Genomic DNA, 461373 nt, shown 5'->3' on the forward strand with positions numbered 1-461373 from the left:
GTGAAGACGCCATTATCATGGCTCTGCCGATTGGATAACGAAAATAAGGTTGTAACGATGAAATGGGACTGGATTTTCTTTGATGCCGACGAAACGCTGTTTACGTTTGACTCGTTCGGCGGCCTACAGCGGATGTTTCTCGACTATAGCGTGACGTTCACCGCGGAAGATTTTCAGGACTATCAGGCGGTGAACAAGCCGCTGTGGGTGGATTACCAGAACGGAGCCATCACCGCGTTACAGCTTCAGCATCAGCGTTTTGACGTCTGGGCTGAACGGTTAAACATCAGTCCTGGGGTGCTGAACGAGGCCTTCCTGAATGCGATGGCAGATATCTGCGCGCCGCTGCCCGGCGCCGTTTCTCTGCTGGATTCGCTGAAAGGGAAGGTGAAGCTTGGGATCATCACCAACGGCTTTACCGCGCTTCAGCAGATCCGCCTTGAACGCACTGGCTTGCGCGATCATTTCGACGCGCTGGTGATCTCCGAAGAGGTAGGCGTGCCGAAGCCGGATCCGCGTATTTTCGATTATGCGCTGGCGCAAGCGGGCAATCCTGACCGCGATCGCGTGCTGATGGTGGGGGATACGGCAGAATCTGATATTCTGGGAGGTATGAGATCGGGCCTGTCGACCGTCTGGCTGAATGCGCATGGCCGCACGCTGCCGGAAGGCATCGAGCCGACCTGGACCGTAACGTCATTGAACGAACTGGAGCAGCTCCTGTGTAAACAATGATTGCCTGCCCCCTGTTGATGGGTAAAATAGCCGCATTTTTCGTATTCCATGATGCGCGGCCTGCTGCCGCGCTTACCTAAGAAGAATTGATTATGACGTTGTCTCCTTATCTGCAAGAGGTGGCCAAACGCCGCACTTTTGCCATTATCTCGCACCCGGATGCCGGTAAAACGACCATCACCGAGAAGGTGTTGCTGTTCGGACAGGCGATCCAGACCGCGGGTACCGTTAAAGGCCGTGGCTCCAGCCAGCATGCTAAATCCGACTGGATGGAGATGGAAAAGCAGCGTGGTATTTCGATTACCACCTCCGTGATGCAGTTCCCGTATCATGACTGCCTGGTGAACCTGCTGGACACCCCGGGGCACGAAGACTTCTCCGAAGATACCTACCGTACCCTGACGGCCGTGGACTGCTGCCTGATGGTGATCGACGCCGCGAAAGGTGTTGAAGATCGTACCCGCAAGCTGATGGAAGTCACTCGTCTGCGCGATACGCCGATCCTTACCTTTATGAACAAACTCGACCGTGACATCCGTGATCCGATGGAGCTGATGGATGAAGTGGAAAACGAGCTGAAAATCGCCTGCGCGCCAATCACCTGGCCGATTGGCTGCGGCAAGCTGTTCAAAGGGGTTTACCACCTCTATAAAGACGAAACCTACCTGTATCAGACCGGTAAGGGCCACACTATTCAGGAAGTCCGTATCGTGAAAGGGCTGGACAACCCGGAGCTGGACGCCGCTGTCGGTGAAGAGCTGGCCGCGCAACTGCGCGATGAGCTTGAGCTGGTCAAAGGCGCCTCTCACGAGTTCGACAGAGAGCTGTTCCTGAGCGGTGACATTACCCCGGTCTTCTTCGGTACTGCACTCGGCAACTTCGGCGTTGACCATATGCTCGACGGTCTGGTTGAGTGGGCCCCGCAGCCGATGCCGCGTAAAACCGACACCCGCGAAGTAGAAGCGAAGGAAGAGAAGTTCTCCGGCTTCGTCTTTAAAATTCAGGCCAACATGGACCCGAAACACCGCGACCGCGTCGCCTTTATGCGCGTGGTTTCCGGTAAGTACGAAAAGGGCATGAAGCTGCGTCAGGTGCGTATTGGTAAAGACGTAGTGATTTCCGACGCGCTGACCTTCATGGCGGGCGACCGTTCGCACGTGGAAGAAGCCTATCCGGGTGACATCATTGGTTTACACAACCACGGTACCATTCAGATCGGCGATACCTTCACGCAGGGCGAAATGATGAAGTTCACCGGTATCCCGAACTTCGCGCCGGAACTGTTCCGCCGCATTCGCCTGCGCGATCCGCTTAAGCAGAAGCAGCTGCTGAAAGGCCTGGTCCAGCTTTCGGAAGAGGGGGCTGTACAGGTGTTCCGCCCTATCGCCAACAACGATCTGATCGTGGGCGCGGTGGGTGTGCTCCAGTTTGACGTGGTAGTTGCCCGTCTTAAGAGCGAGTACAACGTGGAAGCGATTTACGAATCGGTGAACGTGGCGACCGCGCGCTGGGTTGAATGTTCAGACGTGAAGAAATTCGAAGAGTTTAAGCGTAAGAACGAAGTTCAGCTGGCGCTGGACGGTGGCGATAATCTGACCTATATCGCCCCGACTATGGTTAACCTGAACCTGACGCAGGAACGTTATCCCGACGTTCAGTTCCGCAAAACGCGCGAGCATTAATTCCCTCACAGAGCACGGCAGCCGCCGTGCTCTTCTTTAATTCCAGTGTTATTAAACCCTTGCGGAATGTTCTTAATTCAACGTAATTTTTCGCTATTCGTTCGTTTTTTCCCCAATTCTGAATGCACCCCTCTGATTGTGATCTATATTTAACTCAGTGTTTAGCACCGGGCGTGGATGAATTAACTGTTCAATGCATGTCCACTGGTTCTCCATTTCGCCCGTGTGTTAATTCGCAATATATAAAACCAAGATTTAGGGAAGTATGTCGCCCAAATAACGGGCAAAACACAGGAATAAATCGATGAATATGACAAGACTGAAGATTTCTAAAACTCTGCTGGCCGTAACGTTGGGTAGTGTCCTGGTAAGCGGTTCTGCTCTGGCGGAATCCAGCACCATGGATAAAGCGCAAAATACCGCTAATACCGCAGGGGAAAAAATCGATAGCTCTATGAATAAAGTCGGTAATTTCATGGATGACAGCTCTATCACAGCAAAAGTGAAAGCCGCACTGGTGGATCATGAATCCATTAAGAGCACCGATATTTCTGTTAAAACCGACAACAAGGTTGTCACTCTGAGCGGTTTCGTTGAAAGCCAGACTCAGGCTGAAGAGGCCGTTAAAGTAGCGAAAGGCGTTGAGGGCGTAAGCTCTGTAAGCGACAAACTGCACGTACGTGACAGCAAAGAATCGTCGGTGAAGGGCTATGCCGGAGATGCAGCAACTACCAGCGAAATCAAAGCTAAACTGTTAGCTGACGACATCGTGCCATCCCGTATGGTGAAAGTTGAAACCACTGATGGTGTGGTCCAGCTGTCCGGTACGGTTGAGAACCAGGCACAAAGCGATCGTGCCGAGTCAATTGCGAAAGCTATTGATGGTGTGAAAAGCGTCAAAAACGATCTGAAAACGAAGTAAAGCAGTACCACTCGCCCGTCTGGCTGAAAACCGCGGGCGAAATAAAAACGACTCTGGAAAAGCCGGTGAGTGACCTGAGCGCTCACGTTTAGCGGCCGACATTAACTATGGTAAAGGAGAGGCTTATGTTTCGTTGGGGCATTATATTTCTGGTTATCGCGTTAATTGCCGCCGCATTGGGCTTTGGTGGACTGGCGGGTACCGCGGCATGGGCAGCGAAAATTGTTTTCGTCGTCGGTATTATTCTGTTCCTGGTCAGCCTGTTTACGGGTCGACGTCGCCCGTAGCAAACGCAATAGTTATTAAACAAACTCAAGCCAGTCCTCGTGACTGGCTTTTTCTCGTTTGAGAACCATCGGGAATGTGCGTTACTGTGTCTCATCAAAATAATGAAAACAGGAAGGCAGAGGTGGGGCAACGAATTCCCGTGACGCTCGGCAATATTGCGCCGCTGACGTTAAAACCGTTTCATGCAGGCCAGCTTGCGCTGGTCTGTGAAGGGGGTGGGCAGCGCGGTATTTTCACCGCCGGCGTACTCGACGAATTTATGCGCGCGCAATTCAACCCGTTCGATCTCTATTTCGGTACCTCTGCCGGGGCGCAGAACCTCTCCGCCTATGTCTGCAACCAGCCCGGCTATGCGCGCAAAGTGATTATGCGCTACACCACCTCCAAAGAATTCTTCAATCCGGTACGCTTCGTGCGCGGCGGGAACCTGATCGATCTCGACTGGTTACTGGATGCCACTTCCAGCCAGATGCCGCTGGCCATGGATACCGCGTCACGACTGTTCGATACCGGCAAAGCGTTCTGGATGTGCGCCAGCCGTGGCGATGACTATTCACCGGGTTACTTTTCGCCGCAGAAAGAGAACTGGCTGGATATCATTCGCGCTTCCAGCGCGATCCCGGGTTTCTACCGTACCGGCGCGCTGCTGGAGGGGATAAACTATCTCGACGGCGGTATCAGCGACGCGGTGCCGGTACAGGAGGCCGCACGGCGCGGGGCGAAAACCATTGTGGTGATCCGCACGGTGCCTTCTCAGATGTATTACACCCCACAGTGGTTTAAGCGGATGGAACGCTGGCTGGGCGACAGCAGCCTGCAACCGCTGGTGAATATCGCGAAGCAGCATGAAACCACCTACGGCGCGATGCAGCGTTTTATTGAAAAACCACCGGGCAAGCTGCGCATCTTTGAAATTTATCCGCCGAAGCCGCTGCTGAGCATGGCGCTGGGCAGTCGGCTGCCTGCGTTGCGTATGGATTACAAAACGGGGCGGCTATGCGGGCGTTACTTCCTGGCGACCGTCGGGAAAATGCTGGCCGAGCAACCGCCTCTTCATCGGCATAAAAGCATCATATTGCCACCCGCTAGTGTGGCCAATGACGCGGTGGCGATGCCGCTGGTGGACGCGCCGCAGGCCAACGACGGCATACTCGATAACGAGGACCTGGCGTGACGCACTCTTTTATCGATACCCATTGCCACTTTGATTTCCCGCCGTTTAGCGGGGAGGAAACATCAAGTATTGCGCGTGCGGCTGAGGCCGGTGTGAGAGCCATTATTGTGCCCGCTATTGAAGCGGCGAGATTCGAGAAAGTCCTGGCGCTTGCCCAGGGTCACGATGCGCTGTATGCCGCGCTGGGTCTGCATCCGATCGTGATTGAGCACCATCTTGATGACCATCTCGACAGGCTGGATGCCACGCTGCAAAACGCGGATACGAAGCTGGTTGCCATCGGTGAGATCGGCCTCGATCTCTATCGTGAAGATCCGCAGTTTGAACGCCAGCAGACGATCCTGGATGCGCAGCTCCGGCTGGCAAAGCGCCACGATCTGCCGGTGATCCTCCACTCCAGGCGCACCCATGACAAACTGGCGATGCACCTGAAGCGCATCGACGTGCCGCGCAGGGGTGTGGTCCATGGTTTCGCTGGAAGCCTTCAGCAGGCGCAGCGTTTTATCGAGCTGGGCTATAAAATTGGTGTCGGTGGCACTATCACCTATCCGCGTGCCAGCAAAACCCGGGATGTGATGGCGCAGCTCCCCCTGTCTTCGCTCCTGCTGGAAACGGATGCCCCTGACATGCCGCTGAATGGTTTTCAGGGCCAGCCCAACCGTCCGGAGCAGGCGGCGCGCGTTTTTGATGTGCTGTGCGAGCTGCGTCAGGAGCCTGAAGATGTGATTGCCAGCGCGCTGCTGGAAAATACCCGCGCGGTCTTCGGCATCACGCTATAGATAAAGGGCCGGGCGGATCACCGTGATCTGCTGCCTTTCCAGGGCCTGCGCCAGCGGCTCGATGTCCTCCGGCGCGGCGCTCCGCCATCGCGCCGCCTCCCCGTAAACCCCATGGGCATGAAACGCGTTGATCCGCACCGGAACGTTCCCCAACGCGTGGATAAAAGCGGTCAGCGATGACAGATGTTGCAGATAATCACACCGATCGGGGATCACCAGCAGGCGCAGCTCCGTCAGGCGATGACGATCGGCCAGCCAGCGGATGCTCTGCTTGATCAGCGTGTTTTCGCGCCCGGTCAGAAAACGGTGATGTTCATTGCCCCAGGCTTTCAGATCCACCATCGCGCCGTCAAACACCGGTAACAGCTTTTGCCAGCCGGTTTCGCTTAACAGGCCGTTGCTGTCCACCAGGCACGTCAGATGGCGCAGGGACGGATCGGCTTTGATCGCGGTGAACAGCGCAACCACAAACGGCAGCTGCGTGGTGGCCTCACCCCCGCTGACGGTCACGCCCTCAATAAACGGCGCGGACGTGCGGATCCGTGAGAGGATCTCCTCGACGCTGTATCGCTGCGCCATCGGCGTCGCCTGCTGCTGACACAGGTGCAGGCAGGTATCGCACTGCTGACAGTGACTCTCCTGCCACCAGACGCGCCCGGCCTGAATCGTCAGCGCATCATGAGGACAGTGGGGAACACAGTCGCCGCAGTCGTTGCAGCGCCCGATGGTCCACGGGTTGTGGCAGGTTTTGCAGCGCAGGTTACAGCCCTGGAGGAACAGCGCCAGGCGGCTGCCCGGCCCGTCCACGCAGGAGAAGGGAATAACCTGACTAACTAAAGCGCATCTGCTGTTCATGGCTTATCACGCGTGGCTGACGTTCCAGAATACGGGTATTGCGCGCGGCCTCCTCGCCGAGCCAGGTGGTGTTGGTGCGCGAGCCGGCCTCCCGATATTTCTCCAGGTCGGAGAGCCGCACCATATACCCGGTGACGCGCACCAGGTCGTTTCCGGCCACATTCGCGGTGAACTCACGCATACCGGCGTTGAACGCTCCCAGGCACAGCTGCACCACCGCCTGAGGATTGCGTTTAACCGTCTCATCCAGGGTGAGAATATCGCTGATCCCCGAATGATAGTGTTTATGATGCGGGGCTATGGCCAGCAGGTGGCTGATGGGATCTGGCTCGTCACCGTACGGCAGACGCGCCCCCGGCGTGGTGCCTGAATCAGAACTGATCCCTGACTGCGCGTGCAGCATCGCGCGGTGCTGCCAGCCGTGTTTCACCGGCGTGTTTTCAACGAACGCCGCCAGCTGTTCACTGATGCGGTAACCCAGCGCATTGGCCTGCTCGTTTTTACCGTACCGTCCCGTAATGCCTGCTTTCTCGCACAGCACGTTTACCGCTTCGGCCAGACCGTACATGCCAAACATCGGTACAAAACGATCGGCATCAATCAGCCCCTCTTTCACCAGGAAGCTATTCTCAAAGAAGCCGGATTGTTCATATAAAAAATCGCAGCGCGCATTGATGATCGCGATTTGTTGCTGGCAGTAGTGGGGAAGGGTACGGGTGAAAAAGTCTTCCGGTGAGCGGCTGTGCTCCGCAATCGCTTTCAGGTTAAGGCGCACCAGCGTGCTGCCGCCGCCCGCCAGCGGCAGGGAGTTGTAACAGCTCACCACGCCATAGCGACCTTTTGTGAAAATTTTATCATTTACCGGGCCATTGGAAATATGCGGCTTACTACACTCACAAATGTTTTTCGCCACGCTCAGCAGCAGATCGTCAGGGGTGACGTCCGGGTCGTAAATAAAGGTCAGGTTCGGCGCGACCTGCTTCAGCTCTGCGTCCGCTCGCAAAATGGCACGCGTGACGGGCGTATCCGCCGGGCCGATATTGGCATGCATAAAGGCATCGGGCAGGGTTCTGTCCAGGTAACGCCAGAAACGTTTTATTCGGCTATCGATTTCATCCTGTGTTAGAATTTTAACATATGGGTTGAGTATCTCATCGAGCTGACCCAGATAGACTGGCATCGATGTGACGGACGGAACATGGTGATAAAGGATAGTGAGCAGTGACAGGGCATCATCCAGATCTTTCGCCCCTTCCAGCTCCAGCCATTCTGAGCCGTTAGCCAGAAATTTAGCGTAGTCCGGCAGCACGTAGCGCGGTTTGTAAGGCGCATGACCTTCGAACATGTCGCAGATGTATCCCTCGTCCAGCGCGGCGCGGGCCGCCTCTGGCAGAGCGGGATAGAGCAGATTGTTCTCCGCTTCCAGCGCCAGAAAATGACGTTTTTGTTCCGGGGTTAACACCGGGCTGGTCACAATGTGCAGGCATCGTTGTTGCAGGGCGTCGGGCATGTTCAACTTCCTTGAGGGTTCTGCGGATGGTGAACGAATTGTAAGAAGCCAGCCTGCCGGGGCTTTTGATCCGACAGGGGGTATCGCTGTTTTTATCGGCGGTTGACGCATGAAAGTTTGAAGAAGATCTCATTACAGTAATGCAAATTTGCACACAGTTTTTATTAACTGTGATGAATGTCGAAGTGTGGATGCGGGTGAATGTTAGAATACTCACAGACCCGCAAGGTAAAATTTATACGGCACTGCCGTTGGAGAATGTTATGACCGATTTAACTGCAAGCAGCCTGCGCGCGTTGAAACTGATGGACCTGACCACCCTGAATGATGACGACACCAATGAAAAAGTCATCGCCCTGTGCCATCAGGCAAAAACGCCAGTGGGTAATACCGCCGCCGTCTGTATCTACCCGCGTTTTATCCCGATTGCCCGCAAAACGCTGAAAGAACAGGGCACGCCGGACGTGCGCATTGCGACCGTGACTAACTTCCCGCACGGTAATGACGACATCGAGATCGCGCTGGCGGAAACCCGCGCGGCGATTGCGTACGGCGCAGACGAAGTTGACGTGGTATTCCCGTACCGCGCGCTGATCGCCGGCAACGAGCAGGTCGGTTTTGACCTGGTGAAAGCCTGTAAAGACGCATGTGCGGCGGCAAACGTGCTGCTTAAAGTGATCATCGAAACCGGCGAGCTGAAAGAAGAGGCGCTGATTCGTAAAGCGTCTGAAATCGCTATCAAAGCGGGCGCGGATTTCATTAAAACCTCTACCGGTAAAGTGCCGGTCAACGCGACTCCGGAAAGCGCGCGCATCATGATGGAAGTTATCCGTGATATGGGCGTGTCCAAAACCGTTGGCTTCAAACCGGCAGGCGGCGTGCGTACCGCAGAAGACGCGCAGCAGTTTCTGGCGATTGCCGACGAGCTGTTCGGCGCCGACTGGGCGGACTCCCGCCACTACCGCTTCGGCGCGTCCAGCCTGCTGGCCAGCCTGCTGAAAGCGCTGGGTCACGGTGACGGTAAGAGCGCAAGCAGCTACTAAGTTTGAATTGCCGGGTGGCGCTACGCTAACCCGGCCTACAGGATCGTAGGGCGGGTCAACATACCCGCCGCCATTCACCCGATTCCGCATGGAGGTTACCGTGTTTCTCGCACAAGAAATTATTCGTAAAAAACGTGATGGTCATGCATTAAGCGACGAAGAGATCCGCTTCTTTATCAACGGCATTCGTGATAACACCATCTCTGAAGGGCAGATTGCGGCTCTGGCGATGACCATTTTCTTCCACGATATGTCGATGCCTGAGCGCGTGTCCCTGACCATGGCGATGCGAGATTCAGGAACCGTTCTGGACTGGAAAAGCCTTAACCTCAACGGCCCGATTGTGGACAAACACTCCACCGGCGGCGTGGGCGACGTGACCTCCCTGATGCTTGGCCCGATGGTGGCAGCCTGCGGCGGTTACATCCCGATGATTTCCGGGCGCGGCCTGGGTCATACCGGCGGTACGCTCGACAAACTGGAAGCCATTCCGGGCTTCGATATCTTCCCGGATGACAACCGCTTCCGCGACATTATTAAAGACGTTGGCGTGGCGATTATCGGCCAGACCAGCTCTCTTGCGCCAGCAGACAAGCGTTTCTACGCGACGCGTGACATTACCGCGACCGTAGACTCCATCCCGCTGATCACCGCCTCTATCCTCGCCAAAAAGCTGGCGGAAGGGCTGGACGCGCTGGTGATGGATGTGAAAGTGGGCAGCGGCGCGTTTATGCCGACCTATGAACTCTCTGAGGCGCTGGCTGAAGCGATCGTTGGCGTTTCCAACGGCGCGGGCGTGCGCACCACCGCACTGCTGACGGACATGAACCAGGTGCTGGCGTCCAGCGCCGGTAACGCCGTTGAAGTCCGCGAGGCCGTGCAGTTCCTCACAGGCGAATACCGTAACCCGCGCCTGTTCGATGTCACCATGGCGTTGTGCGTTGAGATGCTCATCTCCGGCAAGCTGGCCAAAGACGACGCTGACGCGCGCGCGAAGCTTCAGGCGGTGCTGGACAACGGCAAAGCGGCGGAGATCTTTGGTCGGATGGTGGCGGCGCAGAAAGGCCCGACCGACTTCGTGGAAAACTACGCGAAATACCTGCCCACCGCGATGCTCAGCAAAGCGGTCTATGCGGACAGTGAAGGCTTTGTCTCGGCTATGGATACCCGCGCGCTCGGCATGGCGGTCGTGTCTATGGGCGGCGGTCGTCGTCAGGCATCGGACACCATTGATTACAGCGTCGGCTTTACCGATATGGCCCGTCTGGGCGACAGCGTTGACGGCCAACGTCCGCTGGCGGTGATCCACGCGAAAGACGAAGCCAGCTGGCAGGACGCGGCGAAAGCGGTGAAGGCGGCAATAACTCTTGACGATAAAGCACCGGAAACCACACCGACGGTCTATCGTCGTATCACTGAATAGCGGTATACTGATCTGATCGCATTTTTATGAAGCACTAAGTACGGAGAACAATTATGAAACGTGCATTTATTATGGTGCTGGACTCATTCGGCATCGGCGCAACCGAAGATGCAGAACGTTTTGGTGACGTGGGTTCCGATACCCTGGGTCACATCGCGGAAGCCTGTGCAAAAGGCGAAGCGGACAACGGTCGTAAAGGCCCTCTGAACCTGCCAAACCTGACCCGCCTCGGGCTGGTAAAAGCGCATGAAGGTTCTACCGGTAAAATCGCAGCCGGTATGGACGGAAACGCGGAAGTGGTGGGCGCCTACGCGTGGGCGCACGAGCTCTCTTCCGGTAAAGATACGCCGTCCGGTCACTGGGAAATCGCTGGCGTGCCGGTGCTGTTTGACTGGGGTTACTTCTCCGATCACGAGAACAGCTTCCCGCAGGAGCTGCTCGATAAGCTGGTGAAGCGCGCCAACCTGCCGGGCTACCTCGGCAACTGCCACTCTTCCGGTACCGTGATTCTGGATCAGCTCGGCGAAGAGCACATGAAAACCGGCAAACCGATTTTCTATACCTCTGCTGACTCTGTGTTCCAGATCGCCTGCCACGAAGAGACGTTTGGCCTGGATAAACTGTACGAGCTGTGCGAGATCGCCCGTGAAGAGCTGACCGAAGGCGGCTACAACATTGGCCGTGTTATCGCGCGTCCGTTTATCGGCGACAAAGCGGGTAACTTCCAGCGTACCGGCAACCGTCACGATCTGGCCGTGGAGCCACCGGCGCCGACCGTGCTGCAAAAACTCGTCGACGAGAAAGACGGTCAGGTCGTTTCCGTAGGTAAAATCGCGGACATCTACGCTAATTGCGGCATCACCAAAAAGGTCAAAGCGACCGGTCTGGATGCGCTGTTCGACGCCACCATCAAAGAGATGAAAGAAGCGGGCGACAAGACCATTGTCTTCACCAACTTCGTGGACTTCGACTCCTCCTGGGGTCACCGTCGCGACGTCGCCGGGTATGCTGCGGGTCTGGAGCTGTTTGACCGCCGTCTGCCAGAGCTGATGGAGCTGGTGGGGGAAGATGACATTCTGATCCTGACCGCTGACCATGGCTGTGACCCGACCTGGACCGGTACCGACCACACCCGTGAGCACATTCCGGTGCTGGTGTACGGCCCGAAAGTCAAACCGGGCTCGCTGGGTCATCGTGAAACCTTCGCGGACATCGGCCAGACGATTGCGAAATACTTTGGTACGTCTGACATGGAATATGGCAAGGCTATGTTCTAAACGGATTGGGTGAGGTCTGATGCCCTCACCCCAACCCTCTCCCACAGGGAGAGGGAGAACAGAATGTAGGCCGGGTAAGGCGCAGCCGCCACCCGGCAAAAACAACAATGTAAAAGGAACTGAAGATGGCAACTCCTCACATTAATGCAGAAATGGGTGATTTCGCTGACGTCGTATTGATGCCGGGCGACCCGCTGCGCGCGAAACACATTGCAGAAACCTTCCTGGAAGACGTGCGTGAAGTGAACAACGTGCGTGGCATGCTGGGCTTCACCGGTACCTATAAAGGCCGCAAAATCTCCGTGATGGGTCACGGCATGGGTATCCCATCCTGCTCCATCTACACCAAAGAGCTGATCACCGATTTCGGTGTGAAGAAAATCATCCGTGTCGGCTCCTGCGGCGCGGTGCGCATGGACGTTAAGCTGCGTGACGTGGTGATCGGCATGGGCGCGTGCACCGACTCTAAAGTCAACCGCATTCGCTTTAAAGATCATGACTTTGCGGCCATCGCTGATTTTGACATGGTGCGTAACGCGGTTGACGCAGCAAAAGCGCTGGGCGTTGACGCGCGCGTGGGCAACCTGTTCTCTGCCGATCTGTTCTACTCGCCAGAAGGCGACATGTTCGACGTGATGGAAAAATACGGCATTCTGGGCGTGGAAATGGAAGCGGCCGGTATCTACGGCGTGGCGGCTGAATTCGGTGCGAAAGCGCTGACCATCTGCACCGTGTCTGACCATATCCGTACTCACGAGCAGACCACCGCTGCCGAGCGTCAGACCACCTTCAACGACATGATCAAAATCGCGCTGGAATCCGTTCTGCTGGGCGATAAAGAGTAAGAGCTGTTGTGCCGGGTGGCGGCCTCGCCTGACCCGGCCTACGGTTTTGTAGGCCCGCTAAGCGCAGCGCCAGCGGGCTTTTTTACTAGCGCACGGCCTGAGCAATCCACGCCGATACATCCCGCAGCTCTTTTTCCTGCTCCGGAAAATCCCCAATTAATGCATCACACTCCTGCTGCAGCATATCCGCCCGATACAGACAGCCCTGTAAACGTGCGGCCAGCGCCTCCAGCGGTGCAGGATTGAGACTATCCGTAAAGACCTGCGTGCGGGTAATATGGCCCTTCTCCACGTCAAAGTGCAGCTCAACGCCGCCCCAGGTAAACCGTTCGTCCAGCAGGTGTGAAAACGCCGGTGCCTGCCCGAAGTTCCACTCCCAGCTGCTCTGGCGCGCAAAGGTTTCCGCGAAGTTGGGCAGGTCCGGTGTTTTGTCAGGGGAGATCACTTCAGCTTCTACCCGCTCACCGTAATGTTCGAAGAAGGCTTCACGGATTGCATCGCAAATCTGCTCATGAGTAATCCCCGGCAGCAGATCCACCAGATTCGCCACGCGACCGCGCACGGAGGTAATGCCTTTCGCCTGGAGCTTTTTCTTGTCCGGGTTCAGATAGTTTGCCAGACGGCTCAGATCGGCATTCAGCAATAATGTGCCGTGGTGGAATCCGCGATCCATCGTTTCGCGGTAGGCTGAGCCTGACACTTTCCGGTCGCCTTCAGGTGTTTTCACTACCAGATCGTTACGACCCGAGGCTTCAGCCGTCACGCCGAGCGAATTGAGCGCGTTGAGCACAATGGAGGTCGAGATGGTTTTGTCGTATTCCGGCTTGCCCGCCATAAAGGTAAAGCAGGTGTTGCCGAGATCGTGGAACACCGCACCGCCGCCGCTGCTGCGGCGCGCCAGGCGGACGTTGTCCTCTTCCATACGGCGGGTGTTACACTCTTTCCACGGATTTTGCGCGCGGCCAATAACGACCGTATCAGCGTTGCGCCAGAGAAACAGGACGCGCTGGGTGGCGGGCATCTGGCGGAAGATGCACTCTTCCACCGCGAGATTAAACCAGGGATCGTAAGAGTCAGAGATAAGCAGGCGTAACGTCGACATGGCAGAGTTCCTTTTCCGAATCATCCGCCTACTTTATCACTATTCTTTCTTCTCGCTCTCTTCCTCTTCGGGAACTGACTTGCTGGCGGTTAACAGGAACGGCGACTGCTGCCAGCGGGTGCGCTTGCCTTGCAGCAGCGTGCGCGCCAGTACCACGCCAATCGCCAGCGAGAGCAGCAGCATCAGGCGCAAAATATTGGTGGTGTTATCCACCTGTTTGGCTTCGGTTGGCAGGGTGTGGGTGTCGAGTGTCAGACGTAAATAGCCGAGTGGGCCATTCTTGCCCTGAATGGGTTCAACGATTTGTTGATTGAAATAACCGCCAGCTTTTTTGCCGTCCAGCGCCAGCCTGTCGCGCACGTCGACATGCTCACCCGCGCGGGCAATCAGGTCGCCCTGTTCATCGTACACGCCCGCATCCAGAATGCGGCTGTTTTCCGTAAGCTGGCGCAATACCTGGGCTATTCGCTTGTCATCCGGCGTTTCGGTGCGCATAGACGGCGCAACGTTGAGCGTCACCTGGCGCGCCAGCGTACGGGCCAGTTCTTCAAACTGCGGGTTACGCTGTCGTTGGTGATTCTGGCTAAACCAGGATGCCCCCTGCATAAGCGCCACTAATAGTGCGAGACAGATCAGGACAATCACGGCGCGATGAAGCCGGAATTTCAGTTTTGCGCGAGCCATATTCCACCTGCTTAAAATTTACGGCTTAATGTTGCCAGAAGTGATGGTTACAGGGTAGCCTCATGCGTTATTTTCCCTCTGGAACCTTCCGGCGCGAACGAAATTACAGGAGCTTCAATGCCGAACATTACCTGGTGCGACCTGCCAACGGATGTCTCTTTATGGCCAGGATTGCCGCTCTCTTTAAGTGGCGATGAGGTGATGCCTCTCGATTACCACGCTGGCCGTAGCGGCTGGCTGCTGTACGGACGCGGCCTGGATAAGCAACGCCTCACCCAGTATCAAACTAAACTGGGCGCAGCGATGGTCATCGTTGCGGCCTGGTGCGTGGAAGATTATCAGGTTATTCGCCTGGCGGGTTCCCTGACGCAGCGCGCCACGCGTCTGGCGCACGACGCCGGGCTGGACGTTGCTCCGCTCGGCAAAATTCCACACCTGAAAACGCCAGGCCTGCTGGTGATGGACATGGATTCCACCGCCATTCAGATCGAGTGTATTGACGAGATTGCTAAACTGGCGGGCAGCGGCGAGCTGGTGGCGGAAGTCACCGAGCGCGCGATGCGCGGCGAGCTGGATTTCACCGCCAGCCTGAGACAGCGCGTGGCGACCCTGAAGGGGGCCGATGCTAACATTTTGCGTCAGGTGCGCGATGAACTGCCCCTGATGCCAGGGCTGACGCAGCTGGTGCTCAAGCTGGAGACGCTCGGCTGGAAAGTGGCGATTGCCTCCGGTGGGTTCACCTTCTTTGCCGATTACCTGCGTGACAAGCTGCGTCTGACCACCGTGGTGGCAAACGAGCTGGAGATCATGGACGGCAAACTCACCGGACAAGTGATTGGCGACATCGTGGATGCGCAGTACAAAGCCAATACGCTGACGCGTCTGGCGGAGAAATACGCCATTCCGGTCGAACAGACCGTCGCCATCGGCGATGGCGCGAACGATCTGCCGATGATCAAAGTTGCCGGACTGGGTATTGCCTACCACGCCAAGCCGAAAGTGAATGAAAAGACGGAAGTCACTATCCGTCATGCTGACCTGATGGGCGTGTTCTGCATTCTCTCCGGCAGCATTAATCAAAAATAGCGGCCTGCTTTTGTAGGCCGGGTAAGCGTCAGCGCTATCCGGCGCGCAGACCGCACAGAAATAACGAGGTAAACCGTGGCGAAAGCTCCAAAACGCGCATTTGTCTGTAATGAATGTGGTGCGGATTATCCGCGCTGGCAGGGGCAATGCAGCGCCTGTCATGCCTGGAACACCATCACCGAAGTGCGTGGTGTGGCGGCTTCGCCGAGCGTGGCCCGCAATGAACGCCTGAGCGGCTATGCGGGCAATGCAGGCGTGTCGAAGGTACAAAAACTTTCGGATATCAGCCTTGAGGCGCTGCCGCGCTTCTCAACCGGATTCAAAGAATTTGACCGCGTGCTCGGCGGTGGCGTAGTGCCGGGCAGCGCTATTCTCATCGGCGGTAACCCGGGCGCGGGTAAATCCACCCTGCTGCTGCAAACGCTCTGCAAGCTCGCCGAACAGATGAAAACCCTGTACGTCACGGGCGAAGAGTCACTCCAGCAGGTGGCGATGCGCGCGCACCGCCTCGGTCTGCCGACCGGCAATCTGAATATGCTCTCGGAAACCAGCATCGAGCAGATCTGCATGATCGCCGAAGAAGAGCAGCCGAAACTGATGGTGATCGACTCCATTCAGGTGATGCATATGGCGGACATTCAGTCGTCACCGGGGAGCGTGGCGCAGGTGCGTGAAACGGCTGCGTACTTAACGCGCTTTGCCAAAACGCGCGGCGTAGCGATAGTGATGGTGGGCCACGTCACCAAAGACGGCTCGCTGGCCGGCCCGAAAGTGCTTGAGCACTGTATCGACTGCTCGGTGATGCTCGACGGCGATGCGGATTCCCGTTTTCGTACCCTGCGCAGCCATAAAAACCGCTTCGGCGCGGTGAATGAACTGGGCGTGTTTGCCATGACCGAGCAGGGGCTGCGCGAAGTCAGCAACCCGTCGGCCATCTTCCTGAGCCGTGGCGACGAAATTACGTCCGGTAGTTCGGTGATGGTGCTGTGGGAGGGGACGCGTCCGCTGCTGGTTGAAATTCAGGCGCTGGTGGATCACTCGATGATGGGTAATCCGCGGCGCGTGGCGGTCGGTCTGGAACAGAACCGCCTGGCGATCCTGCTGGCGGTGTTGCACCGTCACGGCGGCCTGCAAATGGCGGATCAGGACGTGTTCGTCAACGTGGTTGGTGGGGTGAAGGTTACGGAAACCAGCGCGGATCTGGCGCTGTTGCTGGCGATGGTCTCCAGCCTGCGTGACAGACCGTTGCCGCAGGATCTGGTGGTATTTGGCGAAGTAGGGCTGGCGGGCGAAATTCGCCCGGTGCCGAGCGGTCAGGAGCGTATCTCCGAAGCGGCAAAACATGGCTTCCGCCGCGCAATTGTTCCGGCCGCCAACGTGCCGAAAAAAATCCCGGAAGGGATGCAGGTTTTTGGCGTTAAAAAACTCGCAGATGCGTTAAATGTCTTTGACGACTTATAATTACGTATTCGATTTTGCAGGAGGCACCGTAATTTATGTCATCATTTGACTACATCAAGACCGCTATCCGCCAGAAGGGTTGCACATTACAGCAGGTAGCGGACGCCAGCGGCATGACCAAGGGCTACCTGAGCCAACTGCTGAACGCCAAAATCAAAAGCCCCAGCGCGCAGAAGCTGGAAGCGCTGCACCGTTTTCTGGGGCTTGAATTTCCGCGGATGCAAAAGAACATTGGCGTGGTGTTCGGTAAGTTCTACCCGCTGCATACCGGCCACATCTATCTGATCCAGCGCGCCTGTAGCCAGGTCGACGAGCTGCATATCATCATGGGTTATGATGAAACCCGCGATCGCCAGCTGTTTGAAGACAGCGCCATGTCGCAGCAGCCCACCGTGCCGGACCGCCTGCGCTGGCTGCTTCAGACCTTTAAGTATCAGAAAAATATTCGTATTCATGCCTTTAACGAAGAGGGCATGGAGCCGTACCCGCACGGCTGGGACGTGTGGAGTAACGGCATCAAAGCGTTTATGGAAGAGAAGGGCATTGCGCCTAACTGGATCTACACCTCTGAAGAGTCCGACGCGCCGCAGTTCCGCGAGCATCTGGGCATCGAAACCGTGCTGATCGATCCTAAACGCACCTTTATGAACATCAGCGGGGCGCAGATCCGCGAGAACCCGTTCCGCTACTGGGACTACATTCCGACCGAGGTGAAGCCGTTCTTCGTGCGTACGGTGGCGATCCTCGGCGGCGAGTCGAGCGGGAAATCGACGCTGGTGAATAAGCTGGCGAATATCTTCAATACCACCAGTGCGTGGGAGTATGGCCGCGATTACGTCTTCTCACACCTCGGTGGTGACGAGATGGCATTACAGTATTCCGACTACGATAAAATCGCGCTTGGTCATGCCCAGTACATTGATTTCGCAGTGAAATACGCCAATAAAGTTGCCTTTATTGATACCGATTTCGTCACCACGCAGGCGTTCTGCAAAAAGTACGAGGGGCGCGAGCACCCGTTTGTGCAGGCGCTGATTGATGAATACCGCTTTGATCTGGTGATCCTGCTGGAAAACAACACCCCATGGGTTGCCGACGGCATGCGCAGCCTGGGCAGCTCGGTGGACAGGCGGGAGTTCCAGACCATGCTGGTGGAGATGCTTAACGAGAACAACGTTGAGTTTGTACATGTGGAAGAGTCGGATTACGACACCCGTTTCCTGCGCTGCGTCGAGCTGGTGAAAGAGATGATGGGTGAGCAGGGGTAAAAGATTTACCCCTCACCCTAACCCTCTCCCCAAAGGGGAGAGGGGATCGCACGGAGCTGTCTTTACCCTCTCCCCCGTGGGGAGAGGGCAGGGTGAGGGGGAACAAACCACTCAATACTCAACCACCACTTTCCCACGCATATGCCCCTCCAGCACCATGCGGTGCGCTTCGGTAATGCTTTCCACGCTCAGCCCGTGCAGCGTTTCGCTGAGCGAGCTTTCCACCACGCCGTTATTCACCAGCTTCGCCACCTCATTTAAAATCTCGCCCTGGCGCGCCATATCCGCGGTCTGGTACATGCTGCGGGTGTACATAAATTCCCAGTGCAGGGCGGCAGATTTGGACTTCAGCTTGTCCTGGTTTAGCGGATGCGCATTTTCAACGATGGAACAAATGTGTCCCTGAGGGGCAATCAGATCGCTGACCGCATCCCAGTGCCCGTCGGTGTCGTTGAGGATAAAAATGTAATCCACAAAGGTGAGCCCCTGTTTCGCCAGTTCACCCTTCAGGTCGCGGTAATCTACGACAACGTCAGCCCCGCGATCGCGACACCATCGGGCGGAATCTTCTCGTGAGGCGGTTGCGACGATCTTCACCTTGCTGTTGTGCTTCGCAAACGGGATCGCCAGCGATCCGACTCCACCCGCGCCGCCAATTATCAGCAGCGTTTTATCTGCGTCGGCATCCTGAATCTTCAGCCGTTCAAACAGGCCTTCCCACGCGGTGAGCGCCGTCAGCGGCAGTGCTGCCGCAGAGGCCCAGCCAAGGTTTGCAGGCTTGTGCCCGACAATGCGCGCATCGATAAGCTGGTGCGTGGTATTGCTGCCCGGTCGGGTGATATCCCCCGCGTACCATACTTCGTCACCCGGTTTGAATCCGGTGACGCCAGCCCCGACGGCTTTGACGATCCCGCTGGCATCCCACCCGAGAATGCGCGGCTCCTTCAGTCCGCTTTTGGCAATGCCTGCATGTACTTTGGTATCCACCGGGTTTACGGAGACGGCTTTCACCTCCACCAGCAGATCGTACTCGCCGGGCTGCGGCATCGGCGGGGTAATTTCAACGAAGGTGGAGGGATTTTCTGGGTTAACGGCAATGGCTTTAACAGACATGATGTTCTCCTCAATGAATGCGTTGTGTTGAGGCTAGTCTATTAAGTGGTCAGTTGCATGATAAGATGGACAATCAAGAACTCAGCGTTCGTACAGGGTGAACAATCATGTTTAAACAGCTACAAGATATGGCGCTGTTTGCGCTGGTGGCTGAGATGGGCAGCTTTACTGCGGCGGCGCAGAAGGCTGAACTGCCGAAATCCAGCGTCAGCCAGCGCATTAGCCAGCTGGAGCAGCAGGTGGGGATCCGCCTGCTTAACCGCACGACGCGCAGAATAAGCCTGACGTTTGCGGGCGAGCACTATCTGGTGCACTGCCGCGAGATGCTGGCGGCCAGCGAGCGCGCGGAGTATGCCATTCAGCGGCTGCGAGAAAACCCCAGCGGACGGCTGAGGATCACCTGTCCGGCAGGGATTGGCGCGACGCTGCTGGCGCATATGAATGCCGAGTTCCAGCTTCGCTACCCTGACGTGTCGCTGGATGTATCAATTTCAGACGATGTGGTAGATCTGGTCGAGTCGGGTTTTGACGTGGCGCTGCGCACCGGCAAACCGCAGGATTCTTCCCTGATTGGTCGCATGATTGGGCACTGTCCGCGCTACATGCTGGCCTCGCCTGACTATCTGGCACGTCGGGCGCCGTTAATCCATCCCCGACAGCTGGTGGATCACCGCTGCATTACGCACCGGGCATGGTCGGAGTGGCTTCTGCGAAGCGAGAGTGAGGATTACCGCTACCTGCCGGATAACGCCCACATGACGGATAACCTGGTGTACGCCCGAGAATGCGCCATTGCCGGGGCGGGGATCACGCTGTTACCCGCATTCCTGCTGGAAGATAAAATCGAAAAGGGCGCGCTGGTAAAGGTGCTACCGGAGTGGCGCGTTGAGGGGAACGATCTCTGGCTGGCCTATCCGAGCCGTAAGCTCAATTCGCCTGCGCTGATGAGCTATATCGACTTTGCGATGCAGTTTGATGAGGTGAAGCGGTATTACGTGGGCAAATAAAAAAGCCGGGTGGCGGCTTCGCCTTACCCGGCCTACACACTGTGCGGCCTGATGCCCTCACCCAGGCCCTCTCCCACGCGGAGAGGGAACAAACATAAAAAACGGCAACCGAAGTTGCCGTTTTGCTTTTATTTCGCAATACGCTTGTACTTAATACGCTTCGGCTCCAGCGCGTCTGCGCCCAGCGTGCGTTTCTTGTACTCTTCGTATTCGGTGAAGTTACCTTCGAAGAACTCCACTTTACCTTCGTCCTGGTAGTCCAGAATGTGGGTCGCGATACGGTCAAGGAACCAGCGGTCGTGCGAGATAACCATGGCGCAGCCCGGGAATTCCAGCAGGGCGTTTTCCAGCGCGCGCAGGGTTTCGATGTCCAGGTCGTTGGTAGGTTCGTCGAGCAGCAGAACGTTGCCGCCAACCTGAAGCAGCTTCGCCAGGTGCAGACGACCACGCTCACCGCCAGACAGCTCGCCCACGCGTTTGCCCTGGTCGGTGCCCTTGAAGTTAAAGCGGCCAACATAGGCGCGGCTTGGCATCTCGGTGTTGCCGATACGCATGATATCCAGACCGCCGGAGACTTCTTCCCACACGGTTTTGCTGTTGTCCATCGCGTCACGGAACTGGTCAACGGAGGCCAGCTTCACGGTCTCACCCAGGGTGATAGAGCCGCTGTCAGGCTGTTCCTGACCGGACATCATGCGGAACAGGGTGGATTTACCCGCGCCGTTCGGACCGATGATGCCGACGATAGCGCCTTTCGGTACGGAGAAGGTCAGATCGTCGATCAGCAGGCGGTCGCCGTATGACTTACGCAGGTTGGTCACTTCAACCACTTTATCCCCCAGACGTGCTCCAGGCGGGATAAACAGTTCGTTGGTTTCGTTACGCTTCTGGTATTCGGTGTTGTTCAGCTCTTCGAAGCGTGCCAGACGGGCTTTGCCCTTGGACTGACGGCCTTTCGCGCCCTGACGCACCCACTCCAGCTCTTTCTCAATAGATTTACGGCGCGCCGCTTCCTGAGACGCTTCCTGCGCCAGACGCTGATCTTTCTGTTCCAGCCAGGAGGAGTAGTTACCTTCCCACGGAATACCTTCGCCGCGGTCCAGCTCCAGGATCCAGCCCGCCACGTTGTCGAGGAAGTAGCGGTCGTGGGTAATTGCCACCACGGTGCCTTCGAAGTCGTGCAGGAAGCGTTCCAGCCACGCCACGGATTCCGCATCCAGGTGGTTGGTCGGTTCGTCGAGCAGCAGCATGTCTGGTTTTTCCAGCAGCAGGCGGCACAGCGCCACGCGGCGGCGTTCACCACCGGAGAGATTCGCGATTTTCGCATCCCAGTCCGGCAGACGCAGGGCATCTGCCGCGCGCTCCAGCTGCACGTTCAGGTTGTGACCGTCGTGCGCCTGGATAATCTCTTCAAATTTGCCTTGCTGAGCGGCCAGTTTGTCGAAGTCCGCATCCGGCTCGGCGTATTTGGCATACACTTCATCCAGACCTTTCAGGGCGTTAACCACTTCGGATACCGCTTCTTCAACGGATTCACGCACGGTGTGTTCCGGGTTCAGCTGAGGTTCCTGCGGCAGGTAGCCGATCTTGATGCCAGGCTGCGGACGGGCTTCACCTTCGATGTCTGTATCGATGCCGGCCATGATGCGCAGCAGGGTGGACTTACCGGCACCGTTGAGACCCAGAACACCGATTTTTGCGCCCGGGAAAAAGCTCAGCGAGATATTTTTAAGAATATGACGTTTCGGCGGGACAACTTTGCCGACACGATGCATGGTATAAACGAATTGAGCCACGTTGGACTTCGCCTCTTTTATCGTGATGAGAATGAATTTCAGCCTCGAAGTGTAGCCTTTTTCACGCCCTAATCCCAGCCAGGAACGTCGGGAGTGTTAAAACGCGCAAGAAAGGTAAAAAAGTGTCCATGACGTGGCGCGTTGTGGGATGCCTGGTTAGCATAAGTTGAGGTAACTTTCACGTGGCAAGACGCTGCAACTGACGAAAAACAATGAGGAAGAGCTTGTGGAAAAAGCCAAACGGGTGGTCTGGCGTCTGCTGGCTGCCAGCGTATGCGTAATGGCGGTAAGCCAGGCGGTGCATGCCGATTCACTGGATGAACAACGTAACCGCTATGCCCAGATTAAGCAGGCATGGGACAACAAGCAGATGGATACCGTGCAGGCGCTGATGCCGACGCTGAAGGATTATCCGCTGTATCCGTATCTGGAGTATCGTCAGATCACTGATGATCTCATGAATCAACCGACCGTCACCGTAAATAACTTCATTCAGGCGAACCCGACACTGCCGCCTGCGCGTACCCTGAAGTCCCGGTTTGTGAACGAGCTGGCCCGTCGCGAAGACTGGCGCGGCCTGCTGGCTTTCAGCCCGGATAAGCCGGGCGCGACGGAAGCGCAGTGTAATTACTATTATGCGAAATGGGCGACCGGTCAGCAGGAGGAAGCCTGGACCGGCGCGAAAGAGCTGTGGTTGACGGGCAAAAGCCAGCCAAACGCCTGTGACCCGCTGTTCAGCGCCTGGCGCGCCTCGGGCAAGCAGGATCCGCTCTCTTACCTGGAACGTATTCGCCTGGCGATGAAGGCCGGAAACACCCGGCTGGTTACCGTGCTGGCGGGCCAGATGCCCGCGGATTATCAGACCATTGCCTCTGCCGTTATCAGTCTGGCAAACGATCCCAATACCGTGCTGACGTTTGCGCGTACCACCGGCGCGACCGATTTTACCCGCCAGATGGCGGCGGTGGCCTTTGCCAGCGTGGCGCGTGAGGATGTGGAAAACGCCCGGCTGATGATCCCGCAGCTGGTGCAGGCCCAGCAGCTTAATGACGATCAAACCCAGGAACTGCGCGATATTGTGGCATGGCGACTGATGGGAACAGATGTCACCGACGAACAGGCGCGCTGGCGTGACGACGCGGTAATGCGTTCAAACTCTGTCTCGCTGGTGGAGCGTCGCGTGCGCATGGCGCTGGGAACGGGCGATCGTCGTGGCCTCAATACCTGGCTGGCGCGCCTGCCGATGGATGCTAAAGAGAAAGATGAATGGCGTTACTGGCAGGCGGACCTGTTGCTGGAGCGTGGTCGTGAAGACGAAGCCAAAGCGATCCTCCACTCCCTGATGCAGCAGCGCGGCTTCTACCCGATGGCGGCGGCGCAGCGTTTGGGCGAGGAGTACACCCTGAAGATCGACAAAGCGCCAGCCAACGCGAACCCGGCGCTGACGCAGGGTCCGGAAATGGCGCGCGTGCGCGAGCTGATGTACTGGAATCTGGATAATACCGCGCGCAGCGAATGGGCCAACCTGGTCACCAGCCGTACCACCGACGAGAAGGCGCAGCTCGCCCGCTATGCGTTTGATAATCGCTGGTGGGATCTGAGCGTGCAGGCGACGATCGCCGGCAAGCTGTGGGATCATCTCGAAGAGCGTTTCCCGCTGGCTTATAAGGATCTGTTCGATCGCTACACCAGCGGCAAAGATATTCCGCAAAGCTACGCGATGGCCATTGCCCGTCAGGAAAGCGCCTGGAACCCGAAAGTGCGTTCGCCGGTGGGGGCCAGCGGCCTGATGCAAATTATGCCGGGCACCGCGACGCACACGGTGAAGATGTTTAATATCCCAGGCTACAGCAGCCCGTCCCAGCTGCTGGATCCGGAGACCAACATCAACATCGGTACCAGCTACTTGCAGTACGTCTATCAGCAGTTCGGTAATAACCGCATCTTCGCGTCAGCCGCGTACAACGCCGGGCCAGGCCGCGTGCGGACATGGCTTGGCAACAGCGCAGGGCGACTCGACGCCGTGGCGTTCGTCGAGAGCATTCCGTTCTCGGAAACGCGCGGATATGTGAAGAACGTGCTGGCGTATGACGCCTACTATCGGCACTTCATGGGGGAGAAAGATGCCCTGATGAGCGATGCCGAGTGGCAGAGACGTTACTGATCGGCGCGGGTTGTGTTATGCTGTACTCGTTAATGAGTACAAGAGGCAGCATAACATGACCCAGCATTCCCCGTATTCCTCGGCCATGGCCGAACAGCGTCATCAGGAGTGGCTTCGTTTTGTGGAGTTGCTCCGCCAGTCTTACGACAAAGATCTGCATTTACCCTTGCTACAGCTGATGCTGACGCCAGACGAGCGTGAAGCGCTGGGTACACGGGTACGCATTATTGAGGAACTGCTGCGTGGCGAAATGAGCCAGCGTGAACTGAAAAACGAGCTGGGCGCGGGCATCGCGACGATTACCCGGGGTTCAAACAGCCTGAAGTCGGCGCCGGTTGAACTGCGTCAGTGGCTGGAAGCGGTATTGCTTAAAAACGCCGGATGACGGCTTCGCCTAATCCGGCCTACAAACTTAACGATAAATCGCGTTATGGAACGGACTTAACGCCAGAATAACGGCCTGGTGGTAAACGCTCGAACGGGTGAGCTTGCCCGCGGTAAAGACGCCAATCGCCCCCTCTTTACGACCAATCTCATCAATGCCGGTGTAGTGCGACATTACCGGCCCCAGCGCCTCACCCGCGCGGACTTTCTCCAGTATGACCTCCGGCAGCGGCAGCGTGGCTGAACGCGCTTCGCCGCGCTGCTCGCGGCTTTCGATGACAACCCAGCTGAAGGTCGCCCCTTCGTCGATACCTGCTTCAATCGCGACCCAGAAGTCAGCATCTGGTGCGGCGGCTTTTGCATTCGCCACGCGATTTCGTGCGCCAGCGCGTGTTTCCTCGCTGCCAAACGGCTGTTCCGGCACACCGCTCTCGACGCCGACGGCGTCAATATGGCAGGATCCTTCGCCGAAGATCTCTTCAAATGCCCTTAGAATTGCCTGAATTTTGGCAGGATTGGTGGTAGCAGAGACAACATGGTGCATAATTAAGCTCGATTTAAAAAATTCATCGCAGTATAACGGAAAAAAAGCATGTTACAGGTATACCTTGTTCGCCACGGTGAAACGCAGTGGAACGCCGAGCGACGTATTCAAGGCCAGTCAGACAGTCCTCTCACCGACAAAGGTGTGCAGCAAGCGTGGCAGGTGGCGGAGCGCGCCAGAACGCTGGGTATCACTCACGTCATCTCCAGTGATTTAGGCCGCACGCAGCAGACGGCACGCATCATCGCCGATGCCTGTGGCTGCGACGTGACCCTTGAACCGCGCCTGCGCGAGCTGGATATGGGCGTGCTGGAAAAACGCCCTATCGATACGCTGACGGAAACCGAAGAAGGCTGGCGTCGCACGCTGGTGAACGGCACTGAAGATGGTCGCATCCCTGAGGGGGAATCCATGCAGGAGCTGAGCGTGCGCATGCATGCCGCGCTGGCCGAGTGCCTGAAACTCCCGGCAGGTAGCCGACCGCTGCTGGTGAGCCACGGTATCGCGCTGGGTTGCCTGGTGAGTACCATTCTGGGGCTGCCAGCTTACGCCGAACGCCGTTTGCGTCTGCGCAACTGTTCCATTTCCCGTATCGACTATCAGGAAAGTGCCTGGCTGGCATCGGGGTGGGTGGTTGAGATGGCAGGGGACATTTCGCATCTTGATGCCCCTGCACTGGATGAGTTGCAGCGTTAACGACGTACCGGAATCAGGAATTCCATACGCAGATTGATAGGGCCTTCTTCCGGTTTTGCATCTTGCGCCGGATAGTAGCGCTCAATGTCCTGACCTTTACGGCGATTCAGATTCAGCATCGGCATGCAGGTCCCGTAAACGGTCAGGATGAACTCCTGAACGCCCGTTCCTAACCCTTCGTATGAGAACATCACATACTCGCCGCCTTCCAGCACGACAGGCTTCGAGCCATGAATGTAACCGTTCGCCATGTCAGGCGTCAGCGCCGTGGTATAGAACACCTCCTGCTCGTCGTCTTTTTCCTGGCTGGGATGCGTTTCGTTCAGGCCATACAGAATCGGCGGGATCGCCGGAGCATGGCTTAAAAATTCGCGCCAGAACTGAACGCGCATCTGATGGCGGAACTCGGAGATCTGCTCCAGGGAACAGGAGTAGCTCTGCGTGGTGCCGACCAGGTGCGTTTCCGGCAGGGTGATGATTTCATATTTTGGCATCGCAAACTCGCCCAGACGCAGCGGCGGACGCATACCAAAGGAGCTCCAGTCCGGCGAGCGGCGATAAAGCGCTGGCGTTAACGAGAACTGTTTTTTAAAGGCGCGAGTGAAGGTTTGCTGTGAATCGAAGCGATATTGCAGGGCAATATCCAGGATTGGTCGCGCGGTCAGGCGCAACGCGACAGCAGACTTTGATAAACGACGTGCGCGAATATAGGCACCGATAGCATGACCGGTGACATCCTTGAACATCCTTTGCAGATGCCACTTGGAATAGCCTGCTTTTGCCGCCACATTATCCAGTGACAAAGGCTGGTCGAGATGACCTTCCAGCCAGGTGAGCAGGTCGCGAATAATTCCAGCCTGATCCATATACTATCCTCATCCTTAAAACTGCCGCAGGTGCCTGTTTACAGGTTAGCGGATAATAGCATTTTTTGACGTTTTAGCATTCAGTGTTTTTTTTGCGCATAAATGCTTTTTGTGGTGATTTAAGTGCGGATATATTCTAATCCTGTGATCTTGCTACATTTTTATCTAACCTGTTGAATAATCGCTCAGCGTAATTTTTATGAATGGTAACAATATGAAATACAAGGTTTTAGTCTTTGCAGCACTGGCGCTGATGGCAGGGCGCGTGGCACAGGCGGAGCAAATTGGCTCCGTGGACACCGTGTTTAAAATGTTTGGGCCGGACCACAAAATTGTGGTGGAGGCCTTTGACGATCCGGACGTTAAAAACGTCACCTGCTATGTCAGCCGGGCGAAGACCGGCGGGATTAAAGGCGGCCTGGGGCTGGCTGAAGACACGTCTGACGCGGCCATCTCCTGCCAGCAGGTTGGTCCGGTGGAATTGAGTGACAAAATTAAAAACGGCAAAGCGCAGGGCGACGTTGTATTCCAGAAACGGACCTCGCTGGTGTTCAAAAAGCTACAGGTGGTCCGTTTTTATGACGCGAAGCGCAACACACTGGCTTATCTGGCTTATTCCGACAAAGTCGTGGAAGGCTCACCGAAAAACGCGATTAGCGCGGTGCCGATTATGCCGTGGCATTGATAAAAAAAACGGCGCAAAAGCGCCGTTTTTTACTGCGTGACGGGAGGATTACTCCTGGAGGTCACCGCAGAAACGATAGCCTTCACCATGGATCGTGGCGATGATTTCCGGCGTATCAGGCGTAGATTCGAAATGTTTACGAATACGACGGATGGTTACGTCAACGGTACGATCGTGTGGCTTCAACTCACGACCGGTCATTTTCTTCAGCAGTTCTGCACGGGACTGGATCTTGCCCGGGTTTTCGCAGAAGTGCAGCATCGCGCGGAATTCACTGCGCGGCAGTTTGTACTGCTCACCGTTCGGGCTAATCAGCGAACGGCTATTGATATCAAGTTCCCAGCCGTTGAATTTGTAGCTGTCGACGCTACGACGCTCTTCACTGACCGTACCCAGATTCATGGTGCGGGACAGCAGGTTGCGTGCACGAATGGTTAACTCGCGAGGGTTGAACGGCTTGGTGATGTAGTCATCCGCGCCGATTTCCAGACCAAGAATTTTATCAACCTCGTTGTCACGGCCTGTCAGGAACATCAACGCGACGTTCGCCTGTTCACGCAGTTCGCGCGCCAGAAGAAGCCCGTTTTTGCCCGGCAGATTGATATCCATAATCACCAGGTTGATATCATTTTCAGAAAGGATCTGATGCATCTCTGCGCCATCGGTCGCTTCAAAGACATCGTAGCCTTCTGCTTCGAAAATGCTCTTTAACGTGTTGCGTGTTACCAACTCGTCTTCAACGATAAGAATGTGCGGGGTCTGCATGTTTGCTACCTAAATTGCCAACTAAATCGAAACAGGAAGTACAAAAGTCCCTGACCTGCCTGATGCATGTCGCAAATTAACATGATCGGCTTAACGTGACTAAAGTACGTAATTGCGTTCTTGATGCACTTTCCATCAACGTCAACAACATCATTAGCTTGGTCGTGGGTACTTTCCCTTTGGACCCGACAGTGTCAAAAACGGCTGTCATCCTAACCATTTTAACAGCAACATAACAGGCTAAGTGACACCGGACACCCAATAAAACTACGCTTCGTTGACATATATCAAGTTCAATTGTAGCACGTTAACAGTTTGATGAAATCATCGTAGCTGAATGCTAGCCTTTGTCACAATTTTTCAATAAACCAACTAGTTGCGGACATTGATTGATAAACGGTACGAATCCAATCGGAAAAGAGTATTCATAAGGTCATTATCATTACAAAACATAAGGATAATGGACTTCTGTTAACATTCTAACTGATTGTTCAGCCACAAAATAGTTTAGCTTTTTTTAATTGTTATGAAACGCTATTTCGGTGATTTGTGTTGCAAAATTGTAAATTCGTGCTGCGTAATATGTTGAAGTGAATCACATTTTTACCTGCTAACTGATTAAAAAGAGAGCATAAATGCATCTGTCGATTGTGCTGGTGGCACCAGCAAGAGCTGAAAATATTGGCGCTGCGGCGCGTGCCATGAAGACCATGGGTTTTACCGATTTGCGTATCGTAGACAGCACGGCGCATCTGGAGCCTGCTGCGCGATGGGTGGCGCACGGTTCGGGTGATATTCTCGATAATATAACCACTTACGCTACGCTCGCTGAGGCGCTGCACGATATGTCGTTTACCGTCGCGACGACCGCGCGCAGCCGGGCGAAGTTTCATTATTACGCCACGCCTGCTGAACTGGTGCCAATGCTGGAAGAGAAAAGCCAGTGGCTGGAGAAAGCCGCGCTGGTGTTTGGGCGAGAAGATTCCGGGCTGACTAACGAAGAACTGGAACTGGCTGACGTGCTGACGGGCGCGCCGATGGTGGCGGATTATCCGTCACTCAATCTGGGGCAGGCGGTGATGGTGTACTGCTATCAATTAGCATCCTTAATACAAATTTCTCAGCCGCCAGCGTCAGTAACGGATGAAAACCAGCTGGCGGCGCTGCGTATTCGTGCAGATAAGCTTCTCGAGCAACTGGGCGTCGCTGACGATCAAAAAATGGTGGACTGGTTACAGCAGCGCCTGGGGCGTCTTGAACAGCGCGACACGGCAATGCTGCACCGATTGCTTCATGATATTGAAAAAAAATTAGCCGAGTAAAATAGTGTCATAGGTTTTTATTATGGCCGATCCTGCTGATGTCTGGGGTTGCATCTGGGGTATTCCGATGAAAATAAATCTGCACGCAGCGGGACGTGAGAATGTCCCGAATTGTGATCAAATTAAAAATTCATTGACTTAAGGTGTTCGATCCTTTAACCCTAAAAGAATAGAGCACAGACAGATAATAATGACAGAGTACACAACATCCATGAAACGCATCAGCATCACCACCATTACTACAACCATCATCATTACCACAGGTAACGATGCGGGCTGACGCGTACAGGAAAAACAGAAAAAAGCCCGCACCTGAATAGTGCGGGCTTTTTTTTCGGCTAAAGGAAATGAGGTAGAACCATGCGAGTGTTGAAGTTCGGCGGTACATCAGTGGCAAATGCAGAGCGTTTTCTGCGTGTTGCCGATATCCTGGAAAGTAACGCCAGGCAGGGGCAGGTTGCTACCGTGCTCTCTGCCCCGGCAAAAATCACGAACCACCTGGTGGCGATGATTGAAAAAACCATCGGTGGCCAGGATGCACTTCCGAACATCAGCGACGCCGAGCGTATCTTCGCTGAACTGCTTCAGGGGCTGGCAGACGCCCAGCCTGGCTTCCCGCTGGCGCAGCTGAAAACCACCGTTGAACTCGAATTTGCCCAGATTAAACACGTTCTTCACGGTATCAGCCTGCTGGGTCAATGTCCGGACAGCATCAACGCGGCGCTAATTTGCCGGGGTGAAAAACTCTCTATCGCCATCATGGCAGGCGTGCTGGAAGCGCGCGGTCATCACGTGACGGTCATCGATCCGGTTGAAAAACTGCTGGCTGTGGGACACTACCTTGAATCCACCGTCGACATTGCCGAGTCGACACGCCGCATTGCGGCGAGCAAAATCCCGTCTGACCACATGATCCTGATGGCAGGCTTCACCGCCGGTAACGAGAAGGGCGAACTGGTGGTGCTGGGGCGTAACGGCTCTGACTACTCCGCTGCCGTGCTGGCGGCCTGTTTACGTGCAGACTGTTGTGAGATCTGGACTGACGTTGATGGTGTATATACCTGTGACCCGCGCCAGGTGCCGGACGCCAGGCTGTTGAAGTCGATGTCGTACCAGGAAGCGATGGAGCTTTCCTACTTCGGCGCCAAAGTGCTTCACCCACGTACCATCTCCCCGATTGCCCAGTTCCAGATCCCTTGCCTGATTAAAAATACCGGTAATCCGCAGGCGCCGGGTACGCTGATTGGCGCCAGCGCTGATGAAGATGACCTGCCGGTAAAAGGCATTTCGAACCTTAATAACATGGCGATGTTCAGCGTCTCTGGCCCGGGTATGAAAGGTATGGTTGGCATGGCGGCACGCGTATTTGCGGCCATGTCCCGTAACGGGATCTCCGTGGTGCTGATCACGCAGTCTTCTTCCGAATACAGCATCAGCTTCTGCGTCCCGCAGGGCGATTGCCTGCGCGCCCGTCGCGCGCTGGAAGAAGAGTTCTACCTGGAGCTGAAAGAAGAGCTGCTGGAGCCGCTCTCTATTCAGGAGCGTCTGGCCGTGATCTCCGTGGTAGGCGACGGCATGCGCACCCTGCGCGGAATCTCCGCCAAATTCTTTGCCGCCCTGGCGCGGGCCAATATCAATATCGTGGCGATTGCCCAGGGCTCATCAGAGCGTTCAATTTCCGTTGTCGTGGATAACGATGACGCCACTACCGGCGTGCGCGTGGTGCATCAGATGCTGTTCAACACCGACCAGGTGATTGAGCTGTTCCTGGTGGGCGTCGGCGGCGTCGGCGGCGCGCTGCTGGAGCAGGTAAAGCGCCAGCAGGAGTGGCTTAAGAAGAAACATATCGATTTGCGCGTCTGCGGAATTGCGAACTCGAAAGCGTTGCTGACTAACGTCCACGGTCTGAACCTGGAAAACTGGCAGGCGGAACTGGAAGAGGCGAAAGAGCCGTTCAACCTGGGTCGTCTGATCCGTCTGGTGAAAGAGTATCACCTGCTTAACCCGGTGATCGTCGACTGTACCTCCAGCCAGGCTGTGGCCGATCAGTACGCGGATTTCCTGCGCGAAGGTTTCCATGTGGTGACGCCGAACAAAAAGGCCAACACCTCGTCGATGGATTACTATCACCAGCTGCGTCTGGCGGCGAGCAAGTCGCGCCGCAAGTTTCTGTATGACACCAACGTGGGCGCGGGCCTGCCGGTCATCGAGAACCTGCAAAACCTGCTGAACGCGGGCGACGAACTACAGCGTTTCTCCGGCATCCTCTCCGGCTCCCTGTCGTTTATCTTCGGCAAGCTGGACGAAGGGATGAGCCTGTCGGAAGCCACCCGCGCCGCGCGCGAGCTGGGCTACACCGAGCCGGATCCGCGCGACGACCTCTCCGGTATGGATGTGGCGCGTAAGCTGCTGATCCTGGTGCGCGAAACCGGCCGCGAGCTGGAGCTTTCGGATATCGTGATTGAGCCGGTGCTGCCAGCAGAATTTGATGACAGCGGCGACGTCAGCGCTTTTATGGCCAGGTTGCCGCAGCTTGACGACGCCTTTGCCGCCCGCGTTGCGAAAGCCCGTGATGAAGGTAAGGTATTGCGCTATGTTGGCAATATTGAAGAAGACGGCGTCTGCCGCGTGAAGATTGCCGAAGTGGATGGCAACGATCCGCTGTACAAGGTGAAAAACGGCGAGAACGCCCTGGCGTTCTACAGCCATTATTATCAGCCACTGCCGCTGGTACTTCGCGGCTATGGCGCAGGGAATGATGTGACGGCGGCGGGCGTGTTTGCCGATCTGCTGCGTACCCTGTCATGGAAGTTAGGAGTTTAAGATGGTTAAAGTATATGCCCCGGCTTCCAGCGCCAATATGAGCGTCGGATTTGACGTGCTGGGCGCGGCGGTCACGCCAGTGGATGGTTCGCTGCTGGGCGATACGGTAACGGTTGAGGCGGCAGAGCGCTTCAGCCTGAATAACGTCGGCCGTTTTGCCAGCAAGCTGCCGCCTGAACCGCGTGAGAATATCGTTTATCAGTGCTGGGAACGCTTCTGTCAGGAGATCGGTAAAAACGTGCCGGTCGCCATGACGCTGGAAAAGAGCATGCCGATTGGTTCGGGACTCGGCTCCAGCGCCTGCTCGGTGGTCGCCGCGCTGGTGGCGATGAATGAGCACTGCGGCAAGCCGCTGAACAACAGCCGCTTGCTGGCGCTGATGGGCGAGCTGGAAGGGCGCATCTCCGGCAGCATTCATTATGATAACGTGGCGCCGTGCTTCCTTGGCGGCATGCAGCTGATGATTGAAGAAAATGGCATCATCAGCCAGCAGGTGCCAGGGTTTGATGAGTGGCTGTGGGTGCTTGCCTATCCGGGCATTAAGGTTTCTACCGCCGAAGCGCGTGCGATCCTGCCGGCGCAGTATCGTCGTCAGGACTGTATCGCCCACGGGCGTCATCTGGCGGGCTTTATTCATGCCTGCTATACCCGACAGCCGCAGCTGGCGGCGAAACTGATGAAAGACGTTATTGCCGAGCCGTATCGCACGAAGCTGCTGCCGGGCTTTAACGAAGCGCGACAGGCATCCATGGATATCGGCGCACAGGCGTGCGGCATCTCCGGCTCCGGCCCAACGCTGTTCGCCTTATGCGACAAGCCAGACACCGCGCAGCGCGTGGCGGACTGGCTCTCTAAACACTACCTGCAAAATCAGGAAGGCTTTGTTCATATTTGCCGTCTGGACACGGCTGGCGCACGAGTACTGGGATAACGAATGAAACTCTACAACCTTAAAGATCATAACGAGCAGGTCAGCTTTGCGCAGGCGGTAACGCAGGGTTTGGGCAAAAATCAGGGGCTGTTCTTCCCCCACGACCTGCCGGAATTTCAACTGACTGAAATCGATGAACTGCTTAAGCAGGACTTTGTCACCCGCAGCACCAAAATTCTGTCTGCGTTTATTGGTGACGAAATCCCGCAGGAGCTGCTCGAAGAGCGCGTGCGCGCGGCGTTTGCTTTCCCGGCCCCGGTGAAGCAGGTGGAGCCTGACGTTGGCTGTCTGGAGCTGTTCCACGGCCCGACGCTGGCGTTCAAAGATTTCGGCGGTCGCTTCATGGCGCAGATGCTGACCCACATCAGCGGCGACAAACCGGTGACCATCCTGACCGCGACCTCAGGTGATACCGGTGCGGCGGTGGCTCATGCGTTCTACGGCCTGAAAAACGTCCGCGTGGTGATCCTCTATCCGAAAGGCAAAATCAGCCCGCTTCAGGAAAAACTGTTCTGCACTCTTGGGGGCAACATTGAAACCGTGGCGATCGACGGCGATTTCGATGCCTGCCAGGCGCTGGTGAAGCAGGCCTTTGATGACGAAGAGCTGAAGGCGGCGCTGGGGCTGAACTCTGCCAACTCCATCAACATCAGCCGTCTGCTGGCGCAGATCTGCTACTACTTCGAAGCGGTGGCCCAGCTGCCGCAGGACGCGCGCAATCAGCTGGTAGTTTCTGTGCCAAGCGGGAACTTCGGCGATCTGACGGCGGGCCTGCTGGCGAAATCACTCGGCCTGCCGGTGAAGCGCTTTATCGCCGCTACCAACGCCAACGACACCGTGCCGCGTTTCCTGAAGGACGGAAAATGGGCGCCGAACGCGACGCAGGCCACGCTCTCCAATGCGATGGATGTGTCACAGCCTAACAACTGGCCGCGTGTGGAAGAGCTGTTCCGCCGTAAGGTCTGGCGTCTGGGCGACCTGGGCTACGCAGCGGTGACGGACGAAACCACGAAAGCCACCATGCGCGAGCTGAAAGCGGTGGGCTATACCTCTGAGCCGCACGCGGCGATTGCCTATCGTGCCTTGCGCGATCAGCTTCAACCGGGTGAGTATGGCCTGTTCCTCGGTACCGCCCATCCGGCCAAGTTCAAAGAGAGCGTGGAAGCGATCCTGGGTGAAACGCTGCCGCTGCCAAAAGAGCTGGCCGAGCGCGCCGACCTGCCGTTGCTGTCCCATGAGCTGCCCGCAGACTTTGCCGCACTGCGTAAGCTGATGATGACCCGAGCGTGAGTTTATTGCCCGGTGGCGGCTACGCCTTACCGGGCCTGGAACATTTCAGAAAGTAGGCCGGGTAAGGCGAAGCCGCCACCCGGCTTTTTTATGGAGAAAATAAGGAGAAAAACAGCAGGAAAAAAGCAGAAATTCCCAATAAATGCGGTCACTTAGGGTTTAGGATTGCAGAGAATAACATCCACCGTTCCCATCACGTACTCTCCTTACATCGGCCCACGTTGGGCAAGAAGAATAAGGAGTCACCTATGTCTACACTGAAACCTGCACTTATCGCGCTTTCACTGATGCTGGTCGCTCCCATGGCGGTGCAGGCAGCTGAGATCACCCTCGTCCCTGCGGTAAAACTGCAAATTGGCGATCGGGATAATAACGGACACTACTGGGATGGCGGCCGCTGGCGCGACCATGACTGGTGGAAAGCGCACTATGACTGGCGCGATAACCACTGGCGTCCGCACGATGAACATCGCGATCGTCACGATCATCACCGTCATGACGATCATCGCCCGGGGCCGGACCGGAAGCACCATTAATACAAACCCCGCCAGCTGGCGGGGTTGTCTTTTATTGCTCGTGACGCTTAAACACCAGCTCGTTTTTTCCTGACGATGCCTCGTCGAAGAAATACCCTTCACTGTTAAAGCCAGTGAGCTGCTCTGGCTTCGTCAGGCGGTTTTGAATGATGAAGCGGCTCATCAGACCGCGCGCTTTTTTGGCGTAGAAGCTGATCACTTTAAATTTGCCGTTTTTCTCGTCGAGGAACACCGGCTTGATAATGTCCGCATCCAGCTTTTTCGGCTTCACCGATTTGAAGTACTCATCGGAGGCCAGGTTGATCACCACGTTGTCCCCCTGGGCTTGCAGCGCCGCGTTAAGCTTATTGGTAATGACATCGCCCCAGAACTGGTACAGATCTTTGCCTTTGGCATTTTCCAGGCGGATACCCATCTCCAGACGATATGGCTGCATCAGATCCAGCGGGCGCAGCACCCCGTACAGGCCGGATAACATGCGCAGATGCTGCTGGGCAAAATCGAAATCGGCTTCGCTAAACGTTTCTGCTTGCAGGCCAGTGTAGACGTCACCTTTGAAGGCCAACAGCGCCTGGCGGGCGTTAGCGGGCGTGAAGTCAGGCTGCCACTCGTGAAAACGGGTGGCGTTCAGGTCGGCGAGTTTATCACTGATGCTCATCAGCGAAGCGATTTGCGGAGCCGAAAGCTTACGCGCCTCGTGGATCAGCTGTTGCGAGTAGTCCAGCAATTCCGGCTGGGTATAACGCTCAGTGGCGAGCGGGCTCTGGTAGTCGAGCGTTTTGGCAGGTGAAATCAGAATCAGCATATCCAGTCCTTGCAGGAAATTTAGAGCGACTTTAACAAAAAATCGCCCTGAATTGATCGATAGCTGTTATTGCCGCGGCAAATCATCCCAGGTGCCAGGAGCAATTTGTGATTCGATTTCGGGATAGCGTGAGGCGTCAAAGACGGGCTGTACGCCGAGCTTGCGCTGACGCAGATAATCGCGCGCGATCAGCGCTACAACCGGTGAAAGAAGCAAAATTGCCGTCAAATTGGTGATGGCCATCAGCGCCATAATGACATCCGCCAGTTGCCAGATCATCGGCATGCTGAGCAGGCAACCGACAAATACCATGGCCAGCACACCCGCGCGAAGGATGTTGCGGGCCAGACGCGAGTCAACTTTCAGGAAAATAAGGTTGTTCTCGGCATAGATATAGTTCACCACAATAGAACTGAAGGCAAAAAGCCCCACGACAAGGGCGACAAGGCCTGCGCCCCAACCGCCGACGAGGGAGACCAGCGCCTGTTGTACCCAGTGAATGCCTGCTGTACTGCCGGATGGATGTTCAACGGCGCCGGACAGCAACATTATCATCGCACTGGCGGAGCAGATAACAATGGTGTCTGTGAAGACGCCAATCATCTGTACAATGCCCTGCGCGGCGGGATGCGGGGGCCAGGATGCGGCCGCTGCGGCGGCATTCGGCGTGGAGCCCATTCCCGCCTCGTTGGAGAACATGCCTCGCTGAAAACCCGCAGTGAGCGCCTGGCTAAGGGTGTAACCCAGCGCGCCGGAAGCCGCTTCGCGCCAGCCGAACGCGCTTTGGAAAATGGTGACGATGACGTTCGGCACTTCGTCGATATGTATCGCGCATACCAACAGGCTGGTTGACACCCACAGCAGCGCCATCAGCGGAACCAGCCACTGCATCAGGCGGGCTACCCCTCTCAGCCCGGTCACAATGGTCAGCAGGGTGAGAAGGGCAAGCGCGCTGCCCGTCAGCCACTCCGGACAATTGAAGGCAAAGCGCAGCGCGTGGGCGACGGAATTAGCCTGAACGGTATTGAAAATAAGACCATAGGCCATCAGTAAAAAGATTGAGAACAGGACGCCCATCCAGCGCATTCCCAGTCCGCGAGCCATATACCAGGCGGGGCCGCCGCGAAATTGACCGTTGCCGTCTTTTTCTTTGTAGAGCTGCGCAAGCGAGCATTCAGCAAAGGAGGTGGCCATACCGATAATCGCCGTCACCCACATCCAGAATACCGCGCCCGGACCGCCCGCGCCGATTGCCAGCGCGACACCGGCCAGGTTACCGCTGCCGACGCGCGCGGCCAGGCTGGTACAGAGCGCCTGAAATGAGGTCAGGCCGCCCGGCTGTGGTGTGACGCTGTTTTTCAGACTTCTGCCAAATTTGCGAATATAGCGAAACTGAATCAGTCCGCTGCGCCACGTAAACCAGATACCTGCTCCTGAAAGCAGGTATATCATGATTGAACCCCAGAGAACTTCGTTAATAAAGAAAAAGAAATCAGGCACTAACGTCCCTCTTGTTGATGCCAACGTGAATATGTAAGCGCTACCACTGATTGTGCATGCTGTTACTTAGCAGCCTGTTAATATTCTGAGTTTATCATACTCTGCCTAAGCGCACTGTCTGCGGTTGCGCTGCCTCTCACTCGTGTTATCATCAGGGCAGACCGGTTACATCCCCCTAACAAGTAAACCTGTCATTTTTCCGCTGCTGGCAGGCTGTCGGTAGTGTGAATTATCCAGGGAACGTTAAAAGAGAAACACTATCATGACGGATAAATTGACCTCCCTTCGTCAGTTCACCACTGTCGTCGCTGACACCGGAGATATTGCGGCAATGAAGCTGTACCAGCCGCAGGATGCTACAACCAACCCTTCTCTGATCCTTAACGCCGCGCAGATCCCTGAGTATCGCAAACTGATCGACGAGGCGGTGACCTGGGCAAAAGCACAGAGCAATGACCGCGCGCAGCAGGTTGTGGATGCGACTGACAAACTGGCAGTAAACATCGGTCTGGAAATCCTGAAGCTCGTTCCTGGCCGTATCTCTACTGAAGTTGATGCTCGCCTGTCCTACGACACCGAAGCGTCTATTGCCAAAGCAAAACGCCTGATCAAACTGTACAACGATGCGGGCATCAGCAACGACCGTATCCTGATCAAACTGGCCTCTACCTGGCAGGGCATTCGCGCCGCTGAACAGCTGGAAAAAGAAGGGATCAACTGTAACCTGACTCTGCTGTTCTCCTTCGCACAGGCGCGTGCATGTGCCGAAGCTGGCGTATACCTGATTTCTCCGTTTGTGGGCCGTATTCTGGACTGGTACAAAGCCAACACCGACAAGAAAGAGTATGCGGCGTCTGAAGATCCAGGCGTGATTTCCGTGACGGAAATCTACGAATACTACAAACAGCACGGCTATGAGACCGTTGTTATGGGCGCAAGCTTCCGTAACGTCGGTGAAATCATTGAGCTGGCTGGCTGTGACCGCCTGACCATCGCCCCTGCGCTGCTGAAAGAGCTGGCAGAAAGCGAAGGAGCTATCGAGCGTAAACTGTCCTACACCGGTGAAGTGAAAGCGCGCCCAGAGCGCATCACCGAGTCCGAGTTCCTGTGGCAGCACAACCAGGATCCAATGGCCGTAGATAAACTGGCGGACGGTATCCGTAAGTTTGCTATCGACCAGGAAAAACTGGAAAAAATGATCGGCGACCTGCTGTAATCATTCTGCGTGACCGGGTTCCCGGTCACGCCTCTTTCCCCCGCCTCTGTCTGATTTTTCTCTCTGCGTGTATCATTCCCTTTAATCAGTACTTTTTGAATGGAATGGATATGAATACCTTACGCATCGGCTTAGTGTCGATTTCTGACCGCGCCTCCAGCGGTGTTTATCAGGATAAAGGCATCCCTGCTCTGGAAGCGTGGCTGGGCAGCGCGCTCACTACCCCGTTTGAGATCCAGACTCGCCTGATCCCGGACGAGCAGCCGATCATCGAGCAGACCCTGTGTGAGCTGGTGGATGAGATGAGCTGCCACCTTGTGCTGACGACGGGCGGAACCGGCCCCGCGCGCCGCGATGTAACGCCGGACGCGACGCTGGCTATCGCCGATCGTGAAATGCCGGGCTTCGGTGAACAGATGCGCCAGATCAGTCTACACTTTGTCCCGACGGCCATTCTTTCCCGTCAGGTCGGGGTGATCCGCAAACAGGCGCTGATCCTGAACCTGCCGGGGCAGCCGAAGTCGATAAAAGAAACGCTGGAAGGAGTAAAAGCCGAAGACGGCAGCGTTATCGTCCACGGTATCTTTGCAAGTGTACCGTATTGTATACAACTGCTTGACGGTCCGTACGTGGAAACTGACGACAACGTGGTAGCAGCATTTCGCCCTAAAAGCGCTCGCCGCGAAACAATCTCCTGAAAATGCTTTAAATGTGACATTAGCGCCAGCCGCAGTAGCGTGTAAATGGATTTACGATATAGTAATTTTTTCTTTACGATTGCTGTAAAAAATAATCCACAACACATGCACAATGGTTCGCTATGTCACATAACACCCGACCTCTGAATCGACAGGACTACAAAACCCTCACGCTCGCTGCTCTGGGCGGCGCGCTGGAGTTTTACGACTTCATCATCTTTGTCTTCTTCGCCGCCGTCGTGGGGGCGCTGTTTTTCCCGGCGGATATTCCTGAATGGCTGCGTCAGGTGCAAACCTTCGGCATTTTCGCTGCCGGGTATCTGGCGCGTCCGCTGGGCGGCATTGTTATGGCGCACTTTGGCGATCTGGTTGGGCGCAAGAAGATGTTTACCCTCAGCATCCTGCTGATGGCCGTGCCGACGCTGGCGATTGGCCTTTTGCCTACCTATGAGTCGATGGGCATTATCGCCCCGTTATTGCTGCTGCTGATGCGTATTCTCCAGGGCGCGGCCATCGGCGGGGAAGTGCCGGGCGCGTGGGTGTTTGTCGCTGAGCACGTCCCGGTGCGCCGCATCGGCATTGCGTGCGGAACGCTGACCGCAGGACTGACGATTGGGATCCTGCTTGGCTCCGTGGTTGCAACCATCATCAATACCAGCATGACGCAACAGGCCGTTCACGACTGGGGCTGGCGTATCCCGTTCCTGCTGGGCGGGGCGTTTGGGCTGGTGGCAATGTACCTGCGACGTTGGTTGCAGGAGACGCCAGTATTTCTGGAAATGCAGCAGCGGAAGGCGCTGGCGCAAGAATTGCCGGTAAAAACCGTAGTAGTGCGGCATAAAAAAGCGGTAGTCGTGTCGATGCTTCTGACCTGGCTGCTGTCTGCGGGTATCGTGGTGGTCATTTTGATGTCGCCGGTCTGGCTGCAAAAACAGTACGGTTTTGCGCCTGCGGTGACTTTACAGGCGAACAGTATCGCGACAATTATGCTCTGCTTTGGCTGTCTGGCCGCGGGACTGGCGGCGGATCGTTTCGGTGCCAGCGTGACCTTTATTGTCGGCAGCCTGCTGCTGGCCGCGTCGAGCTGGGCATTCTACCATCTTGCGGGCAGCCATCCTGAACAGTTGTTCCTGCTGTACGGCATCGTCGGGCTGTGCGTGGGCGTCGTTGGCGCCGTACCGTACGTAATGGTCCGCGCCTTCCCGCCGGAGGTACGCTTCACCGGCATCTCTTTCTCTTATAACGTCTCGTATGCCATTTTCGGTGGGCTGACCCCGATTGTGGTCACGGTGTTGATGGGGCTGTCACCCCTTGCACCTGCATGGTACGTGCTGGCGTTATCGCTGATGGGGCTGGTATTGGGGATGTGGCTTCGCCAGTCAGAGGGATGTCGTGCCCGCGACGCGGGCACGACAGAGGGATCAGTGTTTTTCACCAATCGGTAATACGGTGCGGCCGAACTGCTCGTTCAGCACTTCACCCATTGCCAGGTAGATAGCGCTTGCGCCGCACACCAGACCGACCCAGCCGGCAACGTGAACGATGCCTTCGTTATCCGCCAGGTGACCCGCGGCAAGCAGAGCGAACAGCACGGTCAGGCTCAGGAAGACGAATTGCAGCGCGCGGTTCGCCTTCAGGGTGCCGAAGAACATGAACAGGGTGAACACGCCCCACAGTCCCAGGTACACGCCCAGGAAATGGGCGTTTGAAGCATCTGCCAGGCCCATTTTAGGCATCAGCAGAATGGCGACCAGCGTCAGCCAGAACGAACCGTAAGAGGTAAAGGCGGTTAAGCCGAAGGTATTGCCTTTCTTATATTCCAGCAGGCCCGCGAAAATTTGCGCGATACCGCCGTAAAAAATGCCCATCGCCAGGATTACGCCGTCCATCGGGAACATCCCGATGTTGTGCAGGTTCAGCAGAATGGTGGTCATGCCAAAACCCATCAGGCCCAGCGGAGCCGGATTAGCCAACTTAGTGTTGCCCATAAGTCCTCAAAAAAATCATCATTAATATGGTGAAATGGTTAAACCCGCGCCAGTTCTACCTGACGGGGCGCGGCATCATAATGGGCGGCATCGGCGCCGTCTATGATCTCATCGGGGTGAAATTAAAAAATTTTTTATCCTTCCCCCTTGATGGATGCCGTTGTGACCCCATCTTGTAAGCAACCGCAGTGTGTGGACCTGAAAAAAATCAAATCTGGGCAGTTGAAAAAGCACGTTCTGCCCTTATTACAGGTACACAACCACATGTTGACTGAATTTTTAGTGGAGACGTTTAGATGGGTAAAATTATTGGTATCGACCTGGGTACTACCAACTCTTGTGTAGCGATTATGGATGGCACTACTGCACGTGTGCTGGAGAACGCCGAGGGCGATCGCACCACGCCTTCTATCATTGCTTATACCCAGGATGGTGAAACTCTGGTTGGTCAGCCGGCTAAACGTCAGGCAGTGACAAACCCGCAAAACACCCTGTTTGCGATCAAACGCCTGATTGGCCGCCGCTTCCAGGACGAAGAAGTTCAGCGTGACGTTTCCATCATGCCTTACAAAATCATCGCAGCCGATAACGGCGATGCATGGCTTGATGTGAAAGGCACCAAAACTGCACCTCCGCAGATCTCTGCTGAAGTGCTGAAGAAAATGAAGAAAACCGCGGAAGATTACCTGGGTGAACCGGTAACTGAAGCTGTTATCACCGTACCTGCTTACTTCAACGATGCTCAGCGTCAGGCAACCAAAGATGCTGGCCGTATCGCAGGTCTGGAAGTAAAACGTATCATCAACGAACCAACCGCAGCAGCACTGGCTTACGGTCTGGATAAAGAAGTTGGTAACCGTACTATCGCGGTTTACGACCTGGGTGGTGGTACCTTCGATATCTCTATTATCGAAATCGACGACGTTGACGGCGAAAAAACCTTCGAAGTTCTGGCAACCAATGGTGATACCCACCTGGGTGGTGAAGACTTCGATACCCGTCTGATCAACTACCTCGTTGACGAGTTTAAGAAAGATCAGGGCATTGACCTGCGTAACGACCCGCTGGCCATGCAGCGCCTGAAAGAAGCGGCTGAGAAAGCGAAGATCGAACTGTCTTCCGCTCAGCAGACCGATGTGAACCTGCCGTACATCACCGCAGACGCGACCGGTCCAAAACACATGAACATCAAAGTGACCCGTGCGAAACTGGAAAGCCTGGTAGAAGACCTGGTGAACCGTTCTATCGAGCCACTGAAAGTTGCATTGCAGGACGCTGGCCTGTCCGTGTCTGATATTCAGGACGTTATCCTGGTAGGTGGTCAGACTCGTATGCCAATGGTTCAGAAGAAAGTTGCTGAATTCTTTGGTAAAGAGCCACGTAAAGACGTGAACCCGGACGAAGCGGTTGCTATCGGTGCTGCGGTTCAGGGTGGTGTTCTGACGGGTGAAGTGAAAGACGTACTGCTGCTGGATGTTACTCCGCTGTCACTGGGTATCGAAACCATGGGTGGCGTGATGACTCCGCTCATCAACAAAAACACTACTATCCCGACGAAACACAGCCAGGTGTTCTCTACCGCTGAAGACAACCAGTCTGCGGTAACCATCCATGTGATTCAGGGTGAGCGTAAGCGTGCGGCGGATAACAAATCTCTGGGTCAGTTCAACCTGGACGGTATTAACCCGGCACCACGCGGCATGCCACAGATCGAAGTCACCTTCGACATCGATGCTGACGGTATCCTGCACGTGTCTGCGAAAGACAAAAACAGCGGTAAAGAGCAGAAGATCACCATCAAGGCATCTTCTGGCCTGAACGAAGCGGAAATCGAAAAAATGGTTCGTGATGCCGAAGCTAACGCGGAATCCGACCGTAAGTTCGAAGAGCTGGTTCAGACCCGTAATCAGGGTGACCATCTGCTGCACAGCACCCGTAAGCAGGTTGAAGAAGCGGGCGATAAACTGCCAGCGGAAGACAAAACTGCGATCGAAACTGCACTGAGCGCGCTGGAAACGTCTCTGAAAGGCGAAGACAAAGCGGACATTGAAGCGAAGATGCAGGAGCTGGCACAGGTTTCTCAGAAGCTGATGGAAATCGCTCAGCAGCAGCACGCACAGCAGCAGGCGGGCGCTGATGCTTCCCAGAACAACGCGAAAGACGACGATGTTGTCGACGCTGAGTTCGAAGAAGTGAAAGATAAAAAATAATCGCCCTGATGCAGGGTAATTAATCGGCACGGGCGTAGGAGTATTCTCCACGCCCGTGCTCGCATGTTAAGGGGCTTAAAAAAACCAATGGCAAAGCAAGACTATTACGAGATTTTAGGCGTTCCGAAAACTGCGGAAGAGCGTGAAATCAAAAAGGCATATAAGCGCCTGGCCATGAAATTCCACCCTGACCGTAATCAGGGTGACAAAGAGGCTGAAGCCAAATTTAAAGAGATTAAAGAAGCCTACGAAGTCCTGACCGATGCACAAAAACGTGCGGCTTATGACCAGTATGGTCACGCGGCCTTTGAACAGGGCGGCATGGGCGGCGGTGGATTTGGTGGCGGCGGCTTCGGCGGCGGCGCTGATTTCAGCGACATCTTTGGCGATGTATTTGGCGATATCTTCGGCGGCGGTCGTGGTCGTCAGCGCGCGGCGCGCGGCGCAGATCTGCGCTATAACATGGACCTGACACTGGAAGAAGCGGTTCGTGGCGTAACCAAAGAGATCCGTATCCCGACGCTGGAAGAGTGTGACGTTTGCCACGGCAGCGGCGCGAAAGCGGGGACTCAGCCACAGACCTGTCCAACCTGTCACGGTTCCGGTCAGGTGCAGATGCGCCAGGGCTTCTTCGCGGTGCAGCAGGCCTGTCCGCATTGTCATGGTCGCGGTACGCTGATTAAAGATCCGTGCACCAAATGCCACGGTCACGGTCGCGTGGAGAAAACCAAAACGCTGTCCGTTAAGATCCCGGCAGGCGTAGATACGGGCGACCGCATCCGTCTGGCAGGTGAGGGGGAAGCTGGCGAGCACGGCGCACCGGCAGGGGATCTGTACGTTCAGGTTCAGGTTAAACAGCACGCCATCTTCGAGCGTGAAGGTAACAACCTGTATTGTGAAGTGCCGATCAACTTTGCGATGGCGGCGCTGGGCGGCGAAATCGAAGTGCCGACGCTGGACGGTCGCGTTAACCTGAAAATCCCTGGCGAAACCCAGACCGGGAAGCTGTTCCGCATGCGCGGCAAAGGCGTTAAATCCGTTCGCGGTGGCGCGCAGGGTGACCTGTTATGCCGCGTGGTCGTTGAAACGCCGGTCGGCCTGAACGACAAGCAGAAACAGCTGCTGAAAGAGCTTCAGGAAAGCTTTGGTGGCCCGACGGGTGAGAAAAACAGCCCGCGCTCCAAAAGCTTCTTCGATGGCGTCAAAAAATTCTTCGACGATTTAACCCGCTAACCTGCCAGCTGGTTACTATCCTTTAAAGCCCGGAAGCGATTCCGGGCTTTTTGCTTTACAGCGTTATTCCTCGGTTAAACTGAATCTATAACCAATATTAATCTGTTTTTACCGATCTGTTTGCGCTGATATTATGGTTTTACCGAGGTATTGTTGTAAAAGAGAGTTTAAACGTGAAATTACTACACCGTTTCTTTAGCAGTGAGGCATCCGGCGGCGTCATCCTGATTATTGCTGCTGCAGCCGCCATGCTGCTCGCCAATATGGGCATGACGCGCGATCTCTATCACGCATTTCTGGAAACCCCCGTCGAGCTGAAGGTCGGGGCGCTGGAAATTAACAAGAACATGCTGCTGTGGATCAACGATGCGCTGATGGCGGTGTTCTTCCTGCTGGTAGGCCTGGAGGTCAAACGTGAGCTGGTGATCGGTTCTCTTGCCAGCCGTCAGCGCGCGGCGTTTCCGGTGATCGCGGCGATTGGCGGGATGATCGTTCCCGCTTTGCTCTTTCTCGCGTTTGCGTGGCAGGATCCGGTTGCGCGTGACGGCTGGGCGATCCCGGCCGCAACGGATATCGCGTTTGCGCTCGGGGTCTTAGCCTTGCTCGGTAGCCGCGTCCCGGTAGCACTGAAAATTTTCCTGATGGCGCTGGCGATTATCGATGACCTGGGCGCTATCGTGATTATCGCGCTGTTCTACACCAGCGATCTGTCGGTTCTGTCGCTGAGCGTGGCGGCCGTGGCTATTGTGGTGCTGGCGTTGCTGAACGTCTTCAACGTCCGACGCACGGGTATTTATATTCTGGTGGGGATGGTGCTGTGGACGGCGGTGCTGAAGTCTGGCGTGCATGCCACGCTGGCGGGCGTCATCGTTGGCTTCTTTATTCCGCTGAAGGAGCAGGACGGCAAATCGCCTGCCAGACAGCTGGAGCATGTGCTTCATCCGTGGGTGGGCTTTATGATCCTGCCGCTGTTTGCATTTGCCAACGCGGGTGTTTCCCTGGCCGGTGTTACCCTGGACGGACTCACCTCTGTGCTGCCGCTGGGTATCATCGCTGGTTTGTTTATCGGTAAGCCGCTGGGTATCAGCCTGTTCTGCTGGCTGGCGCTGAAGCTGAAGCTGGCGTCATTGCCAAACGGAACCACCTTTAGTCAGATTATGGCCATCGGCGTGCTGTGCGGTATTGGATTCACCATGTCGATCTTTATCTCGACGCTGGCGTTTGGCACCAGCGCGCCTGAGCTTATCGTCTGGGCGAAACTCGGCATTCTTATCGGGTCGTTACTGGCCGCGGTTATTGGTTATACCTTGTTGAAGGTGAAGTTGTCCGGACAGGCTGTCCAGGCATAACAGGAAACCGGGAGAAGGGAAGCCTTCTCCCGATAAACTATCAGGGAGTGAAAACGTGATGTCTCATTTGAACTATAACCATCTCTATTACTTCTGGCATGTCTACAAGCAGGGCTCGGTCGTGGGAGCGGCAGAGGCGCTCTACCTGACACCACAAACTATTACCGGGCAAATCAAAGCCCTGGAAGAGCGCTTACAGGGCAAGCTTTTTAAGCGGAAAGGACGTGGCATTGAGCCGAGCGAGCTGGGCGAACTGGTGTTCCGCTATGCGGACAAGATGTTCACCCTGAGCCAGGAGATGCTGGATATCGTTAACTATCGCAAAGAGTCGAACCTGCTCTTTGACGTGGGCGTGGCGGATGCGTTGTCCAAACGGCTGGTAAGCGGTGTGCTGGATGCGGCGGTGGTGGAAGATGAACAGATTCATTTACGCTGCTTTGAGTCCACTCACGAGATGCTGCTGGAACAGCTGAGCCAGCATAAGCTGGATATGATTATCTCGGACTGCCCAATCGACTCCACGCAGCAGGAAGGCTTGTTCTCGGTGAAAATTGGCGAATGCGGCGTCAGTTTCTGGTGCATTAATCCGCCGCCGGAAAAACCGTTTCCTGCTTGCCTGGAAGAGCGCCGCCTGCTGGTGCCGGGTAGGCGGTCTATGCTCGGACGTAAGCTGCTGAACTGGTTTAACTCGCAGGGGCTGAACGTGGAGATCCTCGGTGAGTTCGACGATGCGGCTTTGATGAAGGCTTTTGGCGAGGCGCACAACGCTATCTTCGTTGCCCCGACGCTGTACGCGCACGATCTCTATTCAGACGACAAGATTACCGAGATTGGCAGGGTGGATAACGTGATGGAAGAGTATCACGCCATATTCGCCGAAAGGATGATTCAGCACCCGGCGGTGCAGCGAATCTGCAACCGCGACTACTCGGCGCTGTTTACGCCGCCGGCAATCTGAAGACATAAAAAAACCCGCGTTAAGCGGGTTCTTTCAAACAAGCAACAACAAGTAGCGATTAAGCCAGTTTGTTGATCTGCGCGGTCAGGTTTGCTTTATGACGCGCTGCTTTGTTTTTGTGGATCAGACCTTTAGCAGCCTGACGATCCACGATTGGTTGCATTTCGTTAAATGCGTTCTGCGCTGCAGCTTTGTCGCCTGCTTCGATTGCTGCGTATACTTTCTTGATGAAAGTACGCATCATAGAGCGACGGCTTGCGTTGTGCTTACGAGCCTTTTCAGACTGAACGGCACGTTTCTTAGCTGATTTGATATTAGCCAAGTCCAACTCCCAAATATGTTCTATGTGGACAATTCAAAGGCCGAGGAATATGCCCTCTTTGCCTTCTTTTGTCAATGGATTTGTGCAAATAAGCGCCGTTAATGAGCGACGCTACGTTACGTAGTGATGGCGCAGGATTCTACCAGCTTGTCTTTCGTGAATACAGCCTTTCGGCATAAAAATCGCAGTTCTCGGGCAGATTTTTTTGCTGTGAAAGGTCAGCCTGATGAAATCATACGGCTTTCTGTTTCGCGTGAACAATCGCCGGTTAACCTTAACCGCCGTACAAGGTATACTTTGGCGATTTTCACTGTTTTGAGCCAGTCATGAAGCTGATACGCGGCATACATAATCTCAGTCAAGCCCCGCACGGGTGCGTGCTGACCATTGGTAATTTTGACGGCGTGCATCGTGGGCATCAGGCGCTGTTGCAGGGATTGCGTAAAGAAGGGGAGGCGCGTGGCCTGCCCGTTGTGGTGATGATTTTCGAACCGCAGCCGCTGGAGCTGTTTGCCGGCGAGAAATCTCCCGCGCGGCTGACGCGTCTGCGTGAGAAGTTACGCTACCTGGCGGAGTCCGGCGTGGACTACGTCCTGTGCGTACGCTTCGACCGTCGGTTTGCCGCGCTGACCGCACAAAACTTTGTCAGCGATCTGTTGGTCAGGCAGCTTGGCGTGCAGTTTCTCGCCGTGGGCGATGATTTCCGCTTTGGTGCTGGTCGTCAGGGCGATTTCTTGTTATTACAGAAGGCTGGCCTGGAGTACGGGTTTGACGTCACCAGTACGATGACCTTCTGTGAGGGCGGGGTGCGCGTCAGCAGCACGGCGGTACGTCAGGCGCTGGCGAACGATGAACTGGACACGGCAGAAACGCTGCTGGGTCATCCGTTCACAATTTCAGGTCGTGTGGTCCATGGCGATGCGCTGGGCCGCACGATAGGTTTTCCGACGGCGAATATACCGCTGCGTCGTCAGGTCTCCCCGGTTAAAGGGGTCTATGCGGTGGAAGTGGCAGGACTGGGTGAGAAGCCTTTCTACGGTGTTGCCAACATTGGTACACGTCCAACGGTTTCCGGTGTGCGTCAACAGTTAGAAGTACACCTGCTGGACGTTGTAATGGACCTCTACGGTCGCCATATAGATGTGATACTGCGTAAAAAAATACGCAATGAACAGCGATTCGCTTCGCTGGATGAACTTAAGGCGCAAATCGCGCGAGATGAATTAACGGCCCGCGAGTTTTTTGGGCTTTAGAACCGGCTTAACTGCCTACGTGATAAATACGGAACCGAGAATCTGATGAGTGACTATAAATCAACCCTGAATTTGCCGGAAACAGGGTTCCCGATGCGCGGCGATCTCGCCAAGCGCGAACCGGGAATGCTGGCGCGTTGGACTGATGATGACCTGTACGGCATCATTCGTGCAGCCAAAAAAGGCAAAAAAACCTTCATTCTGCATGATGGCCCTCCCTATGCGAATGGCAGCATTCATATTGGTCACTCTGTAAACAAGATTCTGAAAGACATTATCGTGAAGTCCAAAGGACTCGCGGGATATGACTCGCCTTACGTTCCGGGCTGGGACTGCCATGGTCTGCCAATCGAGCTGAAAGTGGAGCAAGAGTACGGTAAGCCGGGTGAGAAGTTCACCGCCGCAGAGTTCCGCGCGAAATGCCGCGAATACGCTGCCACCCAGGTTGACGGTCAGCGCGCTGACTTCATCCGTCTGGGCGTGCTGGGCGACTGGTCGCACCCGTACCTGACCATGGACTTCAAAACCGAAGCCAACATTATCCGTGCGCTGGGTAAAATCATCGGCAACGGTCACCTGCATAAAGGCGCTAAGCCGGTGCACTGGTGCGTGGACTGCCGTTCTGCGCTGGCAGAAGCGGAAGTAGAGTATTACGACAAAACCTCGCCTTCTATCGACGTGGCGTTCGAAGCGGTCGATCAGGATGCGATCAAAGCTAAATTTGGCCTGCCAGGCGTAAGCGGTCCAGTCTCGCTGGTTATCTGGACCACCACCCCGTGGACGTTACCAGCCAACCGTGCCATTTCCCTGTCCGGTGAGTTTGAGTACGCGCTGGTACAAATTGATGGTCGCGCGGTTATCCTGGCAAAAGATCTGGTTGAAAGCGTGCTTAAACGCGCGAACATCACTGATTACAGCGTGCTGGGTACCGTAAAAGGCGACGCGCTGGAGCTGATGCGCTTCAAACACCCGTTCCTGGACTTCGACGTTCCGGCGATCCTGGGCGACCACGTCACGCTGGACGCCGGTACCGGTGCGGTGCATACCGCCGGCGGCCACGGTCCTGACGACTACAACATCAGCCTGAAATACGGTCTGGAAATCGCCAACCCGGTCGGTCCGGATGGCTCTTACCTGCCTGGCACCTACCCGGCGCTGGACGGTATCAACGTCTTTAAAGCCAACGACATCATCGTTGACATGCTTCGCACCAGCGGCGCGCTGCTGCACGTTGAGAAAATGCAGCACAGCTATCCGTGCTGCTGGCGCCATAAGACCCCGATTATCTTCCGTGCGACCCCGCAGTGGTTCGTCAGCATGGACCAGAAAGGCCTGCGCGAGCAGTCTCTGAAAGAGATCAAAGGCGTGCAGTGGATCCCGGACTGGGGCCAGGCGCGTATCGAATCCATGGTGGCTAACCGTCCTGACTGGTGTATCTCCCGTCAGCGCACATGGGGCGTGCCGATGTCGCTGTTCGTGCATAAAGAGACGCAGGAACTGCACCCGAACACCCTGGAACTGATGGAAGAGGTGGCGAAGCGCGTTGAAGTTGACGGCATTCAGGCGTGGTGGGATCTCGATTCCCGTGACATCCTGGGCGCTGACGCGGACAACTACGAGAAAGTGCCGGATACCCTGGACGTGTGGTTCGACTCCGGGTCTACCCACTCCTCCGTGGTTGACGTGCGCCCTGAGTTCGCCGGTCACGCTGCCGACATGTATCTGGAAGGCTCCGACCAACACCGCGGCTGGTTCATGTCATCCCTGATGATCTCCACCGCCATGAAGGGCAAAGCACCTTACCGCCAGGTACTGACCCACGGCTTCACCGTGGATGGTCAGGGCCGTAAGATGTCCAAATCCATCGGTAACACCGTTTCTCCGCAGGACGTGATGAACAAGCTGGGCGCGGATATTCTGCGTCTGTGGGTGGCATCCACCGACTACACGGGCGAAATGGCGGTGTCTGACGAGATCCTGAAACGTGCTGCTGACAGCTATCGTCGTATCCGTAACACCGCGCGCTTCCTGCTGGCGAACCTGAACGGGTTTGATCCGGTAAAAGACATGGTGAAGCCGGAAGAGATGGTGGTGCTCGATCGCTGGGCGGTAGGCTGCGCGAAAGCGGCACAGGAAGATATTCTGAAAGCCTATGAGTCTTACGACTTCCACGAAGTGGTGCAGCGCCTGATGCGCTTCTGCTCCATTGAGATGGGGTCGTTTTATCTCGACATCATCAAAGACCGCCAGTATACCGCGAAAGCGGACAGCGTGGCGCGTCGTAGCTGCCAGACCGCGCTGTTCCACATCGCAGAGGCGCTGGTACGCTGGATGGCGCCGATCATGTCCTTCACCGCAGATGAAATCTGGGGTTACCTGCCGGGCGACCGTGAGAAGTATGTCTTCACCGGCGAGTGGTACGAAGGTCTGTTCGACCTCTCCAGCACTGAAGCAATGAACGACGCCTACTGGGACGAGCTGCTGAAAGTGCGTGGCGAAGTGAACAAGGTAATCGAGCAGGCGCGCGCTGACAAGAAAGTCGGTGGCTCTCTGGAAGCGACGGTGACCCTGTACGCAGAGCCTGAGCTGGCCGCGAAGCTGACCGCGCTGGGCGATGAATTACGATTTGTCCTGTTGACCTCCGGTGCGAAAGTTGCGGATTATGCCGAGGCATCTGCTGATGCTCAGCAGAGCGAACTGCTCAAAGGACTGAAGGTCGCACTGAGCAAAGCCGATGGTGAAAAATGCCCGCGTTGCTGGCATTACACTACCGATGTCGGCCAGGTGGCGGAACACGCAGACATCTGCGGACGCTGTGTAAGCAACGTCGCCGGCGACGGCGAAAAACGTAAGTTTGCCTGATGAGTAAAACTCTCTGTTCAACAGGACTGCGCTGGCTGTGGCTGGTGGTAGTGGTGCTGATTATTGATTTGGGCAGCAAGTTCCTGATCCTCCAGAATTTCGCTCTGGGGGATACGGTCCCGCTGTTCCCGTCGCTTAACCTGCACTACGCCCGCAACTACGGCGCGGCGTTTAGTTTCCTTGCCGACAGCGGTGGCTGGCAGCGTTGGTTCTTCGCAGGTATCGCAATGGGTATCTGCGTCGTGCTCGCGGTGCTGATGTACCGCTCGAAGGCCACGCAAAAGCTGAATAACATCGCCTACGCGCTGATCATTGGTGGCGCACTGGGTAACCTGTTTGACCGCCTGTGGCACGGCTTTGTAGTCGATATGATCGACTTCTACGTCGGCGACTGGCACTTTGCGACCTTTAACCTCGCCGATAGCGCAATATGCGTTGGTGCAGCGTTAATCGTGCTGGAAGGCTTCTTGCCTAAACCGGCCGCGAAAGAGCAGGTGTAACAAAACCAGCCGGGTGACGCGTAGCGATCCCGGCCTACAGAATTTGTGGCCCCCGTAGGCCCGGTAAGCGTAGCGCCACCGGGCAACAGGTGACCCAAAACAAGCGAGCAATTTGCATGTCTAAATCCGTACAGAGCAACAGCGCGGTTCTCGTTCATTTCACGCTGAAGCTGGATGACGGCTCCACGGCCGAGTCCACCCGCAACAATGGCAAACCGGCGCTGTTTCGTCTGGGCGACACCTCCCTGTCTGAAGGCCTCGAACAACAGCTTCTCGGGCTGAAAGAGGGTGAGAAAAAAGCGTTCTCACTGGAGCCGGATGCGGCATTCGGTGTGCCAAGCCCGGATCTGATTCAGTACTTCTCGCGCCGTGAGTTTATGGATGCGGGTGAACCGGAGATCGGGGCGATTATGCTCTTTACCGCTATGGACGGCAGCGAAATGCCTGGCGTGATCCGCGAAATCAACGGGGATTCCATCACCGTTGACTTCAACCATCCGCTTGCCGGGCGTACCGTTCATTTTGATGTAGAAGTGCTGGAGATCGATCCGGCGCTGGAGGACTGAAATGCAGATCCTGTTGGCTAACCCGCGCGGTTTTTGCGCTGGTGTAGACCGCGCTATCAGCATTGTTGAAAATGCGCTGGAGATTTACGGCGCGCCGATTTACGTGCGTCACGAAGTGGTGCACAACCGCTACGTGGTCGACAGCCTGCGCGAGCGCGGTGCGATTTTTATCGAGCAGATCAGCGAAGTGCCGGACGGCGCAATCCTCATCTTCTCCGCGCACGGCGTATCTCAGGCCGTACGTAACGAAGCCAAAAGCCGCGATCTGACCGTATTCGATGCCACCTGTCCGTTAGTGACCAAGGTGCATATGGAAGTGGCGCGTGCAAGCCGTCGTGGTGAAGAGTCGATTCTGATTGGCCATGCCGGTCACCCGGAAGTTGAAGGCACCATGGGTCAGTACAGCAACCCGGAAGGGGGCATGTATCTGGTTGAGTCGCCGGAAGACGTTTTTACGCTGAATGTGAAAAACGAAGCGCGTCTGTCGTTTATGACCCAGACGACGCTTTCCGTGGACGACACCTCAGACGTGATTGACGCCCTGCGCCAGCGCTTCCCAAAAATCGTCGGGCCGCGCAAAGATGATATCTGCTACGCAACCACCAACCGTCAGGAAGCCGTGCGCGCGTTGGCTGAACAGGCGGACGTGGTGCTGGTGGTCGGTTCAAAAAACTCCTCTAACTCTAACCGTCTGGCCGAACTGGCGCAGCGTATGGGGAAAGCGGCGTTTCTGATCGACGACGCAACGGACATTCAGGAAGCGTGGGTGAAAAACGCGGCCTGCGTCGGTGTTACCGCAGGTGCTTCAGCGCCGGATATTCTGGTGCAAAACGTCATTGCCCGCCTGCAAGAGCTGGGTGGTGGCGAAGCGGTGCCGCTGGAAGGCCGTGAAGAGAACATTGTCTTTGAAGTGCCGAAAGAGCTGCGAATCGACGCCCGCGAAGTGGAATAATTTCTTTTCTGATGAAAGGCCAGCACCTTCTGTGCTGGCCTTTTTTTTGCTTCGTATCTTATCGTGACGACAAAATCATGTCTTTTACTGATATCTGAGTCGGTTTCACGTTAAATTCTAATTATTGGTGTTTTCAGTTGGCAGCCTTAGCGAAGGCTGGTTAATCTGAAAACGGTTTACATCATTTTAACGTAAGAGAATAACTATGCATGATGCACAGATCCGTGTCGCCATTGCGGGCGCGGGTGGACGTATGGGTCGCCAGCTGATTCAGGCGGCACTACAGATGGATGGCGTGGCACTTGGCGCGGCGCTGGAGCGTGAAGGTTCATCCCTGCTGGGCTCCGATGCGGGCGAGCTGGCAGGCGCGGGCAAGACAGGCGTTACCGTGCAGAGCAACCTGGAGGCGGTGAAAGAAGACTTTGACGTGTTCATCGACTTTACCCGTCCGGAAGGCACTTTGACTCACCTGGCGTTTTGCCGCCAGCACGGTAAAGGGATGGTGATTGGCACCACCGGTTTCGATGATGCCGGTAAACAGGCCATTCAGGAAGCAGCCGCCGACATTGCAATTGTCTTCGCCGCGAACTTTAGCGTAGGCGTTAACGTTATGCTGAAACTGCTGGAAAAGGCAGCGAAGGTGATGGGCGACTATACCGACATTGAGATTATTGAAGCGCACCACCGCCATAAAGTCGATGCCCCATCTGGCACGGCGCTGGCGATGGGCGAAGCGATTGCTTATGCAATGGATAAAGATTTGAAAGACATCGCGGTCTATTCTCGCGAAGGTCACACTGGCGAGCGCGTGCCTGGCACCATTGGTTTTGCCACCGTTCGCGCGGGTGATATCGTCGGCGAACATACCGCTATGTTCGCCGATATTGGTGAAAGGGTCGAAATCACACATAAAGCATCCAGCCGCATGACGTTTGCAAACGGGGCGGTACGCTCCGCACTGTGGCTAAAAGGTAAGCCAAATGGTCTTTTTGATATGCGAGATGTGCTCGAACTCAACAATTTGTAAGCGTTATTACCCATCGTGATGTGGTTATTGCAGTCGTAACTGTTTGATTGCATAGGGCAATATTTTATTGCCCTTTTATTTTGTCTATTTCAAAGGATTGTTGTATTTAACTCATTTAAAGTAAGTGTTTTCAAGCTATTTTATGTTGCTGCACTGTAAATTTTGACCATCTGGTCCACTTTTTATTCCCGCAAGACGATTGTTTCTTTTAAACTGCCTGCGCAAGCGGTTTCCACAGTGATTTAGTTGGTCTTTTTGCCGCTTAATTTGAAATCAAGCCATCAGGCCTGCAAAAGAATAAACAAAATCCCCGTTTTAAGTTGACTTTTACATGGCAAATCCCCAGAATGCCGCCGTTTGCCAAAAATCCGCTGGCAACACATTTGCATTGATCCATGACATGGTTATGAATTAATATGCAAATAAAGTGAGTGAATATTCTCTGGAGGGTGTTTTGATTAAGTCAGCGCTATTGGTTCTGGAAGACGGAACCCAGTTTATCGGTCGGGCCATAGGGGCAACGGGTTCGGCGGTTGGGGAAGTCGTTTTCAATACTTCAATGACCGGTTATCAAGAAATCCTCACTGATCCTTCCTATTCTCGCCAAATCGTTACTCTTACTTATCCTCATATCGGCAATGTCGGCACCAATGCGGCTGACGAAGAATCCTCTCAGGTACATGCACAAGGCCTGGTCATTCGCGACCTGCCGCTGATTGCCAGCAACTTCCGCAACACCGAAGACCTCTCTTCTTACCTGAAGCGCCATAACATTGTGGCGATTGCCGATATCGATACCCGTAAACTGACGCGTCTGCTGCGCGAGAAGGGTGCACAAAATGGCTGCATCATCGCAGGGGACAACCACGATGCGGCGCTGGCGCTGGAAAAAGCGAAAGCCTTCCCGGGCCTGAACGGGATGGACCTGGCGAAAGAAGTGACTACCACAGAAGCCTACAGCTGGACGCAGGGAAGCTGGACGCTGGAAGGCGACCTGCCGGAAGCGAAACCGGAAAGCGAGCTGCCGTTCCACGTGGTGGCCTACGATTTTGGTGCCAAGCGCAACATCCTGCGTATGCTGGTTGACCGTGGCTGCCGCCTGACGGTCGTCCCGGCACAAACGTCTGCGGAAGATGTTCTGAAGATGAACCCGGACGGCATCTTCCTCTCTAACGGTCCTGGCGACCCGGCGCCGTGTGACTACGCTATCGACGCCATTAAGTCCTTCCTTGAAACCGATATCCCGGTATTCGGCATCTGTCTCGGCCATCAGCTGCTGGCGCTGGCGAGCGGAGCGAACACCGTCAAGATGAAGTTCGGCCACCATGGTGGTAACCACCCGGTGAAAGATATCGACAACAACACGGTAATGATCACCGCGCAGAACCACGGCTTCGCTGTGGATGAAGCGACGATGCCAGCTAACCTGCGCGTGACGCATAAGTCACTGTTCGATGGTACCTTGCAGGGTATCCATCGCACCGATAAGCCTGCGTTCAGCTTCCAGGGCCACCCTGAAGCCAGCCCGGGCCCACACGATGCCGCGCCGCTGTTCGATCACTTCATCGAACTTATCGAGCAATACCGTAAGACTGCTAAATAATCAGGAGCTGAGAAGACCATGCCAAAACGTACAGACATAAAAAGCATCCTGATCCTTGGCGCTGGCCCGATCGTGATCGGCCAGGCCTGCGAATTTGACTACTCCGGCGCGCAGGCGTGTAAAGCCCTGCGCGAAGAGGGTTACCGCGTCATCCTGGTCAACTCTAACCCGGCCACCATCATGACCGACCCGGAAATGGCAGATGCGACCTACATCGAGCCAATTCACTGGGAAGTGGTACGCAAAATTATTGAGAAAGAGCGTCCGGACGCGGTGCTGCCGACCATGGGTGGCCAGACGGCGCTGAACTGCGCGCTGGAGCTGGAGCGTCAGGGTGTGCTGGAAGAGTTCGGCGTGACCATGATTGGTGCAACCGCCGACGCGATTGATAAAGCAGAAGACCGTCGTCGCTTCGACGTGGCAATGAAAAAAATTGGCCTCGACACCGCGCGTTCCGGTATCGCACACAACATGGAAGAAGCGCTGGCCGTCGCGGCTGACGTGGGCTATCCGTGCATCATCCGTCCTTCCTTCACCATGGGCGGCACCGGCGGCGGTATCGCCTACAACCGCGAAGAGTTCGAAGAGATTTGCGAACGCGGTCTGGATCTCTCCCCAACCAAAGAGCTGCTGATTGATGAATCGCTGATTGGCTGGAAAGAGTACGAGATGGAAGTGGTGCGTGATAAAAACGACAACTGCATCATCGTCTGCTCCATCGAAAACTTCGACGCGATGGGGATCCACACCGGCGACTCCATCACCGTTGCGCCAGCTCAGACGCTGACCGACAAAGAGTACCAAATCATGCGTAACGCCTCGATGGCGGTACTGCGTGAAATCGGCGTGGAAACCGGCGGCTCGAACGTGCAGTTCTCGGTGAACCCGAAAACCGGCCGTCTGATTGTTATCGAAATGAACCCGCGCGTGTCCCGTTCCTCCGCGCTGGCCTCCAAAGCCACCGGCTTCCCGATTGCGAAAGTGGCGGCGAAACTGGCGGTGGGTTACACCCTTGACGAGCTGATGAACGACATCACCGGTGGCCGCACGCCAGCGTCCTTCGAACCGTCCATCGACTACGTTGTGACCAAAATTCCTCGCTTTAACTTCGAGAAATTCGCCGGCGCGAACGACCGTCTGACTACCCAGATGAAATCCGTTGGTGAAGTCATGGCGATTGGCCGCACGCAGCAGGAATCCCTGCAAAAAGCGCTGCGTGGCCTGGAAGTGGGCGCGACCGGCTTTGACCCGAAAGTCAGCCTGGACGACCCGGAAGCACTGACCAAAATCCGCCGCGAGCTGAAAGACGCGGGCGCAGAGCGTATCTGGTACATCGCCGATGCCTTCCGTGCGGGCCTCTCCGTCGACGGCGTATTTAACCTGACTAACATCGACCGCTGGTTCCTGGTGCAGATTGAAGAGCTGGTGCGTCTGGAAGAGAAAGTGGCAGAGCTGGGCATCAACGGCCTTGACGCAGACTTCCTGCGCATGCTGAAGCGTAAAGGCTTCGCCGATGCGCGTCTGGCTAAACTGGCGGGCGTACGTGAAGCGGAGATCCGCAAGCTGCGCGACCAGTATGACCTGCACCCGGTTTACAAGCGCGTGGATACCTGTGCGGCAGAGTTCTCGACCGATACCGCGTACATGTACTCCACCTATGAAGATGAGTGCGAGGCGAACCCGTCCGTCGACCGCGACAAGATTATGGTGCTGGGCGGCGGTCCAAACCGTATCGGCCAGGGCATTGAGTTCGACTACTGCTGCGTGCATGCCTCGCTGGCGCTGCGCGAAGACGGTTACGAGACCATCATGGTCAACTGTAACCCGGAAACCGTCTCGACCGACTACGACACTTCCGACCGCCTCTACTTCGAGCCGGTTACGCTGGAAGACGTGCTTGAAATCGTGCGCATCGAGAAGCCGAAAGGCGTGATCGTGCAGTATGGCGGCCAGACTCCGCTGAAGCTGGCGCGTGCGCTGGAAGCAGCAGGTGTGCCGGTCATCGGCACCAGCCCGGACGCTATTGACCGTGCGGAAGACCGCGAGCGTTTCCAGCAGGCAGTTGATCGTCTCAAGCTGAAACAGCCGGCGAACGCCACCGTGACCGCGATTGAAATGGCCGTTGAGAAAGCGAAAGAGATTGGTTACCCGCTGGTGGTGCGTCCATCCTACGTACTGGGCGGCCGTGCGATGGAAATCGTCTATGACGAAGCCGACCTGCGTCGCTACTTCCAGACGGCGGTGAGCGTTTCCAACGATGCGCCAGTGCTGCTCGACCGCTTCCTCGACGACGCGGTTGAAGTCGACGTTGACGCTATCTGCGACGGCGAAATGGTGCTGATTGGCGGCATTATGGAGCACATCGAGCAGGCTGGTGTGCACTCCGGTGACTCCGCATGTTCTCTTCCTGCGTACACCCTGAGCCAGGAGATTCAGGATGTGATGCGTCAGCAGGTGCAGAAGCTGGCCTTCGAGCTACAGGTTCGCGGCCTGATGAACGTCCAGTTCGCAGTGAAAGACAACGAAGTTTATCTGATTGAAGTCAACCCGCGTGCGGCACGTACCGTACCGTTCGTCTCTAAAGCGACCGGTATTCCGCTGGCGAAAGTGGCGGCGCGCGTGATGGCTGGCCAGACGCTGGCTCAGCAGGGCGTCACGAAAGAAATCATCCCGCCGTACTACTCGGTGAAAGAGGTGGTGCTGCCGTTCAACAAATTCCCGGGCGTTGACCCACTGTTAGGGCCAGAGATGCGCTCTACCGGGGAAGTGATGGGCGTGGGCCGCACCTTCGCAGAAGCGTTTGCCAAGGCACAGCTGGGCAGCAGCTCCACCATGAGAAAATCGGGCCGTGCGCTGCTCTCCGTTCGCGAAGGCGATAAAGAGCGCGTGGTTGACCTGGCCGCCAAGCTGCTTAAACAGGGCTTCGAGCTGGATGCAACCCACGGCACGGCAATTGTGCTGGGTGAAGCTGGGATCAACCCGCGTCTGGTGAACAAGGTGCATGAAGGTCGTCCGCACATTCAGGACCGTATCAAGAATGGTGAGTACACCTACATCATCAACACCACCGCAGGTCGCCAGGCGATTGAAGACTCCAAGCTGATTCGCCGCAGCGCGCTCCAGTATAAAGTGCATTACGACACCACCCTGAACGGCGGTTTCGCGACGGCCATGGCGCTGAATGCGGATGCCACCGAGAAGGTGATTTCGGTGCAGGAAATGCACGCTCAGATTAGCAAGTAATCTGCGTAGGCCCGGCAAGCGTTAGCGCCGCCGGGCAAGTGGCGGGTGGCGCTTCGCTTACCCGCCCTACGGTTTTCTTTACCCATCTTAAGAACCTTCTGGTTTTTCATCCGCTTTCAGTCAGTTAGCCTAAAATGGTTAGGTCGATAACGAAAATTCAACTGAGAGCAGGGGAAAACACCATGCAAAATAAACTACTGATCGCTTCCGTTCTGGCTGCCACTGCAATGTTCACCGTGGCGGGCTGTTCGTCAAATCAGGCCGTAAAAACCACCGATGGTAAAACTATCGTTACTGACGGGAAACCGCAGGTGGATGACGATACCGGTCTGGTATCGTACAAAAACGCCGAAACCGGTCAAACTGAACAGATTAACCGTGACCAGGTTAAATCAATGGGTGAGCTGGATAACTAAAAAAAAAGCAGTGGCACATGCCACTGCTTTTTTTGCGTCAGAATGATCGATTACCAGCGATGGTTTAACAAAATATGACCGCCGTAAGCGGCATAGCTGTTTTCACCCCACTCACCGCTGGCACGCAGGGAGATCGTTGTGGTTTCGTTCAGGTTGCCGGTTACGCCCAGCTCTAACTGACCACGATCTTCTGGCGTATCGTTGCTGACGGTTTCGTCATTGAATGCCAGATCGTTTTGACCAGCACCTTTCAACCAGTTAACTGCGACGTATGGCTGCCAGGCCTTGACGTCCTTCTGCTGGAAGTAGCTTGCTTTAACGCCAAGACGACCAAAGACGCTGTCATTGTCCAGCGTGGTTACGCGTACGCCGTCGCGATCGGTGTGATTTTCCTGATCGAGATAGCTGTAGATCACCTGCGCCTGTGGCTCGATCTTCCATGTACGTTCATTTTCAGACTGGATAACCCACGCGTGGCCGACTTCAACAGACGCGGCGAAACCTTCGCTATCGTAATCTTCATCGTTACGATTGCTGGTGACTTTGTTGTTGTACCAGCTATAAGCGGCCCAGGTATCAACGTAGCTGCCCAGACGTAATTTCTGATCTTCCTGCCAGGTGGCGTACAGCCCAACATTAAAGCCATCAACCTTACCCTGTGCGTCACGCTCGTTGTGCTTCGCATCAGAGTGGGTCTTCGCCTGGCCTGCACCGAACATACCACCGGCACGCAGGATGCCGTTATCCATTGGCTTGCTCATGAAATCGCTGCCGACTTGCAGAACGGTGGTGGTGGTGTCGTAGCTGACTTTATCGCCACCCGCATCGTTCTCATGATAGCGACCCTTAACGTACATCCAGGTGTTCAGATCGTCTTCATTGCGGAAAGTGAGCTGGTCGCGATCGTCGCGCTTATGCAGGAACATGCTCTGCGCGGCAAGGTAGTTACCTAAGTAAGCACCCACTTCAGGTGCCATAACTTCCGGGGCACTGTTACCGCCGTTATCGGTGTTGCCGCCGTTATCGGTGTTGCCGCCGTTATCGGTGTTGCCGCCGTTGTCGGTGTTACCGCCGTTATCGGTGTTGCCGCCGTTATCGGTGTTGCCGCCGTTGTCAGTGTTGCCGCCGTTGTCGGTGTTACCACCATCATCGGCGTTACCACCGTCATCGGTGTTACCACCATTATCGGTGTTGCCACCGCCGTCGGTGTTACCGCCGTCATCATTATTGCCACCGTCATCGGTGTCGTCGGAAGGATCATCAGAAGGCGTCGCCTTTGATTCCAGATACCAGTTTCCGTCACTGTGCTGGTAGAGGTTATATTCCCAGGCGCCTGCGACGACCGGTTTTGCCAGCGTCAGCTGGGCTTCGGAACTGCCGCCAATGCTGACAATTTCCATACCGTTAATGGTTTGCGCGCCTGCGCCGCCAATGTTGGTAATGCTGACGCCGGACTGACCGAAGCTGCTGCCCGTAATGGTGAGGTGGTCAGTTGGTGAGTTATCTTCACCCAGAGTGCTGTTCATCACAATCTGGCTACCGTCAGAGCCGGTGTAGTCGCCATTAATCGTAAAATTATTGCCAACGCTATTATCAGCCGCACTCAGCAACAGCGTGCCGCCATTAGCCACGTTGCCGTTGATGGTATCAACACCGGAAGCGCTGAGCGTGGAGTTACCCTGGACTGCATTCCATGCCGCCAGCGTACCGCCGCTAAGAATCGCGATATTGTTGTTCACTTCGCCTGCGGTGGCAAAGGTCGCGCCGTTTTCAACGGTAACGGTGGCGTTACTGCCCTTGACGCCGAGCGTTGCTCCGGTGGAGACCAGCGTGGTGCCACCGTGCAGAACCGTATTCCCTGTATAGCTATTTTTGCCTGTCAGGGTCAGCGTGTTGGAATCAACTTTTTCGACGTTACCGCTACCGGTCATGTCGGTGGCGAAAGTGAAATCGCTACCCTGATTAAAAATGACGGTACCATTGTTGGTGAGCCCACCGCTGAGCGTCGCAGTTTTTTCGCCATCGCCCAGTTGCAGCGAGGCGTCTTTGGCCACCCGCGTATTACCGGTATTCGATACCGCACCCGACAGGGTTAACGCGCCAGTCTCTATCAGCAAGGAGTCGCCAGAGCCAATAATGTCGAGATCGCCCGACAGTGCCCAGCTTTCACCCTCCATTTTTACGCTGGCGAAACCGTCGCCTTCATTCAGACCCACGAAGTTACTGTCTTCCGTACCGGTGCCGATCAACGTCAGGGTATTTCCTCTGGAATTTGTGGATATTACGTCACCGATGAGGTTGGAGCCAGTGTCGAGCAGTAGCGTGTTATTTTTATCGCTGGCAAACATAATAGCGTTTGTTTCACCACTAATCGTTCCGCTATTTTTGATATCTAATTTTGCTGTATCTTTTACATTGATTCCGTACTGGGTTCCCTGCACAGTGGCACTGTTAAAAATCTTAGTGTTGCCATCATTTGCCGTAATAGCATCACCGTTTGTACCGATAATTTCGCCACTGTTATTAATGCCAATGCCAACCTGAGTACTAAGACCTGTTTTTCCTTTTATCGTTCCGGTGCTGGTATTGGTAATATTTAATGCGGAGGAGTTTTCACTGACAAAAATGCCATTTTCCGAGCCAGTAATGTTTCCACTGTTATTAAAATCACCGAGTAGTGACTGAATATTCACCGCATTCGCGGTGGTGGAGGAAATGGTTGCGCCGATGTCGTTATTAATTACAATGCGCTGTACACCAGTATTTATATTCAGGCCATTTCCCGTGCCAGAAATATTCCCTTCGTTAGTGACATTGGTGAGAGTAAACCCAGAGACCGATACCGCCGCTTCACTACCAGCGGAGGAGATCGTCACGTTTTTATTAATAATATATTCAGCATCGGCTGAGAAATCTTGAGGAACAGAAGTTGATTGGTCAATCGTTGCAGAAAATGCAACCGCAGGGGTGCATATCAACAAGGCAGGAAATATCTTTCCAAGAGTTTTGGTTGTATGATTTAATCTAAAGAAATTGTTGCTCATGTACACATCCATTTGAGTGAGAAGGAACATTAGATAACGTGCGTAAAACGTATTTAGTCCGTCTTAAAGCGTGAGCTTAAAACAAAAAAGCATAAAATTATTATTTTTTCAATAGGTTATGTACAGGTTGATTTATTAAATAATGACTTAAGTTTCGCTAAAAATATCTGTTGATAATATGAATGGCCATAACTATTTTGTAGGATGAATTTGTCTCGCGTATCGCTCTTCGTGTTTAGCGCCACTGTCGCTGGTAAGGTGGGATGGGTTGCCAATACTTGCGTTTTACTTTTAACCGTTAGATAGCCCCTTTAAGTCGGGGTGGTAACTGTCTACACTCAATGCTACAAGAAAAGTAAAAGACAGGCATATTCATGGTTTTGATAATTTATGCGCATCCCTATCCGCAACATTCGCATGCGAATAAACGGATGCTTGAGCAGGCAAGGACGCTCGAAAACGTTGAGATACGTTCCCTCTATCAACTCTATCCTGATTTCAGTATCGATGTCGCCGCCGAACAGGAGGCGCTCTCTCGTGCCGATCTGATCGTCTGGCAGCATCCGATGCAGTGGTACAGCACACCTCCGCTGCTGAAATTGTGGATCGACAAAGTCTTGTCGCACGGTTGGGCATACGGACATAACGGCAAAGCGCTTCAGGGAAAAAGCCTGATGTGGGCTGTAACCACCGGTGGGGGTGAAAGCCACTTTGAGATTGGCGCTTTCCCCGGATTTGACGTGCTGGCGCAGCCGCTCCAGGCTACCGCCCTTTACTGTGGCCTGAACTGGCTTCCGCCTTTTGCAATGCACTGTACCTTTGTCTGCGACGATGAAACCTTGCAGGCGCAGGCTCGTCACTACAAACAACGCTTACTCGAGTGGCAGGAGGGGCACAATGGATAGCCATACGATGATACAGGCGCTGATTTACCTCGGCGCGGCGGCATTAATTGTGCCCGTGGCGGTCCGTCTGGGGCTGGGCTCGGTGCTCGGCTATCTGATTGCCGGGTGTGTGATTGGCCCCTGGGGCTTTCGGCTGGTGACGGATGCCGAGTCAATCCTGCATTTTGCGGAAATCGGCGTGGTGCTGATGCTGTTTGTGATTGGCCTGGAATTGGATCCGCAGCGGCTGTGGAAACTGCGCGCCTCGGTGTTTGGCGGTGGCGCTTTGCAAATGCTGGCCTGCGGTCTGCTGTTGGGCGGGTTCTGCATTTTGCTGGGGATGGAGTGGAAAGTCGCAGAGCTGATCGGCATGACGCTGGCGCTCTCCTCGACGGCGATTGCCATGCAGGCAATGAACGAACGTAACCTGACGGTCTCGCAAATGGGGCGCAGCACCTTCTCCGTACTGCTGTTCCAGGATATTGCCGCCATCCCGCTGGTAGCGATGATCCCGCTGCTGGCAACCAGCGGCGCTTCAACGACGCTGGGGGCATTTGCCTTATCTGCGCTGAAGGTTGTCGGTGCGCTGGCGCTGGTAATTCTTCTGGGGCGCTACGTAACGCGTCCGTTGCTGCGCTTTGTGGCTCGCTCTGGCCTGCGCGAAGTATTCAGCGCCGTTGCGTTATTCCTGGTGTTTGGTTTTGGATTGCTGCTTGAAGAGGCTGGGCTGTCGATGGCAATGGGCGCTTTCCTCGCAGGGGTCTTACTGGCAAGCTCCGAATATCGTCACGCGCTGGAAAGCGATATCGAGCCGTTTAAAGGATTGCTGCTTGGGCTGTTTTTCATCGGCGTCGGGATGTCTATCGACTTCGGGACGCTGGTAACCCACCCGCTGCGCATCATCATTCTGCTGGTGGGTTTCCTGGTCATTAAAATGGCGATGCTGTGGCTGATTGCCCGACCGTTAAACGTGCCAAAACCGCAACGCCGCTGGTTTGCTGTGCTGCTGGGGCAGGGGAGTGAGTTTGCTTTCGTGGTCTTTGGCGCAGCGCAAATGGCAAATGTACTCGATCCGGAATGGGCAAAAGCGCTGACGCTGGCGGTCGCGCTGTCGATGGCCGCAACGCCAATTCTGCTGGTGCTGCTGACGCGTCTGGAAAAAACGGGAAGCGAACAGGAGCGAGAAGCCGATGAGATCGACGAGGAGCAGCCTCGCGTGATCATCGCCGGATTTGGCCGCTTCGGGCAGATCGCAGGCCGTTTACTGCTCTCCAGCGGTGTGAAAATGGTTATCCTCGATCACGATCCTGACCATGTTGATACGCTGCGTAAATTCGATATGAAAGTGTTTTACGGTGATGCGACCCGGGCGGACCTGCTGGAATCCGCCGGAGCGGCGAAAGCCGAGGTGCTGATTAACGCCATCGACGATCCTGAGACCAGCATGCAGATGGTTGAGCTGGTTAAAGAGCATTTTCCGCATCTGACCATTATCTCACGTGCGCGCGATGTGGATCACTACATCCAGCTGCGTCAGGCGGGGGTGGCAGCCCCTGAACGTGAAACCTTCGAAGGGGCGCTCAAATCTGGCCGCATGGCGCTGGAAAGTCTGGGGCTTGGTGCGTATGAAGCGCGTGAACGTGCCGATCTGTTCCGCCGCTTTAACCATGATATGGTGGAAGAGATGGTGGCGATGGCGAGCAGTACGGCAACCGAACGCGCAGCGGTGTTTAAACGCACCAGCACCATGCTGACGGAAATCATCAACGAGGATCGTAATCACCTGTCGCTGGTTCAGCGCCACGGCTGGCAAGGGACGGAAGAGGGCAAGCATACCGGTGATCCTGCGGATGAACCGGAGAGTAAACCCTCTGCGTGAAGTGGAGTTGCCAGCAATATTAAAAAATTTCTAATTCTTTACCCTGCCGCCAGTCGACGAAAGATTAAGCTTTCCGTATAGTGGCGGCAATTTTTTGCATCCGGGAAATTTTCAATGATCAGTCTGATTGCAGCGCTGGCGGTAGACCGCGTTATCGGCATGGAAAACGCCATGCCGTGGAACCTGCCTGCCGATCTCGCATGGTTTAAACGTACTACGTTAAACAAGCCGGTAGTGATGGGCCGCCTGACCTGGGAGTCGATTGGTCGTCCATTGCCGGGTCGTAAGAATATTGTGATCAGTAGCCAGCCGGGCACTGACGATCGCGTGCAGTGGGTGAAATCCGTTGATGAAGCGATTGCCGCCTGCGGCGATGCCGAAGAGATCATGGTGATCGGTGGTGGTCGCGTGTATGAGCAGTTCCTGCCAAAAGCGCAGAAACTGTATCTGACGCACATTGATGCGGAAGTGGAAGGGGATACCCATTTCCCGGATTACGATCCGGACGAGTGGGAGTCCGTATTCAGTGAGTTTCACGATGCGGATGCGCAGAACTCGCACAGCTACTGCTTCGAAATTCTGGAACGTCGTTAACGTTTTTATCCTCTCCCCAAAGGGAGAGGATAAACATCTTCAGGAGGCGACCGCCTCTCCCTCGCCTAAATCCAGCTGTCGGTTGGATGGCTGGACAAAGTAGGTTTTATCTTCCCAGCGTAAGCAGGTTAAATCCCCGCCCCAGCAGCATCCGGTATCCAGCGCATAGATATTTTCCGGGGTGCCTTTTCCTTCCAGTGATGCCCAGTGCCCAAATACCACGCTATATTCGTTTGTCACGGGGCCCGGAATCGCAAACCATGGCTTAAGCGGCGCAGGGGCATTTTCCGGCGTATCTTTGCAATACATATCCAGCTGCCCGTTCGGGAAGCAGTAGCGCATCCGCGTAAAGGCATTGGTGATAAAACGTAGCCGCGCCAGGCCGCTGAGGTCATCACTCCAGTTATTCGGCATGTCGCCGTACATCGCATCAAGGAAGAACGGGTAGGAGTCGCTCGCCAGCACCGCTTCGGCGTCGCGCGCACAGGTTTTTGCCGTCTCAAGATCCCATTGAGGCGTGATGCCGGCATGAGCCATCACCAGCTTTTTCTCTTCGTCAATCTGTAGCAGTGGCTGGCGACGCAGCCAGTTGAGCAACTCATCGGCATCCGGTGCTTCCAGCAGGGGGGTAATGCGATCTTTCGGCTTATTACGGCTGATCCCGGCGTATACGGCCAGCAGATGCAGATCGTGGTTGCCCAGTACCAGCCGCACGCTGTCGCCCAGAGATTTGACGTAACGCAGGACGTCAAGGGAGCCAGGGCCGCGCGCCACTAAATCGCCTGTAAGCCAGAGCGTGTCCTGCCCGGGAGTAAAATCGACCTGTTTTAATAATGCGATCAGTTCATCGTAGCAACCGTGAACGTCGCCAATCAGATATGTAGACATTAGATTAATGAATAAGTGTAGGTACGGCGAGACGGAACACAGGAATAGCAATGCGGAAAGCATTACCGTCGGCATCGACCATTTCGTAATGGCCTTGCATGGTACCCAGTGGCGTTTCAATGACCGCACCGCTGGTGTACTGATACTCTTCGCCAGGGGCGATATGGGGTTGTTCACCGACCACACCTTCACCCTGGACTTCAATTTCGCGGCCATTGCCGTTGGTGATAAGCCAGTAGCGCCCGAGCAGTTGCACAGGCATCCGCCCCAGATTGCGAATGGTTACGGTATAAGCAAAGACAAAACGTTCTTCATCCGGTGTGGATTGGGACTCAATGTAGACGCTTTGAACCTGAACACAGACGCGGGGCGAATCAATCATGGCTTAGCTCTCCTTCGGCGGCGCATTGTCGCTGATGTAATTAGCCAGCTTGCAGTACTGCTCTACGGAAATATTTTCCGCACGCATTGCCGGGTCGATGCCCAACTCAGCTAACACGTCAACGGTAAACAGATTGCCAAGGCTGTTACGAATCGTTTTACGGCGCTGGTTAAAGGCTTCAGTCGTGATACGGCTCAGCACGCGCAGGTCTTTGACCGGATACGGCATCGTTTTATGTGGCACCAGGCGCACAACCGCAGAATCCACTTTTGGTGGTGGCGTGAACGCGGAAGGCGGCACTTCTAATACCGGGATCACGTTGCAGTAATATTGCGCCATCACGCTTAAACGACCATACGCTTTACTGTTCGGCCCTGCAACCAGACGGTTAACGACCTCTTTTTGCAACATGAAGTGCATGTCGGCAATGGCATCAGTATAGCTAAACAGATGGAACATCAGCGGGGTGGAGATGTTGTACGGCAGGTTACCGAACACGCGCAGCGGCTGTCCCATTTTTTCAGACAGTTCGCCAAAGTTCATGGTCATCGCATCCTGCTGATAAATCGTCAGCTTCGGCCCGAGGAAAGGGTGCGTTTGCAGACGCGCGGCCAGATCGCGGTCGAGTTCGATAACGGTCAGTTCGTCAAGGCGTTCGCCTACCGGCTCGGTCAGCGCGGCAAGACCCGGGCCGATTTCGACCATGGCCTGGCCTTTCTGCGGATTAATGGCAGAAACGATACTGTCGATCACAAACTGATCGTTGAGGAAGTTTTGCCCGAAGCGTTTACGGGCTAAGTGGCCCTGATGGACTCGATTAGTCATTGAGTATTAACAATCATTTTGATGGCGAGATTAAGCGCCGTGATAAAACTGCCGACATCCGCTTTTCCCTGGCCTGCCAGATCCAGCGCAGTACCGTGGTCAACGGACGTTCGAATAAAGGGTAAGCCGAGGGTGATATTCACCCCGCGACCAAATCCCTGGTATTTTAGCACGGGCAGACCCTGATCGTGGTACATCGCGAGTACGGCATCGGCTTTATCCAGGTATTTGGGCTGGAAAAGGGTGTCGGCAGGCAGTGGCCCGCTGAGGTTCATCCCCTTCGCCCGCATCTCCTCAAGCACCGGAATGATGGTGTCGATCTCTTCAGTGCCCATATGTCCGCCCTCACCCGCGTGCGGATTCAGGCCGCAAACCAGCACATGCGGCTGCGGAATACCGAATTTGGTTTGCAGATCGTGATGCAAAATGCCAATGATCTCACGCAGGAGTTCAGGCGTAATGGCATCCGGAATGGCTTTGATCGGCAGGTGCGTTGTTACCAGCGCAACGCGCATTGCTTCGGTTGCCAGCATCATCACCACTTTCGGGCTGTGCGAACGCTCTTCGAAAAATTCGGTATGCCCGGTAAACGGAATGCCCGCGTCGTTGATTACGCCTTTATGCACCGGACCGGTGATCAGGGCGGCAAATTCGCCCTGAAGGCAACCGTCACAGGCGCGCGCCAGCGTCTCGACAACGTAGTGGCCGTTTTCGATGTGTAACTCACCGGGGACAACAGGTGCACGGAGCGGAACTGAAAGCAGGGTGAGAGTACCAGCCTGCTGCGGTGCGGGCTGTTGGCCTTCAACGTAAGGGAGGAGCGTTAAAGGCAGACCGAGCAAGGCTGCCCGGTCTTGTAACAGTGTTGCATCTGCGCAGACCACCAACTCTACCGGCCAGCTGCGCTGGGCGAGCTGAACCACAAGGTCAGGCCCAATCCCGGCGGGTTCGCCGGGAGTGATCACAACACGATGCGGTTTCATTAGTTGCTCAACACTTTCACGTAAGCGCTGGCGCGTTGTTCCTGCATCCAGGTTGCGGCTTCTTCAGAGAACTTACGGTTAAACAGCATGCGATACGCGCGGTCTTTCTGTGCCGCATCGGTTTTATCCACGTTGCGGGTGTCCATCAGCTGGATCAGATGCCAGCCGAAGGAGGAGTGCACTGGCGCGCTCATCTGACCCTTATTCAGCTTCATTAACGCATCGCGGAAAGCTGGATCGTAAATATCCGCTGCCGCCCAACCCAGGTCACCGCCCTGGTTTGCAGAGCCAGGATCCTGAGAGAACTCTTTTGCCGCTTTATCGAAGGTGGTTTTACCGCTCTTGATGTCTGCGGCGATCTGTTCCAGCTTCGCACGGGCCTGATCGTCAGTCATGATCGGAGACGGTTTGAGCAGGATATGGCGCGCATGCACTTCGGTAACCGAAATGTTCTGGCTCTGACCGCGCAGGTCGTTCACTTTCAGAATGTGGAAGCCCACACCGGAACGGATTGGACCGACGATGTCGCCTTTCTTCGCCGTGCTCAGCGCCTGGGCAAACAGGGATGGCAGCTCCTGAATACGGCCCCAGCCCATCTGGCCGCCTTTCAGCGCCTGCTGGTCAGCAGAGTAGGTGATCGCCAGTTTGCCGAAGTCATCGCCATTACGCGCCTGCTCAACGATAGCGCGCGCCTGACTTTCCGCCTCAGCCGCCTGATCGGAGGTTGGGTTTTCCGGCAGTGGGATCAGGATGTGGCTCAGGTTAAGTTCAGTGCTGGCATCATTCTGATTACCCACCTGTTTCGCCAGGGCATCCACTTCCTGAGGCAGGATGGTGACGCGGCGACGGACTTCATTGTTACGCACTTCTGAAATCAGCATCTCTTTACGGATCTGATTACGGTAGGTGGCATAGCTGATGCCGTCATAGGCCAGGCGGCTACGCATCTGGTCCGGGGTAATGTTGTTCTGCTTTGCAATGTTAGCGATCGCCTGATCGAGCTGCTCGTCAGAGATCTTCACACCCATTTTCTGGCCCATTTGCAGGACAATCTGATCCATGATCAGACGTTCCAGGATCTGGTGGCGCAGCGTAGCGTCATCCGGAAGTTGTTGACCTGCCTGGCCCGAGTTGAGCTTTACAGATTTCATCAAACCGTCAACGTCACTTTCAAGCACGACGCCGTTGTTAACCACAGCCGCGACTTTATCGACAACCTGTGGGGCCGCGAAGCTGGTATTCGCAACCATAGCGACACCGAGTAGCAGCGTTTTCCAGTTCTTCATACTTTTTCCATTTCAATTAACCGCAAAGCGGATTACGTTGTAAATCAAGCACATTACAATGAACTACGATACGGCAGAATGTTCGAGCGCAGCATCTGCTGCGTGCCCAGACCGTAGTTAGAGCTCAGGCCGCGCAACTCGATATTAAAGCCAATCACGTTATCGTATTTGCCCTGACTGTTTTGCGTATCCCAGCCGTTAAGTTTGCGTTCGTAACCGACACGTATTGCGTAACAGCAGGAGTTATATTGCAGACCCAGCATCTGGTCAGCAGGTTTTTGGGCATTCGTGTCATAGTAGTAGGCTCCGACGACTGACCAACGATCGGCGATCGGCCAGCTCGCGGCGGTACCCACCTGTGAAATACCGTCTTTGTATTGGTCTGTATTCGCATAGTTTGGCAGTGTCGCCTGGATATACTCCGGGCTGGCGTAACGGTACGTCAACTGCAACATGCGATCTTCATCACGACGATATTCGATGGCAGCGCTGCCCGTCGCGATATTGTCCAGTCGTGTATCGTACTGAACACCACCGCGCAGACCCCAACGATCCGTCATACGCCAGTAGGTGTCGCCCGCCCATACCAGTGAGCCCGTTTTGTTGTCTTTCTCCCAGTTAATGTCGTCATCACCGGTACGAGACTCGGTGAAATAGTAGATTTGACCAACAGAAACGTTAAAACGTTCAACGGCAGCATCATCATAAATGCGCGTTGTGACGCCGGTCGTTAACTGGTTAGCAGACGCAATACGGTCAAGGCCGCCGTAGGTACGATCGCGGAACAGGCCGCTGTAGTCTGATTGCAGGAAGGACGAGTCGTAGTTTTGAATTTTGCTCTGATCGCGATAAGGCACGTACAGATACTGCATACGTGGCTCAAGCGTCTGGGTGTATCCATCCGCGAGAAGAGCCATGTCACGTTCGAAAATCAGCTTCCCGTCCATTTTGAATTGCGGAAGCGTACGGTTTACCGACTCTTCAAGATCGGTGCCATAGCGTTTGTTATACCAGTCCAGATTTTTCTGCTGATAGTGGGTGGCCATCAGCTTGGCTTCGGTATTCAGGCTTGCCCAGTCGTTTGACCACGGCAGATTGATCGTCGGCTCGATATGCAGACGCGTTGATTCCGGCATATCCGAGTTGGTGTTGACGAAATGGACCGCCTGAGCGTAAACGTGCGTGTCGAAAGGACCCACATCGTTCTGGTACCAGTTCACGTCCAGCTGCGGCTCTGCACCATAGGTACTACGCGATTGCGTATCAAATACCTGGAACTGCTTGGTCGACACCGTCGCGTCAAAGTTCTCAATGGCGTAGCCCACGCTGAATTTCTGCGTGGCGTAACCGTCGGTACTGGACCCGTATTTAGAGTCGAAGTCGTTGAAGTAATACGGATCGCTGACTTTGGTGTAGTCGATGTTGAAGCGCCACACCTGATCCAATACCCCGGCGTGCTTCCAGTAGTACATCCAGCGGTGCTTATCACCTTCGCTCGGATGTTCGTCCTGGAACACCTTATCTGATGGCAGATAATCAAACTCCATCAGACCCGCGCCCGCTTTGGTCAGATAGCGGAATTCGTTCTCCCACATGATGTTACCGCGCTTATGGATGTAGTGCGGCGTGATCGTGGCGTCCATGTTGGGCGCAATGTTCCAGTAGTACGGCAGGTAGAACTCAAAGTAGTTCGACGTGCTGTACTTGGCGTTCGGGATCAGGAAGCCTGAACGACGTTTGTCACCCACAGGCAGTTGCAGGTAAGGACTATAGAAAATGGGCACCGGGCCGAGTTTAAAACGGGCGTTCCAGATCTCTGCAACCTGTTCTTCACGGTCGTGGATCACTTCGCTGCCCACAACGCTCCAGGTATTTGACCCTGGCAAACAGGACGTAAACGAGCCGTTTTCGAGAATGGTGTAGCGGTTCTCGCCGCGCTGCTTCATCAGGTCTGCGGTACCGCGCCCCTGACGACCGACCATCTGATAATCACCTTCCCAGACGTTGGTGTCTTTGGTATTCAGATTCGACCAGGCTTTCGGACCTTTCAGGATGACCTGATTGTCGTCATAGTGCACATTACCCAGCGCATCCACCGTACGGACAGGTGCCTGAGCACCTTCCGGCTGCTTCTGGTGCAATTGCACTTCGTCAGCCAGCAGACGGCTGTTTCCCTGGTTAATATCGACATTGCCCGTAAAGGTTGCATTGTCAGGATAATTACCTTTTGCGCTGTCGGCATTAATGGTGACGGGTAAGTCATTCGTATCGCCTTTCACCAGTGGGCGATTGTAACTTGGGACGCCAAGCATACACTGCGAGGCGAGATCGGCTGCGAGCCCCTGTTGGCTATACAGGGCGGTGCCAATCATTGTGGCCAGAAGGGTGGGGATACGTTTTTTCATACGTTGTATTTTATTGTTCCGTCATCAGTGGCTACGGCTTACAAACGCTCAGAGACTATCTTACTCATCAGCGCAGTACCAGCGTTAATCCTGCCCGTTTGCGCGCCAGAGTGTTAGGCTCGCTATCGAATGACGAGTATGATAATGCAAATTATAGGCGATGTCCCTCAATTGACCGTGGCGCGACCACTGTAATGATGGCGTTGCGTCGGCCAGGAACATGACCATTCGGGGAGTATATGCAGTATTGGGGTAAAATAATCGGCGTTGCGTTCGCAATTATTATGGGTGCCGGATTCTGGGGTGTTGTTCTTGGCCTCATTATCGGCCATATGTTTGATAAAGCACGCAGCCGCAAAATGGCCTGGTTTGCCAACCAGCGCGAGCGCCAGTCACTCTTTTTCTCCACCACCTTCGAGGTGATGGGGCACTTAACCAAATCAAAAGGGCGCGTAACGGAAGCCGATATTCAGGTTGCCAGCGTCTTTATGGATCGCATGAATCTGCACGGCGAATCCCGCGTCGCGGCGCAGAATGCATTCAGGATTGGTAAAGCGGATAACTACCCGCTGCGTGAAAAAATGCGGCAGTTCCGTAGCATCTGCTTCGGGCGCTTTGATTTAATTCGGATGTTTCTGGAAATTCAAATCCAGGCCGCCTTCGCGGATGGCTCTCTGCATCCGAATGAACGGGACGTCCTGTATGTGATTGCTGAAGAGCTGGGCATTTCCCGCATGCAGTTCGATCAGTTCCTGCGCATGATGCAGGGCGGCGCGCACTTTGGCGGCGGTTATCAACAGCAATCGTCCGGTGGCGGCTGGCAGCAGGCGCAGCGTGGTCCTACGCTTGAAGATGCCTGTAATGTCCTCGGCGTGAAGCCCTCTGACGATGTCACGACCATCAAACGCGCCTATCGTAAGCTGATGAGCGAGCACCATCCGGATAAGCTGGTGGCGAAAGGCCTGCCGCCTGAGATGATGGAGATGGCGAAACAGAAAGCGCAGGAAATCCAGAAAGCCTACGAGCTGATTAAAGAGCAGAAAGGTTTTAAATAAAAAAATGGCCCGACAGTGTCGGGCCATTTTTTCAGAAGTCCACCGGGGCTTTGAACGTCATGGCGTTGCAGAAAGCAGGGTGGGTGATGGTGAGCGTCTGCGCATGCAGTTGCAGGCGCGGCGCTAACGCCAGCGCTTCCGGCGGCGCATAGAATCTGTCACCCAGAATCGGGTGACCCATCGCAAGCATATGCACACGCAGCTGGTGGGAGCGCCCGGTAATCGGCTTCAGCAGGACGCGCGCGGTATTATCCGGCGCGTACTCCAGCACTTCATACTCGGTCTGCGCAGCCTTGCCGGTTTCATAACACACCTTCTGCTTTGGCCGGTTCGGCCAGTCGCAAATCAGCGGTAAATCCACCAGCCCTTCCGCCTGCGCCGGATGGCCCCACACGCGGGCGACATACTGCTTCTTCGGCTCGCGCTCGCGGAACTGACGCTTCAGCTCACGTTCTGCCGCCTTATTAAGAGCCACCACAATCACGCCGCTGGTCGCCATATCCAGACGATGGACAGACTCGGCATGGGGATAATCGCGCTGGATACGCGTCATCACGCTGTCTTTATGCTCTTCCAGACGCCCCGGCACGGACAACAGGCCGCTCGGCTTGTTAACCACCATAATGTGCTCGTCCTGATACAGAATGACCAGCCACGGATCCATCGGGGGATTGTAGGGCTCCATTACCATTTTGCGCTCCGCTTACTGATGCGTCACAACGATAAGACGCAGGGCGTCGAGACGCCATCCCGCCTGATTCAGGCTTTCCAGCACCTGCTGGCGGTTGCTCTCAATTGCGGCCAGCTCATCGTCACGAATGTTCGGGTTCACCGCTTTCAACGCTTCCAGACGCGACAGCTCGGCAGAAAGCTTCTCATCGGCTTCGCTGCGCGCCGCATCAATCAGCACTCTGGCCGCTTTTTCGGCCTGGGTTTCACCCAGTTGCAGAATGGCATGCACGTCCTGTTGCACCGCATTCACCAGCTTGCTGCCGGTATGGCGGTTCACCGCGCTCAACTGACGGTTGAAGCTTTCAAACTCCACCTGGCCGGCCAGATTCGTACCGTTTTTATCCAGCAGCAGACGCACCGGCGTTGGCGGGAGGAAGCGGTTAAGCTGAAGCTGTTTCGGCGCCTGCGCTTCCACAACGTAGATCAGCTCCACCAGCAGCGTGCCCACAGGCAAGGCTTTGTTCTTCAACAGGGAAATGGTGCTGCTGCCGGTATCGCCGGAGAGGATCAGATCCAGACCGTTGCGGATCAGCGGGTGCTCCCAGGTAATGAACTGTGCGTCTTCGCGGGACAGCGCCACATCACGCTCAAAGGTGATTGTGCAGCCGTCTTCCGGCAGGCCCGGGAAATCCGGCACCAGCATATGATCGGACGGGGTCAGCACGATCATGTTCTCGCCGCGATCGTCCTGGTTTATACCGACGATGTCGAACAGATTCATGGAGAAGCTGATCAGGCTGGTGTCGTCGTCCTGCTCTTCAATGCTTTCGGCCAGCTGCTGCGCTTTTTCACCGCCGTTGGAGTGGATCTCCAGCAGGCGATCGCGACCCTGCTCCAGCTGCGCTTTCAGTGCGTCGTGCTTCTCACGGCAGGATTTAATCAGCTCATCAAAGCCCTCGCTATTTTCAGGCGCGGCCAGGTAACCGATCAGATCGCCATGGACCTGATCGTAAATGGTGCGGCCGGTCGGGCAGGTGTGTTCAAACGCGTCCAGCCCTTCGTGGTACCAGCGCACCAGCACCGACTGGGCGGTTTTCTCCAGATACGGCACGTGGATCTGAATATCGTGCGCCTGCCCGATACGATCCAGACGGCCGATACGCTGCTCCAGCAGATCCGGGTTAAACGGCAGATCGAACATCACCAGATTGCTGGCGAACTGGAAGTTACGGCCTTCAGAACCGATTTCAGAGCACAGCAGAACCTGCGCGCCGCTGTCCTCTTCACCAAACCAGGCTGCTGCACGATCGCGCTCAACTATGGACATGCCTTCGTGGAACACGGCGGCGCGAATGCCTTCGCGCTCACGCAGAACCTGCTCCAGCTGCAATGCGGTAGCGGCTTTGGCGCAGATCACCAGCACTTTCTGGGAACGGTGAGCGGTGAGGTAGCCCATCAACCACTCCACGCGCGGATCGAAATTCCACCAGGTGCCGGTGTCGCCTTCGAATTCCTGATAAATCTGCTCCGGGTAGAGCATGTCGCGCGCGCGATCTTCCGCAGATTTACGGGTGCCCATAATGCCGGAGACTTTAATCGCCGTCTGGTACTGGGTCGGCAGCGGCAGTTTGATGGTGTGCAGCTCGCGTTTCGGGAAGCCTTTCACGCCGTTACGGGTGTTACGGAACAGCACGCGGCTGGTACCGTGGCGGTCCATCAGCATGTCGATCAGCTCTTTACGCGCGGATCCCGCATTATCGCTGTCGCTGTTCGCGGCCTGAAGCAGCGGCTCAATATCCTGCTCGCCAATCAGATCGCTGAGAGTGTTAAGCTCATCATTAGAGAGACGATTACCGGCCAGCAGCAGCGCGACGGCGTCCGCCACCGGGCGGTAGTTTTTCTGCTCTTCAACAAACTGCTCAAAATCGTGGAAACGGTTGGGATCGAGCAGACGCAGACGGGCGAAGTGGCTCTCAAGACCCAGCTGCTCCGGCGTGGCGGTCAGGAGCAGAACGCCCGGTACGCGCTCGGCAAGCTGCTCAATCGCCATGTATTCACGGCTTGGCGCGTCTTCGCTCCAGACGAGGTGGTGCGCTTCGTCGACGACCATCAGATCCCATTCAGCGTCGCACAGATGCTCCAGGCGCTGCTTGCTGCGGCGCACGAAGTCCAGGGAACAAATGACCAGCTGTTCGGTTTCAAACGGGTTGTCCGCGTCGTGCTGGGCTTCGGCATAGCGCTCATCGTCGAACAGGGAGAAGCGCAGGTTAAAGCGGCGCAGCATTTCAACCAGCCACTGATGTTGCAGCGTTTCTGGAACCACAATCAGCACGCGCTCGGCAGCGCCAGAGAGCAGCTGCTGGTGCAGGATCATGCCTGCTTCGATGGTTTTACCCAGGCCCACTTCGTCAGCCAGCAGCACGCGAGGCGCATGGCGACGGCCCACGTCATGGGCGATATTCAGCTGATGGGGAATAAGGCTGGTACGCTGACCGCGCAGGCCGCTCCACGGCATGCGGTACTGCTCACTCTGGAACTTACGCGCGCGGTAGCGCAGGGAGAAGCGATCCATTCGGTCGATTTGCCCGGCAAACAGACGGTCCTGCGGCTTGCTGAACACCAGTTTGCTGTCGAGCAGCACTTCACGCAGGATGACATTCGTCTCGTCGGTATCAAGACGCGTTCCGATGTAGGCGAGCAGTCCATTCTCTTCTTTTACGTCTTCAACCTTCAGTTGCCAGCCGTCATGGCTGGTCACGGTATCACCCGGATTGAACATTACGCGGGTAACAGGGGAGTCATTGCGAGCGTACAGGCGGTTTTCACCGGTAGCAGGGAAAAGGAGGGTAACCATGCGCGCATCGACGGCAACGACGGTTCCTAATCCAAGTTCGCTTTCTGTATCGCTGATCCAGCGTTGACCAAGTGTAAAAGGCATAGTTGTTCGGCTCTAATCTTTAATTGCAGGCAATAGTTCGACCCCGTCAAAAAAGACGGTCATCGAAAAATGGGTCCGGGAATGGAAAGGGCGCTATGGTACTGGATGGCAACGGTTTCGTCACGCGTCAAAATAGCCCAAGTTGTCCTGTCACTAGTGTAGCAAAGTCGTCGTTGATGAACGGTAAAATTCCCTCCGCAACAGGCTGAAGCTGGCGGGTCAGGTAGTGATCGTAATCGAGCGGAGACTGCTGGTAATCAACGGGTTCTGGTCCGTTCGTTGTCCAGACGTATTTGATCGTTCCCCGGTTCTGATACTGCGGCGCGCGGCCCCGGCGAACGTTCTCTTCATCCGCCAGTCGCGCCGCGCGGACGTGCGGAGGAACATTACGCTGGTACTCCGCCAGCGGGCGGCGCAGGCGCTTGCGATACACCAGCTGCGCGTCAAGTTCGCCTGCCATCAGGCTGGCTATCGTCTCGCGCACGTAGTCCTGATACGGCTCATTGCGGAACACCCGCAGATAAAGCGTTTGCTGAAACTGCTGTGCCAGCGGCGTCCAGTCGGTGCGCACTGTCTCCAGCCCTTTAAACACCATCCGCTGCTTGTCGCCTTCCTGAATCAGTCCGGCGTAGCGCTTCTTGCTGCCCTGGTCGGTCCCGCGAATGGTCGGCATTAAAAAGCGGGCAAAATGGGTTTCAAACTCCAGCTCTAACGCACTGGTTAACCGCTCTTTTTGCAAACTTTCGCGCCACCAGGCGTTCACGAAGGCGACCAGTTCTTTGCCGATTTGCGCGGCGTCGTCTTCTGAATGGGCCGATTTCAGCCAGACAAAGGTGGAATCGGTGTCGCCATAAATAACGTCATAACCCCGGGATTCAATCAACGCTTTGGTCTGGCGCATAATGTCGTGCCCGCGCATGGTGATGGACGACGCCAGACGCGGATCAAAGAAGCGGCAGGCGCTGGTGCCCAGCACCCCGTAAAAGGCATTCATAATGATTTTCAGCGCCTGTGAGAGCGGCTTGTTGCCGTGGCGTTTCGCCTCGTCGCGGCCGTGCCAGATGTTTCCCACAATTTCGGGCAGGCAGTGTTTTTCCCGCGAGAAGCGTGCTCCAAGAAAACCTTCGGTGCTGTGCGCATCGTCTGGCTGCGCCATCCCCTCCACCAGCCCCACCGGATCAATCAGAAACGTGCGGATAATGGACGGGTACAGGCTTTTATAATCCAGCACCAGCACCGAGTCATACAGCCCTGGCCGTGAATCCATCACGTAACCGCCGGGGCTGGCCTGCGGCGGCACGTCGCCGAGGTTAGGGGCGACATAACCCGCCCGGTGCATCCGCGGGAAATAGAGGTGGCTGAAGGCCGCTACCGAGCCGCCGTGCCTGTCGACCGCAAGGCCGTTCACCGTTGCGCGTTCCAGCAGGAAGGGCATGATCTCGGTTTTGTGGAAGATCTGCGTCACCAGCTCGCAATCTTTCAGGTTATAGGTGGCGAGCGCGGGTTTATCTTCATTAAAACGCCGGTCGATCTCGTCCATTCGGTCCCAGGGATTGTCGATGGATTTACCTTCGCCGAGCAGTTCCTGGGCGACCGCTTCCAGCGAGAAGGAAGAGAAGTTCCAGAAGGCGGATTTCAGCGCCTCGATACCGTCGATAATCAGGCGACCGTTAGCCTGCGCGAAGAAAATACCGTTCTTAAAGCCGTGCTCACGCCACTCCAGCTCGCTGTTGCCGCGCCCCAGAATCAGCGGGATGCGGTAACGCTCGGCATGTTTTTGCAGCACGCGCAGGTCAAACTGCACCACGTTCCAGCCGATCAGCACGTCCGGGTCGTGCTCGGCAAACCACTGGTTAAGCTTCTCCAGCAGCTGCGGGCGGCTGTTGACGTACTCCAGATGAAAATCCAGCGCGGACGCATTGCCGTTCGGCGGCCCGAGCATATAGACAACCCGCTGCCCGCAGCCTTCAAGACCGATGCAGTACAGTTCGCCGTGGCGGGTGGTTTCGATATCCAGCGACACCCACTTGAGCGGCGGGCGATAGTGCGGATTAGGCTTCAGGCGCGCGTTAACGATCCTGCCGTTTTGCGCGGCGCCATCTACCCAGACGGGCGCGGTGATAAACCGCTCCATCAGAAAGCGTTCAGGCGGGCGGATATCGGCCTCGTAAAGCGTCACGCCCGCTTCACGGAGCAGTTTTTCATAGCGCATTAACTGGCGATGGGCGCGGCAGTAGAGGCCGTAAACCGGCTGGCGGTGGAAATCTTTCAGCTGAAGCGGCGTAAGGCGCCAGTTGTTTTCGCCGCGCAGCAGTTGCTTCACTTTCTCGACGTGAGCTTCAGGAATAAAGGCCACGGACTCCTGCGGCGGGAGCGTAACGTTTAGCGGGCCGTTGTCCGTTGCCAGCCAGAATTCAACCTCAGTACCCTGAGGGGTATCCCGCCAGTGTCTGGTCAGTAAAAAGCCTTCTTGCGTCTGCGCCACGCCGTTATCCCATAAAACAAAACCAGGCCTGATTATAGCCTGGTTGAGGGGTGTTTGCTGGGGTTTTATACAGTGCCTGTTTAGCCGGATGGCGCTGCGCTTATCCGGCCTACAATCTATTGCCCGTAATACGCCTTTGCACCGTGCTTGCGCAGGTAATGCTTATCGAGCAGGGTTTGCTGCATATCCGGCAACTGCGGCGCCAGCTGGCGGCAGAAGATCCCCATGTAGGCGACTTCCTCCAGCACGATCGCGTTGTGCACCGCGTCCTCCGCGTTTTTACCCCAGGCAAACGGGCCGTGGGAGTGCACCAGCACGCCGGGCATTTGCGCCGCGTCGATACCCTGTTTTTCGAAGGTTTCGACGATCACGTTCCCGGTTTCCCATTCGTACTCACCGCCGATCTCCGTATCGGTCATCAGACGCGTGCAGGGAATGGTGCCGTAGAAGTAGTCCGCGTGGGTGGTGCCGGTGGCCGGAATAGGCTGGCCCGCCTGCGCCCAGATGGTCGCGTGACGCGAATGGGTATGCACAATCCCACCGATGGTCGGGAAGGCCTGATACAGCAGGCGGTGAGTGGGCGTATCGGAGGAGGGCTTTTTATCGCCTTCAACCACTTCACCCGTTTCGATGCTGACCACCACCATATCTTCCGCGGTCATCACCGTGTAATCCACGCCCGAAGGCTTGATCACGAACACGCCTTTTTCCCGGTCAACGGCGCTGACGTTGCCCCAAGTCAGGGTCACCAGGTTATGTTTTGGCAGCGCCAGGTTGGCTTCGAGTACCTGACGTTTGAGATCTTCTAACATTGTCGTCTCCTGCCGGATGGCGCTGCGCTTATCCGGCCTACAGAACCGTAGGCCCGGTAAACGAAGTGCCACCGGGCATTCAGGGCTTAGCGTTTTGAACCGTAATAGACTTCGTTCCAGCGCAGCGCGTCTTTAAAGGCTGGCAGACGGGTGTCGTTATCAATCACGGTCAGTTCGATGTCGTGCAGCTCGGCAAACTGACGCATATCGTTCAGGTCAAGCGCGTGGCTGAAGACGGTGTGGTGCGCGCCGCCGGCCAGGATCCAGGCTTCCGACGCGGTTGGCAGGTCAGGTTGCGCTTTCCACAGGGCATTGGCGACCGGCAGTTTCGGCAGAGAATGCGGAGTTTCCACAGCATCGACGCAGTTCACCAGCAGGCGGAAACGATCGCCGAGGTCGATCAGGCTGGCGTTAATGGCCGGGCCGGTACGGGTGTTGAAGATCAGACGGGCCGGATCCGCTTTGCCGCCAATGCCGAGGTACTGCACATCGAGGATCGGTTTCTCTTCGACGGCGATAGAGGGACACACTTCCAGCATGTGCGAGCCGAGCACCAGATCGTTGCCGTTCTCGAAGTGGTAGGTGTAGTCCTCCATAAAGGAGGTGCCGCCCTGCAGACCGGTCGACATCACCTTCATGATGCGAAGCAGAGCGGCAGTTTTCCAGTCGCCTTCGCCCGCAAAACCGTAGCCCTGCTGCATCAGACGTTGTACCGCCAGACCCGGGAGCTGTTTCAGGCCGTGGAGATCTTCAAAGGTGGTGGTGAAGGCATGGAAGCCGCCCTGTTCCAGGAAGCGCTTCATGCCCAGTTCAATGCGTGCGGCATCCAGCACGTTCTGGCGCTTGTCACCGTTGACCTGTGCCGCAGGCGTCAGGCGGTAGCTGCTTTCGTACTCGTCCACCAGCGCGTTCACGTCGCCATCGCTGATGTCATTCACCACCTGCACCAGGTCGCCCACCGCCCAGGTATTTACGGAGAAGCCGAACTTGATCTGCGCGGCCACTTTATCACCGTCGGTTACGGCAACTTCACGCATGTTGTCGCCGAAACGCACCACTTTAAGGTGACGGGTATCCTGCTTAGAGACCGCCTGACGCATCCAGGAGCCAATGCGTTTTTGTGCCTGGCCGTCCTGCCAGTGGCCGGTCACCACGGCATGTTGTTGACGCATACGTGCGCCGATGAAGCCGAACTCGCGACCGCCGTGCGCGGTCTGATTCAGGTTCATGAAGTCCATGTCGATGCTGTCCCACGGCAGGGAGGCGTTGAACTGAGTGTGGAATTGCAGCAGCGGTTTGTTGAGGATAGCCAGGCCGTTGATCCACATTTTGGCTGGCGAGAAGGTGTGCAGCCACACCACCAGGCCAGCGCATTTGTCATCGTAATTGGCATCGCGGCAGATGTTAGTGATTTCGTCCGGCGTAGTACCCAGCGGCTTCAGCACCAGTTTGCAAGGCAGTTTGGCTTCCGCGTTCAGCGCATTCACAACGTGCTCCGCGTGTTTCGTCACCTGCTGCAACGCTTCCGGTCCGTATAAATGCTGGCTGCCAATCACAAACCACACTTCATAATTATTAAAAATGGTCATTATCGTGTCCTTAATGTGTCAGGGTTGCCGTAGTGTCCGCGGTGCTTTTGGCCGGGGCGGCGACAGGGAGATAGTGAAGTTCGGCGCTTTTTGCCCATTGCTGGTAGCGCTGATAAAGCTGTTCAAAGCGTTGTGCCTGCTGAGCCTGCGGCTGGAGTGTACTTTCGACGGCGCTCGCCATATGCTGTTGCGCGGTCGGGATATCCGCATGGACGCCTGCGGCCACGGCAGCGAAAATCGCTGCGCCCAGCGCACAGCACTGATCGGAGGCCACAATTTGCAGCGGACGGTTGAGCACGTCGCAGCAGGCCTGCATGATCACCGGGTTTTTACGGGCGATACCGCCCAAAGCCATCACGTTGTTCACGTCAATGCCCTGCCCGGTGAAGCACTCCATAATGGCGCGCGCGCCGAACGCGGTGGCGGCGATCAGGCCGCCAAACAGCGCGGGCGCGTCGGTCGCCAGGTTGAGATCGGTAATCACCCCTTTCAGACGCTGGTTGGCAAACGGCGTACGACGGCCGTTGAACCAGTCCAGCACCACCGGCAGGTGATCGAGAGACGGATTTTTTGCCCAGGCTTCGGTGAGCTGCGGCAGGAGCTGTTTTTTGCTCGCGGTAATCTGGGTTTTCAGTTCAGGATGCGCGGCCGCCAGCTGATCCAGCGGCCAGCCGAGCACCCGGCCAAACCAGGCGTAGATATCGCCAAACGCGGACTGACCCGCTTCGAGGCCGATAAAATCGGGCACCACGCTGCCGTCAACCTGACCGCAGATACCCTTCACCGCGCGGTCGCCAACGGTCGTTTTATCCGCCGTCAGAATGTCGCAGGTGGAGGTGCCAATCACTTTCACCAGCGTGTTAGGCTGCGCACCCGCGCCCACGGCGCCCATATGGCAGTCGAACGCGCCGCCGGAAATGGTCACGTTTTGCGGCAGACCGAGGCGTTTCGCCCACTCTTCGCAGAGCATGCCGACCGGAATATCGGCGGTGAAGGTGTCGGTAAACAGCGGGTATGTCAGGTGTTTGTTGATGATCGGGTCGAGTTCATCGAAGAACGCTGCCGGAGGCAGACCCCCCCAGCTTTCATGCCACAGCGATTTATGCCCGGCGCTGCAACGGCCACGGCGGATATCCTGCGGGCGAGTGGTGCCGGAGAGCAGGGCGGGAACCCAGTCGCATAGCTCAATCCATGACGCCGCTGCCTGTGCGACCGACGCGTCCGCGCGGGTAACGTGCAGGATCTTGGCCCAGAACCACTCGCTGGAGTAAATCCCGCCGATGTAGCGGGAGTAGTCAGTTTTGCCCGGCTGATGGCATAAGCGGGTGATGGCTTCCGCCTCTTCCACGGCGGTATGGTCTTTCCACAGCACAAACATGGCGTTCGGGTTGTCGGCAAACTCCGGTCGCAGCGCCAGTACGCGGCCTTCTGCATCAACCGGGGCTGGCGTTGAACCGGTACTGTCGACGCCAATCCCCACGACGTCGGCCCGCTGGGCATCCGTCAGCTCCGCCAGCACGGTTTTGATCGCCGCTTCCATTGATTCAATGTAATCGCGCGGGTGGTGACGGAACTGGTTGTTCGGCGCATCGCAGTAGCGCCCCTCTTGCCAGCGCGGATACCACTCAACGCTGGTTGCTATTTCCTGGCCAGTCGTACAGTCCACTGCCAGCGCGCGAACTGAGTCGCTGCCAAAATCGAGGCCAATTGCAATTGCCATGGTGTTGCTCCATCCAAAACAGGTATGGAAGAACATTAGAGACTGGGGACAAAGATCGTCAGGCAGGATCCGCTAATCTTATGGACTAAATTGCTGTTACGATTGAAAGTGTGACGCCGTGCAAATATTCAATGTGGACATTTCTGCCGTACTTATAGACACTTTTGTTACTGCTTATCCGCCCGTGCTGGCGGAGAAATCAGGGGAAAAGGCTGAAACATGGCGGACGTAAAAGAGGCGTGATGCTTTTTGGATCTTTTCGCGGGCCATTTTTATACTGCTTTTATCGATATGGACAATTGGTTTCCTTCAGGACCCTTGGGAGAACTGAATCTATGGCCGAACCGCAAAACGATCCCCTGCTGCCGGGATACTCATTTAACGCCCATCTGGTGGCGGGGCTGACGCCCATTGAGGCCGAGGGGTATCTCGATTTCTACGTCGATCGACCGCTCGGAATGAAAGGGTATATTCTGAACCTGACCGTTCGCGGGGAAGGGGTGATTAAAAACGGCGATCGGCAGTTTATCTGCCGCCCTGGTGATATGCTGTTGTTCCCGCCGGGGGAGATCCACCACTACGGGCGCCACCCGGATGCCAAAGAGTGGTATCACCAGTGGGTCTATTTCCGTCCGCGCGCCTACTGGCAGGAGTGGCTCTCGTGGCCGGCCATTTTCGCGCAAACCGGTTTTTATCGCCCGGATGAGGCGCATCTGGCGCAGTTCCGTGAGCTGTTTGCACAGATTATTGAGGCAGGGCAGGCGGGAGGGCGCTACGCCGAACTGCTGGCCATCAACCTGCTTGAACAGGTGCTGCTGCGCCGCATGGAGGCCATCAACGAGTCGCTTAATCCGCCGCTGGACAACCGCGTCCGCGACGCCTGCCAGTACATCAGCGACCACCTTGCCGACAGCCAGTTTGATATTGCCAGCGTCGCCCAGCATGTGTGCCTGTCGCCGTCACGGCTGTCGCATCTGTTCCGCCAGCAGCTTGGCGTGAGCGTACTCAGCTGGCGCGAGGATCAGCGCATCAGCCAGGCGAAACTGCTGCTCAGCACCACCCGAATGCCTATCGCCACCGTCGGGCGTAACGTCGGCTTTGAAGATCAGCTCTATTTCTCTCGCGTGTTTAAGAAGTGCACCGGTGCCAGCCCGAGCGAATTCCGTGCGGGATGTGAATAATCGGTAAACATTCAGGTGAACTTCAGGCGCATCTTGTAAACTATTCAGACAATTGATGCCTTGACGCGGTGCAGGGCGCTAAGCAGAATCGCTGATTCGTTTTCTGACCGGAATAGTTATGCAGGCATTGCTGGAACATTTTATTACCCAGTCCGTTATGTATTCGCTCATCGCCGTGGCGCTGGTGGCGTTTCTGGAGTCGCTGGCGCTGGTCGGGCTGATCCTGCCCGGCACCGTGATGATGGCGGGGCTTGGGGCGCTTATCGGCAGCGGCGAGGTCAATTTCTGGCAGGCGTGGATGGCCGGTATTATCGGCTGTTTGCTGGGGGACTGGATCTCCTTCTGGCTGGGCTGGCGCTTTAAGAAGCCGCTACACCGCTGGTCGTTCATGAAAAAAAACAAAGCGCTGCTGGATAAAACCGAGCATGCGCTGCACCAGCACAGCATGTTCACCATCCTCGTGGGGCGCTTCGTTGGGCCAACGCGTCCACTGGTGCCGATGGTGGCCGGGATGCTGGATCTGCCCGTCGCGAAGTTTGTGGTGCCGAATATCATCGGCTGCGTCTTCTGGCCGCCGTTCTACTTTCTGCCGGGTATCCTGGCGGGCGCGGCGATTGATATTCCTGACGGTATGCAAAGCGGTGAGTTTAAATGGCTGCTGCTGGGTACGGCGGTGCTGCTGTGGCTGGCGGTTTGGCTCTGCTGGCGCCTGTGGCGCAGCGCGAAAGCGAGCGTCGATCGCCTGACCCGCTATCTCCCGCGCACGCGCCTGCTCTGGCTGGCCCCACTTACGCTCGGCGTGGCGGTGGTAGCGCTGGTGGCGCTAATCCGCCACCCGCTGATGCCGGTGTACGGCGAGATCCTGTTGAAGGTGGTGAGCCGTTAAGGTGTTTTCCCTCTCCCCGTGGGAGAGGGCCAGGGTGAGGGCATCAGACCGCACGAATGCCCAACAATGAAGATGCCCCTGCGTTACCACTCAGAAGTTCTTCTGTTTCTCCATCCCACAAAATACGTCCCTCTGCGATCACCACCGATCGCGGCGCGATGCGTGCGGCATCTTCAATGCTGTGCGAAACCATCAGCATCGTCAGTTGTTCGCGCTCGCACACCTCCTCAACCAGCGAGAGCATTTCCTGACGCAGGGCCGGGTCGAGCGCCGAAAAGGGTTCGTCGAGCAGCAGCAGCGGCTGCTCGCGCACCAGACAGCGTGCCAGCGCCACGCGCTGGCGCTGGCCGCCGGAAAGCTCCCCCGGAAGCCTGTTGATAAACGCAGACAGGCCCATTTGTTCGGCGATCGCCTCAAGCGTCTGACGCTGCGCAGCACTGAGCTTTAACCCCGGATCCATACCCAGCGCGATGTTCTGCCAGACCGTAAGATGATTGAACAGATTGTTTTCCTGAAACAGCATCGACACCGGGCGCTTAGCCGGCGGAGCGTAGGTAAACTCGCCGTTATCAATGACGATCGACCCGCTGGCAGGTTGCAGAAAACCGGCGATCAGATTGAGCAGGGTACTTTTTCCGGCCCCGCTGGGGCCAAGCACTGCGATTCGCTCTCCCTGACGAACGGAGAGGGTAAAACGCATTGGCAGGTGCTCATAAAGCCAGGTTACATCAGTCAGTTTTAACATCACGCCCCGGAAGTTTTTCGATAACGGTAAATAACGCAAAGCACAGCAGCAACAGGAGCAGCGCCGTGACGGCGCCGTCCTGGCTACGATAGGAGCCAATTTGCTGATAAAGCCAGAACGGCAGCGTGCGGAAATCCTCGTTGCCGAAGAGCGCCACTACGCCAAAATCGCCAATCGACAGCACGCAGGCAAACGCCAGCGCCTGGGCGAGCGGACGTTTCAGTGCGCGCAATTCTACCACCTTCAGACGCTGCCAGCCCTGCATGCCCAGCGACTGACACAGCAAGCTGTAGCGGCTGTTGACGTCGCGCATCGGGTTTTCCAGTACCTTGAGCGCGTAAGGGATGGCCATCAGTGCGTTGGTAAAAATGACGATGCCGTCGGCGCTTTCCGGCAGGCCGATGGTGCTGTTGAACAGTAAAAAGAATCCGGTCGCCAGCACAATGCCCGGCATCGCCAGGATCAGCATACCCGTCAGTTCCAGCGCGTGTCCGGCTTTACGGGCATGACGCGCGTACAGCTCGCGGCTGCTCCAGAGCAGCATCATGGTCAGGATCACGCACAGTAGCCCGGCTGCCAGCGCAATGCGCAACGAGGTCCACGTGGCCTGCCACAGGACCGGCTGTTGCAGTACCGACACCACATTCCTGTTGAGGCCATCGGCGATCACGGCCAGCAGCGGCGGCAGCAGAAGCAGGAGCGCCAGCGCGATCAGCATCACGTCCGAGATGCGGCTGTGCAGGCTGTCCTGCGGATCGCGCCAGCCGGTAATGTTATTGCTTCCTGCGGGGATCGCTTTGCTTAGCCGCTGGCTGAGTAACACCAGCACCAGGCAACACAGCATCTGCACGATCGCCAGCAGCGCGGCGCGTCCCGGATCGTAGTCGTAGCTTAACGCCTGATAGATCGCCAGCTCAATGGTGGTGGCCTGCGGCCCGCCGCCGAGAGAAAGTACGGTCGCGAAGCTGGCAAAGCAGAGCATAAAGATTAGCGCGGCAACCGGGGCAATCTGGCGTCGCAGCCACGGCCATTCGACAAAGCGGAAGAACGACCAGCCGCGCATGCCAAGCTGGGCGGCAATTTGGCGCTGCTCGCCGGGAATGTTCTCCAGCGCCTGTAAAAAGAGGCGCGTCGCCATCGGCATATTGAAAAAAATATGCGCCAGCAGAATGCCCTTCAGGCCGTAAGGGGAGAAGGACCATTCCAGACCAAGCAGGTTAAAGAGGGAGGCCAGCCAGCCCTGGCGACCGTATACGCTCAGAATCCCGAACACCGCCACCAGCACGGGTAGGATCAGCGTCATGGCACACAGGCGCAGCAGGGCCAGCCTGCCGGGAAAACGTCTGCGATAGAGGGCGCGGGCGAGGAAAATGGCCGGGATGACTGACAGCAGCGCGGAGAGAAACGCCTGCCAGAACGAGAAACGGATGACGTGCCAGAGATAGCTGTCGTGCCAGAGGGCAAGCAGATCGCTCTCTGGCGCGTTAAACCACAGCGCGAGAAACGCTCCCAGGCTGACGACCACCATCAGTATAGCGGCGAGCAGCCCGGGAACTAACCAGCCGGGGATCAGCGGCTGACGGCGCGTTGCCATTCACTTATCCATGCGGCGCGCTGGGTGGCAACCTGCTGCGGCGTAAATTCCAGGGAGGTTTGCGGTTTGTTCAGCTGCTCAAAACCTGCCGGCAGCGCAACATCAGTGACCGGGTACATCCAGTTTCCTGTCGGAATAGCATTCTGGAATGCCGGTGAAACCATAAACTTCAGGAATTTCTCGGCGAGCTCCGGCTGTTTGCTCGCGGCGGTGCGGGCGGCCACTTCCACCTGCAAATAATGTCCTTCAGCAAAGTTCGCGGCGGCGTAGTTGTCTTTCTTCTCGGCGATAATGTGGTAGGCCGGAGAAGTCGTGTAGCTCAGCACAAGGTCGCTTTCGCCTTTCAGGAACAGGCCGTAGGCTTCGCTCCAGCCTTTGGTGACGGTAACGGTTTTCGCAGCCAGTTTCTGCCACGCCTCAGGCGTTTTGTCGCCATAGACTTTCTGCATCCACAACAGCAGCCCCAGACCCGGCGTGCTGGTGCGCGGATCTTCATAAATCACGCGCCACTTCTGATCGCTTTCGACCAGCTCTTTCAGGCTTTTGGGCGGATTCTTCAGCTTGTTTTTATCGTAGACAAACGCAAAGTAACCGTAATCAAAGGGTACGAAGGTGTCGTTTTTCCAGCCGCCCGGCAAGTTGACGGCATCTGCCGCCACGCCGCTCTTGGCGAACAGTCTGGTTTGAGTGGCGGCTTGCAGCAGGTTGTTATCCAGCCCGAGCACCACGTCGGCTTTGCTGTTTTTGCCTTCCATACGCAGCCGGTTAAGCAGAGAGACACCATCTTCCAGCGCCACGAATTTCAGCTCGCAGTTGCAGTCGGCTTCAAAGGCTTTTTTCACCGCCGGGCCGGGGCCCCAGTCGGCGGAGAAGGAGTCGTAGGTGTAGACCGTCAGGACAGGCTTAGCAAAAACAGGCAGCGCAAACAGCGCCAGCAGAGGAAGAACGTTTTTTAACACTTTGCACCTCAGGGTTGAGTGGCAAAGGATTTTGAGAGACAGCCTCAAATCCCTTCGCCGGCGTTATCCGGATCAGGTTCGACGGGTATTATCTCAGCGCACATCAGTGATGCAGCACCCCGTTGAGAACGGCGCTATTGTAATGATTTGGTGAATATTACGAAAGCGTTATGGCTCCGGCGGCGCAAACCACGCGGATTTAAAATCAAACCAGCCCAGGGTATTCATTCGCAGGCCGCGCATGCTGCGCTGACCCTGGATCAGCAGCCAGTGGTGAATCAACGGTACGATCGTCTGCCCGGCCAGGAGCTCCTGACACCAGGCGGCCAGATCCATTTCTCCTGCCCGCCACCGTGCGGCGTCCCGCTGCCAGTCCCGATTGATACAGTGCTGAATCAGGGGCACTTCATACAGGTGAGAGAAGAGCGAAAAATCAAGCGGCAGCGTGAAGTTCGCACTGTTGAGCCAGATATCGCTGATAACATCTCCACGGTGCCATTCATCATAGTCCACTTCCTGTATCGCCAGCGTCACGCCCTCGGCTGCCAGCAGCTTACTCATGATCCTTGCGATAAACCGGTGCTCAATGTGATCGCGATAGTAGCTGAGGGTGATGGTCTCCAGTCCGGCAGGTTTTTCACTGCGTACTGGCTGCGCATGGTGCCAGCGCGGAAGCAGGCCATAGGCCGGGAACCACCAGGTCTGGTATTGCTCCTCTGCGTGATAAATCAGGTTAGCGGGCGCCAGAACATGGCTGATCCACCTGCGTACGTCGTGATTCGCCCCGCGATGGCTGCGGCTATCGAAGAGCAGGTAGTAGCAGCCCTCCTCCAGGCGGCTTTCGAACGCCTTTTCACCGGCTGTTGGCCCTTCCAGCGTCAGGCCTGCGCTCAGCTCTTCGTTGAGATCCGGCAGTACCCAGACGTTGACTTCGTCGATCAGCGCCCTATAGCCAAAGTAATCATCAAAGGCGCGGATCTTCAGCTGATTACTGTTGTTCCGTGAAACGGAGTAGGGGCCCGTACCAATCGGCTGGCTGGAAAAATTGTTCAGGGATCGCCACTCGGCAGGCAGGATCATCGAGGGCACGTAGCCCAGAAGCCACGGAAGCCATTTGTCCGGATGCGATAGCTCAATATCCAGGGTCCAGGCCGTGGGGGAGTGGATCCGCGCGATATGCGAATAGAGCGGCAGCGTGCGGGCGCGCTCTAAGGAATCGATAACGTCGCGCATCTCCAGCTCGCGTCCATGGTGGAAATGAATGCCGGGACGTAAAAAGAAGCGCCAGTGCAACGGAGACACCTGTTGCCAGTGATGGGCAATATCCGCTTCCAGTTCCCCGTTTTCCTCATTTATCCGCGTCAGACCGCTAAAAATCTGCCGGGCCATGTGGGTTTCAGAGCGACGTAACGCCGTACCGGGCAACAGATTTTTCATTGGGCGATAGTAAAGCACTCGCAGAATGTGGCGTCCCTGACGAAAGCTGCGTCCCAGATGCGAGACCAGCATCTGGCGCACGGCGGCTTTGTCGCCCACCAGCTGGACCAGCTGATCGATGCGGTCCTGCTCCAGCAGATCCTCCGCCCGCTGTTGCTGCAACGCCAGGCCGGTATAGAGGAAAGTCAGGCGCGAGCGCTTACCGCGTCCGGCTTCGGCATCCCAGTTTAGCCAGCCCTGCTGCTGCATGGTGTTAAGGAGGGTACGCATATGACGCCGGGAGCAGTTGAGGAGCTCAGCCAGCTCGTTCAGCGTGGTCTCCTGCGATTGCCCCTCGCAGCACTGCCAGAGGCGGATAAATTGTTGTTGCAGACGACCAGAAGGCATAAAAGAGGAACTCCTGACAAAAAATCAGCAATTTATTAATCCCTATATTAAGCCAATAATCCTTATCGATGAAGCGAGGAGGTAAATTATGAAGAGGTCTACCGCACGTCAGTTTTATCAGCACTATTTTTCAGCGACAAAGGGAGTGTCCTGGCTGGCCCGCCAGTGCGCAGAGCAGCGGCTGAGAATACTGGAAGATCTGATGCAGTGGGACGTTACGAAACCGACCTCTTCTCGCTAACTCGCCTCGATCATGTGTGACTGAGTATTGGTGCTAATCACCCGCCAGCAAAATGTTTTTGCTGGCTTTTTTCGTTTACTATTTCACCCAATTTCGATTCGCTTTCATAAGGACTTGCGCATGCTCTGGTTGATGACGATGGGGCGACGCCTGAACGGCGTGTACGCCGCTTTTATGCTGGTGGCCTTCATGATGGGCGTGGCCGGTGCGCTACAGGCGCCGACGCTGAGCCTGTTTCTCAGTCGTGAGGTTGGGGCGCAGCCATTTTGGGTAGGCCTGTTCTACACCGTCAACGCCATTGCCGGGATCCTCGTCAGCCTGTGGCTGGCGAAACGATCCGACAGCCAGGGCGATCGCCGCAAGCTGATCCTCTTTTGTTGCGCCATGGCCGTGGGCAACGCGTTGCTGTTTGCCTTTAATCGTCACTACCTGACGCTTATCACCTGTGGCGTGCTGTTGGCCTCTCTGGCGAACACCGCCATGCCGCAGCTCTTCGCCCTGGCCCGGGAGTACGCCGACAACTCGGCGCGGGAAGTGGTGATGTTCAGCTCGGTGATGCGTGCGCAGCTCTCTCTCGCATGGGTCATCGGCCCCCCGCTGGCGTTCATGCTGGCGCTGAACTACGGTTTCACCGTCATGTTCACCATCGCCGCGGGAATTTTTGCCATCAGCCTGGCGCTGATAGCCTTTGTGCTGCCATCGGTGGCGCGCGTAGAGCAGGTGACGGACAAGCCCATCACCCAGGTAAGCGGCTGGCAGGATAAAAACGTCCGCATGTTGTTTATCGCCTCCACGCTGATGTGGACCTGCAACACCATGTACATTATCGATATGCCGCTGTGGATCAGCAGCGATCTGGGACTGCCCGACAAGCTCGCGGGGATCCTGATGGGCACCGCTGCCGGGCTGGAGATCCCGGCGATGATTCTGGCGGGTTACTACGTAAAACGTTTCGGAAAGCGTCGGATGATGGTCGTCGCCGTGGCGGCTGGGGTGGTGTTCTACGCGGGGTTAATCCTTTTCCATTCGCGGGAAGCTTTGCTGGCGTTACAGCTATTTAACGCGGTATTTATCGGAATCGTTGCCGGGATCGGCATGCTCTGGTTCCAGGATTTAATGCCGGGGCGAGCAGGCTCCGCGACCACGCTGTTTACTAACAGTATCTCTACCGGCGTGATTCTGGCAGGGGTGATTCAGGGGGCGCTGTCGCAAAGCTATGGACATGCATCCGTGTACTGGGTGATCGCAGCGATTTCGGTCATCACGCTTGTGTTAACGTGCCGGGTTAAAGACGTTTGATTCTGGAAGGCGGCTTCACGAAATGAAACGATTTTCTGACAGGAGCAGAGAAGGCGCATAGGGTGCGTGACGGGTGCTTGAGGCTGTTTGCCTCAGGCTTTCGCAAGAGGCAAACAGTGGAGAGTCCCACATCAAAAAAATGATGGGGAGACCAACTTCACAACCAACATTGCGAGGTTAGTCTCTTCATTGCCGAAAAGCAATAAGGAGGCTGGAATGCCAAAACGTACTCTGCTGTTAGGTTTGTTTCTGATCTGTACGACGTTGTTGATCTTCACCTGGATGATGCGTGACTCGCTGTGTGAGCTGCACTTCAGACAGGAGAAAACAGAGCTGGCGGCAGTGTTGGCTTACGAAGCAAAACGTTAGCGGTATTGGCGGGGAAAGTTTCCCCGCCTCTCCAGAGTGGTTACGCCTCAACGCACCCTTATCAATGGCCCGCGCCCTGCGGGCCATTGCCTTTAGCCCATAAACGCAGGCTGTTTTTTCTCGTAGGCGGAGATAGCCTCTTCGTGCTGCAGCGTCAGGCCAATGCTATCCAGACCGTTCAGCATGCAGTGGCGACGGAACGCATCAATGCTAAAGCTGTAGGTCTTGTCACCGGCTTTCACCACTTCTGCTTCCAGATCCACTTCAAACGACATCCCCGGATTTGCCTGCACCAGCGCAAACAGTTCATCGACCTGTTCGTCACTCAGCGTCACCGGCAGCAGCTGGTTGTTGAAGCTGTTGCCGTAGAAGATATCCGCGAAGCTTGGGGCGATAACCACTTTAAAACCGTAGTCGGTCAATGCCCATGGCGCGTGTTCACGCGACGATCCGCAGCCAAAGTTTTCCCGCGCCAGCAGAATGGAGGCGCCTTTGTATTGCGGAAAGTTCAGGACGAATTCCGGGTTCGGCACTTCGCCTTTATCGTCGAGGAAGCGCCAGTCGTTGAACAGATGCGCCCCAAAACCCGTGCGCGTCACTTTCTGCAAAAACTGTTTAGGAATGATCGCGTCAGTATCGACGTTAGCGGCGTCCAGCGGGACAACACGGCCCGTATGTTGGGTAAATTTCTCTGCCATGATTGTCTCCTTATTTCAGGCTGCGAATATCGGCGAAATGACCGGTGACTGCCGCAGCGGCGGCCATTGCCGGGCTGACCAGGTGGGTGCGCCCACCGCGGCCCTGACGGCCTTCAAAGTTACGGTTGCTGGTGGAGGCACAGCGCTCGCCCGGATTCAGGCGGTCGTTGTTCATCGCCAGACACATGGAGCAGCCGGGCAGGCGCCACTCGAAGCCTGCTTCGATAAAGATCTTATCCAGACCTTCCGCTTCCGCCTGGGCTTTCACCGGACCGGAGCCCGGCACAACCAGCGCCTGCACGCCCGGTGCCACTTTGCGGCCTTTTGCAATTTCTGCCGCAGCGCGTAAATCTTCGATACGGGAGTTAGTGCAGGAGCCGATGAACACTTTATCAATGCTCACGTCGGTCAGCGGTACGCCGGGTTTCAGCCCCATATAGGCCAGCGCCTTTTCCGCACTCGCGCGCTCGACCGGATCGGCGAAGGAAGCCGGGTCAGGAATGCAGTCGTTGACGGAAATGACCTGGCCCGGGTTGGTGCCCCAGGTGACTTGCGGGGCGATCTCTTCCGCCTGCAACGTCACAACGGTATCAAAAATTGCCCCCTCGTCCGTTTTCAGGGTTTTCCAGTACGCAACCGCGTCGTCAAAATTCTGTCCTTTCGGCGCATGAAGACGCCCCTTCACATAGTTGAAGGTGGTGTCGTCTGGGGCCACCAGGCCTGCTTTGGCACCCATCTCAATGGCCATGTTGCACAGGGTCATACGACCTTCCATGCTCAGCGCCTGGATAGCGTCGCCGCAGAACTCAACGACGTGACCGGTACCGCCTGCACTGCCGGTTTTGCCGATAATCGCCAGCACGATATCTTTCGCGGTGATACCCGGCGCGGCTTTCCCCTTCACTTCAATCTTCATGGTTTTGGCGCGGCCCTGCTTCAGGGTCTGCGTCGCCAGAACGTGTTCCACTTCAGAGGTGCCAATCCCGAACGCCAGGGCGCCAAATGCGCCGTGCGTCGCGGTGTGGGAGTCGCCGCAGACAATGGTCATGCCCGGCAGAGTAATACCCTGTTCAGGCCCCATTACGTGGACGATGCCCTGATAGGGGTGGTTCAGATCGTACAGCTCCACGCCAAACTCGTTACAGTTCTTAATCAGCTCCTGCATCTGGATACGCGCCATCTCGCCAGATGCATTAATGTCTTTGGTCTGGGTGGAAACGTTGTGATCCATCGTGGCAAAGGTTTTACCCGGCTGACGCACCGGGCGCTTGTGCGCACGCAGGCCGTCAAATGCCTGAGGAGACGTCACTTCGTGTACCAGATGACGGTCGATGTACAACAGTGGGGTTTCGTCTGGCGTCTCGTAAACAACGTGCGCATCAAACAACTTCTCATATAACGTCTTAGCCATGATTACACCCCTTCAGCGACATAGCGGGCAATGATGTCGCCCATTTCATCGGTACTGACTGCCGCCGTGCCGCGTGCTAAATCACCGGTACGGACGCCTTCTTCTAACGCCCGGTTAATGGCGTTTTCAATTGCGGTTGCTGCATCGCCTGCATCCAGGCTGTAGCGCAGCAGCAGAGCCAGGGAGAGGATCTGCGCAATCGGGTTGGCGATGTTTTTGCCTGCGATATCCGGCGCGGAGCCCCCCGCCGGTTCGTACAGGCCAAAGCCTTCTTCGTTCAGGCTGGCCGAGGGCAGCATGCCCATGGAGCCAGTGATCATGGCGCATTCATCCGAGAGAATATCGCCGAACAGGTTGGAGCACAGCAACACGTCAAACTGAGACGGATCTTTGATCAGCTGCATCGTTGCGTTGTCGATATACATATGCGACAGCGCAACGTCCGGGTACTGCTTAGCGACTTCACTGACGATTTCGCGCCACAAAATGGAAGACTGGAGCACGTTCGCTTTATCAATAGAGGTCACTTTACGGCGGCGTTTGCGCGCTGACTCAAACGCGATATGGGCGATACGTTCAATTTCAAAACGGTGATAGACCTCGGTATCAAACGCTTTCTCATGCTGACCGCTGCCTTCGCGACCTTTTGGCTGACCGAAGTAGATGCCGCCGGTCAGCTCACGCACGCAGAGAATGTCGAAACCGTTGGCCGCGATATCCGCGCGCAGCGGGCAAAACTCTTCCAGCCCCGGGTACAGCTTCGCCGGACGCAGGTTGCTGAACAGTTTGAAATGTTTACGCAGCGGCAGCAGCGCACCGCGCTCCGGCTGCTCTGCTGGCGGCAAATGTTCCCACTTAGGGCCGCCCACGGAGCCAAACAGCACGGCATCGGCATTTTCACAGCCTTCCACAGTGGCTTTCGGCAATGGCGTACCGTGGTTATCAATCGCAATACCGCCCACATCGTAGTGGCTGGTGGTAATTTTCATCGCAAAACGCGAACGAACGGCTTCCAGTACTTTCAGCGCCTGTGCCATCACTTCCGGGCCAATACCGTCACCCGGCAACACAGCAATATGGTAATTCTTCGACATCACACGGTTTCCTTGTTGTTCTCTTTATTCTGAGCTTTGCGTTGCAACTCTTTTTCGACTTCGGCGGCGCGCCAGATGTTGTTCAGGACATGCACCATCGCTTTCGCGGAGGATTCGACGATATCTGTCGCCAGACCCACACCGTGGAAGCGGCGACCGTTATAATTGACGACGATATCCACCTGACCCAGGGCGTCTTTACCGTGCCCTTTAGCCGTCAGGTCGTATTTCACCAGCTCTACGTCGTACTCAGTGACGCGGTTAATCGCCTGGTAAATGGCATCCACAGGGCCGTTGCCGTTGGCGGCTTCCGCTTTAATTTCATCCCCGCAGGCCAGCTTCACGGAGGCGGTGGCGATGTCGCTTGAGCCGGACTGGACGTTGAAGTAGTCCAGACGGAAGTGCTCTGGCTCTTCCTGCTGTTTGTTGATGAATGCCAGCGCTTCCAGATCGTAATCGAACACCTGGCCCTTCTTGTCCGCCAGCTTCAGGAAGGCGTCGTACAGCTGATCCATGTTGTAATCGCTGTCCTTGTAGCCCATCTCTTCCATACGGTGCTTCACTGCCGCGCGACCAGAGCGTGAGGTCAGGTTCAACTGAACCTGGTTCAGACCGATGGATTCCGGAGTCATGATTTCGTAGTTTTCACGGTTCTTCAGCACCCCATCCTGGTGAATACCGGAAGAGTGAGCGAACGCGCCCGTACCGACAATCGCTTTGTTGGCCGGGATCGGCATGTTGCAAATCTGGCTGACGGTCTGGCTGGTGCGCCAGATTTCGTTGTGATTGATGCGTGTGTGCACGTCCATGATGTCTTTGCGCACTTTGATCGCCATGATCACTTCTTCCAGCGAACAGTTGCCTGCGCGTTCGCCGATGCCGTTCATCGCGCCTTCTACCTGACGCGCGCCGGCGTGCACCGCCGCGATAGCATTGCCAACGGCCAGACCCAGGTCATCGTGGGTGTGTACAGAGATAATGGCTTTATCAATATTTGGTACGCGGTCATACAGACCAGTAATGATGTTGGCAAACTCAAACGGCATGGTGTAGCCGACGGTATCCGGGATGTTGATGGTTCTGGCTCCGGCATTAATAGCGGCTTCCACTACACGGGCCAAATCGTCAATCGGCGTGCGGCCTGCATCTTCACAGGAAAATTCCACGTCGTCAGTGTAGTTACGCGCCCGTTTAACCATATACACCGCACGTTCGATCACTTCATCCAGCGTGCTGCGCAACTTGGTTGCAATGTGCATGGGGGAGGTGGCAATAAAAGTATGGATACGGAAAGCTTCTGCAACTTTCAGGGATTCCGCGGCCACATCGATATCTTTCTCAACGCAGCGAGCCAGAGCGCACACGCGGCTGTTTTTGATGGTGCGGGCGATAGTCTGCACTGACTCAAAATCACCCGGCGAGGAGACAGGAAAACCGACCTCCATTACGTCTACACCCATGCGTTCCAGGGCCAGCGCAATTTGCAGTTTTTCTTTAACACTCAGGCTCGCCTGTAATGCCTGTTCACCGTCACGTAAAGTAGTATCGAAAATAACGACTTGCTGGCTCATGGGTTAGGTCCTTGTCAGTCTTAGGGCGCCTTGCTACGAGCATAAAAAAACCCGCGCAGTGGCGCGGGTTTTTAGTTTTACTGAAGACGATTCAACGCTGAATTTCGCCCGCCAGTCTACCGCGCACAGTGGATGCGTTTAGTAGTAGTAGACCGGTGAAACGAAGGGTGCGAGTCATGAATCCTGCTCCAGGTGAATGCGATATGCTTTTAGTGGTACTGGATACGCCGACTCATGTCAACCCCTCCCCGACAAAACGGGGACCCAACGCAGGGAGAATACATTAGCTAATTGTGCTGGTTTTTGCGTGGCTAACCGATTTTATTGTCTATTATTGGACTGGGGATTCATCTCTGGAATAATTTGAATATAATTGGTAGCAATTGAACATACTATTTTCACCAACATGCTATGAAATGGAATGTGTTTCATATCATTGATTTATAGACTTCATGAATGATTTACGGGTAAGTAAGTTATCAAAGTTGATATCAATTTGTTAATGAATATGCGTTGTATACTATTAATAGTTTAATAACGCTTAAGTCATTATTAATGAGAGCGTTGATTGTGTATTTGTCTGGTTTATGGTTTCATGCTCACAATAAAGTTTGAGATATCTTTTGAACGATTTTTAACTCTTCATTTATGGGGTGCGTAAAGCCGCTCGGTGAATGGGGCTCTTTATATATTCCGAATTTTAAATAATTTCCTTTCGCTTGTTGTATATGCATGGTAAATCATATTTTTCGAAGTTATTACTGTACCTGGGCAAAGGGAATTTAGCGTGACGGTGGAGTCAGAAATGCCAGAAAATAATATTAACCAACCACAGACTTATGATGGGGTTAAGCCTCAGTTACGCACAGTGGATCTTAACTTGTTAACTGTATTCGATGCAGTGATGCAGGAGCAGAATATTACGCGAGCAGCGCAATCTCTGGGAATGTCTCAGCCTGCCGTGAGTAATGCCGTAGCCAGACTTAAGGTGATGTTTAACGACGAGTTATTCGTTCGTTATGGGAGGGGGATTCAGCCCACAGCGCGTGCATTCCAGCTATTCGGTTCGATTCGTCAGGCGCTACAGCTGGTACAAAATGAACTTCCCGGTTCGGGCTTTGAACCCTTAAGCAGTGAGCGGGTTTTCCATCTCTGTGTTTGCAGTCCGTTAGATAATTATTTGACGTCTGTTATATATAATAAAGTTGAACAGATCGCCCCAAATATTCATCTCGTTTTTAAATCATCATTAAATCAAAACACTGAACACCAGCTTCGTTATCAGGAAACAGAGTTTGTTCTGGGATACGAAGAGTTCCGCCGTCCAGAGTTTGCCTGTGTTCCGTTGTTCAAAGACGAAATGGTGTTAGTCGCCAGTAAAAAACATCCCCGTATGAATTCGCCGCTGCGTGAAAGCGATGTTTACAGTGAGCAACACGCCGTTGTTGCTCTTGACAGATATGCCTCATTCAGTCAGCCGTGGTATGACACCGCCGATAAACAAGCCAGCGTGGCTTATCAGGGAATGGCCATGGTCAGTGTATTAAATGTCGTTTCTCAGACGCAGTTAGTCGCTATTGCGCCGCGCTGGCTTGCTGAAGAGTTCTCCGATTCACTGAATCTGCAAATTTTACCTCTGCCGCTCAAGCTTAATAGCCGTACCTGTTATCTTTCCTGGCATGAGGCTGCGGGTCGGGATAAAGGGCATCAGTGGATGGAAGAGCTGCTGATCAATATTTGCCGTCGCTAGGTTCTGGTGAATAAACCGCATGGCGTCATGCGGTTTATTCTGCGGTTTTTAAAACTGGCGATATTATGTTCTGTGTTCATTTTTTCAGTTACTTATGCATGCTCAAAAATAGATGATTTCCTGATCCATCCTCTTTTTAAGAGATGAATTATTATTGTCTCCACTCATACCAGACGAATTCACCATATTCATGTCTGTCAGCTGTTTTTTCTGCTTTTATTGCTCATTCCCGCATCCCGTTTGCTAATTGCCTGCCTCATAACGAGCGGTTAAGGTATCCATCACTCTGCACATTATAAGATGGGTTTACCCTGTCAGAAGACGGCGCGGAAATGAATTCTGTAGACCGTCTATAACAAAAGCCTGGAGGCAAAGCATGGAGATGTTGTCTGGCGCGGAAATGGTCGTCCGATCGCTTATCGATCAGGGCGTGAAACAAGTGTTCGGCTATCCCGGAGGCGCGGTTCTCGATATTTATGACGCGCTGCACACGGTAGGCGGTATTGATCATGTTCTGGTTCGTCATGAACAGGCTGCTGTGCATATGGCTGACGGCCTGGCCCGCGCCACGGGCGAAGTGGGTGTTGTGCTGGTCACTTCCGGGCCGGGGGCGACCAATGCCATTACCGGCATAGCGACTGCGTATATGGACTCTATTCCACTGGTCATTCTTTCCGGACAGGTGGCGACGTCGCTGATTGGCTATGATGCGTTTCAGGAGTGCGACATGGTGGGGATCTCACGCCCCGTGGTGAAGCACAGCTTTCTGGTTAAACAAACTGAAGATATCCCGGGCGTACTGAAAAAAGCCTTCTGGCTGGCCGCCAGCGGTCGTCCTGGGCCAGTGGTTGTCGATCTGCCAAAAGATATTCTCAATCCGGGGAATAAACTGCCTTACCTTTGGCCTGAGTCGGTGAGCATGCGTTCGTATAATCCGACCACGCAAGGGCACAAAGGACAGATTAAACGTGCGCTGCAAACGCTGCTGGCTGCGAAAAAACCGGTGGTCTATGTGGGGGGAGGCGCCGTCAATGCAGCTTGCGAAACGCAACTACGCGAACTGATCGAGAAGCTCAATCTTCCTGTTGCGTCATCACTGATGGGGCTGGGGGCATTCCCTGCCACGCATCGGCAGGCGCTGGGCATGCTGGGTATGCACGGCACCTACGAAGCCAATATGACGATGCACAATTCTGACGTGATTTTTGCCGTCGGCGTGCGTTTTGACGATCGCACCACGAACAACCTGGCGAAATACTGCCCGAATGCGACGGTGCTGCACATTGATATCGATCCTACTTCTATCTCTAAAACGGTGCCGGCGGATGTGCCGATCGTGGGAGACGCACGACAGGTGCTGGATCAAATGTTGGATCTGCTGGCGCAGGAGACCGCCTCTCAACCGCTGGACGAGATCCGCGACTGGTGGCAACAAATCGAGCAATGGCGTGGCCGTCAGTGCCTTAAATACGACACGCAAAGTGAGAACATCAAACCGCAGGCGGTGATCGAGACGATCTGGCGTCTGACCAATGGCGATGCGTATGTCACTTCTGACGTGGGCCAGCATCAGATGTTTGCTGCGCTGTATTACCCGTTTGATAAACCGCGTCGCTGGATCAACTCAGGCGGGCTCGGCACGATGGGCTTTGGTTTGCCCGCCGCGCTGGGGGTAAAGCTGGCGTTGCCAAACGAAACGGTTATTTGCGTAACGGGTGACGGCAGTATACAGATGAATATTCAGGAACTTTCCACTGCGCTGCAATATGAACTGCCAGTGCTGGTGCTGAACCTGAATAACGGTTACCTCGGCATGGTAAAACAGTGGCAGGATATGATTTATTCGGGCCGTCACTCCCAATCCTATATGAAATCACTTCCGGACTTTGTCCGTCTGGCTGAAGCCTATGGTCATATTGGCATGCGGGTAACCGATCCGTCAGAGCTGGAAGCGAAGCTCGGCGAAGCGCTTGAGCACGTTAAAAACAATCGCCTCGTCTTCATGGACGTTATCGTCGATGGCACAGAGCACGTTTATCCGATGCATATTCGTGGCGGTGGTATGGATGAAATGTGGTTAAGCAAAACGGAGAGAACCTGATATGCGCCGGATATTATCTGTATTACTGGAAAATGAGTCGGGCGCACTGTCGCGGGTTATTGGGCTTTTTGCCCAGCGCGGCTATAACATTGAAAGCCTGACCGTGGCACCGACCGATGACCCTACGCTCTCGCGCATGACGATCCAGACTGTCGGCGATGCGAAAGTGCTTGAGCAGATCGAAAAGCAATTGCACAAGCTGGTGGACGTACTGCGCGTCAGCGAGCTGGGGCAGGGTGCTTACGTCGAACGTGAAGTGATGCTGGTGAAAATTCAGGCCAGCGGTTACGGCCGTGATGAGGTCAAGCGCAACACGGATATTTTCCGTGGGCAGATTATTGACGTCACGCCTTCTATATATACTGTCCAGCTTGCCGGAACGAGCGATAAGCTGGACGCTTTCCTGGCCTCTGTCAGGGATGTGGCAAAAATTGTTGAAGTTGCGCGCTCTGGCGTTGTTGGCCTCTCGCGCGGCGATAAAATCATGCGTGAGTAGCGCAATAGGTTCGCCTCTTTCAGCCCGGTAGCCAAAGCCGGGCTTTTTTTTGCGTAATCCGCCGACAACGCAGACAAAAGCGGTTGCCGTGAAGGCTATTCTGCGTTTAGATGTTAAAATATTTAACCATAACCTTGACAGGGCCATGGACTCTTTTCTTTTTTTGAGGGGCAATTGTGAAACTGGATGAAATCGCCCGGCTCGCCGGCGTGTCGAGAACCACGGCCAGCTATGTGATTAACGGTAAAGCAAAGCAGTATCGTGTCAGCGATAAGACCGTTGAGAAAGTGATGGCAGTCGTTCGTGAGCATAATTACCATCCGAATGCTGTCGCCGCAGGTTTACGTGCCGGGCGCACCCGCTCTATTGGCCTGGTGATCCCGGACCTGGAAAACACCAGCTATACCCGCATCGCCAACTATCTGGAACGTCAGGCTCGTCAGCGGGGCTATCAGCTGTTGATTGCCTGCTCCGAGGATCAGCCCGACAACGAGATGCGCTGCATTGAGCATCTGCTGCAACGTCAGGTTGATGCCATCATCGTGTCGACCTCTTTACCACCCGAGCATCCGTTCTATCAGCGCTGGGCGAACGATCCGTTCCCGATAGTGGCGCTGGATCGTGCGCTCGATCGTGAACATTTCACCAGCGTCGTGGGTGCCGATCAGGACGATGCAGAAATGCTGGCTGCCGAGCTGCGTACCTTCCCGGCTGAAACGGTGCTGTATCTTGGCGCTTTGCCTGAACTTTCGGTAAGCTTCCTGCGTGAACAAGGGTTCCGTACGGCATGGAAAGACGATCCGCGTGACGTTCATTATCTCTATGCCAACAGTTATGAGCGCGAAGCGGCTGCCCAGCTGTTCGAGAAATGGCTGGAAACGCACCCGATGCCGCAGGCGTTGTTTACCACCTCGTTTGCTCTGTTGCAGGGAGTGATGGACGTGACGTTACGTCGCGATGGCAAGCTGCCATCCGATCTGGCGATTGCTACCTTCGGTGATAACGAACTGCTCGACTTCCTGCAATGTCCAGTGCTGGCGGTGGCTCAGCGTCACCGCGACGTCGCCGAGCGCGTGCTGGAGATTGTTCTGGCAAGCCTGGATGAACCCCGCAAGCCTAAACCCGGACTTACGCGTATCAAACGTAATCTCTATCGGCGCGGAATTTTGAGCCGCCATTAATATTTCCACAGGGGCGGTATAACTGCCCCTTTTGCGGCGAATTTATTGCGATAAATAATTCCCGGATAAAAATTAGGATTTATCTCTAAGATTCATAGCCTGCTATTTTTCTGAATCCATTTTGGTGTTAAAAAGCACAATTATAAATTTTTGACTGACATTTCTTTGTATTGTTTTGTTACAAACAGGTGCCAGCCGATGAATATTCAGCCATTTTCCACTCTCCCTCCAGGCCTCAATGCACACGAACGAATCCATATTGCCTCGGGATTAAACTGGTGCTGTTATCCCCCGGCGATATGCCTTAAAATGCTGCCCGCGTCGCAAACTGACACTTTATATTTCCCTGCGATGATATTGAGTGAGTCTTAACGCTCGTGTGCATATTCGGTTTTTTTCTTACAAATATTCATAACGTTAATTTTGCCTCGCCAGTTGTTTAGTTATTAGCCAGGTCACTCTTGCTCTGTAAATAGGATGCTTTCGGGTCCGTACAGAGAGAGTCCTGGCTTGACAAGCTTTTCCCTCGCTCCGTAAACTCCTTCAGGTGGGAATTTGTGGGTTAAAGTGGTGAGGAGGGGTGAGGCTGGCATGTTCCGTGGAGCAACGTTAGTCAATCTCGACAGCAAAGGGCGTTTATCGGTACCAACCCGATACCGTGACCAGCTGATTGAGAACGCTTCGGGTCAACTGGTTTGCACCATTGACATCAACTCCCCCTGCCTGCTGCTTTATCCTTTGCCTGAATGGGAAATCATTGAGCAAAAGCTGTCGCGACTGTCGAGCATGAACCCGCAGGAACGCCGCGTACAGCGGTTGTTATTGGGACATGCCAGTGAATGTCAGATGGATAGCGCCGGGCGATTATTGATTGCGCCTGTGTTGCGGCAACATGCCGGTCTGACTAAAGAAGTGATGCTGGTCGGGCAGTTCAACAAGTTTGAACTGTGGGACGAAACGACCTGGTATCAACAGGTCAAGGAAGATATCGACGCTGAGCAGTCTGATTCCGCAACATTATCGGAACGGCTGCAGGACTTGTCTCTATAAATATGATGGAAAATTATAAACATACAACGGTGCTGCTGGATGAGGCCGTTAACGGCCTGAATATTCGTCCAGATGGCATCTATATTGATGGCACTTTTGGTCGCGGTGGCCACTCGCGTTTGATCCTCTCTCAGCTTGGAGCGGAAGGGCGCCTGCTGGCAATTGACCGCGATCCGCAGGCGATTGCCGTTGCGCAAACCATCGATGACCCTCGCTTTTCCATCGTGCATGGACCTTTCTCTGCGCTTGCGGATTATGTCGCCGAGCGCGGCCTGACCGGCAAAATCGACGGGATCCTCCTCGATCTTGGTGTCTCTTCACCACAGCTTGATGATGCAGAACGCGGCTTCTCTTTTATGCGCGACGGTCCGCTGGATATGCGTATGGACCCCACCCGCGGCCAGTCTGCCGCCGAGTGGTTACAAACTGCTGACGAAGCGGATATTGCCTGGGTGATCAAAACCTTCGGCGAAGAACGCTTTGGCAAACGTATTGCGCGCGCCATCGTGGAGCGCAACCGCGTTGAGCCAATGACCCGTACCAAAGAGCTGGCAGAAGTCATCGCGGCGGCAACGCCAGTGAAGGACAAGCACAAACATCCTGCGACCCGTACCTTCCAGGCGGTTCGTATCTGGGTAAACAGTGAACTGGAGGAAATAGAGCTGGCGCTAAAAAGCTCGCTCGACGTGCTGGCCCCGGGTGGGCGGTTATCCATCATCAGCTTCCATTCGCTGGAAGATCGCATCGTTAAGCGCTTTATGCGTGAACAGAGCCGCGGTCCGCAGGTTCCAGCTGGGCTGCCGATGACGGAAGAACAACTCAGAAAGCTGGGAGGCCGTCAGTTGCGAGCATTAGGCAAGTTGATGCCGGGCGAAGAAGAGGTGGCAGAGAATCCACGTGCCCGTAGTTCAGTGCTGCGTATTGCAGAGAGGACGAACGCATGATCAGCAGAGTGACAGAGACCCTAAGCAAAGTTAAGGGATCGTTAGGAAGCAACGAGCGCCATGCCTTGCCTGGCGTGATCGGCGACGATCTTTTGCGGTTTGGGAAGCTGCCACTCTGCTTGTTCATTTGCATCATTGTGACGGCAGTCATGGTGGTAACCACCGCTCACCATACCCGTTTGTTAACTGCGCAGCGCGAACAGATGGTACTGGAACGCGATGCGCTGGATATTGAATGGCGAAATCTGATCCTTGAAGAAAACGCGCTCGGCGATCACAGCCGGGTTGAACGGATCGCAACGGAAAAACTGCAATTACAGCATGTTGATCCTTCGCAGGAAAATATCGTAGTACAAAAATAAGGGAAAACGCGACGCATGAAAGCAGCGGCAAAAACGCTAAAACCAAAACGCCAGGAAGAACAGGCCAACTTTATCAGTTGGCGTTTTGCGTTGCTTTGCGGCTGCATTTTACTGGCGCTGGGTTTCCTGCTGGGACGCGTGGCGTGGCTACAAATCATCGCGCCTGACATGCTGGTACGTCAGGGTGATATGCGTTCTCTGCGCGTGCAGGAAGTTTCTACCTCTCGTGGGATGATCACCGACCGCTCCGGCCGCCCGCTGGCGGTGAGCGTACCGGTGAAGGCGATCTGGGCCGATCCTAAAGAGCTGCATGACGCAGGCGGGATCACCCTTGATAACCGCTGGAAGGCGCTCTCAGACGCGTTGAAAATGCCGCTGGATCAGCTGGCGTCACGCGTTAACGCCAACCCGAAAGGGCGCTTCATCTATCTTGCCCGTCAGGTGAACCCTGATATGGCTGACTACATTAAAAAACTCAAGCTGCCCGGCATTCATCTGCGGGAAGAATCCCGCCGTTATTATCCTTCCGGCGAAGTCACCGCGCACCTGATTGGCTTCACCAACGTGGATAGCCAGGGGATTGAAGGCGTTGAAAAAAGCTTCGACAAGTGGCTTACCGGCCAGCCTGGCGAGCGAATCGTGCGTAAAGACCGCTATGGTCGCGTCATTGAAGATATTTCCTCGACAGACAGCCAGGCCGCGCACAACCTGGCCCTGAGTATTGATGAGCGCTTGCAGGCGCTGGTCTATCGTGAGCTGAACAACGCCGTCGCGTTTAACAAGGCGGAATCGGGCAGTGCCGTGCTGGTGGATGTGGCGACAGGTGAAGTGCTGGCGATGGCCAGTAGTCCCTCATACAACCCGAATAATTTTGCCGGTACAGCAAAAGATGCGATGCGTAACCGCTCCATCACCGATGTGTTTGAACCCGGTTCAACCGTAAAACCTATGGTGGTGATGACGGCTCTACAGCGGGGCATCGTCAACGAAAATACCGTTCTGAATACGATCCCTTATCGAATTAACGGCCACGAAATAAAAGACGTGGCACGTTACAGCGAACTGACCCTGACCGGGGTCTTACAGAAGTCGAGTAACGTCGGTGTGTCAAAACTGGCGTTAGCGATGCCGTCCTCAGCGTTAGTAGATACTTACTCACGTTTTGGGCTGGGAAAGGCGACCAATTTGGGGTTGGTCGGAGAACGCAGTGGCTTATATCCTCAAAAACAACGGTGGTCTGACATAGAGAGGGCCACCTTCTCTTTCGGCTACGGGCTAATGGTAACTCCCTTACAGTTAGCGCGAGTCTACGCAACGATTGGCAGCTATGGCATTTATCGCCCGCTGTCGATCACCAAAGTTGATCCACCGGTACCGGGGGAACGTGTTTTCCCGGAATCTATCGTTCGTACCGTCGTACATATGATGGAAAGCGTCGCGCTGCCCGGTGGTGGTGGCGTGAAGGCCGCGATTAAGGGCTATCGTATCGCCATCAAAACCGGTACAGCGAAAAAAGTGGGGCCGGACGGCCGCTATATCAACAAATACATTGCCTATACCGCAGGCGTAGCGCCTGCAAGCAATCCGCGTTTTGCGCTGGTGGTCGTCATCAACGATCCGCAGGCGGGTAAATACTACGGCGGCGCCGTCTCCGCGCCTGTGTTCGGGGCTATTATGGGCGGCGTGTTGCGCACCATGAACATTGAACCGGATGCGCTGGCGACGGGCGAAAAAAGTGAATTTGTAATTAATCAAGGCGAGGGAACAGGTGGCAGATCGTAATTTGCGCGACCTTCTTGCTCCGTGGGTGCCTATGCTACCTGCGCGAGCACTGCGAGAGATGGTACTGGACAGCCGCGTAGCGGCTTCTGGCGATCTTTTTGTGGCAGTGGTAGGTCATCAGGCGGACGGGCGTCGTTATATCCCGCAGGCGATTGCGCAAGGTGTTGCTGCCATTATTGCTGAGGCCAAAGATGAGGCAACAGACGGTGAGATCCGTGAAATGCACGGCGTGCCGGTCATCTATCTCAGCCAGCTGAATGAGCGTCTCTCCGCGCTGGCAGGACGTTTTTACAACGAACCTTCCGACCAGTTAAAGCTTGTTGGCGTGACAGGAACCAACGGAAAAACCACCACCACTCAGTTGATGGCGCAGTGGGCTCAGCTGCTGGGTGAAACCGGTGCCGTCATGGGCACGGTGGGGAACGGTATTCTGGGCAAAGTAAGCCCGACGGAAAACACGACAGGCTCGGCGGTTGACGTGCAGCGTGTGCTGGCAGGCCTTGCAGAGCAGGGGGCGACCTTCGCGGCGATGGAGGTCTCCTCCCATGGTCTGGTACAACATCGCGTGGCGGCACTGAAATTTGCCGCCTCTGTCTTTACAAACCTGAGCCGCGATCACCTTGATTATCATGGTGATATGGAGCACTACGAAGCGGCGAAATGGCTGCTTTATTCCACTCACCACCACGGGCAGGCGATCATTAACGCCGACGACGAAGTCGGTCGCCGCTGGCTGGAAAAACTGCCAGATGCGGTGGCGGTGTCGATGGAAGATCGCATTAATCCGAACTGTCGTGGCCGCTGGCTGAAGGCAGTCGAAGTGAACTACCACGATAGCGGGGCGACGATCCGCTTTGCTTCCACCTGGGGCGAAGGTGAAATTGAAAGCCGCCTGATGGGGGCTTTCAACGTCAGTAACCTGCTGCTGGCGCTGGCGACGCTGCTGGCGCTGGGTTACCCGATGGTGGATCTGCTGAAAACGTCTGAGCGTTTGCAACCGGTCTGTGGCCGCATGGAAGTGTTCAGTGCGCCGGGCAAGCCGACGGTGGTCGTGGATTACGCCCACACGCCGGATGCGCTGGAAAAAGCGCTGGAAGCGGCGCGTCTGCACTGCGCAGGCAAGCTCTGGTGCGTGTTTGGCTGCGGTGGCGATCGCGACAAGGGCAAACGTCCGCTGATGGGCGCCATCGCTGAGCAGTTCGCGGATATTCCCGTGGTGACCGATGACAACCCGCGTACCGAAGAGCCGAGGGCCATTATCAACGACATTCTGGCGGGCATGCTGGATGCTGGGCGTGCGCGCGTGGTCGAAGGCCGTGCGGAGGCCGTGACTAACGCCATTATGCAGGCGCAGGAGAACGATGTGGTTCTGCTGGCCGGTAAAGGTCATGAAGATTATCAGATCGTCGGCAATCGTCGTCTGGATTACTCCGACCGCGTGACGGCAGCGCGTCTGCTGGGAGTGGTGGCATGATTAGCATTACGTTAAGCCAGGCCGCTGCGGTATTGCAGGGGATGCTGCATGGTCAGGATCTGACCATCGAGGCTGTGACCACCGACACCCGTAAGGTGACGGCGGGCTGCCTGTTTGTGGCGCTGAAGGGTGAACGTTTTGACGCCCACGATTTTGCGCAACAGGCTAAAGATAACGGCGCGGGTGCGCTGCTGGTCAACCGTAAGCTCGATATCGATTTGCCGCAGATTGTGGTGAAAGATACGCGCCTGGCGTTTGGTGAGCTGGCGGCATGGGTTCGCCAGCAGGTGCCAACACGCGTCGTGGCGCTGACGGGCTCGTCGGGCAAAACCTCCGTTAAAGAGATGACGGCGGCGATCCTTAGCCAGTGCGGAAACACGCTTTATACGGCGGGCAACCTTAATAATGACATCGGTGTACCGATGACGCTGCTGCGCCTGACCCACGAGCATGAATATGCGGTGATTGAGTTAGGGGCTAACCATCAGGGCGAAATCGCCTGGACCGTGAGCCTGACGCGTCCGGAAGCGGCGCTGGTGAATAACCTGGCGGCGGCACATCTTGAAGGTTTTGGTTCGCTGGCCGGTGTGGCGAAAGCGAAAGGTGAAATTTATACCGGCCTGCCGGATGACGGCATCGCCATTATGAATGCCGATAACAATGACTGGCTGAACTGGCAGAGCATCATTGGTTCACGCAAAACCTGGCGCTTCTCCCCGAATGCGGCAAACAGTGATTTTTCGGCGACCAACATTCATGTGACGTCACACGGCACCGAGTTCACCCTCATGACCCCAACGGGCGACATCGACGTGCTGCTGCCGTTGCCGGGTCGTCATAACATCGCCAATGCGCTTGCTGCGGCAGCGCTCTCAATGGCGGTAGGGGCCTCACACGCTGCGATAAAAACTGGTCTGGCGAATTTAAAAGCCGTGCCGGGGCGTCTGTTCCCAATCCAGCTGGCTGAAAACAAACTCCTGCTGGATGACTCCTACAACGCTAACGTCGGCTCCATGACGGCGGCCGTGCAGGTCTTGTCTGAGATGCCGGGCTATCGCGTGATGGTTGTTGGCGATATGGCCGAGCTGGGTGATGAAAGCGAAGCCTGCCACGTACAGGTTGGCGAAGCGGCGAAAGCTGCCGGGCTTGACCGCGTACTGAGCGCAGGCACGCTGAGCAAGGCCATTTCCGATGCCAGTGAAGTTGGCGAACATTTTGCCGATAAATCTGCACTGATCGAACGCCTGAAGGCATTGATTACAGAAAAACAGATTGTGACTGTTTTAGTTAAAGGTTCACGTAGTGCCGCCATGGAAGAGGTTGTGCACGCATTACAGGAGAACGGGACATGTTAGTTTGGCTGGCCGAACATTTGGTCAAATATTATTCAGGCTTTAACGTCTTTTCCTATCTGACGTTTCGCGCCATCGTCAGCCTGCTGACTGCGCTGTTCATCTCGTTGTGGATGGGCCCGCGCATGATTGCCCGTCTGCAAAAACTCTCTTTCGGCCAGGTCGTGCGTAACGACGGCCCGGAATCGCATTTCAGCAAGCGCGGTACGCCGACCATGGGCGGGATCATGATCCTGACCGCGATTGTGGTGTCCGTTCTGCTGTGGGCTTATCCGTCTAACCCCTACGTCTGGTGCGTGCTGACCGTTCTGGTTGGCTACGGGATCATCGGTTTTGTTGATGACTACCGCAAAGTCGTACGCAAAGACACCAAAGGTTTGATCGCCCGCTGGAAGTATTTCTGGATGTCGGTAATTGCGCTGGGTGTGGCCTTCGCGCTTTACCTGGCAGGAAAAGACACCCCGGCCACCGAGCTGGTGGTGCCGTTCTTCAAAGACGTGATGCCGCAGCTGGGGCTGTTCTACATTCTGCTGGCTTACTTTGTGATCGTCGGCACCGGCAACGCCGTCAACCTGACCGATGGTCTGGACGGCCTGGCCATCATGCCAACCGTGTTTGTCGCGGGCGGTTTCGCGCTGGTGGCGTGGGCGACCGGTAACATGAACTTTGCAAACTACCTGCACATCCCGTACCTGCGACACGCTGGTGAGCTGGTGATCGTCTGTACGGCGATTGTCGGCGCGGGGCTGGGCTTCCTGTGGTTCAACACCTATCCGGCGCAGGTCTTTATGGGCGACGTCGGTTCACTGGCACTGGGCGGCGCGCTGGGCATTATCGCCGTGCTGCTGCGTCAGGAGTTCCTGCTGGTGATTATGGGCGGTGTGTTTGTGGTTGAGACCCTGTCGGTGATTTTGCAGGTCGGTTCCTTCAAGCTGCGCGGCCAGCGCATCTTCCGTATGGCACCGATTCACCACCACTATGAACTGAAAGGCTGGCCGGAGCCGCGCGTCATTGTGCGTTTCTGGATTATTTCGCTGATGCTGGTGCTGATTGGCCTGGCAACGCTGAAGGTACGTTAATCATGGCAGATTACCAGGGCAAAAAAGTCGTTATCATCGGGTTGGGCCTTACCGGCCTCTCCTGCGTGGACTTTTTCCTTGCGCGTGGCGTGACGCCGCGCGTGATGGATACGCGCGTCTCTCCGCCGGGTCTGGACAAGCTGCCGGAGCAGGTTGAACGCCACCTGGGTGGTCTGAATGATGAGTGGCTGCTGGTCGCCGATCTGATTGTTGCCAGCCCGGGCATGGCGCTGGCGCATCCTTCGCTGAGTGCCGCGGCGGATGCAGGCGTTGAGATTGTTGGCGATATCGAACTGTTCTGCCGGGAGGCGCAGGCCCCGATCGTTGCCATTACCGGTTCAAACGGTAAAAGCACCGTCACCACCCTGGTGGGTGAGATGGCGAAAGCGGCGGGCAAAAATGTCGGCGTGGGCGGTAACATTGGTCTGCCCGCGTTGATGCTGCTCGATAAAGGGTGTGAGCTGTTTGTACTTGAGCTTTCCAGCTTCCAGCTGGAAACCACTTCAAGCCTGCATGCGGCGGCAGCGACGATCCTTAATGTCACCGAAGATCATATGGACAGATACCCGTTCGGCTTGCAGCAGTACCGCGCGGCCAAGCTGCGTGTCTATGAAAATGCCAAAGTCTGCGTGGTGAATGCCGATGATGCACTCACCATGCCGGTGCGTGGCGCAGACGATCGCTGCATTAGCTTCGGTATTAACATGGGTGACTATCACCTTAACCGCCAGCAGGGCGAAACCTGGCTGCGGGTGAAAGGTGAGAAGGTGCTGAACGTGAAAGAGATGATGCTCTCCGGCCAGCATAACTACACCAACGCCCTGGCGGCGCTAGCGCTGGCGGATGCCGTTGGTCTGCCGCGATCTTCAAGCCTGAAGGCGCTGACCACCTTTACCGGCCTGGCTCACCGTTTTCAGCTGGCGCTGGAGCACAACGGCGTACGCTGGATTAACGATTCCAAAGCGACCAATGTGGGTAGCACCGAGGCGGCATTGAACGGTCTGCACGTTGAAGGCACACTGCATCTGCTGCTGGGCGGCGACGGTAAATCAGCCGATTTCTCCTCGCTGAAGCAGTACCTCAACGGTGATAACGTGCGCCTTTATTGCTTTGGCCGCGATGGCAGCGAGCTTGCGGCGTTGCGTCCTGAGGTCGCCGAACAAACCGAGACCATGGAACAGGCGATGCGCCTTCTCGCCCCCCGCGTGAAGCCCGGCGATATGGTGCTGCTCTCGCCAGCCTGTGCCAGCCTCGATCAATTTAAGAATTTCGAACAGCGGGGCGATGTCTTTACCCGCCTGGCGAAGGAGTTAGGCTGATGCGTTTATCTCTCCCTCGCCTGAAAATGCCGCGTCTGCCAGGGTTTGGTATCCTGGTATGGCTGTTTACGGCGCTGAAAGGCTGGGTGATGGCTTCACGGGATAAAGATTCCGACAGCCTGATTATGTACGACCGCACGCTGTTCTGGCTCACGCTGGGGCTGGCAGCGACCGGCTTTATTATGGTCACCTCGGCGTCGATGCCTGTCGGACAGCGTCTGGCAAACGATCCGTTCCTGTTTGCCAAGCGTGACGGGCTGTACATCATTCTCGCGTTCTGCCTGGCGATGATCACCTTACGCCTGCCGATGTCGTTCTGGCAGCGGCACAGTACGGCCATGCTTATCGCCTCAATCATCATGCTGTTGATCGTTCTGGTCGTCGGGAGCTCCGTTAACGGGGCATCACGCTGGATCGCCTTTGGTCCGCTGCGTATTCAGCCTGCAGAGTTCACCAAGCTTTCGTTGTTCTGCTACCTGGCAAACTACCTGGTGCGTAAAGTCGACGAAGTTCGTAACAACCTGCGCGGCTTCTTAAAACCGATGGGCGTGATTCTGGTGCTTGCGATCCTGCTGCTGGCGCAGCCCGACCTCGGTACGGTAGTCGTACTGTTTGTCACTACGCTGGCGATGCTGTTCCTGGCGGGCGCAAAACTGTGGCAGTTCATTGCCATCATCGGGATGGGGATTTCGGCGGTGGTGCTGCTGATCCTCGCCGAACCATACCGTATCCGCCGTGTGACCTCGTTCTGGAACCCATGGGAAGATCCGTTCGGCAGCGGTTATCAGCTGACACAGTCGCTGATGGCGTTTGGCCGCGGCGAAGTCTGGGGCCAAGGCCTGGGCAACTCGGTGCAAAAACTGGAGTATTTACCGGAGGCGCATACCGACTTTATCTTCTCCATTATTGGGGAAGAACTGGGTTATATCGGTGTGGTATTGGCGCTATTAATGGTATTCTTCGTCGCTTTCCGCGCCATGTCGATTGGCCGTAAAGCGCTGGAGATCGATCACCGCTTCTCCGGTTTCCTGGCCTGCTCAATTGGTATCTGGTTTAGCTTCCAGGCACTGGTAAACGTTGGGGCCGCAGCGGGTATGCTGCCGACCAAAGGTCTGACGTTGCCGTTGATCAGTTATGGTGGTTCGAGTCTGTTGATCATGTCGACGGCCATCATGTTTTTGTTACGCATAGATTATGAAACGCGTCTGGAGAAAGCTCAGGCGTTTACACGAGGTTCACGATGAATCAACCGAAGCGGTTAATGGTGATGGCAGGCGGGACCGGCGGACACGTGTTCCCGGGACTGGCGGTTGCGCACCATTTAATGGAACAAGGCTGGCAGGTACGCTGGCTGGGAACCGCAGACCGCATGGAAGCCGACCTTGTACCTAAACACGGTATCGAGATCGACTTTATTCGTATTTCTGGCCTTCGTGGCAAAGGGAGCAAGGCGCTGCTGCTGGCGCCGGTGCGCATTTTCAATGCCTGGCGTCAGGCGCGCGACATTATGAAGCGCTTTAAGCCTGACGTCGTTCTGGGCATGGGCGGCTACGTTTCCGGTCCTGGCGGACTGGCGGCGTGGTCATTAGGGATCCCTGTTGTTCTGCATGAGCAGAACGGTATTGCCGGGTTGACCAACAAATGGCTGGCAAAAATCGCCACCAAAGTTATGCAGGCCTTCCCCGGGGCATTCCCGAAAGCGGATGTCGTAGGGAATCCGGTGCGTGTGGACGTGCTGGCGCTGCCGCTGCCAGATACGCGTCTGGCGGGTCGCGAAGGGCCGGTGCGCGTGCTGGTTGTCGGCGGTTCCCAGGGCGCACGTATTTTAAACCAGACGATGCCACAGGTTGCGGCAAAACTGGGTGATGCGGTGACAATCTGGCACCAGAGCGGGAAGGGCGCTCAGCAGAGCGTTGAGCAGGCTTACGCGCAGGAAGGTCAGCCGCAGCATAAAGTGACTGAATTTATTGATGATATGGCCGCAGCCTATGCCTGGGCCGATGTCGTGGTCTGTCGCTCGGGCGCGCTGACGGTGAGCGAAATCGCCGCCGCCGGTTTGCCAGCGCTTTTTGTGCCGTTCCAGCACAAAGACCGACAGCAGTACTGGAATGCGCTGCCGCTTGAGAAAGCGGGTGCCGCAAAAATTTTTGAGCAGCCACAATTTACCGCTGATGCGGTCGCCACTACCCTGGCGGGCTGGAACCGGGATGTATTACTGGAGATGGCGCAACGCGCACGCGCGACCGCTATCCCGGATGCAACGGAACGGGTGGCAAAAGAAGTGAGCCTGGCAGCCCAGGCATAATTCTCGCAGCGCGTGTTGCGCTGCACGATTTTTTTGAAGTAGTCGATGGCGTTTAGAGAATGAATACACAACAACTGGCAAAACTGCGTTCTATCGTGCCCGAGATGCGTCGCGTCCGGCACATTCACTTTGTCGGCATCGGTGGTGCTGGCATGGGCGGTATTGCCGAAGTGTTAGCTAACGAAGGCTATCAGATCAGCGGGTCTGACCTGGCGCCAAACCCTGTTACGCAGCAGCTGGCGTCGCTGGGGGCGACTATCTATTTCAATCATCGCCCGGAAAACGTGAGCGATGCGAGCGTGGTTGTAGTGTCCAGCGCGATCTCCGCGGATAACCCGGAAATCGTTGCGGCGCATGAGGCGCGCATTCCGGTGATCCGTCGCGCGGAAATGCTGGCTGAACTGATGCGTTTCCGTCACGGCATTGCGGTGGCCGGTACGCACGGTAAAACCACAACAACAGCGATGGTCTCCAGCATTTATGCGGAAGCGGGTCTCGACCCAACGTTCGTTAACGGTGGTCTGGTGAAAGCCGCTGGCGTGCATGCGCGTCTGGGCCACAGCCGTTATCTGATTGCGGAAGCGGATGAAAGCGACGCGTCGTTCCTGCATTTGCAGCCGATGGTGGCTATCGTCACCAATATCGAAGCTGACCATATGGATACCTACCAGGGCGACTTCGAGAACTTAAAGCAGACCTTTATTAACTTCCTGCACAACCTGCCGTTCTATGGCCGTGCGGTGATGTGCGTGGACGACCCGGTGATCCGCGAGCTGCTGCCGCGCGTCGGGCGTCAAATTACCACCTACGGCTTCAGCGAAGACGCTGATGTACGCGTGGAAGATTATAAGCAGATTGGTGCGCAGGGGCATTTCACCCTGGCACGCCAGGATAAAGAGCTCCTGCATGTCACCCTGAACGCGCCGGGACGTCACAATGCCCTGAATGCGGCGGCGGCGGTGGCTGTTGCAACGGAAGAAGGCATTGATGATGAGGCGATCCTGCGCGCGCTGGAAAGCTTCCAGGGAACGGGCCGTCGCTTCGACTTCCTGGGTGAGTTCCCACTGGAGCCAGTAAACGGTAAGCCAGGTTCTGCGATGCTGGTCGATGACTACGGTCACCATCCGACGGAGGTGGACGCAACCATCAAAGCGGCACGCGCGGGTTGGCCGGAAAAGAATCTGGTCATGATCTTCCAGCCGCACCGTTACACACGTACCCGCGATCTGTATGACGATTTTGCCAACGTCCTTTCGCAGGTCGATACCCTGCTGATGCTGGATGTTTATGCCGCGGGCGAAGCGCCGATTCCGGGCGCGGACAGTCGGTCTTTATGTCGTACCATCCGCGGACGCGGTAAAGTGGACCCTATCCTGGTCCCCGACCCGGTGCAGGTAGCTGAAATGCTTGCCCCGGTCCTGACGGGTAACGATCTGATCCTGATTCAGGGTGCGGGAAATATCGGCAAAATCGCCCGTACCTTAGCTGAAATCAAACTGAAGCCGCAAACTCAGGAGGACGAGCGTCATGGCTGATAAGATTGCTGTCCTGTTTGGCGGCACTTCCGCCGAACGCGAGGTTTCTCTGAATTCGGGCGCTGCCGTGCTGGCGGGCCTGCGTGAAGGTGGCGTGGACGCGCATCCGGTTGATCCGAAAGAGGTGGACGTTACGCAGCTGAAAGCGATGGGCTTCGATAAAGCCTTTATCGCGTTGCATGGCCGCGGCGGTGAAGACGGCACGTTGCAGGGGCTGCTGGAGCTGATCGGTATGCCGTACACCGGCAGTGGCGTGATGGCATCCGCTATCTCCATGGATAAACTGCGCAGCAAACTGCTGTGGCAGGGGGCGGGTCTGCCCGTTGCGCCATGGGTTGCACTGACGCGCCGTGAATTTGAATTGGGCTTGTCGGACAGCGTTAATACACGCATTGCGGCACTGGGCTTACCGGTTATTGTGAAGCCTAGCCGTGAAGGGTCGAGCGTGGGAATGTCCAAAGTTGATAAAGCTGTAGATTTGGCTGACGCTTTAGCTTTGGCATTTCAACATGATGAAGAAGTTCTGATTGAAAAATGGCTTAGCGGGCCGGAATTTACCGTCGCGATGCTTGGTGAAGAAATTTTACCGTCAATTCGCATCCAACCCGCCGGAGTCTTCTATGATTATGAGGCGAAGTATCTCTCTGATGAGACGCAATATTTCTGCCCAGCTGGTCTTGAAGCACAACGTGAAGCGGAATTACAGTCTCTGGTGCTTAAAGCCTGGAATGTTTTGGGATGCCGAGGCTGGGGACGAATTGATGTGATGCTTGACGGTGACGGGCAATTTTATCTGCTGGAAGCAAACACGTCTCCGGGTATGACCAGCCATAGCCTTGTGCCGATGGCGGCGCGTCAGGCGGGAATGAGCTTCTCGCAATTAGTCGTACGTATTCTGGACCAGGCGGGCTGATATGTCTCAGGCTGCGTTGAACACGCGCAACCGCGATGACGAAGAAGAATATTCTTCTTCGCGCCGGAGTAATGGAACGCGTCTTGCAGGGATTATCTTCCTGCTCGGGGTGCTGTGCACCGTGTTTATCAGCGGCTGGATGGTGCTGGGCTGGATGGAAGACGCACAGCGGTTGCCGCTGTCGAAGCTGGTAGTGACCGGAGAGCGTCACTACACGCGTAACGATGACATTCGCCAGTCAATTCTGGCGCTGGGGTCGCCTGGCACCTTTATGACGCAGGACGTCAACATTATCCAGAGCCAGATTGAACGTCTGCCGTGGATAAAACAGGCGAGTGTCAGAAAGCAATGGCCTGATGAATTGAAGATTCATCTGGTTGAATATGTGCCGATTGCGCGTTGGAATGATCAGCATATGGTTGACGTAGACGGAAATTCGTTCAGCGTCCCGAGCGATCGTGTCAACAAGCAGAATTTACCGATGTTGTATGGCCCGGAAGGCAGCGAAAACGAAGTATTGCAGGGTTTTCGTGAGATGGGGCAGGTGCTGGCTAAGGATCGCTTTACGTTAAAAGATGCTGCGATGACGGCGCGCCGTTCCTGGCAGCTGACCTTAACGAATGGCATTAAGCTCAATCTTGGCCGCGGCGACACAATGAAACGTCTGGCGCGTTTTGTAGAACTTTACCCGGTTTTACAGCAGCAGGCGCAGACGGATGGCAAACGGATAAGCTACGTTGATTTGCGCTATGACTCAGGCGCAGCAGTCGGTTGGGAGCCGGCTCCGGTCGAGGAACCTAATCAGCAACAAAATCAGGCACAGGTACAGGCAGAACAACAATGATCAAGTCGACGGACAGAAAATTGGTAGTAGGACTGGAGATTGGCACCGCGAAGGTTGCCGCTTTGGTAGGGGAAGTTCTGCCCGACGGTATGGTCAATATCATTGGCGTGGGCAGCTGCCCTTCCCGTGGTATGGATAAAGGTGGGGTAAACGACCTTGAGTCGGTGGTGAAATGCGTTCAGCGCGCCATCGACCAGGCTGAATTGATGGCAGATTGCCAGATTTCCTCTGTCTATCTGGCTCTTTCTGGTAAGCACATCAGTTGCCAGAATGAAATCGGTATGGTGCCGATTTCTGAAGAAGAAGTGACGCAGGAAGACGTTGAGAACGTTGTCCACACGGCGAAATCCGTGCGTGTTCGCGACGAGCACCGTGTGCTGCATGTGATCCCGCAAGAATACGCGATCGACTACCAGGAAGGTATCAAGAATCCGGTCGGTCTGTCGGGCGTACGTATGCAGGCAAAAGTGCACCTGATCACATGTCACAACGATATGGCGAAGAACATTGTAAAAGCCGTTGAACGTTGTGGCCTGAAAGTTGACCAACTAATTTTCGCCGGACTTGCCGCGAGCTATTCCGTGCTGACCGAAGACGAACGTGAACTGGGCGTCTGTGTGGTCGATATTGGTGGTGGTACAATGGACATGGCTGTCTATACCGGCGGTGCGTTGCGCCACACCAAAGTGATCCCGTACGCCGGGAATGTGGTGACCAGCGATATCGCTTACGCCTTTGGTACGCCACCGAGCGATGCAGAGGCAATTAAAGTGCGCCACGGTTGCGCGCTGGGCTCTATCGTCGGCAAAGACGAGAGCGTTGAAGTGCCGAGCGTAGGCGGTCGACCGCCGCGCAGCCTGCAACGCCAGACGCTGGCAGAGGTAATTGAGCCGCGTTATACCGAGCTGCTCAACCTGGTCAACGAAGAGATTTTGCAGTTACAGGAACAGCTTCGCCAGCAGGGTGTGAAACATCATCTCGCAGCGGGGATTGTATTAACCGGCGGGGCAGCGCAAATTGAAGGTCTTGCGGCCTGCGCTCAGCGCGTGTTCCATACGCAGGTGCGTATTGGTGCGCCGCTGAATATCACCGGTTTAACGGATTATGCTCAGGAGCCGTACTATTCAACGGCGGTGGGCCTGCTGCACTACGGGAAAGAATCCCATTTAAGTGGTGAGGCAGAGGTGGAAAAACGCGTCTCGGTGGGGTCGTGGGTCAAACGACTTAACACCTGGTTGCGAAAAGAATTTTAATTTTTTAAGAGACCGGAGAGAATTAGCGGTCTCGGGCGACAGGCACAACGGAGAGAGAGATTATGTTTGAACCTATGGAATTAACCAACGACGCGGTGATTAAAGTCATCGGCGTCGGTGGCGGCGGCGGTAACGCCGTAGAGCACATGGTGCGCGAGCGCATCGAAGGTGTTGAATTCTTCGCGGTGAACACCGATGCGCAGGCGCTGCGTAAAACGGCTGTTGGCCAGACGATTCAGATCGGTGGTGGCATCACCAAAGGTCTGGGAGCAGGGGCTAACCCGGAAGTGGGCCGCAACGCGGCTGAAGAAGATCGTGAAGCGCTGCGCGCTGCACTGGACGGTGCAGACATGGTCTTCATCGCAGCGGGTATGGGCGGCGGTACAGGTACCGGTGCAGCACCCGTTGTGGCGGAAGTCGCTAAAGATTTAGGTATTCTGACCGTTGCTGTCGTGACCAAGCCTTTCAACTTTGAAGGTAAGAAGCGTATGGCTTTCGCGGAGCAGGGTATCACCGAGCTGTCCAAGCACGTGGACTCTCTGATTACCATCCCGAACGACAAGCTGCTGAAAGTGCTGGGTCGCGGTATCTCTCTGCTGGACGCCTTTGGCGCGGCAAACGACGTGCTGAAAGGCGCGGTTCAGGGTATTGCTGAACTGATTACCCGTCCTGGCCTGATGAACGTTGACTTTGCAGACGTTCGCACCGTGATGTCCGAGATGGGTTATGCGATGATGGGCTCTGGCGTGGCGAGCGGTGAAGACCGTGCGGAAGAAGCCGCTGAAATGGCGATCTCTTCTCCACTGCTGGAAGATATCGATCTGTCTGGCGCGCGCGGCGTGCTGGTCAACATTACCGCTGGCTTTGACCTGCGTCTGGATGAGTTCGAAACCGTGGGTAACACCATCCGTGCATTCGCCTCTGACAACGCGACCGTTGTTATCGGTACGTCCCTTGACCCGGAAATGAACGACGAACTGCGTGTGACTGTTGTGGCCACCGGTATCGGTATGGACAAGCGTCCTGAGATCACCCTCGTGACCAACAAACAGACTCAGCAGCCGGTGATGGATCGTTACCAGCAGCACGGTATGTCGCCTCTGACTCAGGAGCAAAAACCGGCTGCGAAAGTGGTGAACGACCCGACTCCACAAACGGCAAAAGAGCCAGATTATCTGGATATCCCGGCGTTCCTGCGTAAGCAAGCTGACTAAGAATTGGCTGGAATTTGGGGATTTGCGCTCTTTGTGCTAAACTGGCCCACCGTTAGTGATATACACTCTCGGTTGGATAGTTAATTTGGCGAGATTATACGATGATCAAACAAAGGACACTTAAACGTATCGTTCAGGCGACGGGTGTCGGTTTACATACCGGCAAGAAAGTCACACTGACGTTACGCCCTGCGCCGGCCAATACCGGGGTCATCTATCGTCGCACCGACTTGAATCCACCGGTAGATTTTCCGGCCGATGCCAAATCTGTGCGTGATACTATGCTCTGTACTTGTCTGGTGAACGAGCATGACGTGCGGATTTCTACCGTAGAGCACCTGAACGCCGCCCTGGCGGGTCTGGGTATCGACAACATTATGGTTGAAGTCGATGCGCCAGAAATCCCGATCATGGACGGGAGTGCTGCTCCGTTCGTTTATTTGTTGCTGGATGCCGGCATCGAAGAACTGAACTGCGCGAAGAAATTTGTTCGCATTAAAGAGACCGTTCGCGTCGAAGATGGCGACAAATGGGCTGAATTCAAACCGTACAATGGTTTCTCGTTGGACTTCACCATCGATTTTAACCATCCGGCGATTGACTCCAGCACCCAGCGCTATGCGATGAACTTCTCTGCGGATGCGTTCATGCGTCAGATCAGCCGAGCACGTACCTTCGGCTTTATGCGTGATATCGAATATCTGCAATCCCGCGGCCTGTGCCTGGGCGGCAGCTTCGATTGTGCCATCGTTGTTGACGATTATCGCGTACTGAACGAAGACGGTCTGCGTTTTGAAGATGAATTTGTTCGTCACAAAATGCTGGACGCGATCGGCGACCTCTTCATGTGTGGTCACAACATCATTGGTGCCTTTACCGCGTTTAAATCCGGTCATGCACTGAACAACAAACTGTTGCAGGCCGTCCTGGCAAAACAGGAAGCCTGGGAATATGTGACCTTCGAAGACGAAGCTGAACTGCCGCTGGCGTTCAAAGCCCCGACTATGGTCCTGGCGTAACGGTTAAAGCCGTTTCGTAAGAAAAGCGACTGGTTCACCTGGTACTCTCTCCGACCAGGGAAGCCAGTCGTTTTTATTTCTGCCCTTTCTGGATTTGTCTCTCTCACCCTTGGCCTATGTTGGGTGCCAAATAACGGTGTGTTCGCTGCATTAATGACCGTTTTTACCTGCTGCAAGGTGTCATTCCTGCTGTCGTGTATTGGCTTTAGTGGTAATATCTGGGCGCTAAAAAAGAATAACTGAACTCAGCCTGCACTGGCGGGCGAACGTGGTGGAGCAAGTGAGCGGAATACTGACGCGCTGGCGACAATTTGGCAGACGTTACTTCTGGCCGCATCTCTTATTGGGGATGGTCGCGGCGAGTCTCGGCTTGCCTGTGCTCAGCAACAGCGCAGACGCGGCAACGCCAGCACGTTCCACGACGACCAAACACGATCTCACCACGCGGGTTAACTTCACTAATCTCGCATGGCTTGAAGCCAGCCGTCGTCCCAATTTCTCCGTTGATTACTGGCAGCAACACGCGATTCGCACGGTTATTCGCCATCTGTCGTTCGCGATGGCGCCGCAGACGATGCCTGTTGCTGAAGAAACGCTGCCGGTCCAGGCTCAGCACCTTGCTCTGCTCGATACGCTCAATGCGCTTCTGACGCAGGACAACCAGCCGCCTGTGACCGTGTGTCAGACGGCGCAAACTGCTTTTGTTTCCCCCGCATCCTTCTCTGTTTCGACCTGGATTAGCCAGGTTCACGGCATCCGTGCCGGGCCTCAACGCCTCAGCTAAATTAACCCTTTTTCAATACCTTAATTTATCTGCCCGACTGGGGCGTTTGAGAATTTATTATGCTAATCAAATTGTTAACCAAAGTTTTTGGTAGTCGTAACGATCGTACCCTGCGCCGCATGCGCAAAGCTGTGAACGTCATCAACGGTATGGAACCGGCGATGGAGAAGCTCTCTGATGATGAACTGAAAGCAAAAACCGCGGAGTTCCGTGCGCGTCTGGAGAAAGGCGAAACCTTAGAAAGCCTGATCCCGGAAGCCTTTGCCGTAGTACGTGAGGCCAGTAAACGCGTGTTCGGCATGCGTCACTTCGACGTGCAGCTGCTGGGCGGGATGGTGCTCAACGAGCGCTGCATCGCGGAAATGCGTACCGGTGAAGGTAAAACCCTGACTGCAACGCTGCCGGCTTACCTGAATGCGCTGACGGGTAAGGGCGTTCACGTTGTTACCGTCAACGACTATCTGGCGCAACGCGACGCCGAAAATAACCGTCCACTGTTCGAATTCCTCGGCATGACCGTGGGCATTAACATGTCCGGCCTGCCGGCACCTGCGAAGCGTGAAGCCTACAACGCGGACATCACCTACGGCACCAACAACGAATACGGCTTCGACTACCTGCGTGACAACATGGCGTTCAGCCCTGAAGAGCGCGTCCAGCGTAAACTGCACTATGCGCTGGTGGATGAGGTTGACTCCATTCTGATCGATGAAGCGCGTACCCCGCTGATCATCTCCGGCCCGGCCGAAGACAGCTCCGAGATGTACCGCAAAGTCGACAAAATCATTCCTCACCTGCTGCGTCAGGAGAAAGAAGACTCCGATACTTTCCAGGGTGAAGGTCACTTCTCCGTGGATGAAAAAGCGCGTCAGGTCAACCTGACCGAACGCGGCCTGGTGAAAATCGAAGAGCTGCTGGTGGCTGAAGGCATTATGGAAGAGGGCGAGTCTCTGTACTCCCCGAGCAACATCATGCTGATGCACCACGTAACGGCTGCACTGCGCGCGCACGCCCTGTTCACCCGCGACGTTGACTACATCGTTAAAGACGGTGAAGTCATCATCGTCGATGAACACACCGGTCGTACCATGCAGGGACGTCGCTGGTCCGATGGTCTGCACCAGGCCGTGGAAGCGAAAGAAGGCGTGGATATTCAGAACGAAAACCAGACGCTGGCCTCCATCACCTTCCAGAACTACTTCCGTCTGTACGAGAAGCTGGCGGGGATGACCGGTACCGCAGATACCGAAGCGTTTGAGTTTAGCTCCATCTATAAGCTGGATACCGTGGTAGTACCAACCAACCGTCCAATGATCCGTAAGGATATGCCGGACCTGGTATACATGACCGAAGCGGAAAAAATCCAGGCGATCATCGAAGATATTCGCGATCGTACCGCGAAGGGCCAGCCGGTTCTGGTGGGGACCATCTCCATCGAGAAATCTGAAGTGGTGTCTAACGAGCTGACCAAGGCGGGCATCAAGCACAACGTGCTGAACGCCAAGTTCCACGCTAAAGAAGCAGATATCGTTGCGCAGGCGGGTTACCCGGCTGCCGTAACCATCGCTACCAACATGGCGGGTCGTGGTACCGATATTATGCTCGGCGGTAGCTGGCAGGCCGAAGTGGCCGAGCTGGAAAACCCAACCCCGGAGCAAATCGCGCAGATCAAAGCCGACTGGCAGGTGCGTCACGACGCGGTGCTGGCATCCGGTGGTCTGCACATCATTGGTACCGAGCGTCATGAATCTCGTCGTATCGATAACCAGCTGCGCGGTCGTGCGGGCCGTCAGGGTGATGCCGGTTCTTCCCGCTTCTATCTGTCCATGGAAGATGCGCTGATGCGTATTTTTGCCTCTGACCGTGTGTCCGGCATGATGCGTAAACTGGGCATGAAACCTGGCGAAGCGATCGAGCACCCGTGGGTTACCAAAGCGATTGCCAACGCCCAGCGTAAAGTAGAAAGCCGCAACTTCGATATTCGTAAGCAACTGCTGGAATATGATGACGTTGCCAACGACCAGCGTCGTGCAATCTATACCCAGCGTAACGAACTGCTGGACGTGTCCGACGTGAGCGAAACCATCAACAGCATTCGCGAAGATGTGTTCAAAGCCACTATCGACGCGCACATTCCACCGCAGTCTCTGGAAGAGATGTGGGATATCGAAGGCCTGCAGGAACGTCTGAAAAACGACTTCGACCTCGAACTGCCAATCAAAGAGTGGCTGGACAAAGAGCCTGAGCTGCACGAAGAGACCCTGCGCGAGCGTATCTACGAAACCGCGCTGGACGTCTATAAGCGTAAGGAAGAAGTGGTTGGCGCTGAGATGATGCGTCACTTCGAGAAAGGCGTAATGTTGCAGACCCTGGACTCCCTGTGGAAAGAGCACCTGGCGGCAATGGACTACCTGCGTCAGGGTATCCACCTGCGTGGTTATGCGCAGAAAGATCCGAAGCAGGAGTACAAGCGTGAATCCTTCTCCATGTTTGCTGCCATGCTGGAGTCGCTGAAGTATGAAGTCATCAGCACTCTGAGCAAAGTTCAGGTGCGTATGCCGGAAGAAGTGGAAGCGATGGAGCAGCAGCGTCGTGAAGAAGCTGAGCGTCTGGCACAGATGCAGCAGCTGAGCCATCAGACCGATGAGAGCGAAGCCGCAGCGGCAATCGCAGCGCAGACGGGCGATCGTAAAGTCGGTCGTAACGATCCGTGCCCATGTGGTTCCGGCAAAAAATACAAGGCGTGCCATGGCCGTCTGAGCTAAGAACATAACAAACCGAAAAGGCGCAGATATCTGCGCCTTTTTTATGGACGTGACATGATGAAAACACTGCAAATTGCTGTCGGGATCATTCGCAACCCGCAAAACCAGATCTTCATTACCCAACGTGCCGCCGATGCGCATATGGCCAACAAATGGGAATTCCCCGGCGGGAAAATCGAATCAGGTGAAACGCCGGAGCAGGCGCTGGTGCGTGAGCTTCAGGAAGAGGTGGGGATCACCCCGCTTGGCGCAACGCTGTTCGATAAGCTGGAGTACCAGTTTCCGGACAGGCACATCACGCTGTGGTTCTGGCTGGTGGAAAACTGGGAAGGTGAGCCATGGGGAAAAGAGGGGCAACCGGGTAACTGGATTGAGCTTCAGGCCAGCGATGCGGAAAAATTCCCGCCTGCCAATGAGCCTGTGATCCTCCGGCTGGTCGCACAACCGTAGGCCTGCTAAGCGAAGCGCCAGCAGGCTTTAAATGTTACTGCTGGTTTTCGCTCCAGTCATCGCTATCCGAGAGATCGCCTTCGCTCGGAATGCGTTTCTCTTCCGCCGCCCATTCGCCCAGGTCAATAAGTTGACAGCGTTTGCAGCAGAATGGGCGAAATGGACTCACTTCTCCCCAGACGACAGTTTTCCCACAGGTTGGGCAGTTTACGGTGGTTACGTCAGACATCGGCACTCCTTAACAACAGGCCAGTTCAAAATCGAGGCGTTCCGGCACGGTGCCATGCTCACTGTCCAGCGGCATAAAGCGGATCGCGAAACGGCTTTTATGTCCGGAAATTTGCGGGTAAAGCTGCTCGCCAAGAGAGAGATTCAAACGCAGAAGATCGGCGTCGTCGCCGTTATCCTGATAAAAACCGTTGAGACTGGTCTGCTTGCGGAACGGGGCAGAGTTACGCACAAGATCGAGGATCAGGGATAACGTTTGATTCATCGGCTCCAGACTGCCCATCCAGCTGTTTACCTGGCGATCGCGCTGTTCCTGCGGCATGTGCAGCCACATATGCAGCGTTGGAAGGTCAAAGCTACAGCAACCGCCCGGTATGCTCAGACGCTGACGCACCAGCGCAATCAGACGGTCCTCGCGTAAAAATTGTCCAACGCGCGGCGCGGCCATCAGCGTCGCGCTGCTGTTTTTTAGCTGCTGGCGTAAAGCGTCAATTCGACTTTTATCTACGCCCGGTACTTCGGCCCAGGCCTGTAATTTACGCTGCTGGCGCTCCAGCTCTTTCAACAGCTCAGTGCGGACATCGCCGCGTTCAATCACATCCAGCAGATCGCCCACGTTGCGGAAAAAATGCAGCGCGGTGGCATGATCGTTGACGGGCAGATGTTGTGAAAGTTGTTGAATAAGAAATTCTATGCGTAGCCAGGTACGCATTTTTTCGTTAAGCGGATGCTCAAAAAGGATATGAGTCGACATTATGGTTTTTCCTGTGCAACGGCCTGCGCGGCGAAGGTCAGATACTGCGCGTGCAGACGAGCAACATCCGATGCAATGGCATCTGGTGCGCCGTTATTATCAATAACATCATCCGCAATGGCGAGGCGCGCTTCGCGCGTGGCCTGTGCGGCAAGAATTTGTTCAGCATGCTCGCGTGAAACATGGTCACGCGCCATGGTTCTCTGGATTTGCGTTTCGCGGGAAACGTCAATCACCAGCGTTCTGTCTGCTTTATTTTGAAGCTGATTTTCCACCAGTAACGGGATCACCCACAACACATAGGGCGAACTGGCTGCGGCAATCTGACGCTGAGTTTCATGGTGGATAATGGGGTGGAGCAGGGCATTAAGCCAGGCTTTTTCCGCCGGATCGGAAAATATGCACTCACGCAGCTGCCGACGATTCAGGGTGCCGTCAGCCTGTATCACACGGCGACCAAAATGCGCTTCGATGGCGTTTAAGGCGGGTGTATTGGGTTCTACCACCTGACGGGCAATGATATCGGCGTCGATAATCGTGATGCCGAGACGAGCAAACGCGTGCGCAACGGTGCTTTTACCACTACCGATGCCGCCGGTTAATGCGACGATATACCCCATTAAATCAGATCCTGGGAATTATTCAGTTTTAAAATCAGTTGCTTAAAATTCAAACTTACAACAGCCAATGTTTAGCTCTCTTTACCCGCTTTTTACCAGGTAAATTTATAGGATTGTAGCGTAAAAAAAGAGAATTTCGCAGTCTTGCGGAGCAGGTATTAGTGCGTATGATAGCGTCACTGGAGTTGTGCTTTTAATATATTTGCCTCTAACCCCAGGAATCCGCACATGCGTATCGAAGAAGATCTGAAGTTAGGTTTCAAAGACGTTCTTATCCGCCCTAAACGCTCTACACTGAAAAGTCGCTCAGACGTTGAACTCGAACGTCAATTCACCTTTAAGCATTCCGGTCAGACGTGGTCTGGCGTGCCGATTATCGCGGCCAACATGGACACCGTCGGGACCTTCGAGATGGCGACCGCGCTGGCGCAATTCGACATCCTTACTGCGGTACATAAACACTACAGCCCTGAGGAGTGGAATGCGTTTGTCGCCTCCGCCTCGGCTGACGTGGTGAAGCATGTGATGGTCTCGACCGGTACGTCTGATGCAGATTTCGAGAAAACCAAACAGATCCTGAACGCCAATCCGGCGCTGAATTTTGTCTGCATTGACGTGGCAAATGGTTATTCCGAGCATTTCGTCCAGTTCGTCAGCAAGGCGCGTGAAGCCTGGCCAACCAAAACCATCATCGCGGGCAACGTGGTGACCGGTGAAATGTGTGAAGAGCTGATCCTCTCCGGGGCCGACATTGTGAAAGTGGGCATTGGCCCGGGCTCCGTTTGCACCACGCGCGTGAAAACCGGTGTGGGTTATCCGCAGCTGTCTGCGGTAATTGAATGCGCTGACGCCGCGCACGGTCTGGGCGGCCAGATCATCAGCGACGGTGGCTGCACCATGCCAGGCGATGTGGCGAAAGCCTTCGGCGGCGGCGCGGACTTCGTGATGCTCGGTGGCATGCTGGCCGGCCACGAAGAGAGCGGTGGTACCGTGGTGGAAGAGAACGGTGAGAAATTCATGCTGTTCTACGGAATGAGCTCTGAATCTGCGATGACCCGTCACGTGGGTGGTGTCGCGAAATACCGTGCGGCGGAAGGCAAAACCGTTAAGCTGCCACTGCGTGGCCCGGTCGAAAACACGGCGCGCGATATCCTCGGCGGTCTGCGTTCTGCCTGCACCTACGTTGGGGCTTCCCGCCTGAAAGAGCTGACGAAACGCACGACGTTTATCCGCGTTCAGGAGCAGGAAAACCGCGTATTTAATAGCCTCTGACGGCTACGGCTGGCGCGCGTCCGTGCGCCAGCATTACCCCGCGCTCATTGCATCCCCCAGATGGAAAATTGGCAGATACATCGCCACCACCAGCGTGCCAATAAACAGACCTGTCACGACCAGTAGCAAAGGCTCAAGAAGCGCCGCCAGATTGTCTGCCTGCTGGAATGTCTGTTCCGTATGATGGCGGGCCAGATTCATCAGCATCACATCCAGTGAACCCGACACTTCTCCGGTGCGAATGAGCTGAATACACAGTGGTGTAAAAACAGAGGCCTTCTGGAAGGAGGACCACACGGGCATCCCCTGTTCGATATCGCTGCGTATCTCACGGAGTTTCTCCTGCCAATAGCCACTCTCAACGGTCTCCTCCACACTCTCCACTCCTTGTAAAAAAGCAATTCCAGCCTGCTGGGTTAATGACAGCACGGTAAAAATTTGCCCCAGTTTTTGCCCACGCATCAGCGTGCCCATCACCGGTACATGTAACAGGACGTACTGCCAGCGCGGATGCCGCCGCAGCTTACAGGCGATGACAACCATTGCCACGATCAGGGCCAAAAGGGTGAGCATATGCGCCTGAACCAGGGCCGCCAGCCCCATGACTGCCTGCGTGAGCAAAGGGAGCGGGGTGTTGAACGTTTTGTAGATTGCAGCAAACTCAGGCAACACCAGCGTGACCATCGCCAGCACCACGAAAACGGCCAGCGTCAGGATGATCAGCGGATAGCGCAGCGCTTTCTTCACCTTTGCACTGAGCTGCTGCTGGGATTTTTGCTGCAGCGCAAGCTGACGGCAGCAGGCTTCGAGCTTACCCGTCAGCTCACCCGTCTTCACCATCGAGACATAAAGGGGGCTAAACACCTCTGGCCATTTCTTCATGGCCTCTGACAGGGCGCAACCTTCGCTCAGGTCATCAGCAAGACTGTGCAGCAGCGCCTGCCAGTGCTTCAAAGGATGCTGTTCCGCCAGCATGTGCAGGCTTTGGGACAGCGTGAGTCCGGCCTGTAGCAGCGTGGCGAGCTGGCGAAAAATATCGTAGCAGTGTTGCACCTGCCATCGGTGTCGCTGCTGGCAGCGTTTTAGCGCCAGCGGGTGCAGCTGTTTAAGCACCAGAGCCGTGTAAGCTGCGTTACGGTCGATGGCCCAGAGGGTGCCGGTTTGCACCTCCCCCTCGGTGGTCAGGGCACGCCAGCGCCAGAGCGAATTAGCAGCCATCGGGCATTCCCAGGACGCGCAACAGCTCTTCGAGCGTGGTCAGCCCTTGCTCCACGGCCATGCAGCCATGCTCAAACAAAGATGTCATTCCCGCCTGACGTGCGCTGGACCCAATCACCTCCGTGCTTGCTCCGCTGGCGATGGCCTGCCGCAGCGTGTCGTCGATGACGAGCACTTCAAAAATGGCTACGCGACCATAAAAACCGTGGTAGCAGCGCTCGCAACCGGTGGGTTGCCAGCGAGGAAGCGGCCGGGGCCACAGCGTGCGAGGTAATTCGGTGTGGCGGCTGGCTTCCTGTCGGCAGTACGGGCATAAACGACGCACCAGCCGCTGGGCAATCACCATCGAGAGCGCCGAAGAGATCATCCAGCGCGCGACGCCCATCTGTTGCAGCCGTACCAGTGTTTCAGTCGTCGAATTAGTATGGAGGGTGGACAGCACCAGATGCCCGGTTTGCGCCGCCTTAATGGCAATTTCTGCCGTTTCGCCGTCACGAATTTCACCCACCATAATGATGTCAGGATCCTGCCTGAGCAGGGCACGCAGCACGCTCTGGAAGGTCAGCCCCGCGCGCGGATTAATCTGCGTCTGGTTTAAGCCTGCAAGCGGGATTTCAACGGGATCTTCCACGCTGCAAATATTAACGTCAGGGGTATTTCGCGCCTGTAACGCGCTGTACAGCGTCACCGTTTTCCCGCTACCGGTCGGGCCGGTGACCAGAATCAACCCCTGAGGGCTGTTAAGCGCCCCGGCAAAACGGGCCTGCTGGTCTGCACTCATCCCCAGCAGTTCAAGCTCCAGTGCCTGCTGCACCTGGTGAAGCAGACGAAGCACGATTTTTTCTCCACCGCTACAGGGAAGGGTTGCGATACGAAAAGAGACGGGGACGCTTGCCAGCTCCACTGTAAACTGACCGTCCTGCGGCAGGCGGCGCTCCGCAATATCCAGTTGGCCCAGCACCTTCAGGCGTGCGGCAAGCGTCGTACCGAGGGCGGCGGAAACCGGCGGTTGCGGGTAGAGCACACCGTCGATTCGCAAACGGATCTGGTAGCCGTGCTCCGTCGGTTCAATATGGATGTCAGAAGCCCGCTGGTTCACTGCCTGCTGCAACGTTGTACTGAGCACGTCAGCGGCTGAGTTTGGCACTATTCCCGGCAGGTGTGATGATGAGAGGGACTGAAGCCGTTTTTCCATCCGTTCGGCCGTCCAGCACTCAATATCAATACGTTTCTGTGTGGCGAAGCGTAACGCTTCCATCAGCTCAGAGGCAGGATTACCCACCACCGCAATGCTGATCATCTCGGTGTCGCTTGCGAGTAGCAGTGCGTGATGGCGCTGACAGAGCGTCATAAGCTGTTCGGTATTCATTGTCGACTCCTGTCAGTTGTTGTCGAAGCGGAAAACATCTTCACAGGCTTGTCTGAGCGCCGTGTCGGACGCAATGTTGCAGGCACGCGTCCAGCCCGTCATACCGTTACCGTCGCTCCAGATCGGTGTCATGAGTACTTCAAGTCCGTTAAGACTCTCCTGTCCTGTTAACGATACGACCCCCTTCGCCACGCTCATCGCTGAAACGTAACGCGTGGTTGTCGGGGAGGGGATGCCATTGGTTCCTGCGTCGCAGCGATCCACACCACCACGATCCAGGGCGCAAAGCTCAATAGCGGTGCGGTAGGGGATGAACGTTTGCAGCATATCGGTGAGCGCTGCTTTTCGCAGGTAGTTCTGATAGGCCGGGATGCCAATCGCGCTCAGGATGGCAATAATGCCAATGACCACCATTAGCTCAATCAGGGTAAATCCTTGTTGTCTGTTCATATCTGCTCCTTACGTTAAGTGGCGCTACTGTGGCAGTGTCGGCGCGCAGAAACGAGGGGCAAAAGCGCGAACGTGAAAGGGCTTTCAGGGAAATGATTCAGTGTTGCAGAGAAGGACAGCGTAATTGCGAGCGGTTTCGTATTTCCCCTCTCCGGGCGGAGAGGGGAAGATCAGTTATTTGAAGCGCATCGAGAGGTCCAGGGCACGTACGTGCTTGGTCAGGGCGCCAACGGAGATATAATCGACGCCGGTTTCAGCAAATTCGCGGAGGGTGTCGAACGTCACGTTGCCGGACACCTCAAGCTGCGCCTGGCCGTTTGTGCGTTTGACCGCTTCACGCATCTGCTCCGTGTCGAAGTTATCGAGCATGATGATGTCAGCCCCCGCTTTAATGGCCTCGTCCAGCTCATCCAGCGTTTCCACTTCCACTTCGACCGGCACATCCGGATGCAGCCAGAAGGCTTTTTCCACGGCCTGACGTACCGAGCCAGAGGCAATAATGTGGTTCTCTTTGATCAGGAAGGCATCGGATAGCCCCAGACGATGGTTGGCGCCACCGCCGCAGAGCACGGCGTATTTCAGCGCGGTGCGCAGGCCCGGCAGGGTTTTACGGGTATCCAGCAGCTGCGTGCGGGTGCCTGCCAGCAGGTCAACGTAGCGGCGTACTTCACTGGCAACGCCAGAGAGCGTTTGCACAAAATTGAGCGCGGTGCGTTCACCGGTCAGCAAGACGCGGGACGGGCCGTCCAGCTCGAACAGTGGCTGATTTGCCGTGACCGCATCACCGTCCTCAACGTGCCATGTTACCTGCACCTCGTCGCCCGCCAGCTGGGTAAAGACCTCCTCAACCCAGCGTTTGCCGCAGAAAACCCCCGCTTCGCGGGTGATGACTACCGCGTGCGACCGTGTCTCTTTTGACAACAATTGGGCGGTAATATCGTTATCGGCGCTGACGTCACCGCCGAGGTCTTCTCTCAGGGCATGGGCAACGCTTGCCGGGATATCACTATTAATACGTTCCAGAAGCGCGTCACGTCGGTGGTCGGGGTTATAGCGGCGAGGCGGCATGATAAAACTCCAAATTGGTAACGAATCATAATATTGAAACATGCTACTCTGAACCGAGTAACAGCACCATAGATAAGGAGTTCCAGCATGTTGTTAGAAAACGGATGGCTGGTGGACGCGCGACATGTACCGTCGCCGCACCACGATTGCCGCCCGGAGGATGAAAAGCCCACACTGCTGGTGGTTCACAACATAAGTCTCCCGCCAGGTGAGTTTGGCGGTCCGTGGATCGACGCGTTATTCACAGGAACGATAGATCCCGATGCTCATCCTTACTTTGCTGAGATTGCGCATTTGCGCGTATCGGCGCACTGCCTGATCCGCCGTGATGGCGAAGTGGTTCAGTATGTTCCTTTTGATAAGCGAGCCTGGCATGCCGGCGTGTCGATGTATCAGGGGCGCGAGCGGTGCAATGATTTCTCCATTGGAATTGAACTGGAAGGAACGGACACCACGCCTTACACCGATGCGCAATATCAGAAACTGGTTGCTGTGACGCAAACTTTAGTGGGGCTTTATCCCGCCATTGCAGACAATATTACGGGGCACAGCGACATCGCCCCCGAAAGAAAAACCGACCCCGGCCCGGCGTTTGACTGGTCCCGGTTTCACGCCATGCTTACCACGTCGTCAGATAAGGAGATAACATGACGTTGTTTACCATGCTGCTGGTTATGATCGCCGAACGCCTGTTTAAGCTCGGCGAGCACTGGCATCTGGATCATCGGCTGGAAGTGTTATTCCGCCGGATCAGGCATTTTTCCATGCTACGCACGCTGCTTATGACGGCAGGTGTGATGGTGATTACGTTCCTGTTGCTACGCTCACTTTACGGCCTCTTTTTCAACGTGCCGCTGCTGGTGGTATGGATACTGCTGGGCGTGTTGTGTATTGGCGCGGGCAAGGTGCGTTTGCACTATCACGCGTATCTGAAAGCTGCTTCCCGGGATGATGTCCACGCGCGCGGCGCGATGGCGAGCGAGCTGACGATGATCCACGGCGTACCGCCGGACTGCGATGAACGCGAATTTCTGCGCGAGCTACAAAACGCGCTGCTGTGGATTAACTTCCGTTACTACCTGGCGCCGCTGTTCTGGTTTGTGGTGGGCGGTCCATGGGGACCGGTACTGCTGATGGGCTATGCTTTTCTGCGCGCCTGGCAGACCTGGCTTGCCCGCTACCTTACGCCGCATGAACGTCTCCAGTCCGGCATTGATGCCATTCTGCACGTGCTCGACTGGCTTCCGGTGCGACTGGTCGGCGTGGTCTATGCCCTCATCGGTCACGGTGAAAAGGCGTTGCCAGCGTGGTTTGCCTCCCTTGCAGACCGCCATACCGCGCAGTATCAGGTCTTAACCCGACTGGCTCAATTCTCGCTGGCTCGCGAGCCGCACACGAACAAAGTCGAAACGCCTAAAGCTGCCGTCTCGATGGCGAAAAAAACGTCGTTTGTGGTGGTGGTGATTGTGGCGTTGCTGACGATTTACGGCACGCTGGTCTGACCCAGCGCGCCGAAGCCGTTACAGCGTATCCGCAGGCGGGATGCCGAAATCAGGCATCCCGTTGTCGTCCCAGCGGACGAGCTTCAGGCGAGTGTGGCGATTCGGATCGTAAAGCGGATCGCCTTCAATTTCAGTGTAGTTTCGCGCGTGGTAGACCAGCACATCGTCGCCTTCCGGCGTCTGCGTAAAGCTGTTATGGCCTGGTCCATACTGACGGTTTTCGTAGCTGGTGACGAACACCGGGCGCGGGGATTTATGCCAGTTAGCCGGGTTTTGCGGATCGGCATCTACGTCTATCCACAGTAATCCCATGCAGTAATTCTCGTCGGTGGCGCTGGCGGAATAGCTGATAAATAGCTTATCGCCATGGAACAGCACCGCCGGGCCTTCGTTGACCCAGAATCCGCGGCACTCCCAGTCATATTCCGGTTTACTGAGCATCACCGGCTCGCCTTTCAGCGTCCACGGATTTTCCATTTCACACAGGTAAAGATTGGAGTTACCGGAAATGTCCGGGGCTTTTTGCGCCCACAGATACCAGCGTTTGCCCTGATGCACAAAGGTAGTGGCATCCAGCGCGAAGGTGTCAAACGGGGTTTTGATTTGCCCTTTTTCCACCCATGTACCGGTGAGCGGATCGCGATCTGCGCATTCAATGGCGAACATGCGATGCTGGAACATCCCGAGTTCGTCGAGCGCCTGGGTATGTGTGGCGGCAAAGTAGATGTACCACTTGCCGTCGATATGATGCAGTTCCGGTGCCCAGATCAGCTGGCTCATCGGGCCGGTGTCGGGCTTGCGCCAGACAACCACCTCTTCGGCATTGCCTAAATCTTCCAGCGAGTCCGCGCGGCGGATCGCCAGCCGGTCATACTCCGGCACGGAGGCGATAAAGTAATATTGCCCATCGTGACGCAGGATATACGGGTCGGCGCGTTGTTCAATAAACGGGTTTGGCCAGGTTTGCATTCGGCTTTCCTTATTTAGTCTCAGCGGCTTTAAATTCCTGATAGTCGCTCAGTTCACGATAGTTGGTGCGACGCTTCTCCAGATCGGACTGGATTTGCTTCATGGTCTCACGGTCCACTTTCAGCAGACGTACAACGCCCGCGGTAATTAAATATCCAATGCCAGGGATGACGGTAAAGAGCAGCACAATGCCGTTGATGGCATCCGCGCTCTGCGCTTTTGCGCCCGCGTCATAACCGTACCAGGAGAGCAGGAAGCCAACCATCGCCCCGGCAATCGCCAGACCCAGCTTCAGGAAGAAGATGTTGCCGGAGAAGCTGATCCCGGTGATACGTTTCCCGGTTTTCCATTCACCGTAGTCGTCCACGTCGGCCATCAGTGACCAGTGCAGAGGGGATGGGATCTGGTGCAGGATATTCAGCAGGACGTAAAGCACAACAATGGTTGTCGTCGCTTTCGGGTCGAAGAAGTAGAAGGCGCAGGAGAAAATCGCCAGCGCGATGTTGGTCCAGAAGAAGACCTTCAGCTTGCACCAGCGGTCGGTCAGCACTTTCGCCAGCATACTACCGAACATCATGCCGACAACGCCCAGGCTGATAAACAGCGTGGCGAAATGGGTGCTTTGCCCCATTACCCAGGTGACGTAATACATGGTGGCCGCCATGCGGATAAAGCCCGGGCAGACGTTGCAGAGCGTCAGAAGCAGAATGCGCACCCACTGGTCATTCTTCCACACATCCTTCAGGTCGTTTTTCAGTTCGTCATGGGTTTGTACCGCCGGGCGAACGCGCTCGCGCACCGTGGCGAAGCAGAACAGGAACATGCAGGTACCAATCAGCGCCAGCACGGTCATCGCCATCTGGTAGCCTTTGGCTTTGTTATCCCCACCGAACCAGTCGGCCATTGGCAGGAGCGTAAGCGACAGCAGCAGCGTGGCGATACCGACCATAACAAAACGATAGGACTGGCAGGCAACGCGCTCTTTCGGGTCGTTGGTGATCACGCCACCGAGCGAGCAGTACGGAATGTTGATGGCGGTATAGGTCAGCGACAGCAGGAAGTAGGTGACAAATGCATAGATAACTTTGCTGTTATAGCTCCACTCTGGGGTGGTGAACATCAGGATGCTGAACAGCGCATAGGGGAAGGCAATCCACAGTAGCCATGGACGAAATCGGCCATATTTGCTGCGGGTACGGTCGGCAATCGCGCCCATGATTGGGTCCGTTACGGCGTCAATCACGCGAACGGACAGCAGCAGTACCCCAACCAGCGCAGGCGCCAGACCAAAAATATCCGTATAAAAATAGTTAACAAATAACATGATGGCGCCAAAGATAATGTTGCATCCGGCGTCACCCATGCCATAGCCGATCTTTTCTTTTACTGACAGTTTGTTGTTATCCATCGACAGATCTCCGGGTTTCGGTATGGAGAGAATTATTCGCTGGCAAACGGATATATGCGTTGCAATATAAGGGCGGTGATATGGAGGATTTTGCTGTTGGCGTGAATTTGTGAGGAAGGTAACAAGACGCTGTACCCGCAACCGCGGGTACAGCGAGAAAACACTTAGTGCGCTTTCACCGTTTTGGCGTTTTTCTGTTTCACCATATAGCCCACGCCGAGGATCGCAATCCACACCGGGATGAGGTAGACGGAAATCGCCATGCCTGGCGTGATGAGCATGATGACCAGCACGGCCGCCATGAACAGCAGGCAAACCCAGTTCCCCAGCGGATAGAGCAGGGCAGGGAAGCGCGTGGTTACGCCCTGCTGCTGCTTGGCGCGGCGGAACTTGATGTGCGCGAGGCTAATCATCGCCCAGTTGATCACCAGCGCGGAAACCACCAACGCCATCAGCAGGCCGAAGGCCGATTCCGGTGCCAGGTAGTTAATCAGAACGCAAAGCGCCGTCACGACCGCCGACACGATAATGGTGTTAACCGGTACGCCACGTTTATCAACGGTAAGCAGCGCTTTCGGTGCGTTGCCCTGTTGCGCCAGGCCGAACAGCATACGGCTGTTGCAGTAAACGCAGCTGTTATAAACAGAGAGCGCGGCGGTCAGCACTACGACGTTAAGCGCGTTCGCCACGAAGGTGTCGCCCAGCTCGTGGAAGATCAGCACAAACGGGCTGGTATCCGCCGTGACGCGTGTCCATGGCAGCAGGGAGAGCAGGACCGCCAGGGAGCCCACGTAGAAGATCAGAATACGGTAGATAACCTGATTTGTGGCTTTCGGGATGCTCTGCTCCGGGTTGTCGGCTTCCGCGGCGGTGATGCCCACCAGCTCCAGACCGCCGAAGGAGAACATAATGATCGCCATCATCATTACCAGGCCGGTCATGCCGTGCGGCAGGAACCCGCCCTGTTCCCAGAGGTTGCGTACGGTTGCCTGCGGGCCACCGTTGCCGCTGAAGAGCAACCAGCCGCCAAAAATGATCATCGCTACAACGGCAATTACTTTGATAATGGCGAACCAGAACTCCATTTCCCCAAACACTTTCACGTTGGTCAGGTTAATGGCGTTGATCAGCACGAAGAAGACTGCCGCAGACGCCCAGGTGGGGATCTCCGGGTACCAGAATTGAATGTATTTACCGACGGCGGTGAGTTCCGCCATAGCAACCAGCACGTAAAGAACCCAGTAGTTCCATCCGGAGGCGAAGCCCGCAAAGCTGCCCCAGTATTTGTAGGCAAAGTGGCTAAAAGAGCCTGCAACCGGCTCCTCAACGACCATTTCCCCTAACTGGCGCATAATCAAAAACGCAATGAAACCTGCAATCGCGTAACCCAGAATGATGCCCGGACCGGCCGACTGGATAACGGACGCACTGCCCAGAAACAGGCCAGTACCAATAGCACCGCCCAGGGCGATGAGCTGAATATGGCGGTTTTTAAGGCCGCGCTTTAGCTGATCGCCATGCTGTTGAGCTTCCATTTGAAACCTCGTGTGTGGTTGTTATGTTCACGCTGTGCGTGTGTAATTATGAAAGTCCATATTCTGTATTTATTTCTTTACGGTTAATGATACCGAAAAAAGCGGAGATGGCTTCCGTTAGCGCCAGAATAGTGGTAAGTGCCAGCGAATGCACCTGCTTTATGAAGGGATGATGACGACTTGAATAAAAAGAAACCAATTGTAAATCGGTACGTTAACCCCTCATACCCCAACCTATAGAATAGAAATGCGTCATAAGTGGACGAATTTTCATATTTTGCCTTGTTGAATCGCTTCAGATTGCAAAAGCCCTCGTTTAAATATGGTTAAAACTGCCCCTTTGGGAGTAACCATTTCATTTGTGCAAAGTTACATTCCTGAAACGTTAGTTCTGTAAGGTTGTTAAAATGTGCCGGGTTTCCTGATTTCAATCAAAACCAATATGGACAGAAGGTGAATACTTTGTTACTTTAGCGATACGAACATGAAATTGGTAAGACCAATTGACTCCGGGCAAAAAGGCGTAAGACAGGGAATATGGCCTACAGCAAAATTCGCCAACCAAAACTTTCCGATGTGATTGAGCAGCAGCTGGAGTTTTTGATTCTCGAAGGGACACTGCGCCCGGGCGAGAAACTCCCGCCAGAACGCGAGCTGGCAAAACAGTTCGACGTTTCACGCCCCTCTCTGCGTGAGGCGATTCAACGTCTCGAAGCAAAGGGCCTGTTGCTCCGTCGTCAGGGTGGCGGAACCTTTGTGCAAAACAGCCTGTGGCAGAGCTTCAGCGACCCGCTGGTAGAACTTCTCTCTGACCACCCAGAATCCCAGTTTGATCTGCTTGAGACCCGTCACGCGCTGGAAGGTATCGCGGCCTATTACGCCGCCCTTCGCAGCACTGATGAAGACCGCGTACGTATTCGCGAGCTGCATCAGGCCATTGAACGGGCACAGCAGTCCGGCGACTTAGACGCCGAATCCAGCGCCGTTGTCCAGTATCAAATTGCCGTCACCGAAGCAGCGCACAACGTGGTGCTCCTCCATCTGCTACGCTGCATGGAGCCCATGCTGGCCCAGAACGTTCGTCAGAATTTTGAATTGTTGTATGCCCGTCGGGAGATGCTCCCGCTGGTAAGCAACCATCGCACCCGAGTATTCGAGGCGATAATGGCCGGGGAACCGGAGCAGGCGCGTGAAGCGTCGCACCGCCATCTGGCTTTCATTGAGGAAATCTTGCTGGACCGCAGCCGTGAACAATCGCGTCGCGAGCGTTCATTGCGCCGCATACAGCAACGAAAGGATTAAGCGCCAGGTACTTTTAGAGCGCGGCAACTAAACGCAGAACCTGTCTTATTGTGTTCTTAACCGAGAGCACAATGGGACAGGTTCCAGACAAATCAACGTATTAGATAGATAAGGAATACCCCCATGTCAGAACGTCTCCAAAATGACGTGGATCCGATCGAAACTCGCGACTGGCTACAGGCGATCGAATCGGTCATCCGTGAAGAAGGTGTTGAGCGTGCTCAGTATCTGATTGATCAGCTGCTTTCAGAAGCGCGCAAAGGCGGCGTGAAAGTGGCTTCAGGTGCAGGGGCTAGCAACTACGTAAACACGATTGCCGTCGAAGACGAACCGGAATACCCGGGCAATCTGGATCTGGAACGCCGTATCCGTTCTGCTATCCGCTGGAACGCTATCATGACCGTTCTGCGCGCATCCAAGAAAGATCTGGAACTGGGTGGCCACATGGCGTCCTTCCAGTCCTCTGCGACCGTTTACGAAGTGTGCTTCAACCACTTCTTCCGTGCAGCCAACGAGAAAGACGGCGGCGATCTGGTGTACTTCCAGGGCCACATCTCTCCGGGCATCTATGCACGTGCCTTCCTGGAAGGTCGTCTGACTGAAGAGCAGATGAACAACTTCCGTCAGGAAGTTCACGGTAAGGGTCTGTCTTCTTATCCGCACCCTAAACTGATGCCTGAGTTCTGGCAGTTCCCGACCGTATCTATGGGTCTGGGTCCAATTGGTGCAATCTATCAGGCTAAATTCCTGAAGTACCTGGAACACCGTGGTCTGAAAGACACCTCTGAGCAGACCGTTTACGCCTTCCTGGGCGACGGTGAAATGGATGAGCCAGAATCTAAAGGCGCGATCACCATCGCGACCCGTGAGAAGCTGGACAACCTGTGCTTCATCATCAACTGTAACCTGCAACGTCTGGATGGTCCGGTAACCGGTAACGGCAAGATCATTAACGAACTGGAAGGCATCTTCGCGGGTGCAGGCTGGAACGTGATCAAAGTCATGTGGGGCGGTCGTTGGGATGAGCTGCTGCGTAAAGACACCAGCGGTAAACTGATCCAGCTGATGAACGAAACCGTTGACGGCGACTACCAGACCTTCAAATCCAAAGACGGTGCCTACGTTCGTGAGCACTTCTTCGGCAAATATCCTGAAACCGCAGCCCTGGTTGCAGACTGGACTGACGAGCAGATCTGGGCGCTGAACCGCGGTGGTCACGATCCGAAGAAAGTTTACGCTGCACTGAAAAAAGCGCAGGAAACCAAAGGTAAAGCGACTGTGATCCTGGCCCACACCATCAAAGGTTACGGCATGGGTGATACCGCAGAAGGTAAAAACATCGCTCACCAGGTTAAGAAAATGAACATGGACGGCGTGCGTTATATCCGCGACCGTTTCAACGTTCCAGTGACCGATGAGCAGGTAGAAAACCTGTCTTACATCACCTTCCCGGAAGGGTCTGAAGAGCATAAATACCTGCACGAACGTCGTCAGGCACTGAAAGGCTACCTGCCTGCTCGTCAGCCTAACTTCACCGAGAAGCTGGAACTGCCAGCCCTGGAAGACTTCTCTCAGCTGCTGGAAGAGCAGAACAAAGAGATCTCTACCACTATCGCTTTCGTTCGTGCCCTGAACGTGATGCTGAAGAACAAGTCAATCAAAGATCGTCTGGTTCCAATCATCGCCGACGAAGCGCGTACTTTCGGTATGGAAGGTCTGTTCCGTCAGATCGGTATCTACAGCCCGAACGGCCAGCAGTACACCCCGCAGGACCGTGAGCAGGTTGCATACTACAAAGAAGACGAGAAAGGTCAGATCCTGCAGGAAGGTATCAACGAGCTGGGCGCAGGCGCATCCTGGCTGGCTGCTGCGACCTCTTACAGCACCAACAACCTGCCGATGATCCCGTTCTACATCTACTACTCCATGTTCGGGTTCCAGCGTATCGGTGATCTGTGCTGGCAGGCAGGCGACCAGCAGGCTCGCGGCTTCCTGATCGGTGGTACTTCTGGTCGTACGACCCTGAACGGTGAAGGTCTACAGCACGAAGATGGTCACAGCCACATTCAGTCTTTGACTATCCCTAACTGTATCTCTTACGACCCGTCTTACGCGTACGAAGTGGCAGTCATCATGCATGACGGTCTGCAGCGCATGTACGGTGAAGCGCAAGAGAACGTTTACTACTACATCACCACCCTGAACGAAAACTACCACATGCCGGCAATGCCAGCAGGTGCCGAGGAAGGTATCCGTAAAGGTATCTACAAACTCGAAACCATCGAAGGTAGCAAAGGTAAAGTTCAGCTGCTGGGCTCCGGTTCTATCCTGCGTCACGTTCGTGAAGCAGCGCAGATCCTGGCGAAAGACTACGGTGTGGGTTCCGATGTGTACTCTGTGACCTCCTTCACTGAACTGGCGCGTGATGGCCAGGATTGTGAGCGCTGGAACATGCTGCACCCAATGGAAACCCCACGCGTTCCGTACATCGCTCAGGTGATGAACGACGCGCCAGCGGTGGCGTCTACTGACTATATGAAACTGTTCGCTGAGCAGGTTCGTACTTACGTTCCAGCTGATGATTATCGCGTACTGGGTACTGACGGCTTCGGTCGTTCTGACAGCCGCGAAAACCTGCGTCACCACTTCGAAGTTGATGCTTCCTACGTGGTTGTAGCAGCACTGGGCGAACTGGCTAAACGTGGCGAAATCGATAAGAAAGTGGTTGCGGACGCAATCACCAAATTCAACATCGATGCAGATAAAGTTAACCCGCGTCTGGCGTAAGAGGTAAAAGAATAATGGCTATCGAAATCAATGTACCGGACATCGGGGCTGATGAAGTTGAAATCACCGAGATCCTGGTCAAAGTAGGCGACAAAGTTGAAGCTGAACAGTCGCTGATCACCGTAGAAGGCGACAAAGCCTCTATGGAAGTCCCGTCTCCTCAGGCTGGCATCGTTAAAGAGATCAAAGTCTCTGTTGGCGATAAAACCGAGACTGGCAAACTGATCATGATTTTCGATTCCGCCGACGGTGCAGCAGCTGCTGCACCTGCGCAGGAAGAGAAGAAAGAAGCCGCTCCTGCTGCTGCTCCAGCAGCGGCCGCGGCAGCGAAAGAAGTAAATGTGCCTGACATCGGCGGTGACGAAGTTGAAGTTACCGAAATCCTGGTGAAAGTGGGCGACACCGTTGCGGCTGAGCAGTCACTGATCACCGTAGAAGGCGACAAAGCCTCTATGGAAGTGCCAGCACCGTTCGCCGGTACCGTTAAAGAGATCAAGATCAACACCGGCGACAAAGTGTCTACCGGCTCGCTGATCATGGTCTTCGAAGTGGCGGGTGCAGCACCTGCCGCTGCGCCTGCTCAGGCTGCTGCTCCGGCTCCGGCCGCTGCACCAGCGGCTGCTGGCGGCGCGAAAGACGTTAACGTACCGGATATCGGCGGTGACGAAGTTGAAGTGACCGAAGTGATGGTGAAAGTGGGCGACAAAGTTGCCGCTGAACAGTCACTGATCACCGTTGAAGGCGACAAAGCTTCTATGGAAGTGCCTGCGCCGTTCGCCGGTACCGTTAAAGAGATCAAAATCAGCACCGGCGACAAAGTGTCTACCGGCTCTCTGATCATGGTCTTCGAAGTGGAAGGCGCAGCGCCTGCCGCCGCTCCGGCTGCCGCGGCTGCTCCGGCACCTGCTGCTGCACCGGCTCAGGCTGCTAAACCTGCTGCTGCCCCTGCTGCTAAAGCAGAAAAATCTGAGTTTGCTGAAAACGACGCTTACGTCCACGCGACTCCGCTGATTCGTCGCCTGGCGCGCGAATTCGGTGTGAACCTGGCGAAAGTGAAGGGCACCGGCCGTAAAGGTCGTATCCTGCGCGAAGACGTTCAGGCTTACGTGAAAGACGCGGTGAAACGCGCCGAAGCTGCACCTGCGGCAGCCGCTGGCGGCGGTATCCCGGGCATGCTGCCATGGCCGAAAGTGGACTTCAGCAAGTTCGGTGAAATCGAAGAAGTGGAGCTGGGCCGTATCCAGAAAATCTCTGGTGCTAACCTGAGCCGTAACTGGGTGATGATCCCGCACGTTACGCACTTCGATAAGACCGATATCACCGATCTGGAAGCGTTCCGTAAACAGCAGAACGCCGAAGCTGAGAAGCGTAAGCTGGACGTGAAGTTCACCCCAGTGGTCTTTATCATGAAGGCCGTTGCCGCTGCCCTTGAGCAGATGCCACGCTTCAACAGCTCCCTGTCCGAAGACGGCCAGAAGCTGACGCTGAAGAAATACATCAACATCGGTGTTGCGGTTGATACGCCAAATGGTCTGGTGGTTCCGGTCTTCAAAGACGTGAACAAGAAGAGCATTACCGAGCTGTCCCGTGAACTGACCACCATCTCCAAAAAAGCGCGTGATGGTAAGCTGACTGCCGGCGAAATGCAGGGCGGCTGCTTCACTATCTCCAGCATCGGCGGCCTGGGTACCACCCACTTCGCGCCGATTGTAAACGCGCCGGAAGTGGCTATCCTCGGTGTGTCCAAGTCCGCGATGGAGCCGGTGTGGAATGGCAAAGAGTTCGTGCCGCGTCTGATGATGCCAATCTCTCTGTCCTTCGACCACCGCGTAATCGACGGGGCTGATGGTGCGCGTTTCATCACCATCATCAACAACACCCTGAGCGACATTCGCCGCCTGGTGATGTAATCGAAAAGCCGGCCAGTCGGCCGGCTTTTTTCTGATAATCTCATGGGGTTTTTGAGGTTATTGGTGAAAGCGATAATTCGTGAGCCGTTTGTTGTTTCAAAATTGTTAACAATTTTGTAAAATACGGGCGGATAGAACGACCCGGTGGACGACGGGTATACATTAAGAGGTCATGATGAGCACAGAAATCAAAACTCAGGTCGTAGTACTTGGGGCAGGCCCGGCAGGTTACTCCGCAGCATTTCGCGCCGCGGATTTAGGTCTGGAAACCGTCATCGTAGAACGTTACAGCACCCTCGGCGGTGTTTGTCTGAACGTCGGCTGTATCCCTTCTAAAGCGCTGCTGCACGTAGCGAAAGTTATCGAAGAAGCCAAAGCGCTGGCTGAACACGGTATCGTCTTCGGCGAGCCGAAAACCGATATCGACAAAATTCGTACCTGGAAAGAGAAAGTTATCACTCAGCTGACCGGCGGTCTGGCGGGTATGGCCAAAGGCCGTAAAGTGAAAGTGGTAAACGGTCTGGGTAAATTCACCGGTGCGAACACCCTGGAAGTGGAAGGCGAAAACGGCAAAACCGTGATCAACTTCGACAACGCGATCATCGCGGCAGGCTCTCGCCCAATCGAACTGCCATTCATTCCACATGAAGATCCACGCGTGTGGGATTCCACCGATGCGCTGGAGCTGAAAACCGTTCCTAAGCGTCTGCTGGTTATGGGCGGCGGTATCATCGGTCTGGAAATGGGTACTGTGTACCATGCGCTGGGTTCAGAGATCGACGTGGTTGAAATGTTCGACCAGGTTATCCCGGCAGCCGACAAAGATATCGTTAAAGTCTTCACCAAACGCATCAGCAAGAAATTCAACCTGATGCTGGAAACCAAAGTGACTGCCGTTGAAGCGAAAGAAGACGGTATTTACGTTTCCATGGAAGGCAAAAAAGCCCCATCCGAACCACAGCGTTACGACGCCGTGCTGGTGGCTATCGGCCGTGTGCCGAACGGTAAAAATCTCGACGCGGGCAAAGCTGGCGTGGAAGTGGACGACCGTGGCTTCATCCGCGTTGACAAACAGCTGCGTACCAACGTGCCGCACATCTTTGCTATCGGCGATATCGTCGGTCAGCCAATGCTGGCGCACAAAGGTGTTCACGAAGGTCATGTTGCCGCTGAAGTTATCGCCGGCATGAAGCATTACTTCGATCCGAAAGTGATCCCATCTATCGCGTATACCGAGCCAGAAGTTGCATGGGTTGGTCTGACTGAGAAAGAAGCGAAAGAGAAAGGCATCAGCTACGAAACTGCCACCTTCCCGTGGGCTGCTTCTGGCCGTGCTATCGCGTCCGACTGCGCAGACGGTATGACCAAACTGATCTTCGACAAAGAGACTCACCGCGTCATCGGTGGTGCGATTGTCGGTACCAACGGCGGCGAGCTGCTGGGTGAAATCGGTCTGGCTATCGAAATGGGCTGCGACGCAGAAGACATCGCGCTGACCATCCACGCACACCCAACTCTGCATGAGTCCGTGGGCCTGGCGGCAGAAGTGTTTGAAGGTAGCATTACCGACCTGCCAAACGCGAAAGCGAAGAAGAAATAAGTTTCTTCTTGATTGCGAAACGCCTCCGAAGGAGGCGTTTTTTTTGGCAGTAATTCCAAATTGCTAACTATTAATGTTAATAAGACAATCAATCAATTATTTATATGCCATTCAGCAAGTGTATTTATAGTTTAAATTATTCCAATTCTTTTTTAAAAGCGATTATATATTTCCAGTATTTTTATTTTTTTCTGATGGTGGTTTAGTTAATTTGACTTAAATTATAAAGAGTGTATTACTGTTCGGGTAAATACTTTACTCCAGAAAGGGTATTATTATGAATAGTAATGAATTAACATCTGATATTCGTGATTTAAAAGTAATGGGGGCCAGAACGCAATCAGGAAGTAGCTGGGCAAGTGCGACGCATAAACTCGTTGCCCTGGATAAAGAAACGCTGCAACCGGTGAGCGTTGACTGGTGGTATGAAGATGAGACCTCATCTCGCTTTACCGGCCCCGTTTTTACTGACACTCGTCCGGATATACGCTTGCTGGCAAATTCCGATGTTTATCGACTGGGGGACGTCATTAATATCAGTAATTTTGGTGGTTCTGGGTCCGCATTAGCGGCCATTAAAAATGACGGTACTGTTGAAGCGTGGGGAATGCCCAAAAATGGTGGTACATCACCAACAAGCGATCGAAATCATAACGTCAGAGCCGTTTTCGGTGGCTGGGATACGTCTGCAGCGGTTAATGCCAATGGTCAGGTATTTACCTGGTCCGTCGATGATGATAACCCTTTACCGGGAAACGTGGCGGCGTTGAATGATATTGTAGATATTAAAGTGGCCCAATATTTTACCGATCAGGGTAATTATACCTATCTGGCATTGCGGGCTAATAACCAAGTGGTGCAGTGGGCAGATGGTACTTCACATAATGATTTTCCAGCAGACATTGCCGAGCGTAAAGACTTCATTGCCATCCAGACTACAGAATATGCCTTTGCGGGAATTACCCAAAATGGCCATGTTATTACTTGGGGGGATGCAGCCTATGGTGGTGAGCTGCCGGTTCATCTGAAAGAAGTGAATGATGTGATCACCCTTTATAGCAACTTTGGTGCATTTGTCGCACTCAGAGCTTCAGGCAGTATTTTTTCATGGGGAAGTACCCAGTATGGTGCTGTCATTCCGGATAACATCGCCAGTCTGACGGATATTGTTTCCGTACATTGTACCAGTTCGACTTTTATTGCCTTGAGACAGAACGGCAGCGTCGTGTTTTGGGGACAGGATTATTCTCTGGTCGAGCTTCCGGAGGAGATTGCCAGTCTGACGAATATTATAGATGCCCAGGGGGCAGCTAATGGCAGTTATGCTTTTTTAACTTCTGAAGGCAAAGTGTACTGCTGGGGATCTGCTGCAGATTTTGCAAAAAAGATGCCTGAGGATTTGTCCGATGTGGTTTCTCTGTCCGCTGGGTGGGGGGCTTTTGCCGCGCTTCGCCGTGATGGTTCCGTAGTGGCTTGGGGACATCCTGGGGAGGGTGGTGACACCACGCCCGTTGCAAACGAGCTTTATGATATTCGTGCTATCTATGCCTGCGGCTATCGTTTTTGCGCCCTGCGCAACGATGATCGTCTCTTTGAATGGGGCGAAGAGGCCAGAACAGATATCACAAAGATGCCAGCAGATTTGCAGGGGAATGTTACCTATAGCTTTGTTAAATAATTCACCTGCACTTGCCTGAAAGCATAGACGAAATAAGCCTCTTCAGCTCTGTAAACGCCTCTTTGGAGGTGTTTTCCTCACTTTTTCGCCACTGCAGGCGAAGTGCAATCATGCTATCAAGGCGCAACGGGTTGCCAGGATATATCGGGTCTGTACATGGTCAATGCCTGGGCTTTCCTGGCTGACTCACCGCCGAGATTGCTCTGGTACACCTTGTCATCCTGATTGATCATAAAACTCATCACTCCTGACTGGCCGTAACTGACCGGCCAGGCGATCATTGCAAATCCTTTCTCATCCGGCAGGACGCGGAATCGGTAACCATGGTAACCCGCCCCCGACTGTGGAGGACTGAACGCCGGACCCAGTGGGCTGGGCGTTTCACCGGGAGCGACGGGCCAGTACAGTCCATCCTTTTTACCTTCAGAACTGACTATCTTCTGCGCGTACTTTTGGTTCATCGCAAAATAGCTCTGCTGGGCATCAACATAGGCGTGAAGCGCTTCGATGGCTGCGAGTTCGTTGCGCCCGATTTCGCGGGTCAGGATCTCTTCTGCGGCTTCCTGCATATCAAACTGCCAGCCAGATGCCGTTTTGACCACCGGGATCGGTAGCTGCCAGCCGTTATCGCCCACCACCAGGTGCGCCACGTTGCCACTGATGACGGTTTTATGATGAACGTTCCAGTCGCGCAGGAAGCGATCGACCGCATCAGGATCAACGCCTTCGGGCGGCAGGAAATCGCGCCAGTTTTCACCGAGCAAATTGTTCATCGCACTTTCGTTTTGCTCACTGATGGCGCTTGCCAGCGCACTGGTCGCCTGTTCTGGCGAACTGAACGATTGCTGTGCCATGACGGCCGCCGAGACCATGAACAACACCATTCCACTGAGTAATTGACGTTTCATGTCGGCTCCCTTAACGATGACGGAATTCATGGCGTTCAGCGCGTTCACCAGTGAGCTGGCGCGGCTGATGTTGACGAGTAGCGAGCTGCCGGCTTTGCGCCCCGCGCTGCTGCTGGGCTTGCCAGTTCGCGGAGCGGCTGTCGTTGCCGCTCAGGGCATTGGCCCGATGCAGCCTGGCTGGCTGCAGTACCGTCTGTGAAACCCGCTTCTCCTGTCTGTGCATGTCAGTCTGATGATGTACACGCTGCGGCGTGCTCGTCCGTTTTACGGCCTGCGGCCTGGTGTCATATCCACGATAGTTATTTCGCTGCGAGATCTGCTTCAACTGTTGCGTTGAGGCCAGACGTTGAGCATCCCGCGTGGCTGTATGTACTGAGTGTGGGAGGGTTTTACCCGTTGATTTTTCCATCTGGCTGAGAGCGGCCTGGCGCTGGCTGTCGCGATTGACTGGTTTTTGCTGCGTCGCGCTTAGCCCGGTGGCTGTCTGTGTAGAGTGGAAGCGGTTAGCCAGCTGGTTATTCGGGTAAGGCACGCCTTCACGATAGGCAGGATTGTGCTGCCAGGTGTGGTTATTACCGTTCAGGTGCTGCCCGCTGATTCTGTTGAAATTATCCACGTTGATATTGATGTTGTTATCACCGTTGCGGTTATAACCGCCGTGATTGTCCCAGTCATCATCGTGATGATGGTGATCCCAGTCGTCGTCATCCCAGTCAATATTGCTGAAAATGGCGTAGGTTGTAGCGACCCCGAGGCTAAAACCTAATCCTTTAACCAGACTGTCAGTGAATTGCTCGCCGGGTGAGGGCGGAAGATAGACCGGCGGGTAAGCGGTGTTAGGCCAGCTACCATAAACCGTATTCGGGTTATACGTGGGAGCATACACCACCTGCGGATCGGCGGATTCAATCTTGATCACCGTTGGGCTGGTAGGCGTTGCGGTTGTCGTGGTTTTTGTCGATGCAGGTTTCGTGACGGTGGTGACCGTCTGCTGCGGTGTGGATTGCAGCGCACCCGTTTGTTGGGCCAGCAGGCGCAGCCGCTGTACGGAATCCATCACATCTTTCGGCTGTGCAAGGAAAGCGTCTCCCAGATTTTGTACCCATGGCGGATTTTCGCCCATCAACGACATCAGCTGAGGAAACGCAACCAGGGATTTTACGCTGGGATCCCACGGCTGGGTGGCTACCGCCTGAAGGGCGGCATCACCCTGCATTTTAGGATTGTCTTTCGACCACTGCGCGGCCTGAATAACATTTGACGGGTAAGTCGACGCCATCAAGATTTGCGACAGCAGGGCATCCGGGTAAAGCGCGACAGGGGCAACCCATTGGTCGATTTGCGCCGCAGTGTAGACCGGGGCAGCGACGGGCGCAGGCTGGGCTACCGGTGCGCCAGGTTGTTGTGTAACCGGAGCAGGCGTAGCAGGCTCCGTTGCACGGCTTTTAACGTACATGACACCCGAGGCGGCAAACAACCCCGCACTGCAAAGCAGAACAAGAAGATGTGGCTTAAAAGGCAACTTCATAGATTGACTCCAACGAGACGAGTGCAGTGCCGTGAGGCGTTGCTGTTGCCGCGAGTATCATTCACTCGTGTTTTACAGTTTTGACTATTGTTGGGAAACCAACCTGAGCGTCCGGATAAAGAGTGTGAGTATTTATTACACAATTATATCGGATAGCTGAAAAGGCGACGGGAAAGAGGACAAGATTCGCCTCGTCTCCCCGCTACACCATGCTTAACGATTCAGCAAATAATTTAATGTTGCTTTTTTGTAAACAGATTAACACTGTGCAGAAATCCTGCTATGCTGCCCGACGCGGTATCGGGCATTTACCCTACAAACTGCTGTCTCACAGGAGCGTGAAGAGAACGCCCGCCGCATATGACAATGAGAGCGAGGAGAACCGTCGTGCTAGAAGAATACCGTAAGCACGTAGCAGAACGTGCCGCCGAGGGAATTGTACCCAAACCTTTAGATGCAACCCAAATGGCCGCGCTCGTCGAGCTGCTGAAGAACCCGCCTGAGGGCGAAGAAGAATTCCTGTTAGATCTGCTGATCAACCGCGTACCGCCTGGCGTAGATGAAGCTGCCTACGTAAAAGCCGGATTCCTTGCTGCTATCGCCAAAGGCGAAGCCACCTCCCCACTGGTTACTCCTGAAAAAGCCATTGAACTGCTCGGCACCATGCAGGGCGGCTATAACATTCATCCGCTGATTGACGCGCTGGACAACGAAAAGCTGGCACCGATTGCTGCCAAAGCGCTCTCTTCAACGCTGCTGATGTTCGATAACTTCTACGATGTAGAAGAAAAAGCCAAAGCAGGCAACGTTTACGCGAAGCAGGTGATGCAGTCCTGGGCCGATGCCGAATGGTTCCTGAACCGTCCTGCGCTTGCTGAAAAAATTACCGTGACCGTCTTTAAGGTTACCGGTGAAACCAACACCGATGACCTCTCTCCGGCTCCGGACGCGTGGTCTCGTCCTGATATTCCCCTGCACGCTCTGGCGATGCTGAAAAACGCCCGTGAAGGCATCGAGCCGGATCAGCCGGGCGTAGTGGGCCCGATCAAACAGATCGAAGCGCTGCAACAAAAAGGTTTCCCGCTGGCCTACGTCGGTGACGTTGTGGGTACCGGTTCTTCCCGTAAATCTGCGACCAACTCCGTGCTGTGGTTCATGGGCGACGATATTCCGCACGTGCCGAACAAGCGCGGCGGCGGCCTGTGCCTCGGCGGCAAAATTGCACCGATCTTCTTCAACACCATGGAAGATGCGGGCGCTCTGCCAATTGAAGTGGACGTGAGCAACCTGAACATGGGCGACGTGATTGACGTTTACCCGTATAAAGGCGAAGTGCGCAACCACGAAACCAACGAACTGTTGGCAAGCTTCGAGCTGAAAACCGACGTGCTGATCGACGAAGTGCGTGCCGGTGGCCGTATTCCGCTGATCATTGGCCGTGGCCTGACCACCAAAGCGCGTGAAGCGCTGGGTCTGCCGCACAGTGACGTGTTCCGTCAGGCGAAAGACGTGGCGGAAAGCAATCGCGGCTTCTCACTGGCACAGAAAATGGTCGGTCGCGCCTGCGGCGTCGCTGGTATCCGTCCTGGCGCGTACTGCGAGCCAAAAATGACCTCCGTGGGCTCTCAGGACACCACCGGTCCAATGACCCGTGATGAACTGAAAGACCTGGCGTGCCTGGGCTTCTCTTCCGATCTGGTGATGCAGTCCTTCTGCCACACTGCGGCATATCCGAAGCCGGTTGACGTCACTACGCACCACACGCTGCCTGACTTCATTATGAACCGTGGCGGTGTCTCCCTGCGTCCGGGCGACGGCGTTATCCACTCCTGGCTGAACCGCATGCTGCTGCCGGATACCGTGGGTACCGGCGGTGACTCCCATACCCGTTTCCCGATTGGTATCTCCTTCCCTGCGGGCTCCGGTCTGGTGGCGTTTGCCGCAGCGACCGGCGTGATGCCTCTCGACATGCCTGAATCCGTGCTGGTGCGCTTCAAAGGCAAAATGCAGCCGGGCATCACTCTGCGCGATCTGGTGCACGCAATCCCGCTGTATGCCATCAAACAGGGTCTGCTGACCGTTGAGAAGAAGGGCAAGAAAAACATCTTCTCTGGCCGCATTCTGGAAATTGAAGGTCTGCCGGATCTGAAAGTTGAGCAGGCGTTCGAGCTGACCGATGCCTCTGCCGAGCGTTCTGCGGCGGGCTGTACCATCAAGCTGAACAAAGAGCCGATTATTGAGTATCTGACCTCCAACATCGTGCTGCTGAAGTGGATGATTGCGGAAGGCTACGGCGACCGCCGTACGCTGGAGCGTCGTATTCAGGGCATGGAAAAATGGCTGGCGGATCCGCAGCTGCTGGAAGCTGACGCTGACGCAGAGTACGCGGCGGTGATCGACATCGATCTGGCGGATATCAAAGAGCCAATCCTGTGTGCGCCAAACGATCCGGACGATGCGCGTCTGCTCTCTGACGTACAGGGCGATAAGATCGACGAAGTGTTCATCGGCTCTTGTATGACCAACATCGGCCACTTCCGTGCTGCCGGTAAGCTGCTGGATACTCACAAAGGCCAGCTGCCGACCCGTCTGTGGGTGGCGCCGCCAACCCGTATGGATGCGGCGCAGCTGACCGAAGAGGGCTACTACAGCGTGTTCGGTAAGAGCGGGGCGCGTATTGAAATTCCGGGCTGCTCCCTGTGCATGGGCAACCAGGCGCGCGTGGCCGACGGTGCGACGGTGGTCTCCACCTCCACCCGTAACTTCCCGAACCGTTTGGGTACCGGGGCGAACGTTTACCTGGCTTCTGCGGAGCTGGCAGCGGTTGCGGCGCTGATTGGCAAACTGCCAACGCCGGAAGAGTACCAGACCTTTGTGGCTCAGGTAGATAAGACGGCGGTGGACACCTATCGCTATCTGAACTTCGACCAGCTCTCTCAGTATACCGAGAAGGCTGACGGGGTGATCTTCCAGACGGCAGTATAAAAACCAACCCCTCACCCCTCACCCCAAAGGGGCGAGGGGGATTTTATTCCCTCTCCCTTTGGGAGAGGGCCAGGGTGAGGGGTATTTTTTTTTATTTTCATTCCTCCCACCTCTCCCGCTTTTTTTCTTCCTCTCTGCTGCGATAATTACCCTAATGGCTTTGCAGAGGAAAACGCTATGGATTACGAATTTTTGCGCGACATCACCGGCGTGGTGAAAGTGCGAATGTCGATGGGGCACGAAGCCGTTGGACACTGGTTTAACGAAGAGGTGAAAGAGAACCTCGCGCTGCTGGATGAAGTCGAACAGGCAGCGGAAACGGTGAAAGGCAGTGAACGCTCCTGGCAACGCGCCGGGCACGAATACACCCTGTGGATGGATGGCGAAGAGGTGATGGTGCGTGCCAACCAGCTTGAGTTCTCGGGTGATGAGATGGAAGAGGGGATGAGCTACTACGACGAAGAGAGCCTGTCGCTGTGCGGTGTGGAAGATTTCCTGAAAGTGGTGAACGCCTACCGCGACTTTATGAAACAGAAGTAACTCCCCGAAGCGTCCCTGCTTCGGGCCACGATTACACGGTCGGAATGTTACGGCCGTAGTAAATTTCGCGCATCTCTTTCCAGAGCAGGTCGGTAATGACCTTACGCTCTTCTTCGCTTAAATCTTCCGGCTTCGTGTGGAACATGTAGTGCTTAAGGTCGAATTCCTTAAGTAACATTTTGGTGTGGAAGATATTTTCCTGATAGACGTTCACATCCATCATGTCGTATAACGACTTCATGTCGTCGGACATGAAGTTCTGAATGGAGTTGATCTCATGATCGATGAAGTGCTTCATGCCGTTGATATCACGGGTAAAACCGCGTACGCGATAATCAATAGTGACGATATCGGATTCCAGCTGGTGGATTAAATAATTCAACGCATTCAGCGGTGAAATCACGCCGCAGGTCGACACCTCGATATCCGCGCGGAAGGTACACAGTCCGCCTTCCGGGTGGCTTTCCGGGTAGGTGTGCACGCAGATATGGCTTTTATCCAGGTGGGCGACAACCACTTCTGGCAGTGGGCCGGGGTGCTCGGTTTTGTCGATAAGCTGCGGGTCAACCGGCTCTTCACTGACCAGAATGGTGACGCTTGCTCCCTGCGGCTCGTAATCCTGGCGCGCGATATTCAGGATGTTGGCGCCGATAATCGAGCAGGTCTCTGTCAGGATCTCGGTCAGACGGTTGGCGTTGTAGAGTTCATCGATATAGGCGATATAACCATCGCGCTCTTCTGCTGTTTTGGCGTAGCAGATATCGTAAATACAAAAACTCAGGCTTTTGGTCAGATTGTTAAAGCCATGCAGTTTAAGCTTTTTCAATTAGTTCACCTCCTTTGAGGACAGCGCGTCTTGCAGATATTGAGGCAACGCAAAGGCTGCGGTGTGGATCGCCGGGTTGTAGTATCGGCATTTGAGTCCGGCCTGGTGGAAGCGGGCCTGGATAATTTCGGTGGAGAGATGGCGCAGGACGTCGTTATCCGTCGCCCAGGCAAAGGTCATGATCCCGCCGTAGTAAGTGGGGATCGCCGCCTGGTAGAAGCTGACGTCAGCAAAATAGGTGCTCAGCTTACGGTGGCTATCAAGCGCTTCATCCTGTTGCAGGAAGCAAACGCCGTTTTGCGCCACAAAAATCCCGCCAGGCTTCAGGCAGCGCTTGCAGCCTTCGTAAAACGACGAGGTAAACAGCGACGCGCCGGGGCCGATAGGGTCGGTACAGTCAGAGATAATGACATCAAACGTTTGCGTGGTCTGGTTAACAAAATTGACGCCATCGTCGATAACCAGATTAAACCGCGGATCGTCATAGCTGCCAGCATTATGGTTGGGCAGATACTGGCGGCAGAACGACACCACACCGGCGTCGATTTCCACCATGGTGATGGTTTCGACATTCTGATGGCGAGAGACTTCACGCAGCATCGCGCCGTCGCCGCCGCCGATAATCAGCACGTCCTTCGCGTGGCCGTGGGCCAGCAGCGGGACGTGGGTCATCATTTCGTGATAGATAAACTCGTCGCGCTCGGTGGTTTGCACCACGCCGTCCAGCGCCATCACGCGGCCAAAGGCGGCGTTTTCGAAGATTATCAGATCCTGATGATCGGTTTTCTCATGATAGAGCACGTTATCCACGGCAAAATACTGACCAAACTGGTCATGCAGCGTTTCTTGCCATACCGTTTTTTCGGTCATGGGGAGCACCTCCTTCGTTAACATCCATTACATCCGGCAGATGGGCGCAACACAACACCGCCGTGAAGCGGTTAGCGGGTCAACAAGGGGCGTCGGGAAGGTTACTTCACGTAGGCGAGCAGGCTGAGTGAATCGCGAGCCAGCGCTTTGCATTTTTTAGCAGTGGGAATGCCAATACCGCTTAAATCACGGTAGCTGTCTTCACCGAGCGCCTTCATGTCGAAGCTGTCGTAGTTGCTGAGGTCCCATTGGTTCTGCTGGGCAAAAAAGACCAGTGCGCGACGAATTTGCCCATTGGGTAAATTCTGGTAACCACAATCGTTTTTCAGAAAAACAAAAACTGCCGTCAGATCGGCCATATCTTCCGCTTCGTTTTCACTTAGCGCGTAACTGTTCGCACACATCGCCATCAGGCTGGCGAACAAAATTGTTCTGAAAAACGTCTTCATTGCCTTTACCACTGCATCACGGAAAATTAACGTTAGCATACTTGATGCCAGGCCGACGATCTTTATTATTGCCGCCGTGCTTGACCTTCCGGTAAGGGGAGGGTTTATGCTCAAAAGATCGCCTGCTGGAAATAAGGAAATGCACATGCAACGTCGTGATTTTTTAAAATTTTCTGCCGCGCTGGGGGTTGCCAGCGCGTTACCGCTCTGGAGCCGCGCCGTTTTTGCCGCCGACAGACCTGCTTTACCCATACCTGAATTACTCGCCGCAGATGCCCGCAGCCGCATTCAGCTTGTGGTGCAGGCCGGTAAAACCACGTTCGGTCAGCACGCCGCCACGACGTGGGGTTATAACGGCAATTTGCTCGGCCCTGCGTTGCAGTTACGCAAAGGGAAGGCGGTGACGGTAGACATTCATAACACACTAGCGCAAGAGACCACGCTGCACTGGCATGGGCTGGAAGTCCCGGGCGAAGTGGATGGGGGGCCTCAGGGCGTCATCAGGCCTGGTGGTAAACGCAGCGTCACCTTTACTCCTGACCAGCGTGCGGCGACCTGCTGGTTCCACCCGCATCAGCATGGCAAAACGGGCCATCAGGTGGCGATGGGGCTGGCCGGTCTGGTGCTGATTGAAGACGATGAAAGCCGCCTGCTGCGCCTGCCAAAACAGTGGGGTATCGACGATGTCCCGGTGATTGTGCAGGACAAAAAATTCAGCGCTGACGGGCAAATTGACTATCAGCTGGACGTAATGAGCGCGGCGGTAGGCTGGTTTGGCGATACGCTGCTGACCAACGGCGCAATCTACCCGCAGCATGCCGCGCCAAAAGGCTGGCTGCGTTTACGCCTGCTAAATGGCTGTAACGCCCGCTCGCTGAACTTCGCCACCAGCGATAAACGCCCGCTGTATGTGGTGGCAAGCGAAGGCGGCCTGCTGCCGGAACCGGTGAAGGTGAGCGAGCTGCCGATGCTGATGGGCGAGCGCTTCGAGGTGCTGGTGGATATCAGCGATGGCAAAGCGTTTGACCTGGTGACCCTGCCGGTCAGCCAGATGGGGATGGCCGTTGCGCCGTTTGATAAACCCCATCCGGTCCTGCGCATTCAGCCGCTACAGATCGCCGCTTCCGGTACGCTGCCGGACGCCCTCACCACGCTACCCGCACTCCCGTCGCTGGACGGGCTTACGCAGCGTAAACTTCAGCTCTCCATGGACCCGATGCTCGACATGATGGGCATGCAGGCGCTGATGAAGAAGTACGGCAATCAGGCCATGGCGGGAATGCACCACGGCCAGATGATGGGCCATATGAATATGGACCACGGTAAAATTGGCGGCATGGGTCACGGCGGCCATGGTTTCGATTTCCACAACGCCAACCGCATCAACGGCAAAGCGTTCGATATGAACACGCCCATGTTCGCCGCCACGAAAGGGCAGTTTGAACGCTGGGTAATTTCAGGCGAAGGCGACATGATGCTGCACCCGTTCCATATCCACGGCACGCAGTTCCGTATTCTCTCTGAGAACGGTAAAGCGCCGGACGCGCATCGCCGGGGCTGGAAAGATACGGTGAGGGTGGAAGGCGGTGTCAGCGAGGTGCTGGTGAAGTTCGACCACGAAGCGCCGAAAGAGTTTGCCTATATGGCCCACTGCCATCTGCTGGAGCATGAAGATACGGGGATGATGCTGGGCTTTACCGTATAAAAAAAGCCGGGTGGCGGCTTCGCCTTACCCGGCCTACATAGGACACCCGAAAGCCCGGTATGCGTTAGCGCCACCGGGCTTTTTCATTACTTAGCGTCGTCAGGCAGTGCATACGCGACAATATAGTCGCCCATCTTCGTGCCAAACGAACCGTGACCACCTGCGGAGATGACAACGTACTGTTTGCCATTCACTTCATAGGTCATCGGCGTTGCCTGTCCACCGGCTGGCAGACGGCCTTGCCACAGTTTTTCACCGTTGGTCATGTTGTAGGCGCGCAGGTAGTTATCTGCGGTTGCCGCGATGAACAGCACGTTACCGGCGGTGGAGATTGGGCCACCCAGCATTGGCATACCCATATTGAACGGCACTGGAACAGGCATCGGGAACGGCATGCTGTCCTGTGGCGTACCAATACGTTTCTTCCAGACGATCTTGTTGGTCTTCAGATCCAGACCGGAGATGTAACCCCAGGCAGGCTGTTTACACGGCAGACCGAACGGAGAAAGGAACGGATTCAGGGTCACACCATAAGGAACGCCATACTGCGGCTGGATACCGGCTTCGGTACCGCTGCCTTTCGCATCTGTCGGCTGCTCCATTGGGTTACCCGGACCACGAGGGATCAGACGGGAAACGAACGGCAGCGCCATTGGGTTAGCGATGGCGACCTGACGGTTAGGGTCAACGGAGATCCCACCCCACTCGAACATTCCCAGGTTACCCGGGAAGACCAGCGTGCCCTGCTCTGACGGCGGCGTGAAGATGCCTTCATAGCGCAGCTGGTGGAACATCACGCGGCATACCAGCTGGTCAAACATCGTGGCACCCCACATGTCTGCACCGCTGAGGTCTTTCTCCGGACGGAAACTCAGATCAGAGAACGGCTGCGTTTTGGTGACGTAGTCGCCTTTGGCCGCACCCTGCGGAACCGGTTTTTCCGGCGCAGGAACAACCAGCTTACCGTTGCTGCGATCCAGCACGAAGATGTTGCCGGTTTTGGCCGGGGCGTAAATCACCGGAACGGTTTTACCGTTAACGGTAATGTCCGCCAGCGTCGGCTGGGACGGCATATCCATATCCCACAGATCGTGGTGAACGGTCTGGTAGCTCCATGCCAGTTTACCGGTCGTTGCGTTCAGCGCCACGATGGAGCTGGCGTAACGTTCCTGCTCCGGCGTACGGTTACCACCCCAGATATCCGGCGTGGTCACGCCCATCGGCAGGTAAACCAGGTCCAGCTTCGCGTCATACGCTGCCGGTGCCCAGGAGTTCGGTGAGTTAAAGGTAAAGGTGTGTTCATCCGATGGGATCGCGTTGGGATCTTTCGCGCCCGGGTCGAAGGCCCACAGCAGTTTACCGGTGTTTACGTCGAAACCACGGATAACGCCGGAGGTTTCGCGGGTAGAGAAGTTATCCGTTACCGAACCGGCAATCACGATGGTTTTATCGGTAATGATTGGCGGGGAGGTCGGCTCATACAGACCCGGCGTAGTGTCCGGCATGTTGGTCTGAAGATTCAGAATGCCTTTGTTAGCGAAGGTTTCGCACAGCTTACCGGTCTCAGCGTTGATGGCAAACAGGCGGCCATCGTTCACCGGCAGCATAATGCGGCGAGGACAGTCGGCAATGACTTCCGGGCTGGCATTATCAGCGCGCGCTTCGTGGTAAGAGACGCCGCGGCAGGTGATGTGCTGGAACGACGGGTTGGAGTTCAGCTGTGGATCAAAGTGCCATTTCTCTTTACCGGTGGCCGCGTCGAGCGCGAACAGACGCTGGTGCGCCGTACACAGGTAGAGCATGTTGCCCACTTTAATCGGGGTCACTTCGTTGGTCAGCTCACCCGGATCGTTTGGCATTTTCAGGTCGCCGGTACGGAATACCCAGGCTTCCTTCAGGTTTTTCACGTTGTCCGCGTTGATCTGCTTCAGCGGGGAGTAACGTTGACCTTCCTGATTACGACCATAGGCTGGCCAGTCGCCGTCAGCCACCTGCGAGATAGCCGCAGCCGGCGTGGATTCAGTGTTCAGCGTACCGTGGATCTCCTGCGGGTCGTTGAATCCGGCCCAGGTCAGGATGCCGCCACTAATCAGCAGGGCAACGATCAGACCGGCTACAGCACCACTGGAAGGGACGATCAGACGACGCCAGACAAACGGCAGGATCAGCCAGATACCGAAGAAGACCAGAATGTCGCTGCGCGGCGTCAACGCCCAGAAGTCGAACCCGACCTCCCAGACGCCCCAGATCATGGTTGCGAGCAGTAACGCTGCGTACAGCCACAGAGCAGATTGTTTTCTGCGTAAAAGCAGGACGGTTACGCCAACCATAACCAGACCCGCAATCGGGTAGTACCAGGAGCCGCCAATCGCGACCAGCCATACGCCACCGATTAACAAATACAGCGCGCAGAATGCGGCAAACGCGGCTGTTAATGTCACCAGTAGACGCGGCTGTTTAGTTTTTGTTTCAGCCATAGAAAAGTACTCGTCAGTTTTGTTAATTATTTGCTAGCAATTAATTATAGGTATTAACAACTGTGATCGGAATCACAAATATTGCTTTTTATAACTCATACGCCAGGGCAATCCATTTACTGGTATAATGGCTGGCTTGCGTATCGATGCCGGAGCGAGAGTCATCCGCATTGAGAGATTTTCACTAAAATCATTTGGTTAGTAATATGAAACATACTGTTGAAGTGATGATCCCGGAAGCCGAGATCAAAGCGCGTATCGCCGAACTGGGTCGTCAAATCACCGAACATTACAAGGACAGCGGCAGCGAAATGGTGCTGGTCGGTCTGTTGCGTGGTTCTTTCATGTTCATGGCAGACCTGTGCCGTGAAGTGCAGGTGCCGCACGAGGTCGATTTTATGACCGCCTCCAGTTACGGCAGCGGCATGTCCACAACCCGTGATGTGAAAATCCTGAAAGATCTGGATGAAGATATTCGTGGCAAAGATGTGTTGATTGTTGAGGACATCATCGACTCCGGCAACACGCTCTCTAAAGTGCGTGAGATCCTGAGCCTGCGTGAACCAAAATCACTGGCGATTTGTACCCTGCTGGATAAGCCTGAGCGCCGTGAAGTGCAGGTGCCGGTGGAGTTCGTTGGTTTCTCCATCCCGGACGAATTCGTGGTGGGTTACGGCATTGATTACGCGCAGCGTTATCGCCATCTGCCGTATGTTGGGAAAGTAGTGATTCTGGACGAATAATTGCGGGCTGATGCCCTCACCCCAGCCCTCTCCCACAGGGAGAGGGTGAAAACCCCCGGCTTTGTTATTTATGGTTCACATGCTTAAGCTTGAGGTTGGCAATTCCCGAGCGGTAACGCTGTTCCAGCGTTTCGCGGTTGGTGGCGGTCACTTCCAGATTGCGCAGCAGACCGTCGTGAATACCGTACGCCCAGCCGTGGATGGAGACCTTCTGCCCGCGTTTCCAGGCAGACTGCATAATCGTCGAGTGGCCCAGGTTATAGACCTGCTCCATTACGTTCAGCTCACACAGGGTGTCGAGACGGCGCTCCTGCGGCATTTCGCCCAGCAGTGAGCTATGTTTGAACCAGATATCACGAATGTGCAGCAGCCAGTTATCGATTAACCCCAGCTCTGTGTTTTCGACCGCCGCCTGCACGCCGCCGCAGCCGTAGTGGCCACAAATAATGATGTGCTCAACCTCAAGAACGTCAACGGCGTACTGCACAACCGAAAGGCAGTTGAGATCGGTATGAATAACCAGGTTAGCCACATTGCGGTGAACAAACAGTTCGCCAGGTTCAAGACCCGTCAGACGTTCGGCGGGGACACGGCTGTCAGAACATCCAATCCAGAGAAAGCGCGGGTTCTGCGCTTGCGCGAGTTTTCCAAAAAATCCGGGGTCTTCCTCCACCAGCATTTTTGACCATAGTGCATTGTTGCTGATGAGTGTATCTATGTCGTTCATGGAGGTTAGCGACCTGTAACCAAGTGATTGCGTTGCGCTACTATAGGGTAACCCGACTTTTAATGAAACCACACAACGTGTGTCAGAACTTAAGGTAAGTTGAATTCATGGCGATTGCACTGGAGCTTGAACAGCTCAAAAAAACCTACCCGGGGGGCGTTCAGGCGCTGCGCGGGATAGATCTTAAAGTCGAAGCGGGAGATTTCTACGCGCTTCTGGGGCCGAACGGGGCGGGGAAATCCACCACCATCGGGATCATCAGCTCGCTGGTCAACAAAACCTCCGGCCGCGTCAGCGTGTTTGGCTACGATCTGCAAAAAGATGTGGTCAACGCCAAGCGTCAGCTGGGGCTGGTGCCGCAGGAGTTCAACTTCAACCCGTTTGAGACGGTACAGCAGATTGTTGTTAACCAGGCGGGTTACTATGGCGTTGAGCGCAAAGAGGCGCTTGAGCGCAGCGAAAAGTATCTGAAACAGCTCGACCTGTGGGAGAAGCGTAACGAACGCGCGCGGATGTTGTCCGGGGGGATGAAGCGCCGCCTGATGATTGCCCGCGCGCTGATGCACGAGCCAAAGCTGCTTATCCTTGATGAGCCGACTGCTGGCGTGGATATTGAACTGCGTCGTTCCATGTGGGGCTTCCTGAAAGATCTGAACGATAAAGGCACCACCATCATTCTGACCACGCACTATCTGGAAGAGGCGGAAATGCTGTGCCGCAATATCGGCATCATTCAGCACGGTGAGCTGGTGGAAAACACCTCGATGAAGAATCTGCTCTCCAAGCTCAAATCAGAGACCTTTATCCTCGATCTGGCGGCGAAAAGCGCGCTGCCGAAACTGGAGGGCTACAACTATCGCCTGGTTGATACCTCGACGCTGGAGGTAGAAGTGCTGCGCGAGCAGGGTATCAACAGCGTGTTCTCACAGTTGAGTGCGCAGGGCATTCAGGTATTAAGCATGCGTAACAAAGCAAACCGACTGGAAGAGCTGTTTGTCTCTCTGGTGCACGACAAACAAGGAGACAAGGCATGACGCATCTTTACTGGGTCGCGCTGAAAAGCATCTGGGCAAAAGAGATTAACCGCTTTATGCGTATCTGGGTGCAAACCCTGGTGCCGCCGGTGATCACCATGACGCTCTACTTCATCATTTTCGGTAACCTGATTGGCTCCCGCATTGGTGAGATGCACGGTTTTACCTATATGCAGTTTATCGTGCCGGGCCTGATCATGATGGCGGTGATCACCAACGCTTACGCGAACGTAGCGTCGTCGTTCTTTAGCGCCAAGTTCCAGCGCAACATTGAAGAGCTGCTGGTGGCCCCGGTGCCAACGCATGTGATCATCGCCGGTTACGTGGGCGGCGGCGTAGCGCGCGGGCTGTGCGTGGGGATTCTGGTGACGGCGATTTCGTTGTTCTTCGTCCCGTTCCAGGTGCATTCGTGGCTGTTCGTGGCGCTCACATTATTGCTGACGGCGATCCTGTTCTCCCTCGCCGGGCTGCTGAACGCGGTGTTTGCTAAAACGTTTGATGACATCAGCCTGATCCCGACCTTCGTGCTGACGCCGCTGACCTATCTGGGCGGGGTGTTTTACTCCCTGACGCTGCTGCCGCCGTTCTGGCAGGCGCTGTCGCACCTGAACCCGATTGTCTACATGATCAGCGGCTTCCGCTTTGGCTTCCTCGGCATTGCCGATGTCCCGCTGTTCACCACCGTTGTGGTGCTGGTGGTGTTTATCGTGGCATTCTATCTGCTGTGCTGGTATCTGATCCAGCGCGGACGCGGGCTGCGTAGCTAACCTTCTGCCCGGCGACGTTCTGTTTGCCGGGCACTTTCTTTGACAGTTATCACCGTAAACTAACCTTCACCTGGATAAACTACTCGCCTGCTAAGGAGAGACGTTATGCTGGGATGGGTGATCACCTGCCACGATGAAGAGGCACAGGAAATGCTGCTTAAGCTGGAGGCCCGATTTGGCCCCCTGGCGCAATGTCGTGCGGTAAATTACTGGCGAGGGCTGAGCACCAATATGCTCAGCCGGATGATGTGTGACGCGCTGCATGAAACCGACACCGGCGATGGCGTGATTTTTCTCACTGACAGATCCGGCGCGGCGCCATACCGTGCGGCTGCCCTAATGAGCCATAAGCACGATAACTGTGAAGTAATCTCCGGTATCAGCCTGCCTTTACTCGAAGCGATGTATCCGCTGCGCGCAACGTTGAGCAGCGCTGAGTTTCGTCACGCCATTGTGGCGCAGGGCTCGCCGGGCGTGAGCAGCTTGTGGCACCAGCAGCAGAAGAACCCGCCTTTTGTTCTGCTTCACGATCTGTATAAGCATTAAACATTGGTATTGATGCCGCTTTTGTTACAATGGCGGCTGATTTTCTGTGTCGATTTATATTCCATGCTCAAGCGCGTTATCTTTATCCTTCTGCTCGTGGTTTCCGGTGGTGCGTCTGCCAGCCTGACCAGCCAGCAAGGCCTTCCTGCTCAGTATATGCAAACCACCGAAGATGCGGCCATCTGGGCGCAGGTGGGAAATGCCGTTGTGAATGTGGGGAATGTCCGCGCCGGGCAGATCCTCGCTGTCTTTCCGGCCGCGGCGGATTACTATGAATTTCGTTTCGGATTCGGTACGGGGTTTATTGATAAAGACCACCTTGAAAAAGTTCAGGGCAAACAACGCGTTGAGGATAGCCTGGGTGACTTGAACAAGCCGCTCAGTAATCAAAACCTCATTACCTGGAAAGACACGCCGGTGTATAACGCCCCCAGCAGCGGAAGCGCGCCCTTTGGCACCTTAAGCGCTAATCTTCGCTATCCGATTCTGAATAAGCTGAAAGACCGCCTGAACCAGACCTGGTTCCAGATCCGTATCGGTAATCGTCTGGCATGGGTAAGCAGCCTGGATGCGCAGGAAGATAACGGGCTACCGGTTCTGACCTACCATCATATTTTGCGTGATGAAGAGAACACCCGTTTTCGACATACCTCCACGACGACCAGCGTACGTGCGTTTAATAATCAGATGGCCTGGTTACGCGATCAGGGCTATACCACGCTGACGATGTACCAGCTTGAAGGGTACGTACGTAACAAGATGAACCTGCCCGCGAAAGCGGTGGTGATCACTTTTGATGATGGCCTTAAATCGGTGAGCCGCTATGCGTATCCGGTGCTAAAAGAGTATGGCTTCAACGCGACGGCGTTTATTATTTCATCCCGAATCAAAGGCCATCCGCAGAAGTGGGATCCAAAATCGCTGCAGTTTATGAGCGTTCAGGAAATTAAGGGCATCCAGGATGTGTTCGACATTCAGTCTCACACTCATTTCCTGCATCGCGTGGATGGCTATAAACACCCCATCCTGTTGAGCCGTAGCTATCACGTGATCCTGTTTGATTTTGAACGCTCACGTCGTGCACTGGCGCAGTTCAACCCGCGCGTGTTGTATGTGTCTTATCCGTTTGGCGGCTATGACAATAAAGCGATAAAGGCAGCGAATGACGCTGGTTTTCATCTGGCAGTGACGACGATGAAAGGGAAGGTGAAGCCGGGGGATAATCCGTTCCTGTTGAAGCGTTTGTATATCTTAAGAACGGATTCACTGGAGACGATGTCGCGGCTGATCAGTAATCAGCCGCAGGGATAGCGGTTAGTCGTATGAAAGGGTGAATACGCCGGTGGCTTTAAACGACCCCGGTTTCACTGTGTTTCCGTTTGCTACCAGTTGAGCAACATAATTAATTTGCTTGGATTCAGGGGTTTGGTAATCCGTTATGACATAGGATGAGTCAGGATTATTCGGCAGAAGTTGAGAGGTTCCGTTATACATGATTTTCACGCCTGCGCCCTCAGCTCCGGACGAAAGCGTATTACCAAGAAGATCATTATTTTTTCCGGTTAGCTTTGAGGTGGTGAGTTTGGTTGTGATATTTGCCACACCGGTACAATTGCTTAAGCTAATGGAAAAAGGGATATCCTTAACCCGATTGTTTTTAATGTCTGAAACATAATATTCTCCCAGGTTAACATTATTAGTACCATCCGATAGCATGGCCATGTCGCAGGTTGGAAGAACGATCGGGATCTGGAATGAGTCCTCGTTGACCACAAATGTCCATGGTCGGTTGTTAGTATCATCTGGATTACCAATAGCCATTTTACCCAGAGTGCCGGGTTTGGGTCTGATTGCGGTTTCTTTGTTCGGGTTGCCTCTGTAACCTTCATCAATATAAATTTGAACTGAGGTGTTTATCCATTTTCTATCCCAGGGGTCAGACTTACCTGAGGATGCAACGGTAGTCCAGCCAGTAGTATTCATAGCGAAGTAACCACCCATGCCTCCATCGCTTTCTGCGGTGTGCACCCTTACGGAATAATAAATCCCCGGAATATTTGTTTCAAACATAGCCCTGCCATAACTGCTCCCCATCAGCAAGGTCGGGTTTGTTTGTGACACGAGGTTAAAACCATCGTCCCCCATACCACATTCGGCCTGAATGCCTGGTGTCAGGTTAACGTTAAAAAGAGTACTGGCATAATTACCCGGAGGGGGAAGACGTACGGTGCCACCTGAGTAGTCAGAATTGATCAGCGTGGTTGTGCCGCCTTTTCCATTATTCATGCGGCACTCATCTGCCCAGCAGGAGTGGCTGAGGGTTAATAACGCGCTCGCCATGGCAAACGCCATTGTGCCTTTCACGTTGAAACCCTGTCTTATAAAGTTGAACATTCTCATCCTTTTTCCTGTTCTGATTATTATTCGTAAGTGACGTCAACCAATACTTTACTGGTAACGACACCACCAGCCACTACGCCAATATTTTGATATCGGGCATAGAACTGATAATCCGTTAAAAATGCAGTATCCTGACCGCTTACGTCAAAAGTGATTTTTGACGTGCCGTCGTTGTTTAAAACATTCTTTTTATATTTTTCTGAGAAAACGACGACGCCGACATTTTTTGCCGCGCCTGCGGCGGTATCATCACTTTTGAAAACCTGATTTTGTCCTGGCCAGAAACCCGACTGCGGCGAAAAGCTAAAACTCAGCTTTTTAGCCGTACCGCTGTCTCCATAGCAATCATCTACATGGATCTTAAAAGGCGTACCGCCTGCATCATCGGTTGCAGTAAAACGATCGCTACCATCCGGGTTATAAAACCAACTGCGCATCGCATTGGGGAGATAAATTTCGCCGTCATTTTCCACGGTCATCTTACAGGTGCTATTAACAATGTTAGCGGTAATATTTACGTCTAATCCTGAGCTTGCCTGGCTTACGCCAGGCAAGATGCCACCAGCCAAGCCCATAAGCAACACAAGACCGGGCTGGTATAAAGTGAACGGTGATTGTTGCATACTGGTTCCTGGTCTTATGGATAAGCGATAGTAAACGTGACTGGCGCAGTAACCGCCCCCGCGCCAACATCAGCAATGGTTTGGCCTTGCCCGATAACGATACGGGAATTCATCGGGAATTCACCGGTACCATCAGTAATGGTGACATCCTTAGCAGCCGGAGGCGTGTTACAGCTCATAAGCTCGCCAGTATCGACAACACCCGACCAGATCTCAAAGCCCGTTGCTAAGCCGCCAGAGTAAGAATCACCCGTCTTGTTGACGCCACTGCATTCACCACCAGCGCCTTTCGCAGCGGACACCGTTGCCTTGGTTACTCCAGAACAGTTGGTGAAACTAATCTTGAGCGGCTCGACTCGGGTTTTGTTCACCAGATCGGATTTGTATACGTCGCCGAACGCAATTTCAGTGGAGGCTGTGCCTGCATCGTTAAGTACTTTTGCGGTACATGTGCCTGATACAATTTTTGATTTAATCGTTAATTCGACACTAGGGGTGCCTGTAATAGCTGCGCTTGCCATTCCCGAGAACAGAAGAGCAGAAACGGACAGGGCGATAAAAGTAGAATTGAATTTCATAATGTTGCTCCGTTTTCCTGCACTAATCACTCGTAGATAAATTCAAAGGTCGCCACGGCCTGAAAATCACCTATGGTCATCCTGTTTTCCTGTGTTTCACGTAAGGTGGCCACCAGAGCAACTTCCTTATTCTGGATTTCTGTTGGACTCCAGACCAGGCGCTCGTTATCGTCCTCAGAGTTAATGATAAACGGGGCATCCGGTGCGCTGGCTCTGGCAATCTCAACAGCAGAGAAGTCTGCACCTCCGTCGATTTTTTGTATTTGGTTAACAAGGCCTGAGTATAAATATCCAGATCTTGTTCCCGATACTTTGGTTTTCAATGAGGTCAGTGATGCCGGGCATTCAACGAGCACGATTTTGAAATTGGCATTTGCCGTTCCGGCTTTGACATCATCTAAACGTACCTGACCGTTATTACCGATAGTCAGCGTTTGCTGCGTATCTGAACCCGTACCGCCGACCAGTTTCATATCGCAGGTGGTTTCGCGGATATTGGCAGTGAAGTTAACATTGAGATCGGCTGCCGCAGCAGAACCTGACATCGCTAACATTGCTAATGCGATTAATGAATAACCGCAATGATTTTTCTTCATATTATTTCCCATGGGTGTGATTCCCTGTTTTAATATCATTACATTTGGCACTGTTGATTACTCAGAATCGTGGTTAAGCCTGCTTTCTTCGCATTTTCAGGAATCTGATAATGCACCGTGCAAGAGCTGGATCCATCGCTTCCCCATACCACCCGGAGAGCGCCTTTGTCTTCCACACCGCGTACATAAGCTTGTCCTGCCTGGCCTACCGTTCCGATAGATTCGTTTTTCTCATTCAGAACGTCTGCACCTAGCGGAATAAAGCCGTTATCAGATCGTTGTAATTCCAGAACAAGCGAACGACCTTCATCCGTTTCAAAATTCACTAATACAACGGAGCCATTGCGAGGTACGGCAACTGCGCTGGTATTTTTGATTTCAACGTCTGCTTCGAGAGTGCTGATATCGAGCGATACTCGGTTTTCTCTGTAGGCTGACATATACGGCATAATCCCGTACCCGGAACTGTTAATGCGGCTTTGGCCGTAACCCAGCCGAGCACCCGTTGCGCCACTTGCTTTTACCAGTGCAAGTGAATCCGTTTCGCCGATACTGCCGGATGTAAATACAACGCCACCCGAGTGGACAACCATTCCGCCGTTATAACTCGCGGAATACTGTTTACTATTGTCATCGCCAAAGGACGCTGAGACACCGAGCGGCCCGTAAGGACTGTTCCATGAGCTATAGCCACTGACCTGGTTCAGGTTGCCGTAGTTGCCCCCGCTTGATGAGGCGCTTACGGAATAGCTCACTTCACTGTTTTTGGAGTTGCCGCTTGCCGTAGAGTTAAAACTGGTACCGCCTTTTAAATCAGTGCGCAGGCTCATGTTGACGTTATTAAATCCGCCTGACTGCGCGCTATCTTTATTGAATATGCTGAATGGAATACTGACGTTTAAATAAACGCTGTCATCCTTTTCCCCTGTTTCGTTGTACGTGCGTTGCACAGAAACGCTATAGCTACCGTAAGCAAAACTATTGTTGTAACCCACGCTGTAGTCGGAAGTGGAGCTAGAGTCATTCCAGTAATCCTGCCAGGTGCCGCTAATATAGAGTGAGCCGTATTCATCACCGTTAACATTCAATGGCTGATTCAGGCTGACCTGTATCTGGTTTTTGGTACGCTGATAATCAGCATAAAGCTCGGCATTGCTGTCATAAGATCGATTGCCATATTCCTCGTGATGAATACTGTCCTGCAATGAGGCGGCATCGTTAAGGCTGAGATAATCTTCTGTAGAGAAGCGATAAGCTGCCACGTTAAGAGATGTGTTAGTAGCTTCAAGCATTTTGCTGTAGGTCAGCCGATAACTTTGCCCTTTAAGCGTGTCCAGCCCGTCGATATCGGCATAGGACCCGGTAACATCTAATGCGAATGCACCAATACGGGTATTCATAGCCAGACCAAGCAGGCCGGCGTAGAAATCCATATCCGTATATTGCGCACCCACGTAACCGGTAAAGGTATTATTCAGACCATACGCGTAAGTTGCGTAGCCAACGTTTGGCTTATCGTGCAATGAATCATCATTCAGCTCACCTAAACCCACATCCCAGCGGCTGGAGCCTGGGCGGAGCATTTGTGTAACTGAGGAGAACGGAATGGTAAACGTCCGTTTACTTCCATCGGCTTCCTCTACAGTGACAATCAAATCATTGCCATAGCCTGTTGTACTGAGGTCATTGATCTCGAAAGCACCGGGTGGAACGGTGGTTTCATAAATTTTATTGCCGCTTTGCGTTACGCTAACCTTGGCGTTACTGTTTGCCACACCACGAATTACTGGCGCGTAGCCAGAGGTGCCTTCCGGGAGCATGCGGTCATCGTTATACATACGCGCACCACGCAGGCTCACCGAGTCAAAGACATCACCGCGTGTGTAGGAATCACCCATTACCATCTGTGCGTTAAGTGGTGTGATGTCTCGCTGGAGGTAGATATCCTGGCTGGAATAATGTGTGCCATTATCGCTGTCCCAGTTCAGACTGCCGCGAGAACGTAAACGCCACGGCCCCACGTTCAGGCCATAATGCAAGCCCGCATAAGCGGTATCTGAATTGGTGCCGTTTGACTCGCTGTGCCAGGTATTAAGATCGTATGAGAGTAATCCGGCCGGAACACCATTATCCCATAATGAAGGATCGACATACCCTGCTGGAAGCTTAAGCACGTAGATTTGCGGGAAATTAAGATCCATTTCCTGCTTGCTACTATCAAAATTTTCAGAAGCACCGGGATAATATTTTTTGATATCTACGCAAGACGTTTCGTCGTTTTTGACATCATCGCCTAATATGCTGGTATCAACGCCTGCCTGTGTCAGCGTGAGTTTAGTCAGACATGCTGAGGCACGTGGCGTTTTGTTATCAATGAATGTCATCTCGACCGTGGATTTTGAATTGCCATTCAAATTCACTTTTACACGGTAAGTACCTGGCAGAACTGGGTTGCCATAAGCATAACGATCGACATTGATACCTCCACCATTATCGATAAGGAACTGGTCATTAAATTCAATGGCCGATTCTGTTTCGGATGAGGTGTCTACAGCTTTTTTTTCAGTCTCGCTGGCATGCAGAGGAAATGCTGCACAGATTGCGAGACATAAAATTGATCGTTGAAATAGCATGCTTCATCCAGACAAGTCGTCGTATGAATGCTATGAATCATTCATACGTGTTATATTTATAATGTGGCGGTGGTGCGGTTATTAATTTACTTTGGTTTCAAAAGTATCAGAGCCGCCATTGTCATTAATGGTTTCGTAAGCAACAGTGCCGGTGGCAGTACTACCTAAACCTTTTACCTGCATAATTTGAGTACTAAACGGTAAAATAGATTTATGCTCAACCTGGTACTCTTTATTTGCTGATTTCAGCTTTACATTTGAAATAGAAACGTTGTAAGGGGAATCATTGTGTGCGATCAGGTTTAGCGTATTACCTTGTTTTTGTTGTGACCACGTTACTTTGGCTGCTGCATCTCCTGGCGTACCTTTCAGGCCGTCAGGTCGGAAAAAGAGTTTAATACGTGTGCGGAATGCCAGCTGGAGCTGGTTAGGATTTTCACCGTCTTTCACTTTTGACTTCGGTGGAATCTCGAGCACATTGAACCAGAATAGGGATTCGCGATCTTGCGGCAATGAACCACCCAGGTACGAGATCCGAACGGATTGACCTTTTTGCGGATCAATTCGGGATACTGGTGGAGTAATAATAAACGGTAGTTTTAATTCCTGTGGATTGGTGTCATCGCGACCGTCATCGAGCCATGATTGAACTAATAGTGGCTTTTTGCCACGGTTGTCTAAAGAAACGATGACATCTTTTTGCGACTGCTGATAAACAATACGTGTTCCCGAAATAACGATATCTGCGCTTGCCTGGAATGACGCGACAGCAGCAGCTGTAAAGCAGGCAGCTTTAAATCCTTTATAAAATGATGTGCTTAACATTTTTCCACTTCCTGTTGGAATGATATCAATAGTCCCCTGACGTACGTCAGGGGAAAATATGAGCATTTTATTTATGCGCTTAAAATTACTCGTAGATCATGGTGAATGCAGCTTGTGCCTGAACCACACCAGCTGACACTGGGTTGTTGGCCGCATCCCAGTTCTGACCCTGGGTATACGCTACACGGTAGTAAAGTGCGCCTGCGCCTGTGGTATCAATCGTTGCTTTCTGGGTATTGTTGGTCTGATCCAGTTTGATCTGATCGGTAGCGGAGTTGCCATCGTTTGACAGTACCAGATTGACGTTTTTAGCGGCGCCTTGAGTATTTGATGGTGGAACCAGCAGACCGCCGGAAGTTGAAGAAGAACCCGCCCAGGAATCAAACTGAGCAGATGCCTGGTTGACGGTAGCAGAATCACAACCTGTCAGGGTGAGGGAGAATTTCTTTTCTCCCAGGGTGCTGGTGGTACCCAGCGCATTAGCGAAGTCTTTTACAAACACGGTATCCAGGTTAACGTCAAAATCATTACCATCCTGGTCAATCTTCTGATCCAGGGATACTTTACAGGTGTTATTAGAAACCATACCGTGGAAAGTAATAGTGCCTGTATCTGAAGGAATATCAGCTGCCATTGCAGAACCCGCACTCAGAACCATTGCTACTACAGTTGCCAGACCTAATTTATTAAAAGACATTTTTTATATCCATATTTAAATGCTAGAAAAGTGAACATAAGCAAGGCTTATGTTCGTTCCGAACAGATGCTTCGGGAAAAGGATTCTAAGTGATGAGTAATGGTTGTGAGAAGCCGTTAGGCGTTAGAAATACTTAAACGATCTTTAAGTCAATATGATTATTTAATAGTGAATGATAATAATTGTTCATCATTTTGATGAGCAGGTGTTCGGCAGGGTGACTTGAATATATTAATAAAAATATATAAAAAGAACGCTATTCATTTTAATTATGTATAAATTACCCAACCTATTTGTCGGGTAATTTATAACAGTACTATTGGCTTAGGCAACCTGAACCGGAATTGCCTTCGCAATACGTTTCATTTCATTATCGCCTTCAAAGTATGCCACTTTTGGCTGCCAGCGACGTGCCTCTTCGTCAGACATCATCACAAAGCTGGCAATAATGACGATATCACCCACGTCCGCGCAGTGCGCCGCTGCCCCATTAACGGAGATGATTTTAGACCCGCGTTCAGCGGCAATCGCGTACGTTGAAAAGCGTTTGCCGTTATTAACGTTCCAGATATCAATAGCTTCGTTTTCGAGAATACCCGCCGCGTCGAGAAAATCCTGGTCGATCGCGCAGGAGCCTTCATAGTGCAGGTCGGCCTGGGTGACTTTCACACGGTGAAGCTTACCTTGTAGCATTTTGCGAATCATTACGTTTACCTTTCACTTCCGGGTAGTAAAACTACGCCAGTTCAATCACTTTGTTGTCGATAAGGCGGGCCTGGCCGAGCCAAGCCGCCACCAGAATTACCGCACGTTTGCTGGTATTTGAGAGTTCCAGAAGCGTATCGGCATCCCGAATTTGAACGTCGTCAGCACGAAGACCTTTCTCGTTCAGCGCCTGTTCAGCCAGAGCGATGATTTCTTCTGCGGTTAATTCTTTTGCCAGCAGTTGCTCTGCCATGGTATTCATGACTTTGCTTAAGCCTGGCGCAATTTTACGCTGTTCCGCAGTCAGATAGCCGTTACGGGAGCTAAGCGCCAGGCCATCTTTCGCACGTACAATCGGCACGCCGACAATCTCTATGTCGTAGCCCATATCGGCAACCATTTTGCGGATCAGCGCCAGCTGCTGGAAATCTTTCTCGCCAAAGCAGGCGATGTCCGGCTGCACCAGGTTAAACAGCTTGCTGACGATGGTGGAAACGCCGCGGAAATGGCCCGGACGGCTGGCACCCTCCAGCATGGTCGAAATACCCGGTACGTCGACGTAGGTCGCTTCAGTGGTACCCTGAGGATAAACATCTGCGGGGGCCGGTGCGAAGACGATATCCGCATGACGTTTTTTGAGCTTCTCGCAATCTTCCTGCAAGGTACGTGGATAGCGCGCCAGGTCGTCTTCGCGATCGAACTGCATCGGGTTAACGAAGATACTGACTACCACGATATCTGCACGGGCTCTCGCTTCATCGACCAGCTTCATATGGCCGTCGTGCAGATTGCCCATGGTCGGGACGAGGGCGATACGTTTACCTTCCTGACGTGCACGGCGGATATGCTGGCGCAGCAGCGGCAGAGTTTCTATGATTAGCACACCTGGACTCCTTAATGGAAACTGTGTTCTTCGCCCGGATACACGCCGGACTCAACCTCGGCAATATACTGCCGCACAGCAGCACGCATGTCGCCTGCTTCTGTCAGGAAATTTTTAGCAAATTTTGGAATGTGACCGCCGGTGATCCCGAAGGCGTCGTGCATGACCAGAATCTGGCCATCGGTGACGTTGCCCGCGCCGATGCCGATCACCGGAATCGACAGCGCCTCAGTGATACGCTTAGCCAGCTCAACCGGCACACACTCCAGCACCAGCAGCTGTGCACCAGCGGCTTCCAGCGCCAGGGCATCATCAAACAGCGTCTGCGCCGCATCGCCACGCCCCTGAACTTTATAACCGCCAAAGATATTCACGGATTGCGGCGTCAGCCCTAAGTGCCCGCAAACTGGCACGGCCCGTTCGGTGAGCATTTTCACCGTATCGACCAGCCAGTCGCCGCCTTCGATTTTGACCATATTGGCGCCGGCGCGCATCACAGTTGCCGCATTTTCAAAGGCCTGTTCCGGGGTGGCATACGCCATAAACGGCAGATCGGAAAGTAGCAGGCAGGCGGGCGCACCCCGGCGCACGGCGCGGGTATGGTAAGCAATATCCTCGACCGTGACCGGCAGAGTGGAATCATGTCCTTGTACCGTCATCCCTAACGAGTCTCCGACCAGCATGACGTTGATCCCTTCTTCGGCAAACAGTTTTGCGAAGCTGTAGTCATACGCGGTGATAGTGGCGAAGCGTTTCTTTTCCTGTTTGCATTTCTGCAATAAGGAGATGGTAGTTGGTTTCATACTGTTTCCTGATGGCCCAAAAGCGGATCTTTGCGCATTCTAACAGTAACATTCGAGGGAACAATGATTTTAGGCAATCGATTAACCATATTTAACACATGGCTAATCGGGGGTGACACGGGATTACCAGCGGACCGGTTTTTCCGCGTTGAGACTTTGCAGAACGGCGTTCAGCGAGGTGCCGTCAGGGAAGGTGAGATCGGGGGCGACTTCAAACAGCGGCCAGAGCATAAACGCACGGTTTTTCATGTCATAGTGCGGAACGGTGAGGCGCTCGGTGTTAATCACCTTGTGGCCGAAAAGCATAATATCGAGGTCGAGCGTGCGCGGTCCCCAGCGTTCGGCTTTACGTACGCGACCCTGCTGTAGCTCAATACGCTGGGTATTATCCAGCAGTGTTTCTGCGTCAAGGGCTGTTTCCAGCACCACGGCGGCGTTCAGATAATCAGGCTGATCCTGCGGGCCGAGCGGGGGCGTACGGTAAAAGGAGGAGACCGCCACGATATGGCTTTGCGGGATCTCCCCCAGCGCCTGAACGGCAGCGTTAACCTGCTCAAGCGGAGAGGCCAGATTGCTGCCGATGGCAATATACGCAAGGGTCATGCTGTGCCTTCACGACGCGGCGCGCGCTTGCGCGGGCGACGGTGACGACGGCGCGGTGCCGGCTCGTCATCGAGATCCGTGAGCATATCTTTTTGCTCCGGTGGTGCAGAGACCTGAAATTCTCCCCACCACTGCGCCAGACGCTGTAGCTCCTGGTTTCTTTCGACTTCAGCACGCAGAGAGAGCAAATCGAACGCGGCGCGGAACTTAGGATGCTCCATCAATTTCCAGGCACGTTTACCCTGACGGCGGGACATACGCAGCTGAAGCTGCCAGATATCACGCACCAGCGTGGTAATACGTTTAGGGATCGCCAGCGTGCGACAGCCTTCGTCCAGCACGTCGTTTGCCGCCAGCGCGAACGCATCATAATAGGCGAGGCCGCTCTCCTGGGTAATGCGCTGCGCCGTTTCCAGCAGCGGATACCAGAACATGGCCGCGAACAGGAACGCCGGATTCACGCGCATATCGTTATGAATACGGGTATCCGTGTTCTTCAGCACCTGTGCAATCATCCGCTCCATTGCGCTGTCACCGTTTTCGGTGAAGTAGCGGGTAATGGTCGGGAACAGCGGCTGGAACAGGTTGTATTCACGCAGCAAATTGTAGGTTTCAAACCCGTAGCCTGCCTGGAGCAGCTTTAACGACTCCTCAAACAGACGGGCAGGGGGGACGTCGTTAATCAGCGTCGCCAGGCGCGGGATCGGCTCTGCGGTTTCCGGGCTGATACGCATGTTTAGCTTGGCGGCAAAACGCACGGCGCGCAGCATCCGGACCGGATCTTCGCGATAGCGCGTTTCCGGCGTGCCGATCAGGCGAATCAGGCCGTCTTTCAGATCCTGCATACCGCCGACGTAATCGCGTACGGTAAAATCCGCCACGCTGTAGTAAAGGCTGTTGATGGTGAAATCGCGACGCTGAGCATCTTCTTCAATAGAGCCAAAGATGTTGTCGCGCAGCAGCATGCCGTTTTGGCCGCGCTGGGAAGTTGTGCGATCGTTGATGCCCGCTTCGTGGTGACCGCGGAAGGTCGCCACTTCAATAATTTCCGGCCCAAACATCACGTGCGCCAGACGGAAACGGCGGCCAACCAGACGGCAGTTGCGGAATAATTTACGCACCTGTTCAGGCGTGGCGCTGGTCGTCACGTCGAAATCTTTTGGTTTTTTGCCCAGCAGTAAATCGCGCACCCCGCCGCCGACGAGATAGGCCTCGTAGCCTGCTTTATTCAGACGATAGAGCACCTTGAGGGCATTTTCACTGATATCTTTGCGGGAAATATTGTGCTGCTCACGCGGAATGACCGACATGTGTGGCTGTGCAATAGCATCATTCGCCATGCTCTCTTCGCGGCTCAGCACTTTACGGCAAAAATTAGCGACTCGGGTAAAAATAGTACACCTCGTAGTGTGTTTTGTTATCAAAAAAGCGGCTAATCATAGCTCAGCGCAACGCATTTGAGAATGCTGGATTTTTGGCACGGCCATAAGCGTCCAGTCAGCAATGGCCGTTTTCAACAATTCATCCAGACTCAGATCCTGCCATTCCTGCGTTACATTCTGGTTGAGAAATCGCAGCGCGTCGATCAATACCGGGCGCGGATCGCCGTCAGGCAGCGCCGGGGCATGATTCTGTTTTGACAGCTTACTCCCCTGTTCATTGACCGCCAGCGGCAGATGGATGTAATCCGGCACCGTCCAGCCAAACTGCTGGTAAAGCGATATTTGCCGCACGGTAGGCTCAACCAAATCCGCCCCACGCACGATTTCCGTGACGCCCTGGAAATGGTCATCGACAACCACCGCCAGGTTATAGGCAAACAAGCCATCGCGACGGTGAATAATAAAATCTTCACGCGCCAGACGATCATCCGCCTGAATGGTTCCTGAGAGGACATCGGTAAACTGCGTCACCGGAGCGCGCTGTATCAGCCGTACGGCGGCATTCTCAGGGCCGTTGTGCCGCGTACGGCAGTGGCCGTCGTAAACGCCACCCACGCTCTGAATTCGCGCACGCGTGCAGGTGCAGTTATAGGAAAGGCCCTGTTCAGCAAGCCACGCCAGACGTTCACGGTAGGCATCATGGCGTTGAGACTGCCAGAGTACGTCGCCGTCCCAGTGAAGACCGTAATGTTCCAGCTGACGCAGAATAGTTTCTGCCGCACCGGGAACTTCACGCGGAGGATCGATATCTTCAATGCGAACCAGCCATTTACCCTGACGGGCGCGAGCCTGTAGGTAGCTGCCGAGCGCGGCAATTAATGAGCCGAAGTGTAATTCACCGGAGGGAGATGGCGCAAAGCGCCCGATATAGTGAGATTCAGACATATCAACGGTAACAAGGCGGGAGAAACTCCCGCCTTAGCAGAGTAGTGAGAGGGAAGGCGTTAGCCAGCCATCTGTTTTTCGCGGATTTCTGCCAGCGTTTTACAGTCGATGCACAGATCGGCTGTTGGACGCGCTTCCAGACGACGAATACCGATTTCAACACCGCAGGATTCGCAGTAGCCAAAATCTTCGTCCTCGACCTTTTTCAGCGTTTTCTCGATCTTTTTGATCAGTTTGCGCTCGCGGTCACGGTTACGCAGTTCGAGGCTGAACTCTTCTTCCTGAGCGGCACGGTCGACCGGATCCGGGAAGTTAGCAGCTTCATCCTGCATATGTGTAACGGTGCGATCGACTTCATCCCTGAGTTGATTACGCCATGCTTCAAGAATACGCTTGAAGTGCGACAGCTGGGCTTCGTTCATATACTCTTCGCCCGGCTTCTCTTGATACGGCTCCACCCCAGCGATGGCGAGAATACTCAGGGACGATGTTTTACGGTTTTGCCCTTCTTGCATGTTGCTTCTCCTTAACACGCACTATCGATCCCCGTGTTGGGGGAAAAATCAGGTCGCTATAAATAGCAGATGCTTTTCCGTATGGCAATTATCTAAACGTAACACTTGACAACCCTGTGAGGAAAAGCGTATTTGCGCACGCGGCCAGAACACTTATTAGTCAATCGTCTAATCCCTTATAGGACAATGGGAAGAGAGGATCTCAGAGTCATATTATCGGCAGAAAGTTCCGCTTTATAAGCGAAAATCTCTACCCCCTGCTTTTGTGCCTCATTCAACAATTGCGCGTATTTAGGATCAATATGACGGGCCGGGGAAAACCGTTCAATGGCTGAATGCAGAACCGCAAACAGCAACACGGCGCGCTTGCCCGCCGCCGCTACACTCATTAGCTCCCGCAGATGCTTCTGGCCACGTAGCGTTACCGCATCCGGAAAGAAGCCGTTTTCCTCTTCCGCTAACGTCACTGATTTCACTTCAATATAGCACTCAGGGCGGTCTTCCGCCTGTAACATAAAATCAATTCTGCTGCTTTCATCGCCATATTTCACTTCGCTTTTTTGCGTGCCGTAACCCACCAGTTCAGGAAGGATTCCATTTGTCAGGGCTTCCTTAACCAGCTGATTTGCGCGCAGGGTATTAACGCAAATAAATGCCCCGCTTTGCGTCTCGGTCATTTCCCAGGTATGAGGATATTTGCGTTTAGTATTTTCTGATGTGGAATACCAGACCGTGTCACCCGGCGTGGCGCAACCGGTCATGGCGCCGGTGTTAGGACAATGCAGCGTGAGCGTTTCGCCCTCAGGCGTGATCACGTCAGCGAGAAAGCGTTTGTAACGCTGGATCAGCGTGGCGGGCTGGAGTGCAGGGCTAAACTTCATCAGGATTCCTTAACGTGTCGCCCAGCGTCCAGCGCTGGAGCGGAGTGTAGCGGGTGCGTCCTTGTACAAAGGCAGATTCGTACAGCGCAAATTCATTCACCTGAAAGGACCAGTGAAAGCCCGGTGGCGGGATGGCAACAGCCTGACCCGCATCGCGCAGCAGGGTAATGTGGGGATGAAACGGCTGCGGGCTCTGATAACAGCCGCTGCGCGCGGCCTGTGCCCGCAGCATATTTGCGAGCTGGAGCAGTCCGCGAGGGGGCTGCCGCGTCCCCAGCCAGACCACCCGAGAGCGCAGCCATTGCCCGGCATCGTCAAGATGCAGCGTAAAACCCGGCTGAGAAATGCGTCCGGCCATTGCGCTTAACGCGCGCTGCTTTTCTGCGCTCACCTCGCCAAGAAAAGCTAACGTCAGGTGCATATTGGCGGCGACGACAGGGCGGCCCGCTTCCGCGGGGAAGTGGCTGGCGCGCCAGCGAACAATTTGCCGTTGAAGCGTGGTGGGTAATTCAATGGCGAAGAATAGCCGTTTTGACTCAGACATGCGCAAGACTCGGTAATGATATGCGCCGATGCTACAATGTACGCCGATTAATGTTAACCCTCTGGAGCCGTAAGTGTCCTCTTTGCCCGTCGCCGTCGTCCTTCCTGAGCTTCTCGCAGCCTTAGAACATGCGCCACAGGTTTTGCTCAGCGCGCCTACCGGAGCGGGTAAATCCACGTGGCTGCCCCTGCAAATTCTGCGCGAGGGGAGCATCAGCGGGAAAATTATCCTGCTGGAACCGCGCAGGCTGGCGGCGCGCAATGTGGCGCAGCGCCTGGCGGAACTGCTGAATGAAAAACCGGGCGAGACGGTAGGGTACCGGATGCGCGCCGAAACCTGCATTGGCCCGTCTACGCGGCTGGAGGTGGTCACTGAAGGCATTCTTACCCGTATGCTGCAAAACGATCCGGAGCTGAGCGGCGTCGGGCTGGTGATCCTTGATGAATTTCACGAGCGCAGCCTCCAGGCCGATCTGGCCCTTGCGCTGCTGCTCGACGTTCAGCAGGGGCTGCGCGACGACCTTCGGCTGCTGATTATGTCGGCGACGCTGGATAACGAGCGGCTCCGGCAGACGCTCCCTGACGCGCCGATGATCTCCTCTGAAGGGCGTGCGTTCCCGGTCGAGCGCCGCTTTCAGCCGCTGCCTGCCCATCAGCGTTTTGACGAAGCCGTTGCCATCGCCACCGCCGAATTGCTCCGTCAGGAACCCGGCTCGCTGCTGCTGTTTTTACCCGGCGTAGGCGAAATCCAGCGCGTACAGGAGCAGCTGGCATCCCGGGTGAGCAGTGACGTTATGCTGTGCCCGCTCTACGGCGCGCTGCATTTGGCTGACCAGCGCAAGGCGATCCTTCCCGCACCGGCGGGGCAGCGCAAAGTGGTACTGGCGACCAATATCGCCGAAACCAGTTTGACCATCGAAGGCATTCGCCTGGTGGTGGACAGTACGCAGGAGAGGGTGGCCAGTTTTGATCCGCGTACCGGGCTGACCAGGCTACTGACGCAGCGCATCAGCCAGGCCTCAATGGTGCAGCGCGCAGGCCGAGCAGGGCGTCTTGAGCCGGGTATTTGCCTGCATTTAACCAGCGCCGAGCAGGCGGAGCGTGCGGCATTGCAGAGTACGCCTGAGATTTTACAAAGCGATCTCTCCGGGCTGGTAATGGATCTGATGCAGTGGGGCTGCCCGGACCCTGACCAGCTCACCTGGCTTAATCCTCCGCCTGTTGTGAACCTTTCCGCCGCGCGCAGCCTGCTGACCCAGCTTGGCGCGCTGGAAGGCGAGCGACTGACGGCGCGCGGCCAGAAAATGGCGGCGCTGGGCAACGATCCGCGTCTGGCAGCGATGCTGGTGGCAGCACAAGGCGACGATGAAATTGCCACGGCGGCAAAACTGGCGGCTATTCTTGAGGAGCCGCCGCGCGGTGGCAGCAGCGATCTGGGACAGGCCTTTTCACGCCAGCAGGGAAACTGGCAACAGCGCGCGCAGCAGTTGTGTCACCGCCTGAAGAGCCGGGGAGGATCGCCCGACAGCGATAAAGTTATCCCTCTTCTGGCCCAGGCCTTCCCGGACAGGATCGCGCGCCGTCGCGGGCTGGATGGTCGTTATCAACTGGCAAATGGGATGGGCGCGATGCTGGACAGCGATGATGCTCTGACGCGTCATGAATGGCTGATCGCGCCGCTCTTACTCCAGGGTAGTCACTCCCCGGATGCGCGCATCTTGCAGGCGGTTGCCGTAGATATTGACGCCCTGACGCGTACCTGCCCGCAGCTGCTTCAGCAATCTGACATTGTCGAATGGGATGATGCCCAGGGCACGCTGAAGGCGTTCCGTCGTAGCCAGATTGGCAAACTGACGCTCGGGACAAAACCGCTGGCGAAGCCGTCGGAGGAAGAGTTACACCAGGCGATGCTGAACGGCATTCGGGAAAAAGGGCTGAGCGTATTGAACTGGACGCCTGAGGCTGAACAATATCGTATACGTCTGCACTGCGCCGCGAAGTGGCTGCCGGAACAGGGGTGGCCAGCGGTGGATGATGAGACGCTGCTCGCGACGCTTGAACAGTGGTTGTTGCCGCAGATGAGCGGCGTACACTCCCTGCGCGCCCTTAAGGCGCTTGATGTTAAGGCAGCGTTACAGAATTTACTGGACTGGTCGTTACGTCAACGTCTGGATAGTGAACTGCCTGGGCATTACACTGTGCCAACCGGGAGTCGGATTGCCATTCGTTATCATGAGGATAATCCGCCAGCGCTGGCGGTTCGGATGCAGGAGATGTTTGGTGAGGCCACCACGCCGTCCATCGCTGAAGGGCGCGTGCCGTTAGTGCTTGAGCTGCTTTCGCCTGCGCATCGTCCCTTGCAGATCACCCGCGATCTGGGTGCGTTCTGGGCGGGGAGCTATCGTGAAGTGCAGAAAGAGATGAAGGGGCGATATCCCAAACACGTCTGGCCGGACGATCCGGCGAATACCGCGCCGACACGGCGCACGAAGAAATATTCGTAATGGGGGAGTGCGGCCTGAAAGGTAAAGTGCGGCCTGATGCCCTCACCCCGGCCCTCTCCCACAGGGAGAGGGAGAAAACACTAAAGACTTTCCTGTCAGGAAAGTCTTGCTGTTTATTTTGAGAGATTTCTTCTTTCACTGACCTGTGCAAGATAAGAAAATCTGGCCTTTGCGCCTGAATGTTGCGGAGAAAAAGCATGGCGGGGAATGACCGCGAGCCAATAGGACGTAAGGGAAAGCCGACGCGTCCGGCGAAAGAAAAGGTAAGCCGTCGTCGCCTCAGAGATGAGGAGTATGACGATGACTATGAAGACGATTATGAGGATGAAGAACCGATGCCGCGTAAAGGGAAAGGCAAAGGGCGTAAGCCTCGTGGTAAGCGCGGCTGGTTCTGGCTGCTGCTGAAGCTGTTTATTGTTTTTGTTGTCCTGATCGCGATTTACGGCGTTTATCTGGATCAGAAGATCCGCAGCCGTATCGACGGGAAAGTCTGGCAATTGCCTGCGGCAGTGTACGGCCGCATGGTGAACCTTGAGCCGGACATGTCCATCAGCAAGAATGAGATGGTGAAGCTGCTGCAAGCCACGCAGTATCGTCAGGTCACGAAAATGACCCGTCCGGGTGAATTTACCGTCCAGGCGAAAAGCATTGAGATGATCCGCCGTCCGTTCGACTTCCCGGACAGTAAAGAGGGGCAGGTGCGCGCGCGTCTGACCTTTGACGGCGATCGCCTGGAAACCATTGAGAACATGGATAACGATCGCCAGTTCGGTTTCTTCCGTCTCGATCCGCGTCTCATCACCATGCTGTCGTCCGCAAACGGCGAACAGCGCCTGTTCGTGGCGCGTAACGGCTTCCCGGATCTGCTGGTGGATACCCTGCTGGCAACCGAAGACCGCCACTTCTACGAGCACGACGGGATTAGCCTCTACTCCATTGGTCGTGCGGTACTGGCGAACCTGACCGCGGGGCGTACGGTGCAGGGGGCGAGTACCCTGACCCAGCAGTTGGTGAAAAACCTGTTCCTCTCCAGCGAGCGCTCTTACTGGCGTAAAGCCAACGAAGCGTACATGGCCGTGCTGATGGATGCGCGCTACAGCAAGGATCGTATTCTTGAGCTGTACATGAACGAGGTGTACCTCGGTCAGAGCGGCGATAACGAGATCCGCGGCTTCCCGCTGGCGAGCCTGTACTACTTTGGCCGTCCGGTAGAAGAGCTGAGCCTTGATCAGCAGGCGCTGCTGGTGGGCATGGTAAAAGGCGCGTCGATCTACAACCCGTGGCGTAACCCAAAACTGGCGCTGGAGCGTCGTAACCTGGTGCTGCGTCTGCTGCAACAACAGCAGGTGATTGACCAGGAGCTGTACGACATGCTGAGCGCGCGTCCGCTGGGCGTTCAGCCGCGCGGTGGGGTGATCTCTCCGCAGCCTGCCTTTATGCAGATGGTACGTCAGGAGTTGCAGTCTAAGCTCGGAGATAAAGTGAAAGATCTCTCCGGGGTGAAGATCTTCACCACCTTTGACTCCGTGGCGCAGGATGCGGCAGAAAAAGCGGCGGTTGAAGGTATTCCGGTTCTGAAGAAGCAGCGTAAGCTGAGCGATCTGGAAACCGCGATGGTGGTAGTTGATCGCAACACCGGCGAAGTTCGCGCCATGGTGGGCGGCGCCGAGCCGCAGTATGCGGGCTATAACCGCGCGATGCAGGCGCGTCGTTCGATTGGTTCTCTGGCAAAACCGGCAACCTACCTGACCGCGCTGAGCCAGCCGAATCTCTATCGACTGAACACCTGGATTGCCGATGCGCCAATCTCCCTGCGCCAGCCTAACGGCCAGGTGTGGTCTCCGCAGAACGATGATAAGCAGTTCAGCGGTCAGGTGATGCTGGTGGATGCGTTAACCCGTTCCATGAACGTGCCAACGGTTAACCTCGGCATGGCGCTGGGCCTCCCCGCCATCACCGACACCTGGCAGAAGCTGGGCGTACCGAAAGATCAGCTGCACCCTGTGCCAGCGATGATCCTGGGGGCGCTTAACCTGACGCCAATCGAAGTGGCCCAGGCGTTCCAGACCATCGCCAGCGGCGGTAACCGTGCTCCGCTCTCCGCCCTGCGTTCGGTGATTGCCGAAGATGGCTCCGTGCTGTATCAGAGCTTCCCGCAGGCTGAGCGCGCTGTTCCGGCGCAGGCGGCCTATATGACGCTGTGGACCATGCAGCAGGTGGTCCAGCGCGGTACCGGGCGTCAGCTGGGGGCGAAGTATCCTGGTCTGCATCTGGCAGGTAAAACCGGGACTACCAACAACAACGTCGATACCTGGTTCGCCGGTATTGATGGCCGTGAAGTAGTGATCACCTGGGTGGGCCGCGATAACAACCAGCCGACCAAACTGTATGGTGCGAGCGGCGCGATGTCGATTTACCAGCGTTATCTGGCAAATCAGTCTCCGGTGCCGCTGAACCTCGTTGCCCCGGAAGATATCGTCGATATGGGCGTGGACAGCTCGGGTAACTTCATCTGTGGCGGCGGCGTGCGTTCGCTGCCGGTCTGGACGACCAACCCGGATGCGCTGTGCCAGCAAAGCCAGCCAGAAGAACCGACAGGTAACCCGTTCGATCAGTCTTCTCAGCCTCAGCAGCCGCAGCAGCAGCCGCAGCAGCAGAACGAGAAGAAAGACAGCGACGGCGTCGCCGGCTGGATCAAGGATATGTTCGGCGGCAACTAGCCTTTATGACACCCCCTTCCCTGGAAGGGGGTATTTTCACCTCAGCAACTCATTTCCTTAACCCTGTTTTCAATCCTTATTAACGACCCGTTTTCCGTTGATTATTTCTTAAACCCTCAATTCTTGTAGGGCCGCATATCGCTTGCTATGCCGTCAGCGTTTCGCATATTATTCTGCGGTCATAATAATAATTCTCGTTTACGTTATCATTCACCTTTTTCATCAGAGATCCATCATGGCGCTTTCCAATACTGCTCAGCCAATTAACACGTCGCTGCGTAAAATCGCAGCCGTCGTAGCCACAGCGGTTGCCGGCATGTCTGCTTATGCACAGGCCGCTGAAACCCCCAAGAAAGAAGAAACCATCACCGTGACTGCCGCACCGGCTGCACAGGAAAGTGCCTGGGGTCCTGCACCGACGATTGCGGCAAAACGCACTGCAACGGCGACGAAAACCGATACACCCATTGAGAAAACCCCGCAGTCTATTTCTGTTGTGACTCGTGAAGAGATGGACATGAAACAGCCGGGGACGGTTAAACAGGCCCTGGCCTACACCCCAAGCGTTTTCGCAACGCGCGGCGCCTCAACAACTTACGATGTGGTTTCGATTCGTGGTTTCACGACCTCCAGCACCGTGAATACCAACCAGTATCTGGATGGTATGAAGTTGCAGGGAGACAACTACTCTGAAGCGTCCATGGACCCGTACTTCCTTGAGCGCGTAGAGCTGCTGCGTGGCCCGACGTCTGTACTGTATGGCAAAAGCCATCCGGGCGGCGTAGTGAGTATGGTCAGTAAGCGTCCAACCACGGAACCGTTGAAAGAAATTCAGTTCAAAATGGGGACGGATAACCTCTGGCAGACGGGGTTTGATTTCAGCGACGCGATTGACGATGACGGCGTGTGGTCCTACCGTCTGACCGGTCTGGGACGTAGTGAGAACGCGCAGCAGGAAATGGTGAAGTCTACTCGTTACGCGATTGTGCCGTCTTTCAGCTGGCGTCCTGATGATAAAACCGATTTCACCTTCCTGAGCAACTTCCAGAGCGATCCGGATGCGGGTTACTACGGCTGGCTGCCACGTGAAGGTACCGTTGTGCCTTACTATGATGCTAACGGAAAAGCGCACAAACTGCCGACCGACTTCAACGAAGGTGATGAAGACAATAAGATCTCCCGTCGTCAGAAAATGGTGGGTTACAGCTTCGCGCATGAATTCAACGACACCTTCACCGTGCGTCAGAACCTGCGTTATACCAAAATCAACACGCTGTACCGTTCAGTTTACGGTAACGGCTATATCGCCCCGGCCCAGATCAGCCGTGCCTACGTGCGTTCAGATGAAGACCTCAACTCGTTCACGGTTGATACACAGCTCCAGTCGAAATTCGCGACCGGCGCCGTTGACCATACCCTGCTGACGGGTGTGGATTATCTTCGTATGCGAAATGACATTGATGCTGACTACGGCACCGCCGATCCGATCAGCATGAACAATCCTCAGCACGGCAATGCGAACGTCAATGTGAACTTCCCGTATGCCATGCTCAATCGTCAGGAGCAGACCGGGCTCTATGCGCAGGATCAGGCTGAATGGGATAAGTGGGTACTCACCTTGGGTGGCCGCTATGACTTTGCGAAAACGTCTGCCTTTAACCGTAATAACGGAACCACCGCGGAAATTAACGATCAGGCATTTACCTGGCGCGGGGGGATTAACTACCTGTTCGACAACGGGATTACACCATACTTCAGCTACAGTGAATCCTTTGAACCGCTCTCTGGCACCACCCAGGGCGGCAAACCGTTCGATCCGGCGCGCGGCAAGCAGTATGAAGCGGGCGTGAAGTATGTTCCAAAAGATCTGCCTGTTGTGGTGACGGCAGCGGTATACCAACTGACCAAGAACAATAACCTGACCGCCGATCCGGCGAACCCGACCAGCGGCTTTAGCGTGCAGGGCGGTGAAATTCGCTCCCGAGGCTTTGAGCTGGAAGCGAAAGCGGCGGTGTCGGCTAACGTGAACGTGACGGCGGCCTACAGCTACACTGATGCACAATACACCCACGACACCTGGTATGAAGGTCGTCGTCCGGCAGAAGTACCGCGCAACATGGCATCACTGTGGGCGGATTACACCTTCCACGAGACGGCGCTAAGTGGCCTGACCGTTGGTGCGGGTGCTCGCTACATCGGTAACACGGTGACGTACTACTCCTCAGCGTCGCCTAAAGCCTATGAGTCCTTTAACGTCGCGGGTTATGCCCTGGCGGATGCGACCGTGAAATACGATCTGGCGCGCTTCGGTCTGCCGGGCTCTTCCGTCGGCGTCAACGTGAACAACATCTTTGATCGTGAATACGTCTCCAGCTGCTACAGCGAGTATGCATGCTACTGGGGAGCAGGACGCCAGGTTGTTGCCACGGCGACCTTCCGCTTCTAACCTCTTTATGGGCACGGTTCGCCGTGCCCTTTTTATTTAAGTTGGCTGACATGCAGGATACTAAAACGCAATCCGACTCCACCTTCACGCTCAACAATCTCTCCTTTCGCGTACCCGGGCGCACCTTGCTGCATCCGCTCTCTTTGACGTTTCCCGCAGGTAAAGTGACCGGTTTAATCGGGCACAATGGTTCCGGTAAATCGACGCTGCTGAAGATGCTGGGCCGTCATCAGCCGCCGTCCGAGGGCGACATTCTGCTGGATGACCAGCCGCTGGCGAGCTGGAGCAGTAAGGCCTTTGCCCGCAAGGTGGCCTATCTGCCGCAGCAGTTGCCGCAGGCGGAGGGGATGACGGTGCGCGAGCTGGTGGCGATTGGACGTTATCCGTGGCACGGTGCGCTCGGGCGTTTTGGCGTTGCTGACAGAGAGAAAGTGGAAGAGGCGATCGCGCTGGTTGGGTTAAAACCGCTGGCGCACCGTCTGGTGGATAGCCTGTCCGGTGGCGAGCGTCAGCGCGCATGGATCGCAATGCTGGTGGCGCAGGACAGCCGCTGCCTGCTGCTCGACGAACCCACTTCAGCGCTGGATATTGCTCATCAGGTTGACGTCCTGGCGCTGGTGCATCGCTTAAGCCAGCAGCGCGGCCTGACGGTGATTGCCGTTCTGCATGATATCAACATGGCGGCACGCTACTGCGACTATCTGGTAGCGCTGCGCGGCGGTGAAATGATCGCTCAGGGTACGCCTGCCGAACTGATGCGCAGCGAAACGCTGGAACATATCTACGGTATTCCTATGGGCATTCTGCCTCACCCGGCCGGGGCTGCACCCGTGAGCTTTGTCTACTGATGCTGGATCCAACATTAATTAGCCGCCGTCGCCTGCTAACGGCCATAGCGCTCTCACCGCTGCTGTTAAAGATGGGCCCGGCCCGCGCTGCCGCAGTCGATCCGCACCGCATCGTGGCGCTGGAGTGGTTGCCCGTCGAACTGATGATGGCGCTGGGCGTGACGCCTTACGGCGTGGCCGATATTCCTAACTACACCCTGTGGGTGAATGAGCCAAAACTGCCGGACTCCGTCATCGACATCGGTCTGCGTACGGAGCCGAACCTCGAGCTTCTCACCCAGATGAAACCGTCTTATTTATTCTGGTCTGCGGGGTATGGCCCGTCGGAAGAGACCATGGCGAAGATTGCGCCCGGACGGGGCTTTTCCTTTAGCGACGGTAAAAAGCCGCTGACCATGGCAAAAAATTCCATCCACGAGATGGCGCAGTTCCTCAACCGTGAGGCTGAGGCGAAAAAGCATCTCAATGAATTTGATGCGCTGATTGATTCCCTTAAGCCGCGCTTTGCCCACCGTGGCGATCGGCCTTTGCTGATGGTGACCCTGCTGGATGCCCGCCATATGCTGGTCTTTGGAAATAACTGTCTGTTCCAGGAAGTACTCGACAGCTTTGGCATTCGCAATGCCTGGGAAGGCGAGATGACGTTCTGGGGCAGTACCGCAGTGGGTATTGACCGTCTGGCGGTGTTTCGTGATGTGGACGTGCTGTGCTTTGACCACGGCAATGAGCGCGAAATGCAAACCCTGATGGCGACTCCGCTCTGGCAGGCAATGCCGTTCGTCCGCGAGCAGCGCTTCCTGCGCGCGCCAGCGGTATGGTTCTACGGCGCGACGCTGTCGGCCATGCATTTTGCCCGCGTGCTGGACAATGCACTGGGAGGCAAGGCATGAGCACGCGTATGGCCCGTTTCCCGATGTTACTGTTAGCGCTCATTTTTCTGGCTGCCCTGGCATTAACCGGCTTTAACCTGACCACGGCGTTACCGCGCGATCAGTGGGCAGCCGCGTTTGCCGCACCGGATATCGACAATATTCAGCAAATGCTGTTCCACTACAGCCTGCTGCCGCGTCTGGCTATCTCCCTGCTGGTCGGGGCGGGACTGGGACTGGTGGGCGTACTGTTTCAGCAGGTGCTACGTAACCCGCTGGCGGAGCCAACCACGCTGGGCGTGGCGACGGGGGCTCAGCTGGGGATCACCATCACCACGCTCTGGACCCTGCCGGGAGCGTTAACCTCGCAGTTTGCCGCGCTGGCAGGCGCATGCGTGGTCGGTGCGCTGGTCTTTGGCGTAGCCTGGGGAAAACGTCTCTCACCGGTCACGCTGATCCTCGCGGGGCTGGTCGTCAGCCTCTACTGTGGGGCGATCAACCAGCTGCTGGTGCTGTTTCACCACGATCAGCTGCAAAGCATGTTTATGTGGAGTACCGGCACGCTCACCCAGACCGACTGGAGTATCGTCCAGCGCCTGTGGCCGCAGCTGTTTGGCGGCGTGGTGCTGACGCTGCTGCTGCTGCGTCCGCTCACGCTGATGGGCCTCGATGACGGCGTGGCGCGCAATCTCGGGCTGGCGCTGTCGCTGGCCCGTCTGGCGGCCCTGACCCTGGCGATTGTGCTGAGCGCGTTACTGGTTAACGCCGTCGGCATCATCGGTTTTATCGGCCTGTTTGCGCCATTGCTGGCAAAAATGCTCGGCGCGCGCCGTCTGCTGGCGCGTCTGATGCTGGCGCCGCTGATTGGTGCGCTGATCCTCTGGCTTTCCGATCAGCTCATTCTCTGGCTGGCGCGCGTCTGGATGGAAGTTTCCACGGGCTCGGTGACGGCCCTGATCGGCGCGCCGCTGCTGCTGTGGCTGCTGCCGCGCCTGCGCAGCATTAGCGCTCCGGCGATGGATGCCGGCGATAAAGTGCATGCCGAGCGTCAGTCGGTGGTGTGGTTCAGCCTTGCCGGGCTGGCAGTGCTGGTTATCGCCTCGTTTGCCGCACTCTCGCTGGGACGCGACGCCACGGGCTGGCACTGGGCAACGGGGGATTTGCTGCATGAACTCATGCAGTGGCGCTGGCCGCGGATTTTCTCCGCGCTGATTGCGGGCGTCATGCTGGCGGTGGCGGGCTGTATTATCCAGCGTCTCACCGGCAACCCGATGGCAAGCCCGGAAGTATTAGGGATCAGCTCCGGGGCCGCGTTTGGCGTAGTGTTGATGTTGTTCCTCGTACCGGGAAATGCGTTCGGCTGGCTGATGCCTGCCGGGAGTATCGGTGCGGCAGTCACGCTGATGATTATCCTGATCGCCTCCGGGCGAGGTGGTTTCTCACCTCACCGCATGCTGCTGGCCGGGATGGCGCTCAGCACCGCGTTTACTATGCTGCTGATGATGTTGCAGGCGAGCGGCGATCCGCGCATGGCGCAGATCCTGACATGGATTTCCGGTTCAACATACAACGCCACCGGCAGTCAGGTGGTGCATACCGGGATTGTGATGATCGTGCTGCTGGCGATTGTGCCGCTGTGCCGCCGCTGGATGACCATTCTGCCGCTGGGTGGGGATACCGCCCGCGCGGTCGGGGTGGCGCTGACGCCAACGCGCATTGCGCTGTTGCTGCTGGCCGCGTGCCTGACGGCGACGGCCACCATGACTATCGGCCCGCTCAGTTTTGTCGGATTAATGGCGCCGCATATCGCCCGTATGATGGGTTTCCGCAGGACTTTGCCGCATATCGTGATCTCTGCGCTGACGGGCGGGGCGATCCTGGTCTTTGCTGACTGGTGCGGAAGGATGGTGCTGTTCCCGTATCAGATCCCGGCGGGCCTCCTGTCGACCTTTATCGGCGCGCCTTACTTTATTTATCTGTTGAGAAAGCAGAGTCGGTAATAAAAGTAAACGGCAATCCTTAGATTGCCGTTTTAGTGTTTGCTCCCTCTCCCTGTGGGAGAGGGTTGGGGTGAGGGCATCAAGCCGCACATTTTACAGCTTCGCAAATACCTTACGCGCTGCGTCGATGGTGTTATTGATATCTTCTTCGCTGTGCGCCACGGACATAAAGCCCGCTTCAAACGCTGACGGGGCAAGATACACGCCTTCTTCCAGCATCAGGTGGAAGAAGCGTTTGAAGCGTTCCACGTCGCATTTCACCACGTCCTGATAGCAGGTCACGGTTTTCGCATCGGTGAAGAAAATCCCGAACATCCCGCCCACGTGGTTCACCACCAGTGGAATACCCGCATCTTCTGCGGCTTCCAGCAAACCGTTTGCCAGTTGCGTCGTCCGGTCCGTCAAGGTTTCGTGGATACCCGGCTGCGCCACTTCGGTCAGACAGGCAAAGCCCGCCGCCATCGCAATCGGGTTACCGGAGAGCGTACCCGCCTGGTAAACCGGACCGGTTGGCGCCAGCGCGTCCATGACGTCCTTACGTCCACCGAACGCGCCGACAGGCATGCCGCCGCCAATGATTTTGCCGAGGCAGGTCAGATCCGGCTCCACGCCGTAGTATGACTGCGCCCCCGCCAGCGCGACGCGGAAGCCGGTCATCACTTCGTCGATGATCAGCAGCGCGCCGAACTCATCGCACAGGGCGCGCAGGCCCGGTAGGAAGTCAGGCTGCGGTGGGATACAGTTCATGTTGCCCGCAACTGGCTCAACGATGATGCAGGCGATCTCCTGCGGATACTGCTCGAACGCGGCGCGAACGGTGTTCAGATCGTTATAGGTGCAGGTCAACGTGTGTTTCGCGAAATCAGCCGGCACCCCCGGGGAGTTCGGCTGGCCGAGGGTCAGCGCGCCGGAACCAGCTTTCACCAGCAGACAGTCGGCATGGCCGTGATAACAACCTTCGAACTTGATGATCTTGTCACGGCCGGTAAAACCACGCGCCAGACGGATAGCGCTCATGGTCGCTTCGGTACCGGAGTTCACCATACGCACCATGTCCATCGTTGGCACCAGTTCGGTGACCAGCTCCGCCATTTTGACTTCCATCTCGGTTGGCGCACCGAAGCTCAGGCCGCGCTGAGCGGCTTCAATCACCGCGTTGCGGATCGCCGGGTGGTTATGCCCCAGTACCATCGGGCCCCAGGAGCCGACGTAATCGACATAGGCTTTACCATCCACATCATACAGATATGCACCATCCGCACGTTCGATAAACAGCGGGGTGCCACCCACGCCGGTAAAGGCGCGCACGGGTGAGTTCACGCCGCCTGGGATTAGCTCGCGGGCTGCGCTGTAGAGGTTTTCAGACTTGCTCATGGCGTCGTTCCTGGTTCGTAGAAATGAGTTAAGGCAACTATTCTAAGTGATTCGGAAGAGGTTATAAAATTTTTGCCCCATAGAAGGCTTAACAATTGTTAAGTATTTTTCAGGGGACGAGGGGATTGTCTCTGGTAGAATCCCTGCGGCCTTTTGTATGACGAAACAGAACAGGTAATGAACGAGAACACGCCTTCTTTTGAACAACAACAGTTTACGCGCGCGAAGCACCGGGTCAGTATCCGGCGGCTGCTCAACCGTGACAAAACCCCGTTAGCCATTCTGGTGGCAGCCGCCGTTGTGGGCACGCTGGCCGGGCTGGTAGGCGTCGCGTTTGAGAAAGCCGTCAATGCGGTGCTCAACTGGCGCATAGGCACCGTCGCCAGCTTCGCGGATCGTGAATGGCTGGTCTGGGTGTGGGCCTTTGGCCTTTCGGCCCTGTTTGCCATGGTGGGCTATTTTCTGGTGCGTAAATTCGCACCTGAAGCAGGTGGCTCGGGGATCCCTGAAATTGAGGGGGCGCTGGAAGAGCTACGCCCGGTTCGCTGGTGGCGCGTGCTTCCTGTGAAATTTATCGGCGGGATGGGAACGCTCGGAGCGGGCATGGTGCTCGGTCGGGAAGGACCAACGGTACAGCTGGGCGGTAACGTCGGGCGCATGGTCGGCGATCTGTTCCGTATGCGCAGCGCCGAAGCGCGCCATACGCTGCTGGCAACGGGGGCGGCGGCCGGGCTGTCTGCCGCGTTTAACGCGCCGCTGGCGGGTATCCTGTTTATCATTGAAGAGATGCGCGCCCAGTTCCGCTACAACCTGATCTCCATTAAAGCGGTGTTTACCGGCGTGATTATGTCGAGCATTGTCTTTCGCGTCTTTAACGGCGAAGGGGCGGTGATTGAAGTTGGCAAGCTAACTAATGCGCCGGTCAATACTTTGTGGCTGTATCTGATTCTTGGGATGATTTTTGGCGTCGTTGGCCCGCTTTTTAACACCCTGATTTTACGGGCGCAGGATATGTTTCAGCGCATCCATGGCGGAAATACCACGAAATGGGTGCTGGTGGGGGGCCTGCTTGGTGGCGTGTGCGGGATCCTCGGTTTTATCGAACCGAATGCGGCGGGCGGCGGTTTCGGTCTGATTCCCATTGCCGCGGCGGGGAATTTCAGCGTAGGCCTGCTGCTGTTTATGTTTATTTCACGCGTCATCACCACGGTATTGTGCTTCTCCTCTGGTGCCCCGGGCGGCATTTTCGCCCCGATGCTGGCGCTGGGGACGCTGCTGGGTACGGCGTTCGGGATGGCGGCGGCGGCAGGCCTCCCGGCCTACCATCTGGATGCGGGGACGTTTGCGGTTGCGGGAATGGGGGCGCTGCTGGCGGCCTCCCTGCGTGCGCCGCTGACCGGGATCGTGCTGGTGCTGGAAATGACCGACAATTACCAGCTCATTTTGCCAATGATCATTACCTGCCTCGGCGCGACACTATTAGCCCAATTCCTGGGTGGAAAACCGCTATACTCCACCATTCTTGCCCGTACCCTGGCGAAACAGGAAGCTGAACAGGCCCTGAAGCAGAATACTTGAATGAATTACCAGGGTATTAGATAATGACAAAAAGAATTGGGTGATTTTTACCCAATAGCAGTCGCAGTATTCATGGGAGCATAAGATGAGTGATGACGTAGCGTTGCCGCTGGAATTTACCGAAGCAGCAGCGAAAAAAGTGAAAACCCTGATTGCCGACGAGGACAATCCGGATCTGAAACTGCGTGTTTATATTACCGGCGGCGGCTGTAGTGGCTTCCAGTATGGTTTTACCTTTGACGACCAGGTTAACGATGGTGATATGACTATCGAGAAACAGGGCGTCGCGCTGGTGGTTGATCCGATGAGCCTGCAATATCTGGTGGGCGGTTCAGTGGACTACACTGAAGGTCTGGAAGGTTCGCGCTTTGTGGTGACTAACCCGAATGCGACCAGCACCTGCGGGTGTGGTTCTTCATTCAGTATTTAACCTGAATGCAAATTGTAGGCCCGGTAAGCGAAGCGCCACCGGGCTTATAAACGATACCTATCTTGAATTTTCATCCAGTGCAAACGTCGGCAGCTTCAGGTGCCAGCGTATCGCCGCTAAACGGATCACCAGCGTTACCACCATCCCCAGCATCGCCGCGTTTTCCAGCGGGACAGCAAAGGTGTAATACGCCGTGGCGTGAACAATCCCCCCGATGATACAGGCCGTCGCGTAGATTTCCGTTCGCAGGATCATCGGGACTTCTCGCGCCAGAATGTCGCGAATAATCCCTCCGCCCACGCCGGTCAACACGCCCATACAGATCGCCACCAGCGGGCCAGTCCCGGCAATAAAGGCTTTATTCACGCCTATTCCCACAAAGACCGCCAGACCGACGGCATCCAGCACTGGCAATATCCATTTTGGTAGTCTGCGAGGCTGACGAACCAGCACGATGGTTAACAGGCAGGTGACCATCGCCACCACCAGATCCGTTGGATCTTTTACCCAGAATACCGGGCCGTTTGCCAGCGCCATATCGCGAATCGTTCCGCCGCCTACCGCCGTAACGACGCCGAGCACCAGTACGCCAAAAGGATCCATGCGTAGTTTTCCGGCAAGCAAAACGCCGGAGATAGCAAAAACGGCTGTGCCAAGAATATCCAGCCAATACACGAGCATCGTTAAATCCTCGAATAGGGTATTTATCTGTTTGAGTGACTCTCTGCCAGTTCGGCGCAGAGTTGTTTTGCGGCGAGGATAATACGCGGGCTGGCGCGTTCAAACCAGTCGCTGTTGAGTGCGATGACCGGAATTTTAAGCTGCCGATGCCAGAATTGTTCTATTTTAGGAATCTGGCTCGCATTTCCGACCACCACAATGGCCTGCGGTTGTCGCGCCAGAACCTGCTCACGACTGACCTGCGGCCAGGGGACCCGGCTTTCGGCAAAGATATTTTCACCTCCACAGATCTCAAGCACCTGGTTCTGGATCGAACCTTTCCCGGTAGTGAACAGCGGCTGGCTGCCAAATTGCAGAAAAACGCGTTGTTTCGGTTGCGTGCCGTATCGGGTTTTTAGCGCAGCATAGTCGTTGAGCATCTGCTGTGCAGCGTGCTCGGCGCGTTGGGGGGTAGGGCTGAAGGGCGCGAGGTCACGGAGGGTTTGCGCCACCTGTTCGATGCTCACCGCATCTACCCATTTTACCGTTATTCCCAGCGAAGAGAGCTGGTTCACCTGTCGTTCGGCATTACCACCGCGCCAGGCAAGAACCAGATCGGGCTTCAGCGCCACGATGCGTTCCAGGTTCATTCCCTGCCAGGTGGCAACCTGTTCGATTTGGGCGGCCTGCGGTGGATAATCGGAAAAGCTGCTCACCGCAACGGGCGTAATCCCGGCGGCAAACGCCAGTTCCGTATTGGCAGGGGAGAGTGTGATCACCCGCGGCGCGGCGATGAGCCAGGCCGGGGCGAGCAGAAGCAGGGCGACCAGCGCCCTGAATGACACCTTACCCACGCGCCAGTTTCTGCACCAGGGTTTCCACCATCACGGTGGACTGTTTGGCCGCAACGGCCAGGAACTCGTCGAAGCTGATGTGGGACTGCTGGTCCGCCACGTCAGAGATCGCGCGAACGACCACGAACGGCACGCTGAAGTTATGGCACACGTGCGCAATGGCCGTGGCTTCCATCTCAACGGCCACAGCCTGCGGGAAGTTATGACGGATTTTCGCCAGACCAACAGAGCCGTTGATAAAGGCATCGCCGCTGACGATCAGGCCACGCATCGCATTGAGGTTCAGCTCGTTAATGCAGCTTTCAGCGGCGGCAATCAGCTTATCATCCGCTTTAAACCCGGCCGGGCAGCCCGGAAGCTGACCATATTCGTAGCCGAATGCGGTGACATCTGCATCGTGGTAACGCGCTTCGTCGGAAACCACGATATCGCCCACTTTCAGCGTCGGCGCCAGACCGCCCGCCGAACCTGTATTAATGATAACGTCAGGCTTGCAGCGCTCAAGCAGCAGGGTCGCGCCCAGTGCCGCTGCAACTTTACCGATGCCTGATTTCAGCAGAGCCACGTCAACGCCGTTCAGCTGGCCGGTGTAGATCTCACAGCCACCAAGGGAGAGGGTCTGACGGTTCTCAATTTTGTCACGCAGCAGCGTAACTTCTTCTTCCATTGCACCAATAATGCCGATTTTCATAGATTTACTCGCGATGTGCCTTGTTAAGATGCATAGTCTATCATGCGGTTAAGGGGAAACGCATTCTCACGCGGGGGGAGCACATGGCACCAATCGATTTTCGCACCAAAATTAACTGGCACCGACGTTTCCGTTCGCCACAGGGCGATAAGAGCGAACATGAGATCCTGCGCATTTTTGAAAGCGATCGCGGACGCATCATCAATTCGCCCGCCATCCGCCGGTTACAGCAAAAAACCCAGGTGTTCCCGCTGGAGCGTAACGCCGCGGTGCGTACGCGGTTAACGCACTCCATGGAAGTGCAGCAGGTGGGGCGCTACATTGCAAAAGAGATCCTCAGCCGTCTTAAAGAGCAACGTCTGCTGGAAACCTACGGGCTGGATGAACTGACCGGGCCGTTCGAAAGCATCGTTGAGATGGCCTGCCTGATGCACGATATCGGCAATCCTCCCTTTGGTCATTTCGGCGAGGCCGCCATCAATGACTGGTTTAAACAGCGGCTTTTTCCCTCTGACGCCATAAGCCAGCCGCTCAGCGATGACCGCTGTGTGGTACGCGATTTACGCCTGCGTGAGGGCGAAGATAGCCTGAACGATCTGCGCCGCAAGGTGCGTCAGGATCTGTGTCATTTCGAAGGTAACGCGCAGGGGATCCGTCTGGTGCACTCCCTGATGCGCATGAATCTGACCTGGGCGCAGGTGGGCTGTATTCTCAAATACACGCGTCCCGCGTGGTGGATGGGGGAAACGCCTGCCACCCATAGCTACCTGATGAAAAAACCGGGCTATTACCTGTCGGAAGAAGCGTACATTGAACGGTTGCGTAAAGAACTTTCGCTAACGCCGAATGGCCGTTTTCCATTGACGTGGATTATGGAAGCGGCTGATGACATTTCTTATTGCGTGGCCGATCTGGAAGACGCAGTGGAAAAAAGAATATTCAGCGTCGAGGAGCTGTATCAGCATCTTCACGATGCCTGGGGAGAGCATGAAAAAGGTTCTCTGTTTGCACAGGTCGTCGAGAATGCCTGGGATAAATCGCGTTCAAATTCGCTGAGCCGCAGTACCGAAGATCAGTTCTTTATGTATTTGCGGGTCAATACGCTGAATAAACTGGTGCCGTATGCGGCCGCCCGTTTCATTGATAATTTGCCGATGATATTTAGCGGGGAATTTAATCACGCCCTGCTGGAAGATGAGAGCAGTTTTAGTCAGCTGCTTGAATTATATAAAAACGTGGCTGTTCGCCATGTTTTCAGCCACCCGGATGTCGAACAACTGGAGCTGCAAGGATACCGGGTTATCAGCGGTTTGCTGGAAATTTATGGCCCGCTGCTCCAGCTGACGGTCGATGAGTTTTGCGAGCTGGTCGAAAATGAACGTGTTCGCCGCCTGCCGATTGAATCTCGTCTCTATCAGAAGCTTTCAACCCGTCACCGGCTGGCATACATTGAGGCCGTCAGTAAAATAGATCGTCATTCTTCCCAATGGCCAGTCATGGAATATTATTATCGCTGTCGTCTTATCCAGGACTATATCAGCGGGATGACAGATTTGTATGCCTGGGATGAATACCGCAAGCTTATGGCCGTTGAATAAGCCATGAGTTTTGTAAAGACGACCAATAAATTTTTACTTTTTCCATAAACTTAATCCCGGAACTAAGCGGTATAAAACGAATCTGAGTTACACAGCAATTTTGCGTTATCTGGTAAATCGAGATTGAGAAACATGAAAAAAACCACATTAGCAATGAGTGCACTGGCTCTGAGTTTAGGTTTAGCGTTGTCCCCTCTGGCGACGGCGGCCGAGACAGCTTCCTCGGCAGCGACTGCACAGCAGATGCCAAGCCTGGCCCCGATGCTCGAAAAAGTGATGCCATCGGTGGTGAGTATTAACGTTGAGGGCAGCACAACCGTCAATACGCCGCGTATGCCGCGTAATTTCCAGCAGTTCTTCGGTGACAATTCGCCATTCTGCCAGGACGGTTCGCCATTCCAGAGCTCCCCGTTCTGTCAGGGCGGCGCAGGGGATGACGGTCAGGGCGGTGGCCAGCAGCAGAAATTCATGGCACTCGGCTCGGGCGTTATTATTGATGCAGCGAAAGGCTACGTGGTGACCAATAACCACGTGGTAGATAATGCTAACACCATTAAGGTTCAGATGAGCGATGGCCGTAAATTCGATGCCAAAGTGGTCGGTAAAGACCCGCGCTCCGATATCGCACTGATTCAAATTCAGGATCCGAAGAACCTGACGGCGATTAAGCTTGCCGACTCTGACGCGCTGCGCGTGGGTGACTACACTGTCGCCATCGGTAACCCGTTTGGTCTGGGCGAAACCGTGACCTCGGGTATCGTCTCCGCGCTGGGACGTAGCGGCCTGAATGCGGAAAACTATGAAAACTTCATCCAGACGGATGCGGCCATTAACCGCGGTAACTCCGGCGGTGCGCTGGTTAACCTGAACGGTGAACTGATCGGTATCAACACCGCTATCCTGGCACCGGACGGTGGCAACATCGGTATCGGCTTTGCTATCCCGAGCAACATGGTGAAAAACCTGACTGCGCAGATGGTGCAATATGGACAGGTGAAACGCGGTGAGCTGGGTATCATGGGGACCGAGCTGAACTCCGAGCTGGCGAAAGCGATGAAAGTGGACGCTCAGCGCGGCGCATTCGTGAGCCAGGTCATGCCGAACTCTTCAGCGGCGAAAGCCGGCATTAAAGCGGGTGACGTGATCACCTCTCTGAACGGTAAACCGATCAGCAGCTTTGCCGCCCTGCGTGCGGAAGTGGGTTCTATGCCAATCGGCAGTAAAGTGACCCTCGGCCTGCTGCGTGAAGGTAAGCCAGTTAACGTGAGCCTGGAACTGCAACAGAGCAGTCAGAATCAGGTGGATTCCAGCACCATCTTCAGCGGTATTGAAGGTGCTGAGATGAGCAACAAAGGGGCAGATAAAGGCGTGGTGGTGAACAACGTGAAAGCGAACTCACCTGCTGCCCGTATCGGCCTGAAAAAAGGTGATGTGATCATGGGCGCTAACCAGCAGCCGGTGAAAAACATCGCTGAACTGCGCAAAATTCTCGACAGCAAGCCGTCCGTGCTGGCACTGAATATTCAGCGTGGTGATACCTCTATTTATCTCCTGATGCAGTAATCTTCTTAAGCCCCTGTTCGCAGGGGCTTTCTCTTTTCTGTGACCTTTCCCACAACTCCATACATCTCTCTCTGTCTTTGGGCATCTGCACAATGCAGCCTTAGCTGAACTTCCCTATGCTTGAGCTCTGCTCACGGGAGGGTTATATGGCTGGCTGGCATCTTGATACCAAAATGGCGCAGGATATCGTGGCGCGCACCATGCGAATCATCGATACCAATATCAACGTAATGGACGCCCGAGGGCGCATTATCGGCAGCGGCGATCGTGAGCGTATTGGTGAATTGCACGAAGGGGCGTTGCTGGTGCTCTCTCAGGGGCGCGTGGTCGACATTGATGACGCCGTGGCGAAACATCTGCACGGGGTCCGTCAGGGGATCAACCTGCCGCTGCGTCTGGAAGGAGAGATTGTTGGCGTTATCGGTCTGACCGGCGATCCTGAATCGCTGCGTAAATACGGCGAGCTGGTCTGCATGACGGCGGAGATGATGCTGGAGCAGTCGCGTCTGATGCACCTGCTCGCCCAGGACAGCCGCCTGCGTGAAGAGCTGGTGATGAATTTGATCCAGGCGGAGGAGCACACGCCTGCCCTGAGCGAGTGGGCGCAGCGTCTGGGTATCGACCTGAATCAGCCGCGCGTGGTCGCCGTTATTGAGGTGGATAGCGGCCAGCTTGGCGTGGACAGCGCCATGGTGGAGCTACAGCAGCTGCAAAATATGCTGGCGACGCCGGAGCGTAACAACCTGGTGGCAATCGTCTCTTTGACGGAAATGGTGGTGCTCAAGCCTGCGCTTAATCAGTTTGGCCGCTGGGACGCGGAAGATCATCGTCGCCGCGTTGAGCTGCTCATCGAGCGCATGAAGGAGAACGGACAGCTCCGTTTTCGCGTCGCGCTGGGAAATTACTTTACCGGGCCGGGAAGTATCGCCCGTTCATGGCGAACGGCGCGCACCACCATGATGGTGGGTAAACAGCGCATGCCGGAGAGCCGCAGTTATTTCTATCAGGATCTGATGCTGCCGGTCCTGCTCGACAGTTTGCGCGGTGGCTGGCAGGCCAACGAGCTGGCGCGCCCGCTTGTGCGTCTGAAAGCGATGGACAACAACGGGCTGCTGCGCCGCACGTTGCAGGCGTGGTTCCGGCATAACGTGCAGCCGCTGGCAACGTCAAAAGCGCTGTTTATTCACCGTAATACGCTGGAGTATAGGTTAAACCGGATCTCGGAACTGACGGGGCTGGATTTAGGGAATTTTGACGACCGGCTACTGCTGTATGTGGCGTTGCAGCTGGATGAACAAAGATGATGCTGTTTGCCGGGTGGCGGCTTCGCCTTACCCGGCCTACATGCGTTCGTAGGCCCGGTAAGCGAAGCGCCACCGGGCAATAAAACGGCTCATTTGTTACGCGTCAATTTCTCAAGATCAGCTTCAATTTCGCTGATCTTATGGGTAACAACACTTTCCAGGTGACGCAGGTCGTCAAGGATCTTACGTTTCAGATCGACTTCGCTGCGATCGCGCTGGCAGATTTGATCGAGTTCGTCGATAACGTAGCGCAGGTTAGGGCTGATTTCCTGTACTTCTTTATATCCCTGACCGATACCGTCAGCGACAACGGTCTTACGCTGGCGTGGGTATTTAAATTTCACGCTTTTGGCGAAGAACTCTCCTTTGTCCTTGTGAAAATAGATTTTCAAAATATCGTTATTGGCTTCCTGGCGGAGACTATAACGATCAATTTCATCAGGATTGGTAATGCCCAGACTTTTCAGATTATCGTACATAGCGGTACCCTTGATCTCAACATAACCTATGAATAATTAACGAAAAAATCTATTTTCGCCACCTTCGGATATAAAAAAAGCGGGGTTGCCCCCGCTTTTTGTTATACCCGATTAATCGATGGTGCGCAGCAGTTCATTGATGCCCACTTTACCGCGCGTTTTCGCATCCACTTTTTTCACGATGACCGCGCAGTACAGGCTGTATTTGCCATCTTTAGACGGCAGGTTGCCGGAAACCACAACGGAACCGGCTGGAACGCGGCCGTAGTGAATTTCACCGGTTTCGCGATCGTAAATACGGGTGCTCTGGCCAATGTACACGCCCATGGAGATCACAGAACCTTCTTCGACGATCACGCCTTCAACCACTTCGGAACGTGCGCCGATGAAGCAGTTGTCTTCGATGATGGTTGGGTTAGCCTGAAGTGGCTCCAGAACGCCACCAATGCCGACGCCGCCGGACAGGTGAACATTTTTACCGATCTGCGCGCAGGAGCCGACGGTAGCCCAGGTGTCCACCATGGTGCCTTCGTCAACGTAGGCGCCGATGTTCACGTAGGATGGCATCAGCACGGTGTTGCGTGCGATGAATGCCCCCTGACGAACGGCTGCCGGTGGTACTACGCGGAAGCCCTCTTTCTGGAAGCGCGCTTCGTCGTAATCCGCAAATTTCATTGGCACTTTATCGAAGTAGCGGCTTTCTGCTCCGTCGATAACCTGGTTATCGTTGATACGGAAAGAGAGCAGCACAGCTTTCTTCAGCCATTGATGAGTAACCCACTGACCGTCGATTTTTTCTGCCACGCGCAGCGCGCCGGAATCCAGCAGGGAAATAACCTGGTTTACCGCTTCACGGGTCACGGTATCCACATTTGCCGGAGTGATGTCGGCGCGACGCTCAAAAGCGGACTCAATAACGTTCTGTAACTGCTGCATTGTTTACTCTTTCCATTTCACTAAAAAACACGTCACCCTTTATCGTTTGGATTGAGGGCTGCTGTCAACCGTTGTTGCACTTCAAGTTGCAGGTCATTATTAAGGGCACGCCGGTCGGCCGTCGCGATTATAAATAAATCTTCTACTCGTTCGCCAATGGTTGTAATTCGGGCGCCGTGAAGCGAAATTCCCAGATCGGCAAAAACCTGGCCGACGCGGGCGAGCAGCCCTGGCTGGTCGAGCGCAATCAGCTCAAGGAACGATTTACGGTCGGTATGGGTCGGCAGGAAATTGACCTCGGTATCGACGGTAAAGTGGCGCAGTTTTGCTGGCTGACGTCGCGGCTGCGGAGGTTGCCAGCTGCGCTGCGTAATCGCCTGCTCGAGGCCAAAGCGTATCCCCTCATGCCTGTCCGACGACAGCGGGCTGCCATCCGGCTCCAGTACAATAAAGGTGTCCATCGCCATGCCGTCGCGGGTGGTAAAAATCTGCGCGTCGTGAACGCTCAGGTTACGCCTGTCCAGTTCGGCGCAGACCGCCGCAAACAAATAAGGCCGGTCCGGGCTCCAGATAAAGATCTCCGTTCCGCCACGCGTGGCCTGCGGGCTGAGCAGAATCATTGGTTTCGTCAGGTCGTGCTTCAGCAGATGCCGGGCGTGCCAGGCAAGCTGGTTTGGGCTGTGGCGCACAAAGTAGTTGGCGCGACAGCGCGCCCAAATCTGATGTAGTGCCTCTTCGTTAATGTTATCCATGCGCAACAGGGCAAGCGCCTGCAACTGGTGGTGGCGCACGCGCTCGCGCATATCCGGGGTGTTCTGCATCCCGCGACGCAGCTGTTTTTCGGTGGCGAAGTACAGTTCGCGCAGCAGGCTCTGCTTCCAGCTGTTCCACAGGGTTTCGTTGGTAGCGCAGATATCGGCTACCGTCAGGCAGACCAGGTAGCGCAGGCGGTTCTCCGTTTGCACTTCCTCGGCGAACTGCTTGATCACTTCCGGATCCTGAATATCACGACGCTGAGCGGTAACCGACATCAGCAGATGATGGCGAACCAGCCAGGCAATAAGCTGCGTCTCACGTGAGTTCAGGCCGTGCAGCTCGGCAAATTTCAGCACGTCCTGGGCACCGAGTACGGAGTGGTCGCCGCCGCGCCCTTTGGCGATATCATGGAACAGGGCGGCGATCAGGATCAGTTCGGGGTGAGAGAGGCGCGGCCACAAATCAACGCACAGCGGATGGCGGGATCGCGTCTCTTCTCTGGCAAAACTTTCCAGCTTCAGCATGACGCGGATCGTGTGCTCATCCACCGTATAGGCGTGAAACAGGTCGAACTGCATCTGCCCGACAATATGCGACCACTGTGGCATATAGGCCCACAATACGCTGTGTCGGTGCATCGGCAGCAGACCGCGGCTGACGGCGCCCGGATGACGAAGCATGCTCAGGAATAGCGAGCGCGCCTCCGGGATGTAACACAGCGGCTGCTTCAGATGACGCCGCGCATGGCGTAAATGGCGAAGGGTAGTGGAGTAGATCCCGGTGATCGTGCTGTTGCGCACCATGGTATAGAACATTCGCAGGATCGCTTCCGGTTCGCGGATGAACAGCGTTTCGTCGCGAAGATCGATCAGCGTGCCGCGCAGCTGAAATTCGTCATCAATCGGACGCGGTTTTTCGTCTGCCGTCAGCGCGAGGATCGCCTCATCGAACAGCTGTAACAGCATCTGGTTCAGCTCAGAGACGCGGCGAGTGACGCGGAAGAAATCCTTCATCATTTGCTCGACCGGCTCGTTGCCCTCGCCCTGGTAATTCAGGCGCTGCGCCACGCTAAGCTGCCGGTCAAACAGCAGGCGGTTATCGTAGCGGTTGACCTCCAGGTGCAGCGCAAAACGGATGCGCCAGAGCAGATGCAGGCACTCGTTGAGTTCGTTACGTTCGGCTTCGGTCAGAAAACCAAAACCGACCATTTCGTCCAGCGAGGTGGCCCCAAAATGGCGACGGGCGACCCATTGCAGCGTGTGGATATCGCGCAGGCCACCGGGGCTGCTTTTAATATCCGGTTCGAGATTATAGCTGGTGCCGTGATAGCGCTGGTGGCGCTGGTTTTGTTCTTCGACTTTCGCGGCGAAGAATTTTTCTGAAGGCCAGAAGCCGTCGCTAAAGATGTGCTTTTGCAGTTCGAGGAACAGCGCCACGTCGCCAATCAGCAGGCGGGTTTCAATTAAATTGGTGGCGACGGTCAGGTCAGATAACCCTTCCAGCAGACACTCTTCCAGCGTGCGCACGCTGTGACCCACTTCCAGCTTCACGTCCCAGAGCAGGGTCAACAGCTCACCGATTTTCTGCGCCCGATCGTCCGGCAGTTTTTTACGGCTTAAGATTAGCAGGTCGATATCAGAGAGCGGATGCAGTTCACCCCGGCCATATCCGCCGACAGCAACCAGCGCGACGTCGCTCACCTGCCCGAAACCGTAGTCGATCCACAGACGTTGCAGGAGCTGGTCGATAAATTCGGTGCGCGCTTCAATGAGCTGTTCGGCTGAGACGCCTGCATCAAATGCGCTACCCAGCCAGCGATGGAAAACCGCCATATGGGATTTGATATGCGCGCAGGTCAGCTCATGCGGTGGCCAGACGCCCGGGTTGTCAGGCTGGTCGGGGAGGGTGGGAAGTGCTGTGTTAGCATACTGTTCGGGTAAGAGATTACTCATCGTGCGCCACCCATAAGAAAAAGCTATCGCCATTAAAAAAGCCGGCATTCGCCGGCTTCTTATCACTCAATGTTCGTCAGTATCGCCGGGATGGTGTCATCCTTGCGCAACGTCATAATTTCGCAGCCGTTGTCTGTAACCACAATAGTATGCTCGTACTGGGCAGACAAGCTTCTGTCTTTGGTTTTTACCGTCCAGCCATCTTTCATGGTACGGATGCGGTAATCGCCCGCGTTGACCATTGGCTCAATAGTGAAGGTCATGCCCTTTTGCAGCACTACGCCACCGTCGTCTGCATCATAGTGCAGAACTTGCGGTTCTTCATGGAACACACGACCAATACCGTGACCGCAATATTCACGCACCACGGAGAAACCTTCCGCTTCCACAAACTTCTGGATTGCGGCGCCGATGGTGCGCAGGCGGATGCCTGGCTTCACCATTTTCAGCGCCAGGTAGAGGCTGTCCTGGGTGACTTTACACAGGCGCTCGCCCAGAATCGTTGGCTTGCCAACGATGAACATCTTAGAGGTGTCACCGTGGTAGTCGTCTTTAATGACGGTCACGTCGATGTTGACGATATCGCCATCTTTCAGCAGCTTCTCGTCATCCGGAATGCCGTGGCAAACCACTTCATTAATAGAGATGCAGACGGATTTTGGAAAACCGTGATAGCCAAGGCAGGCGGAGACCGCGTGCTGCTCGTTGACGATATAGTCGTTACAGATGCGATCCAGTTCGCCAGTGCTGACGCCCGGTTTCACAAACGGTTCGATCATTTCCAGCACGTCAGCGGCCAGACGACCGGCGACGCGCATCTTTTCAATTTCTTCAGGTGTCTTAATAGAGATAGCCATGTAATCTGTCCATCGGTGTCGATTTTTTCGACAATACTAGTGTAAGTGTTGTCAATGGTATCAGTCAGGCGCACCCCGTGCCAAATTGAGAATCATTAACAGCACACTCCGCCAACAATTATTGGTTTCTGGCCGTGTTTTGTGATATAAAGCGCGCCGGACTTCCGATCCATCTCAGATACACAGGCTGGACGGGAGCGACAAATCTCACTTTGTGTAACAACACACACGTATCGGCACATATTCCGGGGTGCCCTTCGGGGTCGGTAATATGGGATACGTGGAGGCATAACCCCAACTTTCAATATAGAGGTTTTAAACATGGCAACTGTTTCCATGCGCGACATGCTCAAGGCTGGTGTTCACTTCGGTCACCAGACCCGTTACTGGAACCCGAAAATGAAGCCTTTCATCTTCGGCGCACGTAACAAAGTTCACATCATCAACCTTGAGAAGACTGTACCAATGTTCAACGAAGCCCTGGCTGAGCTGAGCAAGATCTCTTCCCGTAAAGGTAAGATTCTGTTCGTTGGTACTAAGCGCGCTGCAAGCGAAGCTGTGAAAGATGCTGCTAACAGCTGCGACCAGTTCTTCGTGAACCATCGCTGGTTGGGCGGCATGCTGACCAACTGGAAAACTGTTCGTCAGTCCATCAAGCGCCTGAAAGATCTGGAAACCCAGTCTCAGGACGGTACTTTCGATAAGCTGACTAAGAAAGAAGCGCTGATGCGCACTCGTGAACTGGACAAGCTGGAAAACAGCCTGGGCGGTATCAAAGATATGGGCGGCCTGCCAGACGCGCTGTTCGTAATCGATGCAGACCACGAGCACATCGCAATCAAAGAAGCTAACAACCTGGGTATCCCGGTATTCGCTATCGTTGATACCAACTCCGATCCGGACGGTGTTGACTTCGTTATCCCGGGTAACGACGACGCAATCCGTGCTGTTAGCCTGTACCTGAGCGCTGTAGCTGCTACCGTTCGTGAAGGCCGTTCCCAGGATCTGGCTTCTCAGGCGGAAGAAAGCTTCGTAGAAGCTGAATAATAAGGTTTTACCCCTTATTAGTACCGTGTATGAATAGGGGCCCATTATCGGCCCCTTTTTTCAATTTATACTGTTTGGCTCCCGGCCGGGCAGTTCACATCTCCCGAGGATTTAAGAATGGCTGAAATTACCGCATCCCTGGTAAAAGAGCTGCGTGAGCGTACTGGCGCAGGCATGATGGATTGCAAAAAAGCGCTGACCGAAGCGAACGGCGACATCGAGCTGGCAATCGAAAACATGCGTAAATCCGGTGCGATCAAAGCAGCTAAGAAAGCAGGCAACGTTGCTGCTGACGGCGTGATCATCACCAAAATCGACGGCAACTACGGCATCATTCTGGAAGTTAACTGCCAGACTGACTTCGTTGCTAAAGATGCTGGTTTCCAGGCATTTGCTAACAAAGTTCTGGACGCAGCGGTTGCAGGCAAAATCACTGACGTTGAAGTGCTGAAAGCACAGTTCGAAGAAGAGCGTGTTGCGCTGGTTGCTAAAATCGGTGAGAACATCAACATCCGTCGCGTATCTTCCCTGGAAGGCGATGTTCTGGGCTCTTACCAGCACGGCGCGCGTATCGGTGTTCTGGTTGCGGCTAAAGGCGCTGACGAAGAGCTGGTTAAACAGCTGGCAATGCACATCGCTGCAAGCAAACCAGAATTCGTTAAGCCAGAAGACGTGTCTGCTGAAGTGGTAGAGAAAGAGTACCAGGTTCAGCTGGACATCGCGATGCAGTCTGGTAAGCCAAAAGAAATCGCAGAGAAAATGGTTGAAGGCCGCATGAAGAAATTCACCGGCGAAGTTTCTCTGACTGGCCAGCCTTTCGTAATGGATCCAAGCAAGTCTGTTGCTCAGCTGCTGAAAGAGCACAACGCTGACGTGACTGGCTTCATCCGCTTCGAAGTGGGCGAAGGCATCGAGAAAGTTGAGACTGACTTCGCAGCAGAAGTTGCTGCCATGTCCAAGCAGTCTTAATGATTGAAAAGGAGCCGCCTGAGAGCGGCTTCTTTTTGTCACCCGTCTCACGAAATCAGACAGGCTCCAGTATCGCTGTGCTGATTTGCGACATATCATGTCGCCAGAATTAACCCCATCTTAATCGTTGACAGTCTCAGGAAAGAAACATGGCTACCAATGCAAAACCCGTGTACAAACGCATTCTGCTTAAGCTGAGTGGCGAAGCGCTGCAAGGATCGGAAGGCTTCGGTATTGACGCAAGCATCCTTGATCGCATGGCACAGGAAATCAAAGAACTGGTCGAACTGGGTATTCAGGTTGGCGTGGTCATTGGCGGTGGCAACCTTTTCCGTGGTGCTGGTCTGGCGAAAGCGGGGATGAACCGCGTAGTGGGCGACCACATGGGGATGCTGGCAACCGTGATGAATGGCCTGGCGATGCGTGATGCGCTTCATCGCGCCTATGTGAACGCTCGCCTGATGTCCGCTATTCCTTTGAATGGCGTATGCGATAACTACAGCTGGGCAGAGGCTATCAGCCTGCTGCGCAACAACCGCGTGGTGATTCTCTCCGCCGGTACGGGTAACCCGTTCTTTACCACCGATTCCGCAGCCTGCCTGCGCGGTATCGAAATCGAAGCCGATGTGGTGCTGAAAGCGACCAAAGTAGATGGCGTGTTTACTGCCGACCCGGCAAAAGATCCTTCCGCGACCATGTACGATCAGCTGAGCTACAGCGAAGTGCTGGATAAAGAGCTGAAAGTGATGGATCTTGCCGCCTTCACGCTGGCTCGCGACCATAAACTGCCGATCCGTGTTTTCAACATGAACAAGCCTGGCGCGCTGCGTCGCGTCGTGATGGGCGAAAAAGAAGGCACTTTGATCACGGAATAATTTCCGTCGGCGATAAATACAGGTAAGATTCCGCTTTACTTTGTAGTGGTATCTTACCTGGACGCGCCTTTGGCGCTGTCATGAATTAAACGCGACTATACTTAGCACACCTGTAGCGCTGTGCTGGCGGATAGTCTGCCTGAGACAAGTTTTCAAGGATTCGTATCGTGATTAACGACATCAGAAAAGATGCTGAAGTACGCATGGACAAATGCGTAGAAGCGTTCAAAAACCAAATCAGCAAAATCCGTACTGGCCGTGCTTCCCCAAGCCTGCTGGATGGCATCATCGTAGAATACTACGGTACGCCTACGCCACTGCGTCAACTGGCGAGCGTGACGGTAGAAGATACCCGTACCCTGAAAATCAACGTGTTCGATCGCTCAATGAGCCCGGCCGTTGAAAAAGCGATCATGGCATCTGACCTGGGCCTGAACCCAAGCTCAGCGGGCGCGGATATTCGCGTTCCACTGCCTCCGCTGACGGAAGAGCGTCGTAAAGATCTGATCAAAGTCGTACGTGGTGAAGCAGAGCAGGGTCGCGTTTCCGTGCGTAACGTGCGTCGCGATGCGAACGATAAAGTGAAAGCCCTGCTGAAAGAAAAAGAGATCAGCGAAGATGACGATCGTCGTTCTCAGGACGACATTCAGAAAATGACCGACGCGGCGATCAAGAAAATTGATGCGGCGCTGGCAGAAAAAGAAGCGGAACTGATGCAGTTCTGATTTTCGCTATACACTGATAAACGCCGTTCAGAAGGACATTGAGTCTTGCTGGCGGCGTTTTGCTTTTATCTGGTCTAACTTTTGGGCATCTCATGAAGCATCTCACTCTCCTCGGCTCGACCGGCTCTATCGGTTGCAGCACTCTCGACGTCGTACGTCATAATCCCGACAGCTACACCGTGACCGCACTTGTGGCCGGAAAAAACGTGCAGCGAATGGTCGAACAGTGCATGGAGTTTACCCCTCGTTTTGCGGTGATGGATGATGAAGAGAGCGCCCGCCAGGTGAAAGCGCTGTTGCAGGAGAAGGGCTGTCGTACCGAAGTGCTCAGCGGGCAACAGGCGGCTTGCGATATGGCCTCGCTTGATGAAGTTGATCAGGTAATGGCGGCAATCGTCGGGGCGGCGGGTCTTCTGCCGACGCTTGCCGCTATTGATGCGGGAAAAGATGTTCTGCTTGCAAATAAAGAGTCGCTGGTCACCTGCGGACGCCTTTTTATGGAGGCGGTAAAACAGCGTGGGGCGCGTCTTTTGCCGGTCGATAGTGAGCACAACGCGATTTTTCAGAGTTTACCCCAACCTTTTCAACAAAACCTGGGGTACGCTGACCTGGAGCAGAATGGCGTTGTGTCGATTCTGCTTACCGGGTCTGGTGGCCCGTTCCGTGAAACGCCACTGTCTGAATTGAGCGCAATGACGCCGGATCAGGCGTGTCGTCATCCGAATTGGTCAATGGGGCGTAAGATCTCCGTCGATTCGGCCACCATGATGAATAAAGGTCTGGAATACATTGAAGCTCGCTGGCTGTTCAATGCGTCGGCGAAACAGATGGAAGTGCTGATCCACCCGCAGTCGGTGATTCACTCTATGGTGCGCTATCAGGACGGCAGCGTGCTGGCCCAGTTGGGCGAGCCGGATATGCGTACGCCTATTGCTCATACGATGGCGTGGCCAAACCGCGTAAAATCGGGCGTTAAGCCTCTCGATTTTTGCAAGCTGAGTTCACTGACGTTTAGCGAGCCTGATTACGACCGTTATCCCTGCCTGAAACTGGCGATGACGGCCTTCGATCAGGGGCAGGCGGCGACAACGGCGCTTAATGCAGCCAATGAAGTGACCGTTGAAGCATTCCTGAATCAGCAGATCCGCTTTACTGATATCGCCGCGTTGAATTTATCCGTGCTGGAGATGATGGATTTGCGTGAGCCGCAGAGTGTGGAAGAGGTGCTGGCCGTGGATGAACAGGCACGTATTGTTGCGCGTAAACAGGTGACACGTCTCGCAAGCTGGTGATAAAGCAAGCACTAGTCGTCGTGCTATTTGTTAGCGTTGGGCTTCAGTGATATAGTCTGCGCCACCTGATCGCAGGTATTTGGTTTTAAGTGGTCAGGTAAGCCGTGGTATGACACGGCTTTTTTATGTATAGGCTTCAGTATTCCTGTGTACCGTTAAATCCTTTCAGGGACTAAAAACGCGTTATGTTGTCTGCGAATCAACCAATAAGCGAAAACTTGCCAGCACATGGCTGTCGCCATGTTGCAATCATCATGGATGGCAATGGCCGCTGGGCGAAAAGACAAGGGAAGATACGAGCCTTTGGGCATAAAGCCGGGGCGAAATCTGTTCGCCGCGCCGTTTCTTTTGCCGCCAATAACGGCATTGATGCGTTAACGCTCTATGCTTTTAGCAGTGAAAACTGGAATCGACCTGCGCAAGAAGTGACTGCGTTGATGGAACTGTTCGTGTGGGCGCTCGATAGTGAAGTAAAAAGCCTGCACCGCCACAACGTCCGCTTGCGTATTATTGGCGAAACCAGTCGTTTTAACTCACGTTTGCAGGAACGGATTCGCAAAGCTGAAGCGCTGACGGAAAATAATACCGGCCTGACGCTCAATATCGCGGCGAATTACGGCGGACGCTGGGATATTATCCAGGGGGTTCGGCATTTGGCTGAGCAGGTTCAGGAAGGGCTGTTAAGACCCGACCAGATTGATGAAGAGGCGCTGAGTCAGCAAATCTGCATGAATGAACTGGCTCCCGTGGATTTGGTTATAAGGACAGGGGGGGAGCATCGCATAAGTAACTTTTTGCTGTGGCAAATTGCCTACGCTGAACTTTACTTTACGGATGTTCTTTGGCCAGATTTTGATGAACAAGACTTTGAAGGTGCGCTGCATGCCTTTGCCAATCGAGAGCGTCGTTTCGGCGGCACCGAGCCTGGTGGCGATAACGCCTGATGGGGGTAGCTTTTGCTGAAGTATCGCCTGATTTCCGCTTTTGTATTAATACCCGTCGTTATCGCAGCGCTGTTTTTACTGCCTCCGGTGGGATTCGCTATTGTTACGTTGGTGGTGTGTATGCTCGCCGCGTGGGAATGGGGGCAGCTTAGCGGCTTTACCTCGCGCACTCAGCGGGTATGGCTGGCGGTACTCTGTGGTTTTTTACTGGCCCTGATGCTGTATACCTTGCCTGAATATCATCACGATGTTCACCAGCCGCTGGTTGCCGGATCCTTATGGATATCGCTGGCCTGGTGGATTGCTGCGCTTGTTTTAGTGCTTTTCTACCCGGGCTCTGCGGCGATCTGGCGTAACTCTAAAGTGTTGCGCCTTATTTTTGGTCTGCTCACGATTGTTCCGTTCTTCTGGGGTATGGTTGCGCTGCGCGCCTGGCACTATGACGAAAACCACTACAGCGGCGCAATATGGCTGCTTTATGTGATGATTCTCGTCTGGGGGGCTGACTCCGGAGCCTATATGTTTGGTAAACTGTTTGGCAAACATAAACTGGCGCCAAAGGTTTCTCCGGGCAAAACCTGGCAAGGCTTCATCGGCGGCCTGTTTACGGCAGCGATTATCTCCTGGGGCTATGGCGTCTGGGCGAATCTTGAGGTTGCCCCCTCCACGCTGCTGGTATGTTCGATTTTCGCGGCGCTGGCATCGGTACTGGGTGATTTAACCGAGAGCATGTTTAAGCGTGAAGCAGGGATTAAGGACAGTGGTCACCTGATTCCAGGACATGGCGGAATACTGGATCGCATTGACAGCCTTACCGCGGCTGTTCCCGTATTTGCTTGCCTGCTTTTACTGGTGTTTGGGACGATATAACGGAAGGTTTTATGCTGAGCATTCTCTGGAATCTGGCGGCGTTCATTGTTGCATTGGGTGTACTGATTACCGTGCATGAATTTGGCCATTTCTGGGTTGCCCGGCGCTGTGGTGTGCGGGTAGAGCGATTCTCGATTGGCTTTGGCAAATCGCTCTGGAAGCGCACCGATAAGCATGGCACCGAGTTTGTCATTGCTCTGATCCCCCTGGGCGGCTATGTCAAAATGCTCGACGAACGCGTTGAGCCTGTCGCCCCGGAACTTCGACATAGCGCGTTCAACAATAAAACTGTTGGCCAACGTGCTGCCATCATCGCTGCCGGACCGGTAGCCAATTTCATCTTCGCTATCTTCGCCTACTGGCTGGTGTTTATTATCGGCGTGCCTGGCGTACGCCCGGTTGTGGGTGAAATCACCACGGGTTCCATTGCGGCAACGGCGCAAATTACACCGGGAATGGAACTTAAAGCGATTGATGGTATCGAAACCCCTGATTGGGATGCCGTGAGGTTACAACTGGTTGCGAAAATCGGTGATGAGCAGACAACCGTCAGCGTATCGCCTTTCGGTTCCGACCAGCGGCAGGAAAAAGTGCTGGATTTACGCCACTGGCGCTTTGAGCCAGACAAAGAGGATCCAGTCGCTACATTGGGGATTCGCCCGCGCAGCGCGCAGATCGAGCCGGTGTTAGCCGAAGTACAGTCTAATTCGGCAGCGAGTAAAGCAGGTTTACAAGCGGGTGACAGGATCGTTAAAGTCGATGGTCAGCCATTAACACAATGGATGACCTTTGTTACTCTGGTGCGCGATAATCCAGGCAAGCCGCTCGCGCTGGAAGTGGAAAGGCAGGGGAGTTCGCTCTCACTGACCCTCACCCCGGATACTAAATCGGGCGGCGGTAAGGCGGAAGGGTTTGCCGGCGTTGTGCCGAAAGTGATCCCACTGCCAGATGAGTACAAGACAATACGCCAGTATGGGCCGTTTAGCGCCATCGTTGAGGCCACGGATAAAACATGGCAGCTGATGAAGCTTACGGTCAACATGTTGGGGAAATTGATAACCGGTGATGTGAAACTGAACAACCTCAGTGGGCCAATTTCGATTGCTCAGGGGGCTGGGATGTCAGCGGAGTTCGGGGTGATTTACTATCTCATGTTCCTTGCGCTGATTAGCGTGAACCTGGGGATAATCAACCTGTTCCCGCTTCCCGTATTAGATGGGGGCCATCTGCTGTTTTTAGCGATTGAAAAGCTAAAAGGCGGACCGGTATCCGAGCGAGTTCAAGACTTTAGTTATCGCATTGGCTCGATTTTGCTGGTGCTGTTAATGGGGCTTGCACTTTTCAATGATTTCTCTCGGTTGTAAGAGAGTTAGTTAGGAAGAACGCATAATAACGATGGCGATGAAAAAGTTGCTCATAGCGTCGCTGCTGTTTAGCAGCGCGACCGTATACGGTGCTGACGGGTTCGTAGTGAAAGATATTCATTTCGAAGGCCTTCAGCGTGTCGCCGTTGGTGCGGCCCTCCTCAGTATGCCTGTGCGCCCCGGCGATACGGTTAATGATGAAGATATCAGTAACACCATCCGTGCTCTGTTTGCCACTGGCAACTTTGAGGACGTCCGCGTCCTGCGCGATGGTGATACGCTGGTGGTTCAGGTAAAAGAACGTCCAACGATTGCCAGCATCACTTTCTCCGGCAACAAGTCGGTGAAAGATGACATGCTCAAGCAGAACCTTGAGGCATCGGGTGTTCGTGTGGGGGAATCTCTGGACCGCACAACCCTTGCAGACATTGAAAAAGGTCTGGAAGATTTCTATTACAGCGTCGGTAAATACAGCGCGAGCGTTAAAGCGGTTGTTACACCGCTGCCACGTAACCGTGTTGACCTGAAACTGGTCTTCCAGGAAGGTGTTTCTGCGAAGATCCAGCAGATCAACATCGTGGGTAACCACGCGTTCAGCACCGACGAATTGATCTCCAACTTCCAGCTGCGTGACGAAGTGCCGTGGTGGAACGTGGTAGGCGATCGTAAATACCAGAAACAGAAACTGGCGGGTGACCTTGAAACCCTGCGCAGCTACTATCTGGATCGCGGTTACGCCCGTTTCAACATCGATTCAACTCAGGTGAGTCTGACTCCGGACAAGAAAGGTATCTACATTACCGTTAACATCACAGAAGGCGATAAATACACGCTTTCAGGTGTTGAAGTCAGCGGCAACCTGGCAGGACATTCTGCTGAAATTGAATCTCTGACCAAAATCCAGCCGGGCGATCTGTATAGCGGATCTAAAGTCACCAAAATGGAAGACAGCATTAAGAAGCTGCTCGGCCGCTATGGTTATGCGTATCCGCGTGTGCAAACGCAGCCGGAAATTAACGACGCGGATAAGACTGTTAAGCTTCACGTTAACGTTGATGCGGGCAACCGTTTCTACGTGCGTAAAATCCGCTTCGAAGGTAACGATACCTCTAAAGACTCCGTTCTGCGCCGTGAAATGCGCCAGATGGAAGGGGCATGGCTGGGAAGCGATCTGGTCGACCAGGGTAAAGAGCGTCTGAACCGTCTGGGCTACTTCGAAACGGTCGATACCGATACTCAGCGTGTACCAGGTCGTCCGGATCAGGTGGATGTTGTTTATAAAGTTAAAGAACGTAATACCGGTAGTTTCAACTTCGGTATTGGTTACGGTACTGAAAGTGGCGTGAGCTTCCAGGTCGGCGTTCAGCAGGATAACTGGCTGGGTACGGGTTACTCTGTCGGTATCAACGGGACGAAAAACGACTACCAGACCTACTCTGAGTTCTCCGTTACCAACCCATACTTCACCGTGGACGGTGTAAGCCTGGGTGGTCGTATCTTCTATAACGACTTTAAAGCGGACGACGCGGACCTCTCCTCGTATACCAACAAGAGTTACGGTCTGGATGGTACGCTCGGCTTCCCGGTTAACGAATACAACACCCTGCGTGCAGGTTTAGGGTACGTGCATAACGACCTGTCTAACATGCAACCGCAGGTGGCGATGTGGCGTTACCTGGACTCCATCGGTCAGTCTGCAAGTACGTCCAGCGATGACAACGGTTTCGCCGCGGATGACTTCACCTTCAACTACGGTTGGACCTACAACCGTCTTGACCGTGGCTACTTCCCGACGGAAGGTTCACGCGTTAACCTGAACGGTAAGGTGACGATCCCTGGCTCGGATAACGAGTTCTACAAGGTCACGCTGGATACGGCGTCCTACTTCCCAATTGATGACGACCACAAGTGGGTCGTACTGGGTCGTACCCGCTGGGGCTATGGTGACGGTATCGGAAGCAAAGAGCTGCCGTTCTATGAGAACTTCTACGCCGGTGGTTCAAGCACCGTTCGTGGCTTCCAGTCCAATAACATTGGTCCGAAAGCGGTTTACTACGGCGGTAATGACGAAGATAACTGCGCAAGCCGCGATTCAAAACAAGTCTGTAGCTCTGATGATGCGGTAGGCGGTAACGCCATGGCCGTGGCGAGCCTCGAGTTCATCACGCCGACGCCGTTTATCAGTGATAAGTACGCGAACTCTGTCCGTACCTCCTTCTTTATGGATGCAGGTACGGTGTGGGATACCAACTGGGAGAATACCGCCCAGATGCGTGCAGCGGGCGTTCCGGACTACAGCGATCCGGGCAACATTCGCATGTCCGCAGGTATCGCATTACAATGGATGTCACCGCTGGGGCCGTTGGTCTTCTCCTACGCCCAGCCGTTCAAGAAATACGATGGAGACAAAGCGGAGCAGTTCCAGTTTAACATTGGTAAAACCTGGTAATAATCCGCTGCAATGGAATGCGTTGGCAGTGTAGCGCTGACAACCGGCGATCGGTAAAACGGTCGCCTTGCCACGCAAAGAACGGCACCCCTCGGGTGCCAATGGGATGGTAAGGAGTTAATTGTGAAAAAGTGGTTATTAGCTGCAGGTCTCGGTTTAGCGATGGCAACTTCTGCTCAGGCAGCGGACAAAATTGCAATCGTCAACATGGGTAATTTGTTCCAGCAGGTTGCACAGAAAACGGGCGTTTCTGCAACGCTGGAAAACGAATTCAAAGGCCGTGCGAGCGAACTGCAACGTATGGAAGGTGATCTTCAGTCCAAGATGCAGCGTTTACAGCGTGATGGTTCTACCATGAAAGCGAGCGAGCGCAGCAAACTGGAAAAAGACGTCATGTCTCAGCGCCAGACCTTCTCTCAGAAAGCGCAGGCTTTCGAGCAGGATCGTCAGCGTCGTTCTAACGAAGAGCGTGGCAAGCTGGTGACGCGTATTCAGTCTGCCGTTAAAGCAGTAGCAGCCGATCAGAGCATCGATCTGGTTGTTGATGCGAACGCCGTTGCATTCAACAGCAGCGATGTTAAAGACATCACCGCTGATGTTCTGAAACAGGTTAAATAAGTAATGCCTTCAATTCGACTGGCTGATTTAGCTCAGCAGTTGGATGCAGAATTACACGGTGATGGCGATATCGTCATCACCGCTGTTGCGTCCATGCAATCTGCTAAAGCAGGCACTATTACCTTCATGGTAAGCCCTAAGTACCGTGAACACCTGGCTCAGTGCCAGGCGTCTGCCGTTGTTCTGACGCAGGACGATCTTCCGTTTGCCACTAACGCTGCACTGGTAGTGAAAAATCCCTACCTGACCTATGCACGTATGGCCCAAATTCTTGATACCACGCCGCAGCCGGCGCAGAACATTGCAGCCAGCGCTGCGATTGATCCAACGGCTCAGCTGGGTAACAACGTGGCAGTCGGCGCAAACGCCGTTATCGAATCCGGCGTTGTGCTGGGTGATAACGTGGTGATTGGGCCAGGCTGCTTTGTTGGAAAAAATACGAAAATTGGCGCAGGGACTCGTCTTTGGGCCAATGTTTCTGTCTACCATGAGGTTGAGATTGGCGAGAATTGCCTCGTACAGTCCAGCACGGTGATTGGTTCTGACGGATTCGGTTACGCCAACGATCGGGGTAACTGGGTTAAGATCCCGCAGCTGGGTCGCGTGATTATCGGCGATCGCGTTGAGATCGGCGCTTGCACAACCATTGACCGTGGTGCACTTGACGACACCATTATTGGTAACGGTGTTATCATAGACAACCAGTGCCAGATTGCACATAACGTTGTGATTGGCGACAATACCGCAGTTGCGGGTGGTGTTATCATGGCAGGCAGCCTGAAAATAGGCCGTTACTGCATGATAGGCGGTGCCAGCGTGATCAATGGCCATATGGAAATATGCGACAAAGTCACGGTGACGGGGATGGGTATGGTGATGCGTCCCATCACTGAGCCCGGCGTTTATTCCTCCGGTATCCCGCTGCAACCGAACAAGGTATGGCGTAAAACAGCTGCACTGGTGATGAATATTGATGATATGAGCAAGCGACTCAAAGCGATTGAGCGCAAAATCGATCAACAAGACTAAGCGTTCATCCGTTTAACGCTAAATTTCCCGGCCTGTCGGCTTTGTTTATAAACCGGCAGGCCGTGTTATTATTGCTACTTAGTACATTTGACAGGAAGAGTATTTTGACTACTGACACTCATACTCTGCATATTGAAGAGATTTTAGAACTTCTGCCGCACCGCTACCCGTTTTTACTGGTAGACCGTGTGCTGGATTTTGAAGAAGGTCGTTTTCTGCGCGCAGTGAAAAATGTCTCCGTTAACGAGCCATTCTTCCAGGGGCACTTCCCTGGTAAACCTATCTTCCCGGGTGTGTTGATCCTGGAAGCGATGGCACAGGCTACCGGTATTCTGGCGTTTAAAAGCGTAGGTAAACTGGAGCCGGGTGAACTCTATTACTTCGCGGGTATCGATGAGGCGCGCTTCAAGCGTCCGGTCGTGCCTGGTGATCAAATGATCATGGAAGTCACTTTTGAAAAAACGCGTCGCGGCCTGACTCGCTTCAAAGGCGTAGCTATGGTTGACGGCAAAGTTGTTTGCGAAGCGACAATGATGTGTGCGCGTAGCCGGGAGGCCTGATACGTGATTGATAAATCCGCCTTTATTCATCCTACCGCCATTGTGGAAACGGGTGCCATCATTGGCGCAAACGTCCACATTGGCCCGTTTTGTATTGTTGGACCCCATGTCGAAATTGGTGAGGGTACAGTACTGAAATCTCACGTTGTCGTGAATGGTCATACCACCATTGGCTGCAACAATGAGATCTATCAGTTCGCCTCCATCGGCGAAGTTAACCAGGATCTTAAGTATGCTGGCGAACCGACCCGCGTGGAAATCGGCGATCGTAACCGCATTCGCGAAAGCGTCACCATTCATCGTGGTACAACGCAAGGCGGTGGATTGACGAAGGTGGGCAGCGACAACCTGTTTATGGTTAATGCGCATATTGCGCACGACTGTACCGTGGGTAGCCGCTGTATTCTCGCCAACAACGCAACGCTGGCGGGGCACGTATCGGTCGATGATTTCGCAATTATTGGCGGCATGACCGCAGTCCATCAGTTCTGCATCATCGGTGCACACGTGATGGTCGGCGGGTGCTCCGGTGTGGCGCAGGACGTCCCACCGTTTGTGATTGCGCAGGGCAACCATGCCACGCCGTTTGGCGTGAACATTGAAGGCCTTAAGCGTCGTGGCTTTAGCCGCGAAGCGATTACCGCGATCCGCAACGCGTACAAATTGCTGTACCGTAGCGGTAAAACGCTGGAAGAGGCGAAGCCGGAAATTGCCGAGCTGGCGAATAAGCACCCTGAAGTGAAAACGTTCATGGAATTCTTTGAACGTTCAACCCGTGGTCTGATTCGTTAATGGTCGACAGTCGTCCGCTTACTATCGCCCTGGTCGCCGGAGAAACCTCCGGCGATATTCTAGGTGCAGGTCTTATCCGCGCGCTTAAAGCCCGTGTACCCAATGCCCGCTTTGTGGGCGTGGCTGGGCCGCTGATGCAGGCCGAAGGCTGTGAAGCCTGGTATGAAATGGAAGAGCTGGCTGTGATGGGCATCGTCGAGGTGCTGGGCCGCCTGCGTCGCCTGCTGCATATTCGCGCCGATCTTACCCGCCGCTTTACCGACCTCAAGCCCGATGTCTTTGTCGGCATTGATGCACCTGATTTCAATATTACCCTTGAAGGGAACCTGAAAAAGCAGGGGATCAAAACTATCCATTACGTCAGCCCGTCCGTGTGGGCGTGGCGACAGAAACGCGTTTTCAAAATCGGACGGTCCACCAATCTGGTGCTGGCTTTTCTGCCTTTCGAAAAAGCGTTTTACGACAGGTTTAATGTCCCGTGCCGTTTTATCGGTCATACCATGGCGGATGCCATGCCGCTGGACCCTGATAAAAATGCGGCGCGTGACGAACTGGGCATCCCGCATGATGTGCACTGTCTGGCGCTGCTGCCAGGGAGCCGGGGTGCGGAAGTTGAAATGCTAAGTGCCGATTTCCTGAAAACGGCGCAAATTCTCCGCAAGACGTACCCAGACCTTGAAGTGGTCGTGCCGCTGGTGAATGCCAAACGCCGCGAGCAGTTTGAGCGTATCAAAGCCGAGGTTGCCCCGGATCTTCACGTCCGCCTGCTGGACGGGAAAGGACGGCAAGCCATGTTTGCGAGCGATGCCGCACTGCTGGCTTCCGGCACGGCTGCGCTGGAGTGTATGCTGGCAAAATGCCCAATGGTGGTCGGTTATCGCATGAAACCGTTTACCTTCTGGCTGGCAAAACGTCTGGTAAAAACAGACTACGTATCCCTGCCAAACCTGCTTGCAGGTCGCGAGCTGGTGAAAGAACTCTTGCAGGATGAATGCCAGCCGCAGGCACTGGCTGATGCATTACTGCCGCTGCTGGCCAACGGTAAAACCAGCCACCAGATGCATGATACTTTCCGTGAACTGCATCAACTGATCCGCTGTAATGCTGATGAGCAGGCGGCCGATGCGGTGCTGGAGTTAGCACGATGATGGAATTTATTTATCCCCATACCCACCTCGTTGCCGGTGTGGATGAAGTCGGTCGTGGTCCGTTAGTGGGTGCCGTTGTGACCGCGGCGGTGATCCTCGATCCAGCCCGCCCGATCCCTGGCCTGAACGACTCGAAAAAACTGAGCGAAAAGCGCCGCCTGGCGCTGTTCGATGAAATTAAAGAGAAGGCGCTGGCCTGGAGTCTCGGGCGCGCAGAGCCGGATGAGATCGACGATCTGAACATTCTGCACGCCACCATGCTGGCGATGCAGCGTGCCGTTGCTGGCCTGAAGATTGTGCCTGAGTATGTGCTGATCGACGGTAACCGTTGCCCGACGCTGCCGATGCCTTCAATGGCTGTTGTTAAAGGCGATAGCCGCGTCGCAGAAATCAGTGCGGCGTCAATCATTGCCAAAGTGACGCGCGATGCCGAAATGGCCGCGCTGGACCTCACTTATCCCGCGTATGGTTTCGCCCAGCACAAGGGATATCCAACGGCTTTCCATCTGGAAAAGCTGGCTGAACATGGCGCAACTGAACATCATCGGCGCAGCTTTGGCCCGGTGAAACGCGCGCTGGGACTGGTGTCCTGAATCAAGACGCAAGCAATTAAGTAACGCGGGATCTGAAGATGGCTGAACCACGTTTCGTACACCTGCGGGTGCATAGCGACTACTCCATGATCGATGGGCTGGCAAAGACCGGGCCGCTGGTAAAGAAGGCGGCCTCGCTTGGCATGCCTGCGCTGGCGATCACCGATTTTACCAACCTGTGTGGCCTGGTGAAGTTCTACGGAACGGCGCATGGCGCAGGATTAAAGCCCATCGTCGGCGCGGATTTCCACGTGCAGAGCGACCTGCTCGGCGATGAGATGACGCAAATTTCCGTGTTAGCCATGAATAACACGGGCTATCAGAACCTCACTCTGCTGATCTCAAAAGCCTACCAGCGCGGCTACGGCGCGCTGGGTCCATGGATTGACCGCGACTGGCTGGCGGAGCTGAACGAAGGTCTGCTGCTGACCTCCGGTGGCCGTATGGGTGATGTCGGCAAATGTCTGCTGCGCGGGAACAACGCGCTGGTGGATCAGTGCGTCTCGTTCTACGAAGAGCATTTCCCGGATCGCTATTACCTGGAGCTAATCCGTACCGGGCGTGCGGATGAAGAGAGCTATCTGCATGCGGCCGTCGCCCTGGCGGAAGCGCGTGGCCTGCCTGTAGTGGCCACCAACGATGTGCGCTTTCTTGAGCCGGGCGATTTTGACGCGCATGAAATTCGCGTCGCTATCCACGACGGCTTCACCCTCGACGATCCGAAACGTCCTCGCAACTACTCATCGCAGCAGTACATGCGCAGCGAAGAGGAAATGTGTGAGCTCTTCTCCGACATCCCGGAAGCGCTGGAAAACAGCGTAGAGATTGCCAAGCGCTGCAACGTCACCGTGCGTCTCGGCGAATATTTCCTGCCGCAGTTCCCGACGGGCGACATGACCACGGAAGATTTCCTGGTCATGAAATCGAAAGAGGGCCTTGAAGAGCGTCTGGAATTCCTCTTCCCGGATGAAGCGGTCCGTAAAGAGAAGCGTCCTGAATATGACGAGCGTCTGGATATTGAACTCCAGGTGATCAACCAGATGGGGTTCCCTGGCTACTTCCTGATCGTAATGGAGTTCATCCAGTGGTCGAAGGATAACGGCGTACCGGTTGGCCCGGGCCGTGGTTCAGGTGCCGGCTCGCTGGTGGCGTATGCGCTGAAAATCACCGACCTCGATCCGCTGGAATTCGACCTGCTGTTCGAACGTTTCCTTAACCCGGAACGTGTCTCCATGCCCGACTTCGACGTCGACTTCTGCATGGAAAAACGCGACCAGGTGATTGAGCACGTGGCCGATATGTACGGTCGTGATGCGGTTTCACAGATCATTACCTTCGGTACGATGGCGGCGAAAGCGGTTATCCGCGACGTGGGCCGCGTTCTGGGCCACCCCTACGGTTTTGTCGATCGAATCTCTAAGCTGGTGCCGCCCGATCCGGGCATGACCCTGGCGAAAGCCTTTGAAGCTGAACCTCAGCTGCCGGAAATCTACGAAGCCGACGAAGAGGTGAAAGCGCTGATCGACATGGCGCGCAAGCTGGAGGGCGTCACGCGTAACGCCGGTAAGCATGCGGGGGGCGTGGTTATCGCCCCGACCAAAATCACCGACTTCGCGCCGCTGTACTGCGATGAAGCGGGCCAGCATCCGGTCACCCAGTTCGACAAGAACGACGTTGAATACGCCGGGCTGGTGAAGTTCGACTTCCTTGGTTTGCGTACGCTGACCATCATCAACTGGGCGCTGGAGATGATCAACGCCCGCCGTGAGAAGAACGGCGAGCCGCCGCTGGATATCGCGGCTATCCCGCTTGATGACAAGAAAAGTTTCGACATGCTGCAACGCTCCGAGACGACAGCCGTCTTCCAGCTTGAATCCCGCGGCATGAAAGATTTGATTAAGCGTCTGCAACCAGACTGCTTCGAAGATATGATCGCGCTGGTGGCCCTGTTCCGTCCGGGCCCGTTGCAGTCGGGGATGGTAGATAACTTTATCGACCGTAAGCACGGGCGCGAAGAGATTTCCTATCCGGATGTGCAGTGGCAGCATGAAAGCCTGAAACCGGTACTGGAGCCAACCTACGGCATCATCCTGTATCAGGAACAGGTCATGCAGATCGCCCAGGTGCTTTCTGGTTACACCCTTGGCGGCGCAGATATGTTGCGTCGTGCGATGGGTAAGAAAAAGCCGGAAGAGATGGCCAAGCAGCGTTCTATCTTTGAAGATGGGGCGAAGAAAAACGGCGTCGATGGCGAACTGGCGATGAAAATCTTCGACCTGGTGGAGAAATTCGCCGGGTACGGATTTAACAAATCCCACTCCGCCGCCTATGCTTTGGTGTCGTATCAAACGCTGTGGCTCAAGGCCCACTATCCCGCTGAGTTTATGGCGGCGGTAATGACCGCCGATATGGACAACACCGAAAAGGTGGTTGGCCTGGTGGACGAGTGCTGGCGCATGGGGCTGAAGATCCTGCCGCCGGATATTAACTCTGGCCTGTACCATTTCCACGTCAACGATGACGGGGAAATCGTCTATGGGATCGGCGCGATCAAGGGCGTGGGTGAGGGGCCGATCGAGGCGATCATCGAAGCGCGTAACAACGGCGGCTATTTCCGCGAGCTGTTCGACCTGTGCGCCCGCACCGATACCAAAAAACTGAACCGCCGCGTGCTGGAAAAACTGATCATGTCCGGTGCGTTTGACCGGCTGGGGCCACACCGCGCCGCGCTGATGAACTCGCTCGGCGATGCGCTGAAAGCGGCCGATCAGCATGCTAAAGCGGAAGCCATTGGCCAGGCGGATATGTTCGGCGTGCTGGCGGAAGAGCCAGAGCAGATCGAGCAGTCCTATTCCAACTGCCAGCCCTGGCCAGAACAGGTGGTGCTGGATGGGGAGCGTGAGACGTTAGGCCTGTACCTGACGGGACACCCGATCAACCAGTATCTGAAAGAAATTGAGCGCTATGTCGGCGGCCACAGGCTTAAAGACATGCATCCGACAGAACGTGGTAAAATCACCACGGCTGCGGGGCTCGTGATTGCTGCAAGGGTAATGGTCACCAAGCGCGGCAATCGTATCGGCATCTGTACCCTGGATGACCGTTCCGGGCGTCTGGAGGTGATGTTGTTCACCGACGCGCTGGATAAATACCAGCAATTGCTGGAAAAAGACCGCATACTTATCGTCAGCGGACAGGTCAGCTTTGATGACTTCAGCGGGGGGCTTAAAATGACCGCCCGCGAAGTGATGGACATTGACGAAGCCCGGGAAAAATATGCTCGCGGGCTTGCTATCTCGCTGACGGACAGGCAAATTGATGACCAGCTTTTAAACCGACTCCGTCAGTCTCTGGAACCCCACCGCTCGGGGACCATTCCAGTACATCTCTACTATCAGAGGGCGGATGCACGTGCGCGGTTGCGCTTTGGTGCAACGTGGCGTGTCTCTCCGAGCGATCGTTTACTGAACGATCTCCGTGGCCTCATTGGTTCGGAGCAGGTGGAACTGGAGTTTGACTAATACAGGAATACTATGAGTCTGAATTTCCTTGATTTCGAACAGCCGATTGCAGAGCTGGAAGCGAAAATCGATTCTCTGACAGCCGTAAGCCGTCAGGATGAAAAACTGGATATTAACATCGACGAAGAAGTGCATCGTCTGCGTGAAAAAAGCGTAGAACTGACGCGCAAAATCTTTGCCGATCTCGGCGCATGGCAGATCGCCCAGCTGGCGCGTCATCCACAGCGTCCGTACACCCTGGATTATGTCCGCCTGGCGTTTGACGAATTTGACGAACTGGCAGGCGACCGCGCATACGCTGACGATAAAGCTATCGTCGGCGGTATCGCGCGTCTTGATGGACGTCCGGTGATGATCATTGGTCACCAGAAAGGCCGTGAAACCAAAGAGAAGATCCGTCGTAACTTCGGTATGCCAGCACCAGAAGGCTACCGTAAGGCCCTGCGTCTGATGGAGATGGCTGAGCGTTTCAATATGCCAATCATCACCTTCATCGACACACCGGGTGCTTACCCGGGTGTTGGCGCAGAAGAGCGCGGTCAGTCTGAAGCCATCGCACGCAACCTGCGTGAGATGTCTCGCCTGAAAGTGCCGGTCATCTGTACCGTTATCGGTGAAGGTGGTTCCGGCGGTGCGCTGGCAATTGGCGTGGGCGATAAAGTGAATATGCTGCAGTACAGCACCTATTCCGTTATCTCTCCGGAAGGCTGTGCCTCCATTCTGTGGAAAAGTGCCGATAAAGCGCCGCTGGCTGCGGAAGCGATGGGCATCATTGCCCCACGTCTGAAAGAGCTGAAGCTGATCGACACCGTTATCCCTGAACCGCTGGGTGGCGCGCACCGTAAGCCGGAAGTGATGGCTGCTTCCCTGAAAGCGCAGCTGCTGGCAGACCTGGCGGATCTGGACGTGCTGAGCACAGAAGATCTGCTCAACCGTCGTTATCAGCGTCTGATGACCTACGGTTACGCGTAAGCCTCACAATTATCCTAAAAGCCGCACATTGTTGCGGCTTTTTTTATACCTGCCGTTTACCTTAACTATGCTTATCTGATGTTTTTCAAGGAGGTAAACCATGAACATCATTGCCATCATGGGGCCACACGGCGTCTTTTATAAAGACGAACCCATCAAGGAGCTTGAGCAGGCCCTTAAAGCACGCGGATATCAGCTAATCTGGCCGCAAAACAGCGCCGACCTGCTGAAATTCATCGAACACAATCCGCGCATCTGTGGCGTGATATTCGACTGGGACGAATACGACATGGAGTTGTGCAGCGAGATCAATAAGCTCAACGAATATCTTCCGCTGTACGCCTTTATCAACACTCACTCGACCATGGACGTCAGCGCCCACGATATGCGTATGGCGCTGTGGTTCTTCGAATACTCACTCGGCGTTGCCGAGGACATTGCGACCCGCATTCAGCAGTACACCGGTGAATACCTTGATAACATCACCCCGCCGTTTACGCGTGCGCTGTTCACCTATGTGAATGAAGGGAAGTACACCTTCTGTACGCCAGGCCACATGGCGGGAACGGCCTATCAAAAAAGCCCGGTGGGATGCCTGTTCTATGATTTCTTTGGCGGTAACACGCTGAAGGCGGACGTGTCGATTTCAGTGACCGAGCTGGGCTCTCTGCTGGATCATACCGGCCCGCATCTGGAAGCCGAAGAGTACATCGCCCGGACCTTTGGTGCCGAGCAGAGCTACATGGTGACCAACGGAACCTCGACATCGAACAAGATCGTCGGCATGTACGCCGCGCCTGCCGGTAGCACGTTGCTGATTGACCGAAACTGCCATAAATCACTGGCGCATTTGCTGATGATGAGTGACGTCGTGCCGCTCTGGCTGTCTCCCACGCGTAATGCGCTGGGGATCCTCGGCGGCATTCCTCGCCGTGAGTTCGCGCATGAAGCCATTGAAAATAAGATCGCGGCGATCCCCGAGGCAAGCTGGCCTGTGCATGCGGTGATCACCAACTCCACCTATGACGGGCTGCTTTACAACACGAACTGGATCAAGCAGACGCTGGACGTGCCGTCGATTCACTTTGACTCCGCGTGGGTGCCTTACACCAATTTCCACCCGATTTACTCGGGTAAAAGTGGGATGAGCGGCGAGCGGGTGCCGGGCAAGGTGTTCTTCGAGACGCAGTCGACGCACAAAATGCTGGCCGCGTTTTCCCAGGCGTCTCTCATTCACATCAAGGGTGAGTACGACGAGGACACCTTCAACGAAGCCTTCATGATGCACACGACCACGTCGCCCAGCTACCCGCTTGTGGCGTCCATCGAAACGGCGGCGGCGATGCTGCGCGGTAATCCCGGGAAACGCCTTATTAATCGTTCGGTGGAGCGGGCGCTGCATTTCCGAAAAGAGGTTCAGCGACTTAAAGATGAAGCGGACGGCTGGTTCTTTGATATCTGGCAGCCGGAAGAGATTGATGAAGCAGAATGCTGGCCCGTCGCGCCGGGGGAGAGCTGGCACGGTTTTCGGGATGCTGATGCAGACCACATGTTCCTCGATCCGGTTAAGGTGACGATCCTGACGCCGGGTATGGATGAGCAGGGTGTGATGGGTGAGGAAGGGATCCCGGCTGCGCTGGTGGCGAAGTTCCTTGATGAACGCGGCGTGGTGGTGGAGAAAACCGGCCCCTATAATTTGCTGTTCCTGTTCAGTATCGGGATCGATAAAACCCGCGCGATGGGGCTGCTGCGCGGACTGATGGAGTTTAAGCGCGCATACGATCTTAACCTGCGGGTGAAGAATATGCTGCCGGATCTCTACGCGGAAGATCCTGACTTCTACCGCAATATGCGTATTCAGGATCTGGCCCAGGGGATCCACAGGCTGATCCGCCAGCACGATCTGCCGCGCCTGATGCTGCAGGCATTTGATGTTCTGCCTGAAATGAAGCTGACGCCGCACAGGGCGTGGCAGCGCCAGGTGAAAGGGGAGGTTGAAACCATTGAGCTGGAGAACCTGGTCGGGCGGGTATCAGCCAACATGATCCTGCCTTATCCGCCGGGCGTACCGCTGCTGATGCCGGGCGAGATGATCACCGAGGAGAGCCGGGCGGTGCTCGATTTCCTGCTGATGCTCTGTTCGATAGGGCGCCACTATCCGGGCTTTGAGACGGATATTCACGGTGCGAAACGCGATGATAACGGCGTGTACTGGGTGAGAGTCCTAAAATAAAAGGGGCCGCTTGCCAGGGGCGGGTTGTCGGTTGTAACGTTCAGGGCACCATAAAAAGGAGAAACTATGCTGGGTTTAAAAGCTGTTCATCATATTGCGATCATTGCCACCGATTACGCGAAAAGTAAGGCCTTTTACTGCGACATTCTCGGCTTTACGCTGTTGAGCGAGGCCTACCGCGAGGAGCGCGATTCCTGGAAAGGCGATCTGGCGTTAAACGGACAATATGTGATTGAACTGTTCTCTTTTCCTTTCCCGCCAGCGCGTCCTTCGCGCCCGGAAGCCTGCGGCCTGCGCCACCTGGCCTTCAGCGTCGATAACCTGGACAGCGCGGTAAAGCATCTGGAAGCCCACGGCGTGGCCTGTGAAGCAATTCGCATCGATCCCTTCACCGATAAACGTTTCACTTTTTTCAACGATCCGGACGGGCTGCCGCTGGAGCTTTATCAGCAGTAATCGCCGTCATGTGTGATAATGCCCGTTCAGTTCGGGCATTTTTTATGTGTAATTTCCTATGACCTTACCCGCTATCGCGCACGCCGTTTCACCCTACCGCCAGCTGCTGGTGGGGTTCAGCGGTGGCCTGGATTCCACCGTTTTGCTGCACCGTCTTAAGCTCTGGCGCGACCGTGAGCCTGACGTCCAGCTGCGGGCGATGCATATCCATCACGGCTTAAGCCCCCATGCCGACGACTGGGTGGCGCACTGCGAAGCGGTGTGCTCAGGGTGGGGGATCCCGCTGATCGTTGAACGCGTCACGCTTGAGGATGAAGGGCTGGGTATTGAGGCGCAGGCGCGCAAAGCCCGCTACGCCGCGTTTTCCGGCGCGTTACAGCCTGGAGAAGCGTTGGTCACCGCGCAGCATCTGGACGACCAGTGCGAGACGTTTTTACTGGCGCTCAAGCGGGGCAGCGGGCCTGCGGGTTTATCCGCCATGCCTGAGCGTGCTGGTTTTGCTGAAACAGAGCTCATCCGCCCGCTACTGGGTGAGACGCGCGCATCAATGGAAGCCTGGGCGCAGCAACATCATCTGCGCTGGATTGAAGACGAAAGCAATCAGGACGACAGTTACGACCGTAACTTCCTGCGCCTGCGCGTCTTACCGCTGCTGAGTGAGCGCTGGGCCCATTTTTCCGAAGCGGTGGCCAGAAGTGCCATGCTTTGTGCTGAACAGGAAAGCTTGCTGGATGAGTTGCTGAGCGGGGAGCTGAATACGCTGACTACCGCTGACGGTGCCCTTAACATTGCGCCGTTGAAAGTGATGAGCCCCGTGCGTCGGGCTGCTCTGATTCGTCGCTGGCTGGCTTCCCACCGTGCGGTTATGCCGTCCCGGGCGATGCTCAACCGTATCTGGGAAGAAGTTGCACAGGCGCGGGAAGATGCCGCACCGTGTATACACCTGAATGGTTATGACGTCAGGCGCTATAAAGAGCAACTCTGGTGGGTGAAATCTGTGCCGTCGCTGGCTGACGTTGTGCTTGACTGGCCGTCGCCGGAAAAAGCATTAACGCTACCGTTGAATGCCGGTGTCGTTGCGTTAAGCCATTCGGGCAATGTGCGTCTACCTGAGCCGGACGAGAACGTCACCATACGCTTCAGGGCCAGCGGCATGCTGCATATCGTTGGGCGTAACGGCGGGCGTAAACTGAAGAAAATCTGGCAGGAACAGAACGTTCCGCCCTGGCGACGTGATACCACGCCGCTTCTGTTTTACGGCGACACGCTCATCGCGGCGGCAGGTGTGTTTATTACCCAGGAAGGGTGGGCTGAAGCGGGTGTCAATTTTGAATGGAAAGCGTAACGGGCAGCCTTGCTGCCCGTTGGTTATCAGGATTCGCTCACCACGACGGTGCCGATTTCCGGATGGCTGAAACTGGCAATTTTGTCGAGGCGTAACTCACGCGTTGCACCTGCATCTTCCACAACCAGGTATTCCACATTTTTACGGGAAACCAGATCGCTGGCCTTTGCCTTTAGCACTTCGCCATCTTTTAGCTCCAGCGTCAGTATTAAATGATGCTGGCAGGCGAGTTCGAGGTTGTCATAGTCATCACAATTGATGGGTTGATAGGTATCATTCATCGACATAATCGCTCACCAGTAAATTCGCCGCAGCATACGCTGCTTTTTCCCTGACCGATTCAGAAAGGCTCTCATCAGAGGCCACTTCATTCAGCACGTTCAATACACAGCCCAACGCATCCGGGATGTACCCCAGATCTCCGCTGGCAATTTCCGCATACCGTCTGCGAATCAACTCACAATAATTATTCACATCACCTCCTGCCAGCGTACTGACTTACTGTGAGATATCATTAAGCCTACGAAGTTAAACTCGGTTTAGCAAGGTGACTATACCATACTCATTTAAGCAATATCAGCGCCTTGATAACGGGGTGCCACCACCTCGTAACAGCCTTTTGCTGCGGTTTTCGCTACAATGTACGCCTGATTCGAAAGGAGTTCTCTCATGGCGCTGAAAGCGACAATTTATAAAGCTGTGGTCAATGTGGCGGATCTTGACCGTAACCAGTTTCTGGATGCGTCATTGACCCTGGCGCGTCACCCTTCTGAAACCCAGGAGCGCATGATGCTGCGCCTGCTGGCGTGGATTAAGTATGCCGACGAGCGTCTGCAATTTACCCGTGGTTTAAGCGCGGAAGATGAACCGGAAGCCTGGCTGCGCAACGATCATCTGGGTATCGATTTATGGATTGAGCTTGGCCTGCCGGATGAACGCCGGATCAAAAAGGCGTGCACCCAGTCAGCTGAAGTGGCGTTGTTTGCCTATAACCAGCGCGCGGCGGAGATCTGGTGGCAGCAAAACAAAAATAAATGTGCGCAGTTCAAAAATCTTACCGTCTGGTATCTGGATGATGAACAACTGGCACAGCTGAGCGCATTCGCCAGCCGGACAATGGCGCTTCAGGCAACGATTCAGGACGGCGCCATCTGGCTTTCCGATTCTCAGAATAATCTGGAAATTTATCTCACGGCCTGGCAGCCCGTATCATGATTGAGTTGTCCCGAAACGTCAGCATCCCTGATCACGAGCTGGAGATCACCGCCATCCGTGCTCAGGGCGCAGGGGGGCAGCACGTTAACAAGGCCTCAACGGCTATCCATTTGCGCTTTGACATCCGGGCCTCCAGCCTGCCAGAGTATTATAAAGAAAGCCTGCTCGCCGCCAGCCATCATCTGATCACCAGTGAAGGTGTGATTGTGATTAAAGCGCAGGAATATCGCAGCCAGGAAATGAACCGGGAAGCGGCACTTTCCAGACTGGCGGCGGTCATAAAAGAGCTGACGGCTGTACAAAAAAGTCGCCGGGCAACACGTCCAACGCGGGCATCGAAAGAACGTCGGTTGTCATCGAAGGCGCAGAAATCCACCGTAAAGTCACTGCGTGGCAAAGTCCGTCATCCGTAATGTGACGAAAGGGACACACTTTTTCATAAGGAATGTATTGTGAAAAAAGCATTATTATCAGCGCTGGCCGTGACAAGCCTGTTCGCGCTTTTTGGCTGTAACAACCGTTCAGAAACACAGGTACTACAGCCAACGCAAAACGAAGAATTGAAGCCGATGCAGCAGAGCTGGCGCGGCGTATTGCCATGTGCAGATTGTGAAGGCATCGAAACCTCTCTGTTCCTGCAAAAAGATGGCACCTGGGTGATGAACCAGCGCTATCAGGGGGCGAAAGAGCCGTCTTCTTTTGCAACATACGGAACATGGGCGCGTACGGCTGAAAAGCTGGTATTGACTGATACCACGGGCGATAAAACGTATTTCCGCGCCAAAGGCGAGGGGATGGAGATGCTCGATCGCGAAGGCAATCCGATTGAATCTCAGTTCAACTACACGCTGGCCCCGGTAAAAGCGACCCTGCCTGCAACCCCAATGGCGATGCGAGGGATGTATTTCTACATGGCGGATGCGGCAATCTTCACTGACTGTGCAACCGGGAAGAAAGTCAGCGTGGCGAACAATGCCCAGCTGGAGCGTGACTATGCCGTCGCGCGCGGTAACGACAGCAAACCAGTGTTGCTGACGGTTGAAGGGCATTTTACGCTGGAGCCAAACCCCGATAGCGGTGAGCTGGTGAAAATGCTGGTGGCAGATAAAGACGCGAAGTTTGCTGCGGGTAAAGACTGCGAAAGCAAATAAGTTATAGCCATTAAAAAACCCCGCACTGGCGGGGTTTTTTTGTTTCTTAGCCTTTGATGGCTTTCACCAGGTAATCAAGAATGTCGCCCGTCTTGATCATCTGTTTTTCGCCGTTGCGACGGTACTTGTATTCAATCTCATCGCTGTCGAGGTTACGGTCGCCGATGACGATGGTGTGTGGAATACCGATCAGTTCCATATCAGCAAACATCACGCCAGGACGCTCTTTACGGTCATCCATCAGCACGTCGATACCTTTCGCGCTCAGCTCAGCGTAGAGTTTCTCTGCCAGCTCCTGCACGCGGTAAGACTTGTGCATGTTCATTGGCAGGATCGCCACCTGGAACGGCGCGATGTTATCCGGCCAGACGATTCCGCGTTCGTCATAGTTCTGCTCGATAGCGGCCGCAACAACGCGCGTTACCCCAATGCCGTAGCAGCCCATGGTCAGAACCTGGTTACGACCATCTTCGCCCTGAACGGCAGCGTTCATTGCGCGCGAGTACTTATCGCCCAGCTGGAAGATGTGGCCTACTTCGATACCGCGTTTGATCATCAGGGTACCCTTGCCGTCCGGGCTTGGATCGCCTGCGACCACGTTACGGATGTCAGCCACTTCCGGCGTCGCCACGTCACGATCCCAGTTGATGCCGAAGTAGTGTTTACCGTCGATGTTTGCGCCCGCAGCGAAGTCGCTCATCGCCGCAACGGTGCGGTCAATCACTACAGGAACAGGCATGTTCACCGGACCCAGAGAACCAGGACCTGCATTCACCACGGCGCGGATTTCGGCTTCCGTCGCGAAGGTCAGCGGGCTGGCAACCTGCGGCAGCTTCTCGGCTTTCACTTCGTTCAGCTCGTGATCGCCACGGACCAGCAGGGCTACCAGCGGGTAAGCGCTGCCTTCAGCCGATTTCACCAGCAGGGTTTTCACGGTTTTTTCGATCGGCAGATTAAACTGTTCAACCAGCTCGGCGATGGTTTTCGCGTTTGGCGTATCAACCAGCGTCATCTCTTGCGTTGCCGCGCCGCGTGGTTCTTTTGGTGCCAGCGCTTCTGCGAACTCAATGTTGGCGGCGTAATCAGAGGAGTCAGAGAAAATTACATCGTCTTCGCCGCTCTGCGCCAGAACCTGGAATTCATGAGAGGCGCTACCGCCGATTGAACCGGTATCAGCCTGTACAGCACGGAAATCCAGCCCCATGCGGGAGAAGATTTTGCTGTAGGCCACGTACATTTTGTCGTAGGTCTCTTGCAGTGATTCCTGAGAAGTATGGAAAGAGTAGGCATCTTTCATCAGGAATTCGCGAGAGCGCATAACGCCAAAGCGTGGGCGCACTTCGTCACGGAACTTGGTTTGGATCTGGAAGAAGTTCAGCGGCAGCTGTTTGTAAGAGCTCAGCTCGTTACGGATCAGATCGGTGATCACTTCTTCATGCGTTGGGCCGAGGACGAATGGACGATCGCCACGATCGGCAATACGCAGCAGTTCAGGACCGTACTGCTCCCAGCGACCGCTCTCCTGCCACAGTTCAGAAGGCTGAACGACCGGCATTAACACCTCGATAGCACCGGCGTTGTTCATCTCTTCACGCACGATGTTTTCGACTTTTTTCAGGACGCGCACGCCGGTCGGCAGCCAGGTGTATAACCCGGAGGCCAGCTTGCGGATCATCCCGGCGCGCAGCATCAGCTGGTGGCTGATCACCTCGGCGTCGGCAGGTGTCTCCTTCAGAGTGGAGAGCAGATATTGGCTAGTACGCATGTTGTTACGGTTCCATTTCGACGATTGGAACAGGCTGAAACACCAGCCTGACACAAAAAAAGTGGTTTAGTTTACCAGTGTGGCAAAGATGCCAAAAGAGAGGAGAACAAAATTACCTGGGTTCCAGGGCAAACACTTCAAAACCTGCATCAGTTACGCGCCAGCGCACGTTAAAGTTCAGCAGCCAGACGGCGTACGTTTTTCCTGCGTCTTCCTCTTTGCGGTAGGCGGGACGAGGGTCCTGCGCCAGGACTTCGACGATAAAGTCACGCAGACGAGGATAGCGCTTTTCCAGCTGGCTGATTTGCGTCGTTATTTCAGATGTGAAGTAAACCGGCATCTCTGCCTGTGGGGCGTCCTGAGCATAGCTTGCACGGGCATCCGGCAGCGCTTCGGCGAAGGGCAGGTAAGGTTTAATATCGATGACCGGCGTACCATCAACCAGGTCAAGGCTACCTAACTCCAGGATCACCCGATCTTTCTGACAGCGTATCCCTTTCAGTTCGACCAGCGACATCCCGACTGGATTCGGTCGGAACGTTGAGCGGGTGGCAAAAACTCCCATTCTGGCATTTCCGCCCAGACGAGGAGGACGCACGGTAGGACGCCAGCCGCCTTCCATGGTCTGGTGAAACACAAACACCACCCATAAATGGCTGAATGCCTCAAGCCCGCGCACTGCATCGGCCTGATTATACGGCGCGACAAGATGCAGCTCGCCGCCGCCGTTAAGGACCAGTCCCGGCTGACGCGGCACGGCGAACTTTTCTTTATAAGGGGAGCGGATAACGCCTATCGGCTCGAACTGAAATGAACTCATTTCGCCGTGATGTTAAGCGCAGAACCGATACATACCGCCTGACGGTAGCAGCCCGGCGTACCACTGGTGACCTCGCAACTGTGCAGCAGCACCGCGTTGGCTTTCATTTTCGACGCGTTGATTTGCATACGCTTGCGGGCTGTTGGGATATTTGGAGGGGAGTCCTGATTCGTTGCCTGGCAGGATTCGCCGCTCACTTCGCCCAGTTCACGGAATGGCTTACCGACCAGCTCGTCGGCTTTAGTAATAATACGTACCGGCGCAGCGCGAGGCGCTTTCGGTTTTGCTGGCTCCGCTTTTGGCGGGGTTGCAGTGCTTTGAACGGGTTCAACAGGAGATCTGCTTAGCATAGAACAGCCGCTCAGCATCAGTGCTAAAAGACAGATCGGTAAAGCACGCATAATAGTTCCTCAGTGGATAATCAAAACGTCAGATATTGAAGCAGTTGACCGCACAAATGACAAGACGGGCAAATGCCCGTCTTGATGATATTACACTGAGGTGAGATTACCAGCCTTTAACCGCGCCGCCGTTAAACACCTTATTGGCTTCCTGGTAAACTTCTTCAGACTGATATGCCTGCAGGAATTTCTTCACGTTTTCCGCGTCCTTGTTGTCTTCGCGAGTCACGATCAGGTTGACGTACGGGGAATCTTTGTCTTCAACAAAGATGCCATCTTTCGCAGGGGTCAAACCGATCTGGCTGGCATAAGTGGTGTTGATAACGGCCAGCGCGATCTGTGCATCGTCCAGAGAACGTGGCAGCTGAGGGGCTTCCAGCTCAACAATTTTCAGATTTTTCGGGTTTTCGGTCACGTCCAGAACGGTCGGCAACAGGCCAACACCTTCTTTCAGTTTAATCAGGCCCACTTTCTGGAGCAGAAGCAGCGAACGGCCAAGGTTGGTTGGGTCGTTAGGGACGGCAACCTGTGAACCCGGCTGGAGTTCATCCAGAGATTTAATTTTCTTGGAATAACCGGCAATCGGGTAAACGAAGGTGTTACCGACAGCAACCAGCTTGTAGCCGCGATCTTTGATCTGTTGATCCAGGTACGGTTTATGCTGGAAGGCGTTAGCGTCAATGTCGCCTTTGCTCAGCGCTTCGTTCGGCAGAACGTAATCGTTGAAGGTCACCAGCTCAACGTCCAGGCCATATTTTTCTTTCGCGATTTTCTGCGCGGCCTCAGCAACCTGCTGCTCTGCACCGACGATAACGCCTACTTTGATGTGGTTCGGATCTTTTTCGTCCTGACCGCAACCCACCAGTGCCAGCGAACCAATCAGTGCGCCTACTGCTGCAAAGGTCTTAAATTTAAACGCCATGTTATATCCTTAACTCGTCGAGTTTGTGTTGTTTGTAACGTTATTTATGCGTAACAGCCCGGACGATACGATCGCCAGAGAATTGGATTAAGTAAACCAGCACAACCAGCAATACCAGAACGGTATTCATTACGGTAGCGTTATAGCCAATATAGCCGTACTGATATCCAATCTGTCCTAAACCGCCAGCACCCACGGCGCCGCCCATCGCGGAATAACCGACCAGGGTGATAAGCGTGATGGTTGCTGCATTCACCAGCCCAGGCAGCGCCTCAGGCAGCAGAACTTTGCGAACGATCTGCATTGGCGTCGCACCCATAGCGCGGGAAGCTTCAATCAGGCCTGTTGGGATTTCCAGCAGGGCGTTTTCCACCATACGGGCGATAAACGGCGCGGCGCCTACGGTTAGCGGGACAATTGCCGCCTGCAAACCAATCGACGTCCCGACAATAACGCGTGTAAACGGAATCATCCACACCAGCAGGATAATAAACGGTATAGAACGGAAAATGTTCACCAGCGCAGAGAGCGTGCGATACAGCTTCGCGTTTTCAATAATTTGACCCGGGCGCGTGACGTACAGCAGTACGCCGACCGGCAGCCCAATCACAAAACCAAAAAAGCCCGATACGAAGGTCATTGCCAGCGTTTCCCAAACGCCGCGAACCAGTAGCCACATCATCGGCTCAGACATAACCCAGCACCTCTACTTTTACGTGATGTTCTTGCAGCCAGGCAATTGCCGCCTGGGTTTCTTCCTGTGTGCCGTGCATTTCCGTCAGCATAATGCCGAACTTCACGCCACCGGCGTAGTCCATCTGCGCGCTAATAATGTTGTTATTCACGTTAAAGCGACGCGCGGTTTCGGACAGCAGCGGTGCGTCAACGGACTGGCCCGTGAACTCCATGCGCAGCATCGGGACGCTGTCAGGCGTTGCGTCTGTTTTTAAACGTTCCAGATAATCTTCCGGAATATCCAGATGCAGTGTGGACTGAATGAACTGCTGAGCCAGAGGCGTTTTCGGGTGCGAGAAGACTTCGCTGACCGTGTCCTGCTCAATCAGCTCACCGTTGCTGATGACGGCGACGCAGTCACAGATACGCTTCACCACGTCCATTTCGTGCGTAATAAGGAGGATAGTCAGGCCCAGACGACGGTTAATGTCTTTCAGCAGTTCCAGGATAGAACGCGTGGTGGCCGGATCTAACGCGCTGGTGGCTTCATCACACAGCAGCACTTTTGGGTTGCTTGCCAGCGCGCGAGCGATTGCTACACGCTGCTTTTGCCCGCCTGAGAGGTTGGCCGGGTAGCTGTCATGCTTATCACCCAGCCCAACCAGATCCAGCAGTTCGGTGACGCGTCGGGTAACCTCTTCTTTTGGTGTGTTATCCAGCTCCAGCGGCAACGCCACGTTTCCAAAAACCGTGCGTGAGGCCAGCAGGTTAAAGTGCTGGAAAATCATGCCAATCTGGCGACGCGCTTTGGTGAGTTCTTTTTCTGAGAGAGCGGTAAGCTCCTGGCCGCCAACTTCTACGCTGCCCTGGGTCGGGCGCTCAAGCAGGTTAACACACCGGATCAGCGTACTTTTACCCGCACCCGATGCGCCAATGACGCCATAAATCTGACCAGCAGGCACATGCAGGCTGACGTTGTTCAGCGCCTGAATGGTTCGGTTCCCCTGCTGGAACACTTTGGTGATATTGGAAAGTTTAATCATTAGATTATTTTTATCGTATGTAAGTTAGCCGTGGCATTTTCTTCTGCCAGATACGGGGAATGACCGTAAACAAAATGGATGTTAAGGCATCCAGACGTCTAAATCAATCCACCTCTGTGCGATGAGCACTTTATTGCGCTGCGATTCATGAGATACTAGCTGAACAAGCCTTTTTCAGGAGCAAACCGGTGGCAAAATCTGTACCCGCAATTTTTCTCGATCGTGACGGCACAATTAATGTGGATCACGGTTACGTCCATGAGATTGATGAGTTCGAATTTATCGAGGGCGTAATAGATGCCATGCGCCAGCTGAAAGAGATGGGCTATGCGCTGGTGGTGGTAACTAATCAGTCCGGTATCGCCCGGGGTAAATTCTCCGAAGCGCAGTTCGAGACGCTGACGGAATGGATGGACTGGTCTCTGGCCGATCGTGGCGTCGATCTTGATGGCATCTATTATTGTCCGCATCATCCACAGGGAACAGTTGAAGCGTATCGTCAGACATGTGATTGCCGTAAGCCACACCCGGGCATGTTTATCTCTGCACAGGAATTCCTGCACATTGATATGGCCGCGTCTTTTATGGTGGGCGATAAACTGGAGGATATGCAGGCAGCGGCGGCGGCAGGTGTGGGAACCAAAGTATTAGTGCGGACCGGTAAACCAGTCACCCCAGAAGCAGAAAATGCAGCTGACTGGGTGATAACTAGTCTGGCAGATCTGCCAAAAGAGATTAAAAAGCACCAAAAATAGACGTTTTGGTGAAAAGGTGAGCGGTTGAAATAAAAATGCATTTTTCCGCTTGTCATTCCTCGGCGGCTCCCTATAATGCGCCTCCATCGACACGGCGGATGTGAATCACTTCACAGACTACCCGGTCGGTTGAAGAGAAAAAATCCTGAAATAACGGGTTGACTCTGAAAGAGGAAAGCGTAATATACGCCACCTCGCGACAGAGCGCTGAAGCGCGTCGCAACTGCTCTTTAACAATTTATCAGACAATCTGTGTGGGCACTCAAAGTGACATGGATTCTTAATGTCCTCGGACACTAAATGAATACCAAGTCTCAACGAGTGAACACGTAATTCATTACGAAGTTTAATTCATTGAGCATCAAACTTTTAAATTGAAGAGTTTGATCATGGCTCAGATTGAACGCTGGCGGCAGGCCTAACACATGCAAGTCGAACGGTAACAGGAAGCAGCTTGCTGCTTTGCTGACGAGTGGCGGACGGGTGAGTAATGTCTGGGAAACTGCCTGATGGAGGGGGATAACTACTGGAAACGGTAGCTAATACCGCATAACGTCGCAAGACCAAAGAGGGGGACCTTCGGGCCTCTTGCCATCGGATGTGCCCAGATGGGATTAGCTAGTAGGTGGGGTAACGGCTCACCTAGGCGACGATCCCTAGCTGGTCTGAGAGGATGACCAGCCACACTGGAACTGAGACACGGTCCAGACTCCTACGGGAGGCAGCAGTGGGGAATATTGCACAATGGGCGCAAGCCTGATGCAGCCATGCCGCGTGTATGAAGAAGGCCTTCGGGTTGTAAAGTACTTTCAGCGGGGAGGAAGGCGACAGGGTTAATAACCCTGTCGATTGACGTTACCCGCAGAAGAAGCACCGGCTAACTCCGTGCCAGCAGCCGCGGTAATACGGAGGGTGCAAGCGTTAATCGGAATTACTGGGCGTAAAGCGCACGCAGGCGGTCTGTCAAGTCGGATGTGAAATCCCCGGGCTCAACCTGGGAACTGCATTCGAAACTGGCAGGCTAGAGTCTTGTAGAGGGGGGTAGAATTCCAGGTGTAGCGGTGAAATGCGTAGAGATCTGGAGGAATACCGGTGGCGAAGGCGGCCCCCTGGACAAAGACTGACGCTCAGGTGCGAAAGCGTGGGGAGCAAACAGGATTAGATACCCTGGTAGTCCACGCCGTAAACGATGTCGACTTGGAGGTTGTGCCCTTGAGGCGTGGCTTCCGGAGCTAACGCGTTAAGTCGACCGCCTGGGGAGTACGGCCGCAAGGTTAAAACTCAAATGAATTGACGGGGGCCCGCACAAGCGGTGGAGCATGTGGTTTAATTCGATGCAACGCGAAGAACCTTACCTACTCTTGACATCCAGAGAACTTTCCAGAGATGGATTGGTGCCTTCGGGAACTCTGAGACAGGTGCTGCATGGCTGTCGTCAGCTCGTGTTGTGAAATGTTGGGTTAAGTCCCGCAACGAGCGCAACCCTTATCCTTTGTTGCCAGCGGTCCGGCCGGGAACTCAAAGGAGACTGCCAGTGATAAACTGGAGGAAGGTGGGGATGACGTCAAGTCATCATGGCCCTTACGAGTAGGGCTACACACGTGCTACAATGGCGCATACAAAGAGAAGCGACCTCGCGAGAGCAAGCGGACCTCATAAAGTGCGTCGTAGTCCGGATTGGAGTCTGCAACTCGACTCCATGAAGTCGGAATCGCTAGTAATCGTGGATCAGAATGCCACGGTGAATACGTTCCCGGGCCTTGTACACACCGCCCGTCACACCATGGGAGTGGGTTGCAAAAGAAGTAGGTAGCTTAACCTTCGGGAGGGCGCTTACCACTTTGTGATTCATGACTGGGGTGAAGTCGTAACAAGGTAACCGTAGGGGAACCTGCGGTTGGATCACCTCCTTACCTTAAAGAACCTGCCTTTGCAGTGCTCACACAGATTGTCTGATGAAAAACAGCAGTAAAAAATCTCTGCAGGCTTGTAGCTCAGGTGGTTAGAGCGCACCCCTGATAAGGGTGAGGTCGGTGGTTCAAGTCCACTCAGGCCTACCAAACTCCTTTTAAAGGATGAGCGGTACAGAGATTACAAACGATGGGGCTATAGCTCAGCTGGGAGAGCGCCTGCCTTGCACGCAGGAGGTCTGCGGTTCGATCCCGCATAGCTCCACCATCCTTTACTGCGAACACAAGAAAACTTCAGAGTGAACCTGAAAAGGTGCACTGCGAAGTTTTGCTCTTTAAAAATCTGGATCAAGCTGAAAATTGAAACGACACACAGCTCATGTGTGTTCGAGTCTCTCAAATTTTCGCAATCAGAAGTGAAACATCTTCGGGTTGTGAGGTTAAGCGACTAAGCGTACACGGTGGATGCCCTGGCAGTCAGAGGCGATGAAGGACGTGCTAATCTGCGAAAAGCGCCGGCGAGGTGATATGAACCTTTGACCCGGCGATGTCCGAATGGGGAAACCCAGTGCAATCCGTTGCACTATCGTTAACTGAATACATAGGTTAACGAGGCGAACCGGGGGAACTGAAACATCTAAGTACCCCGAGGAAAAGAAATCAACCGAGATTCCCCCAGTAGCGGCGAGCGAACGGGGAGCAGCCCGGAGTCTGAATCAGCTTGTGTGTTAGTGGAACGGTCTGGAAAGTCCGACGGTACAGGGTGATAGTCCCGTACACGAAAGCACACTTGCTGTGAACTCGAAGAGTAGGGCGGGACACGTGGTATCCTGTCTGAATATGGGGGGACCATCCTCCAAGGCTAAATACTCCTGACTGACCGATAGTGAACCAGTACCGTGAGGGAAAGGCGAAAAGAACCCCGGCGAGGGGAGTGAAAAAGAACCTGAAACCGTGTACGTACAAGCAGTGGGAGCCTCTTTATGGGGTGACTGCGTACCTTTTGTATAATGGGTCAGCGACTTATATTCTGTAGCAAGGTTAACCGTATAGGGGAGCCGAAGGGAAACCGAGTCTTAACTGGGCGTTAAGTTGCAGGGTATAGACCCGAAACCCGGTGATCTAGCCATGGGCAGGTTGAAGGTTGGGTAACACTAACTGGAGGACCGAACCGACTAATGTTGAAAAATTAGCGGATGACCTGTGGCTGGGGGTGAAAGGCCAATCAAACCGGGAGATAGCTGGTTCTCCCCGAAAGCTATTTAGGTAGCGCCTCGTGAACTCATCTTCGGGGGTAGAGCACTGTTTCGGCTAGGGGGCCATCCCGGCTTACCAACCCGATGCAAACTACGAATACCGAAGAATGTTATCACGGGAGACACACGGCGGGTGCTAACGTCCGTCGTGAAGAGGGAAACAACCCAGACCGCCAGCTAAGGTCCCAAAGTCATGGTTAAGTGGGAAACGATGTGGGAAGGCACAGACAGCCAGGATGTTGGCTTAGAAGCAGCCATCATTTAAAGAAAGCGTAATAGCTCACTGGTCGAGTCGGCCTGCGCGGAAGATGTAACGGGGCTAAACCATGCACCGAAGCTGCGGCAGCGACGCTTAGGCGTTGTTGGGTAGGGGAGCGTTCTGTAAGCCGTTGAAGGTGTCCTGTGAGGGGTGCTGGAGGTATCAGAAGTGCGAATGCTGACATAAGTAACGATAAAGCGGGTGAAAAGCCCGCTCGCCGGAAGACCAAGGGTTCCTGTCCAACGTTAATCGGGGCAGGGTGAGTCGACCCCTAAGGCGAGGCCGAAAGGCGTAGTCGATGGGAAACAGGTTAATATTCCTGTACTTGGTGTTACTGCGAAGGGGGGACGGAGAAGGCTATGTCAGCCGGGCGACGGTTGTCCCGGTTTAAGCATGTAGGCGGAGGTTCCAGGTAAATCCGGTACCTTATTAACGCTGAGGTGTGATGACGAGGCACTACGGTGCTGAAGTGATAAATGCCCTGCTTCCAGGAAAAGCCTCTAAGCATCAGGTAACACGAAATCGTACCCCAAACCGACACAGGTGGTCAGGTAGAGAATACCAAGGCGCTTGAGAGAACTCGGGTGAAGGAACTAGGCAAAATGGTGCCGTAACTTCGGGAGAAGGCACGCTGATATGTAGGTGAAGCCCCTGCGGGCGGAGCTGAAATCAGTCGAAGATACCAGCTGGCTGCAACTGTTTATTAAAAACACAGCACTGTGCAAACACGAAAGTGGACGTATACGGTGTGACGCCTGCCCGGTGCCGGAAGGTTAATTGATGGGGTTAGCGGCAACGCGAAGCTCTTGATCGAAGCCCCGGTAAACGGCGGCCGTAACTATAACGGTCCTAAGGTAGCGAAATTCCTTGTCGGGTAAGTTCCGACCTGCACGAATGGCGTAATGATGGCCAGGCTGTCTCCACCCGAGACTCAGTGAAATTGAACTCGCTGTGAAGATGCAGTGTACCCGCGGCAAGACGGAAAGACCCCGTGAACCTTTACTATAGCTTGACACTGAACACTGGTCCTTGATGTGTAGGATAGGTGGGAGGCTTTGAAGCGTGGACGCCAGTCTGCGTGGAGCCAACCTTGAAATACCACCCTTTAATGGCTGGTGTTCTAACGTAGACCCGTAATCCGGGTTGCGGACAGTGTCTGGTGGGTAGTTTGACTGGGGCGGTCTCCTCCCAAAGAGTAACGGAGGAGCACGAAGGTTGGCTAATCCTGGTCGGACATCAGGAGGTTAGTGCAATGGCATAAGCCAGCTTGACTGCGAGCGTGACGGCGCGAGCAGGTGCGAAAGCAGGTCATAGTGATCCGGTGGTTCTGAATGGAAGGGCCATCGCTCAACGGATAAAAGGTACTCCGGGGATAACAGGCTGATACCGCCCAAGAGTTCATATCGACGGCGGTGTTTGGCACCTCGATGTCGGCTCATCACATCCTGGGGCTGAAGTAGGTCCCAAGGGTATGGCTGTTCGCCATTTAAAGTGGTACGCGAGCTGGGTTTAGAACGTCGTGAGACAGTTCGGTCCCTATCTGCCGTGGGCGCTGGAGAATTGAGGGGGGCTGCTCCTAGTACGAGAGGACCGGAGTGGACGCATCACTGGTGTTCGGGTTGTCATGCCAATGGCACTGCCCGGTAGCTAAATGCGGAAGAGATAAGTGCTGAAAGCATCTAAGCACGAAACTTGCCCCGAGATGAGTTCTCCCTGAGACCTTGAGTCTCCTGAAGGAACGTTGAAGACTACGACGTTGATAGGTCGGGTGTGTAAGCGCAGCGATGCGTTGAGCTAACCGATACTAATGAACCGTGAGGCTTAACCTTACAACGCCGAAGATGTTTTGGCGAAGAGAGACAGACACGATTTTCAGCCTGATACAGATTAACAGAATTTGCCTGGCGGCTTTAGCGCGGTGGTCCCACCTGACCCCATGCCGAACTCAGAAGTGAAACGCCGTAGCGCCGATGGTAGTGTGGGGTCTCCCCATGTGAGAGTAGGGAACTGCCAGGCATCAAATTAAGTAGTAAGCCGGTGCATTAATCCGGTGGTTACAGAAGTATTCGGTGGAGCGGTAGTTCAGTCGGTTAGAATACCTGCCTGTCACGCAGGGGGTCGCGGGTTCGAGTCCCGTCCGTTCCGCCACTTATTAAAAGCCCTGAGCTAACGCTCAGGGCTTTTTTCTTTTCTGTCGTTTAACTATTGCGAAATTAGCAAAAATCCTCTGCGTTTTACGATCTTTTTCGACATAACAACCACAGCGATAATCCTCCTCAGTTTACGAACATAACGATTGAGGAATGATATGACTATCCCTGCACAGGGTCTGGGCACTTTTCGCCTGAAGGACGACGTTGTTATCGCATCTGTTAAAACCGCACTCGAGTTGGGCTATCGCGCTATTGATACGGCGCAGATTTATGACAACGAAGCTGCCGTAGGTCAGGCTATCGAGGAGAGCGGCGTACCGCGCCATGAGCTTTTCATCACCACCAAAATCTGGATTGAGAACCTCAGCAAAGACAAGCTGATCCTAAGCCTGAAGGAAAGTCTGAAAAAGCTGCGTACTGATTATGTTGATCTGACGCTGATCCACTGGCCATCACCTGGCGATGCCGTCTCCGTAGAAGAGTTCATGCAGGCGCTGCTGGAAGCAAAAGAGCAGGGCTTGACGCGTGAAATTGGTATCTCGAATTTCACTATCCCATTGATGGAAAAAGCCATTGCCGCAGTGGGTAAAGAGAATATTGCTACTAACCAGATTGAACTCTCTCCTTACCTGCAAAACCGCAAAGTTGTGGACTGGGCGAAACAGCATGGCATTCACATCACCTCGTACATGACGCTGGCATATGGTAAGGCCCTGAAAGATGAAGTGATTGCACGCATCGCTGAAAAACACAATGCAACAGCTGCACAGGTGATCCTGGCATGGGCGATAGGTGAAGGATATGCCGTGATCCCGTCTTCAACCAAACGTGAAAACCTGGCAAGTAACCTGTTAGCGTGGGATCTTCAGCTCGATGATGAAGACAAAAAAGCGATCGCTGCACTGGAATGCAACGATCGTCTGGTCAGCCCCGAAGGGTTAGCACCTAACTGGGATTAATAACAACCCTCCCTCTGTGCCTTTAAACCCTCATACAGCTCCTCCGGGAGCTGTTTTTATATGCTCACTAAGGAAGTCGATAAATGCGCGTATGCGCGTACTTACCGCTCTGTCACTGTAATACACCGCGCTAAAAGGCATCTCTACAGGTAAGCGTTTGTCAGCCATTAGCTCAACTAGCTGGCCCGCGGCTATTTCCTTATCAATCATATAGTCTGATAAACAGGCGATCCCGTTTCCTTCAAGACATAGCTGTTTCAGCGTTTCCCCGCTATTAGACGAAAGTCCGCAGGTGATCTCATGAAGTTGTCCGTCATGACAGGCCACGGGCCAGGTGTTCAGCGAGACAGGTTCCGTAAAGCCCAGGCACAGGTGCTGCTTCAGCTCCTCAACGGTCTCAGGTTTGCCATGCTCTGCAATATATTGCGGCGACGCGATAATTTTGCGGTAGCTGGTGAACAGAGGGCGAGCGCGTAAACTTGAATCCGTCAGGGTTCCCGCGCGGATCGCCACGTCAACTTTACGCTCAATCAGGTTAATGAACGTCTCAGAGGAGACCAGAGACAAGGTCATCTCCGGGTAGCGTTCGCGGAAGGGTTTAATCAACGGCATCAGGAAATGCAGCACGACCGGCGTCGCCGCATCTATGCGCAGCAGCCCACGCGGCGTGCTGCGTGATTCCATGATTTCCGTTTCTGCTGCCGCCATCTCCTGCAAAACGGACTGCACGCGTCGAAAATAACGTTCACCTTCTTCCGTCAGGCTGAGCTGCCGCGTTGTTCTGTTGAGCAGACTCACCCCGAGCTTCATCTCCAGCTTTTTCACCGAGCGGCTGATGGCGGAGTTCGCCTGTCCGAGCTGTTCGGCAGCACGGCTGAAGCTGCCGCTTTCAACAACGGCAACGAAGACAGTCAGTTCTTCCGATGTGGCTTTCATTATTGCATCACCTGCAAAATTTTATTGAGATTCTAACCATTTTTGTTATTTAAACACTGGCGCATACTGCCTGTCATCTTAATCCTGAAGAGACGGAGTATTTATGCCACTGGCGCTTCTTGCCCTGACGATCAGTGCCTTCGCAATTGGCACGACCGAATTTGTTATTGTAGGACTTGTTCCTACCATTGCTGAACAACTAGCTATCTCGCTGCCTTCTGCCGGGCTGCTGGTATCTATTTACGCGTTAGGCGTCGCTGTTGGGGCGCCTGTGCTGACCGCACTGACTGGACGCTTTCCACGTAAACAACTGTTAGTTGCCCTGATGGTGCTCTTCACCGCCGGCAATATTCTGGCGTGGCAGTCACCGGATTACTCCACGCTGGTCATTGCCCGCCTGCTGACAGGCCTCGCGCACGGTGTCTTCTTCTCCATCGGTTCCACGATTGCAACCAGCCTGGTGCCAAAAGAGAAAGCGGCGTCAGCCATTGCGATTATGTTTGGTGGCTTAACCGTCGCGCTGGTCACCGGCGTGCCGTTAGGAACGTTTATCGGACAACATTTTGGCTGGCGTGAAACCTTCCTCGCGGTATCGCTGTTGGGCGTGATTGCTCTGGTAGCCAGCCTGCTGCTGGTGCCCTCCAGTATTCCAGGGCGCGCGAGCGCCAGCCTGAGCGATCAGGTTAAAGTTCTGACACACCCGCGCCTGCTGCTGATCTATGCCGTTACGGCCCTGGGTTATGGAGGTGTGTTCACTGCGTTCACCTTCCTTGCACCGATGATGCAGGAACTGGCTGGTTTTTCTCCGGGCGCGGTGAGCTGGATTTTACTGGGCTACGGTATCTCCGTCGCAATCGGCAATATCTGGGGCGGCAAGCTTGCGGATAAGCATGGTGCGGTACCGGCGCTGAAATTCATCTTCGCCGCCCTGGTTGCCCTGCTGATGATTTTCCAGTTCACCGCATCGATGCAATACGCCGCGCTGGTAACGGTGTTGGTTATGGGGATATTCGCTTTTGGTAACGTGCCGGGATTGCAGGTATATGTTGTGCAGAAAGCCGAACGTTATACGCCTAATGCGGTGGATGTCGCATCTGGGCTGAATATCGCCGCATTTAATATCGGTATCGCACTCGGTTCGGTTATCGGTGGGCAGGTGGTTGAACATGTTGGATTAACCCAAACGCCATGGATTGGTGCGGTAATTGTGCTTATCGCTTTCCTCCTTATTGGTCTCAGTGGACGGCTTGATAAACCCGCTCGCGTTGCACTTGGATAAGTATCAGTAAGTGCTTGCTTACAAAACTGGAAAGCGGTTTCTCAGTAATTGCGTTGAAAGTGTGACCTAAAATCCCTATAACATTAGAACCAGTCCGTTTTCCGGGCTGGTTCATGTTACAGAGGCCGTTTCCAAAAGTGCGAAAAAATACCTATGCCATGCGTTATGTTGCCGGAATGCCTGCGGAGAGGATCTTGCCTCCGGGGTCGTTTGCGAGCCTTAGCCAGGCATTACCAGCGGGCACTCCATTAAGCAGTGACGAAAAAATTCGCGTACTGGTGTGGAACATCTTTAAGCAACAGCGTGCGGAGTGGTTATCCGTACTTCAAAATTTTGGTAAAGATGCGCATCTGGTTCTGTTACAGGAGGCGCAAACCACGCCTGAACTGGTCAGGTTTGCAACGACGAACTATCTTGCAGCCGATCAGGTGCCTGCCTTTGTTCTGCCACAGCATCCTTCCGGGGTGATGACCCTTTCAGCCGCACATCCGGTCTATTGCTGCCCGCTGCGTGAACGTGAGCCGATCCTGCGTCTGGCAAAATCAGCGCTGGTCACGGTCTATCCGTTGCCCGACACCCGCCTGCTGATGGTGGTAAACATTCATGCGGTGAACTTCAGCCTGGGTGTTGATGTGTACAGTAAGCAGTTACTTCCCATCGGCGATCAGATTGCTCATCACAGTGGGCCGATCATTATGGCCGGGGACTTCAATGCCTGGAGCCGTCCGCGTATGAACGCGTTGTACCGCTTCGCGCGTGAAATGTCGCTGCGTGAAGTTCGTTTTAACGATGACCAGCGCAAGAAAGCGTTTGGTCGTCCTCTCGATTTTGTCTTCTATCGGGGTTTAAGCGTGCACGACGCCTCCGTTCTGGTGACGCGCGCCTCCGATCATAATCCTCTACTAGTTGAATTCAGTCCCGGCAAACCTGATAAATAATGGTGCGTCAGGTCTGCCGTGGGGCAGGCCTGTGCGGGTGCTGCCCTTTATTTTTTAACCCATAAAAGGACAGCAACATGACAACAACACACTCCCATCATGACAACGTCGAAAAACAGTTTGGTTCTCAGGCAAGTGCCTACCTGAGCAGTGCCGTACATGCCTCTGGCCGCGATCTGGTACGTCTCGGCGAACGGCTCGCCGCGTTTCCTGACGCGCACGTGCTGGACTTAGGCTGTGGGGCGGGGCACGCCAGTTTTACCGCCGCACAGCAGGTTACTCAGGTGACGGCGTATGACTTATCGAGCCAGATGCTGGATGTGGTTGCTGAAGCGGCGAAAGCGAAAGGGCTGAATAACGTCACGACGCGCCAGGGCTACGCTGAATCTTTACCCTTTGAGGATGCATCCTTTGAGGCTGTGATTAGCCGTTACTCTGCACACCACTGGCATGATGTGGGGCAGGCATTACGGGAAGTGAAACGCGTGCTCAAACCGGGCGGAATATTCATCATCATGGACGTGATGTCTCCCGGGCATCCGGTACGGAATATCTGGCTCCAGACGGTTGAAGCGCTGCGTGATACCTCGCACGTGCAAAACTACTCCAGTGGAGAGTGGCTTACGTTTATCACCGAAGCTGGCTTGATTTCACGCTCATTGATAACCGACCGTTTGCCGCTGGAGTTCACGTCATGGATTGCACGGATGCGCACACCGGAGGCATTAACTCAGGCGATCCGATTGTATCAGGAGAGTGCCTCTGCTGATGTCAAGGCGTACTTTGAATTGCATGACGATGGTTCGTTTACCAGCGACACCATTATGGCTGAAGCGCAAAAAGCGGGATAAACAAAAAAGGCACCGAGGGGAATCGGTGCCTTTTTAATAAGCGATCGTACTATCAGGAATCTGGCGTAGCGCTGTTTTTCACAAACAACGTCAGCTGGTCGCCAGGTTGCAGGTTGTCAGTATCGTTGTTCCAGCGCATCACATCTTTGATGTTTACGCCGTGACGCTTAGCAATACTGGACAGCGAGTCGCCTTTACGTACGCGATAGGTAATGCTATCGCTGTTTTTAGCGAGACGCTGTGCGCTGCTACCTGCACCTACGGTCAGCGTTTGACCCACTTTAAGACCGGATCCGCGCAGATTATTCCACTGCTGGAGATCTTTCGTATTCACGCCAAGACGTGATGCAATACCTGAAAGCGTATCACCTGAACGCACCTTATAGCTGCGGCTGCTTACAGGCGACGTATCAGCAATCAGCGTAGACTGAACGGCTGCAATTTCACCCGAAGCTAAAGACTCACGTAACTGCTCCGCGTGTTTCTGCGGAACCATCACATAGCGCGGGCCGCTTGCACCCAGCGTGGAGCCTTTAACACCTGCATTAAAGGTTTTAAGCTTACTTACCGACATACCCGTCATATCAGCAACCTGTTGAATATCAACAGGGCTGCTGAGGCGGACACGCGCCAGTGCACGACTTTCGTCTGGTGTTGGCAGTTGTACACCGTAACGTTTGCTGTTCTTGAGAATGTCACTCAGTGCCAGCATTTTCGGTACGTAAATCTTTGTTTCCTGTGGCAGTGAGAGCGACCAGAAGTCTGTGGATTTTCCACGCGCTTTATTCGCTTTCATTGCCTTCAGTACACGACCTTCACCACTGTTATACGCCGCGACAGTCAATAACCAGTCGCCGTCAAACATCTTGTTCAGACGTTGCATCATGTCGAGAGCGGCTGTCGTTGAAGCGACAACATCACGACGCGCATCGTAGTTGCGGGTCTGCTTTAAACCATAATTTCGCCCTGTGCTCGGAATGATCTGCCAGATGCCTGCTGCATTGGCGCCAGACGTCGCGTGCGGGTCAAAAGCGCTCTCCACTATGGGTAGTAGTACCAGTTCCATAGGCATGTTACGTTTCTTAACTTGCCCTGCTATCCAGTACATATACGGCTCTGCCCGTAATGTTACATCGTGGAGATAGCTCTTATTTCTCAAATACTTCTGTTTCTGTTCGCGAATCCGGCTGTTTTCCGGAATTCCCATCTTTAGCTCGTCGCCAATAGAGGCCCACAAGTCTTGTTCCTGCGCGAAGGATGTCCCATCGTCCAACCATCGCGCCTGACTCGTAAACTTCCCTGCTTCCCCTTGACCAGCCGCAGAAAGGCTCTGTGCGTGCTGTTGTACGTTGCTGCCGTTTTGTGACTGGCAACCTACAAGCAGGACAGAGGCGAGTAATATCGCTTTTGCCTTCATGTGTGTGTCAATAGTTGCTTAAAAGACGAGCGATGATAACGGCGAAATTTTGAAAAGGCAACCCGCAATTATCTGAAGTTATCTTTCTTTGACCTTAACCATGCAAATCGCGCTTCAGGTTGTAACAAATTTGTTTCTTGATTAATTTTATTAATTAAATCAACGTCATTCGTTCTTAAAAATAAATTTATTTGTCGCTCATTTTTCAGAATTACGGGGAGTGTTTTTTGGTTTTTTGCACGTAACTCCTTCACTTTCTGGTAATAATCCTGAATCGCCCGATCCTCTGGTAGTACGCTTGCAGCAAACTTCATATTCCCTAATGTATACTCATGTGCGCAACAAATTACGGTGTCGGCTGGCAGCGCATTAATTTTTTGTAAAGATTGATACATCTGTTCTGGCGTGCCTTCAAACAGCCTTCCACAGCCGCCGGAAAACAGCGTGTCGCCACAAAAAAGATAAGGTTTGCTGTAGAAACAGAGATGACCGGAAGTGTGACCTGGCGTAGCAAATACGGAAAACTCGCACCCGAGGATGAGGATACTTTCGCCTTCTTCGACAACTTGCGTCGTACCCTTATCCTGTGTCTCTGCTGGTCCGTAGACGGGAATATGGGGATAGCGCGCAAGGAGATCGGGAACACCACCGACATGATCGTGATGGTGATGGGTAAGGAGGATCGCTTCAGGCTGCCAGTCGTTTTCTTCTATCGCGTGCAGGATCGGTACGGATTCGCCGGGATCAACAATGATGCATCTGCGATCGTCATCGACTAAAACCCAGATGTAATTGTCCTGAAAGGCGGAAATACTGATAAGATTCATGCATTACCTCTTATAGCGTGGCGGGTGTTTTGATGAAACCGGCAAGGATACCTCAGACTGTCGCACCACCGGAACGTTGGGCAGAGTTGCCCTGGGGTGAATATTATCGCGAGGCCTTAGAACTTCAGCTTAAACCCTGGCTCGCGAAAATGTATGGTTTTCACCTGCTTAAGATTGGCAATCTGAGCGCAGAAATCAATACCGAAAGCTGCGCTATCTCGCATCAGGTTAGCGTATCGCTTAATGGCTCCCCGGTTCAGGTGAAGGCTGATCCGCTGCATTTGCCGTTTGCGGAAAAATCCATTGATGCCTGTCTGCTCGCCCATACGCTGCCCTGGTGCAGCGATCCCCATCGTCTGCTGCGGGAAGCCGACCGCGTTTTGATTGATGACGGCTGGCTGATCCTGAGCGGTTTTAATCCGCTGAGTCTGATCGGGCTACGTAAACTGACGCCCGTTCTGCGCCGCACGGCGCCATATAACAGCCGGATGTTTACCATGATGCGCCAGCTGGACTGGCTTTCATTGTTAAATTTCGAAGTGCTGAGCTACGGGGGGTTTCAGGTCATCCCCTGGACGCGTAAAGGCGGGGTCTTATTAAGCACCCATTTACCCGCGCTGGGCTGCATGCAATTTATTGTCGCGCGTAAGAGGACGATCCCCCTTACGCTCAACCCAATGAAGCAAAGCAAATCAAAAACGCGGATCCGCCAGACCGTGGGTGCCACGCGGCAGTACAAAAAACCGTGATCAGGATTCAGGTTGATAACCTGCATCCTCATGGGTTGGGTTTGATGCCGCCGCGCGAGCCAGCTCGTCACAGCGTTCGTTTTCAGGGTGACCGGCGTGCCCCTTTACCCACTCCCATTTGATTTCGTGCTGACCGAGGGCGGCATCAAGACGCTTCCAGAGATCGACATTCTTGACGGGTTTTTTCTCTGCCGTTTTCCAGCCGCGCTTTTTCCAGTTGTGGATCCATTGGGTAATGCCCTGGCGAACATACTGGCTGTCGGTACTCAGCACCACGTCACAATGTTCTTTTAAGGCTTCCAGCGCCACGATGGCCGCCATCAACTCCATGCGGTTGTTGGTGGTCAGGAAATAGCCTTCACTAAATGTTTTTTCATGCTGGCGATAACGCATAATGGCGCCATAGCCGCCGGGCCCTGGGTTACCGAGACAAGATCCATCGGTGAAAATTTCTACCTGTTTACGCATCTCTGGTAGACTTCCTGTATTTGAAACGTTCAGTAAAACGATAAGTCTGACATAAATGACCGCTATGAGCACTGCAATTACTCGCCAGATTGTTCTTGATACCGAAACCACCGGTATGAACCAGATTGGCGCCCACTACGAAGGGCACAAAATCATTGAGATTGGTGCCGTTGAAGTGGTGAACCGCCGTCTTACGGGCAACAACTTCCACGTTTACCTCAAACCCGATCGGCTGGTGGATCCGGAAGCGTTCGGCGTTCACGGGATTGCCGATGAGTTTTTGCTGGATAAGCCCACCTTCGCCGATGTCGCGGATGAATTTCTCGACTACATCAGAGGTGCGGAACTTGTCATTCATAACGCGTCGTTCGATATCGGCTTTATGGACTATGAGTTCAGCAAGCTCAACCGCGATATTCCAAAGACCAATACGTTCTGTAAAGTCACGGATAGCCTGGCGCTGGCAAGGAAGATGTTCCCCGGCAAGCGTAACAGCCTTGATGCCCTGTGCTCTCGCTATGAGATAGACAACACCAAGCGTACCCTGCACGGCGCATTGCTCGATGCCCAGATCCTGGCCGATGTATACCTGACCATGACCGGCGGGCAAACGTCGATAAAATTCAGTATGGAAAATGAATCCCAGCAGACGCGGGATGAAGGCGGCATTCAGCGTGTCGTGCGCCAGGCTAATCGCCTGCGGGTTGTTTTAGCCAGTGATGAAGAGCTGATGAACCACGAATCTCGCCTCGATTTAGTCCAGAAGAAGGGCGGAAGCTGTCTGTGGCGTGGATGAAAAAAGGCGGAAACGTTTGTTAAATCGCCGTTTGGGTGATTTTTGCAGCAAACGATTCAAAACCTGAGAAAAAGCGTTGACGAGTTCAGAGGCAAACCGTAATATTCGCCTCGTTCCCCAAACGGGAACAGTGGAGCGGTAGTTCAGTCGGTTAGAATACCTGCCTGTCACGCAGGGGGTCGCGGGTTCGAGTCCCGTCCGTTCCGCCACTATTCAGAAAGCCTGAATCAGAAATGATTCAGGCTTTCGTCGTTTTATACCCCCTAAAAACTCACCTATTCTCATTCTATTTTCATTAACAAAAATTTAATAAACAAAGTGCAATTTATTAACAAATGCACATTATTGGTGCGTAATTTGCACTGTTATTGTGCATTATGTCTCCATCTCACCTTCTGCCCTCATGTTGATATGTAATAATTATGTAAAAATAATTCATAAGAAATCATTCAGTTACCTGTCATTCTTCAGAAAACTCATGAACCAATACATTATTGGTTCGCTTATTGCTTAATCATTAGCACGATAAGTAGTCCGTCATATCAATAACTTATCGTTAATAAAAATAAAGTCATGATGAAAGCGAGCGAACCAATATGGAAAAACCTTCACGGGTTTTAGCAAATTCCAGCACCGCGCTTGACCAGTTGCGCGGGCTTATCAACCAGCACGAGTCAACACCAGGCACTCCGCTGCCCACTGAACGTGAGCTATCGGAAACACTCGGCGTAGGACGACGCGAAGTGCGTCGCGCGCTGGACGTGCTGGAAGAAGAAGGGCGGATCTGGCGCAAGCAGGGCAAAGGTACCTTCATTGGTCCGGCTGCCCCTGTTGAGCCGTTGGCGCTTCAGGGATTGGTTCAGCAAACCAACCTGCTGGAAGTCATGGAAGCTCGACTACAGCTCGAACCCGGCTTAGCCCGACTTGCGGCACTGCGTGCCACCAGGGAAAACCTCGCGCTCATGCAGCGCATGCTGGAACGCATTGACAAGGTCAGCCCGGATGACCGCGATCTTAACGAACTGTGGGATAGCGCCTTTCACCGCGCCATTGCGGAAGCAGCCGGCAACCGCCTGATGCTAGGGCTTTTCGATGCGATAGATGCCGTCCGCCGGGAGCCCGGCTGGCAGTATTTACGCGAGCTTGCCCGCACCCCCGAACGTGTCGACAACTACAACGACCACCATCACAAAATCATGTCAGCGATTATTCATCGCCAGCCTAATGAAGCTGCGGCCGCCATGCGCGAACACCTGCTCAGCCTGCAAACCGCCTTGATTCAGGCCATCCACCTTGAGGACGATTCCACGCTATGACGACGATACCCTTTAAGGATTCCACTCCCGTACTGCGGCTGCAAAACCTCAACGTTAAATTCGCGGGCTCGCCGGTGAGTGTGCTCGAAGATATCTCGCTGGCGGTAAGGGCGGGCGAAACGCTGGCGCTGGTGGGCGAGTCCGGCTGCGGTAAAAGCATCACTTCCCTGGCGCTGATGGGGTTATTGCCTGCCAGCGCCAGGATCGTCAGTGGGGAGATGCACTTCCGCCGCCACGATCTGCGCAAGCTCTCGCCGCGCGAGTATGCCAATCTGCGCGGCAGCGAGCTGGCGATGATATTCCAGGAGCCCATGACCTCGCTCAACCCGGCCTTCACGCTTGGCGATCAGCTCAGTGAAGCGGTGATGCGCCATCAAACGCTCTCCCGGGCTGAGGCGATGACGGTTGCGCTACAGATCCTGGAGAAGGTGCAGATCCCGGCCGCAGAGATGCGCCTCAAGGCTTACCCGCATCAGCTTTCCGGCGGTATGCGCCAGCGCGTGATGATTGCGATGGCCCTGATAAACCATCCCAAATTACTGATCGCTGACGAACCCACTACCGCTCTGGACGTGACCATTCAGGCGCAAATTCTCGCTCTGCTCAATACCTTAAAAGAAGAAACGGGCACGGCGGTGCTGATGATCACCCACGATTTAGGCGTGGTGGCCGAAGTGGCACAGCAGGTGGCGGTGATGTATGCCGGCCAGGTAGTAGAGCAGGGAAGCGTCGAGGCGATATTTGCCGACCCGCAGCACCCGTACACAATTGGCCTGATGGGCTCGATCCCCTCCCTTGGCGTACGCAAGGGCCAGCTTTCCACCATTCCCGGATCGGTCCCGCTGCCGGAATCTATGCCTCAGGGCTGCCGCTTCGCCACCCGGTGTCCCTTCGCGCAGACGCGCTGTCATGCTGAAAAACCACCGCTCACTATGCTCGGCACGGGTCATCAGGTTGCCTGCTTCCGCGTGCCGCTGGAACAACACATTGCCCTGGGAGAAATTGCATGACCACGCCCATTCTTGAAGCCCGGGATCTGAGCAAGCTTTTCCCCGGCCCGAAAAAACTGTTTACGCCGGCCCGCTTTGTCACGGCTGTTGACCGCGTTTCGCTGTCGGTGATGCCAGGCGAAACGCTGGCTATTGTCGGCGAATCAGGTTCCGGGAAATCCACCCTCGGCCGTCTGCTGCTGCGCCTGCTGGGCGCCAGCGAAGGGCGCGTATTTTATCAGGGTGAGGAGATCACCCACGCCTCAGGCGCACGTCTGAACCAGCTCCGGCGTGAGCTACAGATCATCTTTCAGGATCCCTTCGCCTCGCTGAACCCGCGCATGACGGTAGAACAGATTGTCGGTGAGCCGCTGTGGCTGCACCAGAACATGAAAAAAGCGGATCGCCAGTACCACGTCGCCGAGCTGCTCAGGACGGTCGGCTTGCCCGCGGCCTGGGCCGGACGTTATCCGCACGAATTTTCCGGCGGGCAGCGTCAGCGTATCGGCATTGCGCGCTCGCTGGCGTCAGGCCCAAAGCTGCTGCTGGGCGATGAACCGGTTTCCGCACTGGATGTTTCCGTCCAGGCACAGGTGGTCAATTTACTGGAAAGCCTGAAGCACCAGTTGGGGCTAACGATGGTGATCGTCGCCCACGGTCTGGCGGTTATCCGTCATATGAGCGACCGCGTGGCGGTGATGTATCTTGGGCAAATCGTCGAGCTGGCCACCGTCGACGATATCTTCGACGCGCCGCTGCATCCTTATACCCAGGCATTAATTGCCTCTGCGCCGCAAATGCAGCCAGGCGTAGCGCGGGATGCGCCGCTGTTGCAGGGTGATTTACCGAACCCGGCTAATCCGCCCTCCGGCTGCCGTTTCCACACCCGTTGCCCCTATGTTAGCGATGAATGTCGTCAGGTTGAGCCGATTCATCAGGTAATCGACGGCGGACGTCAGGTCGCCTGCCACCGCTGGCAGGAGATTAATCGCGATCGCAGCGTTATACAGATCGCACCGCCATCCGCCGCATTTTTGCGCCGCCGCGTGCTGTTTGAACACGCGGCTACTCACTCCTCCCTTCCTTCAAGGAACTCATGATAATGACAATGCGTAATTCTCTTTTGACCGTACTGGGAAGTGTTATGTTGCTTGGTGCGGCGCTGCCCGCCCATTCTGAAAGCGTGCTGCGAATCGGCCTGGGTGCAGATCCGGACATGCTGGACCCGCATCTGGCGCGTACCTATTATGGCCGCTTCGTCTTTGCCTCCCTGTGTGACCGGCTGGTGGACGTGGACGAGCACCTCAAGGTGGTGCCGGGACTGGCGAAATCCTGGGCGTGGAGCGATGACGGCAAAACGCTGACCCTGGATCTCCGTGAAGGCGTGGCCTTCCACGACGGTGAAAAATTTGATGCCGCCGCCGCGAAATACAACCTCGACCGGGCCCTGACGCTAAAAGGCTCTCTGCGTAAAAGTGAACTCTCTTCTGTTGAGTCGGTGGAGGTCACCGGCCCGATGCAGATAGCCCTGCACCTGAAAACGCCGGATGCCGCACTTCTGATGCAGCTCACCGATCGCGCAGGCGCAATGATGGCGCCGGAAGCCGCGAAAAAAGCCGATTTTGCCGCCCATCCGGTCTGTTCCGGCCCCTATAAATTCGACAGCCGCGTGTCGCAGGACCGCATTGTGCTGACCCGCTTCGACAACTACTGGAACAAAGACGCCTACCACTTTGACAAAATTATCTATCTGCCGATCCCGGATGCCTCCGTGCGCCTGGCGAACCTGCGCGCGGGCGATCTCGACCTGACCGAAGGCATTGCCGCCAGCGACGTCAAAACCGTCGAAGCCGACAGCAAGCTGGCGCTGGCGAAGGTGACGGGCCTCGGATACCAGGGCATCACCTTCAATATTAACAATGGCAAAGTCCCGGCGAACGATCCCTTCAAAGATGCCCGCGTGCGTGAAGCATTTTCCCAGGCCATCGATCGCGATGCTTTAAACCAGGTAGTGTTCGAAGGGCTTTACACTCCGGCAAACCAGGCGTTTTCGCCGGTAAGCCCGTATCACGTCAATTTCCCGGTTCCCCCGCGTGACGTCGACAAAGCCAAAGCGCTGCTGAAAGCCGCAGGCGTTACCGCGCCGCTGACCGTTAATCTGCTGGTGCCGAACAACCCAACCTCGCAGCAGGTGGGCCAGGTATTGCAGGCGATGGTGGCAGAGGCGGGCTTTAACCTGAACCTGCAAATGACCGAGTTCGCCACGCTGCTGGATCGCCAGCAGAGCGGTGACTACCAGTTGAGCTTCTCCGGCTGGTCGGGTCGCCCGGATCCAGATGGCAGCATCTACGGCTTTATCAACAGCAAAGGCACCCTCAACGACGGCCGCTACAGCAATGCTCAGGTGGATGAATGGCTAACGCAGGCGCGTCAGAGCACCGATCAGGCCGCCCGCCAGCCGCTGTATGACAAGGTTGTGAAGCAGCTTCAGACCGATATGCCGATTGCATACCTTTACTTCGAACCGCGCATTTTTGGCCTGAACAAGCGCGTGCAGGGCTTTAAAGCGTACCCGGACGGCATTGTGCGTCTGGCTGGCTTAACGCTGGCGAAATAAACCTCCTGAGGAGAACCCATGCTGGAACTGATTTGCAAACGTCTGCTGCTGGCTATACCCACTCTGCTGCTGGTGAGCATGATGGTGTTCGGCCTGCAAAAGCTGCTGCCTGGCGATCCGCTGATTGCCATGGCCGGGGAGGAGCGCGATCCGGCGGTGATCGCCCAGCTGCGTGCTGAGCTGAATCTGGACGCGCCGATCCCCGTGCAGTATTTCAACTGGCTGACGCGCGCGCTGCAAGGCGATCTGGGTGTCTCCTTACGCACTCATGAGCCGGTCACGCAACTGATTGCCAGCAAGCTGCCGGTCACGCTGGAACTGTCGCTGCTGGCGATGATTATCGCGCTGGTGTTTGGTATCAGCATGGGGATCCTCGCGGCGGTGAACAAAAACAGCTGGGTCGATCACGGGGCGAACTTTGTGGCGATCTCGGGGATCTCAATACCGCACTTCTGGCTGGGGATCCTGCTGATTCTGGTCTTTTCAGTAAACCTGCAATGGTTGCCTGCGTCCGGTTATGTGCCGTTCAGTGAAGATCCGATCCAGAACCTGCGGACATTGCTGCTGCCCGCGTCCGTGCTCGGAACCGGCCTGGCGGCGACGCTGATGCGCCATACCCGCGCGTCGATGATTGCGGTGCTGAAAGCGGATTACATCCGCACCGCGCGCGCTAAGGGGCTGCTGCCGAAAGCGGTGATCCTGAAGCACGCCTTTCGCAATGCGCTGGTGCCGGTGATCACCCTCACCACGTTGCTGTTCGGCGAGCTGCTGGGCGGGGCGGTGCTGACCGAGCAGGTGTTCACCATTCCGGGCTTCGGCAAAATGATCGTCGACTCGGTGTTCAACCGCGACTACGCGGTGGTGCAGGGCGTAGTGCTGATCGTGGCGATCGGTTTCCTGATGCTCAACCTGCTGGCTGACGTGCTCTACGTCCTTATCAACCCGAAAATGCGAGGTTAATCATGGCGGAACTGACGACGCAAACCGTGGCGCCCGCGCTGCCGCGCGCGCAAAACCGGGTGCTGAAAAAATTCCTCGCCAATAAAAGTGCGGTGATTGGCGCGCTTGTAGTGGGCTTTTTTGTGCTGGTGGCGCTGCTGGCGCCGTGGATCGCGCCATTTGACCCGGTCAAAGCTAACTTCCTCGCGGTGCGCAAAGCGCCATCGGCGATGTACTGGTTCGGCACCGACGAGCTGGGGCGCGATATCTTGTCCCGCATTATCTGGGGGGCGAGAACCTCGCTGATGGCGGGCTGTATGTCGGTGGCGATCGCGGTTGTCATCGGCGTGCCGCTGGGGCTGGTGGCGGGTTATTTCCAGAAGATGTGGGACGGGGTGATCTCCCGCTTTATTGAGGCACTGCTGGCCTGTCCATTCCTGATCATGGCGATCGCGCTGGGGGCATTCTTAGGCCCAAGCCTGACGAATGCCATGATCGCTATTGGACTCTCGGCAATGCCGATCTTCGCCCGCCTGACGCGCGGCCAGGTGATCGCCATTCGCAACGAAGAGTACATCGACGGCGCGCGGGCGATTGGCCTGCCGGACCGCTGGATCATCATTAAATACGTTCTGCCCAACGTGATGTCACCTATCCTGGTGCAGGCCACGCTGGCCATTGCCTCGGCGATTATCGCCGAAGCCAGCCTTTCGTTTTTAGGGTTAGGCCAACAGCCGCCGAACCCATCCTGGGGCTCAATGCTCAACACCGCAAAAGGGTTTCTCGAACAGGCGCCGTGGATGTCGGTTTTCCCCGGCGTGGCGATTTTCCTTGCCGTTCAGGGCTTTAATTTACTCGGCGACGGGCTGCGCGATGCGCTCGATCCGCGCCACGACTAAGGAGTCATGATGACCAAAGCGCTCGATTTTACAACCGGTTACGATTCACGACGCCCGCCGATGATGGGCCATAACGCCGTTGCCACCTCGCAGCCGCTGGCGGCACAGGCGGGAATGAAGATGCTACAGCTGGGCGGAAATGCCGTTGATGCGGCGATTGCGACCGCCATGGCGCTGACCGTTGTCGAGCCGACCGGCAACGGCATCGGCAGCGATGCTTTTGCCATTGTCTGGGACGGTGAAAAACTTCACGGTCTGAATGCGTCAGGTCGTTCGCCAGCCAGCTGGCATGCGGATCTGTTTGCCGGAAAAACCGCCGTACCGGAAATCGGCTGGGACGCGGTGACCGTGCCGGGTGCGGTGTCGGGCTGGGTGGCGCTGGCTGAACGTTTTGGCACGCTGCCGCTGACCACGCTCGCGCAGCCAGCCATTGATTACGCGCGTAACGGTTTCCCGGTCTCGCCGCTGATCGGCCATCTCTGGCAGCGCGGCTACAACAAGCTGAAAGATCAGCCCGGGTTTAGTGCCTGCTTTGCGCCGGAAGGCCGCGCGCCGCGCGTGGGGGAGATCTTCCGTAACCCGGCGCAGGCGAACTCACTGGAGCTGATCGCCAAAACCAACGGCGACGCGTTTTACCGGGGCGAACTGGCGCAGAAAATTGCCGCCTTCGCCAAAGCACATGGTGCACACCTGACCGAAGCAGACCTGGCGAATCACCGTGTGGACTGGGTGGAACTGCTATCGCGCGACTTCGCGGGCGGTTCGGTGCAGGAATTGCCACCAAACGGTCAGGGGATCGCCACCCTGATTGCGCTCGGCATTCTGGAGCAGTGCGGCATCGAGAAACATCACCCGGATTCCGTGCAGGGGCTGCACCTCTCTATAGAGGCAATGAAGCTGGCGCTGGCGGATCTCGATCGCTACGTTGCGGATGAAGAGCATATGGAGTTTGCCGCCAAAGCGCTGCTGAGCGACCATTATCTGAAGTCGCGCGCCGCGCTTATCAACCACGATAAAGCCTCTGATTTTGTGTACGGATCGCCGACGCAAAGTGGGACCGTTTACCTCAGCGCAGCGGATTCCAGCGGGATGATGATCTCCTTTATTCAGTCCAATTTTATGGGCTTCGGTTCAGGGATCGTGGTGCCGGATACGGGGATCAGCCTGCAAAACCGCGGCTGCGGCTTTGTGCTCGATCCCAAACACCCGAACGCGCTGGCAGGCAGCAAGCGTCCTTTCCACACCATCATTCCGGGCTTTGCGATGGACGGTAACGGCAAACCGCTGATGTCCTTCGGCGTGATGGGCGGCCCGATGCAGGCGCAGGGGCACATGCAGATGGCGCTTCGCATTATGCTGCACGGGCAAAACCCGCAAGCGGCGATTGACGCCCCGCGCTGGCGCGTGGTGCAGGGCAGGGAAGTGGTTGTTGAATCGACCTTCGATCGCAATACCATCGCGGCGCTGCGCGAGCGCGGACACCAGATAGTGGTGGAAGATCCGCTCCAGGATTACAATTTTGGCGGCGCGCAGGTGATTTACCGTATGCCGGAAGGGCACTACGTGGCTGCGACGGAGAGCCGCAAAGACGGGCAGGCGTTGGTGAGCTGATTTATAGGCCGGGTAAGGCGCAGCCGCCACCCGGCTTTTTCTTATCCAATGCTAAATGGATCTGCATCCAGCCAGGCCGGAAACTTCTCCCGATACTCCTTTAACGCCGTTAACGAGATCTCAGCGTCAATTCGTGTCGCCTGATGCGGCTCGGCGGTGGCAATAATCTCACCCTGCGGACTGATCACCCGGCTGTCACCGCGATAGTGATGCCCGTTACCGTCCGTTCCTACACGGTTACAGCCAACGACATAAGCCTGATTTTCAATCGCGCGCGCGGTCAGTAAAGCCTGCCAGTGCAGGGAGCGTGGGGCGGGCCAGTTGGCGACGTACAACGCCAGGTCATAATCGTTGCGGTTGCGCGACCACACCGGGAAGCGCAGGTCATAGCAGACCAGCGGCAGAATACGCCAGCCGCGCCATTCAAATACCACGCGTTCGTTTCCGGCTTCATAATGTTGATGTTCATCCGCCATGCGGAACAGGTGGCGCTTATCGTAGAAATGGACGTTTCCTTCCGGCTCGACCAGCAGGAAGCGATTGACCGGTCCGCGCCCGGTCTGGAGCGCGACGCTGCCGGCAATCAGCGCGTTTGTTTCCTGCGCCCTGGCGTGCATCCAGGCCACCACCTCGTCCTGCGGCATGGACTGTTTTGCTGCCTCCATCGCGAAACCTGTGGTGAACATCTCCGGCAGGACAATCACATCGCGTCCGGTAATCTCTTCCAGCTGGCGATCAAAATGGCGAAGGTTGGCGGGGCCGTCCATCCACACTAAAGGTTGCTGCAAAACAGAAATCTTTAAACCAGGCACGATACAGGCTCCTTAATAAACACTTTTTGACACTGTAGCACGTCATTACCAGAAAATGTGGCAATAAAAAACCCCGCGCGGGGCGGGGTTTGTGAGAGCAAAATACCTTATGCCGCTTCAGGTTTGCGGAGCTTCTCTGGCAGCTTTACCGGCTGAGTCGCCAGCTCTTCTGGTTCGAAATCATCCACGTTAATACTGCGCAGACGGCTCTCTTCGGCTTTCACCAGAATCGCAGCTTCGCTGTTGTCGATGATGCCACCCGCCAGCGCCTGTTTTGCCAGCTCATCCAGTCGTGTAAACGGCAGGTTTTTGCCCAGCTGTTTGCAGATCTTCTGGTGAATCGGGTCGGCGGCCATCACGTCAAGCAGCGCTTCTTCCAGCAAACCTACCGGGTTATGCGGGGTAGGTTCCAGGTATTGACCACGGCCAATACGGGAACGGGTTGCGCTTGGTACCTGGAGGATCTTCGCCACTTTATGATCCAGCTTGTCAGACGGTGCCAGATGGTGACGACCGGTCGGGAAGATCACCGCGCGCAGGGCGCCCGCCACGAAGCGGTTCGGGAAGTTTGCCAGCAGGTCGTCAATCGCCTGTTCCGCCTGATACATCGCATCCTGCACGCCCCAGTGCACCAGCGGCAGATCCGCTTCCTGACGGCCTTCATCGTCGTAGCGTTTCAGCACCGCAGAGGCCAGGAAGATCTGGCTCAGCACATCACCCAGACGGGCGGAGATGCGTTCGCGACGCTTCAGGCTTCCGCCCAGAACGGCCATGGAGACGTCAGACAGCAGCGCCAGGTTAGCGCTCAGACGGTTCAGGTGTTGGTAGTAACGTTTGGTTGCATCGCGGGTCGGCGTCGCGCTGGTCAGCCCCCGCGTCAGGCCGAGCCAGAAGCTGCGAACTTCATTGCTGCCAACGTGACCGATATGTTTGAACAGCAGCTTGTCGAAGGCATCCACGTCGTTATTCTGCGCGGCAGCCATCTCTTCCAGCACGTACGGATGGCAGCGAATCGCCCCCTGGCCGAAGATCATCATGCTACGGGTCAGGATGTTTGCCCCTTCCACGGTGATGGCAATCGGTGCGCCCTGATAGCCGCGCGCCAGGAAGTTGCCTTCGCCAAGCATAATGCCTTTACCGCCTGCGATATCCATTGCATCAATAATTGACTGCTGTGCGCGGTGGGTACAGTGGTACTTCACAATCGCCGACAGCACGGCAGGTTTTTCGCCCAGCATAATACCGTAGGTAATCAGCGAGGCTGCGGCGTCCATCACGTAGGCATTGCCCGCAATACGCGCCAGCGGCTCTTCGATACCTTCCATCTTGCCGATGGAAATTTTGAACTGACGGCGGATATGCGCGTAAGCCCCAATCCCCATCGCCACCGATTTCAGACCGCCGGTAGAGTTCGACGGCAGGGTAATGCCGCGGCCCACCGACAGACATTCCACCAGCATACGCCAGCCCTGACCGGCCATTTTCGGTCCACCGATGATGTAGTCAATCGGCACAAAGATATCCTGACCGCGAGTCGGGCCGTTCTGGAACGGTACGTTCAGCGGGAAATGACGACGACCAATTTCAACCCCCGGGGTCGAGGTTGGGATCAGCGCACAGGTAATGCCCAGATCTTCATCACCGCCCAGCAGTTTTTCCGGGTCAGAAAGTTTGAACGCCAGACCGAGTACGGTGGCGATAGGCGCCAGGGTGATATAACGTTTGTTCCAGGTCAGGCGCATGCCCAGCACCTGTTCGCCCTGCCATTCGCCCATGCAGACCACGCCAGTATCCGGGATCGCACCGGCATCAGAACCGGCTTCCGGGCTGGTCAGCGCGAAGCACGGAATTTCCTGACCACGCGCCAGACGCGGCAGATAGTGATCTTTCTGCTCTTCCGTACCGTAATGCTGTAACAGCTCGCCCGGGCCTAAGGAGTTTGGCACGCCAACGGTGATCGCCAGGATCCCGGAAACACCCGCCAGTTTTTGCAGGACGCGAGCCTGAGCGTAAGCGGAGAATTCCAGACCGCCGTACTCTTTCTTAATGATCATCGCGAAGAAGCGATGCTCTTTCAGATATGCCCACAGCTCAGGCGGCAGGTCGGCCATTTCGTGAGTGATGGCAAAATCGTTCGCCATGCGGCAGGCTTCTTCCACCGGGCCGTCAATAAAGGCTTGTTCTTCGGCGGTCAGACGCGGCTGCGGGTAGTTGTGCAGCTTTTTCCAGTCCGGGTTGCCCTGGAACAGATCGCCTTCCCACCAGGTCGTGCCCGCATCAATCGCCTCTTTCTCCGTGCGCGACATCGGCGGCATCACTTTACGGAATCCCTTGAACACCGGCGCGGAGATCATCGACTTACGCATCGGCGTCAGGTTAAACGGCAGCAAAATGATTGCCAGGGGAACAAGTACCCAGATATTCCACAGGCCAGCGACGCCAAGTGCAGCCGTCCAGGCCAGAAGAATCAGGCTACTCAGGAATAAACTGACACGGTGATAGAACAACACCCCGAGCAGCACAACGGTTGCGAAAATGCTCAAAATCATCATAAAGAAAAGCTCCCTTGCTTGTAGGAGGTCTGACCACTTGTGATGATATGGTTGTAGTTGATGTCATTTCCTTTAGCAATGTGTTTACAAAATAATTACAACCTGGTTCACATTGTTCGCGTTTTAGCCGGCACAAAAAATCAAAACGCCGGACGATTCGCATGGCTTTAGCTTCTCGCTTTTACTGCTATCCGGTACACTCCACTGTGTTATTTCATCAATACTGAAGGATTATCCTCATGTACCAGGATCTTATTCGTAACGAACTGAACGAAGCGGCGGAAACGCTGGCGAATTTTCTGAAAGATGATGCCAATATTCACGCTATTCAGCGCGCGGCGGTCCTGCTTGCCGACAGTTTCAAAGCCGGCGGTAAAGTGCTTTCCTGCGGTAACGGCGGTTCCCACTGTGACGCCATGCACTTCGCCGAAGAGCTGACCGGACGCTATCGCGAAAACCGTCCGGGCTACCCGGCGATTGCGATTTCCGACGTGAGCCACATCTCCTGTGTAGGCAACGACTTCGGTTACGACCATATCTTTTCCCGCTACGTTGAAGCCGTAGGCCGTGAAGGCGACGTGCTGCTGGGGATCTCCACGTCCGGTAACTCCGCTAACGTGATCAAAGCGATCGCCGCCGCGCGTGAGAAGGGCATGAAAGTGATCACCCTGACCGGGAAAGATGGCGGTAAGATGGACGGTACAGCGGACATTGAAATCCGTGTACCACACTTCGGTTATGCGGATCGCGTTCAGGAAATTCACATCAAAGTGATCCACATCCTGATCCAACTGATCGAAAAAGAGATGGTTAAGTAAGACTTCGCTGGGGGGCGCCGGTGCCCCCCGCTGTTGTGGAGGTGTTCTATGTGCGAACTGCTCGGGATGAGCGCCAATGTGCCAACCGATATCTGCTTTAGTTTCACCGGGCTGGTTCAGCGCGGTGGAGGAACCGGGCCGCATAAAGACGGCTGGGGCATTACCTTCTACGAAGGCAAAGGATGTCGCACGTTTAAAGATCCACAGCCCAGCTTTAACTCACCCATTGCCAGACTGGTGCAGGACTATCCTATTAAATCCTGTTCGGTGATCGCCCATATCCGCCAGGCCAATCGTGGCGAAGTGGCGCTGGAAAATACCCATCCGTTTACCCGTGAACTGTGGGGACGTAACTGGACCTATGCGCACAACGGGCAGCTCTCGGGCTATAAATCACTGGAAACCGGCAATTTTCGTCCTGTCGGTGAAACGGACAGCGAAAAAGCATTTTGCTGGCTGCTGCACAAGCTGACCGAGCGCTACCCCCGTACGCCCGGCAACATGACCGCAGTATTTAAGTACATAGCGTCACTGGCGTCTGAGTTACGCGAGAAGGGCGTGTTTAATATGCTGCTGTCTGACGGACGCTACGTGATGGCATTCTGCTCGACGAATCTGTTCTGGATCACCCGACGTGCGCCGTTTGGCGTCGCCACGCTGCTCGATCAGGATGTGGAAATTGATTTTCAGAAGGAGACCACACCGAACGATGTGGTCACTGTCATTGCAACGCAGCCGCTGACGGGCAACGAAACCTGGCAAAAGATCATGCCAGGCGAGTGGGCGCTATTTTGTCTCGGGGACCGCGTAATTTGACGCCAGCTGAGGCTGAACCACTTCATGGCTGAGCGGTTTACTCACCACGTAACGGCCATTGACGATGGACACCACCGGCGGCTTATGGGTCTGCTCGAAGTAGTCATAACCCGGTTTTAGCTGTTTCCAGAAATCTGTGTAAACAGAGTACTTATGGCGCGCCATGTTGGCATCCGTCATACGGAACGGATAGATGCTGACCTGAACATTCGGCTGGCCGAAGACCAGTGCGCCCGTGACAAACTGGAAGATTTCATCAATGCCGGAATCCGTCATCGCATAACAGCCGACAGACACGCAGGCGCCGTGGATCATCAGGTATTTCCCTTCGTAACCGTGCGCACGGTCGAAGGCATTGGGGAAACCGATGTTAATCGCTTTATAGAAGCGGCTGTCCGGTTTTAGCTGGTTACGCTGAACGTTGTAAAACCCTTCCGGACTTTTGAAGTCACCCTGGCGCTGTTTCGGCCCCAGTCCGCCAGAATAGTTACAGATTTTGTAGCTATCGAGCAGTTGATACGTCTCGCCCATTTTGACAAACAGATCGAGTGTGCGCTCTTCCTTGAAGATTTGAATATAAACCGGGGATCCCATCAACTGCTGTTTATACTCTTTGCTGACCGGCGTCGTTGAACTATTACTGCCAAGCAGCCCGGCAAACGACATGCACGGTATCAGAAGCATCGCAATGAACAATGCGATTTTACGCATACTACTGGTTCCTTGATAAAACAATGACCAACTTGCCAGAACGGCAAAAGACACCCGAAATCAGACTAATCTGGACAGGAGCGCTCACATTAGCACCGATGGAGATTTTCGCAAGAGCCAACCTTTGCGTTTACAAATTAGTTTTACTTTATAACCCATTCATATCGTCCTGACTCCAGGAACTTTGCGCAATAGCTCGCATTTCGGCGCGCCAGACGGCGGATTTACTGCCCTTGGCAGGGCCGAAAATGGTACACTCCGGCCTCTCTGGATTGTTGTTCATGGATACCTGCTAACCACATGTTTAGAATCAGAAAAGGACTCGATCTGCCAATCTCCGGCGTGCCTGAACAGCACGTAACGACCGGCGCCAGTATTCATCATGTCGCTATTGTGGGTGATGATTACGTGGGCATGCGCCCCGCGATGCTGGTACAGGAAGGCGATCGTGTAATAAAAGGCCAGGCACTCTTCGAGGATAAAAAAAATCCTGGCGTTATGTTTACAGCCCCTGCCAGCGGTACCGTCGTCGCCATCCATCGTGGTGAGCGTCGCGTTCTGCAATCGGTAGTTATTCAAATTGAAGGCGATGAGAAACGCGAGTTTACGCGTTTTGACGCCGCCGATCTCGCTAGCCTCAGCCACGACGCGGTGCAGACGCAACTGCTGGAATCAGGACTGTGGACGGCGCTTCGCACGCGTCCCTATAGCAAAACGCCCGTACCTGGCACGATGCCAGCCGCTATCTTCGTTACGGCCATCGACACTAACCCGCTCAGCGCGGATCCGCAGCCTCTTATCCTGGCGGAACGCAAAGCTTTCGATGCCGGCCTCACCGTGTTAACGCGCCTGACGCCGGGAAAAGTGCATGTCTGCCAGGCCAGCGGCGGTAAGCTGGGCGGGCATCCGCAAGGGCAGGTCGCCTTTAATGAATTTGCCGGCCCGCATCCGGCCGGGCTGGTGGGAACGCATATTCATTTCCTGGAGCCGGTAAGCCTGACGAAACAGGTCTGGCATCTTAATTATCAGGACGTGATCGCTATCGGTAAGCTCTTCACCAGGGGTGAGCTGTGCGCAGAACGCATTATTGCCATCGGCGGCCCTCAGGCAACCCAACCGCGTCTGGTTCGCACGCTGCTTGGGGCAGACCTGACGGCGCTGTTGGCTGGCGAAACGAAAGAGGGTGAGAACCGCATTATTTCCGGCTCGGTGCTGAGCGGCAGACACGCGACAGGCCCGATGGCCTGGCTGGGTCGTTTCCATCTTCAGGTGAGCGTGGTGCTTGAAGGGCGCGAGAAAGAGCTGTTCGGCTGGGTGCTGCCTGGCGCAGAAAAATACTCGGTAACCCGTACCACGCTCGGCCACTTTTTGCGTCGTAAGCTGTTTAACTTCTCCACCAGCACCAACGGCGGTGAGCGCGCCATGGTCCCGATTGGCAACTACGAACGCGTGATGCCGCTGGATATTCTGCCCACTGTGCTGCTGCGCGATCTGCTGGCCGGCGATACCGACGGTGCCCAGGCGCTGGGCTGTCTGGAGCTGGACGAGGAAGATCTGGCGCTGTGTACCTATGTGTGTCCAGGTAAATACGAATATGGACCCGTATTGCGCGAGGTGTTAACCCGCATTGAGCAGGAAGGATAACCATGGGCTTAAAACACCTCTTTGAAAAAATTGAGCCGCACTTTACCGAAGGGAAGCTCAAAAAGTACTACCCGCTGTATGAAGCGACAACGACCATTTTCTACACGCCGGGTCTGGTGACGAAAGGCGCGGCGCACGTTCGCGACGCCATCGACCTCAAGCGAATGATGATTCTGGTCTGGTTTGCGGTCTTCCCGGCCATGTTCTGGGGGATGTATAACGTTGGGTTGCAGACTATTCCGGCGCTGCACCATATGTACGATGCAGAGCAGCTGGCGCAGGTGATTCAGTCTGACTGGCACTATCGTCTGGCGCAGTCGCTGGGGGTGAGCTTTGCGGCAGATGCAGGCTGGATCAGCATGATGACGCTGGGCGCTGTCTTCTTCCTCCCCATCTATATGACTGTCTTTATTGTGGGCGGTTTCTGGGAGGTTCTGTTCGCTATTATTCGCAAACATGAGATAAACGAAGGCTTCTTTGTTACCTCTATTCTGTTTGCGCTGATTGTTCCGCCAACGCTGCCGCTCTGGCAGGCGGCGATGGGGATCAGCTTTGGCGTGGTGATTGCCAAGGAGATCTTCGGCGGGACCGGACGCAACTTCCTCAACCCGGCACTGGCAGGGCGCGCGTTCCTGTTCTTTGCTTATCCGGCGCAAATCTCGGGCGACCTGGTGTGGACGGCAGCAGACGGATTCTCCGGCGCGACGCCACTTTCACAGTGGGCGGCTGGCGGCGGCGAAACGCTGGTTAACAATGCAACCGGACAGCCTGTCACCTGGTTTGATGCGTTTATTGGCAATATTCCAGGCTCCATCGGTGAAGTGTCTACCCTGATGATTTTGATCGGCGGAGCCATCATCCTCTTTGGCCGCGTGGCGTCCTGGCGCATTGTCGCTGGCGTCATGCTTGGAATGGTCCTCACCGCCACGCTTTTCAATTTCATTGGTTCAGACACTAACCCGATGTTCTCCATGCCGTGGTACTGGCACCTCGTGCTGGGAGGCTTTGCGTTTGGCATGATGTTCATGGCCACCGATCCGGTCTCGGCTTCGTTTACCGACAGAGGAAAATGGTGCTACGGCGCGCTCATTGGGGTGATGTGTGTACTGATTCGCGTGGTCAACCCGGCCTATCCGGAAGGGATGATGTTGGCCATTCTGTTTGCCAATCTGTTTGCGCCGCTGTTCGACTACCTGGTCGTGCGCGCCAACATTAAGCGGAGGAAGGCGCGTGGCTGAGATCAAAAATAACGACAGTATCAGCAAAACGCTGCTGGTGGTGCTGGTACTGTGTCTGGTCTGTTCCATTGTCGTGGCCGGTTCTGCCGTTGGGTTGAAACCGCTACAGCAGGAGCAACGTGCGCTGGATAAACAGCGTAACATCCTTGCCGTTGCCGGGCTGATGCAGGAAGGCATGACGAAGGATGACATCGCAGCGGTGTTTGCCGAACGCATTACCGCACGGCTGGTGGATTTAAAAACCGGGGAGTTAATGGATAAAGACCCGGCGAAATATAACCAGGCGCTGGCGCTAAAAGATCCGCAGATGAGCACCATGCTTGACGCCTCGCAGGATCCGGCAGGCATTAAGCGCCGCAGCAATGTCGCGGAGATTTACCTCGTCCGCGACGAGCAAAAGCGCATCCAGGAAATCGTGTTGCCCATCTATGGCAACGGTTTATGGTCAATGATGTACGCCTTTGTGGCGCTGGATACCGATGGCCGTACGGTCAAAGGCATTACATATTACGATCAGGGCGAAACACCAGGGCTGGGGGGCGAAGTTGAGAACCCTAACTGGCGGGCACAGTTTGTCGGTAAAAAAGTGCTCGATGACAACGGCCAGCCTGCGCTGAAGGTGGTGAAAGGAGGAGCGCGTCCCGGTGATGAATTTGCCGTTGATGGCCTTTCCGGCGCCACGCTCACCTCTAATGGGGTGCAGCACAGCTTTGATTTCTGGATGGGTGAACTGGGCTTTGGTCCCTTCCTGAAGAATGTACGTGAAGGAGCGCTGAACAATGGCTGATACGGGTGAACTGAAAGAAGTTAAAAAGGTGCTGATTGGCCCACTTTTAGCCAATAACCCGATAACGCTTCAGGTGCTGGGTGTATGCTCGGCTCTGGCGGTAACCACCAAGCTGGAAACGGCGGTGGTCATGACGCTGGCGGTAACGCTGGTGACAGCGTTTTCCAGCATGTTTATCTCAATGATCCGCCACCACATACCCAACAGCGTGAGGATCATTGTCCAGATGGCGATCATCGCCTCGCTGGTGATCGTGGTTGATCAGCTTCTGCGCGCCTTCGCTTATGAAACCTCGAAGCAGCTTTCGGTGTTTGTCGGCCTGATTATCACCAACTGTATCGTGATGGGGCGCGCTGAAGCCTATGCGATGAAAATGCCGCCACTGGCGAGCTTTATGGACGGTATCGGCAACGGGCTGGGTTATGGCGTGATCCTGTTGACGGTTGGTTTCCTGCGCGAACTTATTGGCAGCGGCAAACTGTTTGGCATTCCGGTGCTGGATACGGTACAGAACGGCGGCTGGTATCTGCCGAACGGCCTGTTCCTGCTGGCACCAAGCGCATTTTTCATTATCGGTTTGCTGATCTGGCTGATTCGTACGCTGAAGCCTGAACAGCAGGAAAAGGAGTAACCGACGATGGCTCATTACCTGAGTTTATTTGTGCGCGCGGTGTTTGTTGAAAACATGGCGCTCGCTTTCTTCCTGGGCATGTGTACGTTCCTTGCTGTTTCTAAGAAGGTATCGACGGCATTCGGTCTGGGTGTGGCGGTCACTGTTGTGCTGGGGCTTTCCGTTCCGATTAACAACCTGGTGTTCAACTTCGTGCTTCGCGATGGCGCGCTGGTGGAGGGCGTTGATCTTAGCTTCCTGAACTTCATCACCTTTATCGGGGTGATTGCGGCGCTTGTTCAGATCCTGGAGATGATCCTCGATAAATACTTCCCGTCGCTGTACAACGCACTGGGGATCTTCCTGCCGCTAATCGCGGTGAACTGCGCCATTTTCGGCGGCGTCTCATTTATGGTTCAGCGCGATTACAACTTCAGTGAATCGGTTGTGTATGGTTTCGGTTCCGGTATCGGCTGGATGCTGGCGATTGTCACCATGGCGGGGATCCGTGAAAAAATGAAATATGCCAACGTACCTGCGGGGCTTCGTGGCTTAGGGATCACCTTTATCACCACCGGCCTGATGGCGTTGGGCTTTATGTCCTTCTCCGGTGTGCAGCTATAAGGGCTAAAAGATGGAAATTATTCTTGGCGTGGTGATGTTCACGCTGATAGTACTGGTGCTGTCAGGGCTGATCCTGGCAGCGCGTGCGAAGCTGGTGAATTCCGGGGATGTGATCATTGATATCAATGACGATCCGCAGAATCAGATCCGTACCCCGGCAGGGGATAAGCTGCTTAACACGCTCTCCGGCAACGGGATTTTTGTCTCGTCTGCCTGTGGCGGCGGTGGCTCCTGTGGACAGTGCCGTGTGACGGTGAAAGAGGGAGGCGGTGATATTCTGCCAACAGAACTGTCGCATATCACGAAGCGTGAAGCGAAAGAGGGCTGCCGTCTGGCGTGTCAGGTCGCTGTGCGCCAGAACATGAAGATTGAGCTGCCGGAGGAGATCTTCGGCGTGAAAAAATGGGAGTGCGAAGTTATCTCTAACGATAACAAAGCCACGTTCATTAAAGAGCTCAAGCTGCGCGTTCCTGAAGGGGAGAGCGTCCCGTTCCGTGCGGGTGGGTATATTCAGATTGATTGTCCGGCACACACCGTGGCGTATGCTGACTTCGACGTGCCCGAGGAGTACCGGGCCGACTGGGATAAATTTAACCTCTTCCGCTTTGTTTCCGAAGTAAAAGAGCCCGCGCTTCGCGCTTATTCCATGGCTAACTACCCGGAAGAGAAGGGCATTATTATGCTCAACGTGCGAATCGCCACGCCGCCGCCGAATGTGCCTGATGCACCCCCTGGCGTCATGTCGTCATATATCTGGTCCCTCAAGCCTGGCGACAAAGTGACGATTTCCGGCCCGTTCGGCGAATTCTTTGCCAAAGACACTGATGCGGAAATGGTCTTTATCGGCGGCGGTGCGGGTATGGCGCCGATGCGTTCGCATATCTTTGACCAGCTCAAACGACTTGGCAGCAAGCGCAAGATCAGCTTCTGGTACGGGGCGCGTTCACTGCGCGAAATGTTCTATGACGATGAGTTTGAACAACTGGCACGTGATAACCCTAACTTTACCTTCCATGTGGCGTTATCCGATCCGCAGCCGGAAGATAACTGGACAGGTTATACGGGCTTCATCCACAACGTGCTGTATGAAAATTACCTCAAACAGCACCCGGCACCGGAAGATTGCGAGTTTTATATGTGTGGCCCGCCAATGATGAACGCTGCCGTGATTAAGATGCTAAAAGATCTTGGCGTGGAAGATGAGAACATCATGCTCGATGATTTCGGAGGCTGATTATGCTGACCTTTCTGGCGACCTTTGCGGTGTTTGTACTGGTGATATTCGGGATGTCCTTAGGCTGGATCATCAAGCGTAAAAGCATTCAGGGCAGCTGTGGAGGTATATCTTCCATCGGAATGGAAAAAGTGTGCGATTGTCCGGAACCGTGCGATGCGCGAAAAAAACGGATGGCTCGCGAGCAGCAACGCATTATTTAGTCTTGTATGTCGGGTAAGGCAACGCCGCCACCCGACAATTCCCACGCACACTTCTCAACCCTCATTTGTTTACTGTATACTTATCCAGTAATGAGTGAGGGCTTACTATGCGCAAAATAATCCATGTCGATATGGACTGCTTTTTTGCCGCAGTGGAGATGCGTGACAACCCGGCGCTGCGGGATATTCCCATCGCCATTGGCGGCAGCCGGGTTCAGCGCGGTGTCATCAGCACCGCCAACTATCCTGCTCGCAAATACGGTGTGCGCAGCGCCATGCCGACAGCGATGGCGCTAAAACTGTGCCCGCATCTCACTCTTTTGCCCGGACGTTTTGATGCCTATAAAGAAGCATCGAACCACATTCGGGAGATCTTCTCCCGCTACACCTCTCTGATTGAACCGTTATCGCTGGATGAAGCCTATCTGGATGTCACCCACAGCGTGCACTGCCACGGCTCCGCCACCCTGATGGCGCAGGAGATCCGCCAGACTATTTTTAACGAGCTGAACCTGACGGCATCGGCAGGCGTCGCGCCGATAAAATTTCTCGCCAAAATCGCCTCCGATTTAAATAAGCCCAACGGCCAGTACGTCATCACCCCGGAAGAGGTTCCGGCGTTTTTAAAGACGCTGCCGCTCAGCAAAATCCCCGGTGTGGGTAAAGTCTCCGCCGCGAAGCTGGAAAATATGGGGCTACGCACCTGTGAAGACGTTCAGCGCAGCGATCTGGCGCTGCTGCTTAAGCGTTTTGGTAAGTTTGGCCGCGTACTGTGGGAACGCAGTCAGGGCATTGATGACCGGGATGTGAACAACGAACGGCTGCGTAAATCGGTCGGCGTTGAACGCACGCTGAGCGAAGATATCCATGACTGGGCAGAGTGTGAAACCATTATTACGGAACAACTCTATCCTGAGCTTGAACGACGCTTACTGAAGGTCAAACCAGATCTGCTTATTGCCCGGCAGGGCATCAAACTGAAATTTAACGATTTTCAACAGACGACGCAGGAGCACGTCTGGCCACGCCTCAACAAAGAGGATCTTATTGCGACGGCAAAAAAGGCATGGGAAGAGCGGCGGGGCGGACGAGGGGTAAGGCTGGTGGGGCTGCACGTCACATTGCTGGATCCGCAGCTGGAGCGTCAGCTGGTGCTGGGACTGTAGATTAGGCTAATCTTATGCCCGGTAAGCGAAGCGCCACCGGGCATCAAACGGCTTATTACTTAACAGGGATTGCTTTCAGCAGCTCAGTCAGCAGCGTCCAGTAGTGACCGACGCTTTCAATGTGAACCTGCTCATCCGGGGAGTGTGGACCCGTGATGGTCGGCCCGATGGAGACCATGTCCATATCCGGATACGGTTTCTTGAACAGACCACATTCCAGACCCGCGTGAATAACCTGAATGTTCGGGGTGCTGTTGAACAGTCTCTGATAAGTTTCACGCACCAGTGCCATGACCGGAGAACTTGCATCCGGCTGCCAGCCAGGGTAGCTGCCTTTTGCAGACGTTTTCGCGCCCGCCAGGGTACCCAGAGATTCCAGCATGCTCACAACGTACTCTTTACCGCTGTCGATCAGGGAACGGATCAGGCAAATGATCTCTGCGCTGTCGTCGCCCATGGTCACTACGCCCACGTTCAGGGAGGTTTCAACCACGCCTTTTGCGACGTCAGAATTGCGGATCACGCCGTTTGGCGTTGCGTTCAGCAACTGGACGAACGTGTCACGAGACTGTGCGGTCAGCGCGGCTTTATCCGTTGTAACGGACTCCAGTACCACCGTCAGGTTTTTCTCTTTCTCAGACAGCTCGTTTTTCAGGATATCCAGATACAGGCTGGAGAGGTTTTTCAGTTCTTCCGCTTTCGCCGCAGGCACCGCCACGGTCGCAAAGGCTTCACGAGGGATCGCGTTACGCAGAGTGCCACCGTTGAAGTCCACCAGACGCAGATCCAGTTCAGCGGCATGGCCCGCCAGGAAACGCGCCAGCAGTTTGTTGGCGTTGCCCAGGCCCAGGTGAATATCACCGCCGGAGTGACCGCCTTTCAGCCCTTTCAGCGTCAGCTTAAAGGTCTCGAAACCGGCAGGAATCGCTTCGCGGGACAGCGGCAGGGTAGAGATGAAATCGATCCCGCCCGCGCAGCCCATGTAGATCTCACCTTCTTCTTCGGAATCGGTGTTGATCAGAATGTCCGCTTGCAGCCAGTTTGCCTGGAGACCGAACGCGCCATCCATGCCCGCTTCTTCAGTCATGGTCAGCAGCACTTCCAGCGGACCGTGTTCAACGCTGTCGTCAGCCAGCACGGCCAGCGCGGAAGCCATACCAATACCGTTATCTGCGCCCAGGGTCGTGCCGCGCGCCTTCACCCACTCACCGTCGATGTACGGCTGAATCGGGTCTTTTGTGAAGTCGTGAACGGTGTCGTTGTTTTTCTGCGGAACCATGTCCAGGTGCGCCTGCAATACCACTGGCTTACGGTTTTCCATACCTGCGGTGGCAGGTTTGCGGATGAGAATATTGCCAACCTGGTCACGCTCAGCGTGCAGACCTTTTTCCTTTGCCCAGCCCATAATATGTTCGGCAAGCTGTTCTTCATGATAGGAAGGGTGCGGAATGGAGCAGATTTTGGCAAAAATATCCCACAGCGGCTGTGGAGATAATTGAGACAGTTCAGACACGATAGGTCTCCTTGTCGTTGCGCTGCAAAACAATGTTGCAGGTCACTGGGTTAGCAGGTTAATCGTTACCACAAGACGGGCTTGCGAGATGCATCTGAGAATACCACTTTCTCCCGTGGCTGGTAGCATTAAGCATGTAAAAACTCAGGCTCATGGCGCGTAACACTGGTTTTTAGTGCGTCAGATCTCTATAATCTCGCGCAACCTGGTTCACCCTCATTTTTTTAAGCCGTATATAAACAGGCTGGGACACTTCACATGAGCGAAAAATACGTCGTCACCTGGGACATGTTGCAGATTCACGCACGCAAACTGGCTGCGCGTCTGATGCCTTCCGAACAGTGGAAAGGCATTATTGCCGTCAGCCGTGGCGGTCTGGTACCGGGGGCGCTGCTGGCACGTGAGCTGGGTATTCGTCATGTCGATACCGTATGTATCTCCAGCTATGACCACGATAACCAGCGTGAGCTGAAAGTGCTGAAGCGCGCGGAAGGCGACGGTGAAGGCTTTATCGTTATCGACGATCTGGTGGACACCGGCGGTACCGCTGTGGCTATCCGCGAAATGTATCCAAAAGCGCACTTCGTCACTATCTTCGCGAAACCAGCGGGTCGTCCCCTGGTTGATGATTACGTCATTGATATCCCGCAGGATACCTGGATTGAACAGCCATGGGATATGGGCGTGGTCTTCGTACCGCCTATCTCTGGCCGTTAATTTCAGTACGTAACTTTACACGCCCGGTTATGCCGGGCGTTGTTCTTTTTGGCCTGCCACGCGTTACAATGGTCTCCAAGTGATGTATCCATGGAGGCAACGCAATGGCGCAGGCGAATCTCACCGAAACTCTTTTCAAACCCCGTTTCAAGCACCCTGAAACCTCGACGCTGGTGCGTCGGTTTAATCCGGGGACCATGCCTGCTGTACAGTCAGCGTTAGATGGTAAAAACGTGCCCCACTGGTACCGCATGATTAATCGCCTGATGTGGATCTGGCGTGGTATCGACCCGCGCGAAATCCTCGACGTGCAGGCGCGTATCGTGATGAGCGAGTCTGAGCGCACCGACAGCGATCTCTACGACACGGTGGTGGGCTACCGTGGCGGGAACTGGATCTACGAATGGTCAAAGCAGGCCATGCTCTGGCAGCAAAAAGCGAGCCAGGAAGAAGATGCCACTCTCAGCGGCAAACACTGGCTGCATGCGGCAAACCTTTACAGCATCGCTGCATACCCGCATCTGAAAGGAGACGAACTGGCGGAGCAGGCCCAGGCGCTGGCAAACCGGGCTTATGAAGAGGCCGCCCAGCGGCTGCCTGGCCGGATGCGTGAAATTGAGTTCGCCATTCCCGGCGGTAGCCCGGTGACTGGATTCCTGCATATGCCGGAGGGGGAAGGCCCGTTCCCGACGGTTCTGATGTGCGGCGGCCTGGATTCGTTACAAATTGATTATTACAGCCTGTATGAGCGCTACTTTGCCCCAAACGGGATCGCCATGCTGACGCTCGATATGCCATCAATTGGTTTTTCATCCAAATGGAAACTTACGCAAGATTCCAGCCTGCTGCACCAGCATGCATTAAAAGCGCTGGAGAATATCCCCTGGGTTGACCATACCCGGGTAGGTGCGTTTGGCTTCCGCTTTGGCGCTAACGTCGCGGTACGGCTGGCCTACCTTGAATCTTCCCGCCTGAAGGCCGTCGCCTGTCTTGGTCCGGTAGTGCATGCACTGCTAAGCGAGCCTGCGCGTCAGGGTAGCGTTCCTGAAATGTATCTGGACGTGCTGGCGAGCCGACTTGGCATGCATGATGCTTCAGATGAAGCGTTGCGCATTGAACTTAATCGGTATTCATTAAAAACGCAGGGCTTGCTGGGCCGCCGTTGCCCAACCCCGATGATGTCCGGTTTCTGGAAGAACGATCCATTTAGCCCGGAAGAGGAGTCACGCTTAATCACCTCGTCATCTTCGGATGGCAAATTGCTGGAGGTACCCTTCAGCCCGGTGTACCAGAATTTTGACAAAGCGCTTAAAGAGATCACACGCTGGATCACGCAGAGATTGTGTTAATAGTTTGCTAAATTTCGTTGGTTTGGTAAAACAGTGCTTCACAAAAGGAGATCGCAATGACGTTACCGAGTGGACACCCGAAAAGTAGACTGATTAAGAAGTTCATGGCTCTTGGCCCGTATATTCGAGAAGAGCAGTGTGAAGAGAATCGCTTTTTTTTCGACTGCCTGGCTGTTTGCGTCAACGTGAAGCCTGCACCCGAAAAACGTGAGTTCTGGGGCTGGTGGATGGAAATGGAAGCACAGGAAAACCGTTTTACCTATAGCTATCAGTTTGGCCTGTTTAATAAAGACGGGCACTGGCAGGCGACGAGCATCAAAGATCAGGAAGTGATCGATCGCCTGGAGCATACGCTAAAAGAATTTCACGGCAGAGCTCGCGACCTGCTGGCAACGCTGGATCTGAAGCTGGAGCCTGCGGACGATTTTTCCAGCGAAGCGGTGAAACTGAGAGCCTGATGATGTCACAGCGCCGGGTGGCGGCTACGCCTTACCCGGCCTAAAAACGTATTACTCCCCAGGTCCGGTAAGCACAGCGTCACCGGGCACAAAAAAACCGGCTCAGCGCCGGTTTTTTTATTACCACAACATCAGAACTGGTAGGTCATGCCCAGCGCAACGATATCATCGCTGCTTACGCCCAGTTTATTATCGTCATCGATCTGGTTGATTTTATAATCAACAAACGCAGACATGTTTTTGTTGAAATAATAGGTCGCACCTACATCGATGTATTTCACGATATCTTCATCGCCGATGCCTTCGATATCTTTGCCTTTAGACTGCACGTAACCCAGAGATGGGCGCAGACCAAAGTCAAACTGATATTGCGCAACCACTTCGAAGTTTTGCGCTTTATTTGCAAAGCCACCGGAAATAGGGGCCATATTGCGGGTTTCAGAATAGAGAGTGGCCAGATATATATCGTTGGCATCATATTTCAGACCGGTCGCCCAGCCTTCTGCTTTTTTACCTTCGCCGCGTGCCTGAAGGTTTTGCTCATTGGTGCGATCGGAGCTGGCATACGCACCAATCACAGAGAAATCGCTGCCGCCGAAGTCATAGCTCAGGGAGGTACCGAAGCCGTCACCGTTTTGCTTCTTCACGTCGCGGTTTTCATTTTTACCCTGATATTGCAGGGTCATATTAAGACCGTCAACCATGCCAAAGAAATCGGTATTACGGTATGTGGCCAGACCGGAAGCGCGTTTCGTCATGAAGTTATCGGTCTGCGCCAGGCCGTCACCGCCGAACTCCGGGAACATATCGGTGTATGCGGCGACGTCATACAGCGCACCCAGGTTACGACCGTAATCAAAAGAACCAAAATCTTTCAGTTTAATACCCGCAAATGCCAGGCGCGTTTTTTGAGAAGAGTCGCTTTCTGCTTTGTTACCCGCGAACTCTGCTTCCCAACGTCCGTAGCCCGTCAGCTGATCGTTAATCTGCGTTTCACCCTTAAAGCCAAAACGAACGTAAGTCTGGTCACCATCCTTCGCGTCATCATCACTGAGGTAGTGCATTGCTTTTACTTTGCCGTACACGTCCAGTTTATTACCGTTTTTATTATAAACTTCTGCTGCGTGAACAGATGTGGATGCAACTACGCCCATTACCACTAATGCCAGAGTGCTCTTTTTCATTTTCAATCCTGATTTTATAAAAACGCGCTAATATTCGCTGAGCAATAAGATTCAACTTATTACCCCGTGAAAAACAGGAAGGGTTTTATCGTTAGTGGGTGAACGTTTTATGACAAAGTAAGAATATGTCTAAAAAAGTATGTTTTAATTTTTCGGTAATAAAATTGTCAAAATCTGCCGCTACGCTTCCTGATCCCGCGCAACAAAGTGACGGGTGATGTGCTAAGGCAGTTGGCAACGGGGCTGACACCTGTTAAAACGTCTGACTGACATCATTTTCCCTTATTGTTGAACGGCAGAGAATCATGAGTGACAGCCAGACGCTGGTGGTAAAACTCGGTACCAGTGTGTTAACAGGCGGATCGCGCCGCCTTAATCGTGCCCATATCGTTGAGCTTGTACGTCAGTGCGCTCAGTTGCATGCCGCAGGGCATCGTATTGTGATTGTGACCTCCGGGGCGATTGCCGCCGGGCGTGAACACCTGGGCTACCCCGAACTCCCCGCGACGATCGCCTCCAAACAGCTGCTGGCCGCCGTAGGACAAAGCCGACTCATACAGCTCTGGGAACAACTGTTCTCCATTTATGGCATTCACGTCGGGCAGATGCTGCTGACGCGTGCGGATATGGAAGACAGAGAACGTTTCCTGAACGCCCGCGATACGCTGCGCGCGCTGCTGGATAACCATATCGTTCCGGTCATCAACGAAAACGACGCTGTTGCCACCGCTGAAATCAAAGTAGGCGACAACGATAACCTCTCTGCGCTGGCGGCGATCCTGGCAGGGGCCGATAAGCTGCTGCTTCTGACCGATCAGCAGGGGCTGTTTACCGCTGACCCGCGTTCCAATCCACAGGCAGAACTGATCAAAGACGTTCACGGCATTGACGATGCGCTGCGTGCCATTGCGGGAGACAGCGTTTCTGGTCTTGGGACAGGCGGTATGGGCACCAAGCTCCAGGCTGCGGACGTGGCGTGCCGGGCCGGTATCGACACCATCATTGCCGCGGGCAGCCGTCCGGGCGTGATAGGTGATGTGATGGAAGGCATCTCTGTGGGCACACGCTTCCACGCCCAGGCGTCCCCGCTGGAAAACCGCAAACGCTGGATCTTTGGCGCGCCCCCGGCTGGTGAATTGACCGTGGATGAAGGCGCGACCGCCGCTATTCTGGAAAGAGGAAGCTCGTTGCTTCCAAAAGGAATTAAAAGCGTGACAGGCAACTTCTCGCGTGGTGAAGTGATCCGAATCCGTAACCTTGAAGGTCGCGACATCGCTCATGGCGTAAGCCGTTATAACAGCGACGCGCTGCGTCGGATTGCTGGCCACCATTCCCAGCAGATCGACGCCATCCTGGGCTATGAATATGGCCCGGTTGCCGTGCATCGCGACGACATGATTATTCGTTAAGGAGCCAGAACATGCTGGAACAAATGGGCGCAGCCGCGAAAGCCGCCTCGTATAAACTGGCGCTCCTTTCCAGCCGCGAGAAAAACCGCGTGCTGGAAAAAATCGCTGATTATCTGGAATCCCAGTCGCAGGAAATTTTGCTCGCCAACGAGCAGGATCTGCTGGAAGCGCGTCGCAACGGCTTGAGCGAAGCGATGCTCGACCGTCTGGCATTGACCCCGGCGCGTCTGAAAGGTATCGCCGATGACGTCCGTCAGGTGTGCAACCTCGCCGACCCGGTAGGGCAGGTGATTGACGGTGGGGTGCTCGACAGCGGGTTACGCCTTGAGCGTCGTCGTGTGCCACTCGGCGTCATCGGTGTGATTTACGAAGCGCGTCCAAACGTGACGGTGGATGTCGCCTCCCTGTGCCTGAAAACCGGTAACGCCGCTATCCTGCGTGGCGGGAAAGAGACCTGGCGCACCAACGCCGCCACGGTGAACGTCATTCAGCAGGCGCTGGAAGAGTGCGGCTTACCGGCGGCTGCCGTGCAGGCGATTGAAAGCCCCGACCGCGCGCTGGTCAACGAGATGCTGCGCATGGACAAACACATCGACATGCTCATCCCACGCGGCGGCGCGGGCCTGCACAAGCTGTGCCGTGAGCATTCCACCATTCCGGTCATTACCGGCGGTATCGGCGTATGCCATATCGTGGTGGATGACACCGCGGAGATCGAACCTGCACTGAAGATTATCGTCAACGCTAAAACTCAGCGTCCAAGCACCTGTAATACGGTCGAAACGCTGCTGGTGCATCAGGGCATCGCCAGTACCTTCCTGCCAGCGCTGAGCAAGCAGATGGCGGAAAGTGGCGTTACGCTGCATGCGGAGGAGAAGGCTCTCGCCCTGCTGAAAGACGGTCCGGCGAAGGTCGTTCCGGTTAACGCGGAGCAGTACGACGATGAGTATTTGTCGCTGGATCTGAACGTGAAGGTAGTTGCGGATCTCGATGACGCTATTGCGCACATTCGTGAACACGGAACCCAGCATTCTGATGCGATCCTGACGCGCACCCTGCGCAATGCCGATCGTTTTGTGAATGAAGTGGATTCGTCTGCGGTTTACGTGAATGCCTCGACGCGCTTCACCGATGGCGGCCAGTTTGGTCTGGGTGCAGAGGTGGCTGTGAGCACTCAGAAGCTGCATGCCCGCGGTCCGATGGGGCTGGAAGCACTGACCACCTACAAGTGGATCGGCTTCGGTGATGATACCATTCGTGCGTAAATAATCGCGGGTGATGCAAAAATAGCCGTTTGATTCAAAAGGGCATTGACGCATCACCCGGTTAGATCTACTCTTTTGCCCCGTGGTTACGCTCGTAACCGGTCTCTCAGGGCCGATATAGCTCAGTTGGTAGAGCAGCGCATTCGTAATGCGAAGGTCGTAGGTTCGACTCCTATTATCGGCACCATTTCAAACTCTTCCCAAGTTTATCGAAATCAACTCAAAGCCCGTATACTGCGGTTTTCTGGCCCGTATCTTATCTCCTGTTATCAACTGGACTCAACCGGAATCAAGTTACAGTTGGGGGCATAAGTGGGGGCATTCTGTGTTCGGTCCAGGGAGATGCCCCCAATGAAGCTAAATGCACGACAGGTAGACGCTGCGAAACCCAGAGAGAAAGCCTATAAGCTTGCAGATGGTGCTGGTTTGTATCTTGAGGTTGTTCCTTCTGGTTCTCGATACTGGCGGATGAAATATCGCTTCAATGGAAAAGAGAAGCGTATGGCTTTTGGGGTCTATCCGACAGTGTTCCTTGCACAAGCGAGGGCACTGCGTGATGAAGCCAAGAAAAAGCTGGCTGAGGGTATCGATCCATCATTTGCCAAGAAAGAAGAAAAGCTGGTTCGGGATGTGCAGCTCAACAACACGTTTCAGTCTGTGGCGCTTGAATGGCACGGAACTAAGGTAAGCCGATGGTCAGAAGGTTATGCCTCTGACATTATCGAAGCTTTCAATAAAGATATTTTCCCCTATATCGGCCAGCAGCCAGTGAATGAAATCAAACCGCTGGTTCTGCTTAATGTGCTGCGTCGAATGGAAAGCCGTGGCGCGACAGAGAAGGCCAAGAAGGTTCGCCAGCGTTGCAGTGAAGTCTTTCGTTACGCCATCGTGGCTGGTCGTGCGGAATATAACCCTGCAGCGGATCTTACCAGCGCGATGTCAGGGCATGAATCGAAGCATTATCCCTTCCTTACCGTTGAGGAGTTACCTGATTTCTTTAAAGCTCTCTCTGGTTATACAGGCAGCCCGCTGGTTGTACTTGCCGCACGTTTGCTGATCCTTACGGGAGTTCGCACCGGCGAGCTTCGAGGTGCTTTCTGGAGTGAGTTTGACCTTGAGAAAGCGTTGTGGGAAATTCCTGCCGACCGAATGAAGATGAAACGGCCTCACCTTGTCCCCCTCTCTACCCAAGCACTAGAGATCGTACAGCAGCTCAAAGTGATGTCTGGGCAATATCCTCTGGTGTTTCCTGGGAGGAATGATCCCCGCAAAACAATGAGCGAAGCGAGTATTAATCAGGTGTTTAAGCGGATTGGATACACGGGGAAGGTAACGGGGCATGGTTTCCGTCACACGATGAGTACGATTTTGCATGAAGAAGGGTTCAATACGGCGTGGATTGAAACCCAGCTTGCGCATGTCGATAAGGACGCGATTCGTGGAACGTATAACCATGCGTTGTATCTGGATGGGCGGAGGGAGATGATGCAATGGTATGGAGGGTTTATTGAAAATTCTAGTTACTAAGTAAGGCATGATTATTACTTTTATGGGGAATCAACTTTGTTTAATTTATAATAAATGAAATCATTTCGTTGTTCATTAGAAGCTACCACCGTGAATTTTACGTTTGTTAGTCTTATTTTTTTGATTAAATTGGTTTTATCATACAGGTGTTTTACTTTATTTTCGCACAATAAGAGGGGAATCGATCTTTAAAATTATTAGCGCAGAATAAATATCTTTATTTTTATATAAATTCAAACGATTGAGCTGAAAAGTGTTATTGAGAAAGATTAAAAAACCATAATGATATGATGGGTTTTCCTCGACTTTCCAAGAGATTCATTAAGCGTTATTATTAGCCTAATTAAGCATTATTTTGTCTCATTAGTTTTCTTATTTTTTTTCAATTTAATAAAGAAATAATTACATGACAATGAAGCTTGCTCCTCAATTGAAAAATACGCACGTTATAAAGGATATGCTAAAAAAAGTTAATGTTTCTATTTTTCTTTCAGATGGAAGACGCGTTGAAACATTGTTAGTTTACCTGCCTTCAATCAATGGAGTAATAAACCATACAGCATTTTTCGACTTGATAGCAAATGAGTTGCTCCATCACTTTGCTCTCACTTGTCAAGATATTGAGAAAAAACTTAAGCGAAATGGTGCTCAAGCTGCGGACATTCTTTTCAAAAAAGCGTTAAGTAAACTAAGTCAACAAACGGCACATGGTGAACTTGGTGAATTAATCCTATTTACTTTAGTTGATGTTTACCTAGAAGCTCCTAAGTTACTTAGCAAAATCTCCCTAAAAACCAGTCCGCAAATGCCAGTCTTTGGCGCTGATGGCGTACATATCCAGTACGTCAATAATAAAATACGTGTATATTTAGGTGAGTCAAAGCTTTATACGACCTTTAGTAATGCTGCAACCAAAGCTGCAAGTTCAATAGAAAAAGCCAAAAGTAGATATCTTGATGAGTTCAATTTAATCGATAGTTACATAGACCTCCCTCAATTAGATGAAGATGCAGAAGAAGAACTTCTTGGAATACTAAATCCATTTGAGAATAAAAATATTGATGATCATATTCATTCGCCTTGTTTTATTGGTTTTGCAGATAAAAATTTAATTGAGAGCTGTCTCAAAGGTGAAGATTTTCTTCAATGTTATATAAATATGGCATTCAATCATATTGACGATTATTATAAAAAGCTCGAGAAAAGAAGTGTGAATATTGAATCGTCAACATTAATGATTCTGCCTTTTACGGATACTGAGGCTTTAGTCAAGGATTTTATAACCCATCTTGGGATACAAAAATGAGCGAATTCTACACCAAATTGTCTAATCGGATAATAAATAATGAAAAATTCAAAATTGGTACATCAGAGTTGTTTTCAGGCTATATTAAGATGCTTATTGGTGAAAAAGAAACCATTTGTAAGGAACTCGCAAAAAATATAACTACAGCCTCTCAGATTTTTTATAAATCTGAAGATGAAAAATATTTGAAAGAAGGTGCTAACCTTCTATCAATGTTAATCGATTCTTGTGGGACAGATTATCCTGAAATAATTCCTATTGCTGCACATGTTTTTACCAGCACCGGAGACTTTCCAAATATAGAATTACTTGAAAAACGCTTTCCGGAAATACATTTCAAACATAATTTCCTCTCAGAAGCTACATTTAATTTTCGTCGTTCATTAAATAATGTAGAGACTCTAAATATTATATTGACTGATTTTCAAAAAAGGCTTTGGGATGATCTACAGAGAGGTGATGATGTTATTACCGTTGCACCGACCTCTGCGGGGAAAACACATATTATACTAAATTATTTAGTTGATAGTGTACTCGATAGCCTTGATGGCGCATTTGCTGTAATTGTGGTTCCTACCCGAGCATTAATTACAGAAGTATCATCTAAAATTTATAATCTTGCTAAGGAAAGGGAAAGAGAAAAGGAAATTGAAATTTGTACTATACCAAGAGATGGTAATTTTTCAGACAAAACATTCTTTGTTATGACGCAAGAACGGTTACATGAGGTTCTGCTAAGAGGCGATATCAGCTTTAACTATCTTTTTATAGACGAAGCTCATAATATTTCTGATGAAAGTAGAGGGGTTCTACTTCATCTAACACTTGAAAAAGTCTTGGATAATGGTACTCCTCAGATCATTATTGGAATGCCATCACCACAATATCAGAATAGTTTCACAAGTGTATTTAATGATATTGCCTTTAAAAAGGAGATAACCAGCCATTCTCCGGTTTCAAAATTAATAATGAATGTGAGGCCGAAAGGAAGAAATCTTGAAATTGATAGATTGTATTCCGCAGACAAGGTGGTAATCCCTAAAAACTTTAAAGAAAAAAAACTTGCTGATATAGTTTATAGATTAGGGAAAAATCATAGCAATATTATTTATAGAAACCAAACTAACTATTGTGAATCAATAGCTCAAGATATTTCAAACAGAATAGAGGCTGTTGATGATAACGAAGCACTGATCGAAGCTTCTGAATATATTAAACACTTTATTCATGAAGAGTTTACTTTGGCTTCTAATCTTCTGAAAGGTGTTGCATTTCATTACAGCCCATTGCCGACATCAGTTAGAATTATGGTTGAAAATTTAGCTAAAGAAGGGCATGTAAAATATATATGCTGCACTAGTACTTTAGCAGAAGGAGTAAACCTTCCTGCAAAAAATTTATTTATTCAAAATCCATTCTTTAAACAGAAATTCCAAAGCCCAGAAAGACTTGAGGATGTAAAAATAAATAACATCACTGGAAGGGCAGGTCGAATGCTTCAGCATTTTTCTGGTAATGTTTTCCTTATTGAGCAGGATAAATGGGCCTTTGATGATTATTTTACTGAAAGTGATGAACTCAAAGAAGAAAAAATACCAACCTATTTTAAATTAATCAATGATAAAACTGATGATGTGATAATGGCTCTATCAGGTCAGTATCCTAGGGAGGATGAGCAATATAAATTTTACTCAGTAGCTAATAAGTTAATTAAAGCTTTTGATAATGGTAGCCTTGATAATACACTTTCTGCTCCAGAGGTAAAACTTGATAGCCATATGATTCGCAGATTGAAGAATGATGTTGAGCAGGCATTTTTAAATTTGAAAGTATCATCCCTGATTTTAGAGTCTAACCCTACGATAGGATATATTCAGCAGAATAAAGTCTATGAGTTTCTAATGAGCGAGCTTGATTTACATGAATGGTCATTACCACACCCTAAATCGGAAGATTTGTATGAGAGATTATTAAAAATTTCAAGTAAGCTTATTGAGTATGGCGTATTTATCCCATCTGGAAACTATACAGCTAAATATATCTGTCTTATATCTAAAAAATGGATTCAAGGAAATAGCTTAAAAGAAATGATATCGGAACAGATTTATTGGGATAATGCTTCTCCTTCGCAAGACGCCAGTGATGAAGATGAAGGTATAAATGAGGTTAAAGTTAATAAGTCAGTTCGTAATGTTATAAATGTAATTAATAGCGATGTTAGATTTAGGCTATCAAATGCAATAAAATGTTATTATACACTTTTTGTATTGGCAGCCAGAATGAAAAGAAGTAATGTTCAAAGTGTAAAATTACATTACTTTTTGGAAATTGGTGCTAGTGACGAGAGGATGATGGATTTATTAAACCTTGGATTGTCACGAGAAGCATCTAAAGAAATTGATGAGAAAGTGCCTTCTGTAGTGCCAATTAAAAATCTTGCTGATTTAATTAGATTATTAGACTCAGAAAGCATTTCTCGAATACACGTTGTTATAAAAAAAGAAATGGAACATTTAGTTAATCGTTCTTGAATTTTAACAACTCCTGAAGAGCTGATCTCAATACACCAAACGATACGTCTTTATCAATAAATTTGTTGCGTGTATTGATTTCAGTTTTAAAGGTGAGAAACGAATTAGAAAAATCCATATTAATTGAGTTTCCTTGATTATCTTTACCCTTAACTTTCAAACCTGAACAACCATCGTGATCGGATAAGAAGTTAACTATTTCAACAACATGTTCTTTTGTAAGTTGATTATAATTATCATTATTGAATGCCAAATCAAATGATAATTGCATTCCAGGCCCAATAAGTGGTGTAGAAGCCAGTTCTTTGAAAAATGTTGGTGCATCATCAGCTAAATCAACTAGATAAGAAGAATTCATTTTAAAATGAAGACTGTCAAATTCAGGAATGTTATTTAGTGTTGTAAACTCTTTTCTCCTAGGAATAAGATCAAGTTTTATCTTATTCCTGCGATCGGTGTTAAATTGCTCCAATATAAATCGGCAGATACTTTTTATAGTCCCACTGGGCCCAGAGGTAAAACCAAAGACGATCTTCATTGAGGGTATTACAGTAATAAAGTAGGGGTCGCCTATGATACCTTGGTTCAGGCTAATTCCACTTATTACACCATCTCTAGTTGCTTTGATTTGCCATGTATTGCGCTCTTTAACGATAGTGGTATTAAAAGTTTTTAACCCATTATGAAGACAATAATGATCAACTTTAATTAAATGTTTTCTGTCCCGATGAGAAATTACTCTAACGTTCTCATCTAATTCCGATACTGTAGCATAGTTAAGAGCAAAATCATCAAAATACTCATCTTTAGTATCTATTTTAAAAAAAATGACCGTGACATTTTTTTTTATTTTATTTGCACTCATTTTTAAATCCTCACAACACATCGGCAGATACATGTATAAATAACCAGTATCTTATCATGAAACATTATATCTTGTCTAATGATAAATAATATGTTTTCAATGGGAAATACTTAAATTAGCAATGGAATAATTTAATGGTGAGTGTTTTTAAAGTTTTTAATTTATATTAAGATGAGTGGTCTTTTTTATAAAAAAATTTATTTAGTTAGAACAGCTTGCATAAAATTAGTGTTTTTTTTTCAAGGTGAGTGTGGTAATTATTTTTTATTAGGCTGAATTTTATTATGGAATGTAATCTTTCAACTGTGTTTTTATTTCTTTAATTTGAAAGAATTCCGTAAGGGTTATATTTAGATTAATAGATGTGTTAGTAGGAGTGCTTTTAAAGTATGTTAAAAAGAACTAATTCCAGTGATATCGAGAGTTCATTTCTTGAAACTACAATACATTTATGTTGATGATTCATGCTGTCTAAATACGGATCAAAATTAAAGGGAGTTGTAATAACTAACATTAACTCCTTTTTTCTATACAAAGCTTCGCTGAAGATGCCACCTCGAGTATCCTGCCCGCGCAGCAACATCCTCTATCTTCAGCGGTTTATGTAAGTTTGAATCAATCCATTAAGTTATCTCATCGATGATGTCTTCTGTTCTGAACATAGAACGACGCTCACTATAAGAGGGCTGCGACACATCCTGTCGGGATGCTAATGATTTACTTATATATTTCAGCAACCCCGTGCAGTCGATTATTCCCCGTGGTTGACAGAATTTTGAACGACGTTGCCCCTTGCTCATCAGCCTTACGAGAAAGCGTATTCGATAACTCATCAAGCGTATAGGCATTGCTGGCTGAGACTACACCGATATTTTCTTTCCCATCTGCATGGTTAATTTCCTGAGCGGCAGATGCGGCATTCACTGAAATAAATCCCATGACCAATGTAGCAATAAGTAGTGCTTTCATATCTAATACCTCTTTAAACTCTATGTTTGAAACTGAACTCGTATCAGGGGGGAACGCCCACTGTCTATATATTCAAATATACAGACCTAAGCTTTCATGAGACTGACCGCTATATGACAAAATTGTCAGGGTTGTAGATTAGTTAAATTTTGAATACAAATTCAGCTCGTTAACAATGCACTCCGGTTCTTCCCTGAGAGGCATATTGTCTATGTCTAAAACCCCATCATTTTTTTGTGGATCATCAGCCTGCAGGTCTGCAAACAGTGGGTTAAGATCCTGCTGTGCTTCACCTCGTTCAGCCACCAGCTCGAACGTTTTATTTTTTGCCTCGTCGTGGGTCAGGGCACTGACCAGAACCTGGGCGATTTGCTCCCGGGATATCACACCATCTTCCGGTGTTCCCGTATGGCGACGATCCCCCTGAAGCATAACGATTCGGTGTTCATCATCATTGTTGTAATCAAACCAGCCGGGCCTGACGATGGTATAGGGGTGACCGCTTGCCCTGACCAGACGCTCGGCACGTCTTTTCCAGTCATGAACCTCAGTGCGTTGATTCCAGGTGCTGAGTCGTTCAGTCACGCCAATTGTGGTCATCAGGCCGATACGAACAGGTGTATCCCTGAGTATTCGTAAAATATTACGCACCCCGCCGTAATCGATCGCTCTGGCACCAATACGACCCTGACCATCGGAACCGAGAGTGAAGATGATGGCATCAATATTTTTCGGCAATGCGGTGAGTGTTTCCGGCATTGAAACATCGCCGTAAAAAACATCTGTTCCCCGAGGAAGCGATTTCACTTTGCGCTTATTTCGGATCAGCGCTACAGGCTGATGGCCCATTTTGATAGCGGTATTGACGACATGAAGGCCAATACTTCCTGTCGCCCCTGCAACGAGTATTCTCATGATAAACCTACTGATAATTCAGACTTATTTTCGATACGGTCAGAATATCAATTATCATTAATGTCAGTAATGGGGCTAAAATGATTGTGTCTATGAACACCCTTCATGAGTGTGCGATGAAGGGAATGCCTCCATAAGGAAATCGCCGATGCTCAAAGAAAATTTCAACGAACTGCAAATCTTTCTTGTGGTGGCAAGGGAGCGAAGTTTTACCAAAGCAGCGGGCAAACTGGGCGTTTCTCAATCTGCACTCAGCCACGCGATGAAGGCCCTGGAGGAAAGGCTGAATATCCGCCTTCTGACCCGCACGACCCGAAGCGTTGCCCCTACAGAGGCCGGTGAGAGAATTATTGCCTGCCTTGAACCGCGTATTGCCGATCTTGAACAGGAACTGGAATCGCTGGTTCAGCTGAACGGCACTGCCTCCGGCAATATCCGTTTATCTGCCGGGGAGCATGCCGCGCGAAGTCTGGTATGGCCGAAGCTAAAACCCTTCCTCAGGGAATACCCGGAAATTAGTCTCGAACTGGTGGTTGATAACGGCTTTGTCGATATTGTTGAGGGGCGTTTTGATGCCGGGATCCGCCTGGGCGAAAGCGTGGATAAGGACATGATTGCGGTAAGAATTGGGCCGGACATGAGAATGGCTGTGGTAGGAGCGCCATCTTATTTCGCTGCAAATCCTGCACCTGAAACGCCGCACGAGCTACAAAATCATCGGTGTATCAATATGCGCCTGCCGACAGCCGGTGGACTTTACCACTGGGAGTTTGAGAAGGAAGGGAAACCGTTACGGGTCAGAGTGGAAGGGCAGCTAACGTTTAATCTGCAGGCGGAAAGGATTGATGCGGCGTTATCCGGTTTTGGCATCGCCTGTATACCTGAAGACAGGGTGCAGGACTATATAAAGTCAGGAGAGCTTATTCAGATTCTGCAGGAGTGGTGCCCATCTTTTCCCGGATATTACCTCTACTACCCGAGCCGCAAGCAGCATCCGCCCGCATTTGCGCTGATGATCGATGCGCTTCGCTACCAGGAATAAAGGGTCCGCCAATCTCAGCGGACCCGCCCGGGTATTAACGGCCTACGCGGGCCTGGTGCTCAGGAGAGTAACGTTCGCCGACGATTTTAATCGTCTCAAGCGCCTGGGTTATCTTCCGCGAGTCATCCTGAGAAAGGATGATGTCGGCGGCCCCCAGGTTTTCTTCCAGCCGGTGCAGTTTCGTAGTTCCAGGGATAGGCACAATCCACGGCTTTTGTGCCAGCAGCCACGCCAGCGCGATTTGTGCAGACGTCACACCTTTCTCTGCCGCCAGTTCACCCAGCAATGAGACCAGCTTTTCATTGGCTTCAATCGCCTGCCCGGCGAAACGCGGCACGGTGCTGCGGTAATCATCCTTGCCAAAAGTGGTTCCTGGCTTAATCGATCCCGTCAGGAATCCTTTGCCTAATGGGCTGAAGGGCACAAAACCAATACCCAGTTCCTCCAGTAACGGCAGGATCTCCTGCTCAGGCTCGCGCCACCACATTGAGTATTCGCTTTGTAGGGCCGTGACAGGTTGTACGGCATGCGCACGACGAATGGTTTGCGCACCCGCTTCGGACAGACCGAAATGTTTAACTTTGCCTTCAGCTATCAGGTCTTTTACCGTACCCGCAACATCTTCAATCGGGACATCCGGATCGACACGGTGTTGATACAGCAGGTCAATGACATCAGTCTTAAGACGGCGTAATGATCCTTCCACAGCTTCACGGATATGCTCCGGACGGCTGTTTAAAATCTGCTGCTTGTTGTCGTCGCCAAAAGTAAAACCAAACTTAGTGGCAATGACCACACGGTCACGAAACGGTTTTAAGGCTTCGCCGACAACTTCTTCATTGAGGAAGGGGCCATACACTTCAGCGGTATCGAAGAAGGTGACGCCACGTTCAACCGCTGCGCGAATGAGCTCGATAGCCTGACGAGTATCGGTCGCCGGACCATAGCCGTGGCTTAAGCCCATGCAACCGAGCCCAAGCGCGGAGACTTCGAGTCGGGATTTACCCAGATAACGTTTTAGCATTGAATGAATACCTCTTTTATCGCGACTTAAACATCAAGTTTGCGGCCAGTCAGCCATTCCACCATCGCCGGATCGCGGTGAGAGAAGAAGGCGCTGGTTGCGGTGTCGAGGGCGGCAATTTGCAGCATATCCTCAGCGCTGAGTTCAAAATCGAGAATGTTGATGTTCTCAGCCATGCGTTCTTTGCGCACCGATTTCGCCAGTGAAACGATGCCTCGCTGGAAGATCCAACGCAGCACAATCTGACCCACGCTTTTGCCGTACTTCTGGCCAATCGCCGTTAACACGGGATGCTGGAACAGGCCATTTTTACCCTCAGCAAACGGTGCCCAGGCTTCCGGCTGAATGCCATGGCTTTGATTCCATGGAACGGCGTGCAACTGCTGGTTGAAGGGGTTAACTTCAATCTGGTTCACCGCAGGGGCAACCTTGTTGAAGGCGATAAGGTCGGCCAGTCGGTCAGGATGGAAATTGCTGACACCAATGGCGCGAATTTTTCCTGCCTCATGCAATTCTTCCATGGCACGCCATGCCCCATGGACATCACCGTAAGGCTGGTGAATCAGATACAGGTCGACGTAATCAAGTTGCAGCCGATTCAGGGAGCGTTCGAACTGGGCTTTAGCGCCTTCGTAATTGGTATCCTGCAGCCAAAGTTTGGTCGTCACAAAAAGTTCGTTGCGGGCGATACCGGTTTGTTTCAGAGCGTTCCCTACCTGGGTTTCATTCTGGTAAGACGCTGCGGTATCGATCAGGCGGTATCCCGTATCGATCGCATCAATAACGGCTCTTTCGCATTCAGCAGCATCCGTCATCTGGAAGACACCAAAGCCCAGCAGGGGCATTTCAATACCGTTGTTCAGTTTTACAGTTTGCATGACGTTATCCTTCAGCTGTTGTGTTGGAAAAGCATAACGCAAACCGATTTATTCGATTAGATGGGGTAATTAGCTAGGGTTTATTAATTTTGCTCATTAATTGCGTCATTATCTTGCCACCAAAAAGTATGCACAGTTGTTAGAACAAAGTTAGCATGCCCTATAGTTTATTAAGCTTTTAGCTGATGTTATAAGTAGATCTCAAAAGATGATCAGCAACATCATGTTGCGTTAGTAAGTAGAGCTAAGTATTTGTAGCTTGTTGTTTGAATGAGGAAAAAGACATAACATGTAATCCAGAGAATTGCACAATTGCATGGCCACCCCTTGGTGGAAAACCTGAAATGACACCAATTCAAGTAAGGAGAGTTAATTGAAGTCAATACTTAACTGGGTTATGAAAAATGGTTGGAATATATTTAGCTTTATTGGGGTGATAGGGACATTCTATTTTTCGCTTATATATGTTCCCGGTTATGTAAAAGATATAACTGCAGCAAAGGTGAATATCACTCATGAAAGCTTAGTGGATGATGTTCAAGAGTTATTATTTTATAATAAAAAACTAACAATTGATGATATCAATTCATTCATTAAGGCCAAAGAGTTAGAGCAAGGAACTCCTTACCCATACTCGGCTGATGAACTTTTATTACAAATACAAGATCGCTTTATGGGAAACAAATTTATTCCATTAGAGAAAAGGGAGTCACTAATGGATACAGTAAAATCTATTCGCTCCACATATTCAAAGCCAAAAGTTGCTGAGAAGAAAAGTTTAAATGAAGATTTTCTAGTATCAATGTTTGTTTCCGCTATAGGAGCACTCATTGCAGCTATAGGTACATATAGTATTTTCAGGAAAATAAAAATTGATAAAGAAATTGAGGCTGATATTACTTCGGGTGATGTAATTAATAACTTGGTCTATCCAAATTTAACTCCAGGCTCGAAGGAGTTTGAAAGTATGGTTGGTGAAGTACTTAATGAACTTGGAGTGCTTTCAGAAAGAGTTGAAGCAGGAAAAGATGATGGTTATGACTTTGAGATTAAAACCCAAGAACAGAATTATATTGTTGAGGTGAAAAGGTATTCAAAACTACTCGGTTTGGCTACAGCTCGTGAATTTATATATAAAGTGAATCAATCAGGTAAGGGTGGTATTTTAATTGTTAGCTCTGGCTTTACCGAAAGAACAAAACAACTTATAAATGAACATAATGCTTTATCTGAAAACCAAAAAGTATATCTTGTAGTGGCTAAGGCAAAGACTGAGCTTAAGGATATATTGGCCAAAATTTTACGGCTATAGTGTTGAAATTACCCGATTTGAGGAGCAGTAATTTTTTAGAGTTCTGATGTGGCTTGTTGAATAGGTTTGTTGGCTCATGTGTCATGTGCTTTATCATTAAGATAGCTATGGTTAAAAACTAATATGACTCTACCGAGTCCTCAGACACGCGGACTCGGTAGATTGGTCTGATGGGTCTATTCCACTACTGCAGATCTTTTTCCTTCAAAAATTGACTCACCAAATCAGCAATTTGCACATTATTTAAATCAGAGAACGGGAAGTGGGTATTCCCTTTGATTCCCACTTCAGGCAGATGAGTCACCGTCACATCACCGCCATGCTTGTTCACCACGTCGCGCCACTCCCGAGCCATTGCAAGGCGTACGCGCCAGCTGTCCTGCGCGGGCATGGCGACAGGTTTATCCGGTATGTTATCGCCGTAAATAATCAGAATCGGGATTTTGGTCAGAGCCATAAACTGCTCCATCGGAACAGGCTCACCCTTCAGCGTGTCGAACGCGCTTGGCATAGGGGCAGGGAGTTCTTTTTCCGGGAAGACAAAGCTGCTGCCTGGCTCGAAGGCGACAATGGCTTTGACCTTGTCGTTTTTCATCGCCGTGTACCAGCCTGGTCCGCCACCCTGAGAGTGGGTGAAGAGGATAGCGGGGCCGGATTTATCCACGACGGCGGACATCGCATCAGAGATAACATTGATATCAAACGGCCCGGTATTCGGGGTCATCTGACGGAAATACTGATTCAGTGCTTCTTTGTCGTGAGAAAACTGAACGCCCTTAAAATACTCTGGCCACACGCCAACGCGGAACTGGTTGAACCACATCTGTTCATCCGGTTTAGGCGTAACAGTACCTTCTACAGTCGTGCGCCCAGCGCTGCCCCGACGCGGCTGATCGACAAGATAGGTTGAGAACCCGCGACGCAGGAAGATGTTCTGGAACCCTTCGCGACCATCTGGAGTACTTTCCCAGGTACGGGAGAACTGACCTGCACCGTGCAGCATGACGATAGGGTATTTATGCGGATTTTCCGGAATTTGGTAGAACACTGAGGCATGATCGCCATGATAAGTTTGGCCAGCAGAATCCAGCGGCTTCTTCGCGTCAAACTTACCCGGGGCAGTGGTGATAGTTCCGCCAGCAGAAAAGCTTCCCTGTTCCTGAATGACCAGCGGCGCTGCGTATACCGACTGAGCCACCAGGCCACTCGCTATCATGCAGACGGACAGTGTTTTTAAAAGTGTCTTCAAGGGTATCTCCTCATATCAATGAATCAGCTGCGTATTGTCTCTAACCAACTTGTTACCGTTTCAGTGGTTCTTCGCTCCTGATCACATTCAATGACCAGCGGTTTTTCCCGACGCGCAGTTGGGGCGAGACTGGCAAGGATGTCGTCGCTGTCTCCTTTACCGTAGCCACCGTGAGTAATAAAGGGGATGAGTAATTTGCCCGCAAGGTTGTGGCTGCTGAGAAATGCTTGCACTACAGGCGGCACGCTGGTCCCCCAGATCGGAAAGCCTAAATACACGGTCTCGTAGCGTGAGGTATCTGCAACGCTATTTTTTAATGCCGGTTTTACGCCTCGCTCACGCTCTTTTTTCGCCTGTTCAACGGTCTGAAAATAGTCTTCCGGATAAGGCGTAGCCGGTTCGATTTCAAACAGATCGGTATTCAGGTTGCGGTGAATGACGCCCGCAATCACCCGTGTATTTCCGCTGCGGGAAAAGTACGCCACCAGAACACGGCTTTTACCCTGCTCGTTTGCGGTTCCGGTCGCAGCTGAGGCAAAAGAAACGTTCGCCAGCGTCAGCCCGGCAAGTGCGGTGATTAACATTCTGCGGTTGGGATCATGCTCCATAATCCACTCCTAATTGTTTGCGAGCGCCTGCTGCAGCGCCTTTTCAGCTCGCGTTGCTGCATCACTTTCGCCATGTTCACGCAGAACCTGTGCCAGCTGGCGCAGCTGCGACGCCGTCAGGCCGACCCGCATGCTTGCTCGCGTATGCGACAGCAGTTGTGATTCGACGCCCGGCGTGGCCGCTAATGCGCCAACCGTTGCCAGCTCGCGGCTTTGCCAGTCGAGGTTATCACGGGCGAAAATGTCGCCGAAAAGGTGCGTTTGCAGGAACTGGTTAATCACCGGGGCAAAATCAAACAGTGGGCCCTGGACGGGAGCGCCTGAGATTTTTGTCTGGTTTGCGGTACCGACACGGCGAAGCTCATCCCCGACAGGGATCGGGGCAATCGGTTCTTTACCCTCAACGTCTTTGATACCACGTTGTTTACGTGCTTCGACGACCTTCATCAGTTCACTAAGCGCATTCAGGCTACGGGGGAAGCCCGTATAGGCATAAAGCTGGACGAGAATCTCTTTGGTTTCGTTTATCGTGAGCCCTGCGTCAAGACCCTGATTCAGGGCTGCATTCAGCTTATCCATCTGGCTGCTGGCCATCGATGCCGCAATCAACGGGATGGCCTGTTGGCGGGCTGACAGCGTATCTGAAACCTTTTGTTCGTGGTTCATTTCTGAGGCTCCTTTATTGACGGGCGCAGCATGTGCCGCGAGACCAAAACCAAAGGTCAGCAGTACCGTTGCCGCTAATGCCTTAATGGGCGTGGTATTGTTCATCTGTCACTTTCTCCATCCAGTTAACGCTTTTGCCATCCACAATCCCGGTTATCGCCAGATGCGTCATCGCGCTGCCGGGTGCCGCCCCGTGCCAGTGTTTGACGCCCGCCGGGCAAGAGACAACGTCACCGGCGCGGATAACCTGCACCGGCAGGCCTTCTTGTTGGGTGAGCCCAACACCCGAGGTCACAATCAGCCGCTGACCTGCCGGATGCGTATGCCAGGCGGAACGAGCGCCGGGTTCAAACGTGACATAAGCCCCGGAAACAGGGATGTCGTTATCCGGTTTGAAGAGAGGATCAACCCTGACACGACCGGTAAAGTTCTCGGCTGGCCCGAACACCGCGTTCTGACTTCCTGCTGGGGCGATATGGACAGCGGGATTTTGTTCCGCTGCCCAGGATGAAAATGTGAAGAAGGGCAGTAACAGCCCGAGGTAACGTAAATGTCCGATCATGCAAAGCGTCCTTATCAATGAAGAGGGGATTGCCTGCGATGATTTTATCGGGAGGGTAATGACGTCAGGCTGACGCCCCCCTGACAATCCTGTCAGCTAACCCGGGTCCCGGCTCAGCGCCGGATTGAGCATTATCTGCCGCTTTATCCGCTTGTAGCGCAAAGGTGAGGCCAAAAGTATTGATGCCTCCTTCACTACGGGCAAAGACATCTCCCCGGTGCATAATGGCGACGGCACGTACGATCGACAGGCCCAGTCCATGATGGGTATCACTCCTGGCCCGGGAGGTGTCAACGCGATAGAACCGCTCGAAAAGCCGGTGTAAGTGCTCTGGTGCTATTGGATCGCCCGGGTTTGACACTTCAACACAGGCTTGATGACCGGTTTCGCTTAACCGCACCGTAACCGTACTGTTGGAGGGGGAGTGTCTTGCGCTGTTTTCCAGTAAATTGGCCAGTGAACGGTGGAACAGTCGTCGGTCGATGTCCGCGGTGACGTCGCCCTGAACATCGAGAGAGAGCTGTTTTTCAGCAAAAGAGGGTTCCACATACTCCGCTGTTTTTAGGGTTTCTTCGCGCAGGGAGACTTGGGTAAGCTGGGATGCATGTTCACCCGCATGGGCATGGGAAAGGAACAGCATGTCGTTAACAATAGACGTCATGCGTTCAAGTTCTTCCAGATTGGAACCCAGTAACTCTTCCAGTTCATCATGTGAACGGCGGCGCGAAAGCCCCAGCTGCGTCTGGCCGATCAGGTTAGTCAGCGGAGTCCGGAGTTCATGCGCAACATCGGCATTAAAGCTTTCGAGCTGCCGCCAGGCGACCTCCTGCCGTTCCAGCACGCCATTAAAAGATGATGCTAACTGCTGTAATTCGTCAGGTAATGCTTCGGTATTCAGGCGCTGACCATGGTCCCCGGGAGCGAGTTGCCGAGCCTGTTTACTGAGCGCCCCAACGGGACGAAGACCGATCCTTGACACGACGTATCCCAGTAAGGCGACAATCACGACGCCCAGTGCGGTAATGATCAGCAATGTCCGCGTGAACGCATCGAGTGTGCCCATATACGGCGTGGAGTCGATGGCAACCACATAGCGCAGCTCAGGCCTTTCACCGTTGGCGGGGATCGTTTTCACTAACAGAAACAGCGAGCATGCACCTTCTGATGCACCTGGTACTTTATTAAAGCCTTCCTGTAAAGAAGACCACTGAACACCCACCGGTGGTGTTCCCCCCATGCTAAAGCGTGGGTTATCGCTTACTATCCAGTAGCGAACGCGCTCACCTTCAGAATTGGTTAATACGGTAAATTTATTGGCAAGCAGTGACCAGCCGTCAGCCGAGGTTCGTGCGGTGATCCACGGACTCATTAATGATTCCCGGAACAGCAGCTCGTTGTGCATCTGCTTTTGCAAAGAGTCATGCAAGGAGCTTCTGAGCAGGATGCCGATAACGGAAACAATCAGTAGCGCGGATAAGGCAAACATCAGCGCCAGGTGAACGGAGATGGAACGCTTAAGCATGTTTATCCCCTTCATTTATTCGGACCGGACTTCGAGGACATACCCCATGCCACGAACGGTATGTAACAGCTTGATATCGAACGGCGCATCCACTTTGGCCCGAAGTCGTTTAATGGCCACTTCAACCACGTTGGCATCGCTGTCGAAATTCATGTCCCATATCTGCTCAGCTATCATCATTTTTGAAAGAATCTCTCCCTGATGCCGGGCCAGAAGGCTCAACAGGGAAAACTCTTTCGCGGTCAGCTCCAGCCGTGTTCCGGCACGAAATACGCGGCGAGCCAGCAGGTCGAGATGCAGATCGTGAATTTGCAGTTGGGTGATGTCCGCACCATCCGTAGAACGACGACGTACCAGTGCCTGTATACGCGCCACCAGCTCAATCAGCGAGAAGGGCTTGGGCAGATAATCATCCGCGCCAAGACGAAGCCCTTTAACGCGCTCGTCGACCGAGCCGCGAGCCGAAAGCATCAGCACAGGCGTCTGTTTTGCTGCTCGCACCCCCTCGAGTACCCGGTAGCCGTCCATCCCCGGTAGCATCACATCCAGTATTATCGCGTCCTAGTCGAACTCCAGCGCGTAATGAAGACCTTCAGCGCCATCTGCAGAGACATCAACCGTAAACCCGGACTCACCCAGCGCACGGGAGAGATAGGTTGACGTTTTTTCTTCATCTTCGACTAACAACAGGCGCATAACGGGACTTCCTCTTAACTTTTCATCGGTGCTTCAACATCGGAATAAACCTGCACGGCATCCGGCAGACGTTGACCCTGGATAGTGAAGGCGTCCAGTGAGCGGGTGAGCTCGGTCATCTCAGCGGAAGTCAGCGATACGCCGGTAGCCGCTGTGTTTTGCAGCATATGGTCTTTATTGGTGGTGCCAGGAATGGGAACAATCCAGGGTTTACGGGCCAGGAGCCATGCCAGTGCAATCTGCCCCGGCGCGGCATTTTTTCTTATTGCCCAGGATTTCAGTAGTTCAACCAGCTGTAAGTTGTGTGGCAGGTTGTCAGGCGAGAAGCGTGTTTCTGTCGCGCGGAAATCACCGGTAGCGAACCGGGTATTCTCATCAATCCAGCCCGTTAAAAATTGCACGCCGAGTGGGCTCCATGGCACGAACCCAATGCCCAGTTCTTCACACACCGGAAATACCTGCTTTTCAGGGCCACGCCAGAGCATGGAGTATTCACTTTGTACAGCTGTAACGGGTAATGCTGCATGAGCGCGTCTCAACGTGTTGATGCCCATTTCAGACAGACCCCAGTGCAGGACTTTTCCTTGATCCATTAAATCTTTCACCACACCGGCGACATCTTCGATCGGGATCTGTGGATCAACCCGGTGTTGGTACAGTAAATCGATACGATCGGTACGCAGGCGTTTGAGCATGTTTTCGACGACCTGCCTGATATGCTCCGGCCTGCTGTTAAGGCCCGGCAGACGCTTTCCCGTCTGTTGGTCAATGTTCCAGCCAAACTTGGTGGCGATAACGATTTTGTCCCTGAACGGGGCGACGCCTTCCCCGAGAATTTTTTCGACTTCAAACGGGCCGTAGGCTTCAGCTGCGTCGAAGAACGTTACCCCTTCATCAAATGCCCGACGGATAACATTGATCATCTCAGGACGCCAGGGAACGGAGGTGTCGTATTTGCGACTCATGTTCTGCGCGCCCAGACCGACGGCAGAAACTTCCAGCTTCCCGAGTTTACGCTTGCCCGGAGCAGCATTGCGTTGGCTGGGTTGTCTGGATGAATCGACCTGAGAGGATTGGCTCGCCGCCGATACGTGGGGAATCAGCGAGGCGGCGGCAATACCGGCCCCGGCGACTAATAGCTTGCGCCGCTCTGGCATTGTTGGGGCATTCTGGCTTTTCATTGATCGCTCCGTTTCTCAGAAAATTGAACATGAATCTCATTTAAGCGAGACCATTCTGCGTTGTGATTGCCAACATAAAGCTGACGGCTACCTGACAGCGCTGTCAGAAATGCTTTCCCATCCCAGCCTGTTTCCTGACAAAAATGTTATTTCCCTGTCACGATGCTGACAGCCCTCTCCGCCTACTCTGAGCCTGCAAATTTGATTCCGCGAGCCTGTATAACCAGGCCAATACTCATCGGGAGAGATCATGAAATTCACGCTTATCAGTGCAATGCTACTCACGGCAATGGCCGGAGTGACCTCAGCCAATGCGGCTGATTACAAAAAAAATCCATTCACACTCGTCTATGACGGTGGCATAACTGAGAACGTCAAAGGCAAGGTCAACATTCATCCGGTGAAATACGATCTGCATGGCATTCAGATTGCTGCGAATGTCTATACCCCTGCTAACTACGATCCCGCCAAAAAATACCCTGCGGTGGTGGTTGCACATCCTAATGGTGGCGTAAAAGAGCAGGTCGCCGGGTTGTATGCCCAGCGTCTCGCCGAGCAGGGCTACATCACCATTACCGCCGACGCGGCTTATCAGGGTGCCAGCGGTGGGATGCCTCGCAGCGTGGATAAACCCGCTAATCGCATTGAGGATATCCACGGCATGGCTGACTACATAAGCCAGTATCCTGGTGTAGATACCGCCCGCCTTGGTCTGCTGGGTATTTGCGGTGGCGGCGGTTATTCACTTGTTGCGGCTGAAACTGACAAGCGGTTTAAATCAATAGCAACCATCAGCATGTTTAATTCAGGCCTTGTGCGCCGCAACGGCATGCAGGATTCACAGCTGGATACTATCCAGCAGCGTCTTCAGCAGGCTTCTGACGCACGTGCTCAGGAAGCCGCCGGAGGAGAAGTGCTTTACTCCGGCGATGCCAACCTGACTGATGAACAGATTGCTAAATTACCCTTTGCCTTGTATCGCCAGGGCTACGAGTATTACTGGAAAACCCACGCGCATCCGAACTCCACGTTTAAATACACCACCAGCAGTCTTCTGGATTTGATGAGCTTTGACGTAACGGACCATATCAATCTCATCAATAAACCGCTGCTGATGATTGCCGGTACAAAAGCGGATACGCTCTATATGACTGAAGACGCGTTCGCGAAAGCCACAGGTACGAAGGACAAAGAACTCTTCCTGATCGATGGCGCTACTCATATCGAGACGTATTGGGTGCCTGAATACGTTGATAAGGCTTTGCAAAAGTTAGACGTCTTCTTCGATAAGAATATTTAGTTAGCCTCCGATGACGCCCCAGCCGCGCAGGCTGGGGTGTGTCCATCAGCTGTAGCCACTTCCCGCTTGCGTATTCACGCGATAGACCCAGATTAACGAAGTTGCGGTTAAAGATAATTACGCTGCTTAAATAGGCGCTATGAATGGAATTCATAGACCTAATCTGGAGCAGGGAATGAAAAGGATGAGCCTGATGTGACAGGATGGCTCGGGAGAGAGTGAATCATTCACTTCAAATTACTTTCAGGCGGAGAAGCAAATGAGTACGCAAGAGCCAACATTTAGTGAGGTAGTAAAAAATAGATACTCGGCCAGAGCCTTTCTTCCATCTCCCATCCCCAGCGATATCCTCAAAGACATTTTGCTCGAAGCGCAATGCGCACCATCCAACTGCAATACTCAACCCTGGTCCCTGCATATCGTTGCAGGAGATAAACTTCGTGAATTAAGCCATGCACTGACGGAAGCTCTAAGAGCTGGGAACTACAGCCTTGATTTTACCTTTGATAAAGAAGTTTATCCCGAGCCATTCAGGCAACGGGCTTCGGAGCAGGGGCGCTCGTACTATCAGGCACTGGGCGTTGCGCGGGGGGATAACTTAAGTCGCTCAGAAGTGGTCGAGCGTAATGTGAGATTTTTCGGCGCGCCTCATGTTGCCCTGCTGTTCATTCCTGCTGTAGGGGACAACGTTCGCGTAGCCTCTGACGCCGGTATGTATGCCCAGACATTCCTGCTTTCCCTGGCAGCTCGCGGTTACGCAGGCGTTCCACAGGCAGTGCTGAGTTATTTTGCCCAAACGGTGCGTCGAATATTAAATGTTCCTGAGGGCTTCAGGCTGCTTTACGGTATTTCGTTTGGGATCCCAGATAAAACGCATCCCTCCCTGAGCTACAGGGAAGGGCGGGTATCTCTGGACGAAAGTGTCGTCTGGCATCAATAACGACGTTTTATTTTTTTATCTGAACGGTCAGTGCCATCAGGGCGCTGGCTGCTGTAAACAACGCAATTATCCAGCCCATCGTCCATGGTGTGCCGTCACTGAACAGGGCAAGAAGAAGTGAAGAGATGATGCCGCTGCCGTATTGTAACGCACCCATTAGCGCCGATGCGGAGCCAGCCACATTAGGCACTGCGTCCAGAGCGCAAGCCGTGGATGTCGCCGCGATGATGCCATTCATAGAGAAGAACACGAACACAGCGCCGACAATCACGGTGATTCCACCCACACCCAGGCCGGTGGTGACTGCCAGCACTATTGCCGCAATAGCGGCGATGAATACGGCATTCCTGAGCAACGCTTCCAGTGGATAGCGGTGAACCAGACGTCTGTTGACCATGCTCACCGCCATCAGTCCAACAATGTTTACTGCAAACAGCCAACCGTAATGCTGCGGGTCAACGCCGAAGTACGTGATGTACACAAACGGGGAACCGGTGATAAAGGCGTAGGCAGCAACGTAGTAGAACGTCAGGCACAGAGTAAACCGCATGTATCTGGCGTTGGTGAGCAAGGCATAGTAGTTGTGAAAAGCTCTGGTTACGGAGGCTTGCGAGCGTTTTTCAGCAGGTAATGTTTCGGGTAACCAGAATAAAGACATCAGCATTAATGTTCCGATAATCGCCAGCAGCCAGAAAATGGCATGCCACGAGGTGACTTTAATCATCTGCCCCCCTATCAGGGGCCCGGCAATCGGCGCGATGGCCATAATGATCATCAGAGTCGAAAGCATTTGTGCTGCACGAGTACGGCTAAACAAGTCACGGATCATTGCTCGTGCCAGCATCGGCCCGGTACAGGCACCTAACGCCTGAAAAACACGCCAGAAGACAATTTGCACGATATCCGTTGATAACGCGCACCCCACCGAGCCGACGATGAATAGACCTAACCCGATAAACAGAGGCAGTCGACGCCCATAACGATCGCTAATCGGTCCCCATATCAGTTGTGCGATGCAAAAGCCGATAAGGAAACCTGTGATTGTCAGCTCTGCATCACCCTGCAAATCTTTGGCCATCACGGGCATGGCGGGCAGATAGATATCGGTTGATAAAGAGGTTACAGCCATCAGGGCGCTGAGAATGAGTAGAAACGAGAGACCTGTTTTGTTAGCTATAGCCGACTGTGTACGCGCCTGTTGATTAAGCATGGGGATCCGTTGGACATGAAGAGATAGGGGTATGTTAACGGGTTTGTGCTCGCTGATAATCACAGGGGGAGGATAGGGACTATGAGTGACATTCATTAATCGAAAAGATTATTGCAGGTTTTTTGGGGCCAGCGATAAGCAGTATTCTTATAGTGTTACCTCTTCCTGCATGTTGCTAAAATCACCAGTACAACATGTCAGGCAATTGCGTTCAGATGACCGCTACCGTCGAAAGCAATACTGACAGAACTGCTAATGTTGTGACATATGATGATCCTTATGGTGATGTCCTGATTAATAAACATACGGAATATGTATGGTGTAGGTGATGCTTCAGATTAAAATAAAGGCTAAGCCCCGTATCTCCAGTCAGAAATACCGGGCTTGTTGTTACCTGGCAATTAGCGCGAACACGCCCCAGCCAAAGTATTCCCGGGCGTACGTTACGTGGCGTTTCGGCGCGATGTTTAGCTCGGCCCTGACTTCGGCGGCGAAGTCGTCGTCAGGATTAGCCTCCAGCCAGCGGCGCATGGTCAGCCATTTCGCGGCTTCATACCGGTCCCAGCCTTCCTGGTCTGCCAGTACCATTTCCACCACGTCGTAGCCGAGTCCATCGAACGCGTTGACAAGCCCTGGCAGCGTCAGGAAATCGGTCGTCGAGCTGACGCCGCAGGCCTGGGCAATCTCTTCCGTCGCAGGTAGCTGACGCCAGTAGGGTTCGCCGATAAGCATGATCCCGCCCGGTTTCAGGCTTTGTGCCAGCAGCTCGACGGTCCCGGCAAACCCACCGGCTATCCATGTCGCACCGACACAGGCTGCCACATCGCATTTCTCTTCTGTAACGTATCCGGCGGCGTCGTTATGTATGAACTGAACCCGGTTGCTGACGCCGAGCTCTTCGGCGCGGCGTCTGGCCTGCTCGCTGAACAACTGGCTCAAATCGATACCGACACCGGTAATGGCGTGATCCCTGGCCCAGGTGCAGAGCATCTCGCCCGAGCCACTGCCGAGGTCAAGAATGCGGGTCTCCGGCTTCATGCTCAGCACGCGGCCAAGCGTGGCGTACTTTTCTTCGGTGAACGGGTTGTGGATGCGGTGCTCGCTTTCACTGATGGTAAAAATACGTGGGATATCCAATGTGGAATTCCTTTTATTGCGTTGAGTATTAAGAGGGCGTTTCTCTGAGGTATTTGCTTTTTCAGCCAGCAGAGCAAACAGCTTTCCTTCAAATGTCTCGCTGACTGGCCAGTCGTGGCTTTCAGGAGGAGGAAGCAGGGCAAACCCGGCATTACCGAGCAGGCTGACGTACTCGTCATCGCGCCAGGCCGTCATCTGGCTGCCGAAACGGGTGGTTTGGCCGTTTACCTCTATGGCCCAGAACTGCGTTGAGCTGGTCTGTGCTTCTTCATCCCAGCCATGTTCCGTCAGCAGCAGGTGAGGGACGCCCAGAAACAGCCCGTCGGGACAGCGTTGCCAGCTCGGTTCAGCCATTCCCTGACGCTTAACTTCGTCGAAAGTATGTACTTCAGTGAGCAGCCTGCCACCCGGCTCCAGCCACAGCGCGCAGCGGCTGACGAGTGAGCGCGCATCCGCCGTGCTAAACACATTCAGTTCCCCGAATGTCATCATGATGAAATTGAACGATTTATCCGGCCAGTATGCGCGGACATCCTGCTGAACATAATCGATATTCAATCCGGTGTTCTGCGCCTGCTGACGGGCCCAGCTCACGGATGCCGGTGAGAAATCCACGCCGGTGCAGTGAAATCCACGTTCCGCTAAGCGGTGGGTATAAAAGCCGGGGCCGCAGCCGAGATCGAGGATATGTGCGCCAGGTGGTAACTGGCTGGCGATCCATTCGACCTGCTGCTCAATAACCTCCTGCCTGCGGCTGGCCCAGTCGTGCTCCTGCGACAAATGGTTCGCCAGCATGCGCTGGCTGAAGGCCGGTTCGTCCCAGGGAATTTTACTTTCCTCCGCTGACAGCTGGATGTGCCGGGACGCGGAAATAAGGGTGCTGATATCCATCATCCTCTCCTTAACGGTTATCAAGCTGCGCGCGAACGTTGTTCAGCCCGGTAGTGTTAATGCGGTAGGGCTGACCGTTAACGGATTTGATCAGCTTTTTGGTTTTGAGCTTTTTGAAAACGGCGAGCGTGCAGTCAGCCAGCAGTAGCCCTTCGCGGCTATAGCATTCAACGGCGGTGACGCGGCCAGACGCATCGCGGACGTGCACAATACGGCCACCTTTGGCGAGAACGTGTAAGGTACGTTGTTCCTGACGGGATAAATTCATACTGGAAAACCTGTTTAATCATCATGTGCAAAACGTGCAAACACACAGCGGTGTCCGCATTCGATTTCGGCGCATTGATAATCAGTCCGGCCTGGAAAGGTCGGTAAGCTGATTATCGGATGATTACATTCTCCAGCATCAAAGCCTCGGGTTGAGTTGAAAGGTATTTACGGGGTGAATGATAACACCTGATTTTTATAAGTGAATACCCAGGGGTGAAAAACGTGATCACGGTTGGCATCGGGCTGAGGAGAGGGATTCATTCCTGGCCGCTCTTAATTTTGCTGTCGACCTGAGGCTGTGGTTTGCTGAAAAGATATCCCTGCACAAGCTCGCAACCCAGAGCCTGAAGCCGCTCAAGCTGCTCTTCGGTCTCAACGCCCTCGGCTATAACGCCCATATTAAGGCTCTTAGCCATACCGGTAATAAGCTTCACAATATTAAGCGCATCTTCTTGTGTAGATATCGGATTGACAAAAGATTTATCGATCTTGATTTTATCAAAATTCAGTTCGCTGAGTCTGGAGAGCGACGAATAACCCGTGCCAAAATCATCAATGGAAATTCTTACGCCCAGTGCGCGGAGTTTTTTCAGAATCGCAATGGGGTTATTTCTGTCACTAAAGAGGGATGACTCCGTGACCTCTAACTCAAGACGGTTAGCCGGGAGCCCGGTCTCAGCCAGAACGGTCTGCACCGTATTAATAAATGATTTGCTGCCCAATTGAACAGGCGAGACGTTTACGGAGATCCTGGCCGGAACAGCCCAGGAGACCGCTTCCCTACAGGCCAGTTTAAGTACGGTTTTACCTATCTCGTTGATCATGCCTGTTTTTTCAGCGGCGAAAATAAAGCTATCCGGGGAAAGCATTCCCTTTACAGGATGCATCCAGCGAATAAGCGCTTCATAGCCGTAAATTTCCTTGCTGACGGAATTCACAATAGGCTGGTAATAAACAATAAATTCATTGTTTTCAATCGCCCTTGCCATATCATTTTCAAGCGTTCTGCTCTCCTGTAACTTCTGAAGCATTCGCTGACGGAAAACTTTAATCTGCTGTGAGCCTGCCTTTTTGGCTTCATAGAGCGCCAGATCGGCGAACTTATAAAGATAATCAGCACGTCGTTCATTATCTGATAAAACAATACCCACGCAGGTGGCAATTTTTATGAGCTGGTTATTAATCGTATAGGGTTTACTGATATTCTCGCTGATCTCTCTAGCGCGCAAAACGGCTTCGCTTTCGTTTAACCCACTGGCTAAAAAAGCAAACTCGTCTCCGCCTAAACGGTAAAATCTGTCTGAAATATTGCTCATCGCGGTCAATCGCCTGGATACCTGACGTAACAGTAAATCGCCAGCATCATGACCATAGGTATCGTTGACCTCTTTGAATCGGTCTAAATCAAATAACATTACCGTAACGGGAACATGATTTTCTTCGGCCTCAAGATTGAGTTTGCTGAGCTCATCCCAGAAGTACAGACGGTTTTTCATGCCAGTGAGGGAATCATGGTAAACGTCATACTCTAGTTTTGAATTCTGAATCTGTAGGGTCTCCTTGGATAACTGGAGTTCTTCTGCAAGACTTTCAACCTGCCTGTGCGCTTTAAGGATGTTTTTATTTTGATAGATCGTTAAAAAACCCAGGATAATACTCAGAATGATCAGCAGTAAAGAGAGGGCTGAGTAAATATAATACAGGATCTGTATTTTATGGTTGCTACTGTTAATCGTGCTAATGTCTTTCGTTAACGCGCTTGATGAAAGCTGACTGAGTGGAGCATCCAGCAAATGCATGGTATGAAGGTATGTTTTTACATCCGAATGGCTCATTTTTTCGAGGTTAGCATCCAGATACGTAAGGATTTTATCAAGGCTTAACGCGAGGTCATGATGTGCCTGAACGTTTTTAATGTAATGTCCTAAATCCCCCTCCTTAAACAGATCATTCTGGCTTAGCATAATTTCCAGCCGCATCCGGACCTGGTCTATCGTAACGTCATCGGAATCGGTTGCGTACAGACCAAGCCATGATTCAAAGCGGTAATATTCGGATACCAGTTGGGCGACAGACCATGACTCCGTGTAATGAGTCAGTTTTTGGAGCTCCTGCTGTCGATCGTAAACAAGAAAAGCAATATATCCAGTCGTGATAAAAAGAGAAAAAATGATACCAACCAGTATCCTGTTCATTATGTTCTCCTGAACTGCTATTCAATCTTCATTTTGCTGACCTGCCATGCCGATCGCGAATAATATATCTGATTATTTAATTCAGGAAGACTGTCGTAGGGATATACAATGAATGCCGGACCTTTATCTCGGATGCGCATATATTCACCATTAACCTTCAAAGCGAGTATGGCATTATATTTTTTAAAGTCGCTGAGCGGGATGGCTGTCGCGTAATCATTAAGCGCTATAACATTGACCACGTTACCCTTTGCGCCAATATAATCCATGAGTTTGCTCATTGGAACACCCTCAAACTTTGTGCGGCCATTATACCAGGGGGATGATGTCTGGAAGCTCACCATACCGAGTTTTTCAAGGCTGGCGATATCAAACACGGCTTTTCCACTTTCATTCGTGTTCTCGATATTACCGTAAATCGTTAAAATGGGTTTACCAGCAGGTTTTGGCAACTCACCAGCCAGGGTGACGCTTTGCACTAAAAAGCAGCACAGCATTAGGATTAATCGCATTTCAGCCTCCACGTTTTAACATAAGTATAAGAATTATAATTTAGTTATCCTACTAGTTTATATATTTTATCTCTCCCCACGTTTATCCATCATAATCAGGATGTAAAAACGCCGTCAGTCGGCAGCCACCCGAGCGATGCTTAACCTTCTTACCGCAGACGCATGACAAGGAACCGTCCATCATGAAAAAAGATAGCTATGCCTTTTTAATTCCACTCATCGTTGGCGGGTTAGCGTTGATATTTGGCTTTGTTGTCTGGTCAATCGAGATTTATCGCGTGACATTTCTTACGGCCCTGGGGGAACAGTATCTTGCGGCTGTCACATTGCTGCTGCCGCTGGTGGCGATAGTGATGTTCGCCGCGAAGAGGGCGTTTAAAGACAAAACCCTTGTTGACGTTGTCAAACTTTACCTCGGCCTCATCATCTTCAGCCTGCCGGTTGCCATTTTCGTCATCTTTACCGCGGCCTGGCTACTGAACGGAGAATACTCTGCCTGGAGCCAACCTTACCGGTATGAATCCGGCAGCAGAAATAGCTGTTCGGGGGCGGAAGTCTATGAGCCGGAACTCAAGAGAGAGATCCGCATCTGTTATCCTCAGGGATATTATTTAATCGATGGCACCCTGTACGTGGAAAAGCGGAGTAATTCGCTGGGTATGGTGGTGCTTTGGGCGATCGCGCGATCCTGAACCTCAGGCTCGAATAACCCCTTTAGCCCGCCTCCAGCATCCCAAAGCTGACAATCCGCGAGCGGCCCAGCTCTTTCGCCCGGTACAACGCGACGTCCGCCGCGCGCAGCAGATTATCGCTCTGGGCGTGCTGCGGATAGCTGGCGATCCCGATCGACACATCCACCGGGCCAATCTCCGAAAGCCCGTAGCGCAGCGAAAGCGCATGCACGCCGTTGTAGATCTCCGTTGCAGCGGCGTGCGCTGCTTCCTCATCTGCATCGGTAAGAAGCACCAAAAACTCTTCACCCCCATAGCGGAAGGCCAGCCCGCTATCATGTACCGCCCGTTGAATAATGGCTGCCACGCTTTTGATCACCAGATCGCCGGCCTCATGACCAAAGCGGTCATTAATGCTCTTGAAGTGATCGATATCGATCATCAGGCAGCTTACCGGCTCCTCGTTACGCACGGCCTGCTTCATTTGAGTACGTAACGTATCTTCCAGATGGTGGCGGTTACGCAGCCCCGTCAAGGGATCGAACAGGGCTTTTTCCAGCAGCGCATCGCGCAGCCGCTGGTTGGCCAGCGCCAGTCCCAGCGCCTCGGCCATCAGTTCCAGATAGGCGCGGGACGGCGCGGTTTCAGGAGTGATGTTCTGGAATGAGAGCAATCCAATCGCCTCGCCCTGAGCAATCAGGGGAACGCACAGCGATTGCTGCGCCTGTGATTCGGGCAGATGATAACAGCCGATATCCGGCTCGCCGTTCACTGGCGGATGGCTTTGACCACGCCGGACGGCCCAGCATTCGTCAGGATGGAACGGCTTTTTATCCCCTTCTGGCGATAGCCATTCGGCCGTACAGCGCATCTGCCACGGCTCGCGTTCCAGAATATACAGACGCCCTGAAACCCCCGGCGCAATATTGGGTGCAAACAGCTCCGCCACATTCATCACGTCGGCAAAGTTTTCACAGCCCTGCAACCGCTGGGTCATTCGCGCCAGCAGTTCGCGGATGGCCCAGTCAGCATCGCGCTCTTTTTCCAGCCGCTGCCTTGCCAGCCCGTTCTCACGGAAGATGCGGATGGCCTGCGCCATATCACCGATTTCATCAACCTGGGTAAAGTTCGGCGTTTCGACGGCGTAATCCTGCGATGCAAGACGATGAACTACGTCACTCAGACGCACCACCGGACGGAGTACGCGGCGCTTGAGGATGAAAACCATCACAAACAGGAAGAGCAGGGCGGTCAGGCCGACCATCACCTCAGAGGCCGTTCGAAGCGTTTTGGACGTTTTGGTTGCGGCCTGCACGTCGGCAATAATGCGCTTGTCCAGCAGCATGCGAAAGCGTTCGATAGTGTTGTGTGCCCGTTCGAGTTCCAGCTCATAGCTCTTACCAAACAGCAGCGAAACGGCCTGCTGTTCCTCGCCACGGGCGATGCCGTCAATGGCTGCCTGCTGTTCATCCTGGAGATCGTCTACAATTTTCAGTCCGTCGTACAGCAGCGCCAGCTCTTCGCCCGATGCCCCCGTATTTTTGAGCTGTCGCAGCGTGTGTTCGATATTCTTCAGCTCGGCTTCTTTCGCCTGATATTTCTCAAGCACCTCGGGCTCTTTTTGGATGACGTAAAGCCGCGCCAGATCGGAGAGCATCCAGGTGTCTGTCTCGATCTCCTCCGTCAGCTGATCGAAGACCTGGCGTTGTTTAACGGCTTCACGTTCGATGTTATCGGCGTGGGAAGCCATCAGCATGACGATGCCGGAGGCAATGGTCAGGCACACCGTGACACCATAAGCCCAGTTCGTGATCGTGGCGATTCGCACCTGTTGGATCCTTCTACGACAAATGTGGAAGAGCGTTCATTTCAGATTATAGAAAACCTCTGATTTATCGCGAAAAAAAAGGCGGCACAGGGCCGCCTCACAGAACGCGTTTCTTTATAGATCCGGAGAATTTCTCCCCTCTTCGATAAAGTCTGCGTCCAGCTCCTCGGCGTTGCCTGCGTGGTCGCGGCCGGAGAAGAGGTTCCAGCAGGCGATAAACAGAGCGGCAATCAGCGGCCCAATCACAAAGCCGTTAATGCCATACAGCTCCATACCGCCGAGCGTGGTGATCAGTATCAGGTAGTCCGGCATTTTGGTGTCTTTGCCCACCAGCAGCGGACGCAACAGGTTGTCCACCAGCCCGACGATAATGACGAAGAAGCCCACAATGAACAGACCCTGCCACAGCTGGTGAGTGGCAAACAGGAAGATGGCGGCGGGAACCCAGACGATGGCCGACCCAACGGCAGGCACCAGGGAGAGAAATGCCATCAGTGCGCCCCACAATACGCTGCCGTCAATACCGACAATAGCAAAGGCGATACCACCGAGCGTGCCCTGAACCACCGCCACGACCGCCGTGCCTTTTACCGTGGCGCGCGACACGCCGACAAACTTAGCGAACAGGTGCTGTTTGACGAAGTCAGACAGCGGCAGCGAGTCGAGGATCTGGCGCACCAGATACGGCCCGTCTTTCAGCAAGAAAAACAGCAGATACAGCATAATGCCAAAGCTGATGGCAAAGCCGAACGTCCCTTTCCCAATCAGGAACGCGCTGCCCGCCAGATACTGCCCGCCCTGTAACGCGACATCGGAGAGTTTTTTCTGGATCTGCGCGGCGTTGGTCAGGTTGTGATCCGCCAGGAAGCCGCTGGCCCAGTCCGGCAGGCGGTTGAAGATACCGGCGATCACTTCCGGGAACTGCGTGTTGTTCTGTTGCAGCCTGGTGTAGACCATGTTCAGTTCCACCGCGAGCGAGGAAAGGATCACCATCAACGGAATAAACACGATCAGGCAGATAATGCCGAGTGTGAGGAGTGAAGCCAGCCCGTTGCGATCGCCCAGCGCGGTACGCAGTTTGTTTTTCACCGGGTTGAAAATGATGGTCAGGATCGCGGCCCACAGAATCGCCGAGAAATAGGGAGACAGCACGTCAAAGAAGGCCCAGGTTACAAGGGCCAGGATGAGAATAAAGAAACCTTTGGTCAGTCCGTTAAATCGCATAGTGAGTCCTGGTGAAGAAGAAACTGTGTCGACTATAGAACTGATTTAAGGATTTACCAATAATTGCGCTGAAGTCGCGCCGGGTGGCTTTTTGTTAACAATCGCGGTATAACACTCCTACTTTGGATGTTTAGATGTCCATACGTTTAGAAGGTAACATGCAAACACAACAAGAAAACGGGCAACTTAAGCGCACCATGAAAACCCGCCACCTGATTATGCTCTCGCTGGGTGGCGTTATCGGCACAGGGTTATTCTTCAATACCGGATACATCATCTCGACAACCGGCGCGGCGGGCACGCTGCTGGCATATCTTATCGGTGCGCTGGTGGTCTGGCTGGTCATGCAATGTCTGGGCGAACTTTCCGTGGCGATGCCGGAAACCGGCGCGTTTCACGTCTATGCCGCCCGCTATCTCGGCCCGGCGACGGGGTATACCGTGGCGTGGCTCTACTGGCTTACGTGGACAGTGGCGCTGGGATCGAGCTTTACCGCGGCCGGGTTCTGCATGCAGTACTGGTTCCCACAGGTTCCCGTCTGGACGTGGTGCGTTGTCTTTTGCGCTGTGATTTTTGGTCTTAACGTGATTTCCACGCGCTTTTTCGCGGAAGGGGAATTCTGGTTCTCGCTGGTCAAGGTTATCACCATCGTCGCCTTTATTATTCTCGGCGGCGCGGCCATCTTTGGCTTTATCCCGATGGCGGACGGCTCTGCCGCGCCGGGACTAAGCAACATTACCGCCGAAGGCTGGTTCCCGCACGGTGGCCTGCCGATCCTGATGACCATGGTGGCGGTCAACTTTGCCTTCTCAGGAACGGAGCTTATCGGCATCGCGGCAGGGGAAACGGAAAACCCACACAAGGTTATTCCGGTTGCTATTCGCACCACCATCGCCCGGCTCATCATCTTCTTTATTGGCACCGTGTTTGTGCTGGCGGCGTTGATCCCGATGCAGCAGGCTGGCGTGGAGAAAAGTCCGTTCGTGCTGGTGTTTGAAAAGGTCGGCATTCCGTATGCGGCGGATATCTTTAACTTCGTGATCCTGACGGCGATCCTCTCGGCGGCGAACTCGGGTCTGTACGCCTCTGGCCGTATGCTTTGGTCTCTGTCTAACGAGAAAACGCTGCCGCGCTGCTTTGCCCGCGTCAACAAAAACGGCGTGCCGCTGACGGCGCTTTCTGTTTCCATGCTGGGCGGCGTGCTGGCGTTGTTCTCCAGCGTGGTCGCGCCGGATACGGTGTTTGTGGCCCTGTCAGCCATTTCCGGTTTTGCGGTGGTGGCGGTGTGGATTAGCATTTGCGCGTCGCACTTCGTGTTTCGTCGCCGTCACGTGCAGTCCGGCCAGCCGCTATCCGCGTTGCAGTATCGCGCGCCATGGTATCCGCTGGTGCCCGTGCTTGGCTTTATCCTCTGTCTGGTGGCCTGCGTCGGCCTGTGGTTTGACCCCAGCCAGCGTATTGCCCTTTATTGCGGGCTTCCGTTTGTCGCCCTGTGTTATGGTGCGTACTACCTGACCCGAAATCTGACCACGCAGGAGCCTGAACATGTCGCAGAATAATCCGCTTACCGCCCTCCTTGAAAAACAGCCGTTTGTCGTGCTGGATGGGGCGATGGCAACGGAGCTGGAAGCGCGCGGTTGTAACCTTGCCGACAGTCTCTGGTCGGCCAAAGTGCTGATGGAAAATCCGGAGCTGATCCGCGACGTACACCTCGACTACTACCGCGCGGGGGCACAGGTGGCGATCACCGCCAGCTATCAGGCGACACCCGCAGGCTTTGCCGCTCGCGGGCTGGACGAGTCGCAATCCCGGACGCTGATCGGCAAAAGCGTAGAGCTGGCACGCAAAGCGCGCGAAGCGTACCTGGCTGAGAACTCAAATGCAGGCACTTTGCTGGTGGCGGGATCTGTGGGCCCTTACGGCGCGTATCTGGCCGATGGTTCCGAGTATCGCGGCGATTATGTGCGTAGCGCTGAAGAATTTACCGCCTTCCACCGCCCGCGTGTAGAGGCGCTGTTGGATGCGGGCGCGGACCTCCTGGCCTGTGAAACGCTGCCTTCGTTCACTGAGATTAAGGCGCTGGCGGCGTTTCTGACGGCGTATCCGCGCGCCCGGGCATGGTTCTCATTTACCCTGCGTGACAGTGAGCACCTGAGCGACGGAACGCCGCTGCGGGATGTTGTTTCTGCGCTGGAAAGCTACCCGCAGGTTGTCGCGCTGGGGATTAACTGTATCGCGCTGGAAAACACCACGGCGGCGCTGACGCATCTGCACAGCCTGACGTCGCTGCCCCTGGTGGTCTATCCGAACTCCGGCGAGCATTACGATGCGGTGAGCAAAACCTGGCATCACCACGGTGAAACGTGCGAGACGCTGGCGGGGTATTTACCGCAGTGGCTGGAAGCAGGCGCGAAGCTGATTGGCGGCTGCTGTCGGACCACTCCGCAGGATATTGCTGCGCTGACGGTTCAGCGCTGAGGCCTTTGCCGGGCGGCGGCTGCGCCTTACCCGGCCTACAAATTGCACGAACCGTAGGCCGGGTAAGCGTAGCGCCACCCGGCGAAACAATCGCACAAAATTCACTATCCTTTCCCGCTTTTTTTCTAAAAACGAATCGTCATTAGCGATTCTTTTTTATTCCTTTATCAAAAATCCCACGCCGGAAATACTGCCCTTATAACAACAAGGGGAGCAGACGGTATGGCAATTTCATCGCGAATCACGTTACTTGGTGCACTGGCGCTGTGGGTATTTCAGGCGCAGGCGGTGGACCTCACCGTGGCGTATCAGACTTCCGCGGAACCGGCGAAAGTCGCGCAGGCGGATAACACCTTCGCTAAAGCGAGCGGGGCGAACGTCGACTGGCGCAAGTTCGACAGCGGCGCGGCAATTGTGCGGGCGTTAGCCTCGGGCGACGTGCAGATTGGCAACCTGGGTTCCAGCCCGCTGGCGGTGGCCGCCAGCCAGCAGGTGCCGATTGAAGTCTTCCTGCTGGCGTCGCAGCTCGGAAATTCCGAAGCGCTGGTGGTGAAGAAAAGCATCACGAAACCCGAAGATTTGATTGGCAAACGCATCGCGGTGCCGTTTATCTCCACCACGCATTACAGCCTGCTGGCAGCGCTGAAACACTGGGGCATTAAGCCGGGCCAGGTGCAAATCATCAACCTGCAACCTCCAGCGATTATTGCCGCCTGGCAGCGTGGCGACATTGACGGAGCATACGTCTGGGCGCCCGCCGTCAACGAGCTGGAAAAAGACGGCACCGTGCTGACCGACTCCGAAAAAGTGGGGCAATGGGGGGCGCCAACACTTGATGTCTGGGTCGTTCGTAAGGACTTTGCCGAAAAACACCCTGAAGTGGTGAAAGCCTTCGCCAAAAGCGCCATCGACGCCCAGCAGCCTTACATCAGCAACCCGGATGAATGGCTGAAACAGCCCGCCAACCTGGAGAAACTCTCACGTCTGAGCGGCGTGCCGGAAGCTGACGTGCCGGGGCTGGTGAAAGGCAACACCTATCTGACACCTGCGCAGCAGGTCCAGCAGCTGAACGGGCCGGTGAGCAAAGCGATTGTCGACACTGCGACGTTCCTGAAAGAGCAGGGCAAAGTGCCTGCGGTAGCAGCGGATTACAGCCGGTTCGTGACCGACCGCTTTGTGAAATAAGGGGGCTGCGATGCTGAACATTACAAACCTGTCTGCCGATTACGGCGGCAAACCCGCCCTGAAAGAGATCAACCTGACGCTGGACAGCGGTGAACTGCTGGTCGTACTGGGGCCGTCCGGCTGCGGGAAAACGACGCTGCTGAACCTGATCGCCGGGTTTGTACCGTATCAGCACGGCACGATCCAACTCGAAGGAAAACGGGTAACGGGGCCGGGCGCAGAGCGCGGCGTGGTCTTCCAGAACGAAGGGCTACTTCCGTGGCGAAACGTGCAGGAAAACGTTGCGTTTGGTCTGCAACTGGCCGGCGTAGCGCGTGAATAGCGTCTGAATACGGCGCGCGACATGTTGAAAAAGGTCGGGCTGGAGGGGGCTGAAAAACGCTTTATCTGGCAGCTTTCAGGCGGGCAGCGTCAGCGCGTCGGGATTGCCCGTGCGCTGGCGGCTAACCCTCAGCTGCTGTTGCTGGACGAACCTTTCGGGGCGCTGGATGCCTTTACCCGTGAGCAGATGCAAACCCTGTTGCTGCGCCTGTGGCACGAAACCGGCAAGCAGGTGCTGTTAATCACCCACGATATCGAAGAGGCCGTGTTTATGGCGACGGAGCTGGTGCTGCTCTCACCGGGACCGGGACGCGTGCTGGAGCGTCTGCCGCTTGAGTTTGCCCGGCGCTATGTGGCGGGAGAGCCAGTACGCAGCATCAAATCAGACCCGCTATTTATCGAAAAACGGGAATACATTCTGAGCCGTGTGTTTGAACAGCGGGAGGCGTTCTCATGAGCATTGTCTTCAGTGAAAAAACGCGGCGGACGCGCCGTGCCTTACGCTGGCCGTTCTCTCGCCAGCTCACCTTAAGCGTCAGCACGCTGGTGGTGTTGCTGGCGGTATGGTGGGCGGTTGCCGCGCAGCAGTGGATCAGCCCGCTGTTTCTGCCCCCGCCAGGCCAGGTTCTGGAAAAACTGATTGCCATCGCCGGACCGCAGGGCTTTATGGATGCCACCCTCTGGCAGCATCTAGGCGCCAGTCTGACGCGTATTCTGGTGGCGCTGCTGGCGGCGGTCATTATTGGCGTTCCGGTGGGGATTGCGATGGGACTGAGCCCGACGGTGCGCGGCATTCTCGACCCGCTGATAGAGCTTTACCGTCCCGTACCGCCGCTGGCTTATCTGCCCCTGATGGTGATCTGGTTTGGCATCGGCGAGACGTCAAAGATCTTACTGATATATCTGGCTATTTTTGCGCCGGTAGCAATGTCGGCTCTGGCTGGCGTAAAGAGTGCGCAGCAGGTACGCATACGTGCGGCGCAGTCGCTCGGCGCCAGCCGCGCGCAGGTACTGCTGTTCGTCATTTTACCAGGTGCGCTGCCGGAGATATTGACCGGGTTGCGCATCGGCCTTGGGGTGGGCTGGTCAACGCTGGTGGCGGCAGAGCTGATTGCCGCCACGCGCGGCCTTGGGTTTATGGTGCAGTCGGCGGGAGAGTTCCTGGCGACTGACGTGGTACTGGCAGGGATCGCGGTCATCGCCGCGATCGCCTTTGGATTAGAACTGGGACTGCGCACGCTACAGCGTCGCCTGACGCCCTGGCATGGAGAAATACAATGAGTGAACGTCTGACGATTATCCCGCTGGGGCCGTACATTGGCGCGCAGGTGTCGGGCCTGGACGTAACCCGTCCGCTGAGCGATAACCAGTTTGAGCAGCTGTACCACGCGGTGCTGCGCCATCAGGTGGTGTTCCTGCGCGATCAGGCCATCACCCCGCAACAGCAGCGCGCGCTGGCCCTGCGTTTTGGCGACCTGCATATCCACCCGGTCTACCCGCATGCGGAAGGGGTGGAGGAAATTATCGTGCTGGACACTCATAACGATAACCCGCCCGATAATGACAACTGGCATACGGATGTTACCTTTATCGACACACCGCCAGCCGGGGCGATTCTGGCAGCAAAACTACTGCCAGAGACCGGCGGCGATACGCTGTGGGCGAGCGGCATTGCGGCGTTTGAGGCGCTCTCCGCGCCGTTCCAGACCTTGCTAAGTGGCCTGCGGGCGGAGCATGATTTTAAAAAATCGTTCCAGGAGTATAAGTACCGTAAAACGGAAGAGGAGCACCAGCGCTGGCTGGATGCGGTTGCAAAGCATCCGCCGCTGTTGCACCCGGTGGTGCGTACCCATCCGGTGACCGGCAAGCAGGCGCTGTTTGTGAACGAAGGGTTTACCTCGCGCATTGTGGACGTAACGGAAAAAGAGAGCGAGGCGCTGCTCAGTTTCCTGTTTGCGCATATCACGAAGCCGGAGTTTCAGGTGCGCTGGCGCTGGCAGGAGAACGATCTGGCGATCTGGGATAACCGCGTCACGCAGCATTACGCCAATGCGGATTACCTGCCGCAGCGAAGGATTATGCAGCGGGCGACGATTTTGGGGGATAAGCCGTTCTACCGTGCGGTTTGAGCCCCTCACCCTAACCCTCTCCCCAAAGGGGCGAGGGGGCTGACCGGTGCGGTTTTCACCCTCTCCCTTTTAGGGAGAGGGCAGGGGTGAGGGTATTAAGTGCGCCTCTATATACCGCTGATAGCGGTTCGCCTTCAGATAACACAGATCCACCAGCACCAGCCCGTCGATACAGTTATTGAACGCCGGATCGCTGCCGAAATCGATAAACTGCACGCCGCCTGGCTCGCATAGCTCGGAATATTGTTTATAAAGCGGCGGAATACCGCAGCCCAGATTGCCGAGCAGGGATTTGAGCTTTGTCAGGTCATCCACGTAATCCACCCCGCTAAATTGCGCCAGCACGTCCGGGAGTGACGCCGGGTAGGGTTGACGCGAGGCGGCTAACGGGTGGCTGGCCGGAAACCAGAGACGATAAAACGCGACCAGCAGATCCCGGGCGGCAGGCGGTAAGCCGCCGGAGATGGACACCGGACCAAACAGGTAACGGTAATGTGGATAGCGCGCCAGATAGGCGCCAATGCCTGACCACAGGTAGTCCAGACCGCGACGTCCCCAGTAGCGCGGCTGTATAAAGCTGCGCCCCAGCTCAATGCCGTGCTCCAGTATGTCCTGCATTTTTTCGTCGTAGTGGAACAGGCTGTAACTGTACAATCCCTCGACGCCGCACTTTTCCACCTGCATGGCCGTTGGCATAAAGCGGTACGCGCCGACAATCTCGAGGTCATCATCATCCCACAGAATAAGGTGCAGATAGTCATCATCGTAGCTGTCGGTATCCCGGCGCTTTCCGCTGCCTTCCTCCACGGCGCGAAAGGCAATCTCGCGCAGTCGCCCCAGCTCGCGCAGCAGAGGCGCCTCTTCCTGCCCGTTGCGCTGCCACAAATAGATGGTTTTACCATCGCTGGTTTTGCCCAGACATTCGGCCTGCGCCAGCTCCCGCTTCAGCGTGGCCCTGTCTTCCGGGCGGGCAATGGCGCACTGGGTTTTAAAGACGCCAGGCAATCCCTTGCCAAGTCGTATCACGTGCTGACGGCACTGCTCGGCCATCTCACGCGATGAAAGGGTAGAGCTAAACCGATCATTCCAGGCAATCTGCTGGCCAATTTTGATCGGCAGCTGGCTGTGGCGGCGGCGAAACATCTGTTGCATCAGCAGCAGCAGGGATACCGTCGGCGATACCAGGGTGCTGGCATAAAACAGCAGGCTGTTGTGGGCCTGAATATGTACCGGTAGCAGCGGTACCCGTAGTTTGCTGGCCAGCTTGATAAAGCCCGGATGCCACTTTTTATCGCGGATGCCTTTACGCGTTGGGCGGGAGACTTCGCCCGCCGGGAAGAAGATCAGCACGCCGGCGTTTTGCAGGTGCTGCTCCATCTGCACCAGAGATGCTTTTGCGGTTCTGCCGCCCATATTGTCCACGGGGATAAACAACGAGCTGAGGGGCTCAAGGTGAGACAGCATCCGGTTGGTGACAACCTTGACGTCCCGGCGCACGCGCGAAACGGCATACAGTAGCGCCAGCCCATCCAGGGTGCCCGTCGGGTGGTTCGCTATCACAATGAGTGGGCCGTGTTCGGGGATTTGTTCGAGGTCTCGGGCGGAAATGGTGCAGAGAATATCAAGGTGTTCCAGAACCTGCTCTACCATATCCAGCCCTTTCAGGTGACGGTGGCTGGCGGCAAACTGCTGAAATTCGTCTTCGTGGAGCAGTCTTTTTAACAGACTTTTTTGCCAGGGTGCGGGCCTCGCCTGAGGCCAAAGGTCATCAAGAACGCTGTCGAGACTAAACATTGATCACTCCTCCTGCCGTCTTGCCCAGACAGTAGAAGGAGGAGATGTCGGTTGTATTGCAGTTTAGTGAAGATTCGCGCAGAGAGTAGGCCGGGTATGGCGAAGCCACCCGGCGCTAAAGCGGATTAACGCAGAATTTTCTTCTCAGCCAGATCCAGCGCGAAGTAGCTGAAGATCAGATCCGCGCCCGCGCGTTTGATCGCCCCCAGGCTTTCGAGGATCACTTTCTCTTCGTCGATGGCACCCGCCTGCGCGGCGAATTTGATCATCGCGTACTCGCCGCTCACCTGGTATGCGCCCAGCGGCAGTTCGGTGCGTTCGCGAATGTCGCGCAGGATATCCAGATACGCGCCGGCCGGTTTCACCATCAGACAGTCTGCGCCCTGTGCTTCATCGAGCAGAGATTCACGAATCGCTTCGCGGCGGTTCAGCGGGTTCATCTGATAGGTTTTACGATCGCCCTTCAGCGCCGTGCCCGCCGCTTCACGGAACGGGCCGTAGAAGGAGGAGGCGAATTTGGTGGAGTAGGACATGATGGCGGTGTCGGTAAAGCCTGCCGCATCCAGCGCATGACGAATAGCCTGAACCTGACCATCCATTGCCGCAGAAGGTGCAATGAAATCCGCACCTGCGGCGGCGGCAACCACCGCCTGCTTGCCCAGATTCAGCAGGGTCGCATCGTTGTCCACGCCGTGATCGCACAGCACACCGCAGTGGCCATGAGAGGTGTATTCGCAGAAGCAGGTATCGGACATGACGATCATCTCCGGCACACTCTCTTTGCAGATGCGCGACATGCGTGCCACGAGGCCGTCTTCTTTCCATGCATCACTGCCGGTTGCGTCAGTGTGGTGGGAGATACCGAACGTCATCACCGAGCGGATGCCCGCATTCGCAATGCGTTCGATCTCGCGGGCCAGATGCTTTTCAGGAATGCGCATCACTCCCGGCATCGCGTCGATGGCTTTGTAGTCATCGATCTCTTCTTCAACAAAAATCGGCAACACCAGATCGTTTAAGGTCAGTGTTGTCTCTTCAAACATGGCGCGCAGTGCGGGTGACTTGCGCAGGCGACGGGGACGAGCAATTAAATCGGTCATGGTATGCCTGATGTTTGTGGAACAAAGAGGCTTAGTGTACCTGAAAGCGGAGAGTGGTGTTTTACTAAAGTTGTCTTTTAGATTTTCGAAATCGATTAATATACGCTACATGTATTTTGTATATATTATAAATCTTATTATGGTGTCCAGGGTGGTATGTGATATTGGTGAGGCTTCTATATTGGTTTGGGATTATAAATATAAATGATTTATTGCTTTTCATTATATGTGTCGAAGCAACTAAAGTAGTTTGCAATCAGTTGAATTTATAATATTTATTCATAATGATTGATATTGCCCTGGGTTTATAAGCTTATTTGTCTGAATACGGACTTAATGGAATCATTCATTGAACCTTTTCGAAGTGAAACTGCATAATTCCTTCCGCAATTAAACGTTGCCAAATGATTTGATGGACAAACTTGCTTACGTCCCTGAGGAGGGATGACCCAATGCAAACATGGAAAAAGAAACTGGTTGTATCACAACTTGCATTAGCCTGCACACTGGCTATCGCTTCTCAGGCCAATGCGAAAGATATATCCGGCACGACATATAATACTTTTGGATATGACAATACTGCGTCCACGCCCTGGTATTATGGTTATGCTGACTGGGATTATTCAGATGCCACACATGATGGTGACATTTATCCAGTCATCAATAAATCAACCGTAAACGGAGTTATTTCGACATACTATCTGGATGATGGTGTCAATGGCCGTGCGAACGCGTTGAGTATTTCTAACAGCACCATTAACGGCATGATCACGTCAGAGTGTATGACCACGACGTGTGCAGAAGGCGTGGATACTGACGGCACTACGCATACCCAGTACGATCGTTTTAGCCTGACTGTTGATAACTCCACCATCAACGATACCTACGAGCATTATGCGTATGATGTCGTTAATGGCGATACCACTGAAACGCATTATCTGGACACCTATGGTCTGGGTAACGCCATCACCCTGGATGTTGAGTCTGATATCGTTATTCAGAACAATTCCCACATCGCGGGCATCACGCTGACGCAGGGTTATCAGGAGCTTGATAACACGCCATACGACGGTGTTGAAGGCGTTGCTAACAGCAGCAATATCTTTACCGATACGCTGGTGGTGAAAGACTCTGTGCTGACCTCTGGCGCATACAGCGATCTGGGCACCAGCGGCTTCTACGGTCAAACGGCGAAGCCAAGCGACTACGGTGAAACCAACGCCACGGCTGCGGATGATGCGGCGCTGATCGTTGCTGCCAGTGCGTCTGATAACGCCATGCAGACCACCGCTACCTTCGATCACTCTACCGTTACGGGTGACATTCTTTTCTCCAGCACCTTTGATAACAACTTCTACGAGAATGGCGATCCGGCAACGGATACCACAGAAGATGGCGTCTATAACCCAACCACCAACGGCTGGGATGGTACCGATAAACTGGATGTCACGCTGACCAACGGCAGTAAGTGGGTGGGTGCAGCGCAGTCCAGCGTTGAAGCTATCGGCACTGCGCAGATGTATGGCCAGGGCTACAGCAACGTAGACTGGCACGCATTGTCCCCGAATAGCATCTGGCCTGATTCTACCTTTGACAGCAACGGTCACGTTGCCGGTGAAGAGGTGTATCAGAGCGGCCTGTTCAACGTGGCGCTGGATAACGGTTCCGAGTGGGATACCCGCAAGATCTCCAACATCGATGCACTGACGGTGAACAACCAGTCTCAGGTCAATGTTGAAAACTCCGGCCTGCTGGCAGATTCCATCACCCTGACCAATGCTTCAACCTTGAATATTGGCGACAGCGGTGCCGTGGCAACCGACAGTCTGTATCTGGATAGCTACAGCCGTGCGGCACTGACTGAAGAGACGGCAGAACTGTATGCCAACACCATTACTGTAGACAACGGTGCAGAGCTGGCGCTGGGTCTGGGTCAGGTTGATACGCACAATATGGTGCTGACTGATGGCGGTGTGCTCAACGTTGCCAGCCGCGATTATGTGCTGAACAGCGACCTGAACAACGCACGCTATATCACCAACGATAGCCATAAAGCGGACTACGACTATGGTGTTGTCGCGCTGAACTCTGACGGCCATCTGGCGGTGAACGGTGACGTTGCCGGTAACTATAAAGTGCGCATCGACGATGCGACCGGTGCAGGCTCCGTAGCTGACTACAAAAACAAAGAGATCATTCGCGTCTATGACAATAACGCGGATACCGCTGCCAGCTTTACTGAGGCAAACAAAGCTGATTTAGGTGCATACACCTATCAGGCGCAGCAGAAGGGTGACACCGTTGTTCTCCAGCAGGAAGAGCTGACTGACTACGCCAACATGGCGCTGAGCATTCCTTCTGCCAATACCAACATCTGGAATCTGCAACAGGATACCGTGGGTACCCGTCTGACCAACAGCCGTCATGGCCTGGCAGATAACGGCGGCGCATGGGTGAGCTATTTTGGCGGCAACTTTGACGCGGATAATGGCACCGTTAGCTACGATCAGGACGTAAGCGGCATTATGGTGGGTCTGGATACTCAGATCGACGGTAATAACGCGAAGTGGATTGTCGGTGGTGCGGCTGGTTTCGCGAAGGGTGATATCAGCGATCGTACTGGTCAGGTCGATCAGGACAGCCAGACTGCGATGATCTACGCGTCGGCGAAGTTCATGAACGACATCTTCCTCGACAGCTCCATGAGCTACACCCGCTTCAACAACGACCTCTCTGCTACCATGAGCAACGGTCAGTATGTTGACGGTAATACCACGACTGACGCCGTTGGTTTCGGGATGAAACTGGGCTATGACTGGAAACCAAACCTGTCTGGCTACGTCACGCCTTACGCGGCGATCTCTGGCCTGTTCCAGTCCGGTGATGACTATCAGTTAAGCAACGACATGCGTATCGATGGCCAGTCTTACGACAGTATGCGTTATGAGCTCGGCGTGGATGCAGGTTATACCTTCAACTACGGTGGCGAGCAGGCATTAACCCCTTACTTCAAGCTGGCTTACGTGTATGACGATGCCGACAACAATGCTGATATCAACAATGACAGCATTGACAACGGCGTGGAAGGCTCTGCGGTTCGCGTGGGACTGGGTACTCAGTTCAGCTTCACGAAAAACTTCAGTGCTTACACTGATGCGACTTATCTGGGCGGCGGCGACGTTGACCAGAACTGGGGAGCAAACCTGGGTGTGAAATATACCTGGTAAGAAAAAAACGCGGGGGATTTTGCCCCCGCTTTTTTATGTGCTTTAAAAATAATAAAGAACCGACATATACAGATGACTTGAGGTATGCATGAACGTTAATGCGAAACCACTTTCTGAATTAAGCCGGCTCATAAAGTGTCTGGAAGTCGCCGGTACCCCATTTAAAACGGAACCACAACAATTTATAACTACCGGCAATAATGATGATGAACCATTGACATTTGTAATACAATCCGGCCTGACAGTCGTTCACCGTAAATCAGATGAATTACTCGTGGGTATTGCACGGGCACCCTATATTCATGGATTAAGTGCATGGATTAATGACAGCTATCTTGAATATTCTCTGATGGCACAAACACCTTGTACCGGATTTTATTTGCCAGCCTCTACTGCATGCGAAATTATTCAAGAAGCGCAACTCTGGCAAGAAGCATTCTGCTGGCTTTCATGGCTAAATCATTTACTGGGAAAACGTGATATCCAGCTGGTCGGAAATAATTCGTATAGCCAAATTCGGGCGATGCTAATCAATATGGCCGAGTGGGATGACACGCTACGCTCAAAAATTGGTGTGATGAATCATATTCAGCGTAGCACGCGTATATCACGTTCGGTGGTTGCGGAGGTTCTGGCGGCGCTGCGTCAGGGGAACTACATCAATATGAGCCGGGGCAAACTGATCAGTATCAACCGTTTGCCCACGGACTATTAAGCTCAGTTAGCGGCCGTAAGTACCTGCGCTTTATTGGCGCTCAGCTCGGCTACAAGGTTATTTACGCCATCACTCATATTCACGAAGCGGGTGTTCGGTGACCGGGTGACCACCACAAAAGCGCCCACGTTTGATTGCGGAATCATCGCCATGTAGGTGATGAATCCGCCACCCCCACCGGTTTTTTGAATAATACCCGGGCGACCATCTTTTGGCGCCATATATACCCAGCCCATGCCGAGGGCATCGGCTTTACCGGGAACATCCATACCGATGACGCGACGTAACTGAGCACGCTGGTAGATGAGCGTCTGCATTCGGTCGGCCTGATTACTGCGCGCGTAAAAATCCGATGAGAGGAACTGTTGCATCCAGCGCATCATGTCGCCAGGCGTAGAGTAAACCCCACCGCTGCCAATGGCTGCCAGCGTGTTATTACACGGGCTGGCCCCTTTTTCCGCCACCATCAGACGCTTGCACTGGTCCGGGGAGGGGGTGTAAGTAGTATCTTTCATCCCGAGCGGACGCGTGATTTGCTCTTCAAAAAGTTGAGGGTAAGGCTTACCTGATGCCGTTGCTAACGCGTCGGCCAGCAGATCAAACGCCAGGTTAGAATAGCCAGCCTGAGAACCCGGGGCCGATTTCAGCGTTGCGGTGCTCAGGTAGTTCCAGCGTTGTTCGCGAGTTGGCCAGACAAAGACAGGGCGATGCGCAGCGCCACCGGGCTGTTCTCGCGGCAGGGCGCTGGTATGGGTCGCCAGGTTCACCAGCCTGATCGGCGTTCCCTGATATGTCGGAACGCGAGCGCCGGGTGGCGCATATTTGCTGAGCGGATCGTCGAGTTTTACCACGCCCTGATCGAGCAATTTCACCAGCATTTCGCTGGTCATCAGCTTGGTTATCGACGCGACACGGATAACGGAATCCAGCTGCGGGCGAACGTTATTTCCCGGTCGTGTTTCACCGAAGCTGCGAAACACCCGCTGGTTACCGTCGATCACGACCAGCGCCATTCCCGTCGCACCACTGCCGTAATAAATAAGGTTCGCATAGCGATCGGCAATGTCAGAGGCCAGAACCGGTGCCGTCAGAGGCTGTGCTGCCTGGGCGGTGGACAGGCTCACCGCACACAGCGCGGCGAAAGAGAGCAGACAACGTTTCAACGAAAAGCATCCATCCAGTGAATAAGGAGAGTTACGGGTAGTTATACTACTAATCGGCGTCGGGCAATCGTCCGATTTGCATAACGATAGCGAGAAAAACGTAACCGTGGGTAAATTTGCACAATTTACTTACGGCCAGACTCCCATTTTGTGACATCGGGCTTATGATAGTCACCAGTTACATTCATTATTGCGGAGAACGGTATGTCTGAAAAGCGTGTGGTTTTGGTGGTTGATATGCAGAATGGGGTGTTTAAGACGCCGCGCCATCAGAGTGAGAAATGTGTCTCACTGATCAATCAGCTTACCCAGGCTGCTGAGGCCGTTATTTTCATACAGCATACTGAAGCTGGCGGGCTAGAGGAGGGGAGCGAAGGGTTTGCATTGCTGCCCGATCTCAACCAGCCGGCAGGGGCGTTTTACGTCACGAAGACCGCTTGCGATGCCTTCTATAACACTTCGCTCGAGGCACTGTTGCGCGAACAGGAGATCGATGAATTTATTATCTGCGGCTGCGCGACGGATTATTGTGTCGATGCCACCTTTAAAAACGGTGTCAGCCGGGGCTACCACATCACGGTTGCGGAGGATGCCCACACCACGGCCAATCGTCCAGCGGCCGATGCCCAGGTTCTGATCGCGCACTATAACGATGTCTGGCGTAACTTCATCGCCCCTGCCAACCCGCCTTCGGTGAAACGCACCGAAACAATTCTTGAAAACTGGAAAGCGAACTAATAATTCACCCGCAGGTCTGACTTTTTTGCCTGAGCCGGGAGGCTGGCCCAGGCAAGGTTTCGTGTGGCGATATGTTAAACACAGCAACAGCCATAACAACAAGAAGGAAGCACAATGTTTAAGTCTTTTTTCCCAAAGCCGGGGCCCTTTTTCCTGTCGGCATTTATTTGGGCACTGCTGGCTGTCATTTTCTGGCAGGCCGGTGGCGGCGCGTGGCTGACCCGTCTTACGGGGGCAACGGGCGACATTCCCATTAGCGCTGCGCGCTTCTGGTCCATGAGCTATCTGCTTTTCTACGCCTATTACATGCTCTGCGTGGGGCTTTTTGCCATGTTCTGGTTTATCTATTCGCCTCACCGCTGGCAATACTGGTCGATTCTCGGCACGTCGTTAATCATCTTTGTCACCTGGTTCCTGGTGGAAGTGGGCGTGGCAGTCAACGCCTGGTATGCGCCGTTTTACGATCTGATCCAGACGGCGCTGAGTTCGCCGCATAAAGTGACCATTAACCAGTTCTACCATGAGGTGGGGATCTTCCTCGGCATCGCCCTCATCGCCGTGGTGATCGGCGTGATGAATAACTTTTTCGTCAGTCACTATGTGTTCCGCTGGCGTACCGCGATGAACGAACACTATATGGCGCACTGGCAGCACCTGCGTCATATCGAAGGTGCCGCACAGCGTGTGCAGGAAGACACCATGCGTTTTGCCTCTACACTGGAAGATATGGGCGTGAGCTTTATTAATGCCATCATGACGCTGATCGCCTTCCTGCCGGTGCTGGTGACACTCTCATCCCACGTTCCGGAACTGCCGATTGTCGGCCATCTGCCGTACGGCCTGGTCATTGCCGCGATTGTCTGGTCGCTGATGGGAACGGGACTGCTGGCAGTGGTGGGGATCAAGCTGCCGGGGCTGGAATTTAAAAACCAGCGCGTGGAAGCGGCCTACCGTAAAGAGCTGGTGTATGGTGAAGACGATCCCAACCGTGCGTCACCGCCTACCGTGCGTGAGCTGTTTGGCGCCGTACGTCGTAATTACTTCCGCCTCTATTTCCATTACATGTATTTCAATATCGCGCGCATCCTTTATCTTCAGGTTGATAACGTTTTCGGGTTGTTCCTGCTGTTCCCGTCCATCGTTGCGGGTACGATTACACTCGGTCTGATGACCCAGATCACCAACGTTTTTGGTCAGGTTCGCGGTTCGTTCCAGTACCTGATTAGCTCCTGGACTACGCTGGTGGAGCTGATGTCCATCTACAAACGTTTACGCAGTTTCGAGCGTGAGCTGGACGATAAGGATTTGCAGGAAGTCACCCATACATTAGGTTAAAAAGGAATTGCTATGCCATTTGCCGTACCACGTGCATTACCGCTGACGTTACTCGCCGCCGTCGTGCTGGCGGGCTGTGCCGAGAAAGGGGCCGCCCCGCTCAAAGAAGGGGAGAAGCCCGTTGATGTGGCGAGCGTGGTGCGGCAAAAAATGCCCGCCAGCGTGAAGGATCGCAGTGAGTGGGCTGATGCGCTGGCAACGACCTTCAAAAGTCAGAAGATCGCGCCTACCGAGGAGAACATCTGCTCTGTACTGGCGGTGGCGCAGCAGGAATCGATGTATCAGTCAGATCCTGTTGTGCCTGGCCTGAACAAAATCGCCTGGAAGGAGATCGACCGCCGGGCCGAATCGATGCATATCCCGGTTTTCCTGGTACATACCGCCCTTAAAATCACCTCGCCAAACGGGAAAAGCTACAGCGAACGGCTGGATACGGTGAAAACCGAGAGGCAGCTCAGCGCCATTTTCGATGATTTCATCAATATGGTGCCGATGGGGCAGAAGCTGTTTGGCTCGCTGAATCCGGTACATACCGGCGGTCCGATGCAGGTAAGCATCGCATTTGCGGAAAAGCATACCGACGGCTATCCGTGGGATATCGACGGTACGGTGCGTCAGGAAGTCTTCTCCCTGCGCGGTGGGCTGTGGTTTGGGACGTATCACCTGCTGAATTATCCGGCCAGCTACGATAAACCGCTGTATCGTTTTGCCGACTTTAACGCGGGCTGGTATGCCAGCCGAAATGCAGCCTTCCAGAATGCGGTAAGCCGTGCCAGCGGTGTGAAGCTCGCTTTGGATGGCGATCTCATTGCTTACGGCAGCAGCGAGGCAGGGTCCACCGAACGGGCAGTGCGAAAACTTTCGACGAAGCTGGAGATGAGCAACAGTGACATTCGCCGACAGCTGGAGAAGGGTGACAGCCTGGCGTTTGAGAAAACGGATCTGTATAAGCAGGTTTTCGCGCTTGCAGAGAAGAAAAGTGGAAAGGCACTACCCAGAGCCATTCTGCCAGGCATTCAGCTTGAAAGCCCGAAGATCACGCGTAACCTGACGACCGCATGGTTCGCAAAACGCGTGGACGATCGTCGGGCTCGCTGTATGGGACTGTAATCAGTGGCGGTTGCGCCAGCGCAGCACGAGCGCAATCACGCCCAGAACCATGCTGCCCGCGAGGAAGGGAATGAGCCCGAATACGGTGCTCACGCCTAAACCGATTTCAACGCGCGGGCGGCCGGTATCCTGCACCTGCATCAGATGCTCATACACGCCAGGGGCATGCACCAGCATGTTCAGCAGTTGGGTTCCTGCCCAGAAACAAAACAGAACAAACAGGGCATAGGCAATATTCCCCGCCGTGGAGGTTTTTGGTTGTTTTCCGCCAAAAATCGGTTTCGACAATGTAAAGTCTGCCATAAGACCTCCCGAAAATATCACTCTGTTTTAATACGCGTCGTACAGGGTGAGTGTGACAGGTCATAGCATTTGTCAATATCAGAATCGTGGGAAATTCGGCTCAGGATTTCTCCTGGATTGTCGATTTCTGCATCACGTCACAAATTGATAACATAAGTGAAACTGCGCTGCTTTTCAGAATTTACGTATCCGCCACAGACGGCTTTATCAAACTGTGAGAGGATAGTTTTTTTTTCTGCCGGAGTTGTCATGAAGCTCACTTCCAAACTACGCCGTGACTGGCATTACTACGCCTTTGCGATCGGGCTGATCTTTATACTCAACGGTGTTGTCGGGCTGCTGGGATTTGAAGCGAAGGGCTGGCAAACCTATGCGGTTGGGCTGGTGACCTGGGTAATCAGTTTCTGGCTGGCGGGATTCATTATCCGCCGTCGTCCCGATGAGACGACGGCAGAGAAAGCCGACTAACCGTCAGTTAACAGAGCTTTTCAGGGCGCTGTCAGCGGCGTGACGCTCCAGCGCCAGTTCAATCAGGCGGGTGATCAGTTCCGGATAGCTTATTCCGCTGGCCTGCCACAATTTCGGGTACATGCTGATATTGGTAAAGCCCGGCAGGGTGTTGATTTCGTTAATCACCACCTCGTTATCCGCCGTCAGAAACACATCGACGCGCGCCATCCCACTGCATCCCAGCGCCTGATAGGCTTCAACGGCGATCGCCCGGATCTTGTCGTTAACGTCAGGATCGAGCGCGGCGGGAACCACAACCTGGGCACCTTTGTCGTCAATATATTTGGTGTCGTAGGAGTAGAAGCCGCTATTCAGCACCACTTCACCACAGGTACTCGCCTGCGGGAAGTCGTTACCCAGTACGGCGCACTCAATTTCGCGCCCGTTAATTCCCTGCTCAACCACCACCTTGTGGTCAAACTCAAAGGCCAGACGAACGGCATCGTTAAACTGTGCTTCGCTGGTGACTTTGCTGACGCCGACGGACGAGCCCTGATTCGCCGGTTTCACGAACAGCGGCAGGCCGAGTTGCGCCTGGATCTGCGCGAAGCTGTGTTTATCGCGGTTGGCGCGAGTGAGCGTGACGAACGGTGCAATATTCAGACCGGCGTCGCGCAGCAGACGTTTAGTGACGTCTTTATCCATGCAGGCGGCAGAACCCAGCACATCGGAGCCGACAAACGGCAGGTTCGCCATCCGCAACATGCCTTGCAGGGAGCCGTCTTCGCCCAGCGTGCCGTGAACGATAGGGAACACCACGTCAATCTGTGCCAGCACCTGCGCGTTCCCGGCATCGATAAGCTGTCCCTGTGCCACGCCTGGAACCGTTGCGACGCTGATATCAGAAGGATTAAGGGCGATGCGCGCCGGATCATCAGCGTTTAACAGATACTGGCTGGCATCGTTAACATGCCATTGGCCCTGTTTATCAATGCCCAGCAGCAGCACGTCAAAACGGCTTTTATCAATCGCATCAACGATATTTTTAGCCGATTGCAATGACACCTCGTGCTCTGATGATTTTCCCCCAAAGACAATACCTACGCGCTGCTTTGCCATCTCACTCTCTTCCAGTCTGACGAAAAGCCAATAACATACCACGATGCCCGGCGGGTTTCGCGGCCTTCTGCCATAATGTTTTGAGGGATGTTGAAGGGGGGCGCGTGAAAGGAAAAGGTCTGCTTATTCTTATTGTTATTGCCGGGATCGCCACGGTGGGCTACCGCTGGTTGCCGCCGCATTACAACCCTTTCGTGCCGCTTACGCTTGACGATCCGCCTGGAAAAATAACCCAGTTTAAACTCCGGCGCTTAACGCCGCAGGCGTGCGAAAACCTGTTAGCGCAGGCGAATCAACGCCAGCTTATCCGTACCCAGGCGGTCGCTGACAGCGCCGGTGAGTGTCCGCTGAGTAACGTGGTGCGCGTGCGCGATTTTGGCCCGGTCAGCCTGAACGGCAGCTTTATTGCCAGTTGCCCGCTGGCGTTAAGCTCGGCGCTGTTTGTCAGCCAGCAGGCCCGGCCGCTCACCAAAACCTGGACCGGCAGCGAGCTTACGCGTATTGAACATCTGGGCAGCTTCGCCTGCCGCAATATCTACAGCCGCCCGGATGCGCGGCGCAGCGAACATGCCACGGCGGATGCGCTGGATATCAGCGCTTTCAGGCTGGCAAACGGACAGCGTGTTACCGTCCTCAACGGCTGGAAAGCGGAAAAGACGCAGCCCTGGCTACAGGCGCTGCTGTCGGCAAGCTGCGGCTATTACGGTAACGGTCTGGGGCCGGACTACAATGCCGCCCATGCCAACCATTTCCATCTGGGAATGCGCGGCTATGGCTTATGTCGATGAAGCATAATCTTCCGCCGAAAATTGGATAGATTGTGACTTATCTCACAAATATGATGACTGGGAAGATAAAACACCAAAGTCTGCAAGGCCGCATCTCTGGCGCTATGTCATTGCGCGTAACTTGCTAATCTGTCGGCGAATTCGCCTAAAAATGAAGACTATTTCTGTTATGGAATCCTGGAAAGTTAACCTCATTTCAGTCTGGTTCGGCTGCTTCTTCACCGGACTGGCTATCAGCCAGATATTGCCCTTCCTGCCGCTTTACGTGTCGCAGCTGGGGGTCACTTCCCATGAAGCGCTCTCTATGTGGTCCGGCCTGACGTTCAGCGTGACGTTTCTGGTGTCCGCCATTGTGTCACCGATGTGGGGCAGCCTTGCGGATCGCAAGGGGCGCAAGTTGATGCTGCTCCGCGCCTCGCTGGGGATGGCGATAGCCATTTTGCTCCAGGCCTTCGCCACCAACGTCTGGCAGCTGTTTATTCTGCGGGCGATAATGGGGCTGACCTCCGGGTACATTCCGAATGCCATGGCGCTGGTGGCCTCACAGGTACCGCGCGAGCGGAGCGGCTGGGCACTCAGCACGCTTTCCACGGCCCAGATTAGCGGTGTAATTGGCGGCCCCCTGCTCGGCGGCTTCCTGGCTGACCATGTTGGGCTGCGCGCGGTCTTTATCATTACCGCCATCCTGCTAACGGTCAGCTTTCTGGTCACCCTTTTTCTGATTAAAGAGGGCGGTCGGCCTGTCGTCAGCAAATCAGAACGCCTGAGCGGAAAGGCGGTTTTCGCCTCGCTACCTTATCCTGGCCTGATGATTAGCCTTTTTGTGACAACGATGGTGATCCAGCTCTGTAACGGCTCGGTGGGACCGATTCTGGCGCTGTTTATCAAGTCGATGGCACCGGACAGCAGCAACATTGCTTTTCTGAGCGGGATGATTGCCGCCGTGCCGGGCGTGTCGGCGCTGATGTCCGCTCCGCGTCTGGGGAAACTGGGCGACAGGATCGGTACGGCACGCATTCTGATGGCAACGCTCATCATTGCGGTGATCCTTTTCTTTGCCATGTCGTTCGTCACGACACCGCTTCAGCTCGGGGTGTTGCGCTTCCTGCTTGGCTTCGCGGATGGTGCTATGCTGCCCGCTGTACAGACGCTGCTGGTGAAATATTCCAGTGACCAGGTAACCGGCCGCATTTTTGGCTACAACCAGTCGTTCATGTATTTAGGCAACGTAGCGGGCCCGCTTCTTGGCGCCTCGGTCTCGGCGATGGCGGGTTTCCGCTGGGTATTTGCCGCGACGGCGGTGGTGGTGCTTCTTAATATTATTCAACTGGCCTTTGCCTTGCGCCGTCGCCGGCGAATCGCTGAGGCAAAGTCAGGCCGACAAACACGATAATATATTATTAATTCTTATGATGGCCGCATTTTTATATAACGAAATGCGGCTTCTGTCTTTTAGAAAAACGTTTCGCTTGCGCTCCGAAATATCTTTTTTGGCAGCAATGTCACTTTTGCATAAGATAAAACCAATCCATGCTTTTCATTATTCAGTGAGGGTGTTAATTTCAGGGGAAATCACATAAGGACATAGCACCATGAAAAATCTCATTGCTGAGTTGTTGGTTAAGCTTGCCCAAAAGGAAGAAGAGTCGAAAGAGCTGGTTGCCCAGGTCGAGGCGCTGGAGATCGTTGTGACGGCGCTGCTGCGACAGATGGCAAAACCAGAGCAGGAGGCGTTGATCGACAACGTTGAAGGCGCGCTGGAAAAAGCTCGCCCTGATTCACAGGTGCCCGCAGAGGACGCGGAGCTGCTTCAGCAATACGTAAAGAAGCTTTTAAGGCATCCTCGCAGTTAACCGGCCAGAGGTGAAATGACGTGTCACAGAATTGTCATGCAGGATGCCTGGCGTCGCTCTGTTTTTATTTTTACCCCGTTACCATGGGGAAATTAAAATGAAGCAGAGCACACTTTTCACCGCATTAAACTCGCTCGTAATTACCTCCTCCGTTCCTGCGAAACCGGTTAATAATAATCGCGCTGCGACGGGACTGAAATAACCCTGAATCACGGTGAAAATCATGGCCGCAGGGTGGTTTTTTTCCCGTAACGAACCAGACTTAACGTGGAACTTCACATAAAGGATGGTGCAATGAAAACAACAATACTGGTTACCCTGCTCTCTGGCCTGTGTCTGATCGCCTCAGCACATGCGGAAGAGAAAACGTTAACGCCCCAGCAGCAGCGCATGACGACCTGTAACCAACAGGCGACCTCGCAAAGTCTGAAAGGGGATGCCCGTAAAACGTATATGAGCGACTGCCTTAAAAATGGTACGACCAAACCGGGTGAAAAAAGCCTGACCCCGCAGCAGCAAAAAATGCGCGAGTGCAATGCCCAGGCGACACAGCAGATGCTGAAAGGCGACGATCGCAGCAAGTTTATGAGCGCGTGCCTGAAAAAACAGGCGTAGTGCTAACGGGTGAGTCACGGCTGTGGCTCACCCAAAATTTCATACTTTCCCCGCTATCCCCCTCTCTATAATTTGGGAAAATGTTTCAGAATATTCCCAAAAATGATGAATGATGAGTTTTATGACAATCACGAGAACATTCGGGAAGCGTGGTATCAGCAGCTTTCTCAGGATGACTCATACCGTTCCGGTCTGCGATTTGCCCGGCGAATACGGCTGGCACGCATCGTTGGTCTGGCGGCGCTGTTTGTTCCGCTTGCCAGCGTTCTGGTGAGTCAGCTTCTTTCTGGCGTCTGGTGGTTGCTATTGGTGGGCTGGGTCTTTGTCTGGCCCCATCTGGCCTGGCAGCTGGCTTTTCGTTCGACCTGCCCCCACAGTGGTGAAATCGTTAATCTGAAAATCGATGCCATCATTGCTGGCGTCTGGATGGGCTTAATAGGGTTCAATGCGTTGCCAACGGCGGCGCTGATCGTGATGATCGGCATGAACATGATGGGATCGGGGGGATGCCGCTTATTTCTGACAGGACTTGCGCTGCTTGCTCTGTCTGCCCTGCTCACCGTGCAATCCACGGGTACTCCTGTGCTATTGACCTCTGAACCGCTGGCGTTGTGGCTGACGCTCCCCGTGCTGGTGGTCTACCCCATGCTGTTTGCCTGGCTCAGTCACCGCACGGCGATCCGGCTGGCAGAGCATAAGCGTCGGCTTGAGCTGATGAGTACCCGCGACGGAATGACCGGCGTGTTCAATCGCCGTCACTGGGAAACGTTGCTGCGTAACGAATTTGAGGCCTGCCGTCGCAGCCATCGACAGGCGACGATACTGCTCATCGATATCGATCACTTCAAGACGATCAACGACACCTGGGGGCATGACGTGGGGGATGAAGCGATTGTCGCCATCACGCGCCAGCTTCAGCTGACCCTGCGCGCAGGCGATTATATTGGCCGCTTCGGGGGAGATGAGTTCGCGGTGATCATGTCAGGCACGCCTGCCGACAACGCGATTGCGGCGATGGCGCGCGTCCATGAAAGGCTGGTCAACATGCCGCTACACGGAGCACCTATGGCGAGGTTGTGTATCAGCGTTGGGGTTGCCCCCTGGGGGGCGCAGTTCACGCACTATAGTGAATGGCTAAAGGCCGCGGACGTGGCCCTCTATAAAGCCAAAAATGCCGGACGGGGTCGCACCGAAGTGGCCGCCTGACGCCCGGCGTAACGCATCAGGACTTACTCAGCTTCTCTGATTTTTCCATGCATTTTTCCATCGCCTCGATCACGGCGGAGCGGAACCCGCGCTCTTCCAGCACGCGCACGGCTTCAATGGTTGTGCCACCCGGCGAGCACACCATATCTTTCAGTTCGCCCGGATGTTTACCCGTTTCCAGCACCATTTTGGCCGAGCCCATCACCGCCTGCGCCGCAAATTTGTAGGCCTGCGCGCGCGGCATACCGCCAAGTACGGCGGCATCGGCCATGGCTTCGATAAACATAAAGACATACGCTGGGGCAGAACCGCTCACGCCGACAACCGGGTGGATCATCGGTTCGGCAATCACTTCCGCTTCGCCGAAGCAGCGGAAAATGTTCAATACATCCGCCACCTCTTCAGAAGTAACCAGCGCGTTCGGGGTAACGGAGGTCATACCGGCATTCACCAGCGACGGGGTGTTTGGCATGGCGCGAACAATCTTACGGTCGTGCCCCAGCGCGCGGGCGAGCTGATCGAGGGTCACGCCTGCGGCAATCGACACCACCAGGCTCTCTTTGTTCAGGCTGGAGGTGATCTCGCTCAGGACTTTAATCATGATATTCGGCTTAACGGCGCCAAAGACAATGTCCGCCACCTGAGCCACTTCCTGCGCGCTTTCGGCGGCGTTGATACCATACTCATCACGCAGCGCCGCGACTTTATCGGGGGATGGGGTATAGACCCAAATCTGCCCCGGCAGCACCTGGCCGCTGGCTATCAGTCCACCAAGGATAGCTTTACCCATGTTTCCGCAGCCGATAAACCCGATTTTCTTATCCATCACGTCTCTCCGTTATTATGCGTTGTTATCTCTCATTGATAGCTTAACAACGAAATGCAGGCGACAATAGTCGCCAGAATCATAATGGGGAGACACTATGGCGATTTGGGTTGATGCGGACGCGTGTCCGAATGTGATTAAAGAGATTTTATTCCGCGCCGCCGAGCGGGTGCAGATGCCGATGACGCTGGTGGCGAACCAGAATATCCGCGTGCCGCCCTCCAGGTTCATTCGTTCTCTGCGCGTGCCGGCCGGGTTCGACGTGGCAGATAACGAGATAGTACGCCTGTGTGACGCAGGAGATCTGGTGATCACGGCGGATATCCCGCTGGCTGCCGACGTGCTGGCGAAGGGGGCCGCGGCGCTTAACCCGCGCGGCGAGCGCTACTCTCCGGCAACGATCCGGGAGAAGCTCACCATGCGTGATTTTATGGATACCCTGCGTTCCAGCGGCGTGCAAACCGGTGGGCCGGACAGCCTGTCGCAGCGCGATCGCCAGCAGTTTGCCGCCGAGCTGGATAAATGGCTGCTGGAAGTGAAGCGCCGCCCGGCGTAGCCCACCTCCGGGCTGTTTTGTGGTACAGTGTGGCTTCCACAGGCTTGTCATTCCGTACCGCTTTGCAGTAAAGTTAGCGCAACATCTTCTGCAATCATTTCTTTACAGCCTTCAGTTATCCGGCAGCAAGGGGAACACCTGGTTATGAACCCACCCATCTTTTTAGTTGGCCCTCGCGGCTGTGGGAAAACCACCGTTGGTCTGGAGCTGGCGCGTCTGTGCCAGAGTCAGTTTATCGATACTGACCACTGGCTCCAGGAGAATGCCGGTAAGACCATCGCCGATATCGTGGAGAATGAGGGGTGGGAGAGCTTTCGTGCGCGCGAAACGGCCACGCTGGAAGCGGTGACCGCGCCGTCAACCGTGATTGCGACCGGTGGAGGCATTATTCTGGCGCCGTATAACCGCCAGTTTATGCGCGAAAAGGGTGTCGTAATCTACCTCTGTGCCCCGGTTTCTACGCTGGTGGGGCGGCTGGAGGCGTTTCCGGAAGAAGGGCAGCGCCCGGCGCTGACCGCGAAACCGCTGAGTGAAGAGGTCAGCGAGGTCCTCGCCGAACGCGATGCACTGTACCGCGAGGCGGCACACCACGTTGTGGATGCGTCAGCGTCACCCGAGAAAGTTGCGATTCAGATTATTACCGCCCTGCGTTTGGCTTGCGCCAGCTGACAGCCGTCTATACTCATAGCTCAGACATAAAAAAAGGATGAGCTATGCCAACCAGACCTCCCTATCCACGTGAAGCCCGCATCGTTACCGTTGAAAAAGGTAATAGCGATCGGACCGTAACCTGGTACCAGCTGCGTGCCGATCACCCTAAACCTGATTCGCTGATCAGCGAACATGAAACCGAACAGGAAGCGCTGGATGCGAAACGGCGCTATGAGGATCCCGAGAAGTCCTGACAATAATCCGAATTCGTTACAACCGTGCCTGAATCACACTTTTAACTTATCGCTGATGTTAAGCAGCAGTTAATATTTAGTTATTACAGGTAGATTTGGAAAGGCCAGTCGATCTTTACATTACGGTGTAGAGATCCCCTGCTACGCTTGGTGCTGTTTTGTTGAATAAATGAACAGTGCAGCGTAGTGAGCCTGTACCTGTGTGGCAGTAGTGGTAGTAACGGAAGGCGATCAAAATGAAGGCGACGTTGGCGATCCTCACGATTGGTGTGGTCCCTGTAAGCGAAGTATTACCGCTCTTAACCGAGCATGTCTCTGAACAACAAATTACGCATCTCAGTCTGTTAGGGAAGCTGAGTCGGGAAGAGGTCATGGAAGACTACGCAGTCGGGGAGGGGGAAGATCCCCTGGCAACGTTACTCAGTGACGGTAAACTGGCGCACGTGTCACGCCAGAAAATTGAGCGCGCGCTACAGGGTGTGATCGAAGTGCTCGACAATCAGGACTATGACGTCATTTTGCTGATGAGCACAGCACCCGTTAAAGGACTCAGCGCGCGTAATGCCATTCTGCTCGAACCGATGCGGATTATCCCCCCGCTGGTGGCGTCAATTGTTGATGGTCATCAGGTGGGCGTTATCGTTCCCGTAGAAGAACTGCTGGATAACCAGACGGTGAAGTGGGCCGCGCTGGAGCACACCCCGTTGTACGCGCTGGCAAACCCGTTCTGGGACAGCGAAGCGAAGCTGATTGCGGCCGGGCAGGAGTTGATCGACAGAGGGGCGGATGTCCTGATGCTGGATTGCCTGGGCTTCCATCAACGGCATCGTGATTTACTGCAAAAGGCGCTGGATGTTCCGGTGCTGCTCTCTAACGTCCTGATGGCGCGTCTGGCGTCAGAATTGCTGGTGTAATGATTTTGCGTGACAGGTCATGAGCATGGCCCCTATAGTGGATTTTTCTCTATAAATATAAGGGCCAGTTCATGCTTCAAAGTAACGAATACTTTTCCGGTAAAGTGAAATCCATTGGTTTTACCAGCAGCAGCACTGGCCGCGCCAGTGTCGGCGTCATGGCGGAAGGGGAATACACCTTTGGCACCGCAGAAGCGGAAGAGATGACGGTGGTCAGTGGTGCGCTGAACGTCCTGCTGCCGGGTGAAACGGAGTGGAAAGTCTATAGTGCCGGGCAGGTGTTCAACGTGCCGGGCCACAGCGAGTTCCATTTGCAGGTTGCAGAGCCAACCTCTTATCTGTGCCGCTATCTGAAATAAAAGCATGCCGGGTGGCGCATTCGCTTACCCGGCCTACGTTTTGCCTGTCAACGCTGCGCTTCGCCGCCGAGACCTTCCACCAGGTTCTGGATCAGCGCCGCCAGCTCGCCGGTCATCAGGATAAAGTCTGCGTCAAAGCGCTGAGCATAATCTTCGCGGTCGATATCTTCGTTCTGATCGCGCAGTTCATCGCAGAATTTAAGGCGCTTCACGGAGCCGTCATCACACATCACAAACTGAATGCGCTGCTGCCAGTCGAGTGCCAGTTTGGTCACCACTTTGCCCGCTTCAATGTGCACGGCGATTTCGTCGCTCACCAGATCCTGTTTCTTCGCGCGGATCACGCCGCCATCTTCCAGCAGCGCTTTCAGCTCTGCTTCATCAAGGATCTGGAAGCCCTGCGCGGCAGTCCCGCTGCGCACCCACTCAGTCAGGGTCAGCTCAATCGGCGTCTCCAGTGCCAGCGGTACCACCGGTAATGAGCCAAGGCTCTTACGCAGCAGCGCCAGCGTATCTTCCGCTTTTTTGGCGCTGGCGCAGTCGACCATGATCAGCCCGTTCACGGTGTCGATCCACATCATGGTCTGGCTAAAGCGGCTAAAGGCGCGCGGCAGCAGCGAGTGCAGCACTTCATCCTTCAGTGAATCTTTTTCGGTTTTTTTAAGCTTACGGCCCTGTTCAGCTTCCAGCTTGAAGATCTTCGCTTCGAGCGCCTGCTTCACCACAGGCGTCGGCAGGATCTTCTCTTCTTTGCGGGCGCAAACGATGATTTGCCCCGTGCTGCTGGCGTGGGTCAGCGCATCGCTTTGAGAACCCATTGGCGGAACCCAGCCGGTTTTTGCCATATCCTGGCTACCGCAAGGGGTAAAGGAGTAAGCGGCTAACTGTTTTTCCATCTCTTCTGCACGCAGCGAAACGTCGCGGCTGAGACGGTAAACCATCAAATTTTTGAACCACAGCATGATAATTTCCACGGCCTTGTCGTTAAATCAGCGGGCATGATAACGAATTGTCGCATCGCTTGCATTGCTAATCGGGAAGTGGGCTTCTACTCTGTTGATAATCAAAATAATGAGGAGTGTCTTGTGCGTATTGGGATTGATTTGGGCGGCACCAAAACAGAAGTTATTGCGTTGAGCGAGCAGGGGGAGCAACTGTTTCGCCACCGTCTGCCTACGCCGCGCGATGATTATCACCAGACCATAGAGACGATTGCCCGCCTGGTCGATATGGCAGAGCAGGCAACGGGCGAGACGGGCACGGTCGGGATGGGGATCCCCGGCTCCATTTCGCCGTATACCGGCGTGGTGAAAAACGCCAACTCCACCTGGCTCAACGGTCAGCCGTTTGATAAAGACTTAAGCGAACGCCTGAACCGGGAGGTGCGTCTGGCGAATGACGCTAACTGCCTTGCGGTGTCTGAGGCCGTGGATGGTGCAGCGGCTGGCGCGCAGACCGTATTTGCGGTCATTATCGGCACCGGCTGCGGGGCGGGCGTGGCGTTCGGTGGGCGCTCGCATATTGGCGGCAACGGCACCGCGGGCGAGTGGGGGCACAATCCGTTGCCGTGGATGGATGAAGATGAACTCAAATACCGCGCCGAAGTACCGTGCTACTGTGGCAAGCAGGGCTGTATTGAGACCTTTATTTCCGGCACGGGGTTTGCCACCGATTATCATCGTCTGAGCGGTCAGCCGCTGAAAGGTAACGAGATTATGCGTCTGGTTGAGGAGCAGGATCCGGTGGCTGAACTGGCGCTCAGCCGCTACGAAATGCGGTTGGCTAAATCACTGGCGCATGTGATCAATATCCTCGATCCGGACGTGATTGTGCTGGGCGGCGGCATGAGCAACGTTGACCGGCTGTACGCGACGGTGCCAACGCTGGTGAAACAGTGGGTATTTGGGGGCGAATGCGAAACGCCGATCCGCAAAGCCGTCCATGGAGATTCCAGCGGTGTGCGCGGCGCGGCGTGGCTCTGGCCGGAATAAACGCAAAACGGCAACTTGCGTTGCCGTTTTTGATGTTTGTACCCTCTCCCACAGAGAGAGGGCCAGGGTGAGGGCAACATCCCCCATTTACTGCACCGCAAACTCCCTGTCCAGCCTGCTATACCCTAGCCCGTTTATCTTCTTCACCTTGATCTGCACCGGAATACGTTCTTTCATTGCCTCTACGTGGCTGATCACGCCGATGGTTTTCCCGGTGGCGTTCAGCGCGTCGAGCGCATCCAGCGCGGTGTCCAGCGTTTCGCTGTCGAGCGTGCCGAACCCTTCATCCAGGAAAAGCGAGTCAATGCGCGTTTTGTGACTGACCAGATCGGAAAGCGCTAAAGCCAGCGCCAGACTGACGAGGAAACTTTCCCCGCCGGACAGGGTACGGGTATCGCGTACCGCATCGGCCTGCCAGGTATCAACCACCTCTAGCTCCAGCGCGTCGCTGGCTTTACGCTGAAGCAGATAGCGGCCATGCAGACGGTTGAGCTGCTGGTTGGCAAGCCACACCAGATTATCCAGCGTCAGCCCTTGGGCGAATTTACGGAATTTATCGCCGGTGCTGGAGCCTATCAGCGCATTGAGATAGCCCCAGTCGTCAGCCTGACGCGCCGCCTCCTCAATCTGCTGCATAAGCGCCTGCTGGTGCAGACGGTTATCACCGTCCTGCTTGAGCTGCTGGCGGATCTCCCCCTGATGCGTGGTGTTTTCACGAAGCAGTTGCGCCAGCTGGTGTAACTGCGCCTGAAGGGTTGCGGCGTCGGTTTCCAGCCCCTCGGGGCGCTGCGCCAGATGCGCCTGAAGCTGCTGGCTTGCCTGTACGGAGAGCGCCGTGGCCTGCTGGAGCTGGTTCTCCAGCGTCTGCTTTTGTTGTTCAAGCTGGCGGATCGACGCTTCATCCAGCAGGGCGGAGAGAAATGCCTCCTGACTGGCAAAGCAGCTCGCGGTCAGCGCGGCGCTGAACTGAGCCTGCGACTGCTGAAGCCGTTCACGCTCAAGCGTCTCCTGCTGCTGTAGGGTGGCGAGCTGGCTTTGTAGCGACACGCATTCGTCATGGATGCCGCGCCAGTTCTCAGGGATAACCGCGTCGGCTTCTGCGTCATCAGAATCCGGCAGCGTCTCCAGGATGGGCATCAGGACGTTAATACGTTCCTGAATCGTACCGTGCTGGGCCTGTTTTTCCTGCCAGCGGGTATATTCAGCTTCGCGTGCGCTCAGCCAGGCGCTTTCGGCCCCTTCATCGGGCACGCTAAGCGACAGCGACTCTAGCGAGGCTGCCAGCGCCTGACGCGTCGCCGTCAGCTGCTGCTGGTACTGGCGCGCCTGATCTTCCTGTTCATTGAGCTGGTTTTGCAGCGTCAGACGCTGGCTAAGCTGATACAGATGGCGTTCATACTGCTCCTGTTCGCTCATCCAGGGGGCAATATCATCCTGAATATTCAGCGCTATGTTCAGGGAGGCGCAGACCTCCAGCCACTCTTTAGTGAGTGCTTGCTCTTCCTGAGAGAGGGCCTGTACTTCCTCTGTCTCGCGCTGGATCTGTTGGGTGAGCGCATTCACCTGCCCGAGCACCAGCAATCCTTCCTCTTTTAGCGCGGCAACCTCTTTCTCCAGCGCGTCGCGGCGGCGCTGATTGTCGGTCAGTTCAAGCGCCTGATACTGCACAACTGCCGGATGTTCGCTTGAACCGCAGAGCGGGCAAGGTTTACCCGCTTCGAGCTGTGCACGATAGTTCTCAAGATCCTTGATTGTCGCCTCACGCTCACAGAGCGCTTTCAGGTCGGCATAGTGCTGATTTTTCTCTTTGAACTGCTGACGCCGCAGGATCAGCGTTTCATTGAGCTTACCCTGCTCAGCCTGCGCTTTCTGCACGCTTTCCGCATTATGGCGCAGCCGTTTTTGCAGCGGCTGATAGCGAGCGTGAAGCGCAGTCAGACGCTGGCGGAGCGCCCGTGATTGTGCCTGTTGCTCCATTGCCGTCGCGAGATCCTCAGCCGTCAGCGTCAGCGTACTCTCCGGCATCTCAGCCAGTTTCTGACGAAGCTCAGCCATACGCGCTGACTGGGCCACACGCTGATTTTTATCGCGACTCAGTTGCGTAAAATGCGCCCGCCAGCCGGCAATTTCCTGCCCCCACTGACGGAAACGATCGTGTTCGGTTAGCCACTGCGTCAGTACCGTGTGTTCTGTCTGCAACTGTTCACGGTTGCGCAGCGCACCGTTGCGAATACGCGAGCGCTGCGCCGCTCTGTCGAGTAAGCGAGTATTTACTTCAACAATTCGCGCTGTTGTCTGCGCCAGGCGGGTGGTCTGCTCCTGCTGATACTCCCACAGAGGACGTAGCTGGGCGGCGGGCTGTGCCAGCTGGAGCTTCGCCAGTTGCGGCGCGGCGTCCGTCAGAGCCTGTTGCGCCTGCTGCTGCGAAGCGGCTGCGCGTTGCTGCTCACGTATCAGCTCGTCGTTACGCGTAAGCCACTGAAAATCTTTCTGTTGGCTCTGCTGCTGTGCCAGCAGGATTTTTTCTTCGTCAGTAAGTGCCTGCAAACTTTGCTTCAAGTGCTGCTGCTGTTCCTCGCTTAGCAGCACAACGCCTGCGGCCTGCGCTTCGCACATCTCCAGCGCGTTGCGTGCCGCTTTGTGTTTTTCAAAAACCATGGCGGAAATGTGGCCGTAAATTTCCGTGCCGGTCAGTTCTTCCAGCAGCTCTGCGCGATCGCTCGGTTTAGCGTTCAGGAAGGCGGCAAACTGCCCCTGTGAGAGCAACATCGAGCGGGTAAAGCGACCATAGTCCAGCCCGGTGAGTGCGGCGGTTTGTTCCAGCTTATCCGTGACTTTATCGGCCAGAATTTTGCCGTCTTCGCAGCGGGCCAGCTCAACGCGCGGTGCCTGTAAGTTCCCGTCTGGCTGGTTGCGGGCGCGGTTCTGGCTCCAGAAAGCGCGATAAGCAACGCCTTTGACCTCAAATTCCACTTCAGCCAGGCATTCGGCGGTATCGCGCGTCATCAGGTCGTTTTGTGCCTGAGAGACCTTATTAAGACGCGGTGTTTCGTGGTAAAGCGCCAGGCAGATGGCATCCAGCAGCGTGGTTTTACCCGCGCCGGTTGCGCCGGTGATGGCAAACAGCCCATTGCTGGCGAAAGGCTCCGCGGTGAAATCGATTTTCCACTCACCCTTTAGCGAATTCAGATTTTTCAGACGCAGGCTCAGAATTTTCATGCGTTTTCGTCCTCGTCATTGAGGGAATGCAAGGTATGGGCAAACAGCTCGTTAAGCCTGGTGCGCCTGGCCTCGTCCACTTCTTCATGCGCAAGCCGCCGCGCGAACACCTCTTCAACCCGAAGTTCGCTAAGCGTTTCACGCTGGGCGTTCAGCAGAATTTTCTCGCGCTGCTCGCGGCTGCGACGTACCAGCAGCACCTCCACGGGAAGGTCTTCCGTCAGCGTCTGAATTTTACGCTGCATATCGTACAGGTAGTCATCGGTGGTGATTTCGATATCGAGCCAGACGGGGGGATTAAGCGCTGCGCCGCGCCACTGCTCAAGCTGAGCGGTAATGGCGGCCAGATCGCCTTTCAGCACCGCCAGCGGCTGGGTGACCGGCACCTCAAGCGTCTCAACGGCGCTAAGTTTGCCTTCGGTGAAGCTCACCAGATGCACGGATTTGGCTTTGCCCGTTTCGTCAAAACTGAGGGAAATGGGCGAGCCGCAATAGCGAATATGCTCGCATCCCCCGACGATCTGGGCCCGGTGAATATGCCCGAGGGCAATGTAGTCGGCGGGGGGAAAGTTTTGCGCTGGAAACGCGTCCAGCGTACCGATATAAATCTCGCGCACCGCGTCACTCTTACTGGCCCCGACGGTGGTGAGGTGCCCGGTGGCAACGATAGGAATGGCCTGTTCGCCGCGCAGGGCGCAGGCTTCCGTATGCTGCTGGTGATAATAGCGGGTGATGGCCTGCAACAGATGCTGCTGTTTTTCGCTCCCGGACAGGCCTGCCTGGCTTTGCACGATATCGCGCGGGCGTAAAAACGGAATTGGGCATAGCACCGCGCCCGGCGTGCCATCACGTTTTTTCAGGATCTGCGGCGCGTGTCCGGCGCTGGCCACCACGGTGGTATTGAGGAACGCCAGAATATCGCGGGATTCATTCAGCGTCGCCACCGAGTCATGGTTTCCGGCGACAATCACCAGGTGACAACCGGTTTGCTGGAGGTTGACCACAAAACGGTTGTACAGCTCACGCGCATAGCTCGGCGGCGATCCGGTATCAAAAATGTCGCCCGCCACAATAATTGCGTCCACCTCGTGAGCCTGAGCCGTCTCCAGCAGCCAGTTCAGGAACGCTTCATGTTCCGCGGCGCGGCTTTTGCTGTAAAAATTTTGACCCAGGTGCCAGTCTGAGGTGTGAAGTATGCGCATAAGAGATCCGTGGCAATAATAAGAAAGCAGGATTATAAACGTTCGGGGAACGGAAAATAACCGCTGTAATAAAACAACAGTTTGCTATTTATCGTGGTAATGTTTTTCATAAATCTGTCATAAATCTGACGCATAATGACGCCGCATTACAGACTTGTAACTTAAATACGATAAGACAGGGCAAAGTATGGCGAGACGTATTCTGGTCGTAGAAGATGAAGCTCCGATCCGTGAAATGGTGTGCTTCGTGCTTGAACAAAATGGCTTCCAGCCGGTTGAAGCGGAAGATTATGACAGCGCGGTGAACCAGCTGAATGAACCCTGGCCCGATCTGATCCTGCTGGACTGGATGCTGCCTGGCGGTTCCGGATTGCAGTTTATCAAGCATATCAAACGCGAGGCTATGACCCGCGATATCCCGGTGGTGATGCTGACGGCGCGCGGTGAGGAAGAGGATCGCGTGCGCGGTCTGGAAACCGGCGCGGACGATTACATCACCAAGCCATTCTCTCCAAAAGAGCTGGTGGCGCGTATCAAAGCCGTGATGCGCCGTATTTCACCGATGGCGGTGGAAGAGGTGATTGAGATGCAGGGCCTGAGCCTGGATCCTACCTCACACCGGGTCATGACCGGTGAAAATCCCCTCGATATGGGCCCCACCGAATTTAAACTCCTGCACTTCTTTATGACCCACCCGGAGCGCGTTTACAGCCGCGAACAGTTGCTGAATAACGTCTGGGGAACTAACGTCTATGTCGAAGACCGAACGGTTGACGTCCATATTCGCCGCCTGCGTAAAGCACTGGAACTGAGCGGCCACGATCGCATGGTACAGACGGTCCGCGGCACGGGTTATCGCTTCTCGACCCGTTTCTGAACAATGACAGGAGTGTGACGCGTGCTGGAACGTCTGTCATGGAAAAGGCTCGTCTTTGAACTGATCTTATGCTGTATTCCGGCCCTCATTCTGGGGGCTATTTTTGGCTATCTGCCGTGGTTTTTACTGGTGGCCGTGACGGGGTTGCTCGTCTGGCATTTCTGGAATTTACTGCGTCTTTCCTGGTGGCTGTGGGTCGACAGAAGTATGACACCCCCGCCGGGAAGCGGGAGCTGGGAACCGCTACTCTACGGCCTGCACCAGATGCAGATGCGTAATAAAAAGCGCCGTCGTGAGCTGGGAAGCCTGATAAAACGCTTTCGCAGCGGCGCGGAGTCGCTGCCGGACGCAGTGATCCTGACGACGGAAGAAGGGACCATCTTCTGGTGCAATGGCCTCGCACAGCAGCTGTTGGGCCTGCGCTGGCCGGATGATAACGGTCAGAACATCCTCAACCTTCTGCGCTATCCCGAGTTCACGCTGTATCTGAAAACGCGTGATTTTAGTCGTCCGCACAATCTGAAGCTCAATAACGGTCGCCATCTTGAAATTCGCGTGATGCCCTACAGCGATCGGCAGTGGCTGATGGTGGCGCGGGATGTCACCCAGATGCATCAGCTTGAGGGCGCAAGACGTAACTTCTTTGCCAACGTCAGCCACGAGCTGCGTACGCCGTTGACGGTGCTTCAGGGCTATTTGGAGATGATGCAGGAGCAAACGCTTGAGGGGGCGCCGCGTGAGAAAGCGCTGCATACCATGCGGGAACAGACGTTCCGCATGGAAGGGCTGGTCAAACAGCTACTAACGCTTTCAAAAATTGAGGCTGCCCCGTCGCTGGCGCTAAACGACATCATTGATGTGCCGATGATGCTGCGAGTGGTGGAGCGCGAAGCCCAAACGCTGAGCCATAATCAACACACCCTGAGTTTTGATGTTGATAACACGCTGAAAGTGCTCGGCAGTGAAGATGAGCTGCGAAGCGCTATCTCAAACCTGGTCTATAACGCCGTGAATCATACCCCGACAGGGACGCATATCGCGGTGCGGTGGCAGCATACTCCGGCAGGGGCTGAGTTTAGCGTCGAGGACAACGGGCCGGGGATTGGGCCTGAACACCTCCCGCGTCTCACCGAACGGTTCTACCGGGTGGATAAGGCGCGCTCGCGGCAGACCGGCGGGAGCGGACTGGGGCTGGCAATTGTGAAGCATGCCGTCAGCCACCACGAAAGCCGGCTCAATATCGAAAGCACCCTGGGTAAGGGCACGCGCTTTAGCTTCGTGATCCCGGAACGATTAATTGCCAAAAAAAGTGCCTGACAGCGTGTGTGTCAGGCTACCTTTCCACGGGCCAGCGATTGCTGGCCCGTTTGCTTTGCAGTCAAGCGAAACGCGAGTGAATATTATACGGCTGGTGCTTTTTTGTTCGCATGATTAGCCATGAGTTTTTCTTATACATGGCATATTATTTTGGTCTGAATTTTCATGCTGGCATATTGTTCTGGTTTTACGATCCCTTCTTGCCTTTAAACGTTATAAGCGTTTAAATTGCCCCCCATATACTGTCAGACCGACTGTATTTGCGTGGTAAATCGAAAAACTATTCTTCGCCACGCCTGGACGGGAGCATATCCCGCTGAAATTGAGCAAATTTTCCGCTGTATCGTCCCGTCAGGGATGGCGAAAATCTCAACGTATTCAACACCACATCCACAGGCAGTAAGGTTTTATGACCCATCACTTGAAATCGCGTGACATTATCGCGCTGGGCTTTATGACATTTGCGCTGTTCGTTGGCGCAGGTAACATCATTTTTCCTCCAATGGTTGGCTTACAGGCGGGTGAACACGTCTGGACGGCTGCGTTTGGCTTCCTGCTTACTGCCGTGGGCCTGCCGGTACTGACCGTTATCGCGCTGGCGAAAGTCGGTGGCGGTGTGGACAGCCTCAGCACCCCGATTGGCAAAGTGGCTGGCGTTCTGCTGGCAACCGTCTGCTATCTGGCTGTTGGCCCGCTGTTCGCAACCCCGCGTACGGCGACCGTCTCCTTTGAAGTGGGTATTGCCCCGCTGACCGGTGACGGCGCGATGCCGCTGTTTATTTACAGCCTCATTTACTTCGCCATCGTTATTCTGGTTTCTCTCTATCCCGGCAAACTGCTGGATACTGTGGGTAACTTCCTGGCACCGCTGAAAATTGTGGCGCTGATTGTGCTGGCGGTTGCAGCCATCGTCTGGCCTGCGGGGCCCATCAGCTCCGCGATGGACGCCTACCAGAACGCGGCGTTCTCAAACGGTTTCGTGAACGGCTATCTGACGATGGATACGCTTGGCGCGATGGTGTTTGGTATCGTTATCGTTAACGCCGCGCGTTCCCGCGGGGTGACCGAAGCGCGTCTGCTGACTCGCTACACCATCTGGGCTGGCCTGATGGCCGGTGTCGGCCTGACGCTGCTGTATCTGGCGCTATTCCGTCTGGGTTCAGATAGCGCAACGCTGGTCGATCAGAGCGCAAACGGCGCGGCGATCCTGCATGCTTACGTGCAGCACACCTTTGGTGGTGCAGGCAGCATGCTGCTGGCGGCGCTGATTTTCCTGGCCTGTCTGGTGACGGCGGTGGGTCTGACCTGCGCCTGCGCGGAGTTCTTCGCTCAGTATCTGCCGCTTTCTTACCGCACGCTGGTGTTTATCCTCGGCATCTTCTCCATGGCGGTGTCAAACCTCGGTCTGAGCCACCTGATTCAGGTCTCAATTCCGGTGCTGACGGCGATCTATCCGCCATGTATCGTGCTGGTAGTGCTGAGCTTCACCCGTCCGTGGTGGCATAACTCCACGCGAATTATTGCGCCAGCCATGTTTATCAGCCTGATTTTTGGTATCCTTGACGGGATCAAAGCATCAGCATTTGCAGAAATCCTGCCAGCCTGGACACAGCGTCTGCCGCTGTCCGAGCAGGGCCTGGCCTGGCTGATGCCTTCCGTTGTAGCGCTGGTTCTGGCGATTATCTGGGACCGTGCGGCAGGGCGTCAGGTGACATCCAACGCCCATTAATCAACGGCAACAAATTGTTTAACCACGGGGCTTAAGGCCCCGTGGTTTTTTGTTTTTTTCGTGTTGAATGGCAAGATTTTAATGGAAAGCACTAACAAACTTAAACGTGGATTGAGCACCCGCCACATCCGCTTTATGGCGCTGGGCTCGGCTATCGGTACCGGTCTTTTTTATGGCTCGGCAGATGCCATCAAAATGGCCGGTCCAAGCGTTCTGCTGGCCTACATCATCGGCGGCGTGGCGGCGTATATCATCATGCGCGCCCTTGGCGAAATGTCGGTTCACAACCCCTCTGCCAGTTCCTTCTCCCGCTACGCGCAGGAAAATTTAGGCCCGCTGGCCGGGTTTATCACCGGCTGGACCTACTGCTTCGAAATCCTGATTGTTGCCATTGCCGATGTGACGGCGTTTGGTATCTATATGGGGGTCTGGTTCCCCGCCGTGCCGCACTGGATCTGGGTGCTGAGCGTGGTGCTGATTATCTGCGCCGTTAACCTGATGAGCGTGAAGGTGTTTGGCGAGCTGGAGTTCTGGTTCTCCTTCTTCAAGGTCGCGACCATTATCATCATGATCCTCGCCGGTTTCGGCATTATCATCTGGGGTATCGGCAACGGTGGACAGCCAACCGGCATTCACAACCTGTGGAGCAACGGCGGCTTCTTTAGCAACGGCTGGCTCGGGATGGTCATGTCGCTGCAGATGGTCATGTTCGCCTATGGCGGAATCGAGATTATCGGCATCACCGCCGGGGAAGCGAAAGATCCGGAGAAGTCTATTCCGCGCGCCATCAACTCGGTGCCGATGCGCATCCTGGTGTTCTACGTGGGCACGCTGTTTGTGATTATGTCCATCTACCCGTGGAACCAGGTGGGCACCAACGGCAGCCCGTTTGTCCTGACTTTCCAGCATATGGGCATTGCGTTTGCCGCCAGCATTCTCAACTTTGTGGTGCTGACCGCCTCGCTGTCGGCCATCAACAGTGACGTGTTCGGCGTGGGCCGTATGCTGCACGGCATGGCGGAGCAGGGCAGTGCGCCGAAGGTGTTTGCCAAAACGTCGCGTCGCGGTACCCCGTGGGTAACGGTGCTGGTCATGACCGTGGCGCTGCTGTTCTCGGTCTACCTGAACTATATTATGCCGGAGAACGTCTTCCTGGTGATTGCGTCGCTGGCGACCTTTGCGACGGTGTGGGTGTGGATCATGATCCTGCTGTCGCAGATTGCGTTCCGTCGCCGCCTGTCGCCAGAAGAGGCCAAAGCGCTGAAGTTTAAAGTGCCGGGCGGCGTGCCAACGACCATTGTCGGTCTCATCTTCCTGGTCTTCATCATTGGCCTGATTGGTTATCACCCGGATACCCGTATTTCCCTGTACGTGGGCTTCGCGTGGATCGTCCTGCTGCTGGTGGGCTGGATGTTTAAATGTCGCCGCGATCGTCAGCTGGCGGAAGCACAGTAACATTCTTTTCCCCTCTCCCCGTGGGAGAGGGTTCCCCACAAATTAATGCGAGCACTGAGCAATCCCCTCGCCCCTCCGGGGAGAGGGTTAGGGTGAGGGGAACATACGGCGGTGGTGGTCATTCCGTTCACTTTATGTTCCTTGCTACTCTGTAACGACATGACCGGTGAACGTGCCAGGGTGGCTCAGTCGCCACCACCCTGGCGACCCGTGCTCCCGGCGGTAAATCGCCGCTTCGCGGTGCCCTCGGCTTATTCCTTCCGGCTTATCGGGTACGGGCGGAGGCAACGTCCCTGTAAAGCCGCCCTCTCGGCGCATCCCTGCGCCTCGCCCCGGCCGGAAGGCAAACGCCTCAGCGATTTACAGCCGGACCAGGGCATCGCTGACAGCCCTCAGTCATTTAGAAAGCAACTTTATTGCTTCTGCATAAAAAAATTACTGGGGATCCCTCAGCCCCGTGGGAGAGGGTTAGGGTGAGGACATCAGGCCGCACTGATGCCTCCTCCCCCGTCCTCCTCCCCCAATAAATCCCATCATGGTGAGCTATCCTTAACAACCCTGTGGCAAGGTGACGTCAATTTCATCAAAGGGGATTCGTGATGTTAAACGCCTGGCACCTTCCGGTTGCCCCATTTGTTAAGCAAAACAAAGACAACCTTGTGATTACGCTCTGGCTGGCAGGGGAAAATCAGCCTGAACGTGTGACCCTGCGCGCCGAAGTGGATAACGAAGAGACATCGCTGAAAATGCACAAGGTGCGCAGCCAGCCTCAGCCGGGTATTACGGCGTGGCGGGCGAATATCGATTTGCGCAGCGGACAGCCGCGTCGCCGCTACGGCTTCAAGCTGCTGTGGAACAACCGCCAGCTGTGGTTTACCCCGCAGGGCTTCAGCCGTTTCCCTCCGGCCAGGCTGGAGCAGTTTGCCGTGGATCACCCGGATAACGGCCCGCAGTGGGTTAACGATCAGGTCTTTTACCAGATTTTCCCGGACCGCTTTGCGCGCAGTGAAAAGCGCACCGCCGATCAGGACAAGGTTTATTACCATCATGCGGTCGGTCACGACATCATTCTGAAAAAATGGGACGAGCCGCTGACCGCCCAGGCGGGGGGATCGACCTTTTACGGCGGCGATCTCGACGGTATCAGCGAAAAACTGCCATACCTGAAAAAGCTCGGCGTGACGGCGCTGTACCTGAACCCGGTGTTTAAAGCGCCAAGCGTTCACAAATACGATACGCAGGACTACCGCCACGTTGACGAGCAGTTTGGCGGTGACGAGGCGCTGCTGCGGCTGCGCCACAACACGCAAAAAGAGGGTATGCGCCTGATCCTTGATGGCGTGTTCAATCACAGCGGTGATTCTCATGCGTGGTTCGACCGTCACAATCAGTCGATGGGCGGCGCATGCCATAATCCGGACTCCCCCCAGCGTGACTGGTACAGTTTTGACGAGAATGGCCGCGCCCTGGACTGGCTGGGCTACCCGAGTCTGCCGAAGCTCGATTTCCAGTCGTCAACGCTTGTGAATGAAATCTACGGCGGCGAAGACAGCATCGTGCGCCACTGGCTGAAAGCGCCGTGGAATATGGACGGCTGGCGGCTGGACGTGGTGCATATGCTGGGTGAAGCAGGCGGGGCGCGGAATAACCTTCAGCATGTCGCCGCCATTACCCGGTCGGCAAAAGCGGCCCGGTCGGAAGCATTCGTCTTCGGGGAGCACTTTGGCGACGCGCGTCAGTGGTTGCAGGCAGATGCAGAAGACGCGTCGATGAATTATCGCGGCTTCACCTTCCCGCTGTGGGGCTTCCTCGCTAACACCGATATCTCTTACGATCCGCAGAATATTGACGCTGAAACCTGCATGGCGTGGATGGAGAACTATCGCGCTGGCCTGTCTCATCAGCAGCAGCTTCGGATGTTTAACCAGCTCGACAGCCACGATACCGCGCGCTTTAAATCGCTGCTGGGTAAAGATGTGGCGCGTCTGCCGCTGGCGGTGACCTGGCTTTTCACCTGGCCGGGCGTGCCGTGCATCTATTACGGAGATGAAGTGGGGCTGGACGGTAACAACGATCCGTTCTGCCGCAAAACCTTCCCATGGGAGCCTGAAAAGCAGGATCAGGATCTGTTCAGCCTGTACCAGCGTATGGCGACACTACGCAAGCAGAGCCAGGCCCTGCGCTACGGGGGCTGTCAGGTGATGTACGCCCAAGATAATGTGGTGGTGTTTGTCCGCGTCTACAACCAGCAGCGCGTGCTGGTGGCGATCAACCGGGGTGAGGCGTGTGAAGTGGTGCTGGAAGATTCACCGCTGCTGGCCGGTAAAACGTGGAAGAGCAAAGAGGGGAAAGCGACGTTACAGGAGAACGTGCTCACGCTGCCGGCGATCTCCGCTACGCTCTGGTTCGGCAGCTAAGCGCAGGCAGCATGGTTTTCACCTTTTAGATGGCGCAAATGCAACTATTTGTGTCAATCTTAACGGATCTTTTACGGTGAAGGTGGAAACATGGACGAGCTTTACATCCTTGGCTGTTTGTTCCTGGTTTTTGCGCTGGTCGTGGCCCCCGTGCTTGCGGTGATAGGCTTTAATCGAAGCACGGCGGCGCGGCAGGAGATCGCCCGGCTTCGCCAGCGCATTGAGGCGCTTGAGCAGCATGGTGTAGCTGAGAAAGCGCCGGAGCCGGTGCAGACCGCCGCGCCAGTGGAGACACCAGCGCCGGTGCCAGAGGCCGTTAACGCACCTGTCGATCCCTGGCGTCCCGAACCGCCCGTCACTGAAGCAGAACCTGCGCCTGTCCCGGCGGCAAAACGGCCTTCCGCCTTTGGCGGCATCCTGTCCTCGCTGACGCGCTGGTTTATGCAGGGCAATCCGCTGGCAAAACTGGGGATTGTACTGCTCTTCCTCGGCCTCTCTTTCCTGCTGCGCTATACCGTTGAACATTCACTGTTTCCGCTTGAGCTGCGTCTTGCCGCCACGGCGCTGTTTGCCATGGTTCTGCTGGCCGTTGGATGGCGGCTGCGGCACAGGCAGCGGATCTACGCGCTGATCCTCCAGGGCGGGGCGACCGGCGTGCTTTACCTGACCGTCTTTGGCGCATTCCGGCTGTGGCAGATGCTGCCGATGACGCTGGCGTTTGCGCTGCTGGTGGTGATTTGCGCGGCGAGCGTCGGGCTGGCCGTGCTGCAAAAGGCGCTGAGCCTTGCCATGCTGGCGAGCCTGGGCGGATATCTTGCGCCGCTGCTCCTGTCTACCGGGGGCGGTAGCTTTGTGGCGCTGTTCTCCTTCTATCTTCTGCTGTCCATCGGCATTCTCGTCATTAGCATCTGGCAGCACTGGCGCGAGCTCAACCTGCTCGGGCTGTTCTTCACGTTTGGCGTTGGCGGAGTGTGGGGGCTGAGCGACTACCAGCCTGAAAACTATGTTATCTGTCAGCTGTTCCTGATTGCCAATACGCTTATTTTTGGCGTGTTTAGCGTAGCGCTGTCGCTGCGGGCGCAGGAAAAAGGCAAACAGATTATTGACGGCGTACTGCTGTTTGCCCCGCCGCTGATTGGTTTTGGGATGCAGTACGGCATGACGTCTCACTGGACGTACGGCCCGGCGCTCAGCGCGCTGGGTTATGGTGCGTTTTATCTCTCACTGGCGTTCCTCGCGCTGCGACGTTACCCCTCCATTGGGCGACCACTGATTATGGCGGCGCTGGCGATTGGCGGCGGGTTTGCCACGCTTGCCATTCCGCTGGCGCTTTCGGCGCGCTGGACGGCGATGGCCTGGGCGCTGGAGGGGCTGGGTATCCTCTGGCTGGGCGTGCAACAGCAGCAGCGGCGTATGAGCTATAGCGGGACGGCGCTGCTGGTGCTGGCGCTCGGCAGCGCGATATGGGCGCAGATGGACGGCGTCACCTCCCTGAGCCTGCTGCTTATTTTCGCAGTGCTCAGTCTTTGCTGGCTGGCTGCGGCCTGGCTGTGGCAGAAAATCGTGCTGTCGGGCAGTTGGGCGCTGCTGGTCGGTGGGCTGCTGTTCTGGTTAGTGGCGCAACTGGGTGCGTCGCAACTGATCCTCAAGACAGAATTATCGGTTCTTGCGGGCGTGCTGGCGCTGACGGCGGTGTCGGCCTGGGGATGGCGGCAGGCTGCCGCTCGTCTGGCATGGCGGGAGCTGGATGCCAGCAAATGGCTGCTGTGGCCGGTGATGCTGCTGATGGTGCTTTATCAGGTCTGGCAACAGCAGATCCTGGCAGCCGGCTGGGCAAATCTGGTCTGGGCTATTGCGCTGCCTGCCGCCCTGATGATGCTGCGGCGCGACGAAGATAAACTTCTTCCGCGCATCGCAATGGGGCTGCATCTGTCGCTGTTGTGGATGATTTTACTCGCCATGGCCGCCGAGCTTTACTGGTTTGCCCGCTCCCTGCCATGGGGCATGGCGGCCTGGGGAAGCGGCATTGCGATGGCTGTCGGCGGTGGGGTGATTATGGCGCTCTCCGCGGCCGTACGGCGTCGCGGGTGGCCGTTCCGGGTATGGCCTGCGCTCTACGCCTGCCTTGCCGTGATCCCTGTGGTTGTGGCGCTGGTGGTATTGCTGGTCGTGACTAATTTCCAGGACGGGGTAGTCTATCGACAGACCTGGCTGCCGCTGGTGAACCCACTTGAGGAAGGGGCGGCGTTCGCGCTGCTGGGGCTGGTGGTGTTTTATCGGGCAGTGGATCGCCACTATCCGGCATCGCTTGCGCAGTCCCGACCGTGGCCCGCCGTTGTGCTGATGGCGCTTGGCTTCTGGTGGCTAAACGGCGCGCTGCTGCGCGCGCTGGCGTGGTACGGCGAGGTGGCCTGGAATATGGAGTCGCTGTGGCATTCGCGGCTTATCCAGACCACCTTTGCCCTGTTCTGGATGTTCTGCGCGCTGGTGGTCATGATCCGCGCCACCCGTCAGGCCTCCCGTCAGCAGTGGCTTGCCGGTGCGGTGCTGCTGGGGGTGGTCATGCTCAAACTGATGCTGGTGGACAGCGCGGGCGGTGGCGGCCTGGCGCGTGCTGTCGCGTTTATTGGCGTGGCGATCCTGGTCCTGATTGTGGGCTATTTCTCGCCGCTACCGCCTAAAGCAGGAGAAGAAAAATGAAATGGATGAATGCGGTTGTTTGTGCGGCACTGCTGGCCGTGGCCGGTCCGGCATTCAGCGAGGGCGCGCCGGTGGAATCCCCGCGGGATTATGCTTATGGCCTGTCCCTTGATACCTCTGCCTCTTCGCCGTGGTATCGGGTCATGCTGCCGCTGGCGGTTTATCAGCAGAGCACATCGCCCGATCTGCGCGACGTGCGCGTGTTTAATCAGTCGGGCGAGCCGGTACCGTTCAGCCTGGTTACCACGACGCGTCCGCAGTCAGCACCGACCACCACGGCGCTGCGCCTCTTTGCGCTTAACGCCTCGACGGGCGGGGAAGAGGGCAGTGGCGATAAAATTATGTTACGTGCCAGAAACGGCGTGGAGATTGTGCTGGAAGGGCAACACGCGGCGGCTGCCGGACAGCATTATCTGCTGACCCTGCCGGAAAACGCGACGGAGGTTCCGCTCTCTCAGCTCCAGCTTTTCTGGGACACGCCGCAGGGCTCGTGGCAGGGGACGGCATCGGTCTATTACAGCGAGGATCTGAAAAACTGGTATACCCTGCGCGAAGAGATGCCCCTGCTGGACGTGATGAGTGGACAGGATCGCCTGAAGCTCGACCGCATCGATACCGATCTGGTGTTATCTCCTGAGGCGAATCGCTATCTGCTGCTGGTGCTGAACACGGGGCGTTCAGCCCTGACGTTGTCCGGCGTCAACGCGATTAACGCTCCTGCGCAGCCGGAATCAGAGCACATTAGCCTGGCGGGAGAGGGGGAGCGGCTATCCGAAAGCGAAGCCGTGTGGCGCTGGACGCATCCGCAGCCTCTGAGTGCGATCGCCTTCATGCTGAATGGTGACGGCGTTCTCCCGGCAGAAATAGCCTGGCGGGGGGCGGACAAGGATCGGTGGCATACGCTGAAAAAAGAGGTGATCTACCAGCTCGGCGGCAAAACGTCTGAACCTGTTCCGCTCCCGGGCGGGCTGGTCGAGGCGGTAAAAATCAAGACCTTCAATGCGCGTTTGCCAGAGAACCTGCCGGGCGTGATCGGGCAACGCGTGCGCTATGATCTGGTGTTCAACGCGCAGGGGAAGGGGCCGTATCTGCTTGCGTGGGGGAACGGGGCTGCGAAACCGGCAAGCGTGGAGACGGATATGCTGATCCCGACCGAACTGCGTAAAACCTACGCTCTGGCAGCCCTGCCGATGGCGGATACGCTGGAACCTGTCCCGCTGGGCGGCGAGGCGCGTTTAACCGCGACGTCTGCGGCTGAGCAGGAAAGCAGAATGAAAACGCTGATGGTCTGGGGCGTACTGATCGTCGGGGTGATGGTGCTTGCGGGTATGGCATGGCGCATCTGGCGCGAGGTAAAAAAAGACGGCGCAGCATAAGCCATAAAAAAACCCGCGTAGTCGCGGGTTTTTTTCGTAAACCGTGCCGATTACAGGCTGGATACGTTCTCAGACAGGTATTTAGCTACGCCGTCTGGGGAAGCCGCCATACCTTCTTTACCTTTTTCCCACTGAGCCGGGCACACTTCACCGTGCTCTTCGTGGAACTGGAGCGCGTCAACCATGCGCAGCATTTCGTCGATGTTACGACCCAGCGGCAGATCGTTCACAACCTGGTGACGAACGATGCCGTTCGCGTCGATCAGGAAAGAACCACGCAGCGCAACGCCAGCGTCCGGATGTTCGATACCGTAAGCCTGCTGGATTTCACGTTTGATGTCCGCAACCATCGCGTATTTCACCGCACCGATGCCGCCGTTTTCGACAGGGGTGTTACGCCATGCGTTGTGTACAAATTCAGAGTCGAAGGAGACGCCAACCACTTCCACGCCACGCTTCTGGAATTCTTCGTAACGTTTGTCGAACGCGATCAGCTCAGACGGGCAAACGAAAGTGAAGTCCATTGGCCAGAAGAACAGAACAGTCGCTTTACCGTTGGTGTGCTGTTTGAAGTTGAAGTTTTCAACGATTTCACCGTTGCCCAGAACGGCGGCAGCTGTAAAATCCGGAGCCGGACGAGTTACCAGAACCATATGATTCTCCTGTAGATACTAAGGTTATTTGGAACGCAACGCGGGCCAGTATAGAGGCAGCGCGGGAATAAGACAAAGAGGTGGTAACAATCGTTCCACCAGCTTTTACCTATCAATCGAACCGGCATCACAGTTCTTTATTTTTCGCCTGCGCCATCATGCGCGGGTAGAACTGCCAGAAGCGCGTCTCCAGCGCGTCATAATGTTTGTCCAGGTCGTGCCAGGAGTCGCGCAGCGCGTCCAGACGCGGTCGACGGCTGGCCATGCCGTTGAGCACGTTCTGAATGAAATCCATCTCGCGGTAACGCTCCAGCCAGCGTTCAGACCACAGATAGTTATTCAGATTCACAAAGCGCGGTGGGGAGTCCGGCAAAATGATCGACACCTGCGCGTGGGCGTAGCGCACAAACTCAGGCAGCGACATATCAGGCGACAGCTGGGACCAGTGGCGCGACAGGAAATGATCCCACATGACGTCGAGCGTGATCGGCGCCACGCGTCGCGTTTCGGGGCGGAACCAGGCTTTGGCTTCCGTCACTTCCGGCAGGTTATCGGTCAGCACGTCGATGCGGCGGTGCATAAAAATCCCGTCGATAACCTCGGGGGAATAATCTTCCGCGGGGTTGCCGCGTACGAAATCGGCCAGCAAATTGCCGGAGAGGGAGCTGTCCGCGAGGTGAGCGAGATGCAGGTGAGCGAGAAAATTCATGCGTTTTATTTGTCCGGTGGCGGCTAGTTGTTGCAGCAAATGGGTGGGAGCACTAGACTATGCCGCCTGTTTTTAAGTCACGAGTATACGTCATGCGCGTCGCCGATTTCTCCTTTGAACTACCTGAATCCCTGATTGCTCACTACCCCATGCCTGAGCGTAGCAGCTGTCGCTTGCTGTCACTGGACGGGCCAACGGGCGCGCTGACGCACGGTACTTTCACCGATCTGCTCGACAAGCTCAACCCTGGCGATCTGCTGGTCTTTAACAATACCCGCGTGATCCCAGCGCGTCTGTTTGGCCGTAAAGCCAGCGGCGGCAAGATTGAGGTGCTGGTCGAACGTATGCTCGATGATAAACGTATTCTGGCACATATTCGCGCATCCAAAGCGCCGAAGCCGGGCGCTGAACTGCTGCTGGGTGATGACGAGAGCATCAAAGCGACCATGACCGCGCGTCACGACGCGCTGTTCGAGGTGGAGTTCAACGACGAGCGCACGGTGCTTGATATCCTCAACGCCATCGGCCACATGCCGCTGCCGCCGTACATTGAACGCCCGGATGAAGAAGCCGACCGCGAGCTGTATCAGACCGTCTACAGCCAGAAGCCTGGCGCAGTGGCGGCGCCAACGGCGGGCCTGCACTTTGATGAACCGCTGCTGGAAAAGTTGCGCGCCAAGGGTATTGAGATGGCCTTCGTGACGCTGCACGTCGGCGCGGGGACGTTCCAGCCGGTGCGCGTGGACAGCATCGAAGACCACATCATGCACTCTGAGTATGCCGAAGTGCCGCAGGAGGTTGTGGATGCGGTGCTGGCGGCGAAAGCGCGCGGTAGCCGCGTCGTGGCCGTCGGTACAACGTCGGTACGTTCCCTTGAGAGCGCTGCGCAGGCCGCGAAAAAAGAGCTGATTGAGCCCTTCTTTGGCGATACGCAGATCTTTATCTACCCGGGCTATCAGTACAAAGTCATTGATGCGCTGGTGACCAACTTCCATCTGCCTGAATCGACGCTGATTATGCTGGTCTCCGCGTTTGCGGGGTATCAGCATACTATGAACGCCTACAAGTCTGCGGTAGAACAAAAATATCGCTTTTTTAGCTACGGTGACGCGATGTTTATCACGTACAATCCGCAGGCTTTGAATGAGCGTGTCGGGGAATAAGTCCGCGGCACCGTGTTACAACGTTGGACTGTTTTTCTGACGTCGGAGAAAAAATGAAATTTGAACTCGATACCACCGATGGCCGCGCGCGTCGCGGTCGCCTGGTGTTTGATCGCGGCGTGGTAGAAACCCCCGCGTTTATGCCTGTGGGCACGTACGGCACCGTAAAAGGAATGACGCCGGAAGAAGTTGAAGCCACTGGCGCACAGATTATTCTCGGCAACACCTTCCACCTGTGGCTGCGTCCAGGCCAGGAGATCATGAAGCTCCACGGCGACCTGCACGACTTCATGCAGTGGAAAGGCCCCATCCTCACCGACTCCGGCGGTTTCCAGGTCTTCAGCCTGGGCGATATCCGTAAGATCACCGAGCAGGGCGTACACTTCCGTAACCCGATCAACGGCGATCCAATCTTCCTCGATCCGGAAAAGTCTATGGAGATTCAGTACGATCTCGGCTCCGATATCGTGATGATCTTCGACGAATGTACGCCATACCCGGCGGACTGGGACTATGCCAAACGTTCCATGGAGATGTCCCTGCGTTGGGCGAAGCGTAGCCGCGACCGTTTTGACTCCCTGCAAAACAAAAATGCGCTGTTCGGCATTATCCAGGGCAGCGTTTACGAAGATTTACGCGATATCTCGGTTAAAGGTCTGGTAGAGATAGGCTTTGATGGCTACGCTGTCGGCGGTTTGGCTGTGGGTGAGCCGAAGGAAGATATGCACCGTATTCTGGAGCATGTCTGCCCGCAAATCCCGGCGGATAAACCACGATACCTGATGGGTGTGGGTAAACCAGAAGATCTGGTGGAAGGCGTACGTCGTGGCATTGATATGTTCGACTGCGTTATGCCAACCCGAAACGCACGTAACGGTCATCTGTTCGTTACCGATGGCGTGGTGAAAATCCGTAACGCGAAGCATAAGAGTGACACCAGCCCGCTCGATTCCGAGTGCGATTGCTATACCTGTCGCAATTATTCTCGCGCGTATCTGCATCATCTCGATCGTTGCAACGAGATTTTGGGGGCGCGTCTCAATACCATTCATAATCTTCGTTATTATCAGCGCTTAATGGCTGGTTTACGTAAGGCTATCGAAGAGGGTAAATTAGAGAGCTTCGTGACCGATTTCTACCAACGTCAGGGGCGGGATGTTCCACCGTTGAACGTTGATTAATTTTAATAATGAGGGAATTTGAATGAGCTTTTTTATTTCTGATGCGGTAGCAGCAACGGGTGCACCAGCGCAGGGCAGCCCGATGTCTCTGATTCTGATGCTGGTTGTGTTCGGTCTGATCTTCTACTTCATGATCCTGCGTCCACAGCAGAAGCGTACTAAAGAGCACAAAAACCTGATGAACTCCATCGCGAAGGGCGATGAAGTCCTGACCAATGGTGGCCTGGTGGGTCGCGTAACCAAAGTAGCGGAAAACGGCTACATTGCTATCGCCCTGAACGACACCACTGAAGTGGTTATCAAACGTGACTTCGTAGCTGCCGTTCTGCCGAAAGGCACCATGAAGGCGCTGTAATCCCAACTTTTCCCAAAGGGAACTGCCGTGTTAAACCGTTATCCTTTGTGGAAGTACATCATGCTGGTCGTCGTGATTATCGTCGGCCTGCTGTACGCGCTTCCCAACCTGTATGGTGAGGATCCGGCCGTTCAAATCACTGGCGCGCGCGGTGTCGCCGCCAGTGAGCAAACGCTGATCCAGGTCCAGAAAACGTTACAAGAAGAAAAAATTACCGCTAAGTCTGTGGCACTGGAAGAGGGCGCAATTCTTGCTCGCTTCGACACCACCGACACGCAGCTCCGCGCACGTGAAGCGCTGATGGGCGTGCTGGGTGATAAATATGTCGTGGCGCTTAACCTTGCTCCTGCAACCCCACGCTGGCTGGCTGCGCTGAACGCAGAGCCAATGAAACTGGGTCTTGACCTGCGTGGCGGCGTTCACTTCCTGATGGAAGTGGATATGGATACCGCGCTCGGCAAGCTACAGGAACAGAATATCGACAGCCTGCGCAGCGATCTGCGCGATAAAGGCATTCCGTACACCACCGTACGTAAAGAAGATAACTACGGCATGAGCATCACGTTCCGCGACAGCGCGGCACGCGATCAGGCTGTGACCTATCTGTCTCAGCGTCACCGCGATCTGGTGATCACCTCTCAGGGCAGCAACCAGCTGCGTGCGGTAATGACCGACGCGCGTCTGAGTGAAGCACGTGAGTACGCCGTTCAGCAGAACATTAACATTCTGCGTAACCGTGTAAACCAGCTGGGCGTGGCTGAACCACTTGTACAGCGTCAGGGTGCTGACCGTATCGTGGTCGAACTGCCAGGTATCCAGGATACCGCCCGTGCGAAAGAGATTCTGGGCGCGACGGCGACTCTGGAGTTCCGTCTGGTTAACGCCAACGTTGACCAGGCTGCTGCGGCTTCAGGCCGTGTGCCGGGCGATTCCGAAGTGAAACAGACCCGCGAAGGCCAGCCGGTTGTGCTGTACAAACGCGTGATCCTGACCGGTGACCATATCACCGACTCCACTTCAAGCCAGGATGAGTACAACCAGCCGCAGGTTAACATCTCGCTGGATAGCGCAGGTGGCAACATCATGTCTAACTTCACCAAGGACAACATCGGCAAGCCGATGGCGACCCTGTTCGTGGAGTACAAAGACAGCGGTAAGAAAGACGCCAATGGCCGTGCCGTGCTGGTGAAAGAGGAAGAGGTGATTAACATCGCCAACATCCAGTCTCGTCTGGGTAACAGCTTCCGTATTACCGGTATCAGCAACCCGAACGAAGCGCGTCAGCTCTCTCTGCTGCTGCGTGCCGGTGCGCTGATTGCGCCAATTCAGATTGTTGAAGAGCGTACCATCGGTCCAACCCTGGGTATGCAGAACATCAAGCAGGGTCTGGAAGCGTGTCTGGCCGGTCTGGCGGTGTCCATCATCTTCATGATCTTCTTCTATAAGAAGTTCGGCCTGATTGCGACCTCCGCGCTGATTGCCAACCTGGTGCTGATCATCGGTATCATGTCCCTGCTGCCGGGGGCGACGCTAACCATGCCGGGTATCGCGGGTATCGTTCTAACCCTTGCGGTGGCGGTCGACGCCAACGTACTGATAAACGAACGTATCAAAGAAGAGCTGAGCAACGGTCGTTCTGTACAGCAGGCGATTGAAGAAGGCTACAAAGGGGCGTTCAGCTCCATCTTCGATGCGAACGTAACAACACTGATTAAGGTTCTTATCCTGTATGCAGTGGGTACTGGCGCGATCAAAGGCTTTGCGATTACTACCGGTATCGGTGTCGCAACGTCGATGTTTACCGCTATTGTCGGCACCCGTGCCATCGTGAACCTGCTGTACGGCGGCAAGCGCGTCAAAAAGCTGTCTATCTGAGGAGTGCGTTGTGGCACAGGAATATACTGTTGAACAATTGAACCACGGCCGTAAAGTCTGGGACTTTATGCGCTGGGACTACTGGGCCTTCGGCATTTCAGGTTTTCTGCTGATCTTGTCCATCGTCATTATGGGCGTGAAAGGCTTTAACTGGGGTCTGGATTTCACCGGTGGTACGGTGATCGAAATTACCCTGGAAAAACCGGTCGATATGGACCAGATGCGTGAGTCTCTGCAAAAAGCGGGCTTTGAAGAGCCGCTGCTACAGAACTTCGGCAGCAGCCGCGACATCATGGTGCGTATGCCGCCGGTACACGATGCCAACGGCAGCCAGGAGCTGGGCAGCAAGGTCGTTCAGGTTATTAACGAAACGACCAGCCAGGATGCAACGGTTAAGCGTATTGAGTTTGTCGGCCCGAGCGTTGGTGCTGACCTGGCGCAGACCGGTGCGATGGCGCTGCTGGTGGCGCTGATCTCGATTCTGATTTACGTCGGTTTCCGCTTTGAGTGGCGACTGGCGGCAGGCGTGGTTATCGCTCTGGCGCACGACGTGGTGATCACCATGGGCATACTGTCTCTCTTCCACATTGAGATTGACCTGACGATTGTGGCATCCCTGATGTCCGTTATCGGTTACTCACTGAACGACAGTATCGTGGTATCTGACCGTATTCGTGAAAACTTCCGTAAGATCCGTCGCGGCACGCCGTACGAAATCTTTAACGTGTCGTTGACCCAGACGCTGCACCGTACGTTGATCACCTCCGGCACCACCCTGATGGTGATCCTGATGCTGTTCCTGTTCGGTGGCCCGGTGCTGGAAGGCTTCTCGCTGACCATGCTGATCGGTGTGTCTATCGGTACGGCCTCGTCTATCTACGTCGCGTCCGCGCTGGCGCTGAAGCTGGGCATGAAGCGCGAGCATCTGATCCAGCAGAAAGTCGAGAAAGAAGGGGCGGATCAGCCGTCCATTCTGCCGTAAGAGTCTTATGCGGTATCGAAATCCCGGCCTGCTGGCCGGGATTTTTTTTGTCTACTCCTGACAGTATGCATACCGCTGCTTCCGGCTCGACAGGTGCCTCAATATTGTGCAGACGGAGAGACGCTTTAGCGAAAGTGCGGACAGAGCTCTGGCAGATTTTTTGAGGAAGGTGAAGCAGTAAAAAGCCGGGTGGCGGCTACGCCTTACCCGGCCTACATTCGGATCGTAGGCCCGGCAAGCGCAGCGCCACCGGGCGAAGTCCGCACAGGTTAGAAGTTGTAACCCACGACCAGGTAACCACCCCAACCGGTAGAGCGAACGCTGAAGTCGCCGTTGCCGAAGTTCAGGCTGGCGTCGTCGTTCCACTGACCACCGTTGTGCCAGTAACGCGCAACAACAGAGTAGTGCCAGTGATCGTAGTTCAGCGCCAGAATGTGGCTGGAGGCGATGGAGTTACTGGTGCGAGCATGCTTCCCGTTGTTGTCATAGAAGTTATCGTCGCCCAGGTCTGAACCCCAGTCAAAGTTGGTGAAGCCGATATAGCTCAGGTTACCGCCCCACAGCTGAGTGATTGGCACAAAGTATTTCACTTTGAAACGGTAGCCATCCCACTCGTTCTCATTTGATGCGCCATAGTTCTGCCACTGGTATTTCGCATACACGTTCAGTGACAGGCTCATTGGCAGGCCGGTTTCGATGTCAGTACCCAGACCCATATACCAGGTGCTCTGTTCCTGAGAATCGTTGCGACCCATGTCATAGATGTAGTTGTTCGCGAAGTACCACTCTTTGAACGGACCAAACGCCAGGCTGGTGCCGGTCAGTTTGTCGATAGAGAAACGCGGTTCGATTTCCATGAACAGCGGGGAGCCATTGTTCCAGATACCTTTCGCATCGGAGTTACCGCCGAAGAATACCGGCAGATCGACGTAGCCGTAGAAATCAAACCAGTCTTTCTTGGCAAACGCTTCGTATTCCAGGTAGGTATCGTTGCGGATCTGCGGCCCGAAACGGGTGTGGTAGCTGCCTACCACGTTAACGCTCTGGTGCCACCAGTCGGAGAGATAATGTGGTTTGTCGTTTTCCGCTGCGTTAACAGTGAAAGGGGAGGACAGTGCCAGCACGGCGCCAGCTGCGAGTAATGTTTTTTTCATAATCATGCCACTGATTGAAATTCCCTTCCGGGAGTGAAAAATGCGCGAATTGCGTTTCTAAATATTTCGTGTTTCTGCGGAGCCTATTATAGGAATCCTTGCTCACAAAAATATGTGTTGTTTCACATATCTCTCACACACGTAATCGATTGCGTTCACGTTTGCGTACTTTAAACGGCCGGGATTGTAGCGGCAATCATTTATGTTGCCAATCCATACGAAATGTAAATGTTAGCGGAGTGACATTTCACTCCGCTAGAAGGGCGGGTTATTGCGCGGCAGGTTGAATGTCGTGAATGCGGATAAAACCCAACTGTTCTGGCGTCAGTCCGCTCAGCTGGAGCGGGATATCAACATCGCTCGGTGCCAGCGTGCTGGCGGGGGCAGTGAAGAGCTGATTCTTCACGTTCACTTCCTGATAGCTCTCCGTGGTGCCCTGAATCTGGCCCCACTCTACGGTGCCGCTGAAGGCGGGAAGCGGATCGTTGGATTCACCCTGAATGCGTAATGTTGCGCGCGTACCATCGGCATTCGCTGCAACATTCACCAGAGACATCTTTAGCGTGCCAATCTGGCTGTTCAGACGCGCGGGCGTGTTTGCGCCCGGCAATAAATAAACGCCATTGCTGGATTTGGCATTCAGCGCGTTCTGCTGGGTGATCTTCACGGTTTCTTTATTAAGTTTGTCCATCGCCACATTGAGCGTATTCACGCTTTGTTTCATCTCGCGAACTTCACTTTGCTGTGCGCAGGCGCTGAGCGTGAACAGGCTCCCAACCAGCACTATTTTCAGGTAACGTCTTGTCATTGCGTTTAATTCCTTGAAATCACACATTGCTGCAATGGTAGACAGGATAGTGGCGTCAGGCATAGATCCTTTGTCTCAAAAAGCTCTTCCTTTGTTGTCGGGCCAGTTCAGGGTAAAATAGAAATCAGTTAACCAGATAACAGGGACATCGTATGCATTGCCCATTTTGCTCCGCTGTGGATACCAAAGTCATCGACTCACGTCTTGTAGGCGAAGGGTCTTCCGTGCGTCGTCGTCGGCAGTGTCTGGTGTGCAACGAGCGTTTTACCACCTTCGAGGTGGCAGAGCTGGTAATGCCGCGCGTGGTAAAAAGTAACGATGTGCGCGAACCGTTCAATGAAGAAAAACTGCGTAGCGGGATGCTCAAGGCGCTGGAAAAACGGCCCGTCAGCTCCGATGACGTCGAAATGGCGTTAAATCATATTAAATCTTATCTGCGGGGGCTAGGTGAGCGCGAAGTGCCGAGCAAAATGATCGGTAACCTGGTGATGGAACAGCTAAAAAAGCTCGATAAAGTCGCCTATATTCGCTTCGCCTCCGTTTACCGCAGCTTCGAAGACATTAAAGAGTTTGGCGAAGAGATCGCCCGCTTACAGGATTAAGCCTATGCAGGACGAGATGTACATGGCGAGAGCCATGAAGCTGGCACAGCGCGGTCGGTTTACCACTCACCCTAACCCTAATGTCGGGTGCGTCATTGTTAAAGATGGCGAGATCGTGGGTGAAGGTTTTCACTACCGCGCAGGCGAGCCGCACGCTGAAGTGCATGCCCTGCGCATGGCGGGGGAGAGGGCGCGTGGCGCGACGGCTTACGTGACGCTGGAGCCATGCAGTCATCACGGGCGCACGCCTCCGTGCTGCGAAGCACTGATTGCGGCGGGAGTCTCGCGCGTTGTCGCCGCCATGCAGGATCCTAACCCGCAGGTGGCGGGCCGCGGGCTGTATCGTCTGCAACAGGAAGGGATCGACGTCAGTCACGGCCTGATGATGCAGGATGCCGAAGCCATCAACAAAGGCTTCCTGAAGCGTATGCGCACCGGTTTCCCGTTTATCCAGCTTAAGCTTGGCGCGTCACTGGATGGCCGCACGGCGATGGCGAACGGCGAGAGCCAGTGGATCACCTCGCCACAGGCAAGGCGCGATGTGCAACGTCTGCGTGCGCAAAGCCATGCTATTCTCACCAGCAGTGAAACGGTGCTGGCTGACGATCCGGCCCTGACCGTGCGCTGGGATGAGCTGAATGCCGATACCCAAGCACTCTATCCGCAGGAGAACCTGCGTCAGCCGCTGCGCATTATTATTGATAGCCAGAACCGCGTGACGCCGGAACACCGTATCGTGCAGCAACCGGGGGAAACCTGGATTGCCCGCACCAAAGAAGATACGCGCGAGTGGCCGCAAGGCGTGCGCAGCATTATGGTGCCGGAACATAACGGGCATCTCGATCTCGTGGTGCTGATGATGTTGCTCGGCAAACAGCAGGTCAACAGCATCTGGGTTGAAGCCGGTCCGACGCTCGCCGGCGCACTGCTTCAGGCGGGGCTGGTGGATGAGCTTCTCGTCTACGTTGCGCCTAAACTGTTAGGTAATGACGCGCGCGGCCTGTTTGTGCTGCCCGGCCTTGAAAAACTGGCCGATGCGCCGCAACTCTCATTCAGCGAGATTCGTCCGGTAGGTCCGGATGTCTGCCTCCATTTAACGACAGCGTAATTGCTCCTGAAATAGGGAAGCAGTGCGCAAAGTATTATGATAAAATCCGCCCCCCTGCGGGGCCAAATGAACCCGTAAAGGAAGAGTATGAACATTATTGAAGCTGCTGTAGCTACCCCGGACGCTCGCGTCGCCATCACCATTGCGCGTTTCAACAACTTCATCAACGACAGCCTGCTGGAAGGTGCGGTTGACGCCCTGAAACGTATCGGCCAGGTTAAAGATGACAACATTACCGTCGTTTGGGTACCAGGTGCTTACGAACTGCCACTGGCAGCGGGCGCACTGGCGAAAACCGGTAAATACGACGCGGTGATTGCGCTGGGTACCGTTATTCGTGGCGGCACTGCGCACTTCGAATACGTTGCGGGCGGTGCAAGCAATGGTCTGGCGCACGTTGCACAGGATGCTGAAATTCCTGTCGCGTTCGGCGTACTGACTACCGAAAGTATTGAACAAGCCATCGAACGTGCTGGCACCAAAGCCGGTAACAAAGGTGCAGAAGCTGCACTGACCGCGCTTGAAATGATCAATGTATTGAAAGCCATCAAGGCCTGATTTTTTTGTAAGGGGAATTCCGTGAAACCTGCTGCTCGTCGCCGCGCCCGTGAATGTGCCGTCCAGGCACTTTACTCCTGGCAGTTGTCCCAGAACGACATCGCTGATGTTGAATACCAGTTCCTGTCAGAACAGGACGTGAAAGACGTTGACGTTCTGTACTTCCGTGAACTGCTGTCGGGAGTGGCGACTAATAGCGCGTATCTCGATGGTCTGATGAAGCCATACCTGTCCCGTCTGCTCGAAGAGCTGGGCCAGGTCGAAAAAGCAGTGTTGCGTATCGCGCTGTTTGAGCTGTCTAAACGTGATGATGTGCCGTACAAAGTGGCCATCAACGAAGCGATCGAACTGGCAAAAACCTTCGGCGCTGAAGACAGCCACAAGTTTGTAAACGGCGTGCTGGATAAAGCCGCACCTGCGATCCGTCCCCACAAAAAGTGATCCGCAAACCGGAGTCTTGCATTGCCTTTTTGGCAGTGCGGCTCCGGTTTTTTCTTTTATTTGCTGAGGCATAACGTATGGCATGCGGCGAATTCTCCCTGATTGCCCGTTATTTCGACCGTGTCAGAACCTCTCGTCTTGATGTTGAAACCGGCATTGGCGATGACTGCGCACTTCTCAATATTCCCGAAAAACAGACGCTGGCAATCAGCACCGACACCTTAGTATGTGGGCGTCACTTCCTGCCCGATATCGATCCTGCTGACCTGGCGTATAAGGCGCTGGCGGTAAACGTTAGCGATCTGGCGGCAATGGGCGCCGACCCGGCCTGGCTGACGCTGGCTCTGACCCTGCCGGAGGTGGATGAAGCCTGGCTTGAAGCCTTCAGCGATGCCCTGTTTGAACAGCTGAATTATTACGATATGCAGCTGATTGGCGGTGATACCACCGCCGGGCCGCTGTCGATGACCCTGGCAATCCACGGCTATGTGCCAGCGGGGCGCGCGCTGAAGCGTTCGGGCGCAAAACCGGGCGACTGGATCTACGTGACCGGTACGCCGGGGGATAGCGCGGCCGGGCTGGCGATCCTTCAGAACCGTTTAGCAGTTGAAGATGCTGACGATGCGGCGTACCTGGTGAAGCGCCACCTGCGGCCCACGCCGCGTATTTTGCACGGTCAGGCGCTGCGCGAGCGGGCCAGTTCTGCTATCGATCTCTCTGACGGGCTGATCTCCGATCTCGGCCATATCCTGAAGGCCAGTGGCGTGGGCGCACGGATCGATCTGGATCTGTTCCCACTGTCAGAGCCGTTGCGTCGCCATGCCGAGCCTGAACAGGCGCTGCGCTGGGCACTATCCGGTGGGGAAGATTATGAGCTGTGCTTTACCGTTCCCGAGCTGAATCGCGGGACGCTGGATGTGGCGTTAGCGCATCTGGGGGCGAAATTTACCTGCATCGGGCAGGTGATGCCGGAAAGTGAAGGGCTGCTGTTTGTCCGCGACGGCGCCCCGGTTACGCTTGACTGGAAAGGGTACGATCACTTCGCGTAATTTTGTGCGCTCTGTATTGCCGGGTGGCGCTGCGCTTACCCGGCCTACGGATTTTGTTCCCTGAATTGTTTATTTAAACCCTACCACCGGATGTTGCTGATACGGCGTCTCCAGCTCGGCAATCTGCTCCGGCGTCAACGATAAGTCCACCGCACTCAACAACTCGTCCAGCTGTTCTTCCCGCGATGTGCCCACAATCGGCGCGGCGACACCGCGCTTGCTCAGCAGCCACGCCAGCGCTACCTGCGCGCGCGTTGCACCGATATCGTCGGCGATCCCGGCTAATCGTTCGGCAATTAACGCATCGCTGGCTTCTGTATCGTCATACAGATTTTTACCTACTTCATCCGATACCAGCCGGGCGGTAGTTTCACCCCACGGACGGGTTAACCTTCCGCGCGCCAGCGGGCTCCACGGGATCACCGCCACGCCTTCCTGGTAGCAGAGCGGCAGCATCTCACGTTCTTCTTCCCGGTAGATCAGGTTGTAGTGATCCTGCATAGTGACAAAGCGCGCCCAGTCGTTCTGCGCCTGGAGATCGAGCGCCTGAGCAAACTGTGAGGCATGCATGGACGATGCGCCGATGTAGCGCGCTTTACCGGCTTTCACGACGTCGTTCAACGCTTCAAGCGTCTCTTCGATCGGCGTGTTGTAATCCCAGCGGTGAATTTGCAGCAGGTCGACGTAATCCATGTTCAGGCGTCTGAGGCTGTCATCAATGGAGCGCAGGATCTGCGTGCGAGAAAGGCCTTCCGCCAGATCGCCTGACGGGTAATACACCTTGGTGGCGACCACAATCTCATCCCGACGGGCAAAATCTCGCAGGGCGCGGCCCACAATCTCTTCGCTGCTGCCGTCGGAGTAGCTGTTGGCGGTATCGAAGAAGTTGATGCCGCCGTCAATGGCGCGCTTAATGATAGGGCGGCTGCTCTCTTCCGGCAGCGTCCAGGCGTGATTTCCCCGGTCAGGCTCGCCAAACGTCATGCAGCCCAGGCAAAGCCGGGACACCTTGAGGTCTGTTTTTCCTAATGTCGTGTATTGCATGGTTCCGCTCCTGCTGTTTAAACAATACGTTTAAGCATAGCAGGAGCAGAAAAGGGGAGGGATCAGGCCAGCCAGGTGCGGATTTTAGCTTCGATACCGACGGCGTCCAGGCCAATGTCGGCGCGCGCCTCGTCCTGAGTGCCTTGCGGGATGAAGTGGTCCGGCAGGCCGAGATTAAGCACCGGAACGACTTTACGGTTCGCCATCAGCACTTCGTTCACGCCGCTACCCGCGCCACCCATGATGGCGTTCTCTTCCAGCGTGACCAGCACCTCATGGCTTTCCGCCATGCTCAGAATCAGAGATTCATCGAGCGGCTTCACAAATCGCATATCGACGAGCGTCGCATTCAGGGTTTCAGCGACTTTTGCCGCTTCCGGCATCAGCGTACCAAAGTTCAGGATCGCCACTTTTTCACCGCGACGTTTCACCAGACCTTTACCGATGTCCAGTTTTTCCAGCGGCCGTAATTCAACGCCAAGGGCATTGCCGCGTGGATAACGTACCGCACAGGGACCGTCCTGATAGTGGTAACCGGTATACAGCATCTGACGACACTCGTTTTCGTCGCTTGGCGTCATGATCACCATGTCCGGGATGCAGCGCAGGAAGGAGAGGTCAAATGCGCCCTGGTGCGTCTGGCCGTCAGCCCCCACGATGCCCGCACGGTCGATAGCAAACAGCACCGGCAGCTTCTGGATGGCAACGTCATGGATCACCTGATCGTAGGCGCGTTGCAGGAAGGTAGAGTAAATCGCTACCACCGGCTTGTAGCCGCCAATCGCCAGGCCCGCTGCGAAGGTTACCGCGTGCTGCTCGGCAATGGCGACGTCGAAATACTGGTCCGGGTATTTTTTGGAAAACTCGACCATGCCGGAGCCTTCACGCATGGCAGGCGTCACCGCCATCAGCGTGTTGTCTTTCGCCGCCGTTTCGCACAGCCAGTCGCCAAAGATTTTTGAGTAGCTCGGCATTCCGCCGCTGCTTTTCGGCAGACAACCGCTGGTATGGTCGAACTTGGGCACCGCGTGGAAGGTGATCGGATCTTTTTCCGCCGGTTCGTAACCACGCCCTTTTTTAGTCATGATATGCAGGAACTGCGGGCCTTTCAGGTCGCGCATGTTTTTAAGCGTCGTCACCAGACCTAACACATCGTGGCCGTCCACCGGGCCAATATAGTTAAAGCCCAGCTCTTCAAACAGCGTACCCGGCACGACCATGCCTTTGATATGTTCTTCGGTACGCTTAAGCAGCTCTTTGATCGGCGGTACGCCGGAGAAGACTTTTTTCCCGCCTTCGCGCAGTGAGGAGTAAAGCTTACCGGACAGCAGCTGCGCCAGATGGTTATTCAGCGCGCCGACGTTCTCGGAGATCGACATTTCGTTATCGTTGAGGATCACCAGCATGTCCGGTTTGATATCGCCCGCGTGGTTCATGGCCTCAAAAGCCATCCCGGCGGTGATCGCCCCGTCACCAATCACGCAGACGGTACGGCGTTGTTTATTCTCTTTTTCAGCGGCAACGGCAATCCCGATGCCTGCGGAAATGGAGGTGGAAGAGTGGCCGACGCTTAACACGTCAAACTCGCTCTCGCCGCGCCACGGGAACGGATGCAGGCCGCCTTTCTGGCGAATGGTGCCAATCTTATCGCGACGTCCGGTCAGAATTTTGTGCGGATAGGCCTGGTGGCCAACATCCCAGATCAGCTGATCGAACGGCGTGTTATAGACGTAATGCAACGCCACGGTCAGCTCAACCGTGCCAAGTCCGGAGGCGAAGTGGCCGCTGGAGCGGCTAACGCTGTCGAGCAGGTAGCGACGCAGCTCGTCACACAGCTTCGGCAGACTCTCTTTCGGCAACAGACGTAACTCCTGAGTGGAGTCAACTAACGCCAGTGTCGGGTATTTGGCAATATCAAAACTCATCAAAGGCTCATCGAGATATATAGTTTATTTATTACGCTGGATTATGTAGTCCGCTAGCGCTTCCAGTGCCGAGGTATCCAGCGATTGCGCGGCCAGCTCATTCAGTGACCGGCGGGCATCGTCTATCAGATCCCGGGCTTTACGTTGGGCATGCTCAAGGCCCAACAGGGCGGGGTAGGTACTTTTGCCAAGCTGCTGATCCGCACCCTGACGTTTTCCCAATGTTGCAGTATCGCCCACCACATCCAGAATGTCATCCTGAACCTGGAATGCCAGACCGATACTTTCTGCGTATCTGTCCAGAATCGGCAGGGCTTTACGCCCGCGTTCACCCGCGCTCAGCGCGCCCAGACGAACGGCTGCCCGAATCAGGGCGCCCGTTTTGTGACGGTGGATGCGCTCCAGCTGTTCCAGAGTTACCTGACGACCTTCAGCCTCTAAATCCAGCGCCTGGCCGCCGCACATCCCGGCGACGCCGCTGGCCATTGCCAGTTCGGACACCATTGCCAGACGATCGCGATCGCTCACTTCAACCATCGGCGCATCGCTCAGAATAGAGAACGCCAGGGTTTGCAGCGCATCACCCGCCAGAATGGCATTCGCTTCGCCGAACTTAATGTGGCAGGTCGGCTGACCGCGACGCAGATCGTCATCGTCCATGGCCGGCAAATCATCGTGGATCAGCGAATAGGCGTGGATACACTCCACGGCGGCTGCCGGGGCGTCCAGCGTGTTATCGCTGATACCGAACATGTTGCCCGTGGCATACACCAGGAACGGACGCAGGCGTTTACCCCCCAAGAGTGCGCCATAGTGCATGGCTTCAACCAGAGGAGTGTTCTGAAAAGGCTGCGGCTCAATGAAACGGCGCAGCGCGTCGTTGGCGCGGATGACGCGCGCCTGAAGCGCGTTGGAAAAATCCATTTACTCGGCGTCCGGTGTGAATGGCGTGGTTTTAGCGTCTTCGCTGTCGGAAAGCAGGATCTGCACACGCTGCTCGGCCTGCTGGAGTTTTACCTGCCCCTGGCGCGCGAGCTGCACGCCGCGTTCAAATTCGTTGAGCGCGTCTTCCAGCGGGAGATCGCCGCTCTCAAGACGGGTAACGATCTGCTCCAGTTCACTCAGCGCAGTTTCGAAACTGGCCGGTGCGTCGTTTTTCTTCGGCATAGTGAATTGACTCTTAAATTTTTCGCCCTGACATGGTAACGGACTCAGGGCAATTATCAAATAACGCGAGTGGCGCGATGGTGGTATACTTGCGCGCCTGGATGCAGCCACGGGTGTGGGCTGCTGTATCATTTTCCACTACAAGCCTTTATAAGCTTGCCTAAGAAACATTGCCGCCATGAAGTTTATCATTAAATTGTTCCCTGAAATCACCATCAAAAGCCAATCCGTGCGTTTGCGCTTTATTAAAATTCTCACCGGGAACATTCGTAACGTATTAAAACACTACGACGAAACGCTCGCCGTGGTGCGTCACTGGGACCACGTTGAAGTCCGCGCGAAAGACGAAAACAAACGTCTTGATATTCGCGACGCGCTGACCCGTATCCCGGGTATTCACCATATTCTGGAAGTGGAAGACGTTCCCTTCACCGATATGCACGATATCTTCGAAAAGGCGCTGGTACAGTACCGCGATCAGATCGAAGGGAAAACGTTCTGCGTACGCGTGAAGCGCCGTGGTAAGCATGAGTTTAGCTCCATTGACGTTGAGCGCTATGTCGGCGGCGGTCTGAACCAGCACGTTGAGACGGCGCGCGTGCGCCTGACTAATCCGGACGTTACCGTTAATCTTGAGATCGAAAACGATCGCCTGCTGCTGGTTAAGGGCCGTTATGAAGGTATTGGCGGCTTCCCGATCGGCACGCAAGAAGATGTGCTGTCGCTGATCTCCGGCGGGTTCGACTCCGGCGTTTCCAGCTATATGCTGATGCGTCGCGGCTGCCGCGTGCACTACTGCTTCTTTAATCTGGGCGGCGCGGCGCACGAAATCGGCGTACGTCAGGTGGCGCATTACCTGTGGAACCGTTTCGGCAGCTCTCACCGCGTGCGTTTCGTGGCGATCAACTTTGAGCCAGTGGTTGGCGAAATTCTTGAGAAAGTGGATGACGGCCAGATGGGCGTGGTCCTGAAACGTATGATGGTGCGTGCGGCGTCCAAAGTGGCTGAGCGCTACGGCGTGCAAGCGCTGGTCACCGGTGAAGCACTGGGGCAGGTCTCCAGCCAGACGCTGACCAACCTGCGCCTTATCGACAACGTGTCTGATACGCTGATCCTGCGTCCGCTGATCTCTCACGATAAAGAGCACATCATCGATCTGGCGCGTAAAATCGGTACTGAAGATTTTGCCCGCACCATGCCGGAATATTGCGGCGTGATCTCAAAAAGTCCAACCATTAAAGCGGTGAAGGCGAAGATCGAAGCGGAAGAAGATAACTTCGATTTCAGCATCCTGGAAAAAGTGGTGGCGGAAGCGTCCAACATCGATATCCGTGAGATCGCCCAGCAGACCGAGCAGGACGTGGTTGAGGTGGAGACGGTCAGCGGCTTCGGTGCTAACGATACGATTCTGGATATCCGCTCGATTGACGAGCAGGATGACAAGCCGTTGCAGGTGGAAGGCGTGGAGGTGGTTTCGCTGCCGTTCTACAAGCTGAGCACCCAGTTTGGCGATCTCGACCAGAGCAAAACGTATCTGCTGTGGTGTGAGCGCGGGGTGATGAGCCGTTTGCAGGCGCTGTACCTGCGTGAGCAGGGCTTCGCGAACGTGAAGGTGTATCGCCCGTAGCCTATTGCCCGGTGGCGCTTCGCTTACCGGGCCTACAGTACCGTACACTTGTAGGCCGGGTAAGGCGTAGCCGCCACCCGGCTTTTTTTACTCGTAGTAGTTATAAATCCCTGCCGCCATCACCAGCGATGACGCCACTTCGTACGCTTTCTCACGCCCGACCAGCAGGTCAATAATCTTCAGGCCAAAATCAATGGCGGTACCCGGCCCCTGGCTGGTGAGCAGGTTAACGCGCGGATCCCAGACCACGCGTTTATCCACCCACTGGTCTGCCGGAATCGTATCCTTCAGGCCTGGGAAGCCGGTCATATTGCCGATGGGGAAAATGTCGTGCGGAACCAGTACCGTACCTGCGGCCGCACAGATTGCCGCGACGATACGCCCGGAAAGATGAAACTGACGAACGGTTTCAACCAGCAGCGGGCTGTCGCGGAAACACTCCGCGCCCTTCAGACCGCCCGGCAGCACGATAATGTCGTAATCACCGTCCGCCACCTGTACAAGCGGTGCATCTGCCAGGATCTTGACTCCACGCGAGCAGGTAATCGCCAGACTTCCGTCGCTGGCGACGCTGGCGGTGGTAACCTTAATACCACCACGTACCATCAAATCAATGGTGGTGACCGCTTCTGTCTCTTCGCTACCAGGGGCGAGGCATACCAGTGCCGATGCGCTCATACTCACTCTCCTTTCGTTTTACTAACTCAAACAGACGGCTGTTTTCCGCAACGGTAATGCCGTGTGCCCGGGCGCGTTTTAACAGATAACCGGTAATGTAATCAATTTCGGTATGCCGCATAGCCCGGATATCCTGCAGCATTGAGGAGATATTTTCTGCCGTACTCTCAATGACCTGGTCGACATAATAACGTAAATCAGACTCTGAGGTGTGGTAGCCTTCGCGTTCAATGACGGCGGCAACTTCCCGGCAAATCAGCGCTAACCGATCGGGATGCTGGCGCAGATCACCGTTAGGGCAATCCAGCAGGGCAGTCAGCGGATTGATCGCGCAGTTGACCGCCAGTTTGCGCCACAGTTCTGCGCGAATGTTATTGTGCCAGGCGACGTCAGGCAGCGTGCTTTGCAGGGTATCCGCAAGATAGCTGTAATCGCCGGGCTGTTCACGCGCCGGGCCGATATGGGTGATGCCACTTGCAACATGAATAATGACGTTACCGTCGCGGCGTGCCGCGTGGGTGGTTGTTCCCATCAGCAGCGGTTGCCGGACAGACTTTAGCTCTTCAATGGTACCCATACCGTTGTGAATAAGCAGGACTGGCGTGCTTTCAGGTAATTGGGCGGCCAGGCTTTTCACCGCATCGGAGACCTGCCAGGCCTTCAGCGTGACCAGCAGCAGATCGCTGCTCGCGAGAAATTCCGGATCGTTTGCCGTCAAAGACTCGTTAAAAATTGAACCGTCTGTACCCATCACATTCACACTGCAATAGGGTTGGGGAATTCGCAGCCAGCCCTGAACGTCGTGTCCCTGTTTGCATAGCGCGCTAAGCCAGAGTTGACCAAGGGCGCCGCATCCAAGCACTGTTACTTTCATTGTTCCTCCTCACCTGCAACTGCGCCAGGTGCTAAGACGCTAAGTATAGCGCCATCAGCTAAGCTTCTCGTTATGCCTCGTTGCAGGTATTATGCAACGCAACAAAAATGAAGGGAGAAGAAAAGATGCCATCTTTCGATATTGTTTCTGAAGTTGATCTGCAGGAAGCGCGTAACGGCGTAGATAATGCTATTCGTGAAGTGGAGTCACGTTTCGATTTTCGTGGCGTTGAGGCGACCATTGAACTGAACGACGCGAACAAGACAATCAAAGTCCTGAGTGAGTCTGATTTCCAGGTCAACCAACTGCTGGATATCCTGCGCGCCAAGCTGCTCAAGCGCGGCATTGAAGGGACCTCACTTGATGTACCGGAAGATTTTGTTCACAGCGGCAAAACCTGGTTTGTGGAAGCGAAGCTGAAGCAGGGGATTGAAAGCGCGGTACAGAAAAAAATCGTTAAGCTTATCAAAGACAGTAAGCTGAAAGTGCAGGCGCAGATCCAGGGGGAAGAGATCCGCGTGACCGGAAAATCCCGTGATGACCTGCAATCCGTGATGGCGCTGGTGCGTGGCGGCGATCTCGGTCAGCCATTCCAGTTTAAAAACTTCCGCGATTAAGACAATTATGCCCGGCTAAACCGGGCATTTTTTCACGCCTTCAGCGCCTGCTCTACCTCAAAGCGGTTAGTCACTTTGCTGTCAATTTTGACATACGCACTGCGCTCTTCCGGGACAATCAGCACTTCGCTCACGCCCTCTGTCGCTTCCAGACGCTGTTGTAACGCGTCACCGATTGCCACGTCATCGGGAATTTCTACCCGCAGGCTACTCACATAGCGCGGCTCTTTCATGGTGCTGGCAACAAACAGCCAGAGCATCGCCAGTAGCGCACCGGCGAGGAACACGGTCTGAGAATCAAAAAGACCGTCCACCCAGCCGCCGAGTGACCCGCCGATCGCCACGCCGAGAAACTGGCTGGTGGAGTAAATGCCCATCGCGGTGCCTTTGTATCCTGCCGGAGACTCTTTGCTGATAAGCGACGGCAGCAGGGCTTCCATCAGATTAAACGCCAGGAAGAACAGCTGTACGCCTGCGATCAGCTCCCAGAAATGTGGGCCGGCGCCCCACAGCACAATCTCGGCAATCAACAGTAACGCCACGCAGCCCACGAAGACGCGTTTCATTTTGCGCTTCACTTCGGCGTAAATAATGAAGGGCACAACGGAGACAAACGAGATCAGCATTGTGACCAGATAAATTTTCCAGTGCTCTGCCGCCGGGAAACCTGCTGCGGCAAGTTGACCGGGCAGGGCGACAAAGGTGGACATCAGCAGAATGTGCAGGCACATAATGCCGAAGTTCAGCTTAAGCAGGCGCGGCTCGGCGATGACTTTGCTGAAGCAGCCTTTGACCATCCCGGATTCACGGTTCAGGACATGGTTTTTACTGTCCGGCACAACCCACAGCGTGAGTGCGATCCCGATGGTTGCCAGCACGGCTATCATCCAGAACAGGGCGTGCAGGCCGAGTGAATGGGTAATAATCGGCCCCAGCACCATGGCAATGGCAAACGTAACGCCGAAGCTGACGCCAATAAACGCCATGGCTTTGGTGCGGTTTTGCTCGCTGGTTAAATCTGACAGCAGCGCCATCACGGCGGCGGCAATCGCCCCGGAACCTTGCAGGGCGCGGCCAAGAATAATTCCCCAGATGGAGTGGGAGAGGGCGGCGATGATGCTGCCAAGTACAAACACCAGCAGCCCGCCGACTATCAGCGGTTTGCGACCCACGCGGTCGGAGAGCAGGCCAAAGGGGATCTGGAATATCGCCTGTGCCAGGCCGTAGATACCGATCGCCAGACCAATCAGCGCTTCGCTGGCACCCTGTAACGCCATGCCATATGTGGTCAGAACGGGCAGGACCATAAACATGCCAAGCATCCGCAGCGAGAAAACAGTCCCTAAACCCCAGGTCGCACGCAGTTCACCTGGCGTCATTTTATAATCGTTCATTACCACCTCTACCAAAAAGCAGGCCATAGTTTAGGCGGGGTGATAAGTGCGGTAAATAGGTGTTTGTTTAAGAGATATTACGAGGGTGTGATAAAAGCACCCCCGGATAAAAAATTACGCCTCGACGCGCAACCCGTAGCTTTTAAATTTCTCAAGGACAATGGCAATTTCATCGTCACTGAGTACCGGAACGGGATCCACGATCGCCAGCGTGGCCAGGTAGAGTTTTGCCAGCACCTCTACCTCCTGCGCCAGCCACAGTGCCTTCTCAAGATTTTCTTCGCAGGTGATCAGGCCGTGGTGCTGTAATAGCGTCGCTTTGCGATCGCGTAACGCGACCGCGACATGCTCTGACAGCGCGCGCGTCCCGAAGGTCGCGTAAGGCGCGCAGGGAATGGAGTTTCCCCCGGCGGCGGCAATCATATAGTGAATAGCAGGAATGGGGCGGTTGAGTATCGAGACGGCGGTACAGTTAACCGCATGGTTATGGACGACGGCGTTAGCATCCGGGCGGGTCTGATACACAACCTGATGAAAACGCCATTCGCTGGAGGGCAGTTTATCCTCTTCGTGTCGCCCCTGTGCATCGACATAGACGATACTCTCTTCGGTCAGATGCTCGTAGGGAATTCCGGTCGGCGTAATCAGCATACCGTCGCGATAGCGAACGCTGATATTCCCGGCGGTGCCCTGATTTAATCCCATGCGGGTCATCTCAAGGCAGGTGTCGATAATGTCTCTGGCTAATCGGGCTCGTTCCATTTTTTATTCTCCGGGTACAGTTTTATTTTTACTGGCGGGAACGTTTGACCAGCTTCATATCGACTTTCGCCGTCTCGTTGACCGCTTCGCCGTCGATGGCTCGCTGCATCAGTTCAAACGCTTTTTCCGCCCAGGTATCTTCATCCTGCTGCATGGACCAGACGCTGTTAGGCAGGAACCCCAGCATGGGGTGCTCATCGAAGGTGCCAATATTGATGTGTTGAGGCACGGTACCGGTACGCGTCCGCAGGGCTTCGATTGCCCCTTCCAGGACGGGTAACGATGAGGCGATAAACGCCTGCGGAACACCCTGGCTGTCGATAAGCGAATCCATCAGGGCATATCCCCCCTCCGGCGTATTGTCCGGCCCTTCGATGACCCACTCGCGATGGTGAATACCGGCTGTTTTCAGGGCCTGCAAATAGCCGTTCAGACGGTCCGTAATGCTGGGCAGTGCGGTATCGCCCACAAGGAACCAGAGCGGCGTTTTGCACTCTTCCAGCATATTGCGGGCCAGTTCATCCCCCCCAGCCTCGTTATGACTCTCTACCAGCGCGTTGTCAGTAAAGCCAAAATCCCGGTCAAGGAGCACCAGTGGCTTTTGGATCTGCCGCAAATGATGCTGCTGATTTTCCAGCGTCGAGGGAACGATAAATAAGCCGTCCACGTTGCGCGCCATCAGAGCTTTTACCAGCTTGTTTTCGTAATCCACATCGTTGTAAGTACAGCTGATCATCAGCTGGTAACCCGAACGGCGGCAGCGCAGTTCGAGTTTCTCGGCGAGCGTTGCAAAGAACACGTTTGAGATGTTGGGCACGATGAGCCCCAGCGTCTCGGTTTTGTTTAACTTCAGACTGCGCGCCGAATGGTTGAGGGTATAGCCGAAGCGCTCGACGTGTTCATTAATTCGGGACTGTGTTTTCACACTGATCCGATACTGTTCGGCTTTCCCGCTCAGTACCAGCCGCACGGTGGTGACGGATAAATTCAGATCCTTCGCTATCTGTTCAACTGTTTTGGCCATCGCTACGCCTCAATCCTTAACGTACGTAAAAACTGCTGATAAAGCATACGCATCCTGCCATTACATTTCCTGCTGCATCAGGAGATTAAGCGCCTGTTGCTGGGTCCACAGCATCAGGTACGCCTCATATTTTTGCCGGTGGAAGGCCGCGGTTTCCGGCCGACGGGGGATGATATCGCCGGCTTTGACCATTTCCCGGGTGGCGTCGGTAAGCGTTGCCCATGCACCGCTCGCCACAGCGCCGCAAATGGCCGCGCCGAGAGTGACCGCATCTTCTTCGGCTAAAAGGTGAATATCGCAGCCTGTGGCATCGGCATACTCCCGCAGCCAGAGCCGGTTATGAGTAGCTCCACCACAAATGACAATGCGCGACAAGGTGTGCCCATGATGTTTCAGAGTATCCATAATGTGTCGTGTGCCGTAGGCAATGGCCTGTAGCGTGGCCAGATAGAGCCTCGCCAGCGCGCGCTCACCGGTCTCTAATGTCAGACCGACTACGCTGCCCCGGGCATCAGGACGCGAACGCGGCGAGCGGTTGCCGTGGTGATCGGCCAGAATGTGCAGGTTGCGGGTGGGATATTTTTCTTCCTGTTCAAGCGCGGCTACCCAGTCGTTGAGTAATGCCACTGGATGGCATTGCGCCGCTTCTGCTTTTGCAAACAGCTCTGCGCTGACTCCGTGCTCGCGCAACGTCCAGTCGACCAGCGCCCCGGCAGCACTTTGCCCGCCTTCCGTCAGCCAGTAGCCCGGCAGCATAGCGCTCCAGTAAGGTCCCCAGACGCCGGGCGTATGGATCTCCGTCTGACTGGCAAGCATATGGCAGTTCGAGGTTCCGCTGATGAGCGCCAGCGTGCCTTCCGGGTGTGAGCCCGTCAGCGCCACGCCACCCGCGTGGGCATCGATCATGCCGCTTGCCACAACCACTTCTTCGGACAAACCCAGAGCTTGCGCTGCCTGCGGGCTAAGTTTCCCGACGCATTCAGCGACGTCCAGAATAGTGCCGGGAATTTTTGTCAGTAAGTTTTCCAGCCCCACCGCTCTGAGCAGCGATTCGCTGAACTGCGCCTCATGCGCAAGGTAGTTCCATTTGCAGGTGAGGGTGCACAGGCTGGCGACGTCCTGGCCCGTCGCTTTCCAGACCAGAAAATCGGCAAGGTCGTAAAAGCGCCAGGCCTGATTCCAGGTTTCAGGATGATGCCGCTGCAACCACAGCAGTTTTGGCAACTCCATCTCGATGCTGACCTCGCCGCCCACGTAGCACAGGGCCGGATCGCGTGTGGCATTGATGTGAACGGTTTCTTCGTGAGCACGATGATCCATCCACATAATGATGTCCTGCGATGCCGGACTGTCCGGGGAGACGCTCAGGCCGTTACCGTCAGCATCCAGCGCGACCAGCGAGCACGTGGCGTCGAAGCCAATCGAACGAATGGCGTCAGGTGAAATCCCAGAGGAGTCGACGGCTTCCCGCACCACCGCACAAACCTGCTGCCAGATTTCCACAGAGGATTGTTCCACGCGCGCATTGCTGGCGTGAAACTGCGAAATCGGACGGGTCGCGAAGCTCAAACGCTCGCCTTGCGCAGAGTAAAGCCCTGCACGAACGCTGGCTGAACCTACATCTACCCCGAGGAAATAGCCGTCACTCATCATGAACTTCCTTATTTTTTACCAAACGGATGCAGCAGTTTATCAATTTCAGGCGTGTTGATATTCTGCGCATTGACATATTTCACTGGAATATCAATTTCTTTGGCCACCGTCTGTCCGGAAATCACCGCGTTCAGCGCTTTTATGCCCTGATAACCAATCTGATAGGCGTCCTGCACCACGAAGCCCTGAATCACACCGTTTTTAAGGAAGTTAATGATGGCTTCGGTGCTGTCAAAACCGATGACTTTTACTTTGCCCTTCAGATTCTGGCTGTCGATAGCGTTCGCAACGCCCAGGGTTGAGCCTTCGTTGGTGGCATAAATACCGGCGATATCCGGGTTGGCCTGAACCATATCAATGGTTTTATCCATCGCTTTTTGCGGGTCGCCATCGCTGTATTGCACCGGCAGTACCTGAATATTCGGGTACTTCTCTTTCATCCGCTCGCTGAACCCTTCAGAGCGCTCAATGGCGGACGTCGTCCCGGCTACGTGGGCGATAATACCCACTTTCCCCTTCTGGCCTACCTGCTCCGCCAGCGCATCCGCAGCCTGTGCGCCCGCCTTACGGTTATTGGTGGCGACAAAGCTGGCCGGGATATCCGAGTTCACGCCCGAGTCGAAGGTCACCACTTTGATCCCCCGGCTGTTGGCGGTTTCGACCAGCGGGGCAAGGGCGTTTGCATCAAGTGCGGCCAGCAACAGGCCGTTTGGCTTTTGTGCCATGGTGTTTTCGACTAACTGGATCTGTTCGGCGATTTGCGTTTCATCGGCAGGGCCAACGTAGCTGGTTTTGTCACCCAACTCTTTTGCGGCAGCTTCCGTCCCCATTTTGACTGTCTGCCAGAATTCGTGCTGGTAACCTTTACTGACCACCGGCAGGTTTAAATCTTTTGCCAGCGCGCTGCTGGACAGGATGGCAACGAGCGACAGGGCGCTCAGGATATGGCTGGTTTTCATTATTTTGCTCCGTTGTAGGGTTGGCAGGGCTTGTTGTATCGAGAACCTAACGCATTCTTTTACGTAACGTGTCCAGGTAGACGGCGGCAACGACGACCACGCCCATCGCCACCATCTGCCAGAACTGGGACACGCCCATGAGATTGAGGCCGTTTTTCAGCACGCTCATAATGAACGCGCCTATGATGGTGCCGCCAATCGTGCCCACGCCGCCCATCAGACTGGTACCGCCGATCACTACCGCCGCAATGGCTTCCAGCTCATAACCCACGCCCACGGTTGGCTGGCCTGAGTTGAGACGAGAGGCGAGGATCACCCCGGCCACGCCGGTTAACAGGCCGCAGAAGGCGTAAACGAAAATTTTCACTCGCTGGACTTTGATCCCGGAAAGGTGTGCCGCCGTTTCATTGCTGCCGACAGCGTAGATATAGCGGCCCATCACCGTTTTCTTCAGGATCCACATGGCGATCAGTGCCACGATGACCAGGTAGAACACCGGATAAGGCAGAACGTCGAACAGGCGACCCTGTGCTAGCAGCTTGAACTGCGGGTAGTCAGAAAAATAAATCGCGCGGCCATCGGTCATCACCATATTGATGCCGCGTACCGACATCATTAAGCCGAGGGTGGCAATAAACGGTGGTATGGTCATTTTGGTGACCAGAAACGCGTTCACATAGCCGCAAAGTCCGCCTGCGAGCACGCCTGCCAGAATACAGACCGGCAACGGCATACCAAACCCGGCGGCGATGCCCACCGCAACCCCTGAGAACGCCACCACCGATCCAAGCGACAGGTCGATCCCGGCGGTAATAATCACAAAGGTCACGCCAATGGCCATGATGCCAATCACCGCCGTTTGCAGGGCGATAGTCATGATATTTTCAGTATTAAAGAAGAACGGAGAGCTGAAGCTGAAAAACAGAACCAGCAATACCAGGCTAAAAAGAGGCGCCAGACGCATCAGGAGCGCTTTATTTATTTTCATCGTATGACTTCCGCTTTGCGGCGATGGAACGGTAACGGACATGATTAATCCTCCAGCGTGGCGTATTGCATGATTTTTTCCTGGGTGGCGTGCTCAGCGGCTATTTCGCCGGCAATGCGGCCGCTGCGCATCACGAGTATGCGGTCGCACATTCCTAATACTTCCGGCAGTTCGGATGAAATCATGATGATCGATTTACCTTTAGCGACAAGGCGATTCATTAATTCGTAGATTTCCAGCTTGGCGCCAACGTCAATTCCCCGGGTTGGCTCATCAAAAATTAAAATATCGGTGTCTTTGCAGACCCAGCGGGCAATAATGATCTTCTGTTGATTACCGCCGCTTAAATTCAGTGCCGCCTGTTCCAGATGTGGCGTTTTTATTCGCAGCGTATCCACCAGTTTCTGGCTGGACTCCCGGCAGCGTTTTTCATCAACATTACCTGCGGCGCCAGCGTAGTCCGGGTAATTGCCGAGCATAATGTTCATCTCAACAGAAAGGCCGAGGGCGAGTCCCTCTTTTTTGCGGTCTTCTGTTAAATAGCTGATGCCTTTTTCAATGGCGTCAGCCACGTCTTTAATACGTGTGGGGGTGCCGTTCAGCGTCAGGGTGCCAGCATCGATCGCATCGGCGCCAAACAGGGCCCGGCCCAGTTCAGTTCGGCCTGCGCCCATTAAGCCAGCGAGACCGAGGATCTCACCGCGCCAGAGGGTAAAGTTGATGTCATGCAGTACACCATTACGCGTCAGGCCGTTCACCTCCAGCACTTTTTCTCTGCGCTGATGCGGCGGGCGTTTTGGGTAGATGTTATCGAGATTGCGGCCAACCATCATGGCGATAAGCTCGCCGATCTGAACCGTTTCATAATCTACGGTGGCGATGTATTGTCCGTCGCGCATGACGGTCGCGCGATCGGCGATCAGCGCCAGCTCTTCCAGACGGTGCGAGATGTAGACAATCCCCGTGCCCTGAGCCTTGAGCATCCGCGTGACGTCAAACAAACTCTCGATTTCACTTTCGGTCAGCGCGGCGGTGGGTTCATCCATGATTAGCACTTTGGCATTGACCGAAATCGCTTTGGCAATTTCCACCATCTGCTGCTGGGCTACGGTTAATTCACTGACGCGGGCGTCCGGGGCGATTTTTAAATTCAGCGTGTGCAGTATTTTCTCAACCGCCTGTCGCTGGGCGCGTTTATCTAACTGCCAGCGACTATTTTTGCAGAATTCACGGCCAATAAAGATATTCTCTTCCACGGTTAAATCGGGGAAGAGATTAAATTCCTGATGGATAATCGTAATACCTGCATGCTGAGCACTTAGCGGATCGCTGAATGATACGGATTGCCCTTCAAAGCGAATTTCACCGGCATCAGGTTGGTAAACACCGGATAATATTTTCATCAGCGTCGATTTGCCGGCACCGTTTTCACCTAAGAGGGCATGAACTTCGCCGCAGCGTAAATCGAAATCAACCTGATTCAGCGCCAGCACGCCGGGAAAGCGTTTGGTAATGCGCGTCATCTGAATAAGAGTCTCTGACATTGCAAAATTCCTGTGTTGGAAAGGCAATGAATCACAAGCCACAGTGATTTAGTTAATAAGCTAACTCGACTTAGCTTTCGTCCTTAAAAGCTATTTTAGGGTTATAATTTAGCCAAATCATTTGTATTCAAATTGTGACGTCGTGCAAAGGTATTTTGTTATTTGATTGAATTTAAACGATATGTCTAGTTTTTGCTGAATCGTAATACCTGACACTGATCGAATTTTGACCTCTCATCGTGAAACTGCTCACAGATCCTGCACATTTATCTTGTCTCATTTTTAGTGTGAACCCTAAGCTAATTCGAGTTAGCAAATTTCACCACTTTCCGTTCACGGCGCTGCCTGGGCGCTTTTTCACGGCTATGCCCCTGAGACGGATAGGTTAACCAACGTGAGGAAGGGCTATGAAAACGATAAAAGCGTTACCCCGTATTGGCATTCGACCTGTTATTGATGGCCGCCGAATGGGCGTACGCGAGTCTCTGGAAGAGCAGACCATGAACATGGCGAAAGCCACGGCGGCGCTACTCAGTGAAAAATTACGCCACCCCTGCGGTACGCCCGTTGAGTGCGTAATTGCCGATAGCTGCATTGCCGGAATGGCGGAGTCCGCCGCTTGCGAAGAGAAGTTCAGCACGTGCCACGTTGGTCTGACGATCACCGTCACCCCCTGCTGGTGTTACGGGAGTGAAACCATTGATATGGATCCGCTGCGTCCGAAAGCGATCTGGGGCTTTAACGGCACCGAGCGTCCGGGGGCAGTATATCTCGCGGCGGCACTGGCGGCGCATAACCAGAAAGGGATCCCGGCGTTTTCCATATATGGCCACGATGTACAGGATGCGGGCGACGAGACCATCCCGGCAGACGTCGAAGAAAAATTGTTGCGCTTCGCCCGCGCGGGCCTGGCGGTCGCCAGCATGAAGGGGAAAAGTTATTTGTCGGTGGGCGGCGTCTCGATGGGGATTGCGGGCTCGATTGTCGATCACAACTTCTTTGAATCCTGGCTGGGGATGAAGGTGCAGGCGGTGGATATGACCGAACTGCGTCGCCGCATCGATCATAAGATTTACGACGAGCAAGAACTTGAGCTGGCCCTGGACTGGGCGCAAGCACATTTCCGTTTCGGCGAGGATAAAAACGCTGAGCAGTATCGTCGCAATGAACAGGAGAATGCCGCGATCCTGCGGGAGAGTCTGCTGATGGCGATGTGCATCCGCGACATGATGCAGGGTAACCCAAAACTCGCTGCGATGGGCCGCGTGGAGGAATCTCTGGGCTATAACGCCATCGCGTCCGGGTTCCAGGGACAGCGCCACTGGACGGATCAGTATCCAAATGGCGATACCGCAGAGGCGCTGCTGAACAGCTCCTTTGACTGGAACGGTATTCGCCAGCCGTTGGTGGTGGCGACGGAAAATGACAGCCTGAACGGGGTAGCAATGCTGTTTGGACATCTGATGACCGGTACAGCGCAAATCTTTGCCGACGTGCGCACCTACTGGTCGCCAGAGTCGGTTGAGCGTGTTACCGGCCAGAAACTCACTGGACGGGCTGAGCAGGGCATTATTCATCTGATCAACTCCGGCTCGGCGGCACTGGACGGTACGGCGGAGCAGAAAGATGCCGAGGGGAAACCGACCCTGAAACCACACTGGGACATTACTGAGCAGGAAGCCAACGCGTGCCTGGCCGCAACCCACTGGTGTCCGGCGGTGCATGAATACTTTCGCGGGGGCGGTTTCTCATCAAACTTCCTTACCCGAGGTGGCGTGCCATTTACCATGACCCGCGTAAACCTCATCAAGGGGGTGGGCCCGGTATTACAGATAGCGGAAGGCTGGAGTGTTGAGCTGCCGGAACAAGTACATGACATTCTGAATAAGCGCACCGATTCAACCTGGCCCACCACCTGGTTTGCCCCACGTCTGACCGGTAAAGGCCCGTTCAGCGACGTCTATTCAGTGATGGCGAACTGGGGCGCTAACCACGGAGTATTAACCGTCGGGCACGTCGGTGCTGATTTCATCACCCTGGCGTCCATGCTGCGCATTCCCGTGTGCATGCATAACGTACCGGAGGCGCTGATTTATCGGCCGACGGCCTGGGGCGCTCACGGTATGGATCCGGAAGGGCAGGATTACCGCGCCTGTGAAAATTACGGACCGTTATACAAACAATAAGCCGGTTTGCCAGCCTGCTCCGGCGGACTGGCAGCCTGTGGGGACCGCAATGAAAAAATGTTTTCTGGTTCTCGATTGTGGCGCGACGAACGTGCGCGCCATTGCGCTGGATCCTGAAGGGAATATTGTGGCGCGAGCCTCGGTGGCGAACGAAAGCGAAAGTGTCGCTGAAAATCCGGCCTGGCACCAGTGGTCGCTCGACGCCATCATGCAACGTTTTGCCGTCTGTTGTCAGAAAATCAGCGCAGTGCTGAGCAAGCATCAACTGTGCGGAATGAGTGTGACGACCTTTGGCGTGGATGGCGCGCTGGTAGATGAGCGGGGAGAACTGCTTTACCCGATCATCAGCTGGAAATGTCCACGAACCGTGCCGGTGATGGAAGCGGTTGCCCGTTTGTGCTCCCCGGCTGAACTACAGCAGATCACCGGCGTTGGGCAGTTTAGTTTCAACACGTTGTATAAGCTAGGCTGGCTTCAGGACAACCATCCCGATCTGTTACAGCGTGCTCACGCCTGGCTTTTTATCTCCTCGCTAATCAACCATCGCCTGACCGGAAAAATGACGACCGATCTCACGATGGCCGGTACCAGTCAGATGTTCGATCTGCATCAGCGGTGCTTCAGCGAAACGATCTTAAGCAAGATCGGCGTGCCTCATTCCCTTTTCCCGCCGCTGGTTTACCCCGGAGAGATGATGGGTGAACTGCAGCCCGACGCTGCATCCAGACTCGGATTGCCTTGCGGTGTGCCGGTGATCTCCGCCGGGCACGATACGCAGTTTGCCCTTTTTGGCGCCGGTGCGGGAATTAATGAGCCGGTTCTCTCTTCGGGAACCTGGGAGATTTTAATGGCGCGCACCTCGCAGGTTGATACCGCTTTACTGGGGCAATACCCGGGCGCGACCTGCGAACTGGATAGCCGGACAGGGCTCTATAATCCGGGAATGCAATATCTGGCGTCTGGCGTACTGGAGTGGATCCGCGCGCTGTTCTGGTCGCCTGATGTCAACTGGGACACTATTCTGGCTCAGGCGGCGGCAATTCCGTACGGGGCGGATGGCGTCACGATGAATACCCAGTTGCTCGATTCTCCGCTCGCTGGCTGGCAGGGCGTTACGCTCACCACCACGCCAGCCCATTTTTACCGCGCAGCCCTGGAAGGACTCACGGTGCATCTGCAAGAAAAACTCCAGGCGCTGGAGGCGATCGCGCAATTTAAGGCGCGTGAACTCCTGCTGGTGGGGGGAGGTAGCCGCAATATGCTGTGGAATCAGCTCAAGTCCAATGCGCTTGGGATCCCGGTGAAGGTTCTTGAAGATGCAGATACGACCGTGCTGGGGGCGTCTTTGTACGGATGGTGGGGCGTCGGAGAAACGGCCAGCGCTGAGGCTGCTCGCGATCGGGTCCACTATCGTTACCGTTATTTCTATCCTGAGGAGCAAAGCCGTGCTTAAAACGATATCCCCACTGATTTCACCCGAGCTGCTGAAAACGCTGGCAGAGATGGGCCATGGTGACGAGATTATTTTTGCAGACGCTCACTTTCCCGCGCACAGCCTGGGGCCAAAGACGATCCGCGCGGATGGCCTGCTCATCAGCGATTTGCTGGCCGCGGTGGTACCGCTGTTTGAACTCGACAGCTATGCGCCACCGCTGGTGATGATGGCCCCTGTCGACGGGGATACGCTCGATATACAGGTAGAAGCACGCTATCGCAACGCACTCTTTGGTGAGGCGGAAGGGGAGGGGATTACGCGTATTGACCGTTATGCGTTTTATGCGCGGGCACAGAAAGCGTACGCCATTGTGGTGACAGGCGAGACAGCGAAATACGGTAATATACTGTTAAAGAAAGGGGTTACGCCGTACCAATAAAAAACGCCGGGTTAAACCCGGCGTTTTCACTTCAGTCTTCTTACCAGACGTACGTCAGCAGGCTTTGTGAATCTGGCACCATGAAGTCTACGGACATCATCACGGACAGGGAGGTGATGGCGACAATCGAGAACACAAACAGCTTGCGTGCCCAGACCTTGTCATCTTCCACTTTGTAACCGCGCAGAGCCATGCCGAGCCACCAGACGCTCACCGCAGCGGCCACCACCAGATATTTATATCCGGCGTAACCGCCCAGAGAGAGCATCAGCGTTGCCACGGCAAAAGCGATGATGTACAGCGTGATGTGGTTTTTGGCAACTGAGATGCCTTTCACGACCGGCAGAACCGGAATGTTCGCTGCCTGATAATCCTTAAAGCGGAAAATCGCGATGGCGTAGGAGTGCGGCATCTGCCACAGGCTAAAGATAGCCAGCAGGATCAGCGCACCGCTGTCGAACTCGTTCGTGACGGCGCAGTAGCCAATCACCGGCGGCGCAGCGCCGGAGAGAGAACCAATCAGCGTGCCGTAGACGGAGTGGCGTTTCATATACAGGCTGTAGACGCCTACATACACCACGAACCCCATCACCCCCAGCCAGCAGGCCAGCGGGTTAGCACCAAACCACAGCAGCATAAAGCCAGCAATACCCAGCAAGGTGGCGTACACCAGCGAGACGGAAGGAGCAATCAGGCCTTTAACCAGCACCCGATTTTTGGTCCTTTCCATCTTCTTGTCGATATCCATGTCGATGTAGTTGTTAAATACACAACCGGACGCAACCACCAGTGACACACCGACCAGCGTGTAAATAAAGAGGGTGTAATCAATGCTGCCTTTAGAGGCCAGCAGGAACCCTCCGATTACGGAGATCAGGTTGCCAAAGATGATGCCTGGTTTCGTGACTTGCAGGTATTGCTTAAACATACTCGCCGCTCTTAGTGAACCATCATGTTGTAGTTAAGGTTCCACATAATCCAGATGGAACCGACTACCAGGATAGCGATGATAATCACGGTAAAGATAAAGGCCGTCATGTTCCAGCCTTCATCGGACTTGGTGTTCATGTGCAGGAAGCAAACCAGATGCACCAGAATCTGAATCACCGCGGTCACCAGGATTGCGCCCAGGATAACCGGCTTAGATGCAGAGCCGTTCATCACCATCCAGAACGGGATCACCGTCAGGATGATCGACAGGATGAAACCTGTCATGTAGGTTTTTACGCTGCCGTGGGAAGCGCCATGATCGTTAGAATGACTCATTACATCGCCCCCATCAGATAGACAACAGAGAACACACAGATCCATACCACGTCCAGGAAGTGCCAGAACAGGCTCAGGCACATGATACGGGTACGGTTAGTACTGGTCAGGCCGCGACGGGAGATCTGGAACATCAGCACTGCCATCCAGATCAGACCCGAGGTCACGTGCAGACCGTGGGTGCCGACCAGCGCGAAGAACGCTGACAGGAAGCCACTGCGATCCGGACCAAAGCCTTCCGCAATCAGGTGATGGAATTCATAGATTTCCATCCCGATAAAGCCAGCACCAAACAACCAGGTCAACGCCAGCCAGGAAACAACCTGGCTTTTGTTGTTTTTGTACATGGCGATAGCCGCCATGCCGTAGGTGATGGAGCTGAATAACAGCAGTGCGGTTTCAACCAGAACGAACGGCAGTTCAAAGATGTCCTTACCGGTCGGGCCGCCCGCTGTGCCGTTCACCAGAACGGCATAGGTTGCGAACAGACAGCAGAACAGGATGCAGTCGCTCATCAGGTAGATCCAGAAACCGAAGACTTTCGTCGGTCCTGTATCATGGTGCGCATGTTCATGCGCGTGGGCAGTCGAGTGCGCCAGAGTATCAGTTGCCATTTTTCAGCCCCGCTTTAGAAATCTCGTCAAAATGCTGGTTTTCCAGCTTTTCAACTTCACGGACTGGTACGTAGTAGTCCACGTCCTCGTCAAAGCTCTTCACAATCCAGCTGATTACGATGCCAGCGAAGCCAACAATCGCCATCCACCAGATGTGCCAGATCATTGCGAAACCAAATACCGTTGCGAAGGCGGCAATCACGATGCCCGCACCGCTGTTTTTCGGCATATGGATCTCTTCGTAATGTTCAGGTTGCTTGTACGCTTCACCTTTTTCTTTCATTTCCCAGAATGCGTCACGCTCATGAATGTGCGGCACTACGGCAAAGTTATAGAACGGAGGTGGAGAAGAGGTAGACCACTCCAGCGTACGGCCACCCCACGGGTCACCGGTCAGGTCGCGGTTCAGGTTACGGTCACGGATAGACACGTAGTACTGAATCAGCTGGCACAGGATACCGCAGGCAATCAGCGCGGCGCCGCCCGCTGCAATCATCAGCATCGGATGGAACTGCGGATCGATCTGCTGGCTCAGACGACGGGTCATCCCCATGAAGCCCAGCACGTACAGCGGCATAAACGCCACGAAGAAGCCGATGATCCAGAACCAGAAGGCGCGTTTGCCCCATTTTTCGTTCAGGGTGAAACCGAACGCTTTTGGCCACCAGTAGGTCACACCTGCGAAGCAGCCGAAGACGACGCCGCCGATGATAACGTTATGGAAGTGCGCAATCAGGAACAGACTGTTGTGCAGGACAAAGTCAGCGCCTGGAACCGCCAGCAGCACGCCGGTCATCCCACCTACGGAGAAGGTCACGATGAAGCCGATGGTCCACAGCATCGCTGAGTGGAACTGGATACGGCCCTGGTACATGGTGAACAGCCAGTTGAAGATCTTAACCCCGGTCGGGATCGCGATAATCATAGTGGTAATACCAAAGAAGGCGTTTACGTTGGCGCCCGCACCCATGGTGAAGAAGTGGTGCAGCCAGACGATGAACGACAGGACGGTAATACACACGGTTGCCCACACCAGAGAGGTGTAACCAAACAGACGTTTACGCGAGAAGGTTGCCGCGATTTCGGAGAACACACCGAACACCGGCAGAACCAGGATGTACACTTCCGGGTGACCCCAGGCCCAAATCAGGTTGATGTACATCATCATGTTGCCACCCATATCATTCGTGAAGAAATGGGTACCCAGATAGCGATCCAGGGTCAGCAGCGCGATGGTGACGGTCAGAATTGGGAACGACGCGATAATCAGGACGTTGGCGCACAGAGATGCCCAGGTAAATACTGGCATCTTGAACATCGTCATACCTGGTGCACGCATCTTCAGGATGGTCACGAAGAAGTTAATACCGGTCAGGGTGGTACCGACACCGGAGAGCTGAAGCGCCCAAATCCAGTAGTCAACGCCCACGCCCGGACTGTACTCAATTCCCGAAAGTGGCGGGTAGGCCAGCCAGCCGGTCTGAGCAAATTCGCCCACACCCAGTGACAGGTTAACCAGGATAACGCCGACAACGGTGAACCAGAAGCTCAGGTTGTTCAGGAACGGGAACGCAACGTCGCGCGCGCCGATTTGCAGCGGAACGACAACGTTCATCAGACCGATTACCAGCGGCATCGCCACGAAGAAGATCATGATAACGCCGTGAGCGGTAAAGATCTGATCGTAGTGGTGCGGTGGCAGGAATCCGGCTTCGCCCGCAGACGCAAGCGCCTGCTGGCTACGCATCATGATTGCATCCGCAAAGCCACGAATTAACATGACGATACCGACGATGCAGTACATGATGCCGAGTTTTTTGTGGTCAACCGAAGTCAGCCACTCGTTCCACAGGTAGCTCCACTTACCGAAGTAAGTGATCAGGCCAACTAAGGCCGCGCCACCAATGATAATTGCAGCAATCGTAACCATGATAATGGGTTCATGGTACGGCACCGCATCCAATGTCAATTTTCCGAACATTTTCTTCCTCGGCCCCTTAGTGAGCGGTTTCCGCGTGGCTCATGTCCATGCCTTCCATACCCTGGTGCGTGTTGTGCTCGCCTTCAGGCTGGGTCATGTCCATGCTCATGCCGTGATCCATAAATTTGCCAATAACATCTTTGAACAGATTCGGTTTCACGTTAGAGAAGTACTCCACCTTGTTGTATTCGCTAGGTGCAGCCACTTTTTCGAACGCCGCCATGTCAGACATGGTGTTTGGAGACTGCTTCGCTTTTGCAACCCACTGGTCGAAAGTCGCGCGGTCTGGCGTAGCGATAGCTTTGAACTTCATACCCGAGAAGCCCGGGCCACTATAGCTGGCGGAGATACCGTCGTAGGTGCCTGCTTCATTCGCAATCAGATGCAGGTTAGTCTGCATACCGGCCATCGCGTAAATCTGGCTGCCCAGACGTGGGATGAAGAAGGAGTTCATTACGGAGTTGGAGGTCACTTTGAACTGAACCGGAGTGTTCGCCGGGAAGGCGATTTCATTCACGGTAGCAATGCCCTGTTCTGGATAGATGAAGAACCATTTCCAGTCCATGGAGACCACTTCAATGGTAATGGGTTTTTCATCGTGAACCAGCGGTTTGCTCGGCTCAAGTGCGTGAGTGGTTTTCCAGGTCAGTACAGCAAGGAACAGGATGATCAGAATAGGTACCGTCCAGACCACAGCTTCCACTTTATTGGAGTGTGACCAGTTAGGGCTATACTTCGCATCTTTATTGCTCGCACGATACTTCCAGGCGAAACCAACAGCCATCAAGATGGCAGGAATAACCACAATCAACATCAGGCCAAAAGCCGTCAGTATCAATGAACGTTGTTCCAGTCCAATCTGTCCTTTGGGGTCTAGTAGTGCAGAATCGCAGCCACTGAGTAATACAGTGCCTGCGAATAATGACAACCATCCCAAACTTTTATTGTATTTCCTGAGTCTCATTTAACGACCTCAATTCCACGGGAGTCTGGTGGCGTTTAAAGTGTGGGGGCATTTTACGGGAAGGTTACATTACTGTAAACATCATTAGCCCTGTGTCAGGAAGGTGTTACTGGGTTCTGCCGCACATGTCACAAGTGTTGCAAATTATGTCGCGTTTCCAGACGGAAGCCGCACGGAGTGGGCGTTATAACGAAAGGGTGCCCCAGCATACCGCAAAAGGGACAATTGGTATAACCATTGCGAAAAACACACAATTAGTTAACAATTAATTATCAATAAAAAGACAACTAAAAAACGAAAATTCAATGTTTCGAATGCTGAATCGTTTAATGAAAAATAGCGTAGCGAAATAAGCTCCAATAATTTCCGAATGCTATCCCGCACAAAACAACAAATATTTTTTTGTCGATGGCGGTTATTTCACCGTTATAATTTCGGGCTGTTATTACAACGGGAAATAACCTTTCGCTTTTTACTTCATGTCATCTGCGTCTTTCGTAATGACATGAAATCCAGCATCCCACCCGTCAGGATCCCCGCCAGAGCGAGAAACACACCTGCATCAAGCAGAAGGGTTTCAAAAGGAAGTGACAAGTCGGTAGTCGCATTCATGATGAGCACCGTGAGCCACCCTACCAGGGCAAAACAACCTGCCATTAGCAGACGCAGGGCAAACCGATAGGCAGCGTGATATTCCGTGCGCGGCATGAAGTGTTCCGTCCGCTGGGTATATTCCAGCGTCTGGCGACAGACCAGCAGCAATAAAATCCCCGGCACGGCCGCCACCACCGAGAAGAGATAAAAGGTCGGCCAACCGTAGGCTTCAACAAACCAGCCCGCGACGGGGCCAACGTATACGCGCCCGACGGCGGAAAGGGCAGAGAGCAGCGCAAACTGGGTAGCGGAAAATGACTTATTGCACAGCGTCATCAGCAGGGCGACAAATGCCGCAGTGCCCATACCGCCGCACAGGTTCTCACAGAATACCGCCGTCCCCATACTGATCATATTCTTGTCGGTGATCGACAGCAGCCAGTAACCGGCATTCGATGCGCCCTGAAGGATGCCAAATATCAGCAGAGCGCGGAACAGCGTCAGGCGCTGCATCAATACGCCGCCGTACAGCGCGCCGACAATCGTGGCAAACAGCCCCAGGGTTTTGTTCACCACGCCGACCTCGCCCGCATCAAACCCGACGCCGCGGATCAGGAAGGTAGTGGTCAGACTCATGGCGAAAGCGTCGCCAAGCTTATAAAGGACAATAAGCAGCAGGATCAGCCAGGCATTATTGCGACCAAAGAAGTCGCGCAGCGGTGCGGCGACGGCCTGCTCCAGCGAGCGTGGAACCGGGATCACATCGCTCGGTTCAGGCGCGAATAGGGTGGCAATAATGCAGGGGATCAGCAGTGCGGCCATCAGCCAGTACATGCCCTGCCAGCCGAGATAGCGGTCAGCAAGCCACAGTGCGAGTCCGCCGGAAACCAGCATACCCAGGCGGTAGCCGAGCACGCTGATTGCCGCACCGGCGCCACGCTCTTCTGCTGGCAGGACGTCCGTTTTCCAGGCGTCAAAAACAATGTCCTGCGAGGCGGAGCAGAAGGCGATGACCACCGCAAGCGCGGCCATCCAGCGCAGCTGCGTTGACGGTTCAAGGAAACCCATTGCGGCAATGGCCAGCAACAGCAGCACCTGCGTCATCACTAACCAGCCGCGACGGCGCCCGAGGAACGGTGGGGTATAGCGATCCATCACTGGCGACCACAGGAACTTAAAGACGTAAGCCTGGCCGACGAGCGAGAAGAAACCAATGGTTTTAAGATCGATGTTCTCAACCGTCATCCACGCCTGTAACGTGCCGGAGGTGAGCGCAAGGGGTAAACCGGAGGCGAAACCCAGGATCAGCAGAATAGCTGATTTCGGTTGCTGGAAAATGCGTAAGTAGTGACTGGACATGTTCTTATGAACTGACCCGGTGAAGCACCGGGTCAGTCAGCAGGATTAACGTGCGTTCTGCTTGATGAAGTCGTGAATGCTGGTGTCCTGTGCCATGTCGGCAATGGTGTCAGTCAGCACGCTGTTAACCGCGTTAGCGATATTTTTGTTGGAGGCCTGGAATGCGCCTTCAACGGAATAGCTTGCACGGTAGTTTTTGTTCATCTTGTTGCCGTTCTTCGCGGTAGCGATGATGGAGATATCGGCTTTGGTCGCAATGTTGTAGCGAACGTTACCCTGGGAGACGTCAGCGTACAGGTTGTTCACGATGATTTGCAGATCAACCGCGCCGCTTGGGCCAATCATGTAGCCACGGGAGGTCATCTGTTTTTCCAGTACTTCCTGCAACAGGAAGCGCAGGTCGCGGGAAGCGGTCAGCGTAACCTGCTGGTTGTCGCGAGTCACTTTCGCCAGCGCCTGGTCCTGACGCTGATCGGCGCCATTAATGCTGACCGTCACGCCCATCAGGCTTGGATCCTGCTGAGGCAGGGTAATTTTTGGTGAAACGTCAATGGTCGTCGGCGGGGTTGCGCAACCGGCGAGCATAAAGAGTGCTACCAACGGAAAGAAGATTTTTTTTAACATTTTCGGGTTCTCAACGAATCGTAAGCAAAGAGAGAAAAATTGCCGCCATCATAACATCGCCAACGGCCAGGGGAAGTGGTCAACGCATGTAAATTCATCGCCTTGTCCGAAAACTGACCACCTTTCCGCTTTTCTCTGCCTGTAAGTGACAAAACGTATGAACCTCATAGTGAACTTCATCCGTTTGGATGAGAAAATCAGACGAAAGCTAAATATTTGTTGTCACGGTGTAATGGAACCGGTAAAAGCGGCTAATATTTAAAGGGATGGGTGACATCTTAGCGTTGTCGGAGGAGTGATTTCATGATGATACGTGAACAGATAGAAGAAAAATTAAGGGCAGCGTTCAACCCTGTGTTTCTCGAAGTTGTCGACGAAAGCTATCGTCATAACGTGCCGGCAGGTTCTGAAAGCCACTTCAAAGTGGTTCTGGTCAGCGATCGCTTCACGGGAGAACGTTTCCTGAACCGACACCGCTTGATCTACAGCACCTTGACGGAAGAACTCTCCACAACCGTACATGCGCTGGCGCTGCATACCTACACCATTAAGGAATGGGAAGGGCTGCAGGATACGGTATTCGCATCACCGCCTTGTCGGGGTGCAGGCACCATCGCCTGATAAATCGGATTTGCAACCGCCGGAGTTTTTCCAGTATGTTGCTTACAGATTTCGTCAAAACGGCCTTCGGGCCGTTTTGTTTTGTCTGAGTTTTGAGCGGATGGCGCGTTTTTAAGGCTAAAAATAGCCTTAAAGTGTGAAAAAAGCCGCAGCAACATGCTCCAACCGTTCTCGACTCACCTAAGTGATGCCGCTATAATGCCGCGTCTTATTGAATGTCTTCGGGATGATTCTGGCGACAGGGAATGTGAATCTGCACATAAGAGAGCATCCCGGTATAACAGACAGATTCAGAGTTGACCGAGCACTGTGATTTTTTTGAGGTAACAAGATGCAAGTTTCAGTTGAAACCACTCAAGGCCTTGGCCGCCGTGTAACGATTACTATCGCTGCTGACAGCATCGAAACTGCTGTGAAAAGCGAGCTGGTCAACGTAGCAAAAAAAGTACGTATTGACGGCTTCCGCAAGGGCAAAGTACCAATGAATGTTGTTGCTCAGCGTTATGGCGCTTCCGTGCGTCAGGATGTGCTGGGTGAACTGATGAGCCGCAACTTTATCGACGCGATCATCAAAGAAAAAATCAATCCAGCCGGCGCGCCAAACTACGTTCCAGGTGAATACAAGCAGGGCGAAGACTTCACCTATTCCGTAGAGTTCGAAGTGTACCCGGAAGTTGAGCTGAAAGGTCTGGAATCAATCGAAGTTGAAAAACCGATCGTTTCCGTGACTGACGAAGACGTTGACGGCATGCTGGATACCCTGCGTAAGCAGCAGGCGAACTGGAAAGAGAAAGAAGGCGCTGTTGACGCGGAAGACCGCGTAACCATCGACTTCACCGGTTCAGTAGACGGCGAAGAGTTCGAAGGCGGTAAAGCGTCTGATTTCGTACTGGCGATGGGCCAGGGTCGTATGATTCCAGGCTTCGAAGACGGTATCAAAGGCCACAAAGCAGGCGAAGAGTTCACCATCGACGTGACCTTCCCTGAAGAATACCACGCTGAAAACCTGAAAGGTAAAGCAGCGAAGTTCGTCATCAACCTGAAGAAAGTTGAAGAGCGCGAACTGCCAGAACTGACTGAAGAATTCATCAAGCGTTTCGGCGTGGAAGATGGTTCTGTTGCGGGTCTGCGTGCTGAAGTGCGTAAAAACATGGAGCGCGAGCTGAACGGCGCTGTACGTAACCGCGTGAAGTCTCAGGCGATTGAAGGTCTGGTGAAAGCGAACGACATCGACGTTCCTGCTGCCCTGATCGACAGCGAAATCGACGTTCTGCGCCGTCAGGCTGCACAGCGCTTCGGTGGCAACCAGCAGCAAGCGATGGAACTGCCACGCGAGCTGTTCGAAGAGCAAGCGAAACGTCGCGTTGTTGTTGGCCTGCTGCTGGGCGAAGTGATTCGTACCCACGAGCTGAAAGCTGACGAAGAGCGTGTGAAAGGCCTGATCGAAGAGATGGCTTCTGCATACGAAGATCCATCAGAAGTGATCGAGTTCTACGGTAAGAACAAAGAGCTGATGGACAACATGCGCAACGTTGCACTGGAAGAGCAGGCTGTTGAAGCGGTACTGGCGAAAGCGAAAGTAACCGAAAAAGAGACCTCTTTCACCGAACTGATGAACCAGCAGGCGTAATTTCGCCCCAACGGTTTAAAGTTTGAACAAAAAACCCGTTGCCCTCCGGCGACGGGTTTTTTTTATCACAGCTTTAGTCCTGGAAGGGTGCTAAAACGCCCTTTCAGTGTTAGCGTTACAACAAAACGTTGTTATGCTTGAAATAGGGCATGGCGACCCCCATTAGTATGTAATCACGATGATTGAGACTGGCTGATAATCCGTCCATAAGGTTACAATCAGTACAGCAGGTGTTTTCAATTTTGAACCAGGAGACGGAAATGTCATACAGTGGCGAACGAGATAACTTTGCACCCCATATGGCGCTGGTGCCAATGGTTATTGAACAGACCTCACGCGGTGAGCGATCTTTCGATATCTATTCCCGTCTGCTCAAGGAACGCGTTATCTTTCTGACCGGCCAGGTGGAAGACCATATGGCTAACCTGATCGTGGCGCAGATGCTGTTCCTGGAAGCGGAAAACCCGGAAAAAGACATTTACCTGTACATCAACTCGCCGGGCGGTGTGATTACGGCGGGCATGTCTATTTATGACACCATGCAATTCATCAAGCCGGATGTCAGCACCATCTGTATGGGACAGGCGGCGTCCATGGGGGCTTTCCTGTTAACCGCAGGGGCGAAAGGTAAGCGTTTCTGCCTGCCTAACTCCCGCGTGATGATTCACCAGCCGCTGGGTGGTTACCAGGGCCAGGCGACGGATATTGAAATCCACGCCCGAGAAATTCTGAAAGTAAAAGCGCGCATGAATGAACTTATGGCGCAGCATACGGGTCAACCACTCGAGCAGATCGAGCGCGATACCGAGCGCGATCGCTTCCTGTCTGCACCTGAGGCAGTTGAGTACGGCTTAGTCGACTCCATTTTGACCCATCGTAATTGATGCCCGCGACGCGAGTGTGCCGCTATACTAATTTAGGGCGGCACGTTGCCTGTAAGCAGCTTGCGTCTGAGTATGGCATTTGCGTCGTCATGTGCGGCACATAGAACTTAAAAAGAGGTTTGGACTCATGACAGATAAACGCAAAGATGGTTCGGGCAAACTGCTGTACTGCTCTTTTTGCGGCAAAAGCCAGCATGAAGTGCGTAAACTGATTGCCGGGCCGTCCGTGTATATCTGCGACGAATGCGTCGATTTATGTAACGACATCATTCGCGAAGAGATTAAAGAAGTCGCGCCGCACCGTGAGCGCAGCGCGTTACCAACGCCACACGAGATTCGCCACCACCTGGACGACTATGTCATTGGTCAGGAGCAGGCGAAAAAAGTGCTGGCGGTGGCGGTATACAACCACTACAAGCGTCTGCGTAACGGCGATACCAGCAATGGCGTGGAACTGGGCAAAAGTAACATTCTGCTGATCGGGCCTACGGGTTCCGGTAAAACGTTGCTGGCGGAAACGCTGGCGCGCCTGCTGGATGTTCCGTTCACCATGGCGGATGCCACCACCCTGACCGAAGCCGGTTATGTGGGCGAAGACGTTGAAAATATTATCCAGAAGCTGCTCCAGAAGTGCGATTACGACGTACAGAAAGCCCAGCGCGGGATCGTCTATATCGATGAGATTGACAAAATCTCCCGTAAATCAGACAACCCATCCATCACCCGTGACGTCTCGGGCGAAGGCGTGCAGCAGGCGCTCCTGAAGCTGATTGAAGGTACGGTTGCGGCTGTTCCACCGCAGGGTGGGCGTAAACATCCGCAGCAGGAATTCTTGCAGGTTGATACCTCCAAGATCCTGTTTATCTGTGGTGGTGCGTTTGCAGGCCTGGATAAAGTGATCTCTCACCGTGTGGAAACCGGCTCCGGCATTGGTTTTGGCGCAACGGTGAAAACTACGTCTGAAAAACCAAACGAAGGTCAGCTGCTGGCGCAGGTTGAACCGGAAGATCTGATCAAATTTGGTTTGATTCCGGAATTTATCGGCCGTCTGCCGGTTGTGGCGACCCTGAACGAACTGAGCGAAGACGCGCTGATTCAGATCCTGAAAGAGCCGAAAAACGCGCTGACCAAGCAGTATCAGGCGCTGTTTAATCTGGAAGGCGTTGAGCTGGAATTCCGTGACGAAGCACTGGACGCGATTGCCAAGAAAGCGATGGCGCGTAAAACCGGTGCCCGTGGCCTGCGTTCTATCGTGGAAGCAGCATTGCTCGACACGATGTACGATCTCCCTTCTATGGAAGATGTCGAAAAAGTCGTGATCGACGAGTCCGTCATTGGTGGCCAGACCAAGCCGTTACTGATTTACGGTAAACCGGAAGCGCAGCAGGCATCTGGCGAATAATTCACCATTTCATACAATCAGTTAATCAAAAAGGGGGGATTTTATCTCCCCTTTACTTTTTCCGTATTCATGGCGTTGAATGTATGGGAAACATCCCCATATACTGGATTACATGTTAATGGTTGTGTGAAGCACAGTTACATGACCAGTTTACCTGGCGGACACTAAACTAAGAGAGAGCTCTATGAATCCTGAGCGTTCTGAACGCATTGAAATCCCCGTATTGCCGTTGCGCGATGTGGTGGTTTATCCGCACATGGTCATACCCTTATTTGTAGGGCGGGAAAAATCTATCCGTTGCCTCGAAGCCGCCATGGATCATGATAAAAAAATCATGTTGGTTGCGCAGAAGGAAGCATCAACGGATGAGCCGGGTGTAAACGATCTTTTCACCGTCGGGACCGTGGCCTCTATTTTGCAGATGCTGAAGCTGCCAGATGGCACCGTGAAGGTGCTGGTGGAAGGCTTACAGCGCGCGCGTATTACCACTCTGTCAGACGATGGCGAGCACTTCTCTGCGAAGGCAGAGTATCTTGATTCACCGGAACTTGATGAGCGCGAGCAGGAAGTGCTGGTACGCACCGCGATCAGCCAGTTTGAAGGCTACATCAAGCTGAACAAGAAAATCCCACCTGAAGTGCTGACGTCGCTGAACAGCATCGACGATCCTGCACGTCTGGCGGATACCATCGCTGCGCACATGCCGCTGAAGCTGGCTGACAAACAGTCCGTGCTGGAAATGTCCGACGTTAACGAACGTCTGGAATACCTGATGGCGATGATGGAGTCTGAGATCGATCTGCTCCAGGTTGAGAAGCGCATTCGCAACCGCGTCAAAAAGCAGATGGAAAAATCGCAGCGTGAGTACTATCTGAATGAGCAAATGAAAGCCATTCAGAAAGAGCTCGGCGAGATGGACGATGCGCCGGATGAAAACGAAGCGCTGAAGCGTAAGATCGACGCGGCGAAGATGCCGAAAGAGGCGAAAGAGAAAGCCGAAGCTGAGTTGCAGAAGCTGAAAATGATGTCTCCGATGTCGGCGGAAGCGACCGTTGTACGCGGCTACATTGAGTGGATGGTTCAGGTTCCATGGAATGCCCGCAGCAAGGTCAAAAAAGACCTGCGTCAGGCACAGGAAATCCTCGATACCGACCACTATGGCCTGGAACGTGTGAAAGACCGCATTCTTGAGTACCTCGCGGTACAGAGCCGTGTGAACAAAATCAAAGGTCCAATCTTGTGCCTGGTAGGGCCTCCAGGGGTGGGTAAAACCTCTCTGGGCCAGTCCATCGCCAAAGCGACCGGACGTAAGTACATCCGTATGGCGCTGGGCGGCGTGCGTGATGAAGCGGAAATCCGCGGTCACCGCCGTACCTATATCGGTTCTATGCCGGGCAAGCTGATCCAGAAGATGGCGAAAGTGGGCGTCAAAAACCCGCTGTTCCTCCTCGACGAGATCGACAAAATGTCTTCGGACATGCGTGGCGATCCGGCGTCGGCGCTGCTGGAAGTGCTTGATCCAGAGCAGAACGTGGCGTTCAGCGATCACTATCTGGAAGTCGACTACGACCTGAGCGATGTGATGTTCGTGGCGACCTCCAACTCCATGAACATTCCGGCACCGCTGCTGGACCGTATGGAAGTGATCCGTCTGTCCGGTTATACCGAAGACGAGAAGCTGAACATTGCTAAGCAGCACCTGCTGCCGAAGCAGATTGAACGTAACGCGCTGAAAGCTAACGAGCTGACCGTTGAGGACAGCGCTATTGTCGGCATTATTCGTTACTACACCCGTGAAGCGGGCGTGCGTAGCCTTGAGCGTGAGATCTCTAAACTGTGCCGTAAGGCGGTTAAGCAGCTGCTGCTGGATAAGAGCCTGAAGCACATCGTGATTAACGGCGACAATCTGCATGCTTACCTCGGCGTTCAGCGCTTCGACTATGGCCGTGCGGACAACGAAAACCGCGTTGGTCAGGTGACTGGACTGGCGTGGACGGAAGTGGGTGGCGATCTGCTGACCATTGAAACCGCCTGTGTACCGGGTAAAGGCAAGCTGACCTACACTGGCTCGCTCGGTGAAGTGATGCAGGAGTCCATCCAGGCAGCGTTGACCGTGGTGCGTGCGCGCGCGGAAAAACTGGGTATCAACCCGGATTTCTACGAAAAACGCGACATTCACGTTCACGTTCCGGAAGGGGCGACGCCGAAAGATGGCCCAAGCGCGGGTATTGCTATGTGTACGGCGCTGGTTTCCTGCCTGACGGGGAACCCGGTCCGTGCTGATGTGGCCATGACTGGTGAAATTACGCTGCGTGGTCAGGTACTGCCCATCGGCGGGTTAAAAGAAAAACTGCTGGCGGCACACCGTGGTGGGATCAAAACCGTATTGATTCCTTACGAGAATAAACGCGATCTGGAAGAGATTCCGGACAACGTTATTGCCGATTTGCAGATCCATCCGGTTAAACGCATTGAGGAAGTTCTGACTCTCGCACTGCAAAATGAACCGTCCGGAATGCAGGTTGTAACCGCAAAATAGTGACCTCGCGCAAAGAGCGCTAATAAAAACAAGGCTGGTAAGTCATTTCGTACTTGCCAGCCTTTTTTTGTATAGCTAATTTAGATTGCTGATTGGGTTAGCCATCAACAACGGGTGTTGTAAGGTCATAGCAGGACTGATATAACTGCTGCGCGGTCGCGCTGTGAAGGATTCAGGTGCGATATAAATTATAAAGAGAGGAAGAGAACAGTGAATAAATCTCAACTGATTGACAAAATTGCTGCGGGTGCTGATATTTCTAAAGCTGCAGCTGGACGTGCTTTAGATGCTTTAATTGCTTCTGTTACTGAATCTCTGCAAGCTGGGGACGACGTTGCACTGGTAGGCTTCGGTACTTTTGCGGTTAAAGAGCGTGCTGCCCGTACTGGCCGCAACCCGCAGACCGGTAAAGAGATCACCATTGCTGCCGCTAAAGTGCCGGGTTTCCGTGCAGGTAAGGCGCTGAAAGACGCAGTAAATTGATTGCTTTCCCGCTCCAGGGAAGCTGAAAAGTACAAGGGCGCATCGTTTGATGTGCCTTTTTTGTTTGTCCAGACCTGATTTGTGCGAGTTTATACGAGTTGTGGGCTGACAATTGCCCTGTTTTCTTGTCACAATACGCCTTTACGCGCGACGGTCAGGATTTTCCGTCAGCGTCAGGTAACCAGTCACCTACAGCGGAGTGTTGTTACACCATGATGGACAGCTTACGCACGGCTGCTAACAGTCTCGTGCTCAAGATTATTTTCGGTATCATTATCGTGTCGTTCATATTGACCGGTGTGAGTAGTTACCTCATCGGCGGTGGCGCGAACTACGCCGCAAAAGTGAATGGCCAGGAAATTAGCCGTGGGCAGTTCGAGAACGCTTTTGCTGGTGAACGTAACCGCATGCAGCAACAGCTGGGCGACCAATACTCTGAACTTGCAGCCAACGAAGGCTATATGAAAAACCTGCGTCAGCAGACGCTGAACCGCCTTATCGACGAAGCGCTGCTGGACCAGTACGCGAAAAGCCTCGGTCTGGGCATCAGCGATGAGCAGGTTAAAAAAGCCATCTTCTCGACGCAGGCTTTCCAGTCTAATGGGAAGTTCGACAACGCGCGTTACAACAGCATTGTTAACCAGATGGGGATGACGGCTGACCAGTACGCACAGGCGCTGCGTAACCAGTTGACCACGCAACAGCTGATCAACGCGGTGGTGGGCACCGATTTCATGCTGAAAGGCGAAACTGAAGCGCTGGCGGCACTGGTGGCGCAGCAACGCGTGGTGCGTGAAGCGACGATTGATGTCAATGCACTGGCGGCGAAACAGCAGGTTAGCGACGCTGAAGTTAATGCTTACTACGAGCAAAACAAGAACAACTTCATCTCTCCTGAACAGTTCCGCGTAAGCTATATCAAGCTGGATGCTGCCGCGATGCAGAAAAACGCGACTGACGCCGAGATCCAGTCTTATTACGACCAGCATCAGGATCAGTTCACTCAGCCGCAGCGTAACCGTTACAGCGTGATCCAGACCAAAACGGAAGCAGAAGCAAAAGCCGTGCTGGACGAGCTGAACAAAGGCGCTGATTTCGCGACCGTGGCGAAAGCAAAATCCACCGATATTATTTCTGCCAAAAACGGTGGTGATATGGGCTGGCTGGAAGATTCCACTACCCCGGACGAGCTGAAAAATGCGGGTCTTAAAGAGAAAGGCCAACTGTCTGGTGTAATCAAATCCTCCGTTGGCTTCCTGGTGGCGCGTCTGGACGATGTCGTGGCGGCGAAAACCAAGCCGCTGGCTGACGTTCGTGATGATATCGCTGCGAAAGTGAAGCAGGAGAAAGCGCTGGACGCCTTCTATGCTCTGCAACAGAAAGTGAGCGATGCCGCAAGCAACGACAACGAATCACTGGCGGGCGCTGAGCAGGCTGCTGGCGTGAAAGCGGTTGAGACGGGCTGGTTCAGCCATGAAAATCTGCCGGAAGAACTGAACTTCAAACCGGTTTCAGATGCCATTTTCAATGGTGGTCTGGTAGGTGAGAACGGTACGCCGGGCAGCAACTCAGACATCATTACCGTTGACGGTGACCGTGCGTTCGTACTGCGCGTCAGCGAGCACAAAGCCGAGGCAGTGAAGCCCCTGGCGGAAGTGAAAGATCAGGTGGTGGCGCTGGTCAAACACAACAAAGCGGCACAGCAGGTAAAACTGGATGCAGAGAAAATTCTGGCCGATCTGAAAGCCGGTAAGAACGATGCACTGAAAGCGGCTGGCCTGAACTTTGGCGAAACCAAAACGCTGAGCCGTACCGGTCAGGATCCTGTCAGCCAGGCGGCGTTTGGTCTGAGCCTGCCGGCGAAAGACAAACCTGTCTTTGGCACCACGACCGATATGCAGGGTAACGTGGTGATTCTGGCGCTGGATGAAGTCAAAGCCGGCACGCTGCCAGACGCGCAGAAGAAGGCCATGGTTCAGGGAATTACCCAGAATAATGCCCAGATTGCTTTCGAAGCGATGATGAGCAACCTGCGTAAAGAAGCCAAAATCAAGCTGGGTGATGTGGTGACCCAGGAGCAATAATTACGTACCTGCTCGCAGATTTTCGTAACGCTCTGCAAAAACTAAAGGCCGCTTTCGCGGCCTTTAGTTTTTGCAATCTGCTGTTTGTCCCTGTTTTCTCGTACGGCTATCGTGGCGTGGCTGTCAACAAACAAGGAGAAAACAGCATGAAATGTGGAATCAAAGCACTGTTAATTACACTGGCTATTGCCACTTCCGGGATGAGTGCGGGCGCGCTGGCGGCGTCGCCCTCGGCTAAAGCGCAGGCTGCACAGACCAAAACAGACTCAGCTGCGCAGGCTTATACGCAATCAAAAGCGACTGATGCCGGTAAAAGTGCAGAGGATGACGGTACGCGAGTCAGCATCAATTCGGCATCGGCAGAAGAGCTCGCGCGCGTGATGAACGGTGTGGGACTTAAAAAAGCCCAGGCCATTGTTAGCTACCGCGAGGAGTACGGTCCTTTCAAAACCCTTGACGATCTCAAGCAGGTGCCGGGTATGGGCAGCGCGCTGGTTGAGCGCAATCTCGCACACCTGACGCTGTAATCGCGTAATCACTTGCACTGCGGCAAAAATTTGCCAGGATAAAGAGGTCATACCAGTTATGACCTCTGAACCTATAACAACGAAAGGCTATTGCGCTATGCAGACACAAATCAAAGTCCGTGGTTATCACCTCGATGTTTACCAGCACGTCAATAACGCCCGCTACCTTGAATTTCTTGAAGAGGCGCGCTGGGATGGCCTGGAGAACAGCGAAAGCTTCCAGTGGCTGACCGCACACAACATCGCGTTTGTGGTCGTCAACATCAACATTAACTACCGCCGCCCGGCTGTGCTTGGGGATGTGCTCACCGTGACCAGTGAGGTCCAACAACTGAATGGCAAAAGTGGTGTATTGAGCCAGGTCGTCACGCTTGAGCCAGAAGGGCAGGTGGTGGCCGATGCGCTGATCACCTTTGTCTGTATCGATCTCAAAACCCAGAAAGCGTTGCCGCTGGAAGGGGAGTTGCGCGAAAAGCTGGAGCTGATGATCGCATAAGTAATATTCAGGAATGCCCGCGCTGTCGACTCCTGTTGTACGACAGCGCGGACAGTTAGCCCTTATTTCAGACCGGTCTTTTTCTGCATCGCGGCCATCACGCCCGCTTTATCCGCAAGATAATGATTCAGACCGTTCGCGCGCAGGTTACAGGCGGCACACTGCCCGCAGCCGTCCCCTTTAATGCCGTTGTAGCAGGTCAGGGTCTCGTTGCGAACGATATCCAGCTTGCCCCAGTAGTCGGCCAGCGCCCAGGTTTCGGCTTTATCCAGCCACATCAGCGGCGTTTCGAAGCGGGTCTCTTTTGCCATACCCAGATCGACGGCGTGATTGAGTGCTTTCACGAATTCATCCCGACAGTCCGGGTAGCCAGAGAAGTCGGTCTCACATACGCCCGTGATCACCGCTTCGGCTTTCACCTGGTAGGCATAGATTGCCGTCAGGGTCAGGAAGAGAATATTACGCCCAGGTACGAAGGTATTCGGAATGCCGCTGGCATCCGGTTCGTAATCAGGCACCGGAATGCTGTCGCGGGTGAGGCTGCTGACGGCCAGTTCATTTAACAGCGTCACGTCCAGCACTTTATGAGCGCGGGCGCCCAGTTTGAGGGCCAGTTCACGAGCGACATCGATTTCAGCGCGATGACGCTGACCATAATCAAAAGTGACGCAGTGCACTTCATCATACTGGTGAAGTGCCTGAATCAGGCAGGTTGTGGAATCTTGTCCTCCGCTGAACACGACGACGGCACGTTTCATAGATCATCTCGACAGTTACGGTAAAAGCGTCATGTTAACGCCTGGCTAAAGCGGCGACCAGCTTCTTCACGCGTTTGGTGGAGGAAGCCAGGCTTCGGTGAAGTCAAACCAGCCGCGAGTGTTAAGGCGTATTCCGTTGACGCCCGGAGGAGCGCTGATTTGATACTGGTAGTTAAAGAGCGGTGTCAGGACGGCTGTCTCCATTAATCGGCTGAAGATAGCCTGAAGTCCTGCGTGTCGGTCACGTTCGTCGGCCTGCGTCTGCACCGCATCCAGTGTGGCCTGCAAATGGGCGTATGCCGGTGCGCTCAGCAGATGCGGCCAGAGCGCATCGCAGCGGAGCCATTGCTCAAGGGTGTACGCTGGCGCTTCGCCAATCAGTCTGTCTCCCATCATGATGTCTGCATCGGCAAGCTGCTGGCAACCGTCCCACGTCTTGGCGTCGTGAAAGATGACGGTCAGTTCACAGCCCTGCCGCGCAAGGTATGCTTTTAACTGGCTGGCCATGGTGTGAAGCTCAACCGGCAGGTGGTAGACAAGCGTCAATGCCTCTGGCAGCACAACGTCGGTTAAATCAGGCCATTGGGGGATCGCCCAGCCGGGAAGCAGTTCTTCGGTAGGAGTGATGAGCCCTTCGTTCAGGGGAAGCGTGTGAAGCAGCGTTGAGAGATGAATGATATTAATCAGCCGCTTTGCCTGAAGCTCGCTCAGACGCGGACTTTGTTTCAGCGTGAGGTAGCAGAAGCCCAGACTGGTGCTGTTACTCACCAGCCGCAGGCTGGTCAGCTCGTCGGCCTCGCCAATGGCGATTTGCACCGGGTGGCGACAGCTGGTGCCCAGACTGTAGTCAAAAAGCTGGGGCGTGATCCAGTACTCGATAGCCTTAAGTAACGGATGACCAAGGTGATACTGCTCGTGGCTTTCCAGACGCACCAGTTCAGGCTCAAAAACGCTCAGCCGAAAGGGACCACTGCCCACCACGGGGTAATCAGGATGCGCCAGACGGCTACAGTAGGTTGCCAGCCTGTGCGCCAGCCAATAGTCAGGTTGATGGAGAATAAACGTCAGGCTTTGCGGATGCGTGGTTTCGATACGTAAGACGCTGCGGAAAAGCGTGTCCATGCCGGGCTGCGATAGCAGCGCCGTCAGGCTTTGCCTGAGCTGTGCCGTCTCTATTTTATCGCCGTTATGCCAGTGCAGGGTGGAGCGTATGTAGAAATGCCAACGTAGGCCGTCAGCGGAGACTTCCCAGTGATGCACCAGATCGCCCGTGGGTTCACTGCTGTTACCATTAAAACGCGTCAAACCAGAGAATACCTGTCCCGCCAGATGCTGCTCCGCCCGGCCAGGGAGAAACCCCGGCTGAAGCGGCTCCAGCGAGCGATAGTAGGGAATACGCAGCGTCGGCGTATCGTTCTGCCATTGCCCGCCCATAAACGGATGCAGCAGCGATCGCAAATCTTCAGGCGCGAGCTGGGCCAGCTCCAGCGCGTTGTGCTGCTGTCCACTTTTCAGGGCCTCTTCCATCATCGTATTACGCAACGAATCCGGGGTGACGTGAAAGCGTAATTCCCCACGCTTTCCTCGTCCGGAGCGGGCGTGCCAGCTTAGCCAGCCCGCCTCCTGCGCCTGGCGCAGCAGGGTGCGTACATGTCGCTCGCTGCAAAAGCAGCGGCTGGCAAGTTCACTGATGGTCACCTGCTGCGTTGCGCCGGCGGAGGGGTGCCACAGACGCTGATACTGGTTAAGACGGTTAAGCTGGCGCATGAAAAACCCGGAACAATAATTATCATCTATTCACTATTACTTCCGTATATCTCACGTAATACTGATGCACAAGTTAACCGCATCACATTTCGGGAGTAATTATGGCTCGGCTCGCTGCATTTGATATGGACGGCACGCTGTTAATGCCGGATCACCGTTTAGGGGAGAAAACCCTGAACACACTTAAGCGCCTGCGCGAGCGTGAAGTCACCCTGACGTTTGCCACTGGTCGTCATGTGCTGGAGATGCGTCATCTGCTGGGAACATTTGCCCTCGATGCGTTCCTGATCACCGGCAACGGGACGCGCATTCACTCCGTCGAGGGCGATGTGCTGCACCGTCAGGATCTGGATCCGGAAGTGGCGGACATCGTCCTGCACAGCACCTGGGATACGCAGGCCAGCGTGCATGTTTTTAACGATGAAGGCTGGTTTACCGGGCGTGAGATCCCGGCCTTGCTGCACGCTCACGTTTACAGTGGCTTTAAATATCAGCTCATCGATTTGCGCCGCATTCCGGCACACAAGGTAACCAAGATCTGCTTCTGCGGCGATCACGACGATCTCTGCCGCCTGCGTATTCAGCTTAACGAGGCGCTGGGCGACCGGGCGCACCTGACCTTCTCGGCGGTGGACTGTCTTGAAGTGCTGCCGGTGGGCTGTAACAAAGGATCTGCGCTGGCGGTGCTGAGCGATCGTCTGGGGCTGACGATGCAGGACTGTATGGCCTTTGGTGACGCCATGAACGACCACGAGATGCTGAGCAGCGTAGGCCGTGGTCTGATTATGGGGAACGCGATGCCGCAACTTATCGCCGCGCTCCCGCATTTACCGGTTATCGGACACTGTCGTAACGAAGCGGTGTCCCATTTTTTGACGCATTGGCTGGACAAAAATAACCTCCCATATTCCCCCGAATAGCGAGATCCTTCCAGCAAGCCAGGCTAAAGCCTGGCTTTTTTTTATTTCACCAGATGCAAAATCTGCGCTTTCCACGGTTCAACATCGCCAATATTGGCCTGTACCCATTCTGCGTTGTAATAGGTGTCCAGGTAGCGCTCCCCGCTGTCGCACAGCAGCGTGACGACAGAGCCGCTAAGGCCTTCTTCACGCATTCTCGCGGCCAGTTGTAGCGCCCCCCACATATTGGTGCCGGTAGAGGCTCCGACCTTACGGCCAAGCTGTGTCTCCAGCCAGTGCGCCGTCGCGACGCTGGCGGCGTCCGGCACGCGGAGCATCTCATCCACAACGTCCGGAATGAACGAGGGTTCGACGCGCGGGCGACCAATTCCTTCGATCTTGCTCCCCACAGGGCTGCGCAGGCTGGCATCGCGAGATTGCCAGTAATCAAGGAACACCGAGTTCTGAGGGTCAACCACCATCAGCTGCGTATCATAACCCTGACAGCGGATATAACGTCCGATGGTGGCGGAGGTTCCGCCCGTGCCCGCGCTCATGACAATGTAAGAGGGGACGGGATGTGGCTCGTGGGTCATCTGGCGGAAAATGCTGTCCGCAATGTTATTATTGCCGCGCCAGTCGGTGGCGCGCTCGGCGAAGGTGAACTGGTCCATATAGTGACCATTTAGTTCGCGGGCCAGCATTTCGGAGGCCGCATAGATTTCGCAGGCGCTTTCCACAAAGTGGCAGCGTCCGCCGTAAAATTCGATCTGTTCAACTTTACGTTTCGCCGTGCAGGAGGGCATCACAGCGATAAACGGCAGGCCCAGCAGGCGGGCAAAGTAGGCCTCTGAGACGGCAGTTGATCCGGACGACGATTCAATAATCGTGGTGCCTTCTTTAATCCAGCCGTTACATAAACCGTATAAAAAGAGTGAACGCGCCAGGCGATGCTTCAGGCTGCCGGTAGGATGGGTACTTTCATCCTTCAGGTAAAGCTGAATGCCGGGAAATCCAGGCAAAGGCAGGCGGATCAAATGGGTATCTGCCGAGCGCTGATAGTCGGCATTTATTTCGCTGATGGCATGTTTAACCCAGGTGCTATTCATCGTAGTTATCCGTTTGTCATTTTGTGCCCAGCATAGCGAAAAGCACAGAAAAAATTGTTGCTATCTGGCCTTTAAAATAGAATGTAAGGAGAATAATTTTCTCTGGGAGGTGGATATGCTAGATAAAATTGACCGCAAGCTGCTTTCTTTGCTGCAAAGCGACTGCACCCTCTCTTTGCAGGCGCTGGCAGATGCCGTTAATCTGACCACCACACCGTGCTGGAAGCGCCTCAAGAAGCTGGAAGACGATGGCATTCTGCTGGGACGTGTGGCGCTGCTGGACCCCGAAAAACTGGGGCTTGGACTGACCGCCTTCGTCCTGATAAAAACGCAGCATCACAGCAGCGAATGGTACAGCCGCTTCGTCACCCAGGTTTCCGACATGCCCGAGGTGCTCGGCTTCTGGCGCATGGCGGGGGAATACGACTATCTGATGCGCGTTCAGGTGGCAGACATGAAGCGCTACGATGATTTTTACAAGCGGCTGGTCAATAGCGTACCGGGCTTGTCCGATGTCACCTCCAGTTTCGCCATGGAACAGATTAAATACACCACAGCGTTACCCATTGAATAACTTCATAAAATATCTTCAGGAAAAGACCGCGTGCGATTATTTGCCCAATTAAGCTGGTACTTTCGTCGGGAGTGGCAACGCTACCTCGGCGCGGTGGCCCTGCTTATTATCATTGCCATTTTGCAACTGATCCCGCCCAAAGTGGTGGGATACGTCGTGGATGGTGTTACGGAACAACATTACACCGCCGCACGGGTGATGATGTGGGTCGGTACGCTGGTGTTGACGGCCGTGGTGGTTTACCTGCTGCGTTATGTCTGGCGCGTGCTGCTGTTCGGCGCGTCCTATCAGCTTGCCGTTGAGCTGCGCGAGGACTTTTACCGCCAGCTGAGCCGCCAGCACCCTGAGTTTTATCTGCGTCACCGTACCGGGGATCTCATCGCCCGCGCCACTAACGATGTGGACCGTGTGGTGTTTGCCGCCGGTGAAGGGGTGTTAACGCTGGTGGATTCCCTGGTGATGGGCTGTGCGGTACTGATTGTGATGTCTACGCAAATTAGCTGGGAGCTCACGCTGCTGGCGCTGCTGCCGATGCCGCTGATGGCGCTGGCGATTAACCGCTACGGCGAGCAGCTCCATGAACGCTTTAAGCTGGCGCAGGCGGCGTTCTCGTCGTTAAACGATCGCACCCAGGAGAGCATGACCAGCATCCGCATGATCAAAGCGTTTGGTCTGGAAGACAGGCAGTCCGCGCTGTTTGCGGCCGACGCCGCCGATACCGGCGCGAAAAACATGCGCGTGGCGCGTATAGACGCCCGCTTTGATCCGACAATTTATATTGCGATTGGCATGGCGAACCTGCTGGCGGTGGGCGGCGGCAGCTGGATGGTGGTGCGAGGCACCATGACCCTCGGGCAGTTAACCAGCTTTGCGATGTACCTCGGGCTGATGATTTGGCCGATGCTGGCGCTGGCCTGGATGTTTAACATCGTTGAACGTGGGAGCGCCGCCTACAGCCGTATCCGCGCCATGCTGGCGGAAGTACCGGTAGTGAACGATGGCAGCGAGCCGGTACCGGAAGGTCCGGGTGTTCTGAAGGCTGATATCCGCGTCTTTATCTACCCGCAAACGGAACATCCGGTGCTTGAAAACGTCAGTTTCACGCTGCGTCCTGGTCAGATGCTGGGCATCTGCGGCCCGACGGGCTCCGGTAAAAGCACCATTCTGTCACTGATTCAGCGCCATTTTGACGTGAGCGAAGGCGATATCCGTTTCCATGACGTCCCCCTGCCACGTCTGCTGCTGGATGACTGGCGCAGCCGCCTGGCGGTCGTCAGCCAGACGCCGTTTTTGTTTTCAGACACCATAGCCAACAATATCGCGCTCGGGTGCCCGACGGCGACACAGGACCAGATCGAGCATGTGGCGCGCTTAGCCAGCGTCCACGAGGATATTCTGCGCCTGCCGCAGGGCTACGACACAGAAGTGGGTGAGCGGGGCGTTATGCTCTCCGGTGGACAAAAACAGCGTATCTCTATTGCCCGCGCGCTGCTGCTGGACGCTGAGATCCTGATTCTGGATGATGCGCTGTCCGCGGTTGACGGGCGTACCGAGCATCAAATTCTGCATAACCTTCGCCAATGGGGGGAGGGGCGCACGGTCATCATCAGCGCGCACCGTCTGTCGGCCCTTACCGAAGCCAGTGAAATTCTGGTGCTTCAGCACGGGCATATTGCCCAACGTGGTCAGCATGAACAGCTCGCCGGGCAGGCCGGCTGGTATCGGGATATGTACCGCTATCAACAGCTTGAAGCTGCGCTGGATGAGGAGGTCACCGATGCGTAAGTTTGGACAGATGTGGCCGACGTTAAAACGGCTGCTCGCCTATGGCTCACCGTGGTGCAAACCGCTTTCCATCGCCGTGCTGTTACTGTGGATCGCCGCGATTGCGGAGGTGACCGGTCCGCTGCTTATCAGCTATTTTATCGATAACATGGTGGCGAAAAGCTATCTGCCGCTGGGGCTGGTGGCGGGGCTGGGTGTGGCGTATGTCGGGCTACAGCTGACGGCGGCGGGGCTGCACTATGCGCAGTCGCTGCTGTTTAACCGGGCCGCCGTGGGCGTGGTCCAGCAGCTACGCACGGATGTGATGGATGCCGCGCTGCGCCAGCCGCTGAGCGAGTTTGATACCCAGCCGGTCGGGCAGGTTATTTCGCGCGTCACCAATGACACCGAGGTGATCCGCGACCTTTATGTGACCGTTGTCGCAACGGTTCTGCGCAGTGCCGCATTGATTGGCGCGATGCTGGTGGCGATGTTCAGTCTGGACTGGCGGATGGCGCTGGTGGCGATCGCTATTTTCCCGGCGGTGCTGATTGTGATGGTAATTTACCAGCGCTACAGCACGCCGATTGTTCGTCGCGTGCGCGCTTACCTTGCAGACATCAATGATGGCTTCAACGAAGTGATCAACGGCATGAGCGTTATCCAGCAGTTTCGCCAGCAGGCGCGTTTTGGCGAGCGGATGGGAGAAGCCAGCCGTTCGCACTATATGGCGCGGATGCAGACGTTACGTCTGGACGGCTTCCTGTTACGCCCGCTGCTGAGCCTCTTCTCTGCGCTGGTGCTGTGCGGGCTGTTGATGCTGTTTGGCCTGACGACGCGCGGAACCATTGAGGTGGGAGTGCTGTACGCGTTTATCAGTTACCTTGGCCGTCTTAACGAACCGCTGATTGAACTCACTACGCAGCAATCGATGCTGCAACAGGCGGTAGTCGCGGGTGAGCGTGTGTTTGAGCTGATGGACAGGCCGCGTCAGACCTATGGCGATGATGAACGTCCGCTGGAAAGTGGATCCATAGCGTTTGATCATGTCTCGTTTGCCTACCGTGACGATCAGCTTGTCTTGCAGGATATCAACCTCGAGGTACCGTCGCGCGGTTTTGTCGCCCTGGTTGGGCATACCGGCAGCGGCAAAAGCACGCTCGCCAGTTTGCTGATGGGCTACTATCCGTTGACGCAGGGGGAGATCCGTCTGGATGGACGGCCTCTTTCCGCGCTTAGCCACAACGCGTTGCGTAAAGGCGTCGCGATGGTGCAGCAGGATCCGGTAGTGCTGGCGGATACCTTTTATGCCAACGTGACGCTGGGACGATCTTTCACGCCTGAGCAGGTATGGGAGGTGCTGGAAACGGTGCAGCTGGCAGATCTGGCGCGCGGGTTAAGCGAGGGGATCAATACCCGGCTGGGCGAGCAAGGCAATAACCTCTCTGTCGGGCAAAAGCAGCTCCTGGCGCTGGCGCGCGTGCTGATTGAGACGCCGCAGGTATTGATTCTGGATGAAGCGACCGCAAGCATCGACTCCGGTACCGAACAGGCGATCCAGCTGGCGCTGGCTGCCGTGCGGGATCGCACTACGCTGGTGGTGATCGCTCACCGCCTCTCAACGATCGTCGATGCCGATACCATTCTGGTGCTGCACCGTGGCCAGGCCGTTGAACGGGGTACGCACAAAGCGCTGCTCGAGGCGAAAGGACGCTACTGGCAGATGTATCAGTTGCAGCTGGCAGGCGACGAGCTGGCCGCCAGCGTGCGCGAGGAGGAGTCGCTCAGCGCCTGATGCACCATAACAAGGCAATGCGCTAACAGTCTTAACCGTTGGTGCAAAACTGAAACGCACCCTGCACTGCCATGGTGCGTTTTTTTTCCCCCCTTCGCGGCGCATGCGCGCCGCGGCGCTTTCCTCCTCACATTTCACTTCTGGCACACCCTTTGCAATATCCCTCTCGTGTTAGCTGCGGCCATTACCGAATTCTGACTGGAGGGGATATATGAAGCTGGTTACGGTGGTAATCAAACCATTCAAACTCGAAGACGTGCGTGAAGCGCTGTCTTCCATGGGTATTCAGGGACTGACTGTCACCGAAGTGAAAGGCTTTGGGCGTCAGAAAGGTCATGCCGAGCTTTATCGCGGGGCGGAATACAGCGTTAACTTCCTGCCAAAAGTGAAGATTGATGTGGCGATTGCCGACGATCAGCTTGATGAGGTGATTGATGTCGTCAGCAAAGCGGCCTACACCGGAAAAATTGGCGACGGCAAAATTTTCGTTGCCGAACTACAGCGCGTCATTCGCATCCGTACCGGCGAATCTGACGAAGCGGCGTTGTAAGTAACTCCTGGCACACAGTGATAGGGATCGAGAAAATGATGAAAGCAACAATGAAAACAGGTCTGGGTTCGCTGGCACTGCTGCCGGGCCTGGCAATGGCTGCACCTGCTGTGGCAGACAAAGCCGATAATGCCTTTATGATGATTTGCACCGCGCTGGTGCTGTTCATGACGATTCCGGGGATCGCGCTGTTTTACGGCGGCCTGATCCGCGGCAAGAACGTACTCTCCATGCTGACGCAGGTTGCCGTCACGTTCGCGCTGGTGTGCGTGCTGTGGGTGGTTTACGGTTACTCGCTGGCCTTCGGGGAGGGCAACGCCTTCTTCGGCAACGTTAACTGGGCGATGCTGAAAAATATCGAACTGACCGCGGTAATGGGCAGCTTCTATCAGTATATTCATGTCGCGTTCCAGGGCTCATTCGCCTGCATCACCGTGGGGCTGATTGTGGGCGCGCTGGCTGAGCGTATCCGCTTCTCTGCGGTACTGATTTTCGTGGTGGTCTGGCTGACGCTCTCCTATGTCCCGATTGCGCATATGGTCTGGGGCGGTGGTCTGTTGGCTTCCCATGGCGCTCTGGACTTTGCGGGCGGCACCGTTGTTCACATCAACGCCGCCGTAGCCGGCCTGGTAGGCGCATACCTGATTGGCAAGCGCGTGGGCTTTGGGAAAGAAGCATTTAAGCCGCACAACCTGCCGATGGTCTTTACCGGCACCGCCATCCTCTACTTTGGCTGGTTCGGCTTCAACGCAGGTTCAGCCAGCGCCGCTAACGAAATCGCCGCGCTGGCCTTCGTGAATACCGTGGTGGCAACTGCCGGGGCCATCCTCTCATGGGTATTTGGCGAGTGGGCCGTTCGCGGCAAGCCATCCCTGCTGGGTGCCTGTTCTGGGGCGATTGCCGGTCTGGTAGGTATTACGCCAGCATGCGGTTACGTGGGCGTGGGCGGCGCATTGCTGATCGGTATCGTCGCGGGTCTGGCGGGGCTGTGGGGCGTTACCGCACTGAAACGTATTCTGCGCGTTGACGATCCGTGTGATGTATTCGGGGTACACGGTGTGTGCGGCATTATCGGCTGTATCATGACCGGTATCTTTGCTGCACAATCTTTGGGCGGCGTGGGTTATGCTGAAGGCGTGACCATGATGCATCAGGTGCTGGTCCAGCTTGAAAGTATCGCGATTACGGTTGTCTGGTCGGGCGTTGTAGCCTTTATCGGCTACAAGCTGGCCGATATGACCGTGGGGCTGCGCGTACCGGAAGAGCAGGAGCGCGAAGGTCTGGACGTCAACAGCCACGGCGAGAATGCGTACAACGCATAATTTGAGTGCCTTGCCGGGTGGTGGCTTCGCCTTACCCGGCCTGAAAAAGTGAAATTTGCAGGCCCGGTAAGCGTAGCGACCGGGCTTTTTACCTCACCCGCGATTACGCATCACACCTTCCTGCACGGTAGAAGCCACCAGCACACCATCCTGGGTGTAAAACTCCCCGCGAACAAAACCGCGTGCGCTGGACGCAGAGGTACTTTCTACGCTGTAAAGCAGCCACTCGTTCATGTCGAAAGGACGATGGAACCACATGGAATGGTCAATCGTGGCGACCTGCATCCCTTTTTCCAGGAATCCCACGCCGTGCGGCTGTAGCGCAACCGGCAGGAAGTTGAAATCCGACGCATAACCCAGCAGATACTGATGCACGCGCAAGTCTGCCGGTACGCTGCCGTTGGCGCGGATCCACACCTGGCGGGTGGGCTCAGCAGTATGCCCCTTCATTGGGTTATGAAATTCGACCGGGCGGATCTCCAGCGGTTTATCGCACAGAAACTTCTCTTTTACCTGCGGCGGCAGCAGATGTGCGAGTGCGCGGGCAATTTCGGTTTCCGATTTCAGATCGTCCGGCGATGGGGCAGACGGCATCTGTTTTTGATGCTCATAGCCCGGCTCTGGCGCCTGGAAGGAGGCGGTCATGTAGAAGATGGGTTTCCCATGCTGGATGGCCGCCACACGGCGAGCGCTGAAGCTTTGGCCGTCACGCAGAACTTCCACGTCGTACACAATCGGTTTAGCGCTGTCACCGGGGCGTAAAAAGTAGCTGTGGAATGAGTGCACCAGACGGTCTGCCGGAACGGTCTCCTTAGCGGCATATAGCGCTTGCCCCACGACCTGGCCCCCAAAAACCTGGCGTAAGCCTAAATCTTCGCTCTGTCCGCGAAAAAGCCCTTCTTCTATTTTTTCCAGGTTCAGCAATGTCAGCAGATTGTTCAGTGCCTGACTCATAGTGGTCCTCAATAAACGCCGTGGCGAAAGATATGCTGAGTATAACGCAGAAACGATAGTGGTCCGATGGGTAGAATTATCTTAATACCTGGGCAAAATTAGGCATAAATCCGTGATTTGTGCCACACTTGTTTACGTTATGTGAATAAAACGACATCGGATGGGATCGATCCCGCCGGTGCATTGATGATAAGGAGACTTCAATGAAACTCGTGCCTATGTTAAGCGGTGTTGCAATGGCGGTGGCGTTGTCCGCCTGTGCGGATAAGAGTGCCGATGTAGCGGTACCAACGGCGACCCCAAACGGGATTAACACCCTTTCACAGCAAGCTATTCGACAGCCTAACGTGTCCGGTACCATCTGGATCAAACAGAAAGTCGCTCTGCCGCCGGACGCGGTTTTAACGGTCACGTTATCCGATGCGTCTCTGGCGGATGCACCGTCTAAAGTCCTTGCACAGCGTGCAGTTCGTACAGAGGGTAAACAGGCGCCGTTCAGCTTCGTGCTGCCGTACAACCCGTCTGACGTTCAGCCTAACGCGCGTATCCTCCTGAGCGCGGCGGTAACGATCAACGATAAGCTGGTCTTTATCACCGATACCGTGCAGGAAGCGGTCAACAAAGGGGGCACCAAAATCGACCTGACCCTGGTCCCGGTGCAGCAGACTGAAGTACCTGTGGCAACGCAGACCAATCAGCCGACCTTGCCTACACCGCCAACACAGTTGTAACTTTCTTTCGCCCTCTTCATTTTGACGGGAGAGGGCGTCAGTATTCCCAGCGATACTTCTGCATATCTATCTGTCCCGTCCCGGACACCTGTACCCCTTCTGAGAGTAATGCCTGACGCTGGCGCTGCAAGTCTGGCCCGGTGAGGGAAATGGCACCATGGCGATTAACTACCCGGTGCCATGGTAACGTACTTCCCTCCGGAAGCCTTCTCAGCACGCCGCCAACCTGACGCGCTGCGCGCGGAGAGCCCGCCAGTCGGGCGACATCCCCATAGGTCGTGACATAGCCTTCCGGAATCGAGGCCACGATTTGCCACACTCGCTGTGGGAAAGTGTCATGTTCGTCCATTGTTTCTCCAGCGGGAATTCAGCGAAGGGTAATGTTATACGAAGATAAAGAAGATTGTCGGGTCAGTTTGCGCAATAATCCAGCATCCAGTTGCCAGCGGCTTGCAATTGAGGTGCTCCACAGGGATAATGCGCCAGCGCGTTGGTTATCAACGCTCTCAATGGGGGCTCTGTTGGTTCTCCCGCAACGCTACTCTGTTCACCAGGTCAGGTCCGGAAGGAAGCAGCCAGGGCAGACGACGTGGGTGCCGGGATGTAGCTGGCAGGGCCCCCACCCATTTGTGTTCTTCTCTGAAGTTTCCCCCCTATATAAACCTTCTCAATTATGTGCCTATTTTGTTCGTGCAATATATCCTTCATTGAACTGAAATAATAATGTCATAAACCTGTAATAATAGACTGTCATTTTATTATCGGGCGTCTTTTTGTTGTCATAAGCAAAAAAATATATATCTGGATAACAAACTTATCTTCGTGTATTAAATTAAACACGTGTTCCGAAAGGATGTGACAATCATGGTAACTGCGGTTTTAAACGTTAAAATTGATGAAGCGCTAAAAGAAAGACTCCGCCACTATGCGGAAGACAATAATGAGAATTTAAGCGTGACCACAGAGAAACTGCTGCTGCTGGCATTTGAAGCAGTAGAAGAGGCGGGAGTATCGGAAGAGGATGTTGATAATCAGCATACGGAAGAAGAGAGCGTAAATCCATTTACTCCTAAAGAAATCAAAGCACTACGTAAACTTCTGAAGAAGAGAAAATGAAACAACAATTATCGACTGCCAGCGATTACAAAGAGGCCTGCAATCTGTTACGTTCGGGCTATGTGAAACATGTTCGTCTTGGCTGGAATGTAGGAAGTGATGAGTTCTTTCGAATTGCGTCTGACTGGTGTGATACCGGTGCAAAAATAAAGAAAGAAGGTGAAAATTTCATTATTTCGCTGAAAGGCTTCCCGATTCCTCCTCAACATTAAGTTGTTCTTCATGAAAACAGCTGACTGCATGCGTTACAGTCAGCTGTTTTTATTGTTTCTGGCGAATAATTTACACCAGGCTCCGTTTTACTGGCGGTGTACTTTTATTTAAGGCAAGCCACAGCGGTTTGATACGCAGTAATGCCTCTTCAAGTTCTGGCGAATTGAGTGAGAAGGGCATACGCAGGTAGCGGTCAAACGCGCCTGAAAGCCCAAAGCGCGTGCCGGTGCCCATAATGATGCCTGTCGTTTCCGCACGTGCAGCCAGTTGAGTCGCCAGCATGTCGGGTAGTTCAATCCAGTATGAAAGTCCTCCCTCCGCTTCCTGAAACCGCCATTCGGGGAAATGCTCCCGTAACATCTGGCCGCAGCGGTCACGCCGTTCTGCCAGCATTTCCCGCCGGGCAGGCAGGAAGGTTTCACTGTTTTCGATAAGCCACAGCGTGGCCAGCTGTTCCAGCACCGGAGAGCCCAGATCCAGCGTGTCGCGCGTCTGTGCGAGCGTGGCGATAGTGCGGGACGAGGCGCGGATCCAGCCGAGACGAAGCCCACCCCAGAAGCTTTTGCCTGCGGAACCCAGCGTAATCACTGCGGCCTCCGGGTTAAAGGCGGCCAGCGGCGGCGGCGGGGGAGCATCGAACCAGAGATCGACCATGGTTTCATCCACCACCAGCGTGGTGCGGGTTTGCGCGGCGATGTCGGTTATGGTCTGACGCGTCGCGGCATCCATGCAGCGCCCGGTCGGATTATGAAAATCCGGCATTAGATAGGCCAGACGCGGGGCTGTCTGGGCAAGCGTTGCGGCAAAACCATCGGTATCCCAGCCCGTTTCTGGCAGCGAGACGCCCACGGGCCGACATTGCGCCCCCTGAATCGCGGCTATCGCCAGCGGGTAGGTGGGATGATCCACCACCACGCGATCCCCGGGCCCGGTCATCATTCTTAAGATCAGGGCGAAGCCGCTGACGGCACCGTTCACCACCATCACTTCGTCTGCCCGGGTGGGCAGACCGCGTGCGGTATAGCGGGCGGCGATAGCTTCACGCAGCGCTGGAAGCCCAAGCTGATCGTACCCGGTCAGCGCCAGATTCGGCGTAATGGTCGTCAGCGCGTGGGTGTAGGCCTGATGGATCTCTGGCCCCGCGTTGAGCGCGGCGGTTGAGAGATCCAGCGCCGCGCTGGCAGTGGAAAGCGTGGGCACGGCCCGGCTGTCTGGCAGGATCGCCCGGGAACCGCTGCCGTGACGGCTCTCCAGAAAACCCTCTTCACGCAGATGCGCCAGCGCGCTGCTGATGGTGGTGCGGCTGACGTCCAGTGCGGCGGCCAGTTCCCGCTCTCCGGGCAGGCGCGTGTTTAGCGCCAGCCTGCCATCCAGAATTAACAGGCGTAACGCGTCAGCCAGCTGGCGCCACCGCGGGGTGCGGGAAGAGGTTTGTTGCCAGTGCCCTAACAGGCGAACCAGAGACTGGCTTCCAAAACGACGTGATGACATGTGCAGTCCACTATTTGAAAACTGGACATTAATCATAGTGCCATTTTCAGCGAAGATGGAAGCTGGTTCTTCGGAGAAGAGAAAATGGTGCGTCGTCTGGTACAACTTTATGTCGGTTTAGCCCTTTACGGACTTTCAACCGCGATGTTTATTCGTTCGGATCTGGGTGTTGATCCCTGGAATGTTTTTCACCTTGGCGTCGCCATCCAGGCCGGAATGAGCATCGGCACGGTGATGATTTTAACCGGGGCTGCGGTGCTGCTGCTATGGATCCCGCTGCGTCAGCTTCCGGGGCTGGGTACGGTCAGTAACGTGATTTGTATTGGCCTGGCGGCAGATGCGTCAATGGCATTGATCCCGGAACTCACCTCGCTGCCCGTGCGCATCACCCTGCTGGTTTCCGGCATTGTGGTTAACGCCCTTGCCACCGGAATGTATATCGGCGCGGGTTTTGGCGCAGGCCCGCGCGACGGTCTGATGACCGGCATACACGCCCGGCTGGGCTGGTCGATCCGCAGCGTGCGTACCGCAATCGAGGTGACCGTGTTGATCGTCGGCTATCTCCTCGGGGGAGCGTTTGGCGTCGGAACCGTGCTGTATGCGTTAACCATCGGCCCGCTGATCCAGCTTTGTTTGCCGTGGTTTCGCCAGAGACCGCGCATGCAGAAAGCCGCGCAGCCGGAGCGGATTGCTTAATTTTGCGAAGCGCTCACAGGCTATAATGGCGTAACTGTGTCAGAATAGTGACTACCTTTTACGACGCCAGAATCTATGAAAGCGATCACTCTTTATGACGTTGCCCGCGTAGCGGGCGTTTCTTATCAGACCGTTTCCCGGGTGATTAACGACGCGGAACACGTTTCTGCCCGTACGCGGGAAAAGGTCCGACAGGCCATGGCGGCGCTACACTATGTACCTAACCGTGGCGCGCAGCAGCTGGCCGGAAAACGCACCCGCACGCTGGGGCTGATGACCAGCGATCTGGCGCTGCATGCGCCGTCGCAAATCGCCTCAGCTGTAAAATCCCGGGCAGTGGAGCAGGGGGCTGGCGTGCTCATCTCTATGGTGGAGCAGCCCGCGCAGTGTCAGGCTGCTTTGCAGGAGTTACTGGCGCAGCGCGTGGAGGCGCTGCTAGTGAACGTTCCGCTGGAAGATGCTCAGGCAGGAATGCTTCAGGAAATGGCCTCGCCGACCCCGGTTCTTTTTCTTGATGTTTCCCCCACAGCTCGGGTTAACAGCCTCGTTTTCAATGCTGAACAGGGCGCTGGCCTGGGGGCGGAGCATCTGCTTTCGCTGGGGCACCGGCGAATTGCGCTGCTCGCCGGGCCGGAAAGTTCTGTCTCTGCCCGGGCTCGTCTGGCGGGATGGAAAACTACGCTGGCACAGGCTGGCGTTGAGGCGTTTGCGGTGGCGCAGGGCGACTGGAGCGCGGCTTCAGGCTACGAGAAAGGGCATCAGCTCCTGGCGGGCGCGCAGCTGCCGGAGGCGATCCTTGTGGCGAACGATCAGATGGCGCTTGGCGTTTTACGCGCCTGTGCGGAAAAAGGCGTTGCGGTACCGGGGCAGATCTCGGTTGTCGGGTTTGATGATACGGCTGACAGCGCGTGGTTTTCCCCTCCGCTGACCACCGTTCGGCAGGCGTTCCGCGAGGCCGGTGAACGCAGCGTGGAGTGGCTCCTGGCAACTGCCCGTCACGCCGAACCCTGGCAACAACAACTTCCCGTTACGTTGATCGTTCGTCATTCCACCGCGCCGCGCGCCGTACAACAGGCCGATCGTGAAGAGCTGGCGCAACAGCTAAGAACGCTGGCGCTGCTGGCGGAGAAACTGGCGCGCAGCTAGCGCTTTTGTGATCGTGCTCGCCTGGTGACGATCAAAGTCTTTACCGCCACCGTTTACCATGGCATGTTGACTAAAATTGTGAGCGCTTCGCAAAGAGGTTGATATGTCTTCCACATTGCCGCTGACCCTCAGCGCAATTCTGGCTCGTCGTGACTGGGAAAACCCGGGCGTGACGCAGTGGAATCGTCTGGCCGCACACGCGCCTTTTCATAGCTGGCGCGATGAAACCCTCGCCCGGGAGGATAAGCCTTCGCTGAGCAAGCGTCTGCTTAACGGCATCTGGCGATTCAGCTTTTTCCCGGCACCAGAGCAGGTGCCCGAGGCATGGGTAACGGACGATCTGTCTGATGCCGTTGAGATGCCCGTGCCGTCGAACTGGCAGATGGAGGGATTTGATACCCCCATCTACACCAACGTCACCTACCCGATAAATGTGAACCCGCCCTATGTTCCGGCTGAAAACCCAACCGGTTGTTACTCGCTCACATTTGAGATGGATGGTGCCTGGCTGCTCAGCGGGCAAACCCGCATTATCTTTGATGGGGTGAATTCAGCTTTTCATCTGTGGTGTAACGGCCAGTGGATGGGCTATTCCCAGGACAGCCGTCTGCCTGCGGAGTTCGACCTCAGCGCGGTGATGCGACCGGGGCAGAACCGCCTGGCGGTGATGGTGTTACGCTGGTGCGACGGAAGCTACCTGGAAGATCAGGACATGTGGCGGATGAGCGGCATTTTCCGTGACGTCTCGCTGCTGCACAAGCCGGAAACGCAGATTGCCGATTATCAGATCGTGACCGATCTGAATGCCGAATGCGATCGGGCGCTGCTCCGGGTTGACGTTGCGCTGGAAGGCTTACGCTATGCCGAATGCGAGGTGGCGTTTACCCTGTGGCGTAACGGCGAAGCCTGCGCGCAAATCACGCAACAGCCCGGATCGGCCATCGTGGACGAACGCGGCAGTTGGGCGGAGCGGCTCACGGTGGCGATACCCGTGAACAATCCCGCGCTGTGGAGCGCTGAAACACCGGAACGCTATCGTTTGACCATGTCGCTTCGGGATGTGCAGGGCAACATGCTGGAGACTGAAGCCTGCGATGTCGGTTTCAGACGCGTCGAAATCAGCAACGGCCTGCTGAAGCTTAACGGCAAACCGCTGCTGATCCGCGGCGTGAACCGTCATGAACATCATCCTGAGAAGGGGCAGGTGATGGATGAGGCGACCATGCGCCGCGACATCGAACTGATGAAGCAGCATAACTTCAATGCCGTGCGCTGCTCGCATTATCCGAATCACCCTCTGTGGTACACGCTTTGCGATCGCTACGGCCTGTACGTGGTCGATGAGGCGAATATTGAAACCCATGGCATGGTGCCGATGAGCCGCCTGGCGGACGATCCGCGCTGGCTGCCTGCCATGAGCGAACGCGTCACGCGTATGGTGCAGCGGGACCGGAATCATCCGTCCATCATCATCTGGTCCCTGGGGAATGAGTCCGGGCATGGGGCGAATCACGATGCGCTGTACCGCTGGCTGAAAACCACCGATCCCACGCGGCCGGTGCAGTACGAAGGCGGGGGGGCCAGTACGGCGGCAACTGATATTATTTGCCCGATGTATGCCCGCGTCGATCAGGATCAGCCGTTCCCGGCGGTGCCAAAGTGGTCGATTAAAAAGTGGATTGGTATGCCGGACGAAACCCGTCCGCTGATCCTGTGCGAGTATGCCCACGCGATGGGTAACAGCTTTGGCGGCTTTGCCAGCTACTGGCAGGCATTCCGCAGCCATCCCCGGTTGCAGGGCGGCTTTGTCTGGGACTGGGTCGATCAGGCGCTGACGAAAAAAGCGGAAGACGGCACGGCATTCTGGGCCTACGGCGGCGATTTTGGCGATAAGCCCAACGATCGTCAGTTCTGCCTCAACGGGCTGGTGTTTCCCGATCGCACCCCGCATCCCGCCCTTTACGAGGCACAGCGTGCCCAGCAGTTCTTTACCTTTACGCTGGTGAGCACCGCTCCGCTGGTCGTCGATATCCAGAGCGATTATCTGTTCCGTCATACTGACAACGAGAGTCTGCGATGGTCGGTGGCGCGTGACGGTGTGGTGTTGGCTTCCGGCGAAATAACCCTTTCTGTTGCGCCCCAGGGGACACAGCGCGTGGAGATCCCGCAGCCTGAACTTGTCGCTGAGCCGGGCGAGGTCTGGCTCAACGTGGAGATCGTTCAGCCGCAGGCCACGCCGTGGTCGCCATCCGGCCACCGTTGTGCCTGGGATCAGTGGCCGCTCCCGGCTCCGCTGTACCTTACGCCACCGAAAGCAGGCGGAACCCCTCCGCAGTTAACGGTGCGGGACGAGGTGCTGGACATCACTCATCAGCAGCAGCGCTGGCAGTTTAGCCGTCTCACCGGCAACCTGACCCAGTGGTGGAACGCGGCCGCTGAAACGCTCCGTTCCCCGCTAACGGATAACTTTACCCGCGCGCCGCTGGATAATGACATTGGCATCAGCGAGGCGACCCGCATCGATCCGAACGCGTGGGTGGAACGCTGGAAAGCGGCAGGGATGTATGAGATATCCTCGCGCCTTATCCAGTGTGAAGCGGAACAGCATGCCCGTGAGGTGGTGGTGACCACGCAGCACGTCTGGGAGCATCAGGGTAAAGCGCTGTTTATCAGCTACAAGGTCTGGCGGATTGATGACCACGGGTTACTGCACGGTGATGTGCAGGTGACGGTGGCGTCTGACATTCCTGAACCCGCTCGCGTGGGCCTGAGCGTTATGCTGGCGGATATCCCGCAAACGGTGCGCTGGCTGGGGCTGGGCCCGCTGGAGAACTATCCGGACAGAAAACTGGCGGCGCAGCAGGGGCGCTGGGCGTTACCGCTGGACGCCATGCAGACGCCGTATATCTTCCCGACGGAGAACGGTTTACGCTGCGACACCCGTGAGCTGACGTTTGGCTCACATCACTTCCAGGGACAGTTCCATTTCTCCCTGAGCCGTTACAGCCAGCAGCAACTGCATACGACAACGCATCACCATTTGCTACGGGAAGAGGATGGCTGCTGGTTGAATCTTGATGCCTTCCACATGGGCGTGGGGGGGACGACTCATGGAGCCCGAGCGTAGCTCCCGCCTTCATTCTGCAAAACCGTCGGCTGCGCTACACGTTTAGCTGGCAGCAGAACGGCTGAGCCGATACGTGCGGCCACTGCCGTGGCCGCACGTAACACCGCGTAATGGGTTTATTTCCTGAGGTTGTGCTCGGCCCAGCGAATGAAATCTTCTTTAGGCAGCGCCTTGCTGAAATACCAGCCCTGTCCGTACTGCACGCCATGGCGATGCAACCATTCGAGCTGCCCTTCAGTTTCAATGCCTTCTGCGACCATCGCCAGCTTAAGCGATTTGGCCATTTCGATGATGTGGGGAGTCACGTTCTTATACTCCAGCGCGTCCACAAAGGATTTATCAATCTTCAGGGTATCGACATCAAGATCCTGCAAATAGCTCAGGCTGGAGTAACCCGTACCAAAATCATCAATGTAGATGGCATGCCCGGAGCGCCGAAACGCAGCGATGGCAGGGGCGCTGACGGCAGGATCGGCAAAGCCGCGCTCGGTCAATTCAAGGGCGATCTGGCGCGGGTGGACGCCCCATTTGTTGAGCAATTGACTCAGCAGGCGAGGCAGCTCGGGGGACGTTAAATCGGATGGTGCAAGGTTGACAGAAATGTGCAGTTCCGGGTGATGATGCAGCCAGGCACCTAAATCCTCAAACACCTTATTCACCACCAGCTGTGTCAGCGTTGAAATAAGCCCCGTCTGCTCCGCCAGGGGAACAAAGAGATTAGGCGACAGGTCACTGCCATCTGGCTGCGGCCAGCGCATCAGCGCTTCTGCACCCACCAGTTTTCCACTGCATAGCACCACAATGGGCTGAAAGTGAACCTCGATCTCCTGGTTGTTGATCGCGTCGATCAGCCGGTTACGCGGGGACAGCAAACGGCGGAGGATGCGAAGCACAACAAGGGCTGCAACCAGGCTTATCATTATGCCAGCCGGTAGCCAGATGATCAGCTGCTGATGCCAGGATGCCGCGAGCGGTTTTAACGATGCCCAGGCAATAACCGTAAGCCCCAGTTCTGGCACCGGTTTCAACACGTACATCGAGCCGTTGTATTGCACGCGCTTAACGTCCTGCTGCTCCTTAACGACAGAAAGAATATACGGGTCGAGAATATTGCTTCTGGCAAATATCCGATGGGTTTCGCTGCCCACCAGGGCGGCATCCATCGAAATGTCACCGAACGGGACAACATCCACAAGCGACGCCGGATCGACCATTACCAGATAATGTCCTTTCCCCAGAACGGCCATATAACGGTGAATGCCGAGGTCGTTTTGCGAGGTGAGCCACGCGCTATATCCGTCTGCGGTGATCCGCATCGGGGGCGGTAAGATCGCCGTATTACTGGATTGTTCCAGAGAGGAGCAGAGCGGCTTCAGGTTATCGATATACATCACTTCCTGAATATAGCGCCATGAGAACGCGACACGACGCATTTCGCGTAAGTGCGGAGGAGTGCAGGGCGGGGCGTTGAACAACTGTAGGTGCGTGAGCGCCTGTTTTGCCTGCGCAACGACTCTGTCGGTACGGATCAGGGCGCGCGAGGCATATCTGTCCAGTGCATCCACAAATTTCGCCTCTGCCTGACGATGCGCCAGCCAGATACTGAGGCACACAGGGACCAGCACAGAGAAGATCAGTACGCCTGTCACCAGGCTGACCAGATGTCGGGTTCGCATGCTGCTGTATCCTTTCCATATGCCCGACCAGGGCATGGAGTTTGCGCGCCAGATGAAAAATTTTTTATCGCTAAATGATATAGTTATAGCATGTAACAGTCTCTCGCAGAATTTGAAAAAACCTTTCAAAAACAGGCTGTGCGTCACAGGGGTTGTTTTTGCAGCAAAGCTCAGATAGTATTTTGTTATGTTATAACAATGCATGAAGGCCAGAGATGAAACCGAATATCCATCCAACCTATCGCACCGTTGTGTTTCACGACACCACGGCTAATGAATATTTTAAAGTTGGCTCAACGATTAAGACAGACCGTGAAATTGAGCTTGAGGGGAAAACGTATCCCTACGTTACTCTTGATGTCTCCTCTAAATCACATCCGTTTTATACCGGGAAGCAGAAGACCTTCTCGACGGATGGCAGCGCGGCACGCTTCCGCAAGCGTTTTGGTGGCTTTCTTGATGCGAAGCGAGGCTAATCATGCAGGTGCTTAACTCATTGCGCAGTGCAAAACAGCGTCACCCGGATTGCCAGATAGTCAAACGCAAGGGACGCTTATACGTGATTTGCAAATCTAACCCGCGCTTTAAGGCGGTGCAGGGGCGTAAAAAAAGACGCTAGAGGCGCGTTTCTCGCCAGCTTTCAAGGGATCTTTTCTGTTTGCCATCGACGGTAAAATTGTCGGTGGCAAGCCAGCTTTCAAACGCGCTCGCCAGCGCTGACCACTCTTTGTTGAGAATTGAAAACCAGTCGGTGTCCCGGTTTCGGCCTTTAATGACCAGCGCCTGGCGAAAACGCCCTTCAAACTGAAACCCAAGACGCAGGGCCGCTTTGCGGGAGGGTTCGTTCAGGCTGTTGCACTTCCATTCATAACGTCGGTAGCCCAGGGTATCGAACACGTACCGCATCAGCAGATACTGCGCTTCTGTCGACATGGGCGTGCGGCTTAACATTGACGAGAAGTGAACATGTCCCACTTCTACAACGCCGTTTTTAGGATCGATCCGCATAAGGGACAGCGTCCCGACAGGAGATTGGGTCTGGTTATCGATAACGCTAAAGTGGATGGGATCGGATAATTTGCTCACGCTCGCCACCCATTCGGCAAACTCCTCTGCGGTGGCATCGGGTTCACGCAGCAGCCACGTCCAGCTTCGGGTATCTCCGGCCAGGGAATACGCAGAGAACAACGCGTGGGCATGCTCCACGCGCAGCGGCTCAAGCCGACAATAGCGACCCTGAAGTACCACCCGGGACGGGGGCGGGCGAGGCTGCCAGTCGGCAAGGCTTTCCCCTACAGGTTGTCCAAACTCATTGAATATACTCATCTTTATTTCCACGATGTTGAAAAGATCTCCAGATTAGTGAATTACTGGTTCCTTAAAAAGAACCACCAGGCTATGTTTTGCTGGTACCACGAGGAGGTAAAGATGAATATACCGGGTGATGAGCTATACACCCTGCTCCATGCTGCGCTGAAAAAACGTGGGGAAGAAACGCTCCAGCGCGCGCTCTACCTTGCTTTGCGGGAGGCCATACTGTGCGGAAGGCTTCGGTCCGGCAGTCATTTGCCCGGCTCGCGAACGCTGGCGCAGCAGATCTCGGTGTCCCGAAACACCGTTAATGCGGCGCTGGACCAGCTCACGCTCGAAGGTTATTTGCTGCGTAGCCGCCAGGGTACGCGGGTGGGGCAATTCACTCCTCGGACGCTTGCCCGGACATTACCGGACCCGGACGTCAGGCTGACAAAACGTGTCGCGCTACTGCCCGCGCCTGTGCCGCGCGACACTCCGGTGATGGCGTTTACTCCGGGAACGCCTGCCATCAACTATTTCCCCTTGCCGCTGTGGCGGCGGTTGTACGATCGCGTCCTGCGCGAGGAGGGAAGCGCCCTGTTAGGGTATGGCGACCCGGCCGGTGAGCCGACGCTGCGGGCCGCCATTGCCCGCCATCTTGCGCTCTCCCGCGGCATTGACTGCGATGCAAGCCAGATAGTGATAACCGAAGGGGCGCTGGAGGGCGTCAATCTGTGCACGATGCTGTTAAGCGAGCCGGGGGATGTCGCCTGGGTGGAAAATCCTGGCTATAGCGGCGCCAAAAGCGCTTTCGTCAAAACCGGCCTGGCGATGACCGGCATACCGGTGGATGACGAGGGGATGTGCTGGGAAGGGCTGTGTGCGCCTTCACCCGCGCTGATTTTTACCTCGCCATCGCATCAGTTCCCTTACGGAAGCGTACTCAGCGCGCGGCGGCGTCTGGCGCTGCTGGAACTGGCCCGGCAGCATAGCGCGTGGATCATTGAGGACGATTACGACAGCGAATTTCGTTATACCGGTGAGCCCGTCCCGGCGATGCTGGGCATGCTCAACAATGCGCCCGTTGTGTATCTGGGGACATTCAGCAAAACGCTGTTTCCGTCGCTCCGGATGGGGTTCATGGTGTTACCGCCAGCGCTGGCGAAGGCGGCGCGTCCTGCCATCGGCTCGCTGCTGCGCGGCGGGCATCGCGCTGAACAGCGCACCCTGGCGCTGTTTATTGAGGAAGGCCACTATGCACGACATCTTGCCGCCATGCGCCGCCTTTACCGTAAGCGTTACCGCCAGCTGAGGGAGGTGCTGAGCGCAGAGCTTCATACGCCGCACCGTGTTCTTGCCGGGGAAGGGGGAATGCACCTGACGCTGGCGATTGACGGTATCGACGACCAGCGGCTGGTGGAGCAGGCAAGAGCGTTTCAGCTGGCACCCGCTGCACTGAGCGGGTACTACCTTGAGACGACGCAGGGGCAAACCGGTCTGGTTTTAGGTTACGGCAATACCTCTGCTTCGCAGTTTGCGCCGGGTATTCGACGTCTTCAGGCGCTCATTACACAGCAGCGGGGCGGGAAAGGGTAAAGACATCATAAAAAGAGAGCTGGCCCTTGGTGAGGACCATTTTCTGCAACTTCTCTTTTTGCCCGGCTTCGACAGCCGGCGAGTGCAGGATGCTGTCGATCAGCTCCTTCGGCACGTAACGCGTGTTGTACCACTCCCCGTTGTAGCAGACGCGGAAATCGAGTACGTCGATATCTTCATACCGGTAACGCGGATTGACGTCGAAAAAGAAAAACGCGTTAAACACCACGAACAGCACAACCAGCAGCCAGACGGAATCGACCAGCGTTTCAGACTTCAGCATGACGATAAGCGTTGCCAGCCAGGCGGCGTACATGGCGACGAACAATCCGGGATGATTGCGAATAAAGCTGATGCTAAAGCGCGGACGATTGTCGCGCTTTTCGCGGGTATTGAGCTCGTCGATGGTGGCGGTAAGCAGGCGCTGTATCTCTGTCATTTTTTGCCTTTATGATTGTTAAAAATACAGGTGATCTGCCTATTTTATGAGAGGGGTTTATGCGATGAAAGTAACAGTTATGCCAGGAAAAAGCATAACAGTTACTCAGGATGCGCTTAGATCATTTTAATGATTTTCGCCGGATTCCCGCCCACTACCGCATTGGCCGGCACGTCTTTGGTCACTACCGCGCCGGAAGCGATAACCGCATTATCGCCAATGGTCACGCCCGGATTAATCACCGCACGTCCGCCGATCCAGACGTTATGGCCTATGGTGACCGATTTACCGTACTCCAGCCCGCTGTTACGTTCGGTCGCGTCCAGAGGATGCGTGGCCGTATAAATGTGCACCCCCGGTGCGAGCATACAGTTATCGCCAATGCGGATAGGGCAGACGTCCAGCATGACGCAGTCGAAGTTGGCGTAAAAATTGTTGCCCAGATAGATGTTATAGCCGTAGTCGCAGCGGAAACTCGGCTCAATATAAGCGCCTTCGCTTTGACCCAGCAGGTCAGATAATAAGGCGCGACGTTCGGCCTTCTCATCGGGTGCGGTATGGTTATAGCGGTGAACAATATGACGAGCGCGTAAACGGTCAGCCCTCAGCGTGTCATCGCCGGGGCGATAATATTCACCGGCAATCATCTTCTGTTTTTCTTCACTCATGGGAACCTCTCTGGAATCGTTTTACGTAGCGTAAAGAGGATTAGCCAGAAAGGGAACGTTCCCTAAAAGTGGCTGTGACAGGAGTCACAACATTCTTGCGTATAAATACGTTTTATACGGGGACCTGGCGTTTGCACTTGAAGCGTAATACGAAAGGTAAATTCAGCTTAACAACGGGCGTAGTGCCTTAAAGTCTCTCTTCAACGACTAACGAACAAATTTCCATACCGAAGAGGGGATCTTGTCATAGAGTTTATTCATGGTCAGTTCAGCAAGACGATGGTCGGCAGCTGAATAAAATACCGCCAGTTCATTATCAGACAGCTCGTATTTATTTTTCTCAATAACTCGTTCGAGCGTGTCAATTGACTGACAGCGTCGCAGGCGCATCAAATAATCGACTTTAGTTAATGGTTTATCAGACATAAAATTCACCTTAGTATTTGTAATAATTTTAACAGGAAAGACTAACCGGATTAGCTCTGCTGACATTCGTGAAGCAGCGAAATAGACGGTTTCCTGATTTACGCCATTTCTGCAAATCCTGTGCGTTAATGCCGTAGCTGCTGAACAACATAAAGGTGTCGTCCAGGTATTCATCAATTTGCTCTATCAACTTATTATCTTCATTGTACTTAATTTTATAATTAAGTGCGAAGGTTGCGATATGCTCGATCAGCTCATTAAGCTGTAAATTGATAGCAGACGTTGGATCGTTCACCCAGCCATGGTTACTTTCTTCAAGATTGGCAAGGCAGTCATGGTACAAGGATTCGCAGAGAAATTTCAACTGCGCGATATCATGCCTTTTTGGCGAGTACTCGTCCATAGCGCATCCCCTTCTGAGTGATTTTTTACTCACCGAACATCATGTCGGGATGGATACAACTTGCTTAGCCACACGGGAGCTGTGTTCCTGATAACTCTAACTATAAGCCACTCTGATCAGGATTTCACCGCGCTATTACGAAAAATTACAATTAAAACGTTTCCTTGCGAGCGCTTACGCAAATGTGACCTCAGACGCGAACACTTTTATCGAGAGAAACCCTTTTTTTAATCCGTTCCTTAAGATTCATTGAGTTAGCGCAATGTTTCAATTGAAGTCCGGATTCAGATGTCTTCGGCATTTACGATGATTTAGGATTTGTCCGAATATTTTAGGCGATGAATTGATATTAAAAGAATGCTGAATTCTACGATTAGCTTATCGGATTATTATGATAAGTCTTATCAGGACGGGTGAAAATAAATAAAACGACAATAAGACTATTTTATGAATTTTTCTGAAAATGAAAAAGGCCGCAAATGCGGCCTTTTTATCATGTGAAACCGGTATCAGTGATGTTCTACCGAATGATTGTGCTCCACATCTTCATTTTTGCGGCTAAAGCGGCGACGTACCACCACGAAGAACACCGGTACAAAGAAGATGGCGAGAACGGTCGCAGTGACCATACCACCCATTACACCGGTACCTACCGCGTTCTGTGCGCCGGAGCCTGCGCCTGAGCTGATAACCAGCGGCATAACGCCGAGGATAAACGCCAGGGACGTCATCAGGATTGGACGCAGACGCATACGAACGGCTTCAAGCGTTGCTTCAATCAGGCCTTTACCTTCTTTCTCCATCAGATCTTTGGCGAATTCGACGATAAGTATCGCGTTCTTCGCCGACAAGCCAATGGTTGTCAGCAGGCCCACCTGGAAGTAAACGTCGTTAGTCAGCCCACGGAAGGTTGCGGCAAGCAGCGCACCGATAACCCCCAGCGGAACCACGAGCATAACGGAGAACGGAATCGACCAGCTCTCATACAGTGCCGCCAGACACAGGAACACCACAATCAGTGAAATGGCGTACAGGGCAGGGGCCTGGTTACCGGACAGACGTTCCTGATAGGACATACCGGTCCAGTCGTAGCCAATACCCGCAGGCAGTTTGCTGGCCAACTCTTCCATCAGGTTCATGGCTTCACCGGTGCTTCGGCCCGGCGCCGCCTGACCGAGGATCTCCATCGATGGCAAGCCGTTATAACGCTCCAGACGCGGCGAACCGTATTCCCAGCGCGAAGTTGAGAAGGCGGAGAACGGCACCATCTGGCCATCGCTGCCGCGAACGTACCAGTTGTTGATATCGTTCGGCAGCATACGGTATTGCGCTTCGGACATGACGTACACTTTCTTCACGCGACCACGGTCGATGAAGTCGTTGACGTAGCTGCCACCCCAGGCTGCACCCAGCGTGGTATTGATGTCACTGATGGACACACCCAGCGCCTGTGCTTTTTCCTGGTCGATATCGATCTTGTACTGCGGCGTATCTTCCAGACCGTTAGGACGCACGCCCACCAGCAGGTCAGGGTGTTTAGCCACCTCGCCAAATAGCTGGTTACGCGCCTGAGTCAGTTTTTCGTGGCCCAGACCGCCCTGGTCAATCAGCTGGAAGTCGAAGCCGGTCGCCGTACCCAGTTCAACAATCGCTGGCAGGTTAAAGGCGAAGACCATCGCATCTTTAATCTGTGAGAAGGTACCCATGGCCCGGTTGGTAATGGCTTCAACTTTGTTCTCATCACCCGGACGTTCGGACCAGTCTTTCAGAGAAACGAAGGCAATACCGGTGTTCTGACCACGACCCGCGAAGCCAAAGCCGTTAACCGCAAACACGGATTCGACGTTGTCTTTCTCTTTGGTCAGGAAGTAGTCGGTCATCTCATCCAGCACTTTTTGCGTACGTTCTTGCGTCGCACCCGCCGGAAGCTGAGCCATGCTCAGGAACACGCCCTGGTCTTCATCTGGCAGGAACGAGCTTGGCAGACGAACAAACAGGAAAGCCATGCCCACCACGATGATGATATAAAGCAGCAGATAACGACCGGTGCTGCGCAGGATGTTCCCCACGCTGTCGGTGTAGTGATGCGTACTCTTATCAAACATGCGGTTAAACCAGCCGAAGAACCCTTTGTGCTCGCCGTGGCCACCTTTCTTAATCGGCTTCAGCATGGTCGCACACAGGGCTGGCGTCAGGATCAGGGCTACCAGCACCGACAGCGCCATCGCGGAAACGATGGTAATAGAGAACTGACGGTAAATCGCACCGGTCGAACCACCGAAGAAGGCCATCGGGATAAATACCGCAGACAGAACCATCGCGATACCGACCAGCGCGCCCTGGATCTGGCCCATTGATTTACGGGTTGCTTCCTTCGGCGGCAGGCCTTCTTCCGCCATCACACGCTCAACGTTTTCGACCACTACGATGGCGTCATCCACCAGCAGGCCGATGGCGAGCACCATCCCGAACATCGTCAGGGTGTTTATCGAATAGCCAAATATCGCCAGAACCGCGAAGGTGCCGAGCAGTACAACCGGCACGGCGATGGTTGGGATCAGCGTTGCGCGGAAGTTTTGCAGGAACAGGTACATTACCAGGAAGACGAGGATGATCGCCTCAACCAGGGTTTTTACCACTTCGTGAATCGAAATTTTAACGAACGGCGTGGTGTCATACGGGTAAACAATTTTCAGACCTGACGGGAAGAAAGGTTCCATCTTCTTCAGTTCTGCACGGATAGCCGTCGCGGTGTCCAGGGCGTTCGCCCCAGTCGCCAGTTTGATACCTAAACCGGAAGCCGGTTTACCGTTGAACTTCGCAATAACGTCGTAGTTCTCGCCACCCAGTTCCACTTTCGCCACGTCACGCAGGCGAACCTGCGAACCGTCCTGATTCACCTTCAGCAGAATTTTACTGAACTCATCCGCCGAGGTCAGACGCGTTTGCGCGATGATAGACGCGTTAAGCTGCTGGCCTTTCACCGGCGGCGTGCCGCCTAACTGACCGGCTGCAACCTGGGCGTTTTGCGCTTTAATTGCGCTGATCACGTCAACCGGGGTCAGCTGGAAGTTGTTCAGCTTATTCGGATCCATCCAGATACGCATCGCGTACTGTGAACCGAACAGCTGAACGTCACCCACACCAGACGTACGGCTGATGGCGTCCTTCATGTTGGCGCCCACGTAGTCGGAAATATCTTCCTGCGTCATGGTGCCATCGGTGTTAATCACGCCGACAACCATCAGGAAGCTACTGGACGATTTCTCGACGCTCACACCCTGTTGTTGCACTTCCTGCGGCAGCAGGGGCATCGCCAGCTGCAGTTTGTTCTGCACCTGAACCTGCGCAATGTCCGCATCCGTACCTGATTCAAAGGTCAGGGTAATCTGAACTGTACCGGTTGAGTCACTGTTTGAGGACATGTACATCAGGTTATCGATACCGTTCATGTTCTGTTCGATAACCTGCGTAACGGTGTCCTGCACCGTTTTGGCATCAGCGCCCGGGTAGGTTGCGGAGATCGTCACTGCCGGCGGCGCAATCGTTGGATATTGCGCAACAGGCAGCTTCAGGATCGCAAGTCCCCCGGCCAGCATGATGATAATGGCGATCACCCACGCAAATATGGGGCGATCGATAAAGAAATTAGGCATGTCTTAACGGCTCCTGTTTAAGTTAAGACTTGGTTTGTTCTGACTGGCCAGCGGCCGACGCTTGTTGTTTGTCGTCAGATTTCACTTCCTGAGCTTTGACCTGCGCGCCAGGACGAACTTTTTGCAAACCAGTAATAATCACGCGATCGCCATCTTTCAGACCTTCTGTTACCAGCCACTTGTCGCCAATCGCCTGCGTTGCAGTGATATTGCGTGTTTCGACTTTGTTATCGGCACCCACAACCAGCGCGCTCGCATCGCCGCGTGGCGTACGGGTCACACCTTGCTGCGGAACCAGAATGGCGCTTGGGTTAGTCCCTTCTTCAAGACGGGCGCGTACGAACATACCCGGCAGCAGGGTTTTATCCGGATTCGGGAAAATAGCCCGGATGGTGATAGAGCCGGTGGTCTGATCGACGGTCACATCAGAAAATTCCAGTGTGCCTGTCTGTGAGAACTTGATACCGTCGTTGGTAACCAGTTCAACTTTGGCTTTACCGTTTTCCTGTTTCAGTTGTCCGCTGGCAAGCTCCTGTTTGAGACGCAGGAAATCGTTGCTGGACTGTGTAACGTCAACGTAGATCGGGTCAAGCTGCTGCACGGTGGCCAGCGCGTTGGTTTGACCGTTCTGCACCAGCGCACCTTCGGTGACGGCTGATTTACCAATGCGACCGCTGATAGGGGAGGTCACTTTGGTGTAGGCGAGGTTAATACGCGCGGTTTCTACCGCCGCTTTCGCCGCCACAACGGCTGCATTGGCTTGCTGTGCATCGGCCAGGGCAGAATCGTAATCCTGTTGGCTGATGTACTGCGTGCCGAGCAGTTTCTTGTAACGATTCAACGTCAGTTGCGAAATTTTGGCTGCCGCTTCTGCTTTCGCCAGATCGCCTTTAGCGCTCTCATAAGACGCCTGATAGGTTGCTGGATCAATCTGATAAAGAGACTCACCTGCTTTCACATCACCGCCTTCGGTGAAGTTACGTTTCAGGATGATACCGCTCACCTGCGGACGTACTTCTGCAATGCGATAGGCGCTGGTGCGGCCCGGTAGTTCTGTTGTCATCTGGAGAGGTTCGGATTTGAGCGTCACGACGCCAACTTCTGGCACCTGCTGAGCTCCTTGTTGAGCCTCTTTGTCGTCACATCCTGTAAGCGCTAAGCTGCCTGAGAGCATCAGAACGACCGCCAGAGGCGTTAACCCTCTGTTTTTGTTCATATGTAAACCTCGAGTGTCCGATTTCAAATTGATCAAGGGTCCTGAGTCTAAAAACCCATTGCTGCGTTTATATTATCGTCATGCTATGGTACATACATTCATAAATGTATGTAAATCTGACTCCTGTAAATTCATCAACGTATGGCACGAAAAACCAAACAACAAGCGCTGGAAACCCGACAACACATTCTGGATGTGGCAATGCGTTTGTTCTCACAGCAGGGTGTTTCGGCAACCTCGCTGGCGCAGATTGCTCAGGCCGCGGGCGTCACGCGGGGAGCGATTTACTGGCATTTTAAAGACAAGTCAGATCTGTTTAGTGAAATCTGGGAGCTTTCAGAGTCCAGCATCAGCGATCTTGAGAGTGAGTATCGGGCAAAATTCCCTCACGATCCACTCTCAGTATTAAGAGAAATATTAGTATATATCCTTGAAGCGACTGTTGTGGAAGAACGCCGACGTCTGATGATGGAAATCATCTTCCATAAATGTGAGTTTGTTGGCGAAATGGCGGTGGTTCAGCAGGCGCAGCGCGACCTGTGTCTGGAAAGCTACGATCGCATCGAGCAAGTTCTTAAGGAATGTATGCAGGCCGACATGCTTCCCGCTACGCTGTTAACGCGCCGGGCGGCGATCCTGATGCGCAGTTATATTTCCGGCCTGATGGAAAACTGGCTTTTCGCCCCGCAGTCGTTCGATCTGAAATCAGAGGCGCGCAGCTACGTCGCGATTTTCCTGGAGATGTGCCAGCTTTGCCCGACCCTTCGCAGCGAGGGAGCGCCGCTTACTGCCTGAATCTTTCCAGGAAATGTCTTAGAGGATTACCTTCCCGCTATTCTGCTTTAGCCGGGCGTGATATTCTTCACGCCCGACTATTTTCGGTCATTTCTCAGATCACATTCACGACTATGCTGCACACCTATCGCTCGACACATTCTGTTCTGGCCGTTTTTTTGATCCTGCTGTTTTTCTTTGCAGCCGCACCGCATTCCTGGGCCCGTGCAGACAACGGCAGTGACGTCCCGACGCGTGCCGAGGTTCAGTCGCAACTCGACACCCTGAATAAACAAAAAGATCTCTCCGCCCAGGAAAAGCTCGTTCAGCAGGACCTGACGGAAACCCTGGATACGCTGGATAAGATCGATCGCATCAAAGCCGAAACGGCCCAGTTGCGGCAGAAGGTCGCTCAGGCGCCGGAGAACATGCGTAAAGCAACGGAGGCCCTGAACGCGCTTAGCGACGTTGATAACGACGATGAAACCCGAAAAACGCTTGCCACGCTTTCGTTGCGCCAGCTCGAGTCGCGCGTGGCGCAGCTGCTGGACGATCTGCAAACGGCGCAGTCCGATCTCTCGACCTATAACAGCCAGCTGGTTTCGCTGCAAACCCAGCCTGAGCGCGTGCAGAACGCCATGTATTCTGCATCGCAACAGCTACAGCAGATACGTAACCGTCTGAATGGCATTACCGTGGGGGAAGGGGCGCTTCGACCGACCCAGCAAACGCTGCTGAACATCCAGCAGACGCTGCTGAACGCGGAGATTGAACAGCAGCGTAAGAGTCTGGAAGGCAACACGGTGTTGCAGGATGCGCTGCAAAAACAGCGTGACTACGTGAACGCGAATATCAACCGGCTCGAGCATCAGCTTCAGCTGTTGCAGGAGGCGGTGAACAGCAAGCGCCTGACGCTGACCGAAAAAACGGCGCAGGAAGCGGTCTCGCCAGACGAAACGGCGCGTATCCAGGCCAATCCGCTGGTGAAGCAGGAGCTGGAGATTAACCATCAGCTGAGCGAGCGCCTGATTCAGGCGACTGAAAGCGGCAGCGCGCTGGTGCAGCAGAATATTAAAGTCAAAAACTGGCTGGATCGCGCTTTGCAGGCTGAGCGCAATGTCAAAGAGCAGATTGCCGTCCTGAAGGGAAGCCTGCTGCTGTCGCGCATTCTTTACCAGCAGCAGCAGACGCTGCCGTCCGCCGACGAGCTGGAAGACATGACCAACCGCATTGCGGATTTGCGTCTTGAACAGTTTGACGTTAACCAGCAGCGCGATGCCCTGTTCCAGAGCGATACGTTTGTTGCCAAAGTGGAAGAAGGCCATTCAAGTGAAGTAAACGGTGAAGTTCACGACGCGCTGTTGCAGGTTGTGGATATGCGCCGCGAACTGCTCGATCAGCTTAATAAGCAGTTGGGCAACCAGCTGATGATGGCGATTAACCTGCAAATCAACCAGCAGCAGCTGGTGAGCGTGTCTAAAAGCCTCCAGGAGATCCTGACCCAGCAGATTTTCTGGGTGAACAGCAACAAACCCATGGACTGGGACTGGTTTAAATCTTTCCCTGAAACGCTGAAATCCCAGATCAAAAGCATGAAAATTACCGTGAACTGGGAGAAAGCCTGGCCTGCGGTGATGATTGCCTTCCTTGCGGGTCTGCCTTTGCTGCTCATCGCCGGAGTAATACGCTGGCGTTTGAAATGGCTGAAGCAGTACCAGGCGAAGCTGGCCTCGGAAGTGGGGCAACTGCGTAACGACAGCCAGTTGCACACCCCGAAAGCGATCCTGATCGATCTGATCCGTGCTCTGCCGGTCTGCCTGCTGATCCTCGCCGTCGGCCTGATCCTGTTGACCATGCAGCTCAATATCAGCGACCTGCTGTGGGCGTTCAGCAAAAAGCTGGCGCTGTTCTGGCTGGTGTTTGGCCTGTGCTGGAAAGTGCTGGAAAAAGATGGCGTCGCGGTCCGACACTTCAACATGCCGGAGAAACTCACCAGCCACTGGCGTCGCCAGATTGTACGTATCAGCCTCGCGCTGTTGCCGCTGCACTTCTGGTCCGTTGTGGCCGAGCTTTCGCCGCTGCATCTGATGGATGACGTGCTGGGACAGCTGGTAATTATGCTGAACCTGCTGCTGATAGCCGTCCTGATGTGGCCGATGTGCCGCGACAGCTGGCGTGATAAAGAGTCCCACAATCTTCGTCTGGTTACCGTAACGGTGCTGGCGATCATTCCGCTGGCGCTGATGGTGCTGACGGCAACGGGTTACTTCTATACCACGCTTCGTCTGTCAGGCCGATGGATTGAAACCGTGTATCTGGTGATCCTGTGGAACCTGTTGTTCCAGACCGTGCTGCGCGGTTTGAGCGTGGCGGCGCGCCGCATTGCGTATCGTCGTGCTGTTGCCCGTCGACAGCATCAGGTTAAAGAGGGGGCTGAAGGGGCTGAGCCGCAGGAAGAGCCGACCATTGCCCTGGAGCAGGTCAACCAGCAAACGATGCGTATTACCATGCTGGTGATGATTGCGCTGTTTGCGGTGATGTTCTGGGCCATCTGGTCTGATTTAATTACCGTCTTCGCCTACCTCGACAGTATCACCCTCTGGCAATACAACGGTACCGAAGCGGGCGCTGCGGTAATGAAAAGCGTCACCATGGGCAGCCTGCTCTTTGCGCTGGTGTCGTCGGTGGTGGCCTGGGCGTTGATCCGCAACCTGCCTGGTCTGCTGGAAGTGCTGGTGCTCTCAAGGCTGAACCTGCGTCAGGGGGCGTCGTATGCCATTACCACCATCCTGAACTACGTCATTATTATTGTCGGGGCGATGACGGTATTCGGCTCGCTGGGCGTCTCGTGGGATAAACTCCAGTGGCTGGCGGCGGCGCTGTCGGTAGGTCTGGGCTTCGGCTTGCAGGAGATCTTCGGTAACTTTGTTTCTGGCCTGATAATCCTGTTCGAACGTCCGGTGCGTATCGGCGATACCGTCACCATCGGCACCTTCTCCGGGACCGTCAGCAAGATCCGTATTCGTGCGACCACCATCACTGACTTCGATCGTAAAGAGGTGATCATCCCGAACAAAGCCTTCGTGACCGAGCGACTGATCAACTGGTCGCTTTCGGATACTACGACGCGCGTGGTGGTCCGACTCGGGGTGGCCTATGGTTCAGATCTGGATAAAGTGAAAGAGGTCCTGCTGGAAGCCGCGAAATCACATCCTAAAGTGATGCACGATCCTGCGCCTGACGTGTTCTTCACCACCTTCGGGCCAAGCACGCTGGATCATGAGCTGCGCCTGTACGTACGCGAACTACGCGATCGCAGCTACACCGTCGATGAGCTGAACCGCACCATTGACCGTCTGTGCCGTGAAAACAACATTAATATCGCCTTCAACCAGCTTGAGGTTCACCTGCGTAACGAGAAAGGTGACGAACATACGGAAGTGAAGCGTGAGATTAAGGGGGACGAAAACTCCGCCCCTCACCCTGCCCTCTCCCCAGAGGGGAGAGGGTAAAAAGCGAATCAGTGCAGATCTTTCAAACCGCACCTAACGGTCCCCTCTCCCTCCAGGGAGAGGGCTAGGGTGAGGGTGAGGGCAACCGGCCTTCACCTTTCCCTCAAAATCCCGCCGCACAATCTCCAGCGCTTTCAGCACCGTCTCCGCCGGGATCTCGTGATTCTCCAGCAGCATAATTAAATCGACGGCCAGCTTGACCTCGTCGGGGGCATTTTCCAGTGACATTAGTGGCTCCTGTTAACGGGTCAGGCGTTCAATGACGCGTTCAATCTCATCCAGCGCCTGACGGCAGCGGACGATGCGGCCTTCCAGCGCGCTGATTTCACGCATTAATAACTGCTGCTCTTGCAGCGTTTCGCTGGTGGTCAGGCGGGCTTCGCGCTCACACTTCATCTCAAACAGACGCCGCTCAAACTCCTGGTTCTCCAGCCGCTTGCGCTGCCATTTTCCGAGCCCAGGCGAGGCGCTGTCCCACGCCCGTAGCGGCCAGGCGGCGATTTCGCGGTGCAGGGCGGTGATCTGCTCGGTAAGATGCTCCGCAAGCCACACCACCTGTTCCTGCTGTTCACTCTCAACCGCGTGGCGAAGCTCGTCGAGGTTGGTCTGCATCTCAGCAAGGTAATCCTGAATGACGGTACTGCGGGTGCGGAAGAGCTGCCGATCAAAGCGCGGTTTCAGCGTAGCATGTCCCATCAGCGGTGTGGCCTGCGCCCGCAGCGCGATCAGCTGATTTTGCAGCCTCTCAAGAAGCAGTGCTGTTTTCAATGCGCTCTCCAGTGGTAAAGTAGCCGTTCAGTTTGATAACGACTCGCATTATGCAGCGTACTATTTTAATCATCATTGGCTGGCTCGCGGTAGTGCTGGGTACGCTAGGCATCGTATTGCCCTTGCTGCCGACCACCCCGTTCATCCTGTTGGCCGCCTGGTGCTTCGCCCGCTCGTCGCCGCGTTTTCACCACTGGCTCCTGTACCGTTCGTGGTTTGGCGGCTACCTGCGGCACTGGCAAAAACACCGGGCCATGCCGCCCGGGGCCAAGCCGCGCGCCATTGCCTTCATCCTGATCACCTTCGCCGTCTCGTTATGGCTGGTGAAAATGATGTGGGTGCGCATTCTGCTGCTGGCGATCCTGGTCTGCCTGCTGATCTTCATGTGGCGGATCCCCGTGGTTGATGAAAAGCAACAAAAGCACTGAAGCCTCATCATGGCGGTTGCAATTATGGCGCACAGCCAGTAAATTCGACCGTTTTCGAGCACAGGTGCGCCTGGTCAAAGGTTAAACAACTGTTACTTTGACCGACTCGTCGCGCGCCGTGAGTAACACTGTTTCATTTAGGCACAAACCGATGACCGCAACTGCACAGCAGCTTGAATATCTGAAAAATAGCATCAAAAGTATCCAGGATTATCCAAAGCCTGGCATTCTTTTCCGTGATGTCACCAGCTTGCTGGAAGACCCGAAAGCGTACGCCCTCAGCATTGAACTGCTGGTTGAGCGTTATAAAAACGCCGGGATCACCAAAGTAGTAGGTACCGAAGCCCGTGGCTTCCTGTTCGGCGCACCGGTTGCGCTGGCGATGGGCGTGGGTTTTGTGCCGGTGCGTAAGCCGCGCAAACTGCCGCGTGAAACCATTGCTGAGAGCTATGAGCTGGAATACGGCACCGATCAGCTGGAAATTCACGTTGATGCCATCAAGCCAGGCGACAAAGTGCTGGTGGTGGACGATCTGCTGGCAACCGGCGGCACCATCGAAGCGACCGTGAAGCTGATCCGTCGTCTGGGCGGGGAAGTGACCGACGCGGCATTCATCATCAACCTGTTCGATCTCGGCGGCGAGCAGCGCCTGGAAAAACAGGGTATTACCAGCTACAGCCTGGTGCCTTTCCCGGGACATTAATCCCGTATCTCACAACCTCGCTCAATGGGTGAGGTTGTGATAGCATTCCCCTCCATTAATTCACCTTCCAGCGTTGCAGAGCCTGCCCATGAGTTATCAGGTGTTAGCCCGTAAATGGCGACCACAAACCTTTGCTGACGTTGTCGGTCAGGAACATGTGCTGACGGCCCTGGCGAACGGCTTGTCGCTAGGTCGCATCCATCACGCCTATCTTTTCTCCGGCACCCGCGGCGTCGGTAAAACCTCTATTGCCCGCCTGCTGGCAAAAGGTCTGAACTGCGAAACCGGGATCACCGCCACCCCGTGCGGCGTATGTGACAACTGCCGCGAGATCGAGCAGGGGCGTTTTGTCGATCTGATCGAGATCGACGCCGCCACGCGCACCAAGGTGGAAGACACCCGCGATCTGCTCGACAATGTGCAGTACGCCCCGGCGCGCGGCCGCTTCAAGGTCTATCTGATCGATGAAGTACACATGCTGTCGCGCCACAGCTTCAACGCCCTGCTGAAAACGCTGGAAGAGCCGCCTGCGCATGTAAAATTCCTGCTGGCGACCACCGATCCGCAAAAGCTGCCGGTCACGATCCTGTCGCGCTGCCTGCAATTCCATCTGAAGGCGCTGGACGTTGAGCAGATCCGCGCACAGCTTGAACACATTCTTGATGAAGAGAAGATCGTTCACGAGCCGCGCGCCCTGCAGTTGCTGGCCCGCGCGGCGGACGGCAGCCTGCGTGATGCGCTGAGCCTGACTGACCAGGCAATTGCCAGCGGTGACGGTAAGCTTTCCACTGACGCGGTCAGCACCATGCTCGGCACGCTGGATGACGATCAGGCGCTGTCGCTTATCGAAGCGATGATTGCCGCCAACGGTGAGCGGGTAATGACCCTCGTCAACGATGCCGCCGCCCGTGGCATTGAATGGGAAGCGCTGCTGGTCGAGATGCTCAGCCTGCTGCATCGCGTGGCGATGCTGCAATTGTCTCCGTCGGCCATTGGCGCGGACATGGCGACCATTGAACAGCGGATGCGTGAACTTGCGCGCACCGTGCCGCCGGCTGATGTTCAGCTTTATTATCAGACGCTGCTGATTGGCCGCAAAGAGCTGCCGTTTGCACCGGATCGCCGGATGGGCGTTGAAATGACGCTGCTGCGCGCGCTGGCCTTCCATCCGCGCAAGCCATTGCCGGAGCCGGAAACGCCCCGGCAGTCCTTTGCGCCGGTTGCGCCGACCGCGGTAATGTCACCGCAGCAGGTGCCACCGCAACCGGCATCGCCGCCGCCGCAGAACGTGCCGCTGTCGGATGCCACCAGTTCGGTGCTTGCCGCACGAAGCCAGTTGCAACGTGCGCAGGGAGCAACCAAACCAAAAAAGAGTGAACCGGCAGCGCCTGCAAGAGCGCGGCCGGTGAACAACGCCGCGCTTGAACGACTGGCCTCGGTAACGGAGCGCGTGCAGTCGCGTCCGGCACCGTCCGCGCTCGAGCAAAAAGCCCCGGCGAAAGAAGAGGCATACCGCTGGAAGGCGACTACCGTTGTTGAAACGGTCAAGGAAGTGGTCGCCACGCCAAAAGCGCTGAAAAAGGCGCTTGAGCATGAAAAAACGCCGGAGCTGTCCGCGAAGCTCGCGGAAGAGTCCATCGAGCGCGACGCCTGGGCCGCTGAGGTCAGCAAACTTCAGCTGCCGAAGCTGGTGGAGCAGGTCGCGCTGAATGCCTGGAAAGAGCAGGAAGGCAATCAGGTGCGTCTGCACCTGCGCCCTGGCCAGCGGCACCTCAACTCCCCAGGCGCGCAAAAGGCGCTGGCCGAGGCGCTTACCGCATTACAGGGTGTGCCGGTTGAATTGACTATCATTGAAGATGATAATCCGGCGGTGAAAACGCCGCTCGAGTGGCGACAGGCGATTTATGAAGAGAAGCTCGCGCAGGCGCGCGAGTCGATTATCGCGGATAACAACATCCAGACCCTGCGCCGGTTCTTCGACGCCGATCTGGATGAAGAGAGTATTCGCCCCCTTTGATCGTGAGTCTGACTTACGGTTGTAATCCTTAACGTGAAAGAAGAGAGAAGCCTATGTTTGGTGGAAAAGGCGGTCTGGGTGGCCTGATGAAGCAGGCTCAGCAGATGCAGGAAAAAATGCAGAAGATGCAGGAAGAGATCGCTCAGCTGGAAGTCACGGGTGAATCCGGTGCCGGTCTGGTCAAGGTGACCATCAACGGTGCGCACAACTGCCGTCGCGTTGAAATCGACCCGAGCCTGCTCGAAGACGACAAAGAGATGCTGGAAGATCTGGTTGCAGCCGCGTTTAACGATGCCGCTCGCCGTATCGACGAAACCCAGAAAGAGAAAATGGCCTCTGTTTCCAGCGGTATGCAACTGCCGCCGGGCTTTAAGATGCCATTCTGATGCAAACCAGTCCGCTGCTCACGCAGTTAATGGAAGCACTGCGCTGCCTGCCGGGCGTTGGCCCGAAGTCGGCGCAGCGTATGGCGTTTACGCTATTGCAGCGCGACCGCAGCGGCGGGATGCGCCTGGCGCAGGCTCTGACCCGCGCCATGTCAGAAATTGGTCACTGTGCGGATTGCCGGACCTTTACCGAGCAGGACGTCTGTAACATCTGCACGAACCCGCGTCGTCAGGAAAACGGTCAGATTTGCGTGGTGGAGAGTCCGGCGGACATCTACGCCATCGAACAAACCGGGCAGTTTTCCGGCCGCTATTTCGTGCTGATGGGGCATCTCTCCCCGCTGGACGGCATCGGCCCGGATGATATCGGTCTCGATCGTCTTGAACAGCGTCTTGAGTCCGAGACAATCAAAGAGGTGATCCTCGCCACCAACCCGACGGTGGAAGGGGAGGCAACCGCCAACTACATCGCCGAGCTGTGTGCGCAGTACGGCGTTGACGCCAGCCGCATCGCCCACGGCGTGCCGGTCGGCGGTGAGCTGGAGATGGTCGACGGCACCACGCTGTCGCACTCGCTGGCCGGACGACACAAGATTATTTTCTGACCAAACGGAGGCTGCGTGCGCGGCCTCCGCTTGAAAATTCCCCCCCTTATCCCCATCTCTCACTCAACGTTTTACAACCCCATTAAATGGCATTGTTGAGGTCGACTTAGATGAAAGGACAAGAAACCCGTGGTTTCCAGTCAGAAGTAAAACAGCTTCTGCACCTGATGATCCATTCCCTGTATTCCAACAAAGAAATCTTCCTGCGTGAACTGATTTCCAACGCCTCCGATGCGGCGGACAAGCTGCGCTTCCGCGCGCTGTCCAACCCGGATCTGTACGAAGGCGATGGCGAACTGCGCGTGCGCGTCTCTTTTAATAAAGAGAACCGCACCCTGACGATTGCCGATAATGGCATCGGGATGAACCGCGACGAGGTGATCGACCATCTCGGCACCATCGCTAAATCCGGCACCAAAGCGTTCCTCGAGTCCATGGGCTCTGACCAGGCGAAAGACAGCCAGCTGATCGGTCAGTTCGGCGTAGGCTTCTACTCGGCATTCATCGTGGCGGATAAAGTCACCGTGCGCACCCGCGCTGCGGGCGACAGCGCCGAAAACGGCGTGCTGTGGGAATCCAAAGGGGAAGGCGAATACACCGTTGATGATATCACCAAAGCGGATCGCGGCACCGAAATCACTCTGCACCTGCGCGAAGGCGAAGACGATTTCCTGAACGACTGGCGCGTACGCTCCATCATCAGCAAATATTCTGACCACATCGCGCTGCCGGTTGAGATTGAAAAACAGGAAGAGAAAGACGGCGAAACCGTGGTTTCCTGGGAGAAAATCAACAAGGCGCAGGCGCTGTGGACGCGCAACAAAGCTGAAATTAAAGACGACGAGTACAACGAGTTTTACAAGCACATCGCCCACGACTTTACCGACCCGCTGACCTGGAGCCACAACCGTGTGGAAGGGAAGCAGGAGTACACCAGCCTGCTGTACATTCCGGCGCAGGCGCCGTGGGACATGTGGAACCGCGATCACAAGCACGGCCTGAAGCTGTACGTGCAGCGCGTCTTCATCATGGACGACGCCGAGCAGTTCATGCCGAACTACCTGCGCTTTGTGCGTGGCCTGATAGATTCCAACGATCTGCCGCTGAACGTCTCCCGTGAAATTCTCCAGGACAGCACCGTCACCCGTAACCTGCGTAACGCCCTGTCCAAGCGAGCGTTGCAGATGCTGGAAAAACTGGCGAAAGACGATGCGGAAAAATACCAGACCTTCTGGAAACAGTTCGGCCTGGTGCTGAAAGAAGGCCCGGCGGAAGACACCGCGAACGTGGAAGCTATCGCTAAACTGCTGCGCTTCGCCTCTACGCACAACGACTCCTCCGCCCAGACCGTGTCGCTGGAAGAGTACGTCTCCCGCATGAAAGAAGGGCAGGAGAAGATCTACTACATCACCGCCGACAGCTATGCGGCAGCGAAGAGCAGTCCGCATCTGGAGCTGCTGCGTAAGAAAGGCATCGAAGTGCTGCTGCTGTCTGACCGCATCGACGAGTGGATGATGAACTACCTGACCGAGTTCGACGGTAAATCCTTCCAGTCCGTTGCTAAAGCCGACGAGTCTATCGATAAGCTGGCGGATGAAGTGGACGACAGCGCGAAGGAAGCCGAGAAGGCGCTGGAGCCGTTCGTTGAGCGCGTGAAAACCCTGCTGGGCGACCGCGTGAAAGAGGTGCGCTTCACGCACCGTCTGACCGATACGCCAGCCATTGTCACCACCGATGCGGACGAAATGAGCACCCAGATGGCGAAACTGTTCGCGGCGGCGGGCCAGGCCGTGCCGGAAGTGAAATATATCTTTGAGCTTAATCCGGATCATCCGCTGGTGAAACGCGCGGCGGATACCCAGGACGACGCCCGCTTTGCGGAGTGGGTTGAACTGCTGCTGGATCAGTCCCTGCTGGCCGAGCGCGGCACCCTGGAAGATCCTAACCTGTTCATTAAACGTGTGAATGCGCTGCTGCTGGCGTAATACAAAACCTACCCCTCACCCTGGCCCTCTCCCCAAAGGGGAGAGGGTATAATCGTCCCCTCTCCCCTTTGGGGAGAGGGTTAGGGTGAGGGGGCATTCTCGCACTAACCCAAATAATCTCCCCCCGTTAACCGTTTCAGCCTCCCCGCCTTCCTTGAGCGATACCCGTTCTGGTGGTATTGTTTAGCGCTTTTGAAAAATTGAATCGACATTTGAGGGGATTTTCGCAATGCGTATTATTCTGCTTGGCGCTCCGGGCGCGGGTAAGGGAACTCAGGCTCAGTTCATCATGGAGAAATACGGTATTCCGCAAATCTCTACTGGTGACATGCTGCGTGCCGCTGTTAAATCTGGCTCCGAGCTGGGCAAACAAGCTAAAGACATCATGGACGCAGGCAAGCTGGTGACCGACGAACTGGTTATCGCGCTGGTAAAAGAGCGCATTGCTCAGGAAGACTGCCGCAATGGTTTCCTGCTGGACGGCTTCCCGCGCACCATTCCTCAGGCTGACGCCATGAAAGAAGCTGGCATCAACGTGGATTACGTGCTGGAGTTCGATGTACCGGACGAACTGATCGTTGACCGTATCGTTGGCCGTCGCGTGCACGCTGCCTCTGGCCGCGTTTACCACATCAAATTCAACCCGCCTAAGGTTGAAGGCAAAGACGACGTGACCGGCGAAGAGCTGACCACCCGTAAAGACGATCAGGAAGAAACCGTGCGTAAACGCCTGGTGGAATACCATCAGATGACCGCACCGCTGATCGGCTACTACTCCAAAGAGGCGCAGGCGGGTAACACCAAATACGCGAAAGTTGACGGCACCAAAGCCGTGGCTGACGTACGTGCAGAGCTGGAAAAAATCCTCGGCTAAGCGCACCTCTCTCACCCGGAGCCCCGGGTGAGAAAAATTCTCATCTTACCTATTACAGCAATGGGTTTCGTTTAAACGCATTTCCGCTACAATTGACAGCCTATCAAATGGTTAAGAGGCGTGAATGAGTCAGGCGAAAACCGGCATCCTGCTTGCCAATCTGGGCACCCCAGAAGCACCTACTCCAGCGGCGGTAAAACGCTACCTGCGACAATTTTTAAGCGACACGCGCGTCGTGGATACCCCAAGACTGCTGTGGTGGCCACTGCTGCGTGGTGTCATTCTGCCGATTCGTTCTCCGCGTGTAGCAAAGCTCTATCAGTCCGTGTGGATGGAAGAAGGCTCGCCGCTGATGGTCTACAGCCGTCGTCAGGAGAAGGCGCTGGCCGCCCGTCTGCCGGACATGCCCGTTGCGCTCGGTATGAGCTACGGTAAGCCATCCCTGGAAAGCGCCGTCGACTCTCTGCTGGCGCAGGGCGTTGAACACATTGTGGTGCTGGCCCTTTATCCGCAGTATTCGTGCTCCACGGTGGCTGCCGTCTGGGACGAACTGGCACGCATTCTGGCGACCCGCCGCCGTATACCGGGCATCACCTTTATCCGCGACTACGCCGATAACGAGCTGTACATTCAGGCGCTTGCCAGCAGCGCGCGCGCGTCGTTTGAAAAACACGGCGAGCCGGATCTGCTGCTGCTCTCCTATCACGGTATTCCGCAGCGTTTCGCGAACGAAGGGGACGATTACCCCCAGCGTTGCCGCGATACCACCCGCGAGCTGGTCTCCGCCCTCGGCCTGCCGCCTGAGAAGGTGATGATGACCTTCCAGTCGCGCTTCGGTCGTGAACCGTGGTTGACCCCGTATACTGATGAAACGCTAAAAATGCTGGGCGAGAAGGGCGTGAAGCACATTCAGGTTATGTCGCCGGGCTTCTCGGCGGATTGTCTGGAAACGCTGGAAGAGATTGCCGTCCAGAACAAAGAGTTCTTCATGGAGGCCGGCGGAACGAAATACGAATACATTCCTGCGCTTAACGACTCCCCTGAACACATCGATATGATGGTGTCACTGGTCACCACCCGCCGCTGATCGCGTTATGGGCCGGGTTTGTGCTACCATTCCCGGCCCGTATTCTTTGCACAGTTCAGACCATGAAATTTCCCGGTAAACGTAAGTCCAAACACTATTTCCCCGTCGATGCCCGCGATCCGCTGTTACAGCAAATTCAGCAGGAAAGCGAAACCAGCGCTGCCTGGGTGGTCGGTATCGATCAGACGCTGGTGGACATTGAAGCCAAAGTGGATGATGCGTTTGTCGCACGTTACGGTCTGAGCGCCGGGCACTCGCTGGTGATTGAGGATGACGTTGCCGAAGCGCTGTATCAGGAACTGATGCGCGAAAATCTTATCACCCACCAGTTTGCTGGCGGCACCATCGGTAACACCATGCACAACTACTCCGTTCTGGCAGACGACCGCTCGGTACTGCTTGGCGTGATGTGCAGCAATATCGAAATCGGTGGCTACGCCTACCGCTACCTGTGCAATACCTCCAGCCGCACCGATCTGAACTATTTGCAGGGCGTTGACGGGCCAATTGGTCGTTGCTTTACGCTGATAAGCGATTCCGGCGAGCGTACCTTTGCCATCAGCCCCGGCCATATGAACAAGCTACGCGCTGAAAGTATTCCGGAAGAGGTGATCGCGGGCGCGTCTGCGCTGGTGTTGACGTCTTATCTGGTGCGCTGCAAGCCGGGCGAACCAATGCCGGACGCAACCATGAAGGCAATTGAGTATGCGAAGAAATACAACGTGCCTGTGGTTCTGACGCTGGGCACCAAATTCGTGATTGCCGACAACCCGGAGTGGTGGCAGGCCTTCCTGAAAGAACACGTCTCGATTCTGGCGATGAATGAAGAAGAAGCCGAAGCGCTGACCGGCGAAAGCGATCCGCTGCTGGCGTCTGATAAGGCGCTGGACTGGGTGGATCTGGTGCTCTGCACCGCAGGGCCGGTCGGGCTGTACATGGCGGGCTTCACGGAAGAAGAGAGCAAGCGGAAAACCCAGCACCCGCTGCTGCCGGGCGCTATCGCCGAATTTAACCAGTACGAGTTCAGCCGCGCCATGCGTCATAAAGACTGCATCAACCCGCTGCGTATCTTCTCCCACATTGCACCGTATATGGGTGGCCCCGAGAAGATCATGAACACCAACGGCGCGGGCGACGGCGCGCTGGCCGCGCTGCTGCACGACATCACCGCTAACGCCTACCACAAAACCAATGTGCCGAATTCCAGCAAACACACCTTCAACTGGCTGACCTATTCCTCGCTGGCGCAGGTGTGCAAGTACGCGAACCGCGTGAGTTATCAGGTGCTGAACCAGCATTCACCGCGCTTAACGCGTGGGCTGCCGGAACGGGAAGACAGCCTCGAAGAGGCGTATTGGGACAGGTAAAAGAAGACCCCTCACCCTGGCCCTCTCCCCAAAGGGGAGAGGGAACTTGAACACCCTCTCCCCTTTGGGGAGAGGGCTGGGGTGAGGGGACCAGGCCGCACAAAATTTACCCCGTCACCGCCTCTTCAACCGGCGGCTTCGTCAGCATTGTCAGCATCGTATTCGCAATCTCACGCTCACCCATCACCACCTGATTCGCGCCGCGCTCGGTAATGTACTCCACTTCGTCATCATAATGGGCGCGGGCTATGATTTCGATATGCGGGCATTTTTCACGGGCTGTGGCGACAATCTCGCCAGCCTCGTAACCGTTCGGGATAGTGAGCAGCAGCCAGCGAGCGCAGTCCAGATGCGCCAGATTCATAATCTCTTCGTTAGCCGCGTTGCCCAGCACCGCGCGGATGCCGCGCTCGCGAAGTTCGTCGACGCGGGTGCGTGACGTTTCAATCACTACAAGTGGAATGCCCTGAGCCATCAGTTTTTCACCCAGCAGGCTGCCGACGCGGCCAAAACCGACCAGCAGCGCGTGGTTGCATATATCCACCGGGATCTGTTTCTCTTCTTCTGTCGCCTCTTCCAGCGTCAGCTCTTCGAGGGTTTCGGTCTTCTCGAGATATTTCTCCAGCAGGGCAAACAATACCGGGTTCAACATGATGGAGAGGATCGCCCCCGCCAGCACCAGATTTTGCCCAGCCTGTGGCAGCAGATTCAGGGCCATTCCCAGACCAGCCAGAATAAAGGCGAACTCGCCAATCTGCGCCAGGCTGGCGGCGATGGTCAGCGCCGTGCGCGGCGAGTGACCGAACATCCGCACCAGGAAGAAGGCGGCAACGGACTTACCAAAGATGATGATTGCCAGCGTACCCAGCACGGCCAGCGGCTGCTGGATGAGGATCATCGGGTCGAACAGCATCCCGACGGAGACAAAGAACAGCACCGCGAACGCATCACGTAATGGCAGAGTATCGTGCGCGGCACGGTGGCTCAGCTCGGACTCGTTCAGCACCATCCCGGCGAAGAACGCGCCCAGCGCAAAGGAGACGTCAAACAGCTCGACAGCGCCAAAGGCAATGCCCAGCGCCAGCGCAAGGACCGAAAGCGTGAACAGTTCACGCGAGCCGGTGGCGGCGCTGCGGGACATGATCCACGGCACCAGACGGCGGCCCACCAGCATCATGATGGCAATAAACGCCACAACCTTACCGATGGTAATGCTCATATCCAGCGCCAGCGAAGCGAAGCCGATATTCTCTTTTTCCATCATCCCGGCGACGGCGGGCAGCAGTACCAGCGTCAACACCATCACCAGATCTTCAACTATCAGCCAGCCAATCGCGATTTGCCCGCGCTGGCTGTCTATCAGCTGCCTCTCTTCAAGCGCGCGCAGCAGCACCACGGTACTGGCGGTTGAAAGACACAGCCCAAATACGATACCGGTCATGATTGACCAGCCCAGCACCGCCGAAAGCGCCATGCCCAGCAGCGTCGCCACCCCTATCTGGGCGATCGCTCCCGGTATGGCGATCGACTTTACCGCCATCAGATCCTTCAGGGAAAAATGCAGTCCGACGCCAAACATCAGCAGGATAACGCCCAGTTCCGCCAGCTCCGGTGCAAGTTTGGTATCTGCGACAAAACCCGGCGTAAAGGGTCCTGCCAGCACGCCCGCTAACAAATAGCCTACCAGGGGCGAAATACGCAGTTTGTTGGCAATCATGCCGAGGATAAAAGCGAGCACAAGTCCACCAACAATGGTGGTGATAAGCGGTGTGGCGTGGTGCATTCCGTCTCCTTTCGCGATGGGTGATCCATTTTTGGTGCAAATACCAAAAAGCCGATTAATAGTTTATGACAATTTTTACGCTTATGTTTATGAATAATTGTTGAAATCACAATAAAAAGGCAATAAGCATAAAAAAAGGCAGGTTTTGATAAATTTGCTGAGGGGAGGGAGAGGAAAGCCTTATGGCATCAGGTTATCCGGCTGCCAAAGTTTAACTTTGGCAGCCATGAAGTTACGCTTTATGACGGTTGTCAGGCAGGAATATGGTCAACATCCCCAGAAGTGGCAGGAAAGCGCAGATTTTATAGACCAGGAAGATGCTGGTGTGGTCTGCAACCATCCCTAACACGGCGGCGCCAAGGCCGCCCATGCCAAAGGCAAAACCGAAAAAGAGACCGGAAACCATACCGATACGTCCCGGCAGTAGCTCCTGCGCATAGACCAGAATGGCTGAAAACGCCGACGCGAGAATAAAACCAATAATCACTGTCAATATTCCGGTCCATTCCAGCGTTGCGTACGGTAAAACAAGCGTAAACGGCGCAACGCCGAGGATAGAGCCCCAAATCACATATTTACGTCCGATTTTATCTCCCACAGGGCCGCCAATCACCGTGCCTGCCGCCACCGCAAACAGGAAGGCAAAGAGATGGAACTGGGCGTTTTGTACCGATAATCCGAATTTTTGCATCAGATAGAAGGTGTAATAGCTGCTAATGCTCGCCATATAGAAATATTTCGAGAAAATCAGCACCAGCAACACGCTGACGGCAAGGATCACCTTATTACGCGGAAGGGGATTGGTTATCTTCGCGACAGGTTTTCCCTTATTTACGCGGTGCTGCGCGGCATACCAGCGGCTGATTTGCGCCAGGACGACAATCGCCAGCAGCGCGGCCAGCACAAACCACGCCACGTTGCCTTTGCCGTAAGGCGCGATAATTACCGCCGCCAGCAGAGGACCGAGGGAGCTACCAACGTTCCCCCCCACCTGGAACAGAGACTGCGCCAGCCCGTGGCGTCCGCCGGAGGCCATACGCGCCACGCGGGACGATTCCGGATGGAACACCGATGAACCGGTTCCTACCAGCGCCGCGGCAACCAGTACCGCCTCAAAGCTGCCCGCCATGGCCAGCAGCACCAGCCCGCTCAGGGTGAAGCACATCCCAATGGGCAGCGACCATGGCATCGGGTATTTGTCCGTCCAGTAGCCCACCACCGGCTGTAGCAGCGAAGAGGCCAGCTGGAAGGTCAGGGTGATCATCCCGATCTGCACGAAGGTTAATGAGAACTCAGACTGCAACAGCGGGTAGATCGCCAGAATCAGCGACTGGATCATGTCGTTGAGCAGATGAGAGAGACTGATTGCGCCTAATACTTTGAAGGAAGTGCGCGATTTCGGCGGCGACGCCGGAACGCCCTGAACAGGCTGGGTTGATTCACTGATTGCCATAAATACCACGTCAATTTGTAATTAGAGATGCAGGGAGTAATTATTATCCGACTAACATACTCGTCCGTGACATTTGAAGAAAGTCGCAATTCTGAAAACTTATTTGTCTATTCTTGTGAGTCACTGTAATTTTTGCGTTTGTCTATGGGTCAGGGAGAGAGAAGATGAAGTTAATAAAGCGTGGCGTCGCGCTGGCGCTCATCGCCGCATGGGGGCTGACAAGCCTGCCCGCGCAGGCGTATGAAAAAGATAAAACCTATAAAATTACCATTCTGCATACTAACGATCATCACGGCCATTTCTGGCGCAGCGAATACGGTGAATATGGCCTGGCGGCGCAAAAAACGCTGGTGGACGGCATTCGTAAAGAGGTCTCGGCTCAGGGCGGCAGCGTGCTGTTGCTGTCGGGCGGGGATATTAATACCGGCGTACCGGAATCTGATTTGCAGGATGCCGAGCCTGATTTCCGCGGCATGAATTTAATTGGTTACGACGCGATGGCGGTCGGAAACCACGAGTTTGATAACCCGCTGAGCGTATTGCGCCAGCAGGAAAAGTGGTCCAAATTTCCGTTCCTTTCCGCCAATATTTATCAGAAAAGCACCGGCGAGCGCCTGTTTAAACCGTGGGCGCTGTTTAAGCGTCAGGATCTGAAGATCGCGGTCATCGGCTTAACCACCGACGATACGGCCAAAATTGGCAACCCTGAATTTTTCACCGACATCGAATTCCGTAAACCGGCGGACGAAGCGAAGCTGGTGATCCAGGAGTTGCAGCAGAATGAAAAACCGGATGTGATTATCGCTACCACCCACATGGGGCATTACGACAACGGTCAGCACGGCTCTAACGCGCCGGGCGACGTGGAGATGGCGCGCAGCCTTCCTGCGGGCTCGCTGGCGATGATTGTGGGCGGTCATTCGCAGGATCCGGTCTGCATGGCTTCTGAGAATAAAAAGCAGGTAGATTATGTGCCCGGCACGCCGTGCGCGCCGGATCGTCAGAACGGGATCTGGATTGTACAGGCCCACGAGTGGGGTAAATACGTTGGCCGTGCGGATTTCGAATTCCGTAACGGCGAGATGAAGCTGGTGCACTATCAGCTCATCCCGGTCAACCTGAAGAAGAAAGTGACCTACCCGGACGGCAAAAGCGAGCGGGTACTCTACACGCCAGAGATCGCTGAAAACCAGCAGATGCTCTCCCTGCTGACGCCGTTCCAGAGCAAAGGGAAAGCGCAGCTGGACGTGAAGATTGGCACGCTTAACGGACGACTGGAAGGGGACCGCAGCAAAGTCCGCTTCGTACAAACCAACATGGGGCGTCTGGTGCTGGCCGCGCAGATGGCGCGCACGAATGCGGATTTCGGCGTGATGAGCGGCGGCGGTATTCGTGATTCCATCGAAGGCGGAAACATCACCTATAAAGACGTGCTCAAAGTGCAGCCGTTTGGCAACGTGGTGGTGTATGCGGACATGAGCGGGAAAGAGGTAATTGACTACCTGACCGCCGTGGCGCAGATGAAGCCGGACTCCGGAGCGTATCCGCAGTTTGCTAACGTCAGCTTCGTCGCGAAGGACGGTAAGCTCAACGATCTCAAAATCAAAGGCGAACCTGTTGATCCGGCGAAAACCTACCGCCTGGCAACGTTAAGCTTTAACGCCACCGGCGGCGACGGCTATCCGCATATCGATAACAAACCGGGCTATGTAAATACCGGGTTTATTGATGCGGAAGTGTTAAAGCAGTTTATCCAGCAAAATTCACCGATTGACGTGAACGCGTATGAGCCGAAGGGCGAGGTGAGCTGGCAGTAGAGCGGGTGTGTTGTGCCGGGTGGCGGCTACGCCTTACCCGGCCTACATTCGAATCGTAGGCCCGGTATGCGCAGCGCCACCGGGCAATTTTCTCAATCCCTGCGCGCAATATCCGCAAATTTCGCGTCCAGCATTTTCGCCAGATCGCCTGCGGCCAGTTCGATATCCAGCCCGCGTTTGCCGCCAGAAATATAGATCGTCTCAAATTCCTGCGAAGGCGCATCGATC

403 protein-coding genes, 5 tRNA genes, 3 rRNA genes, 1 other RNA gene, 6 pseudogenes, 1 riboswitch and 2 other annotated features (2 of these 421 cut by a window edge) are annotated in these 461373 nt (G+C 54.7%); of the genes and pseudogenes, 253 read left to right on the forward strand and 165 right to left on the reverse strand.

Features of this window, described 5'->3' with window-relative positions; genetic code table 11:
* The 7 genes from rimI to BFV65_RS03010 form a co-directional block, all read left to right on the forward strand.
* Nucleotides 1-38: the 3' end of a ribosomal protein S18-alanine N-acetyltransferase gene (gene rimI, locus BFV65_RS02980; RefSeq protein WP_069596224.1), read on the forward strand. It extends 406 nt beyond the left edge of the window; 38 of the gene's 444 nt are visible here — the last part of the coding sequence; its start codon lies off the left edge, out of view; its stop codon occupies nucleotides 36-38.
* 19 nt (nucleotides 39-57) lie between these two features.
* Complete coding sequence (gene yjjG / locus BFV65_RS02985; RefSeq protein ID WP_022646980.1) at nucleotides 58-735, forward strand: pyrimidine 5'-nucleotidase; 678 nt, start codon at nucleotides 58-60, stop codon at nucleotides 733-735.
* Nucleotides 736-827: 92 nt separating this feature from the next.
* Entirely contained in the window at nucleotides 828-2417 is a 1590-nt protein-coding gene (gene prfC / locus BFV65_RS02990; protein ID WP_022646981.1) for a peptide chain release factor 3, read from the forward strand.
* A 304-nt stretch (nucleotides 2418-2721) separates the two neighbouring features.
* Nucleotides 2722-3339 (forward strand): molecular chaperone OsmY, encoded by a 618-nt coding sequence (osmY, locus tag BFV65_RS02995; protein ID WP_022646982.1) that lies wholly within the window; start codon nucleotides 2722-2724, stop codon nucleotides 3337-3339.
* Between the two features lie 125 nt (nucleotides 3340-3464).
* Entirely contained in the window at nucleotides 3465-3626 is a 162-nt protein-coding gene (locus BFV65_RS03000; protein WP_003856556.1) for a DUF1328 domain-containing protein, read from the forward strand.
* A gap of 122 nt (nucleotides 3627-3748) precedes the next feature.
* Complete coding sequence (locus tag BFV65_RS03005; protein ID WP_023299272.1) at nucleotides 3749-4801, forward strand: patatin-like phospholipase family protein; 1053 nt, start codon at nucleotides 3749-3751, stop codon at nucleotides 4799-4801.
* Nucleotides 4798-5580, forward strand: a complete 783-nt coding sequence (locus tag BFV65_RS03010; RefSeq protein ID WP_022646984.1) for a TatD family hydrolase — start codon at nucleotides 4798-4800, stop codon at nucleotides 5578-5580. The genes BFV65_RS03005 and BFV65_RS03010 overlap by 4 nt, the downstream gene beginning before the upstream one ends.
* On the opposite strand, the gene BFV65_RS03015 is transcribed toward BFV65_RS03010, so the two are convergent.
* Nucleotides 5575-6435: a YjjW family glycine radical enzyme activase gene (locus BFV65_RS03015; protein ID WP_023299274.1), complete on the reverse strand. Its 861-nt coding sequence runs from the start codon at nucleotides 6433-6435 to the stop codon at nucleotides 5575-5577. The two genes, BFV65_RS03010 and BFV65_RS03015, sit on opposite strands and share 6 nt — an antisense overlap.
* Nucleotides 6410-7945: a YjjI family glycine radical enzyme gene (locus BFV65_RS03020; protein ID WP_069596225.1), complete on the reverse strand. Its 1536-nt coding sequence runs from the start codon at nucleotides 7943-7945 to the stop codon at nucleotides 6410-6412. The genes BFV65_RS03015 and BFV65_RS03020 overlap by 26 nt, the downstream gene beginning before the upstream one ends.
* A gap of 263 nt (nucleotides 7946-8208) precedes the next feature.
* On the opposite strand from BFV65_RS03020, the gene deoC reads away from it, so the two are divergent.
* The 4 genes from deoC to deoD all read left to right on the forward strand — a co-directional run bounded on the left by deoC (nucleotide 8209) and on the right by deoD (nucleotide 12533).
* Entirely contained in the window at nucleotides 8209-8988 is a 780-nt protein-coding gene (gene deoC / locus BFV65_RS03025) for a deoxyribose-phosphate aldolase (protein ID WP_022646987.1), read from the forward strand.
* 100 nt (nucleotides 8989-9088) lie between these two features.
* Nucleotides 9089-10411, forward strand: coding sequence for a thymidine phosphorylase (deoA, locus tag BFV65_RS03030; protein ID WP_023299277.1), 1323 nt, complete (start codon nucleotides 9089-9091; stop codon nucleotides 10409-10411).
* 53 nt (nucleotides 10412-10464) lie between these two features.
* Nucleotides 10465-11688 (forward strand): phosphopentomutase, encoded by a 1224-nt coding sequence (gene deoB / locus BFV65_RS03035; protein WP_022646989.1) that lies wholly within the window; start codon nucleotides 10465-10467, stop codon nucleotides 11686-11688.
* Nucleotides 11689-11813: 125 nt separating this feature from the next.
* The gene (gene deoD, locus BFV65_RS03040; protein WP_003856538.1) at nucleotides 11814-12533 is read left to right on the forward strand and encodes a purine-nucleoside phosphorylase; all 720 of its coding nucleotides are present in this window, start codon (nucleotides 11814-11816) and stop codon (nucleotides 12531-12533) included.
* Between the two features lie 85 nt (nucleotides 12534-12618).
* On the opposite strand, the gene lplA is transcribed toward deoD, so the two are convergent.
* Both lplA and BFV65_RS03050 read right to left on the reverse strand, forming a co-directional pair.
* Nucleotides 12619-13635 carry a lipoate--protein ligase gene (gene lplA / locus BFV65_RS03045; protein ID WP_023305408.1) on the reverse strand — a complete coding sequence of 339 codons (1017 nt, stop codon included), beginning with the start codon at nucleotides 13633-13635 and terminating at the stop codon, nucleotides 12619-12621.
* Nucleotides 13636-13674: 39 nt separating this feature from the next.
* Nucleotides 13675-14319 (reverse strand): YtjB family periplasmic protein, encoded by a 645-nt coding sequence (locus BFV65_RS03050; RefSeq protein WP_015572615.1) that lies wholly within the window; start codon nucleotides 14317-14319, stop codon nucleotides 13675-13677.
* A gap of 117 nt (nucleotides 14320-14436) precedes the next feature.
* On the opposite strand from BFV65_RS03050, the gene serB reads away from it, so the two are divergent.
* The 3 genes from serB (at nucleotide 14437) to nadR (ending at nucleotide 18134) form a co-directional block, all read left to right on the forward strand.
* On the forward strand, nucleotides 14437-15405 hold the full coding sequence (gene serB, locus BFV65_RS03055) for a phosphoserine phosphatase (RefSeq protein WP_003856524.1): 969 nt from the start codon (nucleotides 14437-14439) through the stop codon (nucleotides 15403-15405).
* A gap of 75 nt (nucleotides 15406-15480) precedes the next feature.
* A complete protein-coding gene (gene radA / locus BFV65_RS03060; RefSeq protein ID WP_003856523.1) occupies nucleotides 15481-16866 on the forward strand; it encodes a DNA repair protein RadA in 1386 nt (461 codons plus the stop codon).
* A 35-nt stretch (nucleotides 16867-16901) separates the two neighbouring features.
* Entirely contained in the window at nucleotides 16902-18134 is a 1233-nt protein-coding gene (gene nadR / locus BFV65_RS03065) for a multifunctional transcriptional regulator/nicotinamide-nucleotide adenylyltransferase/ribosylnicotinamide kinase NadR (protein WP_003856522.1), read from the forward strand.
* Between the two features lie 111 nt (nucleotides 18135-18245).
* Here the strand turns inward: nadR and BFV65_RS03070 are convergent, their stop codons facing one another.
* Nucleotides 18246-19247 (reverse strand): zinc-binding alcohol dehydrogenase family protein, encoded by a 1002-nt coding sequence (locus BFV65_RS03070; protein WP_069596226.1) that lies wholly within the window; start codon nucleotides 19245-19247, stop codon nucleotides 18246-18248.
* A gap of 107 nt (nucleotides 19248-19354) precedes the next feature.
* Between BFV65_RS03070 and BFV65_RS03075 the strand changes: the two genes are divergently transcribed.
* The gene (locus BFV65_RS03075) at nucleotides 19355-20254 is read left to right on the forward strand and encodes a LysR family transcriptional regulator (protein WP_022646992.1); all 900 of its coding nucleotides are present in this window, start codon (nucleotides 19355-19357) and stop codon (nucleotides 20252-20254) included.
* Between the two features lie 128 nt (nucleotides 20255-20382).
* Here BFV65_RS03075 and ettA read toward each other — a convergent pair whose 3' ends face one another.
* A complete protein-coding gene (gene ettA / locus BFV65_RS03080) occupies nucleotides 20383-22050 on the reverse strand; it encodes an energy-dependent translational throttle protein EttA (RefSeq protein ID WP_014882470.1) in 1668 nt (555 codons plus the stop codon).
* Between the two features lie 226 nt (nucleotides 22051-22276).
* On the opposite strand from ettA, the gene sltY reads away from it, so the two are divergent.
* Both sltY and trpR read left to right on the forward strand, forming a co-directional pair.
* Nucleotides 22277-24214 carry a murein transglycosylase gene (sltY, locus tag BFV65_RS03085; RefSeq protein ID WP_022646993.1) on the forward strand — a complete coding sequence of 646 codons (1938 nt, stop codon included), beginning with the start codon at nucleotides 22277-22279 and terminating at the stop codon, nucleotides 24212-24214.
* 55 nt (nucleotides 24215-24269) lie between these two features.
* On the forward strand, nucleotides 24270-24599 hold the full coding sequence (trpR, locus tag BFV65_RS03090) for a trp operon repressor (RefSeq protein ID WP_003856511.1): 330 nt from the start codon (nucleotides 24270-24272) through the stop codon (nucleotides 24597-24599).
* Nucleotides 24600-24626: 27 nt separating this feature from the next.
* Here trpR and yjjX read toward each other — a convergent pair whose 3' ends face one another.
* Nucleotides 24627-25142 carry an inosine/xanthosine triphosphatase gene (gene yjjX, locus BFV65_RS03095; protein WP_022646994.1) on the reverse strand — a complete coding sequence of 172 codons (516 nt, stop codon included), beginning with the start codon at nucleotides 25140-25142 and terminating at the stop codon, nucleotides 24627-24629.
* A gap of 48 nt (nucleotides 25143-25190) precedes the next feature.
* Between yjjX and gpmB the strand changes: the two genes are divergently transcribed.
* Nucleotides 25191-25838: a 2,3-diphosphoglycerate-dependent phosphoglycerate mutase GpmB gene (gene gpmB, locus BFV65_RS03100; RefSeq protein WP_006810187.1), complete on the forward strand. Its 648-nt coding sequence runs from the start codon at nucleotides 25191-25193 to the stop codon at nucleotides 25836-25838.
* On the opposite strand, the gene robA is transcribed toward gpmB, so the two are convergent.
* Nucleotides 25835-26704 carry an MDR efflux pump AcrAB transcriptional activator RobA gene (gene robA / locus BFV65_RS03105; protein ID WP_003856504.1) on the reverse strand — a complete coding sequence of 290 codons (870 nt, stop codon included), beginning with the start codon at nucleotides 26702-26704 and terminating at the stop codon, nucleotides 25835-25837. The two genes, gpmB and robA, sit on opposite strands and share 4 nt — an antisense overlap.
* A 214-nt stretch (nucleotides 26705-26918) precedes the next feature.
* Here robA and creA point away from each other — a divergent pair, with 214 nt between their 5' ends.
* Entirely contained in the window at nucleotides 26919-27389 is a 471-nt protein-coding gene (gene creA / locus BFV65_RS03110) for a protein CreA (RefSeq protein ID WP_003856503.1), read from the forward strand.
* A 48-nt stretch (nucleotides 27390-27437) separates the two neighbouring features.
* Here creA and arcA read toward each other — a convergent pair whose 3' ends face one another.
* Nucleotides 27438-28154 carry a two-component system response regulator ArcA gene (gene arcA / locus BFV65_RS03115; RefSeq protein ID WP_003856501.1) on the reverse strand — a complete coding sequence of 239 codons (717 nt, stop codon included), beginning with the start codon at nucleotides 28152-28154 and terminating at the stop codon, nucleotides 27438-27440.
* 95 nt (nucleotides 28155-28249) lie between these two features.
* Between arcA and yjjY the strand changes: the two genes are divergently transcribed.
* The 7 genes from yjjY (at nucleotide 28250) to BFV65_RS03140 (ending at nucleotide 35056) form a co-directional block, all read left to right on the forward strand.
* Nucleotides 28250-28390: a YjjY family protein gene (gene yjjY / locus BFV65_RS23045; protein ID WP_001541509.1), complete on the forward strand. Its 141-nt coding sequence runs from the start codon at nucleotides 28250-28252 to the stop codon at nucleotides 28388-28390.
* Nucleotides 28391-28789: 399 nt separating this feature from the next.
* Nucleotides 28790-29476 carry a tRNA/rRNA methyltransferase gene (locus tag BFV65_RS03120; protein WP_063148251.1) on the forward strand — a complete coding sequence of 229 codons (687 nt, stop codon included), beginning with the start codon at nucleotides 28790-28792 and terminating at the stop codon, nucleotides 29474-29476.
* A 211-nt stretch (nucleotides 29477-29687) separates the two neighbouring features.
* Nucleotides 29688-29756 carry a thr operon leader peptide gene (gene thrL, locus BFV65_RS22265; RefSeq protein WP_015572623.1) on the forward strand — a complete coding sequence of 23 codons (69 nt, stop codon included), beginning with the start codon at nucleotides 29688-29690 and terminating at the stop codon, nucleotides 29754-29756.
* Nucleotides 29695-29812: a sequence feature (Thr leader region), on the forward strand. Its footprint overlaps the gene before it by 62 nt.
* Before the next feature lie 24 nt (nucleotides 29813-29836).
* On the forward strand, nucleotides 29837-32299 hold the full coding sequence (gene thrA / locus BFV65_RS03125; RefSeq protein WP_022646997.1) for a bifunctional aspartate kinase/homoserine dehydrogenase I: 2463 nt from the start codon (nucleotides 29837-29839) through the stop codon (nucleotides 32297-32299).
* A 1-nt stretch (nucleotide 32300) separates the two neighbouring features.
* Nucleotides 32301-33230, forward strand: coding sequence for a homoserine kinase (gene thrB, locus BFV65_RS03130; protein ID WP_023299286.1), 930 nt, complete (start codon nucleotides 32301-32303; stop codon nucleotides 33228-33230).
* Between the two features lie 3 nt (nucleotides 33231-33233).
* Nucleotides 33234-34520, forward strand: coding sequence for a threonine synthase (gene thrC / locus BFV65_RS03135; protein ID WP_003856490.1), 1287 nt, complete (start codon nucleotides 33234-33236; stop codon nucleotides 34518-34520).
* Between the two features lie 248 nt (nucleotides 34521-34768).
* The gene (locus BFV65_RS03140; RefSeq protein WP_022646999.1) at nucleotides 34769-35056 is read left to right on the forward strand and encodes a DUF2502 domain-containing protein; all 288 of its coding nucleotides are present in this window, start codon (nucleotides 34769-34771) and stop codon (nucleotides 35054-35056) included.
* Between the two features lie 31 nt (nucleotides 35057-35087).
* Here BFV65_RS03140 and yaaA read toward each other — a convergent pair whose 3' ends face one another.
* Together yaaA and BFV65_RS03150 are read right to left on the reverse strand one after the other, a co-directional pair.
* Entirely contained in the window at nucleotides 35088-35861 is a 774-nt protein-coding gene (yaaA, locus tag BFV65_RS03145; RefSeq protein ID WP_069596227.1) for a peroxide stress protein YaaA, read from the reverse strand.
* Between the two features lie 66 nt (nucleotides 35862-35927).
* Nucleotides 35928-37361 (reverse strand): alanine/glycine:cation symporter family protein, encoded by a 1434-nt coding sequence (locus BFV65_RS03150; RefSeq protein ID WP_023299289.1) that lies wholly within the window; start codon nucleotides 37359-37361, stop codon nucleotides 35928-35930.
* A gap of 262 nt (nucleotides 37362-37623) precedes the next feature.
* On the opposite strand from BFV65_RS03150, the gene tal reads away from it, so the two are divergent.
* From tal to BFV65_RS03165, 3 genes are all read left to right on the forward strand, one after another.
* The gene (gene tal / locus BFV65_RS03155) at nucleotides 37624-38577 is read left to right on the forward strand and encodes a transaldolase (protein WP_003856481.1); all 954 of its coding nucleotides are present in this window, start codon (nucleotides 37624-37626) and stop codon (nucleotides 38575-38577) included.
* Nucleotides 38578-38687: 110 nt separating this feature from the next.
* Nucleotides 38688-39275 (forward strand): molybdopterin adenylyltransferase, encoded by a 588-nt coding sequence (gene mog / locus BFV65_RS03160; RefSeq protein WP_063150295.1) that lies wholly within the window; start codon nucleotides 38688-38690, stop codon nucleotides 39273-39275.
* A gap of 122 nt (nucleotides 39276-39397) precedes the next feature.
* Nucleotides 39398-40720: an MFS transporter gene (locus BFV65_RS03165; protein ID WP_023305417.1), complete on the forward strand. Its 1323-nt coding sequence runs from the start codon at nucleotides 39398-39400 to the stop codon at nucleotides 40718-40720.
* On the opposite strand, the gene satP is transcribed toward BFV65_RS03165, so the two are convergent.
* On the reverse strand, nucleotides 40697-41263 hold the full coding sequence (gene satP / locus BFV65_RS03170) for an acetate uptake transporter (RefSeq protein ID WP_022647004.1): 567 nt from the start codon (nucleotides 41261-41263) through the stop codon (nucleotides 40697-40699). The two genes, BFV65_RS03165 and satP, sit on opposite strands and share 24 nt — an antisense overlap.
* A 296-nt stretch (nucleotides 41264-41559) precedes the next feature.
* Between satP and dnaK the strand changes: the two genes are divergently transcribed.
* The 4 genes from dnaK to nhaR all read left to right on the forward strand — a co-directional run bounded on the left by dnaK (nucleotide 41560) and on the right by nhaR (nucleotide 47013).
* The gene (dnaK, locus tag BFV65_RS03180; protein ID WP_006810169.1) at nucleotides 41560-43473 is read left to right on the forward strand and encodes a molecular chaperone DnaK; all 1914 of its coding nucleotides are present in this window, start codon (nucleotides 41560-41562) and stop codon (nucleotides 43471-43473) included.
* Between the two features lie 87 nt (nucleotides 43474-43560).
* Nucleotides 43561-44706, forward strand: a complete 1146-nt coding sequence (dnaJ, locus tag BFV65_RS03185) for a molecular chaperone DnaJ (RefSeq protein WP_008502040.1) — start codon at nucleotides 43561-43563, stop codon at nucleotides 44704-44706.
* 173 nt (nucleotides 44707-44879) lie between these two features.
* Nucleotides 44880-46055 carry a Na+/H+ antiporter NhaA gene (gene nhaA / locus BFV65_RS03190; RefSeq protein WP_069596228.1) on the forward strand — a complete coding sequence of 392 codons (1176 nt, stop codon included), beginning with the start codon at nucleotides 44880-44882 and terminating at the stop codon, nucleotides 46053-46055.
* Nucleotides 46056-46113: 58 nt separating this feature from the next.
* On the forward strand, nucleotides 46114-47013 hold the full coding sequence (gene nhaR, locus BFV65_RS03195; protein WP_003856462.1) for a transcriptional activator NhaR: 900 nt from the start codon (nucleotides 46114-46116) through the stop codon (nucleotides 47011-47013).
* Between the two features lie 58 nt (nucleotides 47014-47071).
* Here the strand turns inward: nhaR and rpsT are convergent, their stop codons facing one another.
* Nucleotides 47072-47335 carry a 30S ribosomal protein S20 gene (rpsT, locus tag BFV65_RS03200; RefSeq protein ID WP_003856458.1) on the reverse strand — a complete coding sequence of 88 codons (264 nt, stop codon included), beginning with the start codon at nucleotides 47333-47335 and terminating at the stop codon, nucleotides 47072-47074.
* Nucleotides 47336-47436: 101 nt separating this feature from the next.
* On the opposite strand from rpsT, the pseudogene BFV65_RS23530 reads away from it, so the two are divergent.
* The 10 genes and pseudogenes from BFV65_RS23530 to BFV65_RS03245 all read left to right on the forward strand — a co-directional run bounded on the left by BFV65_RS23530 (nucleotide 47437) and on the right by BFV65_RS03245 (nucleotide 59757).
* Nucleotides 47437-47654 (forward strand): annotated as a pseudogene (locus BFV65_RS23530) (DUF2575 domain-containing protein).
* A 7-nt stretch (nucleotides 47655-47661) separates the two neighbouring features.
* On the forward strand, nucleotides 47662-48588 hold the full coding sequence (gene ribF, locus BFV65_RS03205) for a bifunctional riboflavin kinase/FAD synthetase (protein WP_023299293.1): 927 nt from the start codon (nucleotides 47662-47664) through the stop codon (nucleotides 48586-48588).
* A 45-nt stretch (nucleotides 48589-48633) separates the two neighbouring features.
* The gene (gene ileS, locus BFV65_RS03210) at nucleotides 48634-51450 is read left to right on the forward strand and encodes an isoleucine--tRNA ligase (protein WP_038415308.1); all 2817 of its coding nucleotides are present in this window, start codon (nucleotides 48634-48636) and stop codon (nucleotides 51448-51450) included.
* Complete coding sequence (gene lspA / locus BFV65_RS03215; RefSeq protein ID WP_023299295.1) at nucleotides 51450-51950, forward strand: signal peptidase II; 501 nt, start codon at nucleotides 51450-51452, stop codon at nucleotides 51948-51950. The genes ileS and lspA overlap by 1 nt, the downstream gene beginning before the upstream one ends.
* A 116-nt stretch (nucleotides 51951-52066) precedes the next feature.
* On the forward strand, nucleotides 52067-52516 hold the full coding sequence (gene fkpB, locus BFV65_RS03220; RefSeq protein WP_022647009.1) for an FKBP-type peptidyl-prolyl cis-trans isomerase: 450 nt from the start codon (nucleotides 52067-52069) through the stop codon (nucleotides 52514-52516).
* A gap of 1 nt (nucleotide 52517) precedes the next feature.
* Nucleotides 52518-53468, forward strand: a complete 951-nt coding sequence (gene ispH / locus BFV65_RS03225; protein WP_022647010.1) for a 4-hydroxy-3-methylbut-2-enyl diphosphate reductase — start codon at nucleotides 52518-52520, stop codon at nucleotides 53466-53468.
* Nucleotides 53469-53673: 205 nt separating this feature from the next.
* Nucleotides 53674-54495 (forward strand): 4-hydroxy-tetrahydrodipicolinate reductase, encoded by an 822-nt coding sequence (dapB, locus tag BFV65_RS03230; protein ID WP_022647011.1) that lies wholly within the window; start codon nucleotides 53674-53676, stop codon nucleotides 54493-54495.
* Between the two features lie 454 nt (nucleotides 54496-54949).
* Complete coding sequence (carA, locus tag BFV65_RS03235) at nucleotides 54950-56098, forward strand: glutamine-hydrolyzing carbamoyl-phosphate synthase small subunit (protein WP_069596229.1); 1149 nt, start codon at nucleotides 54950-54952, stop codon at nucleotides 56096-56098.
* Between the two features lie 18 nt (nucleotides 56099-56116).
* The gene (gene carB, locus BFV65_RS03240; RefSeq protein WP_032625437.1) at nucleotides 56117-59341 is read left to right on the forward strand and encodes a carbamoyl-phosphate synthase large subunit; all 3225 of its coding nucleotides are present in this window, start codon (nucleotides 56117-56119) and stop codon (nucleotides 59339-59341) included.
* A 182-nt stretch (nucleotides 59342-59523) separates the two neighbouring features.
* Nucleotides 59524-59757: a YgdI/YgdR family lipoprotein gene (locus tag BFV65_RS03245; protein ID WP_003856439.1), complete on the forward strand. Its 234-nt coding sequence runs from the start codon at nucleotides 59524-59526 to the stop codon at nucleotides 59755-59757.
* A 50-nt stretch (nucleotides 59758-59807) separates the two neighbouring features.
* On the opposite strand, the gene BFV65_RS03250 is transcribed toward BFV65_RS03245, so the two are convergent.
* Entirely contained in the window at nucleotides 59808-62813 is a 3006-nt protein-coding gene (locus BFV65_RS03250) for an autotransporter family protein (protein WP_418744694.1), read from the reverse strand.
* A 362-nt stretch (nucleotides 62814-63175) separates the two neighbouring features.
* Here BFV65_RS03250 and kefF point away from each other — a divergent pair, with 362 nt between their 5' ends.
* The 3 genes from kefF (at nucleotide 63176) to folA (ending at nucleotide 66158) form a co-directional block, all read left to right on the forward strand.
* On the forward strand, nucleotides 63176-63706 hold the full coding sequence (gene kefF / locus BFV65_RS03255) for a glutathione-regulated potassium-efflux system oxidoreductase KefF (protein WP_023305423.1): 531 nt from the start codon (nucleotides 63176-63178) through the stop codon (nucleotides 63704-63706).
* Complete coding sequence (gene kefC, locus BFV65_RS03260) at nucleotides 63699-65564, forward strand: glutathione-regulated potassium-efflux system protein KefC (RefSeq protein ID WP_063148752.1); 1866 nt, start codon at nucleotides 63699-63701, stop codon at nucleotides 65562-65564. Before kefF ends, kefC begins: the two co-directional genes overlap by 8 nt.
* Nucleotides 65565-65678: 114 nt before the next feature.
* Complete coding sequence (gene folA, locus BFV65_RS03265; RefSeq protein ID WP_003856431.1) at nucleotides 65679-66158, forward strand: type 3 dihydrofolate reductase; 480 nt, start codon at nucleotides 65679-65681, stop codon at nucleotides 66156-66158.
* Between the two features lie 39 nt (nucleotides 66159-66197).
* On the opposite strand, the gene apaH is transcribed toward folA, so the two are convergent.
* The 6 genes from apaH to lptD are packed head-to-tail and all read right to left on the reverse strand — an operon-like array spanning nucleotide 66198 to nucleotide 72927.
* Nucleotides 66198-67046, reverse strand: a complete 849-nt coding sequence (gene apaH / locus BFV65_RS03270; protein WP_022647017.1) for a bis(5'-nucleosyl)-tetraphosphatase (symmetrical) ApaH — start codon at nucleotides 67044-67046, stop codon at nucleotides 66198-66200.
* A 4-nt stretch (nucleotides 67047-67050) separates the two neighbouring features.
* A complete protein-coding gene (apaG, locus tag BFV65_RS03275; RefSeq protein WP_003856425.1) occupies nucleotides 67051-67428 on the reverse strand; it encodes a Co2+/Mg2+ efflux facilitator ApaG/CorD in 378 nt (125 codons plus the stop codon).
* Nucleotides 67429-67431: 3 nt separating this feature from the next.
* Entirely contained in the window at nucleotides 67432-68253 is an 822-nt protein-coding gene (gene rsmA / locus BFV65_RS03280) for a 16S rRNA (adenine(1518)-N(6)/adenine(1519)-N(6))-dimethyltransferase RsmA (protein WP_003856423.1), read from the reverse strand.
* Entirely contained in the window at nucleotides 68250-69236 is a 987-nt protein-coding gene (gene pdxA, locus BFV65_RS03285; protein WP_022647019.1) for a 4-hydroxythreonine-4-phosphate dehydrogenase PdxA, read from the reverse strand. The genes rsmA and pdxA overlap by 4 nt, the downstream gene beginning before the upstream one ends.
* Nucleotides 69236-70522, reverse strand: coding sequence for a peptidylprolyl isomerase SurA (gene surA, locus BFV65_RS03290; RefSeq protein WP_003856417.1), 1287 nt, complete (start codon nucleotides 70520-70522; stop codon nucleotides 69236-69238). The genes pdxA and surA overlap by 1 nt, the downstream gene beginning before the upstream one ends.
* 53 nt (nucleotides 70523-70575) lie before the next feature.
* Nucleotides 70576-72927 carry an LPS assembly protein LptD gene (gene lptD, locus BFV65_RS03295; protein WP_023299304.1) on the reverse strand — a complete coding sequence of 784 codons (2352 nt, stop codon included), beginning with the start codon at nucleotides 72925-72927 and terminating at the stop codon, nucleotides 70576-70578.
* Between the two features lie 239 nt (nucleotides 72928-73166).
* Between lptD and djlA the strand changes: the two genes are divergently transcribed.
* Nucleotides 73167-73982, forward strand: coding sequence for a co-chaperone DjlA (gene djlA, locus BFV65_RS03300; protein ID WP_023299305.1), 816 nt, complete (start codon nucleotides 73167-73169; stop codon nucleotides 73980-73982).
* 31 nt (nucleotides 73983-74013) lie between these two features.
* On the opposite strand, the gene rluA is transcribed toward djlA, so the two are convergent.
* The 6 genes from rluA to araB all read right to left on the reverse strand — a co-directional run bounded on the left by rluA (nucleotide 74014) and on the right by araB (nucleotide 84198).
* The gene (gene rluA, locus BFV65_RS03305) at nucleotides 74014-74673 is read right to left on the reverse strand and encodes a bifunctional tRNA pseudouridine(32) synthase/23S rRNA pseudouridine(746) synthase RluA (RefSeq protein ID WP_069596231.1); all 660 of its coding nucleotides are present in this window, start codon (nucleotides 74671-74673) and stop codon (nucleotides 74014-74016) included.
* A gap of 12 nt (nucleotides 74674-74685) precedes the next feature.
* The gene (rapA, locus tag BFV65_RS03310) at nucleotides 74686-77592 is read right to left on the reverse strand and encodes an RNA polymerase-associated protein RapA (protein WP_023299306.1); all 2907 of its coding nucleotides are present in this window, start codon (nucleotides 77590-77592) and stop codon (nucleotides 74686-74688) included.
* A 127-nt stretch (nucleotides 77593-77719) separates the two neighbouring features.
* Nucleotides 77720-80077 (reverse strand): DNA polymerase II, encoded by a 2358-nt coding sequence (gene polB / locus BFV65_RS03315; RefSeq protein WP_069596232.1) that lies wholly within the window; start codon nucleotides 80075-80077, stop codon nucleotides 77720-77722.
* 116 nt (nucleotides 80078-80193) lie between these two features.
* On the reverse strand, nucleotides 80194-80889 hold the full coding sequence (araD, locus tag BFV65_RS03320; RefSeq protein ID WP_023299308.1) for an L-ribulose-5-phosphate 4-epimerase: 696 nt from the start codon (nucleotides 80887-80889) through the stop codon (nucleotides 80194-80196).
* 86 nt (nucleotides 80890-80975) lie between these two features.
* Nucleotides 80976-82478: an L-arabinose isomerase gene (araA, locus tag BFV65_RS03325; protein WP_015572656.1), complete on the reverse strand. Its 1503-nt coding sequence runs from the start codon at nucleotides 82476-82478 to the stop codon at nucleotides 80976-80978.
* Nucleotides 82479-82488: 10 nt separating this feature from the next.
* On the reverse strand, nucleotides 82489-84198 hold the full coding sequence (gene araB / locus BFV65_RS03330; RefSeq protein ID WP_069596233.1) for a ribulokinase: 1710 nt from the start codon (nucleotides 84196-84198) through the stop codon (nucleotides 82489-82491).
* A gap of 335 nt (nucleotides 84199-84533) precedes the next feature.
* Here araB and araC point away from each other — a divergent pair, with 335 nt between their 5' ends.
* On the forward strand, nucleotides 84534-85379 hold the full coding sequence (gene araC, locus BFV65_RS03335) for an arabinose operon transcriptional regulator AraC (protein WP_032625458.1): 846 nt from the start codon (nucleotides 84534-84536) through the stop codon (nucleotides 85377-85379).
* 118 nt (nucleotides 85380-85497) lie between these two features.
* Nucleotides 85498-86265 (forward strand): DedA family protein, encoded by a 768-nt coding sequence (locus tag BFV65_RS03340; protein WP_017383796.1) that lies wholly within the window; start codon nucleotides 85498-85500, stop codon nucleotides 86263-86265.
* A gap of 43 nt (nucleotides 86266-86308) precedes the next feature.
* Here the strand turns inward: BFV65_RS03340 and thiQ are convergent, their stop codons facing one another.
* The 4 genes from thiQ to sgrR all read right to left on the reverse strand — a co-directional run bounded on the left by thiQ (nucleotide 86309) and on the right by sgrR (nucleotide 91387).
* A complete protein-coding gene (gene thiQ, locus BFV65_RS03345; RefSeq protein ID WP_032621321.1) occupies nucleotides 86309-87010 on the reverse strand; it encodes a thiamine ABC transporter ATP-binding protein ThiQ in 702 nt (233 codons plus the stop codon).
* The gene (gene thiP, locus BFV65_RS03350; protein ID WP_069596234.1) at nucleotides 86994-88604 is read right to left on the reverse strand and encodes a thiamine/thiamine pyrophosphate ABC transporter permease ThiP; all 1611 of its coding nucleotides are present in this window, start codon (nucleotides 88602-88604) and stop codon (nucleotides 86994-86996) included. Before thiP ends, thiQ begins: the two co-directional genes overlap by 17 nt.
* The gene (thiB, locus tag BFV65_RS03355; RefSeq protein ID WP_069596235.1) at nucleotides 88580-89563 is read right to left on the reverse strand and encodes a thiamine ABC transporter substrate binding subunit; all 984 of its coding nucleotides are present in this window, start codon (nucleotides 89561-89563) and stop codon (nucleotides 88580-88582) included. Before thiB ends, thiP begins: the two co-directional genes overlap by 25 nt.
* Before the next feature lie 31 nt (nucleotides 89564-89594).
* Nucleotides 89595-89695, reverse strand: a riboswitch (TPP riboswitch).
* Between the two features lie 36 nt (nucleotides 89696-89731).
* A complete protein-coding gene (sgrR, locus tag BFV65_RS03360; RefSeq protein WP_069596236.1) occupies nucleotides 89732-91387 on the reverse strand; it encodes an HTH-type transcriptional regulator SgrR in 1656 nt (551 codons plus the stop codon).
* Between the two features lie 88 nt (nucleotides 91388-91475).
* On the opposite strand from sgrR, the gene sgrT reads away from it, so the two are divergent.
* The 3 genes from sgrT to BFV65_RS03375 all read left to right on the forward strand — a co-directional run bounded on the left by sgrT (nucleotide 91476) and on the right by BFV65_RS03375 (nucleotide 93296).
* Nucleotides 91476-91628 carry a glucose uptake inhibitor SgrT gene (sgrT, locus tag BFV65_RS03365; protein WP_003856388.1) on the forward strand — a complete coding sequence of 51 codons (153 nt, stop codon included), beginning with the start codon at nucleotides 91476-91478 and terminating at the stop codon, nucleotides 91626-91628.
* Nucleotides 91629-91748: 120 nt separating this feature from the next.
* Nucleotides 91749-92927 carry a sugar efflux transporter gene (locus BFV65_RS03370; RefSeq protein WP_022647031.1) on the forward strand — a complete coding sequence of 393 codons (1179 nt, stop codon included), beginning with the start codon at nucleotides 91749-91751 and terminating at the stop codon, nucleotides 92925-92927.
* Nucleotides 92928-93143: 216 nt separating this feature from the next.
* Complete coding sequence (locus BFV65_RS03375; RefSeq protein WP_069596237.1) at nucleotides 93144-93296, forward strand: Hok/Gef family protein; 153 nt, start codon at nucleotides 93144-93146, stop codon at nucleotides 93294-93296.
* A 92-nt stretch (nucleotides 93297-93388) separates the two neighbouring features.
* On the opposite strand, the gene leuD is transcribed toward BFV65_RS03375, so the two are convergent.
* The 5 genes from leuD to leuL all read right to left on the reverse strand — a co-directional run bounded on the left by leuD (nucleotide 93389) and on the right by leuL (nucleotide 98248).
* Nucleotides 93389-93994, reverse strand: coding sequence for a 3-isopropylmalate dehydratase small subunit (leuD, locus tag BFV65_RS03380; protein WP_045622483.1), 606 nt, complete (start codon nucleotides 93992-93994; stop codon nucleotides 93389-93391).
* A 10-nt stretch (nucleotides 93995-94004) separates the two neighbouring features.
* Nucleotides 94005-95405: a 3-isopropylmalate dehydratase large subunit gene (leuC, locus tag BFV65_RS03385; protein ID WP_032625472.1), complete on the reverse strand. Its 1401-nt coding sequence runs from the start codon at nucleotides 95403-95405 to the stop codon at nucleotides 94005-94007.
* A 2-nt stretch (nucleotides 95406-95407) separates the two neighbouring features.
* A complete protein-coding gene (leuB, locus tag BFV65_RS03390) occupies nucleotides 95408-96499 on the reverse strand; it encodes a 3-isopropylmalate dehydrogenase (RefSeq protein WP_022647034.1) in 1092 nt (363 codons plus the stop codon).
* Complete coding sequence (gene leuA / locus BFV65_RS03395) at nucleotides 96499-98070, reverse strand: 2-isopropylmalate synthase (RefSeq protein WP_022647035.1); 1572 nt, start codon at nucleotides 98068-98070, stop codon at nucleotides 96499-96501. Before leuA ends, leuB begins: the two co-directional genes overlap by 1 nt.
* Nucleotides 98071-98161: 91 nt before the next feature.
* Nucleotides 98162-98248 carry a leu operon leader peptide gene (gene leuL / locus BFV65_RS23535; RefSeq protein WP_155024570.1) on the reverse strand — a complete coding sequence of 29 codons (87 nt, stop codon included), beginning with the start codon at nucleotides 98246-98248 and terminating at the stop codon, nucleotides 98162-98164.
* Nucleotides 98249-98875: 627 nt separating this feature from the next.
* Between leuL and leuO the strand changes: the two genes are divergently transcribed.
* The 23 genes from leuO (at nucleotide 98876) to mutT (ending at nucleotide 126042) form a co-directional block, all read left to right on the forward strand.
* Entirely contained in the window at nucleotides 98876-99820 is a 945-nt protein-coding gene (leuO, locus tag BFV65_RS03400; protein WP_022647036.1) for a transcriptional regulator LeuO, read from the forward strand.
* Nucleotides 99821-100196: 376 nt separating this feature from the next.
* The gene (gene ilvI / locus BFV65_RS03405) at nucleotides 100197-101921 is read left to right on the forward strand and encodes an acetolactate synthase 3 large subunit (protein WP_023299318.1); all 1725 of its coding nucleotides are present in this window, start codon (nucleotides 100197-100199) and stop codon (nucleotides 101919-101921) included.
* Between the two features lies 1 nt (nucleotide 101922).
* A complete protein-coding gene (ilvN, locus tag BFV65_RS03410; RefSeq protein ID WP_023305437.1) occupies nucleotides 101923-102417 on the forward strand; it encodes an acetolactate synthase small subunit in 495 nt (164 codons plus the stop codon).
* Nucleotides 102418-102593: 176 nt separating this feature from the next.
* Nucleotides 102594-103598, forward strand: a complete 1005-nt coding sequence (cra, locus tag BFV65_RS03415; protein ID WP_003856369.1) for a catabolite repressor/activator — start codon at nucleotides 102594-102596, stop codon at nucleotides 103596-103598.
* Between the two features lie 591 nt (nucleotides 103599-104189).
* A complete protein-coding gene (gene mraZ, locus BFV65_RS03420; protein WP_014830641.1) occupies nucleotides 104190-104648 on the forward strand; it encodes a division/cell wall cluster transcriptional repressor MraZ in 459 nt (152 codons plus the stop codon).
* A 2-nt stretch (nucleotides 104649-104650) separates the two neighbouring features.
* Nucleotides 104651-105592: a 16S rRNA (cytosine(1402)-N(4))-methyltransferase RsmH gene (rsmH, locus tag BFV65_RS03425; protein WP_003856366.1), complete on the forward strand. Its 942-nt coding sequence runs from the start codon at nucleotides 104651-104653 to the stop codon at nucleotides 105590-105592.
* Complete coding sequence (gene ftsL, locus BFV65_RS03430) at nucleotides 105589-105954, forward strand: cell division protein FtsL (protein ID WP_003856363.1); 366 nt, start codon at nucleotides 105589-105591, stop codon at nucleotides 105952-105954. Before rsmH ends, ftsL begins: the two co-directional genes overlap by 4 nt.
* A 15-nt stretch (nucleotides 105955-105969) precedes the next feature.
* Nucleotides 105970-107736 (forward strand): peptidoglycan glycosyltransferase FtsI, encoded by a 1767-nt coding sequence (gene ftsI, locus BFV65_RS03435; protein WP_022647040.1) that lies wholly within the window; start codon nucleotides 105970-105972, stop codon nucleotides 107734-107736.
* Nucleotides 107723-109210, forward strand: coding sequence for a UDP-N-acetylmuramoyl-L-alanyl-D-glutamate--2,6-diaminopimelate ligase (gene murE, locus BFV65_RS03440; RefSeq protein WP_046619892.1), 1488 nt, complete (start codon nucleotides 107723-107725; stop codon nucleotides 109208-109210). The genes ftsI and murE overlap by 14 nt, the downstream gene beginning before the upstream one ends.
* Nucleotides 109207-110565 (forward strand): UDP-N-acetylmuramoyl-tripeptide--D-alanyl-D-alanine ligase, encoded by a 1359-nt coding sequence (murF, locus tag BFV65_RS03445; protein WP_038415337.1) that lies wholly within the window; start codon nucleotides 109207-109209, stop codon nucleotides 110563-110565. Before murE ends, murF begins: the two co-directional genes overlap by 4 nt.
* On the forward strand, nucleotides 110559-111641 hold the full coding sequence (gene mraY / locus BFV65_RS03450; RefSeq protein WP_003856353.1) for a phospho-N-acetylmuramoyl-pentapeptide-transferase: 1083 nt from the start codon (nucleotides 110559-110561) through the stop codon (nucleotides 111639-111641). The genes murF and mraY overlap by 7 nt, the downstream gene beginning before the upstream one ends.
* A 2-nt stretch (nucleotides 111642-111643) precedes the next feature.
* A complete protein-coding gene (gene murD, locus BFV65_RS03455; RefSeq protein ID WP_058677776.1) occupies nucleotides 111644-112960 on the forward strand; it encodes a UDP-N-acetylmuramoyl-L-alanine--D-glutamate ligase in 1317 nt (438 codons plus the stop codon).
* Nucleotides 112960-114204: a cell division protein FtsW gene (ftsW, locus tag BFV65_RS03460; protein ID WP_022647044.1), complete on the forward strand. Its 1245-nt coding sequence runs from the start codon at nucleotides 112960-112962 to the stop codon at nucleotides 114202-114204. The genes murD and ftsW overlap by 1 nt, the downstream gene beginning before the upstream one ends.
* Nucleotides 114201-115265, forward strand: a complete 1065-nt coding sequence (gene murG / locus BFV65_RS03465; RefSeq protein ID WP_063200352.1) for an undecaprenyldiphospho-muramoylpentapeptide beta-N-acetylglucosaminyltransferase — start codon at nucleotides 114201-114203, stop codon at nucleotides 115263-115265. The genes ftsW and murG overlap by 4 nt, the downstream gene beginning before the upstream one ends.
* A gap of 59 nt (nucleotides 115266-115324) precedes the next feature.
* Nucleotides 115325-116800: a UDP-N-acetylmuramate--L-alanine ligase gene (gene murC / locus BFV65_RS03470; RefSeq protein WP_022647046.1), complete on the forward strand. Its 1476-nt coding sequence runs from the start codon at nucleotides 115325-115327 to the stop codon at nucleotides 116798-116800.
* Nucleotides 116793-117713 (forward strand): D-alanine--D-alanine ligase, encoded by a 921-nt coding sequence (locus tag BFV65_RS03475; RefSeq protein ID WP_023330111.1) that lies wholly within the window; start codon nucleotides 116793-116795, stop codon nucleotides 117711-117713. The genes murC and BFV65_RS03475 overlap by 8 nt, the downstream gene beginning before the upstream one ends.
* 1 nt (nucleotide 117714) lies before the next feature.
* Nucleotides 117715-118557 (forward strand): cell division protein FtsQ, encoded by an 843-nt coding sequence (gene ftsQ, locus BFV65_RS03480; RefSeq protein ID WP_003856342.1) that lies wholly within the window; start codon nucleotides 117715-117717, stop codon nucleotides 118555-118557.
* Nucleotides 118554-119810, forward strand: a complete 1257-nt coding sequence (gene ftsA, locus BFV65_RS03485; RefSeq protein ID WP_003856340.1) for a cell division protein FtsA — start codon at nucleotides 118554-118556, stop codon at nucleotides 119808-119810. The genes ftsQ and ftsA overlap by 4 nt, the downstream gene beginning before the upstream one ends.
* Nucleotides 119811-119872: 62 nt before the next feature.
* Entirely contained in the window at nucleotides 119873-121024 is a 1152-nt protein-coding gene (gene ftsZ / locus BFV65_RS03490; RefSeq protein WP_022647048.1) for a cell division protein FtsZ, read from the forward strand.
* Between the two features lie 101 nt (nucleotides 121025-121125).
* Complete coding sequence (gene lpxC / locus BFV65_RS03495; RefSeq protein WP_003856337.1) at nucleotides 121126-122043, forward strand: UDP-3-O-acyl-N-acetylglucosamine deacetylase; 918 nt, start codon at nucleotides 121126-121128, stop codon at nucleotides 122041-122043.
* Between the two features lie 280 nt (nucleotides 122044-122323).
* Nucleotides 122324-122827, forward strand: coding sequence for a secA translation cis-regulator SecM (gene secM / locus BFV65_RS03500; RefSeq protein WP_081330561.1), 504 nt, complete (start codon nucleotides 122324-122326; stop codon nucleotides 122825-122827).
* Nucleotides 122828-122886: 59 nt separating this feature from the next.
* Nucleotides 122887-125592, forward strand: coding sequence for a preprotein translocase subunit SecA (gene secA, locus BFV65_RS03505; protein ID WP_022647050.1), 2706 nt, complete (start codon nucleotides 122887-122889; stop codon nucleotides 125590-125592).
* Between the two features lie 57 nt (nucleotides 125593-125649).
* Nucleotides 125650-126042 (forward strand): 8-oxo-dGTP diphosphatase MutT, encoded by a 393-nt coding sequence (gene mutT / locus BFV65_RS03510; RefSeq protein WP_046619985.1) that lies wholly within the window; start codon nucleotides 125650-125652, stop codon nucleotides 126040-126042.
* A 34-nt stretch (nucleotides 126043-126076) separates the two neighbouring features.
* On the opposite strand, the gene yacG is transcribed toward mutT, so the two are convergent.
* From yacG to coaE, 3 genes are read right to left on the reverse strand one after another with little or no spacing between them, the layout of a single operon-like run.
* On the reverse strand, nucleotides 126077-126271 hold the full coding sequence (gene yacG, locus BFV65_RS03515) for a DNA gyrase inhibitor YacG (RefSeq protein ID WP_003856332.1): 195 nt from the start codon (nucleotides 126269-126271) through the stop codon (nucleotides 126077-126079).
* Nucleotides 126272-126280: 9 nt separating this feature from the next.
* Complete coding sequence (zapD, locus tag BFV65_RS03520) at nucleotides 126281-127024, reverse strand: cell division protein ZapD (protein ID WP_022647052.1); 744 nt, start codon at nucleotides 127022-127024, stop codon at nucleotides 126281-126283.
* Nucleotides 127024-127644: a dephospho-CoA kinase gene (coaE, locus tag BFV65_RS03525; protein WP_046619909.1), complete on the reverse strand. Its 621-nt coding sequence runs from the start codon at nucleotides 127642-127644 to the stop codon at nucleotides 127024-127026. Before coaE ends, zapD begins: the two co-directional genes overlap by 1 nt.
* Nucleotides 127645-127872: 228 nt before the next feature.
* Here coaE and BFV65_RS03530 point away from each other — a divergent pair, with 228 nt between their 5' ends.
* Nucleotides 127873-128916, forward strand: a complete 1044-nt coding sequence (locus BFV65_RS03530; protein ID WP_022647054.1) for a GMP reductase — start codon at nucleotides 127873-127875, stop codon at nucleotides 128914-128916.
* Between the two features lie 33 nt (nucleotides 128917-128949).
* On the opposite strand, the gene hofC is transcribed toward BFV65_RS03530, so the two are convergent.
* The 4 genes from hofC to nadC all read right to left on the reverse strand — a co-directional run bounded on the left by hofC (nucleotide 128950) and on the right by nadC (nucleotide 133021).
* Complete coding sequence (gene hofC / locus BFV65_RS03535) at nucleotides 128950-130134, reverse strand: protein transport protein HofC (protein ID WP_069596238.1); 1185 nt, start codon at nucleotides 130132-130134, stop codon at nucleotides 128950-128952.
* Nucleotides 130124-131503, reverse strand: a complete 1380-nt coding sequence (gspE, locus tag BFV65_RS03540; RefSeq protein ID WP_022647056.1) for a type II secretion system protein GspE — start codon at nucleotides 131501-131503, stop codon at nucleotides 130124-130126. Before gspE ends, hofC begins: the two co-directional genes overlap by 11 nt.
* A gap of 12 nt (nucleotides 131504-131515) precedes the next feature.
* A complete protein-coding gene (gene ppdD, locus BFV65_RS03545; protein ID WP_023299332.1) occupies nucleotides 131516-131953 on the reverse strand; it encodes a prepilin peptidase-dependent pilin in 438 nt (145 codons plus the stop codon).
* Between the two features lie 174 nt (nucleotides 131954-132127).
* Nucleotides 132128-133021: a carboxylating nicotinate-nucleotide diphosphorylase gene (gene nadC / locus BFV65_RS03550; protein WP_063148363.1), complete on the reverse strand. Its 894-nt coding sequence runs from the start codon at nucleotides 133019-133021 to the stop codon at nucleotides 132128-132130.
* A gap of 87 nt (nucleotides 133022-133108) precedes the next feature.
* Between nadC and ampD the strand changes: the two genes are divergently transcribed.
* Nucleotides 133109-133672: a 1,6-anhydro-N-acetylmuramyl-L-alanine amidase AmpD gene (gene ampD / locus BFV65_RS03555; RefSeq protein ID WP_022647059.1), complete on the forward strand. Its 564-nt coding sequence runs from the start codon at nucleotides 133109-133111 to the stop codon at nucleotides 133670-133672.
* Nucleotides 133669-134523 carry a beta-lactamase regulator AmpE gene (ampE, locus tag BFV65_RS03560; protein ID WP_023299333.1) on the forward strand — a complete coding sequence of 285 codons (855 nt, stop codon included), beginning with the start codon at nucleotides 133669-133671 and terminating at the stop codon, nucleotides 134521-134523. Before ampD ends, ampE begins: the two co-directional genes overlap by 4 nt.
* An 18-nt stretch (nucleotides 134524-134541) precedes the next feature.
* On the opposite strand, the gene BFV65_RS03565 is transcribed toward ampE, so the two are convergent.
* The 3 genes from BFV65_RS03565 to aroP form a co-directional block, all read right to left on the reverse strand.
* Nucleotides 134542-135492: a glycoside hydrolase family 43 protein gene (locus BFV65_RS03565; RefSeq protein WP_038415349.1), complete on the reverse strand. Its 951-nt coding sequence runs from the start codon at nucleotides 135490-135492 to the stop codon at nucleotides 134542-134544.
* Nucleotides 135493-135502: 10 nt separating this feature from the next.
* Nucleotides 135503-136900, reverse strand: a complete 1398-nt coding sequence (locus tag BFV65_RS03570) for a glycoside-pentoside-hexuronide (GPH):cation symporter (RefSeq protein ID WP_022647062.1) — start codon at nucleotides 136898-136900, stop codon at nucleotides 135503-135505.
* 164 nt (nucleotides 136901-137064) lie between these two features.
* Nucleotides 137065-138435 (reverse strand): aromatic amino acid transporter AroP, encoded by a 1371-nt coding sequence (gene aroP / locus BFV65_RS03575; RefSeq protein ID WP_023299335.1) that lies wholly within the window; start codon nucleotides 138433-138435, stop codon nucleotides 137065-137067.
* A 537-nt stretch (nucleotides 138436-138972) separates the two neighbouring features.
* Between aroP and pdhR the strand changes: the two genes are divergently transcribed.
* From pdhR to BFV65_RS03605, 5 genes are all read left to right on the forward strand, one after another.
* The gene (gene pdhR / locus BFV65_RS03585; RefSeq protein ID WP_006173806.1) at nucleotides 138973-139737 is read left to right on the forward strand and encodes a pyruvate dehydrogenase complex transcriptional repressor PdhR; all 765 of its coding nucleotides are present in this window, start codon (nucleotides 138973-138975) and stop codon (nucleotides 139735-139737) included.
* A gap of 123 nt (nucleotides 139738-139860) precedes the next feature.
* Entirely contained in the window at nucleotides 139861-142524 is a 2664-nt protein-coding gene (gene aceE, locus BFV65_RS03590; protein ID WP_022647064.1) for a pyruvate dehydrogenase (acetyl-transferring), homodimeric type, read from the forward strand.
* Between the two features lie 14 nt (nucleotides 142525-142538).
* Nucleotides 142539-144434 carry a pyruvate dehydrogenase complex dihydrolipoyllysine-residue acetyltransferase gene (aceF, locus tag BFV65_RS03595; protein ID WP_022647065.1) on the forward strand — a complete coding sequence of 632 codons (1896 nt, stop codon included), beginning with the start codon at nucleotides 142539-142541 and terminating at the stop codon, nucleotides 144432-144434.
* A 175-nt stretch (nucleotides 144435-144609) separates the two neighbouring features.
* Nucleotides 144610-146034, forward strand: coding sequence for a dihydrolipoyl dehydrogenase (gene lpdA / locus BFV65_RS03600; RefSeq protein WP_003856313.1), 1425 nt, complete (start codon nucleotides 144610-144612; stop codon nucleotides 146032-146034).
* Between the two features lie 277 nt (nucleotides 146035-146311).
* The gene (locus BFV65_RS03605) at nucleotides 146312-147712 is read left to right on the forward strand and encodes a hypothetical protein (RefSeq protein ID WP_236724042.1); all 1401 of its coding nucleotides are present in this window, start codon (nucleotides 146312-146314) and stop codon (nucleotides 147710-147712) included.
* A 116-nt stretch (nucleotides 147713-147828) separates the two neighbouring features.
* Here the strand turns inward: BFV65_RS03605 and BFV65_RS03610 are convergent, their stop codons facing one another.
* Both BFV65_RS03610 and BFV65_RS03615 read right to left on the reverse strand, forming a co-directional pair.
* Nucleotides 147829-148620 (reverse strand): DUF2950 family protein, encoded by a 792-nt coding sequence (locus BFV65_RS03610; RefSeq protein WP_069596240.1) that lies wholly within the window; start codon nucleotides 148618-148620, stop codon nucleotides 147829-147831.
* Nucleotides 148621-148630: 10 nt separating this feature from the next.
* Entirely contained in the window at nucleotides 148631-150148 is a 1518-nt protein-coding gene (locus BFV65_RS03615; RefSeq protein WP_069596241.1) for a DUF3300 domain-containing protein, read from the reverse strand.
* Nucleotides 150149-150535: 387 nt separating this feature from the next.
* Here BFV65_RS03615 and acnB point away from each other — a divergent pair, with 387 nt between their 5' ends.
* Together acnB and yacL are read left to right on the forward strand one after the other, a co-directional pair.
* Nucleotides 150536-153133: a bifunctional aconitate hydratase 2/2-methylisocitrate dehydratase gene (acnB, locus tag BFV65_RS03620; RefSeq protein ID WP_063849763.1), complete on the forward strand. Its 2598-nt coding sequence runs from the start codon at nucleotides 150536-150538 to the stop codon at nucleotides 153131-153133.
* Between the two features lie 177 nt (nucleotides 153134-153310).
* Nucleotides 153311-153673 (forward strand): protein YacL, encoded by a 363-nt coding sequence (yacL, locus tag BFV65_RS03625; protein WP_022647069.1) that lies wholly within the window; start codon nucleotides 153311-153313, stop codon nucleotides 153671-153673.
* A gap of 31 nt (nucleotides 153674-153704) precedes the next feature.
* Here yacL and speD read toward each other — a convergent pair whose 3' ends face one another.
* The 3 genes from speD to BFV65_RS03640 all read right to left on the reverse strand — a co-directional run bounded on the left by speD (nucleotide 153705) and on the right by BFV65_RS03640 (nucleotide 155818).
* Nucleotides 153705-154499, reverse strand: coding sequence for an adenosylmethionine decarboxylase (gene speD / locus BFV65_RS03630; protein WP_022647070.1), 795 nt, complete (start codon nucleotides 154497-154499; stop codon nucleotides 153705-153707).
* Nucleotides 154500-155369 (reverse strand): polyamine aminopropyltransferase, encoded by an 870-nt coding sequence (speE, locus tag BFV65_RS03635; protein ID WP_022647071.1) that lies wholly within the window; start codon nucleotides 155367-155369, stop codon nucleotides 154500-154502.
* A gap of 101 nt (nucleotides 155370-155470) precedes the next feature.
* Nucleotides 155471-155818, reverse strand: coding sequence for a YacC family pilotin-like protein (locus BFV65_RS03640; protein ID WP_003856306.1), 348 nt, complete (start codon nucleotides 155816-155818; stop codon nucleotides 155471-155473).
* A 145-nt stretch (nucleotides 155819-155963) separates the two neighbouring features.
* Here BFV65_RS03640 and cueO point away from each other — a divergent pair, with 145 nt between their 5' ends.
* On the forward strand, nucleotides 155964-157523 hold the full coding sequence (cueO, locus tag BFV65_RS03645; protein WP_069596242.1) for a multicopper oxidase CueO: 1560 nt from the start codon (nucleotides 155964-155966) through the stop codon (nucleotides 157521-157523).
* A gap of 86 nt (nucleotides 157524-157609) precedes the next feature.
* Here the strand turns inward: cueO and BFV65_RS03650 are convergent, their stop codons facing one another.
* A complete protein-coding gene (locus BFV65_RS03650) occupies nucleotides 157610-160000 on the reverse strand; it encodes a glucose/quinate/shikimate family membrane-bound PQQ-dependent dehydrogenase (protein ID WP_069596243.1) in 2391 nt (796 codons plus the stop codon).
* Nucleotides 160001-160206: 206 nt separating this feature from the next.
* Here BFV65_RS03650 and hpt point away from each other — a divergent pair, with 206 nt between their 5' ends.
* Entirely contained in the window at nucleotides 160207-160743 is a 537-nt protein-coding gene (hpt, locus tag BFV65_RS03655; RefSeq protein ID WP_003856303.1) for a hypoxanthine phosphoribosyltransferase, read from the forward strand.
* A gap of 64 nt (nucleotides 160744-160807) precedes the next feature.
* On the opposite strand, the gene can is transcribed toward hpt, so the two are convergent.
* The gene (can, locus tag BFV65_RS03660) at nucleotides 160808-161470 is read right to left on the reverse strand and encodes a carbonate dehydratase (protein ID WP_003856301.1); all 663 of its coding nucleotides are present in this window, start codon (nucleotides 161468-161470) and stop codon (nucleotides 160808-160810) included.
* 107 nt (nucleotides 161471-161577) lie between these two features.
* Between can and BFV65_RS03665 the strand changes: the two genes are divergently transcribed.
* From BFV65_RS03665 to BFV65_RS03680, 4 genes are all read left to right on the forward strand, one after another.
* A complete protein-coding gene (locus BFV65_RS03665; RefSeq protein WP_003856300.1) occupies nucleotides 161578-162504 on the forward strand; it encodes an ABC transporter ATP-binding protein in 927 nt (308 codons plus the stop codon).
* Nucleotides 162501-163271, forward strand: a complete 771-nt coding sequence (locus tag BFV65_RS03670; protein WP_022647074.1) for an ABC transporter permease — start codon at nucleotides 162501-162503, stop codon at nucleotides 163269-163271. Before BFV65_RS03665 ends, BFV65_RS03670 begins: the two co-directional genes overlap by 4 nt.
* A gap of 105 nt (nucleotides 163272-163376) precedes the next feature.
* Nucleotides 163377-163817 (forward strand): PTS sugar transporter subunit IIA, encoded by a 441-nt coding sequence (locus tag BFV65_RS03675; protein ID WP_022647075.1) that lies wholly within the window; start codon nucleotides 163377-163379, stop codon nucleotides 163815-163817.
* A 63-nt stretch (nucleotides 163818-163880) separates the two neighbouring features.
* Nucleotides 163881-165128, forward strand: coding sequence for a polysaccharide deacetylase family protein (locus BFV65_RS03680; RefSeq protein ID WP_032670914.1), 1248 nt, complete (start codon nucleotides 163881-163883; stop codon nucleotides 165126-165128).
* A 3-nt stretch (nucleotides 165129-165131) separates the two neighbouring features.
* Here BFV65_RS03680 and BFV65_RS22810 read toward each other — a convergent pair whose 3' ends face one another.
* The 16 genes from BFV65_RS22810 to thpR form a co-directional block, all read right to left on the reverse strand.
* On the reverse strand, nucleotides 165132-166217 hold the full coding sequence (locus BFV65_RS22810) for a fimbrial protein (protein WP_050483641.1): 1086 nt from the start codon (nucleotides 166215-166217) through the stop codon (nucleotides 165132-165134).
* Nucleotides 166218-166237: 20 nt separating this feature from the next.
* Nucleotides 166238-166840 carry a fimbrial-like protein gene (locus BFV65_RS03690; protein WP_069596244.1) on the reverse strand — a complete coding sequence of 201 codons (603 nt, stop codon included), beginning with the start codon at nucleotides 166838-166840 and terminating at the stop codon, nucleotides 166238-166240.
* 14 nt (nucleotides 166841-166854) lie between these two features.
* The gene (locus tag BFV65_RS03695) at nucleotides 166855-167418 is read right to left on the reverse strand and encodes a fimbrial protein (RefSeq protein WP_023299346.1); all 564 of its coding nucleotides are present in this window, start codon (nucleotides 167416-167418) and stop codon (nucleotides 166855-166857) included.
* 26 nt (nucleotides 167419-167444) lie between these two features.
* Complete coding sequence (locus tag BFV65_RS03700; protein ID WP_032671560.1) at nucleotides 167445-168014, reverse strand: fimbrial protein; 570 nt, start codon at nucleotides 168012-168014, stop codon at nucleotides 167445-167447.
* Nucleotides 168015-168052: 38 nt separating this feature from the next.
* The gene (locus tag BFV65_RS03705; RefSeq protein ID WP_069596245.1) at nucleotides 168053-170647 is read right to left on the reverse strand and encodes an outer membrane usher protein; all 2595 of its coding nucleotides are present in this window, start codon (nucleotides 170645-170647) and stop codon (nucleotides 168053-168055) included.
* Nucleotides 170648-170728: 81 nt separating this feature from the next.
* The gene (locus BFV65_RS03710) at nucleotides 170729-171472 is read right to left on the reverse strand and encodes a fimbrial chaperone (protein ID WP_069596246.1); all 744 of its coding nucleotides are present in this window, start codon (nucleotides 171470-171472) and stop codon (nucleotides 170729-170731) included.
* A gap of 85 nt (nucleotides 171473-171557) precedes the next feature.
* A complete protein-coding gene (locus BFV65_RS03715) occupies nucleotides 171558-172169 on the reverse strand; it encodes a fimbrial protein (RefSeq protein WP_023299349.1) in 612 nt (203 codons plus the stop codon).
* 324 nt (nucleotides 172170-172493) lie between these two features.
* The gene (gene panD, locus BFV65_RS03720; protein ID WP_022647084.1) at nucleotides 172494-172874 is read right to left on the reverse strand and encodes an aspartate 1-decarboxylase; all 381 of its coding nucleotides are present in this window, start codon (nucleotides 172872-172874) and stop codon (nucleotides 172494-172496) included.
* Between the two features lie 31 nt (nucleotides 172875-172905).
* Entirely contained in the window at nucleotides 172906-173757 is an 852-nt protein-coding gene (gene panC, locus BFV65_RS03725; RefSeq protein ID WP_069596247.1) for a pantoate--beta-alanine ligase, read from the reverse strand.
* Between the two features lie 11 nt (nucleotides 173758-173768).
* Nucleotides 173769-174560 (reverse strand): 3-methyl-2-oxobutanoate hydroxymethyltransferase, encoded by a 792-nt coding sequence (panB, locus tag BFV65_RS03730; RefSeq protein ID WP_022647086.1) that lies wholly within the window; start codon nucleotides 174558-174560, stop codon nucleotides 173769-173771.
* 123 nt (nucleotides 174561-174683) lie between these two features.
* Nucleotides 174684-175163: a 2-amino-4-hydroxy-6-hydroxymethyldihydropteridine diphosphokinase gene (gene folK / locus BFV65_RS03735; protein WP_023305457.1), complete on the reverse strand. Its 480-nt coding sequence runs from the start codon at nucleotides 175161-175163 to the stop codon at nucleotides 174684-174686.
* Nucleotides 175160-176557: a polynucleotide adenylyltransferase PcnB gene (gene pcnB / locus BFV65_RS03740; protein ID WP_071892880.1), complete on the reverse strand. Its 1398-nt coding sequence runs from the start codon at nucleotides 176555-176557 to the stop codon at nucleotides 175160-175162. Before pcnB ends, folK begins: the two co-directional genes overlap by 4 nt.
* 42 nt (nucleotides 176558-176599) lie before the next feature.
* Nucleotides 176600-177490 (reverse strand): tRNA glutamyl-Q(34) synthetase GluQRS, encoded by an 891-nt coding sequence (gluQRS, locus tag BFV65_RS03745; RefSeq protein ID WP_022647088.1) that lies wholly within the window; start codon nucleotides 177488-177490, stop codon nucleotides 176600-176602.
* A gap of 59 nt (nucleotides 177491-177549) precedes the next feature.
* Nucleotides 177550-178005 (reverse strand): RNA polymerase-binding protein DksA, encoded by a 456-nt coding sequence (gene dksA / locus BFV65_RS03750; RefSeq protein WP_001155232.1) that lies wholly within the window; start codon nucleotides 178003-178005, stop codon nucleotides 177550-177552.
* Nucleotides 178006-178181: 176 nt separating this feature from the next.
* Entirely contained in the window at nucleotides 178182-178886 is a 705-nt protein-coding gene (sfsA, locus tag BFV65_RS03755) for a DNA/RNA nuclease SfsA (RefSeq protein WP_023299353.1), read from the reverse strand.
* Nucleotides 178876-179430 (reverse strand): RNA 2',3'-cyclic phosphodiesterase, encoded by a 555-nt coding sequence (gene thpR, locus BFV65_RS03760; RefSeq protein WP_003856249.1) that lies wholly within the window; start codon nucleotides 179428-179430, stop codon nucleotides 178876-178878. The genes sfsA and thpR overlap by 11 nt, the downstream gene beginning before the upstream one ends.
* A gap of 73 nt (nucleotides 179431-179503) precedes the next feature.
* On the opposite strand from thpR, the gene hrpB reads away from it, so the two are divergent.
* The 6 genes from hrpB to fhuB all read left to right on the forward strand — a co-directional run bounded on the left by hrpB (nucleotide 179504) and on the right by fhuB (nucleotide 190816).
* Complete coding sequence (hrpB, locus tag BFV65_RS03765) at nucleotides 179504-181933, forward strand: ATP-dependent helicase HrpB (RefSeq protein ID WP_069596248.1); 2430 nt, start codon at nucleotides 179504-179506, stop codon at nucleotides 181931-181933.
* A 197-nt stretch (nucleotides 181934-182130) separates the two neighbouring features.
* Entirely contained in the window at nucleotides 182131-184653 is a 2523-nt protein-coding gene (gene mrcB / locus BFV65_RS03770; protein WP_063146440.1) for a bifunctional glycosyl transferase/transpeptidase, read from the forward strand.
* Between the two features lie 235 nt (nucleotides 184654-184888).
* Complete coding sequence (fhuA, locus tag BFV65_RS03775; protein WP_069596249.1) at nucleotides 184889-187099, forward strand: ferrichrome porin FhuA; 2211 nt, start codon at nucleotides 184889-184891, stop codon at nucleotides 187097-187099.
* Between the two features lie 50 nt (nucleotides 187100-187149).
* A complete protein-coding gene (gene fhuC, locus BFV65_RS03780) occupies nucleotides 187150-187947 on the forward strand; it encodes a Fe3+-hydroxamate ABC transporter ATP-binding protein FhuC (protein WP_022647093.1) in 798 nt (265 codons plus the stop codon).
* Nucleotides 187947-188837, forward strand: a complete 891-nt coding sequence (gene fhuD / locus BFV65_RS03785; RefSeq protein WP_069596250.1) for a Fe(3+)-hydroxamate ABC transporter substrate-binding protein FhuD — start codon at nucleotides 187947-187949, stop codon at nucleotides 188835-188837. Before fhuC ends, fhuD begins: the two co-directional genes overlap by 1 nt.
* Entirely contained in the window at nucleotides 188834-190816 is a 1983-nt protein-coding gene (fhuB, locus tag BFV65_RS03790; RefSeq protein WP_032625558.1) for a Fe(3+)-hydroxamate ABC transporter permease FhuB, read from the forward strand. The genes fhuD and fhuB overlap by 4 nt, the downstream gene beginning before the upstream one ends.
* A gap of 93 nt (nucleotides 190817-190909) precedes the next feature.
* Here the strand turns inward: fhuB and hemL are convergent, their stop codons facing one another.
* On the reverse strand, nucleotides 190910-192190 hold the full coding sequence (hemL, locus tag BFV65_RS03795) for a glutamate-1-semialdehyde 2,1-aminomutase (RefSeq protein WP_015572714.1): 1281 nt from the start codon (nucleotides 192188-192190) through the stop codon (nucleotides 190910-190912).
* Nucleotides 192191-192367: 177 nt separating this feature from the next.
* Here hemL and clcA point away from each other — a divergent pair, with 177 nt between their 5' ends.
* A complete protein-coding gene (gene clcA / locus BFV65_RS03800) occupies nucleotides 192368-193768 on the forward strand; it encodes a H(+)/Cl(-) exchange transporter ClcA (protein ID WP_069596251.1) in 1401 nt (466 codons plus the stop codon).
* 85 nt (nucleotides 193769-193853) lie between these two features.
* Complete coding sequence (gene erpA / locus BFV65_RS03805) at nucleotides 193854-194198, forward strand: iron-sulfur cluster insertion protein ErpA (protein WP_003856230.1); 345 nt, start codon at nucleotides 193854-193856, stop codon at nucleotides 194196-194198.
* 57 nt (nucleotides 194199-194255) lie between these two features.
* Here the strand turns inward: erpA and BFV65_RS03810 are convergent, their stop codons facing one another.
* The 3 genes from BFV65_RS03810 to mtnN are packed head-to-tail and all read right to left on the reverse strand — an operon-like array spanning nucleotide 194256 to nucleotide 196403.
* On the reverse strand, nucleotides 194256-194879 hold the full coding sequence (locus BFV65_RS03810) for a TRIC cation channel family protein (protein ID WP_003856227.1): 624 nt from the start codon (nucleotides 194877-194879) through the stop codon (nucleotides 194256-194258).
* 23 nt (nucleotides 194880-194902) lie between these two features.
* Nucleotides 194903-195712, reverse strand: a complete 810-nt coding sequence (gene btuF, locus BFV65_RS03815) for a vitamin B12 ABC transporter substrate-binding protein BtuF (RefSeq protein ID WP_069596252.1) — start codon at nucleotides 195710-195712, stop codon at nucleotides 194903-194905.
* Nucleotides 195705-196403, reverse strand: coding sequence for a 5'-methylthioadenosine/S-adenosylhomocysteine nucleosidase (gene mtnN, locus BFV65_RS03820; RefSeq protein WP_069596253.1), 699 nt, complete (start codon nucleotides 196401-196403; stop codon nucleotides 195705-195707). The genes btuF and mtnN overlap by 8 nt, the downstream gene beginning before the upstream one ends.
* Nucleotides 196404-196486: 83 nt before the next feature.
* On the opposite strand from mtnN, the gene dgt reads away from it, so the two are divergent.
* The 3 genes from dgt (at nucleotide 196487) to BFV65_RS03835 (ending at nucleotide 200868) form a co-directional block, all read left to right on the forward strand.
* On the forward strand, nucleotides 196487-198001 hold the full coding sequence (gene dgt, locus BFV65_RS03825) for a dGTPase (RefSeq protein WP_023299363.1): 1515 nt from the start codon (nucleotides 196487-196489) through the stop codon (nucleotides 197999-198001).
* A 132-nt stretch (nucleotides 198002-198133) separates the two neighbouring features.
* Nucleotides 198134-199564: a serine endoprotease DegP gene (gene degP, locus BFV65_RS03830; protein WP_023299364.1), complete on the forward strand. Its 1431-nt coding sequence runs from the start codon at nucleotides 198134-198136 to the stop codon at nucleotides 199562-199564.
* 146 nt (nucleotides 199565-199710) lie between these two features.
* Complete coding sequence (locus BFV65_RS03835) at nucleotides 199711-200868, forward strand: CdaR family transcriptional regulator (RefSeq protein ID WP_003856217.1); 1158 nt, start codon at nucleotides 199711-199713, stop codon at nucleotides 200866-200868.
* Nucleotides 200869-200957: 89 nt separating this feature from the next.
* On the opposite strand, the gene BFV65_RS03840 is transcribed toward BFV65_RS03835, so the two are convergent.
* The 4 genes from BFV65_RS03840 to map all read right to left on the reverse strand — a co-directional run bounded on the left by BFV65_RS03840 (nucleotide 200958) and on the right by map (nucleotide 205848).
* Nucleotides 200958-201347, reverse strand: a complete 390-nt coding sequence (locus tag BFV65_RS03840; protein WP_022647102.1) for a DUF3461 family protein — start codon at nucleotides 201345-201347, stop codon at nucleotides 200958-200960.
* 111 nt (nucleotides 201348-201458) lie between these two features.
* Nucleotides 201459-202283 (reverse strand): 2,3,4,5-tetrahydropyridine-2,6-dicarboxylate N-succinyltransferase, encoded by an 825-nt coding sequence (gene dapD, locus BFV65_RS03845; protein WP_003856214.1) that lies wholly within the window; start codon nucleotides 202281-202283, stop codon nucleotides 201459-201461.
* A 32-nt stretch (nucleotides 202284-202315) separates the two neighbouring features.
* Nucleotides 202316-204991, reverse strand: a complete 2676-nt coding sequence (glnD, locus tag BFV65_RS03850; RefSeq protein ID WP_063148831.1) for a bifunctional uridylyltransferase/uridylyl-removing protein GlnD — start codon at nucleotides 204989-204991, stop codon at nucleotides 202316-202318.
* 62 nt (nucleotides 204992-205053) lie between these two features.
* A complete protein-coding gene (gene map, locus BFV65_RS03855) occupies nucleotides 205054-205848 on the reverse strand; it encodes a type I methionyl aminopeptidase (RefSeq protein WP_022647104.1) in 795 nt (264 codons plus the stop codon).
* 321 nt (nucleotides 205849-206169) lie between these two features.
* On the opposite strand from map, the gene rpsB reads away from it, so the two are divergent.
* From rpsB to tilS, 20 genes are all read left to right on the forward strand, one after another.
* Nucleotides 206170-206895, forward strand: coding sequence for a 30S ribosomal protein S2 (gene rpsB / locus BFV65_RS03860; RefSeq protein ID WP_022647105.1), 726 nt, complete (start codon nucleotides 206170-206172; stop codon nucleotides 206893-206895).
* Between the two features lie 117 nt (nucleotides 206896-207012).
* Nucleotides 207013-207864: a translation elongation factor Ts gene (gene tsf / locus BFV65_RS03865; protein ID WP_015572722.1), complete on the forward strand. Its 852-nt coding sequence runs from the start codon at nucleotides 207013-207015 to the stop codon at nucleotides 207862-207864.
* A 149-nt stretch (nucleotides 207865-208013) separates the two neighbouring features.
* Nucleotides 208014-208739 (forward strand): UMP kinase, encoded by a 726-nt coding sequence (gene pyrH / locus BFV65_RS03870; protein ID WP_008501910.1) that lies wholly within the window; start codon nucleotides 208014-208016, stop codon nucleotides 208737-208739.
* 167 nt (nucleotides 208740-208906) lie between these two features.
* Nucleotides 208907-209464 (forward strand): ribosome recycling factor, encoded by a 558-nt coding sequence (gene frr, locus BFV65_RS03875; protein ID WP_003856180.1) that lies wholly within the window; start codon nucleotides 208907-208909, stop codon nucleotides 209462-209464.
* Nucleotides 209465-209556: 92 nt separating this feature from the next.
* Entirely contained in the window at nucleotides 209557-210756 is a 1200-nt protein-coding gene (ispC, locus tag BFV65_RS03880; protein WP_023299367.1) for a 1-deoxy-D-xylulose-5-phosphate reductoisomerase, read from the forward strand.
* Between the two features lie 185 nt (nucleotides 210757-210941).
* The gene (ispU, locus tag BFV65_RS03885; protein WP_003856176.1) at nucleotides 210942-211700 is read left to right on the forward strand and encodes a (2E,6E)-farnesyl-diphosphate-specific ditrans,polycis-undecaprenyl-diphosphate synthase; all 759 of its coding nucleotides are present in this window, start codon (nucleotides 210942-210944) and stop codon (nucleotides 211698-211700) included.
* A 12-nt stretch (nucleotides 211701-211712) separates the two neighbouring features.
* Complete coding sequence (cdsA, locus tag BFV65_RS03890; RefSeq protein WP_003856175.1) at nucleotides 211713-212570, forward strand: phosphatidate cytidylyltransferase; 858 nt, start codon at nucleotides 211713-211715, stop codon at nucleotides 212568-212570.
* Between the two features lie 11 nt (nucleotides 212571-212581).
* Complete coding sequence (gene rseP / locus BFV65_RS03895; RefSeq protein ID WP_022647108.1) at nucleotides 212582-213934, forward strand: sigma E protease regulator RseP; 1353 nt, start codon at nucleotides 212582-212584, stop codon at nucleotides 213932-213934.
* Between the two features lie 31 nt (nucleotides 213935-213965).
* A complete protein-coding gene (bamA, locus tag BFV65_RS03900; protein WP_022647109.1) occupies nucleotides 213966-216383 on the forward strand; it encodes an outer membrane protein assembly factor BamA in 2418 nt (805 codons plus the stop codon).
* Nucleotides 216384-216506: 123 nt separating this feature from the next.
* Nucleotides 216507-217001 carry a molecular chaperone Skp gene (gene skp, locus BFV65_RS03905; RefSeq protein WP_006810039.1) on the forward strand — a complete coding sequence of 165 codons (495 nt, stop codon included), beginning with the start codon at nucleotides 216507-216509 and terminating at the stop codon, nucleotides 216999-217001.
* A gap of 3 nt (nucleotides 217002-217004) precedes the next feature.
* The gene (lpxD, locus tag BFV65_RS03910) at nucleotides 217005-218030 is read left to right on the forward strand and encodes a UDP-3-O-(3-hydroxymyristoyl)glucosamine N-acyltransferase (protein ID WP_022647110.1); all 1026 of its coding nucleotides are present in this window, start codon (nucleotides 217005-217007) and stop codon (nucleotides 218028-218030) included.
* Between the two features lie 104 nt (nucleotides 218031-218134).
* Entirely contained in the window at nucleotides 218135-218590 is a 456-nt protein-coding gene (gene fabZ, locus BFV65_RS03915) for a 3-hydroxyacyl-ACP dehydratase FabZ (RefSeq protein ID WP_003856165.1), read from the forward strand.
* Nucleotides 218591-218593: 3 nt separating this feature from the next.
* Complete coding sequence (gene lpxA, locus BFV65_RS03920) at nucleotides 218594-219382, forward strand: acyl-ACP--UDP-N-acetylglucosamine O-acyltransferase (protein ID WP_003856164.1); 789 nt, start codon at nucleotides 218594-218596, stop codon at nucleotides 219380-219382.
* Nucleotides 219382-220530: a lipid-A-disaccharide synthase gene (gene lpxB, locus BFV65_RS03925; protein WP_063150266.1), complete on the forward strand. Its 1149-nt coding sequence runs from the start codon at nucleotides 219382-219384 to the stop codon at nucleotides 220528-220530. The genes lpxA and lpxB overlap by 1 nt, the downstream gene beginning before the upstream one ends.
* On the forward strand, nucleotides 220527-221123 hold the full coding sequence (rnhB, locus tag BFV65_RS03930; RefSeq protein ID WP_023305468.1) for a ribonuclease HII: 597 nt from the start codon (nucleotides 220527-220529) through the stop codon (nucleotides 221121-221123). Before lpxB ends, rnhB begins: the two co-directional genes overlap by 4 nt.
* A gap of 38 nt (nucleotides 221124-221161) precedes the next feature.
* Complete coding sequence (gene dnaE, locus BFV65_RS03935) at nucleotides 221162-224644, forward strand: DNA polymerase III subunit alpha (protein ID WP_069596254.1); 3483 nt, start codon at nucleotides 221162-221164, stop codon at nucleotides 224642-224644.
* 12 nt (nucleotides 224645-224656) lie between these two features.
* Complete coding sequence (accA, locus tag BFV65_RS03940) at nucleotides 224657-225616, forward strand: acetyl-CoA carboxylase carboxyl transferase subunit alpha (protein WP_003856154.1); 960 nt, start codon at nucleotides 224657-224659, stop codon at nucleotides 225614-225616.
* A gap of 100 nt (nucleotides 225617-225716) precedes the next feature.
* On the forward strand, nucleotides 225717-227849 hold the full coding sequence (locus tag BFV65_RS03945; RefSeq protein ID WP_058677790.1) for a lysine decarboxylase LdcC: 2133 nt from the start codon (nucleotides 225717-225719) through the stop codon (nucleotides 227847-227849).
* A 66-nt stretch (nucleotides 227850-227915) separates the two neighbouring features.
* Entirely contained in the window at nucleotides 227916-228305 is a 390-nt protein-coding gene (locus BFV65_RS03950) for a VOC family protein (protein WP_022647115.1), read from the forward strand.
* 58 nt (nucleotides 228306-228363) lie between these two features.
* On the forward strand, nucleotides 228364-229650 hold the full coding sequence (gene tilS / locus BFV65_RS03955; protein ID WP_063152253.1) for a tRNA lysidine(34) synthetase TilS: 1287 nt from the start codon (nucleotides 228364-228366) through the stop codon (nucleotides 229648-229650).
* Between the two features lie 26 nt (nucleotides 229651-229676).
* Here tilS and rof read toward each other — a convergent pair whose 3' ends face one another.
* Nucleotides 229677-229937: a Rho-binding antiterminator gene (gene rof / locus BFV65_RS03960; protein ID WP_003856148.1), complete on the reverse strand. Its 261-nt coding sequence runs from the start codon at nucleotides 229935-229937 to the stop codon at nucleotides 229677-229679.
* Complete coding sequence (locus tag BFV65_RS03965) at nucleotides 229924-230124, reverse strand: YaeP family protein (protein ID WP_003856146.1); 201 nt, start codon at nucleotides 230122-230124, stop codon at nucleotides 229924-229926. Before BFV65_RS03965 ends, rof begins: the two co-directional genes overlap by 14 nt.
* A 195-nt stretch (nucleotides 230125-230319) precedes the next feature.
* Here BFV65_RS03965 and BFV65_RS03970 point away from each other — a divergent pair, with 195 nt between their 5' ends.
* The 3 genes from BFV65_RS03970 to nlpE are packed head-to-tail and all read left to right on the forward strand — an operon-like array spanning nucleotide 230320 to nucleotide 232016.
* A complete protein-coding gene (locus BFV65_RS03970) occupies nucleotides 230320-230865 on the forward strand; it encodes a YaeQ family protein (protein WP_058677792.1) in 546 nt (181 codons plus the stop codon).
* Nucleotides 230862-231278, forward strand: coding sequence for an alternative ribosome rescue aminoacyl-tRNA hydrolase ArfB (arfB, locus tag BFV65_RS03975; RefSeq protein WP_022647119.1), 417 nt, complete (start codon nucleotides 230862-230864; stop codon nucleotides 231276-231278). The genes BFV65_RS03970 and arfB overlap by 4 nt, the downstream gene beginning before the upstream one ends.
* 39 nt (nucleotides 231279-231317) lie before the next feature.
* Nucleotides 231318-232016, forward strand: coding sequence for an envelope stress response activation lipoprotein NlpE (gene nlpE / locus BFV65_RS03980; protein WP_069596255.1), 699 nt, complete (start codon nucleotides 231318-231320; stop codon nucleotides 232014-232016).
* 46 nt (nucleotides 232017-232062) lie between these two features.
* On the opposite strand, the gene proS is transcribed toward nlpE, so the two are convergent.
* From proS to metN, 6 genes are all read right to left on the reverse strand, one after another.
* Complete coding sequence (gene proS, locus BFV65_RS03985) at nucleotides 232063-233781, reverse strand: proline--tRNA ligase (RefSeq protein ID WP_023299374.1); 1719 nt, start codon at nucleotides 233779-233781, stop codon at nucleotides 232063-232065.
* A gap of 112 nt (nucleotides 233782-233893) precedes the next feature.
* Nucleotides 233894-234601, reverse strand: a complete 708-nt coding sequence (gene tsaA, locus BFV65_RS03990) for a tRNA (N6-threonylcarbamoyladenosine(37)-N6)-methyltransferase TrmO (protein WP_063150263.1) — start codon at nucleotides 234599-234601, stop codon at nucleotides 233894-233896.
* Nucleotides 234598-235002, reverse strand: coding sequence for an envelope stress sensor lipoprotein RcsF (rcsF, locus tag BFV65_RS03995; protein WP_003856133.1), 405 nt, complete (start codon nucleotides 235000-235002; stop codon nucleotides 234598-234600). The genes tsaA and rcsF overlap by 4 nt, the downstream gene beginning before the upstream one ends.
* Nucleotides 235003-235108: 106 nt before the next feature.
* Nucleotides 235109-235924: a methionine ABC transporter substrate-binding lipoprotein MetQ gene (gene metQ / locus BFV65_RS04000; RefSeq protein WP_006810023.1), complete on the reverse strand. Its 816-nt coding sequence runs from the start codon at nucleotides 235922-235924 to the stop codon at nucleotides 235109-235111.
* 40 nt (nucleotides 235925-235964) lie between these two features.
* On the reverse strand, nucleotides 235965-236618 hold the full coding sequence (locus tag BFV65_RS04005; protein ID WP_003856130.1) for a methionine ABC transporter permease MetI: 654 nt from the start codon (nucleotides 236616-236618) through the stop codon (nucleotides 235965-235967).
* The gene (gene metN / locus BFV65_RS04010; RefSeq protein ID WP_006810022.1) at nucleotides 236611-237642 is read right to left on the reverse strand and encodes a methionine ABC transporter ATP-binding protein MetN; all 1032 of its coding nucleotides are present in this window, start codon (nucleotides 237640-237642) and stop codon (nucleotides 236611-236613) included. The genes BFV65_RS04005 and metN overlap by 8 nt, the downstream gene beginning before the upstream one ends.
* Before the next feature lie 188 nt (nucleotides 237643-237830).
* On the opposite strand from metN, the gene gmhB reads away from it, so the two are divergent.
* The 8 genes from gmhB to dkgB all read left to right on the forward strand — a co-directional run bounded on the left by gmhB (nucleotide 237831) and on the right by dkgB (nucleotide 244934).
* Nucleotides 237831-238397 (forward strand): D-glycero-beta-D-manno-heptose 1,7-bisphosphate 7-phosphatase, encoded by a 567-nt coding sequence (gene gmhB, locus BFV65_RS04015; RefSeq protein ID WP_048965728.1) that lies wholly within the window; start codon nucleotides 237831-237833, stop codon nucleotides 238395-238397.
* 371 nt (nucleotides 238398-238768) lie between these two features.
* Nucleotides 238769-240310: ribosomal RNA gene (locus tag BFV65_RS04020) — 16S ribosomal RNA — on the forward strand.
* A gap of 70 nt (nucleotides 240311-240380) precedes the next feature.
* Nucleotides 240381-240457 (forward strand) — tRNA-Ile (locus tag BFV65_RS04025).
* Between the two features lie 42 nt (nucleotides 240458-240499).
* A tRNA-Ala gene (locus tag BFV65_RS04030) sits at nucleotides 240500-240575 on the forward strand.
* A 170-nt stretch (nucleotides 240576-240745) separates the two neighbouring features.
* Nucleotides 240746-243651, forward strand: a 23S ribosomal RNA gene (locus BFV65_RS04035).
* A gap of 71 nt (nucleotides 243652-243722) precedes the next feature.
* Nucleotides 243723-243838 (forward strand): 5S ribosomal RNA (gene rrf, locus BFV65_RS04040).
* The 16S, 23S and 5S rRNA genes sit together here with 3 tRNA genes alongside, the layout of an rRNA operon.
* Nucleotides 243839-243893: 55 nt before the next feature.
* A tRNA-Asp gene (locus tag BFV65_RS04045) sits at nucleotides 243894-243970 on the forward strand.
* 160 nt (nucleotides 243971-244130) lie between these two features.
* On the forward strand, nucleotides 244131-244934 hold the full coding sequence (gene dkgB, locus BFV65_RS04050; RefSeq protein ID WP_069596256.1) for a 2,5-didehydrogluconate reductase DkgB: 804 nt from the start codon (nucleotides 244131-244133) through the stop codon (nucleotides 244932-244934).
* A gap of 30 nt (nucleotides 244935-244964) precedes the next feature.
* Here dkgB and yafC read toward each other — a convergent pair whose 3' ends face one another.
* Nucleotides 244965-245870, reverse strand: a complete 906-nt coding sequence (gene yafC, locus BFV65_RS04055) for a DNA-binding transcriptional regulator YafC (RefSeq protein WP_022647124.1) — start codon at nucleotides 245868-245870, stop codon at nucleotides 244965-244967.
* A gap of 103 nt (nucleotides 245871-245973) precedes the next feature.
* On the opposite strand from yafC, the gene BFV65_RS04060 reads away from it, so the two are divergent.
* From BFV65_RS04060 to BFV65_RS04070, 3 genes are all read left to right on the forward strand, one after another.
* On the forward strand, nucleotides 245974-247149 hold the full coding sequence (locus BFV65_RS04060) for an MFS transporter (RefSeq protein ID WP_022647125.1): 1176 nt from the start codon (nucleotides 245974-245976) through the stop codon (nucleotides 247147-247149).
* Nucleotides 247150-247286: 137 nt separating this feature from the next.
* Entirely contained in the window at nucleotides 247287-248087 is an 801-nt protein-coding gene (locus BFV65_RS04065; protein ID WP_032621812.1) for an endonuclease/exonuclease/phosphatase family protein, read from the forward strand.
* A 77-nt stretch (nucleotides 248088-248164) separates the two neighbouring features.
* Complete coding sequence (locus BFV65_RS04070) at nucleotides 248165-248938, forward strand: class I SAM-dependent methyltransferase (RefSeq protein WP_069596257.1); 774 nt, start codon at nucleotides 248165-248167, stop codon at nucleotides 248936-248938.
* A gap of 52 nt (nucleotides 248939-248990) precedes the next feature.
* Here the strand turns inward: BFV65_RS04070 and mltD are convergent, their stop codons facing one another.
* Together mltD and gloB are read right to left on the reverse strand one after the other, a co-directional pair.
* Nucleotides 248991-250355 carry a murein transglycosylase D gene (mltD, locus tag BFV65_RS04075; RefSeq protein ID WP_022647128.1) on the reverse strand — a complete coding sequence of 455 codons (1365 nt, stop codon included), beginning with the start codon at nucleotides 250353-250355 and terminating at the stop codon, nucleotides 248991-248993.
* A gap of 68 nt (nucleotides 250356-250423) precedes the next feature.
* Nucleotides 250424-251182 (reverse strand): hydroxyacylglutathione hydrolase, encoded by a 759-nt coding sequence (gloB, locus tag BFV65_RS04080; RefSeq protein WP_022647129.1) that lies wholly within the window; start codon nucleotides 251180-251182, stop codon nucleotides 250424-250426.
* Between the two features lie 32 nt (nucleotides 251183-251214).
* Here gloB and BFV65_RS04085 point away from each other — a divergent pair, with 32 nt between their 5' ends.
* The gene (locus BFV65_RS04085; RefSeq protein WP_023299381.1) at nucleotides 251215-251931 is read left to right on the forward strand and encodes a class I SAM-dependent methyltransferase; all 717 of its coding nucleotides are present in this window, start codon (nucleotides 251215-251217) and stop codon (nucleotides 251929-251931) included.
* Here the strand turns inward: BFV65_RS04085 and rnhA are convergent, their stop codons facing one another.
* On the reverse strand, nucleotides 251932-252510 hold the full coding sequence (gene rnhA, locus BFV65_RS04090) for a ribonuclease HI (RefSeq protein ID WP_160840538.1): 579 nt from the start codon (nucleotides 252508-252510) through the stop codon (nucleotides 251932-251934). It abuts the gene before it with no gap.
* Here rnhA and dnaQ point away from each other — a divergent pair.
* The 9 genes from dnaQ (at nucleotide 252464) to BFV65_RS04135 (ending at nucleotide 261566) form a co-directional block, all read left to right on the forward strand.
* Entirely contained in the window at nucleotides 252464-253195 is a 732-nt protein-coding gene (dnaQ, locus tag BFV65_RS04095; protein ID WP_072201000.1) for a DNA polymerase III subunit epsilon, read from the forward strand. The two genes, rnhA and dnaQ, sit on opposite strands and share 47 nt — an antisense overlap.
* 132 nt (nucleotides 253196-253327) lie before the next feature.
* Nucleotides 253328-253404, forward strand: a tRNA-Asp gene (locus BFV65_RS04100).
* A gap of 387 nt (nucleotides 253405-253791) precedes the next feature.
* Nucleotides 253792-254511 (forward strand): FadR/GntR family transcriptional regulator, encoded by a 720-nt coding sequence (locus tag BFV65_RS04105; RefSeq protein ID WP_022647132.1) that lies wholly within the window; start codon nucleotides 253792-253794, stop codon nucleotides 254509-254511.
* The gene (locus BFV65_RS04110) at nucleotides 254508-255521 is read left to right on the forward strand and encodes an ABC transporter ATP-binding protein (protein ID WP_069596258.1); all 1014 of its coding nucleotides are present in this window, start codon (nucleotides 254508-254510) and stop codon (nucleotides 255519-255521) included. The genes BFV65_RS04105 and BFV65_RS04110 overlap by 4 nt, the downstream gene beginning before the upstream one ends.
* On the forward strand, nucleotides 255518-256600 hold the full coding sequence (locus BFV65_RS04115) for an ABC transporter ATP-binding protein (protein ID WP_069596259.1): 1083 nt from the start codon (nucleotides 255518-255520) through the stop codon (nucleotides 256598-256600). Before BFV65_RS04110 ends, BFV65_RS04115 begins: the two co-directional genes overlap by 4 nt.
* A 2-nt stretch (nucleotides 256601-256602) precedes the next feature.
* The gene (locus tag BFV65_RS04120) at nucleotides 256603-258117 is read left to right on the forward strand and encodes an ABC transporter substrate-binding protein (protein ID WP_022647135.1); all 1515 of its coding nucleotides are present in this window, start codon (nucleotides 256603-256605) and stop codon (nucleotides 258115-258117) included.
* 18 nt (nucleotides 258118-258135) lie between these two features.
* A complete protein-coding gene (locus BFV65_RS04125) occupies nucleotides 258136-259077 on the forward strand; it encodes an ABC transporter permease (RefSeq protein WP_022647136.1) in 942 nt (313 codons plus the stop codon).
* Nucleotides 259078-259079: 2 nt separating this feature from the next.
* A complete protein-coding gene (locus BFV65_RS04130) occupies nucleotides 259080-259955 on the forward strand; it encodes an ABC transporter permease (RefSeq protein ID WP_048965741.1) in 876 nt (291 codons plus the stop codon).
* A gap of 9 nt (nucleotides 259956-259964) precedes the next feature.
* Nucleotides 259965-261566, forward strand: coding sequence for a gamma-glutamyltransferase family protein (locus tag BFV65_RS04135; protein WP_032624798.1), 1602 nt, complete (start codon nucleotides 259965-259967; stop codon nucleotides 261564-261566).
* A gap of 41 nt (nucleotides 261567-261607) precedes the next feature.
* On the opposite strand, the gene BFV65_RS04140 is transcribed toward BFV65_RS04135, so the two are convergent.
* Nucleotides 261608-262378 (reverse strand): amidohydrolase, encoded by a 771-nt coding sequence (locus BFV65_RS04140; RefSeq protein ID WP_045308936.1) that lies wholly within the window; start codon nucleotides 262376-262378, stop codon nucleotides 261608-261610.
* 107 nt (nucleotides 262379-262485) lie between these two features.
* Complete coding sequence (fadE, locus tag BFV65_RS04145) at nucleotides 262486-264930, reverse strand: acyl-CoA dehydrogenase FadE (protein ID WP_069596260.1); 2445 nt, start codon at nucleotides 264928-264930, stop codon at nucleotides 262486-262488.
* Nucleotides 264931-265169: 239 nt separating this feature from the next.
* Between fadE and lpcA the strand changes: the two genes are divergently transcribed.
* Entirely contained in the window at nucleotides 265170-265748 is a 579-nt protein-coding gene (gene lpcA / locus BFV65_RS04150; RefSeq protein ID WP_003863232.1) for a D-sedoheptulose 7-phosphate isomerase, read from the forward strand.
* Between the two features lie 48 nt (nucleotides 265749-265796).
* Nucleotides 265797-266564: a class II glutamine amidotransferase gene (locus BFV65_RS04155; protein ID WP_017383120.1), complete on the forward strand. Its 768-nt coding sequence runs from the start codon at nucleotides 265797-265799 to the stop codon at nucleotides 266562-266564.
* Here the strand turns inward: BFV65_RS04155 and dpaA are convergent.
* Nucleotides 266535-267275 (reverse strand): peptidoglycan meso-diaminopimelic acid protein amidase, encoded by a 741-nt coding sequence (dpaA, locus tag BFV65_RS04160; RefSeq protein WP_006810008.1) that lies wholly within the window; start codon nucleotides 267273-267275, stop codon nucleotides 266535-266537. The genes BFV65_RS04155 and dpaA overlap by 30 nt on opposite strands.
* A gap of 300 nt (nucleotides 267276-267575) precedes the next feature.
* On the opposite strand from dpaA, the gene BFV65_RS04165 reads away from it, so the two are divergent.
* From BFV65_RS04165 to dinB, 8 genes are all read left to right on the forward strand, one after another.
* Nucleotides 267576-268919 carry a Na(+)-translocating NADH-quinone reductase subunit A gene (locus BFV65_RS04165; protein ID WP_063151170.1) on the forward strand — a complete coding sequence of 448 codons (1344 nt, stop codon included), beginning with the start codon at nucleotides 267576-267578 and terminating at the stop codon, nucleotides 268917-268919.
* A 2-nt stretch (nucleotides 268920-268921) separates the two neighbouring features.
* Complete coding sequence (locus BFV65_RS04170; protein WP_022647143.1) at nucleotides 268922-270157, forward strand: NADH:ubiquinone reductase (Na(+)-transporting) subunit B; 1236 nt, start codon at nucleotides 268922-268924, stop codon at nucleotides 270155-270157.
* Nucleotides 270150-270944, forward strand: a complete 795-nt coding sequence (locus BFV65_RS04175; protein WP_069596261.1) for a Na(+)-translocating NADH-quinone reductase subunit C — start codon at nucleotides 270150-270152, stop codon at nucleotides 270942-270944. The genes BFV65_RS04170 and BFV65_RS04175 overlap by 8 nt, the downstream gene beginning before the upstream one ends.
* Complete coding sequence (locus BFV65_RS04180; RefSeq protein WP_003863219.1) at nucleotides 270937-271575, forward strand: NADH:ubiquinone reductase (Na(+)-transporting) subunit D; 639 nt, start codon at nucleotides 270937-270939, stop codon at nucleotides 271573-271575. The genes BFV65_RS04175 and BFV65_RS04180 overlap by 8 nt, the downstream gene beginning before the upstream one ends.
* 6 nt (nucleotides 271576-271581) lie before the next feature.
* The gene (gene nqrE / locus BFV65_RS04185; protein ID WP_003863217.1) at nucleotides 271582-272178 is read left to right on the forward strand and encodes an NADH:ubiquinone reductase (Na(+)-transporting) subunit E; all 597 of its coding nucleotides are present in this window, start codon (nucleotides 271582-271584) and stop codon (nucleotides 272176-272178) included.
* A 10-nt stretch (nucleotides 272179-272188) separates the two neighbouring features.
* Complete coding sequence (nqrF, locus tag BFV65_RS04190) at nucleotides 272189-273412, forward strand: NADH:ubiquinone reductase (Na(+)-transporting) subunit F (RefSeq protein ID WP_015571374.1); 1224 nt, start codon at nucleotides 272189-272191, stop codon at nucleotides 273410-273412.
* Nucleotides 273413-273414: 2 nt separating this feature from the next.
* Nucleotides 273415-273615: a (Na+)-NQR maturation NqrM gene (nqrM, locus tag BFV65_RS04195; protein ID WP_003863212.1), complete on the forward strand. Its 201-nt coding sequence runs from the start codon at nucleotides 273415-273417 to the stop codon at nucleotides 273613-273615.
* A 107-nt stretch (nucleotides 273616-273722) separates the two neighbouring features.
* Complete coding sequence (dinB, locus tag BFV65_RS04200; RefSeq protein ID WP_022647146.1) at nucleotides 273723-274781, forward strand: DNA polymerase IV; 1059 nt, start codon at nucleotides 273723-273725, stop codon at nucleotides 274779-274781.
* A 55-nt stretch (nucleotides 274782-274836) separates the two neighbouring features.
* On the opposite strand, the gene pepD is transcribed toward dinB, so the two are convergent.
* Nucleotides 274837-276294, reverse strand: a complete 1458-nt coding sequence (gene pepD / locus BFV65_RS04205) for a cytosol nonspecific dipeptidase (RefSeq protein ID WP_032676430.1) — start codon at nucleotides 276292-276294, stop codon at nucleotides 274837-274839.
* Nucleotides 276295-276552: 258 nt separating this feature from the next.
* Here pepD and gpt point away from each other — a divergent pair, with 258 nt between their 5' ends.
* The 3 genes from gpt to crl all read left to right on the forward strand — a co-directional run bounded on the left by gpt (nucleotide 276553) and on the right by crl (nucleotide 278818).
* Nucleotides 276553-277011 (forward strand): xanthine phosphoribosyltransferase, encoded by a 459-nt coding sequence (gene gpt / locus BFV65_RS04210; RefSeq protein WP_003863205.1) that lies wholly within the window; start codon nucleotides 276553-276555, stop codon nucleotides 277009-277011.
* Nucleotides 277012-277115: 104 nt separating this feature from the next.
* Entirely contained in the window at nucleotides 277116-278360 is a 1245-nt protein-coding gene (frsA, locus tag BFV65_RS04215; protein ID WP_023305490.1) for an esterase FrsA, read from the forward strand.
* 56 nt (nucleotides 278361-278416) lie between these two features.
* Entirely contained in the window at nucleotides 278417-278818 is a 402-nt protein-coding gene (gene crl / locus BFV65_RS04220) for a sigma factor-binding protein Crl (RefSeq protein WP_022647149.1), read from the forward strand.
* Between the two features lie 131 nt (nucleotides 278819-278949).
* Here the strand turns inward: crl and phoE are convergent, their stop codons facing one another.
* Nucleotides 278950-280002 (reverse strand): phosphoporin PhoE, encoded by a 1053-nt coding sequence (gene phoE / locus BFV65_RS04225; protein WP_022647150.1) that lies wholly within the window; start codon nucleotides 280000-280002, stop codon nucleotides 278950-278952.
* Nucleotides 280003-280307: 305 nt separating this feature from the next.
* Here phoE and proB point away from each other — a divergent pair, with 305 nt between their 5' ends.
* The 6 genes from proB to BFV65_RS04255 all read left to right on the forward strand — a co-directional run bounded on the left by proB (nucleotide 280308) and on the right by BFV65_RS04255 (nucleotide 288040).
* Nucleotides 280308-281411 carry a glutamate 5-kinase gene (proB, locus tag BFV65_RS04230; protein WP_015571369.1) on the forward strand — a complete coding sequence of 368 codons (1104 nt, stop codon included), beginning with the start codon at nucleotides 280308-280310 and terminating at the stop codon, nucleotides 281409-281411.
* A gap of 11 nt (nucleotides 281412-281422) precedes the next feature.
* Nucleotides 281423-282676: a glutamate-5-semialdehyde dehydrogenase gene (gene proA / locus BFV65_RS04235; RefSeq protein WP_069596262.1), complete on the forward strand. Its 1254-nt coding sequence runs from the start codon at nucleotides 281423-281425 to the stop codon at nucleotides 282674-282676.
* A 111-nt stretch (nucleotides 282677-282787) separates the two neighbouring features.
* A tRNA-Thr gene (locus tag BFV65_RS04240) sits at nucleotides 282788-282863 on the forward strand.
* A gap of 164 nt (nucleotides 282864-283027) precedes the next feature.
* Nucleotides 283028-284203 carry a tyrosine-type recombinase/integrase gene (locus tag BFV65_RS04245; RefSeq protein ID WP_069596263.1) on the forward strand — a complete coding sequence of 392 codons (1176 nt, stop codon included), beginning with the start codon at nucleotides 283028-283030 and terminating at the stop codon, nucleotides 284201-284203.
* Nucleotides 284204-284609: 406 nt separating this feature from the next.
* Nucleotides 284610-285509, forward strand: a complete 900-nt coding sequence (locus BFV65_RS04250; RefSeq protein ID WP_069596264.1) for a HamA C-terminal domain-containing protein — start codon at nucleotides 284610-284612, stop codon at nucleotides 285507-285509.
* Nucleotides 285506-288040 (forward strand): DEAD/DEAH box helicase, encoded by a 2535-nt coding sequence (locus BFV65_RS04255; RefSeq protein WP_069596265.1) that lies wholly within the window; start codon nucleotides 285506-285508, stop codon nucleotides 288038-288040. The genes BFV65_RS04250 and BFV65_RS04255 overlap by 4 nt, the downstream gene beginning before the upstream one ends.
* On the opposite strand, the gene BFV65_RS04260 is transcribed toward BFV65_RS04255, so the two are convergent.
* The 4 genes and pseudogenes from BFV65_RS04260 to BFV65_RS04270 all read right to left on the reverse strand — a co-directional run bounded on the left by BFV65_RS04260 (nucleotide 288027) and on the right by BFV65_RS04270 (nucleotide 290789).
* Complete coding sequence (locus BFV65_RS04260; protein WP_069596266.1) at nucleotides 288027-288905, reverse strand: hypothetical protein; 879 nt, start codon at nucleotides 288903-288905, stop codon at nucleotides 288027-288029. The genes BFV65_RS04255 and BFV65_RS04260 overlap by 14 nt on opposite strands.
* A gap of 533 nt (nucleotides 288906-289438) precedes the next feature.
* Nucleotides 289439-289525: pseudogene (locus BFV65_RS23485) on the reverse strand (DNA-binding transcriptional regulator RamA); the annotation flags it as partial.
* A 97-nt stretch (nucleotides 289526-289622) separates the two neighbouring features.
* Nucleotides 289623-289874, reverse strand: coding sequence for a YdgH/BhsA/McbA-like domain containing protein (locus BFV65_RS04265; protein ID WP_069596267.1), 252 nt, complete (start codon nucleotides 289872-289874; stop codon nucleotides 289623-289625).
* 138 nt (nucleotides 289875-290012) lie between these two features.
* Complete coding sequence (locus BFV65_RS04270; protein WP_069596268.1) at nucleotides 290013-290789, reverse strand: SDR family oxidoreductase; 777 nt, start codon at nucleotides 290787-290789, stop codon at nucleotides 290013-290015.
* Between the two features lie 148 nt (nucleotides 290790-290937).
* On the opposite strand from BFV65_RS04270, the gene BFV65_RS04275 reads away from it, so the two are divergent.
* Nucleotides 290938-291831, forward strand: a complete 894-nt coding sequence (locus tag BFV65_RS04275) for a LysR family transcriptional regulator (protein WP_069596269.1) — start codon at nucleotides 290938-290940, stop codon at nucleotides 291829-291831.
* Between the two features lie 34 nt (nucleotides 291832-291865).
* Here BFV65_RS04275 and BFV65_RS04280 read toward each other — a convergent pair whose 3' ends face one another.
* Both BFV65_RS04280 and BFV65_RS04285 read right to left on the reverse strand, forming a co-directional pair.
* Nucleotides 291866-292855, reverse strand: coding sequence for an aldo/keto reductase (locus BFV65_RS04280; protein ID WP_069596270.1), 990 nt, complete (start codon nucleotides 292853-292855; stop codon nucleotides 291866-291868).
* 26 nt (nucleotides 292856-292881) lie between these two features.
* Complete coding sequence (locus tag BFV65_RS04285) at nucleotides 292882-293733, reverse strand: aldo/keto reductase (protein WP_069596271.1); 852 nt, start codon at nucleotides 293731-293733, stop codon at nucleotides 292882-292884.
* Nucleotides 293734-294106: 373 nt separating this feature from the next.
* Here BFV65_RS04285 and BFV65_RS04290 point away from each other — a divergent pair, with 373 nt between their 5' ends.
* The gene (locus tag BFV65_RS04290) at nucleotides 294107-295045 is read left to right on the forward strand and encodes a restriction endonuclease (protein ID WP_157886683.1); all 939 of its coding nucleotides are present in this window, start codon (nucleotides 294107-294109) and stop codon (nucleotides 295043-295045) included.
* 184 nt (nucleotides 295046-295229) lie between these two features.
* Here the strand turns inward: BFV65_RS04290 and BFV65_RS04295 are convergent, their stop codons facing one another.
* The 7 genes and pseudogenes from BFV65_RS04295 to BFV65_RS04325 form a co-directional block, all read right to left on the reverse strand.
* Nucleotides 295230-296294, reverse strand: a complete 1065-nt coding sequence (locus BFV65_RS04295) for an alpha/beta hydrolase (protein ID WP_069596273.1) — start codon at nucleotides 296292-296294, stop codon at nucleotides 295230-295232.
* 23 nt (nucleotides 296295-296317) lie between these two features.
* Entirely contained in the window at nucleotides 296318-296902 is a 585-nt protein-coding gene (locus tag BFV65_RS04300) for a flavodoxin (protein ID WP_069596274.1), read from the reverse strand.
* A gap of 9 nt (nucleotides 296903-296911) precedes the next feature.
* Nucleotides 296912-297673, reverse strand: coding sequence for a carboxymuconolactone decarboxylase family protein (locus tag BFV65_RS04305; protein WP_069596275.1), 762 nt, complete (start codon nucleotides 297671-297673; stop codon nucleotides 296912-296914).
* Complete coding sequence (locus BFV65_RS04310; RefSeq protein WP_069596276.1) at nucleotides 297651-298130, reverse strand: (R)-mandelonitrile lyase; 480 nt, start codon at nucleotides 298128-298130, stop codon at nucleotides 297651-297653. The genes BFV65_RS04305 and BFV65_RS04310 overlap by 23 nt, the downstream gene beginning before the upstream one ends.
* Nucleotides 298131-298194: 64 nt before the next feature.
* Nucleotides 298195-299652, reverse strand: a complete 1458-nt coding sequence (locus tag BFV65_RS04315; RefSeq protein ID WP_069596277.1) for a heavy metal sensor histidine kinase — start codon at nucleotides 299650-299652, stop codon at nucleotides 298195-298197.
* Between the two features lie 15 nt (nucleotides 299653-299667).
* Nucleotides 299668-300348 (reverse strand): annotated as a pseudogene (locus tag BFV65_RS04320) (heavy metal response regulator transcription factor).
* Nucleotides 300349-300362: 14 nt separating this feature from the next.
* Nucleotides 300363-301529 carry an aldo/keto reductase gene (locus tag BFV65_RS04325; RefSeq protein WP_201788120.1) on the reverse strand — a complete coding sequence of 389 codons (1167 nt, stop codon included), beginning with the start codon at nucleotides 301527-301529 and terminating at the stop codon, nucleotides 300363-300365.
* A 250-nt stretch (nucleotides 301530-301779) separates the two neighbouring features.
* On the opposite strand from BFV65_RS04325, the gene BFV65_RS04330 reads away from it, so the two are divergent.
* Together BFV65_RS04330 and BFV65_RS04335 are read left to right on the forward strand one after the other, a co-directional pair.
* A complete protein-coding gene (locus tag BFV65_RS04330) occupies nucleotides 301780-302829 on the forward strand; it encodes an alpha/beta hydrolase (RefSeq protein ID WP_069596278.1) in 1050 nt (349 codons plus the stop codon).
* 259 nt (nucleotides 302830-303088) lie between these two features.
* A complete protein-coding gene (locus BFV65_RS04335) occupies nucleotides 303089-303769 on the forward strand; it encodes a nitroreductase (RefSeq protein ID WP_069596279.1) in 681 nt (226 codons plus the stop codon).
* A 7-nt stretch (nucleotides 303770-303776) separates the two neighbouring features.
* Here BFV65_RS04335 and BFV65_RS04340 read toward each other — a convergent pair whose 3' ends face one another.
* The 5 genes from BFV65_RS04340 to BFV65_RS04360 form a co-directional block, all read right to left on the reverse strand.
* Nucleotides 303777-304979: a multidrug effflux MFS transporter gene (locus tag BFV65_RS04340; RefSeq protein ID WP_069596280.1), complete on the reverse strand. Its 1203-nt coding sequence runs from the start codon at nucleotides 304977-304979 to the stop codon at nucleotides 303777-303779.
* A 390-nt stretch (nucleotides 304980-305369) separates the two neighbouring features.
* Nucleotides 305370-307010, reverse strand: coding sequence for a class I SAM-dependent methyltransferase (locus tag BFV65_RS04345; RefSeq protein ID WP_157886684.1), 1641 nt, complete (start codon nucleotides 307008-307010; stop codon nucleotides 305370-305372).
* 7 nt (nucleotides 307011-307017) lie between these two features.
* A complete protein-coding gene (locus BFV65_RS04350) occupies nucleotides 307018-307275 on the reverse strand; it encodes a YjhX family toxin (protein ID WP_063202128.1) in 258 nt (85 codons plus the stop codon).
* Nucleotides 307276-307534: 259 nt separating this feature from the next.
* Nucleotides 307535-309472, reverse strand: a complete 1938-nt coding sequence (locus BFV65_RS04355; protein WP_063850154.1) for a putative bifunctional diguanylate cyclase/phosphodiesterase — start codon at nucleotides 309470-309472, stop codon at nucleotides 307535-307537.
* A 17-nt stretch (nucleotides 309473-309489) separates the two neighbouring features.
* On the reverse strand, nucleotides 309490-309984 hold the full coding sequence (locus BFV65_RS04360) for a putative pterin-binding protein (RefSeq protein WP_022647187.1): 495 nt from the start codon (nucleotides 309982-309984) through the stop codon (nucleotides 309490-309492).
* Nucleotides 309985-310166: 182 nt separating this feature from the next.
* Between BFV65_RS04360 and BFV65_RS04365 the strand changes: the two genes are divergently transcribed.
* Nucleotides 310167-310676, forward strand: a complete 510-nt coding sequence (locus tag BFV65_RS04365; RefSeq protein WP_023299409.1) for a hypothetical protein — start codon at nucleotides 310167-310169, stop codon at nucleotides 310674-310676.
* Nucleotides 310677-310698: 22 nt separating this feature from the next.
* On the opposite strand, the gene BFV65_RS04370 is transcribed toward BFV65_RS04365, so the two are convergent.
* Nucleotides 310699-312483 (reverse strand): diguanylate cyclase, encoded by a 1785-nt coding sequence (locus tag BFV65_RS04370; protein WP_023299410.1) that lies wholly within the window; start codon nucleotides 312481-312483, stop codon nucleotides 310699-310701.
* A gap of 114 nt (nucleotides 312484-312597) precedes the next feature.
* Nucleotides 312598-313707, reverse strand: coding sequence for an AI-2E family transporter (locus tag BFV65_RS04375; RefSeq protein ID WP_022647190.1), 1110 nt, complete (start codon nucleotides 313705-313707; stop codon nucleotides 312598-312600).
* A 158-nt stretch (nucleotides 313708-313865) separates the two neighbouring features.
* Here BFV65_RS04375 and mmuP point away from each other — a divergent pair, with 158 nt between their 5' ends.
* The 6 genes and pseudogenes from mmuP to tauD all read left to right on the forward strand — a co-directional run bounded on the left by mmuP (nucleotide 313866) and on the right by tauD (nucleotide 319820).
* A complete protein-coding gene (gene mmuP / locus BFV65_RS04380) occupies nucleotides 313866-315266 on the forward strand; it encodes an S-methylmethionine permease (RefSeq protein WP_023305550.1) in 1401 nt (466 codons plus the stop codon).
* Nucleotides 315253-316185 carry a homocysteine S-methyltransferase gene (gene mmuM / locus BFV65_RS04385; RefSeq protein ID WP_069596282.1) on the forward strand — a complete coding sequence of 311 codons (933 nt, stop codon included), beginning with the start codon at nucleotides 315253-315255 and terminating at the stop codon, nucleotides 316183-316185. The genes mmuP and mmuM overlap by 14 nt, the downstream gene beginning before the upstream one ends.
* Before the next feature lie 222 nt (nucleotides 316186-316407).
* Complete coding sequence (tauA, locus tag BFV65_RS04390) at nucleotides 316408-317370, forward strand: taurine ABC transporter substrate-binding protein (protein ID WP_069596283.1); 963 nt, start codon at nucleotides 316408-316410, stop codon at nucleotides 317368-317370.
* Nucleotides 317371-317380: 10 nt separating this feature from the next.
* Nucleotides 317381-318148 (forward strand): annotated as a pseudogene (gene tauB, locus BFV65_RS04395) (taurine ABC transporter ATP-binding subunit).
* Nucleotides 318145-318972 (forward strand): taurine ABC transporter permease TauC, encoded by an 828-nt coding sequence (gene tauC, locus BFV65_RS04400; protein ID WP_022647195.1) that lies wholly within the window; start codon nucleotides 318145-318147, stop codon nucleotides 318970-318972. The pseudogene tauB and the gene tauC overlap by 4 nt, the downstream one beginning before the upstream one ends.
* Nucleotides 318969-319820, forward strand: a complete 852-nt coding sequence (gene tauD / locus BFV65_RS04405) for a taurine dioxygenase (RefSeq protein ID WP_022647196.1) — start codon at nucleotides 318969-318971, stop codon at nucleotides 319818-319820. The genes tauC and tauD overlap by 4 nt, the downstream gene beginning before the upstream one ends.
* 69 nt (nucleotides 319821-319889) lie before the next feature.
* Here the strand turns inward: tauD and olsF are convergent, their stop codons facing one another.
* Together olsF and hemB are read right to left on the reverse strand one after the other, a co-directional pair.
* Entirely contained in the window at nucleotides 319890-321614 is a 1725-nt protein-coding gene (olsF, locus tag BFV65_RS04410) for a bifunctional ornithine lipid synthase OlsF (protein WP_032624780.1), read from the reverse strand.
* Nucleotides 321615-321739: 125 nt separating this feature from the next.
* On the reverse strand, nucleotides 321740-322714 hold the full coding sequence (gene hemB / locus BFV65_RS04415; protein WP_003859169.1) for a porphobilinogen synthase: 975 nt from the start codon (nucleotides 322712-322714) through the stop codon (nucleotides 321740-321742).
* A gap of 452 nt (nucleotides 322715-323166) precedes the next feature.
* Here hemB and BFV65_RS04425 point away from each other — a divergent pair, with 452 nt between their 5' ends.
* Nucleotides 323167-325941, forward strand: a complete 2775-nt coding sequence (locus tag BFV65_RS04425) for an autotransporter outer membrane beta-barrel domain-containing protein (RefSeq protein ID WP_069596284.1) — start codon at nucleotides 323167-323169, stop codon at nucleotides 325939-325941.
* 88 nt (nucleotides 325942-326029) lie between these two features.
* Nucleotides 326030-326656, forward strand: coding sequence for a helix-turn-helix domain-containing protein (locus BFV65_RS04430; RefSeq protein WP_022647199.1), 627 nt, complete (start codon nucleotides 326030-326032; stop codon nucleotides 326654-326656).
* 2 nt (nucleotides 326657-326658) lie between these two features.
* Here BFV65_RS04430 and ampH read toward each other — a convergent pair whose 3' ends face one another.
* Nucleotides 326659-327819, reverse strand: a complete 1161-nt coding sequence (gene ampH / locus BFV65_RS04435) for a D-alanyl-D-alanine-carboxypeptidase/endopeptidase AmpH (protein WP_022647200.1) — start codon at nucleotides 327817-327819, stop codon at nucleotides 326659-326661.
* Nucleotides 327820-328023: 204 nt separating this feature from the next.
* Here ampH and BFV65_RS04440 point away from each other — a divergent pair, with 204 nt between their 5' ends.
* The 3 genes from BFV65_RS04440 (at nucleotide 328024) to BFV65_RS04450 (ending at nucleotide 331002) form a co-directional block, all read left to right on the forward strand.
* Nucleotides 328024-328557, forward strand: coding sequence for an isochorismatase family protein (locus BFV65_RS04440; RefSeq protein ID WP_023305557.1), 534 nt, complete (start codon nucleotides 328024-328026; stop codon nucleotides 328555-328557).
* A 114-nt stretch (nucleotides 328558-328671) separates the two neighbouring features.
* Nucleotides 328672-329892 carry a peptide antibiotic transporter SbmA gene (gene sbmA / locus BFV65_RS04445; RefSeq protein WP_022647202.1) on the forward strand — a complete coding sequence of 407 codons (1221 nt, stop codon included), beginning with the start codon at nucleotides 328672-328674 and terminating at the stop codon, nucleotides 329890-329892.
* A gap of 12 nt (nucleotides 329893-329904) precedes the next feature.
* Nucleotides 329905-331002, forward strand: coding sequence for a DUF1615 domain-containing protein (locus BFV65_RS04450; protein ID WP_023299420.1), 1098 nt, complete (start codon nucleotides 329905-329907; stop codon nucleotides 331000-331002).
* Here the strand turns inward: BFV65_RS04450 and BFV65_RS04455 are convergent, their stop codons facing one another.
* The gene (locus BFV65_RS04455) at nucleotides 331003-331305 is read right to left on the reverse strand and encodes a DUF2755 family protein (protein WP_003859159.1); all 303 of its coding nucleotides are present in this window, start codon (nucleotides 331303-331305) and stop codon (nucleotides 331003-331005) included.
* A gap of 249 nt (nucleotides 331306-331554) precedes the next feature.
* Here BFV65_RS04455 and BFV65_RS04460 point away from each other — a divergent pair, with 249 nt between their 5' ends.
* A complete protein-coding gene (locus tag BFV65_RS04460; protein WP_022647204.1) occupies nucleotides 331555-331773 on the forward strand; it encodes a DUF2754 domain-containing protein in 219 nt (72 codons plus the stop codon).
* Nucleotides 331774-331776: 3 nt separating this feature from the next.
* Here BFV65_RS04460 and ddlA read toward each other — a convergent pair whose 3' ends face one another.
* On the reverse strand, nucleotides 331777-332874 hold the full coding sequence (gene ddlA / locus BFV65_RS04465) for a D-alanine--D-alanine ligase (RefSeq protein ID WP_048966047.1): 1098 nt from the start codon (nucleotides 332872-332874) through the stop codon (nucleotides 331777-331779).
* A 104-nt stretch (nucleotides 332875-332978) separates the two neighbouring features.
* Here ddlA and BFV65_RS04470 point away from each other — a divergent pair, with 104 nt between their 5' ends.
* The 5 genes from BFV65_RS04470 to adrA all read left to right on the forward strand — a co-directional run bounded on the left by BFV65_RS04470 (nucleotide 332979) and on the right by adrA (nucleotide 337336).
* The gene (locus tag BFV65_RS04470) at nucleotides 332979-333662 is read left to right on the forward strand and encodes an extensin-like domain-containing protein (protein WP_023299422.1); all 684 of its coding nucleotides are present in this window, start codon (nucleotides 332979-332981) and stop codon (nucleotides 333660-333662) included.
* A 169-nt stretch (nucleotides 333663-333831) separates the two neighbouring features.
* Nucleotides 333832-335055 (forward strand): multidrug efflux MFS transporter, encoded by a 1224-nt coding sequence (locus BFV65_RS04475; RefSeq protein ID WP_069596285.1) that lies wholly within the window; start codon nucleotides 333832-333834, stop codon nucleotides 335053-335055.
* A gap of 199 nt (nucleotides 335056-335254) precedes the next feature.
* On the forward strand, nucleotides 335255-335515 hold the full coding sequence (gene iraP, locus BFV65_RS04480; protein WP_003859148.1) for an anti-adapter protein IraP: 261 nt from the start codon (nucleotides 335255-335257) through the stop codon (nucleotides 335513-335515).
* Between the two features lie 294 nt (nucleotides 335516-335809).
* Nucleotides 335810-336130: a phosphate starvation-inducible protein PsiF gene (psiF, locus tag BFV65_RS04485; protein WP_022647208.1), complete on the forward strand. Its 321-nt coding sequence runs from the start codon at nucleotides 335810-335812 to the stop codon at nucleotides 336128-336130.
* Between the two features lie 102 nt (nucleotides 336131-336232).
* Nucleotides 336233-337336 carry a diguanylate cyclase AdrA gene (gene adrA / locus BFV65_RS04490; RefSeq protein ID WP_023299426.1) on the forward strand — a complete coding sequence of 368 codons (1104 nt, stop codon included), beginning with the start codon at nucleotides 336233-336235 and terminating at the stop codon, nucleotides 337334-337336.
* 16 nt (nucleotides 337337-337352) lie between these two features.
* Here the strand turns inward: adrA and proC are convergent, their stop codons facing one another.
* A complete protein-coding gene (proC, locus tag BFV65_RS04495; RefSeq protein ID WP_038415461.1) occupies nucleotides 337353-338162 on the reverse strand; it encodes a pyrroline-5-carboxylate reductase in 810 nt (269 codons plus the stop codon).
* 97 nt (nucleotides 338163-338259) lie between these two features.
* Between proC and BFV65_RS04500 the strand changes: the two genes are divergently transcribed.
* The 5 genes from BFV65_RS04500 (at nucleotide 338260) to ppnP (ending at nucleotide 340896) form a co-directional block, all read left to right on the forward strand.
* Nucleotides 338260-338718 carry a YaiI/YqxD family protein gene (locus BFV65_RS04500; protein WP_022647211.1) on the forward strand — a complete coding sequence of 153 codons (459 nt, stop codon included), beginning with the start codon at nucleotides 338260-338262 and terminating at the stop codon, nucleotides 338716-338718.
* A gap of 144 nt (nucleotides 338719-338862) precedes the next feature.
* Nucleotides 338863-339387: a shikimate kinase AroL gene (gene aroL / locus BFV65_RS04505; RefSeq protein WP_023299428.1), complete on the forward strand. Its 525-nt coding sequence runs from the start codon at nucleotides 338863-338865 to the stop codon at nucleotides 339385-339387.
* 44 nt (nucleotides 339388-339431) lie between these two features.
* Nucleotides 339432-339623 carry a protein YaiA gene (gene yaiA / locus BFV65_RS04510; protein WP_023299429.1) on the forward strand — a complete coding sequence of 64 codons (192 nt, stop codon included), beginning with the start codon at nucleotides 339432-339434 and terminating at the stop codon, nucleotides 339621-339623.
* 236 nt (nucleotides 339624-339859) lie between these two features.
* Complete coding sequence (locus BFV65_RS04515) at nucleotides 339860-340537, forward strand: AroM family protein (protein ID WP_003859133.1); 678 nt, start codon at nucleotides 339860-339862, stop codon at nucleotides 340535-340537.
* Between the two features lie 71 nt (nucleotides 340538-340608).
* On the forward strand, nucleotides 340609-340896 hold the full coding sequence (gene ppnP / locus BFV65_RS04520; RefSeq protein ID WP_003859131.1) for a pyrimidine/purine nucleoside phosphorylase: 288 nt from the start codon (nucleotides 340609-340611) through the stop codon (nucleotides 340894-340896).
* 47 nt (nucleotides 340897-340943) lie between these two features.
* On the opposite strand, the gene rdgC is transcribed toward ppnP, so the two are convergent.
* Nucleotides 340944-341858, reverse strand: a complete 915-nt coding sequence (rdgC, locus tag BFV65_RS04525) for a recombination-associated protein RdgC (RefSeq protein ID WP_006809928.1) — start codon at nucleotides 341856-341858, stop codon at nucleotides 340944-340946.
* 123 nt (nucleotides 341859-341981) lie between these two features.
* On the opposite strand from rdgC, the gene mak reads away from it, so the two are divergent.
* Complete coding sequence (mak, locus tag BFV65_RS04530) at nucleotides 341982-342887, forward strand: fructokinase (RefSeq protein ID WP_017694434.1); 906 nt, start codon at nucleotides 341982-341984, stop codon at nucleotides 342885-342887.
* An 87-nt stretch (nucleotides 342888-342974) separates the two neighbouring features.
* On the opposite strand, the gene sbcC is transcribed toward mak, so the two are convergent.
* A complete protein-coding gene (gene sbcC / locus BFV65_RS04535; protein ID WP_069596286.1) occupies nucleotides 342975-346106 on the reverse strand; it encodes an exonuclease subunit SbcC in 3132 nt (1043 codons plus the stop codon).
* Nucleotides 346103-347308 (reverse strand): exonuclease subunit SbcD, encoded by a 1206-nt coding sequence (gene sbcD / locus BFV65_RS04540; protein ID WP_022647215.1) that lies wholly within the window; start codon nucleotides 347306-347308, stop codon nucleotides 346103-346105. The genes sbcC and sbcD overlap by 4 nt, the downstream gene beginning before the upstream one ends.
* Before the next feature lie 187 nt (nucleotides 347309-347495).
* Between sbcD and phoB the strand changes: the two genes are divergently transcribed.
* The 7 genes from phoB (at nucleotide 347496) to BFV65_RS04575 (ending at nucleotide 359179) form a co-directional block, all read left to right on the forward strand.
* Nucleotides 347496-348185: a phosphate response regulator transcription factor PhoB gene (phoB, locus tag BFV65_RS04545; protein ID WP_003859122.1), complete on the forward strand. Its 690-nt coding sequence runs from the start codon at nucleotides 347496-347498 to the stop codon at nucleotides 348183-348185.
* Nucleotides 348186-348206: 21 nt separating this feature from the next.
* The gene (gene phoR, locus BFV65_RS04550; protein ID WP_023299433.1) at nucleotides 348207-349502 is read left to right on the forward strand and encodes a phosphate regulon sensor histidine kinase PhoR; all 1296 of its coding nucleotides are present in this window, start codon (nucleotides 348207-348209) and stop codon (nucleotides 349500-349502) included.
* Nucleotides 349503-349911: 409 nt separating this feature from the next.
* Nucleotides 349912-351231 carry a branched-chain amino acid transporter carrier protein BrnQ gene (brnQ, locus tag BFV65_RS04555; protein WP_003859118.1) on the forward strand — a complete coding sequence of 440 codons (1320 nt, stop codon included), beginning with the start codon at nucleotides 349912-349914 and terminating at the stop codon, nucleotides 351229-351231.
* Nucleotides 351232-351312: 81 nt separating this feature from the next.
* Nucleotides 351313-352686: a proline-specific permease ProY gene (gene proY / locus BFV65_RS04560; RefSeq protein WP_017383160.1), complete on the forward strand. Its 1374-nt coding sequence runs from the start codon at nucleotides 351313-351315 to the stop codon at nucleotides 352684-352686.
* A 599-nt stretch (nucleotides 352687-353285) separates the two neighbouring features.
* On the forward strand, nucleotides 353286-355103 hold the full coding sequence (gene malZ, locus BFV65_RS04565; protein ID WP_069596287.1) for a maltodextrin glucosidase: 1818 nt from the start codon (nucleotides 353286-353288) through the stop codon (nucleotides 355101-355103).
* Between the two features lie 90 nt (nucleotides 355104-355193).
* The gene (locus BFV65_RS04570; protein ID WP_069596288.1) at nucleotides 355194-357803 is read left to right on the forward strand and encodes a DUF2339 domain-containing protein; all 2610 of its coding nucleotides are present in this window, start codon (nucleotides 355194-355196) and stop codon (nucleotides 357801-357803) included.
* Nucleotides 357800-359179, forward strand: coding sequence for a DUF3999 family protein (locus tag BFV65_RS04575; RefSeq protein WP_069596289.1), 1380 nt, complete (start codon nucleotides 357800-357802; stop codon nucleotides 359177-359179). Before BFV65_RS04570 ends, BFV65_RS04575 begins: the two co-directional genes overlap by 4 nt.
* Nucleotides 359180-359229: 50 nt before the next feature.
* Here BFV65_RS04575 and BFV65_RS04580 read toward each other — a convergent pair whose 3' ends face one another.
* Both BFV65_RS04580 and acpH read right to left on the reverse strand, forming a co-directional pair.
* Nucleotides 359230-359832, reverse strand: a complete 603-nt coding sequence (locus tag BFV65_RS04580; protein ID WP_003859113.1) for a peroxiredoxin C — start codon at nucleotides 359830-359832, stop codon at nucleotides 359230-359232.
* 127 nt (nucleotides 359833-359959) lie between these two features.
* Complete coding sequence (gene acpH / locus BFV65_RS04585; protein ID WP_022647220.1) at nucleotides 359960-360541, reverse strand: ACP phosphodiesterase; 582 nt, start codon at nucleotides 360539-360541, stop codon at nucleotides 359960-359962.
* Nucleotides 360542-360633: 92 nt separating this feature from the next.
* Between acpH and queA the strand changes: the two genes are divergently transcribed.
* The 6 genes and pseudogenes from queA to BFV65_RS23055 all read left to right on the forward strand — a co-directional run.
* Nucleotides 360634-361704: a tRNA preQ1(34) S-adenosylmethionine ribosyltransferase-isomerase QueA gene (gene queA / locus BFV65_RS04590; protein WP_022647221.1), complete on the forward strand. Its 1071-nt coding sequence runs from the start codon at nucleotides 360634-360636 to the stop codon at nucleotides 361702-361704.
* Nucleotides 361705-361757: 53 nt separating this feature from the next.
* Nucleotides 361758-362885 carry a tRNA guanosine(34) transglycosylase Tgt gene (tgt, locus tag BFV65_RS04595; RefSeq protein WP_003859110.1) on the forward strand — a complete coding sequence of 376 codons (1128 nt, stop codon included), beginning with the start codon at nucleotides 361758-361760 and terminating at the stop codon, nucleotides 362883-362885.
* A gap of 22 nt (nucleotides 362886-362907) precedes the next feature.
* Nucleotides 362908-363240 (forward strand): preprotein translocase subunit YajC, encoded by a 333-nt coding sequence (gene yajC / locus BFV65_RS04600; RefSeq protein ID WP_003859109.1) that lies wholly within the window; start codon nucleotides 362908-362910, stop codon nucleotides 363238-363240.
* A 27-nt stretch (nucleotides 363241-363267) separates the two neighbouring features.
* Nucleotides 363268-365115, forward strand: coding sequence for a protein translocase subunit SecD (gene secD / locus BFV65_RS04605; RefSeq protein WP_032621613.1), 1848 nt, complete (start codon nucleotides 363268-363270; stop codon nucleotides 365113-365115).
* Nucleotides 365116-365125: 10 nt separating this feature from the next.
* Nucleotides 365126-366097 carry a protein translocase subunit SecF gene (secF, locus tag BFV65_RS04610; RefSeq protein ID WP_003859105.1) on the forward strand — a complete coding sequence of 324 codons (972 nt, stop codon included), beginning with the start codon at nucleotides 365126-365128 and terminating at the stop codon, nucleotides 366095-366097.
* 70 nt (nucleotides 366098-366167) lie between these two features.
* Nucleotides 366168-366278 (forward strand): annotated as a pseudogene (locus tag BFV65_RS23055) (DNA-binding transcriptional regulator); the annotation flags it as partial.
* 88 nt (nucleotides 366279-366366) lie between these two features.
* On the opposite strand, the gene BFV65_RS04615 reads toward BFV65_RS23055, so the two are convergent.
* Nucleotides 366367-367251, reverse strand: a complete 885-nt coding sequence (locus BFV65_RS04615; protein ID WP_069597087.1) for a nucleoside-specific channel-forming protein Tsx — start codon at nucleotides 367249-367251, stop codon at nucleotides 366367-366369.
* A gap of 268 nt (nucleotides 367252-367519) precedes the next feature.
* The gene (locus tag BFV65_RS04620) at nucleotides 367520-368059 is read right to left on the reverse strand and encodes a SadB/YajI family lipoprotein (RefSeq protein WP_003859100.1); all 540 of its coding nucleotides are present in this window, start codon (nucleotides 368057-368059) and stop codon (nucleotides 367520-367522) included.
* Nucleotides 368060-368211: 152 nt separating this feature from the next.
* Between BFV65_RS04620 and nrdR the strand changes: the two genes are divergently transcribed.
* The 5 genes from nrdR to thiL all read left to right on the forward strand — a co-directional run bounded on the left by nrdR (nucleotide 368212) and on the right by thiL (nucleotide 371817).
* Nucleotides 368212-368661, forward strand: a complete 450-nt coding sequence (nrdR, locus tag BFV65_RS04625) for a transcriptional regulator NrdR (protein ID WP_003859099.1) — start codon at nucleotides 368212-368214, stop codon at nucleotides 368659-368661.
* A 4-nt stretch (nucleotides 368662-368665) separates the two neighbouring features.
* On the forward strand, nucleotides 368666-369769 hold the full coding sequence (gene ribD / locus BFV65_RS04630) for a bifunctional diaminohydroxyphosphoribosylaminopyrimidine deaminase/5-amino-6-(5-phosphoribosylamino)uracil reductase RibD (RefSeq protein ID WP_045307868.1): 1104 nt from the start codon (nucleotides 368666-368668) through the stop codon (nucleotides 369767-369769).
* A gap of 87 nt (nucleotides 369770-369856) precedes the next feature.
* A complete protein-coding gene (gene ribH, locus BFV65_RS04635) occupies nucleotides 369857-370327 on the forward strand; it encodes a 6,7-dimethyl-8-ribityllumazine synthase (RefSeq protein ID WP_003859098.1) in 471 nt (156 codons plus the stop codon).
* Between the two features lie 21 nt (nucleotides 370328-370348).
* Nucleotides 370349-370768, forward strand: coding sequence for a transcription antitermination factor NusB (gene nusB / locus BFV65_RS04640; RefSeq protein WP_006809908.1), 420 nt, complete (start codon nucleotides 370349-370351; stop codon nucleotides 370766-370768).
* 77 nt (nucleotides 370769-370845) lie between these two features.
* Complete coding sequence (gene thiL, locus BFV65_RS04645; RefSeq protein ID WP_048966732.1) at nucleotides 370846-371817, forward strand: thiamine-phosphate kinase; 972 nt, start codon at nucleotides 370846-370848, stop codon at nucleotides 371815-371817.
* Between the two features lie 69 nt (nucleotides 371818-371886).
* Here thiL and BFV65_RS04650 read toward each other — a convergent pair whose 3' ends face one another.
* From BFV65_RS04650 to xseB, 4 genes are all read right to left on the reverse strand, one after another.
* Entirely contained in the window at nucleotides 371887-372861 is a 975-nt protein-coding gene (locus BFV65_RS04650; RefSeq protein ID WP_069596290.1) for an aldo/keto reductase, read from the reverse strand.
* Between the two features lie 62 nt (nucleotides 372862-372923).
* Nucleotides 372924-374786: a 1-deoxy-D-xylulose-5-phosphate synthase gene (dxs, locus tag BFV65_RS04655; RefSeq protein ID WP_022647228.1), complete on the reverse strand. Its 1863-nt coding sequence runs from the start codon at nucleotides 374784-374786 to the stop codon at nucleotides 372924-372926.
* A gap of 24 nt (nucleotides 374787-374810) precedes the next feature.
* Entirely contained in the window at nucleotides 374811-375710 is a 900-nt protein-coding gene (gene ispA, locus BFV65_RS04660; protein WP_022647229.1) for a (2E,6E)-farnesyl diphosphate synthase, read from the reverse strand.
* Entirely contained in the window at nucleotides 375711-375953 is a 243-nt protein-coding gene (gene xseB / locus BFV65_RS04665) for an exodeoxyribonuclease VII small subunit (protein WP_003859094.1), read from the reverse strand.
* Between the two features lie 178 nt (nucleotides 375954-376131).
* Here xseB and thiI point away from each other — a divergent pair, with 178 nt between their 5' ends.
* Nucleotides 376132-377580, forward strand: a complete 1449-nt coding sequence (thiI, locus tag BFV65_RS04670) for a tRNA uracil 4-sulfurtransferase ThiI (protein WP_069596291.1) — start codon at nucleotides 376132-376134, stop codon at nucleotides 377578-377580.
* A gap of 87 nt (nucleotides 377581-377667) precedes the next feature.
* Here thiI and yajL read toward each other — a convergent pair whose 3' ends face one another.
* Both yajL and panE read right to left on the reverse strand, forming a co-directional pair.
* Entirely contained in the window at nucleotides 377668-378258 is a 591-nt protein-coding gene (gene yajL / locus BFV65_RS04675; RefSeq protein ID WP_063163471.1) for a protein deglycase YajL, read from the reverse strand.
* The gene (gene panE, locus BFV65_RS04680; RefSeq protein WP_032624757.1) at nucleotides 378221-379132 is read right to left on the reverse strand and encodes a 2-dehydropantoate 2-reductase; all 912 of its coding nucleotides are present in this window, start codon (nucleotides 379130-379132) and stop codon (nucleotides 378221-378223) included. Before panE ends, yajL begins: the two co-directional genes overlap by 38 nt.
* Before the next feature lie 125 nt (nucleotides 379133-379257).
* Here panE and BFV65_RS04685 point away from each other — a divergent pair, with 125 nt between their 5' ends.
* Entirely contained in the window at nucleotides 379258-379749 is a 492-nt protein-coding gene (locus tag BFV65_RS04685) for a YajQ family cyclic di-GMP-binding protein (RefSeq protein ID WP_022647233.1), read from the forward strand.
* Nucleotides 379750-379781: 32 nt separating this feature from the next.
* Here the strand turns inward: BFV65_RS04685 and BFV65_RS04690 are convergent, their stop codons facing one another.
* The 7 genes from BFV65_RS04690 to BFV65_RS04720 form a co-directional block, all read right to left on the reverse strand.
* A complete protein-coding gene (locus tag BFV65_RS04690) occupies nucleotides 379782-381143 on the reverse strand; it encodes an MFS transporter (RefSeq protein WP_069596292.1) in 1362 nt (453 codons plus the stop codon).
* Between the two features lie 114 nt (nucleotides 381144-381257).
* A complete protein-coding gene (fucA, locus tag BFV65_RS04695) occupies nucleotides 381258-381905 on the reverse strand; it encodes an L-fuculose-phosphate aldolase (protein ID WP_017383181.1) in 648 nt (215 codons plus the stop codon).
* Nucleotides 381906-381933: 28 nt separating this feature from the next.
* Nucleotides 381934-382929 (reverse strand): LacI family DNA-binding transcriptional regulator, encoded by a 996-nt coding sequence (locus tag BFV65_RS04700; RefSeq protein ID WP_023299444.1) that lies wholly within the window; start codon nucleotides 382927-382929, stop codon nucleotides 381934-381936.
* A 60-nt stretch (nucleotides 382930-382989) separates the two neighbouring features.
* On the reverse strand, nucleotides 382990-384579 hold the full coding sequence (locus BFV65_RS04705; protein WP_032670931.1) for an FGGY-family carbohydrate kinase: 1590 nt from the start codon (nucleotides 384577-384579) through the stop codon (nucleotides 382990-382992).
* A gap of 11 nt (nucleotides 384580-384590) precedes the next feature.
* Nucleotides 384591-385541, reverse strand: a complete 951-nt coding sequence (locus tag BFV65_RS04710) for an ABC transporter substrate-binding protein (protein ID WP_000858088.1) — start codon at nucleotides 385539-385541, stop codon at nucleotides 384591-384593.
* 46 nt (nucleotides 385542-385587) lie between these two features.
* On the reverse strand, nucleotides 385588-386571 hold the full coding sequence (locus tag BFV65_RS04715; protein ID WP_022647237.1) for an ABC transporter permease: 984 nt from the start codon (nucleotides 386569-386571) through the stop codon (nucleotides 385588-385590).
* A gap of 2 nt (nucleotides 386572-386573) precedes the next feature.
* Nucleotides 386574-388073 carry a sugar ABC transporter ATP-binding protein gene (locus tag BFV65_RS04720; protein ID WP_022647238.1) on the reverse strand — a complete coding sequence of 500 codons (1500 nt, stop codon included), beginning with the start codon at nucleotides 388071-388073 and terminating at the stop codon, nucleotides 386574-386576.
* 407 nt (nucleotides 388074-388480) lie between these two features.
* On the opposite strand from BFV65_RS04720, the gene fucI reads away from it, so the two are divergent.
* Genes fucI through fucU form a run of 3 tightly spaced genes read left to right on the forward strand, consistent with a single transcriptional unit; the run spans nucleotide 388481 to nucleotide 392133 of the window.
* On the forward strand, nucleotides 388481-390259 hold the full coding sequence (fucI, locus tag BFV65_RS04725) for an L-fucose isomerase (protein WP_069596293.1): 1779 nt from the start codon (nucleotides 388481-388483) through the stop codon (nucleotides 390257-390259).
* 49 nt (nucleotides 390260-390308) lie between these two features.
* A complete protein-coding gene (gene fucK, locus BFV65_RS04730) occupies nucleotides 390309-391712 on the forward strand; it encodes an L-fuculokinase (RefSeq protein WP_069596294.1) in 1404 nt (467 codons plus the stop codon).
* Complete coding sequence (gene fucU, locus BFV65_RS04735) at nucleotides 391705-392133, forward strand: L-fucose mutarotase (RefSeq protein WP_069596295.1); 429 nt, start codon at nucleotides 391705-391707, stop codon at nucleotides 392131-392133. Before fucK ends, fucU begins: the two co-directional genes overlap by 8 nt.
* Before the next feature lie 40 nt (nucleotides 392134-392173).
* Here fucU and cyoE read toward each other — a convergent pair whose 3' ends face one another.
* The 7 genes from cyoE to BFV65_RS04775 form a co-directional block, all read right to left on the reverse strand.
* Nucleotides 392174-393061 (reverse strand): heme o synthase, encoded by an 888-nt coding sequence (gene cyoE, locus BFV65_RS04740; RefSeq protein WP_022647242.1) that lies wholly within the window; start codon nucleotides 393059-393061, stop codon nucleotides 392174-392176.
* Nucleotides 393062-393072: 11 nt separating this feature from the next.
* Nucleotides 393073-393399, reverse strand: coding sequence for a cytochrome o ubiquinol oxidase subunit IV (locus BFV65_RS04745; RefSeq protein ID WP_006809888.1), 327 nt, complete (start codon nucleotides 393397-393399; stop codon nucleotides 393073-393075).
* Entirely contained in the window at nucleotides 393399-394013 is a 615-nt protein-coding gene (locus BFV65_RS04750) for a cytochrome o ubiquinol oxidase subunit III (RefSeq protein WP_022647243.1), read from the reverse strand. The genes BFV65_RS04745 and BFV65_RS04750 overlap by 1 nt, the downstream gene beginning before the upstream one ends.
* Nucleotides 394003-395994: a cytochrome o ubiquinol oxidase subunit I gene (gene cyoB / locus BFV65_RS04755; protein WP_006809887.1), complete on the reverse strand. Its 1992-nt coding sequence runs from the start codon at nucleotides 395992-395994 to the stop codon at nucleotides 394003-394005. Before cyoB ends, BFV65_RS04750 begins: the two co-directional genes overlap by 11 nt.
* A 16-nt stretch (nucleotides 395995-396010) precedes the next feature.
* Nucleotides 396011-396958 carry a cytochrome o ubiquinol oxidase subunit II gene (gene cyoA, locus BFV65_RS04760; RefSeq protein ID WP_006809886.1) on the reverse strand — a complete coding sequence of 316 codons (948 nt, stop codon included), beginning with the start codon at nucleotides 396956-396958 and terminating at the stop codon, nucleotides 396011-396013.
* Between the two features lie 477 nt (nucleotides 396959-397435).
* Nucleotides 397436-398911 (reverse strand): muropeptide MFS transporter AmpG, encoded by a 1476-nt coding sequence (ampG, locus tag BFV65_RS04770; RefSeq protein WP_069596296.1) that lies wholly within the window; start codon nucleotides 398909-398911, stop codon nucleotides 397436-397438.
* A gap of 45 nt (nucleotides 398912-398956) precedes the next feature.
* The gene (locus tag BFV65_RS04775) at nucleotides 398957-399535 is read right to left on the reverse strand and encodes a lipoprotein (protein ID WP_022647246.1); all 579 of its coding nucleotides are present in this window, start codon (nucleotides 399533-399535) and stop codon (nucleotides 398957-398959) included.
* Nucleotides 399536-399838: 303 nt separating this feature from the next.
* Here BFV65_RS04775 and bolA point away from each other — a divergent pair, with 303 nt between their 5' ends.
* The 9 genes from bolA to BFV65_RS04820 all read left to right on the forward strand — a co-directional run bounded on the left by bolA (nucleotide 399839) and on the right by BFV65_RS04820 (nucleotide 410201).
* Nucleotides 399839-400156: a transcriptional regulator BolA gene (gene bolA / locus BFV65_RS04780; RefSeq protein ID WP_003859051.1), complete on the forward strand. Its 318-nt coding sequence runs from the start codon at nucleotides 399839-399841 to the stop codon at nucleotides 400154-400156.
* A 331-nt stretch (nucleotides 400157-400487) separates the two neighbouring features.
* Complete coding sequence (gene tig / locus BFV65_RS04785) at nucleotides 400488-401786, forward strand: trigger factor (RefSeq protein WP_006809881.1); 1299 nt, start codon at nucleotides 400488-400490, stop codon at nucleotides 401784-401786.
* Nucleotides 401787-402046: 260 nt separating this feature from the next.
* Nucleotides 402047-402670: an ATP-dependent Clp endopeptidase proteolytic subunit ClpP gene (gene clpP / locus BFV65_RS04790; RefSeq protein WP_006809880.1), complete on the forward strand. Its 624-nt coding sequence runs from the start codon at nucleotides 402047-402049 to the stop codon at nucleotides 402668-402670.
* A 127-nt stretch (nucleotides 402671-402797) separates the two neighbouring features.
* Complete coding sequence (gene clpX, locus BFV65_RS04795; protein WP_069596297.1) at nucleotides 402798-404072, forward strand: ATP-dependent protease ATP-binding subunit ClpX; 1275 nt, start codon at nucleotides 402798-402800, stop codon at nucleotides 404070-404072.
* A gap of 184 nt (nucleotides 404073-404256) precedes the next feature.
* On the forward strand, nucleotides 404257-406611 hold the full coding sequence (gene lon, locus BFV65_RS04800) for an endopeptidase La (protein WP_006809878.1): 2355 nt from the start codon (nucleotides 404257-404259) through the stop codon (nucleotides 406609-406611).
* Nucleotides 406612-406821: 210 nt separating this feature from the next.
* Complete coding sequence (gene hupB / locus BFV65_RS04805; protein WP_002444653.1) at nucleotides 406822-407094, forward strand: nucleoid-associated protein HU-beta; 273 nt, start codon at nucleotides 406822-406824, stop codon at nucleotides 407092-407094.
* 212 nt (nucleotides 407095-407306) lie between these two features.
* Complete coding sequence (ppiD, locus tag BFV65_RS04810) at nucleotides 407307-409178, forward strand: peptidylprolyl isomerase (protein ID WP_069596298.1); 1872 nt, start codon at nucleotides 407307-407309, stop codon at nucleotides 409176-409178.
* A gap of 146 nt (nucleotides 409179-409324) precedes the next feature.
* A complete protein-coding gene (locus BFV65_RS04815; protein ID WP_038415510.1) occupies nucleotides 409325-409705 on the forward strand; it encodes a helix-hairpin-helix domain-containing protein in 381 nt (126 codons plus the stop codon).
* Between the two features lie 97 nt (nucleotides 409706-409802).
* On the forward strand, nucleotides 409803-410201 hold the full coding sequence (locus BFV65_RS04820) for a YbgC/FadM family acyl-CoA thioesterase (RefSeq protein ID WP_017694410.1): 399 nt from the start codon (nucleotides 409803-409805) through the stop codon (nucleotides 410199-410201).
* A 62-nt stretch (nucleotides 410202-410263) separates the two neighbouring features.
* Here the strand turns inward: BFV65_RS04820 and queC are convergent, their stop codons facing one another.
* Both queC and BFV65_RS04830 read right to left on the reverse strand, forming a co-directional pair.
* Nucleotides 410264-410959 carry a 7-cyano-7-deazaguanine synthase QueC gene (gene queC, locus BFV65_RS04825; protein ID WP_022647250.1) on the reverse strand — a complete coding sequence of 232 codons (696 nt, stop codon included), beginning with the start codon at nucleotides 410957-410959 and terminating at the stop codon, nucleotides 410264-410266.
* A 66-nt stretch (nucleotides 410960-411025) separates the two neighbouring features.
* Nucleotides 411026-412726, reverse strand: coding sequence for an SgrR family transcriptional regulator (locus BFV65_RS04830; RefSeq protein ID WP_069596299.1), 1701 nt, complete (start codon nucleotides 412724-412726; stop codon nucleotides 411026-411028).
* Nucleotides 412727-412827: 101 nt separating this feature from the next.
* On the opposite strand from BFV65_RS04830, the gene cof reads away from it, so the two are divergent.
* Nucleotides 412828-413646 carry an HMP-PP phosphatase gene (gene cof, locus BFV65_RS04835; RefSeq protein WP_023299454.1) on the forward strand — a complete coding sequence of 273 codons (819 nt, stop codon included), beginning with the start codon at nucleotides 412828-412830 and terminating at the stop codon, nucleotides 413644-413646.
* Nucleotides 413647-413687: 41 nt separating this feature from the next.
* On the opposite strand, the gene BFV65_RS04840 is transcribed toward cof, so the two are convergent.
* Nucleotides 413688-414734, reverse strand: a complete 1047-nt coding sequence (locus BFV65_RS04840; RefSeq protein WP_023299455.1) for a PLP-dependent cysteine synthase family protein — start codon at nucleotides 414732-414734, stop codon at nucleotides 413688-413690.
* Between the two features lie 115 nt (nucleotides 414735-414849).
* On the opposite strand from BFV65_RS04840, the gene BFV65_RS04845 reads away from it, so the two are divergent.
* From BFV65_RS04845 to amtB, 5 genes are all read left to right on the forward strand, one after another.
* Nucleotides 414850-415308: an Lrp/AsnC family transcriptional regulator gene (locus tag BFV65_RS04845; RefSeq protein WP_022647254.1), complete on the forward strand. Its 459-nt coding sequence runs from the start codon at nucleotides 414850-414852 to the stop codon at nucleotides 415306-415308.
* 30 nt (nucleotides 415309-415338) lie between these two features.
* Nucleotides 415339-417093, forward strand: a complete 1755-nt coding sequence (locus BFV65_RS04850; protein ID WP_045307882.1) for a SmdA family multidrug ABC transporter permease/ATP-binding protein — start codon at nucleotides 415339-415341, stop codon at nucleotides 417091-417093.
* Nucleotides 417086-418867: a SmdB family multidrug efflux ABC transporter permease/ATP-binding protein gene (locus tag BFV65_RS04855; RefSeq protein ID WP_069596300.1), complete on the forward strand. Its 1782-nt coding sequence runs from the start codon at nucleotides 417086-417088 to the stop codon at nucleotides 418865-418867. The genes BFV65_RS04850 and BFV65_RS04855 overlap by 8 nt, the downstream gene beginning before the upstream one ends.
* Before the next feature lie 211 nt (nucleotides 418868-419078).
* Nucleotides 419079-419417: a P-II family nitrogen regulator gene (glnK, locus tag BFV65_RS04860; RefSeq protein ID WP_006809867.1), complete on the forward strand. Its 339-nt coding sequence runs from the start codon at nucleotides 419079-419081 to the stop codon at nucleotides 419415-419417.
* Nucleotides 419418-419452: 35 nt separating this feature from the next.
* Nucleotides 419453-420739, forward strand: a complete 1287-nt coding sequence (amtB, locus tag BFV65_RS04865) for an ammonium transporter AmtB (RefSeq protein ID WP_022647257.1) — start codon at nucleotides 419453-419455, stop codon at nucleotides 420737-420739.
* Between the two features lie 93 nt (nucleotides 420740-420832).
* Here amtB and tesB read toward each other — a convergent pair whose 3' ends face one another.
* Nucleotides 420833-421693, reverse strand: a complete 861-nt coding sequence (tesB, locus tag BFV65_RS04870) for an acyl-CoA thioesterase II (RefSeq protein ID WP_022647258.1) — start codon at nucleotides 421691-421693, stop codon at nucleotides 420833-420835.
* Nucleotides 421694-421896: 203 nt separating this feature from the next.
* On the opposite strand from tesB, the gene BFV65_RS04875 reads away from it, so the two are divergent.
* On the forward strand, nucleotides 421897-422424 hold the full coding sequence (locus tag BFV65_RS04875; RefSeq protein ID WP_022647259.1) for a YbaY family lipoprotein: 528 nt from the start codon (nucleotides 421897-421899) through the stop codon (nucleotides 422422-422424).
* Nucleotides 422425-422461: 37 nt separating this feature from the next.
* Here BFV65_RS04875 and BFV65_RS04880 read toward each other — a convergent pair whose 3' ends face one another.
* Nucleotides 422462-422773, reverse strand: coding sequence for an MGMT family protein (locus tag BFV65_RS04880; RefSeq protein WP_058676952.1), 312 nt, complete (start codon nucleotides 422771-422773; stop codon nucleotides 422462-422464).
* A gap of 170 nt (nucleotides 422774-422943) precedes the next feature.
* On the opposite strand from BFV65_RS04880, the gene ffs reads away from it, so the two are divergent.
* From ffs to BFV65_RS04895, 3 genes are all read left to right on the forward strand, one after another.
* Nucleotides 422944-423040, forward strand: an RNA gene (gene ffs, locus BFV65_RS04885) — signal recognition particle sRNA small type.
* Between the two features lie 248 nt (nucleotides 423041-423288).
* Nucleotides 423289-423540, forward strand: a complete 252-nt coding sequence (locus tag BFV65_RS04890) for a hypothetical protein (RefSeq protein WP_022647261.1) — start codon at nucleotides 423289-423291, stop codon at nucleotides 423538-423540.
* Nucleotides 423537-423752 (forward strand): hypothetical protein, encoded by a 216-nt coding sequence (locus BFV65_RS04895; protein ID WP_069596301.1) that lies wholly within the window; start codon nucleotides 423537-423539, stop codon nucleotides 423750-423752. The genes BFV65_RS04890 and BFV65_RS04895 overlap by 4 nt, the downstream gene beginning before the upstream one ends.
* A 70-nt stretch (nucleotides 423753-423822) precedes the next feature.
* Here the strand turns inward: BFV65_RS04895 and yczR are convergent, their stop codons facing one another.
* The gene (yczR, locus tag BFV65_RS04900; protein WP_069596302.1) at nucleotides 423823-425244 is read right to left on the reverse strand and encodes a MocR-like transcription factor YczR; all 1422 of its coding nucleotides are present in this window, start codon (nucleotides 425242-425244) and stop codon (nucleotides 423823-423825) included.
* Nucleotides 425245-425328: 84 nt separating this feature from the next.
* On the opposite strand from yczR, the gene yczE reads away from it, so the two are divergent.
* The 3 genes and pseudogenes from yczE (at nucleotide 425329) to BFV65_RS04915 (ending at nucleotide 430278) form a co-directional block, all read left to right on the forward strand.
* On the forward strand, nucleotides 425329-425940 hold the full coding sequence (gene yczE, locus BFV65_RS04905) for a membrane protein YczE (protein WP_022647263.1): 612 nt from the start codon (nucleotides 425329-425331) through the stop codon (nucleotides 425938-425940).
* A gap of 75 nt (nucleotides 425941-426015) precedes the next feature.
* Nucleotides 426016-427086 (forward strand): LacI family DNA-binding transcriptional regulator, encoded by a 1071-nt coding sequence (locus BFV65_RS04910; protein ID WP_069596303.1) that lies wholly within the window; start codon nucleotides 426016-426018, stop codon nucleotides 427084-427086.
* Between the two features lie 103 nt (nucleotides 427087-427189).
* Nucleotides 427190-430278, forward strand: a pseudogene (locus BFV65_RS04915) (beta-galactosidase).
* A gap of 51 nt (nucleotides 430279-430329) precedes the next feature.
* On the opposite strand, the gene BFV65_RS04920 reads toward BFV65_RS04915, so the two are convergent.
* The gene (locus tag BFV65_RS04920) at nucleotides 430330-431889 is read right to left on the reverse strand and encodes a cyclic di-3',5'-guanosine monophosphate phosphodiesterase PdeB (RefSeq protein WP_069596304.1); all 1560 of its coding nucleotides are present in this window, start codon (nucleotides 431887-431889) and stop codon (nucleotides 430330-430332) included.
* 215 nt (nucleotides 431890-432104) lie between these two features.
* On the opposite strand from BFV65_RS04920, the gene BFV65_RS04930 reads away from it, so the two are divergent.
* Together BFV65_RS04930 and ykgO are read left to right on the forward strand one after the other, a co-directional pair.
* The gene (locus tag BFV65_RS04930) at nucleotides 432105-432365 is read left to right on the forward strand and encodes a type B 50S ribosomal protein L31 (RefSeq protein WP_015571255.1); all 261 of its coding nucleotides are present in this window, start codon (nucleotides 432105-432107) and stop codon (nucleotides 432363-432365) included.
* A 2-nt stretch (nucleotides 432366-432367) separates the two neighbouring features.
* Nucleotides 432368-432508: a type B 50S ribosomal protein L36 gene (ykgO, locus tag BFV65_RS04935; protein ID WP_003859006.1), complete on the forward strand. Its 141-nt coding sequence runs from the start codon at nucleotides 432368-432370 to the stop codon at nucleotides 432506-432508.
* Here ykgO and BFV65_RS04940 read toward each other — a convergent pair.
* Entirely contained in the window at nucleotides 432505-433215 is a 711-nt protein-coding gene (locus tag BFV65_RS04940) for a GNAT family N-acetyltransferase (protein WP_069596306.1), read from the reverse strand. The genes ykgO and BFV65_RS04940 overlap by 4 nt on opposite strands.
* A 102-nt stretch (nucleotides 433216-433317) precedes the next feature.
* Between BFV65_RS04940 and pdxR the strand changes: the two genes are divergently transcribed.
* Nucleotides 433318-434778, forward strand: a complete 1461-nt coding sequence (gene pdxR / locus BFV65_RS04945) for a MocR-like pyridoxine biosynthesis transcription factor PdxR (protein ID WP_069596307.1) — start codon at nucleotides 433318-433320, stop codon at nucleotides 434776-434778.
* Here pdxR and BFV65_RS04950 read toward each other — a convergent pair.
* From BFV65_RS04950 to acrA, 6 genes are all read right to left on the reverse strand, one after another.
* Nucleotides 434750-435217 (reverse strand): YlaC family protein, encoded by a 468-nt coding sequence (locus BFV65_RS04950; RefSeq protein ID WP_023305595.1) that lies wholly within the window; start codon nucleotides 435215-435217, stop codon nucleotides 434750-434752. The two genes, pdxR and BFV65_RS04950, sit on opposite strands and share 29 nt — an antisense overlap.
* Before the next feature lie 116 nt (nucleotides 435218-435333).
* Nucleotides 435334-435885 (reverse strand): maltose O-acetyltransferase, encoded by a 552-nt coding sequence (gene maa / locus BFV65_RS04955; protein WP_023305596.1) that lies wholly within the window; start codon nucleotides 435883-435885, stop codon nucleotides 435334-435336.
* 207 nt (nucleotides 435886-436092) lie between these two features.
* Nucleotides 436093-436311 (reverse strand): hemolysin expression-modulating protein Hha, encoded by a 219-nt coding sequence (locus tag BFV65_RS04960; RefSeq protein ID WP_015571250.1) that lies wholly within the window; start codon nucleotides 436309-436311, stop codon nucleotides 436093-436095.
* A 28-nt stretch (nucleotides 436312-436339) separates the two neighbouring features.
* Complete coding sequence (gene tomB, locus BFV65_RS04965; protein ID WP_006809850.1) at nucleotides 436340-436714, reverse strand: Hha toxicity modulator TomB; 375 nt, start codon at nucleotides 436712-436714, stop codon at nucleotides 436340-436342.
* Nucleotides 436715-437223: 509 nt separating this feature from the next.
* Nucleotides 437224-440370, reverse strand: coding sequence for a multidrug efflux RND transporter permease subunit AcrB (gene acrB, locus BFV65_RS04970; RefSeq protein ID WP_023299464.1), 3147 nt, complete (start codon nucleotides 440368-440370; stop codon nucleotides 437224-437226).
* A 22-nt stretch (nucleotides 440371-440392) separates the two neighbouring features.
* Nucleotides 440393-441586, reverse strand: a complete 1194-nt coding sequence (gene acrA, locus BFV65_RS04975; RefSeq protein WP_022647272.1) for a multidrug efflux RND transporter periplasmic adaptor subunit AcrA — start codon at nucleotides 441584-441586, stop codon at nucleotides 440393-440395.
* Between the two features lie 141 nt (nucleotides 441587-441727).
* On the opposite strand from acrA, the gene acrR reads away from it, so the two are divergent.
* Complete coding sequence (gene acrR / locus BFV65_RS04980; protein WP_069596308.1) at nucleotides 441728-442381, forward strand: multidrug efflux transporter transcriptional repressor AcrR; 654 nt, start codon at nucleotides 441728-441730, stop codon at nucleotides 442379-442381.
* Nucleotides 442382-442494: 113 nt separating this feature from the next.
* Entirely contained in the window at nucleotides 442495-445872 is a 3378-nt protein-coding gene (gene mscK / locus BFV65_RS04985) for a mechanosensitive channel MscK (RefSeq protein ID WP_023305598.1), read from the forward strand.
* Between the two features lie 33 nt (nucleotides 445873-445905).
* Here mscK and rsmS read toward each other — a convergent pair whose 3' ends face one another.
* The gene (gene rsmS / locus BFV65_RS04990) at nucleotides 445906-446100 is read right to left on the reverse strand and encodes a pleiotropic regulatory protein RsmS (RefSeq protein ID WP_022647275.1); all 195 of its coding nucleotides are present in this window, start codon (nucleotides 446098-446100) and stop codon (nucleotides 445906-445908) included.
* Nucleotides 446101-446112: 12 nt separating this feature from the next.
* Entirely contained in the window at nucleotides 446113-446640 is a 528-nt protein-coding gene (gene priC / locus BFV65_RS04995) for a primosomal replication protein N'' (RefSeq protein ID WP_022647276.1), read from the reverse strand.
* Between the two features lie 50 nt (nucleotides 446641-446690).
* Here priC and BFV65_RS05000 point away from each other — a divergent pair, with 50 nt between their 5' ends.
* The 9 genes from BFV65_RS05000 to BFV65_RS05040 all read left to right on the forward strand — a co-directional run bounded on the left by BFV65_RS05000 (nucleotide 446691) and on the right by BFV65_RS05040 (nucleotide 456092).
* Nucleotides 446691-447068: a DUF454 family protein gene (locus BFV65_RS05000; RefSeq protein ID WP_023299466.1), complete on the forward strand. Its 378-nt coding sequence runs from the start codon at nucleotides 446691-446693 to the stop codon at nucleotides 447066-447068.
* Between the two features lie 151 nt (nucleotides 447069-447219).
* Nucleotides 447220-447771, forward strand: a complete 552-nt coding sequence (gene apt / locus BFV65_RS05005; RefSeq protein ID WP_000127359.1) for an adenine phosphoribosyltransferase — start codon at nucleotides 447220-447222, stop codon at nucleotides 447769-447771.
* Between the two features lie 88 nt (nucleotides 447772-447859).
* Entirely contained in the window at nucleotides 447860-449788 is a 1929-nt protein-coding gene (gene dnaX, locus BFV65_RS05010) for a DNA polymerase III subunit gamma/tau (protein ID WP_069596309.1), read from the forward strand.
* Nucleotides 449118-449182 (forward strand) — a sequence feature (DnaX frameshifting element). Its footprint overlaps the gene before it by 65 nt.
* A gap of 53 nt (nucleotides 449789-449841) precedes the next feature.
* A complete protein-coding gene (locus tag BFV65_RS05015) occupies nucleotides 449842-450174 on the forward strand; it encodes a YbaB/EbfC family nucleoid-associated protein (protein ID WP_003858972.1) in 333 nt (110 codons plus the stop codon).
* A complete protein-coding gene (gene recR, locus BFV65_RS05020; protein ID WP_006809843.1) occupies nucleotides 450174-450779 on the forward strand; it encodes a recombination mediator RecR in 606 nt (201 codons plus the stop codon). The genes BFV65_RS05015 and recR overlap by 1 nt, the downstream gene beginning before the upstream one ends.
* A 110-nt stretch (nucleotides 450780-450889) precedes the next feature.
* Nucleotides 450890-452764, forward strand: coding sequence for a molecular chaperone HtpG (gene htpG, locus BFV65_RS05025; protein ID WP_069596310.1), 1875 nt, complete (start codon nucleotides 450890-450892; stop codon nucleotides 452762-452764).
* Nucleotides 452765-452993: 229 nt separating this feature from the next.
* Complete coding sequence (gene adk / locus BFV65_RS05030) at nucleotides 452994-453638, forward strand: adenylate kinase (RefSeq protein ID WP_022647279.1); 645 nt, start codon at nucleotides 452994-452996, stop codon at nucleotides 453636-453638.
* A gap of 124 nt (nucleotides 453639-453762) precedes the next feature.
* Nucleotides 453763-454725 (forward strand): ferrochelatase, encoded by a 963-nt coding sequence (gene hemH, locus BFV65_RS05035; RefSeq protein WP_017383216.1) that lies wholly within the window; start codon nucleotides 453763-453765, stop codon nucleotides 454723-454725.
* A 62-nt stretch (nucleotides 454726-454787) separates the two neighbouring features.
* Entirely contained in the window at nucleotides 454788-456092 is a 1305-nt protein-coding gene (locus tag BFV65_RS05040) for an inosine/guanosine kinase (RefSeq protein WP_022647280.1), read from the forward strand.
* Between the two features lie 106 nt (nucleotides 456093-456198).
* On the opposite strand, the gene ybaL is transcribed toward BFV65_RS05040, so the two are convergent.
* Together ybaL and BFV65_RS05050 are read right to left on the reverse strand one after the other, a co-directional pair.
* Nucleotides 456199-457875, reverse strand: coding sequence for a YbaL family putative K(+) efflux transporter (gene ybaL, locus BFV65_RS05045; protein WP_022647281.1), 1677 nt, complete (start codon nucleotides 457873-457875; stop codon nucleotides 456199-456201).
* Between the two features lie 232 nt (nucleotides 457876-458107).
* On the reverse strand, nucleotides 458108-459328 hold the full coding sequence (locus BFV65_RS05050; protein ID WP_063163454.1) for an MFS transporter: 1221 nt from the start codon (nucleotides 459326-459328) through the stop codon (nucleotides 458108-458110).
* Between the two features lie 164 nt (nucleotides 459329-459492).
* Between BFV65_RS05050 and ushA the strand changes: the two genes are divergently transcribed.
* Nucleotides 459493-461145 carry a bifunctional UDP-sugar hydrolase/5'-nucleotidase UshA gene (ushA, locus tag BFV65_RS05055; protein WP_023305601.1) on the forward strand — a complete coding sequence of 551 codons (1653 nt, stop codon included), beginning with the start codon at nucleotides 459493-459495 and terminating at the stop codon, nucleotides 461143-461145.
* A 92-nt stretch (nucleotides 461146-461237) separates the two neighbouring features.
* Here ushA and ybaK read toward each other — a convergent pair whose 3' ends face one another.
* Nucleotides 461238-461373, reverse strand: the final stretch of a protein-coding gene (gene ybaK, locus BFV65_RS05060; protein ID WP_010428207.1) for a Cys-tRNA(Pro)/Cys-tRNA(Cys) deacylase YbaK. Its footprint extends 344 nt past the window's final position; the window shows 136 of its 480 coding nt (coding positions 345-480); its start codon lies off the right edge, out of view — the gene reads right to left on this strand; the stop codon is at nucleotides 461238-461240.

It is taken from the genome of Enterobacter hormaechei subsp. hoffmannii (assembly GCF_001729745.1).
Lineage (GTDB): Bacteria > Pseudomonadota > Gammaproteobacteria > Enterobacterales > Enterobacteriaceae > Enterobacter > Enterobacter intestinihominis.

What these genes read in the sequence shown, in the direction of transcription:
- nhaR (WP_003856462.1), top strand. Translation starts at nt 46,114, where the DNA reads ATGTCTCATTTGAACTATAACCATCTCTATTACTTCTGGCATGTCTAC.
- metQ (WP_006810023.1), bottom strand. Translation starts at nt 235,924, where the DNA reads ATGGCGTTTAAATTTAAGACCTTTGCAGCAGTAGGCGCACTGATTGGT.
- gpmB (WP_006810187.1), top strand. Translation starts at nt 25,191, where the DNA reads ATGTTACAGGTATACCTTGTTCGCCACGGTGAAACGCAGTGGAACGCC.
- lpxB (WP_063150266.1), top strand. Translation starts at nt 219,382, where the DNA reads ATGGTCGACAGTCGTCCGCTTACTATCGCCCTGGTCGCCGGAGAAACC.
- ilvI (WP_023299318.1), top strand. Translation starts at nt 100,197, where the DNA reads ATGGAGATGTTGTCTGGCGCGGAAATGGTCGTCCGATCGCTTATCGAT.
- BFV65_RS04890 (WP_022647261.1), top strand. Translation starts at nt 423,289, where the DNA reads ATGGTAACTGCGGTTTTAAACGTTAAAATTGATGAAGCGCTAAAAGAA.
- ampE (WP_023299333.1), top strand. Translation starts at nt 133,669, where the DNA reads ATGACGTTGTTTACCATGCTGCTGGTTATGATCGCCGAACGCCTGTTT.
- ushA (WP_023305601.1), top strand. Translation starts at nt 459,493, where the DNA reads ATGAAGTTAATAAAGCGTGGCGTCGCGCTGGCGCTCATCGCCGCATGG.
- folK (WP_023305457.1), bottom strand. Translation starts at nt 175,163, where the DNA reads ATGACCCTTGCGTATATTGCCATCGGCAGCAATCTGGCCTCTCCGCTT.
- dkgB (WP_069596256.1), top strand. Translation starts at nt 244,131, where the DNA reads ATGACTATCCCTGCACAGGGTCTGGGCACTTTTCGCCTGAAGGACGAC.
- dpaA (WP_006810008.1), bottom strand. Translation starts at nt 267,275, where the DNA reads ATGCGTAAAATCGCATTGTTCATTGCGATGCTTCTGATACCGTGCATG.
- BFV65_RS04570 (WP_069596288.1), top strand. Translation starts at nt 355,194, where the DNA reads ATGGACGAGCTTTACATCCTTGGCTGTTTGTTCCTGGTTTTTGCGCTG.
- sbmA (WP_022647202.1), top strand. Translation starts at nt 328,672, where the DNA reads ATGTTTAAGTCTTTTTTCCCAAAGCCGGGGCCCTTTTTCCTGTCGGCA.
- arcA (WP_003856501.1), bottom strand. Translation starts at nt 28,154, where the DNA reads ATGCAGACCCCGCACATTCTTATCGTTGAAGACGAGTTGGTAACACGC.
- maa (WP_023305596.1), bottom strand. Translation starts at nt 435,885, where the DNA reads ATGAGTGAAGAAAAACAGAAGATGATTGCCGGTGAATATTATCGCCCC.
- BFV65_RS04710 (WP_000858088.1), bottom strand. Translation starts at nt 385,541, where the DNA reads ATGAAAACCAGCCATATCCTGAGCGCCCTGTCGCTCGTTGCCATCCTG.
- BFV65_RS03250 (WP_418744694.1), bottom strand. Translation starts at nt 62,813, where the DNA reads ATGGATGTGTACATGAGCAACAATTTCTTTAGATTAAATCATACAACC.
- pdxA (WP_022647019.1), bottom strand. Translation starts at nt 69,236, where the DNA reads ATGAAACCGCATCGTGTTGTGATCACTCCCGGCGAACCCGCCGGGATT.
- apaG (WP_003856425.1), bottom strand. Translation starts at nt 67,428, where the DNA reads ATGATTGATTCGCCCCGCGTCTGTGTTCAGGTTCAAAGCGTCTACATT.
- BFV65_RS03530 (WP_022647054.1), top strand. Translation starts at nt 127,873, where the DNA reads ATGCGTATCGAAGAAGATCTGAAGTTAGGTTTCAAAGACGTTCTTATC.
- BFV65_RS03945 (WP_058677790.1), top strand. Translation starts at nt 225,717, where the DNA reads ATGAACATCATTGCCATCATGGGGCCACACGGCGTCTTTTATAAAGAC.
- cof (WP_023299454.1), top strand. Translation starts at nt 412,828, where the DNA reads ATGGCTCGGCTCGCTGCATTTGATATGGACGGCACGCTGTTAATGCCG.
- BFV65_RS04270 (WP_069596268.1), bottom strand. Translation starts at nt 290,789, where the DNA reads ATGAGAATACTCGTTGCAGGGGCGACAGGAAGTATTGGCCTTCATGTC.
- tauC (WP_022647195.1), top strand. Translation starts at nt 318,145, where the DNA reads ATGAGCATTGTCTTCAGTGAAAAAACGCGGCGGACGCGCCGTGCCTTA.
- tomB (WP_006809850.1), bottom strand. Translation starts at nt 436,714, where the DNA reads ATGGACGAGTACTCGCCAAAAAGGCATGATATCGCGCAGTTGAAATTT.
- mltD (WP_022647128.1), bottom strand. Translation starts at nt 250,355, where the DNA reads ATGAAGGCAAAAGCGATATTACTCGCCTCTGTCCTGCTTGTAGGTTGC.
- BFV65_RS03570 (WP_022647062.1), bottom strand. Translation starts at nt 136,900, where the DNA reads ATGGATAACAACAAACTGTCAGTAAAAGAAAAGATCGGCTATGGCATG.
- BFV65_RS04125 (WP_022647136.1), top strand. Translation starts at nt 258,136, where the DNA reads ATGCTGGAACTGATTTGCAAACGTCTGCTGCTGGCTATACCCACTCTG.
- mmuM (WP_069596282.1), top strand. Translation starts at nt 315,253, where the DNA reads ATGTCGCAGAATAATCCGCTTACCGCCCTCCTTGAAAAACAGCCGTTT.
- sbcD (WP_022647215.1), bottom strand. Translation starts at nt 347,308, where the DNA reads ATGCGCATACTTCACACCTCAGACTGGCACCTGGGTCAAAATTTTTAC.
- ppdD (WP_023299332.1), bottom strand. Translation starts at nt 131,953, where the DNA reads ATGAACAGACAACAAGGATTTACCCTGATTGAGCTAATGGTGGTCATT.
- metN (WP_006810022.1), bottom strand. Translation starts at nt 237,642, where the DNA reads ATGATTAAACTTTCCAATATCACCAAAGTGTTCCAGCAGGGGAACCGA.
- BFV65_RS04330 (WP_069596278.1), top strand. Translation starts at nt 301,780, where the DNA reads ATGAAATTCACGCTTATCAGTGCAATGCTACTCACGGCAATGGCCGGA.
- BFV65_RS04845 (WP_022647254.1), top strand. Translation starts at nt 414,850, where the DNA reads ATGCTAGATAAAATTGACCGCAAGCTGCTTTCTTTGCTGCAAAGCGAC.
- erpA (WP_003856230.1), top strand. Translation starts at nt 193,854, where the DNA reads ATGAGTGATGACGTAGCGTTGCCGCTGGAATTTACCGAAGCAGCAGCG.
- leuD (WP_045622483.1), bottom strand. Translation starts at nt 93,994, where the DNA reads ATGGCAGAGAAATTTACCCAACATACGGGCCGTGTTGTCCCGCTGGAC.
- BFV65_RS04355 (WP_063850154.1), bottom strand. Translation starts at nt 309,472, where the DNA reads ATGAACAGGATACTGGTTGGTATCATTTTTTCTCTTTTTATCACGACT.
- BFV65_RS03665 (WP_003856300.1), top strand. Translation starts at nt 161,578, where the DNA reads ATGGCGATTGCACTGGAGCTTGAACAGCTCAAAAAAACCTACCCGGGG.
- BFV65_RS04855 (WP_069596300.1), top strand. Translation starts at nt 417,086, where the DNA reads ATGCGTAAGTTTGGACAGATGTGGCCGACGTTAAAACGGCTGCTCGCC.
- BFV65_RS04960 (WP_015571250.1), bottom strand. Translation starts at nt 436,311, where the DNA reads ATGTCTGATAAACCATTAACTAAAGTCGATTATTTGATGCGCCTGCGA.
- thrB (WP_023299286.1), top strand. Translation starts at nt 32,301, where the DNA reads ATGGTTAAAGTATATGCCCCGGCTTCCAGCGCCAATATGAGCGTCGGA.
- BFV65_RS03375 (WP_069596237.1), top strand. Translation starts at nt 93,144, where the DNA reads ATGCCAAAACGTACTCTGCTGTTAGGTTTGTTTCTGATCTGTACGACG.
- ilvN (WP_023305437.1), top strand. Translation starts at nt 101,923, where the DNA reads ATGCGCCGGATATTATCTGTATTACTGGAAAATGAGTCGGGCGCACTG.
- proC (WP_038415461.1), bottom strand. Translation starts at nt 338,162, where the DNA reads ATGGATAAGAAAATCGGGTTTATCGGCTGCGGAAACATGGGTAAAGCT.
- gspE (WP_022647056.1), bottom strand. Translation starts at nt 131,503, where the DNA reads ATGAATACCGAACAGCTTATGACGCTCTGTCAGCGCCATCACGCACTG.
- BFV65_RS04170 (WP_022647143.1), top strand. Translation starts at nt 268,922, where the DNA reads ATGGGCTTAAAACACCTCTTTGAAAAAATTGAGCCGCACTTTACCGAA.
- mog (WP_063150295.1), top strand. Translation starts at nt 38,688, where the DNA reads ATGAATACCTTACGCATCGGCTTAGTGTCGATTTCTGACCGCGCCTCC.
- lon (WP_006809878.1), top strand. Translation starts at nt 404,257, where the DNA reads ATGAATCCTGAGCGTTCTGAACGCATTGAAATCCCCGTATTGCCGTTG.
- lplA (WP_023305408.1), bottom strand. Translation starts at nt 13,635, where the DNA reads ATGTCGACGTTACGCCTGCTTATCTCTGACTCTTACGATCCCTGGTTT.
- ispH (WP_022647010.1), top strand. Translation starts at nt 52,518, where the DNA reads ATGCAGATCCTGTTGGCTAACCCGCGCGGTTTTTGCGCTGGTGTAGAC.
- cyoE (WP_022647242.1), bottom strand. Translation starts at nt 393,061, where the DNA reads ATGTTTAAGCAATACCTGCAAGTCACGAAACCAGGCATCATCTTTGGC.
- BFV65_RS04515 (WP_003859133.1), top strand. Translation starts at nt 339,860, where the DNA reads ATGAAGGCGACGTTGGCGATCCTCACGATTGGTGTGGTCCCTGTAAGC.
- kefF (WP_023305423.1), top strand. Translation starts at nt 63,176, where the DNA reads ATGGTTTTGATAATTTATGCGCATCCCTATCCGCAACATTCGCATGCG.
- BFV65_RS04310 (WP_069596276.1), bottom strand. Translation starts at nt 298,130, where the DNA reads ATGATCGGACATTTACGTTACCTCGGGCTGTTACTGCCCTTCTTCACA.
- ftsW (WP_022647044.1), top strand. Translation starts at nt 112,960, where the DNA reads ATGCGTTTATCTCTCCCTCGCCTGAAAATGCCGCGTCTGCCAGGGTTT.
- kefC (WP_063148752.1), top strand. Translation starts at nt 63,699, where the DNA reads ATGGATAGCCATACGATGATACAGGCGCTGATTTACCTCGGCGCGGCG.
- rcsF (WP_003856133.1), bottom strand. Translation starts at nt 235,002, where the DNA reads ATGCGTGCTTTACCGATCTGTCTTTTAGCACTGATGCTGAGCGGCTGT.
- BFV65_RS03835 (WP_003856217.1), top strand. Translation starts at nt 199,711, where the DNA reads ATGGCTGGCTGGCATCTTGATACCAAAATGGCGCAGGATATCGTGGCG.
- BFV65_RS22810 (WP_050483641.1), bottom strand. Translation starts at nt 166,217, where the DNA reads ATGAGAATGTTCAACTTTATAAGACAGGGTTTCAACGTGAAAGGCACA.
- BFV65_RS04110 (WP_069596258.1), top strand. Translation starts at nt 254,508, where the DNA reads ATGACGACGATACCCTTTAAGGATTCCACTCCCGTACTGCGGCTGCAA.
- deoB (WP_022646989.1), top strand. Translation starts at nt 10,465, where the DNA reads ATGAAACGTGCATTTATTATGGTGCTGGACTCATTCGGCATCGGCGCA.
- bamA (WP_022647109.1), top strand. Translation starts at nt 213,966, where the DNA reads ATGGCGATGAAAAAGTTGCTCATAGCGTCGCTGCTGTTTAGCAGCGCG.
- BFV65_RS03810 (WP_003856227.1), bottom strand. Translation starts at nt 194,879, where the DNA reads ATGCTCGTGTATTGGCTGGATATTCTTGGCACAGCCGTTTTTGCTATC.
- thiQ (WP_032621321.1), bottom strand. Translation starts at nt 87,010, where the DNA reads ATGTTAAAACTGACTGATGTAACCTGGCTTTATGAGCACCTGCCAATG.
- fucK (WP_069596294.1), top strand. Translation starts at nt 390,309, where the DNA reads ATGAAAAAATGTTTTCTGGTTCTCGATTGTGGCGCGACGAACGTGCGC.
- BFV65_RS03020 (WP_069596225.1), bottom strand. Translation starts at nt 7,945, where the DNA reads ATGCCCGACGCCCTGCAACAACGATGCCTGCACATTGTGACCAGCCCG.
- ftsQ (WP_003856342.1), top strand. Translation starts at nt 117,715, where the DNA reads ATGTCTCAGGCTGCGTTGAACACGCGCAACCGCGATGACGAAGAAGAA.
- fkpB (WP_022647009.1), top strand. Translation starts at nt 52,067, where the DNA reads ATGTCTAAATCCGTACAGAGCAACAGCGCGGTTCTCGTTCATTTCACG.
- BFV65_RS03840 (WP_022647102.1), bottom strand. Translation starts at nt 201,347, where the DNA reads ATGTACGATAATCTGAAAAGTCTGGGCATTACCAATCCTGATGAAATT.
- BFV65_RS04745 (WP_006809888.1), bottom strand. Translation starts at nt 393,399, where the DNA reads ATGAGTCATTCTAACGATCATGGCGCTTCCCACGGCAGCGTAAAAACC.
- BFV65_RS04775 (WP_022647246.1), bottom strand. Translation starts at nt 399,535, where the DNA reads ATGTTAAAAAAAATCTTCTTTCCGTTGGTAGCACTCTTTATGCTCGCC.
- mscK (WP_023305598.1), top strand. Translation starts at nt 442,495, where the DNA reads ATGCTGCACACCTATCGCTCGACACATTCTGTTCTGGCCGTTTTTTTG.
- BFV65_RS04500 (WP_022647211.1), top strand. Translation starts at nt 338,260, where the DNA reads ATGGCGATTTGGGTTGATGCGGACGCGTGTCCGAATGTGATTAAAGAG.
- serB (WP_003856524.1), top strand. Translation starts at nt 14,437, where the DNA reads ATGCCGAACATTACCTGGTGCGACCTGCCAACGGATGTCTCTTTATGG.
- araC (WP_032625458.1), top strand. Translation starts at nt 84,534, where the DNA reads ATGGCCGAACCGCAAAACGATCCCCTGCTGCCGGGATACTCATTTAAC.
- BFV65_RS04305 (WP_069596275.1), bottom strand. Translation starts at nt 297,673, where the DNA reads ATGAACAATACCACGCCCATTAAGGCATTAGCGGCAACGGTACTGCTG.
- yjjG (WP_022646980.1), top strand. Translation starts at nt 58, where the DNA reads ATGAAATGGGACTGGATTTTCTTTGATGCCGACGAAACGCTGTTTACG.
- panB (WP_022647086.1), bottom strand. Translation starts at nt 174,560, where the DNA reads ATGAAACCAACTACCATCTCCTTATTGCAGAAATGCAAACAGGAAAAG.
- BFV65_RS04280 (WP_069596270.1), bottom strand. Translation starts at nt 292,855, where the DNA reads ATGCTAAAACGTTATCTGGGTAAATCCCGACTCGAAGTCTCCGCGCTT.
- prfC (WP_022646981.1), top strand. Translation starts at nt 828, where the DNA reads ATGACGTTGTCTCCTTATCTGCAAGAGGTGGCCAAACGCCGCACTTTT.
- BFV65_RS04265 (WP_069596267.1), bottom strand. Translation starts at nt 289,874, where the DNA reads ATGAAAGCACTACTTATTGCTACATTGGTCATGGGATTTATTTCAGTG.
- BFV65_RS03615 (WP_069596241.1), bottom strand. Translation starts at nt 150,148, where the DNA reads ATGAAGTTGCCTTTTAAGCCACATCTTCTTGTTCTGCTTTGCAGTGCG.
- proA (WP_069596262.1), top strand. Translation starts at nt 281,423, where the DNA reads ATGCTGGAACAAATGGGCGCAGCCGCGAAAGCCGCCTCGTATAAACTG.
- lspA (WP_023299295.1), top strand. Translation starts at nt 51,450, where the DNA reads ATGAGTAAAACTCTCTGTTCAACAGGACTGCGCTGGCTGTGGCTGGTG.
- rsmA (WP_003856423.1), bottom strand. Translation starts at nt 68,253, where the DNA reads ATGACTAATCGAGTCCATCAGGGCCACTTAGCCCGTAAACGCTTCGGG.
- BFV65_RS04335 (WP_069596279.1), top strand. Translation starts at nt 303,089, where the DNA reads ATGAGTACGCAAGAGCCAACATTTAGTGAGGTAGTAAAAAATAGATAC.
- BFV65_RS03650 (WP_069596243.1), bottom strand. Translation starts at nt 160,000, where the DNA reads ATGGCTGAAACAAAAACTAAACAGCCGCGTCTACTGGTGACATTAACA.
- dnaX (WP_069596309.1), top strand. Translation starts at nt 447,860, where the DNA reads ATGAGTTATCAGGTGTTAGCCCGTAAATGGCGACCACAAACCTTTGCT.
- BFV65_RS04450 (WP_023299420.1), top strand. Translation starts at nt 329,905, where the DNA reads ATGCCATTTGCCGTACCACGTGCATTACCGCTGACGTTACTCGCCGCC.
- BFV65_RS04130 (WP_048965741.1), top strand. Translation starts at nt 259,080, where the DNA reads ATGGCGGAACTGACGACGCAAACCGTGGCGCCCGCGCTGCCGCGCGCG.
- tgt (WP_003859110.1), top strand. Translation starts at nt 361,758, where the DNA reads ATGAAATTTGAACTCGATACCACCGATGGCCGCGCGCGTCGCGGTCGC.
- proS (WP_023299374.1), bottom strand. Translation starts at nt 233,781, where the DNA reads ATGCGTACTAGCCAATATCTGCTCTCCACTCTGAAGGAGACACCTGCC.
- leuA (WP_022647035.1), bottom strand. Translation starts at nt 98,070, where the DNA reads ATGAGCCAGCAAGTCGTTATTTTCGATACTACTTTACGTGACGGTGAA.
- yajL (WP_063163471.1), bottom strand. Translation starts at nt 378,258, where the DNA reads ATGAGCGCATCGGCACTGGTATGCCTCGCCCCTGGTAGCGAAGAGACA.
- gluQRS (WP_022647088.1), bottom strand. Translation starts at nt 177,490, where the DNA reads ATGTCTGAATCTCACTATATCGGGCGCTTTGCGCCATCTCCCTCCGGT.
- pdxR (WP_069596307.1), top strand. Translation starts at nt 433,318, where the DNA reads ATGAATATACCGGGTGATGAGCTATACACCCTGCTCCATGCTGCGCTG.
- thiP (WP_069596234.1), bottom strand. Translation starts at nt 88,604, where the DNA reads ATGGCAACGCGCCGTCAGCCGCTGATCCCCGGCTGGTTAGTTCCCGGG.
- gloB (WP_022647129.1), bottom strand. Translation starts at nt 251,182, where the DNA reads ATGAATCTTATCAGTATTTCCGCCTTTCAGGACAATTACATCTGGGTT.
- rsmH (WP_003856366.1), top strand. Translation starts at nt 104,651, where the DNA reads ATGATGGAAAATTATAAACATACAACGGTGCTGCTGGATGAGGCCGTT.
- BFV65_RS04430 (WP_022647199.1), top strand. Translation starts at nt 326,030, where the DNA reads ATGAACGTTAATGCGAAACCACTTTCTGAATTAAGCCGGCTCATAAAG.
- fhuA (WP_069596249.1), top strand. Translation starts at nt 184,889, where the DNA reads ATGGCGCTTTCCAATACTGCTCAGCCAATTAACACGTCGCTGCGTAAA.
- BFV65_RS03605 (WP_236724042.1), top strand. Translation starts at nt 146,312, where the DNA reads ATGAATAGTAATGAATTAACATCTGATATTCGTGATTTAAAAGTAATG.
- nqrF (WP_015571374.1), top strand. Translation starts at nt 272,189, where the DNA reads ATGGAAATTATTCTTGGCGTGGTGATGTTCACGCTGATAGTACTGGTG.
- tsaA (WP_063150263.1), bottom strand. Translation starts at nt 234,601, where the DNA reads ATGAGTTCATTTCAGTTCGAGCCGATAGGCGTTATCCGCTCCCCTTAT.
- hemB (WP_003859169.1), bottom strand. Translation starts at nt 322,714, where the DNA reads ATGACCGATTTAATTGCTCGTCCCCGTCGCCTGCGCAAGTCACCCGCA.
- BFV65_RS04250 (WP_069596264.1), top strand. Translation starts at nt 284,610, where the DNA reads ATGACAATGAAGCTTGCTCCTCAATTGAAAAATACGCACGTTATAAAG.
- yjjX (WP_022646994.1), bottom strand. Translation starts at nt 25,142, where the DNA reads ATGCACCATGTTGTCTCTGCTACCACCAATCCTGCCAAAATTCAGGCA.
- proY (WP_017383160.1), top strand. Translation starts at nt 351,313, where the DNA reads ATGGAAAGCACTAACAAACTTAAACGTGGATTGAGCACCCGCCACATC.
- rluA (WP_069596231.1), bottom strand. Translation starts at nt 74,673, where the DNA reads ATGGTAATGGAGCCCTACAATCCCCCGATGGATCCGTGGCTGGTCATT.
- nadR (WP_003856522.1), top strand. Translation starts at nt 16,902, where the DNA reads ATGTCATCATTTGACTACATCAAGACCGCTATCCGCCAGAAGGGTTGC.
- acrR (WP_069596308.1), top strand. Translation starts at nt 441,728, where the DNA reads ATGGCACGAAAAACCAAACAACAAGCGCTGGAAACCCGACAACACATT.
- xseB (WP_003859094.1), bottom strand. Translation starts at nt 375,953, where the DNA reads ATGCCGAAGAAAAACGACGCACCGGCCAGTTTCGAAACTGCGCTGAGT.
- BFV65_RS04350 (WP_063202128.1), bottom strand. Translation starts at nt 307,275, where the DNA reads ATGAATTTATCCCGTCAGGAACAACGTACCTTACACGTTCTCGCCAAA.
- satP (WP_022647004.1), bottom strand. Translation starts at nt 41,263, where the DNA reads ATGGGCAACACTAAGTTGGCTAATCCGGCTCCGCTGGGCCTGATGGGT.
- BFV65_RS03690 (WP_069596244.1), bottom strand. Translation starts at nt 166,840, where the DNA reads ATGCAACAATCACCGTTCACTTTATACCAGCCCGGTCTTGTGTTGCTT.
- ileS (WP_038415308.1), top strand. Translation starts at nt 48,634, where the DNA reads ATGAGTGACTATAAATCAACCCTGAATTTGCCGGAAACAGGGTTCCCG.
- yczR (WP_069596302.1), bottom strand. Translation starts at nt 425,244, where the DNA reads ATGTCATCACGTCGTTTTGGAAGCCAGTCTCTGGTTCGCCTGTTAGGG.
- ampG (WP_069596296.1), bottom strand. Translation starts at nt 398,911, where the DNA reads ATGTCCAGTCACTACTTACGCATTTTCCAGCAACCGAAATCAGCTATT.
- dnaE (WP_069596254.1), top strand. Translation starts at nt 221,162, where the DNA reads ATGGCTGAACCACGTTTCGTACACCTGCGGGTGCATAGCGACTACTCC.
- adrA (WP_023299426.1), top strand. Translation starts at nt 336,233, where the DNA reads ATGATGAATGATGAGTTTTATGACAATCACGAGAACATTCGGGAAGCG.
- BFV65_RS03075 (WP_022646992.1), top strand. Translation starts at nt 19,355, where the DNA reads ATGTTTAAACAGCTACAAGATATGGCGCTGTTTGCGCTGGTGGCTGAG.
- tig (WP_006809881.1), top strand. Translation starts at nt 400,488, where the DNA reads ATGCAAGTTTCAGTTGAAACCACTCAAGGCCTTGGCCGCCGTGTAACG.
- BFV65_RS04440 (WP_023305557.1), top strand. Translation starts at nt 328,024, where the DNA reads ATGTCTGAAAAGCGTGTGGTTTTGGTGGTTGATATGCAGAATGGGGTG.
- BFV65_RS04920 (WP_069596304.1), bottom strand. Translation starts at nt 431,889, where the DNA reads ATGCGAACCCGACATCTGGTCAGCCTGGTGACAGGCGTACTGATCTTC.
- osmY (WP_022646982.1), top strand. Translation starts at nt 2,722, where the DNA reads ATGAATATGACAAGACTGAAGATTTCTAAAACTCTGCTGGCCGTAACG.
- BFV65_RS04820 (WP_017694410.1), top strand. Translation starts at nt 409,803, where the DNA reads ATGCAGACACAAATCAAAGTCCGTGGTTATCACCTCGATGTTTACCAG.
- ddlA (WP_048966047.1), bottom strand. Translation starts at nt 332,874, where the DNA reads ATGGCAAAGCAGCGCGTAGGTATTGTCTTTGGGGGAAAATCATCAGAG.
- BFV65_RS04815 (WP_038415510.1), top strand. Translation starts at nt 409,325, where the DNA reads ATGAAATGTGGAATCAAAGCACTGTTAATTACACTGGCTATTGCCACT.
- BFV65_RS03695 (WP_023299346.1), bottom strand. Translation starts at nt 167,418, where the DNA reads ATGAAATTCAATTCTACTTTTATCGCCCTGTCCGTTTCTGCTCTTCTG.
- mraZ (WP_014830641.1), top strand. Translation starts at nt 104,190, where the DNA reads ATGTTCCGTGGAGCAACGTTAGTCAATCTCGACAGCAAAGGGCGTTTA.
- nadC (WP_063148363.1), bottom strand. Translation starts at nt 133,021, where the DNA reads ATGCCGCCTCGCCGCTATAACCCCGACCACCGACGTGACGCGCTTCTG.
- BFV65_RS04325 (WP_201788120.1), bottom strand. Translation starts at nt 301,529, where the DNA reads ATGAAAAGCCAGAATGCCCCAACAATGCCAGAGCGGCGCAAGCTATTA.
- BFV65_RS04880 (WP_058676952.1), bottom strand. Translation starts at nt 422,773, where the DNA reads ATGGACGAACATGACACTTTCCCACAGCGAGTGTGGCAAATCGTGGCC.
- cueO (WP_069596242.1), top strand. Translation starts at nt 155,964, where the DNA reads ATGCAACGTCGTGATTTTTTAAAATTTTCTGCCGCGCTGGGGGTTGCC.
- ribF (WP_023299293.1), top strand. Translation starts at nt 47,662, where the DNA reads ATGAAGCTGATACGCGGCATACATAATCTCAGTCAAGCCCCGCACGGG.
- BFV65_RS04060 (WP_022647125.1), top strand. Translation starts at nt 245,974, where the DNA reads ATGCCACTGGCGCTTCTTGCCCTGACGATCAGTGCCTTCGCAATTGGC.
- BFV65_RS05000 (WP_023299466.1), top strand. Translation starts at nt 446,691, where the DNA reads ATGCAGCGTACTATTTTAATCATCATTGGCTGGCTCGCGGTAGTGCTG.
- glnK (WP_006809867.1), top strand. Translation starts at nt 419,079, where the DNA reads ATGAAGCTGGTTACGGTGGTAATCAAACCATTCAAACTCGAAGACGTG.
- BFV65_RS03970 (WP_058677792.1), top strand. Translation starts at nt 230,320, where the DNA reads ATGGCGCTGAAAGCGACAATTTATAAAGCTGTGGTCAATGTGGCGGAT.
- thiI (WP_069596291.1), top strand. Translation starts at nt 376,132, where the DNA reads ATGAAGTTTATCATTAAATTGTTCCCTGAAATCACCATCAAAAGCCAA.
- panD (WP_022647084.1), bottom strand. Translation starts at nt 172,874, where the DNA reads ATGATTCGCAAAATGCTACAAGGTAAGCTTCACCGTGTGAAAGTCACC.
- yczE (WP_022647263.1), top strand. Translation starts at nt 425,329, where the DNA reads ATGGTGCGTCGTCTGGTACAACTTTATGTCGGTTTAGCCCTTTACGGA.
- BFV65_RS03140 (WP_022646999.1), top strand. Translation starts at nt 34,769, where the DNA reads ATGTCTACACTGAAACCTGCACTTATCGCGCTTTCACTGATGCTGGTC.
- BFV65_RS05040 (WP_022647280.1), top strand. Translation starts at nt 454,788, where the DNA reads ATGAAATTTCCCGGTAAACGTAAGTCCAAACACTATTTCCCCGTCGAT.
- BFV65_RS04275 (WP_069596269.1), top strand. Translation starts at nt 290,938, where the DNA reads ATGCTCAAAGAAAATTTCAACGAACTGCAAATCTTTCTTGTGGTGGCA.
- lpxD (WP_022647110.1), top strand. Translation starts at nt 217,005, where the DNA reads ATGCCTTCAATTCGACTGGCTGATTTAGCTCAGCAGTTGGATGCAGAA.
- gpt (WP_003863205.1), top strand. Translation starts at nt 276,553, where the DNA reads ATGAGCGAAAAATACGTCGTCACCTGGGACATGTTGCAGATTCACGCA.
- ppiD (WP_069596298.1), top strand. Translation starts at nt 407,307, where the DNA reads ATGATGGACAGCTTACGCACGGCTGCTAACAGTCTCGTGCTCAAGATT.
- deoD (WP_003856538.1), top strand. Translation starts at nt 11,814, where the DNA reads ATGGCAACTCCTCACATTAATGCAGAAATGGGTGATTTCGCTGACGTC.
- cyoA (WP_006809886.1), bottom strand. Translation starts at nt 396,958, where the DNA reads ATGAGACTCAGGAAATACAATAAAAGTTTGGGATGGTTGTCATTATTC.
- BFV65_RS04345 (WP_157886684.1), bottom strand. Translation starts at nt 307,010, where the DNA reads ATGATGGATATCAGCACCCTTATTTCCGCGTCCCGGCACATCCAGCTG.
- BFV65_RS04830 (WP_069596299.1), bottom strand. Translation starts at nt 412,726, where the DNA reads ATGCGCCAGCTTAACCGTCTTAACCAGTATCAGCGTCTGTGGCACCCC.
- arfB (WP_022647119.1), top strand. Translation starts at nt 230,862, where the DNA reads ATGATTGAGTTGTCCCGAAACGTCAGCATCCCTGATCACGAGCTGGAG.
- BFV65_RS04005 (WP_003856130.1), bottom strand. Translation starts at nt 236,618, where the DNA reads ATGTCTGAGCCGATGATGTGGCTACTGGTTCGCGGCGTTTGGGAAACG.
- rof (WP_003856148.1), bottom strand. Translation starts at nt 229,937, where the DNA reads ATGTCGATGAATGATACCTATCAACCCATCAATTGTGATGACTATGAC.
- rdgC (WP_006809928.1), bottom strand. Translation starts at nt 341,858, where the DNA reads ATGCTGTGGTTCAAAAATTTGATGGTTTACCGTCTCAGCCGCGACGTT.
- BFV65_RS04315 (WP_069596277.1), bottom strand. Translation starts at nt 299,652, where the DNA reads ATGCTTAAGCGTTCCATCTCCGTTCACCTGGCGCTGATGTTTGCCTTA.
- clcA (WP_069596251.1), top strand. Translation starts at nt 192,368, where the DNA reads ATGAACGAGAACACGCCTTCTTTTGAACAACAACAGTTTACGCGCGCG.
- BFV65_RS03120 (WP_063148251.1), top strand. Translation starts at nt 28,790, where the DNA reads ATGCATCTGTCGATTGTGCTGGTGGCACCAGCAAGAGCTGAAAATATT.
- nqrE (WP_003863217.1), top strand. Translation starts at nt 271,582, where the DNA reads ATGGCTCATTACCTGAGTTTATTTGTGCGCGCGGTGTTTGTTGAAAAC.
- BFV65_RS04620 (WP_003859100.1), bottom strand. Translation starts at nt 368,059, where the DNA reads ATGACAAGACGTTACCTGAAAATAGTGCTGGTTGGGAGCCTGTTCACG.
- iraP (WP_003859148.1), top strand. Translation starts at nt 335,255, where the DNA reads ATGAAAAATCTCATTGCTGAGTTGTTGGTTAAGCTTGCCCAAAAGGAA.
- leuB (WP_022647034.1), bottom strand. Translation starts at nt 96,499, where the DNA reads ATGTCGAAGAATTACCATATTGCTGTGTTGCCGGGTGACGGTATTGGC.
- BFV65_RS03950 (WP_022647115.1), top strand. Translation starts at nt 227,916, where the DNA reads ATGCTGGGTTTAAAAGCTGTTCATCATATTGCGATCATTGCCACCGAT.
- brnQ (WP_003859118.1), top strand. Translation starts at nt 349,912, where the DNA reads ATGACCCATCACTTGAAATCGCGTGACATTATCGCGCTGGGCTTTATG.
- clpP (WP_006809880.1), top strand. Translation starts at nt 402,047, where the DNA reads ATGTCATACAGTGGCGAACGAGATAACTTTGCACCCCATATGGCGCTG.
- accA (WP_003856154.1), top strand. Translation starts at nt 224,657, where the DNA reads ATGAGTCTGAATTTCCTTGATTTCGAACAGCCGATTGCAGAGCTGGAA.
- dnaQ (WP_072201000.1), top strand. Translation starts at nt 252,464, where the DNA reads ATGAGCACTGCAATTACTCGCCAGATTGTTCTTGATACCGAAACCACC.
- BFV65_RS03610 (WP_069596240.1), bottom strand. Translation starts at nt 148,620, where the DNA reads ATGAAACGTCAATTACTCAGTGGAATGGTGTTGTTCATGGTCTCGGCG.
- tsf (WP_015572722.1), top strand. Translation starts at nt 207,013, where the DNA reads ATGGCTGAAATTACCGCATCCCTGGTAAAAGAGCTGCGTGAGCGTACT.
- glnD (WP_063148831.1), bottom strand. Translation starts at nt 204,991, where the DNA reads ATGAGTAATCTCTTACCCGAACAGTATGCTAACACAGCACTTCCCACC.
- araB (WP_069596233.1), bottom strand. Translation starts at nt 84,198, where the DNA reads ATGGCAATTGCAATTGGCCTCGATTTTGGCAGCGACTCAGTTCGCGCG.
- fucI (WP_069596293.1), top strand. Translation starts at nt 388,481, where the DNA reads ATGAAAACGATAAAAGCGTTACCCCGTATTGGCATTCGACCTGTTATT.
- aceF (WP_022647065.1), top strand. Translation starts at nt 142,539, where the DNA reads ATGGCTATCGAAATCAATGTACCGGACATCGGGGCTGATGAAGTTGAA.
- BFV65_RS05050 (WP_063163454.1), bottom strand. Translation starts at nt 459,328, where the DNA reads ATGGCAATCAGTGAATCAACCCAGCCTGTTCAGGGCGTTCCGGCGTCG.
- hemL (WP_015572714.1), bottom strand. Translation starts at nt 192,190, where the DNA reads ATGAGCAAGTCTGAAAACCTCTACAGCGCAGCCCGCGAGCTAATCCCA.
- carB (WP_032625437.1), top strand. Translation starts at nt 56,117, where the DNA reads ATGCCAAAACGTACAGACATAAAAAGCATCCTGATCCTTGGCGCTGGC.
- BFV65_RS04615 (WP_069597087.1), bottom strand. Translation starts at nt 367,251, where the DNA reads ATGAAAAAAACATTACTCGCAGCTGGCGCCGTGCTGGCACTGTCCTCC.
- tesB (WP_022647258.1), bottom strand. Translation starts at nt 421,693, where the DNA reads ATGAGTCAGGCACTGAACAATCTGCTGACATTGCTGAACCTGGAAAAA.
- murG (WP_063200352.1), top strand. Translation starts at nt 114,201, where the DNA reads ATGAATCAACCGAAGCGGTTAATGGTGATGGCAGGCGGGACCGGCGGA.
- murC (WP_022647046.1), top strand. Translation starts at nt 115,325, where the DNA reads ATGAATACACAACAACTGGCAAAACTGCGTTCTATCGTGCCCGAGATG.
- ybaL (WP_022647281.1), bottom strand. Translation starts at nt 457,875, where the DNA reads ATGCACCACGCCACACCGCTTATCACCACCATTGTTGGTGGACTTGTG.
- BFV65_RS04575 (WP_069596289.1), top strand. Translation starts at nt 357,800, where the DNA reads ATGAAATGGATGAATGCGGTTGTTTGTGCGGCACTGCTGGCCGTGGCC.
- cyoB (WP_006809887.1), bottom strand. Translation starts at nt 395,994, where the DNA reads ATGTTCGGAAAATTGACATTGGATGCGGTGCCGTACCATGAACCCATT.
- BFV65_RS04910 (WP_069596303.1), top strand. Translation starts at nt 426,016, where the DNA reads ATGAAAGCGATCACTCTTTATGACGTTGCCCGCGTAGCGGGCGTTTCT.
- tauA (WP_069596283.1), top strand. Translation starts at nt 316,408, where the DNA reads ATGGCAATTTCATCGCGAATCACGTTACTTGGTGCACTGGCGCTGTGG.
- secA (WP_022647050.1), top strand. Translation starts at nt 122,887, where the DNA reads ATGCTAATCAAATTGTTAACCAAAGTTTTTGGTAGTCGTAACGATCGT.
- clpX (WP_069596297.1), top strand. Translation starts at nt 402,798, where the DNA reads ATGACAGATAAACGCAAAGATGGTTCGGGCAAACTGCTGTACTGCTCT.
- ribD (WP_045307868.1), top strand. Translation starts at nt 368,666, where the DNA reads ATGCAGGACGAGATGTACATGGCGAGAGCCATGAAGCTGGCACAGCGC.
- BFV65_RS03715 (WP_023299349.1), bottom strand. Translation starts at nt 172,169, where the DNA reads ATGTCTTTTAATAAATTAGGTCTGGCAACTGTAGTAGCAATGGTTCTG.
- aroP (WP_023299335.1), bottom strand. Translation starts at nt 138,435, where the DNA reads ATGGAAGCTCAACAGCATGGCGATCAGCTAAAGCGCGGCCTTAAAAAC.
- acrA (WP_022647272.1), bottom strand. Translation starts at nt 441,586, where the DNA reads ATGAACAAAAACAGAGGGTTAACGCCTCTGGCGGTCGTTCTGATGCTC.
- BFV65_RS04300 (WP_069596274.1), bottom strand. Translation starts at nt 296,902, where the DNA reads ATGGAGCATGATCCCAACCGCAGAATGTTAATCACCGCACTTGCCGGG.
- BFV65_RS04120 (WP_022647135.1), top strand. Translation starts at nt 256,603, where the DNA reads ATGACAATGCGTAATTCTCTTTTGACCGTACTGGGAAGTGTTATGTTG.
- BFV65_RS04085 (WP_023299381.1), top strand. Translation starts at nt 251,215, where the DNA reads ATGAAACCGGCAAGGATACCTCAGACTGTCGCACCACCGGAACGTTGG.
- ykgO (WP_003859006.1), top strand. Translation starts at nt 432,368, where the DNA reads ATGCAGGTGCTTAACTCATTGCGCAGTGCAAAACAGCGTCACCCGGAT.
- fadE (WP_069596260.1), bottom strand. Translation starts at nt 264,930, where the DNA reads ATGATGATTTTGAGCATTTTCGCAACCGTTGTGCTGCTCGGGGTGTTG.
- surA (WP_003856417.1), bottom strand. Translation starts at nt 70,522, where the DNA reads ATGAAGAACTGGAAAACGCTGCTACTCGGTGTCGCTATGGTTGCGAAT.
- BFV65_RS04105 (WP_022647132.1), top strand. Translation starts at nt 253,792, where the DNA reads ATGGAAAAACCTTCACGGGTTTTAGCAAATTCCAGCACCGCGCTTGAC.
- dinB (WP_022647146.1), top strand. Translation starts at nt 273,723, where the DNA reads ATGCGCAAAATAATCCATGTCGATATGGACTGCTTTTTTGCCGCAGTG.
- djlA (WP_023299305.1), top strand. Translation starts at nt 73,167, where the DNA reads ATGCAGTATTGGGGTAAAATAATCGGCGTTGCGTTCGCAATTATTATG.
- fucA (WP_017383181.1), bottom strand. Translation starts at nt 381,905, where the DNA reads ATGGAACGAGCCCGATTAGCCAGAGACATTATCGACACCTGCCTTGAG.
- BFV65_RS04340 (WP_069596280.1), bottom strand. Translation starts at nt 304,979, where the DNA reads ATGCTTAATCAACAGGCGCGTACACAGTCGGCTATAGCTAACAAAACA.
- BFV65_RS03565 (WP_038415349.1), bottom strand. Translation starts at nt 135,492, where the DNA reads ATGCAAACCTGGCCAAACCCGTTTATTGAACAACGCGCCGACCCGTAT.
- coaE (WP_046619909.1), bottom strand. Translation starts at nt 127,644, where the DNA reads ATGGGGTATATCGTCGCATTAACCGGCGGCATCGGTAGTGGTAAAAGC.
- BFV65_RS04245 (WP_069596263.1), top strand. Translation starts at nt 283,028, where the DNA reads ATGAAGCTAAATGCACGACAGGTAGACGCTGCGAAACCCAGAGAGAAA.
- BFV65_RS03705 (WP_069596245.1), bottom strand. Translation starts at nt 170,647, where the DNA reads ATGCTATTTCAACGATCAATTTTATGTCTCGCAATCTGTGCAGCATTT.
- BFV65_RS03165 (WP_023305417.1), top strand. Translation starts at nt 39,398, where the DNA reads ATGTCACATAACACCCGACCTCTGAATCGACAGGACTACAAAACCCTC.
- BFV65_RS04475 (WP_069596285.1), top strand. Translation starts at nt 333,832, where the DNA reads ATGGAATCCTGGAAAGTTAACCTCATTTCAGTCTGGTTCGGCTGCTTC.
- mrcB (WP_063146440.1), top strand. Translation starts at nt 182,131, where the DNA reads ATGGCGGGGAATGACCGCGAGCCAATAGGACGTAAGGGAAAGCCGACG.
- pdhR (WP_006173806.1), top strand. Translation starts at nt 138,973, where the DNA reads ATGGCCTACAGCAAAATTCGCCAACCAAAACTTTCCGATGTGATTGAG.
- araD (WP_023299308.1), bottom strand. Translation starts at nt 80,889, where the DNA reads ATGTTAGAAGATCTCAAACGTCAGGTACTCGAAGCCAACCTGGCGCTG.
- mtnN (WP_069596253.1), bottom strand. Translation starts at nt 196,403, where the DNA reads ATGAAAATCGGCATTATTGGTGCAATGGAAGAAGAAGTTACGCTGCTG.
- robA (WP_003856504.1), bottom strand. Translation starts at nt 26,704, where the DNA reads ATGGATCAGGCTGGAATTATTCGCGACCTGCTCACCTGGCTGGAAGGT.
- apt (WP_000127359.1), top strand. Translation starts at nt 447,220, where the DNA reads ATGACCGCAACTGCACAGCAGCTTGAATATCTGAAAAATAGCATCAAA.
- pyrH (WP_008501910.1), top strand. Translation starts at nt 208,014, where the DNA reads ATGGCTACCAATGCAAAACCCGTGTACAAACGCATTCTGCTTAAGCTG.
- lpxC (WP_003856337.1), top strand. Translation starts at nt 121,126, where the DNA reads ATGATCAAACAAAGGACACTTAAACGTATCGTTCAGGCGACGGGTGTC.
- yajC (WP_003859109.1), top strand. Translation starts at nt 362,908, where the DNA reads ATGAGCTTTTTTATTTCTGATGCGGTAGCAGCAACGGGTGCACCAGCG.
- BFV65_RS03070 (WP_069596226.1), bottom strand. Translation starts at nt 19,247, where the DNA reads ATGTCTGTTAAAGCCATTGCCGTTAACCCAGAAAATCCCTCCACCTTC.
- psiF (WP_022647208.1), top strand. Translation starts at nt 335,810, where the DNA reads ATGAAAACAACAATACTGGTTACCCTGCTCTCTGGCCTGTGTCTGATC.
- fhuD (WP_069596250.1), top strand. Translation starts at nt 187,947, where the DNA reads ATGCTGGATCCAACATTAATTAGCCGCCGTCGCCTGCTAACGGCCATA.
- malZ (WP_069596287.1), top strand. Translation starts at nt 353,286, where the DNA reads ATGTTAAACGCCTGGCACCTTCCGGTTGCCCCATTTGTTAAGCAAAAC.
- ispA (WP_022647229.1), bottom strand. Translation starts at nt 375,710, where the DNA reads ATGGATTTTTCCAACGCGCTTCAGGCGCGCGTCATCCGCGCCAACGAC.
- BFV65_RS04685 (WP_022647233.1), top strand. Translation starts at nt 379,258, where the DNA reads ATGCCATCTTTCGATATTGTTTCTGAAGTTGATCTGCAGGAAGCGCGT.
- murD (WP_058677776.1), top strand. Translation starts at nt 111,644, where the DNA reads ATGGCAGATTACCAGGGCAAAAAAGTCGTTATCATCGGGTTGGGCCTT.
- sfsA (WP_023299353.1), bottom strand. Translation starts at nt 178,886, where the DNA reads ATGAAGTTTAGCCCTGCACTCCAGCCCGCCACGCTGATCCAGCGTTAC.
- yacG (WP_003856332.1), bottom strand. Translation starts at nt 126,271, where the DNA reads ATGTCTGACGTAACCACCGTAAACTGCCCAACCTGTGGGAAAACTGTC.
- BFV65_RS03370 (WP_022647031.1), top strand. Translation starts at nt 91,749, where the DNA reads ATGCTCTGGTTGATGACGATGGGGCGACGCCTGAACGGCGTGTACGCC.
- mmuP (WP_023305550.1), top strand. Translation starts at nt 313,866, where the DNA reads ATGCAAACACAACAAGAAAACGGGCAACTTAAGCGCACCATGAAAACC.
- BFV65_RS04940 (WP_069596306.1), bottom strand. Translation starts at nt 433,215, where the DNA reads ATGAGTATATTCAATGAGTTTGGACAACCTGTAGGGGAAAGCCTTGCC.
- BFV65_RS04285 (WP_069596271.1), bottom strand. Translation starts at nt 293,733, where the DNA reads ATGCAAACTGTAAAACTGAACAACGGTATTGAAATGCCCCTGCTGGGC.
- BFV65_RS03015 (WP_023299274.1), bottom strand. Translation starts at nt 6,435, where the DNA reads ATGAACAGCAGATGCGCTTTAGTTAGTCAGGTTATTCCCTTCTCCTGC.
- ampD (WP_022647059.1), top strand. Translation starts at nt 133,109, where the DNA reads ATGTTGTTAGAAAACGGATGGCTGGTGGACGCGCGACATGTACCGTCG.
- BFV65_RS04260 (WP_069596266.1), bottom strand. Translation starts at nt 288,905, where the DNA reads ATGAGTGCAAATAAAATAAAAAAAAATGTCACGGTCATTTTTTTTAAA.
- BFV65_RS04070 (WP_069596257.1), top strand. Translation starts at nt 248,165, where the DNA reads ATGACAACAACACACTCCCATCATGACAACGTCGAAAAACAGTTTGGT.
- dnaJ (WP_008502040.1), top strand. Translation starts at nt 43,561, where the DNA reads ATGGCAAAGCAAGACTATTACGAGATTTTAGGCGTTCCGAAAACTGCG.
- ftsI (WP_022647040.1), top strand. Translation starts at nt 105,970, where the DNA reads ATGAAAGCAGCGGCAAAAACGCTAAAACCAAAACGCCAGGAAGAACAG.
- fhuC (WP_022647093.1), top strand. Translation starts at nt 187,150, where the DNA reads ATGCAGGATACTAAAACGCAATCCGACTCCACCTTCACGCTCAACAAT.
- rapA (WP_023299306.1), bottom strand. Translation starts at nt 77,592, where the DNA reads ATGCCTTTTACACTTGGTCAACGCTGGATCAGCGATACAGAAAGCGAA.
- queA (WP_022647221.1), top strand. Translation starts at nt 360,634, where the DNA reads ATGCGCGTCGCCGATTTCTCCTTTGAACTACCTGAATCCCTGATTGCT.
- phoE (WP_022647150.1), bottom strand. Translation starts at nt 280,002, where the DNA reads ATGAAAAAGAGCACTCTGGCATTAGTGGTAATGGGCGTAGTTGCATCC.
- BFV65_RS03000 (WP_003856556.1), top strand. Translation starts at nt 3,465, where the DNA reads ATGTTTCGTTGGGGCATTATATTTCTGGTTATCGCGTTAATTGCCGCC.
- yacL (WP_022647069.1), top strand. Translation starts at nt 153,311, where the DNA reads ATGGATTACGAATTTTTGCGCGACATCACCGGCGTGGTGAAAGTGCGA.
- recR (WP_006809843.1), top strand. Translation starts at nt 450,174, where the DNA reads ATGCAAACCAGTCCGCTGCTCACGCAGTTAATGGAAGCACTGCGCTGC.
- BFV65_RS03245 (WP_003856439.1), top strand. Translation starts at nt 59,524, where the DNA reads ATGCAAAATAAACTACTGATCGCTTCCGTTCTGGCTGCCACTGCAATG.
- mraY (WP_003856353.1), top strand. Translation starts at nt 110,559, where the DNA reads ATGTTAGTTTGGCTGGCCGAACATTTGGTCAAATATTATTCAGGCTTT.
- BFV65_RS04580 (WP_003859113.1), bottom strand. Translation starts at nt 359,832, where the DNA reads ATGGTTCTGGTAACTCGTCCGGCTCCGGATTTTACAGCTGCCGCCGTT.
- BFV65_RS04155 (WP_017383120.1), top strand. Translation starts at nt 265,797, where the DNA reads ATGTGCGAACTGCTCGGGATGAGCGCCAATGTGCCAACCGATATCTGC.
- BFV65_RS04705 (WP_032670931.1), bottom strand. Translation starts at nt 384,579, where the DNA reads ATGAGTGACGGCTATTTCCTCGGGGTAGATGTAGGTTCAGCCAGCGTT.
- BFV65_RS04135 (WP_032624798.1), top strand. Translation starts at nt 259,965, where the DNA reads ATGACCAAAGCGCTCGATTTTACAACCGGTTACGATTCACGACGCCCG.
- BFV65_RS04750 (WP_022647243.1), bottom strand. Translation starts at nt 394,013, where the DNA reads ATGGCAACTGATACTCTGGCGCACTCGACTGCCCACGCGCATGAACAT.
- sgrR (WP_069596236.1), bottom strand. Translation starts at nt 91,387, where the DNA reads ATGCCTTCTGGTCGTCTGCAACAACAATTTATCCGCCTCTGGCAGTGC.
- sgrT (WP_003856388.1), top strand. Translation starts at nt 91,476, where the DNA reads ATGAAGAGGTCTACCGCACGTCAGTTTTATCAGCACTATTTTTCAGCG.
- araA (WP_015572656.1), bottom strand. Translation starts at nt 82,478, where the DNA reads ATGACCATTTTTAATAATTATGAAGTGTGGTTTGTGATTGGCAGCCAG.
- BFV65_RS03700 (WP_032671560.1), bottom strand. Translation starts at nt 168,014, where the DNA reads ATGAAGAAAAATCATTGCGGTTATTCATTAATCGCATTAGCAATGTTA.
- BFV65_RS04455 (WP_003859159.1), bottom strand. Translation starts at nt 331,305, where the DNA reads ATGGCAGACTTTACATTGTCGAAACCGATTTTTGGCGGAAAACAACCA.
- yafC (WP_022647124.1), bottom strand. Translation starts at nt 245,870, where the DNA reads ATGAAAGCCACATCGGAAGAACTGACTGTCTTCGTTGCCGTTGTTGAA.
- BFV65_RS04720 (WP_022647238.1), bottom strand. Translation starts at nt 388,073, where the DNA reads ATGTCAGAGACTCTTATTCAGATGACGCGCATTACCAAACGCTTTCCC.
- adk (WP_022647279.1), top strand. Translation starts at nt 452,994, where the DNA reads ATGCGTATTATTCTGCTTGGCGCTCCGGGCGCGGGTAAGGGAACTCAG.
- BFV65_RS04375 (WP_022647190.1), bottom strand. Translation starts at nt 313,707, where the DNA reads ATGCGATTTAACGGACTGACCAAAGGTTTCTTTATTCTCATCCTGGCC.
- dgt (WP_023299363.1), top strand. Translation starts at nt 196,487, where the DNA reads ATGGCACCAATCGATTTTCGCACCAAAATTAACTGGCACCGACGTTTC.
- aroL (WP_023299428.1), top strand. Translation starts at nt 338,863, where the DNA reads ATGAACCCACCCATCTTTTTAGTTGGCCCTCGCGGCTGTGGGAAAACC.
- yaaA (WP_069596227.1), bottom strand. Translation starts at nt 35,861, where the DNA reads ATGCTGATTCTGATTTCACCTGCCAAAACGCTCGACTACCAGAGCCCG.
- tauD (WP_022647196.1), top strand. Translation starts at nt 318,969, where the DNA reads ATGAGTGAACGTCTGACGATTATCCCGCTGGGGCCGTACATTGGCGCG.
- zapD (WP_022647052.1), bottom strand. Translation starts at nt 127,024, where the DNA reads ATGTCGACTCATATCCTTTTTGAGCATCCGCTTAACGAAAAAATGCGT.
- deoC (WP_022646987.1), top strand. Translation starts at nt 8,209, where the DNA reads ATGACCGATTTAACTGCAAGCAGCCTGCGCGCGTTGAAACTGATGGAC.
- BFV65_RS04460 (WP_022647204.1), top strand. Translation starts at nt 331,555, where the DNA reads ATGAAGCTCACTTCCAAACTACGCCGTGACTGGCATTACTACGCCTTT.
- ftsL (WP_003856363.1), top strand. Translation starts at nt 105,589, where the DNA reads ATGATCAGCAGAGTGACAGAGACCCTAAGCAAAGTTAAGGGATCGTTA.
- nrdR (WP_003859099.1), top strand. Translation starts at nt 368,212, where the DNA reads ATGCATTGCCCATTTTGCTCCGCTGTGGATACCAAAGTCATCGACTCA.
- BFV65_RS04255 (WP_069596265.1), top strand. Translation starts at nt 285,506, where the DNA reads ATGAGCGAATTCTACACCAAATTGTCTAATCGGATAATAAATAATGAA.
- acpH (WP_022647220.1), bottom strand. Translation starts at nt 360,541, where the DNA reads ATGAATTTTCTCGCTCACCTGCATCTCGCTCACCTCGCGGACAGCTCC.
- BFV65_RS05015 (WP_003858972.1), top strand. Translation starts at nt 449,842, where the DNA reads ATGTTTGGTGGAAAAGGCGGTCTGGGTGGCCTGATGAAGCAGGCTCAG.
- htpG (WP_069596310.1), top strand. Translation starts at nt 450,890, where the DNA reads ATGAAAGGACAAGAAACCCGTGGTTTCCAGTCAGAAGTAAAACAGCTT.
- BFV65_RS04425 (WP_069596284.1), top strand. Translation starts at nt 323,167, where the DNA reads ATGCAAACATGGAAAAAGAAACTGGTTGTATCACAACTTGCATTAGCC.
- ftsZ (WP_022647048.1), top strand. Translation starts at nt 119,873, where the DNA reads ATGTTTGAACCTATGGAATTAACCAACGACGCGGTGATTAAAGTCATC.
- panE (WP_032624757.1), bottom strand. Translation starts at nt 379,132, where the DNA reads ATGAAAGTAACAGTGCTTGGATGCGGCGCCCTTGGTCAACTCTGGCTT.
- leuL (WP_155024570.1), bottom strand. Translation starts at nt 98,248, where the DNA reads ATGACTCGCACCCTTCGTTTCACCGGTCTACTACTACTAAACGCATCC.
- frsA (WP_023305490.1), top strand. Translation starts at nt 277,116, where the DNA reads ATGGCGCAGGCGAATCTCACCGAAACTCTTTTCAAACCCCGTTTCAAG.
- rsmS (WP_022647275.1), bottom strand. Translation starts at nt 446,100, where the DNA reads ATGTCACTGGAAAATGCCCCCGACGAGGTCAAGCTGGCCGTCGATTTA.
- leuC (WP_032625472.1), bottom strand. Translation starts at nt 95,405, where the DNA reads ATGGCTAAGACGTTATATGAGAAGTTGTTTGATGCGCACGTTGTTTAC.
- rpsB (WP_022647105.1), top strand. Translation starts at nt 206,170, where the DNA reads ATGGCAACTGTTTCCATGCGCGACATGCTCAAGGCTGGTGTTCACTTC.
- BFV65_RS04715 (WP_022647237.1), bottom strand. Translation starts at nt 386,571, where the DNA reads ATGTCCGTTACCGTTCCATCGCCGCAAAGCGGAAGTCATACGATGAAA.
- yaiA (WP_023299429.1), top strand. Translation starts at nt 339,432, where the DNA reads ATGCCAACCAGACCTCCCTATCCACGTGAAGCCCGCATCGTTACCGTT.
- thiL (WP_048966732.1), top strand. Translation starts at nt 370,846, where the DNA reads ATGGCATGCGGCGAATTCTCCCTGATTGCCCGTTATTTCGACCGTGTC.
- leuO (WP_022647036.1), top strand. Translation starts at nt 98,876, where the DNA reads ATGCCAGAAAATAATATTAACCAACCACAGACTTATGATGGGGTTAAG.
- ispU (WP_003856176.1), top strand. Translation starts at nt 210,942, where the DNA reads ATGTTGTCTGCGAATCAACCAATAAGCGAAAACTTGCCAGCACATGGC.
- dxs (WP_022647228.1), bottom strand. Translation starts at nt 374,786, where the DNA reads ATGAGTTTTGATATTGCCAAATACCCGACACTGGCGTTAGTTGACTCC.
- ppnP (WP_003859131.1), top strand. Translation starts at nt 340,609, where the DNA reads ATGCTTCAAAGTAACGAATACTTTTCCGGTAAAGTGAAATCCATTGGT.
- BFV65_RS04650 (WP_069596290.1), bottom strand. Translation starts at nt 372,861, where the DNA reads ATGCAATACACGACATTAGGAAAAACAGACCTCAAGGTGTCCCGGCTT.
- BFV65_RS03050 (WP_015572615.1), bottom strand. Translation starts at nt 14,319, where the DNA reads ATGGCTCGCGCAAAACTGAAATTCCGGCTTCATCGCGCCGTGATTGTC.
- BFV65_RS04690 (WP_069596292.1), bottom strand. Translation starts at nt 381,143, where the DNA reads ATGAACGATTATAAAATGACGCCAGGTGAACTGCGTGCGACCTGGGGT.
- tilS (WP_063152253.1), top strand. Translation starts at nt 228,364, where the DNA reads ATGACCTTACCCGCTATCGCGCACGCCGTTTCACCCTACCGCCAGCTG.
- hofC (WP_069596238.1), bottom strand. Translation starts at nt 130,134, where the DNA reads ATGGCTGCTAATTCGCTCTGGCGCTGGCGTGCCCTGACCACCGAGGGG.
- BFV65_RS04930 (WP_015571255.1), top strand. Translation starts at nt 432,105, where the DNA reads ATGAAACCGAATATCCATCCAACCTATCGCACCGTTGTGTTTCACGAC.
- BFV65_RS03710 (WP_069596246.1), bottom strand. Translation starts at nt 171,472, where the DNA reads ATGTTAAGCACATCATTTTATAAAGGATTTAAAGCTGCCTGCTTTACA.
- sbcC (WP_069596286.1), bottom strand. Translation starts at nt 346,106, where the DNA reads ATGAAAATTCTGAGCCTGCGTCTGAAAAATCTGAATTCGCTAAAGGGT.
- BFV65_RS03675 (WP_022647075.1), top strand. Translation starts at nt 163,377, where the DNA reads ATGCTGGGATGGGTGATCACCTGCCACGATGAAGAGGCACAGGAAATG.
- BFV65_RS03340 (WP_017383796.1), top strand. Translation starts at nt 85,498, where the DNA reads ATGCAGGCATTGCTGGAACATTTTATTACCCAGTCCGTTATGTATTCG.
- phoB (WP_003859122.1), top strand. Translation starts at nt 347,496, where the DNA reads ATGGCGAGACGTATTCTGGTCGTAGAAGATGAAGCTCCGATCCGTGAA.
- creA (WP_003856503.1), top strand. Translation starts at nt 26,919, where the DNA reads ATGAAATACAAGGTTTTAGTCTTTGCAGCACTGGCGCTGATGGCAGGG.
- map (WP_022647104.1), bottom strand. Translation starts at nt 205,848, where the DNA reads ATGGCTATCTCTATTAAGACACCTGAAGAAATTGAAAAGATGCGCGTC.
- mutT (WP_046619985.1), top strand. Translation starts at nt 125,650, where the DNA reads ATGAAAACACTGCAAATTGCTGTCGGGATCATTCGCAACCCGCAAAAC.
- olsF (WP_032624780.1), bottom strand. Translation starts at nt 321,614, where the DNA reads ATGTTTAGTCTCGACAGCGTTCTTGATGACCTTTGGCCTCAGGCGAGG.
- proB (WP_015571369.1), top strand. Translation starts at nt 280,308, where the DNA reads ATGAGTGACAGCCAGACGCTGGTGGTAAAACTCGGTACCAGTGTGTTA.
- BFV65_RS04165 (WP_063151170.1), top strand. Translation starts at nt 267,576, where the DNA reads ATGTTTAGAATCAGAAAAGGACTCGATCTGCCAATCTCCGGCGTGCCT.
- BFV65_RS04180 (WP_003863219.1), top strand. Translation starts at nt 270,937, where the DNA reads ATGGCTGATACGGGTGAACTGAAAGAAGTTAAAAAGGTGCTGATTGGC.
- nqrM (WP_003863212.1), top strand. Translation starts at nt 273,415, where the DNA reads ATGCTGACCTTTCTGGCGACCTTTGCGGTGTTTGTACTGGTGATATTC.
- dnaK (WP_006810169.1), top strand. Translation starts at nt 41,560, where the DNA reads ATGGGTAAAATTATTGGTATCGACCTGGGTACTACCAACTCTTGTGTA.
- thrA (WP_022646997.1), top strand. Translation starts at nt 29,837, where the DNA reads ATGCGAGTGTTGAAGTTCGGCGGTACATCAGTGGCAAATGCAGAGCGT.
- amtB (WP_022647257.1), top strand. Translation starts at nt 419,453, where the DNA reads ATGATGAAAGCAACAATGAAAACAGGTCTGGGTTCGCTGGCACTGCTG.
- BFV65_RS04950 (WP_023305595.1), bottom strand. Translation starts at nt 435,217, where the DNA reads ATGACAGAGATACAGCGCCTGCTTACCGCCACCATCGACGAGCTCAAT.
- ftsA (WP_003856340.1), top strand. Translation starts at nt 118,554, where the DNA reads ATGATCAAGTCGACGGACAGAAAATTGGTAGTAGGACTGGAGATTGGC.
- BFV65_RS04700 (WP_023299444.1), bottom strand. Translation starts at nt 382,929, where the DNA reads ATGGCCAAAACAGTTGAACAGATAGCGAAGGATCTGAATTTATCCGTC.
- BFV65_RS04365 (WP_023299409.1), top strand. Translation starts at nt 310,167, where the DNA reads ATGAAAAAAGATAGCTATGCCTTTTTAATTCCACTCATCGTTGGCGGG.
- ribH (WP_003859098.1), top strand. Translation starts at nt 369,857, where the DNA reads ATGAACATTATTGAAGCTGCTGTAGCTACCCCGGACGCTCGCGTCGCC.
- BFV65_RS04840 (WP_023299455.1), bottom strand. Translation starts at nt 414,734, where the DNA reads ATGAATAGCACCTGGGTTAAACATGCCATCAGCGAAATAAATGCCGAC.
- BFV65_RS03680 (WP_032670914.1), top strand. Translation starts at nt 163,881, where the DNA reads ATGCTCAAGCGCGTTATCTTTATCCTTCTGCTCGTGGTTTCCGGTGGT.
- rnhB (WP_023305468.1), top strand. Translation starts at nt 220,527, where the DNA reads ATGATGGAATTTATTTATCCCCATACCCACCTCGTTGCCGGTGTGGAT.
- thpR (WP_003856249.1), bottom strand. Translation starts at nt 179,430, where the DNA reads ATGTCTGAGTCAAAACGGCTATTCTTCGCCATTGAATTACCCACCACG.
- acrB (WP_023299464.1), bottom strand. Translation starts at nt 440,370, where the DNA reads ATGCCTAATTTCTTTATCGATCGCCCCATATTTGCGTGGGTGATCGCC.
- trpR (WP_003856511.1), top strand. Translation starts at nt 24,270, where the DNA reads ATGACCCAGCATTCCCCGTATTCCTCGGCCATGGCCGAACAGCGTCAT.
- thrC (WP_003856490.1), top strand. Translation starts at nt 33,234, where the DNA reads ATGAAACTCTACAACCTTAAAGATCATAACGAGCAGGTCAGCTTTGCG.
- hpt (WP_003856303.1), top strand. Translation starts at nt 160,207, where the DNA reads ATGAAACATACTGTTGAAGTGATGATCCCGGAAGCCGAGATCAAAGCG.
- folA (WP_003856431.1), top strand. Translation starts at nt 65,679, where the DNA reads ATGATCAGTCTGATTGCAGCGCTGGCGGTAGACCGCGTTATCGGCATG.
- lpcA (WP_003863232.1), top strand. Translation starts at nt 265,170, where the DNA reads ATGTACCAGGATCTTATTCGTAACGAACTGAACGAAGCGGCGGAAACG.
- aceE (WP_022647064.1), top strand. Translation starts at nt 139,861, where the DNA reads ATGTCAGAACGTCTCCAAAATGACGTGGATCCGATCGAAACTCGCGAC.
- degP (WP_023299364.1), top strand. Translation starts at nt 198,134, where the DNA reads ATGAAAAAAACCACATTAGCAATGAGTGCACTGGCTCTGAGTTTAGGT.
- rseP (WP_022647108.1), top strand. Translation starts at nt 212,582, where the DNA reads ATGCTGAGCATTCTCTGGAATCTGGCGGCGTTCATTGTTGCATTGGGT.
- BFV65_RS04360 (WP_022647187.1), bottom strand. Translation starts at nt 309,984, where the DNA reads ATGCGATTAATCCTAATGCTGTGCTGCTTTTTAGTGCAAAGCGTCACC.
- BFV65_RS03475 (WP_023330111.1), top strand. Translation starts at nt 116,793, where the DNA reads ATGGCTGATAAGATTGCTGTCCTGTTTGGCGGCACTTCCGCCGAACGC.
- fhuB (WP_032625558.1), top strand. Translation starts at nt 188,834, where the DNA reads ATGAGCACGCGTATGGCCCGTTTCCCGATGTTACTGTTAGCGCTCATT.
- murF (WP_038415337.1), top strand. Translation starts at nt 109,207, where the DNA reads ATGATTAGCATTACGTTAAGCCAGGCCGCTGCGGTATTGCAGGGGATG.
- can (WP_003856301.1), bottom strand. Translation starts at nt 161,470, where the DNA reads ATGAACGACATAGATACACTCATCAGCAACAATGCACTATGGTCAAAA.
- apaH (WP_022647017.1), bottom strand. Translation starts at nt 67,046, where the DNA reads ATGTCTACATATCTGATTGGCGACGTTCACGGTTGCTACGATGAACTG.
- lpdA (WP_003856313.1), top strand. Translation starts at nt 144,610, where the DNA reads ATGAGCACAGAAATCAAAACTCAGGTCGTAGTACTTGGGGCAGGCCCG.
- BFV65_RS03670 (WP_022647074.1), top strand. Translation starts at nt 162,501, where the DNA reads ATGACGCATCTTTACTGGGTCGCGCTGAAAAGCATCTGGGCAAAAGAG.
- bolA (WP_003859051.1), top strand. Translation starts at nt 399,839, where the DNA reads ATGATGATACGTGAACAGATAGAAGAAAAATTAAGGGCAGCGTTCAAC.
- ispC (WP_023299367.1), top strand. Translation starts at nt 209,557, where the DNA reads ATGAAGCATCTCACTCTCCTCGGCTCGACCGGCTCTATCGGTTGCAGC.
- hemH (WP_017383216.1), top strand. Translation starts at nt 453,763, where the DNA reads ATGAGTCAGGCGAAAACCGGCATCCTGCTTGCCAATCTGGGCACCCCA.
- dapB (WP_022647011.1), top strand. Translation starts at nt 53,674, where the DNA reads ATGCATGATGCACAGATCCGTGTCGCCATTGCGGGCGCGGGTGGACGT.
- queC (WP_022647250.1), bottom strand. Translation starts at nt 410,959, where the DNA reads ATGAAACGTGCCGTCGTCGTGTTCAGCGGAGGACAAGATTCCACAACC.
- lptD (WP_023299304.1), bottom strand. Translation starts at nt 72,927, where the DNA reads ATGAAAAAACGTATCCCCACCCTTCTGGCCACAATGATTGGCACCGCC.
- tal (WP_003856481.1), top strand. Translation starts at nt 37,624, where the DNA reads ATGACGGATAAATTGACCTCCCTTCGTCAGTTCACCACTGTCGTCGCT.
- dksA (WP_001155232.1), bottom strand. Translation starts at nt 178,005, where the DNA reads ATGCAAGAAGGGCAAAACCGTAAAACATCGTCCCTGAGTATTCTCGCC.
- BFV65_RS04895 (WP_069596301.1), top strand. Translation starts at nt 423,537, where the DNA reads ATGAAACAACAATTATCGACTGCCAGCGATTACAAAGAGGCCTGCAAT.
- crl (WP_022647149.1), top strand. Translation starts at nt 278,417, where the DNA reads ATGACGTTACCGAGTGGACACCCGAAAAGTAGACTGATTAAGAAGTTC.
- speE (WP_022647071.1), bottom strand. Translation starts at nt 155,369, where the DNA reads ATGACCGAAAAAACGGTATGGCAAGAAACGCTGCATGACCAGTTTGGT.
- BFV65_RS04875 (WP_022647259.1), top strand. Translation starts at nt 421,897, where the DNA reads ATGAAACTCGTGCCTATGTTAAGCGGTGTTGCAATGGCGGTGGCGTTG.
- BFV65_RS03640 (WP_003856306.1), bottom strand. Translation starts at nt 155,818, where the DNA reads ATGAAGACGTTTTTCAGAACAATTTTGTTCGCCAGCCTGATGGCGATG.
- dapD (WP_003856214.1), bottom strand. Translation starts at nt 202,283, where the DNA reads ATGCAGCAGTTACAGAACGTTATTGAGTCCGCTTTTGAGCGTCGCGCC.
- BFV65_RS04115 (WP_069596259.1), top strand. Translation starts at nt 255,518, where the DNA reads ATGACCACGCCCATTCTTGAAGCCCGGGATCTGAGCAAGCTTTTCCCC.